Raw genomic sequence first — 461,373 nt, 5'->3', positions numbered from 1 at the left:
GCTCCATGTCAAACTGACTACGAATCTCTCTTTTGGTTATGCTTCCAACATCAAATAGCGAGGAGTCAGCTATTTTAACTGAATTAACTTTGTGACTATGCAATTTTCATCTATTGCAGAGACCAACAATGTAGCTCATGCAGTTGTACCGAATTTAATAATTTTTGTCACGGAGTCGATTTTGTCGTATATCTCTGTCCAAATTTTCACAGACTTATCTACTTTTCCTATAGTCATATAGAAGCCAGCTTCACCATTTCTATATTGTATTTAAACCACAGGGTCTTAATTGTTTTCTTCCGTATCGCTATTTCCCACTCAAACTGATATTCTTTTTGTATATTAGCTGGTCGGTTGATCGGATAATTGACCATCATCTAGATTTTCTCCAATGTGAGTTATCAGCTTAATCATCCTTTATTCATAAATACCTTTGAATTTCATCTAGTTTTTTTAGCTGTTCTTTATTGGGTAACCTTCCGCCTCGCTATATTTTTGTACCATTTCGATACTTCCTTAATTTACTTATTGTAATCTTCAAATTCCTCCGTTGAGAGAACTTCTTCTGCAGTTGCAAGTTACATTTCATCTGCATTTGCTAGTACGAAATGCTGATTGTAAAAAAATAATTATATAAATACCTTATGTGACAAAAAGACATTCTTTAGTCTTTTTAGCTGTTAAAAAATCTGGGTTAGCAGTGACATCTACGATTTTCCATTATTAATATATCGCATACTGCCCGTTCGTAGAAGTATGATCTGATACTAAGGTAGTATATCTTACTCATTTATCTCTCCATCATATGCTAGGAAATGGTCTCTACCTTCCTTAAAATCATTGTAAGTGTTCCGCATATAGTCTCTGGCTAAGGAAATGGCTTATTTATTTAATAATGTACTTAACTGTTCCGAGCTGAAGTGGGCAATACACATTGATATAGTTAGGTATGCAACCAGTTGTTGTATGGCTCATTCCTTATAAACAAAGGCTCGGGGCGCCCGTTTAGCAACGAGCGAATGGAACGAATCAACTAAAGATTTAGGAATCATGCCACTAAAAACAGGGGTATGCCGACGCCTGAGCGGCAAGCCCGTTTTTAGTCGACCTTCCCCTTAGCGACGAACTGATGAGGCCTTATCGTAGGGCGCATTTCTAAAGTCGCAACGTTGCTGGCGATGGAGCCGGACGTGGCTAGTCGGTTATTTCGTTATCCTCAAGCACATCATTTTATGCTTTCCTATCTTTTTAAAAAGCTTTTTAAAGCTTCTCGGTTCTTCTCTAAATCCAGTTCCAGCACTGCAGCATTATCGCCCCCGATTAACACACGAGTGTTTCTGTACCCGTCATTAACGGGAATACGGAGGGTTTCAATTTTGCTGTCTTCTTTGATAAAGCTGGTTGCTACGGATAAAACCAATCTTTCTTCCACGTTGGTATCAATATATGGTTGAATAGTGCCTACCATTTGTGGAAAATGTGTAATACCAGTGAAACTGATAATATTTTCCGCAAGAACTTTTATAACTTCTTGTTGTCTATTAACTCTTCCAAAGTCACCTTCTGCGTCATGCCGAAAACGAACATAACCAAGCAGTTCCTTGCCATGCAGAGTTTGTTTACCCTGTGACAGAGACACACCGATGTTTTTTGACATATCTTTTTCAACATCAACTTCGATTCCGTCAGGGAATGCTTTATCAATCATTTTTGTGAATCCTTTAAAGTCAATTTGTGCGTAATATTGAATATCTACATCAAAATTCTCCTTGATGGTTTTACGCATTAATTCAGGACCTCCCAGTGCTTCTGCTGCGTTTATTTTGTTCATGCCATATCCAGGGATATTGACATAGCTGTCCCGCATGATAGAAACGATTTTTGGTGTCTTAGTTTCCTGATCGTATTGCGCAATCATGATGCTGTCGGATCTGGGATGCTTTTCTCCCCTAGAGTCAACACCCAATAGTAGAACATTGATATTACCAAATTTGTCCTTTACCCCATTAAACTCAATATCTAATTTTTGGTTAGAGCCAACATCAGCCTCAGAAGCACTCAACGCAGATTCATACTGCCAATACGCATACCCAATTACGCTTACGAATAACACAAGCATTCCGGCTATTATTAGGAAAAATATATTCTTCTTTCTTAGTTTGCGTTTTTTTATTGTTACTCTCTTTTTGTCCATTTAATATTCCTCTTTCCCTCTTTACGCAGTGATTCTTTTTTATCTATGATAAACATTTAGTACCTAATTTTTCTTACACTCAATAAAGACTCTTTAGCTTTTAGACTCATTTTTCTTCAATCATTGATAGCAATACCTTTTCCATCACTTCCTTAGATAATAAATCCGCACTCATAATAATCTCATAGCCTTGTTCCGGAATCGTTACTCTCATCTCATGTATATTACTATCAACATAGCTGCCATAATCAAAATCATATCCATTAAGCTGATATGAATCGATTTTGTCAAAGTGCTTTGTCCAGTTTTTCTCAGTCTTACCTATTTTTCCTATAATCGTATAGAAGCCAAATTCTCCTTCACTTTCCCTATATTGTATTTCTACCACAGGATCTTCTCCTATATGCTCTTCCCCCGTTGTCGCTGTTTCCTCCTCCAACTCATATCCTTTGGGTATAAATGCTGGCCGGTTGATTGGATAATTGACCATTTTTTGTGCTTCCTCCAATGTATGGGTTGTCAGCTTTCTTATCCTTTCTTCATAACCCTCTATCTTCGATTGAATTCTATCCAACTTTTTCATCTCTTCTTTATTAGGAAACCTTCTGTTTTCCGCTACTATTTTTGTATCGATTTCAACGTCTTCTTTAGTTAGCTGACTGTAATCTTCAAATTCTTCTTTCGAAAGAACTTTTTTCGCCAGTTCCAAGTGACGTTCCATTCTTGGAACATACTCTTTTACATTGGGATGATTTTTTTGAAGCTGCTCACCTGATCCAAAAATCTTTCCTATCAAAGTTCCATCTGCATCTGCTATGTAAGAATTGCCAATTGTAAAAGTTGCTCCCAAAATCATTAATGAAGCTGCCACTCCGATTAACCATTTGGGATATCTTTTCCTTTTCTTTCTTTTGTGTTTCACTTGCCTGATTCCCAGCTTTGCCCTTGCATGTAACTCTTTGGGAATTTCAATCTTTTCAAGTTCGCGTTTTATATCATTGCTCATAGATATCCTCCTTATTTAACTGCTTACGCAGCTTTTCCAAAGAACGGTATAAAATCGTTTTCACTGTGCCAATAGGCATATCTAATATGCCTGAAATTCTGTTTATGGTATAATCAGCATAAAACTTTAGCAACAAGACACTCTTTTCATTTTCATTTAAACCTTCAATCAATTCTTTAAGTGTCATTTGAAGGGGCACATCGTGCTCATTAGCGCACATGATATCTATGTGATCCGGCCTTAAATGAACTATATTCTTCTTTTTTCTTAGCTGATTTATAGCAGTATTAATCGCAATTCTAATCAACCAAGATTTAAAATACTCCGGTTGCTTCAGTGTTTTTATTTGATCAAATGATTTGTATGCTGTCTCTTGAACAATGTCCAGTGCATCTTCCTGATTTCTAACATACATATATGCCATTCTATAAATATCTTCTTCGTATTTTTTAAAAAGAATGATATACGCTTTTTCATCACCTTTTTGTGCTTTCTTTACTAGCTGGTTGATAATTACCACCTCTACATATGTATCTACCTTTTCTTTTATTGGATACTACCAATTATTCTCTTATTTACACGACTATATATCACCTATATGTATCCAGCTGCATATCCTTTAAAAGATTAAGTGCGATTTTTTTTACTGTATATATCGACTTGTTTTACCCAATGCATTACCAGCCAATCCATCCACAATTGACCATCTATATATTAGACAATTTACCAAGTTGTTTGGCTTTAAAAAAATTAAAAAAATATAACAAAAAATAAATGAATATAAAACAGGGGTATATTGGATGTTAAAAATTGGAGTCAATCAAATTAATGCAGTTCATTCTTATTATAACCCTAATTAATCTCCTTTTTCATATGTTGCTTGTTTGCAAACAACAAGCTCATTCCCTTTCAACCAAAGTGTTAAAGTACTGTAAAATTTCTGCTAAACCTTCTTAAAAATGCTTTAGTGTATTATCTTTTGAAAAATTTGCATGAACCTTCATTATAAAATTGGCTTTATATAACACATTCATTGTGTCCTGTTTGAATTATTCATTTTTGTGTCACCCATGAATTATTTCAAAGTTAATAACAACATATTCTTTATATTCTAAGTACCACTTTAAAATTATTATTTTCAGAAAACAGATAGTATATCATAATGGGTTATACTTTCATCGCTTCTTATACACACTTAAAATAGAAATTAAAAAAGGATGTGTAAAATGATGTTTAATAATAAGAAACATGCAAATAGATTAATTAAAGAGAAATCACCATACCTTTTACAGCATGCATATAACCCTGTGAATTGGTACCCATGGTCTGAAGAAGCTTTCGCCAAAGCAAAAGAAGAAAATAAACCCATTTTCCTTTCTATTGGTTATAGTACTTGTCATTGGTGTCATGTTATGGCAAAAGAATCGTTTGAAGATGCTGAGGTTGCTACTATCCTAAACGAAACATTCGTTTCGATCAAAGTGGATCGGGAGGAACGACCAGACATTGATTCGATTTATATGAAAGTTTGCCAAATGATGACAGGACAAGGTGGATGGCCGCTATCGATTTTTATGAGCGCTGATCAAATCCCATTTTATGCAGGAACTTATTTTCCCAAACACCATAAATATGGGATGCCAGGCTTTGTAAATGTACTCCAAGAGCTTTATAAAACATACACGCAGGACCCAGAACATATAGCGGATGTTACAAGCAAAGTCGAAAATGCCCTCCGACTAACCGAAACAGAAAAAAGCGTAAACCGGATTAAACGATCGCATGTAAATGAGGCGTTTGATCAGCTGGAAAACAGATTTGACAAAGTATATGGAGGATTTGGACATGCTCCAAAGTTTCCTATGCCTCATAACGTACTGTTTTTATTAAACCATTCTTATTTTACAGGTAATAAAGGGGCGTTAAAGATGGCTAAGCAGACCTTGGATGCGATGGCTGCTGGTGGTATTTACGACCATATCGGCTTCGGTTTCTCCCGCTACAGCACAGATAAAAAATGGCTTGTTCCACATTTTGAAAAGATGCTCTATGACAATGCCCTCTTACTTATTGCTTATACTGAGGCGTACCAATTAACCAAACGCGACGCGTATAAAAACATTTGCAACGAAATGATTGCCTTTGTTTCCAGAGAATTGACTCACCCAAATGGAGGTTTTTATTCCGCTATTGATGCGGACTCAGAGGGTATTGAAGGAAAATATTATGTGTGGGAAGAGCATGAAATAGATCAGGTACTAGGAAAAGAAGACGGTAAACTCTTTAAAGCTGCTTATCAAATTACACCAGAAGGTAATTTTTCAGGTAAAAATATACCAAATTTGATCAACCAAGACTTGAAGCAAGTTGCTGCTTCAGCAGGCGTTTCACTGGAAAGCTTAACAGAAAAACTTGTATTGTCTCGAGAGAAATTGCTTGAAGCTCGTGAAAAAAGGACCTATCCTCATGTAGACGATAAAATTTTAACGGCGTGGAATGGGTTAATGATTGCTGCATTGGCAAAAGCAGGAAAAGTATTCCAAAATAGCAATTATACAGAGATGGCCCAAAAAGCGATCCAGTTTATTGAAGATCACTTATATCAAGATGGTCGCTTAATGGTTCGCTACCGAAAAGGCGAGTCAAAACACGTTGGTTATTTAGATGACTATGCTTTCCTACTATGGGGCTATATAGAATTATATGAGTCCACCTTTCACCTACCCTATCTGGAAAAAGCGAAGCAATTACTTGATCAAATGATTGAATTGTTCTGGGATAACGAACATGGTGGTTTTTATTTTTCTGGAAATGATAATGAAACACTCATTGCTAAAGATAAGGAGGTATATGACGACGCTCTTCCATCAGGAAATAGTGTCGCAGCAGTAATGCTTGTTCGTATGGGATATTTAACGGGTGAGACACGTTATCTGGATTATGTGGAAGAGATGTTTTATACCTTTCATGACGATATCAAAACACAGGCGTCAGGAAGTCCGTTTTTCCTGCTAAGCCTGCAACGAATGGAATTTCCCTCTAAACAAGTTGTTGTCATTGGACCTAATAGCGATCTGAAAAAACAAGCTTTCTTACAACAACTTCAACAGATATTTTTGCCAAATATAACGATATTGTCATTTTCCGAAGATGATTCGTTGGAAAAGCTTGCACCGTTTGCAAGTGCCTATCGATTGATTGATGGAGAAACAACTATTTATGTTTGCGAAAATTTTGCTTGTAAGCAGCCAACAACTAGCACAGCTGAGGCATTTCGCTATATACAAGAATGATTGCCGTTTTACGCATAAACTGCACCCCCATTGTTAGATACTTTTTTAACAATAGGGGTACTTTTTTATGTACATGTATGCAATAGTGCAGAAACGATATACTGTATTTCGTGCTATAATATAATAATACTTATTTCTTAAGAATCTCTAAATATTTAAACGATGGATGAAAAGGAGCTATCAATAATGAAAGTAAAAATGAACGTCCAAACTGCATATCACGGTGATTTATTGCGTGCCGGAAAAGTATATGAAGTCGATGAAGAAACAGCCAAACGGTGGATTGCCAGTAAATTAGCTGAAAAAGCCGAGGACCAATCGAACGCATAGATATCCTAAAATAGGACGAACAAAGGCATATAAAGTGAATCTTCAATCAGTGATGGTTTTCATTCATCCCCCACTGATTGTTAGCGACACAAAGGTATGACCTAAAGACTTCTTACGAAACAGGGCATTTAGGTGCTGTTATCTTCCACTTTAATTTTTTGCAGTAGATTATCCAACTCCTGAAGTGCCAGTATTACAGCAATCTTATCTACGGGATAAATAAACGCGTTCACAACCCAACGCTACTATAAATCTACATTCAGTCTAGAGGGGAAGCAATTCGACTACCCCTCTTAAAAGTCCACCAGCTAAAGCAGGTGGACTTAGACATAAATGACGGCGACTAAAGTCGTTTTTTAGGCTAAAGCCCTTCTCAAAGATCATAGGTTGAAGCAACCTCAAAGCTAAACCAAAACTCACTCTTCTAGCTTGAATATTTGGATAGGTTACACTTGACTAGACAAAAATGATAAGGCTAAAAGTGGATACCGTCTAAAGACGTTGGAGTTAGACCACGCATTTGTGAGTTAAAATTCAACACATTCCACTTTTTCCCATTTTACTTTCGCTATGTTTATTCTCCACGATTTTAGAATAGTGTTTTAATGGAGCAGGTTGCCCACTTATCTCATGCTATTTCCCATCGTATGAAGAAATACTTCCGCAATTGCTTGTTCCCTTGTTACCACTGGCTGCTTCCTCAACCGCTACAACACTGGTTAAAATCTTAAACATTTTATCGGCTAGTCGTTTGCTAGCATATGTTTGCAAATCAGCATCTAATTGTCGCCACTGCCTCAAATATGTCTTTAGTTGACTAATGCCATTTTCTATAACCGAAATCAAATACTCCTCAATTAAGGCATTTTCTTTTGTTCTCCCCAAAAGCTCCTTCATCTCATTAATAAACAGTTCATCTGACTGATATTTGTGAATCAGTCGAATTACTTCTAGTCCGAGAATGTTTGCTTTATTAAGTCTTGTTTCATTGTCTCACCTTTAATTTTACATATTTCCACTTGTTATTCTAATAAGTAACCATTTTTCTCTTCTCGACCGTCTTTACTCTCTAAGTATAAATTCGTTTGCATCAAAGGAAACATGATAAGCCTCTACTGCAATTAATAACTGATTTATATCAAAAATAAAGTTTATATTTGTATTAAACTCCTTAAGCATGTCATTTTCTAAATTTCCAATCCCATTTGGATGGTAACTAAACTCAAAAATTTGCCAATTATATTCTTCAAAGTTTATTTGTTCAAATCTTGTTATTCCCTCTCCACCATTAAAGTAAAGACTGGCAATATTTTTGAAGACTATCTGATGTTCAATAGATTGCTCTTGTTCTGTAATTTTAATTTTTAAACGTAATTCTTTTTTAAGTATGTTAAAATTAATACATAATATATCACATCCTTCGTCTATATAATCCACCCATTGTTCTATACTTCTAAACACTTTGCTTCACCCCGGCTATAATGGTTTCATATTATATGAATCTTTGTTCTAGCACTTGATAATTGTCTTTTACATATCATTTCGTTTATAACTTATTCAGTTTTTCCATTCCTAAAATTTCCCCATCCATATAAAGTGAATCTTCAATCAGTGGTGGTTTTCACCCCCTCCGATTGGTAGTACCGTAATCGTATGACCTATAGGCCGTTTACAAAATAGGGCATTTAGGTACTGTTATCTCCCGCTTAGACTTTTTGCAGTACAAGACAACTCCTGAAGTCGGAGTCTTACAGCACCTCATATACGGGATAAAATAGTCCCTTTTATATGTATTTCTAAGTCTATATTTTCGTTCGACTTACAAACCGTAATATGTATCCCACTGTTCTAAATGAATATCTCCTAACGTCTTCTGTAAGTTCTTTAGCCCGATCCATTAATGCTTCGTTGTCACTAATTGCATCCCTTGACCGTCATGTTCAACTGCGATAACAAAACCGTTCCCCTTATGAACCTCTGCCTCCATCGTAATATAACTATATAACTTGGTAATAAAACGCTCTTTTATTTGAATGACACTCTTACTATCAGCAATAAGCATCGTTTCATTTTCAGCTGCTAACCAATAATATTGATCTATTAAATATAATAGTTGCTCTCTAGTGCAGACTTCAAGAATGTAAATATTATCCTTTCTAGATCCTTTTACCATATGTTCAAAATCAATTTGTCGTTGCATAAGCTCCTCATCCACTTGCTCTTCTCGATACGTCGTAAAAATAAACTGCGGAGGAAAATAAGCATTTCTAGCGAGCCAATTCTTCATATAGGCTTTATTTTCTTCCACATAATTCTCAAACTCACTAACGGAAATAGAATACATGTTGACATCGTTATTCACAATTTCTAATTGTGCATGTTCGCTAGACAGTTCCATTACAGTTAAAACAGTTCGCATCTTTATTCCCCCCTTAATTCTTCAAGCATTTTATATTACACTTTTTCTCAAGTATTTTTTAACAAGAGCTGCCATCACACAATGTATAAAACTGATATGTAGGTAAAATGTTCTCGTATATGAGGCATCCTTATGCTACAATCATTATATCAAGCTAACTATAATAATATTTCAAATTCGTTCATACAACAAGAGGTGAAGCATGAACAATCGTTGGAATGAAATTATTTATAAACTATGGTCACCTATTTACGATAAGTTCTTTAATGCAGGGAATTTTTTAGCAGCCCGCAAGAGAATATTTCACGAAGAACCGTTTTCCCATCATCAACAAATACTATTTGTCGGGGTCGGAACTGGCGCAGATTTAGAGTTAGTCCAACATCAAGAATTAACAATTACCGCAATTGATTATTCAACCGAAATGCTTAACAAGGCGAAAGATAAATTCAAAGATTCTTCCATACAATTTTTAAAAATGGATGCTCAGCATATGCAACTTCAAGACAATCAATTTGATGTAGTTGTAGGAAGTCTTATTTTATCAGTTGTCCCTGATGCCGATAAATGTTTAAAAGAGATGGTTCGAGTGGTCAAACCAGAGGGTAAAATTATTATTTTCGATAAATTTGCACCTAAAGGCAAAGAGCTTTCTACATTAAAAAAAATCATCAGACCGTTCATTCAGTTATTGGGTACTGATATTGGTATCAACTTTGAAAAATTACAAGATACAAACAAAGAAACGCTACTTGTAAAAGAAGATACATCTATTATGTTGAATGGGATGTATCGGAAAATCGTGATGGAACCAAGGCGCAGGGCGCCCGTATAGCAACGTAGCGAATGGAACGAATCAACTAAAGATAATGGAATCATGCCACTAAAACTGGGGTATGCCGACGCCTGAGCGGCAAGCCCGTTTTTAGTCGGCCTTCCTCTTAGCGACGAACCGATGATGACTTATCGTAGGGCGCATTTCTAAAGTCGCCTAGTTGCTGGGCGATGGAGCTGGACGTGGCTATTCAGTTATTTCGTTATCTCCAAGCACCTAATTTTATACTTTCTTATTCTGCAAAAACCCTGAAAGTGTGAAGCAATCGTTTTAACTTAAAAGTCATCCATTACCCGCCATTCGCTAGTCGTATGGCGGGTAATGGTTTCGCTTGCTTTCTCATTTATAATCTCAAAGATGCCAGTTGTTCGCCCCAAGGAGCCAATTCAGTCTCTTTAAATCCAGCCTTTTGATAAACAATTTTCGCTGCAAGATTTTCAGGATGATAACCAATCATCACATATGGAATGTTTTCTTGCTTGTTCTGTCGCAACTCTTCAATAATAAGCTGCACAGCTTGTGCGCCCAACCCTTTTCCTTGATATGTCGCATCAATCATCAGTCGATAAATCCAATATTGATGGTCATCAGGATCTATTCCGAACATCGCAAATCCAATCATTTTGTGATCAAGATAAATACCTTTCGCAACAAAATCATCCAGAAATTGAACTTCTGCGATAGAATAAAGATTGGATGCTATAAATGGTTGCTGTTCTGCTTTCACATTTAAGTGAATAGCTTCTTCCCAATTATTTTTGTCAATAGGTTTCAATGTTAAATGATACAAGTCTATACCACCTCTGTTTAAAATTCAGGGGAACCACGCAGTTGATCGGCTAGTTAAACGCTATCCCCTCATCTGTCCGCTCATATAATTGTACATCCTTTCTCATGAACAACACCTCCTTAAAATTATATCTAACTTAACTCTGTGTGTGGCAAAATACAGCATTAGCAATTAACCATCCGCACTGTAAACATAAGAACATAGTGCTGCTATCGTTTATATTCCGTCTTACTTTCTACTCTAACGGCTCCTCAAACCAAGGTGTAATCCTTACCCCTCGTGGATTCGTAAACTATAGACATTACTTTATGTACATCATTATATAATGAATAGGAGAACCTCCCTATCTAAAGTTTTTAAATATAAATGAACACAGATTAAATAATGATTTAATCTAAATTGTCTGCCTGATACTCCGTAAATTCAGGGTGCTTTTTTTGAATTTTATTAATTAATGCAGGCGATTTACTTGAAACTAGAATATAGGAACTATCAAAAAATCCAATTTCAATAACATAATTAGTTATAGATGATTCGTAGTCTATCTCCCAGAATTCCATATTTCCCAATAATTTTGGGTAATTCTCTTTCCTAATCTCTACAGAACCTTTTTTTACAGCTATAACTAACCCGAAAACGATAAGAATATAGGAATTAGTTATATAATAAGCTAGTTCATCCCCAGAAATACAGAATCTTTCTTGATAAAAAATATGGTCTTCAACTTCTTCTCCATCTATTTGTACATAGGCTTCCATATCACTAAATATCCAATCATGAGATGTAATAAAATTCTCATCAAAAGCGGCTAAAAAATCGCTTAATGAAAAAGGGTGGGTAACCGCTGAATCTGTATGATTAAACAAAATCCTCATTTTATTCGCTTCCTTTTCAATTATATAAAGCCTGTACTATTTTTATGGTGATATATTTCTTCATTTTCCTTAGTCGTCTGAAGTTTGTCGGTGATCATAACTTTTACTTTCTTTTGAATTCTTCTCCCGTCGTCATCATATTTGTATTCTGCAAACGGAGTACTTTCTCCTTTTTTCGTGACAGCTACGAGTTGATCGGCTGCATTCCACTCATACGTATACGTACCATCTTCTATTCGGTTTCCATTTTTATCATAGTTGATGGTTTCTTTTCCATAGGCTGTTAGCTGATTCTGTATATTGTAAGTAGATGTAACAGCTTCCTTGTTGCCAATCTTTTGATAGATTCGATTGCCAAATCCATCATACTTATATTCGTTGACGGAGCCATCCTTCTTTGTTTCCCGGATTAATTGATCCATCTGGTCATACGCAAATGTCTCTTTCTTTCCGTTATGGGAAAGAATCTCGGTACGATTGCCGTTTGCATCATAGGTGTAAGTTTCATCGATAATGGTTGTCATTTCCCCGGTTGACTCTGCTTTTTTGGTTGACATGGAAACAACTTGTCCAGCTCGATCATATACATAGGTCGTTCCAACACCGTTGTCTCGCGAATAGGTTGTGACATTACCTAACTCATCATAATCCAGTCGGAGTGTACGATGGTTGTTTTTAACGACGTTTTTCAATATTGTTCCTTACTAATTTTTTTCATTTAAGAGAAAAGTTTGGATGACAATAGGATCCTATTGTCATCCAATGGTAGATTCCATCAATATTTCTAATTCTTCACCGTTCCAAATATTATACCGTTGACTTCTTCCCCTAATTATTACAAGTCACTCTTAGTTTTAATAAACTGTATTATTGCGACATCCTTTTTTGTTTCTTTGCTAACCCATTCGCCTTTTTAAAAGTAGCATTAGAATGTGAATACCAGTTCTTTTCATCAAAGCGAACGTAGTCTATTCCTAAACAAGGTGTCAAATCACCATCTTCTATTTCAGTATCCAAAATAACAAAATGCTCCAAGTGCTTCATTCTAGTAACAAATTGTAATGATGGAATTTTACCCATTTTACTTATTATTAAACTTCTCAAGTTTTTGTAACAAGAAACATATTTCATATCACTAATTTTATGACACCCTTGAATTTCAATGTCTGTCATACGATCACTTTTATTCTCACTAGATGACAATGAGCGGAGATATTTTAAATCGAAAAGAGATAATTCCTTTAAATTATTTACTTCTCGTAAGCCTTTTAAAGATTCTATATTTCCTTTTATAAGCTCTAGTTTCTCTAAATTTTTCATATTTTCAAGTTCCTTCAAATCTTTCCTTAGAGGACTATAGCTTAATAGACTTATTTTTTTAAGGTTTACTAAAGAACTGAGACCTATCACCTTTTTCGACCAATTTATAGATAATTCTTCTAAATCAAGGAAATTTAAATCTAGTGACTTTTTTAATGTAGCATCTATTATAAGTTTTTTTAAATTAGGCATTTCGTATAAGCTTGAAAAATCGTCAATCTTATCAGATGTGATATGGACACTTTCAACGGTTGGTATTCTATCTAAAAAACGAATTGAACGACCTGAATAAAAAACCTCATTAATAATGATATCTTTTAATTGGCATTTATTGACTTCTTGAATACATGCTTCAATGTCATTATAAATTCGATAAGGTTCCTTCATATTTTAATTCCGCTCTCCTACTATTAAGATAGTTTATGAGAAAATTTTCCCATGGTCTGTTCACTTTAAATCACATCTCCACTCGGGTTGTAATACTGTATTTCCGCTGTGCTTGTTTAATGCCAGCAATTGACCGTCCGCACTGTAAACATAAGAGCGCTTTACTTGATCTTTAGCATTTGTTTCATACAAGACATTCAGACTATCCCCGTCATAGATGTAGTTGGTGTTTAGATTAATGATATAAATTCTAAATGAATTATATAAATATCTGTAATAGATAGATACACCAAATATAACTCTAGAAAGAAACCTGCAAATCTTAATCAATTATAACTAAAAATTTGCAGGTGATTTTACTGCATTATAGTTTTTATTAGTATTTGACGTGCTAACTCATGTATTTCCAATTCTCTTTTTAAATCATTATATTTGTTTATTTTTTTTTCAGAAAAGAATAATAGGGGTAACTCTCAAAAAAATCCTTATTCAATAATCTTTTTTGGTATTTTGGTATTTTTTTACCTTCAATCGCGTAACTGACACTTCCTGCTATAATTAAACAAAAATCATTAAAGTCCTCGATTAGTGATGTATCACTAGGAAGATTACTTAGTTCTTTTACATACGTATCCTTAATTAAGTTTAAATCTTCATAAGGAAAGCCATTTTGGAGATCTAACTTTTTTAGACACTTTATTAAGTCTTGTTTCATAATATCACCATTAATTTTACTTATTTCCACTTGTTATTCCAATAAGTAACAATTTTTCCTCTTAGAGTATAGTAACCGCCTTTTCTTTTATACTTAGATAGTTTCTAAATTACTTACTTTTCAAAGAGGGCATGTTGTTTTAACTATCCTCCCATAAAAATATTGCATGATTTAACACACAAAGTCTACTCCTTGTAGATTTTCTTTCAACTCTGGTATGTCAACACTAAACTGGACAAAAATTATAGGGGCTGTTGTTTGAATTCCACTGGGGTTAAATAACCTAGCGTTCCGTGAATTCGAATGTTATTAAACCAATGAACATAATCATCAAGTTCAAGAGCGAGTTGTTCAAGAGAAGAGAAATGAGCTCCGTTAGCGAATTCTATTTTGAACACCTTAAACATCGCTTCAGCCACGGCGTTATCATAAGGACATCCTTTCATGCTCAGTGACCTCTTGATACCGAATGTTTCAAGTGCTTCTGAAATAAGCTTATTATCAAACTCTTTTCCGCGGTCTGTATGGAACAGTTGAATGTTGTTTAAGTTACCTTTAATGGTCAATAAAGCCTGATAGGACAAGCTCTGCTGTCTTGTGTGTACCTGCACTATACCCAATTATTTCACGATTAAATAAGTCGACAAATAAGCATATATAATGCCACTTTTTCCCTACACGGACGTATGTTAAATCGCTGACAATGACAGCTAATGGTTCGTCTTGATTAAATTGACGTTGTAATTCATTCTTTATAGGTGCTTCATTACACGTTGATCTATGTGGTTTGTATTGGGCCATTGTGTAGTTTTAAACAAGTCCCATTTCATGCATTAATTGACCAATACCTGTTTTGGTTCCGATAACTTAGCTAGCTCTTTCTTGATTTTGCGAGTTCCATAATTATTACGACTACCTTTAAAAATACGTGCAATTTCGTTAGAAAGCTTGTTATCTTCTGCTTTCCGTTTACCGCTTAAATCGACTTGATAGTAATAGGTGCTTTTCGGAATTTGGAGGACGTTACACATTGCTGATACCGAATATTTGTGAGCATTATTTCGAATCACATCTATTTTCGTCCCATGATCAGCGCTGCTTGCTTTTTAGTAAGACTTAGCATTTTATATGCTTAGTCGCATTTATACCTTTAGGTGCAAATGTCGTTCTCCATAAGTAAACGTTGGTTTTCTTTGCGAAGACGCATTAATTCATTTTCTTCTTCTGAACGATTATCTTTTGCAGCGAAAGAACCTGTTTCACGATGGTTTTTTATCCAACGATCTTACGCAGAAGGCGTGATATCATACTCTCTTGCAATATCTGCACAAGTTTTGCCATTTTCATAAAGCTTCACCAATTGCAGTTTAAATTCGGGTGAAAAAGTTGACTTTGACAAGCCATAGTAGTATGCTCCCTTCAGTTATTAGTCTAAGTTTACAAGCCCTTATTTTATCTGTCCAATTTAGTGTAGCCTATCCAATGTAGTTGGTATAACTTTAGACAAATGATACAACCAAAAAAGAGTATTGAATAAAATATATTGCATGATTTAACACACATTGTCTACTCCTTGTAGATTTTCTTTCAACTCTTTTCCTCTCCAAACTGGTGTCATTAAATTCTCCCTTTGAGCAGGTACAGAAAGAGTGTTGCAGAAAATATTCCACAACAATCTTTGAAATATACTTTTAAATAATTCACTATCAGCCTAAGTAGCTAGAATTTTATACCTCTTGTTAGGGAGGTACGGACTACTTTGCACGGTACTAAAGTTCTCTTTTAAATCATTATAGAACTGTTGAAGGGAATTTCTAGTAGTCTGGATAAAAAATTGTATATTTCATTTTGTTTAAACATCATGTTAAACTAATAACTATCATTTTTGCTTTGTATAATTTTAAGAGTGAAAAGTTGTTGTTTCTAATATGAATTTTCTTATTCTGTTACTTAATAACGAGTCTAATTTATAGATAATTTCATCGTATTCGGTCTTAAGCAGCAAAGACGAATACAATTGATCATTGATTTATTGTTTATCGTTATTCGAAATATAGACAATATAAAAGGGATCACCACTATCCTCTTCTTATTTTCTAGGAAACAATTCAAATTCAGTTGATTTATCCTTTATGATAGCAGCCATGGTATTACCCCTCTTATCTTTTGCTCTATTTCACCTATATATGATTTTTTTGCTTAAACCTAAACTGGCTGTCAGAAAATGGAGATAACTTTTTTATACCTTAATTAAAAACCTTATCAGACACTATCCAACCGCCTTTAACAATTGAAATTAATCCATTCAATTATAACAGTCAATAAATTTTTGAAGTTTCTTTTTAAAACTGATGATTTCATCGTTTTCAAATTGCATTTTTATACAAATTAATTCGTCATAATCGATTTCAGAATAAATAAAATTCATTGTGAAATGTTTATTTTTTTTATTGACAACAATCTCAAATCTTCCGTCTAAAGAAACTAATTCATCCACATTTGGATCATTATCACATAAAGCAAGCCATTCTAAGTAAAATCTAAGATTTAATTCAATTTCTTTGATTTTTAGATAAAAATTTTCTCCTTGTATGATTAACTCACTTATAAAATAAAAGCCCCCATCAAACTCATCCGATGTACGAGTTGTTAAATTTCTTAATTGCAATTGTAGCGACTTATCTTTTATCGGAAAAATCTCCAAATTTACTCCCACCTTTAAAAAACAGAAAGAAATTCTTTTATTTCCATTTTTATCGAATTTATTAAAAAATAATCAGCTTTTTGTTCAAATTCTACAACATGCTGGATACTTCCTATTTTGCCGTTCAAAATTATACTAAAATAACTACCTTTGTTTCGAATTATAATATTATAAATGTTACAGTTATCAATTAAACTACATTCAATTATGATCCCTTTTAATACCTTTTCAAGGTTTATAGAAAATTGTTGCAAATCATATTTTGTATATGATACATTATTCAACATGAAATCTTTATTTAGCGAATTATATATAAACTCACAGGTAAACGTAGTATTCTCGTCTTCTTCTTTAAAATCTATCAGATTAGCTGAGAATTCATATGGATGAGTTGAAACTGAAAATAATTTCAATATTAACACCCTCCTTATCTTTTATATTCTTTGTAATGGAAATGTCTTACTCGTTTTTTTCTTTTATTGTAAACAACCTTTAATCTATACTTTTTCCTATTTTTATACATAATTGAATGGTAGGCACTATACCCCTTAGCACCATCAAGCGTCTTTTTCCCGTATACAACAGTAGTTGCTAAATGATGCCTTGGTACATATCTTTTTTTATTAGAAGCATGTTTAGCCGCAGTAGAATCATATTTAAGCCTCTTGGCTATTCTTCTGGTTTTTTTGATTTTATATACATTTCTTATGCTTCTATAAGCTCTATTGACAATTTTTAATTTTCGGCCACCTATTGCCCCAAAAGCTGCTCCTCCAACAGTGGCACCAACTAACCTCCATCCTCTTTTTCTTTTTCTCTTAGCTGCTCTATAAGCAGAGACTCCTCCAATAACTCCTCCAACTGCAGCCCACGCCCATTCACCATCCGGATCTACCAGCATCACCGGATTATTATTCGCATACGTATACCCGTTTTGCGTCAAGACATCATCATCATCACCAGGATCAGGGTCTAGTGATAAGAAAACACCATGGGTTGGGTGGTAATATCTTGCCATTAAATAATAGAGACCTGTTTCTTCATCATAGTGATAGCCTGCATAGCGGAATGGATTCTCCAGTGCAATCCCGGTTCGTTTTGACTCCAATGGGTTACCCCAGCTGTCATATTCGTAGCTTGCGACAACTTGTCCTGATTGGTCGGTTAAAGCAATCACATCACCACGCGGGTTGTAATGGTAGGTATAGGTATCCGATACTGTATTTCCGTTATGCTTGTTCAGTGCCAGTAATTGACCTTCCGCACTGTAAACATAAGAGCGCTGTACTTGATCTTTGGCATTTGTTTCATACAAGACATTCAGGCTATCCCCGTCATAGATGTAGTTGGTGATGATACCTTTTACTTTCTTTTGGATTCTTCTCCCGTCGTCATCATATTTGTATTCTGCAAACGGAGTACTTTCTCCTTTTTTCGTGACAGCTACGAGTTGATCAGCTGCATTCCACTCATACGTATACGTACCATCTTCTATTCGGTTTCCATTTTTATCATAGTTGATGGTTTCTTTTCCATAGGCTGTTAGCTGATTCTGTATATTGTAAGTAGATGTAACAGCTTCCTTGTTGCCAATCTTTTGATAGATTCAATTGCCAAATCCATCATACTTATATTCGTTGACGGAGCCATCCTTCTTTGTTTCCCGGATTAATTGATCCATCTGGTCATACGCAAATGTCTCTTTCTTTCCGTTATGGGAAAGAACCTCGGTACGATTGCCGTTTGCATCATAGGTGTAAGTTTCATCGATAATGGTTGTCATTTCCCCGGTTGACTCTGCTTGGTTGATTGACATAGAAATAACTTGTCCAGCTCGATCATATACATAGGTCGTTCCAACACCGTTGTCTGGCGAATAGGTTGTGACATTACCTAACTCATCATAATCCAGTCGGAATGTACGCTGGTTGTTTTTAACGGCGGTGTTTTGTTCTAGTTTATTATACGAGTAACTGGTCGTTTGCTCTGTTCCGCCATGTGAAAATTTCGTTGATTCCAGCTTATCGGAATCATTTGGGTAGTTCCAAGTTACCGTTCCGATGGTGTCATTATTTTTCTTCATGACTTGGCTGGTCATGCGGTCTTTTGCATCAAATCCTTGTTCTTTTTTCAGCTGGTTGAGTTTATCAACAATGACTGTTTCGTTATCATTTTTATCTTTAACAAATTCAAATGCAAGGTCATTATTATAATAGATTTTATCGATGCGATCTGCCTGACCATACGTATTTTTAATGACTTGTCCGTTTGGTAAAGTTGTTTCTACTAAATTATCATTATCATCATACGCATAACTGGTCTTATGATGCAATGGATCGACGACCGATGTAACTTTATTATCTTCATCATATGCATAGGAAAATAGTTGTTTTTTCTCACCGGCAGCAATTGTTTTCTTTGTATTGTTTCCATTTTTATCATAATCATAGGAAACCGTGGATGCGTTTGGCAAGTCTACCTTTTTCAACTCATCATTGGCATCATACGTATAGGTTTTCTTATGACCTTTCGCATCGGTTTCTTGGATAAGATTTCCTACTTCATCGTATTTGCTCTGTGTTTTCCTATTTAAGACATCTGTTACTGTTTCTGCGTAGTTTTTCTTCTCATCATACAATGTTGAAGAAAGGATATTTCCTTCAATCAGACGAATCGAATCAAACCATACTGTCCCAGCATTATCTCCTTTAAACGTCGGGTACATTTCAACCGATTGGACCGCCTTTGTAGGCTGGATATAAACAGCTGCGCGGTACCTCATTCAGTACATCTCCTACTGAATGTTAGTACCACAAGGGTATGACCTAAAGGCCTCTGAACCAATCGGGCATTTAGATGTCGTTTTCTCCCACTTAGACCTTTTGTATCAACTAAAGGCTCTTAAAGTGGAGTCTTACGGCACCTTACATTCGGGATAAAAACTTGCTGAGCGCATAAGCTAGACAACAACGTGTAAGCGCGAGTTTGCTAGCAGCATAAGTGCTTAAAACTAAACAACGCTTCTTTTCATAAATCATGTAGAAACGGGTTTCCTGATGTATGAAATATGTAACAAAAAAGTCTCATTAACTATGACTACGCTATGTTTAAAATGCCAGATTAAAAAACTCGGCTTATCGCTAAGTCTTTAGCGAACGCTGTAGTTTTTCTTATACTATAAAGCCTACAATTTTATACTTTCCCATAGGAAAACAAAAAAACTTATCTCCATTTGGAAATAAGCCCATTTTGTTCTTCTTTATCTATTTGCAAAAAATTCTTCTGCTTTTTCTAAAAATACTTCTTGCTCTGCAGTTAGATCATATTCTTCCTCGATTGCATCAACAGGGCAAACTGCTTTACAAGCACCGCAATCAATACAAACGTCTGGATCGATATAAAATTGATCTGGACCTTCCTCTATACAATCAACAGGACAAACGCTAACACATTCGCCTGATTTCTCCCCTCGGCAAGGATCTAAAATAACAAAAGCCATCTATATTAACCTCCCTTATATCATTAAACCAAGCTTACTTCTTATTTAATGATACACGAGACCATCATTGCAAGTAAACAGCTTAAGGAAAAAACTTTAGATTCAGAGCTTTGAACTCTGAACCCGCCTCCATAGGTCATCCCATTATTGTTATATCCTAGTTATTTGATTGCTCTTCCAAATGGTGTAATGTATTAATGGCTAATTGGGCTAAAAAGGATGTGCCAATAGGAAGAGCACATTCATTGATTTGAAAACGCGCATCATGTAATGGGGCTTGTTTGGTTGCATCATCTAATTGCGTACCTAGCCAAATAAAAGCTCCAGGGAATTTTTCTAAAAATCTACTGAAATCTTCTCCTGCTAAAGAAGGGTTTACTTCTGGGGTGTCTGCGTTTATTTGCTTCGCTGTTTGCCTTGCTACAGCCGCCCATTTTGGGTTATTAATCGTAGCGGGGTAGCCATCTTGATAAATAATATCTGCTTTCACATCAAAAGCTTCGGCAATTTGATTGATAATCTTAAAAAAGCGTTCCTTCAACCGAGTACGTATGGATGGTGCATAGGTACGAATGGAACCCTCCGCTTTTACTTGATTTGGAATGATATTTGCTGCCTCACCGCCAGTTATTTTACTTATGGTTACAACCGAAGCCTCCAAAGGATCTAGGCTTCGGCTTACGATTGTTTGCAGACTCGTAATAATATGTGCTAGCGTCACCATTACATCCGTCGTTTGATGTGGCATACTCGCATGACCACCAATTCCAGTAAGCGTAATTTCAAACCTATCCGATGCCCCCATCATTTCTTTATCTCTCACACCAATTTGTCCAACTGGTAAATCAGGCCATACATGTTGACCGTAGATGACATCCGGAACATATTGAGAGAAAATTCCGTCATTTAACAGTCGTTGTGCTCCTCCCTCTGGAGCGTCTTCTTCCGCAGGCTGAAACACGAGTAACACAGTTCCATTAAATTCCTCCCGTAAATGTTTGAGAACATAGCCTGCTCCTAATAACATCGCCATATGTGCATCATGACCGCAAGCATGCATCTTGTTTTTATATGTTGATCGATACGGGTGATCGTTTAATTCTTGAATGGGCAGCGCATCCATATCAGCTCGCAACGCCACTGTTTTTCCTGGCGATTTTCCATGAATAATACCTAAAACTCCGTATTTTGCATACCCAATTTCAAAAGGAATTCCAAACTCATGTAATTTATCTTGAATAAAAGCGGACGTCCTTTCCTCTTCGTTACTTAATTCCGGATATTGATGTAAAAATCTACGCATGAATGGTACTAGTTTTTCAATTTTTTTTACTTCTTGAGCTACATGTGTATTTTTCATTATTCCCTCCATTTTATTAATATTTTAATAATATACGTATTTTAGCATAGGTTTACTTTTTTGAAAATTTTAAACAGAACGCGAAAGTAATTTGGAAAATTATTCTTTAACAGACAAAGTCATTATGAAATCCAAACTTATAAACAACACCGATATACGGGATAAAATAAGCTAATATTTTTAGAAATTTATTTCCACTTCTCTGCGATTTTATGACCAAGAAACACAAATGGCATACATAGAACCATTACTACTAATCCACTTAAAATCATGTTTATTGTTAGTAAACCTTCTATTATAGAAGTGATAAAAAAATATTATATTGTAAGGCAAAATCAATAATAAAGTCGTCCAAACCCCAGGCATATAGCACCTTAATAAGATTGCTTGAATCGGATGAGTAAAAATATTAAGAGCAAAGAGCATGTTTAACCCTAAAAATAAAAAATAGTACTGTGTCGTTACTGTTATTATAAGTAACAAGGATGCAACCAACGATATCATTAAAACAGCAACCGCAAACTGTGCAGCTGTGATATTACTAAAGTTGTCAATTACTTTTTGAACAAGCACAGGAATCCGACCTCTAAGTCGGGGATAAGTATTTTTAAATCACCTTTCGATTGTTATAATCTCCTCTAAGTTATGGAGCATAAAAATAATTAAAAAAGTCAATATCAATACATGAATGTCCACTTTTATCCCTCCAATGAGTCTATTGTTTTTCAACGTACTTTCGAAAGAAGTCTCCCTCTTCAAGCGTGTGAAGTGCGTAGCCTGACTGCTTTTTTTCCCTTTTTGTTCAACATAGTATAATCAGTTTGATAAAGTATAAGGGGTGATATAACAATGGAAGTGGACAGTAATAATCATTCAGTGTTCTCGATGTATTACCATCTCGTGTTAGTCGTGAAGTATCGAAGAAAATTCGGATTTTTCACTGTTACTTTCATTTGTTAAAAAATCAGTTACTATTTATTTTAGCATAGTTAGGATAATGACTATTTAAAAGTTATCGTTCCTAAAGAAGTGTCCATGATTTTCAGCAAGAATGAAAATATGACTGATTATTATTTAAGCCGAGCATCATTCATCTAAAACGTTTATAGAGTAACAATTATGGGAATGTCTTTAATACGATCCAACATAAAAACTCTATGTCAATGGAACTTTACTCATATGCAAAATTAAGTGGGATGAAGGCTGCGGATACAAATACCAAACGAAACTTTTTTTAGTATGTTTAGTTCAAGTATTCTTGCTTTATTTAGACTTCGTTCTTTAGAAAAAAGTATTTTTTGTAACCTGTGAGAATTTTTAGTGGGACTTGGCAATTTTCCTTCATTAGAAAAAATAACAATAGCTAATTTTTGTTACAACTACAAAATCTTTCGAAAAGGAGTTTTATTCATGCGAACATATAGTGTAACGCCAAACGTAGATGCCACAGGATGGTTTGTAAAGTTAGAGGATGTAGCACCGGAAGGATTATACGAAGCGAAAGATGATGCTATTAAAGCTGCTGAACAAATGGCAGATGAAAATCGACCTAGCAAAGTACAAATACTAGATAAATTCCATCAGGTGTTAGAAGAAAAACGGTATAAATAAGCAAATAGAATGCACATTTTTTAGAGTCAAAAAACCTTGTGATTATTTTTATCACAAGGTTTTTTCACTTTGTATTTATTTTTTTAATTTTAATTTTGCCAACTGTTCAGCTAAAGCATTATTTGCAAACCCGTCATCCTGTTTTTTTAAGTATTTGTTAACTTCTTTCCTTGAAACATTATTTTTCTGCTCTCGTTGTTTTCTTGCTTGAAATGTGGATAACTTCTCTCTGTGACCACATTTACAAGTAAAGATTTGTCCTTCGCCTTCTCCACGAAGTTCAAGGCGTTTATGACAGTTAGGACAACGAGCATTCGTCTGTTTGGCAATATTCTTTTTATGGCCACATGAACGGTCCTGACAAACGAGCATCCTGCCTTTTTTATTCGATATTTCAAGCATTAGTTTCCCACAATTAGGGCATTTGGTGCCTGTCATGTTATCGTGCTTGAATTTTTCCTGACTTGTTTTAATTTGCTGGACCACTTGCTTTGTGTACCCTTTGATTTCGGAAATAAATTGTTCTTTCTTTGATTTTCCTTCCGCAATTTGACTAAGCTTTTGCTCCCATTCAGCGGTCAAGGCAGGAGATCGTAAATCTTCAGGTACCAGATCGAGCAACTGTCTCCCCGTTGATGTTAAATAAATATGCTTCCCTTTCAGTTCCATATACATGCTATTAAATAACTTTTCAATAATATCTGCACGTGTAGCGACTGTGCCAATTCCACCGGTATTTTTTAACGTATGGGCTACCTTTTTATCGTACGTATTCATATGACGAATAGGATTTTCCATTGCTTGTAATAACGAGCCTTCTGTAAACCTTTCCGGCGGTTTTGTTTCACCTTGTGTTAAAGTATAGCGAACAGAATCAAGCTGATGCCCTTTTTCAAGCGCTGGTAATTGCTGTTCCTCTTCATCCAAATCGTCAGCGAAGTTGCGCTGATACAACTCCTTCCAGCCATTTTTCTTAACAATCTTTCCAGTTGCTGTAAATTTCTCTCCATTTGCTTCAGTAATGACTGTCGTTTGTTCGTATTCATACGGGTCAGATAAGACTGCTAAAAATCGTTTCACTACTAAATCATAGATTTTTCGTTCTTTATCATTTAAGTCTGCGAGAATGACTGCTTGTTCAGTAGGGATGATGGCATGGTGATCTGTCACCTTTGCATTATTAACAACCGATTTGGATAGCTTCAAGTCTTTTCGTAAAATTTTATTGGCATGACGAGCATAAGTATCTACTCCACATGCTTTTACTCGATCTTTTATCGTAGACACAATATCTGTTGAAATGACACGCGAATCCGTTCTCGGATAGGTTAGTACTTTGTGCTGTTCATATAATTTTTGCATAATGGACAGCGTCTGCTTACCGGAAAATTGAAAAATACGGTTTGCATCGCGCTGTAATTCGGTTAAATCATATAATTGCGGTGCAGATTTTTTCTTATAATTTTTCTCAACATGCACAACCTGCAATGATTTGCTTGAAACTTTCTGTACTATATTTTCGGCTGTTTGCCTAGAAAAAAGGCGCCTGTTGTTTTTATTATCTTGCCAAAAAAGAGAAAAGCCTTTGTTAGTTTTTGCTTCAATTCCGTAAAATGTCTTTGGCTGAAAAGCTTTTATTTCTTCTTCCCTTGTGGCTACCATCGCAAGGGTCGGTGTTTGGACTCGACCAGTGGATAGCTGTGCGTTAAATTTTGTCGTTAACGCTCTTGTCGCGTTCAGTCCTACATACCAATCAGCCTCAGATCTTGCAACGGCGGAAGCATATAAATTTTCAAATTGTTTACCTGGCTTTAACTGCTTAAATCCGTCTTTGATCGCTTTATCAGTTACGGATGAAATCCATAATCGTTTAACAGGTTTTCTTACATTTGCTTTTTCCAATATCCAACGTGCTACTAACTCCCCTTCTCTTCCTGCGTCTGTAGCGATGACAATTTCACCAACATCTTTTCGAAGAAGCTGTGTTTTTACCGTTTGAAATTGCTTACCTGTTTTTTTAATAACGGTTAACTTCAGCTGTTTCGGAAGCATAGGCAGATCGTTTAGTTTCCACGTTTTATATTTTGAATCATAAACTTCAGGATCTGCTAGGGTTACAAGATGCCCTAGAGCCCACGTAACAATATATTTAGAACCTTCCATAAAGCCGTTCCCTTTTTTATTGCAATGCAATACCCGGGCAATATCTCGCCCGACAGAAGGCTTTTCTGCTAAAACTACTATTTTACTCATATATAAAATCCTCTCTAACGTTACCTAGCTATCATCATAACACAAAAGGAACTTTCTGTAATCGTGCGAATATATGTTGAATGGAAGAAGAAAAAATTTAATATTACGTTATATATTTTTCGTGTGCATTTTGACTAAAAATCACAGTTTGTCTAGAAATGGAAAACAGCGATAGTGAATTTTTACCTTTGTCCATAAGTTGGATACGCACAACAAATAACCAGCTACATACAATATTTTAGAACAACGCAAAGGAATTGATGCTATGCTATTTTATACTGGTTTGATACTATTAGTTATTGCCGTAAGCTTAGACAGCTTTAGCGCAGGGATTGTTTATGGCATGCGTAACATTCGAGTTCCTTTCAATGCCTTACTCATTATTATGATATGTTCTGGGGTAATCGTATTCGTATCCATGACAATCGGCAGTATGTTTCTTTCAGTCCTTACTCCAGATATCGCCAGCACGCTTGGAGGAAGTATTTTAATCATATTGGGTGGTTTTGCTTTCACAAACTGTTTACGTTCTAATCCTAACCTAGCTAAACAAAATCAGGACCGGAAACAAAATATACTGGCCACTGTTTTATCGACACCTGACAAGGCTGATTTAGATCGTTCCGGCACGATTTCACCCGGTGAAGCCGTGTTGCTTGGCTTAGCCTTAGCGTTAGACGCTTTTGGTGCAGGTATTGGTGCATCTATGCTTGGCTATGAACCAATAGTAACTGCTATATTGATCGCTTGTATGAGCGGTATCTTCTTATTCTTCGGCTTATCAGCAGGGAGATTACTAATTAAAAGCAAGCATATGCAACAACTGACCTTCCTTCCACCGCTATTACTGATTACACTAGGCATTTCTAATTTAATACATTGAGTAAACTGTTAGCACATTAACAATATATGCAAAAAATGAAAGAACCTTTTCCGTTAAAAGGTTCTTTCATTTCTAGGGAAACGCCTTATGTAGTTATGTTATTTATTGCTTCCATGCTGGTGGCTTCATCTTTGGTTCGATTTCCGATTTGAACGCTACATTTTCTGGCTTTGGTGTGCGACTCACTCGCTTCGGTACGCAACTTTTTCACTTCGATGCACGACTTTGCTACACCGCGATCGACTTTTTCACTTCGATGCGCGACTCTCCCACTCCGGTGATCGGCTTTTTCACTTCGGCGCGCGACTTGCCCACTTTGGTGCGTAACTTTTTCACTTCGACTTGTCCGCTTTGGTGATTGATCACGTTTGGGTTATAATGCTTTTACAAGCCCACCATCTACAATTAAAGATTGACCTGTAATATACGTATTTGCTCCTGAGGCTAGGAATACTATAGCTTTGGCAAATTCTTCTGGTTTACCGTAACGCTTCATTGGAATATTTTGTTCTGCTTTTGCCATAACTTCTTCAGCTGACAATTCCAGTTTTTCTGCCTTTTTCTTGTTTAAATCAAGAATTCGATCTGTTTTTACAGAACCGGGACCAACCGTATTAATCAAAATATTATCTGCGCTTAATTCCTGTGCTAACGTTTTCGAAAGCCCTACAATACCAGGTCGCATCGTGTTTGATAGTACGAGGTTATCAAGTGCTTGTTTGATGGAAGAAGAAGCGATGTTGACAATTCTTCCGCTCCCTTGCTGTTTCATATGTGGAATAACTTCGCGTATAGTTCGCACAAAGCTGAGCAGGTTTAATTCAAAAGCATGATACCATTTGTCATCATCCATTTCGAGAAAACTTCCTGCTGGTGGTCCACCCGCATTATTAATGAGTACATCGATACCACCATGCCCCTCTACAATGGAACTGATCATTTGTTTAATGGTATTAGGATCTTTCATATTACAAACATAATAATCCACATTCGGATTATCAGTTGCTTCTTTAATATCTTTAACGGCATCCTCCAAGTTTTCTTTATTGCGACTACTAATAAAAACAACTGCCCCTTCTTTAGCAAACTCCGTGGCGATTGCTTTCCCTAACCCTTTACTTCCAGCAGTAACTAACACTGTTTTGTTTTTCAAATTCATATCCATTTATAATGCTCCTTTTCAATATCATTTAAAGTTCCTACACGCTTTTTCTTAGCACGTATTGTCAACCTCTGATGATCTCTTTTATAAGCTTTCACCCGTACCAATCCATTTTTTTCCTTCATCACGAAAGATTACGATTCATATCGGTCTAGCTAAATTGCTATTCCTTTCCCTTAATCTCACTATACAAAATATTTACCGATGTTACTTTCTTCATGAATCATAAAATAAATAATATTACTTTCAACTTTATTTCCCACTATGTGTTTTTATAATATTACATCAGCTCGTAGCAGTGGCCAAAAACATTTGCTTGACCGCTTTTATTGTTTGACATAAAAATCATACTATGATATAATTATTTAATTAGTAGACGAAGTAACAAATAAGTATTGGCATTCTACTATGTTTTTGACCATGCTTATTCACACTGGCGCGGCTTCGGGGTCGCAAGGACGTAAGAGCAGGTAGGGCTTACGTTGTTTAAGTTAGAGGACACCCAGTGGAAAGTTTACCGCGGTTATAGTTGAAATTCGAATAAATATGAAAATGTATTAATTAGGTAACAATTAATTTGAGTTGGGCACCATACTCTATGGAGTCTAAGCTTATTAGTATGTTTTGCTAATTGGATAGTGATTTATTAAACATCTCTACGGCTATCCAAAAGCACTTGAAGATAAGATGGATTTCTCACTCGATGTATGTCGAGTAATAATATGACTTATGTGTTACTTTGCAGTATAAGGGGTACTCTAAGATGGGTACCCCTTTTCCAATACATAGAAAGAAGGAATTTAAAAAGATGAATCAACTAACTGGAACTATTCAAAACATGACTGTTGAGCGAATCATTGACACTGGTTATGTATTAAGATATGGACAACACGAAATTTTACTACATCATCGAGAGGCAAATTGCGAGTTAAAACCTGATCAAGAAATAGATGTGTTTCTATATACTGATAAAAAAGGAAACGTAGTAGCAACTACACAGCTTCCGCAAATAGTAATGGATGTGTATGGTTGGAGCACCGTTAAGGATGTAATTCCAAACCTTGGCGTGTTTGTTGATATCGGTACATCCAAGGACGTGCTTGTTTCGAAAGACGACCTTCCACTGTACGAAAAAGTATGGCCACAAATCGGTGATCAACTATATGTTACTTTGGGAAGAGACAAAAAAGGCAGATTGCTTGCTATTCCTGCAACAGAGCAAGTTATTTCAAGAGAAATTGAATTCGCTCCGGAAGATTTGTGGAACACCTCTATTTCTGGCACGGTGTATTTCACAAGTAAAGAAGGTACTGCAATTATTACGCCAGATGATTATCGTGGTTTTATCCATTATACGGAACGAAAGCAAGAACCTCGTCTAGGAGAGTATGTGGAAGGAAGGGTCATTGAAGTAAAGGATGATGGTACGTTGAATATTTCCTTACGTCCTAGAAAACAAGACAGCATGCATGAAGACGCAACGCAAATTATGGAACATCTCCAAGCAAATGATGGGGTTATCCCTTTTAGTGATAAAAGCGATCCGGAAGAGATACGAGCCACTTTTCAAATTAGTAAAGCAGCTTTTAAGCGCGCCATCGGCAAGTTGATGAAAGAGGGAAAGATCGAACAACGAGACGGATATACGTATTTGTGTAAATGATTGAAAACAATATCATCCATTTGCACAAACGCTATTATTTGCTCAGTAATGCTTTCCTATAGTGCAAAAAAGAGCGGATTTCCCCGCTCTTTTTTGTTATGCTTTTGCATGTGCAAAAGTGTCTGTCAACGCTGTAATAATGAGGCCAATCGCTGCAGCAAATAATGATGCAATGCCCCATCCCCCTAAACCAGCGCCCATAATTTCTACTTTATCGATTGCGGCAGCTAACATAAGCAATACTAACCCTGCAAGCCCAATTACAATTCCAGGAAAGTAGCCTGTATAGCTCTCCTTTGATGTCGCCTTTAGTAGTATCAGACTAAGCACAACTACTGCTACTACTAATATTGCACCAATTGTAAGCACCGATTGAAACATTTCTCTCACCTCATACATAAATAGCTGCTGAATATAGTCTACAATTGAACAGATATAAAGTCAATAAGTCCGGCTATTTTTCGAAGGCGTTTTCATAAAGTGCTTTTAAAATATTCTTTTCACTGTTTTATTTCAATATGCAGGGTGAAACTTCAATCAGTGGAGGTCCTTAATCCCCCATTGATTATTCGGTAAACAGAATCACCATTTGACTTGCAGTTAATCTCATACTTAATTGATTTTGAAATAAAGTTATCCTCACCGATTCCAAGTCCTAAAATTTGATCCATTTCCTCTTCCTTCGAACTAAGAAATAAAATGGGAACTTCTGTTTTTACGTATAACTTGGCAAAATTCATACCCATCTAAATGAGGAATCATCACTTCCAACACAATTAAATGGGGCGTCGATTCGTCTACCATAGCGTGAATGGCCTGTTCGCCATCATGAGCTAGTTACTGAAAGCCCGTTATTTTTCAAATAAAGCCCCAGCACTTCCAGCATGTCTAAATTATCATCAACTAATAAAATTTTCTCACCTGCCACTTGCTCACCCCATCCCTTTAAATACAGGCTGTAAACAGAATATACTTGTTTAACTACAACATTGAACTATGAATCTGCAAAAATTAGGTGTGGCTTTATAACTATTATAATACAAAAACAACTTATTTTCTTTTTATTAAAAAAATTAACAATTTACTTTATGATAGCTTTAAAATTAACGACTAACTAGCCTGTAATTCTAAGCTCTTCCTGCAAATCACTCTCCTCTTATACGGCAGTTCTTAAATTGGTTGACAAATACTAAATTCGTTTCGATAATAGATGGGATGAGGTCTCTAAAAACCCATAAAGGAGAAATCTGCTTATCATGACATACAAAACACTGTTCTTGGATATTGACGGAACAATTTTAACACCGGATCATACGTATACCCCTTCTACAAAAGACACCATCCAGCAAGTACAGAAGCAAGGTATACTTGTTTTTATTTGCACTGGAAGACCATTACATGAAGTGACAGAGCTAGGGGAAGAATTAGGCGTAGATGGGTTCATAGGCTACAATGGTGCATATGCGCAATATGAAAACAACATTCTTGTAGATAAACCAATGGATCAAGATACATTCGAACAATTTCTAGCTCTAGCTAAACAAAGTAACCACGAATTAGTTTGTTATACGAAAAACAAAAACTATTTTACTTCACTATCAAGCCCTGTAACCCGAGAATTTGCTGAAGTGTTTCAGTTAAAAGATAATCATCTCTTAACAGAAAACGTTCATAATCAAATCCTTGGCTCATCCATTATCAATGTCCAACCTAACCAAGTACAAGCTTATGAAAGCTTAGATCCAGACTTTCATTTGTCGGAAGTAATCGTAAATGGGATTTCTAACTGCTATGACATCATTCGTCAACAAGTCAATAAAGGAGAAGCAATCAAAAAAGTGCTCCAATATTTGGCTATTCAACCTGAACAAGCGATTGCTTTCGGTGATGGAATGAATGATAAAGAAATGCTACAAGTGGTAGGAGAGGGCTTTGCAATGGGGAACAGCAATCCAGAGTTGTTTGCTTATGCCAAACATCGAACTACCTCTGTAGAAGACTCTGGTATTTATAACGGACTTAAACAGCTTCAACTCGTAAAATAAAAATGAAACACATTCCGTGGAAGGCGATATGAACCACAGAATGTGTTCTTTTATAGATACTGTTAAAGTGGTAATTGCCTGTAAGAATCGAAGTGCTTGATGTTTCCCCTTCTGATTTCAATAACGATACTAGCATCCTATCTGACTTTGCTCCAAATAACTCCACTTTGTGTACACAGTATTTTCAAAGCTAGGACTTGAACTCCGCTTTGTTTACACAACATTTTCAAAACTGGGTCTAATGGAAGAATATAAAGAGTCTTCTAGAGCAGGAAGCCTCCATAAATTAATGCGCCACCAATGACAAACGCTGGGTGTAATTTGAACTTTTCCATCAATAAATAGCTGACAACAGTTAACAATGCTGTTTGGAAAAACCCTATATTAGCATAGGATTCACTAAAAAAGCGCCAGGCCATAATCCCTAGCAGGACCCCGATTACTGGTCTGACGTACAGTGTCATCCGTTTTACTTTTGGAGAGTCTTTGTATTTATATAATATGCTTAGTAAAATAATAATCAAAAGTAATGAAGGTGCTACAGTTGCAAACACACCGACGAATGCTCCTAGTGGTCCACCGACCTCATACCCGACATACCCCGCCATTTTTGTAGCAATCGGTCCAGGCAAGGAATTACCAAGCGCTAAAACCTCACTAAATTGTTGCACATCCATCCACCCATAACGAGAGACGACTTCATTTTCTACAAGTGGAATAGAAGCAGGACCACCGCCATAGCCTAATATTCCCGGAATAAAAAAAGCGAGAAATATTTCCCAATAAATCATGAAGAATCACCATCTCTTTCAGAAAGGGGAGCTTCCTCTTTTTTACCATCTTTTTTTATAATTGCCAAAATCAACAATGCTCCAATGAGAATTCCTGGATGAAGATGCAATATTTCCAACAAAATGAAGACGGCAATTAACATGATTATCGTTGAAAGCCACCCCATACCTTTACCAGCTTTTTGAATGAATTGCCATGTCAAGACCGCAAGCATGACCCCAACAACTGGAATAACTGCTGCTGTCATTCCTTGTACCCAATCATACCCCTTAATGGATGAAAGCGAAGATAGCAACAAAATCATTAAAAAAATCGTAGGCAAGGTTGTTGCTAATACAGCATTAAGCATCCCCAGAACACCAGAAACACGGTAACCAATGTAACCAGCAAGCTTTGTAGCAATAGGCCCGGGCAATGTATTTCCAAGTGCTAACAAATCACCAAATTCTTCATCACTCATCCATTTATACTTATCAACTACTTCTTTATGAACGAGCGGAATCGAACTAGGACCACCGCCATAGCCTAATATACCAACTCGAAAAAAAGCTATAAAAATATTCCATTGTAACTTCATATCTCACGTACCTTTTTTTGAAATTGTGCCCCCAAACGAACGTAGCTGGCTAAGCAACGCTGTTGAAGAAAATAAGCATTTAGATATAGTTAAACTTCAACCAATCGGAGTTTTTTTGATCTCTTCACTGATGGTTAGTGTCGCAAAGGTATAACCGTTCTAATACCCAGTGAACAGAATCGGACATTTTACTTGCAGCTGGGGCTTCCACTTATCCTACTGGAGTTGCCCCGTAGTATGAAAGGACCGTAACACTTCCCGTTACTTGAGGGGTAAAAGTGACCTATACGTAAATCCGAAGTGCTCACTACTTGAGCAATCTCGCCCGATACAAGTCGTACGCGCTCATCATTCGCATAGCCTTGCTCGTTACACAGATATAGGCGCTTGCTACTCGCCAAATTGTGCTAGCTACAACGATGTAGACGCTTGAAGCTATCCTATTTTCCTATTACCATGCCGCAATCGAGCCATCTGTTCTCGACTCTGTTCCACCAACTAATACACCAGTGTCTGGGTTCCTCCAAATAATTTGCCCTCTTCCGAAGTTGTTTGGCTCTAGCTGAATCTGAACCTCGTGCCCTTTTTCAGCTAATTCCAACGCGATATGATGCGGAAAGCGACCTTCCACTTCTATTCGCTTACCCTTCATCCATTGCCAGCGCGGGGCATCCAATGCAGCTTGTGGATTCAATTGAAAGTCAAGCGTATTCATAATAACCTGGACATGTCCTTGAGGCTGCATAAATCCTCCCATCACCCCAAATGGACCAATTGGCTGATTTTTTTTAGTCATAAATCCCGGAATAATGGTATGATACGTCCGTTTACCTCCAGCAAGTGCATTTACATGAGAGCTATCCATTGTAAAATTATGCCCTCGGTTTTGCAATGCAATACCTGTTCCTGGTACCACCAAACCAGAACCAAATCCCATATAATTACTTTGTATAAATGATACCATATTCCCTTCTCGATCAGCCGTAGCTAAATAAACCGTGCCACTAAGTGCAGGTTCCCCAGCTTGTGGTTGCATTGCGTGATCTTCTATCAATTCTCTACGAATTGCACCGTATTCCTCGCTTAGCATCTCAGTCACAGAATATCTCATGAATGGAGGTTCAGTTATATGCTTTTGACCGTCTGCAAATGCAAGTTTCATAGCTTCAATTTGCTTATGATACGTCTCTACACAATCCTTTTCAACAAATTGAAATCCCTTTAAAATATTGAGTGCCTGAAGTGCAATAATCCCTTGACCATTTGGGGGTATTTCCCAAATATCGTAGTCCCGGTAATTAACATGTATTGGCTCCACCCATTCTGCATGATAATTAGCTAAATCATGCCCAGTTAAAAATCCACCACTTTGTTCAGAAAATTGCGCGATATGCTCTGCTAATTCTCCTTGATAAAAAGATTCGCCATAACTATCGGCAATTTTTTGTAACGTATTAGCGTGATTCGGTGAATGCCATAATTCACCAGCTACAGGTGCCCTCCCTTTAGGAGCAAACGTTGCAAACCATTCTCGAAATATGTTGTCGGTAAAATGCTGCTTATAAGCTTGATAAGCCCTTTTCCAGAACCTGCTTAATATCGGTGATACCGGAAAACCCTCTCTAGCATAGGTAATAGCAGGCTGTAACACTTCTTGAAATGGCAGCTCACCAAACCTTTTCGATAATTCAGCCCATGCTCCCGGAGCACCAGGCACCGTAACCGGAACCCAGCCATACTTTGGCATCTCCTCATATCCTAATGCTTTTACAGCTTCAATGGAGATCTTTTTAGGTGATTTCCCGCTAGCATTTAAACCATGCAGCTTCCCTTTTCTCCAAACTAATGCAAAAGCGTCACCTCCAATCCCATTCGATGTTGGTTCCACCACAGTCAGACAAGCTGCCGTTGCAATTGCAGCATCAATGGCATTTCCGCCTCTTTTTAATATCTCTAGACCTGCCTGTGAAGCCAATGGCTGTGAGGTTGCCACCATACCCTTCTGTGCATATGTAGCTTGTCGTGGGACAGCATATGGGTATGTTTGATTTTGAAAAAAATCCATAGTTAATGAAGCTCCTTTTCTACGATAGTTAGATACTTTCATACTTACTATTTTTTAAAAATAGACTCACCATTTTTAACGTTCATTTCCAGACTGATATGTAGGAATAATTTAAAACGAAATTCATTTTAGAAGCTAAATCTCTGTATTTTCTTTAAATTAAATAAATGATATTAAACAATTACACAGTTGTCAATACTAATCAAAAACAAAAATTAACTTTTAAAATTAAAAATTAACCAATATACAACCATATAAAATAAACTACTTTCATTTTGTTATTATATTTTATTATGAAGTAATGTTTATAAAACTCCCTCTCTAAAGACTAGATATAAAACAGGCTAAACATCTTTTACAAGATAATTTTCTTAGGTAACAGTTTTTGTTAAACTAGGTACAGATACAAAATAAAATAGTAGGGGTATCTTATATGAAATTGGATCATATTGACAAAAAATTATTAGCAGCTTTAACTGAAGATGGAAGGTTATCATACGTAGATCTTGCAGAAAAAGTTGGGTTATCCCGAGTAGCGGTAAAAGACAGGATTCAAAATTTAAAAGATCAAGGCGTTATTGAGAAGTTTTCCGTTGTGATTAACTCTGAAAAATTTGGCAAGCAAGTTTCGGCTTTTTTTGAAGTAGATGTAGAGCCTATGCAATTACAAGAGGTTGCGCAAAACTTAGCAGATAACCCTCAAGTAGCAAGCATTTATCAAATGACAGGTCCCAGTACATTGCATATGCATGTTCTCGTTGAAGACTTTCAAAAATTAGAAGTTTTTATCAATAAAGAATTATACTCAGTGAGTGGTATTACTCGTGTAGAGAGTTCGATTATTTTAAAACGTTTTAAAAGCAGGACTGGCTTCAAACTGTAGGTTCTTCAATGGGTTAATAGCTAGTATAACTAGAGAGCGTTACAACTTAAAAGACATTTTATTTTCCATCAAAATGCCCTGCCATTCGTTCAACGTCTTGGAGAGATTGTTCTAATACGCTCCTTCACCCTGTCTAAATTACTTTAGTCATCGTTTTAATTTCTTGTGAATTTTCTAACATAACCTTTAATTTAGATGGAAAGAGGCTATCTTATGTTTGATCTTCTTGTCATGATGCTAGAACGACTCGGCATTATCGTTATGATTGCATTTTTACTAACTCGACTACAATTTTTTCGCAATATGATTTCTCAACACTCCTTAAGCCAAAGCCAACAATATAAGGCGATGCTATTTTTTGGGTTGTTTGGAATAATTGGTACGTATACAGGACTTATTTTTAATACTGGCACTTCCGAAATCGAGCGTTGGCGCATTGGTATTGAACCAGATGAAGCCATTGCAAACTTTAGAGTAATTGGAGTAGTAGTAGCAGGACTTCTAGGTGGGTATAAGATTGGATTTGGAGCAGGAATTATTGCTGGTATCCACCGCTTCATGCTTGGGGGCTATACTGCACTTAGCTGTGGTATTGCTACGATCATAGCAGGTATCTTCTCAGGGTATTTTCACAAAAAACAACGCTATCATTCGTTACCTAAAGTATTTACAATTACAGCAACCGCAGAAATTATTCAGATGTTGCTTATCCTCTTGTTATCAAGACCATTTGAGAAGAACATCCCGCTAGTGGAAGTTATTGGTCTGCCTATGGTTATTGCAAATGGACTTGGTGGAGCACTATTTATGCTTATTATTCAAGTAGTCGTTAAAGAGGAAGAAAAGGTTGGAGCTAGCCAGGCACAATTAACTTTACGTGTTGCTGATAAGACTTTAGCTCACCTAAGAAAAGGACTTCATGAAAAAACAGCTCAGGCCGCCTGTGACATATTGTATCATGAGATGGATGCTATTGCTGTATCAATGACGAATGATAAGGAAATTCTAGCACATGTTGGTTTAGGTGATGACCACCATAAACAAGGAAATCAAATTCAAACACAAATAACGAGAGATACGATTCAATCAGGCAAACTAATCGTTGCCTCCGATCAACAAATTCATTGTAGTCAAGAAAATTGTCCTTTAAAGGCAGTTGTTGTGGCTCCTTTAAAGCAACGCGGAAAAACCATTGGTACGTTAAAATTTTACTATCGTTCCAAGGAGGATATTAATCGCTTAGTAAAGGAAATGGTAAGCGGACTTGCTAAATTGCTAAGCAACCAATTGGAAATTGCTCGAGCGGAAGAAGCTTTGCAATTAGCAAGAGAGTCAGAAATAAATGCACTACAAGCACAGATTAAACCACATTTTCTATTTAATACATTAAATACAATTACCTCGCTTGTGCGAATTGATCCAATGAAAGCAAGACAATTACTTGTATCTCTCTCCCATTTTTTAAGACAAAACTTAACCGTAACGACCGAGAAGGAAATTACGATTGAACAAGAATTAAAGCATGTCCAAGCTTATTTGGATATTGAGCAAACACGTTTCCACGATCGGTTGCACGTCGCCTATCACATTGATGAAAGTTGTTTACAGGAAACCGTTCCTCCATTAATCCTGCAACCTATTGTGGAAAATGCTATGAAACACGGGTTAAAAGACAAAAAGGAAGATGCTCATATTCATATACACATTTCAAAAGAAGGGCAGTCTATCCAAATAGCTGTAACAGATAACGGCAAGGGAATACAAGAAGAACAAATCCAGCTTATTGGCAAAAAAGTTGTTTCATCCAGCACTGGAACAGGGATGGCACTATACAATATTAATCGCCGACTTACTATGAAGTTCGGCGAACAAGCTCAGTTAGTTATTGCTAGCAAAATAAATGAAGGGACGAGTGTTCAATTCTCAATTCCAGCAAGAGAACACCAAACGGAGGAAGAGTCATGAAGCATGTAATAAAAGTATTAGTCGTTGATGATGAAAAATTAAACCGGGAAGAGCTGATCTACTTATTGGCTACTTATCCTAACGTAGAAATTGTTGGTCAAGCAAATTCTGGAGAGTCTTGTATTATGGAAGCGATGAAAAAGAAACCTGATCTTGTTTTTCTAGATGTAGAAATGCCTGGAATGAACGGGATGGAAACAGCGGCTTCACTCATGGAGTTGAGGCATCCACCTTTATTAGTATTTGCTACGGCATATCCTCAATTCGCTGTTCAAGCCTTTCGATATGAAGCGGTCGATTATTTATTAAAACCATATGACGAAAATCAGTTAGGGCAAACGATTTCTAGGATTGAAAAAATGTTAGTTGGTCCGGAAGAAAGAGAGCAGGAAGCTGCTAATAAATTAGGCATTGAAAATGAAGATGGCGTCTTTTATGCGGATCCAACTGAAATCCTCTACGTACAAAGCGTAGAGAAACAAGTAAAAATCGTTACCAAATCTAATACATTTTATACCAAAAAAACATTGAAGGATTTGGAAAAACGATTAAATGCCTTTCATTTTTTCCGCATTCATAAGAGTTATTTAGTTAATCTAAATTACGTGAGTCAACTTACTCCCTGGTTTAATGGTGCCTATAATTTACGTATAGCTGGAAGAGATGAGCCTTTACCAGTTAGTAGAAATTACGTAAAAGAATTACGCGAACAGTTGGAGCTTTAAATTTTTTTATAATTACAATACGCAATAGCCTTCTCTTGGGAGAAGGCTATTTAACTTCCTTTGAAAGAAAGGACAAAACTACAGTAGGAATTCAATATTCCTTACGATAATTTAATTTATAAATGATACCGAAAGCAGGATTGTTCATACTTATTTTTTACATTAAATGTAAATTTGCTGAAGTTCACGTGAATATCGCCGATGTTCACAATTATTCAGGTATGGCAATATATGCTTAGCTTATAACACTTAGCGCAAAATTCTCGATTTATATGGCGAGTTCTTTGGAGCTCCGATGAGCTACATACCAACTGTGACGGGCGACTTTCTTGATTACTTGACCACCTATCTGCTTCCGCCGGGCGACCATCCCGATTACCCGGGCAACTTTTATACTGTGGTGGGCTCCTTCTCCTACTCCGACGGACGATCTGCTTTCTTCGGCGGGCTAGTCCCCAACTGTGACGGGCGCTTCTCCTACTGCGGTGCACTTCTTCTCCTACTTCTACCGGCGCTTTTTCTGCTTCTAAGGGCAACTCTTTTATGCAAAAATTGAAAAATTTCATTTATTCTTTTATTATTTCCCCTACTCTCATGTTAAGTCTAAATATAAACATGTTAGCATAAAAAATAGACATGTTATCAAAAAAACCCCTTATACAAGCGTTTACATATTACATTTATTAATGTAAACGAATTCACCGTAAGAGGGAGGACTTGAAATGTTTACATTTCTAGGAGGAATTATACTATTAATTGTAGGTTATTTCACATATGGGAAGTTTATTGAAAAGGTTTTCGGAGTACGACCAGATCGACCGACACCAGCTATTACGAAACAGGATGGCGTCGATTACCTGCCACTCAAAAGGAATAAAAATGCCATGATTGAGTTGATTAGTATCGCAGGGGTGGGCCCGATTTTTGGTCCAATTATGGGAGCACTATATGGTCCTGTAGCTTTTCTCTGGATCGTCTTAGGATGTATATTTGCAGGTGCTGTTCACGACTACTTAACAGGGATGATCTCGATTCGTAATGGAGGAGCACATCTTCCGCAGCTCGCCGGTAAATTTTTGGGTAAATATATGAAACACATTGTGAATATATTTTCTGTACTTCTTTTATTATTAGTAGGAACCGTTTTTGTTAGCTCTTCAGCTGGTCTGATTTTTGATTTAGTAAATGAAACTATTGCACTCACTGCACTTATTGTTATCATTTTTGGCTACTATATTCTGTCTACTATGTTACCAATAGACAAACTGATAGGTAAGCTATTTCCTATATTTGGGGCGTTTTTACTTGTTGGAACATTAGCATTAGGAATTAGCCTTGTAATCAACCAAGCACCTATTCCAGAAGTATCATTAACGAATTTGCATCCGGAAAAAACGCCTATCTTTCCATTATTATTTTTAGTTATATCCTGTGGTGCTTTATCTGGCTTTCATGCAACACAATCGCCAATCATTGCTAGAACAACGAAAAATGAAAAAGAAGCAAGAAGTGTTTTTTATGGCATGATGATTGTAGAAGGTATAATTGCTATGGTATGGGCTGCAGCAGCAATGAGCTTATTTGGCGAGACGGTTACACTAAATGAATTAATTAATACGATCGGGACAGGAGGTATTGTAAGTGAAGTAGGTACAATGATGCTTGGTTCTATCTTAGGATCTGTCCTTGTATTATCCATCATTTTTCTTCCGCTTTCATCTGGGGACACAGCATTTCGCAGTGCACGCATGATTATAGCTGATTACTTTCATGTATCGCAAAAGAAAATTTCTAAACGATTGATCATCGCTTTACCATTATTCGCTATCTCAGTTATTCTAACTAATATGGATTTCACTTTGCTTTGGAGATATTTCTCATGGGCCAATCAATCTCTAGCAGTTATCGCATTATGGGTAGCATCGATGTACTTATTTATTGCTAAAAAGAATTATTGGGTGGCAATGTTACCAGGTATTTTTATGACCTATGTTACGACAGCATATATTCTTAATGCGCCAATTGGATTTAGAATACCAATGAACATTACTTATATACTAAGCGCAGCGATAACAATTGGTATTATTGCCTTGTTCTACAAATATGCACGACAAAATGTGAAAAATAACATGGAGATTGAAGAAACCATTTCAGTTTCCCCCTCTAAAGTGGCTTAACAGGGAATGGAATGAAATAAAGATACAAAAAACGAAAAAATAAATAGTGCGTCTGATGGCAGAACAAAAGTATTGATAACAATCGTTATTTGTATCATCTAACTTCAAACCATGCTATTCTATGAAATAATAAAACCATATAAAAAAATAATCTGAACTCGTATCGATTGCACAGGTGATACGAGTTCTTTTTAGCGATTTTTTCTAGTAAAGCTACACCAACTTAGCAAGCTGTGAAAGATCTACGTTACCTCCTGAAATGACGCATACGATATTTTTTTGGCGGGCACCGATTTTATCATAGATTGCAGCTGCTACTGTAACTGCACTGGAAGGCTCAATTAATTGTTTCGTTCTTTCTAACACAAATCTCATTGCATACTTTATTTGTTCCTCACTTACTAGAACAATATCGTCTACATAGTGTTGAACAATTGGAAACGTCAGGCTACCTGGTTGAGTTGCTCTTAAACCATCAGCAATAGTCCCTGTTGGGGGAATACTCGTGATGGCTCCGTTTTGCAATGACATATATGTATCATTAGCTATTTCAGGCTCAACTCCAATTATCTTGACGGATGGTTTTATTTCTTTTATCGCAGTTAAGATACCAGAAATTAATCCTCCACCGCCAATTGGCACAACAACGATATCAATTTCGTCCAACTGGTCCAGTAATTCCAGCCCGATTGTTCCTTGTCCCGCTATAATAAGTGGATCATCATAAGGCGGTATCACAACCCCGCCCTCTTCGGAAGCTAATTGTTCAGCGCGTGGTAACCGTTCAGAAGAGGTTAGTCCACACTTTTCGATACCGCCATGATATGCTTGGATTGCAGCAAGTTTACTTTGAATGACATCGTCTGGTACGACAATGGTTGCACGTATACCTAGCATGTTGGCAATGTAGGCAACAGCTTGCCCATGATTACCAGAAGAAGCTGCCGTTACAAAGGTAGCGCCCTTTTCCACAACCTGTTTCACTTTATTTGCTGCCCCGCGAATTTTAAAAGCTCCTGTCTTTTGAAGATGCTCCGCCTTCAAAAAAACGCGATTACCGCATATGTCGGATAATTGTGCAGATTGAAGAATTGGAGTCGTGTTTACCACTTGAACAATATTCTCTCTTGCCACCCTCACATCAGATAAAGAAATCATTGCATCTCCCCTATTCTAGTTAAAGTGAAACTTCGTCAGTGAGTATTCTTTCTCCCCCACTGACCGTTAGTTCCCTAAGGATATGACCTAAAAAGCCCTTTGAACGAATCCGTAATTTGGGCGCCATTATCCTCCACTTAGGCTTTTGTATCTACTCGGAATCTTTCGAAGTGGAGATTCTATGGCACTTTATATTGTCATGTAGGTGCTGTTATCCCTACTTATTCTTGTTACAGTACAGATATCCTACTCCTGAAAACGGTGTCTTACAGCAACTTGTTATACGGGATAAATGAAAGCCCCCTTACACTAGCGAAGGGGGCGGGCTTGCGTTTGGATCTATTTTTCAGGGAAGGAACTACGCACAGCTTCATAGACATCATTTATGCTTTTCCCCATACCTGACTCTACTGCGGCAACATATGATCCTTCTACAATGGGTACTTCGACTAATTTGACATCTTCACGATCAGCCATTTCGATAGCCATTTCTGCATTCATTTTTGCGCTACCAAGATCATAAAATAAAAGTACACCTTTTCCCTTATTCGCTTGCTCCAGCGCTGCATTAATTTTTTCTATGCTTGTGCCAATCTCGTTTTCATCCGTTCCTCCAGCAGCTACAATGGGGACATTCTTCATTACCTGCTGAATTAATTCTTTTGTTCCCTCTGCGATTTTATGGCTATGAGAAATTAACACAATACCAACGTAGCTCATCTTTCGCTGTCTCCTTTCCATACTTCTGCTAGTGCTTCAAAAATAAGATAAGTAGATGCAGCACCTGGATCTTGATGTCCGACTGTTTTGTCTTTAAAATAGGCGGCTCGTCCTTTGGTTGCAGTCATTTCTTTAATCTTTGTTAAAGCCGAATCAGCCGTAGAGAGTAACGTATCAGCTGTTACATTGGAATCTTCTAAAAACAATTGCGCAATGGGGGCCCACATATCTACCATTGTCTTTTCGCCCTCTTCTGCTTTTCCACGCTGCTTTAAACCATTTACCGCTTCCGTTAATGCTGTTCCAAATATATCTTGTTTTACAGACTCTTCACCTTTCAGCTTGGTGGATAATTTGAGGAAGGCAGTTCCAAATAAAGGTCCTGATGCTCCGCCAACTTTAGACATTAAAGTCATTGCTACATCTTTTAAAACATCGGATACGTTCGTATATGTGCTCTCATTTAATTTGGAAGCAACTTCTTGGAATCCTCTAGCCATATTAATTCCATGATCGCCATCCCCAATTGGTTGATCCAAAGTCGTTAAATAATCTTTGTTTGCTTGCATCTTCTCATTCGTTAGTTGCATCCATTGGATTGTTTTGTTCACATCTAATCGCATGTTTAAATTCCTCCTAAATTCGAAATGCAGGTGCTTCGGATGGAGCTCCAAGTAGTGATTTTAATTCATCATCAAGTTTTAACAATGTTACAGAGCAACCAGCCATCTCTAAAGATGTCATAAATTCTCCTACAAACGTTTGAAATACGTAAATTCCTCTATCCTTTAATATGCTTTGTACCTTTTGATTTACAATAAATAGCTCCATTTCAGGTGTAGCACCTAAACCGTTTACCATTACTGCTACTTCGCTTTCTTTTGGTATTTCCATGTCGTTCATAATTCGCTCCACTAACTCTGTAGCAATATCATCCGCAGAAGCAATTGGTTTACGTTCAATTCCTGGTTCCCCATGAATTCCGATGCCAATTTCCATTTCGTTTTCTTCTAGTTGAAAGCTTGGCTTTCCAGCAGCCGGCACCGTTCCAGAGGTTAAAGCCATTCCCATCGAGCGAATGTTAGCAACAACTTTTTCAGCTACCCGTTTCACTTCTTGCAGCGAGGCTCCATTTTCTGCCATCGCACCTGCGATTTTATGAACCAGGACAGTACCAGCAATTCCTCTTCTGCCAGTGGTAAACGAGCTATCTTCTACGGCAACATCATCGTTAACAATAACTTTTTCGACTTGAATGCCTTCTGCTTCAGCAAGTTCCGCAGCCATTTCAAAATTAAGCACATCACCAGTATAATTTTTAATTACGAGGAAGACACCCTCTCCTCCATCAGCTGCTTTTATTCCTTCTAATACTTGATCAGGTGTTGGAGAAGTAAAAACTTCACCAGCAACGGCACAATCTAACATACCTTTGCCAATGTATCCAGCATGGGCTGGCTCATGTCCGCTTCCTCCACCACTGACTAGACCTACTTTACCTTGAACAGGAGCATCTTGACGAGCAATTACAAGTGTATCCGGAACTACTTTTAATTTGGTTGGATACGCAGCAACTAATCCTTGCACCATATCTTGTACAACTTCATTTGGATCGTTAATGATTTTTTTCATTGCTTCATTCCTCCTCAACTCTATTGTAGTAGAATCTCACTTAACATAGAAGGTATACAACCCCCTTCATTTCCAACAATCATGTGTCATCATGCAGTCCATCCTTAATGAATAGGGAGCTTCCTCCCATGAATGGTTAATATCGCATGGACATGACTGGGGCTCTCAAGCAGAAGTGGATATTCGACTGCCATTAAATTCTCTACTTATCCTCCTAAATTTCACCTCATAGCATAGAAGTGAAAGAGATCTTACCGCCAGTTCATGTTGGATTAATAAGTTACAGCTAAAAAAATAAAAACTGCAAAAACTTTGAACCTGAACAAAAGAAGGCCATTCTTACCTTTAAGATAATCGTGACCTCCTTTTTTATACATTCATTCTTACTTAAATACCCTTGTTGCTTCTACCGCTTTTTGCCAGCCTGCGTATAAAGCTTCTCGCTCCTGTTGATCCATGGTTCCATTAAATGTCTTTTCTACCTCCCATTGACGGGCAATTTCTTCTTTATCTTTCCAATATCCTAACGCCAAACCTGCCAAATACGCGGAACCTAATGCGGTTGTTTCCTGAATAACCGGACGTTCCACTGGCACTTCCCCAAGAATATCACTTTGAAATTGCATTAAGAAATCGTTTTTAACTGCACCACCATCCACACGTAACGTTCTCAATTCTAATTGGGAATCATTAATCATCGCATTAATAACATCTTTCGTTTGATATGCTAAAGATTCCAATGTTGCGCGGATGAAATGGCTTTTCGTTGTGCCCCTAGTAAGCCCGAAGACTGCACCTCTTGCCTGACTATCCCAATAAGGTGTACCCAAGCCTACGAAAGCCGGAACCATATATACGCCTTCTGTGCTATCCACATTTCTTGCAAATACCTCACTTTCCGGCGAATCTTCAATAAGCCTCAAACCATCACGAAGCCATTGAATGGCAGAACCAGCAACAAAAATACTTCCTTCTAATGCATATTCTATTTTACCGTCTACTGCACAAGCTAGCGTCGTTAACAAACCATGCTCTGAAGCAACACCTTCTTCGCCGGTATGCATTAGCATAAAACAACCTGTACCATAAGTGTTTTTAATCATTCCTTTTTCAAAACAAGCCTGACCAAATAGTGCAGCTTGCTGATCGCCTGCAATTCCAGCAATTGGAACTTCTTCTCCAAAGAAATGGTACGATATCGTATGTGCATAAATCTCCGAAGATTGTTTAACTTCAGGCAACATACTTTTTGGAATAGTTAATATGTCTAGTAGTTCATCATCCCATTGCAAATCATAAATGTTAAACATGAGTGTGCGAGACGCATTGGTATAATCTGTTATATGCGTTGTCCCAGCAGAAAACTTGTAAACGAGCCAGCTATCAATCGTTCCAAATAATAAGTCTCCATTCTCAGCTTTTTCTCTTGCGCCTTCTACATTATCTAAAATCCATTTCACTTTTGTGCCAGAAAAATAAGGGTCAAGTAGCAAACCTGTCTTTTTCCTAAAAATTTCATTGTAGCCAGCTTCTCTTAATTCCTTACAAATATCTTCGGTTTGACGAGATTGCCAAACAATCGCACGATAAATTGGTTTCCCGGTATTTTTATCCCAAACAACTGCGGTTTCACGCTGGTTCGTTATACCAATCCCGGCAATTTGATTAGCAGCTAAGTCTGCTTTTCGCAGTACATCTGCAATACATGCTAGAACGGATGTCCATATCTCATTTGCATCATGCTCAACCCAGCCTGGATGAGGGAAGAATTGTTCAAACTCCCTTTGTGCTGTCTCAACAATTTCTCCTTGTTGATTAAAAATAATAGCCCGAGAACTTGTTGTACCTTGATCAATTGATAATATATATTTATTTTCCATTTTTATCCCCCTATGCACTATGATTATTTATTTTAGCAGAACGTTCTCCCTTCGTCTCCATCCTAACTGCCCCGATAATAAGTATTGCTATAATTATACTTAATGCCCAGAAAATAATGGTAAATTCACCGATAAACAACGCATCATAAAAGAATGCTCCATATATCCCTCCTATAATTGGCCCTATAATTGGAACCCAAGCATACCCCCAATCCGAAGATCCTTTGCCTGGAATGGGAAGTAACGCATGGGCAATACGAGGTCCTAGATCACGGGCAGGATTAATAGCATAACCTGTTGCGCCACCTAATGACATACCTATTGCTATAATCAATACCCCAACAATAATTGGATTTAAACCTTCTGTAAATTCATTTGCTCCAATAAACAAAAGTCCTAATACAAGAACAAATGTGCCAACAATTTCACTGAGCAGGTTCGCAAGCGGACTGCGAATTGCAGGTCCAGTAGCAAATACCCCCAGTTTCGTAGCTTGGTCTTTTGTCTTTCGCCAATGCGGTAAATAATTTACAAAAACGACAGCTGCACCAATAATAGCCCCAATTACTTGTGCTGTTACATACATTGGTACTTTAGACCACGGAAATTCGCCAATAGAGGCAAATCCTATCGTTACGGCTGGGTTAATATGTGCAGGAGAGTAATTACCAACTGCATAAACCCCAAATGCAACTGCCAATCCCCAAGCAATCGTAATAACCACCCAGCCAGACCCTTCAGCCTTAGATGATTTCAAAGTGACACCACCAACCACTCCGCTACCAAGAATAATCAAGATCATCGTACCAATTAATTCTGCTAAAAATTCGGATTCAGCCACCATATAACACCCCTTTGTTCTAGACTATGTTAATTATGGTCGAACCAAGTATTCTGTTAGAAGGAATGCAAACATTTATGGTAAGTGTTAAAATGAAGCAAATAAATTGTTATCATTTTCCCCCATAAAAAAAGACCTACACTTTTTATATATACTCTACCCTTAGAAATATACAATAAAAAGTGTGGGTCTCCTACTCTCCGCCACATAATTAACTTGTGTTTTTATCATACTTGAATCTGTAAGCGTTGTCAACAGTAAATTTTCCATCAATTTATATAAAACACATATCAAAAATTGCCCAACTGAATTTAAAATTCGTATGTGCGCGTGCTTACACCCCTATTTGCTCCCCAAATCATCTCCATTTATTACCCGGGCAATATTTACACATCTAAGGACGCAGTATCAATTGATCTCCTGTTTTTCTATCCAAGTATGTTTTATGATAATCCCCCTTCCCCCAATCATCCAATTGATCATGGTACCATTGACTTTTAAAATGACCAGATTGTCCTGGTGCAACGAGATGATACCCTTTACCTGCTTCTGCCATATCAATAACAAACCGCCAAGAAGCACCGTGATCAACAACACCAGTCTCCGTTTCATAACTAGCGGCCATTGGTGTTATACTGCTTCCATCTACAGGAAGCGGATCTTCTTTGTTGAAAAAATATTTTAGAACAGGATGAACACTTGAAAGTGGATGTTCAAAGTATACACGATGATAGTCTCCCCATTCCCATTCTGACATATCTTCGCCGTATTTTTCTTCCAACTCTGCAAGTGCTTCATGTAATGATGTAATTAAAACTTGTTGCAAACCACCATAATCCTCTAACCAGGCAGAATTTTCTCCGTTTATCCCTTTTCGCAATAATGCATCTGTCGATTGCCCTTTCACTTTAAATAAATCAAGCATTGAATCTGGTATATCTTGATAAATGGTCGCCTCCATTTTTTCATACCAATAGTGAAAAATTAATGGCTCGCTTGCTGAAACAGTATCTTCATATTCCCATTCTTTTAGGAGCTCGAGCGCATGCTCAGCTTGCTCTGATAATTCCTCCCCTTTTAATTGCTGTAAAAACGCAGGTACAAATTCTTTCGCTTGCATATTAAAGCTATCCATTTGCAACTGTTGCATATCTTCGACGGTTATCTCTTCACTGTTTTCCAGCACATCAGCAATGCGCTCATACCGGTATGGTTGCGCCCATACATTACTAATATGATATGGATAATCATCCGTTGTTATTTTATTGTTCGCCGTTGCGATATACCCTTTTTCTGGATTGATTATCTTGGGAAGTTCATCAAAGGGAATATACCGCTGCCAAACGCTCTCTTCTTCCCAACCGGGTAAAGGAAGTAAGGCATCTTTTTCATTGTCATAAACCGGAATATTCCCATTCGCTTTATAAGCAATCGTTCCATCTTTAGAGGCAAACACAAAGTTTTGCGCAGGGACCAAGAATTTCTCCAATCCCTTTTCAAACGATTTCCAATCGGTAGCTTTATTAATTTGTAATATGGCCTCCAGTTCCGTCGTAGGCTCTAATGCAGTCCATCTTAGTGACAAAACATTTTCCTTACCACTATCTTCAGCAAACTCTGAAATAACCGGCCCATGTCTTGTTTCTACTACTTCATAATCAATTGTTTCTCCATCTTTCACGGCAATCGGTTCTTTAATAACAGTTGCTTCTACCCACTTACCAGCAAATAAAAACTCCGCTTTAGAGTTTGGCTTTCTTTTTTCTAAGTATAATTGTTGTACATCTGGTCCTGTGTTCGTTACTCCCCAAGCAACTTGATCGTTATGACCTAATATAATTCCTGGAACCCCCGCAAAAATAACACCACTTACCTGTTGCTGGTCTGTTTTCAATTGCATTTGAATCCAAATCGCTGGCGTTGCTAAACCTAAATGTGGGTCATCTGCTAACATCGGGAATCCTGACGCCGTTTTATCACCAGATACAACCCAATTGTTACTTCCATTAAATGTATGTGGAATCATGACCTTAGAAAATGCGTCTTGTATAGAAACATGCTCTTCTTCCATAATAACTGGCTTGTCACGAGGATAGGATGGAAATAGTTCGTATGCTTTTTCTTCATCAAATTGCTGTAGCAAATAATAATTGAATGCTTGCTGCTCCCAATGACCACCTAGATCAAATGCCATGTACTTTCCAATTGTTAATGAGTCTAACGGTGTCCATTCTTCTGGTTCAAAGCCCATAAGTTTAAATTCAACCGGCAAACTGTTACTTTGCTTTGCTTGTTCGATGTACGCATTAACCCCTTTTGCAAAAGCTTCCAACACTAGTTTTGCTTCGTCACTGTATAAAGCATAAGATTCGTCAGCTGCTCTGCGCAATCCTAATGTTCGAAAGTATTTATCCTGATCAATTGCTGCTTCTCCAGCTACTTCACTTAACGTACCAGATGCCTGCCTTCGTGACATTTCCATTTGAAACAGTCGATATTGTGCTTGCACATATCCTTGAGCTGCATATAAATCATGCTCATTTGCCGCCTCTATTTGCGGCACCCCGTTAGCGTCAGTTATTACCTGTACCTCTTGTTTTAAAATTGGTAGCTCTATACTTCCCTCTGTTTTTTCAATAGAACGATTTAGGTAAGCGTTTACAACTATGATAATGATGATCAGAACCATCAATAAAATACCAATAGCAATGAAGGCTACTTTTGATTTAGAAAATTTTCTCTTCTTCTCTATCGGATTGTTATCGATCCTCTCTTCCATTTGCCCCCTCCTAATTCTTTGATAATTCGTTTCAATATTGTACATTTTAGCAAAAAAACGAAAATTAAGGAACCAAATTTATTCCCCTGCTATTTATAACGACTTTATCTGGCACATGAAAGCATCTATCAAAAAGCGCATATATGTTGGGAGCTCAGAAAATATCGTCTGTCTTCTAGGTCCCAAAAGTGAAATGAAGGACTTGATCTAAATAGGAAACTTCATATAATGAAATACGTATAGCATAGTGCTCTATTAATCAAATCTATTTTATAAAACAACGTTTATGTAAAGTCAATCTATTTCGACTGGAGGTGTTTTGCTTGGTCGTAGTGCTGGAGCTGCTTTTTGAATTATGGATTTCCTTTCAAGATGACAGACGCGTTGCTGAAGAAGATATTGAAAAAATATTCGCTACTTAAGGCAACAATCATGGTTTCGGAACTATTTAAATAACCCACAGATTCGTAATATAATCATTTATGATACAGAAGTGCGTCAACTAAGCAAAAATATAAAAAGTTACATCATCCACTTTATACAGAAAGATTCCGTAAAAAATTAGAAGCGATAATGAATAAAAAAAGTGAAATCGTTATTGCTTCATAGGTTATGGAGTACTCTTTTATCATATGGATAAAGAGTAGCTTCCTAGTAAAATGACATGCCGTGGAAAGCTATCTACCACGGCATGCTCTGGGGAATACCATTCCATTTTGGATTGTTATAAAGAAGGTGTTTAGCACATTGCTAGTGGTAAAACCATTTTTATTCCACTACTTGGACGTCATAAGTTCGTAGCCAGTAATCTATTTGACAAAGATGAGCAATCAGTTGTGGACCTTTCATTAACTGTCCATACCAAGGATCTTTAAATTCCTTACCCTCAGTCTCTAAAATAGCTTCTACCTTTTCCCTATTTAAAAATTCAAATATTCTTGCCTCTTTATCATCTAATATATCACGCATCCACTTTTTCACCGCAATCGTGTATGCAGGCTGAAAAGTTTTAGGAAATGGGCTTTTTTTACGATAGAGAATGGTTTCAGGTAAAATTCCTTCCATTGCTTTTCGTAAGATGCCTTTTTCTCTTCCTTCAAGCATCTTCATCTCCCACGGAATATTCCACACATACTCCACTAGCCGGTGATCTGCATATGGTACACGCACCTCTAAGCTAGCGCCCATACTCATTCGGTCTTTCCGGTCAAGTAGCTGTGCCATAAACCAGTGCATATTTAAATAAAATAATTCTCTTCTTCGGGCATTCTCTGCACTTTCCCCATCCAGACGAGGCGTTTCATTAATCGTCTCCTGGTAACGATCATAGACATATTCTTGAAGTTTTAATTTTTCCTGCCATGGAGAGTGAAGTAAGTCCATACGTGATGTTAATGACCTCATCCATGGAAAGCCTGTTCCTTCATCCGTTGGCGGGTTGTGAAACCACGGGTAACCTCCAAATATTTCATCCGCACATTCTCCTGAAAGGCTAACGGTCGTCTGTTTTTTTATTTGTTTGCAAAACCATAATAACGAAGAATCAATATCTGCCATTCCAGGTTGATCGCGCAACTCTACTGCTCTTTTTAGATGACTGGCTAGCTCTTCACCAGTGATAACCTCATTATGATGGTTGGTTGCAAAAGCTTCCGCCATTTCTTCAATATATGGCTGATCCATAGATGGTTGAAATTTACTTGCTTTAAAATGAGCAGCATTACCTTCATAATCAACTGAAAAAGTAGTAAGCGCTTCTTTTCCTTGCGCTTTAAAATAATTGGCAGCAATAGCTGTAATAGCGCTTGAGTCTAACCCTCCAGATAAAAAAGTAGACACAGGGACATCAGCTACAAGCTGTCGTTGTACTGCATCGATAAATAGCTCTCTTACCTTACTTACCGTCTCTGATACTGAATCCGTATGTGGGCGACTCTTTACATTCCAATAGCGCCATTTTTTTACTCCATGTTTTGAAAAAATAAGAGCATGCCCTGCACGAAGTTCTTGCATATTTTTGAATAAACCATGACCAGGTGTACGTGCTGGACCAAGTCCGAACACTTCAGCTAATCCAAACCGATCAACTTCTGCTTTAACAGCTTCATGGGCAAGAATTGCTTTTAATTCCGAACCAAAAATAAACTGACTAGCTTTTTCTTGAAAAAATAACGGCTTTACCCCTAAACGGTCTCTAGCTATAAAAAGCTGCTCCTTCAGTCCATCCCACACCGCAAAAGCAAATATGCCATTTAAATGGTCCACGCATTGTTCCTTCCACTCCAAATATGCTGTAAGTAGTACTTCTGTATCTGATGTTGTATCAAATGCATAGCCTTTACGATATAATTCATTGCGTAATTCCTCTGTATTATATAGCTCCCCATTATATACCAGCGTATACGTATCACCGTTCTTGACCTTTTGCATTGGTTGCTTTCCGCCTTCAATATCAATGACCGACAGACGCTTATGACCAAAAGCAACATGTTGATTCATCCATGTATCCGTTTCATCAGGTCCCCGATGTGACAACGTCTCCGTCATCTTCTCAAGCATTTGTCGATCTGCTCGCACATCTTTGTTCCAATTCACATGTCCAGTTATTCCGCACAAATCGTGTCACCCTCCCTAGAAGCATAGCAAACCTACAGAACAGTTTATGAGAAAAACAGAGGGGATATGACTAAATGTCTATAGTATTGTGTAAGAGAGCTCTATTTTCATTGATAACCATTTGTTTTACCAATTTTCTGGCTGTGATGCGCGAAAAAACTTGATGCATTACTAAGTTACTGCCTGCAATACTCGAACTACTGGGTGTGATGTGCGAGTTAGCGCTGGCTATGCTCGAGGTTCTTGCTAGGAGGCGCGAGTTAACACATGCAGTGCTCAAGTTTCTCGCTTGGATGCGTGAGGTTAACGCTGGCGTGCTCGAAGTTCTCGCTTGGATGCGTAAACTACTGAATAGGAACATTCAAACTCCTTGCGGGGACAGAACAAAGGCGTAAGCGCCCGTTTAGCAACGTAGTGAATGGAACGAATCAACTAAAGATTTAGGAATCATGCCACTAAAACCAGGGGTATGCCGACGCCTGAGCGGCAAGCCCGTTTTTAGTCGGTCTTCCTCTTTGCGACGAACCGATGAGGCCTTATCGTAGGGCGCATTTCTAAAGTCGCATCGTTGCTGGGCTCATGCGCTGGACGTGACTATTCGGTTATTTCATTATCCACAAGCAAGTTTCCTATACAACCAATAAAAAAACAGACAGCCTGCTAGATAAACTCATCACAGGCTGCCCATTTCCGAAATTATTCCGCTTTTACCGGTTCTTCTTGCGTTACAGCAATTTCATAATAATTTGCCCAGTTATTTGCGATCGTATAATTCAACACACGCTTATTTACTGGAACTATTTTCGCACGATAGTTAGTTGGAATTACAGGAACTTCTTCAACCATTAATTGTTGCCAATCCTTATATACTTTTTGACGGTACTCTAAATCCATTGCATCTTTAGAGACACCTTGCTTTAACAGCTTATCATTCTCTTCACTCGCATAGCGTGTGAAATTAAATAGCGCATCACGTCCATATAACCCTGCTGGGTTCACATCCGTTGCGACACCCCAGCCAGCTGCATAAACATCTATCTTCGGATCGTCATCACCGCTTTGTCCAATACGATCATAGAATGAATTAAACTCTTGTAGACGACCATCTAATAATTTAACATTTAACCCAACATTTTTCCAAGCTTGGATATAATAATTAGCGATTGGTTCAGCAGTTTCTCCACCTGACATAGACGCAAAATTAATAACTAACTCTTCGCCATCTGGATTTTCGCGCATACCGTCTCCATTGGTGTCCTTATAACCAGCTTCATCTAAAATTTTCTTCGCTTTTTCTGGATCATAAGCTATTCCAGGATTGTCTTTATCATGGAAATTTGGATGTGACGGTGGAATTAAAGTTGTCGCATTCCAACGTAAGCCATTGTAAAACTGCTTTCCTACAGCATCATTATCAATCGCGTGTCCCATTGCCTTACGCAAATTAACGTCTGCCATTTTCTTATTTGGATCTGGTTTTACTTCTTTTTTCTCTTTATCCCACGTACCTAATTTAAAGCCAATGTAAGAGTATGCCATGTCTATATTGCCTAAAAACTCTACGTTAGACATGTCGGCATTATCTGGATATTGGTCAGCTGGGAATTCATGTACAGTATCTACTTCTCCTGTTTTTAAAGCTTGTACAACGGTTTTAGGATTAACGACTTTAACCGTAACCTTATCTAGCTTTGGCTCCCCTTGCCAGTAATCTTCATTTTTCGTAAGGACAACCGCTTCTCCCGGTGTAATGCTATCTACTTTATATGGACCCATACCAATTGGGTTTTTCCGGACAGCATCAGACTCCGCCATTTTAGCTACAGGAATATCTTTAAAGATATGCTTCGGTAAGGCGTATGACCAAATACCTCCACTTAGTAAAGAAGGAGACGCCTCTTTATACGTTATTTTTAATGTTTTTTCATCTACCACTTCAATCCCTGAGATCGAATCTGCCTTACCATTATGATATTCTTCCATACCTTCAATAATCGTAAAATCATCACCATAACGAACCCCAGGATAATCAGGGTGGCCAATGACTTCATAGGCAAATGCCCAGTCCTCAGCAGTAACTGGCTTGCCATCATGCCAATTTACATTATCGCGAATCTTAAAGGTATACACTTTTCCACTGTCATCTACTTCAAATGTTGCAGCACCATCTTGATTAAAATTATGTGTTTCATCAGCATCTAATAAAGATTCATCAAACCATTTAATGAATTCAACATCATGAGCTCCTGAATAAAAATTAAAGTTTAACAAACCTTCAATTGCTGTATCTGTAACCACACCAAATTTCAAGTGGCCTCCGTTTATTGCTTTCCCTTCATTTTTCGTTTCTACATTAAAATCATCAATGGAATAAATCTGTTCGCCATCTTTTCCTGACTTCTTATCATCCGATTTATCTGACTTGCTTTCCTCATCTCCACCACATGCAGCTAGCATAAGTACTAAACCTAGCATGATTGCAGATAAAACGATACGCCAACGATTTTCTTTCATATTACTTGACCTCCCTATTTTTTTGTATACGTCATACGACGTTATCTATACTTAACATCTTTAGATGTAAGCAACTCATTTATTTATCCTCTTCGTTGTCTTGCATCTGTTGCACGTTTAAGTGCTTCTCCTACATTTCGGACAGCTAACATCAATAAGAACACCATAATAGCTGCAGGTACCCAAATCCACCATCTTAGTTCCAATGTTTGTGGATTTCTTGCGTATCCAAGCAGTGTACCTAGACTTGGGGTATCTTCGGGAAACCCAAACCCTAAAAAGGATAACCCAGATTCCAAGCCTATATTAGCAGCCAAATTCAATGTCATCGTTACGATAATTAATGAACTCAAATTAGGCAAAACTTGGAAAAACATAATCTTCCAATGCGGAGTCCCTAGCGTTTTCGAGGCTTGCGCATAATCCAGCTCTCGCTCCTGCAATGCCTTCGAACGAATTAAGCGGGCAATCCCCATCCAGAGAAAAGCTGTCATAATCAGTGAAAATGTCCATATGCTATACTCCGGTACAATCGCCACAAATACAATAACAATCATTAAGAATGGTAAAATCAAAAAGAAATCAACGATACGCATCATAATATTATCTACGGTACCACCAAAATAACCTGATGCTAATCCATAAGTAACCCCAATGATACCTGTCATAAGTGTCACTAAAAATCCAATGGACAATGAGTTACGTGTTCCGATAATTAATTGGCCAAATATATCTCTGCCTCCGTAATCTGTACCTAACCAAAACTCACTAGACGGTGGCTGATTAATCGCAAATAAGTCTACTTTTACAATTTCTGACTGATCTAAAAATAATGAAATTCCATAAACAAAACCGGTAATGGTAATGATAAAAATAAATGATATAAGCGCAACTTTATCTCGAACAATTTCTCGCCAAATGATTCTCGTCATAGAAGGAACTTTATCCTTATCTATCCCAACTGCTTCCACATTTGAATATTCCAATTGTATGTCACCTCCATGATAGTCAACTGTTTATTTAATTCGAATTCGCGGATCTACGAGACTTAAAATAATATCTGATAGTAAAGCCCCTAGAATCGATGCGATTCCGAATAACAAGACAACAGATGTTACCACACTGTAATCTCGCTGCAACACAGATTCCATAAATAACAATCCCATTCCCGGGTAGCTGAAAATAGTTTCAATAAATACGGTTCCGCCAATAAGACCAGTAATTTCAAAACCAAAATAGGCTGCAATCGGTAATAATGAATTTCGGAATATGTGACGACGATAAACGCGTGACTCGGAAGCCCCTTTAGCTCTTGCAGTAAGAACAAAGTCCTTCTGTTTCGTATCAATAATTTCACTTCGCAAATACTGCACCGTATTTACTGTAGTTATTAATGCCATCGATATGGCAGGCAATAGTAAATGATTCACTTTGCTCATTATATACGCAAATGATCCTGGTTCTAATCCCGGCTCTACGCTTCCGCCGGTTGGGAACCATCCTAGACCATAGCCAAAAGCCCATAACATAACTAAGGCAAAGATAAATAATGGAGTCGCAAAACCAATATACGTATAGCCATTGATCAATTGATCACGTAATGTATCATTGTAACGTCCACTCGTAATACCTAAAGGAATAGCAATCAGATATGTAATGATCAATGTTACTAACGATAACCAAAACGTATTTACGAGCCTTTGTCCAATTAATTCAGATACTGGCATCTTAAAGCGAAAGGATTGTCCCAAATCACCTTGTAAAGCTGAGGTTACCCAATCTGTATATTGCACATACCAAGGATCGTTTAAGCCAAGTTTCTCCCGTTGTTCTTCAATTGCTGCTGGATCAATATTCGGATCAATTAAACCAGATAGTGCGTCTCCTGGCATAAGCTGTGCCATAATAAATACTAAAATACTTAGTAAAACAATTTGTGGCATGGTAATTAACAGCCGTCTAACAATAAATTTCCACATGCTATCAACCTTTCTGCGGTAAAGCTACTAAATGTGAATCCGATATATGGCGTAATTGATACGCTAACCCTTCATGATCAAAATATTCATTATAATTACTATGATACTCTTTTTCTACTTCTTCTCGGTATACTTTCTTCTGTTGACGGTTAACCGGATCGATATCTGGTATTGCCGCTACAAGGCGCTTCGTATATATATGTTGCGGGTGGTTAAAAATATCTTCTTTCGTACCTTCTTCCACAAAGCGCCCTTTATACATAATTCCTATATCGTCACACATATGCTTTACAATACCTAAATCATGGCTTATAAATAAGTACGTTAAATTCAAATCCTTCTGAATATCTTGCATAAAATTAAGTACTTGCGCCTGAACAGACACATCAAGTGCGGAAACAGGTTCATCGGCGATAATTAATTTTGGCTTTAAGGCGATTGCCCTTGCAATCCCGATTCGCTGCCGCTGTCCACCAGAAAATTGATGTGGGTATTTTAAAATACTCTCTGGACTTAATCCCACTCGTTCAAGCAATTCTTGCACACGCTTTTTCTCTTCTGCTTTAGATAATTTTTCAAAATTTCGTAATGGCTCTGCGATAATATCCAACACGCGCTTTTTTCCATTTAAAGAGGAATATGGATCTTGGAAAATCATTTGAATATCTTTACGCAAACTTGTTTTTTTGGAATTAAAACCTGCTAAATCAATTCCGTCAAACTTCACACTTCCAGAAGTGATACTATTCAAACCGATAATCGCTTTACCTGTGGTTGTTTTTCCAGATCCAGACTCTCCCACAAGCCCATACGTTTTTCCTCTTTCTATGGAAAAAGAAACCCCGTCAACAGCTTTCACCGCATCAATTTTACGATTTAGAATTCCCCCTCGAATGGGGAAATGTACCTTTAATTTATCTACCTCAAGAAGTGCCATGGGTTGATTCCTCCTCTATTGTTTCTTCAGGGAAATAAAATTGTTGGTAACAGGTACAGCGTACGAAATGCCCCGGTTCTACCTCGTGCAACTCGGGATTTTCTTCATGTGCTTCATCGCTAATCCAAGGAATTCGTGCTTTAAAACGGCAGCCTTGTCGCGGAAGATTTTGTAACGAAGGAACGATTCCTTGAATCACATGAAGCTTATCATGCACACTGTCTTCAGCTGGAATGGAATTTAATAATGATCTCGTATAAGGATGCAGCGGATTTTTAAATAGTGTATACACATCTGCAATTTCTACAATTTGTCCTGCATACATAACCGCTACTCGATCTGCCGTCTCAGCCACGACGCCTAAATCGTGAGTAATTAATATAACGCCTGTATTCATCTGTTCTTTCAAATCATTCATTAAGCCAAGTATTTGTGCTTGAATGGTTACATCCAGTGCTGTAGTCGGCTCATCGGCAATGAGAAGTTCTGGTTTATTGGCGATAGCAATTGCAATCATCACCCGCTGTCTCATTCCACCGGATAACTGATGCGGATACTGTTCACAAGTATACTCTGGACGCGGTATACCAACTTGATTTAGCAGGTGAACAACCTGCTCTTTTCGCTTTTGTTTGGATAATTGTCGATTATGTAATAATAAAGCTTCACCAATCTGATCTTCTACTGTCATCAACGGATTTAACGCCGTCAACGGATCCTGGAAGATCATCGCCATATCATTCCCCCGCAGCTTGTTCAACTTTCCTGGAGGCAAATTTACAATGTCCTGACCTTTCACATAAATGTTTCCTTCCATTTTGGCCCGAGTATGTAGCCCCATGATTGAGAACGCTAATGCACTTTTACCAGAACCTGACTCACCAACAATTGCCAATGTCTCATTCTTATGAACAGTTAAAGAAACATCATCCACAGCGGCATAATAATCATCTTTTATTCGAAAAGATGTTTTTAAATTTTGGATTTTCAATAAGCTGGTACTCATGTTGACCTCCCTCAAATTTTGCACAATAAAAATAATTCATTAGTAAATTGAAGATTCTTTCAATTTACCTTTAAAAAAATGAAGATTTTTTTGTATTCATTTTTCTGACACTTTAACCTAAGAAGAGTACATTATGTTCCTTATTAAGCGACATATACTCGTGTAAAATTTTTGTAAAATAAAATAAAATAATAATACGTATTATAAGGTATACGTATTTTAAAATCAACTGTTTTTAAAAAGGGAAGATTTCGATAAACGAAAAAAGTTGTTTTTTTCTGATGATTAAGTTATATAAGGTGAATCTTCAATCCGTGGGGTTTTCATCCATCCCCACCGATTGTTAGTGGCGTAATGGTATGACCTAAAGGCCTCTGAACGAACGTGGCATCCAGGTGCTGTTATCTCCCACTTAAACTTGTTGCAATATATCCAACTCCTGAGGTGGGAGTCTAATAGCACCCTTAAATAATGGATAAATTATATTTTTTTCAATTACATCTATAAAGTATTCTATTCATTTTCTCTCTATATGACGGTTAAAAACATGTTTCTTTAAGAATATTTCATCTCAGAAACAAAACTGCAATCTAAATGTAAGATTATTTTAGAATATTTAGGTAATAAATAACTAATAGCATGTTAGAATTGGAATATATCTTCCAAATGTAAGGGGTGTAATCATGAAAGGAATTATTTTAGCTGGTGGAAGCGGTACAAGGTTATCACCGAGTACGGACAGTATTAACAAACATTTATTAGCCGTCTATGATAAGCCAATGATTTATTATCCACTCTCTGTGCTTATGCTCGCTGGTATTAAAGAAATTATGATTATTAGTACTCCTGAAGATCAACCGAGATTCACTACTTTATTAGGAGACGGATCAGCACTTGGTATTTCTCTTCACTACAAAGTACAAAGCAACCCAGACGGAATACCTGAAGCATTAACGATTGCCGAAGACTTTATCGGCAAGGAGCATATCGCTTTAATCCTTGGGGATAATATTTTTTTTGGACAAGGATTTACAATGCTTCTTCGCAACGCAATGAAGCATCATCGACATGCAACCATATTTGGCTGTCGAGTGAAAGACCCAAGGCGATTTGGAGTAGTGGAATTTAATCAACAACAAAAAGCTATCTCTATAGAAGAAAAGCCTTTACAGCCTAAATCAGATTTCGCTGTAACCGGTTTATATATCTATGATCATCGTGCTGTTCAATTAGCTAAAAATTTGCAGCCTTCCAAACGAGGTGAGCTCGAAATTACGGATTTAAATCGTCTCTACTTACAACAAGGAAGATTAGATGTCCAGCTACTAGGAAGAGGATTTGCATGGATGGATGCTGGAACACATGATGCTTTATTTGAGGCTGCTGAGTTCGTAAAAATAACTCAACAGCGGCAAGGATTCAAAATTGCCTGCTTAGAGGAGATCGCCTATTATTTAGGATATATCTCTAGAGATGTACTCATTAATAAAGGAAAAGAAATGCATAAAAATGATTATGGCGCTTATTTACTAGATATTGCACATCGCAAGCATACGAATCCTTATTGGGATGAGATGGTAACACATTCCATACTGGGGCTGGTGAAATAATGAAAAACAGGCGAACGGTTTTAGTAACTGGTGGAGCAGGCTTTATTGGCAGTAATTTTATCCCTTATTTCTTGAATAAACATCCAGACTATCAAGTTATTAATCTCGATAAATTAACGTATGCAGGGAGCAAAGAACATTTAATAGAAGTTAAGGATTTACCAAATTACCAGTTTGTTCATGGCGATATAACGGATCACCAACTCGTACAGTCGATTTTTGAAAGCAATGATATTGATGGGGTAATTCATTTTGCAGCAGAATCACATGTAGATCGTTCAATTGCTGATGCGACGCAGTTTGTTCATTCAAATGTATTAGGGACGATGGTTTTACTACAAGCTGCAAAACAAGATTGGGAACAAAAAAACGAGCTGCAAACAAGGAGGTTTCACCATATTTCTACAGATGAAGTTTACGGCTCACTAGGCTTTAAAGGGAAATTCAGCGAATCAACACCATACCAACCACGCAACCCGTATAGTGCTTCCAAAGCGGGAGCTGACATGCTTGTTAACAGTTTTGGTTACACATATGGGATGAACATTGTCATAAGCCATTCTTCTAATAACTTCGGTCCGAAACAGAACCAAGAAAAGCTGATTCCGACTATTATTTATCGTGCTTTACATGGCGAACCGATTCCTATTTATGGAGATGGCAGTCATATTCGCGACTGGTTATATGTGAAGGATCATTGCGAGGCGATTGATCGAGTTTATCACGATGGAAGTGCACTTGAATCCTATAACATTGGCGGCGGAAATGAGTATAACAATACAATGATTGCCCAAAAAATTTGTTCCATTTTAGACAATCAATTGCCTGAATTAACAAATAAATATGAACTAGCATCGTTTACAGACTTAATTACTTATGTAAATGATCGTCCTGGTCATGACCAGCGCTATGCTCTGAATGACGAAAAAATTAGAACTGAACTAGGATGGAAACCAACAGGAACGTTTGACAAGAAGCTGCAACAAACTGTAGAAAGCTATGTAAACAAATGGTTAAAAACGACTCTATCCTAATTTCTATCGTCATTCCGGTATATGGTTGTGCGAGAAATTTAGAGGAACTTTGTCAAAGGATTATTGAAACTATTCATACAATTGCAGCGAAATATGAAATTATTCTTGTCAATGATGCAAGTCCTGATCTTGCGTGGGAAACGATTGTTACATTGAATCTTACTAATCATTGCATTAAAGGTATTAATTTAGCTCGTAATTTTGGGCAACATCATGCAATAACAGCTGGCCTTGATTATGCAAACGGGGATTGGGTTGTGGTCATGGATTGCGATCTGCAAGATAAGCCAGAAGAAATTATCCGTCTATTTCAAAAAAGTCAAGAAGGGTATGCCGTTGTATTTGGCAAACGGGTAACCCGTCAAGATCATTGGTGGAAGAAAAAAACGTCGCAAATATTTTATCGTGTTTATGATTACTTTACCGGAACGACTTCCGACCATACCATCGCTAATTTCTGTATCATTTCCAAAAAAGTCGTTCATGGCTTTCGACAAATGCGAGAGCAACATCGTTTTTTCCCACTATTTTTACAATGGATGGGGTATCCAACAGCTTCCATTGCCATCGATCATGATGCTAGAAAACAAGGTAAATCTTCGTATAGCTTGAAGAAGTTAATTACGTTAGCAACAGATACGATCATCGCCCAATCGAATAAGCCTTTACGACTTTCCATTCAATTTGGTTTTCTAATTTCATCGGCTTCCTTTATCTACGGTCTATATTTGTTTATCCGTTATTTTTTCTTGGAACAACCTGTAGCAGGCTGGACTAGCGTGATGGTATCTATTTATTTTATTGGTGGGCTGATCTTTTTCAATTTCGGAATCCTAGGTCTGTACATTGGAAAAGTCTTTAATGAAATTAAAGGACGGCCACTATACCTCATCCGTGAAACAACAGATGATAGCCAAAAAGCGTAAACATGGCACATTGTATAAAAATGCTATGTATAAACCATACAAGTGGAGCTGATTTACGATGACAACTTATTTACAGCCTACTCCGTGGGATGAACGGAACTTTCAAATCAATACGTTCGAGCTAACCTCTTCCTCCGAAGTAGCATTACGGCAAACCGACAACATACGTGGACATTTTACATTAAAAATAGACCCGACTCAAAATACTGAATTATTGTATAAATATGGATTTTATTATACAGATACGTTAATGAAACCTTTCTGTAGAAAAGACCAATTAGTTCTTGCTAAGGATGAGGCCATTTCTCTTAGTGATGATTATGATATAGCGCAGATTACACATATTGCTGGCAACGCCTTTCATCATAGCCGTTTCCACCGTGATTTTAACGTTCCTGACTGGATGGTAAACAAACGATTTCAAAACTGGGTATTGGACTTGGCAAAGGTCAACAACATTATTACATTGTATTACGAGAAACAGCTTGCTGGCTTTTTTGCGTTTGATCAAAACAATGTTACGCTTTTAGCTATTGATACGCCTTATCAAGGAAGAGGGTTAGCAAAACCGTTTACCAGTCATTGTGTTAAACATCTGTTTTCTCTTGGTGATTATGAACATGTTACCACATCGGTGTCAGCATCAAATTTCCCTTCGTTGAATGTGTTTATCTCGATTGGATTTCGTATAGGCGGAGCAATAGATGTCTATCACAAATGCAATGTGGCACCCCTATCGGCAGGAGACTGGTAATGGGTTATATTTATATTTTAGGAACGATTGGTTTTACCGTTTATGGTCAGCTTATTTTAAAGTGGAAAATCAACCAATATGGAGCGCTTCCTGATGCTTTTTGGAAGAAAATGATGTTTTTACTGCAGCTACTGTTGAATCCTTGGATCTTATCCGGTCTGTTCGCTGCATGCCTGGCAGCTCTTTGCTGGATGGCGGCTATGACCAAGTTTGATATTAGTTATGCATATCCTTTTATGAGTTTATCTTTTATCCTAGTATTTATTCTTTCTGTTTTATTATTTAATGAGCCTATTTCGACGCAAAAAGTAATCGGCTTTTCACTTATCATAATTGGAATTATTATAATGAGGTGACCTTGAGATGATTCCGTTTAACAAACCTTGTGTAGTAGAATCAGAGATAGATGTATTAACCGAGGTGTTGCATGAGAATAAATTATCTGGAAATGGTATTTACGGTAAACGATGTTCCCATTGGTTGGAATACAACCTCGCATGCGAAAGAGTGTTATTGACTCCTTCTTGCACAGCTGCGTTGGAAATGACTGCTTTATTGATGAATATATCTGAAGGAGATGAAGTAATCATGCCTTCCTATACGTTTGTTTCCACCGCCAATGCCTATACACTACGAGGAGCAACGGTTCGTTTTGTCGACATAGATCCACTCACCATGAACATAGACCCTCAAGCTATTGAAGCAGCTATTTCCAAACAAACAAAGGCTGTTGTCGTTGTCCATTATGCTGGTGTAAGCTGCGATATGGATGCAATACAAGAACTAACCGCAGCATATAATTTGTGGCTTATAGAAGATGCAGCCCAGGCACTGATGAGTACATATAAAGGTAAAGCGCTTGGTACTATTGGCCATATGGGGACAATTAGCTTCCACGATACAAAAAATATTACCTGTGGCGAAGGAGGAGCATTACTTATTAACGACCCCTCCCTTATGGAACGCGCAGAAATCATCCAGGAGAAAGGGACGAATCGTTCACAATTTATCCGTGGTGAGGTAGATAAATATACGTGGCGAGACGTTGGCTCCTCCTATGTTTTAAGTGAACTAAATGCCGCTTATCTATTTGTCCAATTAAACCATGCAAGAGAAATAACTGCTAATCGGCTGACAAGCTGGGGCCTGTACGATAAAGAATTAAAGCAGTTACAGTCCATAAATGCTATAGAGTTACCAGTGATTCCAAAGAATGGGTCACATAATGCACATATGTTTTTTATCAAGACTACAAATGAGCATGACAGAAATAGATTAATGGCCTATTTAAAAGAGCGCGATATTATTACAGCCAGCCACTATGTACCACTACATAGTGCTTATGCAGGAGCTATTTATGGTAGTTTTATAGGTACGGATCAATATACGACGAGAGAGAGTAAGCGATTATTGCGTTTACCACTTTATTATCGGATAGGAGAAAGGGCGATACATCATGTCACTAGTCAAATACAGGAGTTTTTCCAACCATAAGCTGTTCATTGGAATTGCTTGTGCTGTGATTGTCGCCTATCTTCTCCCGTATTATCTATTAGGAGAAGATACTCATATTCGTGTTCATGATAATATGGATTCGAATATGGTATGGTATCAATTGCTCGCAGAAAGTGATTCCATCTTCACATTAACAGATACCACACTTCCAAATGTCATCAATGGTCTACCAAGAAGTGCACTACCATCTAGTTTGGATGCAATGGTCTGGCTATATACGATATTTGCACCGATGACAGCTTACGGTATTGGGCAAACCATTATGCGTTTTGCAGCATTTTTTGGGATGTATTTATTATTGAAAAACTTCACGTCGTTTGGCTTGAAACTACCTTTTATTTCTGTCGGGACTGCTCTAACCTTTGCTCTTTTACCTTACTGGCCATCTGGAATGTTATCCATAGCAGGTCTGCCTTTAGCGCTATTCTTATTTTTAATAATCCGTAAAGATGGATGGAATACGCGCTGGTTTTATTGGATTACCTTATGCATCATCCCTTTTTTCTCCAATTTCGTGCTAACGTTCGTGTTCTTTCTGTCCATCATGGGACTGCTCTGGCTTATCGATTGGATACGATTTAAACAGGTAAACTGGCCGCTGTTTATTGCTATTACACTTATGGCGGTGATCTACCTTGTAAAAAATTATTTATTAATTGTGTCGATGTTTTTTGATGCTGGATTCACTTCACATCGAGACGCATTAAACCTTGGACATAATTCGTTTCAACGGAGTATAGAACTGTCGTTGGATAATTTTCTCTATGGACATACCCATGACATGGCTTATCAGCATTTGGTGATTCTTCCAATTATAGCGGTTGCTTTCTTAGTAGCCGCTTACCGTCGTCTAAAACCATACTGTCTACTCGGATTGTTTTTTGTTAACCTCCTCCTATCCATTTGGTATGCATTTTGGTATTGGGAAGGCTGGCGATTCATTAAAGATAACATCATGATTGCCAACACATTTAATTTTGCGCGCATTCATTTTTTTGACCCTGCTATTTGGTATATTGCATTTGCCTTTGCCTTAGCCATCCTTTGGCAACATTTGCGGTTTGGCAAAATGCTTGTTATTGGAGCAGTCATTATGCAATGTTATATCCTGTTCCCGTTAAACGAAGAGGCAAAATACAGTGAAATCGGTACGCCTACATTTAAAGAGTTCTACGCAGAAGCATTATTCGATGATATCCAAAACTATATTGGAACAAATCCGAGCGTTTACCGTGTCGTTAGCGTCGGTTTGCATCCTACCATTGCCCAATACAATGGCTTCTACACCTTAGATACATACAATAACAGTTTTCCATTAGAGTATAAGCGTGTTTTTCGCAAAATCATTGCAGGTGAATTGCGAAAAAATCCTACCTTAGAAAACTATTTTGATACATGGGGCAGCAGATTATATATGTACGTCGCAGAACATGGAAAGAATTATTTGTATACGAAAAATCGTAATCAGCCCGTTCCATTAGAAATTAATACTCATGCGCTTCAATCATTAGGAGGAAAATATATATTGTCAGCCGTTCCCATCAGCAATGCCAGTGAGCTGAACCTAGTCTTAGAACGAACCTTTGATCATCCAGATGCAGCATGGAAGATTTGGCTTTATCGTGTGGGGTGAGCAAAATGTTATTTTTACTAGCTATCCTCATCCCCATTTTTATAATCCCATAATATCTTCCATTCCCCTTCTATGTTTACAAGATAAATATCTTGTACCAGGCTTGAATTTCCGTATTTACCTGCAAACTGTTGGGAAACTGTGATTCGATATGCTGTGGGAATAGGATCCTCATCCTTCCCTGGGCTCCAGTCCGTTATCTTCTCTACGTCCCCAAAGCTATAAGTGAAATCCAGCTCGCCAAAAAAAGTCATCATTGCCTCAGAACGACCTTGAATATATGTTTCTTTCGTAAATTTATTTTTTATGAATGGATGAAACATGTCCCAAGAGTTTGCAAAAGCGCCCTCCTGTTCATATGTAAAGAACTCCTCTGCCGCTTCCTCTGCCTGTTTCTCGGGGGATGATTTGATAAGAAGAAAAATAGCCAACACGATTATACTGATCAGACTAACGAGAACAATAATGCCTTTTCTCATGCTACCCCCTCCTCCCTATGTTATTATCGTATTCTCAGCTTTAGGTAATTATTATTTGCTTAAAGAAACAGTTTTCCGTTTTTCTTGATAGAAACTCTTTATTTATAAAAATGAAAAAAATAAATACCATCCGGCAATTGGATGGTATTATCAGCGACGGAAAGCCTTTTTTATTGACCAAACCCTAATTAATGGGCTACCGAATGGTTTGCTACATGTACTACTTCTACGGGTCAGACTTCAAAGAGAGCTGCTTACTCACTTAAATAAACCGAATCAACCACTGTTCGTTTAAATGGCGATCCAGAAATCGTTTCACCTTTTATATCTATGGTAATATTGTATGCTTGATTCTTTTTCAACGAAGAAAGTTCCTTTGATAAATTAAAGGATCCCCCCTTTATTGTGCCAGTCATTACGGGAATTTGTTCCCCTGATTCCACTATGGTATACACCGTTTCAATACTTTCATCTTTTACTTGAGCATCATTCGTTTTCCATGGCAATTCATTTGTTACGCCTCGGTTTAATGGTGCCTCCAATAAAATTTGATGTTTGGTTGCTTTATCAAATTGACCTTGCAATAAATATGCATTTTTCTGATCGCTTAGCATTTTTAACGACCATTCTCCAGATACAGGATGATTGACTTGAATACTATATCCAGTTGCTCCAGCAAAAAAGCCTCCATTTTGCCTAGCTACCTGCGTTACTGGATAACTTTTCCCATTCGGATCAACAAGTTGCACTTCACCTAACGGGCTTGCAGTATATAATTGAATGTTCACTTTATCGACAGTTTCTTCAATTGGAAAAGCATGCTTTTCATGTTTATTTTTTTCTAATCGACTACCATACACATACTGCTCTGCTGTAGCAGATTTTCCCTCTAATGCCGTGTTGAATGAATAGCGCTTGTTAGGCTGACTCTCTGTAAAAATATAGTCTTCTAAAACAGGAAAAAGGACATTGCTTCGAATGGAAGTATGGTTCCAATTGCCAATTGCAACTTCTTCCCCCTTTGGCAAACGAGTACTTACTGCTGTTACTACGCCGTCGTTATCACCATAATTAGATAAATACATCCCGCCAAACCAAGTCGAGGAAAACATCGATCCCCAGTCCGTACCACCAAAAGTGTAAAAATCATTCACGTATGCATACGGCTTCTCATCTGTCAACGAACGAAAATATTCCATATATCCAGTCTCTACAGCGGCGGTCCCTTCACCACGTAACCCGAGTAACTCTGCTAGCCACCCTGCCCAATTACTATTTGCCAAATCTGCCAATTCCGATCCGTGATGGGGGCTGGATAAAGTAAGGATCCGATCTACATATTGCCATGCTCCATAGTATGCTACAGCAGCTTGCGTATCGACTCCCCCTTTGCTGTAAGCTATGATCGTAATCGGCTTTCCTTGAAAATGAGCAGAAATTTCTTCTATTTTTTCTGCAAGTAATTTTCCATTATCCCACATATCCGCTGAAGCACCTCCAGCATCATACAGCTGGATAAACGCAGTTTCATAACCAGATTCATAGGCCGCTTCGTATAAACCATCCTCCTCCCAAAATATTTGTGCGACATTATTCAATCCAGGTACAAATAATAACACCGGAGCATTCGGCAATGGGTTAGACGGTGATTCACCTACAAACCATTCCCCTGGTGTTTCATTATTTCCATTATCTCCCTTACCCAATACTGATTGTTCTGTTCCCTCACCGACTTTTTTTGGATTAGGTAAATTTTGCGATTGTGCCATGACATAAGATGGAGTGGTCAATAGTAGCAAACCGATCAGCAACGAAATAAATAAACGTTTTGCCATTTTTTCTCCTCCATTTTAATTTTTTTAATTTATGGAAACATCATTAAACAATGATGGGATTGGAAAATAATTCTTTTTTTAATAATTGGAATAGGAGAAACAACAGTAATAGTTCGGAAAGCATTTTACGATAAAGGGAATCTTCAAGCAGTAGGTGTTTTCATTCATCCCCCACGGCTTGTTAGTGCCGTAATGGTATGACCTAAAGGCTTCTTACGAAATAGGGTGTAGGTGCTGTTATCTCCTACTTACACTTATTGCAGTACAGATTATCCAACTCCTCAAGTGGGAGTGTTACAGCAACTTATAGACGGGATAGCAGGTCTTAATTGCGGAACATTTATAAAATAACCACTCCATCATTCTCTAAAATGAACACGATGGTAAACCAATTTGAAGACTAGCAATGAGGACAAACACATGGATCCGTTTTATGCATTTTATATCTTCAATGTACACGATTACCTCTCATTTGAACATCCGTTATTCGTACCGTGAAAATTATCCTAGTACACAATATTTTCCCGATAGAAATAACTATTTTTTAAAACTTAATTATTTTATGGACACAGCAATGATGATCTAAAACCTCACTAAAGTTAAATCAGCTAAACAAAATGTTAGGTAAACTTGACATTCGCAAATGAAAATAATACACTCCTTATAGAAGCTTTTATGGAAAGAGCAAAAAAATGAGATGTAAGTAATGGAAGATGTCTAAGGAAGGAGCTGGCTTGATTGAAATTAGATAATCGTGTAAAGGAGTTGAGGGCACGGTTTAATTTAACACAGGAACAACTGGCGAGAAAAGTTGGCGTTACTCGACAGACCATTGCGGCTATTGAAAAAGGAGATTATGTTCCATCCTTATTTCTTGCCTTAAATATATGTAGAATTTTCTGCTTACCTATGGAAGAAACTTTTTGGCTACAGGAGGAGGAGAGAGACGATGAAAATGAAATCGATTTACTGGATTAGCATATTTGGATTATTGATAGCTGCTTGGGGGTTTATACCGCTTTATTCATTTGCAAGCCAAGTAGCAGACGTCGTTAAAAATGAGAGCACTCAAGCATTCGTAAATATTACACCAACTATTATCTTTTTATTGATTGCAACTGGATTCGGAATCTTACTATACCGGCACAATTCCAAAAAACATCAACATATATTTTTGAAATTATTTATGCCAGAAGAGTTTTCTGAACAGGATGAGCGAGAAAAAATGATTACAGCTAATGCTTGTCGTAAAGTTTACCTTTTCATGCCCTTTGTATTTGGCTTTATGCTCATTCTAATGTTTCTCTATCCATTCATAGATGACGTGATCCCATTCTATCCAATGTTGCTTCTGTTTATTTACCCGATCGCGCAAATAACGATTTATTACTTATCCATACGCAAGCAATCATAAGCAAAATATAATGTGTTTTGAAAATGAATTACTCTCCTTTGGAAAACAAGTATTCCAAGGGAGAGCAACATACAGCTTCTATAAAACGTTTAGGGGGCGATTAAAAAGTTTGTTATTGAATTAACTTCATGCGCTTTACCGGTTTTTCTTTGGATAAACAAATAACCAATTGTACCAAACAACAACCGCTTATGCTGTTCAGATAACTGATTCGAGACTTTGACAATATCATTATCCATATCACGAAATAACTTCCTATATCCGTTAGCATAACACATGGATAAACCGTTTAAACGAACTGTTGTCCTTAAATACACCTGCATCCTGTAAAATCCGCACAAACTTATTTCCAACTTCTTTGCGCACAATTTGCCGTGCTTCTTCAGGTGTTCCTACGCCTGGGTACTGTTTCTTCAATTTTTCCGCCCAGTCTCTATGATAGGCTGCAACTTGTTGGTGTTCACCTAATAAATAGCTTTCTATATCAGCTAATTCTTGTTTTAATCGCGCAGGCAATACTGCTAGTCCCATCACCTCAATTAAGCCGATATTTTCCTTTTTAATATGATGCACATCTGCATGTGGATGGAAAATACCTTGTGGATACTGTTCTGTTGTCCGGTTATTCCGTAATACAAGATCCAACTCATACACGCCGTTACGTTTTCTCGCAATCGGTGTAATAGTATTATGTGGTGTTTGCTCTGTAAATGCTATAATATTCGCTGCTTCATCAGAATAACTTTTCCAGACTGCTAAGACCTCGTCTGCTGCGTCCACTAAATCAGATGTATGTTTTCCTTTTAACCGAATTACAGACAATGGCCAATGTAGCACGGCACAATGCAGTTGCGGATACTGATTCCAAGAAAATGAAAATGCCTCTTTAGCATTGGTCATTGTAAACTCATACCGCCCAGCTTGATAATGGTCGTGACTTAAGATCGATCCGCCCACAATCGGCAAGTCTGCATTAGACCCAATAAAATAATGCGGGAATTTTTCTGTAAAAGCTAACAGTCGTGCAAACGTTCGCTTATCGATTTTCATATTTCTGTGTTGTTCCGATAATAAAATGCTGTGTTCATTATAGTAAACGTACGGCGAATATTGAAAAAACCACATTTCATCGGCTAGAGGAACCCTTATCATTCGATGGTTTGCACGTGCGGGGTGGTCAATTCTTCCTGTATAGCCTTCATTCTCCACACATAATAGACATTTCGGATAGGTAATATCCTTGGATTTTTCTCGTTCTAATTTAATTTGTTCGGGGTCTTTTTCTGGCTTGGATAAATTAATGGTTATATCCATGGTTCCATAAGGCGTATCTGTTTTATAGCTAATGTTTTTCGCAATGCGGTTCATTTGAATATAATTACTATTCCTTGAAAGGGCGTAAAAATAATCTGTAGCCTTTACTGGTGATTGGTTGAATTTTTTATAAAAGACCTCATTTACTGTCGAAGGGCGTGCGACGAGACAATTCATAATATTAGCTGCTAGGATTTCCTTTTCGCTTAAAATATCGCGAATAACATCGTGTTCAATCGCATAGTCAATCAATTTATCTAATAGATTTGGTATGGGTATATCTTTTACCGGTACAGATTCACTCGGAAATGATTCCAAATGTAATAAACGCATGATCTGGTTTCGCGCATATACTTTATCTGCATATTCGATCATCTCAGCTGAGGTAGCTTGCTCGATAAGTCCTGTTAAATAGGAATAGATCATTCAAAATCCCCTCCTTGTAGAGGTTGTTCAAAAAGTATACTAAAATGTTTCCTTAACTTCTCAGTCTTATTTTTCTTACCCTTTTGAACAAACACTATTTAGGTTTTCTGTGACGTACATTTTACCAGCATACATGCTCTTAATCCTGCTCCGATAACACCTTGCACATTATTCAACTTGCTGATTTCCATACTATCTAAAATATGGCTTTGTTCAGCAAGCAAATATGTTTGGAGCTTCGCCTTTATAAGCTCTAATAGCCAAGGATTATGGATAGCAACACTGCCACCAAATATTATTTTGTGTGGATCTAACAAACTATGGACCATATAAACGCCTTGTGTCAGCACAGATACCATTTCTTTTATTAAATGTTGTGCCTCGTCATCTCCTGCCAAATAATTAGCAAAAATATCCTTCGTTAATACTTGATCATTTGCATAAACGTTACGTGCTTGCAGCTGCATAGCTGGACCAGAAGCAGCGCTTTCCAACCTTTGCAGCGGTTCATTACTCATTTTAGAATAAACAGGAACTAATCCCAATTCTCCAGCAAAGCCAGCACCACGGATATATTCACCTCCTTGAATAATGGAGCAGGAAATACCTGTACTAATCGTAATATACACGAGTAGCTCCTGTTTCGTCATAGCGGCTTTTTTCCACTCTGCAAATGCTGCCATATATACATCATTATCGATTACAATCCGTTCTATACCGACTGCTTTTTGTAGTCGATCGGTAAAAGGAAAATTGTCCCAGGGTAAATTATTCTGATAAACAGCAACTCCTCGCTCACGGTCTACCTTTCCTGGTAGACCTGCACCAATGCCATATATTTCTTCAATCGGAATGCTGGAATGGTTCATAAGCTGCTCTACACACCGAACAACGCTAGCAAACATTGCTTCTTTATCAGCAGGATCACTGCTAACTATTTCCTGTTGGATTAAATCACCATATTCATTTACAATTCCAGCAGCGACTTTTGTTCCTCCAATATCAATCCCAATGGCGTATTTCATCATTATCCTCACCTTTTCAACACTCTTTTAGCAAGTCAAAAACTATCCTTAACCTAGCTTAAAGTTTACCGTTTAAACAAAATATCGAACCAAAGAGTGACTTCACTTTTTTCTATGCCTCAGTCTACTAAAATATAATGTCAAAAAAATCATTCTACGCTCAAAAGCAGGCAAAGTCATGTCATTCTGGAGATGAATGAAACATTGTTGCACCCTTCATGTCGTACCAAACTTTGCTTGTAATTAATGCCATCTCCTACCATTTTGAACTTGGTGAAGTAGTGGTTTAAAGTTCAGCGAGGAACGGTTGCTGCATAACTTTCTCATGTAGGCACTAGCGTGCAACTCTCTTTATCTGCTTTCTTTTTTTAGATTTACACAAATTTCCGGTTATAGTCCCAAAGTAAAAACAAGAGACCAGTTAGTCCAACAAGCTGCAAAAACAACTCCCACTTGCCAACCGTTTGCTGTCCGTAAAATATGAGAAATAGGCAAAAAAGAAAGAAAACAACCTTTGCACTTAATAAGATTTTATCCTTCATGAATAGTCCTCCCATACTATTTCACTTGCCTCTAACGTAACTTGACGTTTGTTTCCAGACCCATCATAAACATCAGTAATTTGCGTCTCTGTAGAGTTATTAATGATGGCATATTTTTTAATTTCTGGATAAGCATGTACTTCACAATGCACATTAGAAGCGAACCATTTTTTCATTTCTCCCTCTTTATGAGCAGCATAATACAAAGCTCGCAACAACAGTCTTGTATTCTCGTGACTATACGGTAAACCTGCAATATAAACGCCTCTACCCTTCCCAAAGGTTGAACTAGCTAGATGAACCCCACCATTCGAGTACTCGATAATTTCTGTTGCTTCGTTCAGAGCATAGATATGTTCCATACTTTCGCCAAAATCAAATGCTACTACATCTTCAGCAATAAAATGGTTCTCCGTTACTTCGGTAAAATATTTATTCGTCGATAAGCTAAAGCCCAATTCTTTATCAACTCCTAAAACATTAGCCAGTTGGAAATAGCGCCCTTCCTGATGATATGCAGTTGGTTCACCTATTCCAACGAATCCTCCACCTTGGTACACCCATTCTCGAAGGATAGAGGTTAATCTAACATCCTTCCATCTTTCTCCACCTGAAAATGCAGTACCTGCATCACCCGCATTAATAATAATATCCACATCATCTGGGACCCCGTTACCTATAACATCATCAAAGCTAATAAACGAGACATCCACAGCTGATCCACTAAGCGCTTCTAATACGCCCTGATAAGAATAAGCTTTTTTATACCATTTCCCATGAGCGACAATATGTGTTTGCCATGTTCGTAATTTACCCCACGCATTTAAGACAGCTACTTTTAATCCAATATATGGCTTGGTACCATGAATATTGTTATAAATCTCACGAAATTCATTAGTAACCTTTTCTACATAATCAACGAATTTAGGGAATTGATAAGCCAAGCTTAGATAGCCACCATAGCCGATTCGATCTAAAGGCTTGCGCATGAGTGCTCTGCGGGCTGTTAACCAATTTTCATTTGCCTCAATGACTGGGTCATTCCCCTCATAGAATGTGTCTGGGAAGAAATAGGGTAGAAATCTTCCTTCTGTATATTTCACACCAGGAATGTCGGCAATAATCCGCAGCGTTGTGCCATCTCCGACACTTCCAACGACTGCGTCCATTCCTATACTTGAAAAATAGTTGCCATAAGGCTCTGTTCCAATCCAATTATCTCCTAAAAACATCATTGCTTCTTTATTATGATCATGGACGATATCGACTAATTCCTTTACTTCCTTAGCAACAAACTGCTGGATAAAATCAATGTAATCCAAGTAAGCTTGGGAAGGAACACGGAAGGTCGTATTGTAATAGCCTTTGTCCACAATATCTTCCGGCCTTAGACGATAGCCCTTTTCCTTTGCGAAGGCTTCTAAGGCTGCAACGGAAACACTTGCACCATAGCCGAACCAATCAACGAATTTTTCTTTTCCTAAATCATTGAAAATAAGCGTAAAATGATAGAAAAACGTAGTGAAACGAACAACATCTGTGTCCGGGTTTTCCTTTAACCATTGCTGCAAATATTCTTTCACATACTTGTTAGAATGAGGTTGACGAACGTCAAACGGGATATCATGTGGCGTATCTCCCCAATCATTCGTGATGTGATTATACATCTGAGTCGGATCCCACTTCATATAAGCTAGGAAAGAAACGGTATATTCGTGCCACGGAAGAACTTGTTTAATGATTACGCTATTTTTTTCTTCATTTACTTGCCAATGATCAGGAGAAACGACCTCCCCAGTTGACCGGTCTATTACTTCCCACCACACCTTTGGATCATGCATATAATCAGGCTCGATTTGCTCCTCAAAATAGCCTTTCAGAAATGGAATTTCCAAAGTGGTTTCCGTTGCCGTGTAAAATTGCGACATTAAATATAACTGTTGCATTTCCTCTAGGTGCTGCTTGGCAAAATCATTATGGTTCCGTGCTACAAAATACGTGGTATAAATCTTTGCATCCAATTGTTTTATCTCATCATCCAGCTTCGTCCCATCACTATCCCGGATTGCATCTGCCCCCCAACGCTCCATCAATTCCTTTGTTTCTTGTAAAAAATTTTGCTGACTTGGTAATGTTACTCTTCCTGTTGATTTTTTCACTTTTGACACCTATCCTTTCACTCCGCCAACTGTCATTCCTTGTGTTAAACGTTTCTGCACCATAATATATAAAATTAATGTAGGAAGCATGACGATTACCATACCTGCATACATTGGTCCATAGTTAACTGCTGAACGCTCAGCAGCCATCAAATTCAACAAGCCTACTGGCAATGTTTGATTGCTTGCTGGCATTAACGTCAATGCTAATATATATTCATTCCAAAACAATAAAAAATTAAATAAGATGACGATCACGATACTAGGTGCTGCCATCGGAAGCATAACGGAAAACATCGTCCGATAATAGCCTGCACCATCGATGCTTGCTGCTTCTTCAAAATCAGCTGGAAGCGTTTTGAAATAGCTGGATAATAAATAAATCGTAAACGGTAAAGCGGTTGAAGCATAAATCAATGCCAACATAAACCTGTTATTTAGTAACAGATCATTTCCTAACATAGCTTTTAAACCCGTATCCCAGTCTAACAGCATTAAGAAAATCGGCACCGCAATATAACTAACATTAATGAACAATCCTGCTTTGACGATAGAATTAATCAAACGATTTCCTCTAAACTCGAATCTGGATAACGCATAGGATGCTGGTAAAGCTACTAGTAATAAAATGAGTAAAGCCATTGCTGTAACGAGTACCGAATTTAATAAGTACTCACCCATTTGCGCTTCTTGAAAAGCTTCGACAAAGTTGGCAAGATGAATTCCTTCTGGAAGTGACCAAGGACTGCCATAAAACTCTTTATTTTGCTTAATCGATGCTAAAAACACCCATGCGACTGGAACAATAATCGAGACTGCCAATGTTATTAATGCAACATAGATAAATACCCTCATTAGCCCATCCAGACTAATTTTTTTTGAGTTTTTCATTGTCCATTCGAACCTCCTTAATACTCTAATACATCTCGTTTCGTTATCCTGCTGACAATCGATGCTAACAAGAAGGAGAACAGAAATACAATAACCCCTATAGCCATTCCGTAACCAAACGTAGAGTTGCCATATGCCTGATCATACATGTACGAAAGAAATACTTCTGTTGAACCATCAGGTCCTCCGCCGGTCATGGCTTTCACTAGCAAAAAGCTTAAATTAATCGTACTAATAATAAAGAAGGTTAGCGTTGTTCGAATGTTGTTCCAAACTAAAGGTAAGGTAATACTGGTAAACTGTTTGATTTTACTCGCTCCTTCTAACGAAGCTGCTTCGTAAAAACTTGGCGGGATAGCCGCCATACTTGACATATACATCACCATATAATATCCGATCGCTTGCCAAACTAAAGCTGCAGCCAAGCTATAAATTACAATTTTTTGATCCCCTAACCACATTTGCTGGAGATTTTCCAGGCTAAATATATCTAAAACACTATTTAATAGACCGCCGGACGGATCATAGACTGCTGAAAAAATCCCTGCAATAACAACAATTGATAAAATATTAGGGATGTAAAAAATGATCCTGAAAAAATTTCCGCCCTTTACGTTTTCTTTGGTTAAAATGGCTGCAAAAAAAACGGCAAACGCAAAGGTCACAATAGCTACGACGACGATAAGAAAAATAGAGTTTTGAAAGGAACGAATAAACGTCATATCATTCCAAAGCAATTTAAAATTATCGAAGCCAACAAATTGCTGCGTGTTGGAAAATCCGCCCCAACTATAAAGCGACATACGAAAAACTTCAAATGTTGGCATAAACATGAAGACGATTAATAAAATTAGCGCCGGCGCAACGCAGACACCAATAAATACCTGACGTGATTTCGATTTGCTCATTTTCTCACCTCTCTCCAATACAAAACTATGAAAGTATGGTTAATCATATTTCGACATTAACATTACAACTATCACAAGCAGAACGCAGATTTTTTAGTGTGTTATTTTCCACTATAGAAAACAGTTCTTATCAGCATTTTTAACTATTTCTAAAGAGGTAGCTCTATTTCAGTAATACGCTATCTCCAAAATAGTATTAGCTTTGTTTATAACGTTGTGTACATTGAAATGAACCAATACGGGCAACCCCTCCCTATAATGCTGTCATTCTTAACACATTGATGCTGAGGAAGAAGGGCTGCCCATGATTACTCTAAATAACTGCTCGTTTTCTTTGTTACGAAGTGAGCGAGTATGCTTTATATCTGCTCACCGTTTTCATAAATTCACATACAATGGAATGCTGTTAATTCATAGCTGGTCTTAACTTGTCACTTACTTCTTCCATTTTCTTCTGCCAATCTTTATACGTCATATCACCACTTATAACACTGTCAATACTTCCGTATAATGTGTCACCCATATTTGCACCAGGAACTGGTTTCGTTGATGCAAAAGTTCCCATTGCTGGAAGTACGCCTTCAGCATCATAAATGCTGTAGAAAGTTTGTTTTTGACCGCTTAATTTTTCCGTGATGTCTTTAATTGGCTGTACAGCTCCAGCTTCTAAGAACGTATCCGCTGCTTCATCGGAATACATATACGCGATAAACTCTTTTGCTGCTCCTTTATTTTCTGCTTCTTTTGGAATCCAAATTTGTTCAAAGAAAGTAAATGCATAGCGGTTGCCACCATCTTCAAATGCCGGAATCGAAGCCATTCCCCATGCAAAGTTTTCTGCTCTTGGAGCTTCTTTCATCTCATCGACAACCCAGTTACCATTTGGCATAAACAAAGCTTTATTGTCTAACACAAGCTGCTGATTTTTGGTGAAATCATTTGGATTTGCATTTGCTACTGTATTTGGATGCACATATTCTGCCAATTTTTCAACCGTTTCTAATACTTGTGTCGCTTCTTTAGATTCCCAAATGCCATCTTCATATGTCATAGCCGAACTATAAAAATCAGTTCCACCAGCAGCATACAACATCGAACCGATTAATGTATCAAAATAGTTACTTGTTGGATACGTGAATAAGGCAATACCTTCTTCTTTAGCCTTATCTCCTAATTCCCACATTTCATCCCATGTTTTTGGAACTTCCCAGCCTTTTTCTTCAAATAGACCTGCATTGTAGAATAAACCTGTAGGGCTGTAGAACATAGGAGCTAAATAAGTTTCTCCATCTGCATAAGGATTTGTAGCAAGTGTGTCTGTAAAGCCTTCTAATAATTTTTCATTTACAGTAGTCTCTTCTCCAGGTACTTGCATATCTAATACGTCGGTGATGTTTTCTACTCCATCTTCTTTAATTAAAGTTTCTGTTAGAGCTTCTTCTCTGTTTGTAGCTAACAATAACACATCTGGATAGTCCCCAGCCTGCATATTTGGTCGTACCACTTCTTCCAGATTCTTTTCGATTTGTAATTCAACTGTTACATCTGGATTTACTTTTTCATAGGATTGGACAATGTTTTCCCACATTTCTTTACCATAAGCAGATTCTAACGCTGCTACATGTAAGGTTGTTTTTTCGCCGCTGTCTTCTTTAGCCTCTGACTTATCTCCTGCTTGATTTTTATTTGAACACGCCGTCAAAGTAAAAATAACGAAAATAATAGAAACAGTTAATAAAAACTTCATTCTTTTCATAATTGAAGCCCCCTGTTTTAAGTTAGTTTTCTTGCTTATCTTTATCGTACAGATATTAAAACGCTTTCACAATAAACATGTTGTCTACTTTTTTAGGTTTGTTGCTTTTTATAAGTGACTCCTATAAAATCACGGTAGCAGATGAATATATGTAAACAACAAGGATGAATCGCCTTATTACTAACGCTTGCTTTAACACGAGGCGGAAAATCGATTACACATACTGAAACATTTCTTTTATGACAATGAAGATTTTCCAAAATAAACCCCTTACAAAATTTTTAAAAATGGTGTTCAATAGTAATGGAAACACTTGTTTACTATTTCACGTAAAATACTTCTCTAGAAAGGAGGTAGAAAAGAGTGTCATATGAAGTCTATCAAATCAAAGATTCCAAGCATGAAAAGCCACCATTTAAACTTCTATATATTACGCATTCCAAATACGATAAAGGCTGGCATAGTACACAGCATACGCATCATTTTTCCGAGCTGTTCTATATTGTGAAAGGGAAAGGCTCATTTGTACTTGTTGATCAAGAGATTCCGATTAAAGAAAATGATTTAGTCATTATCAATCCAAACGTCGAGCATACGGAGAAATCCAACTTGCATGATTCACTTGAATATATTGCTTTAGGAATAGAAGGCCTATTCTTTAGCAGTGCGGATAAGAGAAACCATCTAGGATTGTATCGTTTTCAAGTGGATCGAAACAATATCCTGTTTTATTTAAACAGGCTATTAGAAGAGATACAGTTATCTAAAGAAAACTATGAAATTATTTGCCAAAACATTATAGAAATCATGATTATTAAACTTCAAAGAGACAAAAAGCTTACTATTAATCAAACAGCGTCGCCGAACATTAATAAAGCTTCCGCATTTATTATGTATTATATTAACCAGAATTATCGCGATAGCATAACATTGGATAAGCTGGCTGAGGTCGGGCATATAAATAAATATTATTTAGCACACACATTTAAAAAGGATATGGGAATATCCCCAATAGAATATTTAAACCGTGTGCGAATTAAAGAAGCAAAGCTTATGTTAGAAACGACAGATTATTCTATTGCTCATATTGCTGCCTTCACTGGCTTTTCATCGCAGTCTTTTTTTACGCAAGCGTTCAAACGGTTAACGTCGCAGACCCCATCGAAATATCGGAAAGAAATGAGAGCGAATTCATAATTGGATGATGGATACTTCCCAATTAACAAAAAACAAAAAAGAATAGATTAAAAGGGGGCACTCTTGCTGGTCTCAAACACCAACGTACATGCTGCTTTATAATGGTGGTTCAATAGTTTAAGCGGACTTTTCAAAGAAACAGCTAAAGCTATTGAACCTTACTCTTTTGAGTGATACCGGCAGCACGTCACTATTCCTACCGAAATTACCTAACCTATTCCAAATCTTATTCTTTAGGAGCTTGAGGTCTTAACATCTTATGTAATGGAGTAACTTTTTTTAAAAAGCGATATCTTATGATTTTTCTAATCCTTCAATTAATCAATTAGAACTCTACATTTTCACATTCAATCTTTCTCATTGTTGAGTAAGTACCAGAGGACGTTTATAACTTGTTAAACATAAGCACATTTAAACGTCCTCTATACTAAGTAGTCATTTAAATATATTGGGTAAATTTACCACAACTATATTATTATCATTCATTTTCACAGAGTACATTGACTATTATGCATATTATTTTATAATGTATTTGTAAAAAAGACATAAGCATAAAGTGAATTTCCAATCTATGGGGCGTTCCTCACGAATTGTTAGTACCCATCAGGGTGTAGCTAAGGTTCCTAAAAGAATCTCGAGCATTTAGTTGCTATTATCTCCCTCTTCGACTTATTCCAGTATAGATTATCCCACTCTTTAAGTGGGAGCTTAGCACCATATATAGGGATAAAATAGAAAAACCGCATAAAAGGTGGTTACCCCCGAAAGTTAGCGTGAAAATGTCTATCTTTCGGGGGGAAACCACTGAAGAAACTTTGATTTCAAGCGGTTCATTATTTTTATTGTTTAAATAGATATTTTTCGCCAGATCATACAGTTATTCTTTTGTCATGAATAACTACTTCATTTATCTCTATTCCCCTACAGTTTCAATTCGTAAATTATCCAGCATAAATGTACCTTCTCCAGTATCACCATTTAATGATGTACCGTCATTAAAAATCCCGATATACGTTTGGTGATTATCTGACCCTTTCACGGTAAAGGTTACTGTTTTTGTATCGGTTGCTGACGATAATTTTTCATTTACTTGAAGCCCCTCGACTTGACTGATGTCACGAACATCAATCGCCTCATTACCAGAGATAAATCGATAAGAATGTGCTGTTGTTTGATAATCAAACGTCACTTTATACGTTTTTCCAGCTTCAAAATGAAAGTTTTGTGGTATGGTACGATAGACGAGACCATTATTACCAGTATTCACTTTCAGCGACCCATTTCCAGCTAGCACATCATCGACAACCTTTTTGCCTGCCCAGCCCTTTTGCGTATATGGAGCATGGAGTTGGGATAGATGCACACGATTATCTTCTACCCCTTCTGTATTACCTACGACAAATGGGTAAATCCCTTGGACAACTGATTCGAAATCTTGCTCAAATATGGTTGCAGATGGGCGGTTATCCAAGCTTTTTTGGACAATGCGAATATCATCAAATTTCGTAATTCCTTCTCCAGCTTCTCGGCTTAAGATCAATTTCGCAGATGATTTTTTCGCTGTAAATGCTACTTGCATGCGCTGCATTTTACTATTGTATCCATCATTAGTCGCATGAGAATCAGCTTTCACATAGTTCTTCTGCAAGCTCCGATACGTATAATTAGACGCTGCTTGCTTACTGCCTTCAATTTGAATACCCGCTTTTACATCACTATTATTTTCTACATAAACTTCTGCAACGTAATCTTTACCAGGTTGCAAATCAATGATTTTTTTCGTTACTTGGGAATCTTTTTTTGGATCGGTAAATTGTAAATAATAATCACCACTACTAAGATTACGTCCACTACCCATTTGCTGTGTACGCTTCACATCAACAGCCTTTTTATCGCCATAAATCTGCGTATGTTTACTTTTTAATGATCCTGAATTAAAGGTTGTATCACTAACATGTGCAGCTTCACTCCACTCTTTAACTTGAACACCTTTTGTTTGCTTTGCCTCAAGAACATACGGCGTTGCTGGCTCAGCGTTTAATGTGATCGTATTATTTTTAACTTGGATCTTTTGCTTTTTCGCTCTGCCTTGATCGGTTAATTTATAAGCATATATCTTAGAAGCATGCTTATATTCATCTGGCAGCTTCCACGTCGTTTTACCTCCTTCCAAATTCCAATGATACAATTTCTTTGAATCTGGTGTCAGAGTTTCGAAATCTTGCTCTATCCAAGGCAATAGATATGTGTGACCATCCAAAACAACTTGACCGTTAAGCGTAATAATTCGTTCTCTGGAGTTGTCCTTTCTCGTTACTTTTACTATATCGCCGTTGCTAGGATCATTTAAAGTAATTTCTTTTTCTAAGTTCGTTTTTGTAGGATCGCCATTTGTCGTTTCCCAGTTCGTTACATAGTATTTTTGTAAAAATTTAGTCGGAACGTTTGTATCAAATGTCATTTTAATGAATTGGTCAAAGTTTTTATCGGATTGCCATCCTTCAAAGCCAGCTAGTTCAAAGCCACCAAGCAATGGATGATCTGCTGTTCCACCAGCTTCTGGCCAATTCAATACCCACGAATCCTTTTGATGGTTGCTAATAAACCGAAGCACTTCTGAATTAATCCCTTTATCAGTTGATCCACCGTAATTTTTATCAGTAGCCCAATGCTGCCAGGTTGAATAATTGGCAATAGATGTTCCAAATTCTGTCGTCATTCTCCAGCCTCGATCGGCAAATTGCTCAGCTACTCGATTTGATTCCCATTGATCCTGATACCATACATCCAAATAAATAAAATCTAAATTTGGTACATTTTCTTTAAGTTCATCTAAGCGCTTCGCTCGTGAACCGGTGTATAGATCTTTTAATTTATCAATCGTGTATGACTGATCTAACCAGCCCCACCCTTTTGCATCTGGTCCATTAATGAGTGCTTCACTGAACGATTTTGCTTCAGGATAAGCTTCTTGGGCATTAATATGCACTCCAAAATCAGCATTGTAATTCTTTCCTTCTTTGATAAGTGTGTTGATATCTTTTACACCACCCATCTTTTCTCCAACATCGCCGTAATCTGGATGGCCGCTATCATGTCCTTCGTTGGCATAGCCTTTTAATAAAACTGCTTGTCCTAGCCCATCCGTTGCTAATGCAACTTTTTTCACATTATCCAATGTTTTTAAAAAAGGCTGTTGAGCGTGAGAGCCGAAATTCATCGCAATTCTGGTTCCTACTGTATTATTAACCGTTTCAGCACCTTCTACCTCGGGAAGTAAATCTCGGTATTCAATCGCTGCATCCTCCCAGTTAACTTCATTATCTCCATTGATATTTTCTGCGATGACCACTTTAACTGTTGGCGTATTAGAAGAAGGTTGCTTCATAAAGTCGCGATGGTAATATAAAGTATTTGAACCAATTCCCACTACCTTGTTACCGTTCTCATTTTCATAGTGACGTGCGATAAGATTTCGATAACCATTCACTTCTGAGCTCGACCATACGCCTGCACTAAGTTCATTAGTGGACAAAAATGCAGTGTAGTATCGAGCCTTCGATCCAATACCTTTCATTGCAGAGTCTACTTTTACAGTAACATCTCCTGACTTTGTTACATCACTGCTTAAATTGGTTAGCTTTGCCTCTGCGTCTTTTTGTGTATCATTTACAGAAATAAAATTTAAATCGGCAAATTCTATTGTTTCAACATTGACATCTGTTTTGGAATCCACTTCCTGTACTTGATAAATAACTTGATTATCGTCTACTTTTAATGAGAGTTTCATCTTAACGTCAATATCCTCATATGCATCTTGTACATGAAGTGAATAAATGGCTTCATTATTACTTACCTTTTCAAACTGCACTTCTGGATAGTAAAGCATGCTATTTATCTTTAATCCATATACAGGTGTTTCTTGCCCATGCATGATTTTTCCGTCTACGTCATATTTGACCACTCGAGGATATACCTCATCTACAAATACATTCATATAGTCTGAGCGTAACGTTTCTAATACAGGTTCTTCACTCGGTGGCTTTGGCGGCATATATTCTTGAATTTTTACATTTGATATCGTTATATTTGCCTCACCACGACTTTTTTCAAAACCTAGTAAACCTGGAGAATCTACGCCTTCTGGTTGTACCCAGGAACCTATTTTTTCACCATTGATATATAAACTTGCTGTATCATCGATAAATTTAACACGAAGTTTATATGCTTTATTCGCTTTCAATGGTAAGCTGCTTGTCATAGAAGTCCATTTGTTAGCTGGACCGAACACTTCACCAAAATACTGATCATTGTCATCTCCAGTCCCAACATACGTATAAGCAGAAGCATCTTGAACCCGATAGATAAAGCCAAAACGTTTTAAGTCTGTATCGGCTGTAATATCTGCCTCAAAAATACCGTCCTTTATTGTAGGCATATTATCATAGACAATTTTGTTTTTTTGGTATGATGTTACACCGTACGTTACAGATCCATCACTGTTATACGTAAGCGTTCCATCTCCTTGCAAAACTTCAAAATCCCCTTCTTCTAGCTTTGTATCTGTAATCTCAACTGCTTCAGCTTCCCGATCAACATCAGATGATTTGTTAGTTTCTTCAGCCTTTTCATCTGTTCCTGTATCCAATTTTTGAGCCATAACGCTAGATGGATAAATACCTGTTAACCCTGCAAATCCCAACATCAACACAGTAAGAAAAATAACTAGTTCCTTTTGCAAACTTTTACCCAAAATAACCAACCTCCTTCAAGTGTCTATGCTGTGTACTAGTACTAAGTTAAGCCTATTCTTAATAAAACGCTTACACAATAGGAATGTTGTTTGATTTTTTATAAATATTGTTTTTATCTGAAAAAACTAAGATTAAAGAACTAGCATATAATCCCTTCCAGTCCAAAAGGATTATATGGATTGTTGCTAATATTTACTGCTAGTAGAGCAAATTTTTTCACATATCAAATGCGAATTTTTCGCAGAGAAAGTATAGCTATTTCATGAAATGAATCTTTAAATAGCCCGATTTTTTTCTTCATCTTATAGTTAGATTCGTTAAAGCAGCTTGACTCGCAGTTGGTGCCACCACAAGGTTTTATCTTTTAGTATGAAAAGGCGACTTCTACAGTTATTTTTATGCAGTTTCCTATCTTATAAAAAATCGTGTACTTGTCTAAAACAACCTGACATGTACACGACCGAATTTCAAAATTGATTTATATTAATTTTCATATCCATTTGGATGACCAACATGCCAGTTCCAGGCATCTTGAATAATTTTAGTGATTAACGTGCGCTCGGGATTCCAGCCTAATACGCTTTTAGCTTTTTCCGAGCTAGCAATCAATGTACTCGGATCACCAGCTCGCCTTTCACCGATTTGCGCAGGGATTACTTTACCTGTTACTTCTCTTGCAGTATCAATGATTTCTTTTACCGAAAATCCTTGACTGCTCCCTAAATTGAATACATTACTTTCTCCGCCGCGTTGCAAGTAATCCAAAGCAAGCAAATGGGCAGCAATTAAATCTTCTACGTGAATATAATCACGAATACATGTACCATCTTCCGTATCATAATCATCCCCAAAGATGGTTATATAATCACGCTGTCCTAAAGCTGTTTGCAACACAATTGGGATCAAATGCGTTTCCGGTTGATGATCTTCGCCAATTTCTCCAGTTTCACGGGCGCCCGCCACATTAAAATATCTTAACGATACATAGTTTATTCCATGCGCTTTTTCTGTCCATTTCATCAGCTTTTCCATCGTTAGTTTCGTTTCCCCATAAGTGCTTGTCGGATTGGTAGGCATGGTTTCAGTTATTGGAACTGCTTCTGGTTCCCCATATGTAGCAGCTGTAGATGAAAAGACAATCCGCTTCACGTCATATTCTGTCATGACTTGTAATAAAACTTGTGTACCGTACACATTATTATCAAAGTATTTCAAAGGTTTTTCCATCGATTCGCCGACAAGGGAATTGGCAGCAAAATGAATAACAGCCTCAATAGATTCTTTAGCGAAAACCGTTCGTAAAAAATCCTGGTTACGGATATCCCCTTGATAAAATGTGGCCTTTGGGTGAATCGCTCCTTGATGACCGGTTTCTAAATTATCTACAACAACCACTTCTTTACCTTTATCGATTAATTGATATACCGCATGAGAGCCGATATAGCCAGCGCCACCTAACACTAATATACTCATCCTCATTCTCTCCTTTTGTATGGAATATGTGTTCAAAAAGGAAGCTAAACCATTTAAAAAGTTATCATACTTTTTTCTTTATCATACGAATGTATCGCATAGCTTTTGATTATTAGCCTTTTTTTACCTTCATCCGTTTAATTTAATCGGATTTTGAACACCTTACTTGAAGTACACGTTTTCATTATAAGTCTTATTTATAGATATTTCACCTATATCCTACATCGCTTTAGCGTCTACAAACAAGTTATTTCCTTATTTATATTAGAATTATTTCCGTTTGCCTAATAACAAAGGTATACAGAGCGCTGTTTAACCGCTTATTTTTACAAAATAACTATCTTTTTACACATGTTCAAACCCCCATTTTAAAAAATTGCTTCTAATTCTCTGTTTGATGCATATATATCATTGGGTGCAGAAGTAAAAACAGTAAAACAAAATGAAGGAGGAATAACGCATTGCCAAACACCATTTGTAAAAGAAATATCACCATGAACATAGAAGACATTTGGAGATTTATCAGTGATCTTAATAACTGGGCACCATTGGTCCCCGGATATGAACAACATAAAATGATCGATCATAAAAAGTCCATCTGGGTTTGTAGAGGAAAAGTCGGAGCAATTCAAAAAACCGTTCATTTAACTGTCACGATTACAGAATGGACGGAGCCGAACAAGATTGCTTTCACATTATCTAGTAGCAATAAACAGCTTACAGGCAAAGGAACTGTTTGTGCAAACAAGCTGAGTAACAGCGAAACAATTATAATTTGCTCACTTACGATTACTGCAAAAGGCCTAGCCGGGAAAATAGTGAATGGTTCTTTGCGAGCGTTTTTACCAAAATTAACGAGCCATTTCATCGATAATATGATACACCAAATGCAAACAAAAAAGCCATCTTCTATTGCCTATTCCCTATAAAGTGAATCTTCCAGCAGTGGGGGGTTTTCATTCATCTCACGGCTTGTTGGTAGCCCAAGAGTATGACCTAAAAGACGCTTACGAAATAGGGTATTTAGGTGCTGTTATCTTCTAGGCTTGTTTCAGTACAGATTACCCATCTCCTGAAGTGGGAGTCTTACAGCACCTTATAAAACTACAGTAAGTGAAGAATCCAGTGTAAGTTTAAATTCGCAATGGTTCAGCCGTGACAGACTATCATACAAGTTCAGTTCGTCCATATTTTCTTACCTTTCTATGAACCAAAGTCGACAGTCTATATCCTTCATGTTAGAATGATATCCGTGTTACTTTGCTTTTTAAAGAGAGGGATTTATATAAATGACGACAATTACAAAAAAAATGAATCCAACCATACTCGCGTATTCACAAATTATTATTGGTGCTACACTGGTAGGTTTAGCTTATAATATCTTTTTACTACCAGCTAAATTAGCAGCAGGCGGTATATCTGGTGTTAGTACTATTCTTTTTGAATTGTATCAAATTAGCCCTGCTACGGTTCAATTTATAATTAATATTCCGATCTTTGTTATCGGCTGGATGGCGTTAGGAAAAGATTTTAGTTGGAAAACGTTAGTAGGTACATTTTGGGTTCCGTTCATTATCTGGTTAAGTGCAGATATCCCAATAACTTTAACAAATCCTTTACTTAGTGCGCTCTATGGCGGGATTATGCTGGGCACTGGCTTAGGCATTGTATATAAAGGGAATGGCTCGACTGGTGGTACAGCCGCTATTGCGCAAATTGTAAAGAAGTTCACGGGCTTATCCAGCGGTTACTCCCAATTAATCGTTGATGGCTTAGTAGTCATTTCTTCTATTATCGTATTCAACTTAGAATTAACACTGTTTGCCTTAATGTGTATTTATATTACAAGTAAAACGATCGATATCGTTCAGCTACAAACATCGGCTACAAAATTGATCATGGTTATTACGGATGACGAAGAACGAATTCAATCACTGATTCGTAAGGAACTGGATCGAGGTTTAACAAAAGTGCGATCGATTGGTGGTTACTCTGATAAAAAGAAGACAATGATTCTGTGCGTTGCTGAACAACAAGAAGCAGTTCATTTAAAAAAGATTCTGCAACACGAAGAAACCGATTCGTTTGTCATCTTCTTAAATGCCTCTGAAATATTGGGTCGGGGATTTTCTCTTGATAAGTATTATGGGCAGAAGCTTTAGCCCAAGATAAAGCTGAAGAGACCTGCGGAAAGCGAAGTATTTTGACATAGCGATGATAGAAATTTTTTTAATGGAAATAAGCCGAACAATGATAAATGTATTGTTCGGCTTTTGCTATATAGTATTTGCTTATGTCCCAACCTCGGCGTTTGTTTTTAACCGCTCATGTGACTTTCACTCTGTCATCCGGTTTATTATGAGTGAACAAGCTCGCGGTTGGATAATTTTTCAGCTAGCTGTTGTATTTTAGGCATGGTGCTAATATCCATATTTCCGCCACTCACAACGACCCCACAATGTCGGGATTTAATCTGCTTATTATGGGCGAATAAGGCAGCAATTGCCGCGGCTCCCGCTCCCTCCATTAATGTTTTATTTCGCTCAAGCATATAAACAATAGCTGAGGCAATGGCTTCGTCTGACACAGTTACCATATCATCCACATATTCTCGAATGATTGGTAACGTTCGTTCACCTGGTTTTTTGACTGCAATTCCCTCTGCAATGGTATAAACAGAGTGAAGATTTTCTGTTCTACCAGTATGATAACTTCTATAAATAGCGTCAGCCCCTTCAGCCTGAACACCAATAATTTTCATGTTGCGATTTACATGTTTTGCTGCAACAGCGATTCCGCTAATTAATCCACCGCCACCTACTGGAACCAATATAGTATCAATGCGATCCTCTTGTCGCAATAATTCCATCGCAATTGTACCTTGACCAGCCATGACATCATAATCGTCAAAGGGGTGAATGTATTCAGCCCCTGTCTGCAATTGATGCTGAAGAGAGGCTTCATACGCTTCTTGAAAAGTTTCTCCAGATAAAACGACTTGGGCGCCATAATTACGCGTTGCATTTACTTTTGCTAGTGGTGTTTTCTCAGCCATAAAAATGGTTGCTTTTGCCCCTAACTTAGCAGCCGCATAAGCTACTCCTTGAGCATGATTTCCAGCTGAAGCAGTGATAACACCTTTATCCAATTGTCGTTTCTTTAACTGCATTAATTTGAATGTGGCACCTCTAAATTTAAAAGCACCTGTTTTCTGCTGGTTCTCCATTTTAAAATAAACATTTTTTCCTAAATAGTTATTTGTCGTTTGTGATGTTAATAAAGGTGTTCGATGAACAAGCGGAGCAAGTCGCTGCAACGCATTATATACCTTTTCACCTGTTAAGCAATCCCCAATTTCCCCACACTCCTTATTAAGGCTGTCATTTTCCTCTTTTGTAAGTTTCATTTTAGCTCATACTTTTTTTCATACTGCGCAATTTTTTCTTCGTGTTGTAGAGTTAATGCAATATCATCCCAACCATTGATTAATTTTTCCTTATGATAAGAAGGAATTTCAAATGGATAGACCATATCTTGTTCGGTGATTTGCTGGTTTTCCAAGTCTACATCTAATGTAAATGCTTGCTGCTCGGCTTTTCTCATCCACTGATTCACCTGCTCTTCGGCAACTCGGATAACAATCATGCCGTTTTTTAAAGCATTATTATAAAAAATATCTGCAAAACTCGGCGCTATAATAACTCGAAAACCATAGTCTAACAAAGCCCATGGAGCGTGCTCCCTTGAAGATCCGCAACCAAAATTTTCGCCCGCTAGTAAAATCGATGCATGTTCGTAGCGTTTATCATTTAGATTAAAGCCTTCACGCAACTTTCCATCATCATCAAAGCGCCAATGATAGAAAAGATATTGCCCAAACCCCGTTCGTTCAATCCGCTTTAAAAATTGCTTGGGAATAATTTGATCGGTATCGACATTGGTTCGGTTTAAGGGATATACCAATCCCTTATGCCTTTGAATGGCTTCCATTGCTTCCCCTCCTTCTTCCGTAAATTTTCACTGCTCCAAATGCCTGATTTGCTCAAAGCTATCGGACATTACTCTCATAGTTTCATATGATTAAAGTATCTTTCAACCGCAGGGGCTTTTATCCCCCGTCGCTGGTTAGTACCGCGAGCGTACGACCTATAGATACTGAACAGCATCGGGCATTCGACTTGCAGGTAGATGCTCTATTTATCCTGCCAGGTTTACCTCTATAGCATGGAAGGGCAGTAGGTCTTCCTGCCGTTACATGCCGGATAAACGAAAACGCTGGGCAATTGATTAAGACAGCCTACTACCAATGAAGGTAGCAGCTTCCTACAGAAGTTTCCATTTTATGAAGTGATTTTCGCACTTGCATAATCACGCACATCTACAAAGTGCCCTTCAATGGCTGCTATGGCTGCCATCTCCGGACTGACAAGATGAGTCCTAGCTCCATTTCCCTGTCTGCCTTCAAAATTCCGATTGGAGGTGGAAGCGCAACGCCCGCCTGGAGGAACAACATCATCGTTCATAGCTAAGCACATGCTGCACCCGGATTCACGCCATTCAAATCCTGCTTCCTGAAAAATTTTGTCAATTCCCAGCTTCTCTGCCTGCAATTTTGTACTGAATGAACCTGGTACAACGATCGCACGAACTTCTGGATGCACTTTTTTTCCTTTTACAATGGAGGCCGCTTTTTGCAAATCGCTTAACCGAGAATTTGTACACGAGCCGATAAAGACATGGTCAATATGAATGGATGAAATAGGCTGATTCTCAGACAATCCCATATAATCAAGCGCCCGCTTTACATCTTCAGGGTATGCTGCTTCATCTATCTTCGGAGTTGAACCACTTACAGGAACACACATAGAGGGATTGGTTCCCCATGTTACTTGCGGCTCCACTTCATCTCCTCGGATGCTCACATAATGATCATACTCTGCTCCATCGTCTGTAGCTAACGAGAGCCATTGTTGGGTTATTTTCGTAAATTCCTCTCCTTGTGGCACATGTGCTCTTCCTCGCAAATACTCCACCGTCGTTTCGTCAGGGCTAATCAAACCTGCACGTGCTCCTGCCTCGATCGACATATTGCAGATCGTCATCCGCCCCTCCATGGAAAGATTTCGGATCGCTTCACCCGTGTATTCCATAACGTAACCCGTCCCGAAACGAACACCAAACTTAGCGATAATTGCTAAAATTAAATCTTTGGCAGTGACACCTGAACTCAAATCCCCCTCTACATGAACATTTAATGTTTTTGGCTTCTCCTGCCATATCGTTTGTGTTGCTAATACATGCTCTACTTCACTCGTGCCAATTCCAAATGCAAGTGCACCAAAAGCACCATGTGTTGACGTATGACTATCCCCGCAAACAATCGTTTTCCCTGGTTGCGTTAAGCCTAGCTCCGGACCAATTACATGGACAATCCCCTGATCAGGATGAAACATATCCGCTAAAGGAATATTATGTTCCATACAGTTACGCCGCAATGTTTCCATCTGTTTACGAGAAACTGCATCCTTAATAACATCCCTATTCTTCGTTGGCACATTATGATCCATCGTGGCATATGTCAAATCTGGACGCCGTACTTGTCGATTATTTATTCGCAGTCCTTCAAAAGCTTGCGGTGAAGTCACTTCATGGATTAAATGCAAATCAATATACAACAAATCTGGTTTCCCTGTTTCCTGATGAACGGTATGCTGCTCCCAAATTTTCTCGATAATCGTTTTTGCCTTTGTCAATTTCCCACCTCCTCTACGTTATGCATAGGAATTACAAATACATTTTGATGCTTCATTCGTTGCTAAGTTTCCAATTACCAAGTCTGTCATTTCCTCTGTACCGACCACAGTACCATTTTTAATCATTAAATCAGGTGTATGGTAGCCCTGTTCAAGTGTCGTTTGAATGGCATTTTCGATCTCGTCTGCTTCCTGTTCCATCCCAAAGGATTGACGTAGCATGGAACTGGCAGAAAGAATCATGCCGAGCGGATTTGCAATCCCTTTTCCAGCAATATCAGGTGCAGAGCCATGCACAGGTTCATATAGACCTACCCCGTCAGTTCGAACACTAGCGGAAGGGAGCATGCCTAATGATCCAGTCAGAACGGACGCTTCATCACTTAAAATATCACCAAACATATTTTCCGTGACGATGACATCAAATTGTTTTGGATTCGTAATTAACTTCATGGCTGCGGCGTCCACAAGCAGATGGTTAACAGTGACATCCGGATACGCTTTGCTCTTTTCTTCCACAATCTCTCTCCACATCCTGCTTGACTCTAAAACATTCGCTTTATCCACAGAGGTTACATGTTTCCTTCGTGTTTTAGCGGTTTGAAAGGCTTTATCAATAATTCGCTCTATCTCTTCTTGGGTATAATATAACGTATCAACGACAGCATTTTCTTCCGGGATTCTTTTTTTCGGCTCACCAAAATATAAACCACCTGTCAATTCACGAATAATGAGAATATCACTCCCATTAACAAGTTCTTCCTTTAATGGGGATGCATGAAGTAACGGACTAAACGCTTTAATCGGTCGTAAATTGGCAAATAAACCTAATTCTTTGCGAATACCCAACAACCCCTTTTCTGGACGTTGGTCTCCAGGAAGTAAGTCCCATTTTTCACCTCCAACTGCACCTAGTAAAACTGCATCTGCTTTTTTGCAAGCTTGAATCGTTGCTTGCGGCAATGGCGATTGATCTTGATCAATCGCAGCACCTCCTATAAGCTGCTCGGAAAAGGTAAATTGATGGTTAAAATTTTCCGCAATCGCTTGTAGGACACGTACAGCAGACTTCATAATTTCTTTGCCAATTCCGTCACCAGGAAGAACAACAATCTGCTTATTCATACATCCTTTCCCCTTTTCTAATGAGATTTCACAATTTCTTTCTTCCCTGCATTCACCCGTTGAATAATATATCGATTCACTGCATTTAAATATGCTTGCACGGAAGCTTCCATCACATCTTGTGCTGAACCTCTGCCATTAACGGTTTCTCCATTAACCTTTAGTTGAACACGTGATTCTGCTAATGCATCTTTTCCGCCGCCAACAGAGTTAATCTGATAATCAACTAATCTTGTTTCTTCCTCGGTCAGTGCTTCTAACGTTTTATACAATGCTTCTACACTTCCTTGACCCGTACATGCGGTTTTTACCTTTTTTCCCGAAGGTGTTCTTAACTCAATGGCAGCTGTCGGGATATTATTTGATCCATATTGCAGTTGAAACATTTCCAACGAATATTTATCCACTGCAGACGTATTTGTCTGGATTTCAGTTACAATCGTAAAAATATCATCATCGGTTACTTCTTTTTTATGGTCAGTTAATCGCTTAAACGACTCAAACGCTTTTTTAATATTTTCCTCTGATAGCTCCATACCTAGTTCCTTAAGCTTATCTTTAAAAGCATGACGACCGGAATGTTTTCCTAAGAACAACGTATTTGCATGGACACCTACTAGTTCAGGAGTAATGATTTCATACGTGGAAGCATGCTTTAACACGCCATCCTGGTGAATTCCTGATTCATGTGCAAACGCATTTCTTCCAACGATCGCCTTATTTGCTTGGATATACATTCCTGTCAATTTTGCCACCATATCACTGGTTCTTTTAATTTCTTGTAATTTCAAGTTCGTTTGATACGGATAAAAGTCGGAACGAATCTTTAGAGCAACAGCAATCTCTTCCAAGGAAGCATTACCGGCTCGTTCCCCAATACCATTTATTGTTCCTTCAATTTGTGTTGCCCCATTTTCAACAGCAGCAATTGAATTCGCAACTGCCATACCAAGATCATTATGACAATGACAAGAGAGTATAGCTTTATTGATATTTGAGACATTTGAGCGAATAAACTGAAACATATCTCCATATTCTTTGGGCGTTGTATAACCAACTGTATCTGGTAAATTAATAACTGTAGCCCCAGCATCAATCACTTTTTCAATGATTTGTGCTAGAAAGCTCCAATCAGAACGTGAAGCATCTTCTGCTGACCACTGTACTTGTGAAAATTTTTCCTTTGCATAAGCAACCATTTCTGTTGCTGTTGCAATCACTTCATCAGGAGTTTTTTTCAGTTTATACGTCATATGGATGGGTGATGTCGCTAAAAAAATATGAATACAAGGTTCATCTGCCCCTTTTAACGCTTCCCATGCAATGTCAATATCGGATTTCACTGTCCTTGCCAAAGCAGTGACGGAGGTGTTTTTAATCGTATCAGCAATTGACTTAACTGCTTGAAAATCGCCTTCAGAGGAAGCAGGAAATCCTGCCTCCATCCGATCAACGCCTAAGCGCTCTAACTGTTTCGCGATTTCTAATTTTTCCAATTTGTTCAAATTGACACCAGGTGACTGTTCGCCATCTCGAAGTGTGGTATCAAATATGTTAATTCGTGACATGAACATTCACATCCTTTTGTTTATTTTGCTTCGCTTGTAACGGTTCTGAAACAAAAGGCATTAATGCTCGTAACTCCTTTCCTACCTGTTCAATTGGGTGCTGATTCTCTTTTGCATTAATTGCATTAAACTGTGGACGATTCGCTTGGTTCTCTAAAATCCAACCTTTAGCAAAAGCACCTGTCTGAACATCATGCAAAATTTCTTTCATTCTAGCTTTCGTTTCTTCGTTCACTACGCGTGGACCTGATACGAAGTCGCCCCATTGAGCCGTATCCGAAATCGAATAACGCATGTTTTCCAAGCCACCTTCATAAAGAAGATCAACGATAAGTTTCATCTCGTGCAAGCATTCGAAATAGGCTACTTCTGGCTGATAACCTGCTTCCGTTAATGTTTCAAACCCCGCCTTAATTAAGCTAGTAACTCCTCCACATAGTACTGCCTGTTCGCCAAAAAGATCCGTTTCTGTTTCTTCTTGAAAAGACGTTTCTAACACCCCAGCTCGAGCCGCACCAATTCCTTGCGCATAAGCCAAAGCAATTTCTTTTGCTTTTCCAGAAACGTCTTGATAAATGCCATAAAGTGCTGGAACTCCTGCTCCTTCTTCATACGTACGGCGAACTAAATGCCCTGGTCCTTTCGGTGCTACGAGAAATACATCGACATTGGACGGCGGTACGATTTGACTAAAATGAATGTTAAACCCATGTGCAAACGCAAGTGCATTTCCAGCTTGCAAGTTTGGTTCAATGCTTTCTTTATATACAGCTGTTTGCAGTTCATCCGGTAACAGGATCATAACTACTTCTGCCTGTTTTACAGCCTCAGCTACGGAAAGGACAGTGAACCCATCCTCTTCCGCTTTTACTTGAGACTTCCCAGGTCTAAGTCCTACAACAACATCAAAGCCGCTTTCTCTTAAATTCAGCGCATGGGCATGACCTTGTGATCCATATCCGACAATCGCAATTCGCTTATCCTTCAAAACCTCTGTGTTTACATCCTGCTCATAAAGTACTTTTGACATGTTTGTTTCCTCCCTTTAGTTAAATCGTAAATGAATTCAGTTCTGTCACTTGCGCTGGCTGCTGTCCACGTAAAAATGCTGTCACACCTGTTCTTGTTAATTCTTTAATTCCATATGGTTTTAATAAAGAAATAAGTGCTTCTACTTTGTCAGGTCTTCCTGTTACCTGAATAGTTAAGCTATCTCTGCTCACATCGATAACGGAAGCACGAAACGGTGTAATGATTCCTTGTATTTCTGCTCGTAACTGCCCGCTTCCAACGACTTTAATTAATGCTAATTCTCTTGCTACAATTGCTTTTTCCGTAATGTCAGAAACCTTTAGTACATCGATCTGCTTATTTAATTGCTTTGTCAGCTGTTCTAGCTTCTGATGATCCTCAATTTCCACAACGAACGTCATTTTAGAAACTCCTTCTGTCTCTGAGGCACCTACAGAAATACTTTCAATATTGAATTGTCGCCTATACAGCATACCTGTAATTCGATTCAGCACACCACTTCGATTCTGCACCGTTGCTGTAATAATTCGCCTCATTTCCTCACCCCGATCATTTCGTGGATTCCCTTGCCAGGGGCAATCATTGGATAGACAGACGTTTCCTGTACGACACGACAATCAACTACAACAGGACCATCGTACGTTAACGCTTCTTGTAGTACTTGTGGTACATCTTTTTCTTTCTCCACACGCATACCACGGATACCATAGCTATCGGATAATTTGACAAAGTCTGGATTTTCCATAAATAGCGATTCCGAGTAACGTTTTTCATAAAAACTTTCCTGCCATTGCCTCACCATCCCTAAAGCCTGATTATTAACGATGATCACTTTCACCGGAAGCCTTTTTTCTTTTACTACGGACAACTCTTGAAATGTCATTTGAAACCCGCCATCCCCGACAATCGAAACAACTAATTCTTCTGGAGCTCCGAGTTGTGCTCCAATTGCTGCCGGAAAACCAAAGCCCATTGTTCCGAGCCCACCTGATGTAACCCAACGATTTGGCTTTTCAAATAGATAATACTGTGCTGCCCACATTTGATGTTGCCCAACGTCCGTAGTTACAATCGCTTCCCCGTTTGACAGCTGATGAACTTGTTCAATTAACCACTGTGGTGAAATAAATCCTTCCGATCTGTCGTACCAAAGTGGATACTCCCTTTGATATGTTGCTAAATGATCACGCCATGATACTTGATCGCCTGGTTCTGCTGAAGTTTGAAGCAATGCTTGTAAAGCCTCTTTCGCATCTGCTACAACTGGGATTTCCGTTGATACGTTTTTACCTATTTCCGCTGGATCGATATCAATATGGGCTACTTTAGCAACTGGAGCAAAATGATTTAAATTACCAGTCAAACGGTCGTCAAAACGAGCGCCAATATTAATTAACAAATCACATTCGTAGATTGCCATATTAGCTGCGTAAGTCCCATGCATACCAGCCATTCCAAGCGATAGTTCGTGTGATCCGGGAAAACTGCCAAGTCCTAATAATGTATTTGCTACAGGAAGTTTAAATTTTTCCGCAAACGCAATTAATGGTTCACTGGCTTTTGCAAAAACGACTCCTGCACCTGCTAATATTAATGGTCGCTTAGCTTTACTTAAAGCTTCGGTAAGCTTCGTAATCTGTAATGGATTCGGTTTTTTATTTGGTTGATAACCAGGAAGTACAAAGTGATCATCGTACACAGCATCAGAAAGCTGGGATGAAATATTCTTTGGTATATCAACGACTACAGGACCTGGTCTGCCAGTAGATGCAATATGAAATGCTTCCTTAACAACTTTTGGTAACTCTAATAAATCCGTTACTTGATAATTGTACTTCGTAATTGGTGTGGTGATTCCCATGACATCCGCTTCCTGAAAAGCATCCGTTCCGATAACGCTGTTAGCTACCTGGCCTGTAAAAATGACAAGAGGTAAAGAATCCATCATGGCATCCGTAATTCCAGTTACTAAATTGGTGGCTCCTGGACCAGATGTCGCAATCACAACTCCTGGCTTCCCGGTAACTCGAGCATACCCTTCTGCCGCATGAATGGAACCTTGTTCATGACGAGAGAGAACATGCTCAAATGGAGCATTACTGCGATAAATAGCATCATAGATTGGTAATACAGCACCACCCGGGTAACCAAAAATGGTATCGACTTCCGCTTTAACTAAAGCATCAATTAACACATCAGCACCTGTCACTAAATTTTTTGTGCTTTCCATTTCCTGCTTTGCCTCAACTTTCACTGCTACGTGCCTCCTTTGATCAGAAATGAGTATAAGAAAATCCGGCTCTATGTTTAGAGATTTTCGGATTATTCAAATATTAACATCACTACTTTTTGACAGAACGAGTAGATCCTGCTCTAGTTTGGCTTACTAATTGGGTGGGAAGACCAAAATAACAAAAAACGCCCTCCTCCCCCTATGTCTGCAACATTAATTACAGTGTTTGGGGAGAAAAGCGTCTGCTATTCACGGTACCACCCAGATTTTTAGCATCCTCACGAATACTAACTTAGCGAGTTCAATGGTTATTGTAATCCTTAACTACATAACCTAAACTCATTTGGATAACAGGTACATATGATGTTGCACCTGGCTGGCCTATTAAGTCACCCGTTCAGTCCAGCACTCAGAGATGATGTCAGAGTATATTGTATTTCCGGGCTTCCAGCAACCCCGGATCTCTGTGAATACAGCGCTTATACTCCTTTTTTCCCTTCATCGCGTTCCGTAATTATTCATAATTTCTTTGAGACATTGAATTTTAAAAATTGCCGTTTGTTTAAATTTTTTATTTTGATATTGCCGTTAATAATATACTGTTTTTATCATTGCGTCAACAGATTTTTTAAAGTTTTTTGATATTTGGCATTTGAATAACTTATTGTATACGCTTACAGCATTGTTAATCATCGCTTTTCTCTTTTTATTACAATTTCTTTACAAAGCGATATATCAGTTGGATAACTGTGTTAACAGGATTATAGGCATAAAAATAAAGCGCAATATATCTTTAACATATATTGCGCTTTTAACAAATTTCAGAAACATCTTATTTAACCAATATATTAATTCTAAACGGTGTTATTTATTTAAATAATCTGTAATAGCGCCCAATGAAGAACAAGACACATTATGTGCGTATTTACCTAATACCCCTTTTTTGTACAATGGTGGTGCCGTCCACTGCTTCTTTCTCTCCGTTATTTCTTGATCTGATACTGCAAAGGAAATTTCCTTTTTGTTAGAATCAATTGTCACCATATCTCCCTCTTGTAAGAAAGCAATTGGTCCTCCATCCTGTGCTTCAGGTGCAATATGACCAACGACCAATCCATGGGTTCCGCCAGAGAATCTACCATCTGTTAATAGAGCAACCTTTTCTCCTAATCCCTTTCCTACTAAAATAGCAGAAATAGACAGCATTTCTGGCATCCCCGGTCCACCCTTTGGTCCAACATAACGGATTACAAGTACATCGCCTTCGTTTATTTTATTATTCATTACCGCTTCCGTTGCTTCTTTTTCGGTATTAAAAACCCGTGCAGGTCCCACATGGCGACTTACCTTCACACCAGACACTTTTGCAACCGCACCGCTTGGAGCAAGGTTTCCTTTTAACACAATAAGTGGACCATCTTTACGTTTTGGAGTTTCAAACGGCATAATAATTTCTTGCCCCTCTTGTAATGAAGGTGCTTCCTGCATATTTTCCGCAACGGTTTTGCCCGTTACTGTTAAACAATCTCCATGCAAATAGCCATGTTCATAAAGCAGTTTCATTACAGCTTGTACACCGCCAACACGATGTAAATCTTGCATCACATACTTGCCACTTGGCTTTAAATCTGCCAAATGTGGCGTTTTAGCTTGAATACGGTTGAAGTCCTCAATGGTTAAATCAACTTCTACAGCATGAGCAATAGCTAGTAAATGCAAAATCGCATTTGTTGACCCACCTAATGCCATTACAACAGTAATCGCATTTTCAAACGCTTCTTTAGTCATAATATCTTTCGGATAAATTCCTTTTTCTAGTAAACGGTAAACTGCTTTTCCAGCTTTAACACAATCTTTGGATTTTTCTGGTGATTCTGCAGGGTTGGAAGAACTTCCTGGCAAACTCATACCGATGGCCTCTATAGCGGAAGCCATTGTATTTGCTGTATACATCCCGCCACATGAACCTGCTCCAGGACAAGCACTACACTCTATTTGACGTAACTCTTCATCGTTAATCGCACCATTATTATGCTTACCAACCCCTTCAAAAACCGAAACTAAATCAATGTCTTTACCATTTAGGGAACCTGGCGCAATTGTTCCGCCATATACAAAAACGGCAGGTACTTGGGCATTAGCAATCGCAATCATACAGCCAGGGATATTTTTATCACAACCGCCAATAGCTACTAAACCATCGAGGTTTTCCGCACCTACAACTGTTTCAATGGAATCACCAATCAAATCTCTACTCGGCAAAGAATAACGCATTCCTTGTGTTCCCATCGAGATGCCATCAGAAACAGTGATCGTATTAAAAATTAATGGAACTCCTCCCGCTTCTCGAGCCCCTTCTTTTGCCTGGCGAGCCAAATCATCGATATGTATATTACATGGGGTTACTTCACTCCATGTGCTGGCGACCCCTATCATCGGCTTCTTAAAATCATCATCTGACACACCGACAGCTCGCAGCATCGCCCGATTCGGCGCTCGCATGACACCATCACTAAATACATGACTTTTAATTCGCAAATCTTTATCCAATAAAACCCCACCTTTCTTTCGGATTATTATATGCCTAATTATCAAATACTTCAATGTATTTTTTTAATTATGTAAAGAAAAAGAGGATTTTCTCTTGGTCATCTGTTGATTTTCAGCATCGCCTCTGTACAGGTGTGTACTGAAGTACCACAGTTTTCTCGTCCTACTTTAAAAATTAAATTGTGCAATCAGAATGAAGTTTTTACCAGTAGAGGATATTATTTTGTAAGCAGAAAACAGCTCAATTGGGTATGAGGATGCTCGAAATGGTGGGCGCTTTACTCGAATCCGGTTGGCTAGTGCTCGAAAATGAGCCAACATGCGCGAATCCATTTTTGTTAATGCTAGAAAAGTATCGTGGACGATGGAAGAAGCGACTGGAACATAACTAAAACAGCTGATTAAAAAACGAACAATAAAGTGAACCTTCATTCCGTTATCCTACTGAATGTTAGTACCGTAATGGTATGACCTAAAGGCTCTAAATAAATCGGGCTTTTTGGTGCTGTCATCTCCCTCTTAGACTTTCTTGCAATACGAATTTTCAACTTTTAAAGTGAGAGTCTTACAGCAACTTATATGCGAGGTAAATGGATTATTCGGCTTTTGCTATTTAGTCTTTGCTTATGTCCCAGCCTTGTATATTAAGTACATGAGGTTCGCTATCTCTTGAGCTTTTTTGTATAGTAATTTATACTGAAAGCAACACTGTGGATTTGTAACCCAGCCTTGTAGAAAGTAATTATCCTCAGTCAAAACTATCAGGATTTGTGCCGCTTCGATCATTTTTATTTAAACTATTAATTTCTTTCATTTCTTCTTCCGTTAGTGAAAAATCAAATATAGCAGCATTTTCTTTAATTCTACTAGGTTTGGTAGATTTCGGAATCGTGATAACCTCGTTTTGAATATTCCAGCGCAAAATAATTTGCGCAGCTGTTTTTCTATATTTTTTGCCTAAACTTATCAAAAATGGATCATCCATTAATTGACCTCGCTTCAAAGGCGACCATGCTTCTAACTGAATTCCATGTTGTTTGCAAAACGCATGCAATGTCTCTTGCGTTAAATGTGGATGATATTCTACCTGATTAATCGCAGGAACAATCTCACTATTAGCCATTAGATTTCCTAGATGGTGTTGATGGAAATTACTAACACCGATTGCGCGTACTTTTCCGCTATCATAAAGTTCTTCCATTGCCTTCCACGTGTCTACGTACATCCCTTTCACTGGCCAGTGGATTAAATATAAATCGATATAATCTAATCCAAGCTTTTGCAAACTACATTCAAATGCTTTTTTTGTTGCCTCATATCCTTGTTGATCATTCCATACCTTTGTCGTAATAAACCATTCTTCACGAGGAAGATTCGCTTCCTTGAGAGCTTCTCCAACCCCTATTTCATTATCATAAAAAGAGGCTGTATCAATTAAACGGTAACCATTTTCCAATGCTGCGTGGACTGCTGTTTTAACTGTTCTTCCATCCTTCACTTTATACACACCTAGTCCAAATCCCGGCATTTTCACTCCATTATTTAACACAACTGTATCTTGTAAATGCGTAATCATTTCTCATACCTCCACTTCGACTACTTCTATTATTAGCATAAAGTGCAACTTCCATCAATGAAGGGATTCTCAATAACAAACCGGTCCTTAGCACTATTTAGCTGACTTGATTTCTCTCCTTAGCAAGAAAAGCCAAGTCTGACTATCAATTTCAAGTAGACAAAATAGTATTGTTCCCTTCTAAAGCCTATTATTACTTCGTTTGATACTATTTTTCATATAAAAGGTGTTGTTGCATAATCAACAGGGTATAGACAAAAATACGAAAGGGAGTGATACCATTTTGCTACCAGAAATTCAACAATCAAACATAACCATTCTTGCTATTTCTTTAATCCTCATTTTTAGTATTATAGCTGTAAAATTCTCTACTAAAGTGAACTCCCCTTCACTCGTCTTTTTTATTGCTATTGGTATGGTTTTAGGCAGTGATACTATTCATTTATTTCAATTTAGTGACCCTGCAGCAGCTCAGCTAATTGGGATGCTAGCTCTCGTTATTATTTTATTCGATGGTGGGATCAAGACCAACTGGCAATCTATCCGCCCCTATGCCTTCCCAGCGTTGTCACTTGCTACGGTAGGTGTTTTATTGACAAGCTTTATTATCGGTGTTACAGCTAAACTACTATTTTCTTTTAGCTGGCCAGAAGCATTTTTATTAGGCGCCTTAGTTGGCTCAACAGATGCCGCTGCCGTTTTCGCTATGCTTAAAGGGAAAAATATGTCTGATAATATTACTTATACGTTGGAGGGAGAGTCTGGAGCAAATGACCCGATGGCCGTTTTTCTAACAACCTCTCTGATCGCAATGATAACGAACGAAAGTCCTTCTGGCTTAACCTTTCTCGGTCAATTTGCTTGGCAAATGGGCGGGGCGGTTATACTTGGTTTTATTATTGGTAAATTAGGGAGCAAAGGACTGCATCGTATGTCGTTATCTTCGAGTGGTTTATATCCTCTATTGGCACTTTCTTTTGCACTGTTTGCTTACAGTTTTGGTTCTTTACTTCAGACAAGTGGCTTACTAACAGTATATATTGCAGCTATTGTTATTGGTAATCATCCTTTACATCAACGGCATACCATTCTCCGTTTTAACGAAGGAATAAGTTGGATAGCACAGATCGGGATGTTTGTGCTTTTAGGGATGTTTGTTATTCCATCTGACTTGTTTTCCATTTCGATTATTATTAAGGGCTTACTGCTTTCTTTTACATTGATGCTCGTTGCTCGCCCAATTGCGACCTACATCGCTTTAATAGGTGCAGCTTTTAATTGGAAAGAAAAATGCTTTTTATCATGGGCGGGCCTGCGAGGCGCTGTTCCCATTGTACTTGCGTTGTTTCCAATGCTTGCTCAATTAGAGCATAGCCAGCTTTATTTCAATATCATATTCTTTATCGTGTTAACATCAAGTGTCATACAAGGAACTTCTTTACCTTGGCTTGGTAAAAAACTTGGTTTAGCAAGGCCAGCAGGTACAAATCCACTACACATTGTAGATCTTTTATCTATAGGAAAAAAAGAGCTAGAGGTAGTAGAATATCAAATCGGAAAATCCAATCAGATAAAAGGAAAAACAATTGCTGATATTGACTTTCCGCCTAAAGCCAATATCATTTTAATTGTGCGCGAAGGACAAGCTCTCTCCCCGACAGCAAAAATGAAACTGCAGAAAAAAGACATCATCTACATTTTAATTCCTTATAAAGATATCTCCAAAATAGATGCGCTTCTGCGTGATGAGAGGGAGTAGCTTCACAAGAAGCAAAAACCAAAAATATACAACTTAGGTAAAAACTATCTTTAGTCAAGTTCTAGTGTTTGTGTGAACTTTAAAACAACAAGTCATGAATGCAAGAGCCTACTTAGGCTTAAACGTGGCAGGCTAAAATATCAATTAAGAATGTCGTTCACTATGCACTGTTTCTATATGAATAGATTCCGATTTTGTGTGATTATGTAAATCACAATAATACACGATTGTTTTCAGCTTTTGAGATATGTCACAAGTTCGCGTATGCCTCATAAAATTCTTCCAATACGTAAACTCATGGCTTCCCGTATGTATCATATTTACATCTGTACTGACTTTCTCCCATTTATGCAGAGTAGCTGCATGGGAACTACTTGTTTTTTCCAACCACTCAACCGCTAGAGTGCATAAAAAAATTGCGCAACAAACTTGCAAAAATCTCCTGTACACTATATAAATCACCAACTTATATTTAGGTTTTTTATATTTTGATACAGACGATTAAGATTTATACACGCTCCTTTTAGCCAGTGTTCTTTCTACTTCTATATGAAAAGGTGAATAATGTATAAAAACTTCATTCAGTAGGATTTTTCATCTCCTACTGAATGTTAGTACTGCAAGGATAGCTTACATTCAATATACATTGTATGTTTTACGTATGCGACACAATGAATTCTGCATCTCCAATTAATCGATACGTACTTATACTGTGTGGAAGAATAAAATTATCTCCTTTTTTCAAAGCATAAGTTTTCTCATCTATTTCAATTTCTGCTGTTCCTGAAATGATACTGCATTGCAGAAAATCAACATCTAATTGCTGCGTCACTTCTCCATTTATTTTCCAATGATATACAGTAAAATATTTTTCTTGAACAAGACGCTTCATTTGTAAATTTTCTTTTTGCGTTTGTTTCTGATCAATAACCGGAGTTTGATGTGGAATATTGGTAACCTGCTTTGCCTTATCTAAGTGTAATTCCCTTGTATTTCCATTGTTATCCACACGTTCATAATCATACACTCTATAGGTAATATCCGAGCTTTGCTGCGTTTCCAGTAAAACAATTCCCTTACCTATTGCGTGAATGGTGCCACTAGGTACGTAAACAAAGTCACCTGCTGTCACAGGTATCCGCCGTAACAGTTGGTCCCACTTACCCTCATCCATCATTTTTGTTAATTCTTCTTTTGTTTTTGCATGATGTCCTAAAATCAGTTCTGCTTCCGGCTCTGCTTGTAAAACGTACCAGCATTCTGTTTTCCCATAGGGTTGTTTTTCTACTTCTCTTGCATATGTATCATCTGGATGTACCTGCACAGACAGATTATCATTTGCATCTAATATTTTCACCAACAGCGGATACGCTTCATTATTATTAGAATCTTTGTTAAAAAGTTCACGATGATTGTTCCAAGCATCTGCTAATGTCTGACCAGACAGAGGTCCGTTCACAATTTCACTTGGTCCATTCGGATGAGCAGAAATTACCCACGCTTCCCCTGTTTGGTTAGATGGGATATCATACTGAAACAGAGGCTTTAATTTGTCTCCTCCCCATATTCGTTCTTGAAATACAGGTTTTAAAAAGATCGGCTCTTGATACACATTTCATTCCTCCAATTGTATAGACATAGTTGAAATGCGGTCCAAAACTTCAAACGATGCAGCTACGTTTTTTCGACAATTAAATCGCCCAGCTAGTACACAACCCACTTAAGCGGTTTTACTTCGCATTGGCTATGCCCGCTTCATGTAGAAACTATTTACCCCTAAGATAATTCGACAGTTTGAACCGCCTTTATTATACCAGAGAAAGGGATGGAACTAAAATCTCTTTCTCTTTCACGTTAAGCTTTTCAGATTCTACTAGGAAGAAATGGTTAGCAACCCGTATTTTTTTATTTATTAGTCATTTATAAACATGCATAATCAGTGAAATAGACACTGACCGCAAAAATTTATGTGCTTATTGAATTTCCGCTAATAAATGATACGCTTCTTCTTTTGTTGTTACATTTAGTAACTTCTGTCTGTAATTGTCATCCATTAATTTACGCGATAGCATTTGTAAAATTTTCAGATGATCGTCACCCGCTTTTTCTTTTGGAACAGCTAACATAAATATTAATTTAGCCGGAGTACCGTCTAAGCTCTCCCAATCAACGCCAGAACGTTGAATTCCAAAGGCAACAGCTGGTTTTCGGACTGCTTCTGATTTACCATGCGGAACAGCAATATTCATACCCATCCCCGTTGTACCTTCATTCTCGCGGGCGATGACAGCTTGCTTATACGCTTTCGCATCACTTAATATTCCAGATTGCTTCATGCTGGCTATGAGTTCATCCATTACTTCTTCTTTTGTCGAACCTTTAAGATCTGCATGAATTAAATCATTTGTTACAATATCCGTTAGCTTTGTAATTTCAGTTGATTTAGCTTGATCCTCTTCTGTTCTTTCTTGTTGATTTGTACCACCTTTTGCTTCACTTTCTCCGATAACATCTTTTTTAAGGAAATTAACTAACAATGCAGTAACAACCGTACCGATGATAGCAGCAACAAAAAACATGAGTACATTGTCGACAGCTCCTAAAACGGCAACAATAGGTCCACCATGAGCTACTCGATCGCCGACATTTCCCATCATAGCTATCACTGAACCTGTCATGGAGCCAACCATAATACTTGGAATAACCCGTAGTGGATCTTGAGCAGCAAACGGAATCGCTCCTTCGGTAATTCCAAATAAGCCCATTGTAAAACTTGCCTTCCCAGCTTGTTGTTGCGCTGCTTGGTATTTACGCTTATTGATAAATGTTGCCAGTCCCATACCTAATGGTGGTATACAAATTGCTACAGCAATTGGACCCATAATTTCATAGTTTCCTTCTGCGATCATAGCAGAGCCGAATAAAAATGCAACTTTATTAAAAGGTCCACCCATATCAATTGAAATCATAGCTCCAAGAATCAAAGCGAGCAATATGGAACTTGCTCCCTGCATTCCTTCCAACCAAACAGTTAACGATTCAAACACTTGAGCTACTGGTGCACCAACAACATATACAAATAGTAAGCCGACTGTTAAGGTTGCCAAAATTGGAATAAAAATTATTGGCATTACCGGTTGCATAGACTGAGGAACTTTAATTTTTTTAATAGCTAATGTAATATATCCTGCAAGAAAGCCTGCAATGATCCCGCCAATAAAGCCAGCACCAGCTTCACTTCCATAGAAACTACCATTTGCAGCTATAAAGCCACCAATAATTCCTGGCGCTAAACCTGGACGATCCGCAATACTAACCGCAATGAAACCAGCCAATATAGGAACCATAAAGCTAAAAGAAGCTGCTCCAATTTCTTCAACCTTTTTCCAGAATGAATCTTCAGGAATAACGATTCCCCCTGGCGTTTGTTCACCACCTAAGGTTAGTGCAAGTGCTATTAACAATCCACCGACTACAATAAATGGAATCATATAAGAAACCCCACTCATTAAATGGCGGTATATTGGATTTTCTTTTTTCTGCTTTTTCACGTCTTCTACTGACATTAAATCAGCTTGATATACAGGGACGTCTTCTGTAACAAATCGCTGGATTAATTCTTCCGGTCTTTTTATCCCATCCTGCACCCCTGTAGCAATTAATCGCTTTCCAATAAAGCGTTCCTTTGTTACTTCTTTATCACTTGCAATAATCACTCCATCTGCTTCTTCAATATCCTTATCCGTTAATGCATTTTCTACACCAATGGACCCTTGTGTTTCAACTTTGATTTCAACACCTAGTTTTCCCCCCGCTTTTTGCAAATTCTCAGCTGCCATATACGTATGAGCAATGCCTACTGGACAGGCTGTAACAGCAATTATTTTCATAAACATGCCCTCCTACTCATCTATTTATAAATTAATAATGCTTATAAGTGTAGTATATAGCACGTCTAGCAAATATATATTCTCTATTATTTCCGGAACTAGGGAAGTTTTGTTTTTATATTTTCGTTGCAGTTCATTCCTTTTATTTATTACACTATAGCCATGTGGTAACAATGTGTATACATTACAATTGTTTTTCAGTCAAAATTCGGATAAATTCCTGCTTGTCATTAGCACTTAATAAAGCATTCAATGTTATTGGATCTTTGGAAAGGGCGGACAATTTATGAATAATTGCTTTAATTGGATTCGCTTTTTCGTTTGCTAAAGCTAACATAAAAACAATGGATACTTTTTCTTTTCCCCATTCCAACGGTTCGTTTAAAACAGCAATCGCAATGGTAGATGTAAGAACAAGTGTAGGGTCACCATGTGGAATAGCTATTCCTCCTCCAATTGCTGTAGCCGATTTCCTCTCTCGTAAAAGTGCTTGATGAACATAGGACTGCTCTACCTTTTCCCGTTTAAATAATGCATTACCAAGCGTTTCTACTACTTGAAAACGATGCTGTGGATGGATATTAATAAATAGAAGATTCTCGTCAATAAACTCATATATTACATGAGGAGCAGCGGATAAAACAGAAGCTTCTACCGTTTTTTTCTTGAGAAATTTTTGCAGTTTTTCTTTATCGGTTGCTTCTAGCAGCGGGGATATAATAACGGTAGGAACACTTATTTGTTCCAAGGGCGTCGTCGATATAATTAAATTCACTTGCTTTTGCTTGATAACATTTTGAACATCAGCTTTACCAATAGCTCCTACAACTTCCAATTCCTGATACTGTTTTTCTACTTTCGCTTGAAGTAACCTGGACATACCTATTCCCATATCACAAACAATTAATACTCTCGGGATTACGTGTTTTTGTGCGTCTATTCTTTCTATGGAAGCCTGAAAATGAAGGACAATATAAGCAGCCTCTTCTTCAGGTATATCATATTGAATTTCCTCCTTTACCTTCTCCATCGCAAGTGTCACCATGCTAAACATATACGGATACATCTTTTTAATATCCTGTAACAAGGGATTTGTAATAGGCAAGCCGTATATGAAACGATTGATGACAGCCTCTAAATGAATCTCAAGCCCATTCATTAATTGTTCATCTTCAGAAAAAGATACACGTGTTAAGTGATGCATCGTTTCAATAATGATGGATGAAATTTGTTTCGTTGTTTCTTCTTTGGATGGCGTTTGCGCTGAATACTTCTTACTACCACGTAAATGCCACGTTAAATAAGTGATCTCATCGTTTGCAAAGGAAATTCCGAACTTTTCTTGCAATTGCTTTACACACCAAACAGCTGCTTGATATTCTTTCGTCTTCATAATGGACTGATTTTTCTCCTCAATACGTATAGGACACTTATGCTTCGTTCTTTGTACAATAATAAGGATATGAACAACTAAATTTTCTATTGCATTACTTGTAATTGGAATCTCCCAAAGGTCTAGCATTCTATCCAATGTTTGCCTCACTGTAGCAATTTCAAACGGAGCGAATATATGTGATAAAAATGTCGTTGGCTGATTTGTCACATCTTCTATATGCGCCAAAGCGATGCGCTTATTTAGTTCCTCTCCCTTTAAATAGTGCCCTAGCTTTTGCCTCGACTCTATTACTAGTCCAAAACTATCGAACCATTGTTGGATCGATTCGATATCATTTTTTATAACAGTATGATTGACATAATGCTCATTGCTTAGCTGTTGTAAAGTAACTGGTCTTTCATCAGTGAGTAACCGATAAGCTATTTCCATAACCCGTTCATGCTCTGATTTTCCTTTATGAAAAAGTGCATGGAATAAATTTGTTTGATCGGTTTTTTCTATTTCTAAATATACACCTGTTCCCGGCTTTCGAATTAAATTAGCAGATGCATAATCATGAAGATATGCATCAATAATTTGTAAATCATTACGGACAGTTTTCTCTGAATATTGGAGTTGGTTAGCGAGATCTTTAATTAATAATGCACGTTTGTCATTAGATAATAAGATCACTAACAACTTTCTTTGTCTGCTATTCATTGTTACACCCACTTGTATCGTCATTTAACTAGTCTGTTTAGAGTACGGGTTTAAAAAGACACATTTAGAAATAAAGGATAAAAAAAGTCGTAGACTGAGGTACTCATACAGCTTTTTTTACCCTTCTCTACCTACTACCGTACCATATCCGTAACAGTAATGTCTTTTGCGACCACCATATTGAATGGTAAGAGTCCATACCTTATTTTCCGAACAAAGGCGCAAGCGCCCGTTTAGCAACGTAGCGAATGGAACGAATCAACTAAAGATAAAGGAATCACGGTGAGGTAACGAACCGATGATGACTTATCGTAGGGCGATTTCGTGAAGTCGCCTAGTTGCTGGGCGCTGAAGCCGGACGTGGCTATTCAGTTATTCCCTTATCCCAAAGCAACAAATTTTATACTTTCTTATCTTATTAGAAAAACTTGGCTTGTCGCCAAGTCTTATGGCGGAAGCCTTTGTTTTTCTTATACTATAAACCAAAAAATCTTATACTCCCTTTCCTATAGTGGAACAAAGGCGGCAAGCGCCCGTTTAGCAACGTAGCGAATGGAACGAATCAACTAAAGATAAAGGAATCACGGTGAGGTAACGAACCGATGATGACTTATCGTAGGGCGATTTCGTGAAGTCGCATCGTTGCTGGGCGCTGAAGCCGGACGTGGCTATTCGGTTATTTCGTTATCCTCAAGCACCTCATTTTATACTTCTTATCTTTAGTTTAGTTTATGAAAGGGATAACTACACAGAGACTTTTTCCGTCTTGAGACGGAAACCGTTACTTTTCGATAGAAAACAAACTATTAAGATGCAAATGTTTTCTTTCTTCTTTATGAAGGAATATACTAGAATAAAGTGAAATTTCATTCAGCAGGAGTTTTCCTTTATCACATACGAATGTCTTTGTACCATAAGGGTATCAAAAGCTCTTGAACGAATTGGACATTCAGGTGCTGTGATCTCTCGCTTTGACTTTGTTTATACTCTTGAAGTAATACAGCATCTTACATGCGGGATAAATTTAATTTTAATCTTATAGAGAAAGGAGTTTCCATTTTGGCAAACAAAATTATTGTTAAAAACCCAGCTACTGGGGAAGTTCTTGAAGAAGTAAAAGCTTGGTCTGAGGAGGAGGTTAAGGAGGCTCTTTATCGAGGGTACGCTTTTTTTCCGACTTGGGCAAAAACAAACGCACACAAACGGTCGGAGTTACTGCAAAATTGGGCGTTACAAATTAGGGAAAAGAAAGATGAACTTGCTAAACTTATGACCAAAGAAAATGGAAAACCATTAAGAGAGTCTTATGGAGAAGTGGAATATGCAGCAAGCTATATTGATTGGTACGCGGAAGAGGCTAAACGAATCTATGGTAGGACGATTCCAGCAAATACAGAATCAAAACGAATCCTCATTCGTAAACAACCAGTTGGTTTAGTTGCTGCGATTACTCCTTGGAATTTTCCTGCAGCAATGATGACAAGAAAGGCTGCACCTGCGCTTGCAGCGGGATGTACTTTTATTGTCAAACCTGCTTCAGAAACCCCACTTACTGGCATTCGCATTATTGAATTAGCACATGAAGCAGGTATACCACAAGACGCTATTCAATATGTAGTCGGTTCCGGGAAACAAATTGGAGATGTATTCACAGAAAGCGAATATGTACGAAAAATCACCTTTACGGGATCTACTGCTGTTGGAAAAAATTTAATTAAAGGCAGCGCGGCTACAGTTAAACATGTGACTATGGAACTTGGAGGGCATGCTCCTTTAATTGTCGCTAAAGATGCGGATATTGAATTCGCAGCAAAACAAACCGTTGCTTCGAAATTCCGTAATGCTGGACAAACTTGCGTATGTGCCAATCGAATTATTGTTCACAAAGATATTGCTGAGCAATTTTCTGAAGCATTTGTAAAGCATGCAAAGCAATTAGCAGTAGGAAATGGTTTGGAAGAAAATACCGATATCGGTCCAATTATTAATGAGCAAGGCTACGATAAGATTATCGAACAGATTAACGATGCAAAGCAAAAAGGTGCCGAAGTATTATTAGGTGATACATTTGAAGCAAATCGTGAAAAAGGCTATTATTTTGTACACCCTACGATACTGAGCCATGTAACGGAAGATATGACGATTATGCACGAGGAAACGTTTGGACCAGTAGCTCCGATAACGACATTTACAGAACTTGAAGAAGCTGTTACCATCGCGAACAACACGCCATTTGGTCTTGCAGCATACTTTTTCACAAACGATTATCGGACTGGCGTTTATTTGTATGAGCAATTAGATTATGGAATTGTCGGTTGGAATGACGGAGGACCTTCCGCAGCTCATGCCCCATTTGGCGGGATGAAAGAGAGTGGACTCGGTCGTGAAGGTGGTCTTGAAGGCATTGAACCGTATTTAGAAACAAAATACGTATCGATTGGTAATCTAGATTAAACGTTTTTACCGTCAAGCATCTCTGTACCGTAAAAGTGATAATCAAGGGAAACTTCCTATTACTGGAATTTCCCTTGCTCAAGCATATATTTGGTTATTTCTTTTTCACTACTACAGTTCCCCCATGAAAACTAATAAATGACCGGCTGAAAATAGGCTTCATTTTCAATAAACATGTCCTGAAGCAGTGCATGTGCTGTTTCAGCTGATGGGACAAATGGATGAAGTGCCATGGCTTGGATTGCTACGCCAATATTTCTTGAGGTACCGGCTTCCACTGTTAATGATTCATAAGCTTTTATATATTGCAATAGCCCACGTATATGAGGTAAAACCTCGCTTATTTGTACGGGTGTAATCCTATGTCTTTCCACTACACTATTGACTTGAATACAGACATTATCAGGTAAACCCTCTACTGCTCCATTATTTCTAATATTGACCGCTAGTACTTGTTTCAAATCATAGTGGATCGTTTTCATAACTTGGATAACCGCTTCCGAACACCCAGCGCCTCGCCGTTTTTCTATTCCCTTTGGCAATTCAATCGTTTTTGCATGTTTATATATAGAAAATAATTGCTTTTCTTCTTCCTGTTCAAAATCAGAAGGAAGGGCTCCCTGTTTGTATGCTTCTAATTGTTGTTCTAAAATCTGGTCAGCTTGATAATAGTATGGCTGGTATTCCCCTCCTATTGCACCAAATGTTTGTAAAAAATATGGATCCATAGAAATATCCTTTTGATTACGCATATGCAATTTTTTATAAAGCATTGCATCTGTTAGCTTCGCTTTTCCCTGGACGTATAATTCCGTAACCCATAGCAATTGACTTGTCCCTATTAGCTGCATACTAATATCTTTTTTCGCTACCCCATATGTTTTGGAAAAACGGTTACGAAAAACAGTAGGTCCCTCATTTATACCGACTACTTTAACATTGGTATAATTATCAATCGCCTCCGTTACAATACTACAAGGATTCGTCAAATTAATTAACCAAGCGTCAGGCGCAAGTTCTTCAATGTCTTCACAAATATCAAGTAGGATTGGAATGGTTCGCAGAGCTTTCATAAAACCAACTGGACCTGAAGTTTCTTCAGCTATCATACCATGCTTTAAACATAATGCTTCATCCACGCGCCGCATCTTTAATCCGCCAACTCGGATTTGTGTAATAATATAATTAGCATCCTTAATCGCTTCTCGCCTGTCGAGCGTTTCAATAATTTCTATATCACAATCTGCCTGTTCAGCCATACGCTTTGCAAATGAAGCCGTAACCGATAGACGTTCTCTCCCTGCTAAAATATCTACAAGATAAATTTTTTTGACAGGTAACGCTTCATGTTGTTGAATAAATTCGTTAATCAATTGCGGTGTATACGATGATCCTCCTCCAATAATCGCTACTTTCAAGTTGTTCATGGATCCTGCCCCCTTTATCTTAAGCATTTATATAGTGTATGAAGGGAAACGGAGATTTAGTAGTTCCCTTTGTTTTCTGATCGTTAAATAAAACGTTAAAAGGCAGGAGTACTCGGTATTTTGTTTAAAAACAAATATGCCACAGTTTTACAAAACTTGCACTAGAACACATACGCTAACATCAACACACTACTGGACAAAGAACAAAGGCGCAAGCGCCCGTTAAGCAACGTAGCGAATGGAACGAATCAACTGAGATAAAGGAATCGCGGTGAGGTAACGAACCGATGATGACTTATCGTAGGGCGATTTCGTGAAGTCGCCTAGTTGCTGGGCGCTGAAGCCGGACGTGGCTATTCAGTTATTCCCTTATCCCAAAGCAACAAATTTTATACTTTCCTATCTTTGAACAAAGGCTCGGGGCGCCCGTTTAGCAACGTAGCGAATGGAACGAATCAACTAAAGATAAAGGAATCATGCCACTAAAAACAGGGGTATGCCGACGCCTGAGCGGCAAGCCCGTTTTTAGTCGGCCTTCCTCTTTGCGACGAACCGATGATGCCTTATCGTAGGGCGCATTTCTAAAGTCGCATCGTTGCTGGACGATGGAACGGGACGTGGCTATTCTGTTATTTGGCTATCTATAAGCACATCATTTTATACTTTTGTATGAAAAAATAACTCTATTTAACTTATCTAACTCATTTATTTTAAACAGTATTTTAAGAATCTAAACATTATAAAGCAAAAGTTTTCATCATAGATGGTGGCTCGCGCTCTAGGCGAGCCATGGTGGTTTCTTATCTTATGAAAAAACCAATTAGGGTTTGCTACCCTAATTGGCTTTTGAATTACAATTTAATAATATCGGCCTCTTTCGCTTCTACTTTACCACTTTTTTCAAGCGTTACTTGTTGGCCTTCTTTTAAGTTAGTAAATACAATTGGTGTAATTGTCGGCATTCCTTTACTTTGGATAAACGACAAATCAGCTTTTAGCAGAGGTTGTCCTGCTTCTACTCTTTCTCCTTCTTCTATAAGAGTTTCGAAGCCTTCTCCTTTTAAGTTTACCGTATCAATACCTACATGGATAAGAATATCCTTTCCTCTATCCGATTGCATACCAATAGCGTGCTTCGTTGGGAATACATTAACTACTTTACCATTTACAGGTGCAACGACGAGCCCGTCTTCTGGAGCAATTGCAAAGCCATCCCCCATCAATTTATCTGAGAATACCTGGTCAGGAACCTCCGTAATTGGAAGTAATTCCCCTTTCATCGGGGAGACAATTGTCTCTCTTTCCTCTTCATTTTGCAATGCTTCCGGATTCACTTCTTCAATCTGCTGTTGAACTTCAGCTTCCTGATCTGTTTCAACTGGGCGCGGTGTTTTTCCAGACATAATATCTTGCATTTGACCTTTAATCGTTTCTGAACGTGGTCCAAAGATAGCTTGAATATTATCTCCAACTTCTAAAACCCCTGAAGCGCCTAATTTCTTCAATCTTTCTTTGTCAACCTTCTTTATCGAATTAACAGAAACACGTAAACGAGTAATACATGCGTCCAGATGAGCAATATTTTCTTGCCCGCCCATCGCTTCTAGTACATCAAAGGCAAGCTCGCCAGTTTGACCAACGTTGCTTGTTTCTTCGTCCTTTACTTCTTCTCGACCTGGCGTCATCAAATTAAATTTCTGAATAAAGAAGCGAAAAACCACGTAGTAGATGACAGCAAACGCTAACCCAAGCAGAATCGTGATCCACCACGGCTCTTTATTTGGTAAAATGCCAAATAAAGCAAAGTCAATCGCACCTCCGGAGAATGTATAACCTACATTCACACTAAACAGTGTCATTAATACGAATGAAAGACCATCCAATAATGCGTGTAAAAAGAATAAAATAGGTGAAACAAACATAAATGAAAATTCAAGCGGCTCTGTAATACCTGTCAAAAATGAGGTTAATGCCGCAGAACCTAACAAACCAGCTACTAGCTTTTTCTTTTCAGGTCGAGCAGTGTGATACATCGCTAATGCTGCAGCTGGTAATCCAAACATCATAATAGGAAATTCACCAGCCATGAAATTACCTGCTGTTATTTCCACACCGTCTTTCAACTGGGCGAAAAAGATAGTCATATCACCGCGAACCAAATTACCTGCTTCGGTAGTATAGGAACCGAACTCATACCAAAATGGTGCATGGAAAATGTGGTGTAGCCCAAATGGAATGAGTAATCTTTTTATAAAACCAAAGAAAAATACAGCTAGATACGTTCCTTCTTCAATTAACCAGTAAGAAGCGCTGTTCATCGCATCTTGTACAGGTGGCCAAATAAATAATAGTGCAATACCTGCAATAAATGAGAAGGCTGCTGTTACAATCGGTACAAATCTTTTTCCAGCAAAGAATCCAAGAAAAGATGGCATCTCAATATCGTGATAACGATTATAACAAAATGCAGCGATTAAACCGACAATAATCCCGCCAAACACTCCTGTTTGTAAGGTAGGTATACCTAAAACCGAGGCAAATCCTGGATCAGACTCAATCATTTCCGGTGTTACATTTATCCACGATCCCATAACCTGGTTTAATACTAAGTAACCAACTAATGCAGCTAATCCGGCAGCTCCATCACTAGCTAATCCAATTGCCACACCAATAGCGAAAATCAGTGCTAAATTATCAAAAATAATACCTCCAGCATCCTCCATGACAGTCGCAACGAGCTGAATCCAATCCGCTTCTAAAAACGGTAAATATTGCAACATGGTTTCTTGTTGTGCAGCATTACCAAAACCTAATAGCAAACCCGCTGCTGGCAACAAGGCCACTGGAAGCATCAGTGCTTTACCGACTTTTTGTAAAACACCAAAAGCCTTTTTAAACATGCTAGTTCCTCCTTTTATATCAACAAACATTAAAAATAGTTTAAGAAAACAACACTGCATCTATTCACATAGGACATTTTTTCATCAAAACTATACGAAAACAAAAAAGGCATGAGTAGAGATCAGAAATAAGCAGTAGGATTTTTAGTATATCCTACTGTCCTAGTTCATAATCTTTCCACTCATGCCTGATCGAATCAGTAACACGGAAAATTAAATTATGATTCATATTTTTGATATAGTCGCTGTAAGTGCATTGTTAAATACACGGCTTCAGCCTCATAAACAGGTTGTTTCAACGTTTGTTGCATCATTTTAATCAATTTCCAAGCTAGATTATAACACGTAGGGTATTCCTTTTTCAAGAGAGAAGCAATTTTTGCTGGCTCTTCCACCGTTTCTCCCTTTAACACTCGTTCTATGGTATAGCGAATATGGCGAACAAGTCGGGTATACTCAATTCCTGTTCTATCTACTTTTATTTTTAATTGTTTTTCAATAATGTCCACAAATTGGGTGACGAGTTGCGAATACTTATTAATTTCCGAGAGGTTTTTATTGGTAATAGCACTATGGACATGTAATGCAATAAAACCGATTTCACCATCTGGTAATTGCACCTCTAAATGCTGATTCAAATAGTCAACGATTTCTGAAGCAATCTCATATTCAAATGGATACAATACCTTTGTTTCCGATAGAAAGGGGTTTTTAATTTCCAAGCCTTTGAGCATGCGATTGTACGCAAATACAATATGATCCGTTAAAGCAACATGAACCGATTCATTCAGCATAACATCTGATCTTTTCCGTATCATATCAATAACAGCTATAATAGAATGCAGCAATGTTTCATCCACTCTAGGAAGTAATTGCTTGTATTGTTCCTGTTCCTGCTCATCACGTAACACAAACAGCTTTTCTATTTCTGATTTATGGATGATATCTTTTTTCTTATAATGAAAGCCAATTCCACTTCCGATCAAGACAACTTCTTTTTCTTGATCGTCTAAAGCAATCAGTACGTTATTATTTAAAGTTTTCTTAACCGTAAACGTGTTCAAGATGTTTATCTCCTTAAAGCAATATTAACAATACATATGATAATAACAAGTTTTCGCTACAGGGAACATTATGCATATGCGCGAGAAATATTGCAAGCAGTTACCTCTATTTGAGTCTATCACGTATTTATGTACTGGAGCTCCGCTTACCATGTGATTTTATTTGATTCAAGTTAATTTAAGAAAGGTTTTCAGAATGATCACTTCTGAATACCACAGTGGATATACACTTGTCTTTCCGCAGCGGGCGCCAAAAAGGGATCTCCGGTTGTCCGTTTTCCCACAGGACGCAGTAGTGGATTGTCCACTTATCCTCCTAAGGTTTAACTTTGTAGAAAGAAGGGCACGTCTTACTGCCAGTAAAATAAGAGGCAAAATAGCACTAAAAGCCCAAATAATCATATCCATTTTCATTGGATAAATCATTCTTGAAACTATTATGTTCTGCCTGTTAAGCAAATAAACATCAGAGCAAAGGTCTACACTCTGTTTGGGAGCGCAGCTTAAAATTTCTCGTTTGCTAAGTGATAGATAAAGTGAAGCTTCCATCAGTGGAGGATCAAAAAACCCTCCACTGCTTGTTAGTACCGTAATGGTTTGACCTCAAGGCTTATTACGAAATAAGGCATTTAGGTGCGGTTTTCTCCCACTTAGACTTGTTCAGTACAGACTATCCAACTCCTGAAAAAGAAGTCTTACAGCACCTTATTTGTGGAATAAAAATAATTTGGTTTTTGGATGGAATTATCATATGGCTTATGAAAAATATGTGTCGTTGCTGGTGACAGCGGGGGGATTAACCATGCCCATTTACCAGTGACCGTTCTCCCTAGTTTTTGTTCCTGTTTTTCAAATACTGCAAATTGCTTTGTAGCCGTATGGTGATCCACGATCGAAACACCTGCTTGCTTAAACGACTCCAATACAGCAACATTAAGTTCTACCAATGCGCGGTCTTTCCAAAGTGTATTTAAATGCTTCGTATTCAACCCTAACTGTTCAGCTACCAAAGGCAATAGGTTATATCGGTTCTCATCGGCAAGGTTTCTTGCACCGATCTCCGTACCCATATACCAGCCATTAAATGGCGCAGCCACATAATTTAAGCCTCCGATTTCCAACCGCATATCAGAAATAATCGGTACACCATACCATTTTACATCGTGACCGGCGAAAATATCTTCGGTAGGATGGTTAATCGGAACCTCTATTACAATGTTATTGGGTATCTCCATCCATTCGGGCTTACCATGACCATCTTGAATCACTAATGGCAATAGATCAAAAGCTGTCCCTTTCCCTGTCCACCCTAGTTTTTGGCACTGCTTTGTAAATGTTACCGAGGCAGGATCTCCGACAATACCATTCTCTGTTTCATATCCAGCATAACGCATCAGCTGATGATTCCATATTTTAACAGGCTGATGATCATTATTAGCGGGTGCAAAAATGGTAATTAATGGTTTAATTTTCCCACCATTACCTGCATAACGAATGTGCTCAATTAGTTGGGCAAAGACTTCTTCGCTGTTAGTGACTGAACGAGCATCTATAACTTCCATCCGCTCCCAAAACAGCCGACCAATGCAACGATTAGAATTACGCCAAGCTACTTTTGCACCATATGCTAATTCTTCATACGTATGCTCATATGTACCTGTTTTTTCTATATCATGCCGTACCGTTTGTAATCTTGCTTCTAACTGATCCTCTAATCCAAGTTCACGGTGATACAATTGCAAAAACTGTCCTGCTTCTTTCCATAATTGTTCTTGATCGTAATTCATATATTTATCCTCCGATGCTTGAGCTTTTTCCATAGTTTATCAGACGATTTTTCTTCGTGTGTGACAAACTTCCAACATTTTTTCATGTATAAACATTTTATTTTATAAGCAAACTTGTCCACGGATGGATGAACGGAGTGAAGTTCGCTTTAGCTAACTTCAGGTAGTAAAATCGTTTAACTTACGTCTAATCTTGAAAAAATATTGACGTTTATCACTTCTTTCGTTTTTTCTATCTAGTTGTAGTAATATATAGATTGGTAGAATGAATGAGGGAGATTAGAATGGACGATTTACTGCATGATTTACTTAATGAACAGCTTATTTTAGTTTTTGTTATTTTGTTTCTTGGATCATGTTTGGGGCAATTAAAATTTAAAGGAATTGGCTTAGGATCAGCGGGTGTTTTAGTTATTGCGATGATTTTTGGTCACTATGGCTATCAAGTATCGACAGCGATTCAAAATTTAGGTCTTAGCTTATTTATTGTTGCTGTTGGACTACAAGCCGGACCACGGTTTTTCCGGATGATGCGTTCTAATGGAATCGTTTTTTGTCTTATTTCTTTATTTATTGTCATTAGTGCAGTCTTATCATCTGTAGTCGTTGCAAAAGCCTTTGACCTTTCAACGCCGTTAGCGATTGGATTAATGACTGGTGCTTTAACGAATACATCAGGATTAGCGGCAGCTCTTCAAGCAACCAATGACCCCATTGCATCGGTTGGATATGGGATAGCCTATCCGTTTGGTGTGCTTGCAATTATATTATTTGTGCAGCTATTGCCTCGTATAGGCAAAATAAACCTTAAACAGGATTTAGAAGATACAAACAATCCTATAAAGACGGATCATTCACCAGAAGTAATGACATTTAAAGTGACTAATCCAAAACTGCATAAAAAAACATTGCGAGAGCTTGACTTTAGTCGTAAATCCGTTGTGATTAGTCGAGTCATTCGCGGTGATCATACAATGATCGCCCTTCACGATACAACCATTTTATTAGGTGATTACCTAGTTACAGTTGGTGAAGATCATGAACTGAAAACCTTTGGAAAATATGTCGGTGAACCTGTTGATGCAACAATGGACAATCCTGATAATATACAATTACGGAAAATTACGGTTGAAGATGAGGACTTAGTTGGCAAAAGCATTAAAGAACTTAAACTTAGAAGGAAGTATGGAGCAACCGTAACAAGAATTCAGCGAGAAGGAATCGAGCTTAATCAAAATCCAAATACGCCTTTACTTCGTGGAGACGTTTTAACGATGGTAAGTAGCGAAGATCGACTAGATGAAATAGAAAAATGCTTTTCACGAAAAAAACTATCTGTAACTAATATTCATATCTTGTCCATTAGTATTACACTATTAGTAGGCATCTTGGTTGGAATGGTACCAATCCCTATTCCCGGACTTGGTACGATGCAACTTGGTTTAGCAGGCGGGCCCTTAATCGTAGCTTTAATTATTGGTCATTTTGGCAAACTTGGACCGATTCATGTACGATACTATGGACCGGCAATTCATGTTATAAGCGAATTAGGGCTTGTATTATTTTTAGCTGGTGCAGGGACGACAGCAGGACAAGGATTAGTAGAAGTCATTCGAGATCAGGGACTTGAATTAGTTATTAGTGGTACGATTATAACAATGGTAACGATTTTCAGCGGTTATATTGCAGCTAGAAAATTCTTTAAATTTGGGGTTGTGTATTCTCTAGGTACATTGTGTGGCGGTAGAACCTGCACCCCAGGATTAGGAGCTCTTAATCTTCTAATAGATTCAGAAGACCCGGCAATTGCCTATGCTGCTGCTTATCCGTTTTCCCTTATTTTTGGAACCATTGCAGCTCAATTTGTTTTGGTTTTCTATTAACATTTTTATTTACGAATTTGGTGGTTAACAACAGCCGATGTCAAACAGAAAGTGTACATCCAATCTACACCAATAATTTTATATGTAACATCGCTGATACTAAGTTCATTATTACACAAGTAATCACACACGATTTGCTATTTTAACACAAAGCTTCATTTCCCATGTGAAAAATGCAACATGTCTAAAGGGATAAAGTGAAACTTCATTCAAGGAGAGCTTTTCTCCTTGAATGTTATGTTGACAAATCAGGCATTTAGGCACCGTTTCTCTTATTCATCATTATATTGTAAGAGAAATACGGTTCCTTATATGCAGGATAAAGTAAATGATTAGGGATGTTCTACCCTGAGCTGTATTATTTTTTAAACACTTTTTTATTTATGGCATGTTTTTCTACTTCATCCACCAATACGTCATAACCAATTCCTGGGCGATCATTCACTGTTAGGATGCCATTTTCCGCAACTACTTCAGGTACAATGATATCCTTCTCCCAATATCTGGATGATGATGCCGTATCTCCGGGCAATGTAAAATTAGCAAGCGAAGCAATAGCGATATTATGTGCACGTCCAATTCCAGATTCCAGCATCCCTCCACACCATAATGGAATACCAGCCTGTTCACATAAATCATGAATCCGTTTTGACTCTGTCAGTCCTCCCACACGACCAATCTTCAAATTAATAATTTTACAGCTCCCTAAAGCAATCGCTTGACGAGCGTCTTCATAGGAATGAATACTTTCATCTAAACACACAGGTGTTTTAATTTCCTTTTGTAATTTTGCATGGTCGATAATGTCACCAGCTGCAAGCGGTTGTTCGATCATCATTAACTTAAACTCATCCAATGCTTTTAATGTTCCAATATCTGCAAGCGTATAAGCAGAGTTTGCATCTACCATTAATGGTATTTCAGGAAAATGTTTGCGTACTTCTCGAACAACGTCAACATCCTTACCTGGTTTAATTTTAATTTTAATTCGTTTGTAGCCTTCATCCACTTTTCCTTGAATATTCTCTAGCAACTTTTCATAACTATCCTCTATTCCTAGACTAATACCTACTTCAATATGTTTTTTTGTTCCCCCTAGCATTGTAGATAAAGATTTGCCCTGTTGCTTTGCATATAAATCCCATACCGCACCTTCAAGGGCTGACTTAGCCATATAATTTCGCTTATACGGTTTATACAGATATTGAAGGTCATCTGGATGACTTATTTCTTGTTTCAACGCCTCAGGAATTAGAAATTGTTCCAGCATGGACCAGCTTTGCTGTGTAAATTCCTCACTATAAAGCGGTCGTTCAGAAGCTACCCCTTCTCCCCAGCCAGAAAGTCCACTGGAATCCTTCACTTCAACTAGTAAAAAATCACGATCCTGCTCTGTTCCAAAGCTAGTTGTAAATGGGTGTTTCATTCTCATTTGCATGTGATACAATTTAATTTCGCTAATATTCATCATCTATCCGCTCCCTTATCCGCTATTAGCTTCAATAACTCTGCTTTAGCAATCTCATGTAACCATGATTGATAAACGCTTATCATGAAGACTTAGTTTCTATGTTACCATGTATCTTCTCTTCATGGTTTTTAGACCATTTACAGTAAACCTATTAAATTTCCTCTTTCTGCTTTGTATTAGACACAAATTCATTCCTTTTATAAAGCACTCCTTACACAGGCCCCCAACCAATCCATACCGCTACTGTTAAATAAATGACACCAATTAAAAACCAAATGATTACAAGTGGCATAATAAATTTTATCCACTTCACCCAGGAAACACCAGCTATCGCCAAAGTTGCCATTAGAATTCCGGAAATAGGAGTAATAACATTCGAAAATCCATCTCCTAGCTTATATGCTTGAACCGCTACCTGCCTTGGGATTTCCATCATATCAGCTAAAGGTGTCATAATTGGCATGACGATGACTGCTTGTCCACTCCCAGAGGAAACAATTATATTAAACAGAAAATTAGCTAAAAACATCATATTTGCTCCCAAAACACTTGTGAACGGATCCATAACTGTAGCCATTCCTTGAACAATCGTATCCAAAATTTGACCGTTCTCCAAAACAACAACAATGGAACGAGCCATACCAATTATTAATGCTCCATAAACTAACCCTCTGCAACCGTTAAAGAATTGTGTTACCAGCTCATTCGGGTGAATCCGAGCAATTACCGCTGTTCCAATGGCAATGACGATAAACATGGCAGCCATTTGGTTTAATGACCATTCATACTGGAAAACACCAAAAACATAGATTGCTATTCCAATGCCAAGCCATGCCAATACAAGTTTATGAACTATTGTTAGTTGTGTGGGAACACTTGCAACATCCTTTTCCCCTGATTTTGGAAATGGGTTGTCTCCTAACACACTTTTCAACGGATCTTTTTTAATCCGATTGGCATACCACCAAATATAGCCAATTGTAGAAGCAAGTACAGTTAAATAAATTAAAATTCGAAATCCAATACCAGAGAACAGAGGAACTTGAGCTATTTCCTGAGCCATTCCAGTCGTTAATGGATCAAGAAACGCAGTGTTAAATCCTGCATAAGCACCTAAGTAAATAATGGATATTCCAACAATGGCATCTAGTTTCATAGAACGAGCAAGGATAATTCCAATTGGTATAAATGCAATAACTGCATTTACAATAATACCTAAGGCTCCGAATATCGAAAATAACGTACAAACAAGAATAATCAGTAAATATTCCTTATTCTTGGTTTTATTAATCGTCTTCATAATCAAAGCGTCAATTGCCCCTGTATACTCGATTACTCCAAAGGCACCACCAATAATAAGTACTAAAAAGATAAGCCCAGCTGAATCAATCATTCCCTGCTGTATAGATGTAAATACATCAATAAATGATGTCGGTTGCTGCTCTGTTTGTTGATAGCTATCTGGTACTACTGTTGTAATATCATTAACTGTCTCCCTTTCAAAACTTCCTGATGGGATTACATATGTAGCAATTGCTGCTAGTACCAAAATAGTAAATAAAATAACATAAGCATCTGGCAAACCGAGCTTTTTCTTCCCCTTTTGTTTGAATCCTGGTGAATTTTCCATGTTACCCTCCTAATTTTCATAATTTTATCAACTTGCATTGTATTATAATAAAGGATATAATTTATTTCAACATTTAATAAAGCTAATACTTCAAAAAGGTTAACAAACGTAAAATTACTACTATTCTTTTATTTCAATACTATGAAAGGAGATAGTCGATATGACTGACATAGAGCAAAAAGTTAAACAAACTTTTCAGTACTTGCATACACATGCAGAAATTAGCTGGGAGGAAACTGAAACTACGAGATACATTGCAAATATCCTAAAAGAAAACGGCTGTGAAGTCTCGACGTTTCCAGATCATACTGGTGTTATTGGTCGATTTGGCAACTTTGAAAAAGGTCTGCCAGTTGTAGCGATTCGAGCAGATATGGACGCGCTTTGGCAGGAAGTGAACGGTACGTTTCAAGCAAACCATTCTTGTGGGCATGATGCACATATGGCAATGGTGTTAGGTGTGTTGTGGGAATTAAAAGAGAACTCTGCTTTACATGAAAGCATTGCGATTAAGTTTATTTTTCAACCTGCTGAAGAGAAAGGTACCGGTGCGTTAAAAATGGTGGAAAAGGGAGTTGTAGAGGATGCCGATTATTTATTCGGCGTTCACTTGCGTCCCAAGCAAGAAACAGCTATGCACCATGCAGCGCCAGTCATTGTCCATGGAGCTGCTAAAACGTATCAGGCCAAAATTAAAGGCGTAGACGCACACGGAGCTAGACCACATTTAACTACGAATGCGATTGAAGTAGGCGCACAGATCGTACAATTGCTAAACAAGATACATTTAGATCCAACCATTCCTCATTCTGTAAAAATGACTAATTTTCAAGCTGGTGGCAAAAGCACGAATATTATTCCTGGGAATGCTTCTTTTGCGATTGATATGCGAGCACAAACGAATGAAGCAATGAATGAACTCGACAAACAAGTAATAGCAATTTTTGAGTCTTTACAAAGCCTTTACCCTATTGAGATAGAAATTATAGAAAATCATGGAATTGCTGCAGCCAAAACAAATCAGGAAGCGATCTCCATAATGGAAACAGCAATTACCAATGTATTGGGTAAGGAAGCTATCGTGCCTCCATTAATTACTCCCGGTGGAGATGATTTTCATTTCTATACCATCAAGAAGCCCGAATTAAAAGCGACCATGTTAGGACTTGGCTGTGATTTAACTCCAGGATTACACCATCCACAGATGACATTTAATCGGGAGGCGCTTATGAATGGTGTTCATATTTTGTTAGAAGCAGTTCGAGAGGTATATCAAGTCTGATAAAGGAAACATTCAGTAGGAGTTTCTTCCCTCTCCTACTGAACGTTACACTACAAGAGTATGACCTAAAAGCCTTTGAGCGAATCGGTCATTTAGTTGCCATTTTCCCCGTTTAAACTCTTTTGTATAAATGCACCCCTTTAAAGTGGGGACCTACGACACCTTACATGCGAGATAAAAATAACTTTTCAATCCGTGAAGTTTTTTATTTCCCTCTTACTACTAATTGGCTTGTTGGGTTACACTTATTCTTATTGGTTTCACCTCGAGCATGGAACGACAAGTATTACCGCCGGCTACACGCGTGATAAACTGAGCCTATTTTACTTTAAATACATCCCAAATATAGGCACTTTTTTTCATGCTTTGATCATTTACTGCTCGTAATTTTTTTCTTGCCTCCCTCCCCCAGCTTTTTACTGCATCCTCGGAAACTCCTTCTTGTTCAGAAATCGATTTTATAGAGCGCTCTTGCAATAAAAATTGCTGAAACCATTTTAATTGATTTCTGCTTAACAACTGTTGCGCTTGTTCGATAATGGGCTCTATGTCCATTTCCTGCCCTGTTAGAGGTTGGACAAATTGCCTTTGGCTGCCAGTCTTATAATAGTTTCCGCTTGTCCCCATGTTTTTTTGTATTGCTATATAGGCATTTAACCGTTCCTGTTCCTTCCCCTTTTTACGAATTAAATCTATCAATCGATTTCGGATGGTATAATTAAAATAGGTTGCCATCGGTCCTTTATCTGGTTGATATGTTTCATAAGCATTCCACATAGCTACTAAACCTTCCTGATAAAACTCTTGATGTGGATCGCGAATATTTAATTTATGCAACTGGTAATAAATTCTCCGTTCATTCTGCTTTACAATTTCTTCAAATGTTATGTGAGAGTTATATTTTTTATCCTCCATAATTCATCCCTCCAATAAAATACCTTCACTTCTATTTTCGTAATTTAGCTTCATGAAGTGGCAAAAAATTGGAAATCTACTGACGATTATACAAAAGTTTTCCTTTATTTAAGATATCGTGTCTTCAACCTAAATTTTTGCAGTAAAACCAACATAAGGATATATCAAGCGGTTCCAATACTCACTTGTACATGGAAGCTTGAAAAATTATTGAACAATCAGAGGGAAAGGAAGATTTTATAGGTGATTGTAGTAAAATAGAGTGTAGGAATGAAAGAGGAGAGAAAAATGGAATCTTTACTACATGATCTACTCAATGAACAACTTATTTTAGTTTTTGCTATTTTACTTATTGGCTCCTTCCTTGGCCAAATTAAATTAAAGGGACTAAGCTTCGGATCTGCTGGAGTATTACTTGTTGCTATGGTTTTTGGGCATTTTGGGTACCAAGTATCACCAATCATTCAAAATTTAGGATTAAGCCTATTTATTGTAGCAATTGGCTTGCAAGCTGGGCCGCGATTTTTCCGAATGATCCGTTCCAACGGCATCATATTTTGTGGTATTTCTTTATTTATTGTCACTAGCGCAGTAGTAACCACTGTTATTGTTGCAAAATTTTTTGATCTTTCAGCACCATTAAGTGTTGGATTGATGACTGGTGCATTAACAAGTACACCGGGTTTAGCTGCTGCATTACAGGCAACCAACGATCCTATAACCTCCGTCGGTTATGGAATCGGCTACCCTTTCGGCGTACTGGCTATTATATTATTTGTTCAGCTTTTACCCCGTTTTAGTAAAGTAGACCTAATAAAAGATTTGGAGGAGACGAATAACCCAATAAAAAATGAACATTCTCCTGAAGTGATGTCTTTTAAAGTTACAAACCCGAACCTCCATAAAAGAACATTAAAAGAGCTTGCTGTCAGTAAAAAGGATGTTGTGATCAGCAGAATTATTCGTAATGGGCACACAATGATTGCTCTAAGTGATACTCCTGTATTAATGGGGGATAGTCTAGTTACTGTTGGCGAAGAAAAAGAACTGAAATCATTTGGTAATTTCGTTGGTCTACAAGTGAATACCCAGCTTGAAAACCCAGATAATATACAATTCAAGAAAGTAACCGTAGAAGACGATACAATCGTTGGAAAAAGCATTAAAGAGCTGAAGCTCCGAAAAAAATATGGAGCGACAGTGACCAGAATAGAACGAGAAGGACTGGAACTAAATCAACATCCAAATATGCGCTTACTTCGTGGTGATGTATTAACAATCGTTAGCACAGAAGATCGATTAAACCAGGTAGCAAAACTATTCTCACGAAAAAACATGACAGTTACCAATGTTCATATTTTCTCGATTAGTATAACACTATTATTAGGAATCATAGTTGGTATGCTTCCTATATATATTCCAGGACTAGGAACCATCAAACTTGGAATAGCAGGTGGGCCTCTCTTTGTCGCCTTGATTATTGGTCATTTTGGTAATATCGGTCCGATCCATGTACGCTATTACGCGCCTGCAAATCATGTCATTCGTGAATTAGGTCTAGTATTATTTCTAGCGGGTGCAGGCACAACAGCGGGACATGGTCTCGTAAGTGTAATTCAAACAGAAGGCATAAAACTTGCAGTAGGAGGAACAATCATCACTCTTGTTCCAATCTTTTTCGGTTATGTAGCAGCGAAAAAACTGTTTAAGCTTAGTATTGTGCATTCACTTGGATCACTTTGTGGAGGCAGGACGAGCACACCAGCTTTAGGTGCATTAAACCAAGTAGTTGACTCAGATGATGCCATTATTGCCTACGCTGCCGCCTACCCCTTTTCTCTTATTTTTGTCGCTATCTCAACACAATTAATGATGTTTTTTCTATAATTACATGCTCATTAATGAACAATAAATGTTTATTTCACTAGCTTTGTAATCCAATAGAAGCAGTTATTAAAAGTCGATTTATTACTAGATTTTTAAAAACATACATTCAACTTTGAACAAAATATAACGGCTATCTTTTCCCAAAAACGATAGCCGCATTTTTTTTGTAGACTATAATATGATTTAAACTTCAACTTATCCCACTTTCATTTATAATTCTTTACAATGCTTTAACCAATTATTTACAGTCCCTCCAGTATACTTGTACATATACGTACATAGGGAGGGTAATGAATGGCAAAAAGCAACGTCCGTGCAATACTTTCAGCATTAATTGCTATTATGGTTGTAATCACTAACTTCTTGCAATCAACAACTATTGCTTATGCAGCTGTTTCCACACCGAAAATGGAAGTGACGACAGGAGAACAGAATCAAGAAAAACAATTATCGCCAAAAGAGAAAAGCACTCTAGACAGATCCGAAGAAGCTAGTAAAGAACCGCTAACGATTCAACATGAGCCAACGAAAGCTATTGCCTATATGGAAAATCACCAATTAGTAGTGACCATACCTCATGCAGAAAAAGCAACCCTGTTTTATCAAACAACCAATGTTTCAGAGCCAGTAAAAGTGGAAATGAGGAAAGAGAATAATGGAGAGTTTATGGCAACCGTTCCAGCTGCAGCACTTTGGGCTGAAAATATAACGTACTGGTTTGAAGCAACAACAGATAGAGAGCAAGTAAAAACAGATACGTATACTGTACCTGTCCAAGTGCAAAGTAGTCATAACGTTGCAGCACTACCAAAGCTAATGGTCACAGAGGCTACATTTGGAAAGCAGCCATTTATTGAAATTTATAACCATACAACATTACCTATTAACTTGCAAAGCTATGCTCTTTTTCTAGGGGAAGAAAAAGTCTCCTTTGAGCACTCAAAAAACATTCCATCAGGAAAAAGTCATATTATTTGGTTTGCAAATGATGATCAGAAAATTGAAAATTTCAACCGTTATTATGGGACCAACCTAAGTGATGAACATGTAACGGCAGTAAGCGCAGTCCCATTTCCTACAACAGATCAAAAGATTACCTTACGAGATAAAAACAAAAATGATATAGTGACGGAAGGAAACATCACTGTCGCTGAAAAGACGACAGGACAGCTTTTTTATTACACAAATCAAAAAACATGGATCGATGGTGGTTTTACGACAAAAGCTACTCCAGGTGAGATTCTGGTAGGACAAGTTCCTTCTGAGCGCATAGAGGTTGAAGAAAACCAGATAGAAAGTAACCAAGAAAATGAATCAGCAGAAGATTCAACTGCAAACCAGCAAAATAAACAACAACCATTAAATGAGTCAAAACCAGAGGAAAAGAAACAAACGGAGTTGGCTAGCAAAGAAAGCATTCTTCAACATGAGCCGATAAAGCAAGCATCAAACACAAAAGATCTTACTATCGAAGCAACTGCTTCAGATGATGTAACACAGCTTTCACTCCAATTCCAAACCGGACAACAAATGAAAATAGAAGAATTGCCGTTTACAAAAGCTGCAGAATCAAACACCTTTTCAGCTACTGTGCCTAAAGAAATGCTTTGGTCACCAAACTTTTTCTATCAAATCGTTGGTAAAACGATGGATGGTACAGAGATAACCTATCCGGAAAAAGAATTCATACATGTGAACGTAGAACAAACGGAGGAAATGGATACACAAACCGTACCCCCCATATTAATTACCGAAGTCACTCCAGATACATCGAATATAAATAAGCAAGATGGCTTTGAATTTATTGAAATCTATAACAATACAAATCAAGCTATTCATATGAACGATTATCAATTAATCTACCGCTACCCAGATGGAAAACCTGATCAAATATGGGAGATTACCGAAGACAAAGAAATCAAGCCACAGGAGAGATTTATTGTTTGGATTAAAAACGAAGGTAATCAAGATAAAACATTGGCAAATTTCAATGCTCACTATGGTTTAAATTTGTCCGAAAGCCATGTAACAGAAATTCAAAGTGATGGGATGTCTAACAGCGGAGCACGTACATTAATCGTTGCAGATAATTTCAATAATGAAATAGTTTCAGCAACGTACAATGATACGAATCAAGATGACACACACCCTGATCAAGGAATTGTTTATCATTATCCAAAACAAGGTTCCAGTATGAAAAAAGCTGGTATCGGTGAAACAATTACGCCCTTAACAATTGTACCTGGTCAAGTTCCAAAACAACCTGTCAGAATTGATGAAACCGGAAAAAAACCTAGTGTCGATGAGCCTGAATTTACGCTTAATGACGAAGCTCTTACGGTTAAGGTTAACATAACATCAAAGCAACCATTGTTAGGAGCCACGCTTTCCATTTCACAAAGCGACAAAACGAAATATCAAACATGGCAATTAGAAGCTTCCAAAGAGGAACCAACAACATATTCAGTGAAGATACCTCGGGAAGAAATATGGAGTAAAAATATAACGTATTATTTTGCTGCTTCCAACAAGGCTGGAGAAACCAAAACAGAGATAAAGTCTTATCAGCTACCAACAGAAGCAATAGACTATCAGCAAGTGCCACCACTAATTATTACTGAATCAACCCCAGACACGACAAATAGTAATGGGGCCGATGCCTACGAATTTATAGAAGTATATAACAACACAACGGAAGCAATTAACTTTAAGGACTACTTAATTCGTTACCGATATCCAAACACGGGAGCAGGAAATGATTTGCTTTGGGGACCGAAAGAAGAGGAGCAAGTTATTATTCCATCTGGTGAAACTGTCGTATTTTGGATTATTAATCACGGAAATACCGAAAAATCAGCAGCTGATTTCAATAGTAACTACGGTACAAATTTAACAGAAGGTAGAAACCTGTTTAAAATGTATAATAATGGCATGGCAAATAGCAGTCATCGTACATTAGTTGTTGCTACTAAAACAGGTAAAGAGCTTTCATATTCAAGTTATAACGATGAGCTTGGTGTCGATGATACAACAGCAAATAAAGGGATTATCTACCGTTATCCTACAGATGGCGGTTTGCACACAACAAAAATAAGTGCAGGAAAATGGGATGCTACACCTGGTTCTATTTTAACCGAACAAGTACCTGGTAAGAAAGTGATGCTGCCAAAAGATACCGAAAAACCTGTGATCGAAACTACAACTGAAAAAGAGGCAATTACTTCTGAACAACCAGTTACACTATCAGCAACGATTACCGATAATGTGGATGTTAAATCCGTATCTATTCACTATCGTACAGATAATGGAGAATTTCGAAAAGTTAACTTGGAAACACAACCAAATAACCACTATGAGCACATCGTTTATGAGCCTGAGTTAATTGGTAAAAAGACATTAGAGTACTATTTCGTAGCTAGTGATGGAGAAAATAAATCAACTTCTGCTACGAGTACAATGGATATTAATAACCCTTCTATGCAAGACGGACTACGTCTGAACGTCCAAGATAAAGAACTTCTTTCTGGAGAAAAAGTGATTAAAGCAACAGCTGATGAAGCAAAAGATGAACCGAGCCTATTCATTGATCAACAGAAAGTAAAAAACACCTTTAAAGCTATAGAGGCAGATGCTTATTTTGCATTTGATGTAAAAGAAACAAATATTTACTTTAAAAATGGTGTCGCCATGGGAGATGAAATTCTCCACGTCTTTGATGATACGTATACAAAGTTCACCACTTTAACTATTCCTGTTTCTGCTGATAAATTAAAGCAAGGGGAAAACACAATCTCCATTCGAGCAGGTAACAAAGTTGGACCGTTTGATGAAACGTCCAAAGAAAACCGTGATGATTTTACCATTAAAAATATTCGTTTAGTTCTATCAGACGGGACAACAATTTATGACCCAGCTTACAGTGATCCAGATCAAGATTACTCCATTGGAGATAGTACGGGTAAAAAACCTGTTTACGATTTCACGTTCACATTGGATCAAGCGACATTTGCTTCCACTGCCTATGTGTTTAATACAACTACGGTCCAAGATGGAGAACATGAAATAAAAACAGTATTAGGTAATGACGAAGTAACAAAACATGTTGTTACAGATAACACCGCCCCAATCATAACTCCTTCTATCAAAGACAGAGAAACATACAAGGGGGATTTTACCATTGATGCAGAGGTGAATGACGCAACGAGTGGGGTTCAGTCTGTAACTGCACAATTGGATGGGGAATATATATCTTTACCTTATAACACCTCTTCCTCTCTTTTAGACCCTGGAAAACATGAAATCACCTATCAAGCTACTGATGAAGCAAGTAATATTGCAGAAAAGAAAATTACGTTTCATGTAGTGGAAGAGCACCCGCTATTACCAGATTGGCTAGGCTCTGATTTTGAAAACACAAGTGCAAATCTTTCTGTTACCGTAAAAGATCCAACCAATGATGTCATGGATGTTGATTTTTATCAATCCTACCAATATACGGCAGAAGATGCTAACATGGTAATTTCCCAAAATGCGACAGACACGGAGCCACCAAAAAGCTATCTTCCGGATGGCGAAGCAAGGTTAACAGATGCCCAACTTAAACAATTGCAGGCAGTAGATGGTAAAACAATAGATACTACATCGGATTATCAATTTCCTTATCACCGTTTTGATGTTACGGTTGATAAAAAGGTAGATCCGACTGATGAAGTAGAAATTGTTTGGAATGGTTCTTCCCTTGAAGGTCGAAAAGTAACGATGTATGCTTGGAATTATGCAACAAGTGAGTGGGATGCCCTCGTATCCACCATTGCTGGAAAAGAAGCATTTGAACTTATTGGTTCAGTACAAGGTACAGAATATATGCAAGATCAAAAAGTCAGTGTTATTGTCCAAGATCAAATTGCTAATCTTGGAGAAAACTTCAGCTTTGTTTGGATGGCAGATACCCAGTATTACTCAGAAAGCTATCCTTATATTTACGAAAAGCAAACAGAATGGATTGCTGAAAACAAAGAAGCTTTAAATATTGAGTATGTTTTCCATTCAGGTGACCTCGTAAATGTGTACGATGACCTAGAACAGTGGGATGTTGCTGACCGTTCGATGCAAACATTAGACAATGCTAATATTCCTTACGGCGTGGTTGCAGGAAATCACGATGTGAACAATAAAAGCCGTGACTATAGTTACTATGGGCAATTCTTTGGCGAAGATCGCTTTAAAAATAATGCCTATTATGGGGGATCATTTAAGGATAATCGCGGGCATTATGATTTAATGTCTGTGAATGGAATGGATTTTATTATGGTTCATCTTGGTTGGGGAATTGAAGAAGATGGAATAGAATGGTTAAACGATGTTTTACAAGCCCACCCAAATCGCAAAGCTATTCTTAATGTGCATGAATATCTTCTAGCGACTGGAAGCAGAAGCCCTACTGGCGATCAACTGTTTGAAGAAGTCGTTGTTCCAAATGAAAATGTGTTTGCCGTCTTATCCGGCCATTATCATAACGCTCAAACATTAATAGATGAAATGGATGACAATGGAGATGGAATTGCTGATCGTACTGTTTATCAAATGCTAGCAGACTATCAGGGTGGCCCTGAAGGTGGGCAAGGGTATTTACGTATATTGAACTTCAATATGAATACAAACCAAATTGGTGTGGAGACATATTCACCATACTTGGACGATTATAACTATTATGATCCAGAAGAATATCCTGAAAAAGATGAATTCTCATTTGACTTTAATATGTCGGCACAAACAAAGCAAGTAGCCACAGATTATGTGGAAGTAAATGTATATACGGATGAAAAAATTGGTTCCGTAAAAGATGTGCCTAGCGGTGAAAAAGCATCCGTTGTTTGGGAGGGATTAGATCCAAATAGTGAATACTTCTGGTATGCCGTAGCTTCCGACCAATACGGTGGAGAAACGCGCTCTGATATTTGGAGCTTCCTAACCGTTGACGGAGAGATTGTGGAACCTGAAAAGCCAGAAGAGCCTAAAAATCCGGAAAGGCCTTCGACCGAAGATAATGGAGGTGGAAAGGACCAAAATGACCAAGGGTCCACCGGTACTGTTCCGAGCGAGGATGACAAAGACGAAGAAAAACCAATTATTGAACAACCAACCGCAGATAATCAAGAAGATAATGATATGGATAAGGATGACACCGAAGTGCCAACGATTGAAAATACCTCCAATCATAACGATTCAGACTCATCCTTGCCAAATACAGCAACAAATATGTTTCATGCTTTATTTATTGGGTTGTTGCTATTGCTTTTGGGATCAATAGTTTGGCTCATTCACTTACATCGTAAAAAGCGCCAAGCTTTAAGTTAAATGGATATAACCGGCAGCCTTGATAGGCTTCCGGTTTTTCCAAGAACAAAGGCGCGGGGCGCCCGTTTAGCAACGTAGCGAATGGAACAAATCAACTAAAGATTTAGGAATCATGCCACCAAAGCAGGGGTATGCCGACGTCTGGGGCGACAAGTCCGTTTTAGTCGACCTTCCCTCTTAGGGATGAACCGATGATGCCTTATCGTAGGGCGCATTTCTAAAGTCGCATCGTTGCTGGGCTCATGCGCCGGACGTGGCTATTCGGTTATTTCGTTATCCACAAGCACCTAAGTTTATACTTTTTGATTCGTTAAGATAAGAAAGCAATTCCTTTGATATCGCTTGAAGAAACTTATAAATATATTGGTTTTTCGACATTTTGGCAATTAGCATATGAAAAAATTAAAATCCAGCAACACTATAATCTTTTTTTGTCATTTTTTCGCGCAAAATATCAACTAGTACTTAATTGTTCAACTTCTTCCTTTTTTCATTGCTGCAAGATCAGCAGCTTGTACTTCTATTGCCATTCTTACTTCTAGCAAATCCATCGTTGGACCTATTTAATTTCTTGTCAAGGAATGAGCATGATGAAATTATTTGGGGTAAAATTACCCCCCACTATTGTTTACTGATTGTTCCACATGTTTACAAATGATTGATAAAACGATAGAATGGATCAAGTGAGTCAATCCCCTCTGGTTAAGAAAATAATCGAATGTTATGTTACCGCTTCTCATTTAATTGGTAAGAAGCGGTTTACTATTTTATCCCTATCATGTTGCAAAGCTAAAAACAACCATGAATCTGCATCTATAGGATAAGAGAAACGCCGATATAATAAAACTTCAATCATTGTAGGTTTCTTCCACTGATTGTTAGTACCTCCAGGATATTCCCTAAAGGAACTGAACAAAATCGGACATTTGCAGTTGACTACCCCTCTGGCGTTAACCTTTGTGCATGGAAATAGAGGAAGTCTTATAGAGTTACATGTGGTAAAAGCACCTCTCGTATATATGAAACATATTTACTGCCTATTTTCTTCAACCAAAAATTATACTTTGTACACCATATTATTCAACAGGAGAGATGAACATTTGAGTAAAGAAGCAAAAATCTGGACGAAAGATTTTATTAGTATTTCACTGACACAGTTTTTGATCTTTGTCGCTTTTTACACACTATTAACGACCCTGCCTATCTTTGTTATCCAGGAATTGGGAGGGACAGAAGCTGAGGGTGGGCTCGTTGTAACATCGATGTTGCTTGCTGCCATTATCATGCGGCCATTTTCCGCCCTGTTATTACAAAAAACAGGAAAAAAACAAGGACTGATCTTAAGTGTTACGATGTTTGTGGTAATTACTTTTCTTTATGTGTTTGTTGACAGCTTTATCCTATTATTAATCGTACGTTTTGTGCATGGTTTAGCGTTTGGTATTGTAACTACAGCGACTGGCGCAATTGCCGCAGATATTATTCCTTCTTCACGTCGTGGTGCAGGGCTTGGCTACTTTGCTATGGCGATGAATCTCGCTGTTGTTGTTGGGCCATTTATTGGTTTGACCTTCATACAATACACCAGCTTCAAGCAACTATTTCTTGTATTAGGACTATTAATGGTTGTGACCATCGTTAATGCGACCATGATTCAAATTGATGAGCAAGTGCCTAAATCACAGGATATAGCAAAAATGAAGTGGACGGTTCATGATTTTCTTGAATTACGATCCCTACCTATTGCATTAATTTGTAGCCTTATTGCCTTAGCGTATTCCAGTGTGATGTCCTTTATATCCGTTTATAGTAACTCACTTGGACTTGCTTCGACGGCAGGTTATTTCTTTGTCGTTTTCGCTGTTGTAATGATTGCCTCTCGCCCCTATCTTGGCAAGACGTTTGACTTAAAAGGTCCAAAGTATGTTATCATACCGTGCTTATTTATTTTTGCACTTGGACTTTTTGCTTTAAGCGTCACAGATTCATCTTGGATGTTATTATTATCAGCAGCTTTGATTGGCTTAGGATTTGGCACATTATTACCAAGCTTTCAAACGATGGCCATTCAAGCAGCACCCAATAATAGAAGCTCGCATGCTACGAGTACATTTTTTATCTTATATGATAGCGGAATGGCAACTGGCTCGCTTATATGGGGAGCCATTATTTCTTATATTGGCTTTTCTAGCCTTTACCTACTAAATGCATTCATTATTTTAGGGGTTATCTTATTATTTCATTTTTATCATTCTAATTTTCGTTTTCAACTCGTAAGAAAAAAGCATGAAAAAACAGGCTAATACAGACACCTGTTTTTTCACCCATCCCTTTATTCAACTGTATAACAATATAAGGCATCATTTATTTTCTGAATAAGAATTTTTGTTTGTGTATAAAGACAAGCACAAATCATCTTCGGATAATTTGCTTCATATGTCTTCCTAAAAGAACATGCTATTATTTTGACAGCGTACATGTGATACAAATTTTGATCATCTATACTTCCTGCGGGTCAACCTACACTATCAAAGTACTCTTTCCTCCTCTTCTCGTTGTTGTATTCGATGACATGCTGCAAGATGTCCATCGTTAATTGTCTGAAAAACAGGCTTTTCTCGCTTGCAAAGTTCATAGACATAAGGACATCTAGATTGGAAAGGGCATCCTTCAGGAAGCTGTGAAGCATCTGGAATATCTCCTTCTATCTGCATTACTGCGGAGCTATTTCCTAATGTTGGTATCGCAGAAAACAGAGCTTCTGAATATGGATGCTGTTGCGTTTTTACTATCTCCGCTGTTTTTCCAAGTTCAACGATTTCTCCTAAGTACATAACAGCAATCCGATCGCAAAAATATTGCACCACATTCAAATCATGGGAAATAAATAAATACGTTAAATGATATTGTTGTTGTAAATCTTTCAGGAGATTTAAGATTTGAGCTTGCACAGAAACATCTAGCGCAGAAACACCCTCGTCGATAACGATAAATTGTGGTTCTAAAATGATTGCAGCTGCAATTGCTACCCGTTGTCGCTGTCCGCCACTAAGCTCATGAGGGTAGCGCGACAAGTAAGATTTATCTAAGCCAACATCGGATAATGTTTGAGCCATCTTTTTATAACGAGATGCCTTATCTCCCAACTTATGAAGCGCAAGCGGCTCATGCAATATCCATTGCACCGTTTTTTTCGGATTTAACGAAGAATAGGGATCTTGAAACACGATTTGCACTTCTTTGCGCCAAGCTTTTAATTGTTTGGCTGAAAATGAGGAAACATCCTTTCCTTTAAAGCGAACCCTCCCTCCTGTCTGTTTCAATAATTGAACGATCAGTTGACCGGTGGTCGTCTTACCGCTACCACTCTCTCCGACTAATCCGAATGTTTCCCCTTCATATAAAGTAAAGGATATGCCGTTAACCGCCTTGATCAATGTATCTTTACCCCACCACTGCCTACGTGTTTGCTTGTAATATTTTTTAACGTTTTCTACTTCTATAAGTGGTTTTGTCAATTCCTGTCACCTTCTTTAGCAAACAAATGGCAAGCAACCGTATGTCCGTCAAATTCATATGTGTCTGGGAATAATGTTTCACACTGCTTTATTTTATATGTGCAACGATCTGAAAATGGACAACCTGCCTGCCTTTCTTGCAAGCGCGGGACAGTCCCGGGGATGGTATATAATCGTTGTCCTCGTTTTGTTGCATCAGGGATGGACTGAATAAGACTTTGGGTATAAGGATGTTTCGGTTCACTGATAAGTTTCTCTACATCCCCTTGTTCTACGATTCGTCCTGCATACATGACGAGTACGCGATCACAAATCGCATGTATGACACCCCAATCATGGGAAATAAATAATAATGACGTGTTGTGATTTTGCTTGATCGTATGAAATAGATCTAATATTTGTGACTGGATGGTTACATCTAAAGCAGTTGTAGGTTCATCCGCAATAATAAGCTTTGGCTGACCAATTAGCGCCATAGCTATGGCGACGCGTTGGCGCATTCCACCGGAAAGTTGATGGGGATAAGCTTTCCATAATGCTTCAGCCCGTGGTAAACCTACCTCTTTCATCGTTTTAATCACTTGCTGCTTTCTTTCTATTTTCGAAAGCGATGTATGCTTTTTTAATACTTCTGCAATTTGTCTGCCAATCGTCAACACTGGATTAAGCGAAGTCATTGGTTCTTGAAAAATCATCGTTAGCTCATTTCCTCTTAACTCCTGCCATTCTCTAGAAGATAAATGGTTCAGCGAACAATCCTGAAACGAGATGTTTCCATGTTTAATGCTGGCAGCTTTCGGGAGTATCCCCATGATTGCTTGCGACGTTAAACTTTTTCCACAGCCGGACTCGCCTACAATTCCAACCACTTCATTCGGATATACATGGAATGAAATGTTTTCCAAAGCAGGAAACTCACCTGCAGGAAGCTGAAAGGCGACATCGATCTCTTGAACCGATAATAAAGGTGCCGTCACTATTTTCCCCTCCTATGCCTTTTTATCATGGACATCACGTAACCCATCGCTTAATAAATTGAATCCTAACACCAATATCGTAATCACAATTCCAACAATGATAACATACCATGGAGCGGAACTAATATAAGGCTGCGCTTCCTTTAGCATTCTTCCCCAGCTCGGATCAGGTGGTTGCACACCCAAACCTAAATAACTTAAACCAGATTCCGCCAAAATGGAACCTGAAAAACTTAAACTGACTGCAACTAATATAGGGGAGAAGGCATTTGGAAGAATATGTTTGACCATAATATGAACAGCACCTCCACCTTTTGCAATGCTAGCTTTAACAAAATCATAGGATTTATATTGAATAAAACTGCTACGAATAATTCGTGCAAAGGCTGGTATGCTCATAATCCCTAGTGCAATGACCGTATTCTTCATCCCGGGCTCAAATACTGCAATCAGCATAATCGCTAACAATATCCCTGGAAAAGCTAACATCGCATCCATAAAGCGCATCGTTAATTCATCTATCCAGCCACCAAAGTAACCTGCACAAGCACCTAATAGAAAACCAAAAAATAAACCAATGGTGACTGCAGCCGTTCCAATTAAAAATGCAGTTTTTGCTCCTTCCATTACACGACTAAAAATATCCCTGCCAAAATTGTCCGTTCCAAATAAGTGTGCCAGTGATGGAGAAGCAAGTCGATTCGTTGGATCAATTGCATTGGGGTCATATGGTGTATAAAGCAAGCTAATTAGCATCATGATAAAGAGCATTGTTACAAAGGTTACCCCAATATATAATGGGAGTCGTTGTTTTTTAATCACCTGATCACCCCTTCTGCCTTATTCTTGGATCGATCAGTTTATATAATAGATCGACGATAAAATTGATCACTAATACGATAACAGCAATATAGAGCACCATAGATTGCACCAGTGGAAAATCTCTGGACGTAATTGATTGAATAAGTAAGCTGCCTAACCCGGGAAGCGCAAATACATTTTCAATAATAATACTTCCTCCAAGTGTATCAGCAGTAATTAATCCAATGATCGTGATTACAGGAATAAATGCATTTCTTAGCACATGCCCATATAAAACTGCTCGTTCGGATAGACCTTTACATGTTGCTGTTCGTACGTAATCCATCTTCCTCTGATCTAAAATCGTATTTCTTAAATAACGAATAACGATAGCAATATTTGAAATCGCAATCGATAGTGATGGTAAAAAATGGGACCTGAGTGCACCAAAAAAATCATCCGACCAGGCAACGTATTCAAACGATGTAACCCAATTTAATGTTACGGAAAACAATAAGATCAGCATAAAACCAAACCAGAAAGAAGGAATAGAAATACCTAATTGCGTGATCATTGATAGAAACACGGATATTATTTTTCCGTCTGTCCGTGCAATTAGAATTCCTAATGGGATACCAATAACAACCGTGAGTACCATCGCTAAGATCGCAATAGAAGTTGTAACAGGAATACGATCAGCAAGCACTTCACTCACAGGTAATTGATAACGTAACGATTCCCCTAAGTCTCCTTGAAATACACCAGCTATCCAATCGATATACCTTTCTACTGCTGGTTTGTCCAGTCCTAATTCTTGCTCCAAATGACGAATTTGTTGCTCATCAGCATCCAGCCCAAGGATGATTTGGGCTGGATTACCTGGCAACAGCTGAAAGACAAAGAAAATGATCAGGGAAACCATAAATAGCGTTATGCCAAACATGGAAAATTTGTATAGATAATACCTCACAGTAGATATCCCCTTTACGTGACCGGTTATTCTGTGTAATGTAAGTCTTCTAAATTGAATTTTTGAATTGGGTACATCTTCCACCCTTGCAATCCCTTCTTCATGGCAACCGTTCGGTAAGGATCCATAATAAATACAGAAGCAGCCTCCTCTGCTAACATCGTTTGCGCCTGTTTATAAATGTCTGCCATTTCTGCTTCATCCGTAGCCGACAACGCATCATGAATGAGTTTGTCATATGCTTCATTTTCATATTGAACAAAGTTATTATTATAATCACTTACATATCTACGCAGGATTTCATATGGATCTAGTTTTCCAGTAAAGCCAATAATTGTGCTTTCGTATTGCGCGTCATTATAAACTTTTTCCAACCATGTACTGAACTCCATTAATTTAATTTCTACTTGAATCCCTACTTGAGCCAATTGTTCTGTAATGACCTGTGCTGTATCAACGTGAAATTGGTAATCAGATGGAACAGTTAATTCTAAATTGAATCCATCTGGATATCCCGCTTCTGCTAATAATTTCTTAGCCTCATCGATATTCGTTTGATACGTATCTTCCAAACCTTCCTGATAGTAAACTTGCATCGAAGGGCTAAAATTAGATCCTAGCTTCACTCCGTCTCCTTCAGCTACCATATCAATGATCATATCTTTATCAATGGCTAAATTAATCGCTTTACGTACATTGATATTATTTAACGGTTCTACTTGGTTGTTTAATGCCATTAATTGCACCATGTTTTGTGGAGCCGATACAGTCTCAATCGTATCACCAAGCTGTTCCTTACCCTGTGAAGAAATCCCCGGAATAACATCTATTTCACCAGATTGCATCGCTAGAATAGCAGATTCGGGATCAGGCATGATCTTAAACAGTACTTCATCCATGTTTGGTATTTTTTTATCATTATAATAGTCTTCGTTTTTCACTAAGCGTAACTCTTGTCCCACTTTATATTCAGCAAATTTAAATGGTCCTGTACCAATAGGTTTTTCGCTATGGTTATCATAATCCGCAGGCAAAATTGGACGAATATTTGCTGCTAAAAAAGCAGAATTTTTTTCTTTTAATGTAATGACGACTTCAAAATCGGAAGGGGCTTCAATTTTTTCAATTACTTCATATTGTGATGAAATTGGCTCTTCTCCACTTAGACCAGCTAGCTTTTCGTAAGAATATTTCACATCTTCAGCAGTTAATTCAGAGCCGTCATGAAACGTTACATTTTCCTTTAATTTAAATGTATATACGAGACCATCCTCGGAAATATCGTAGGATTCTGCAATTGCAGGCACTAATTCACCAGCTTCATCCGTATCTAATAGACCATCATACACATTATCCATCATCGACATCGTATCGGTTGCCGCTGATTGATAAGGATCTAAATTATCCACCTCTGTACTCATTGCAATTCGAACGGTGCCACCCATTTTTTCTTCATTTTTATTCGCCTTAGCTGCCTGTTCACCAGCTTCATTCGAACCTTTATCTGAACATGCTACGAGTAATACAGAAACAAAGAACAATAACAGAAAAGCTTTGCCTCCAAATTTTTTCACAGTAAAACCCTCCCATTTATATAGTGATGGTAAGTCCTTCTTTCGCAAGATAAACGGATTGATCTGTTTTTGATTTCACTTCTTCTTTTAATTGGTTAATATTCCCATAGTGAGGAAAATGAGTAAGGATTATATTCTTCACAGCTGCTTTACTAGCAATATCAGCTACTTCATAGCTAGCTAAATGCCCTTTCGTTAACCCTTGTTGTTCAGCATAAAAGCTGCACTCAATTAGTAATGTATCCGCTTTATCAGCAAAATCAATTAACCTTTTTGAGTAGCCTGTATCAGCAGAATATACAAGTACATTGCCATGTGGATCACTTATTTTCATCGCACAACAAGGAATTTCATGTATAGTTTCCGCAAAAGTTACACTTAGCGATCCGATGTTGACAGACTCAGCTAGATGAATCGGATGAACTTGCATTACATGTGGAAACTCAAATGATAAATCACTAATGTTATCTGTGTACACATACACATCCAACGGTTCTTTTCTTTTCCCAAGCTGATGTAAAATGAGCATCGCATATTCCAAACTGTAAATATCCGCCATATGATCCGTATGCGTATGACTAATAAATACTGCATCTAATTCCTCTAACTTAATCACATTTTGTAATTTAGAGAGTGCACCACTGCCGCAATCTAGTAATATTTTCGTCTGATTGTCTTCTACAAGGTAGCACGATGTTGCTTCGTTTACATTTGGATAAGCGCCCCAATAACCAATCGTATGTAATTTCATCATTCCATCCTCCTATTAAGATTCGCTTTTCTCTAAAAAAGCTGGATAATATGCTTCAATTTGCTTAATATTTTCTTTAATGCGATCACCTCCTAGATAAGATATTTCATTTACAATTGCCTGGCACACGGAAAGCGCAGCTGTATAAGAGTCTAGAAATCCTTTTGATTTTGTTCTTACAAATAAAGTGATATCTGCATATTTACAAGCCGGGCATAATGATGAATCAGTTAAAATAATGATCTGTACTTCTTTATCTTTTGCCAATTTAATAATTTGTAGTGTTTTACGGTCATAACGCGGAAATACACTTGCGATGAGAACATCAGCTTTTTTAAAATGGGCGCTGTATTCAGCAGCCTCTCCTTGTGGGATTAAAGTTGAGTTACCTAACATATATGAAAAAACAAATCGCATATAAGTCGTAATAGATAGGCCTAGCCTCCAACCAGCAATCCATATATGCCTTGCTTGTAAAAGTTTTTCAGCCGCAGCCTGAATATCACTTTCCTTCACTGTTTTACTAGTATAAGCAATATTATCTGCTTCCTGCAGAAAATGCTTTTCTAACCAAGAGTCTGGTTTTTCAGCTGTTGTAGTGAGCAAATTATTAAGTGCTCGTTGGTTATTCCGTACGGTTGCATGAATGGCTTGTTTTAATTCTATAAAACTGGAATAGCCTAAAGTTTGAGCGAAACGATGGACAGTTGCTTCACTTACATCAGACAAGGTAGCAATCTTCTGGGCTGATAAAACAACTACTTCCTCCATGTTTTTTAACATATAACGAGCAACTTTCCGTTGTGCCTCACTTAATTGGTCATATTTTTCATGAATAAGCTTCTTCATTCATTGTCGCTCCTTAAAAATATTGGAATAAATAGAAACGGAAATTCAAGTTCTAAATCATCTTCGTTTTCAATCGTTTACTTCATAAACACAGCATAAAGTGAATCTTCAATCAGCGGGGGTTTTCATCCATCCCCCATAGCTTGCTAGTACCATAAGTATATGACCTAAAAGCCTCTTACGATAATAGAGCATTTAGGTGCTGTTATCTCCCCTTTAGACTGGTTGCAGTACAGATTTATCCAACTCCTTAGGTGGGAATCTTACAGCACCTTATATACGGGATAAAAACCGTGATACATTTACTTCCTTCATTCGTATATATCTATCCCTACTTCAGTCCTGCTTCTTGTTTGTAGAGTTTCCTACAAACAAGAAAGAAATGAGTGATTCCCTTCACATGTATATTTACGAACGTTATTAAAACTTACTTGAACACCCTCCATTTAAAAAACTTTTGATTTTTTGCATCCACCTAACCAACCTATCGCGAAATCCCTGGAAACTTTTTCGAATAGTATAACACATAAAATTTGTATTGTGTGCAATAAGATGGAAAGGAATCATTGCTTCGTTTCGTGGAGTTTTTCCTTCATCACCTTTATAAGAAGTAAGGCAATGATTATCTCTTTCATAGACCTTGAAAAAAGAAGAACGCTTTTCTGTGTGCAAGTTGTTACTGACGTGGCTTCTCTTATCCTTGAAAAAGAGTTTAAACCAATCTTTAGTCTTTTTATTTAAAATGAAGACTGGTAGAATTTAGTTAGGAAAGGAGTGCGTACAGTGGGAAAATGGATGAAAGAGAGCAGTTTGATTATTATTGGATCCTTTATTTTTGCGTTTGGAATTAATTACTTCGCGATCCCCAACAACCTGTCAGAGGGCGGTGTCATTGGTATATCGATTGTCACTTACTATTTATTTGGCTGGTCTACCGGCATCGTCAACTTCGCTATTAACGCTGTTTTGCTAGCTATCGGTTACCGATATTTTAGTAAACGTGTCATGATTTATACGATTATATCTATCGTCTTTTCTTCCCTTTTTTTACATATAACAGAAAACATTGGCAAAGCCGGAAACGGAGATACGCTATTAGCTGCCTTATTTGCTGGTTTAACTGTCGGAATTGGGTTAGGACTAATTTTTAAAACTGGCGGAACCTCTGGTGGAACTGCCATTATTGTTCGTTTACTTAATCAATTTATTGGCTGGAGTTTCGGAAAAGGAATGCTACTTACAGATATTGCTGTAATTGGGATTTCTGCATTTGTCATTGGGCAGGAAAAAGCAATGTATACCCTAATCTCTGTTTATGTCGGTGCCAAAGCTATTGATATTATTGTAGAAGGGGCAAATGAACGTACTGCTGTCCTTATTATTTCTAGTCACCCGGATGAGGTTTTAGAAAAAGTAACCAACAATATGTCGCGTGGTATTACTGTTTTAGAAGGAAAAGGCGGTTATACTAAAGCCAATAAAGAAATACTTTACATTGTGATAAACAAACAAGAAATTGTCCATTTAAAACGGATCATTGAAAAAGTGGATAAAGATGCTTACATAACAGTTCATAGCGTACAGGAAATAAATCGGAGAGGATATAAAGGGCGTTAGCTGTTTGAGAGTTTGCGTATGGGTACGCGCATGATTATTTGAACGTCCTTCTCGGGAGTTCGAGCATGTCACACGATTATTTGAGCGTCCTTTTCGGGAGGTCACGCATGCCATGGATCTTCTATAAAGTGACTCTTCAATTCAGTGGGGGGTTCATCCCTCACGTAGCCAAAGGGTACCTAAAGGCCGCTTACGAAATAAGGCATTTAGGTGCTGTTACCTGCCACTTATACTTGTTGCCTGAAGTAGAAGGCACAGCACCTTATTTATGGAAAAAAGTTGCTGTAAATTGCTTAAAACGCTCACTACTTTAGATTGTAGTGAGCGTTTACTCTATAATTTTACTCGTTTGCTATATTTTTCTACCAATTGTTGATTATGCTCATCTGAACCTTCTATATTACCACTTAAGAATATAGGTGGCACAAAGCCTTGCTCTGCCATATTTTCAATCGATTTCGCAAACACAGCATTTAATATTGCTGCACCAATGACAGTTGAGCTTGGTGAGAAAGGTACTTTTACTTTTTCATGGGATAATAGCGCATCCCCCACTGGTGCATGGTTATCAATCACTATATCGACTGCGTCAAATAAGTGCTTGCCACTAGTGTGACGAGATGGCTGACTAGATGAATATGCAATGGAAGTAATTCCGACAACGTAAGCCCCTTGCTGTTTTGCAAAATTTGCTACATCGACCGGTACTGGATTTCGTCCTGAAGTTGAAATGACAAACACAACATCGCCAGCTTCAATTCCCTGTTCTGTAATAAAATTTTTAGCATAATCATTTTTTCTTTCTAACGTAGAAGAACGAACTGCACCCTCGTGAAGCATTAATGGTTCGTGAAGGATAGGATGAATCGGAACAAGTCCACCAGCACGATAATAAACTTCTTCCGTTAAAATATGTGAATGTCCACAGCCAAATAAATGAATTACTCCGTCTGCTTGAATTGCTTCAGCCACTTTTTTGGCTGCTTTTTCCATTACGTCCGTTTCCTTTTTTTCTACAATTGTTAATAGTTCTTGAATTTTTTCAAAATATGCTTGAATCAAAACGGTCTTCCTCCTATTTCATACCAGCAAAGTTGTCCAGCACAGCAAATTATTTTTCCTTAGATAAATTAGAAGATTTCGTTTTTACCGTACTACTTTGCTTCCTTATTCGTTAACATATGCACCATATTACTAATCGCAATATCAATAATATATTGCCCTTTTTCCATCGTTGCCAATGTCGCATCGCCTAGCACTGCGGACTCTGTAAACACTTCCCATGGTGTCGGGGTAACATCGGCATCTTCTGGGATCTGAGGAATGTCTTTAATCGCTTTACTCATATCTACGAATTCCGGTGCTAAATAAAGCATATAAGATGTTTCAATTTCACAAGCATGAAAGTAAGTGGCATGTGCAGAATCTGTCTCTCGGACTTCCTTTGCTGCCTGATTCATACCTGGATAAAAGAAGTAAAAAACCTTCATATTAGGGCAAGATGTAAATAACACCCGTGCGGCGTCTTTTAATGCTGGCTGGTTTCCCAAATGCCCGTTCACCATAGCAAATGTCCGAAAGCCTTGCCTGTATAAGCTTTCACCAATATCTACTATAATAGAAATAAGCGATTCATTCGAAACATTAATACTTCCAGGAAAATGACGTAAGCTCCATACTTGACCATATGGCAAGGTAGGTAAAACAAAAGCCTCTACTTTGTCTGCCACTCTTTGGGCTACGCGCTCTGCAAGTAAATTATCAGTACCCAAAGGCAAATGAGGACCATGCGCTTCTACTGCTCCTACTGGTAAAATCGCAATACTTGAGGATGTAATCTTTTCTTTTACTTCATATGAATTTTCATATTGAAATTCCATCATACACACCTTCTATCACATTGTTAAAAACTCTCACCATCAAAACTAACCTGTTACAGTTTAAATGTAAAACACTTGGCGGGATTGTTTACAAAGAAATCCTTTACTAATTCTTCTCCAGCAAAGCCTGCTTGATCTGCTTCATTGATAAAGCGTGGCACCCATTTCCCTAATATATTTTCCAAGCCTAAACCGTAATCATAATGCTTATAATATGTTTTTCTAGCAGTATCACCACTGACTAGAATTTGCTTTCCGTAACCTTTCTTAACTAATTCTAAAATGCAATGAATACGTGTACTTTCGGGTGCATATTTTATTTTAGATATTCCATCAAATGACAATAGTGCTCCAGTTTTGGCTACTTGTTCGTGGTAAAAAGGGTCGGGATTTCGATCCATATGCCCAAAGCTAACGTATTCTAATGACACATTCTCAGACTTTAAAATTTCAATCTGTTCTAGTGCCATTGTCCCGGCTTCCGTATGGGAATGGACGGGGGCTTTTGTTTCGTGATGAGCTCTAGCTACAGCACGAATTGTTTTTTCTTCTAAGGGTGTAATTCGATTATATCCGGTTCCAAATTTCACCTGACCTCCTGGAATATTCGTTCCTTCCAGTCCTTCTTCTACTTCACGAATAACGAAATCCGCTAATTCATTAATACTTTTCGCCTCGATCCATTCATAAAAAGTGGCATAATCACCGATGACTGGCTTTAAATGGTTAGGAATGTTTGCTGCCCATAAAAAGCTTTTATTAAATCCAGCTGTTCCAACAATGGTAATACCTGTTTCTTCGGCAATTTCTTTTACCGCTTTTACATCTCTGCCATAATCAATGGCTGTAGCATCGACAATCGCTTCGCCACCAAGTCGTTTAAAATCTAACACATCTTGCTTAGACTTCTCTTTATCATCAAGCAAAAGATCATCTACTTCCTGTTCCACCCAATATGGGGGGCGACAAACAATATGTTCATGGGAATATGTGAAGCCTAGTGTTTTTGGATCAATATCGCCATGAAATGTACGGATAAAGCTCATTATCAATCAGCTCCTCTAGTTAAAAATGGACTTTAATTAAATTACATGCATGGTTAAACTTTAATCAGCAGGAGTTCCTCTTCCATTCTCTACTAAATCCCCTAAAGAATTTAGCTACCGTTAGTTCGCTCTTAGGCTTCTTTGTAACACCTACAACTCTTAAAAGTTGGAGTCTTACGGTAATCTACATTCGGGATAAAGCTTTAAGAAGTTTAAAAGCTAAAATGGTGAATTTTAAAATTACAGGAATTCCAAGAATTAAGGTGCGGGGCGCCCGTTTAGCAACATAGCGAATGGAACGAATCAACTAAAGATAAAGGAATCCTGCCACTAAAACTGGGGTATGCCAACGTCTGGAGACAAGCCCGTTTTTAGTCGGCCTATTTCTTAGCGACGAACCGATGAGACCTTATCGTAGGGCGCATTTCTAAAGTCGCATCGTTGCTGGGCTTGCGCCGGACATAGCTATTCGGTTATTTTGTTATCCCCAGGCACCTCATTTATGCTTTCTTATCTTATAAAAACACCTTTCAAAAGGAAGGAGGAACAGAAGCCTGTTCCTCTATATTTATAAATCATAATCCCTCTTAATTAAAAGAATAGCTGGGATAAGAAACGAATAATTGGACCTAATAAGAACATATCCGAATCCGCTGCCCACATAGCTGTATCAGGAATCGTATCCGAAAGAAGCATTTTTACCATGATAAATTGTCCCCAAGCTACAACGGTTGAAGTAATGAATCCTGCCATTAGTGCACCACGAACTCCCCCGGTAGCATTTCCAAATACACCTGCTGTTGCTGCATGGAAGAATAATACGATCATGGTTGGAACGAATACATAACCAACTGTATTACCTAATACGACGAGCCAGATTAAAGCACCTACAAAAGCTCCTAAAAACCCTAGAATAACGGCATTCGGTGCATAAGGGAAAACAATCGGACTATCTAAAGCAGGCTTTGCTCCAGGTACAATTTTTGTAGCAATCCCTTTAAATGCTGGGACCATCTCTCCAATAAACATCCGAACCCCTAATAAAACAACGGCAATACCAGCTGCAAATGTGAAAGACTGAATAATAGCATAGATAATAAAGTTCTTATCTCCTGCTGCAGCAATTAATTCTTGTGCTCCTGGGGTATCTTTAAATGATATAATAATGGCACCAACTAAAAATAATAATCCCATCGTAAGTGCAGTAATAACGTTCGAATCCCTTAAAAATTCTAATCCTTTTGGTAATTTAATCTTTTCTGAATCATTATCTTTGTTTCCAAGTACTTTACCAGCTAACGCACCCAATAAAGCAACTGAAGCAGAAGTATGCCCTAGTGCGATATTATCGTTGCCAGTAATTTTCCTCATAAATGGTTGCGTTAAAGCAGGTTGAATTGTCCAATACAATCCCATAAATATACTTAAGAATATAACAAGTTTTGAAAAGGAAATATCACCAGCCGCTTGAACAACTACACCTGCAAATATCGTGGTTGTCCAAAACATCATATGACCTGTTAAATAAATATACTTTAATTTGGTAAATCGCGCTAAGATAACGTTAATGACAAATCCTAACGTCATGGCCAACGTTACTGCACTGCCATATTTTGCATTAAAGCCTTCTTGACCCATAAATTCACCTAGTGGCTCTGCAGATAAATTAAAGACTTCTTTCCAAAGCGGTTCGAACACGGTTAATGCGTTTACAATTACACCAGAACCCGCACTAATAATTAAAAATCCGATAATAGCTTTAAAAGTTCCGCTAACCGTTTGGCTGGCTGATTTTTTTTGGAGCACTAACCCTAAAAGAACAATAAAACCCAATAAAATAGCAGCTTCTCCAAACACGTTTGTGGCAATCCAAATAATAATATCCATTGCTCATTCCTCCTATTATTTTGTATTGAAACCTCTTGCTTTAAGAGGCTTCAATGTTGGCTTTTACAGCTTCGTTAATTTCATCCATATCAAAATAGTTGTTCACAATAACAATTTTTGCTTTATGCCCTTGTAAGCTTTCTGCTAGTTCATTACTTGTAATGATATAATCGGCATTCATGCTGGAAGCAGTCGATACGTCTGTATGTTCCACATCCGCACGTATCCCCATGTCCCCAAGCGCCTGCTCAACGTTCATTTTCAAAATTAAGCTTGTACCTTGTCCTAAACCACATACTGTTAATATTTTCATTTTGTTATCTCTCCATTCCAATTGTTTTTTGAATTTCATCTATTGTCGTTGCTTGTAATAACTGTTCAATATTCTGCGGGTCATTTAGTAAAGACGTTAATTTTCGCAGCAATGATAAATGCTCAGCGCTGGAAGCAGCACCTAAACCAAATACTAGACGTACTGGATCATTAATAGCATGCCCAAACGATATCGGTTCCTTTAGCTGCACTAACGAAACAGCCGCTTCATTCACCCCATCTTCCGGTCTTGCATGCGGAATCGCGATTTGAGGAGCTAAAACAAAATAAGGACCGTTTTTTTTATATGCCTGTTTCATTGCTTCAATATAGGATGGTTGAATCAACTGATCTTTTAGGAGTAATTGACCAGCAGCATCTATCGCTTCCTCTGCATCATTTACTTCTACATTCAGCTGTATTATAGTTTCTTCTAAAAATTTCATAATATGCAAACACCTGTCTTTCTATCTGTTATGCTAATATGCTTTGCGAATACTTTGTAATTAATTCATAAATAATAGAAATGTCATCTGCCTCCATCACAAGATGCTTATTATTCTTTTCCGAAAACAATTTCGTTAATTGTGCTAACGCCTTTAAATGCTGTTCATTGTCTTCAGAGGCTAGTACAACAATAATGGAAACATCTTTCCCTAATAAATCAACGGGTTGTTGCAAGCAAAGCATGCTAAGCCCTGTTTGATAAACATCCTCAGATGGGCCGGCATGTGGCAAAGCAAATTGATCAGAAATAACGATGTAAGGACCATTTTCGTAAATTGCTTCCAGCATTTTATCTATATACCCCCGCTTGATATATCCTTCATCCAGCAATGGTTGTGCAGCGAGTCTAATCGCTTGTTGCCATGTAGAGATACTTTCTTGTAATTGAACACGATGCATGGGCAATAACTGTTGCAGATTCTCTTTCTTAGATCTGCTAATTGCTTGTTGCGGAGTATATAGAAACCTTCTTATTTCTTTACGTAAAGCTTCCTCATCTTTAATAGAAGCATACCGCTGAACAATGTCTAGCAACGAGTCGACAGAGTATTCTTTTCGAGTACCTACACCAAACATGCTATTTACATTTTTCAACAACTGCTCCTTCTCATCATTATTTAATACAGGACTAACAACAAAGACAGGTACTCCTCGATCAGGCAGCGGAATCGTAGAAACGATGAAATCAACAACTAAATCCATTTGCTGATATTCTCTTAACGAAGAAACCCCATGAATTTTCACATTGGAAAAAAGCGTTAATAATTGGCTTTCTAGAAGTTTAGATGTTCCTAAACCATTTGTGCAAACAATTAATAATTTCTTTGGTTTTTCTTCAAGGATAACTCCTTCTCTCCGAAGCCATCCGCCAAAATGAGTAGCGATAAATGCAATCTCATTATCATCTACTGTTTGCTCAATAAGTGCCTCAAAATGCTTCATCACTTGTTTTGTAATATGAAACACTTCCGGATACGTTTGTTTGACAGAGTCACGTAACGTATTCTCCAGTTTTATTCCATATTTAATCCGATAATAAGCAGGCTTTAAGTGCAACAGTAAGTTTTCCATAATTTGTTCCGGTTCGTCAAATTCTACGGCAGCATACAATTGAAAATCAGTAACCATTTTTTCCACAACATCAATCAATGATTGCATCACACTGTTTTCTTTATATGGCGTTAAATCATAATTCACTTTGGCACTAAGCAAATATTTAGCAAAGTAGTAGCTTTCTTCTTTTTTATCAACTGCGTTTGTAATGTTTGCAAACAAATGCTGGCATAATCTTTTTACTCCTAAATATATTTCCGTTGTTTCTATTATTTCCTTCTCGATGGGGTCCACTTGTACAGTAGCTCCTTGCTCCATTCGTTTAATAAAGCAATGAAACCAAAGTACTAAACTGTTTAACACATCATCAATAATTTCAATATTAAATTGCTTCTCATATTCAGCCAGAAGATGATGGATGTGATGAAGTGCTTTCACATCGAATATCGAATACGTTTGTGGCAGATCTGCTCCATTTACATGCGGCTGATCTAACAAGCTGTACCAATTATCCGTTGGCGTGACAATAGAAAGATACTGGGTAATTGTTTTTCTAACATCCATTTCTTTTCCTAGTATATGGTACCCTTTCTTTCTATCGGCATACATTTCTAATTGATCAAACTCTATTTCTTTTTTTATCGTTTTTATATCTTCCAGTACAGTATTTCTGCTTACTTGAAAAAAATTTTGTAAATCTTCAAGAAAGTAAGGCTTTGAACTACATGCGATATGCAAGAAAGTCCACGCTCTGCGTTCTTCTTTTGTATATTCATAATAATGATCTTGGACAAGTACATAAGTCTTTTTCAATGTTTGTTTTGTACTTTCATCCAAGTAGAAACCTTCTGTCCTAACTTGTTTCACACTATCTAAGCCTTGCTCCTTAAGCCAGTCATTAATCCTGCCTATGTCATTGTAAATCGATCTTCTCGAAACACGAAATGCTTTCGAAAGCTGCGTACTGGAAAGATAACCGTCTTGCTCGACTAACATTTTTAATATTGCCATACTACGTTGATTCATGATTTTCCACCTGCCATCTAAGGAAGTAGTAGTATGTCTTAATTTAATTATAAGCAAACATCTTTATTCACATAAGACCAAATTCATCACAGAAGTTTGTGCAACAATTGGACGGACAAGGCATTAATCTCGAAAAGCAAAAAAATCTGCACAAACTGTTCCAAAAGACTCATGAAGGCAATAAAGTGAACCCTTCATCACCGGTTTTTTCAATTCTCACGGATGATTAGATAAAGTGAGACTTCTATAGTAGGGTTTTTCATTCATCCCCTACTGATCGTTAGTACCGTAATGGTATGACCTCAAGGCCGCTTACGAAATAAGCATTTAGGTGCTGTTATCTCCAACTTATTCTTATCGCAGTACAGATTATCCAAATTCTTACAGCACCTTATATGCGGGATAAATAAAACCGACATTCGACTTGTAGTCGGCCCCGCCTAGCTTACCTCGCAGCATGGAAGGGTAGCTCCTATTGCCAGTTAATGCGAGATAAAATAGTGAACATCGACGATTTCTCTGTGAACTTCGTGCAACCTCGCTGGAAACTCTGACATTTAGTCGTGAACTCAATTCAGTCTTGCTGAAAACTCAGGAATATGACCAAGTTTAACCTTTTTCAGATAAAAGAAGCGAAATATGATAAAATGGCTCCCGATATAGGTAACATGACTATTTTCTGATGGGAAAATTTTGTTTGCATCAGTCCAAAGCAATACATAACTTATCTGAATTGGTTATGCGTTAACCAAAAGGCTCTGCAACATTTAATCAATTAGCTGCTGAATAGTTAAACACAAAAAGCAAGCTTATAATCTTTGGTGATAATAAGCTTGCCGTTTTAAACTGATGTTAAGGTCTAAACTTCAGTTACACTAGTTATATCAATATTAATTTAAAAATTTCACACAAACTACTTCTGGAACTTCTACGACAGAGTCCAATTGTGTTAACTTTCCAGTCTGCTGATCACGTGCAAATAAAACTAAATTACCACTGTGCTGATTAGAAGCAACAATAAATGACTCACTAGGATCTAACACAAAATCACGCGGCCATTCCCCACCTGTAGACGTAAACTCTACAAAGGTTAGCTTATCGGTTTTAGGATCAACCTCAAATAGCGCAATGCTATTATGTCCTCGATTTCCAGTGTAAACAAACTTTCCATCTGAAGATATATGAATTGCACTAGCATCGTTCGTATCTGTAAAATCTGCTGGTTTCGCTAGAATGGTCTGCTTTTCAGTGAAGCTTCCTGTTTCCGCATGATAGTCTATAACAATGACTTCAGAGCTTAATTCCGTAAGTAAATATGCTGTTTTTCCATTTGGATGAAATACAATATGACGTGGACCACTTCCTAGTTTTAACGTTAGCGTTTGATGACGCTCAAGTTGATTGCCTGCGATTCGGTAGGTTACCAGTTCATCCGTCCCTAAATCACAAACGACCACATAGTTACGCTCCGGCGTAAATCCGGCGAAATGGACATGTGACTTTTCTTGACGCTCATGTGGACCACTACCGGAATGTTGGATAAACGATTCAGCTACTAATGTTTCCTCAGCTGTAAAAGAGTATAGCCCCACCTCTCCTTTATGATAATTTCCAGTTACTAACTTACCTTTATAAAAAGACAAATGACAAGGAGACTTCCCTTCCGTTAGTTGTTCATCTAACTTCGTTAACTTTCCTGTTTTAGGATCAATTTTATACGCTTGTACTCCACCGGATTCCCCATCTTGTGCAATGGAGAACAAATAACGCTTATCATCACTTATGGTTACATAAGTAGGACTCCCTACTTCTGCAGCAACTTCCACTGCAGTTAATTTTTGTGATTGTGGATCTAATTCAAAACGGTAGACCCCCTTGCTTGTTTTCCGAGTGTATGTTCCTGCATAGCCAACATAATTAATTGTCATGGTGATACCTTCCTTTTTAAAAGATATATATACCTAAAGTCTAAGCGTAAATCTATAAAAAGTAAAACACGAAACCAGGAAAACTATATGTCATGTCTGAGCTCGTTTTTCTTCGTCTTAACTTGTTAGTGAAACAGGCTAAGTTCTACGTAGGACAATTATAGCAAACTATATCAAATACGAGGGAGTTAAGTAAGTTGCCGGCTCCATTTTATGAACGATTCCTATTATTCTTTTATAAAATAAATCTTAAATAAGTTAGGTTTTCCAATTACGCCCATTGACTGACACAAAGGTATGAACAAATCGGGTATTTGACTACAGTTAAATCTTCCACTAACTTCTTAGGTTTTATCTTTTACTATTAAAGTGCAAGCTTTACTTCTAATTAGGTGTAAGATAGATTTACAACCAATCTGGATCCCCAATTTGCCAATTGATTCATTACTCCTTTATTTGATATACTTTTTAATAAAGGAGGTAAATTGAATGAAAATAAAATCAATTATATTCATGATGTTAATTTTACTATTTGCGCTAGTTGCATGTAGTAATGATGATACAGAAAGTAAAAATGTAGAAGAAAATGGTAACAACACTGATATTAAACAATTAGTAGCTGATTATAGCACGGATAAAAAAGAAGCTGATTCTGCTTCTATTACAGGCAAAGAACTGATTGTAAGTACATCTGGAGAAAAAGAAAAAACATACGAGCTACCGAAAGATGAATTTTTCGTATCTATCGCTCCGTTTGTTGATCAAACACACCCTTGTACATTCCATAGTCTAACAGGCTGCCAAGGAGAAATGGTAGAAAAAGAATTCGACGTATATATTGAAGATGAGGACGGGAATGTAATTGTAGATAAAAAGGTAAAATCGCTGGCAAATGGATTCATTGATTTGTGGGTTCCGAGAGACAAAAAATATGATATAACTATTGAGCATGATGGTAAGAAAGTCCAATCTGAATTTTCAACATTCGCAGAAGACCCAACTTGTCTCACCAATATGCAGTTAACGTAATATATAGATTGGTGGGGGAAGTTAATTGCTTTCAAAAACTGTGATCCTATGTTCAGTTATAATATTGGAACGATTGGAACTGTTTAGCAATAAGTTATTGAACTATAAGAAAGAGGCGGGGACATAAGCAAATACTATATAGCAAAAGCCGAACAATTAATTTATCATTGTTTGGCTTATTTGCATTAAAAAATTTCTATCACCGCTATGTCAAAATACTTCGCTTCTACGGGCGCGGCCTTAGCTTCCTCGGAAAGCAAAAACCGCTTTCCTGCGGGATCTTCAGCTCGCACTGTTCTCACAGGAGACTACATATTTTGACTACGCTAAAACTTGCGTATACACAATTATCGATTTCTTGTTTTTTTAATCAGCTGCTTTAGTTATGTCCCATCGTCTTTATCTACCTTTTTCTAAATGAGTACCTACTGGAAATAGGAGTACTAAACCATCAAGCAATTAATGATGATATAAAGTGAATCTTCCATCAGTAGGGGTTTTCATTCATCCCCCACGGCTTGTTAGTACCGTAATGGTATGACAAAAAGGCCGCTTAGGAAATAGGGCATTTAGGTGCGGTTATCTCCCACTTAGTCTTGTTGCAGTACACAGATTATCCAATTCCTAAAGTGAGAGTCTTACAGCACTTTATATACGGGATTAAATAGAAAGCAAAGTCTATTAAAAACATCACTGTACTAGTATACGAAAGTAATTGCTTATTCTTAAATAACAGCTTGTAAACATTCTTTGCAATTTTACCTACAAGCGTTTTTGCAAGGTCTAAGCAAATAACGCTACTTTTCAACCTTACTATCCAAACTGAATATTGAAGCCCTTGCATAGATAGTAAAAATCTGCTATAGTACAGACAACCGAATATATTCCTGTTTCAATATTCTGTTGAAACAAGGATAGAGGCGCGATGTTCAAGAGTACACTATTAGAGGATAATGAGGTCCTTAGAAAATAGTGAAAAGGGGACCTCGCCGAAGTTGTGGAAAACTCATTGCTTCTACAGCTGGTTCTGCTATTGAAAAAGTACAGAACTGTCATATAGGTGACTATATGGAGGGCTATCTGACGCATGAAGCTAATAAATGTTTCAAGCAGCAGCGATTTGCCGTCGTTGCTGCTTTTTTGCGGAGAAATCTAGTGGCCTTCCCACCTACACTATCATGTAAACAAAGGGTGTGAAGTAATGAATTTTGGCCAAGTTGTTACTGCTATGGTGACTCCATTTGACATTGAAGAAAATATTGACTTTCGTGCTGTGGAAAAACTCGTAAACTATTTAATTGAAAATGGTTCAGATAGCTTAGTCGTTGCCGGTACGACCGGAGAGTCTCCAACACTCTCCAATGAAGAAAAAATTACCTTATTTAAACATGTCGTTGAAATTTCTAATGGAAGAGCAAAAGTAATTGCTGGAACAGGTTCCAATAGTACAACAGCTTCTATGGAATTGACTAAACAAGCGGAGACAGCCGGTGTTGACGCAATTATGCTTGTTACACCATACTACAACAAGCCGTCTCAAGAAGGTATTTTTCAACATTTCTCAACTATTGCCAGTGCAACCAGTTTACCGATTATGCTTTATAACGTACCTGGTAGAACAGCAACAAATATAGAGGCAGATACTATTATTCGTCTGTCACAATTACCGAATATCGTCTCAGTCAAGGAAGCTAGTGGTGATTTGGATCAAATGACAACCATCATCCACAACACTCCCGACAATTTTAGCTTATATTCTGGAGACGACAGTTTAACACTGCCTGCTCTTGCCATCGGAGCAGATGGGGTCGTTTCGGTAGCTTCGCATATTGTAGGTAATCAAATGCGGGACATGATACAACATTTTAGAAGCGGAGACGTCACTACTAGTGCAAAACTACATCAAAAATTACTCCCGATTATGAAAGCCATGTTTGCTCAGCCAAGTCCCGCTCCAGTTAAAAGCGCCTTAAATCTACTAGATGTGGCTGTTGGCGGTGTGCGAATGCCGATGCAGCCGTTAACGGAAAACGAAGTGGAAATGCTAAAGCAGAAGCTTCATGCTAGTGGTATTTTGAAGGCTGGAAACGGAACATAGTTAGCATACGAAATTTTCTTGAAGGCAGCTATACTATAGGTAGATGACTAGATATGGAGTCCATATTACATGGATAAAGAAATGGGGTAACTCTTCTAAAAGTGCCTCATTTCTTTTTTTCATACACTACATATTAAAATTCAGCTTCAAGATAAAGTGCATTTTGAGCAGTAGAGATTTTATTATTTCCCACTCATTGTTTGATGAACAAAATTAAACTTTGACTTGCAGTTTTACTCTCAAGCTTTCCTCCTGTGTTCATTTCGTAAGATGGAAATCGAGGTCACAATTAAAATACATAGAGCCTCTATTTAGTAAATGAATGCAGTATATTCCCTGCATCAAGCTGGTACTGCCCCCCTTCTAATTCAGAAAAATTTCTCTTTTCGCTACCCATATACTGACTTTGTGAACATTTTGTTACATTATTGTAAAATCAGACAAAAAAGTGTCGGAATTTGTAAATTTAAAGTACAATAGTTGCGGAGTCAGTTTTGTAAAAAAATTTTTTTTGGGGGAGAACAACATTATGAAAGCAGCAGTATGGTATGGACAAAAAGACATTCGCGTAGAAGAAAGAGAACTAAAACCTTTAAAAGACACAGAAGTTAAAGTAAAGGTTGCATGGGCTGGTCTATGTGGCAGTGACTTACATGAATACGCAGAAGGTCCAGTTTTTATTCCAACAGAAAAAGAGGATGAGTTAGCTGGCGGTATTGCTCCACTAATAATGGGACATGAATTTGCTGGTGTTGTTGAAGAAGTTGGTGCAAAGGTAACAAACGTTAAACCTGGTGATCGCGTTGCTATCAATCCAACGATTACACATGGCAATAAATCAGAAGATCTTGATCCATACGACGGATTTTCTTTTGTAGGTTTGCATAGAGATGGTGGTTTTACTTCTTTTGCAAATGTACCAGAAAACAACGTCTACTTATTACCAGAGCCATTAACTTTACAAGACGGCGCTTTAGTTGAACCTACTGCAGTTGCAGTACAGGCTGTAAAAGAAGCTGAATTAGAATTTGGTGACACCGTTGCGGTATTTGGAGCTGGTCCAATTGGTTTATTAACTATCTTAGCAGCAAGAGCAGCTGGAGCAAGTAAAATTATCGCACTTGACTTATCTGAAACACGTTTGAAAAAAGCGAAAGAAGTTGGAGCAACACATGTTATTAACTCAGGAGAAACAGATCCAGTAAAAGCTGTTTTTGATATTGTTCCTGAAGGGGTTAATGCTTCATTCGAGGTTGCTGGTGTAGCGCCTACTTTCAAACAATCCATCGAAGTTACCAAACCTCGTGGTATGATGGTAATTGTGTCTATTTTTGCTAGACCAATTGAATGGAATCCTATGCAACTAACTGAGAAAGGTGTAAAAGTTACTTCTTCTATTGCATATACACCAACATCGTTCCAGCAAACCATCGACTTAATGGCTGGCGGCCAATTAAAGCCACAATCCATTATTACTGGACAAATTCAGCTGGATGACATTGTAGATAAAGGTTTTGAATTATTATCTTCTGACAAATCACAAGCTAAAATCTTAATTGAGCTAAGTGGCGAAAAATAAGCAATAATCGTATATAGATTCTTAAACCATAACAGCACTTAGTGGTTAACCTAACTGCTATTGTTTAGAGTACACATATTAACAACGTAAAATTTAAAGGTATTCCTTTTATTAGATAATTGAACGAACGCTTGTAATAAAATGAACAAGGTCTTGCCAGAAAATACTAATTGGCAACACCTTGTTTTTTGTACTGCCGTTTCATTTTATAAGAGGCTTCCTATTGATAGCAATAGAAGCTATCACCACCATACAAATCCTAAACTAATTTACCTCTAACTTTTTGCTGGCAACGGTACCAATCCTATTAGCTGAAGAGAATGCAGAATACATATTTCTATTTTTCATACCAGTTTGGAACGGTCTTTGTGAAAAAGTCATGATCTTCCAAAACGTTCATAGAATACGAACGCATCCGCTTAAAGATTCCCATTTTCTTTCCCCATACAAGTGCAGACACGAGGTGCATAGCACTGTACAAAGTGTACAATTCCCAAAAGCTTTCGTAAAGCTTCGTATTCCGATGATACCCATCAACCATACCTTTCGTAAATGGAATACTGATCCGGCTTGAAAAGGAGCCAAGTTTTTGTAAATCATGAGTCGGACCTCCCCAATCCATCCTTTGGAAATCTATTATTTCAGAAAATCGTCGATTATGGATTAATAAATTTGCTGGATGAAAATCATCATGCTGAAATAGCATTGATTTTCCAAAAAACAACCCTGTGTTAAATTGTGAACAAAGGCGCAAGCGCCCGTTCAGCAACGTAGCGAATGGAACGAATCAACTAAAGATTTAGGAATCATGTCACTAAAAACTGGGGTATGCCGACGCCTGAGCGGCAAGCCCGTTTTTAGTCGGCCTTCCCCTTAGCGACGAACCGATGAGGCCTTATCGTAGGGCGCATTTCTATAGTCGCATCGTTGCTGGGCGCTGAAGCCGGACGTGGCTATTCAGTTATTCCCTTATCCAAAGCAACAAATTTTATACTTTCTTATTCTTTGAAAAAGAGCAAAACTTCAATCATCTGGGAATATATTATTCCGTATTTAAGATACTGTAAGACTCCCATTTCAGAAGTTGGATCAATTTTACTATACCAAATCTAAGCGAAGATAAACGTACCTAAATGCCCTCTTTCGTAAACCGCCTTGAAGTCTTACTATTACGTACTAGCCCTGGGAAATAAATGCCCCCATGACGGGAGCTTCACTTTATCGCCGAATGGTTTGTTGAACAGCAATGAATATGTACTGGTTGTTTACCTCCCACCTACATTCTGATTCTCATCCCAAAGGTGAAGAAGAGTAGAACCCACACCAGTTACATACGGATACACAAAAGAATATTTTAGTTATTATTTCATTCTTTCTTCAAAAATTGCCACTTAAACACCTAAAGTCGAACATTATTAAAAAAACACTGAATATCATTCGATATTGACGAACATTAAACATAGTGATAAGATGGATTCGTGTTTTTTCGACATAATTATTATTAATTATTGCTACGGGAGGTTTCCAAATGCAATTTAAACGACAATATGCAACTATCAAACAAATTGCTGAAGATATTTATTATCACCCTGAACTGGGATATAAAGAAAGGCGTACAAGAAGTCAAGTGATGGCTTATTTAAAACAAATAAATCCGAACATTAAATTTGACGATTTTAGCATCACCGGTTTTACCACGAGCTTAGGAAATAAACAAGCTCAAGATTTACATGTCGCTTTTATTGCTGAACTAGATGCTGTTTATGCACCTACGCATATGTATGCTGATGAACTTACAGGGGCTGCGCATAACTGCGGTCACTATACCCAGATAGGTATTGCACTAGCGCTGTACCAATATCTTTTTACAACGGAAGCCTACAAAGAATTAGCTTATAAACTGACGTTCGTATTTGTGCCTGCGGAAGAATACTTAGATTTAAATTATCGTGCTGAATTATTAAAAAAAGGTCAAATCAGTCATTATGGTGGAAAACCCGAGGCTATGAGCTTAGGCGTATTTGACGATATTGATGTTGGTATTTGCGTACATGCAATTGGTGGAGAATTTTCTAAACGGACGATAGAAATAAACTGTGATTTAGCTGGCTTTCTATATAAGAAGTATGCCTTTGAAGGCAAAGCAACACATGCAGGTTTTGATCCATTTTCTTCTAAAAATGCTTATAATATGTCAACGCTTTTTAATACTGCGATTGGATTAAGCCGCCAACAATTAAAAGAATCAGAACATGTGCGAATCAATCCAATCGTTATGGAATCTGATATGTCTACAAATGTCGTTCCAAACCATATCATTGTAGGAACAGATTTACGAACCAAGTCTGTTGCTTATTTAAAAGAAACAGCTAGCAAATTAGATGATGCGGCGAAGGGAAGTGCCTTAGCTTTACAGGGAAATGTAACGATAGATACACAGATGGGTTATTTACCATTTATACAAGATAGGTATTTATCCACATTTGTCGAAGCTGCGTTTCATGAGAACAATGAAATTGACGAGCTGTTGAATGACAATTTCATTAGCGCTGCAGGTGATATAGGAGATCTTTCCTTTATGATGCCATGCATTCAAATTGGCTATAGCGGCTTTACTGGAACTATTCATGGAGATGACTTTATTGATGTTGATCCAACATTTATCTACGAGGTGTTTCCAAGGTTTTTAGTCCAAGTACTTCAACAAATGAACGGAAATATCGATAAAGCAAAGTTATATAAACGTAGCTATACAGCTTATCGTGAATTAATTGATTCCATTGTACAAAATAAAATGAATCTATCATAGGAATGAGGCAGCGCATGAACAAAAATTTGCTTTACTTACTCGTTTTTGCATTATTCATTATTACTATTTCAGAATTTATCGGCTTTCAAGCTATACCAATAGGCTCATTTACTATCGGATTACTTCCTTTAGTTTTTGCCATTTTATTAACCATGTTTTTAGGTCTTAAAGTATTCCGTAAAGGGATTTGGAAAAAAGTATACAGCGATAATAATATTCATTTTGCTGGGAAATATCTCATTTTCATTATGCTGCCGTTAATGGCTAGATACGGTGCCGATGTCGCTCCACAAATTAGAGAAATCCTGCAAATTGGCTGGGTATTTATCATTCAAGAGCTGGGGAATTTAGGAACTGTATTCCTTGGATTGCCAATCGCACTTTTATTAGGCTTACGACGTGAAGCAATTGGTGCTACATTAGGAATCGGCCGTGAAGGAGAGCTTGCGTACATTTCTGAAAAATATACACTTGAATCCAAAGAAGGAAGAGGCGTTCTATCCATTTATATAATTGGGACATTATTTGGAGCTATCTTTTTCAGTGTGTTTGCACCGATCTTACTTGATTTAGGGATACGAGTAGAAGCACTAGCCATGGCATCAGGTGTTGGTTCAGGTAGTATGATGAGTGCTGCTTCTGCAACATTAGTAGCTCGAATTCCGGAGCTGGAAAGCACGATCCTAGCATATGCCTCTGCAAGCCAACTACTAACCAGTTTTCTTGGTACATTCACAATGGTGTTTTTGGCTGCTCCGATTCAAGCATTTATGTATAAGAAACTGGTTCGAGGTGACAACAAATGAGTATACAACTAAACAAATATGTAAAATACGGTTTGATCCTTCTGTTAAGTGTGGCATTAATTTTGTTTACAATGGAAATAAAATTAATGAAAAACCCTGGCTCTACACCTATTACATCCATGACATTTGTTGGACTTGGAGTATTATGGCTCTTCTCCATGATCGGAATTGTAATTTCAGATTTAATGCAAAAATCCCCGGTGAAAATCATTCGCGATTTTCCTATCTTGGGCTGGGTATCGATTACTTCTCTTATTTTATGTTTAATATGCGATTTTTTTGTGCAAGCCATCCAAGCAGTTGACTTTCTATCGATTACAACACCTATATTAACCTTTGCAGGTATTTCTGTAGCTAACCGTCTCGTTGATTTACGAAACACGTCATGGAAAGTTGCGATTGTAGCTATCTTTGTCTTTACAGGCACATATGCAGGCAGTGCTTTACTGGCACAAATTGGATTGTTTTTATCAGGAAATTAATTCATAACGAGGGGATTTTTCACAATGTCATTTTCAAAGGGAGGTGCTTGTAGAAGCAGCTTCCTTTGAATGAAAAAGAATTAAGCTACGGCTAATTTAAGCACCATTGGCTTGATCTAGTAGACATAAAAACCCCGTATCACTTTAGCGAGTATAATACGGGGCTAGTAACATTTTATTTACAACCATTATAAAGCTAGGTGCTTCAACATTCCTTTAACATCTGATCTAGCATCAACACTATTCCCACTTCAATAGTTTAGTAGCTTACTTTCCCTCATTCCCTTTTGTTGCTAACTGTTTTTTAACTTCCTCCCGCAACGCTGTTTTTAAAAATTTCCCCACAGATGTTTTTGGCAGCTCATCCATAAATAAAATAGTATCCGGTAACCACCATTTGGCAAATTGCGGTTGCAAAAATTTACATATATCTTCCTGCTTCACTATCGCTTTATATTCTTCCTTAAGCACCACACAGGCAACAGGACGTTCTTGCCATTTAACATGAGGAACAGACACAACGGCAGCCTCGTATACTGCTTCATGAGCCATTAATGCATTTTCCAAATCGACAGATGAAATCCACTCACCGCCACTTTTGATTAAATCTTTTGTTCGATCCACAATCTTTACAAAACCTTCCTCGTCAATAGTTACAACATCTCCTGTGTATAACCATCCATCTCTAAATGATCCTTCACTTCGTTCATCTTTATAGTAGGAATCTGCAATCCAAGGACCTCGTATTAACAGCTCTCCCATTTCCTCCCCATCGTTTTTAATGTTTCCATTTTCATTTACTGCTTTAATTTCAACACCAGGAACTGCCATTCCTTGCTTTGATTTCACCTCTAATCGCTCTGCTTCAGGAAGTTGTTTTTGGTAACTCTTTAACCGGGAAAACAAAGCTAACGGTGTTGTTTCAGTCATTCCGTAGGCGTGAAAAAACGGAATGCCATATTTACTTTCGAACGCCTGGATCATTCCCTTTGGCGCTGCAGCGCCGCCACATAGTATTCCTCGCAAACTATCGAGCTGATATTTTTTTTGCTCTAATTCTTTTAATAAACCCAGCCAAATAGTCGGTACACCTGCTGAGATGGTCACATTTTCTGTTTCCATTAATGCCGCTAAAATAGCCGGTGTTGGAAATGGACCAGGCAGCACTTGTTTCGCTCCAGTCCAAGTCGCAGCGTGCGGCATCCCCCAAGCATTGGCATGAAACATAGGCACAACTGGCATCGAAACATCAGATTCAGACACAGCAGAAGTGTCAGCTAAACTTAAAGCCATGGCATGCAGAACAAGTCCTCGATGAGAATAGATAACTCCCTTAGGCTTACCTGTTGTCCCTGATGTATAGCATAACCCAGCTGCGTCTTCTTCGCCCATATCCTTAACGAACGGAAACGTGGTATCAGCCCCTTCCATAAGCTGTTCATAATTTAACAGAGTCTGTAGCTTGGACGAAGGGACATCTATTTCATCTGACATAACAATAATTGTTTGTACAGTACGAAGCTGATCCGCTATATTTTCAATGGCGGGTAGCAGTTCTTCATCGACGAGAATTATTTTATCTTCGGCATGATTGATAATGTATGCAAGATGCTCCGCTGATAAGCGAATATTAATCGTGTGCAGAATCGCACCGATAGACGGAATAGCAAAATAAGCTTCCAAATGCCGATGGTGATTCCAAGCAAAGGTTCCAACACGATCTCCTTTCTGTATCCCTAATCTTTCTAATGCATGAGCTAAAGCTCGCACTCTTTCACCAATCTCTTGATATGTTAAACGATGAATACGATTTGCTGACCGCGACACGATTTCCTTTTTGGGGAAGTAACTTTCCGACCGTTCTATTAAAGACGTTATTAATAATGGGCTATTCATCATACCGATTCACTCCTTCTTGAAATAATCCTTTAATCATTAGGACAATGCTTCTCTGAGCCGATATTTCAAAATTTTCCCAGATGCATTTCTAGGAATAGCATTTTCAACAATAATTTCTGTTGGTACTTTATAGCTTGCAAGACGCTCGCAACAAAATAATTTTAGCGCTTCCACATCTAGATTTCTCCCTTTTTTTCCCACAACAATTGCAACTACTTTTTCACACCAGATTTCATCTGGCAGTCCAATCACTGCTGCTTCTAAAATATCGGGATGCTGATAAAGAGCTTGTTCTACCTCCGTAGAATAAATATTTTCACCACCAGATATGATCATATCTTTTTTCCGATCGACTAACGTAATATAACCATCCTCATCAACGATAGCTAAATCACCGGTATAGAGCCAGCCATCGCGGAGCGTTTGTCTTGTTTCTTCGGGATTTTTATAGTATTCCTTCATTACCATTTCACTTTTAATAATAAATTCACCTGTTTCAAAAGGAGCAACATCTTCCCCACGTTCATTTACAACTCTCACTTCCGTGCAAAGCATTGCCTTTCCACCTGCACCCATTTTTGTTTTATGTTCATCTGGCAGTAACAAGACTCCGCCTGGCCCCGCTTCGGTTAAACCACACATATTGAAAAATTGCTCATGCCGAAATAATTTCATCACTTGTTGTAATAAAGCTGTTGGCATAGGAGCAGCGCCGTATCCGCATCGTTTAACAGATGATAGATCATATTTTTCGTAATTTGGAACCTGAAGCAAAAAGTTATACATCGTTGGAACAGCAAAGAAAAGGGTTATTTTATGTTGCTCCATTGCTTGTAAGACATGGACGGGGTGAAAATCTTGTTGAATGACTTGCGTAGAGCCTAATAGAGTACCTGTTATCATAAATAAATTTAACTGTGCAGAGTGAAATAACGGTGCCACATGCAGTAAGTTGTCTTCCGGGCCCATTTTCATCATAATTGCGGAGGTAAATGCAACATAAAGAATGCGATGATGGTCAAATAATGCACCTTTTGGGTTACCTGTTGTGCCAGATGTGTATAATATTTCTGCAACGTCTGATTCTAAAACTTCAACAAAGGGTTCTGATACATTGTCATTGCTAATTGCATTCATTGTTAACTGGTTCTTCTCTATCTTATTACCAGCGCAAACCTGTAGTTTAATATTTTTATTATTTTCTGTTACTTGGCTGACCAATGAGGTGTATGGTTCATCAAAAAACAGCACTGACGCATCTGAGCCCTCTAAAATATATCGAACTTCTGCGGTTGCTAAACGAAAATTAATCGGAACAGTAATAGCGCCTACTTTCATAATTGCGTAAAAAACGATCACGAATTGATCCGAATTTTTCATCAAAATAGCAATTTTTTCACCTTTCTTTATTTGACTAGCTACTAAACCATTGGCGAGTTGGTTTACTTTTTGATTCAACTGCTTATACGTGTAGGACTTCTCTCCAAAAATAACCGCCTTTTTTTCCGGAATTTGCCGAGCATTTCTCGCTAACGTCATTCCTAAATTCAACTCTATCACTCCCGTTAAGATCATTTTTCTCCCAATTTAACCAATCCTCACCTTAATCTACCTTAAAAAGCTTTGTACTTACACATGAAGCTTTTCATAGTAGGTTTGAAGTAATAAATTAGTTGGGCTATCTGAGCTAGATATCAACTCTAGTCCTTATCTAAAACTAGAGCTAGGCGAGTTTATTTATAAGCAGTAATCCTCATATGCAATGAACTAAATAATTGTACATGAGAAAATGTTATTTTATGGATCAATCAAAAATCTATAAACAGTCCAGTTAAATTTTGCTAAAACTAATTTAGCTTATCCAACTCCTGAAGTGGGTGTCTTACAGCCCCTTATATACGGGACAAATAAACAAGCTGAGATCCTTTTCCTTAGGGGAACAAATGGAGCATTGGACTTGCAGTAAACCATTAGTCTCCCTTCGATAGTTCATCATCTACTGTCGAATTAGAAGTCAATTTCGAAACAAATGCTTCTGTATGTTCACCATGCTTGGGAGCCAAAGAGTGAATCCTTCCAGGAGTTTTAGAAAGCTTAATTGGTATGCCAATTTGGTTTACTATACCTAAAGTTGGATGGGGAAGAGAGAGAATCATATTCCGAGCTTTTACTTGCGGGTCATCCACTACTTCTGAGAAGTTTCGAACTGGAGTGACACAAGCTTCTACGCATTCAAATAATTCCAACCATTCTGTTAATGTTTTTTGCTGAATAACAGTCTGAATGACATATTTCATCCGATGTTGTTCTTGTAAGGTGGCATGTTGTTGTGAAATAAGCTCTTTTCTACCAATTGTCTCACAAAATGCTTGCCAAAATTTATGCTCCAACGCACCAACCGCTAACCAACGACTATCTTGAGTTTCATATACGTTATAGCAAGCAAACGCCCCGTTCAATTGGTGGGCACCTCGCTCTTGTAATTGGTTTGTAGCTAAATAATTCGGTAAGGTTGCTTGCAGCCAAGCAATAACACCGTCCATCATGGAAATATCGATTAATTGTCCTTTCCCAGAAGACTCTCTTTCCCATAAGGAAAGCAAGATGCCTAAAGCTGCGGGATACGCTCCACCGCCTATATCCGCAATTTGAGTGGCTGGTATAATTGGTTTCCCACCCTGTTCGCCCATAAGATGCAATAATCCAGCATAGCTAAGGTAATTAATATCATGTCCTGCCTCTTGCGCATATGGTCCAGTTTGACCATACCCTGTAATCGAACAATAAATAATGCGGGGATTGATAGTTTTTAAAATTTCATAGTCCACGCCGAGTTTTTTCATAACGCCAGGTCGAAAGGATTCCAGTACAACATCAGCACTCTCCACCATTTGTAAAAAGCTTGCCTTGTCCTTTTCTAATTTCAAGTTCAAACAAACGCTCTTTTTATTCCGATTTAACGCATGAAATATAGCACTATCTTCATCTAGTAAAGGCGTATACCTTCGCGCATAATCTCCCATTTCCTTATCTTCAATTTTAATGACGTCTGCTCCAAAATCCGCAAGCAGCATAGAACAATAAGGACCCGGTAACAAACGGGTCAAATCAAGCACCCGGATTGATGTAAGGGGCAAACTACCACCTCCGTTTTAAAATTTAGTCAATTAAAAAAATATATATGCTAAAAGCATGGTTTCACAGTTTTTTTACGGCAACCGTTCAATAATTGTGGCATTTGCCATTCCATGTCCTTCACACATCGTTTGCAATCCATAACGTCCGCCCGTTCGCTCTAGTTCGTACAGCATCGTAGTCATTAACCGCGCGCCACTAGCTCCAAGCGGATGCCCAAGAGCAATTGCTCCACCATTTGGATTTAGTCGGTCAGGGTCTGCTCCTGTTTCTTGCAGCCAAGCTAAGGGGACAGAAGCAAACGCTTCATTCACTTCAAAAACATCGATATCGGAAATGGATAATCGAGCGGTACGTAATACTTTCTCAGTAGCTGGTATTGGACCTGTCAACATCAGTGTCGGGTCAGAGCCAACCACTGTACGGGCTATTACTCGGAACCTCGGCTTCAAACCCAATTCATCTGCCTTGGCACGTGACATTAATAAAATCGCTGCTGCGCCGTCACTTATTTGACTGGAATTTCCTGCAGTAATTTTCCCTCCTTCTTGAAACGCAGCCTTTAACTCTTTCAATTTATCCAAACTCGTTTGTTCTCTAGGACCTTCATCCTGACTGAACAGCATCTGCGAACCATCTGAATGGCTCACTTCTAATGCCATGGTTTCCACTGTAAAATAGCCTGATTGCATCGCTGCAATTGCTTTTTCATGACTTGCAAGCGAAAACTCATCCAACTGCTGACGACTGAATCCCCACTTATCTGCAATTCGCTCTGCTGATATACCTTGATTAATCATCTCATATTTAGCTGCTAAATTTTCATTAACCGTAACCCCTTTCATATTTGAGCCCATCGGTACACGAGTCATATGCTCAACGCCACCAGCTATCACCACATCCATATCTCCGCTAATAATTGCTTGCGAGGCGAAATGTACCGCCTGCTGACTCGATCCACATTGACGATCGATCGTTGTCCCAGGAACCTCTACAGGAAAATCAGCAATTAATGCAGCTTGCCTAGCAATATCAAAGGCTTGTTCCCCCACTTGGGAAACACATCCATAGATCACATCTTCTACAAGTGCAGGAGAGATACCTGTTCGTTTAATTAATTCTTGCAAAGGTAATGCAGCTAAATCTTCTGCACGCATAGCTGACAACATTCCATTTTTTCTTCCTACCGGTGTTCTTACCGCTTCTATAATTACCGCTTCACGCAATATGGATCACCCTTTCATGATAAATATATGTCAGTATCATATATGCTTATTCGATTAGTAAATCAACTAAAACTTATTAACGAGCATCTTCCTCCGTGAATCAAAAATGTAGATGGTTGTCTCGCCCACCTAAACATTTGCCAACCCCCTTTAAAATAAACCTACACAACTCACTTATGGAGAATAAATACACCAAAAATGGGGGCCTTTTCAAAATGTGAAATAAACTTTTCTGGCTATTTCCTAAAAGCTCCTTTCCACTAAACCAATATTTTTCGCAATAATCATTTTCATAATTTCATTTGAACCCGCATAAATGGAGGATACTGCAACATCCCGATAACGTCGCGCAATTTCAAATTCTTCCATATAACCATATCCTCCGTGTAGCTGCATACATATTGCAGCTACTTTTTTTACTAAATCGGTCGTCCACCACTTTGCCATCGACACTTCCGTTACAATCTGTTCCCCTGCCATATGTTTTTCAATTAAACGGTCAACAAACACATTACCAATTTGCCATTCCGTATACAGCTCTGCGATTTGGAATTGTGTATTTTGGAATTCACTAATCCTTCTTCCAAACGCTTTTCGCTGCTTCACATAATCGCTTGTTAAATCGATCATTTCCTTTGCAGCAGTAATACTCTGCATACTAACGATTAGTCGTTCTTGTTGCAGCTTTTCCATTAAATAATAAAATCCCTTTCCTTCCTCCCCAAGTAGATTTTCAGCCGGTAGGCGTGCATCCTCAAAAATTAATTCACATGTGTCATTAGCATGCTGACCAATCTTCTTTAGTTTTTTCCCTTTTCGAAAACCAGGGGTTCCAGTTTCTGCGACAATTAAACTAATCCCCTTATGAGCAGGTTTCGCATATGGGTCAGTTTTACAAACGACAATTACTACATCTGCCGTATAGCCATTCGTTATAAAGGTTTTCTCTCCATTTACAATATAAGAGTCTCCGTCCCTTATTGCAGTAGTTTTGATTCCAGCTAAGTCTGACCCAGCTTCAGGCTCAGTCATGGCAATGGCAGAAATAATCTCACCTTTAACTGCTCCTGGCAGCCACCTCCTTTTTTGTGACTCTGTTCCATACGTTTCGATATAGGGCATTACAATATCATTATGTAGCCCTAGTCCAACCATCGCAGTACCGATTCGTTCAAATTCTTCATTTAACACAACCGCATAGCCAAAGTCCGTTTCGAGACCACCGTAGTCTTCTTTAGCCCATGAGCAGAGATAGCCTTGTTCTCCCGCCTTTTGCCAAAATGAGCGTGGAATTTGCTGATTTTCTTCCCAGTCTGCAAAATAAGGTGCTGCTTCTTTTTCTAAAAATTTTCTTAACGACTGTCGAAATATAGCATGTTCTTCCTGTAAAAAAGTTCTTTTCATCCAATAACCTCCTCCTATTTGCAGCTTTAAAAAGTAATTATCATTTCGGTTGCATTCGAATCGCACCATCTAACCTTATGGTTTCTCCATTTAGCATTGGGTTCTCAATAATACTTTGAGCCAGCTGAGCATACTCTTTCGGGTAACCTAGCCTTGATGGAAACGGTGTCATTTCGCCTAATGCTTCCCTCGCCTCTTCCGGTAATGAAGCAAATAGTGGAGTTGCGAACAATCCGGGGGCAATCGTCATAACACGAATTCCCAATGACGATAGGTCTCTAGCGATAGGAAGTGTCATTCCAACTATTCCTCCTTTAGAAGCACTGTATGCCGCTTGACCGATTTGCCCCTCAAATGCAGCTACTGAAGCTGTGTTAATAATCACGCCTCGTTCGTTATTTTCATTCGGTATATTTTCAGCCATTTTATGCGCAGTAAGGCGAAGGGCATTAAATGTCCCAATGAGATTTACATTAACCACGTTTTTAAACGTTGTTAAATCATGCACACCTCTTTTACCAACTGTCTTTTCCGCAACCCCAATTCCTGCACAATTAACCAGTATATTAACTTGTTCAAATTGATCCATTGTGCTTTCTAAAGCAGTCTGTACACTCGCTTCATTGGTTACATCAACGTGATAAAATGCTACTTGGCTGCCAAGCTCTTCAGCTAATGCAGTGCCATTTTTTCTTGCCACATCAAAAATAGCTACCATCCCTCCTTCTGCCACAATCTGTCTTACTGTAGCTTCACCAAGACCAGATGCACCACCAGTAACAACCGCTGCCCCATTTGCTATTTCCATTTATTCTCCTCCTGTTTTTATTAAAATTCGCTGCAAATATACAGCGATATCCTCTGCTAGTTCATTCCTGCTTTTTTGACCATCTTCTGCATACCATTGCGTTACCCAGTTCATGGCACCTAAAATAATATTTCGCACAACCTTCACATCTGCTGCATGAAAGACATTTGCCTCTATACCTTCTGTAATCATTTGATCAAAAAATTCCCCATACGTATCTCTTAGCTTAAAAATAACTGCTAATTGTTCTGAAGAAAATTTTTGTTCAGGTTTTAGCATCAGTTCGAACCCTGATCGCTCTTCCAATATGTATTCAATATGAGCAATAATCGACTTTTTCAATTTTTCCTCCACAGGAATCTGCTGTTGTTTAATCTCCTGTATTTGCTGTAGGCTTCGGTTTAATAACATGATTTGACTCTGGTAAAGCAACTCCTGCTTATCCTTAAAATAGTAATATACCGTACCCTTTGTCATTAATAGATTTGTAGCAATTTCCTCCATTGTAGTTCCGTGGTACCCTTTTTCAGATAGAACATGAATAGCCATACGAATTATTTCTTCTTTTTTTTCCGCTATTTTCCTTTCTTTTAAAGACATAACGACTCACTTCCTTCTTCGCCTTATTCATTATTCTAATTATTCTTATTTTAACTGTCAAGTTAATTTTCTAAATTTTTAAATGTTTTTAATAAAGTGCATCTTTAATCAGCGGAGGGGGTTCATTCATCCCCCACAGCTTGTTAGTATCATAATCGTTGACCTAAAGACCGCTTACAAAATAGAGCAGTTCGTGATGCTGTTATCTGCCACTTAGACTTGTTGCAGTACAGATTATCCTACTCCTGAAGTGGGAGGTTTACAGCAACTTATATATGGAATAAAAGTGAAATAGTTATTGTGTAAACAATCTACGAAGAAATCGCCCCTTTTACTTATTTTTAGTCTTTAGCAAATGAGGCGGCAAATGCTAACTCTGCTCAAGAACAAAAAAGTGAGTTTAACTCAAGTCGCTAAAAAATGAATGCATGGCACAATTTTACCTACACGTATCAGTAGCTACGGATATATAAATTCAAAATTCTTTTTGAAATTTTTTAGTTCCACGCACCATTCTATTGTCGATAGTGGTATAATCATACTGATTTCAGTATTAGGATTCACAACGATGAGGTGGTAACAGATGAATATAAACCTAGCTGACAAAATGAAACATTTTCAAACATCTATTTTTAATGAACTTTCTAGTTATAAAAGGGAGAAAATGAGTGAAGGTGTGGATATGATTGATCTTAGTGTGGGAAGCCCTGATCTTCCCCCAGCTCAATTTGTAATAGACGAATTGACAAAACAGGTGCAAGATCCTAAACAATATGGTTATACATTGACCGGTACAGATGAGTTACACCAAGCGATCGCCACATTTTATGACAGCCAATACAACGTACCTGTTGAAGCAAAGCAAGAAGCACTTATGGTAATGGGATCTCAAGACGGTCTTGTCCATTTGCCCATGGTGTTAACTAATCCCGGGGATACCATACTTTTACCTGACCCAGGCTATACAGCATATCATACAGGAATTGCATTAGCTGAAGCAGAGCCTTATTTCATGCCTCTAAAAGAAGAAAATCATTTTCTTCCAGATCTCGATGCTATTCCAAGAGAAATACTGCAGAAATCTAAAATGATGATCCTTAATTTCCCGGGAAACCCTGTACCTGCTGTAGCCACGAAAGAATTTTTCGAAAAAGTAGTTACAGTTGCTAAAAAATATAACATTGCGGTTCTTCATGATTTTGCATATTCCGAGCTTTATTATGACGAGAAGCCAATTAGCTTCCTTTCTATCGAAGGAGCGAAAGAAGTTGGGGTAGAGTTTAATTCCTTCTCTAAGAGCTTTAATTTAGCAGGATGCAGAATAGGGTATATTGTAGGAAATGAAGCTATCGTTGATGGACTAAAGCAGTTAAAATCTAATCTGGATTTTGGAGTTTTTTTGCCCATTCAAAAAACAGCAATTCGTGCATTAGAAAATGCTACTGAATTCACACAGACATTAAGATCCATCTATAAAGCACGTAGAGATCTGTTAGTTTCAGGCCTTCATAAAGCTGGGTGGGAAGTTGCTTCCCCAAAAGCCTCCATGTTTATTTGGGCAAAAGTGCCGGAATCATATACCTCTACTGAATTCACCTATCAATTAATGGATGAAGCAGGAATTGTCGTAGTTCCTGGGAATGCCTTTGGTCCTGCAGGAGAAGGTTACGTTCGGATCGGTTTAGTCCAGCCAGAAGAAGTGCTGGAAAAAGCTGTACAAAGGTTACAAAACAGCAATTTATTTGCAGTAAAAACAAATAGTAGCTTTGTTTAATCATTGTGTTTATGACGACGAATCTGAAGAATGAATCTTTCTCTATATTGCTGTTCAATACGTCACTTTTTGTACATCGTTTCAGATGAGCTACTCTGATCTACTCAAAAAAAGAGTGTACCAATAAATTAGGTATAACTATTGAATGTAAGAATAAAGCTTTAATCAATACACTTATAAAGAGAAACAGTGGGGCTTTCATGCATTGCTGATTGTTTGTACCGTAATGGTATGACCTAAAAGCTCGCTAACGAAATAGGGCATTTAGGTGCAGCTATCTCCCACTCAAACTTGTTTGCGGTTCAGATGATCCAACTCTTAAAGTGGGGACTTACAGCAGCTATATGCGGGATAAAGAAAAGCGAAAACGTTATTTGGTACTTCTAATCTCCGCTCATAACCAATGAATGCCATATTATACAAATTATACTTTACGAACATGTTAAAGATACTATATGCTTAATGTAGTGTACGTTTAAATTTCATGAGATAGAGCCTTTACAGTTAACAAAGGATTAATAGCGAATATTATTCATGGGTTGAGGTGGGCGAATGTGCTAAGAGCATTATCAATCATTTTAATAGTGTCTGGGATAGCTATTCTTGGTTATGGCGGATTTCAATTATATAACTCAAAAGCATTGGAAAATGAACGGATGGATGAAGCGGAATCGTTTGTTTCTAATAAAGTAATATCGGAAGTAGAAGATGTCGAAAAATTTAATTATGATGAAATCAAAAAAGGGGATACAATCGGGGTCTTATCCATTCCAAAACTAGACAGAGAGATCCCTATTATTGAAGGTGCGGATGAAGAAGAGCTTGCTCAAGGCGTAGGACATTATACTGGTACAGGTTTCCCTGGAGAAAACAAACAAATCTTATTATCTGGTCATCGCGATACTGTTTTTAGAGAATTCGATAAATTACAAGACGGCGATGAGTTACATGTTAAAATGGAACACGGAACATTCATCTATACCATGCAAGATCATAAAATTGTTGCTGCAGATGATACAACTGTCATTGATCCAGATCGTAAAGACGAAGTGTTAACCGTATCAACTTGTTATCCGTTTTCCTATATTGGCGATGCTCCGGATCGTTATGTTATATATGCTTACCCTACGAAATAGTTCTTTATATCTAATTCAACTGCAATGTTTTTTAGAGTATTGCTGAATGGAGAGTATTTTAAAAACCATAATAAGATGTTTCTCGTGACATATACTCGAATCAGAAAACAACTGGCTCTGTTTTTCTTATTGGTGTCACTTTCTAGGAAATGCTTATGCCTAGTAAGCTTACCCGAAACAAGGGAAGGAAAGTTGTATAGGAAACGATAAAATGAGGTGCTTGTGGATAACGAAATAACCGACTAGTCACGTCCGGCGCATGAGCCCAGAAACTTGGCGACAAGCCAAGTTCTCTAACCGCTTTTGCAGCATTCTAGAAACGCGAAAACATACGATGATTAGTGGGTAGCATCATCCGTCGATGATACTACCCACTATCTTCCTTTCATCCCTTTTCCTATATAAGGTTAAATGGTTGCCAAAGCTTCCAAACGAAGTGATGTATTTGATTTATATTGACTTTTCTTCTGGCTTTCTTACAAAACACATAATTGCTGCTGCGAGATATAATAGCGATTGAAATAAAATACCTGATAACAAGAGCCAACCACTTAGAACTGCAGCGGCAATAAAAAATCCACCAGCAGTTTTAGGATTTCGTTTAATATTTAATACCCCGATTAACCCCAAAGTAAAACTGATAATACAGCCAATAATTGGTATCCAAATAAAAACAGAAAAAATTGATACAAAATCATCGAAAAAACCAAATTCAGCAGGATCAATTGTACCTTCAAACAAACCAACGCTGCTGTTTAGAATTAAAATTACTACGATTCCTAAAATGGCTAAAGCTCCATCCATGATGAATCCTACGATGCCTAATATTTTTTCGATTGTTCGATCCATTTTCAAATACCTCCCTATACCATTGATAAGTTTATACATACATTACGGAAGCGAACGCAAATCGTTTCACTTTTCTTTTAACATTCCTTGATAAAAACAAGACGCATTCTGTTTATTTTCCACCATTCTTTTGAATCATTTTCAAGCTCACGAAGTTATAGAAAATGACCTTTAAGTGCGTGTTCAAAAAGGTGAAAAAAAGAACACGAAGTTCGAGGCGGCGAAGTTTCGAGTAGCAGGCTTGTCCGTGTTACTGAATTCTACGCCCGTTACAGGACGTGGGCGGTTTTAGTAGAAGATCCCCTATGCATTTAAATACATTAGCACTAGTGAACCCTCAAGGAAACACATTCTCACGTAGAAAACGGGGTACTCTTTTCCTAGCAACAGAGAAACGAGCCATCGGCGGTGTGTCAAACAACCTCTTTAAAAGCCTCTTTTTTTGGGAAAGCAAACTTTAACAGTTGTTCCTTCTCCAACCTCACTATTAAAATCAATTGTTGCATGATGTGCATCAACCAATGCCTTAACAATGGACAATCCAATGCCTATTCCACCTGTCTTTGTTGCTCGGGATTTATCTCCTCGATAAAATCGTTCAAATAAAAATGGAATATCCTCATTCTTAATACCTATTCCCTCATCTTTTACAATGAAACAGATGGATTCCTCTTTGTCTTTCGTAAAAATCGCTACTGTTTTACCTTTTGAAGTATACTGCAATGCATTGTTGATAAGATTTGTCAAAATTTGTATAACACGATCCTGATCTGCCATAAAATGCGTCTTTTTTAACGGTAGATTAACCTGTAACGTAACTCCTTTTTTTTGAAAAGATGGGCGAAATTGATCTTCTAGCAAGCTAACGATTTTGCCTGCTTCCAAAGTAGAAAAATTTAATTTTTTTTGCGGATTTTCTACAGCAATTAATGTTTCCAATTCATTTACAAGTCGGACTAGGCGCATTAATTCACGATGACTTTTTTGCAATCGTTCAGGAGTAGGCTCCCATATCCCATCTTGATATGCTTCCAATTGACTTCGTAACGTTGCTAATGGCGTTCTGAGCTCATGAGCAAAATCAGCTGTAAATTGCTTCCTTAACTTTTCTTCTTTTGTCAAAGAATTGGCCAGTTCATTGAACGACTCGCCGAGCTGCTTCATTTCCATACTTAAATCCTCTACAGGTACATTTACCCGCTTATGCTTTTTTAATTCCTGTACCGCTGTTGATAAACGCATAAAACCAGCACTTAATCTTCTCGAGAATAAGAAACTAAATAAAATGGATAACAATAAAATGACGATAACTGCAATCAAAATATTTTGCTGAATCGACTTCAAAAAAGTAAAATCCTCACCAACAAGTTCTACAGGATAAACCACTTCCATTGTGCCTATTTTTTCTCCATCTACATTTATCGTATGAGAACTGGATTCGTAGTCTGCTGTTTCCGTTCGCTGGTGCATACCCATACCATGCATCATTCGTTGCATCCTAGTAGTATCAGCTACTACGTTGCCTGATCGATCATATAACGTATAATACAGATTTTCCGTCATGGCTTGGTCATGCAGCATGCTATTTGCCTGTTCACTTATTAAACGACCTGTTTGTTTATACGTTCGTATGATTTCTTCCTCAATGAATGATGTTTTTTCCTTCCTACTTACTTCCAAGTAATTAGAGAACTGATTCTCTACTCCAAAAAATATGGAAAAACTAGTCAAAAAGACACCACATAAGGAAACAATTAATAAATAAATAAAAATTTTAGTACGTAGTGTCCATTTCATCCGGCTTGCCTCCAAACTTGTACCCCATCCCAAAGACCGTTAAAATATAATTCGGATTTCTTGAATCATACTCCACTTTTTTTCGCAAGTTTTTAATATGTGTGTCAATACTTCGCTCATACCCCTCAAAAAAGAGAGCCTCATCTTCTTGAATCTTTACGAGCAAATCCCCTCTGCTGTATACTCTTCCAGGGTAGCTCGCCATCGTTATTAATAACTTATATTCATTCGGCGTCAGTGCAACAATCTCACCATCAAATATGACTTCTTTCTTTATATGATCAATCATTAATTGCTGGTTATTAAAACTGAGCTGATCCTTTCTTTTCGTTGCAGAGACTCGACGAAGCAAACCTTTGGCACGTACGACTACTTCTCTCGGGCTAAACGGTTTTGTAACATAATCATCTGCTCCGATTACAATTCCATTTATAATATCATCTTCTGCTGACTTCGCAGTAAGCATAATAATAGGCACATCACTGTCTTTTCTTGTTAACCTGCAGACTTCTTCTCCAGAAATATCCGGTAACATCAGATCAAGAATAATGATATCCGGCTTTCCTTCTTTAATTTGTTTTAATGCCTCCAGACCATTTTCTGCAAACAGGATGTCCCACCCCTCTTTTTCAAAATAGGCTTGTAATACTTCACGAATTATTTCTTCATCATCTACTATTAATAGCTTTGTCATCACGTTTTCCCCCTCTTACTTCTTGAATCCTACTGATTGGAGATGCAAGCACTAAGTGAAAGTTCCCCTATTAAATTGTGTATACGTATTTTCAATTGTTTTCGTACATTAGGATTTGAGGAAAGCGGCTTACCACAAACAACCGATCCTATTTCAATCTATATCACGATGAATAAAGTCCGTTACCTTTATCGTTTGCTATTTCTAATCATATCATGCGCTTACCTTTGAAACACATATCTTCACAACTTCTTCATAAGTTCTCCATAAAAATCACAAATACATTCGATATGATAGAGATAATCAAAGAAAGGAGCTGGACATAATGAAAAAATTAGTTATTGGTGCGATAACAGGGGCAGTTATATTAGGTGGCGCGGCAACATACACATTTGCCGATAGCAATGATGATAATAGAGGATTTTATAATGATATGAGACCATTTATGGAAGAAATGCATCCAAACTTCTCTGATGAGGACTATGAAGCAATGTATGATTTTTGCCACGGCAACGGAAACTTTGAAAAAGGTCCCCACAGAGGAAATGATTTTGACCGAAATAATGAATAGTTAAGAGGTGAATAGTCATGATGAATGGCTACGGCCTTCATTTCGCAGGATTTGGATTCCTAGGATGGATCATTAATCTACTTGTTATAGGTATTGTTGTATATTATGCAACAAAATTGGCTTTAAAAAACCACGATAAGAACAACAGCTAATTCAGGATTGGCAGCTATGTTTGCCAATCCTTTTTTATAAGATAGATAGTATAAAATGGGGTACTTGGGGATAACGAAATAACCGAATAGCCACGTCCGGCTTCCATCGCCCAGCAACGATGCGACTTTAAAAATGCGCCCTACGATAAGTCACCATCGGGTCGTCACTAAGAGGAAGGCCGACTAAAAACGGGCTTGCCGCTCAGACGTCGGTAACCCCTGTTTTAATGGCATGATTCCTAAATCTTTAGTTGATTCGTTCCATTCGCTACGTTGCTAAACGGGCGCCCCGGCCTTTGTTCGTCAGCATATTTGTCCAAGACATGCTGATTTATCCATAAGGATCATGATTTTTTATGGAAGAACCATTTGCTTTCAGGTCGATCCCGAGGTGTTAAATTCATAATAAAATAGCCGATAATTAGAATTAAAATAACTAGCGAATAAAACAACGTATCCATTGCATTATCGTGTTCAACAATGATCAAACGAATCATTGCCGTTATACCAATATACAAAAAATAGCGCAATGGGAAATGATAATTTTCTTTAAAGTATTTTACAATCATAGCAACAAATTCAAAATACAAGAAAAATAATAGTATATTTGCCAAAAACAATTGGTAATCATTTGTATTTCCTTCTAACAATATCGCTCCAAATAAAATTAGTTCTTTGACGAGTAATACCGCCAGAATAATAGCGAGGATGATTAGTGATACATTTAAAACGACCTGTAATAGATAAGGAAACATGTAAAGTGATTTTGTGTAGACAGTTTTTAATTTTTTCATGCTGAAATAGCCTCCAAGTTTAGAATGGATTTTGCAAATTTTCATACTTCTATCGTCACATGGCAGCTTCATTTGCAGTGTTAAACTTCCAATAAATGTTAATACATACTCATCCTTTTATTTTTACTATTTCCTTAAAACATTTCTATAGGGGATTTTCCTCCAAAAACAACATAAATGTAAATCCAATTTATATTGACACCTTCATTGACATCAATAAAAGATTAGTTATAATCCCTTGGAACGATTTTATGACCCGACCCTAATTTTAGGAAACCATTGTTCTCGCATATGAAAGATTGCTAGCGAAAACAAAAGCGGAAACATATAGTTGGATGGATTTAACCAAAACAAAAGTTCGTTCCCTGCCTAGTAATCACCCATTCTATCTTCATTCTCGTGGGTTTTATATGAAATAGAACGGATTGAGCAGGAAAGACGAAGTAAGCGTATTGATTAAAATTGGTCTTCCTTGTAAAAAGTTGATTGTAAAATCGTAGCTCTATAATATACCTTTTTATGCAGAAACAACTTTGAACTACTTTACCATTTCTTTGGCTAGTTGATTTTATAGCTTTTTACGTTAGAGACAAAAAACAGGCTAAATAAAGCAAATGGCTGGAACAAAAGCATTTTATCAAAGTAAAATCTGAACTATCTAGAATTGGTGGATGGTACGAACACCTCCCCTTCAGGAATACTTTACTTTCCGCGAGCGGCTGGCGAGTTCCATCACGCTAACGCAATGGAGGGGCTCACCGATTCTTTTCCTTTCGCTTTCGTCTAGCCTATTTCCAGCATTCACCTTTTGAATGAATAGTTTAGTTATGCTCCCTCTCCTAACGTACCTGAAGTTTCTGTTCTTTCCTGCATTGCGTGGGGCTAATCTGGAGTTAATATTTCTTAATTGAATGCACCATTCTATACTGGCCCCTCGTCTTCTTGTGATTCTTTGTCCTCTTTTGGTTTCTCTGGCTTTTCTGGTGGATCGGGAGTTGTTGGAAGTGCAGGCGACGTATTATCGTCATCTCCTTGTTCTTCTGAATCATTACCCGCTCCACTATTTGGAGTATTGCCGGAACCAGAGGCACTGCCCTCCCCAAATCCATAATTTGTATTTGATCCATTTTGCGAACCATTAGATCCACCGCTCCCGCCATTTTGGTTAACTGGTGGCGTATAGATAGGTGGATTCCATGTTTGATCCCCGCTAGGTGCGAGATTTTCTGACTCAACTGTATCCGATTCTACCGTATCTGCCGCTGATGATTCTTGATCACTTGTTTTGCCCCAAAGTTCACCAAAGAAGTAATCACCGCTAGGTCCATAAAACTGCGCGGTAATGGTCGCTTCATCCATTGGTTTTTCTATCCAATCATTTACCATATTTGCTATCTTGTTTATTGGAATACTAAATTGTACAGCAATATCCTGCACATGGTCAATGGAGTTAACAGCAACAATATTTCCCGTCTTTGCAGAAATTAAAGGTCCCCCGCTAAATTGCAATAAAAGCGGCTCTGACAATTGATATGTATGTTCGTATGTATAATTACCGTAAGAAAAATGCCAGTCGGACTCCTCAATAGTTGCTGTAGTCGTGTTGTTTTCTAATACTTGCTTACTGCCAATTGCAATCACCTCATCACCTTTAGCTAAAGATTTGCTCATCTCCATAGGGTAGGTATTTTTTCTAGCAAGCTCTGGAACATGAATTGCAGCTATATTAGCTTTTTTGGAATATCCAATAACAGAGCCAGTAAATTCTTTGTCATCTGCTAAAATTTGCACTTCCAATTGCCCTTCTACCAGATGTGCATTGGTTAGCAATATACCACGAGCATCGTATAGGAAAGCGGATCCTTCTTTTGTAGAAGCGGAGACAGCATATATGTTTTTTTCAACAGCTTGTATTATTTCTTCGATCGTTTTCTTACTATCTATTGATCCAATTTGTTTCTTGGTTAACACCGGTTTAGAACGAAACGCAGCATTGGCGGATTCCTTTATTTGCTTGCCATGGCTACTTCCAGCATTACTTTCTATCAATAAATAAGTTCCCCCAATAATTACAACCAGAAATGGAATAATTACAGCTAACTTAATAGCAATTCCTCGCTTAAGCGTCCTGCCACAATTGAGACAATAACTCGTCCTTTTTTCTTTTTTTCTTCCACATGTTGGACAACGCATTACTTGCTTCCTCCTTTCCAAAAATAATTTAGGTTTATTATACCATCATTTGGTAAATTACAAATAAAAAGCAGACATATCCAGCTTTTTAGTAATAATTTATTTTAATTAGTTGCGCGAAGGAAACTTTTTGAGTTATAATCATAATATATTTAGGAAGGAAACAAGTAAACATTTATCCAAACTTTACATAACTTAAATATGTAGTATTCTAAAGTTTCCCAACTTTAACTATTTGAGCTTAACCCAAAGGAGATGCAAAGAATGACAGCAAGTAAACCCATTTACCATTTTCAAGTAGGTGATCGAATAGAGATTACATCTGTTGAACTGCAAGATGTAATGCGCCGTAGATTACTTGATTTAGGGTTTGTACCAGGAGCAGTGATTCAAGTTGTCCAAAAAAGCCCATTAGGGGACCCACTAGCTTTTAAAGTGTTTAATACAACAATTGCATTACGAAAAGAAGAAAGCTCCTTGATTTATGGAAAAAAAGTTTATAAAGAGGTGGTATAAATGGCACATACCATTGCTTTAGCAGGAAATCCAAATACAGGAAAAAGTACCCTATTTAATTTACTTACTGGTTTAAAACAGCACACAGGAAATTGGCCAGGAAAAACGGTATTACGTGCTGAAGGTGAACTAAAAACTGAAAAACATGTATACACCGTCATTGATTTACCTGGTACGTACTCTCTTTACTCCAATTCTGCAGATGAAGAAGTTGCCAGGGATTACATTATTTTTGAAAAGCCTGATATTACTTTAGTTGTAGTAGATGCAACTTCTCTAGAGCGTAATTTAAATATCGCTTTACAAGTATTAGAAATGACAGATCAAGCGATTTTATGCGTTAATTTAATTGATGAGGCTAGAAAAAAAGGGATTCATATTGACAAAAATGCTTTATCAAAACAGTTAGGGATTCCTGTTATATTAATTTCGGCAAGAGAAAAGATTGGAATTATCCAACTCCTAAAAACGATTGACCAAATGACAGAAGGTAAAATCGAAACACAGGCATTTAAGATAAAATACAATCAAACAGTAGAAAAAAAGATTAAACAGCTCGAACCACAAATCAAGCAAATTATTGGTAATGCTTTACCTGCAAGATGGGTAGCCTTACGTATATTAGACGGAGATATAAAATTGCTAGATTCGCTAAAATCATATATTCAAAATCCTGATTTCGGAGCGGAAAAGCATCAACCTGCACAAGGAGGATGCTGTCATGGCGCATGAAGCAAACCAACATATGCAACAGCTTGATACTTTATTTAAAAAATATAGTGCTCAAGAAAATGATTTAAGAGATCATATTGTTTCAAGCATCTATCAATCTACTCAAAGCATTACGAAGAATTCGGTACAACGTTCAAGTAAAAAAACAACTTGGCTTGATGAAAATCTGGATAATATTTTGACATCACGGCTTTATGGTTTTCCAATTATGCTTATGTTACTAGGAGTTGTCATTTATTTAACCATCGTTGGTGCAAACTATCCAGGCATTGCAATAACCAAATTATTTGCGATTGTGGAGGATTGGATTACGACTGTTTTCCAATGGGCGAACGCACCTCATTGGTTGTATGGTGTTTTGGTAGAAGGATTTTACCGAGGGACATCTTGGGTTGTCAGTGTCATGCTCCCGCCTATGGCAATTTTCTTTCCAATGTTTGCCTTACTAGAAAACTTTGGTTATTTACCACGAGTTGCGTTTAATTTAGATCGTGTATTTAAAAAATCAGGTGCTCATGGAAAGCAATCCTTAACGATGGCGATGGGTTTCGGCTGTAATGCGGCGGCGGTCATGTCATCACGTATTATCGAATCTCCACGTGAGCGCATGATTGCAATTTTAACAAATAACTTTGTCCCATGTAATGGACGCTGGCCACTATTAATCCTTCTTGCTGGCTTGTTTATGGCAGCAGGGTTTTCAAGTGGGATGAGTACATTTATTTCTGCATCTGTAGTTGTAGGAATTGTATTATTTGGTATTGTAATGACCATTTTTGTTTCTTGGGCATTGTCGAAGACCTTATTACGAGGGGTTCCTTCCCATTATACTTTAGAGCTTCCACCGTATCGGAAACCAAAAGTCTGGAATACCATAGTTCGAGCAACCTTGGATAAATCGTGGTTTGTATTAAAAAGAGCAGTCATTATTGCTGCGCCGGCATCCGTGATTACATGGATTTTAGCTAATATTTTTGTTGGTGACCAAAGTGTGCTTCAGCATTTTGTCGGATTTTTAGATCCTTTCGCGCAAGCTATTGGATTAGATGGATTTATTTTAATGGCATTTATTTTAGGTTTCCCAGCAAATGAAATCGTACTGCCGATTCTTTTAATGGGATATCTCGCAACAGGTTCCATGATTGAAGTGGATAACTTAAGTGACTTAAAACAAATATTCCTTGATCATGGCTGGACATGGTTGACAGCACTCAATATGATGCTATTCTCTTTATTGCATTATCCTTGCGGCACAACGATGTTAAACATTTGGAAAGAAACCAAAAGTGCAAAATGGACCTTTGCTGCATTTGCTATACCTACCACCATAGCCATTGTTGTCACGTTTATTATTGCCCAAGTAGCAAGAGGCTTAGGCTGGGTGTAATAAAGAGCTGCCTAGAAAGTCTATCGATTTTCAGGCAGTTTTTGGTTTATAAGATAAGAAGCGGTGAGCTAAACAAGTCGAAGTGGGAGGTGACAGCACCTAAATCCCTGATTACTTCAACAGCGGGGATGGAAGAAAAATCCCGCTGATTGAAGGTTCGCTTTATCATTAGTTGATTCGTTCCATTCGCTACGTTGCTAAACGGGCTCCCCGCTCCTTTGTTCATGTTTTGCTTAGGCTATATCTTCGTTTTTTGCGTAACTGTCGTCTGCTCCTCATTTGCCAAGGCATCATTAGACGTTTCAGTTTTTTTTCTTACCCACGTTCTACCATCTTTCATTTCACATTCTATTGGGAGCTGGTAAAACTGTGACAATGTTTTTGAGCACATGATTTCCCCTGTTTTTCCCTGCTCAAATACAGTGCCTTGTCGGAGCAGTAGTGTATATGAAAAAATCGGCAATATTTCTTCAATATGGTGTGTAACAAACAACATAGTTGGGGCTTCTTTCTGTTCTGCTAATTGTTGAATAAAAAGTAATAACTCCTCACGAGCAAGAAAGTCTAATCCATTGGTTGGCTCATCTAAAATAAGCAATTGCGGTCTAGCCATTAATCCTCGAGCAATCAGAAGCTTCTGCTTTTCACCTTGGGACATCGTTTGATATGACCGCCCTTGTAAATAGCGAATCCCTAATTGCTCCATTAATGCGTCCACTCGAGCCATATCCTTTGCTTCTATTTTTTCGTATATACCGATAGAAGCATGTTTTCCACTAAGAATAACCGCTTCGGCTATATCAGTTAGCCTTATCTTCTGTTGCAATGCTGAACTGACCCAGCCAATGTTCTTCCGCAGCAAGCGCAAATCTGTCGTTCCAAAAGTCTGTCCTAAAACCGATATCTCCCCAGTTGTTGGCCAAATATAGCCATTGATCATTTGCAGTAATGTCGTTTTACCAGAGCCATTTAATCCTAAAATTGCCCAATGCTCTCCCTTTAAGACGTGCCAATTAATCTGCTCCAAAATGATTTGTCCTTGTCTTTTCCATGACACATTGCTCATCTCAATCACCATACTCACCCAAACTCCTCCCGCTCAAAACCTGCTTATTCAAATCATTCTTTTTGCAAAATTTTCATTTTTCGTTACATAAAAATAAGTTGATGACAATTATGCTGTTATTATTAAACAATACTACACTATTTTCATATTTTTCTCATTTAGTATATTCCATTAGGAGGTGAAACTTATGGGAGAATTCCGTTTAGGCGATGCATTATTCCAGCTTATCATGTTAGGATCTACTGTTCTGGCTGTTGTGTTCATTATTTATCTATTTCGCACATTTTTTAAACAGAAGAAGCAAATCGATAACCTAGAGAGAAGAAATATAGATGAATTAAGTGAAGAAATAAAGTGAATCTTCAATCAGTTAGGGTTTTCATTCACGCTTTACTGATGATTAGTACCGTAATGGTACGACCTAAGGGCGCTTACGAAATCGGGCATTAGGTGCTGTTATCTCCCACTTAAACTTATTGCAGTACAGATTGAAATGTTACAGCACCTTATATACGAGATAAAGAGTAAGAAAAATTAACCATGCATACACCAACTAGACATTTTCCGAGAATAACATCCTGAAATTATTTATTCCAGGATGTTATCGTTAAGCTCCAATGTAACGCTGGTATAGTTTCTTCGCTTGATGTACATCTTTTACTCCATGGATTAGCGTGCGTCCATCCTTGAACACAACAAAACGGGTATTTTCAATTGTAAAAATTAACAACTCTCCATTATCTTTCATCGACTCCGATAACGGCTTTAACTGTTTTACCAAGGAAGCTAGTGACAAATTACCTGTCTGAGCAGGTCGTACTTGTACCGTATCTCTTCCGCATAATACAGCTGTCTGTATCCCTTGTTGCTTCATTAAATAAGGATAAGTTGCCTTTGGTGAACACGATGGACAGTGAGAATCAATCAATGAGCTAATGTTAACAGAAACATGTTTTCGTTGCCAAACATCAAAGTTGAGCATTTCCTGAGACAATTCGTATCCAGTCAAATACTTTAAGCACTCTGCTGTTTGATAAGCAGCCGTAATCTGGACTGCCGGCGCAATAACTCCTACGGTATCACATGTTCTTCCCTCCTCTTGGGGAAGCTGATCAATCAGACATTGTAAACAAGGTGTCTTCCCGGGCACAATGGGTAGGACTATCCCGTAACTTGTTAAACAACCTCCATATACCCAAGGGACGCCTGCTTTTGCACAGGCGTCATTGATAATAAATCGTGTATTAAAATTATCCGTCCCATCCACCACAAAATCAGCCTGTTCCACAAGGCGTTCTGCAGTTTCGGGTCCAAATTCCTCCACAATTCCTTCAACTGTAATTGCAGAGTTAATTGCTTGAAGCCGTTTGGCAGCAGCTTTTGCTTTCGTCCGAGAAAGTTCAGCATCCTCCTCTGTAAAAAGCTGTTGCCTACTTAAATTGCTCCACTCGACATAGTCACGATCAATAATGGTAATTTTTCCAATCCCCGCTCGGGCTAACATTTCACTATTTGCACTACCTAATGCTCCTGCACCGACAATGACGACATGCTTTTCAGCTAATTTTTCCTGACCATCTTTTCCAATAGGTGCAAAAAGTGCTTGGCGTGAATAACGCTCACGTATCATTCTATCATCGCCGTTTCTGGACTGCTTTTTGTTGCATATGTTTTTTTCGGTATCCTTCCCGCTTCGTATCCTAATCGACCGGCTTCAACGGCTAGCTTCATCGCTTTAGCCATTTTCACTGGATCATCTGCCCCCGATACAGCAGTATTTAACAAAATTCCGTCTGCACCGAGTTCCATGGCGTACGCAGCATCACTCGGTGAGCCGATACCAGCGTCTACAATGACTGGAACACTGGATTGTTCCATAATAAACTGCAGATTTAACGCATTCACTACTCCTTGCCCTGATCCAATTGGCGAAGCACCAGGCATCACCGCATGTACACCAGCTTCCTCTAGTCGTTTCGCCAACACGACGTCATCAGATGTGTAAGTTAATACAGTAAATCCTTCCTCAAGCAATTGTACAGACGCCTTCATCGTTTCAAATGGATCAGGCAGCAATGTTTTATCACAGCCAATAATCTCTACCTTGATCATGTCACATAATTCAGAGGCTTTCGCTAAACGAGCTATTCGAACTGCTTCTTCTGCTGTTTTAGCCCCGGCTGTATTCGGAAGCAACGTATATTTTTTTAAATCGAGTTCCTCTAATAAGTTAGGTTCATTCGCATCAAAAATATTCATTCTTCGGACTGCAAATGTTAAAATTTCTGCTTGCGATACCCTCACTGCTTCTCTTTGCACTTGGAAGCTAGGATACTTTCCCGTACCTAGCAATAATCTTGATTGAAATGTTTGCTTACCAATTTGTAACATCGTATTAACCTCCCCCTACAAAATGAACAATTTCAATAGCGTCTCCATCCGCTAACATTGTTTGTTTGTAATCTGTTTTTTTAACAATCTCTTTATTTCGTTCAACAGCTGCTATCTTCTCTTGTATGTCATAGGCTTCTAACAAATCAGCAATTGTCATTGCCTTATTATCGAATTGCAATATTTCTCCATTTACTTGAATATCCATTAAAAATCCTCCCTTCCATCCATTGATGTGCATCAACATCCAGAGTACGCTGAAAACACCATATTTCCTGAAGATACTGTGACATCGTCCAGTAACAATAACGGATGGAATTCTACTACGAACGCTACTTAGGAATGAGGCGCTTAGCCTCTTAAAAACGTTTAAAAGTAAAATTCCCCCTATTTACTTCCTACCCCTCTCAGCCGCTCTGGTGAGACCATCGCTTGCATAACAGATTCCGTTTCCTGATTCATCATTAGATCGCTAATTAATTGGGCAGTAGCAGGGGCTAACAATATACCATTTCGATAATGACCCGTAGCGTAATAAAGACCGGAAAGATAAGGGTGTTCGCCAATAACGGGAATCCCGTCCTCCGTTCCAGGCCGCACTCCTGACCAGAAGGATTCCACCATTGCCTCACGGAACTTTGGAATAACTGAAAATAATCGGTTTAGCAATGTCTCCAATCCCCCTGCCGAAACATGCGAAGAGTGATTATAACGATCAGAAGTAGCGCCAACAATATAACGGCCATCCTGTTTTGGTACAAGATAAAAATCCTGACAGAATAGAGTTTCATGGATTTGGATATTGTTTGATGTAACCGATAAGCATTCCCCCTTAACAGGCACAATTGGATTAGATAGTCCCATCTCTGTAAACCAACGTCCACTTTCAGCACCTGTTGCGACTACAACTCGATCAGCCGTTATCATTCCCTGATCTGTCGTTAAAGTAAAAGAATCAGTTGGTTTAGATATTGTCCAGACATGACAATCTTCTTGAACCTCCCCTCCACTTGCTACAGCAGCTTGTTTAAAAGCTTCACATACTCGGGTTGGCTCTACATGTCCATCTTTTTCCATATACAGAGCAGCAATGGCTTTTTCGCCTAACATCGGGAACTTTTCTTTTAATGTTCGAGGTTCCAACCACTCTAAATTAGGCAAGGCTTGCTGTTTTGCAGCAAGTACTTGTTTTTCGTTTTCGTTAAAAGCAATTTCCAACATCCCTTTGGGAGCTAATTGAATATCAATGGCAGTAAGCTCATATAATTCCCGGCTTAATTCCTTATACATATTTCTACTTGTTTGACAAAAATGATAAAATCCATTGGAAGTGCTATTTTCCGTGTGTACTCCGAGCATTCCCGCTGCAGCTCGTGTTGCTTTTCTGCCGCTCTTCTGCTTTTCGATGACCATTGCAGATAAACCACTTTTATTTAAGGAATAGGAAATAGCGTGACCAATAATTCCGCCACCAACAATGACAACTTCATGATGTTGCTTCAATTCGCCTTACCTCCTCTCGTAATTTCATTGCCGCAGTTTGAGGACTAGAAGCACTAAAGATTGCTGACATAACAGCGATTCCGGAAATATTTGCGCCTGATAAGTCACATATTTTGTTGTTTTTAATTCCTCCAATTGCAATTACTGGTATCGTAAGGGCATGAGCTAATTGTTTTACTTGCTCAACCCCTCTAGGGTTTATTCTCGGTTTACTATCTGTTGCAAAAACGTGCCCAAACATAACATAATCGGCTCCACATCGTTCGGCATGCCTTGCAGCCTGCAAAGAATGAACGGACACACCCACTTGTAATGAGGGAGATAATTTTTTCATGTCAGCTATTAACGAGGCCTTATTTTCTGGTAAATGTAACTGATTTACTTCTGTCAAAGCTGGGGCAGAAACATGATTATGAATACAAAGCACTTCTCTCGAAACACCAGCCTGTATCAACTTTTGAACAAAAGCTAGATACCCCTGTAATGACTTCTGCTTCTCTCTTAAAATAATTCGATCTACAAACGGAGCAATCACTTGTATGGTATCTACTAATTTCGCTTCCTCCATCTTCCCGTTCGTTACAGCATATAATTGCATAGCTCACCTCATAGTCTACTAACGTAATTACGAAAAACAAAAATGCCACTTTCTCCAGCGAAGGAAAAAGTGACATGTATATGCACGAATCCAGTTAGACCAATCTTGTACCACATACAAAATAGTCCACCTGCCACTTTCCTCCGCTGGTTTGTTAGCCAGTTCAGGTTCAAAGAGTCCCAACGTTGTACGTTGATCTCAGCCATTTAAAATGGCACCCCTAGTGATTTCATATATTCATTTTTTATTTGATTCCCTTCTAAGGTACATCAATTGTATGCATATGTCCAGAAAAAACGGTTAAGTTTGAAAACTGCGACCACTTTATCATGATTCACGCTTCAAACTACATCTGGTTTCAAACTCCATTATCCAGCACCACACTTACTACATTTGTGCAAGCCACTTGGTAAAGCAGTATACTCGTTCGTTATTAAATAGATTAACATTCCCATTATACAAGTATGGGTATAAAACTATTCATCTATCATCTTCTTTGTTATACTAATCTCAAATTCAAAAATTTAGGGGGATGGACATGAGTAAAGATTTAATCGAACAATTTGCGTTCAATCGCAACATGCTATTTACAGAACTGGATAAGCTCGATGAATCGCTTATCGACAAGCAGCTGGAAGGGTTGAATAATACAGTGCGCTGGCATATCGGACATATATTAACTGTGGCTGAACAGTTTTTATTTGGATTTCCAAACCAATCCAAGCATTTACCTGAAACGTATATTTCTTTATTTGGAAATGGAACAAAACCTGCTGATTGGCCAGAAGAAGTACCTAGTCTGAAAGAATTAAGGGCAAATCTGCAGGAACAATTCGACCGTGCTATGAAACTACAGCCTGAATATTTTGCAACGAAATTAGAAAAGCCTTTCCTAGGTCAAGATACAATTGGCGGGCTCACAAAAGTTGCCGTATTCCATGAAGCACATCATACAGGACAGCTACATACGATCAGCTTATTGACAGTAAAACAAGCATAAGATACATCAGTGGACGGTTCTCCACTGATTTTTGAATTATTTATTCCGTATAAGGTGCTGTAAGACTCCCACTTCAAGAGTTGAATAATCTGTACTGCAACAAGTCTAAGCGGGAGATAACAGCACCTAAATACCCCATTTCGTAAGAGCTTTAAGGTCATACCCTGGTGGTACTAACAAGTAGCGGGGGATGAATGAAGCCCCCGCTGATTGAAGATTCCATTTATTTTTTACATTTTTTCAATAGTACCAGTACACCATGAACAGAGATTGCTTGAACCCTCTGTTTAATCAACCTTTATCTATCAAATATTCCTACACTAACTTATAATTATATTTTTCAAGCACCCAAGTAGGGAGTTCCATCCTCGCTGTCATTAGCGGATCAACAATTTGACATATTTTCAAATCTGCTCCTAGAGATAAAAACATTGCTGCTTCATGCTCCTCCATCTTCACCTCATTTACAAGGAAGGTATGCATGTTTTTAGTTGCTCGTTTGGAAGCTTCATCTAGTGTTTCTGAAGATGCGATCGTCATCACATATTCATCATCAGCTAAAAATGGAAGTGGGTAAGGCTGACCTTTAATAACAGTAACTTTAACTGTAATTTCGGCAGGGATTTCCAGTCCGCAAATAACAACTTCACCATCTCCCATCACCGCATGAGCATCCCCCATGGCCAGAAGAGCACCATTGACATTGACAGGTAAATAAAGCGTTGCGCCTTTCCTAATACGCTTACAGTCCATGTTTCCACCATGGTCTTTCGGCGTTCCAGTCGGCACATCTTCATCTAACGGAGCTGTACCAATAACACCAATCATTGGATTAATCGGTAATTGCAGCGTCTCATTAAAAACAGCCATGCCCTCTTTTATCGATATAATTTTAGTCTTTTCTTGTGCGAAACAGCCGGCTAATGCACCCATCTCAGGTGTTATCGACATCACTCCCTGATGAGCAATTTTAATATCCAGAATATCAACCTTGATTGTATCTCCTGGGCTAGCCCCTTTTACAAATACAGGACCTGTTGCTGGATTAATTTTATCCCAGCCAACTGTATGAAATAAATCCTTGTCGCTCTTTATTTCGTTACTAAAACAATCATACGTTTCAAATAGCACCGTTTCCCCTGAAGCAATGGTTTCTACAGGCTTATTTGTTGGTGACATGGATAAAATAAAAGTTTCCTTAACAATCTTTTTCATTTCCATATACCTCCTTCATTATTTTACGCCCTATTCGTGCTTGCCCTACACATTTTTTCAAAAACTCAAATATTTCAAGCGATACATGATGCCTATTATACTATCATTTCATTATTTAACAATCTCAATGTAAACACCAGTCTCCTATATACAATGAATAGCTGGTTATCAAGATCATTGCTATAATAGATAGTGGTTTTCATAATCCATTCACCAGTATTCAACTATGAAAATTACTTTAATTTAGGAGGTATTCTATGAATCAAGTGAAATTAATGATTTTTGATATGGACGGTTTGCTGTTCGACACAGAACGAATTGCTTTCCAAGCCTTAAAAAAAGCGATGAAAAATGCCGACTATGAGTTAACGTTGGATATATACCGAAAAATAATTGGTGCTGGAAAGCAGGAAGACGAAGCAATATTAAAAGATGTATACGGTGAAGAATTTTCCTTTAGCCTTGTTTTAGATGACTATCTCCATGAATCTGAGAAAATCTTAAAAACGGATGGCTTAAGAATAATGGAAGGAGTCACGGAATTACTAGATATATTAGACGAGCGAAAAATTAAAAAGTGTGTTGCTTCTTCTAGTTCACTGGAAACGATTCAGCGCTACTTAACAATGACAAATTTAAAAGATCGATTTGATTTTTATATGAGCGGTGATGAAGTAGAACGAGGAAAACCGCATCCTGATATTTTCTTGGAAGCATGTCAACGTGCTGATGAAAGCCCGGAAGTAGCCATTGTCTTAGAAGACTCCCCAAACGGCTTACGAGCAGCATATAGAGCAGGTATCAAGTGTATTGTCGTTCCCGATTTAGTCGTCCCTGATGAGGAAATGGAAAACAGAGCATATCGAATTGTTACTAGTTTAGTAGATGTTTGCCATTTGTTTACAGCATCACAATCAAAATAACCCTTTTGCTAGCAGCATCTTTTGGCTAATTTATTATTTCTAGAACTTTGGTCAATTATCAAAGGTATGAAAAAGAACTTCTTTTCAAAAACAATTACAAGTTGTCATTTTTCCTTCACATAATCATATTGCGACCGAATTGTTTACTTGATACAATTTTGTTAGACTATGTTTTAAAATGTGAATAGTTGTTGAAATCGCTTTAGGCAGGAAGCGAAAATGATCTATGCAGTTATCTTGTTATACAGGAAACCTTCAATCAGTGGGCGGATCTTTTTACCACAATATTAATGATTAATACGACAATAATATGTCCTAAAGGTCTTTGAACAACATCGGGGCAATTAACTTGCAGTTGCATCTTCACTTAGCTCCTTGGGTTTCACCTCCTAGGATAAAAGTGGAGGTCGAACTGCCAGTTACATTCGGGACAAAACCTCATTCTTTTTTGCATAAAGAGTCTTAGTTTAAAAGTTGAGGTTTTCATAAAGGGAATCTTCAATCAGTGGGGGGCTTCATTCATCCTGATTGTTAGATGAACGAATCGGGCATTTAGGTGCTGTTATCTCCCACTTAGACTTGTTTTGTTGCAGTACAGATTATCCTACTCCTGAAGTGGGAGTCTTACAGCGCCTTATATACGGGATAAATACCGACGGGAAGGAAGTTGATGATGAAAAAGTATATAGGGGTTGCTTTCCTCGCATTAGCTGTTTTTCTTACTGCTTGTGGTGGCGCAGAAGAGAAAATCGATCCAAATATGTCAGAAGAGGTAAACGATTTTACGTTCACGACACAAGATAATGAAAAACTATCCTTAGAAGATTTAAAGGGCGAATATTGGATTGCTGATTTTATCTTTACCAATTGTACATCGGTATGTTTGCCAATGACATCCAACTTGGCAAAATTACAGCAAAAGACGGCAGATGAAGACATAAATATTCAATTTGTCTCTTTTAGTGTCGACCCAGAATACGATACTCCTGAAGTATTAAAAGAATATGCCAAAGAATATCAAGCAAACTTGGATAACTGGACGTTTGTAACAGGCTATGATTTTGAAACTATTAAAGAATTTTCCATCAAATCATTTAAAAGCATGATCGCTCCTCCACCTGAAGGAAATGACCAAGTAACACATGGAACCAGTTTCTTCTTAATCAATCCGGAAGGGGAAGTTATTAAAAAATACAACGGTGTACTAGCAGATAGTATTGATACCATTTTTGATGACTTAAAAGAATTAGGTTTATAGCAAGAAAAGCTTAGTAGATCATAAAATATTGGGCTTTTTTAGCGTGTTGCTCACTTTCAATTAGTAGCTGATAAATGAGATACAAGGTTTGTACAGCGCCCCTACACTATGTCAAACAAGCTTTGAATAAAGTGAATCTTCAATCAGTGGGGATTTTTATTCATCCCCCACTGATTGTTAGTACCACAAGGGGTGCGACCACCTAGCCACACATTGCTGTTATGATGGGAAAAGCAGAATAAGGTAAAGTGGAAGACTCAAGCTTTGTAGTTTTCTTTATACACCACAAAGCTTGAGTTTAACAATTGTAGTTTTCTAATATATATAATATTTTATAGTTAAGTTACTTCTCACATATCCCTGCTAACCGAAACTCCTGGTGCCCCGCTGAAGAAAATAATTATCTACCATACTAATAATCCCCATTTTATCATCATATAAACGATCGATGAAGTGGGAATTTTTTAATGATAACATGGTAAAAAGGAATTCTATCTCCTCATCTGATCATTAGTCCAAAATCTCTCCTCACTTATCTTCTTGGAGTATCTTTTCACGTATCCGTTGATATGTTTCTTCTGTTCCAATTCCAGATAACAATGGTACTCCGTCAATCACCTTGTCTTTCTTTTCGTCAGGGACAATAGTCGTTGAAACAACCATATCATACGTATCCAACCGACCTATTTCATTTGCTACGCTTGATTGAAAAAGCGTCACTTTATTTGCTAAATTTTCTTTTTCCAGCCAATCCTTTAACCTTTCTATCACTATCGTGGAAGTTGCTACACCTGTTCCACATATAACTAGTATTTTCTTTGCCATTATGACCATCTCCCCTTAACATTATCATTTTCCTACCAAATTTTAATTAGATCTTACTTTATTCACATATATCATCAAAATAACTATTATTGCTCCCAAAAATACAAAACTGAACCAATGGAGTACGTTCGGTAACCAAACAAAAGGAAAGGTCGTCCAAACAGCTCCATCAACGAGTGCTGAAATATTCGAATAACTTTCCATATCAAAACCTGCATGAATCGCCGTACTTGTTACTAAAGGGGCTACCCAAGTTGCAATATAAAGACCAATCCCAATATAAATGGAACCACCGATAATCGTGCGGACTATATTCCCTCTGAACACCGGAACCATTAAAGCAATCAGAAACGGAATAGTGGCTAAATCTGTAAAAGGCAATACTTTATTTCCTGGTAATATAGCAGCTAATAGTAAAGTAATAGGTACCAACAACAACGATGCTGACAACACAATTGGGTGCCCTACCGCTAACGCACTATCCATACCAATATATAAATCTTTTCCTGGAAAGTGTTTTTTAACGAACGCTCCAGCTGCTTCTGAAATCGGTGTAAGCCCCTCCATTATTAAAGCTACCATTCGTGGCAACAACAACATAACCGCACTCATTTGTATAGCTAATTGCAATACATTTTTCACATCATATCCAGCCAGAATACCTATGAGGAGACCAAGAAGTGCACCCATAACTGTAGAGTCACCCAAAACACCTAAACGTTTTTGGATGGAGGCCTCGTTTGCTTCCAGCTTATTAAACTTTGGAATCCTGTCAAACAAATAATTTAGAGGCTTCGCAACGATATAAGAAGGCGCAGATGCACCGTGCGGAAAGGTAATATTATTATATCCATAAAACGATTGAACATCTTTCTGTATCCAATCACCGAGTAAAAACAATAACATATGATGCAGAATGATTGTCCCTATTCCCATAGCAAAACTGTCTGTCAGCGCAAAAACCAATGAACCAGTAAAAGCAGTATGCCAAAAATTCCAAATATCAATATTAAGAGTACGAGTAAGTCCAATCGTTAATAGAAGCATATTTAAAGTTATACCTATCGGAATGGTTAAACTGCCTAAAGCTGTTCCATAAGATATTGCAGCTGCAGCTGGCCACCCAACATCAATGACATGAAGCGTTAATCCAAACTGATCGACCATCGATTCAATTGCCGGTCCTAGACTATCACCTAATAAACCAATAACAAGATTAATAGCAATAAATCCAATTCCGATAGTTAAACCTGCCCGAAACGCTTTATTCACCTTTGTTCGTAATAGCAATGCAAAAACAAAGATAATAATCGGAAGCATCACACTTGCTCCCAAGTCAACAAACCATTGTAAGACTTGCATAATTTCTTCTCCCCCTCCCCATTTTTTGAAAAAATTACCCTTTAAAACTAATCAAGTCCTTTTTTGTTACAAATAAAGTGAATTTTCGTTTATCATCCACGAATTAAAGCAAAACAAAAGCGCAAGCGCCCGTTTAGCAACGTAGCGAATGGAACGAATCAACTAAAGATAAAGTGAACCTTCTATCAGCGGGGTTTTCTTCCATCCCGATGATGGTTAGTACCACCAGGGTATGACCTAAAGGCCCTTGAACGAAGCGGGGATTTAGGTGCTGTTACCTCCCACTTCGACTTGTTTAGTTCACCGCTTCCATTCTTGAAGTGGGAGTCTACTACGCCTTTTTACAGGATAAAGGAATCATGCCACTAAAACAGGGGGATGCCGACGTCGGGCGACAAGCCCGTTTTTAGTCGACCTTCCTCTTTGCGACGAACCGATGATGACTTATCGTAGGGCGATTCGTGAAGTCGCCTAGTTGCTGGGCGATGGAGCCGGACGTGGCTATTCAGTTATTTCGTTATCTCCAAGCACCTAAGTTTATACTTTCTTATTCTTTTAGAAAAACTTGGCTTGTCGCCAAGTCTAATGGCGAAAGCCTTTTGTTTTTCTTATACTATAAACCAAAAAAATTTTATATTTTCCTATAGTGGAACAAAGGCTAAAACCTTAAGTTCCCTTGAAAAAGAAGACCGCTTTTCTACGTGCGATGAATTGCTTCCGAAGTTTTCCTTGTCCTTAAAGAAACTCATTTTTGCGTGTTAGTCTCCTAAGAACGATATATTACAGACCCAATGAATCAAGAATTTAGCAGCCGTTATCCCCCCAATTAGTTTGTAAGCCCCTTGCGCTTTTGCAAAGGACGGAGAGCACCTTACATCCAGAATAAAAAATGCCACTCTCCCCGCTAAGGAAAAGTGACATGTATGTACAAGTTAACTATTGGATTCGTATAGTACACCCTTGTAATCCGTATAAATCAACTGTCACTTCCCTCCGCTGGTTTTGTACGCCAGATCAGGTTCAAAGAGTCCCAACGTTCTACGTTGATCTCAGCCATTAAGTAATGGCACCCCTAGTGAAATATTCTCTTGTATTTTGGTATTATCTTTCTGCTTTAATATAGAGGATGAGGATAGTTGTGTCAAGCTCGTTGCACAACTATAGCAATCAAGGAACATAAATCATAACTCCTGCTGAGAATCCTAAAGTAAATGATAAAAATTTCGTATGCGTCGTTTTTGTACAAAAAACTAGTAAACCTCCTGTACCAGTTGCTGATCCCGCAAATAAAGTAAGTAAAAATGCAATCCATACGTCCTGTTCCACGGTTTCTTGCTCCTTTTATTTTAAATGATTTTTTTCACCTTCATTCGCTTATTGTGTATAAAATCACATGAACATCCGTTCACTAATATAAAATGGTGTCCTATCATTTACTAGCGAAAATTAGGCATACATCAAAAATGTACTTCTTAACGGAGAAAAGAATCATTACTACAATTCTATATAATAAATAAAATATTTATTCCTGCTCATAAAAGTTACGCTGAACTATTGCTTCAGCCAGTGACGTTTCACTAAAAGAAAAGGTAATACTTGATCTCCATATTAAAATTCTTTCGTAACTTTATGTATTTCGGCATGCTATACTGTTAGTAAAACAAAAGGATGGGAAAACCGGAATGTTTACCAACAATGAAATCTCTTGGATACGAACTGAAGTAAAAAACAGCGAACAAACGAAAGCAATAAGCGAAAGGCTGCTAACTTTTATCATAAACAAACAGCTATTCAAGCTTTTCCTGCCACAAACGTTAGGCGGGGCGATGCTGCCCTTATCCGATGCCATTCGTACATTTCAGCATTGCTCGTATATAGATGGGACATTTGGCTGGTTAGTGACGATAGGTTCTGGTGGAGGCATGTTTGCCCCGAACTTTACAGAACAAGCCGCAACAGCTTTTTATACTCCTGAAGATGCGGTCATTGCTGGCAGTGGATTTCCTGCTGGAATAGCAAAAGAAGTAGAAGGTGGATATATTGTAAATGGAGAGTGGCACTATTGTAGTGGTTCTCAATATGCAACTATATTTACTGCCACCGCTAAATTAAATGCAGAAGATAATACTAAGCTCCTATCATTTATTTTCAGCCCAGAGCAAGTAGAAGTAATAGAGGACTGGGACGCTATGGGATTGAAGGGGACAAGCAGTCATACGATTCGTATTACGGAACAATTTGTACCAACATATCGTACGTTTTCCATTTTCAAGAAGCAATACCAACTGAAAGATTCTATTTACGACTTTCCGTTCATTCCTTTTTCACAGGCATCGTTTACTGCTATCGTACTAGGAATTGGAGAACATTATCTGGAAGAAACAAAAGCCATATTTCAAGAAAAAAGCTCTGTTTGGCAAACAGATCGACTCACGTTTACTACCAATGTTTTAAAAACAGCAACGGAAAAAATGAATCAAGCAAAAGCAATGTTTTATCACCAGCTTGATAGCTTGTGGAAACAACATACTGATAAGAATACGATAACAAAAAAGCAACAGAAAGCGTTTTCTACGTGCTGTAAAAATACAGTGTCTACCATATTAGAGGGAACAGACAAATTGTTTAGGCTAATTGGTATGCAAGCTGTAAAAGAAACCTCAATTATAAACCGTATTTGGCGCGATTTACATACAGCTAGCCAGCACGCATTTCTTATGCCACAAAACGAGGGCTGACCTGGAGTCTTTCTAAAAAAGCAGTAAAGAGCCTTAATCTGCTTACAGATGGGGCTTGTTTTGAACAAAGGCCAAGCGCTCATTTAGCAACGTAGCGATTGGAACGAATCAACTGAGATAAAGGAATCACGGTGAGGCGACGAACCAATGATGACTTATCGTAGGGCGATTTCGTGAAGTCGCCTAGTTGCTGGGCTCATGAGCCGGACATGGCTATTCGGTTATTTCGTTATCCATAAGCACCTCATTTTATACTTTCCTATAGTGGAACAAAGGCGCAAGTGCCCGTTTAGCAACGTAGCGATTGGAACGAATCAACTGAGATAAAGAATCATGCCACTAAAACTGGGGTATGCCGACGTCTGGGAGGCAAGCCCGTTTTTAGTCGACCTTCCTCTTAGCGACGAACCGATGAGGCCTTATCGTAGGGCGCATTTCTAAAGGCGCATCGTTGCTGGGATCATGAGCCGGACGTGACTAGTCGGTTATTTCGTTATCCTCAAGCACCTATTTTTATCGTTTCCTATACACTAAAAATAGCTCAAAATGAATAGTAAAAGAGAAATTTATTTAACTTAACATGGGAGAAAAAGCTTTTATGCATCTCTTTTACTATGTCTCAAGTCATCTGAAAGCAACCCTTATTTAGATTAGCTCACTTCCTATAATTATTTCCATTTGAAAACCCGCTGGATTAGCCCAGCAGGTTTTTATTTTCCATCTTCAACATTCATCTCGTAAAATGGATATGCTCTTCTATTCCTAAATTTATCTTTGTTTTACTCGGTGTTGTTTTAGTAATCATATTCCCATTGCGAATAGAATGAGTGACGACAGCTTGCTTACGAATCGCTTCATATTCATTTTCCGCATCCAAAACAATTAAATTAGCTGGCTTTCCAACCTCAATCCCATATTCCTGTTCAAGGTTCAGCGTTTTGGCACTGTTTGTTGTAATCAGATCAATAGAATTAACAATTTGCTCATAGCCTAATAATTGCGAGGCGTGGATTCCCATATGAAGTACCTGGAGCATATTTCCTGTGCCAAGAGGATACCATGGATCAAAAATATCATCATGACCAAAACACACATTCATTCCCGCTTCCAATAATTCCTTCACACGAGTTAGACCCCGGCGTTTTGGATAGGTATCAAAACGACCTTGTAAATGGATATTAACAAGTGGATTGGAAACAAAATTGATCTCCGATATTTCTAATAAACGGAACAATTTATAAGTATAGGCATCATTGTAAGATCCCATTGCTGTAGTATGACTAGCAGTCACTCTTGATCCTAGTCCTCGCTCATACGCTTCTTTTGCCACTACTTCGATAAATCGCGACTGTTCATCATCGATTTCATCACAGTGAATGTCAACCAATCGATCATATTTTTCCGCAAGATCAAAAACAGTTCGTAAGGAATCCACACCATATTCTCTCGTAAATTCAAAATGCGGGATCCCTCCTACGACATCTGCTCCTAGCTTTAGCGCTTCCTCCAGCAATTCCTTCCCATTTGGATACGATAAAACTCCTTCTTGTGGGAAAGCAACCAATTGCAAATCCACATATTTCGCCATCTCTTCTTTCACTTCCAGCAATGCACGCAGCGCTGTTAGCTTTGGATCGGTTACATCTACATGTGTACGAACATGCTGGATGCCTTGAGCAGTTTGCCATTTCAAAGCCTTCACAGCTCTCTTCTTCACATCTTCATACGTTAACGATTGTTTTCGTTCTGACCAACGTTGAATCCCTTCAAATAATGTGCCACTTTCATTCCATTGTGGTTCTCCAGCTGTTAACGTTGTATCAAGATGAATATGTGGCTCAATAAATGGAGGTAATACGAAAGAACCTGCAACATCAAGAACATCATCTGCCTGCATTTCCTCGTTAGCTGGTGAAATGGAAGTAATTATTTTGTCAGTAATAAAAATATCCCATAATCCTGTTTTGTTACGTAATGTAGCATTTTTTATAATCAATTAGTGACCCACCTTTTCTGTGTTAGGAAGCATAACTTCTTTTTCCTTTGCACTCATAATAAGCTTGGTACCTGCAACATGGATGACTGCTGAACTAATTAACGCATTAATTGGTGGTATGCCTGGTAATAAAGTCGCTGCGGCAATTCCTGCGCCCCAAGCAAATAAAGCAATCCAATTAACAGCTTTAAATGTCATTTCATGGAACGCACGATAATTGCCACGATGGATGATGAAAAAATCAGCTAACAAGATAGCGCCGATTGGGGGTAACGCAGAACCAAGCATAGTTAAAAATCCTACGAAATTCTCATACAGCCACATTGCCCCCAGCGTCCCAATAATTCCATTAAAAATGACGATCTTATGTTTTGGTATTTTGGTAATATTTGAAAGTCCAAGTCCTGAAGCATACAAAGCATTATCATTTGTTGTCCAAATGTTTAAGCCTAAGACGATAATCGCTGGGAGAATTAAATTCTGCATGAACATTACTTCAGAAATATCAGCTTGACCAGTTGCAACCGAGCCCACCGCACCAAACAAGAACATGAGTGAGTTTCCGATGAAAAAGGCGACTACTGTAGCAATTACTGCCGACCGTTTTCTCCGGGCAAACCTTGTGAAATCAGGAGTTAATGTCCCTGCACTGATGAAAGAACCAATACAAATGGTAAGGGCAACTGCTAAAGTCATCGTTTCCGCCGGTTCATATTGCAATAAGCCTTGCCATCCTCCTAAACTTTCTGTTGCTTTTATAACAGAAGCCCCTCCAAGAAGGGCGATTAATGGTACAGCAATAAAGCTAATCATAGCCAATGCTTTCATTCCGAAGAAAGCTGTAAATGTCATTAATATGCCAGCAACAGCGATGAGGACATAAATGTCAATGCCTGTAACTTTTTGTACTGGTACTGCAAACATTGCTGTTCCAACTCCGAACCAGCCAATTTGTGTAAAAGCTAATAAAAATGAGGCAAGATAAGACCCTTTCTTCCCAAATGCGTAACGAGCAAGCAGATGCGTAGACAATCCTGTTTTTGCAGCCATATATGCTAATAAACCGGTATATGCGCCTAAAATAAGATTACCTGCAAGGACAATCGCGATAAATTGTATAAACGATAGCCCTTGTCCTAGTTCTCCACCAGACCACATGCTAGCCGAGAAAAAGGTTAGCCCGAGCATAACTACGAGTGTTTTCCAAAAGCCGTTGCGATAAGATGAAGGTACTGCTGTCAGTGAGAATTCTTTATCGATGTTTTTCATTCTGTTTTCCTCCTGATTGTTGGTACCAAAACAGAAAGGAAGTAAAAAGCTTCCTGCCAAATGTGACAAGAAGCCTTTCTCGTTAAATAGATTCATTGCTAGCTATACACCCGCATAGGTTGTATTCGCTTATACAATAATTCCATCAACTTATCCGTTTCCTTGTCAGCCTCACAGGACTGAATTAAAGGTACCATATTTAACTTTTCTTTATTATGACAAAAACAGAATGTCTCGTCAAGACCTTCTATCTACGGTGATTTTTTCCATTTAGTAGATGGGGGTAGGACAAAAGTATTTTTATCAAACGTAAATCCGCACTATCTAAAAACTATAACTGGTGCAAAGATCCGCTTAGGATATATACTTCGCGCACCTTAGGGTGGCTGGTGAGCCTCATTATACTACCACTCGGGGCCTTTCCTTCCGAGCAGAGTCTACATATATTTCCAAAGCTAATTAGTGCATCATTCGTTCTTAGACTAAATATCTACCTATGCCCCGCCTAATCAATATAAAATAAAAATCTTAGTTCTATTTTCTTCGCTTATAAATGTATAACCCTACACCGGCAAGAACGAATATGAAGCCAGCTAAGAGCCAATTGTAGAAGGAAGTTGCTGTATTAGGAAGCTCTTCTCCTTGCTTTTTCGTTACTTTATTTCCTTCACCCATTTGTTTTTTATCTTGATTTAATTCTTGCTCTTTGTTTTCATCTTGGTTCCCTCGTTCTTTATTTTTATCTTGATTCAATCCTCGTTCTTTGTTTTTATCTTTATCCACTTCCGTCGTTTGTTCTTTATCTGTCTCCTTTTCTTGCCCAGGTTCATTGTGACCAGGTGTATGTGTATTATCAGTCTCCTCTGTGTCCCCATTTTTATGGTTCATCTTTACAATAACAGTTGTTAACGGTGCTAACTTAATCTGGTTAGCTGCTATTTTAACACCAGTCGGATGCTTAATTTCCTCTGTTCCAGCTGTATTCGCATCCACAATTACTTTTCCTTTAGTCAAATACGTATTCTTTAGCGTAAGTTTACGTTCTTTACTATCTGCGTTTACAAATACTTGATACACCTCCGAACCATCAGAAGACGATGCCTGATATCCGATCACTAAATCTTCCTCTTGAATTTCTGGGGCTTCGATGCGTTTTACGTTCGTTTTTATCTTTTCCATAGTCCCTAACGAAAACGCATCGGTTGAGCGTCGGAGTTTGATTAAGCCTGCTGTGTATTCACGTGTAGCATGTTGAATCGGGTATTGTTCTTTATCCGTTGCCATCTTCCAATCAATCTTATTAATAGCATCCGTAGAATCATACGAATCATGAATGAAATATGGATAAAGAAATGGTTTTCCCTCTTTATCTGTCATATAGGTTGATTTATACGGAGCTTCTAACGTCTCGGTTCTAAACTGTTTTGTTCTCCCAAACTCTTGACCAGCATGGATAAAGGCTTTCCCTTGTGCGGTTAAAACCATCGCATTACCAATTCTTATCCGTTTATGGATTTCTTCTTCATGATATTCAGAGTCTTTCATAATCGATTGAGCAATAACATCGTGCAACGTCAAATTATCATGTGCAGCAATATAGGAAACGACATCACCGGGATCATCAGCGACAAAATTATGCGGATTTGCAGTGACATTATCAAAAATTTGTTGAATGTTTCTAGCCCCACCGGTAAGAAATCTTGGTTGACCTTCACTGCCAAAACCCGATTTCAATTCATTTCTAAATTCATCGGAGAAAACAGCAACACTATCCGTATGCTGCATCCAATCCTGATCCGCTGGCACCACTTTTTCTCCTTCATCACCAACGTACGTTCGCCATCCCTCTCCAATCATGATTATATTTGGATTTAACTGCTTTGCTCTATCATAAGCCACTTGAATACTTTCTGCATCGTGATCTCCCATCATATCAAAGCGGAAACCGTCAATTTTGAATTCTTCTACCCAGTATGAGACGGAATCGACGAGTACTTTCCGTGACATAGCATGAGTCGTACCAAGACGTCCTCCACCAAAGCTTTCACGAGGAGTACCATCCTTGTCCATAAAATGATAGTAATTTGGCAGCAAATCCTCAAAAATCTCAACTTTAGCAGTATGGTTATACACGACATCCAAAACTACACCCATATCTCGTTTATGAATTTCATGGATTAACCGCTTAAATTCCGCAATTCGCAGTTCAGGATCATCCGGATTTTCAGAATACATCCCAGATAGTGAAAAATAACTATGTGGATCATACCCCCAATTATAATTATTCCCAGTCGATGACCAATCTAGTAATCTCTTATCATTATCCCACTCATTAGCAAAATAATAACTCATGACAGGAAGCAGCTGAATATGTGTGACACCTAATTCTTTAATATAATCCAGTTTATCAATAAAGGAAGAAAATGTACCAAATCGGGCGTTTAGTTCACCTTCGATCGCAGGATCTGATGTAAAATCTCTCACATGGACTTCGTAAATAATAGCATCTTCACGCTTTGTAAAACCATCAATATTAGCAAAATTTAATGCTGGACCAATCTCAGATGGATCGACAATTGCTGCCTTTCCTATTGAATATTTCCCACCATTTCCTGGATTTGCCCATGCTGCCATTGATTTTGCGTATGGATCAAGAGTTAGCTTTGTCTTTCCATTATGTGTCATCTTATAATGATAATAATAGCCTTTAAGATTGTCCAAGCCCGTATTTTCTTTATTGAGCTTTACTTCCCACACGCCCCGCTCACCTAGTTGCATTGGTATTTCATCGCGAATTACTTTATATTGGTTGCCTTTGTCATATAGTACAACGGTTACATTTGCTGCTTTTGGTGCCCATACCTTTAACGTTGCTGTCCCGTTGGTATGTAATGTTGCACCTAAGTCTCCATCATAAGCATACAGCTCATCTATTAACTTCCAACTGTCTGTTAGTTTTAGCGTTTTATCACCATAAGTTACAGTAAGTGATGTATTAATAGCGGCAAATTCTCCATTAACCTCTAATACTTTTTGATCGACTTTCTTGCCATTGATTATGTTTATTTTGTTCCCATTTTCGTCCTGCACTACGATGTCACTTAGTAATTTCTTTAAGCCTAAATCTTTTATACTGGAGAAACGCAATTGAATCGTATCCTTGGATACAATTTCCCCAAAAAGAAGGGCTGTTTCTATTTTCCCGTTTGGGTCAGTATACACCTGTTCATCACCATCTTTAACAAAAATTTCTTTATGCTCTAACATCGAAAAATGATAATTTCCTGTTTGCTCTCCGCTACGCTTATTTACAAATAAAAAACCAATTTTCTCTGCATCTTTTGCTAGTTGAATATCGTAGTAAGTACCATGCTCATCAATGCCAGCAGCGCTTACTGCTCCATCCGGCCACCCTTCAGACGGGGCAGCAACATCATCCCATACCCAAATGTTCCATCCATCATAATTCTGGTCTTCGCGTTCATAGTGGATACGAATCGTCTGTGTAACCTGTTCATCGGATTTAGCCTGCTCATTTGTCGGTTGAATGGTTATCTCTTTCTGCGAAATATAACCATCATACGTTGCCTGAACAGTAATTGTTTCATCGGGGTGGACATTCTCATCCACAATTAAAGCGTTATCAATTATCTTCACACCACTTCTTTTTTCTTTTAATGTCCATTTTGCCCCCTTTAAAGAGTTGGTTTTTGCGTTTTCATTGAAAAACTCCCCTTCTAATATGGACTTGCTATTTGCTTCCACTGCTTCCGGAAGTCGTTCAAGTATAATCCCAGGCACGTGAAGAATAGATTTTTCACCATCTTTTGCTGGATTTAACGGGGCTGCAAAAGAGGTGGACGCATTAGTTATATCTGTCAAAAATGAATACTCATATGTACCAGGATTTAATGCAACCTTAGTTGTATGTATTCCATCCTTGTTTTCCATCTCAATTGCTTTTTCAACATTCCATTCATGGAAGCTACCTAACAAGTATAGCTGTTCCTTCTCGTGAATTGCTTTAAACGTTACATTTCCATCTTTGTCGATGACTGGACCTAATAGTAGTTGCCTATCTCCTTCCTTAGCCATTACTGTATGCAATGGGGAAAAATAGCTAGTGCTTTTCGTTTTTTTGCCAAAGTAATTCCTCCCCTTATGGTAAAACGTTTGCACAAATAACGAACAAAGGCGCAAGCACCCGTTTAGCAACGTAGTGAATGGAACGAATCAACTAAAGATTTAGGAATCATACCACTAAAACAGGGGTATGAGCGGCAAGCCCGTTTTTAGTCGACCTTCCTCTTAGAGACGAATCGATGAGGCCTTATCGTAGGGCGCATTTCTAAAGTCGCATCGTTGCTGGGCTCATGCGCTGCACGTGGCTAGTCGGTTATTTCGTTATCTCCAAGCACCTCATTTTATACTTTTGTATGAAAAAACAACTCTATTTAACTTATCTAACTCATTTATTTTAGACAGTATTTTAAGAATCTAAACATTATAAAGCAAAAGTTTTTTCACGATAGATGGTGGCTCGCGCTCTAGGTGAGCCATGGTGGTTTCATATCTTACAAAAAAATAAGTGTGCTACCCTTACTTTATTAGTAAAATTATGTGCAAACGGTTTCTTAGCTTGTAGATTAACACAAAAATATCCATAAATCAATTTTATTTTAGTAAATGCATGAAGTATTCACTGGAACTAGTCTCACCGTTTAACCTTTGTTTCTCTTCTTCCGTTTTTACGAAAGATATTAATATATTAAAGTTATCGGATTAACATTTTGTAGATTATACATAAGAGCCCCTCCTAACTAGTTTAAAATAGTAATTAGGAGGGGACTTTTCTTGTGTTGCAAAGTCATGAATTATTATACCAAAAATCTTTTATGTCTTATTGTCAAGTGATATACACAGTCGTTTCAGAATTTTTTATGATGAGTTGACTTTTCCACTTTGCAGGTGACTGCTACGCTATTTAGTAAAATAGTAAAAGCAGATGTTTTCTGTTTGCTTACGAATAACATCTCTAGCTTTGAATCCTTCAGCAAATAGCTTTTGAAAGACTTCTCTTGTTTGGAGTCGCCATGTCATCGCAAGCGAAACATCCGCTTGCTTTATGGATTGAAAATTGGTTGGGATACCGACCAACCAGTAATCGTTTACTAAGCTAGATTGATCATAGAATAATTGCGCTACAACTGGATTTCCGTCTCGGTCAGCATGCAATAATATGTTTGCTTCATCAAGTTCAATAGGCATATCCAATCTTTGCTCAGCGAATCTCCATTCGACTTGAATCCGATCTGTAGGCAGTCCATGATTTAGCTTCCCGCCTAACTTACCGTAATGATTTTCCTTATATTGAACGCCTACCGCCCCAATTTTGTGCAGGTTTAAATACGCATTTAAGCTTTCAAGTGGGTCAAACGTCCATGTTATCATGGCATAGCCAAGATTTTGAGCAATTTCTGCTTGTTTATATTTCATCTTTAACCCTAATCCTGCTTTACGATATTCGGGGAGAATGCCTAACATATGGGAACACAAGTATGGATGTTCACCATCAAATCCAGCAAAGCTATAAAGAAAGCCAACCATTTGGGCTTTATCATATGCTCCTATTAGAATTCCACCATGATTTAAAGCAGTATACGTTTGATGAATTGGGGTTGGAGGAACATGCCAAACTGCTTCCTCTACACGTTGCATCTCATATAATTCTTCTATGGTCGTCAATTGTCTCATTTTAATTTGCTTTGACATGCAGATATCCTCCCTAGATAAAACGTTTCCTATTTGTTGTCCTTGTACTCAATATATTTGAGGGTTTTACAGCTACATTGAAAAAGATATGTAGCTGTAAATAAAAAATGAGTATTCAAAATGTAAGGTGCCTTCAGACCCCCGCTTCGGGAGAGCCTCGACTAGATAATAAGAAGCTTAGGTGAGGGGATAAAAGAATCCCCAACAGATTTGTATTTTACTTAGCAAGCTTGTTTCTTCACCAAATCAAAGTCAATGCTCTAACTTTATCCGTTCTGAAAAAAATCATCTGCTTTCAAGGCGTCAAATTGTTTCACTCTTGCTTGAAAAGCTTCAGCATTTTGAAGAGATAAGTTGGAAACAATGCTATTCATTAAGGATACAACAACTGGCGCTGCATCTAGCGTGGACTTTACATTTAGTTGCACACATAATGAAAGGTCTGAAAAATCTGTAACCGGTGAAAATGGAGAATCGGTAAAAGCTATCACAAATACTCCTTGTTGTTTAGCCAATTTCGCGATTCGTAATGTTTCCTTTGCATACCGGTGAAATGAAAAAACAACAAGGACACTTTTATCTGTTAACTCATTAACTCGCAGTAACACATCATCCATTTGGTTTTGAAAAAGCCTTGTATTACCAATGACAAGATCTAAGGCAAACGCAAACCAGCTTGCCAGTGCATGAGATGAACGAACCCCCGATACTAGAATCCGGTCGGCTGACGCCAGTGCAGTTACAGCCTTTTCTAGATCAGCCTCGTCTATCCTTTCCGAAATCCGTATAATATTTTCTACATCATGATACATCACTCCTTTGATAGGAGGAGCATTTTCATGATCTAATTTTTTCGTTTCCACATAATCCATAAGACTACTTCGTTGAAGGAGTAGTTGCTGTACATCTTGTTGAAAATCGCTAAAGCCAGCATACCCAAGTTTATGCGTAAAACGAATAACCGTTGTTTCACTCACGCCTGCTTTCTGTCCTATTTGTGCAGCTGAATGCACTGCAAAGTATTTTGGGTCTTTATGAAAAAAAGCTGCTGTCTTTTTTAAGCCTGTTGTAAATTCCGATTGCTCTTCTTTTATTTTTTCCAAAATTTGATCCATTTCTACCCTCCAATTCAACGTTTCATATAGATAAACCATCTCTTAAGTTCATATTAAACACGATAATCCAAAGATATTTATAGTAATGGATAAAGGTAAAGCTACGTCATCCCTCTCTAAAATGCCGATTAGCAGTCCATTCCAATAGTCGAGAACATGTCCAACGTTCGTAAACTATAAAAGGTTTAAAGCTAGCATGCATAGCGTTTTAAGAGACCTAGTTCGTTTTTTTAATCAGCTGCTTTCGTTATGTCCCAGCCTCTTTCCTTTCCATACCCCTCTTTACAACCGCTTCACGCTTTGAAAACGATGTCTATTTTTTATTTCAAAACAGAAAGCACTTTATCCACTGCCTGAGCAGATATTGCATTTGCAAATGAATTCCCCTGACGAACTGCTTTACCAAAATGATACTGTTCTGCTTTTGTTGTCTGGATTATTTCGGCAATATTATCTGGGGTCAGACCAGAACCAGGCATAATGACAGGTCCCTGCAGACGTTGAGAACTCGTAACAAGCTTTGCAAGCTGTTCTTTTCCTGCTTCACAATTAGCTTTGCCGCCAGATGTTAGAATGCGTTTCACATTACGTTGATAGTTTACTAAAGTTTGGTATCCTTCATCCAATGACATGGCTTCATCAAAAGCACGATGAAACGTAATATCCAAATTTGGAAAAAGTTCGATTAGTTTTGCCAACATCTGTTCATTAATCGTGCGGTCCTCATTTAATGCCCCAAATACGATCCGATTACATTGCAAACTTCGCAGCGCTTTAATATCTTCACAAATAACTGCAAACTCCTCTTCTTTATAAAAGAAATGGTTACTATGAGGACGGATCATAACTTGAACAGGAATATTGACACTTTCAATAACTGACTTCATCGTCCCAAAACTTGGTGTTAATCCACCTTCCTGTATAGCAGTAACAAGTTCTAATCGATCAGCTCCTAACTTCTCAGCCTGTATCGCGTCCTGTTTATTTTGTACAATCAATTCTAACTCCATATTGTTTTTCAAACTCCTTTTCAACGTTATTCCAAGTGTATTTATAACGAATCATACGAGTGAAATAAACAATCCCATTCCACCATCTAGTTTACAATTCTTGCTTTACAGTTAAGGCAATTGCCCCCTTTACTCCTTGCTCATCTTCCAACTCAGGAGCGACAATCAACTCATCTACATGCTCTACTTCCGTGTAGTCATTTAATAGCTTCATAAATTGCTTACGAATCATAGTGTAAAGCTTGACCTGCTTCATGTCCCCACCGCCAAGTATCATTTTTTCTGGTGAAAGGATAACGTAATAATTCATTAATGCCTGAGCCCAAATAATATGCTTCTATTTCCCATATGTAATTATGTTCTGCCAGAAGATCTGCCTTCATGCCGTATCGTTTTTCCATTGCTGTACCTGAAGCAAGACCTTCTAAACAAGGACCATGGTATGCTCGTCGCCAACCGCACAAGCAAATTTTGTACCACCTGCTTCGATCGCTCCAATTAACATAAACAGACCTCCTCTAAAGCAGGAGCGTTACATCTCCATTACCATACAAATTATTTTAGCACATGTAAGCAATATATGAATCATTTTACCGTAATTATCGGTATACATTTCCATTCTCTAGCATATACCGTTTGCTAATTCCTTTCATTCACGACATTACTTGTCAGCTTTTCTGACAAAGATATCCGATATTTCTCTTTGACACAACAACTCGCCCCGCGACGTCAATATCATCAAACTGTACAACTTGCCTTCATTGTCTCCAGCGATCCCTTGAGGGTTTCATGCCCGTCAGAATATACAGCGTACAAATTCAATCCAACATTATTTTCTTTTAAAAGATAAAAGCCACTAAAATCAATCGGTTGATCTTAGTGGCTTCGAGTGAAAAGCATCTAACAAGTTCTCTTGAATTAGTTTATAAGCTTTATCATACTATTTTTTATTAAGAAGCTTTTCGCAAGCGAAGGTATAGCACTACTCCAATTAGTAACACTAGTATTCCCAGCGCCAACCAGTTATAAATAGAGGTTGCAGTATTTGGGAGTTTGCTTGTTTCTGTACGTTCAGCTTCACTTTGCTTAGCTGGATTCATTTGTTTGCCATCCGATCCTGTGCTGTTGTCCTCCATATTAATAGCAGTACCTTCAGGACGCTTTGGTTCATCTTCTGGCTTTTCAGGTTCTGTTGCTTGCTTTTGCGAGTCTTTCCCCGGTTTCTCTACAGATCCCTTCGAATCTTTTTCTTGCTCATCTCCCGGTTTATGCTCTATTTCTCCTGGTTTTTCCTCTGTTTCCGGCTGCTCAGGCTTTTCCTCTGGACCGGTTGGTTTTTCTTGTTCACCAGGTTCTTCTGGTTTCTCCACAAGCTGCTTGGCGAACGTATGGGAATCAACTAATTCGTTATCCGTTGTATATGCTTCCACTTTAATTTCATTTTTATTTACTGCTAAAGAAGTGTAGACTTGTTTTTCTTCTGCATAAAGCACATCAACATACTCTTGTTTCTCCCCAGGATAAAATTTTGGTCCTGCTGATCCACCAATTATATACGGCGTACCTTTACCATCCTTCTGCGGTTTTCCACCCTTCATTGGGTAAGTCCGCATGTAAGCATGATCATGGCCTGTTAAAACTAAATCCACACCCACTCCTTCTAAAACCGGTGCAAAAGTTTCAATAGTTGCATCCGTACCTCTTTTCGGATTACTTTTATATGGCGGACGGTGGAAGACAGCAATATTCCATAGCTTATCAGAGTTTTTAACTTCTTCTTTAATCCATGCTTGTTGCTCTTCCATATCCTTTACACCAAACTCAGAATTCAGCATAATAAATCGTACATTCCCATAATCAAAGGAATAAACAAAATTTTCCTTACCCTTTGGACCATTCTTAGGATAGGGGAATAAAGTTTTATACGTATTTTCTCCATTTCCATATACGTCATGGTTACCCATTACCGCCATAAAAGGAACTTTATTAACCAGTCCTTCAGATGCAGTTAAAAATTCGTCCCATTGTGCTAGTCTATTTCCTTCTTCTACAATGTCTCCGCCATGAACGGAAAATTTAGTATCCGGAAATTTTTCTAAAGCAGTTTCATACAATTTTGTCCATAATGCAAAGCCAGCTTGGTCATATGCTTGTGTATCTGTAAATAGTAAGAATCGAAATGGATCATCATTCGATGCACTCTCTGTTGTAAATGTACTTACTTCACTCCACACTTCCTCCGTACCGTCCCCCACTCTGTATTGATACGTCGTACTAGGGGTTAATTTAGTTGCTTCTACATTATGCTGTAAAAACTCGCCCGTTTCATCCGAAACTAATTTTGTATCTGCTTTAAAACGTAGTACATGTTCACTATCAAAGCCCGCTTTATCTCCTTTAGCAACTACTTCCAAAACAGGATTTACAGCAGTGGTATTTGTCCGCCACGTTACATGCTGTGTCGTTTTCGGGTCTTTTGTCCAAGTTAATGTGACCTTTTCAGGTACTTGATCTCCAAGTTGAGGTAAAACTTTAAATGAAAGTACCTGACTGACTAATTTTCCTTTACTTGCTTGTAACTTTAATGAAATTTGGGACAATGTAAGTAAATTTGTTTTCGTTTCTCCATTCGCTCCGGTCAGATTTAAGAGCGAGCTCCAATCCACTTCCTCTACATCATCCTTTGGCACATGAAAATAACGCTGTTGACCATCTGGCATATAAATCCGATAAAAATCAAAGCCTTCATTTGGTGTCTTAGCAACAGGAATATATGTACCTGCTTCAACTATCTGGAAAGGCTCCCCAGCTATCCCGCTTCCACCTTTATAAATATGTGTCCGTTTTTTCACTTGAATAAGTTTCTGATCTCCTAAAATATCGATCTTAGCTCCTCCAACCGGGTTTCCTTCTTGATCTACCACCTTCATGGTACTTGGTGTATGAAGTGATTTCCCTTCAATACTTAGCACTAATGGCTGAGAGATCTTATTTTTATAAGCATTTGCATAAAACGGTATGGTACCGATCGCGTCATCTACAAATGTTTGTGTTCCTTCGGCTAGTGCAATTTCGAATCCTCCAGCTGCATCGATACCTACATTAAATCTTAATGTTGCAAGCACCTCATCATCTGACAGAATTACATCTTCTAGGTTACCCCATTCTAAAATGATTTCCCCCGTCTCTTCATTGACACTGTTCTCTACAACAGCTTGCTGTAATTTTTCAGGAATGATAGCCTTTGCCTTTACACCTGTTTCATTGTGAAGCTTTAATAAATTACTGTCATATGTTAAAATCAACTTCGTCCCGCTTAATGCTTTAGCATGTTGCATCGTTACATCAACTTCAAAGCTCGAACCAGCATAAATTTTATCTGGTCCTTTCCATGTAAACGTTGGCCCACCACTAGAAACATGAAACTCCCAGCTTTGAAACTTATGATTTCCTGCTTGATCAAAAACTTCAATTCTAGCCCGATTTAAGCCTTCAGCCAGTGCCTTTTGAGGTGTATAGGAAACTAAACCTGATTTAGCATCATAAGAAGCAGATACCTGTTCGCCATTAATCGTTAAAGATATCTTTTTTGGATCAATTCCCAAACCGTCTCCATCACTTACAATAGCACTTATTTCAGGTTTGTTAGAATCAGCGATTTCCCCGTTTGCCGGTTTAACATTTGTAATGGTTGGATTGATGACATCTTCATCTGTATCCTCATATACAGCACGAATATTATCAATATACATAATCCCAGCTGATTTGGCTTGATCATTTGTTGCCATATAACGGATCGCTTGGCTACCTATTGTAAAAGGTGCTTGCCAATTATCAGGAATGGGTGCCTCTACATATTTCCACCCTTCCCATGTGACACCGTTAGGATAACCACCTGTATAATCGATATTAAAATTTTGCCCATTTGCATCTGTAAGTTGCTGTCTAAGCCAATGTTTATGACCATCTCCATAAACCCACATCCCTATTTTCTTAGGTTTTCCCGGGATCTCTATTTTATCTCCTAAAGATGCATAAATACCTGATGTACCTTGCGTGTTTAAAAAATCATACTCCAATCGTAATGCTTGATTATCAAACCTTACGACTTCATTTGAAATTCCAATATCAACCTTATTATGCCTTGCTCCGCTAACCGTCCAGCTTCCTAGCCCCTGTTCGAAATCTTCCAACACAATATAGGGCTTATTCACCGTCTCAGCGGCCCCCTTTTCCTCCATTTTACTGGACTCTGCAACCTGTCTTTTTACTTCCTCCCTCTTTTGTTTGCTATCCATGTTTACTGCTGGTGCTGGTAGGTCATCTTTATTTTTTTCTTTTTGTAAAGTCGCTTCTTGTTCAGGTTGCTCTTCTTCTTTAGAGTCAGTCGCTTGATTTTCCGAATGTTGCTCTACTGATAAGTCATTTTCCTCTGTCGTTTCTACATCATTTGGTTGCTGATTTGCCGGTTCTTCCATGTTTGCAGATGGAGCCTGATTTTCTGGCTTATCTCCCTCAGCATAAACCGGCCTTACATTACTCCCCATCTGCGTAAATAAAATGAAGATAATGAGAACAAAAATAAATAGTTTCTTTTTCACTTCAAGCACACTCCCCGTTGCAATAATAAGCTTCATATTTTTTCGAAAATCGACATATTTAACATATCACTGCAATAGTAATTAACGGTTAACATATTGTTAAATTAATGTAAATGTTGCATAAAAGATTTATTTTATTATTGTCAACATTTATACGTGCAACCATGACACTTCTATCGATTGGGGATTGCTTCATCGCTTAACAAAGTGATGAAACCAAAGGCTAGGTGTACGAAAAGCACTTTTAACTGACTATTGAAGTAGGCTCTTTTAATATCTTTGATTTGTCAAATTAAGCGAGACAACATGATGTTTTGTCACATAATAATCCATTGCTTGCTGAAGCCATTCCTCTTGTGTAAAAGGTGAAGTAGTCATGTTTTTCACAGCTTCCACATCCATGTTATCTAAATCTACCTTCCTGATCGCTGCTATTTGTTCCTCCCCTACATATAGCGTCTGATTTAAATCACTATCAAATTTGGGAATCATTCATTAACTTCTTCATTTCTCTTAAGCTATACCCTGAAAATTTGAAGACCACAATCTTCTGTAGCTTTCGTATATCATCCTCCGTCTACAAACGATGTCCAGAACTCGAACGTTTACTTGCTTTCTGATAGAAGGATTTGTTTTTCTCAACTCTCCAATGGAATAATTATCCACTTAATTGCCTCCCACTACCTTTTATAACTGTTATATTTTTATCCTACATCCTCACCTAACTGGAGATGCAAGAGATTTATTAAAATTTTATTTAACGAAGACATTGAATGAATATTTACTCATCAATGCGTACTGGGCGTTCCACTCTCCACTCTGTATTTGGTAGTATCTCTTTTGAGTATGACCCTACTTTCACGGAACAAACGGGGCTTAGTTCTTTTACTTCCTACTTTGGGATTGTCGTGTGGAGCTATTCAACTTCTTACCATATTCATAACTATTCTCCTACGTCCTTTTACAGGTACTATAGCATATCCATAATACTCCTCATTATGTTCGTATCCATTTGCTATTTTTGTACAGGAAAGAAACTAAAAGACATATCTTTAACTCCCCCGTGAAAAGTCACAAGATTTGTGTTAAATACCAAAAATTAAAACCATGTACCCGTTTTCACAGAAATACTGACAAGCTTATTTAAATTGTGTTATACCTAGATTAAATCACATGCAAGAATGGAGGATTGACATGATAGAAAAGTTACAGAGGTTTGGCGGAGCAATGATGGTTCCAGTGATGTTAATGCCTTTCGCGGGGATTATGATAGGTTTATCTACCATTTTCATTAATCCTGATGTCATTGGTTCAATCGCTAATGAGAACACGATATGGTATAAATTTTGGTCCATGATGTATCAAGGCGGATATGCGATTTTTAATCAATTACCATTATTATTTGCTGTTTCTCTCCTTTAGGACTAGCGAAAACCGCTGCAGGAAGAGCTGCAGTAGAGTCCTTTGTCATCTATATTATATTTAATTATTTTATAGAAACCATCTTATCTTTCTGGGGAAGTTCATTTGGGGTTGATTTTTCTAGTGAAGTTGGAGGGACAAGCGGTCTAACTATGATTGCAGGTATTAAAACACTTGATATGAGTGTAATAGGTGCTATTCTTATAGCTGCTATTGTAGCGTGGATTCATAATAAGTGTTATGAATCCAAATTACCTGAAGTGCTTAGTGTATTTCAAGGTTCAGCACTTGTGGTTATTATTGGCTTTATATGTATGATACCATTAGCATTCTTTGTTTCATGGTTTTGGCGGATGGTTCACCAAGGAATTGTGGATTTACAAGGTCTCTTAACAAAATCTGGGAATTTTGGTGTTTGGTTATTTATTTTATGCAAAGAGTTACTATCCTTACAGGACTTCATCATTTTCTCTGGACTTTATGTTGTAAGCTCCCCAATATCGCTTCATAACGATATCGTCCACAATTCATTTAGTAACTTTTTTGTAGCAATTGAATATATATTTCTCACCTACTTGGAAATGTACAATCCAGATTATTTTTCTCAGTAAAATTACAAAAAAAAATAGCTCCCAAAACCGTTAATGCATGTTAATCTATTGATACTTGTTGATGAACAAAGGTGCAGGTCGCCCGTTTAGCAACGTAGCAACTGGAACGAATCAACGAAAGATAAAGTGAACCTTCCATCAGCGGGTTTTTTTCATCCCGCTGATGGTTAGTACCACAAGGGTATGACCTAAAGGCCTTTGAACGAATCGGGGATTTAAGTGCTGTTACCTTCCACTTCAACTTGTTCCGCTCGCATCTTCTATTCTTAAAGTGGGAGTTTACAGCACCTTATATCCGGGATAAAGGAACCATGCCACTAAAACTGGAGTATGCCGACGCCTCGGCGGCAAGCCTGTTTTTATTCGACCTTCCCCTTAGCGACGAACCGATGGTGACTTATCGGAGGGCGATTCGTGAAGTTGCCTAGTTGCTGGGAAGCTTGCGTCGACGTGGCTATTCCATTATTCCATCCCAAAGCTACAAATTTTATACTTTGTATGAAAACCACCTTCAAGTGCTTTTCATCATAAATGGTGACTCGAAATTCGAGCCATGGTGGATTCTTTTTTTATAAAAAGCGGCTTAGTATATCAAACAAGCTAGCAGCCAAAAAGCCTTCTTCATATATTACGGTAAATAATTATACTATCTAATCTATACAAGATCCTTTATCGCTAAAGCAATTGCTCCTTTTACTCCTTGCTCATCTTCCAGCTTAGGAGCAACGATCAACTCATCTACATGCTCTACTTCCAAATAACCATTTAATAATTCCATAAACTGTTTCTGAACCATGGTATATAGCTTAGCCTGCTTCATAACTCCACCACCAACTATCATTTTCTCTGGTGACAGGATGACATAATAATTCATTAGTGCTTGAGCTAAATAATACGCTTCGATCTCCCATAAATGATCTATATTTTCAAGCAAATGTGCTTTCACGCCATACCGCTTTTCCATTGCTGTTCCAGAAGCAAGCCCTTCTAAACATGACCCATGACTGGGACAGCTCCCTATAAAGGAATCGTTAGGATGGGGTTTTATTAAAATATGTCCCATTTCTGGATGGTTCTTTCCTTGAAATACTTCTCCGTCTATGACAAACCCGGCACCGATGCCAGTACCTACTGTCATATATAAACAGCTATCCACCTGTTCCCCAGCTCCAAAGTGATACTCACCAAGACAAGCTGCATTCACATCGGTGCCCAAGTAAACGGGAATTTCATAATCGGTTTTAAGTCTTTCAAGTAGTGGATAGTAGCGCCATTTTATTTTAGGTGTATTTAAAATCGTACCATATGTCGTGCTTTTTCTATCTAAGTTAACCGGACCAAAAGTTCCTACACCAAGTGCTTCTATTTTAAAGGAAGAAAAAAACTTTTTCGCCATAACAAGTGTATCCTCAGGTGAAGTAGTTGGAAAGCTCGTCTTTTCAATAATTCTTCCATTCTCATCTCCAACAGCACAAACGAATTTCGTCCCCCCAGCTTCGATCGCTCCAATTAACATAACATTTACATCTCCCTTTTTATATGTTCTTTTTAATATTCAGTCACCCTTCTCACATTCCATTTCTTCACATTCACTTTAATTTTTCCATTAGCTTGTAATCGAATCTTGTTAGTTTCTTGTTCCTCAAATATTCGCGAAGTAAATACTTCTTCTCCTTGATTCAGAAAAATTTCCATCGATGATGTATCCTTTAAAATAAGGATATCGTGAAGAAAATCAACGGTACAATGCCTACTTTCCACCGAATGTGGCTTTGTGAAACTCCTTCTTTTAAACGTAAACAGATTAATCGCTTGATTATATATTAAATGCGATTCACCAATTTGCATTTCTAAATAGTTAGCTCCAATACTTTCTACAGATAAATACATAGCAAACGCTGTTTCATTTATATTTGGTAATGGAAATGGTAATTCATCATCTAAATGAATTTCTCCAAAATCAACTTCATTTTCAAGCAGTTGTTTGAACTCTTCTACTGGGTACTGTAACAATTTCCCATTTTTCCATTCCAATTGGCGTGGAACAGTCAGAGCGTGAACCCACTTATATTTCGCAGTAGGATGCTTGGTGGGGCCTTCTTCTGCATTTCCCATCCACCCAAATAGCAACCTTCTTCCCTTCGGATCTTGCATAGTCTGAGGGGCATAAAAGTCAAAACCCCTATCCAATTCTATAAACTTTTCATGATGAAAAGACATAGACTGGTTATCAAATTCTCCAGCAAAATACCCAGATTGAAAAATATTTTGGTAGGAAATGCCTTGAGCAGGAATTCCTTGTGGACAAACGAGTAAAATATCTTTATCTCTTAACCGAAACATATCTGGACACTCCCACATATAACCAAAATTCTCTAATCCCTTGTAACCACTTCCGATTAAATTCCCTTTAAATGTCCAAGTTGTTAGATCTTTAGACTGGTATACTACTGTTTCTCCTTTTTTGGCTTCTGTTTGGGCTCCAAGCACCATCCACCAACTATCCCCTCTATAAAATACTTTTGGATCACGAAAATGAGCGGTATACCCGTCTGGAACATATATGATCGGTCCTTTTTTTTCAAAATGAATTCCATCTTCTGATATCGCCAAACATTGATAAGATTGTCGATTATCTTCATCATCTTTTACATTTCCGGTGTAAAATACATATAATTGCTCTTGATAAACGACAGCACTTCCTGAATAACAGCCGTTTTTGTCATACCATTTGTCAGGTAATAAGGCAACAGGCGCTTCTCGCCAGTGAATTAAGTCTTCAGAAATATAATGTCCCCAGCACTTCATACCATGTTCGACAGCGAAAGGATTCCATTGATAAAAAATATGGTATACCCCTTTAAAAAAGACAAAACCATTCGGATCATTCAACAACCCAACGGGAGGCATTATATGGTAATGCAAGCGATGAGGGTCACTTGCTACTAACCCTTGATCTTTCTCTACACATTTGTATACCATATCTTTTGTTATCCTATTTTTCATATCTTTAACTCCTAAACTTAAATAATCATTCTATCCCAGCTTCATTTATCTCTATCCCTTTTGGAATACTCGCTTAAACAAATCAGCAATTCTAGAAAACAAAGGCGCAGAGCGCCCGGTTAGCAACGTAGCGACTGGATCGAATCAACTAAAGTTTTAAGAATCATGCTCCTGCAACAGGAGTATGCCGACTTCGGGCGGCAAGCCCGTTTTTAGTCGGCCTTCCTCTTAACCACGAACCGATGATGACTTATCGTAGGGCGATTAGTGAAGTCGCTACGTTGCTGGGCTCATGCGCCGGACGTGGCTTATTTAGTTTATTTCGTTATCCCAAAGCGACAAAATTTATACTTTCTTATCATCCAAGAAAAGACATTCGTCCTTCCCTTTTTAGGCTGAAGCGAGTTTAATAGCACCTAATATACGAGATACACGATGTGTCACATGAAACATTAGCCTAGCTTTATATAAGCTTGTGTGTGCATTAATCCTATCGTAGTCTTTTTATCCATTTTCTTTTAATTGCTTATCCGAAAACCCGAATAGCCATGTAAGCACAAAAGCTACCCCAATTGCTACAAGGTTAACAAAAAGGTAGGAAATGACTTGTCCGTTTAAATATAGCAACGTACCTGGAATTACCGTAACAGCCATCCCTGTCCCTTTTAAACCTAATAACGCAGCAACAAATCCGCCAGCACCTCCACCAATTAATCCCATAATAAATGGTTTTACATAGCGTAAATTAATTCCAAATATAGCTGGTTCTGTAATTCCTAAAAAAGCTGATAATGTGGAAGGGTAAGCTAATGCTTTTAATTTTTTAGATTTTGTTTTTAATCCAACTGCAAGCGCTGCCCCACCTTGAGCCGCAACAGAAGAAGTGACAATAGCGTTAAACGGATTACTACTAGTACTTTCAAGTAACTTAATTTCTAATAGGTTAAAAATATGATGGACACCAGTTATTACGATAATTTGATTAAAGAAACCAATGAAGAGCCCTGCTAACCCAAATGGAAAGCTCAAAATATATAGTGTTCCATCTAAAATATAGCCTTCGATGAGATGAAAAATAGGGCCAATCATAAATAAAGATGCAACAATCATAATTAACAAAGTTAAAAAAGGCGTAAGAATTAAATCAAGAGCCTCAGGTACTCGCTTGCGAATCATACGTTCTAATTTAGCACCAATAATTCCAGCAATAAAGGCAGGAAGTACTGACCCTTGGTAACCTACAACCGGGATAAATCCAAAAAACATTAACGGATCTTCACCTGTTGCAACTCCCCACGCATTTGGCAAAGATGGACTAACTAACATTAGACCGAGAACTATACCAATAATTGGTGTGCCACCGAATACACGAAATGTAGACCATGCAACTAATGCTGGTAAAAATATAAATGCTGTATCTGTTAAAATTTCAGTAAATAAAAGGAAGTTTTCCGATATATCAGCTGGTGATAAGCCGAAAATTGCCAATATCTCCTCCTGCATGACTAATCCACGTACACCCATAAACAAACCAGTAGCTACAAGCACTGGAATAATCGGAACGAAGACATCTCCGAACGTACGAATAGCACGTTGAAATTTACTACCTTTTTTTGCTGCCTCTTTGGCTTGTTCTTGTTTAGAGGTACTGTTTATATCAAACTTCTCTACTTCCTCATAAATCTGATTAACGGTACCAGTTCCAAAAATCACTTGAAATTGTCCTGCATGAAAGAAAGCTCCTTTTACTTTTTCAATCTTTTCCACACGTTCTTGATTAATCTTTTTTTCGTCTATAATGATTAATCGCAATCTCGTAGCACAATGGGCTACAGAAGAAATGTTATCTTTTCCCCCAACAGCTTCTAACAATTCTTGGGCAATCTGTTTATTAACCGACATTTTTCTAATCCTCCTCTATGGGATCGATTCCATATTAGCGATAAAAAAACGAGACGTTATATTTTATTATACACAGCATTATTAAAAAACATAATACTAACTTCCATAAATCATGTGGTTGTTATTATAAGGAAACAAAGCTTGCCATTTTTTCATAGAAGTTAGATTTTTAAAATTGGCTAAAATCTACAGCAATAGTTCTGTTAGACTGTAAAAATAATACGTCTTGTATTTTCCTTAGCAACTCTGTGGAATCGATACCACATTAAGTTAAAATATATGTGAAATCGATTTCACATATATCATACACTATCTCGTATAATAAGTCTATAGTCTAACACTAATTTTTTTTGAAATTCCTGACCTTGAATATGAGCTAACAATTGTTTTGCTGCTTCTTCACCTGCTGTTTCATTTTTATAATCGACTGTCGTTAAAGGCGGATCCACATACTGTGACAGCTCGGAAGCACCAATTCCTACGAGTGCCATATCTTGAGGGATTTCAAACCCTTGCTCCTTCAAATAACTCATTGCACCGATAGCTAGCCTGTCCGTAACCGCAAAGACAGCTGTTGGTTGCTGGATTGAACGATTGAGAATGTTCTTCATTGCCTCGTGACCAGAATAAATATCAAATACACATTTTTCTACCCATGCTTCTTCAACCGCTAAATGATGAGCTTCCATTTCGTCAAAGAATCCTTTTTTACGCATATAACCAACAGCACGATCTGTTTCGTCCACGCCAATAAAGCCAATGCGTCTATGCCCTTTTTGAATTAAAAATGCTGTTATTTCCCTAGCTACATGGTAGTCATCATATGTCACGCACATAACCTTTTCTGTTTCCTGACCTATCATAACAAGGGGAAGTGGGATGCTTTTAATTTTTTCCATGATTTCCGGTTCTGTATTAGTAGCAATTAAAACAATTCCATCTACTTGCCTAACGAGTAAATCCAAGTATTCCAATTCTTTTTCCTTATCGTGATCCGTATTCGCAAGTAAAATTTGATATCCATGTTTAGACAGCTCCCTGCCCAGTCCTGTTACAACTCTGCTCGGAGTTTCTGTCTGTATCGTCGGTAGAATAACTCCAATTACTTTTGTTTGCTTTGTTCGCAATGATTTGGCATATCCGCTAGGAACGTATCCTGTTTGTTCAATTACTTCCTCTACTCGTTTTCTCGCTTCCTCACTTACGTAACCAGAATTATTTAATACTCGAGAAACAGTCGATCTTGAGACGTTTGCCATTGCAGCAATATCTTTAATCGTTACCAAACTTCTATTCCCCCTTCACCCTATTTCGCAATCTTGTACAAGGTAGTTTTTCTTAATACTATAAACAATAGCTTTCTACTTTTGTATAAAAAACGCTATTTACCCATTATATGACTTATTTATTTTTGACAGTATTTCAAGAATCTGAGCACTATAAAGTAACATTTTTCACCATAAATAGTGATTTGCGCTCTTGGTAAGCCAAGGCGGTTTATTATAAAAAACGTATAAACTGGTTATAGTGTTCATAAGTTTAGACACTTTTTCTACAATCAACTTCGCTTTAACCACGTTGAAATTGATTGTTTATATAATTGATCTTACACGAAAAAAGATAATTGGTAAAACAAATATGGATTCATATAACTTGCTTTTGATTACTTATACGTCAACTGCATCTCCCCTCACCTAGAAATTTCCTCATCCCTATGGATAATGAGAGAGGTGCTTCGTAATTCTTAGATGAACCACTCTAGCCCCCTTTTCTAGCTTGAATATCGGGACACTTGCTCAGCCATAAAAGATAAAACTAAAAGTGGATGGATTCTGGAATTAGCCCACACATTTGTAATTTGAAAAAGTATATAACCAAAAGATGGTGTACGATTTTGGAAGAGAAAAGCACTGTTACTGACTATTGAAGTGGAAGCTTTTGATATCTTATTTCGAGTTAACATTTATGCCGTAACAAAGTTTCGTACTAACATATGTATCCATTGAAATTGTTTTTCCTTGGTCATCATTCTTTTGTATTCCTACTTGAACTTATTTCCCATGCATAAAAAGTGTCATTTCCATTGCAAATTTGCAAACAGAAATGACCCACATACCCCTATCTTATATAAGCCTTTAGCTTAATCTCCACATTTCCTTGTATAGCCCTTGAGATCATACAGCTTTTCTCCGCTTTTTCAACAAGCTTTTTAAGTTGACTTTTTTGTTCTTCTGTTGCTTCCTCCTTTAAAGTAACCTGTGGCCGATGAATAATTTTTTTGTACGTAAATACACCGCCTGTAACATCGACAATTCCTTCTGAGTCTAAGCACATATTTTCTAAAGGAAGCTTGGCACGCTCAATCATAGCGGCAAGTGTAATAATGTAACAGGTTGCTGCTGCACCTAACAACATCTCATCTGGATTCGTTCCAATACCAGGACCATCCATTTCTGGTGGTATGGATATTTTAGTTTTTAAATTTCCTGCTTCTATATAACCACTACTATTTCTTCCACCAGGCCAAGACGCCTTTAAATGAAAATGATGCTCTGCCATTTCTATCACCTCAGATAGAAGAATAACAGAAATAACCAAAAATGAAGAGTAAAAAGATTCAAAGAAGCTATCGTCTACTGTCGAAATGATGCTTTGTCATATAATAGCCTATTGCTTGCTGAAGCCATTCCTCTTCATCTCGTGTAAAAGGTGAAGTGGTCATATTTTTCACAGCTTCCACATCCATGTTATCCAAATCTATTTCACTTATCGCTGCTATTTTTCCCTCCCCCACATAAGCTAAATTCGTTTCCATATTCTTCGCGACCATTGCTTGCACTTCTGAGTCATCAACTGGGCGATTTTTTAATCGTTTTACTTTCTTTGATAGCTCAATAAATTCCTTATCAAAGGCAAGCATTTCTGCTTCTGGCTTATCAAATAAATGCTCAATTGCTTCTTTAGGAGCAAACTGTTCCAACCAAAGTTGTTGTTCTTTTTCAGTTTGGATACTATGAATCAAGCTCATTAACACTTCACTGTCCACCTCTCCAACTTCCTCTAACAATTTCACTGTCCGGTTAATTGCTTTTAATGCGGTGGATATTTGGGCTTTTTTCTCTTCTAACGCCTTTTTCTGATAATATAGCGTCCGATTTAAATTAAAATCAAATGTAGACTCATTCATTAACTCCTTAATTTCTCTTAAGCTATACCCTAAAAACTTGAACACGACAATCTTCTGAAGCTTTCGTATATCATCCTCTGTGTACAAACGATGTCCAGAATTTGAGCATTTATCTGCTTTAAGCAAACCAATCTCATCATAATAATGTAAAGTTCGAATAGAAGTATTTGTCTTTTTTGCTAACTCTCCAATGGAATAATTCTCCACTTAACCGCCTCCTACTATTTTAATATAGCTGTTATATCTTTCATCTTACCTCCTCACGTAACTGGAGATGCAAGAGAAACTAAGAATTATTCTGGATAGACAATAAAATGAACCTTAACCAGTGGAGACCCTGAAGTGGGAATCTTACCGCACCATATATACGGGATAAACTAACATAACTGTTCGCTGCATAATAAAATCATCCGAAAATCTGTGCAGCTATTCCAAATAATGTTTTATTACGTGATGGTAATTCCTTTGCATTTTTAATCATTATAGGAGGTTGACTTACTTTTACGAAACCGCATTTTTCTAAATGCGACATAAAAGTCTCATTCCCTGATGGAATATCGATTCTTAATTTACCCTGATGATTGTTAGCCAATTTATCAATTAATAATGATGCTATATGATGATTAGGGGCTATAATAGGTCCTAGAATTAAATTAATAGGACCTAAAATAGACAGACCAAACCCTATGATCGTTCCATCAGAATCTTTAACGACAATAGAATCTTTTGCTTGCTTAATACGATGGATAAGAAAAGTCTTTCTTTCCTCGCCAAATGCGTCCTTGTCTAACCTTACAACTTGAGGTAAATCCACTTTACGCATAGAATTGATTTCTATGTCTAATTGATTATTTGGTTTTATCGAAAGATAGTTATTACAAAGATATTTGTGGACATAGTCTATCGGATAAAATCCCATCCTTTTATACATTAGCTTTCCTTCATCTGTAGCAATTAACATAATCGCGTTATCAGCTGAAACAGAATCTATACATTTTTGTGTTACTTTTCTGCCAAGTCCTTTTCCTCTGTATTCTGGATGGACAATGACCATACCAATAGATGCTAAAGATTGCCCATACGGAATAATTGCCGCACTCGATACAATTTCCCCCTCCTTATTCTTGTGTCCGTAAACTCCGCCAGATGAAATCACTGTTTGAATTTCATATTTATCATAATCCCATTCAACTGCAGCTGAAAGTGTAATTAAACCAGGTATATCCTCTTCTTCAAGTGTTACTAAATTAGTTGCCATTCTTTCGGACACATTCATCTGTTATCCTCCCCATGTTCAATATTGCGCTTTATTTTCTTCACTATCCTGTTTTCACTAACCTGCTCTTGTCTATTTTATGATCATTGATTATTTTTGAAAATAGCACATCAAACATCTTTTTTACTGTTGCTTGAAGAACAATAATTCCTTCCATCTTTAATCTGCGCTTCGATTAAATCCGTTGACTTACAATAATCGCTTTAGTTAGTATTGGAGCCGTCAAGACTAATATACCCACCATAAATTTTTCAATTTTAGCTTCTATATATGTTTTGTTAATCGTACTTAAAGAATCATTTTCAACAGGGTTATCTGCCTTTTCTTATAGCTTACTAATGTTTTGAAAACATTCAAGTAATTATTATCCATATTTTTAATATTTTCTTAGATTATTCTTTTATCGACACCAACTATTATCTAACTTTACTAATCATAGAAACAATAACCACAAAATAAAGAGCCGTGGACATAAATCCAATCCACGCTTCTGTCAACAATGGACTTTTTAAACTCCAGCATGAGTACAATGATCTATAAGGAACTACTTCCCAATGGAAAAAGATTGGCAACCGCACCAATATAGATATAGCTAATAGGGTTAATTTGCCCATTGCTGGGAATCCAGCCTAGTAAGTGGAGAAGGAAAAAGAAATCCTATTGATAGTAAGAGTACCAATAGGAATAGCTTTAGTTTTTTAACGTTTAAAAAATGCTGCTCTAAAACATTTCCTTTCACTTCTAGGCCACCTTTCTATTGATATCCAAATAGATGAGGTTGCTTATTACATCATATCCTTAGGTCAGTTGCTACACCTTCTGGATCTTTCTAGTTTTAATAAAAGGAAAAGCAAAGGAAAGAAAGGATAGGATAAATAGACCGATAGCAATTGGACTTTCTACCAAAATCATAAAATCTCCATTTGAAATTGTTAACGCTTGTCTTAACGATTGTTCCATCATTCCACCTAAAATAAAAGCTAAGATAAATGGGGGAGCAGGAAAAGCAAACAAGCGAAATAAGTAACCGACAAGACCAAAAGCAAGCAATAAATATAAATCAAAAATATTAAAACTGATGGAATACACACCAATCATACAAAACATAATAATTAATGAAATTAATAACGGACGGGGGATTTTTAATATTTTCGCTATGTATGGAATTAATGGTAAATTTAAAACAAGTAGAAAGACATTCCCAACATACATACTTGCTACTACTCCCCAGAACACTTCAGGATGATCTTGAAACAGTAACGGACCAGGATTTATACCTAAAACAAGTAACGCTCCAAGCATGATAGCCGTTGTTCCTGATCCTGGAATCCCTAAACTAAGCAATGGAACAAATGCCCCACTTGTTGCTGCATTATTTGACGTTTCAGGTGCAGTAAGCCCTTTAACCGAGCCTTTCCCAAACTCCTCTGGTTTTTTTGAAAACCGTTTTTCTGTCATATAGCTAATAAATGAGGCTATCGTTGCACCAGCCCCCGGAAGCACCCCAAGAATAAAACCTAGCGGAGAATGCCGTAATAAAGGTCCTGTCATTTCTTTGAAATCCCGTTTTGTCAGCTTTAAACTTCCAATATTTTGTGTTTTGTCAACACCAATATTATTTCGGTTTTTTATTAAAAATGCCACTTCTGCTAAAGCAAATAACCCTAGAGCAACTACAAGAAAATCAACACCTTCTAATAAATTTGAATTACCAAATGTAAACCGTGGTGTTCCTGTTTGTGCATCTATCCCAATAGTAACAGCCATAAAACCTAATACCCCAGAAATCAATGCCTTAATAGCAGAACCGTCCGATAAACTAGATATAGCTACTAGTCCCATGAACATTAAAGCAAAATATTCAACAGGTCCAAACGAAACAGCAACCTGTGCCAATGTCGGAGCAAATAACATTAACAATATAATACTAACCGTTCCACCTGTAAAAGATGCTATCGCAGCAATAGCAAGCGCCTTCCCAGCTTTCCCCTGTTGAGCCATCGGGTATCCATCAAAGGACGTAGCAACTGTACCTGAAACTCCAGGAGCATTTAATAATATAGAAGAAGTTGAACCACCAAAAACCGCTCCATAATAAACGCCAGCCATTAATACCATAGCAATGGTTGGATCCATTCCGTAAACCATTGGGATCATAATTGCAATGGCTGTAATCGGACCTAGACCTGGCAACATACCAATTAATGTACCTATCGTAACCCCGATAAAGACAAAAAATATTCCCTCCAAGCTAAAAGCAACTTGAAAACCTTGCCATAATCCTTCTAATGTATTCATTCTGTGCCCCCTCCCTCACTAAAAAGGTAAAATTCCACTAGGTAAATTAATTTGTAGTAAATAGTTAAAAATATAAAAGAGCGTAACGGGAAATAGAAGAGAGACAATCGCATTTACTTTAAAGTTTTTATATCCAAGCATCCAAGAACAGCTAAAAATAAATAACATCGACACGATAACAAATCCGATTATCTCAAGTAGAGAAATATAAAGAATAATTAAAGCCGTTACGAATAACAGAATCCGTAAGTCTTGTCTTGATATATTGCTTTTCTTTTCTTCCTGTTCTTTTGGATTTGAGTTAAAAAATAGAATAATGGATAGAGCAATTAATAGAAATCCTAACACTTTTGGCACAAAATCAGAGTCTACAGGCACAAAGGGATACGGTGGTAATTGATAGCTTAAAATTAAATAGCCAATTGCTAATAAAATGAAGATGATACTTATTTTTCTTTCTGCCGATTTCAACACCCTATTCACCACACTTTCTTTTTTTATGAGCCAATGCAGAATCCTAACATTGGCTCTGTTAAACTATTGCGCCAAACCTAGCTCTTCCATTAACCCTGTTAATTCTTCTGTTTGCTCTTTTAAGAACTTTTTATACTCTTCATGCCCCATAAACATCTCTGTCCATCCATACTGACTGCGTATTTTCGCAAATGCCTCCGAATCACTTAGCTCTTTAAACTTTTCCTCATAGTATTGAATAGCACTTTCATCCATATTCGGTGGTCCAAAAAATCCTCGCCAATTAACGAACGTTGCATCAATTCCTTGTTCCAGTGCAGTTGGAAAGGTAGACAAAACATCCCCTTCTAATCGTTCAGGAGCAGTGATGCCTAGCACTTTAATTTTTCCAGCTTTCACCTGTTCTACTGTTTCTGCTACTCCAGTAGAGTAAACATCGACACTACCATTTAAGAGATCCGTTAATGGAGCACCTTCCTGATTAGATACATATTTAATTTTCGTTACATCAACTCCGGCTTCCTTTGCAATTTTCACAAATTGCATATGATCCATGCTTCCTGGCGCCGAGGCACCTACAACGGAGATACTTTCCGGATCTTTCTTCATATCTTCAAATAGTTCATTCAAATTGTTCCACTTCGCATCCGCCCTAACAGCAAATGCAGCATAGTCAGCAATTAAGTTAGCTAGCGGGGTGAAATCTTCATGGGTTAATTCTGTTTGACCATTCAGCGGTACAAAGATAAGTGGTGGCGAGGAAACAAATATATGATGGTTGTTCCCTTCAAGGTTATGAATATAAGTCCAAGCAATGGAACCCCCTCCACCTTCTTTATTCATAACGCCGATATCTTCGTCAATAATCCCCTCTTCACTAAATACTTTAGCTACAGTTCTAGCAGTAGTGTCCCACCCTCCTCCTGCTCCTGCAGGGGCAACCATTTCAATTGCTTTCTCTGGTTCCCAATTTTCTTCTTCACTCTTTGATTTCGACTCCTGCTTACAAGCTGATAGAATACTTATAACAAAAATTAAAAGTAATAGAGCAAAAACCTTTTTCATCAAACTCCTCCTCGTATAGTATATTTTTGCGTTCCTTTTTCTGGTGTATAGGAAACAATAAAATTAGGTGCTTGTAGATAACGAAATAACCGAATCGTCACGTCCGGCTCCATATCCCAGCAACGATGCGACTTTAGAAATGCGCCCTACGATAAATCATCATCAGTTCGTCCCTAAGAGGAAGGCCGACTAAAAACGAGCTTGTCGCCCAGACGTCGGCATACCCCTGTTTTAGTGGCATGATTCCTTTATCCCGTAAAAAGGCGTTGTAGACTCTACTTCAAGAATGGAAGCGGGGATAAACAAGTCGAAGTGGGAGGTAACAGCACCTAAATCGATTCGTTCCATTCGCTACATTGCTAAACGGGCGCCCCCGAGCCTTTGTTCCCTAATGAAAACGGCATCTGCAAAGTACAGTAGTTACTTTCCACTGTAGAGCGCACTTTCCGTAAGTCTGCTTGAGCTTCCACACTCACAAAAAACGCTCTTTGCAAGGGTTAAATAGATCTTTATTTGTTCATCACTATAAGGTTTGGTCATTATCTTATAACAATATCCGGCTAGAGAAAACGTTTACAAATTAACGAACTTAAAAAATAATAACAAAATTTTGTTCATTTTGTTCACCGGTGAGAATTACTAGATTTGGTTGAGTTAAGAAATGATATATTTTCTTTCTGGTCTCCCTACTATTCCGTATTCGAGCTCTGCTTCTACTTCTCCCATAGAAATTAAGTATTCTAAATACCTTCTCGCCGTCGTTCTAGATGCCCCCATTCTCAGACTCATCTCCTCTGCAGTTATCCCTTGTCTTTCTTGTTTTATTATCGCTTTTACCTTTTCTAGCGTTAATGGGTCTACGCCTTTTGGTAAATCGGACCGCATTTTATTTGCGGAAGTTACTTTTTCTCCTCTAAATAATTGATCAACTTCCTCTTGACTAACAGAAGCATGAGATTGTAGCAAATTTCTTTTTTGCTTATATTTTTCAATAGTATGGAGAAACCGTTCCATTTTTAATGGCTTAATAATATAATCAAACACCCCATAGTCTAGTGAATTCCTAACCATATCAATATCTGTTGCCGCTGTGATCATAATAATATCTATATTAGAGGATATTTTTCTTATGTTTGGTAATAAATCAACACCAAGTATATCAGGCATATAAATATCTAAAAGCAATAAATGAACCTCTTGGTTTTTAATAAATTCGATTGTTTCTTTTCCATTTAGCGCTTTTCCCACTACTTCTACATCATCTAGTTGTGATAAAAACTGTTCATGAATATCAGCAACCCGAAAATCATCTTCAGCGATAATTATTTTGATCATTTACAATCCCCCTTTTTTGGTAGAAACACCGTAAGAATAGCTCCCTTTGTCCTGTCATTCTGTATTTCAATGCAACCCCCAAACCGATTAACCGTATCCTGAACTATTGCCAATCCATAGCCTCTTCTCTCGCCTAATTTCGTAGAAAAACCTTTGGTAAAGATTTTTTCTTCAACCATTATGCCACTTCCATTATCAGCAACTTCAAAAATAACATCGTTTCCTACATCAGTAGCGAAAAAAACAACTTTTTTTTCTTCATTTTCACTAACTGCCTCAAAGGCGTTATCCATAATATTACCTAAAATAGCTATTAAACTAGATAGATCCATATGTTTAGGTAAAGGCGAAAGCGAGCTGTTTTGATCAATGATAAATTGAATTTTTTTCTCAGAAGCCTTTGCAATTTTCCCAAGTAAAATGGCTTGTACATGGCTATCCTCTATTCGATCGAATAAAAGATGGTTTTGCTTCATGCATAATTTTAATTCAGCTTGAATCATGTCTACCGCCTCTGCAAATTTGCCAAGTTGCATAAGACCTGACAGTACATAAAGCTTATTAGCATATTCATGCGTTTGCGCTCTTAAATCTTCCGAATACTGCCTAACCTCTGAGATAGTTTCAACCATCTTTTTTACGTCTGTTTTATCTCGAAAACTTGCTACCACTCCAATCACCTTGCCGCTTTCTTTAACCACTTCTCTATTCATAATAACTAAACGGTTATGAAGATATATTTCTTCATTTTCACAAGGGTTTAAAAAATTCTTCAGTAAAGTATTTGGAAACACCTTTTCTATTGACTCATAAAGATAACTTTTATTACAGCCTAACATCTGAATAGCAGGTTGATTTATCATCGTAATGAGACCATTTTCATCAATTGCTATGATCCCTTCTTTTATAGAATGTAAAATAGCACTTCTTTGCCGATAAAGATTAGCAATTTCAAAAGGCTCCAGCCCTAAAGTATCTTTGCGAATATTATTGGTTAACATAATACCGCCAATAATTCCTATCAATAGAACAACTATAGAAACAGCACTAATAGATCGAATTTTTCGATAAATTTTCGCGTAAATATCTTCATATAAATAACCTACCGAAACAATGCCGATAATATTTCCATCAGCTCCAAATATCGGTGCATTACCTGTTAAAGCAGTCCCAAAAGAGCTGTCTGTCTTTGCATTATAATATTGTCCAAAAATAAGTGCTCGATAATTGCTTTCTCTCTGCTTCTTCCCGATCGATAATAAATCAGGATGTGCATATATAACACTATCCGCATTTTTAATAACAATATAATTCGCCTCCACTTGCATTTTTATACTATCTGCAATGGACTGCAATAATTGTATTTGATCTTTATTTTCAAATGCTGCTTTTACCGATGGCATAAAAGAGACCGTCTTAGCTACTTGCAATGCTAGATTTCCGATATCTTCTTCCGTCTGCTTTTTTTCAAACATAATATAGATACCTGACAGTAGAATAATAACAGCTAAAATTAATGAAATAAGTAACGTTAAAATTTTTGTCTTTAGTGAAACAGTTTTTAATTTACGTAACACCTATGCTCCTCCTAACGACTTTTTACATATTTTACTTTTAGATTCCTGCTTCACCCCTATATGAATGGGAGACGACTAAAAACGAAGTAAAAAGATATATGACGTAAAATATCGCGTATCATGCTTGCATTCCAATTTTTCTCCTTTCTTACTGAGTCGAAATGAAATTAAAACCCCATTCTAGTTATCCAAGGTACATGAACTGGAATGAGGATTAGCCTATTGCTAATTTTCAACTGCATATTACTAAATATTTTACCTAACTACAAAAATTTAGTCGACACCCTTTGCTTCCTTTGAGTTGTAAGATCACAAATCATTACATGTTACTATTGCGAAGGATAATATGACACCCGCTATGAATAAAGCTTTAAATGGCACCTCTCATGGCTAGCCACGAGGTTATTAGGAAGAGAACATATTTAGGAAAAGTGTATATGGCAACAGAACTTCTTATTAGTCAAGAGAATAATTTCCCAAAAGTGGAGCGTCTATACATACATTGCAATTATTATCAACAAATATATTCTCAAGTGATGTTTTACGGGAAAATGAAATTCCATGTTTTTTTACCATCAAGCATTGCAAAATCTTGAACCATTGCTAGTTCACCATAACGCCTGCTTAAATCTTGCAACAAATAATACAATAAGTTACGTAACTCCCATTCATCGCCAGTTAATTGATATCCATCTGTTCGAGAATAAACAATTTGTAAGCGCAGCGGCTCTATTTTTTGTTGCGCTTTTTTCATATCGCTTAAAATAGTTACATTGCTGACCTTAAGTGCCTGAGTAAAATGCACTAATGACAAATCATGCTGTGATAGCAAGATAAGTAAAACTAATAATACTCTCTCATCTTCAGAAGGAATATAATTGTCAACTACACGTAATTGATCTTGATCGTATAATTCTCCTAAAACTGGATGGATAAGGAATTTACCATTTTTTAATCGTTGCAGAACAGGGTAATTATTCTCCTTTAGCCAATTATTTATTTTCTCTACACTATATTTAATTTGTCGCCTTGACAATCCAGTTTTAGTTTCTATATCTTTACTTGACAAATTAGGATGACTAATCAGTTCTTCTAGAATTTCTTTACTCCTTTTATCAAGATACATGTTTGCCTCCTCCTTGCTTTTATTTTACCACCTATAAACCCGTTATTAGTTACGCTTTCATATAAGAATCTAGCTCATAATTTGTCCCACTTTTAAATCTGATATTCATAATTCTGATTATTGGTTTTTATACAATAAAAGCATGATTAAATAGAGACGGATCATCACAGCCACATGAATTACAATTTAAAAAGGAGACAGTTTACAATACATGTAACAGACTGTCTCCTTTATTCATAACTAATTTGTTATTTTACGCTTGATAGCATTTATTTATTTTTTTCATAACACCAGTTAAATATCTTACGCTCTTTTTAGTATTCTTTCTTGCAGAATAAGAAAGTATAAACTTAGGTGCTTGGAGATAACGAAATAACTGAATAGCCACGTCCGGCTCCATATCCCAGCAACGATGCGACTTTAGAAATGCGCCCTACGATAAGTCATCATCGGTTCGTCGCAAAGAGGAAGGCCGACTAAAACCGGGCTTGCCGCTCAGGCGTCGGCATACCCCTGTTTTTAGTGGCATGATTCCTTTATCGTTAGTTGATTTGTTCCATTCGCTACGTTGCTAAACGGGCGCTTGCGCCTTTGTTCTGCTTTAACAAATTAACTACTCCCACTCTAATTTTGGATCTTTTGTAACACAGTCGATATGCACATCTGCATGAATCGTACCACCAAATGTATGATTAGAACCAAACGCAACATGTACGGTATGATATGCCTTTTCGTCTTCTAAAATATTTCCAGTCAATCTCGCTTTATAATTCGTACCAATCCCGAGTTCTGCAAGCATTCTTCCTTGTCCCTCACCGAGTAATGCAAGTAATTTCTTTCCTTTTTCTCCTGTGGCATGTATAAGTTTTCCTTGTTCAATCGTGATTGTGATTGCTTCATTTAATAAGCCTATTCCAGCTATTGAACCATTGATTTCAATTGAACCCTCTGCCATTCCTTCCATTGGAGCAATATAGGCTTCACCAGATGGAAGGTTTCCAGATGCACTTGTTTCTCTAAATACCCCAGTACTAGCTATCCCTCGCCTTCCTTTAATCGGAATTACTAACTTATTTGCCTCTCCCGTCAAAATCGTTACAGATTTGGCAGCTGTCAATTTTTCCGCCATCGCTATGGTTTCTTCTTCTACCCGGCTGTAATCGGCACTCATCGCACCTTGCAAGAACATATCCTCTGTAATACCAGGCATTGTAATAACACTAACTCCTTTAGCATTCGCTTCTTTTCTTGCCACCGTATGCGTTAAAGAATGCTTTGTAAGGCAAAATACAAGCCTGTATCGCAGCATAAGCTCAGCAGCTTCTTTTGGTGGCTCTTCTCCTGATTTTGAACGATCCTCCATCATATAGAAAGTAGATGTCCACCCACCTTTTTTTAATGCTTCATTAAATTTTTTGGCTAATTTTTCTGTCGTTCGATCTGTTAGAACGAGTATTTTTTCAGTTTTTTCAATCTGGATATTATTCTTCATTAGTCGATTTACGGTTTGCTGAAATGCTTCCATGTTTATTTCCTCCTTCTCTCTCTAGAAAAGTATACACTAATTAAAACAAAAATTAATGCGAATACGGTTCCTGCTACTAGATTTTCATTTAATAATAAAACACCTAATAAAATGGTGGTAATCGGCATTAAATAAGTGATTAATAAAGCAAAGATAGGACCAGCTTTTTGCACAAGATAAAAATACAGCAGATTGCCAATTCCTGAATTAAATACCCCTAACATCATCAATGCACCAACATTTTTAATGTCCATGAAAGCTTGGTAACTGGATGGCTCGATGAATATCATAAACAAGCCTGAATAGATACTTCCTGTAAGCAACGAAACAAACGAAATGGTATACACCGTTACATTCCTTAAATACTTAGATGTGAAAATTGCCGATAACGCATATAGACTAACTGCTATCAATAAAAGAACCGCACTGCTGAAGGTAAAGTTAATCTTGTTAGAGGTACCTAAAAAGAAGGCTACAAGTATCCCAGTAAAGCCGATAAGCACACTAAATATTTCTTTTTTACGAAGCGGTATTTTTAAAATAAAGAAGCTGAAAATCACGCCCCAAATTGGACCAGTCGCATTAAGAACCGCACTTATTGTAGTGTCAAGCCCTTTTTGACTAAAACTCATAAATACCCAAGGGATACCTGTACTTAATAAAGTAATCCCTATTAACGGGAGGACATTTTGAAAATCCTGTTTTTTTCTCTTCCATAAAAAGAAAGGGAGTAACGTCAGACCTCCCAACAGACAACGATAAAATACGATAGAAACAGGATGAAAGTCTGGCAATACCATTTTTGTAAAATAGAAAGTAGAACCCCAAAGTAAGCTTAAAACAAATAAAGCAATGACAGGCATTTTTTATCCCCATTTCCTTGTTCTCCGGACGTAGAAAATAGACTCGGCATTCCCGAATCTATTTTTCTACGTATTCTAGAGCGATACGGGCAGTTAAAGTGCGCGGCAGGATAACCGGCAAACCGCTTCCAACTATCGCCATTTTTTTATGATGTTCATTATACCCCATACAATCGAGCACAATAAGATCTGCCCCATGCTGTTGCAAGCGTTCAGCAGCTCCTTTCACATCACTTTTTTCATAGGGAGAGGCAACTTCAGTTATTAGCGTTAAGTTACAAGTTGCCCATTTTCCAATTAAAGTCTCCTTCTGTTCTTCTAATGGAATAATTAACCCTAATACCCCAGTTGGTGAAATAGCTTGTACTGTATGAGTTAGAATCTGATCTGGATAAATAATCGGCTTGGTAGCTTTTAAAGTCGGGAAATCACCTGTACAAAGCATCATAACTACTTCTACTCTCATTTCTAATTCCGTGAGTTCTCTTTGTAAAAGCGGAAGGAGCCTTTGTTTTCCTATCTTTACAGCTTCCCCATTCCTTAATCTTGATATATAAGTTTGCTCCGTTAAATCTGGCGATATTAACTGCATATCTTCCATTTTCAGCCTATCTAATGCTCCACGCTCGATTAGCTTGATTTCCTCACCGAGTATCTTTTCGAAAGATGGCATTACGTCCGTTCTTGGGGACTGACCAATGGTTAACACACCAATTATACCTTTACTCATTTTTATTCCCTGCCTAATGTTTGTAAATGCTCCATGGAGCCATATTTAGCTTCTAAACGGGCAAATTCCTCCACATCATAAAACTCAAATTTTCTCTGTGTATACTCTTTAGCAACTTCAATGCTAAAGCGAACTGCTTGCGCAATGTCGACTTCATGACTAGCACCTGTTCCACATCCAGGGACCGCTGTTTTTGTCGTAATTGCTAAACCAACGACAGGTGCACTTGTTGCTACGGATGGTTGTAAAATACTATTGATATGATAGATATCATTCCCGTATGGAGTAATATCTTGTGTTGTTACAGCAAATGTTACTGGCAAATCACCTGTTGTCATTTCCATAATACGAATTAAATCATTGCTAAACTTTAAAATATATCCAGATTTTACAGTCGGGGATAAAGCAATTCCTCGGTGATTAAACACCTTGTTGCCTTTCGTTGTATCAATGGAAATAATAGCATCCATTTCAGGAACTACTTCATATTGATTCATCGTTAAAATATCAACTGGAGACCCCATAAATTCAACTGGTTCATGTGGTTGAGTTGGTGCATTTGGGCAAATATGAGTAGTTACGTATACGTCACCCGGCAACCGATCACCTTGTTCCACCATAGCTGCTAATTTTAATGCTGTTGCTACAGCAGCGACTGCACCGTCACCATCAGATACTAGGCCAATCCGGCTTGGTCTTGCACCTAATCCTCCTAGTCTGCCAACAATACCTAATGTCGGAGCGGAACCTCCACTACTCTTTCCTTCCGTACCTTTTATAATAATTTTAACAAAATCAGTAGAACCACATTCACCAGTTACTGTCGTATACTCTGCTTCTACATGCTCTTTATCCGCAAATAAATCTATTACCAGCTTACCGCTTACATATGAACTATCTAATAAATCCAAAGCTTCTAGTGTGTATTTTAAAGACATTTTCTAAACAGCTCCTTAAACAATCTTCTTTTGAATATAGGGTTCAATAACTTTTAGCAATTTTTCATTAAACATAGTTGTACTAAGCTTCAAATTTTTCTTTGGTATGGTAATAACAGTAATCTCCATCCCGTCTTGAATTTCTGCACTTACCAACGGCATACCTGTATTTGTATCAAATGTCATAATTAGATCTGGAAAAGTACTTCTTCGATAGCCTAATATTTCTACTGTCATGTATTCATTCCAGAACGTTAACTCAAGGTCATGATCTACATGTACCGTCCCAATATCAAAACCACCTGTTTTATTTAAGGAAAAGTATGTTACGATACCTGAATGAATTATTCTTCCTTTTAGATGGCTCGTTACTTGCTTAATTCGTTTTAATCCTTTAGGCGCCGATAAAAACAGTTCTCCAAGTTCCATCGCCTGACTAATTCCACCGATGGCAGCATGTTCCTTAACATATTTTATCTGAACTGGATTTCTGCATACCGCAACCATACCACCTGCTTGAACGGATACAGAGCGGACAGCACTTGCTGCCGCATCAAGACTGGCAATAACTGTTCCCTTTACCTCTTTTGCTCCTTTCCCGCCTGCAAAGGTCTGGATCGAAACATAGTCTGATACTTCTGACAGATTCATTGAGCCCATTGAACCCGTTGGATGAGCTCTACCATTACTAGGTGCATCTAAAATTGGCAAGCCCGTTGCTGCCGCTTGCAGCCAGCCATTAATTGTGGTACTTGCCCCATTCTCATTCGTCATTAACGCTTTAATCGGTTTGTTACATTCCATTTGCATTCGTTCTACGGTTTCAATTAACTGCTTAGAATTAATATACATCTCTTTGGCGGAAGGGGCGCCAACTAATGAAACACACGCTACATAGTCGTCATCTTTCAATTCATCAACAGTAATCAATTCTGGCCGACTGTTTTCCAAGAAGGCTAACTCCGCTTTCTCCAGACCATCATGAATCCAGCCTCCTCCTCCACCACCTAAAATACAACCACCATACACAGCATTTTTTGCATCATTTCGTGTTAGTAATTTTCTTGTCAATTAGATACAACCTCCCTTATTTCACTTTCCATATGGATGAAAAGAAGCTATAAATAGCGTCTCCAGCGATAAATCCGGCAGCTGTTGTATACATCGTATTTTCAGCCTCTGGACCTTTAACCTTCAGCACAATCGTACGAATTAATATTCCTGCCATTACAGCCCACCCCGCAATTGGATTAATAATTAAAAGACCAGTTGCTAAGAGAATCCCCATTTGTCGTTTTGGCCCGCCGATTAACTGAATGATTGCACCAGGAATGGCCCAAAGTAATAAAAGCATCCCTACATTTCCAGTTAGACCGGACTCTATTGTAATGGCATATGTTTTATCTACAGGCGGCACTAAATCCTTGGCAAAAAAGTTATTTGCAAACAGACTGACCATAACCATTGCTACTCCAAATCCTATTAATGCACTCTTTAATTGTTGTCTTCTTCCAAATAACTCTTGTTCAATAGAAGCGCCTTTACGAATAATTACCCCCGTTTTAAAGTCATAACCTAGATCAGCAAATGCTGGCCCTGTTGCTGCTGTATAACCTGTTAATAGAGCAAGAGCGACAGGTGGAAAACCTAGCAGCATGCCAATAATTAAAGAAATTAACGTTACTGCAAAGGCTGGAAACCATCCGGAGTGCATCGCAGCAATTCCTACAATAATCTCACTTGCTAAGGCGGCAAAAGCTGCGAATAAGACAAATAGGATTACTTGCCAAATCGGCATATCACCGATAATTCCTGCCATAATTGCTACTACAACAGCCCCGATAACATAAAGGATATACCCGAGTCCAAATCCCATTTGAATATCTTTTTCGTTTCTTGTATTCTCATGGTTTTCATCTTGGAGGATTTTTTTAATATTTTGTTTTTTAGATCTTAATAACACTAAAATGAATTGTAATAAGGCTATCATTCCAGCACCAATCATCATTCCATGTGGTATATAATACGTACTTAAATCCACTCCAAATAATTGGACGGAATATCCTCGAAGCAATAATCCTAAACCAAACATGGTTAAAGCCCAGATATTTCCGATAAACGCTACACCAAAGGCAGACATAGAAATACCGAAATGTGAGCCGATCATACCACCTATAATTCCTAGTCCTAAAAATTTAGCTTTCGCTCCACCTTCATCTCCAGCTTTTAGTGCCTCTGCAGTAGCTACTCCTGGTGGCCATACTTCATCAGCACTGAAAAGTTTTGTATCGAACACTTTATAAAGGATGAATGTATCAATTAATAATGCTACACCTGCTCCAACTAACATCGGTACGATTAACTCAGGCATGCCCATTACATAAGGAATCCCAACTGGAATAAGAAGGCTGTTAGCCGCCCCAAACGTGGCAGCAGAAATCGTTGTTTGCACTAAATTCTGATTTTCTAATGAGCGATACTTATAAAATAATTGCATTGGTATTCTGGCGATTAACATAGCAATTAAAGCACCTATAATTGAGGTATTGGGAGTTATCCCAAGAGATGTGATCAATTGCATACCAATAATTGCACCAAATAGAGCTACAATAATGGAAAAGATAATAAATGTAAGATCAAATGTTTTATTCTTCATTCCGGTTGTTCCTTTCTAAATAATTGATATGCAATTCCTTGTGCTTCTACTAAGTCAATTACTGGAACTTCTAGATGCTTTTGCAAATACGCTTTAAGGCGAATCGTAGAAAAACCGGTACAAGCAAATAAAATGACATCCGCACCAGCTTCTATAGCCTTATGGATAACCCGAAGCAATTCAGGCTTGGCATACTGTTGAAATAGGTCTGTCGTTTTTCGCAAACGTGGCGAAAATGCATAATTATAAAATGTTTCACCTAACTGTTTTTTCATTGCCGGCGGAGGTTGCTCTGTTATTCCAACTACCGCCACTTTACTTCCCACCATACTCGCTGCATGTGCTCCACATATACCTGCGCCGAATACTGGAATATCTACAGCCTGTCTTACCTCTTTTAGCCCGGGATCTGCGGCACAACTAATTGTAATTGCCCCAATTTCCTCATCTTCAGCCATTTCTTGTGCTAAAGCGACAATTTTAGGTATAGCGGCCTTTTCCGATTCATCGTCATAAATGCCATTTGGTTGGGAAGCAATACAGCTCGACTTAGACTCAATCCCGTATAATTCGGTCAAACGACTCCCATGCTCCTGTAAGACTTGATTGTCTTTTGTAGTTAGTACTCTTATAATTCCTAGCATACATTCACCCCTTTGTATGATTATAAATTTTTAAACAATTCGTAGGAATGGAATAAGTGGGAAAAAATCAAACCCAAAGTTTTCCCATATTTTCTTAGTGTAAAAGCAATCAAAAGGAATGAATGAGATATTAAAACATGGTGAGTGAAATGTATTTATGTTCTCAAAAAAATGCGTTGTTCCTATATCAGAGATAGGAACAACGCATTTTTTTCCTCTTTTATTAATATTATTACCAATGTTTTTAATAATCATATGCAAATGAGAGAGTTTTACAATCCGCTAAAAACCATCCTGTTAGGCTATTTTTCTGTTAACAAATGATACATAAACGGTTTACGATCACGTAAATAAGAAATTTCGGTGCGGTATTTGCGAATATCTTCAAGATCAATCTCTACTACCTCGACTGCTTCTTTATCTTTAGGCAACTCTTTTATAATCTGCCCACGTGGATTACATACCTTACTTTTACCAAATAAATGCAGTCCATGTTGGTCACCAACGCTATTTACACCAACTGTAAATAATACATTTTCCAAAGCACGCTGAGGCAGATTTAAATCCCACATATCCTCATCTTCTATTCTCCATGCAGAAGGCACAAAGATAATATTTGCTCCTTGTAAACAAAGACTTCTAGATACCTCTGGAAAGCCCGCGTCATAACAAATAGCAATGCCGATTTTTCCAAAGTCTGTATCAAATACAGGAAACTCCGATCCTTCTTTAAAGTAAAATCGCTCTAATGCCCATAAATGGGCTTTTGCAAAACTTCCAACTATATTTCCTTCTCTGTCAAAAACAAAAGCAGAATTATAAGCCACTCCTGCCAGCTCTCTTTGTTCCACAATCGGAGCAATGACATATACGTTATTTTCTTTTGCTGCTTGTCTCAATATTTCTACACTTTGTTGAAAATATTTTAAACCTAGTTCATTTGTTTTTTCCTTGAGATAAGCCAAATGATAGCCGGTAGAAAAGAGTTCTGGAAGACAGACGATATCACTTCCTTGCGATGCTGCCTGTTTAATAAATTTTACGACTTTTTGTAAATTAAACTCTACATCACCAAGCTTTGCCTCCATTTGAATAATGCCAATGGACACTTTTTTGGTCAACGAACTCAACTCCATTCTGTTTTTCAGTTAGATAACACTTTATTGTCAAATGCTTTTTCTAATACGAGATACAATAAGCCAGCTACAATAATTGAATTAATTGGTGCAATTCCAAATCCCCATTTTGAAGATAGGTAGGCAGCAACTACCCCGCCAATCCAGGCAAAGATTGCCAGCCAATGGATTCCTTTTCGGATAACAAGCTTCTTTTTCTGAATAATATAATACTCTACCCAAATCACACCGGCGATTGCTGACACAGTCATACTCAGAAAGCTTAAAAATCCTTGAAAAGCATTAATAATATTAAATGCCGCTAAAATGATACCCACACTTCCTGCAATTAACGTTAAATAAATTCGTTTTACATTTGGGAAAATATTTTTTAAGGCTAGTCCACCTGAATAAGCATTAGCTAAATTCGTAGACCAGGCAGCAAGGATTAATACGACAAAAGCTACCCAGTTAAATCCTAATGATTTTAATACTTCCGTAATATCTGTAGTCAATGCATTAACAGACATTATTCCGGCTGCAACTTGTTGAAAAAATGTCACTAATGCTACAGCGATAAATCCCACAATAACGACATCTTTCATTCCGCGTGTATAGCGAAGATAATCAGGAGAAATAACTGCACCTACAATAATTAAGCCTACAACAATATCAATGCCCTTAATCATTGTCATTGGGTTTTCTGGAGTATAATCAAGTACTGGACTCATCCCCCCACCTTGATCAATCGCTTTAATAAGTGCCCAAACAATTAACACAATCAGTGGTGGAATCGCAATATAATTAAACAATGCCATTGTGTTAAACCCATATGCTGCAACTACCACCATTAAAATTCCTATAATGATTACGGTTAACGTTAAGTTGATATTAGGAAATATTTGCTTTATTGATAGTCCAGCAACTCCAGCTTGAATACCAAACCATCCAAAACTGGTAATTCCAAGGATTAATGAAATAATCCAAGTTCCACCAATTTCTCCAAACGCCCCTTTAGCTATGACGTACGTATTTACCCCTTCACGGCTGCCGATATTTCCTTGAATAATGAGAATTGCCATAAGAATAAGATTCCCTACAATAGAGACCCAAATCAAATCCTTTAATGTTAAACCGGTTATTAATGTACTTCCTACCATTAAAGCAGAAATAGCAATGTTTGTCCCAAGTACGTTAAATAATGGTGCTTTCCAACCAATTCGTTCGCTTAGTGGAACAGGCTGTAGTATTAAATCTTCTCTTTCTTCCATATAATATTCCACCTTTATGTTTACGTTTTTATCTTAACATTTATCAAAAGCGTCTACGATAATTTTCAAAAAAGTCATCCACAAAGTAGAAACGGAAATACTACCTAAACAATCAAAATCTTTCTTTAAAATCATCTAAATAAAATTTATTAGTGCATGTCCAAAAGAATTCAACGAAACGTAGTTCAAGCTGAATAGATAGTTAAGAACTACCTCGTTATAATGAAACTTCACTCAGCAGGGCTTTTCCTTTCCCTTACTGAAGTTAGTACCGCAAAGGGTATGACCTAAAGGCTTCCTGAATGAATTGGGCATTTAAGTGACGTTTAGTCGAGTCAACACTTAAATTTCTTCGTATTCTCGATACCTCTTGAAGCGGAAGGTCTTACGGTCTTAGATAAGCCAGCCAATAACAAAATGTACATGTTGAATCATCTCGATTATTTCAATAGCTCACCTGCTGCCTTTACACTTATACGTGTTGCATTACCAGGTAAATAAGCTAGTGGAACATCTTCAATTTCAACAATTTTACAAGTATCAGGATTTGCACCAGCAGCGATTGCTTCCTCAATCGCTAAGTGTTTCGCTTCTTCAATTGCTTCAAAACGTCCGAATTGATCTAATGAATAAATGCGTTCTACTTGTCCACTAACCTGACTTATCGCTGACCCAATAGCATTAGCAACACCAAAATTTTCAGGTTTATAAACGTTGGAAGCTCCCTTTAATTGCCCAGGAAATAAAACACTTCCACCACCAACGAGAATAACAGCTTCAGGTTCTCCACTTGTTTTCATTTGATCAATAGCATTCTCTACCATCGCTATCATTTGTTGATAAATTTTTTCCAGCAATGGCACATTTAAATGTGCCACATTATTGTAATCTCCAATATTTGCTTTTCCTAAGAAAACAGCAATATCCGTAGCTGTTAACGTGTCACCACCAAACACCATTGCTTTCTCCTTCAGACGATATCCAACACTATCTGGACCAATTGTAAATGTGTTATCTTCCTTAATACGTATGATGGTGCCGCCTCCTAAACCAATTGAAACAAGATCAGGCATACGGAAATTAGTACGAACTTTACCAATTTCAACAGCTAACGCTGATTCACGCGGAAAAGTGTCTACCAATACACCTACATCTGTAGTAGTGCCCCCGACATCGACAACGATGCCATTCTCAACATCTGACAAATAAGATGCACCACGTAGACTATTTGTTGGCCCACAAGCAATTGTGTAGATAGGGTATTTCATAGCATATTCCACTGACATCAGAGTGCCATCGTTTTGTCCAAAATAAACTTGACAGTCGATTCCTTCCTCATATAGAGCAGCGATAAATCCGTTAGCCATCGCTTTTGCAACATTAACTACAGAAGCATTTAAAATGGTTGCATTTTCGCGTTCAATAAGACCGACACTACCGATTTCAAACGACAAAGAAATAGGAATATCATCACCTAATACTTCTTTTACAATTGCCTGTGCAGCTTCTTCATGATCCTGAGTTACAGGCGAAAAAATCGAAGTAATCGCTACAGAATCTACCTTTCCTTTCATCTTTCTAGCAGCATCATAAATTGCTTGCTTATCTAATGGAACAATTTCTCTCCCGTCATATTCATGTCCGCCGCGAACAAGATATACTTCGTTACCTAAGCGTGACTGTAAATCTTCCGGAAATCCGATAAGCGGTTTAACAGCCATACTAGCAGGAGCGCCAATACGGATAATCCCAACTCTATTTAAATGTTTGCGCTCAACGATGGCATTGGTACAATGTGTAGTACCAAGCATAGCATGCGTAATTTGTTGTGTTGGGATATCAGCTTGTTGCACAACTTCTTTTAAAGCTAATAAAATCGCCTCACTGATATTGTCTTGTGTAATTATTTTTGTCGCTGAAATTACCTCCATAGCTTCATTTAAAATAACCGCATCTGTGTTTGTCCCACCTACATCAATTCCAATCCGATAGGAGCTCATTTTATATCACCTCCTCGCTGGTTATTATTTCAATTGGTATATATTCTAAATCATAGCCGAAATATCTCGGACCAACCGTTTCGATTCCCTTTTCTGTTCTCCATTTTTCGTTGCATGCAATGCCGATTACTGTACATCTCACTCCATACCTTAGGCCTTCTGTCGTAATTGGCTGTCCAGTTTCATTATCAAGCAGACAAATTAAATCAGGAGTAATGCACACAGGCTTGTCGTTTTCTGTAGCAAGTAAAAATTCATTTTGAAAGTGTAGGGATAGTGTTTTTCCCTTATCTTCATTCATTCCTTCTATTGTTGCAATTCCTCTAGCAAAACCTGTCGATGTTTTCCGATCTATGTCTATTACCTTTCCTTCAAATAATGAATAGCCACTTGTAAAAGATAATACTTCCTGAATCGGATTTTGCTTTGATTTTCTAATAATTTTTCCTATCCCTTCAGCAAACGTTAAACTTTTAGCTACACCACTATTCTTCACTTGCTTTCCAGACATGGAGTATTGAGCAACTGTAGAAGAACCACCCATTTGAACCGTTATGTTACGAGCAATTCGTTCTGACCAATGATTATCGATTGTCTGAAGAATGGAAGTATTCCCTCGTTCGTCAGCGATGACCAAAGGACTATTTGAAATACCGTCTAGATAGAATGTAACCATTTGTAGCTCTGGAAAAGCTCTTCCCATACCATCAACATTAATAATTGGTAGACCAAGGCGAGCAGCAATTGCTACCGGAAGCAATGAATTTACTCCACCAATTTCAATCGGCATCGTTGCAAAAATCTCTCTTCCTAAATGCTCTTCCATAAGTTGAAACGCATTTTTTGCTTCATTTTCTCCAGGTGCTTTTTCAAATAATACAGTTGGAGCTCCCATCATGCCAATCGGTACAACAAGAGCATCGTCTGGTACTTCATCAACCTCAAGCATTTTTACAGGACCATGCTCTTTAATAGCTTGTAATGCCATTAATTCTCCAATGTAAGGATCACCCCCACCTCCCGTACCAAGTACCGCAGCTCCAACCGCAATATTCTTTATTGCATTTTCATCCAAATAACGCATTACAAAGTCTCCTTAATTAACTATTTGTTTTGATTATTTCGAATATTAATATTAAAATTTCTGAGCAACTTTTATCTATGATGAATAATAACATATTCACAGACTTTTCTTTTTAAAAAATCATCATATCTGTCCATCCCTTTTTATAATTATAAATTTTTTAACAATTCTCAGGAATGGAATAAGAGGGAAAAAAATTCAGGTTACGTTTTCCCACTTTTGCCATGGTACTATTTATGAGAAAAAAGTTTCCGTGTTGTTCTACGAAACAAGGCAAGATCTATAAAAAGTTTTCAGAATATTTGTTTTTGCTATATAACAGCATTTTCATCAAAACAATAACGGTTCAGCGGGGATTTACCCTACATTTCCTACTGATAAAAAGCAGACAAAAGCTAGAAGCGCTCAGGCTAGACGTACAAACTGGAAATCTTCTGAAGCGATAAAGCCGAAACTTCATGCTGTGGAACGCTTTTTCCAAAGAATGCAGCACCACAAGGGTATGACCTAAAGGCCTCTGAACCAATCGGACATTTAGGAGTCGTTATCTCATCAGACGGAAAATCATAAACACTTTTTGAATGGAGAAAAATACGTCCTTACATTTGGATAAGGGAAACTTGCCTTTAAAACAAGGGTATGCCGACGCCAAGCGACAAGTCCACTTTTCGTCGGTCTTCCTTTAGATTCCGAGCTGATGTTAACCATAATTATAGGAAGAAGAATGAAGTTTGCTAGGTCTGAAACACTTCAGTTAAACGGATACAAGGATACCTGCCGTAGAAAGCATACATATAGGTCTCTAGAATAAAAATTGATCATATCAGATCTTTAATCATTAGACAAAATTTTAAAATAAAGCGATTGTCGGCATCATTTAAATCCATATTTAATAACTGCTCGATTTTTTGTATTCGATAATTTAGTGTACGGCGATGAATAAATAATTTTTCTGAAGCCTTTGACACATTACCATTTTCATTCAAATACATTTGTAGTGTTTCCATCAAATCGTTGTCTTCTTGAAGCAATGGAAATAAAACATTTTGTGTATATCTGCGAGCAAACAGATCAGAAGTCAGTTGGAGAAGAATTTCGTAAATGCCTAGTTTATCATGTGTATAAACCGTATGTTCCGGCTTTATTTTTAAACCGATCTCCATTGTTTTAGTTACTGTATGCACGTGCTCCTCAAAGCTGGTTGGAGTTTTAATCGATGGGCTAATGGCAACGCGGGTAAAATTCCAGCTGTCTTCTCCATTAAATCGTTCAATCATTTCATTCCATTGAGCTACAATTTGACCATATGTTTTTTCTTTACAATACAAGAACAAATAAAACTTATTATACTTCTCAAAAATAAAGTTTTCGCAAGTTGTTAGCTGATTGACGAGCCCATAGAGTTCTTTTCTAATTAAGCTAGAGTAATCAATAACTTGGTGCTTTGGATAATTCGTTAGTTTCAACCAATTCCCATAAAAATTAACAATTATTGCCGTCTTCGTTGCATTGATATCATCCAGATGCAATAAAAATTGTTCGATTGCCTCTGAATCATCCTGTCGATTTTTTTGTAAATATAGTTGGTCACTGATAAAGAGCTGACTTAATTTATTCGCCACATTGTTTAAATGATTTGGGGAAACACCTTGAAACAATTCTTTGTCCGTATAGGAAATATGCAAAATAGCAAACAAACTATTTTTCCATATGAGAGGTAGAAGAATCTTTCTGCGCAACCCCGTTTTATAGAATACTGCATATTTATTCGTTAAGACGTCATTCTCCCATTTAGTAACTTCTTTGATATAATCAGAATAGTAGGGCTTCGAAAACAGCGAAGTGGATCTCCGCCAGCCATCTGCATGAAATAAAGCAGCCGCATATAACAAACGACCGTCTAAATCTTCAATATATACAGGGGAATTAACAATTTCAGCTATTCGATTCAATGCTTCTGGTAAAGAGGAAAAACTGGATTGTTCAATTTCATACAATGGATGCTGCAATTCTACTGTTTTTTGCTGTTTTTCCAAATAAAGTTTTTCATATAGGGGTGTTAAAACACTAATATAAGTAACATCCTTTGGAATGGTTACAATTGGAAAATTATGCTGATCTGCTAAATGAATGATTTCAATTGGGATAGAAGTAATAAAGCGTCCTAGTTTGATGACGATTCCAGCAGCTTTTTGGTGAATTAAAGCTTGGACAATCTCAACTTGCCTGTTTGGCAAATCTTTAATCGAATAAAAGGTTGTAACAACTAAAACCCCAGGCGTTACCCAACTCATTACCTCAGGTACTTCCATCACCTCAATAGCTGTGATATCACGAGATATACCTTTTTCTCCAGCGATAACTTTTCCTCTTGCTAACCCACCAATCAACAATGCATCCTGTATTTTCATAAGAATTCTCCCATTCTAAACAAATTCTTAGTTGAAATATTAGTCGTCATAGTTTGTATACTTATTATAATAGTGTAATTTGCCAGTAAATGAAACCTATTAGACAAAATTTGAAATTTTTAGCAGTGGAAAAGCATGCCTTTTCAGAGTGTTTGTTCATATGGAATAGGAGATGTTAAAGTCTAATCACCTTGTAGGGTCTTCCTCCTCAAGCTTCAAGCAAATCTATTTTAGAGAAAATTGTATATTTTTATTTTTGGTGTATGTAAAACTGGGTTAAAAATGACCTTTGGAGAAACTTTTCTAATTAATGATCCCTTCTTTCTTTAATTGCTGGATGCGTTTTTCCTTTCCCCCAGTCGTACATCATTTCATTAATAGGCAATAAAGTATAGTCCAATTTTGTCATAGAATATTCTACTTTAGGCGGAGACTCCGGATATACTTTACGACTGACGATAAAACCTTCTATTAGCTCTTTTAACTGGTTGGAGAGTGTCTTATGAGAAATATTTTCAAATAAACGTTGCAAACTGTTAAAACGGTGCGGACCTTTGACACCTCAATGCCATAAAATGACTACTTTCCATTACCACTTATAATAGATAAAGTTAGTTCTTTTTCACAATAATATTCCCCATTTTGCAACTTCAACTGTATTTCTTCACGCAACGGATGATGCATATAAAACTCCTTTCTCTATTCAGCAAGTTTTTGAGTTATAAGATAAAGGGAAACGGAAAGAATTTCAAGTAGTTTATCCGAATATTTAGTAGAATTTAAATGGGAAGCAACATCCAAGTAATATTAGGTTACCTATAAAACAAAAAGAAACCGGAATAGCACCCCTAATTATTGAAAACCAAAAAGCTCTTAAAAACTTTTGGAGACACTTATTTCCGGTTGAATAAAAAATGATACACCTAGTAAATTTATTATAGAGGATGTTCAAAAAGTCAGACGACATGATACATCGAATTTCATCGTATGTTAGAATGGCTAAAATTTTGCGTTGAAGTTTAGATGAGGTAATCACTTTGGAATTAGATAACTACTTTATTAAAAAACCATCTCTTTTATGGTATGATAAACATTGTACATATATTTAATAGTAAAAAATTAGAAAGGAGTTTTTCATTTTGGAATTAACGAATGAAGAAAGAATGCTGGTGAATTCTGAACTAAATCGAAAGGGAAAAAACATGCTTTTAGCATATGTATTGCTTATCTTTTTAGGTTCGTTAGGTATTCACCGATTTTATCTCAACAGAAAGGGATCTGCTATTGCACAGTTGTTATTAAGTGTTATCGGATGGATAACTGTTTTTATAATTATTGGATTTATACCTCTTGCAATAGTCTATATTTGGTTATTTGTTGACTTATTTTTAATACCTGGGATGGTTAATCGTGAAAATGAAATCATTGAAAAAGAAATTATTCAAAGTTTACGTTAATTAACAAAAGTAAAAATTCGACTTGTTTGTAGCAAAAATCTAGAACCATTCCTTTTTATACGGAATTATACCTCTTTTATACAATAAGCTAACAAAGAAAACATTGTCCGCTTGATTAATTCGTAAACAAAAACAGTCCGTACACTTTTATTATTTCTTAGGTTACTTACAGTGTACGGACTGTTTGTTATGATGTAATTTAATACCTTTTATAAAATGGTTATTTTTGTGTTTGATAACTTTGGTTTGTAACTTTATGGTTATCCACAATCAAATAGGACTCTTTAATCGGCTCGTTACTTATAAAGCTTGTTAGGATTTCTTGTACACCTTCTTGAATTCTTTCCTGCGCTTCAACCGTCATCCCAGAGTAATGAACCGTAAGCCCTGTTTGTTTGAGAGAGCGCCAAGGGTGATCATAAGGTGCTGGTTGTGGGTACCAAACATCGCCACCATAGCGAATCTTGCCACTTTTAACTGCTTCAGCAATTGCTTCTTTTTCAACAATTCCACCTCGAGCGCAATTAACAAGTACTGTACCATCCTTCATTTTATTTATGACGTTTTTATCAAATTTATTTTTCGTATCCTTTGTTAATGGCGACTGAATTATAACGACATCAGAGGTTTGTACCAATGTATCGAAGTCTACATATTGAATTCCCATTTGATCTTCCAGTTCTTTTTTTCGATATGGATCATGGTATTGTAATTTTACTTCAAACGGCTTCAAACGTGCAGCTGTTAATTGACCAATACGACCAAATCCGAAAATACCTACCGTCTTGCCAATCATATCATGTGCTTCTGCACCTACTTTAGGTAAATCCCATTCACCTGCCGCAGCTTGTCTGTGTCCTTCCTCATAATTTCTTAGCAATAATAATGTTTCCATTACATTTTGTTCAGCGACACTAATATTATTACTGCCAGGTATTTCGGCTACAGTGATTCCTTTATCTATCGCTGCATCAAGATCTACATGATCAGACCCAATTCCAGCTGTAATTGCTAATTTTAAATTTTTCGCTTTATCTGCCCTTTCTTTGGTAATATAAGCTGGTAAGAAAGGAGAGGAAATAACTACATCAGCCCCCTCAATATGATCATCTACTTCCTTATCACTTGTAATGATTGTTAATTCATAATCTGTGTTCTTTAAGAATTCTTTCAGCCCTAATGATTCTTCCTTAGATAATAGTTGTGTGGCACTTGTTGTTTCTGGAAAAAGTGCTAGGATCTTCATGTTTAGTCCCCCTTTGTTAATTATTGTTTGTAAGATCCTTAACGACCTATAGAACGATTCCCTCATCTTTGACAATATTAAACATAGTTGAATATTTCTATTGTTAAAGAGCTGCAAATTAGGTGGCACGGCTTATACTTCCGGGTACACATATTAATAAAAAATTGCGTCGTTTTTAATAGACCAAAGGCGCGTGCGACCGTTTAGCAACGTAGTGGTGAATGGAACGAATCAATGAGATAAAGGAATCATGCCACTAAAACGGGGGGATGCCGACGTCTGGGCGGCAAGACGGTTTTTAGTCGGCCTTCCTCTTAACAACGAATCGATGAAGCCTTATCATAGGGCGCATTTCTAAAGTCGCATCGTTGCTGGGTGCTTGCGCCGGACGTGACGATTCGGTTATTTCGTTATCCCCAAACATCTGATTTTATACTTTTTTATCTTTTTAAAATACCCATCCATATAAGTAAATAGAGTCTTATGTAATGTTTATTCTTAAGTAGGAAGCACTGAGCAGTTGGATTATTTTTCAAAGATAATGGTAAGAGACTAACTTTTTATTTCGTTTTCTTCCTCATTCATTTTTTTCCAAACCTCCAATCATCAACCTTCTACCTAATCGAACAAACCGAGATGACATTACTTCCATGAAGGACTTTTTTATATTTCCTTCCCTCTTAAAATGTTATTCTACAGACTAACTCGAGGATAGAGTTACTAAACTATTGTGATTACTTGCTTCATGCTACGTACCAACATATACTGGATTTACAGCTACTATTTTGCAATAGGACATAAGATAAGTTATTATTCGTCTAATGTCTTTTATTACCAACTGTTGATTAATGCCGCAGATGAATTAACGAAATGCCTAAGCATTAAATTGCACTGGCGTACTTCTTACGTTCATATCCTTCGCGGTCGGAATATGCAATGCAGCAAGTGCTTATTATTCCTGTACTTCTATAAGAAAGACGCATGCGCCCGTTTAGCAACGTAGCGAATGGAACGCATCAACTAAAGATAACCTTCAATCAGCGAGGGTTTCTTCCAGCCCCGCTGATTGTTAGTTGAACGAATCGGGGGATTTAGGTGCTGTTACCTCCCACTTCGACTTGTTTAGCTCACCGCTTCCATTCTTGAAGTGGGAGTCTACAACGCCTTTTTACGGGATAAAGGATTCATGCACTAAAACAGGGGGATGCCGACGTCTGGGCGGCAAGCCGGTTTTTAGTTGGCCTTCCTCTTAGCGACGAACCGATGAGGACTTATGGTAGGGCGCATTTCTAAAGTCGCATCGTTGCTGGTCGATAGATCCGGACGTGACGATTCGGTTATTTCGTTATCCATAAGCACCTCATTTTATACTTACTTATCTTATAAAAATATCGAACAAAGGATGATACACATGACATTTGAACAAATATTACCTGAATTAAAAGCTGGGAAAAAGGTCATTCGAAATGGGTGGAGTGGCGCTGAATTATATGTGAAACTTGTTAGTGAGGGTCAACATGATGGCGAAAAACTCAATCCATACTTTTTAATTAATGTATCTGGTGAAGGTTACACGATGTTTACACCTACTGTATGCGATATTCTTGCTGATGACTGGAAAATTATAGGATGACAAAGCACTTCGAGGGAGATTATTAAATGAAATGGGAAGAATTTGTAGGGCAAACTGTTTTTATTACTGGTGGTGCTTCAGGTATTGGAAAAGCACAAGCCATTGCTTTTCTAAAAAACGGTGCCAATGTGTTTGTGTTAGATAAAGTTGAAGGGAAACTGAAGGAAACACTTGAGCAATATGAGAATCACTTTGCCTATTCTGTTGGAAGTATTACTAATAAGGATTCCGTCCAGCAAGCTGTAAAACATGCCTTAAATAAATTTAAACGAATTGATATTTTACTAAATACAGCAGGAATACTGGACGGCTATGCAAAAACATTAGAAACAGAGGAACCTTTATGGGATAAGGTCATGAACACAAATGTAAAAGGAACCTATTTCGTAACTAACACCGTGCTTCCTCAAATGCTTCAACAAAAAAGAGGCGCTATTATCAATATGGCATCCATTGCCGGTTTTGTTGCCGGAGGTGGCGGTGCGGCATATACTGCTTCCAAACATGCCATTATTGGTTATACAAAGCAACTTGATTATGATTATTGCCGAAATGGAATACGCGCTAATGCTATTGCGCCGGGTGCGATCAAAACGCCAATGAACAAAGCTGATTTTCTCGGAGATGGTCAAATGGCAAAATGGGTAGCTGAGGAGACACCAGCTGGTAGATGGGCAGATCCGTCGGAAGTGGCTGATCTAACACTGTTTTTAGCTAGTAAAGCTGCTGACTATATTCATGGCGTTGTTATTCCTATTGATGGAGGATGGATGAATAAATAAATTCTATGATTGCGCAAGTCGTTTTCTTTTAGATATAATAGTTTAGCGAGCTTACTAAAGCTGCACTGTGAAACTTCCTTCTTTGGTCGCAGTTATTACTAAAGTAGCTATAGCTATTTTACAAAGGAGAATATAAATGAATAAATCAGCTTCACAGATATCTTCAGCTTCGATGATCTCCGAGTTAACTAAAATTGCCATTATTAGCGCCCTCTATGTGATCGTCACCATTTCGCTCGCTCCGATTAGTTTCGGTGCTATTCAGTTTCGTTTATCTGAAATGTTTAATTTTCTAGCGCTGTATCATAAGCGTTATGTCATTGCAGTAACTTCCGGAGTTATTATTGCCAATTTCATGTCACCCACCTGGTTCTTAGATGTTCCTATAGGTAGCATTTCTACTTTTCTTGCGCTAATTTTTTGTAGGTATGTAACAAAACGTATCAAAAATGACATTTTTAAAATATGTATAACTGCTATTATTTTCGCTGTTTCCATGTTTACAGTTGCAGCACAACTAACTATTCTATTTGATCTTCCCTTCTTTTATTCATGGTTAACTGTTGGTATTGGTGAATTATTATCGATGACAGTTGGGGGGATAGTGATATATTGGTTGGCGAAAAGAATCGATTTTACAAAATAATGTTGGGCTTCATATTATATTGTGCCCTCTAAGCAAGCCTTTATAATTGGCTTGCTTTTATTATGATACATAATTTTTGTTGACATCATTTCATGAAGGTGCTATTCTATGACTAAATAAACATTTTTAGTCATACAGTATACAAGGAGGTACCATATGGCTACTGCATTTACTAATAGCGAAAAGGAATTAATCAGGAATAAACTGCAAGAAGCAGCAAAAGAATGCCTTGGGAAATACGGGGTTAAGAAAACCACCGTCGATCAACTTGTCCAAATGGCAGGTATATCAAAGGGAGCCTTCTATAACTTTTACGAAAAAAAGGAAATATTATTTTTTCATGTCTTAGAAGATTATCAACAATCGTTAGTGGCTGAACTAACAAAGAAGCTTGAGAAGGAATCTAATATAGGAATAGCACAATTTTCCGACATGATTTTTGGACTATATCAACATGTAAGGCAATCGTTTCTTATGAACATCATTCAGCAGCAAGAATTAGAATACTTGATGAGAAAATTACCGAAAGAACTGCTGATGAACCATCATTCTTTAGATGATATGTTTATGGAGAACGTTTTCTCTTATATAAAAGTGAAAGAAGATGTAACTATAAGTGTTATCGCAGCTTCATTAAGAGCTATTTTCATGAGCATGATGTACATCGATGAAATTGGTGAGAAGGAATTTGATGAAGTCTTAAAATTTTTAATTAAAGGGCTTGCGCTGCAGATAATCGAGGAGGAATGAAATGAGCGATGTGATTTATACAACCAATTTGACAAAAGCATATGGGCAAGTCCTTGCAGTGAACAATCTTAATTTGTCTATTGCAAAAGGAGAAATATATGGTTTTTTAGGTCTAAATGGTGCAGGTAAAACGACAACAATACGGATGTTACTAGGCATGATCACTCCTACTTCAGGGGTATGCTATCTTAACGGAAAAAGGGTTAACCCTGGTAATATCAACATTTGGCGTGATGTCGGTTATATCGTAGAAACACCCTATTCCTATCCTGAACTAACCGTAAAGGAAAATCTTGAAATTGTTCGTAAGCTAAGAGGAATTACTGATAGAAATTGTGTGAGTTGGATTATTAAGAAATTGAACTTGGAAGCCTATACTGCAAAGAAGGCGAAGCATTTGTCTATGGGGAACATCCAAAGGCTTGGTATTGCTAAAGCGATGATTCACAAGCCAAAAATTCTAATCTTGGATGAACCGACAAATGGATTGGATCCAGCAGGCATCGTTGAAGTCCGCTACCTGCTTACGAACTTAGCAAAGAATGAAGGTGTCACCATCCTTGTCTCCAGTCATAAACTTGATGAAATTTCTAAAATGGCTACCAATATTGCCATTATACATAAAGGGAAATTAATTAAGAAAATTAATGGAGATCAATTAGAAAACCAATTGCACAAATCCTTACTGGTAGACGGGAAAGATCGAACTGCTATCCAACAGATTCTTTCTCAAGCTGGATACAAGGTTTCTATTAAGAAGGAAACACCTTCCTCTTTACAGATTAATCAAAAAGATGCGGTAAATAACCCGGGAAATATCGCAACTTTACTTGTCCACGCGAACCATCCGCCAACATTATTAAAAGTCGAAAAAGAAGATTTGGAAATGTATTTTTTAAGAACCATTAAAGAAACTGGAGGGGATCAAAATGAATAAGTTTGCCACAAGCAGTTCTGTAGAGTACGAAAAGTTTTTCCATTCAAAAATCCCTTTAATAACGCTAGTTGTATGTATGCTGGTACCTTTTATCGGTGGATTCTTTATGTTTGTTTTAAAAAATCCTGACTTCGCAGAACGATTAGGCTTCATATCAAAAAAAGCCCAACTTATTGGCACAGCAGATTGGCCCTCCTACCTTAGCTTACTGGCCCAAGCCATATCTATAGGTGGTTTAATCGTTTTTGGATTTATTATGAGTTGGATTTTTGGCAGAGAATATTCGGATCGAACTATTAAAGATTTACTAGCGCTGCCTATATCTCGACATATGGTCGTATTGGCTAAATTTGTGGTCGCTGTTTGCTGGTGCCTTATTCTTTCCATATTTGTATTAGCACTTGGATTATTAGTCGGAATTATGGTGAATATACCCGGCTGGTCACAGGAGATTATTGTTCAAGGTATAACGATTTATGGCGTTTGTGCCACATTGACTATTCTAGTCTCTACCCCAGTTGCTTTCGTTGCAAGTATTGGACAGGGTTATTTATCACCGCTTGGGTTTATGATCTTTACACTCGTATTAGCACAAATAGTAACAGTAGCAGGATACGGCCGGTTTTTCCCATGGGCGATTCCAACGCTTGCAAGTGGAGCGGCCGGAAATGGAAGTTTTATTGTTCTTGCAGGAATTAGTCTCACTATTTTACTTTTAACGAGTGCAATTGGATTAATTAGTACTATGCTTTGGTGGCGGTATGCCGATCAACACTAGGTAGGAGAGATATTTATCTACGATCATGGTCAGGTCTTATAAAGAGCATCTTTCATCAGTGAGGGGGCATTCATCCCTCACGGCTTGTTAGTAGCTAAAGAGTATAACCTAAGGCTGCTTACGAAACAAGGCAATTTAGGTGCTGTTATCTCCCACTTAGACTTGTTGCTGTACAGATATCCAACTTCTGGAGTGGGGGTCTTTCAGCGCCTTATATACGGTATAAAAAGCAAGCTATCATGTAATTACTAACAAATTAAATTCCAATTTAGCTTGGAGTTTATTAAGTTATTCAAATCGATATCTACTGAACATAAACATTTAGGTGCCAGCCTCTTCACTTGCAAAATCTGTAAAAAATGACTTAAGGCACCTTTATTACTAATACAGTTAATGTAAAACTACATTGCCAAACGTATTTACACTCACCATGATTACTCGAATATTACCTTCCCTACTCTTTTTCTTCCTTCACTCTTTCCGCCTGTATTAATAGTCTTTCTCGATCCGTTGGATACGGATGACACGTAAATAAAGTTGCCAAATCGCGATTTTCTTGAATTTCCAATGGTTCTGTTTCATCAGGGGCGATTACCTCTTGGTTATACACTTGATAGGTTAAAGTTCCCGTTATCGTATGAATATAAAAAACATCTCCATCCCTTAATTCATCCACATTTCGAAACATCGCTTTTGTTCCCATTCCTCTATGTCCTGCTAGTACGGTGTGATTGCTCTTCCCACCTACTGGCAAGGAAGAGCCCTCAATTTGTCCAATCCCTTTCTCTAGCGTTTCCTCCGTAGCTCCTAAAAAAATGGGAATCATTTCTCCTAGTTTAGGAATTTCGATCGCTGCAAACACTTCATCGTCGTCAATTCCGAGACAATTTTTAAATTTATTCCATTTTTTTTCATTGTTTACAAACGGATCACGCAATCCAGAGCTATCATAGAAGATTTCTTTGTTACATGCAGAAGCCTTTTTCATTAGAGCATCAATCTCTTCGTCCGATTTCTCCTCTAAATCTGTCTGGAATTGACCTACTTGTTGTTTTTGTAAAAAGCTGTTGACGAGTTTAGCAGCATGTGGGTATACAAGAATAATGAGTCCGACCACAAATAATAATATAATTACCTTTTTCCCTTTCATGAGCTTTCCACCTCATTCTTTCGTTTTCTCCGTCTCCACAACCAGAATAAAATGAGGATGAGTAATATGCCTGCCCCTACAAGATACCAATAATTAAAAGTACCTATTTCTTCAGTTGCAGATGCCATTGATTCATCATACGGAACCCGCTTCCCTTTCACAAGCATACGGTGGGTATTCAACATATATGGCTCACATGTTAACAACGTCATATATTCTTCATTATCATCAGTTTGAAGCCACTGTGTTTCATGCGGCAAAACGACCTCTACATCATAAACTTCATAAGCATATTTTTCATCAAGAACATTAACAAAAAATTGGTCACCCTTGCCAAGTTCATCTAGATTACGGAACAACTCCGCACTTGGCAACCCTCTATGTGCAGTTAACACACTATGCGTTCCTGGCTTGCCAGTGGGCAAGGATGAATTCTCTAAATGACCAACACCACGTGATAGCACATCTTCTCCTGTACCATGATAAATCGGTAAATTGGAACCTATTTTTGGAATCTCAATACTGCCAATTGCCGGGGCAATATTTAGGGCATCATAATAACTTTTGTTTCCAGCTGTCTTATTTCCTTTCGATCCTTCTTCAGAAAAAGGATCGACAAAATCGACTTCGGAATTTTCCAATTCTTTATTATGCTCGTCTGCTTTCTTTTTTTCTTGTTCAACCTCCTTTTTATCCATTCGTTCAACTGTTTCAGCATACTCTTTGACTACAGATTGATGTACTTGGGTCGATAAAATATTACTTATCATAGGATAGGAAAAGACACCCAATCCGATCAAAAATATGATAATAATTATTGCACGCCTCATTATTTTCCCTTCCTATCGTAAATAAATTTTATATTTATGCAGTGGGGCATAAGAATTTAATCAAACAGATTAGTTTGCTAAGTTCACATATTTATAGTAAGTTCAAGAAATCCGGAGAGTAACATTAGAGGATAGTAAGCTCTTTTTTTTAAATGATACGAGTTCGTATAATGTTATATTATTTAGGAATTTCGCTAAATCCTCCAAAAATGTAGATAATACACATGGAAAATAGGAGAAAGAACGTAGCTCCCTCCTATTCCCCTCACGCAAGCTATTTATGCGATAGCTTGTTGTTTTTTGCGACGGAAATATAGCACAAGTGCTATTCCCATCAAGGTTAAACCAACTAATGTAAATATGATGGTTCCAAGTCCACCAGTAGATGGTAGCTCCCAAAGTGATTTTGAGTTTTCTACCTGATAACTCAGATCTTTGTTGTTTTCTACCTTTACTTCTACAGGCTTGGATAGTAAACGATATGGTTTTTCCTCACCATTATCTGTGTAAGTTGGTGCTTTTGTTTCATGTAACTGATAAGTTCCTGGTGTTAGACCAGTAATAGAGAATGTACCATCTTCTCTAGTTGTTAAGTTTTCTAATTTGCCATTGAATGCTTTGCCGTTTACTGCAACGACTGTCCCAGCGTTGGACGTATCGATGACATTACCATCCATATCTGTTAATTTAAACTCTGCACCTTTTAGTTTTACATTGTTATCAGAAGCATCCACTTTAATTATCTCTAATCCACCTTCTGTAGGTACCACTACAGGTGGTTCTTCTGGAGTTGTCGGGTCTTCTGGCTTAGGTTCAGGATTATTCGGATCGTTTGGATTATTTCCTGGATTATCTGGATCTTCTGGTTCATATGGTTCGTACGGATCTGGGTTGTTTGGATCAATTGGTTTCGTGTAAGAACCTTTATTGTTGTTAAAATGTAGATCAGCAGTGTTTTCAATACCAGTTTCTCCAGCTTCTAATTCAGCATCTGGCTTAATTTTTGCAGTAAATGTAATGGTCACATCTTTACCTGGCTTGAGCCTGCTTAAGTCTTTGACTTCCCAGATTAGTTTCTGCCCCTCTTGCGTAAAGGTAATGTTGGATTTATCTGTTCCAGATACATCCCATCCATCGGCAATACTACCATTAGTAATAAATTCTAGGCGGTTATCTAATGTATCGGTAACACCTAGTGCTTTATATTTATGAATGTCTTTTGGTGTATTGATCGTAATATTATATTTATATTCTTTATTACGATCCATATCTACCTGCTTTTTTCCCTCTACATCTTTATTCACTACCGGCTTTTTGTAGTTCGTTACTTCCCCTTTGTCATTAGCAATTCCAGCTACTGGTGTCCATTCCACTACTACATCTTGTAGCTTCTCTCCAGACTTTTTAACTTCAAATTGAATTTTGGTTGTATTTAATGCATATCCTTTTGGTGCAGTTGTTTCTTGGAAATAATACTTTCCTTGCTCTAGCCCTTCAATAGCTAGCTTTCCTTCAGCATTTGTAGTTAACTCACTAATAATATTTCCATTTTTGTCCTTCACTCGGCTGCCATCTTCATGGTAGAGAGTAAATCCTACACCTTCTAGCGGTCTACCATCTGCATCCTTCTTGATTAACGCTACTTCACCAGAACGAACTGTTTCGTTCTTTGGATACACGTGAACATCATAGTTTAATGTAGTCCGATCTTTACCAGTCATTGGAACATCCACATAAAATGGATCGGGATTTAAAATAACATCTGCTGGTCCGTCCGTTTCTGTCACTTCATAACGACCTAGCTCCAACCCATCTCCTTTTGTAAAAACTACTATTCCATTAGAAGCCGTCTCCTTTTCTATCTTTTTTCCATCAGCTACTTCTGTCCATTTATCATTTTCTGGATTATATTGATGCGTTTGCTTTAACGTAAATGTAACACCATCTACTGGCGTTCCATCTGCATTTTGCCCAGGTAAACCCGTTCCTTCTTCACCAGGTGCTGTTCCTGGTTCTTGTTCGAATTTATGAATAGTTAATGACGGATTGTTCTCATCCCCTTTAACCTCTTTGGCAAATGCTGCCTGCGGAAGTAACAAGGATAGAATTAAAGTAAAAATTAATGCAAGATGCAATGTCTTTTTCTTTGTTACGTTCATCTATTCTTCCCCTCTCTTCAATCATATATTAATACTAGTAACTTTATCTTTTTAATAAGGATTGCTGCTTAGATTTATCACCACCTTAAAGCAATGTATGGATAAGGTTTATTCTTTTGGTGGTTGAGCCGCCTTCTTTTTTCGCAATAAAAGGAGGATAGCTGCTAGCATGAATGCCGCTCCAAACCCATAAAATAAAAGAGTACCTATCCCACCAGTATCAGGTAAGAGCCAACTATTTTTGCTATTTTCTACTTCTAGCTCTTCATGGAGATTTTCTCCAGTTATTTCTACACCTAGCGGCTTATTTAACAAACGGTAACCTTCTGGAGCCTTTGTTTCTACAAGTTCGTACTTCCCCCACGGTAAATTTTCAAATGTAGCTAGTCCATCTTCGTTCGTTGTCTGAGATTCGATCTCTTGTCCTTTATTGCCTTTTAATTCAAATGTAGCCCCCTGCAATGCTTTACCGTGTTCATCCACTTTCTGAATGGTTATTGTACCAAGCTTTTGCTTGTATATATAACGGACAATTTGCGCTTCTTTTTGGAACTTTCCAGTTGCAGGAGCACCTTCCTCATCTACTTTGACAAAGGTATATCCTGGAATATTCTTTTGCTTCGTTGTATACGTATCGCCGATTTCACCGCTGAAAACCTCACTATTCGCTATCTGATTACCTTTTTCATCAACATATTCTGCTGTCACGTCACCAGCAATCAGATCTGTCGCTTTAACATAGCCGAACCAAACTGTTTCTATTGGCTTATCTGGTTGTAGATCGATACGCTCTGAATGATTACCTACGCGTAATGTATAATCAGCTATATCATTCGCTATTACTTGATAGGCTTCATTAAATTTTAATTCTTCTTCCCCATCTTCTTTATGAACTTCTTCATAAAATTGCTCTGCTTCTGATGGGTCAGAAACGATATTGCCGTCCTTATCAACTGGCTGCCCATCAACATTTACACGATAGCCTTGTTTGATAATTTTTCCTTTATCAATTCCTGCTTTTGGAATAGGGAATGGCTTCGTTTGTGGGTTTCCATTTGGTTCCGTATAGTTTAGCGGTGTATCTCCATTAGTTGGATACACCTCATTCCCTTTCGGATTTTCATCCCAATCAATAGTCACTTTATACTTTAACGTGTAAGTTTCATTCTCTTTAATATCACCAATATCCCACGTAAACGTTTCGTTGGCGTCATCCCAGTTTACCTCTCCGTGGCTTGCAGCAAAATTTTGCCCACGATAACTGCCGTCTTTTACTAAGTTAAACATTTTCCCTATAGGGTCCGTTACAACAGCGCCATTTGCAGCATAACTTGACAAGCCTTTTGCAACTTCTGCAAAGATTTGTCTTAAATCATCTTCACCGCCTTCATAATATCCTTTATTTTGGCTATTATGAAGCACATATCTTGCATCTCTGTTTCGGCCGACTTCCAGACCGATAGAATAAATATCCAAACCGGAATTTATAATATGGGCTGCTTCAGAGATAGTTGCGATTCCATTGGTTTCTACTCTATACCAACCTAACCTATAGCGATCTAGCCAACCTAATCCGTATGAATTTCCTCTTCCTATTCGGGAATTATAATCAAAATCAGACAAAATAAAATTATATTTATTATTAGGCCAAGCGTAGGCTTCTGCATTTCTAGCCATAAAACTAAAAGTCGGCTCTCCATCACTTAGTAGAACAATAGTTTTCCGATCTGCATTACTATGAGTATCCAATAGTTTCTGCGCCTGATGAAGCCCTGCTTGAATATTCGTTCCTCCGTCATTTCCCCCAGTAACTCTAATTGCATTAATTGCATTTTTTATTCTTGTTTTACTGTTATAACCTATAAAACCCGTATATGGATCGGATTTACTGGCAAAGGGAACTAATGCGATTCTAGTTGTTGCATTTTCTACTAATAATTGATCAACAAACTGATTAGCAGCAAGCTTTGCTTTCTTAAGTCTACTTGGAACCATGCTATTGGATCGATCAAATACGAGAACAATATCTGAGCTACGCTTTAAATCTTTCCCTTCTACAGTCAATTCAACTTCCCACTCTGCATATTCATCCGTCTCCGTAGCTTCTTTATTTAACTTCAAAGAACCAGGTTCTGGCCAAGTGGATTGAATTGGAGGTTTGTTACTAACCTTCTGTCGCGAGAAAGTCTGAGAGGAAATTTCATGTTGTTTATCTTCTTGCGTTGTATTTTTCTTTGGAGATTTATCCTCTTTTCCTTCATCCTCTTTCATTTTGTCTTTAGCAGAGCTATTCTCAACTGTTTTCTTACTTTGTTCCTGTGTGGTTACTTCATTTTTCTCTGGCGAGTGTTTTTGTTTATCGGTGTCCAAGTCGACATGGAAAGTAAGCCTCTTTTCAATTACATCTTGATTGTTAATTATTCCTGTAAGAATTAAACTGTTTTCCTCATGTTGTAAATCTGATAACACAAACTTTGTTTGCCACTCTTGTAAGTCAGTAGTTCGAGTGAACAATAATTCATGCTGTTTGGAATCGTATGCTACTGTAATACCTTTTTGTTGTAGAGCTTCCGATTGTTTTTTATTGTACGAAGTATTAACAGGAAGCTTGATTTTAATATTTTCTAGTTCAGCACTTCCAAATACGTGAACAACTGCTTCTGTTAAAGTAGTTTCATCAGTCGTTTGAATGTTCAACTTCAACTGGCTTTCTAGTTCCGCTTTAGCGAAAGCTGTCATTGGATGCTGCATTTGAGTTAGTAGTAATAAGAATACAAGAAACATCGACACTATCTTCCAAGATTTTTTCAACTTCCACACCCCCCCTTTTCAAAACATGTTATTATCTTAGTTGTTGAACCTTAACAACAAATAAACATTTCGAAAAAGGGTGTGCGGAGAAAATAGAAATCTCTGTTTTACTTGTACTATACTTCGCTTCTTGTTTCTTCTTTTTAAAATCCATACGCATGTCACCAATCATCCGAAGAGCATCTACGGCATAGAAAATAAAACTACCAATTCGGCAATTCCCAAATTTTGAAAAAAACTGCTGACTTTGAAACAAAGAATAGATATTGACCTGAAAATTTGTGTAATTATGAAATAAAATAAAAGATTACACTTCTAGAACAAAAAAGATTGCATTTTAACCTAGACGGAAAGAACATCTGAGTTAGTGATGGCAATTTTATAAAGTTTGCTATTTGCATCAAGGACTCCAAGCAAAAATGGTAATTTACCAATGTAATTTTGTATTAGAATAGCTTCAGATGTTATCCATATAGGCATTAATGATATTAATTATTATTCAATGAGGAAAGTTCTCTATTCCCTCATTGAATAATAAAATGAACTACTTGCTTTATTAATGCGCTAGCAATAACTATTAATTATATGAAGATGCTAACTTCCCGTTTTTCCACGCTTCATACCATGCCACAATTTCACTGTTTGGTTGTACTCCCAGTTCATCTTGTAAGTAAGTTTTCAAGGATTCATATTGTTGGTGAACAAGTGCTGGGTTATCTTCAAATGCATAAATTTTCATTAAAGCAAAATGAGATTTTTCCATTTCTGGATAATATTTACAAATATGACTATACCACAGTTTTGCTCCTGCTATGTCATGGTTATCTTGATAAAATCTTGCTATCTCCATAGCCTTCGTTAACCAAATCTGTTCCCAATAATAACGTTCCGATTCTGCCCACCAAAAATCGTATCCTTGTAAATAGCCTCCCTTATATAAGGACATTACTTGAATATAAGCATTAATCGACGTTTGGCTAAGTGGAGGTAATGTTTTTATCTTTTCCTTCCATTCATTAAAATCAAGGATAATATTCTCTGTTTCCAAGACATAACCATCAGAAACATTTTCTAATCTCAAATGTTTCTGATATTTCCTTAATGTTTTTCGTACGTAATAAATCGTCGTGTATAACAAAGCACTTGCCCGTTCCAACTCTACATCTGGCCAAAGCAAGTCAATTAAAAATGATTTCCTCACCATTTTTCCTTTTTGATGCAGTAAATATAAAAATAACTCTGCTGCTTTTTTAGTCCGCCAAGATACAAATTCAGGTTGTCCTCTTACCGTTTCAACTGAAAACTGGCCAAGTACATTTACATAAAGTGGTGAAGTTTCTTTGATAGTTGATTGCTGATTATATTGATTTTCTATCCGTTCTACCGTCTTTTTCAAACGATCAAATGGAATCGGTTTAAGTAAATAATCTACTGCATTAAGCTCAAATGCTTTTACAGCATACTTGTCATAAGCCGTTACAAATACTATTGTCAAATTGGGCTTATTTTCCAAAACCTTCTCTGCCAAACGCATTCCATTAATTTCTGGTAGCTGGATATCTAAAAATAGCACATCCACATCTTCTTTAAGGATACTTTCATGAGCATGTACCGGATTAGTAAATTTTCCAATAACTTCTACTCTACCAACCTTATTAATTTGTTGTTCCAAATAATCTAACGCTAACTTTTCGTCATCAACAAGAATTGCCTTCATAATAACTCCTCCAACTATTCAAATTTAATTCACTGTTTCCATATTTTATCAACAATTTCTAAACACAAACTAAAATGAAAGCGCAATCATAAGTCTAAAGACCTAGTATATTTGTATATTTTGTTAAGAAATCATAATAATATATAGTTCTAAAAGACTAAATAAATATAGAAAAACAAGTCTTTTGTCATATGTAAATCTTGTATAGATAGACTTTTATAATTCGGTTACTTCTCATATGGGAAACTTATAAAAAAACATTCTAAAGTTTGTCAAAAATGAAGTTGGAAACGTGGATGAGATGTAAGTTGTTAGAATAGAGATAGTTAAATCTGAGCAAGAGCAATAAGTAGAGTAGGTATTTTGGTGGAAAATTATCATGAATCTAATATACAGATGCATAATACCTTTATATGTCCTTAGAAAGAACAAAGGCGCTGGGCGCCCGTTTAGCAACGTAGCGAATGGAACGAATCAACTAAAGATACAGGAATCATGCCACTAAAACTGGGGTATGCCGACGCCTGAGCGGCAAGCCCGTTTTTAGTCGGCCTTCCCCTTAGCGACGAACCGATGAGGCCTTATCGTAGGGAGCATTTCTAAAGTCGCATCGTTGCTGGGCTCATGCGCCGGACGTGGCTATTCGGTTATTTCGTTATCTCCAAGCACCTAATTTTATACTTTTGTATGAAAAAAACGCGATTTACCATTATATAACTTATTTATTTTAGGTAGTATTTCAAGAATCTAAACATTATAAAGCAAAATTTTTCATCATAGATGGTGGCTTGCGCTCTTGGCGATCCATGGTGCTTTCTTATACAACAAAAAAACACCCAAACTTCGCATGTCACGAAGTCTAGATGCTTCTTTAATTTAACGAATTTACTTATTATAAGCAACGCGATTAATATTCATTAACTGACGAACACTCACGTTATCTGTAATACTGCTTCCCCCGATAGCGCCACATCCTAGTGTTAAAGAAGGAGCAAGGTTGGTGGAAAAACCAATTCCACCAAAAGTACCTGGTGTGTTAATTAGAATACGGGATGCTTTTATACGTAAGCCGAAATCCTGTACTAGATCATCATTCGTTGTATGCAACATTGCTGTATGCCCAGCGCCTTCATTTTCTAAAATTGTATTACAAATAACAACACCTTCGTCCCAATCGTCAACTGTGTACATTGCTAGGATTGGCGTTAATTTTTCACGTGAATACGGGTTGTCAGGACCAATTGTAGTTTCCTCAGAAACGAGTACGGTAGTATCAGCAGGAATAATAATTCCACATAGTTTAGCAATTTCAGTTACAGGTTTTCCAACGATTTGCGGATTCATCGTCCCATTTTCACGCATAATAAAGTGGGAAACCTTCTCTGATTCTTCTTGATTCATAAAGTAAGCATGGCGCTTTTTCAATTCTTGAACAACTTCATCTTTGATGCTTTTTTCAACAATAATGGATTGCTCTGAAGCACAGATCGTACCGTGATCGAATGTTTTACTAGTAATAATTCGATCAACTGCTTCTTTCACATTGGCTGATGTTTCAATAAACGCAGGACCATTACCCGGACCTACGCCAATTGCAGGGTTGCCTGAGGAATAAGCAGCTTTTACCATAGGACCGCCACCAGTAGCTAATATTAATGCCGTATCATCATGTTGCATTAACGCTTGTGTCCTCTCCAAACTCGGTGACTCTATTACTTGAACTAAACCTTTGGGAGCACCAGCATTCACTGCTGCTTCCTCCACTAAACGAGCAGCCTCAACAATACAATTGACAGCTTTTGGATGTGGTGACAACACAATTGCATTTCTTGTCTTTAAAGCAATTAATGTTTTAAAAATAACGGTCGATGTTGGGTTCGTTACTGGAACAAGTGCTGCGATGACTCCCATTGGTACACCAACCTCAATCACTTTATTCACTTCGTCACGATGGATAATACCTACAGTTGGTTCATCTTTTATACTTTCGTATACTTGCTGACTAGCAAATAAGTTCTTCGTCGTTTTATCTTTCACATTACCAAAGCCTGTTTCTGTATGTGCTTTAAATGCTAAGTCCTCTGCAGCTTCTGTTAATTGCGCGGATACAGCTTTAACAATTTCATCTACTTGTTCCTGGGTGAAGCTAATATATATTTTTTGGGCATGCTTCGCTTTTTGAATCAGCGTCTCTACCTCATATTTTTGCACTGTTTCTTGCGCTAGATTAATAGCCATGTTTGCCATCCCCTTTTCATTTATTTCCTACACCCCTATAATAAAGCGTTTACAAAAATATCGTTAGGACTATTTGTGTTTGTTTTTGGATAATTTTGATATTTGTTCATTTATTCACAATAGCCTTGGAACAATCAGGATAATATTACCATTATGATCATGTTATACTTATAGTGAGATATATGTTTTTAAGAACTGAAGCGCATCGCTAAAACTTTTTGAAGGGAATATAGGCGTCAATATAAAGATAAAATAAACTTATTAATCTTTTACTGAGAGTTAGGATCTGAAACATAGCGTACTGACAATTCCTTTTTAGTTACTTGAGAAATCAGAGTGCATACCCTAATTTATAGCATTCTAGTAAAGCAATCCTCCCTGTCGGCTTCCTGTTTTTTGAAAACCGTCAGTGAGAATACTGTTAAAAGAGGTGATATTATGTGTCGCGTATTATTAGCTAGCCCTGAACAAGCCGACCGTATTTTATTAAAACAAATCTTTTCCGAGCATTTTTTTAATGTAACATTTCTCGACGATGCTTTGTCTGCCGAAGAAGCGTACACACGCTCATTGGAACAACAACCTGATATGTTGATTTTAGATGTTAGTGAGTCAAGCGACGAAATTTTCCAATATAAAACAAATATCGTAAAACGTCATCCTAACATTAAAGTTATCTTGCTTGATAATGAAGAAAACTTTAAACATATTCAAACCGCAATTCGCTGCGGGGCTGTCGACTACCTAGTAAAACCTTTAAAAGCTGAGGAATGCAAGTCCGCCATCCACCGGGCAATATTAGCATTAAATCAAGTTTCTTTATTGCATTATGAACGTAAATCGGTTACAGATACGATAAAAGAAAGTGCTGCTCAAATGATGCAATATGTGCATGAACATTACCATGAAGAAATTAATTTAGACTCGTTGGCACGATTTATGCATCTGAATAAAAGTTATGTTAGCCGCTTTTTTAAAGAAACTGTTGGCATGTCTTTTGTGAGCTACTTACGCCATTACCGAATAGAACAGGCCAAAAAGCTGTTGCGAACAACGGACTTAACCGTCACAGAGATAGCCGAGCAAGTCGGCTATCTCGATCTCACCTATTTTAGTCGGATTTTTAAAAAAGAAACGAATTACACACCTAATGCATTTAAACAAGTATACCAAGGAGAGCATGTTCCAGCTGATATCGCCTTTGCTGAGGGAAAAACCAAATAAGATCTAACCCATTTGTTAGGTATAGATGGGTTTTATGATTTGAAGAGCTGTGTTCGATCGAGCGCAGCTCTTGCTAGCTTCGGAGACCGGCATGCTCGATTTAGCTGGGCATGTGCTTTTAACGATAATAACATGCTCGGGTTATTGGAAAGATATATTCGAGTCCGCGACATATCCGCTCAATTGCGGGGAAAGACATACTCGCTCACTTTGCAGGTGAACTCTCTCTGGGCAGGGGCATACGTGCTCATTGAATCAGTTAGCAAGTAGTCAATTTCAGAAAAAAAACAACAGTATACTAACTAATCGTTAACCATTTTCAACGATTTGTTTTACTGCTCTTTTTTCACACTTAAAAATCGCCTGATTTGATAATTATTGTATAAAATAAACAAAGGCGCAAGTGCCCGTTTAGCAACATAGCGAATGGAACGAATCAACGAAAGATAAAGTGAACCTTCAATCAACGGGGTTTTCTTCATCCCCGCTGATTGTTAGTACCACCAGGGTATGACCTAAAGGCCCTTGAACGAATCGGGGATTTAGGTGCTGTTACCTCCCGCTTCGACTTGTTCAGCTCACATCTTCTATTCTTGAAGTGGGAGTCTACAACGCCTTTTTACGGGATAAAGGAATCATGCCACTAAAAACAGGGGTACGCCGACGCCTGAGCGGCAAGCCCGTTTTTAGTCGGCCTTCCTCTTTGCGACGAACCGATGATGCCTTATCGGAGGGCGCATTTCTAAAGTCGCATCGTTGCTGGGCGCTTGCGCCGAACGTGGCTAGTCGGTTATTTCGTTTCCCCTTTTTACTCTATTACAGGGAGCCTTACATACGATACATATTCTCCGCCATGATAGATACGTTGGGTAGCTTGTACCACTTCCACATCATCTGCGGGATCATTCCCTGTATTTGCATTTGGAAAAATAAAATTTTCTGCACTGGAGGTAATCGTCAGCCGTATTCTGTGTCCTACTTTAAATGTATGGGCTATCTTAGATGTTTGAATCGTAAATTTATAAATACCCCAAGGCTTGAGCAACGCTTCATTATTATAACCGTTACGAAAACGCGCACACATAACTCCATCTACAAGTTTAATAGAATTTCCATTCTCATCAACATCCGTTAATCGAACGATCCAATCTGTATCTTTTGCTGAGCTTGAAGCATAAAATTCTGCATACATATCTCCTGCAATAGTCAAGGGCGTCTCTAAAAATGGTGTTTCATATATTAAAACATCATCCCGTTCTTCAACCCAACGATAATTACCTGGAACACCAATTTCATTTTCTGACAGATCAATTAAGTGTGGAGCTGGATTATTGGGATCATACAGGTATTGTTCATAAGTTATTTTTGTTGACGGGTCTAATATTAAATTGCCATTATGTGCAGATGCGTGTGTATTTCCATCCCTATTTAAATAAAAATTCGACCATTTCACTTGCTCAGGTGGCCACTGTTCACACTTGCGCCATTCATTTTCACCCGTTACATAGTATTCTACCGATGGACTTGTATCAATCCCGTTATCGATTCCTTTTAACTTATTATCAAACCATAGCTGATGGTATACATCTAAATCATAGCGAAGCGCATTGTTTCCTAACGCAACACCTTGAATATCACGAAGGGTATTAGCGTTATGCATCCAAGGACCAAGCAATACTTTTTTATCCTTGTTATCATAATCGGATACAACATCCAAGGCTTCTGTCGTTCCCATTCCATTATCATCATACCACCCAGAAATAATCATAGCAGGAACCTGTATTCGTTCTTTGTACTGATGCCAGTTTCCTTTATCCCAGAAGTTATCATAGACAGGATGTGACAACCATTCATTCCAAAAATGAACATCCCTTCCGAGTGCTTGTTTCGGAATATCACGTAGTGGGCGAATTTTTAAAACCTCATCCCAATCATCACGCAGCATATTTTCGGGCTTCATTTGTTTTTCAACCATCGCAAATGCCCATGCTAGCATTCCTGAAACAAACGCCCCTCCCTTACGTGGAACGTCAATAAATGGACTTCCAGCAGTAACTATGCTCACTAAAGCTTTTAAATGGGGATTGCCACTTGCAGCAGCAGCCCATTGCACAAAGCCGCCATATGATGCTCCAATCATCCCAATATTTCCATCACACCAAGGCTGTGAGGCAATCCAGTTAAGGGAATCATCACCATCTTCCATTTCGTAAGCCATGGGAATCCACTTGCCTTCTGATTCTTCCCGTCCACGAGTATCCTGAATAACAACCCCATATCCACGTTGAATAAATTGAACATACGCATTTTTATAAGAGTTTTTCCCATACGGCGTTCGAACAAATATAACCGGTCTTGGTTTAGACGCTCCCTTTGGAATCCACACATCCGTAGCGAGTCTTACATTATCACGCATTGGAACCATAAATGTTCCATGCAATTCAACACCATACTTAGCCTCCGAAATCAAATCGTTCTTCCAATATTCTACAGGTGTATGATTCTCATAACCTGCTTTCACGAATACATTGCACACCTCCCTTGAAACACTTATAAACGCAACAGGCTCTCCACCATTGACAACAACATCAAGTGGAAATTTCTTCTTCCGCTGAACCCAGAGTTGTGAATGCTCATTTTCTTTGCTGTAAATATCTCCCCATGAAGTCGTTACTCGATCGGAGTCCCTTCGAAATATATCTTTGTATTCTGAAAAATTTCGCCATATACTTAATGGATTAATATGATAATATTCCTCCCACTCTGTTGCTTTTTCCTTAGGAAACTGCCTTGTATCTAGCCATTTATTTTCAATAATATCTCTTTCCCTGTACAATATTTTATCAGCTTCGAATTCAATCGTAGCATCATGAATTCCACTTCGATACAGTAAATAACGCTCCATTTTTAATCCCCCTATACACCAATAATGAACTTAATTAGATAAGCAACACCTATCCCTAGATAATTACCAAACACCATTCCAAGAACTCCTAATACAACAGCTAAACTGACTAGCGCCTTCCACTTGGCAGAAGCTGCAATTAGTGCTGAGGTAGTACCGTCAGCAATGGCTGCAACAATCGCAATAATGACATATTGGTACTCAATTTTAAATAAACGACAAAGGAAAACATGTAATATAAGCGTCAAAATAATAACCACAAAGCAAAACAGAGCAATTACTAACGTTGAACCAACAAATTCTTTAATATTCACCATATAACCGATCGTTGCTAAAAAGAATAAAGCAACAAATAATCCTAAATCCATATTTCCTTTTACTTTTTTGACTGGACTAAGCTGTGCAGACAAGATAGCTATTGTAGTAATAAGTAAAATACGAGCTGCGCTTTGAAATGATTCTGGTGCAAATCCCGCTAAATAAGTACTGGTAGCAGCGATTATAAATGCAAGTGCAAAACTTACAGCAATATCTTGAATACTCCAAGTCTTACTTTCTAAAAATGCGTCTTTGGCATCCTTTTCATTCCCATCTAGTTCCTTTTCACTAATGGAGTATGGCCAGTGCTTTTTAAACCATTTCGATTTGGCTGCAAGAGTCGGAAAAGCAAACATCATAATTAATGTGGGTATTCCTACAACATAGTCAGCAGCATTAGCAGCAGCAAAAGTGGTTGGTGATGCATTCAATCCATAACCAATAGCTGTTAGGTTAGAACTCCCGCCAGTATATGTTCCTACAAACATCCCAGCAATCTTCCAACCCTCATCTATCATTGGTGCAAAGATAATGCCAGAAATAACAGTAACAATACCAACACTTAAAACTGCAAGCATTAGAGAGAAGATAGGTTTCTTAGATAACTGAAGCATCAGCTTTAAATCAACACTTAAGAGCATCATGGAAATAGATAGCGGAATCGCATACTCTGCAACTACTCCATAAACCTCTGCCTGAAATGGTACTATTTTAAAATTAGCTAAAACAATGCTAATTAAAATTACAATTAAAGCTGGACCAAGTAGTTTAAATCCCTTAAACCGTTGTAAGTAAAAACTAAGAGCAACTGTAATAGCCATGATAGCAAGAAGACTACCCGAACTAGAAAAAAATGTATCCATGTTTATTCCTCCGACATCTGTATTAAATTTTATGTGATAAATGAGAGGTATGTTTCTTTTACGCATGTAAAAGACTGTTAAAAAGAACGGTCAAAAAACTTTAATGATCATGTATGTTATTAATATATAGTACAGAAAACAGCACTAAATTAAAATGTGCTATTTCGCGAACTTTTCAAACGAGATATAATAATCAGATATTAATGGTTATTCCTAGTCCTGGCTCTTCCGACAGCGTAATTACACCTTTCTGTAGGGATAGACCACCACTTATCCCCGTCTCTTTTATATATAGAAAGCTATCCATATCCGCTTCCATAATATTCCTTTTGGCTGCTACAAGACTGGCGCCAGCTGTAATCCCTATTTTACTTTCCAGCATACAGCCAACCATACAAGGGACTCCAGCTGCTTCAGCAATATTATTAATGGCAACTGCTTTATAAAGCCCAGCTGATTTCATTAATTTTATATTAATCATGTCCGCAGCATTTTGTTTAATAATCTTCACTGCGTCTATTGGTGAATGGACACTTTCATCTGCCATGATTGGAATAGATGTTTTATTTCTTACATATTTCATTCCGTCTATATCCCAGTAGGCTAACGGTTGTTCTATCGCATCGACACGATATTGATCTACTTCTCGAATAACACGGATTGCTTGCACAGATGTCCAACCTTGATTCGCATCCATTCGTAAGCGAACTCTATTACCAACAGCTTGACGTATGAGTTTAACTGCTTCTATATCATGTTCTGGATCATTTCCAGCTTTAATTTTTAAAATCGAAAAACCTATTTCCGCCTTTTCCTTTGCCTCTTGCGCCATTACTTCTGGCTGATCAATTCCGATCGTCATATCTGTTATAAATGTATTGCTATATCCACCTAATATTTTATATAACGGGGTATTCAGCCACTTACCATGCAGATCATATAACGCTATATCAATTGCTGCTTTTGCAGCAGAATTTCCAATTATTGTCTTGTCCATCAAATGATGAATTCTTTCAATAGCTAGTGGGTCTTCTCCTATTAATCTATTCCCTAACATACGTGCTACATACAGTGATGTTTCTAATGTTTCACCAGTTACAAACTCAAAGGGAGCTCCTTCACCGATTCCTGAAATGCCTTCATCTGTCTCCACTTTTAAAATCAGTGACTCCACATGTTCAATGGTTCCTAATGCAACGGTAATAGGTTTTATTAATTCTAACTTTAGCTTGTCTACTTTAACGTTTGTTATCTTCATGGTTGTTTTTCTCCTTAATATTATGAATTTTTAGAATAGGGTTCTTTGATTGAACGTATTATAACCCTTGTATTTCATGTATGTCAATATCAGTTAAAAAAAACACTATCTAATTGCTTTTTCTATCATTACTCAATAAATAGGCACAACTTGGTTCTTCAAAAATTTCTTTTCCTCAACTCAAGTTAAACTAGAATAATTGTGATGGTCTTTAGACGTTCTAAAAAGAAACGATCTTTTACTTCTTAGTATATGACACTGCTACAAACCTCTATTTTGCAACAACCTATCTGGAAGCTGCGCTTGCGGCTCTCCATGTAGACACCTTTTATAATTTATAAATCTGGCAGTAAAAACCTTTAGTCACAAGAAAGCCTGAATGATTATTTACAATATTATCCAAATATTTTATAAAAATAAAAAGAGCATTCTAAATAGAAAACGCTCTTTTAAAATAATAGTAGTTGACACAAATAAAGTGAAGCTTCCGAGAGTAGGGATTTTCTACATCCCACTGATTGTTGTACCACAAAGGCTTGACCTAAAGACATGTTAATAGAAACAAACATTGGTTGTTTTGGGAGAAAAAATATCTGTAGGATTAAATAGAATGATTTTAGTGAGAACTAGTATTTTAAGTAGTTTGCAACATTATGTTAAATATTGAACTTGTAAACACGTATAACTAGTCACTTTTCACATAATAAATTAATTTTATCTATAAAGTATATGGGAAATATTATCAATTGGGTTTCCTGTGCGCGAGCAACATGTTTATTCTTGGCGATGTCAACTCCAATAATTAATGAATTGTCTGTCAGTTGTAATATCTTTTCATTTTGTTTATAATTCATGATAGTCCTCCTTGGTTAATTTAAGGGTCCATTTTTGCGATTAGCTTTGGACACCTCGTATCATACCAAGGGGGCGTTTTTAGTTCAATCCTCATTTTGCTTTATTACAGGAATGCTTTCCTATAGTGCAAAAAAGCCCGCCTATCTTAGGTAATAGGCGGACTTCTGGAATTATTCTGTTAAACAATTCTATAAGTAACTCTACTACTTAAAACTACTTTTCGAATTAATCTTAATGAAAACTTCCCTATTAATTTTGAATATATTTATCAAATACTTCTCCAAAATCCTTTTGTGTGTTTTCATCATATGTCGCTGTATACCATTCAAATGCAAATTTTGTAGCTTCCGCAAATTCTTTAGAGATGACCCCTTCTTGGAATCGATTATCATTAAATAAAGATTGCGAGACTTGTAAACTATCCTTGGCAAATTTTTTCTTTCGGTCATTCGTATCTTGGATGTGAGAAATCGTTACTAATGATTTATATAAGTCTGCAATCGCTTCCCCTTCTTTTTTACTGATATCCACAGAAACCGTCTGCTTACCAATTGAAAACTTAATTTCTAAATCTAAATCAACAGTGCCAGCTGTCTCTACGGATACATTACTAATTGGGTATTTGTAATAATCATATCGATAAATATTACGCTTGCTGCTCGTCGCTTTTTCTCCATCAAGATGAATCAAAGCACGATTGGTGAAGCAGTATTCATCCGATTTCGACTTGATAAGAAAGTGAATTTTTTCCCCTTCCTCATGCAGCACATAATCATCAGATTCCGTCTTATCAAAATCCTCTGGAGAAATAATCTTGCCAATGTCACTTAATCCTAAAGCATCACTTGCAATCTTTTTAAACATCGTTGTTTGCCTCCTTAAAAATTAATCCAAACTCTACCTTTTTTATCATATCGTATATATTAGCAAACAGAAACCTTTTTGGAAATTTCGTGGATTAAGTGCGCGTTTCAAACAGGAAAAAGAAATTGTGAGTCTTACCTTTCATTTATCGAAATCATTTCAAAATCCATTCCAAAATGTTAAAATAGAGAAAATAAACTAAATTTTCAAAGAGGTGAGACGTTGAACATTCCATACAACCATCGTGAACCATCCATTCATGATAGCGTTTTCGTAGCTCCGGGTGCATATTTAATTGGAGATATAACCATTGGCAAAGAATCTACTATTTGGTTCAATGCAGTGTTACGAGGGGATGAAGATTCGATAACAATAGGAGAAAAATGTAGTATTCAAGACAATTCTACTATTCATTTATTTGCAGGCTGTCCTGTCATTGTCGATGATGAGGTTACGGTTGGACATAATGTTATTCTGCATGGGTGTAAAGTGGGAAAAAGATCCATTATTGGAATGGGATCAACCATATTAGATCATGTAGAAATTGGTGAAGAATGCATTATTGGAGCAAACACGCTTATACCACCAGGGAAAAACATCCCGCCTCGTTCCCTTGTTGTCGGCTCCCCGGGTAAAGTCGTTCGTGAAGTATCCACAAAAGACCTTGAACTTATTCAATTATCAATCGATACATATGTACAAAAAGGAAAAGACTTCAAGCAAATATTTGAAACATAACATGTTACTGTTGGGAGGTCTCCCTCCCAGTTCCGTTCTATAATAATTTGACTTAACCCCTATACCAAAGTTAATAAACAGTAAATTACGAGCTTTAGATTTTGGACTTTTACTATTGAAGGCTCTCTATAATACGTATCTATTCCTTCAAAGATAATAAGCATTTTTCTTATACGATAAACCAAAAAAATCTTATACTTTCCTATTTCCTATAGTGGAACAAAGGCGCGGGGCGCCCGTTTAGCAACGTAGCGAATGGAACGAATCAACGAAAGATAAAGTGAACCTTCCATCAGCGGGGTTTTCTTCATCCCCGCTGATTGTAGTACCACCAGGGTATGACCTAAAGGCCCTTGAACGAATCGGGGATTTAGGTGCTGTTACCTCCCGCTTCGACTTGTTCAGCTCACATCTTCCATTCTTGAAGTGGGAGTCTACAACGCCTTTTTACGGGATAAAGGAATCATGCCACTAAAAACAGGGGTATGCCGACGCCTGAGCGGCAAGCCCGTGTTTAGTCGGCCTTCCTCTTAGGGACGAACCGATGATGCCTTATCGTAGGGCGCATTTCTAAGTCGCCTAGATGCTGGGCGATGGAGCTGGACGTGACGATTCGGTTATTTCATTATCCATAAGCACCTAAGTTTATACTTTCTTATTCTTTTAAAATAACCTTTCTCGGTCTCTTTGTCTTTCTTTATTATAACCTCTTGCAGATGAAATTTTATAGCACCTACTTTTTATAATTGAGCAGTATTATCCTTTTTTCTTTCCAATTAATATTTTAAAGTGAGGTATAACCGAGTATTTATAATGAAAGTAAAAACACTCGGTTCCATTCACTATACTTTATCCAGACTGAGCTTTAAAATTTGTTTAGCCTCTGCTACCATGGTTTCTATTAATTCGTTTACAGTGGGGCAATCATTAATTAACCCGGCTATTTGCCCACCATTCATAAAACCATTTTCAGGGTCGCCTAATAACGCCCCTGCTTTGTGATGCTCTTCGGTTGTCTTTTCCAAAAATAATTGTGGGCACTCATTTTCTTTTTCAATTTCCACCAACTTATTAGCATACGAAGTTTTCATTAACCTACGAATGCGATTGTACCTTCTACCGACAATAACTGTTGATTCATCAGTTGCTTCGATAATTGCCTGTTTATATATGTCATGAAAAGGCGCTTCTTTCGTAGCAATAAAACGGGTCCCCATTTGTACACCCATTGCACCTAGTGACAAAGCAGCGGCAAGACCCTTTCCATCAGCAATACCACCTGCTGCCACAACCGGTACATTTACCTTTTCAACAACTTGAGGAATGAGAGTCATTGTAGTACTTTCATTTAGCGCATTAATACCAGCCGCTTCATACCCTTCGCAGACAATAATATCCGCTCCTGCAGATTCAGCTTTTTTCGCTTGTCGTACAGTTGAAGAAACACAGATAACGATAATATTATGCTGTTTAAGCAAAGAAATAAATGGAGAAGGATTACCTGCTGATAACGAAACTACCGGAACTTTTAAATCGATTAGTTCTTGCACCAATTGTTCAGGATTCGGATGAACAGATATAGGAACATTCACACAATATGGCATAGAAGTTCTTGTTATCGTTTCGTTAATTTTAGCCGAAACTTCATGCAGTGACATATTCCCTGCACCTATTGTTCCTAATCCACCAGCATTGGAAATAGCCGCTGCAAGACCCGGGTCACTTATGTTTCCCATTCCTCCTTGTATAATAGGATAATCTATATTCAGCCGTTCTGTCAGTACATTGCCCAACTAATCACTCCCTGCCCTAGAATTACTAATTATTTCGATACCGTCTGCTTTTCGTGATTACTATAACCAGCCAGGTAAATTTCCTCAAAAAAAGTATTCGCCTTTGCGGCAAGAATTTTATAATAATCATTAAATAATTTTGCTGCATATTCTCCTAACCATTTTTTAGGTAACAATTCTTTCGGAATACCTGGGTCGACAAACAGTGATTTACGGTAATAGTGAACTAGTAAAGTTCGCTCTACAAAACATTCTTTATCACTCATTTGACCCTGTTCTATTTTCTTACAGTTTTCAATCATTTTATTTTCATAGGCATGAATAAATTTTTGATACAGGTTATTAATATGGTCAATATCCCAACAACTACGTATAATTTGTTGGTTAGCTTGAAATCCTTCATTTTCAGCTTCAAAAAAATAAACAAATTCTTTAATCTCGTATTTATCAATAATGTCGTAAATCTGCTCTTTTAAATTATTAGGTGTAATCCAAACCCCATTGGATAGTAAACCAAACCCACTCCAAATCAACTCTTTTCGCAACTCGTCTCTAATTTGCCTTTTTTCCTCAGGAATATTGTATAAAAGCATACGCCATGTCCCGTCCCACTTCTCTGGCTCAATTCTATAGATACGGCCAGCTGCTTCTTCCATTCTTTTCTTTCCTCGCTCGGTTAATGAATAATAGCTTTTGTTGGTCTCTTTACGACTAACAACCCACCCTTGCTTACTCATTCGAGAAATAGCTGATCGTACAGATTGCTCATTATGATGAAACGGTTCCAATAGTTTAATCAGACTCCCCATCCATATTTCATTACCATAGTAACGAATATAGTCGCCAAACAATGTAAAAATCATCGAACGTGTATTCAGTTTTTTTTGCATTTTGATCATCCTTTTTATCTGTTAAATCCTCTATTTTTTTTGTTGTGTAACGATTCATAATGGAATAAACACGTTCTGTGAAACGAAAAAACTAAAAACACCTGGTTAGCGGCATACAAACTGGAGAACTTCTGACGAGATAAACGAACCATGCCCCTGTAACAGGGTATGCTGACGCCTGAGCGGCAAGCCCGCTGTTTATTCAGTTCTTCCTTTACATTTGAGCCAATGTTGACCTATCATAATAAGATCCGTTTCTAGCACATAAACGAGATGACGTTATTTTATAAAACATATTCATCATGTAAAAACGGATATCGCTTTTTGATGCAGCAATAGATATTATTCACCAATGAATTGGGGAGGTCTTTTTTCATTAAATGCTGCAAGTGCTTCTATTCGATCTTTTGTTGGAATCGTCAGTCGGTATGCATTCTCTTCTAGTTTCATCCCTGTTTTTAGATCCGTGTTCATCCCATTTTGAATCGCAAATTTTGCTTGCTGAACTGCAATTGGAGCATTGTTCATAATCGATTCCGCAAATAATTCACAGCTTTCTAAAAGTTCCTTCGGCTCTACTACCTTGTTAACGAGACCATATTCAAAAGCTTCCTCCGCAGATATTCGTTTCGCAGTTAAAATCAACTCCATTGCCCTCGCCTGTCCTATTAACCTTGGGAGTCGCTGCGTACCACCAGCACCAGGAATGATTCCCATACTTGTTTCCGTTAGTCCCATTGTCGCATAAGAAACGGATATACGAAAGTCACAAGCAAGCGCAAGTTCAAAACCTCCACCAAATGCATATCCATTTATTAATGCAATCGTCGGTTGAGGTAAGTTTGCAACCTGTTCAAACACAGAACTAATCTTTTTTACATTCCGGATTACTTCTTTCTTTTCTAAATGTCTGCGCTCTTTTAAATCCGCTCCTGCACTAAAGGCTTTATCGCCGCTTCCTGTAATGACCACAATTCGTATATTCTGATCGATCAACAAATCTTCTATCACTTCCTCTAACTCTAGCAATGTACAATAATTAAAACAGTTCAATATTTCGGGTCTATTCATTGTAATATAGGCAATTCGTTCCTTCTTTTCCAATAAAACATGACTCATTCCTACACTCCTTCCATTTACATCTTTTCAACAATAGTTGCAATCCCTTGGCCTACACCGATACACATCGTGGCAAGACCATATTTAGCATCCCTGCGGCACATTTCATGCACTAATGTCGTGAGGATTCTCGATCCGCTTGCTCCTAGTGGATGACCAAATGCGATCGCCCCTCCATTTACATTTACGATATCCGGATTCAACTCAAGTTGTGTTATACATGCAAGTGACTGTGATGCAAATGCTTCATTTAATTCGACTAATTCAAGCTCTGCTACTTCTAAATTGGCTCGTTGCAATGCTTTTTTAGTTGCTTCAATAGGTCCAAGTCCCATGATGGCAGGTTCAAGTCCGGCAGTTCCACTCGCTATGTAACGTACCATAGGCTTGATACCTAATTGTTCCGCTTTTTCTTTACTCATTAATAACAATGCCGATGCTCCATCATTTATACCTGATGCATTACCCGCTGTAACCGTTCCTCCTGCAAATATTGGCTGTAAGCTGGCTAATTTTTCACGGGTTGTTGTTGGACGTGGATGCTCATCTTTATCGACCGTAATTTCCTCCCCTTTGAGCGTATACGTAACCGGAATGAGTTCATCGCTAAACCTTCCCGCTTCTAATGCCTTTTTCGCCTTCATTTGACTATCATAGGCAAAATCATCTTGTTCCTCTCTCGTTATACTAAATCGTTTTGCTACATTTTCTGCAGTTTGCGGCATGGAATCAGTACCATACATCGCTTCCAGCTTTGGATTAATGAAACGCCAGCCAATGGTAGTGTCAATTAATGTCTTATTCCCTCGTGAAAATTCCAATTCAGGTTTGGACAGAACAAATGGAGCTCTTGTCATGCTCTCTGTTCCTCCAGCTATATAAATGTCCCCATCCCCAACCATAATCGATCGTGCTGCCATGTTAACTGCATCCAAACCTGAGCCACAAAGGCGATTCATTGTTGTGCCGGTTACATGAACAGGAAGTCCAGCAAGTAGTGCAGCCATGCGAGCGACATTTCTATTTTCTTCTCCTGCACCATTAGCATTTCCAATAATGACTTCTTCAATTGCTTCTACCGGCAGTTTTGGCTGTCTATCTATGATCCCTTTTACTACCACTGCCGCTAAATCATCCGGACGTACAAATTTTAAAGAACCATTATATCGGCCGATTGGGGTTCTTACTGCATCAACAATGACAACTTCTTTCATTCATCTCCCTCTCCTTCATAGTTGTAAACGCCCTTTCCTGTTTTACGTCCTAATCTCCCAGCTTTTACATATTGTTCTAGAAGTGGTGCGGGACGATATTTATCGCCTAATGTTTGATGTAAATGGCGGAGATTATGAAGTCTTGTATCTAAGCCGACTAAATCTCCTAACTCAAACGGTCCCATCGGATAATTTAATCCTAGTTTAATAGCTTTATCGATTTCTTCCGGAGTTCCCAGTCCTTCCTGTAGCATATAAAATGCTTCATTCCCAACTAAACAGCTAATACGGCTTGTTACAAATCCCGGAAATTCATGGATAGTCACTGTTTCTTTTCCCATTTTCCGGGCAACTCTTTCAGCGAATTCAGCTGTCTCATCACTTGTTTCCAAGCCACGGATAATTTCAATCAGTGGCATTTTATGAACGGGATTAAAAAAATGCATGGCAATTACTAAATCTGGTTTGGTTGTATATGAAGCTATTTCCGTTGGGCTCATCGTCGATGTATTTGTGGCAAACACACAGTCCCTTGGTGCAGCACGATCAATTTTTTCAAATATTTTCCTCTTTATTTCTTTCACTTCAGGTACAGCCTCAATAACAATCGTGGCATCTTTCACTGCTGTTTCCAACTCTGTTTCATAACAAATATTAGCCTTTCCCTCATTTGCCTTAGCTTCCGTTACCTTCCCATGAGAGATTCCTTTCTCATAAAGCTTGTTAATTTCTGCTTTTGCTTGCTCCAGTATTTCCTGTTTCATATCAACAAGCTTCACAAAATAACCACCTAATGAAGCGACATAAGCAATTCCCCGCCCCATTACTCCCGCTCCAACGACGACTAAACAATCACTCATCTGAAAAATCCCCTTTCTCTATTCTTTCTCACTCATGAACATTTTTTGCTCGTACCGAATATCAGCTGACCAAATGTTTTTCTGTAAAAGGAACTTTAAAAAGTGGGTAGAAATGAACAGTCATTTCATCGTTCAACTGTAACATATTTTCATTAAATTAAGACACATGTTGTGGGCGGTTAAGAGTGCTACTCCTTGAAAAGATGCGGTATCACTTTCGACTTTTTTATTGTGCTATTGTAAGATTGATTTTAACTCGTCCGGATGTTTTAATTTCAATTATCACAGTGGATGGATATAAGATGAAAAGTAAGCCACCCCCAATCCCCCTTTTATTGAATAGTACTCATAAGGGTAAAAAGCGAACTTTTTCCATAAGTGGATATTCGTTCGCTTTTATCTGACCAATATCTCTCTAAGAGTGCAATGGTCTTCGTATTTGAGGTTAGCCGTTCTTCTTATAAGTTAAATGGATTAAGCGGCTTTCTTCCTGCATAGGAAAGGACACTTTTTGTTTCAGTATACAGATCAAGAGTTTCAATACCTAGTTCACGGCCAAAACCGGACTCTTTATATCCGCCAAAAGGAGTTCCCGGAAAAGCAGAGAATGGACAGTTTACCATGACAACGCCTGCTTGGAGTCCATCCGACACGCGCTTAATTAGTCCCTGTTCTTTTGCCCAAATAGCAGCAGCAAGACCATATCTCGTATCATTAGCTAGCTGGATAACTTCTTTTTCATCAGTAAATTTCATGACTACTACGACGGGACCAAATACTTCCTCTTGGGCAATTTTCATATCGTTTGTTACCCCTGTAATAATCGTTGGTGCATACCAATAACCATCTTCAAATCCTTCCACTTTTAAAGGGTGTCCACCAGCTAGAACGGTTGCTCCTTCTTTTTTTGCTTCTTCTACATAGCTATGAATTTTTTCCAGCTGTGTTTGACTAATAATCGCTCCAACATGAGACTTCTCGGACAATGGGTCTTCGATAATTAATTGACTGGTCTTGGCAAGAAAGCTTTCCATAAATTCATCGTAAATACTGTCATGGATAAATAACCGCGATCTCGCTTCACAGGATTGACCAGTATTATAGAAGATACCAAAGATCGATCCGTTAACAGCAGCATCCATATCTGCATCCGGGAACACGATGTTAGGAGACTTTCCGCCTAATTCCAACGTTACCCGTTTTAAGGTTTCTGAAGCTTTTGCCATAATATCTTTACCCGTACTCGTCTCTCCAGTAAAGGCAACCTTATCAATTGCCTCATGCTCTGTTAAGTAAGCACCAATCGTTGTACCCGGTCCAGTCACCACATTGACGACTCCATCCGGTACACCCGCTTCTGTACAAATTTCTGCTAACAAAATAGCCGTAATTGGTGTTAAACTAGCTGGTTTTAGCACGACCGAACAGCCTGCAGCAATCGCAGGTGCTACTTTCCATGCCGCCATCATCATCGGGTAATTCCAAGGTATAATCTGTGCTGCTACACCAGTAGGCTCCTTCTGTGTATAATTAAAAAACTGTCCCGGCACATTATTTACATCACCGCGATGCCCTACAATTGCGCCTGCATAGAATTCAAAATCCTCAATTGCCTGCATGACCTGACCTTGAGCTGCGGATAGTGTTTTACCGCTATTGATAACTTCCATCTCCACTAATTCACGAAATCGTCCTCGCATGATAGAGGCAATTTTATTTAATATACGAGCGCGCTTACCGACTGGATAACGCTTCCATTTCCCATGATCAAAAGCAGTTCGAGCGGCTTCCACAGCAATGTCTACATCCTCTCGATCAGCTTTTGGCACTTCGGCAATTGGCTTACCTGTTGCAGGATTGTAAACAGTCATCATCTCACCTGATTTGGCATCAGCTGGCTTTCCGTTAATAACCATTTGGTACATATCACGTTTTACCTCTTTTATAAATATTGGTTTTTCATGTGTTTTTACCATATTCATCTCTCCTTTTGTTTAATATCCTTTATATTCAGGGGAACGTTTTGCAAGAAATGCCTGAACCCCTTCTACATAGTCTTCTGTTCCCCCGGCAATCTCCTGTCCGTAAGCTTCATAATCCAGCATGTTACTCAAGTTCGTTTCAAAGCTTTTTTGCATGTAGCGTTTAATTAAGCCGATAGCTTTTGTTGGCATATTAGCTAACCGTTCAGCAAAAGCAGCTGTTTCTTTTTCCAATTCATTAGGCTTGACAACTTTTGTCACAATACCAAGCCTTTTCGCTTCATCAGCCTTTAGCTTCTCTCCTAAAATGGCTAACTCCAATGCCTTGGCTAGACCGACAATCCGTGGCAGATAATATAAATTTCCGGAATCAGGAATCAAACCGATATGGATAAATGCCTCCATAAAGGAAGCCTTTTCTGATGCGATTCGAAAGTCACATGCAAGTGCCAGACTAAACCCAGCGCCTGCTGCAGCACCGTTTACCGAGGCTACAACCGGCTTTTCTACTTGTGCAAGCTTCTCCATCATTGGCTTATAGCGAGATTTAATAATTTCTCCCAAGTTCATATCTGCTTGTAAACTGCTTATATCTTCACCGGAGCAGAATGCTTTTCCTGCACCGGTAATAACAAGTACACGAACTTGATTATTATTTTCTACTTTTTTCAACACATCGATGATTTCCTGATTCATCGTATTCGTAAACGCATTCAATTTTTCAGGTCGGTTCAATGTCAGCCAGCCAACCTTATCCTTTATTTCATAACGAATCGTTTCATACATTTGTCGCATCCCCCTATTTCCCTTTGAAATGAGGTGATCGTTTTTCCATAAAAGCCTGCATACCTTCTTTTTGATCCTCTGAAGCAAAAAGTAAATAGAAATTTTTCCGTTCATATTGCATTGCTTCATATATGGGCAAGTCTTCTGCCTTTTCAACCGTGTCTTTGATTAACCGTAGGGATAAAGCAGGCTGCTTTACCAAGTTTTTAGCAAAAGCGATTGTCTCCTGCAAAAGAAGTTCATCTGGAACAACCTGATTAACGATACCCCAATGCTTTGCTTCTTCTGCTTTAAGTTGATTTCCAGTCCAAAGAAATTCCAGTGCCTTTCTTTTTCCCATCAGCTTGGTTAATTTTACAGTTCCGCCAGCGCTTGGCATGACGCCAAGCTGAACTTCCGGAAATCTAAACTTACTGCTTGCTGCAGCAAATACTATATCGGCACATAATGCGAGCTCAAATCCACCACCAAGGACAAATCCCTGAACAGCTGCTATAACAGGCTTTTTAATTAATGATATTTTGTCCCAGTCAGCAAATTGATTTTTCATCTCCATGGAAATCGCATTTTCTTCCGCCATTTCCTTAATGTCTGCTCCAGCAGCAAATGACCTGCCAGCGCCAGATAGGACAATAACTTTTACTTGTTCTAACTGATCAAAATTCCGTAAAGCAGCTAAAATCTCTACTACCATGGATCGATTGATGGCGTTTAAAACTTCCGGGCGTTGCAACTCTAATTTTCCAATCCCATTGTCAGTCCAAGCCTTAATAAATTGATAGTTATTCAACTTCTTCACCGATCATCATGGTAACCAAGTCGCCTGCAAATGACATCAGGTCTTTTCCAGAGGCTTTTGCTTCTTTGGTTTTCATCGCAGCTTTTAATGATTCATGATCGTCGTAAAACATTTCGCATAACAGATAATACTTACTTTCTCCTGTAGGCGAACCAACAATTTTCGTAACCTCCATCTTACGTAACCCAGGTATCTTCTTTGTAATCGGCGTATGAACATTCTGATAGTGCTCATCAAAAGCAGCTTTGTCCTCCGGCTGTTTATAAAGTGCAATTAACTTAACCATTATTTTTCCACCCTTTCGAATAAATTGAATTTTCATCAGTAAAGTTTTCTTTTATCTCTCACTGATGATTAGATGAACCAATCGGGCATTTACTTGCAGTTAGATCCTCCCACCTAACCTCCTAGGTTTTTCTTCGTAGCATGGAAGTGGAGGTCTTACTGCAAGTTACATGCGGGATAAAGTGAATCTTCATTCAGTAGGAATTTTCTTCATCTCCTACTGAATGTTAGTTGAACGAATCGGGCATTTAGTTGCCATCTTCTAACGCTTAAACCCTTTTGTACCAGCTCAGGTGCTTAAAGCGGGAGGATTACGGCACCTTATATGCGGGATAAATTAGCGATTGGCTTCATTGCTTCAAATGGATTTTTACATTGATTACAATAAAGAATGCTTCGGCATGCTGTTGGTCCGAAAATATTCTCCATTGTTGTGTACATGGAATTACAATAAGGGCATGCAATTCTCCAAGATTCACCTGCAGTATACTGTGCTGGCGGTGGAGAAATCCCATTCCGTTTTAACTTTTCTTTTCCCTCCTCGCTGATTCGATCCGTTGTCCACGGAGGATGAAAGCTAAATATAACTTCAATCATAAGGTCATTATTCCATTCGTTTAATAATTTTTTTGCCTTTTCTTTCACATCGGCTTTAATCATGTCTAATGCCGGACAACCGCTAAATGTTGGCAATAGCGTCACTTGAACAAAATCATCATCTTGAATCGTTATATCCTCGAGCATCCCCAGTTCAACAATATTAATAAATGGCATTTCTGGATCTGTCACTTGCTGCAGTACGCGACGTACTTCATCCTTTAGATGTGAATTTTTCATCTTAATCATCCCTCATCTCACCTTTGTTACCAGGAAACTGCTTCTTTGTCACCTCCGTATACTTCATTTAACACTTTCAATGCCTCCGTAAGATCATCCGTATGCTCTCCATTACGTCCATTTCCACTTTCCATTCCTGGTGGTTCTTCTATCTTGAACTTCAACTTTTGAAATACGTTTTCCATTTTATCGAGCCATGCCTTTCGTAAATCAGCTTCACTGCAAATCAATTTCCGCTTATTCATTTCCGCACTGTACATGCCTATTGAAATCACTCCCGCAAACTCTTTCCAACATCGTAGAACCGCTTGTTCCATCCGTTCACGTGCTTCCTTGGTACTCGACATTAACTGCATAAACCAAGTTTCCCAATGCATGAAATGATAATAGTGTTCGGACAAAATTTTCACAGCAGTTTGCTTTAGTGGTTCATAGCTTGATTGCGTAAGTGCTTCTAAACGAACTTGTTTGAAAACACTAAAGAGAAAATTCCGAGCGACGGTAAAAGCCCAATCATAATCAGGATTCTCCAGATAGTGACCGGAACCATTTTTTAATTCAAGCAAAATGGCATTGCGAAAGTTTTGTGGTTTTCTGGAGTGCGAGAGATCATCCATATTTCCTGCCCCGATTTCTTCAAGTAAGCTGTAATACATTACCGCATGCCCCATCATATCTTGATTAATGGAAGAAAAGGCAACATCTTCTTCAATATGCGGTGCCAATCCAAGCCATTCCGATCCGCGATAGGCGAGAATGAAGTTGTCATCAGCAAACTGATAAAGCAACTCACATAAAATAAACTCATCTCGTTGCAATTTCCTTACCCCTCCTCCGTGTTTACACTTTGTTTTAATTCTTTCCATTTCTTAGGGAGATTTATATACCCTCGAGTTTCCCGGTAAGCCTTGTTATCTAGTAGCTGAAATGCTTCACGTTCTTCTTGTGTCATCTTTCTGATTTCTTTCCGATTTACAACCCATAATTCTTTCAGAGACTCACGACGAAAAAAATTTTCTTTCGCCATAACATAAGCCATTTCCTTATTAGGTGCCGTTAAACTAAAGCGATGCTCTAATGGCAGCCCATCCCTTTTTCGACTAAACACTTCAAATTCCTCATAAAATTCGCTTCCACTCATTGTTGCTTCCCTCCATCATGCTCTCGATCTATCACTTCAACGCACAATTTTTTGGCTATGATGCACGACTTTCATACTTTGGTGCACAACTTTTTAGTTGCGATGCGCGACTTTCACACTTTGGCGCACCTCTTTTAGCTGCGATGCGCGATTTTCTCGCTTTGGAGCACAGCTTTTTGGCTATGTTGCGCAACTTTTCGCTTTAACACTCAATTTTTTGAATGCGATACGCGGCTTTCCTGCTTTGGCGCACCTCTTTTAGCTTTTATCCAACAAGTTCGCTTCGATTTTCTTTATATGTTTTTAATGCATCACGCACCCATTGGCTGTTTTGATAAGAATTCTTTCGTAATGCGATTCTTGCGTCCGACTCCGGTCCATTTCCTGACACAATCCTTTTAAAATTCTGCCAATCAGGTTCCGTATAATGCCACTCTTGGGTACTTTCATCAAAGTACAGATTTTCATCAGGGATGGTTAACCCAAGTAGATCCATTTTTGGTACGTACTTTGTCAAGAACTCCTGTCTTAATTGCTCATTTGTTTTCGTTCTAAGTTTATATTTTAAGTTAATATCAACATTTGAGTGACCAGTTTCTTTTTTAGACTTTGGTCCGAAAAAGGTGAGTAACGATTCCCACCAGCGATCAAGCGCTCCTTGCAACATGTCCTTTTGTTTTTGCGTTCCGCTTGCCAATGCCAATGTTAAGCTTTCGCCATGCTTTGCATGAAACGATTCTTCCTGACAAATTCGTTTTAGCGCTCTCCCGTATGGACCGTAGGATGTATGTAACATCATCGTCTGTGATAAAATGGCAGCCCCATCAACAAGCCAAGCAATAATAGCGGCATCCCCCCAAGACGGCGCAGGCATATGGAAGACGTTATGAAACTTAAGCTTTTTTGTAAATAAATCTTGCATCATATTTTCTCTTGTTTTGTTAAATGGTTTGATTAAATCTTCTGCTACTCGCAAAAGTAATTGACCATGCCCCATTTCGTCCTGAACCTTAGCCATAATTGCTAATTTTCGATGCAAAGTAGGTGCTTTTGGTACCCATTCTTTTTCAGGCAGTGCACCCATAATTTCACTCATACCATGCATGGAAATTAACCGGATTAATGCCTTCCTATATTCGTCCGGCATCCAATCTCCCGCTTCAATTTTTTCATTATTTTCAATTCGCTCCATGAAGTGCTCATATTTTTCATCTGCTGTTAACTGATGGAATGGAATTGTTCTCATACCCTGCAACTCCTCCGTTTTTATTATTCATACTTTCATTTTGGTATCTCTAACAATGCGGATGGCTTTTCCTCCTGACCTTGGAATTGATCCTGGATGTTCAATGTTAATATCTACACTAATTAAACACTTACTTTTTAACTGCTGAAACACCTTATTAGCAAGCGCTTTTATTGTTTCATGCTCTAAATTTCTGTTTAAATTATTGTAGATACTTTCGTTGATTTCTACTTTCAATATGACTTTATCTAGTGCTCCTTGATTAACGACATAGAGTTGATAATGTGGTACTAGCTCCTCTAATTCTAATAGCGCACTTTCCACTTCAGAAGGGTAAACATTCACCCCACGAATGATGAGCATATCATCAATTCTTCCTTTAACCCGCGACATCCTTGTTGTTGTTCTCCCGCATATACAAGTTTCCGAAGTAATGGAGGCTATATCCCCAGTACGATAGCGGATGATTGGAAATGCTTCTTTTGTCAAACTGGTGAAAACGAGCTCTCCCTCCTCCCCTTCTGCTACAGGTTCTAATGTATCTGGATCAATTACCTCAATAAAAAAATGATCATCTGCGACATGCAATCCACATTGTGCTTCCAGACATTCAAAGGAAATTCCGGGTCCCATCACTTCACTCAATCCATAAATATCCATGGCCTTGATTCCTAATCTTTTTTCCAATTCTTTACGCATTTCTTCTGACCAAGGTTCTGCACCAAAGATACCGTATTTTAAACTAGTATCACGCGCATCTTTGCCTAATTGCTCCATTTTGTCAGCGATATTCAAGATATAAGAAGGTGTACCAACAATAACGGTCGGTTTAAAATCCTCTATTAATAATATTTGCCTCTCTGTATTCCCTCCTGAAACGGGAACTGTCGCCATTCCTAGTTTTTCTGAGCCATAATGTAAACCGAGTCCTCCGGTAAACAGCCCATAACCGAACGTATTCTGCAGAACACTGTCTGGTTCTCCTCCACATGCAGCAATTGCTCTTGCAACGATTTCCGCCCATACTTCCAAATCATTTCTTGTATAGCCTACAACAGTTGGTTTTCCACTAGTACCACTGGACGCATGAATTCTCTCTACTTGACTTATAGGCAGTGCGAATAAATCAAACGGATAGTTATCCCTAAGATCTTTTTTCTGTGTAAATGGTAGCTTACGAATATCTTCTAAAGATTGAATATCATTAGGTTTTACATTTAGTTCCGTAAATTTTTTTTGATAAAAAGGAGTTTTGTTATATACGGTTCGAACGGTTTGTTGAAGTCTTGATAATTGAATTTTTTCCATTCCTTGTTTCGAAAGCGTTTCCATTATTTTATTAAAAAACATGGTTTCACCTACCTATCATTGTATTAAAGCAAACACTTTATAAAAAACTAGACAGGGAAAAAATCTCTATTCATTTCAATGTACTCCTTCTCTTCGTCAGGAACATCTTCTTCTGCATATATAGCTTGAACCGGACAAGCTGTTTCACACGCGGCACAATCAATACAGATATCGGGGTCTATGTAATACATGTTTTTTCCCGAATGAATAGCATCTACCGGACATACTTCTACGCATTCAGCTGATTTTTCATGTAAGCAAGGGGAGGTGATTACAAATGCCACTCTTTGATTTCTCCTTTCTTAACTGTGTACTTTCTCCCATTTTTCAAAAAGTGTAGTACTATGCTGCGGTTGTTGCCTAGCGTTTGGATCTATATAGGTTTTTGCACTACTAATGGCGGTAGCAGCATCGCCAAATCCTGAAGCTATTAACTTCACTTTTCCAAAAAAGGTCACAACATCGCCAGCAGCATAAATACCTCGGATATTTGTATTCATTGCCGAGTCTACTTTAATGGAGTTTTTCGCAAATTCTAAACCCCATTTCTTTATCGGACCTAAAGAAGAGATAAAACCATAAGACACAATTAATTCATCTAATGATAATTTAATTTTCTCCGTTCCTTTTACCTTTTGAAGAATGATTTCCTCTATCTGCTCTTCTCCATAAATTTCCTGTAATTGAAAAGGTGTGAAAATTTCAACCCTCGATGCATAAAGGTTCGCGACACTATGTTCATGTGCTCGAAATTGCTCCCTACGATGTATGACCGTAACACTTTTCGCGATTGGTTCAATCATCATTGCCCAATCTACCGCTGAATCTCCACCTCCTAAAATACAGACATCTTTACCCTTATAACGTTTGATGTCTTGAACAAAGTAGTGTAAGTTTTTTCCTTCATACGCAAGTGCGTTAGCTAGTTTTATACGGCGTGGTTCAAACGCCCCAATACCTGCCGTAATAAGAATGGTTTTTGAATAATGCACCTCCTTATCTGTAGTGAGCTGAAAGTGTTCACTATTTATTTTCACTACTTTTTCAACAGTTTGATTAAGTACCACAGTTGGGGAAAATTGCATTGCTTGCTCTGTAAGCTGATCAATTAAATCCTGAGCTTTCACTTTTGGATAGGCAGCAACATCATAAATATATTTCTCTGGATATAGTGCAGACAACTGTCCTCCTAAATGCGGCAAACTTTCAATAATTTTCACCTTCATCTGCCGCATTCCACCATAAAAAGCAGCAAATAAGCCTACTGGTCCACCTCCAATAATCGTAATATCGTAAATGGATTTATCATTCAAACTAACACCTCCATTCATATACTATTTTATGAAACGACTAATTATATAACGTTTTATAAACGACATATTAAATTATGTTATACAAATATTATCACCACGGCCACAAATTTGTCAATACTTAAATTTATAAATATTGCGAAAACAATAACCATAAACTTAAACTACTATTAAAAACAAAGAAAAATCCCCTCATCTCAGTGGGGATTGTCTAAACCATAAATTATTTATTTTTTTCGGATTCCATCAGTCAAAACAAAACGTAATAAGTGTGAAAAATAGATACGTATATTATTTACAAACATTACTGGAAAATATTTATTTTATTTTCAATTAACCTTAGGTTGTCCATAATCCTTAAAGCGTTCCACCATCATCGTCATTTCTTCATCTGATAAGATGACTGGATTCCCGATTGCTTTTGCTTGCCAGTACAAGCGGGCACAAAATTCCAACTGCTCTGTAATTGCATAAGCTTCTGCAAGAGAACTGCCCACTACATTGATTCCATGGTTGGCTAATAATACTGCTTTTCTATCTTTCATTGCTTCCAGCGCATTCTCAGCTAATTCGTTTGTGCCGTATGTTGCGTAATTAGCACAACGGATATTTTTTCCTCCACCATGAGCAACAAGATAATCAATAGCCGGTAAATCAACATTCAAGCAAGAAATCGTTGTGGAATACAAAGCATGCGTATGAATCATAGCAACTGCATCATATCTATTTTTATAGACAATGGAATGCATTTGATGTTCACTGGATGGTCTTAGCTCCCCCTCAACCACATTACCATATAAATCCATAATGATGACATCTTCCTCAGTTAAATTATGATATTCAATCCCGCTTGGTGTAATTCCCATAAGCCCTGACTCTTTATCAAAAATACTAATATTTCCTCCGGTTCCAACGGTTAGCCTAGAATCGATTAATTTCTTTCCATATTCAACAATTTGTTTTCTCTCTTCTTTTAAATATTTCATCAGTAAACCCTCCGTTGTAATTATTATTCGTGAATGTTCAAAAAGTAGTAGTTAATGACCTAAACAAATTTCCTCATACATTAGAATGTATAAAATATAGTACTGAAGTTAAGAGCGCAGTAGAAAATTCAATCCCTCAAGTAAAGCACCGCAATTTCTCTTCCTCTAATGATGTTGAAATTGAAAGGCGAAGTGCTGAGATACCTGAGCTAACATTGGTTCAGATAACAGGGACATATCGTACGAAAGAAAAAGTTTTTCTAGTACGTTAATTCTTAGCTGATCTCATATCCATTGTCCTCTTTTTGAATATCATTATTGATTAATTATTATTTATTTTCCGACTTACTAAATTGCTCTTTCTCGTATTCTTTCTGAATTAATTCCTTATACGATCTTGCCTTATGAGGATACCATTTTCTGTATTTACTTTGAGCTATGATTGCCAAAATTAGAGCTAACATAGTAGAAATCATCCATTTCGTGAACACGGAAATGAGCAGACATAATGCCGAAAGAAAAATACATAAATGAAGAAAAAGCTTTTCCTTATTCATCTACGTTATAATTCAGCTCTTTATTTTCAATCTTACAAATGCCTAACTTATCAAACAGTAACGCTTTTTCGGCAATGTATGCATTGTATTCCAGACGCCCCAGATTATCATAAGCTTTTATTAAATTTGTATCTGTTATTAACACCCCATGCTTATTCAATAAAATGGCGTTAATTACAGATTCTAAGGCTTTATTCTCCAAATAATGTTTCACTTTTTCAGCTAATTCTCTCGAAGTTGCAGGAGCAAAATCCAGACATGGAATATTCCCAAATTTTTGCGTAGCTTCTGTTAAATTGGGCATATCTATCCCCATCGTTGCAAAAAACATTGATTGAAGTGCATGTGCATGGAGTACACAGCCAATCTCTCGATTATGTTTATAGCATGCCATATGCATATTAATTTCTCTTGTAATTCTGCCATCACCTTCAACTATATTTTCATCCATATCAACCACTAAAACTTGGTACGGAGATATATCACAATGGTATTTTTGCGACATATGGGTTGGTGTCATAATAATATGTTGATCATTTATCCTGACACTAACATTTCCCCCAGCTGTGTTCGTCTCATATCGAGAGAACATTTTTTTCACAATCTCAGCCAACTGTTCTCTTTCCTCTTGATATAACAATGTTATCGCCACCTTATAGTTGAGTGATTTTTACTTGTTGCTTTAACTCCATTGCCGTCTTCACATCAAACGTTGAACTATCCTTGTTCATCACTTTACTTGCAGCACAACCACTAGCCAGCTTTACTATTTCTTCTATCGAAAGCTGATTCGCCAGCCCAGCTAAAAAGGCACCAACAAAGCAATCCCCAGCACCAGTATCGTTTACTTCTTTTACCTTTGGTGGAATGACACGATAGATCTTTCTATCATACCCACAGTAGCTGCCTTTTTCGCCTAACGAAGTAACTACATAATCAATGTCTTGGTTTAGTCTTTTTACTGTATCGAATAAACTTTCATGAAAAGCTTTTAGCTGATTTAATTCAAATTCATTTGGTTTAATAAAATCTACCTTCATTTTGACAGCTAATTTAATTGCCTCACCAGATAAGTCACAAGCAATAAAGTGAATCTTCAATCCGTAGGGTTTTCTTTCATCCCACACTGATTGTTAGATGAACGAATCGGGCATTTAGGTGATGTTATCTCCCATTTAGATTTGTTCCGTACACTCCAACCCTTAAAGTGGGAGTCTTACAGCACCTTACATGCGGGATAAAACAACCAATTTCTTTTAAAATACGTAATAATTGTCTTAAATTATCGATTGTGAAATTAGTTGGTAATGAACCGGCGATTAATACCATATCTTCCGCTTTCACTCTAGCTTTTATCCTTTCAAAAAGTCGCTTTATATCAGCTTCTTCTACATGAAATCCTTTTTCTGTCAACATGATAGAGCCGGCTGAGACTTGCTCCGGTTCTATATGATATAGCATTCCCTGGTGGTTCTACCATCTATAATCGTGAAGTCATGTTCCATGTTTTTTTCACTTAAAATCTGTTTAAACTTATCTATATTCTGACTCCCTGCATATCCTAGAGCTAGGTTTTTTACTCCTAATTTCGACATAACGTAAGAAGCATGGGTTCCTTTTCCGCCAATATCATAAGAAACTTCCGTAATTCGATTGCTTTTTCTTCTTTCCAATTTTTCATTCAAGTATAATAATCGATCAATAGCTGGATTTAATGTTAATGTATAAAGTGAAACTTCATTCAAGATTCTTCATCTCCTGTTGAATGTTAGTACCACAAGGGTATGACCTGAAGGTCTTTGAACGATTCGAGAATTTAGGTGGGGTTATCTCCCACTTAAGCTTCTTCCTATTCTTTGGCTACCAAGACTTACGGCATCTTATATTCAGGATAAAGCATTTCATCACCGACTATTTTTCTACCTTTAGTTCTTCCGTCCGTTTTAACATTTCTTTCCGGTACAGGATAAATCCTAACGCCCATACAACAGCCAATCCAATTCCTACCATGCTGAAACTCCCAAGCTCCGTTAAAATATATCTAAATGCAGGGTATTCAACCGTACTCCAGGTGATTTGCTGACCTGCTTCTAATTCAACCGCTTTTGTTGAATGTGCTAGGTTTGTCATAATATCGGCAAAATACGTTGCGGCATATAGGAATACTGGCGTGGTAATCGTACAGATCACCAGCATTCGTAACAAATTACCACCGGTTACAATTAATGCCGGTACAGCAAGCCCAATATTTAGAATTCCCGCAAATGGAAGTACTGCATTTCCTGGTAATATAAAGGCAAAGAATAACGTAATCGGAACCAGAATCGTCATAACAACCCATGCTTCACTTGATCCAGCTAATATCGGCCAATCAAGTCCAATAAATATTTCCCGATCTTTAAAGCGTTTTTTCATATAATCATTAATGGCTTCTGATAACGGGGATAGCGCTTGCATAAATAATTTAGCTACCATTGGGAATAACGTTAATGCGGCAGCTGCTTGCATCGACAAAATTAGTGAATCAGCTACTGAATAGCCTGCTGCTAAGCCCAAAAGAAACCCGATAATAAAACCCATTACATGATTTTCAGCAAAAATACCAATTTTATCTTTTAATGCACTTGCATCCATTTCTCTATTAAATACTTTAAATTTTCTTAAGAGCCAATCAATCGGCATTAATAATGTACCAATTAAGAAAAAGTTATGGGAACTTGTAACACCTGGAATATTTGTTAACGTCTCGATCTGTTTTTGATTCAAATCAGCAAATACCAATTCAAGTACAACTACAATTGCTGAACCAATGAGAGCGATATACATGCTTCCGGTTACACCATAAATAAGTACAGCTGTGAAAATTTTTCCCCATACATTCCATAAGTCGACATTCAATGTCTTTGTTTTATTTAATAGAAGCATCACTCCATTAATGACGAGCTGAATAGGAAACAGTAGAAAAGCATATGGCCAAGCCCAGGATAATGAAGCAGCAGTTGTCCAACCACCATCAACAGCTGTTAATTCAATGCCTGTTCGCTCTGCTAAAGCTTGAGCCGCTGGTGTTAAAGCATCAAGCATAAAGCCAATCACAAGGTTCATTCCTAAAAAGGCGACTCCTAAAGTAATTGCTGCACTTAAAGCATTTTTAAATTTCATTTTTACAAATATTCCAATTAACAACATAACTGCAGGAACAAATACAGAAGCACCTAAATCTAAAATATATGAAAATATTGTTTTTAGCAGGTCCATGATTTTCCCCCCCTAATAATAGATAAATAGTTATCATAGCTTGACTGGGCAATTTAGATTACTTTTCGTAATATAGATTACCCAGTGGCAAAGAAGTACAATTTACTTTAGTGCATCGAGTAGTTTTTGTGTTTCTTCTTCCATTCCCATACCGGTCAAGAAAGCTATTCCATTTAGAGTAGGAATATCATATTCTTTTGTATTTTTTGTGATTGAAATATAAACATCACTCGTTTTTATATATTGATCTAATGACTTAATATCAACTGCTTCTACACTTGCACGAACACCATTTTCTTCAAGTATTGATTTCACTTTCGATGCTACTGTTTGACTTGTAGCTACACCTGAACCACAGGCTACAATTACTTTTTTCATTCATCTTCACTCCTAAATTGTTTTTGTAGTATTGCCAGCAATTCTTCTTCGGATGTAATAGAATGAAACGTGTTCACAAATTGCTCATCCTTGAACTTATCTATAATTAATGAAAGTAGCCCAACTTGTTTTGACGGCTCTTTTATTCCAAGCATAAATATGATATTTATATCAAGCCATGTATCTGTCGTCGCCATTTGTAAAAATCGCAATGGCTGATTTAGTTTAACAACGTATATAAATGGCTTTTTAATATGTTTTGTATCTGTATGCGGAATTGCCAATTGTACCTTTTCCGTAGACAGGCCTGTTGGAAACTCTTTTTCTCTTTCCATAATCGCTTGTTTAAAGGAAGTCTCTGCGTAACCGTTATCTATTAAATCATTACTAAGTACTTCAAACATTTCATGTGTTGAATTAAATTCAGCATGTAGTTTAATTAATTCCTTCTGAAACAAATTTGCAAAATTCATCTTCTGCTCCTCCTAGCCTGTTAAGAATGCTCTGGATGGTGAATATATTTTCTTCCTTCATCATTTGATACATGACGTTTTTATCCATAAACAGATTATTTAGTTTAATTAAAGTTGGTACATGATCATTTTCAACAGAAGGAGCTAAGGCTACAACAATCTTTACTTCTTCCCCATTAGGTGTAAAAGCTGGTTTCTTTAAAACGACGATTTGAAAATCCATTTTCTTTACCCCAAACTTAGCAGCCACATGAGGCAAATAAACATTTTCAGCAATCAACATTCGATCATAATTGCTATAAAAAACGTTCTTTGTTTTATTTATATAATGTTGTGTAATACTGTTTCTTCTAAAAAGAGGAAACATTGAAATATCAACGAGTTCTTCCCAATCGATGCTTTCTTTTAGGATACTTATATGATCAATGGAAAATTTAAATTGGTCTGATCCATTATCTGTTTGTACTTCTGAAGCATGTTGCTTTGCTAACATACAACATACTTTCCTTGAAACAACATCGATGTATTGACTTGGAATATATGGCTGAATGACCTTCATAAGTGATCGTACTAACGGATCGCTGTTGTTTCTCATCTCACCTTGAACTCGATTTCTTAAATCTATCCGAGTTTGGCTATCCAATATTGGCGGAACAATAAACGTTGCTCTTTTATCGTTGATTGGAACTGTTGTGAAGATAAAATCAACTTCTTCCCCATCTTGCTCAAACTGTCTTACTGAATATGCACCAATAAAGTCTATTTCTGGAAACATAGCTTGCAATGTAACTAATAATAATTTAGAAATAGATGTTCCACTTTGGCATAGCACTACTGCTTTGAATATAGTTTCCGTTTCCTCTGCTTCATAAATCCAACTTAAAACGATCATACACAGATAAACAATTTCTTCTTTAGACAGCTCTCTGTGAATAATATCCTGAAAGGGCTTAACCGATTTTTTGACCACACAGTAAATTTCATGATATTGATCCAAAAATTCTCGTGTCAATGGATTATTGATTTGAAAACCGAGTAAACTTCGGTAGATGGCAGGTCTCATATGAAGCAGCACTTTATTCTTTAATTCATTTCTTCGATGCATATGCATCGCAAATTTGCTTCAATATTATCAATAAATTTATCCGTAGCTTCTGATACTTCATCACCATCTGTAATAGCAAGTGCTGACTCTACCATATTAGAAGCTAGAACTTGTAAGGATAAATAGAGCAAATCACTTTGCGTTAAAAAATCATAATCCCAAAACATTTGCCGAATTTCAGGAAACTCGACCGTATTTTTAATATCATATTTTTCTATTTTAAAAGACCACTTCGTATCTAGCTTCTTCGCTCGCTTTATAACAAAATGGATAATATACGGTAGTTCATCTAATTGTTCATCGGTTAATGTTATACCGATCCTGCTTTCTACTCTTTCCAGTCTTTTTCGTAATCGGAATATTTTTGAACTGTCTACCAGGTTTTTCTCTTCTAACAATATTCTTCCTGCTAAAGAACAAAGTACATCTTTTACTGCTGTTACCAGCAAATTCCGTATGGCAAACTCTGAACCTTTCATAACATATCCATGTTTTCGAGAATAGTCTACATCAATCTCTTTTTGCTCTAAATCCTGCTTAATTAATTTCATATCATTTAGTATCGTGTTTTTACTAACTAAACATATATCTGCTAATTCTAATAAGGATAAATATTTTTTCTCTACAGCCAATACAATAATGATTAAATTGTATCGAGTCTCAAATTCATGATGACTAAATAATTTTCCTTTTTCTCGAAAAATTTTCTTATAGCAAAGCATCTTAGCCGCTTCCGTCATGTAAACTGCTTGATCACTCGAAATAATAACATCCTTACTAAAGGAATTGTTAATCTTGTTAATCGTTTCTCTGACCTCAAGCTTGGTTAATTGAAACTCAATCATTAACTCTTGAATTTGGACATTATCTTTTAGTATCAGATGTTTTATGATTCTTGTTTTATCGCCTCCCATCACTTCACCTCCTTACCTTCATTAAGATCGTAACATAGGAAATACGACTATTTTCAACAATCTATCACAAAATAAATAAAGCGCTTTAATTGGATTGTGATGAACTTTATATGAAACAAATAATTACAAGTGGTTTTTTCATAAAGAATACACTACTGCTACATGATTTTTTAAAATGTATGAGTATTTCTTCGCTATATGACAAAACGCCTGTCTAGGCTGTAAACATACAATAACCGCATACCTTAAATGGATATGTGGCTATCTTAGTTTAGCTCTTCAAATCTCTAGAACTAGAATTATGTCTTTTATTTGTTCGCTCAATTATGTTCAACTCAGGTGATCAGGATTAACAAGAAAGCTTGTATTATACGTTGGTAAAACTCTGACCATAAATAACTTTTCAACAGTTACTTCTGTCTATCTATATTGCTTTTATAACTCTTTATAAAGAAGGGGATATAAATAAAATAGATTTTATGAGGACAAAAAACATAAACGTTAGTGTAACTGCGTTTGAATTGGAGAGATTTTAGAAAAACTTGGCTTGCCGCCAAGTCTTATGGCGGAAGCCTTTGTTTTTCTTATACTATAAACCAAAAAAATCTTATACTTTCCTATAGTGGAACAAAGGCTCGGGGCGCCCGTTTAGCAACGTAGCGAATGGAACGAATCAACTAAAGATATAGGAATCATGCCACTAAAACTGGGGTATGCCGACGTCTGGGCGGCAAGCCCGCTTTTAGTCGGCCTTCCTCTTAGAGACGAACCGATGATGACTTATCGTAGGGCGCATTTCTATAGTCGCCTAGTTGCTGGGCTCATGTGCCAGACGTGGCTAGTCGGTTATTTCGTTATCCACAAGCACCTCATTTTATCGTTTCCTATACAACGAGGAACAAACTCTCGCTCGCTGTGTTCCCTTTACTAAATAAAGGGCATCTAAACCAGTCCCTACCAGCTCGCTAGCACCTTAACACTTACTGGACTTGTATTATACTTTCATCAACTAGCAATCAAAACCTTGGTGCAAAACGTTACAAATAAAAAAGCGTCAACATAGCTAATCAAAGCCTATTTGACGTTCATTCTGCTAATCTCCCATTTCAGCATATTCTTTTCTACCGCTATTCGACTCATTCCCACTTTTTCAAGTACTTTAATAGATGGTAAGTTCGTAACGAAACATTCTGCAATGACTTTGTCTACATACGAAGATGCGAATGCCCACTTTACCAGTGCTTCAACAGCTTCCGTTGCATACCCTTGATTACGAGCGGAATCTATGATCCCATAACCAATTTCTACCTTGCGCTCCAAATTAGGCTTACCTTTAAATCCAGCATCTCCTACCATTTGATTATTCGCTTTATCCGATATGAACCATGGCCCCCATCCTAATTGGAGCGGGTCTTTTTTCAACTCCATCAGATGCTGCTGCACATGAGCAAGCTCGTGCCCTAATTTAGATTCTTCATCTGAACAAGGAATTAATGACAACCTTTTGGTTTGAATTTTTAAATTTCCCTCCATGTAACGAGTCCCTCTTCTTCGTAAATTTTTAAATCCTTTAAAAGAGCAGTTGTACCACATTATCCATTAGATAATCTGACTTTTCCTTAGATAATTGCTCTCTATTATGACTTCCACATGTGAATTCACAGGAAAAAATCCCAGTAGCTTGAGCCATTTGTAAGTCAAATTAGCATCTCTTACCATAATGGTGCCAGTCTTTTTTATAAGATAAGAAACCACCATGGCTCGCCAAGAGCGCAAGCCACCATCTATGATGAAAAATTTTGCTTTATAATGTTAGATTCTTGAAATACTACCTAAAATAAATAAGTTATATAATGGTAAATAGCGTTTTTTTCATACAAAAGCATAAAATGAGTGGGGCACATTGCATTCGGTATTCAAGGAAAGTTCCGAATTATTGATTTGGTTGATACTTATTACTACCCGGAAGCTGTTTGATTTTATTCCATGCTTCAACAGCATCTTCACGACCTTTGCCCTGGTTAGTCGGATCTGCAAAAAAATCACGAATAAATTGATTATATTCAAATTGTGGGGCAATGTTCTTCTTGTACGCAGGATCTTTCTTCCGTTCTTCTTCCTCATACCACTCTTGGACAACATCACGATATGTTTTACCAACATTTTGTTTCAAATAGTTTTGAATATGAGTGGAAAAATGAAAGCCCGGGATTACTGTCTTAAAAAACGCTCGTACATGCTGACCGCAGCGATGGTTTTCCGTGATTACTGTAGCTAAGCTTAATTCTTCTTTCGTTTCAGCTTTGCTATTTTTGTTAGATGTTCTAATTGGTTTTTTAATCTCCCCTGTACGAAGAAACTCTTCAACTCGGTCAGAGATTTCCAATTTTGAACCAGAAGCACTGATCCCATTTTCCCTGCAAAACGCTTGTAGTTCTTCTTTCAGCCAATAGAAATCTTTAAAAATTTGCACACTTAACTCCTTAGTTAGACTAGGTCTCATTTCTAGAATACCTCCATTCGATTACAATCATCTTAGAACAGACGTTCTTTTGCGTCAAGTTTTTTATTACTTTATAGAAGGAATGAGTAGAAACTTTCGACACAATAACCTGCCTTTATAGCTACATTTCCGAAAATAGGATTGACTTTATATGAGACTATGATATCCTTCAAGTGTAGTTGTAATAATTTCTACTAGGGGGGCCTTCATTGGCTGAGACAACGACCCTTAGAACCTGATCTGGTTAATACCAGCGGAGGGAAGTGGAAAACTACTTAACAATGCAATCTATTTCTGTGTTTACATGTAGCCAAGGTCCATGTTTATAGATAGATTGCTTTATTAAGTATATCCCTTTCTTCCTCGATCCAGTTCAAAAAACATGACTGAGGAGGAATTTTTTATGCAATTTACAGACACATTAAGAGAGGAAACTGCTAATAGCTGGGAGCAAAGTGTGAATCATCCATTTGTAAAAGGGATTGCAAAAGGGGATTTACCACTAGATATTTTCAAGTATTATATTCTTCAAGACATTTATTATTTGAAGCACTACGGAAAAGTACATGCTTTAGCTGCAACCTTAGCAGAGGATTTCCGAGTTACGGCGATGCTTGCAGAAAAAGCAAAAGGAACTGCACAAGCGGAGTTGACAGTGCATCAAGAACATGCAGAAATACTTCACATAACAGATAACGACTGGGAGAATTTCAAACCAGCACCGACTGCATATGCTTATACATCACACCTTTATCGTGCGGCAGCTTCTGGTAGTCTAGGGCAAGCCATCGCAGCAATGTTACCTTGTTACTGGCTTTATGCAGATATCGGAAAAACGTATGAAAATGAGAAACCAACTGAAAAAATTTATCAAAACTGGATTGCCACATATGCCAGTGACTGGTTTCAAGAATCGACCAATGAGCAAATTAATCTGCTGAATCAAATTGCTGATGAATCCAGTAAAAAGGAAAAGGAAAAAATGAAAGAACAATTCATTATCGCGAAAGAATATGAGCTTGCCTTCTGGGAAATGGCCTATACAAACGAGGAATGGTTCTCAGACAGACAATGGCATAGTCAATCCATGGCATAAGTGAAACGTCATTCAGCAGGGGTGGCGTGCTGCATGTTAGTACTATAAGCTTATAACCTAAAAAGCACTTACACGAGTCAGGTGCCATTATCTCTCCCAATTGAACTTATTTCTCCCGTCTTTTCCTCTAAAAGCGGGAGTCTTACAACATCTTAGATGCGTTATAATTCAACGTATGGGAGAGCGGTTATGCTTGACTGTTTTTTAAAAAAATGAATCAAAGCTTTGCTGAAAGGAAATATACAACTAATTAGTTAGTTTTAGGATAGAGCTTCCTATTGAGCATACGAACTTACCTTTCTGAATTGACTCGAATAATTAACTCCACTATAGTAAAAGAAAAGGGCGATCAAGACTGATAGCCCTTTTCGAGTTATTCTGGCATTATATCGATCTCGATCATTGCAAGAAAAATTACTTTAAAGAACGGTTTAGGCAAAGGAGGAATAAAATGAAAGTCCCTTCACTCCTCTTAAGAAAATTCCTTACTTCCTATGTGTTATCTATATTAACTGCTATCTTTTTTTCTATTCTTTACCTATTCCCAATCACCAAAGAGGATTCTAATTATTATTTAGCAGAGAATTTTTTAGGCTGGACCCTTGTTTACGGCGTTTATATTATACCTGTTCTATTGCTTTACGGTGGTCCCATTTCAATAGGATTGGAGTATATTTACCAGAGAGGCTTCTTCAAAAAAAGTTGGTTTTACAACTTCTTTCACGGCTTATTTGGAGCAATATTTGGATTGTTCTTCTTAAATACCCCCTTAGTTTTAATTGGGGTATTAATAGGTTCATCTTATGCTACCGTCGATCGTCTGCTCTCTCAAAGGATAATGAATAAAAAAACAATATGGATTAGCCTAGTATCCCCCATTGTCATATTAGTATTAATATGGGGAGGTTTTCAGTATGTTTCAGATCCACTCCCTCCATTTACTGCACAAGATGCTATCATATTGGCAACAGAAGGTGAAGAAACACTACAACCATTTCCTAAAAAAGAAGGCATCTCTAAAAGGGAAATTGATGGTTATTATATTACATATGAAACAAAAACAGAAAAGATGGATGATGAAACATATATCACTAGTTTTTCAGCAAAGTGGAGTAAAAATGGAAAGAGTGATTCGTCTCATATCGCTTATAAAGTAGAACGTAACTCTACAACATTATATCAATCAGATTGGAATTTTGATCATCCATATAATAACTAACTTGATTGTGTCACTATTTACATGTCAGTGCTTAAATGTGCTGGCTTCTTATTAGCCCTCGCGCTTTCTACAACATATGTGTTGCATATTCGAAGTCTACATCCAACATGAAAGAATTAAAACCATTGTATCCTAATAAAGTCAATCTTCAGTCAGAGGAGGGGTCTTTCATCCCCCTCTGATTGTTAGTACCGTAATGGTATGACGTAAACGCTCTGAACGTATCGAGCATTTAGATGCTGATATCCCCCACTTAGACTTGTTCCGTACACACAACCCTTGAAGTGGGAGTCTTACAGCGCCTTACATACGGGATAAACAGTCTCAATCTCATGGATCAGGAAAGGGAGCGGCTTACTCCTAAGAGTTATTTCTTATTTTGTCTGTATAAATCCATAGATTTGTACCCTTGGGATAGAACGTCTAGCATCTGTCGATGACGTTTATCGCGCGTCTTTTGTTGTTTGGCAGAAAATATAAAACGTGCCCAATCTTTTTGATATCCAGGTGTTAAACTTTTGAAAAATTTTAATTCATTAGGATGATCTGTTAGCAATAATTCCACATCTCCAACATGCTTCTCATAATCGGCTACGCACTGACTTGTAGCAGTAGTTTTTGTTGCTTTCTTTTTTTCACGTTTTAACCCAACAACAGTGAATACTTCATCCATACTTACCATACGTGCAAATTTAATATCACTATTACGTATGTAACCATCGTCATCTACTTCCATTGCAGGAAATATTTCATCTCTATGGACAAACGTTTCATAACGGGTATTACCTTTTTTAGGGTATGCGAAAAAAATATAGCCCTTTTCCTGTAAGAGCTGGTTATCATCAAGGAATCTTTGAATATACAAAACCATTTCATTAAGCGTTTCTACAAAAATAAAGACAGCGTCATGATTTTTGGAAAGCGTGGTCTGTTGCTCAGTAAAAATGTCATAATCTGTTGGTTGGTTAATGATATACATATTTGTATATTTTTGCAAGTTTAATTTATCTATGATGGACACTTGGTTACACTCCTTTTTATACCTTGTTTCTTATAGGTGTGATTTAATAAACAACTTATTTTAACTTTATGTTATTATTTACAGAAAGACAAACCTTTATTTTTCATATTAAATTAAAACGTTGGTGCGAACCTGAAGTGCACATAAAAACCCTAGGGGATTCGCACCAAAATTTCTTTGTATTTTTCAAGAATTTGACATAAAATAGAAGTTATAATCGTATTTTTATATAATAGACGGAATAAGGCATATAAAAAATAATTTTTCTGTAAATATTTAGGTGTAAATCACTGTCGCACCTTGTATAGGTGCGTGGATTGAAATGTTTTCTTTAATATATTTTTTAACCCACAACCGGAGTCGCACCTTGTTGAGCACGCATTCATGTTTATTTTTAGTTAGGAAATGTCTGTACTATGTTAAATGCTTGCTACCTGATGCAAATCTCTGCCAAAATATCATATCTTCTTCATCCAACTTATATTTCTTGAGCAATTTTCATAAATAATTGGATTAAAGGTGATCGATCTTCATTATTCCAAGCAATACTAGAATTCAGTGTTTCAGTACAATGATTTATTGGAACAAAAGCAACATCTTCTCGTCTAAAATAATTCAACATTTCTGGTAAAATAGCTACCCCCATATTCGCTGCAACCAATGGAATTACTGTTTGTAACTCATACGTTTTTTTACGTATTCGGGGACTAAAACCAGCGTTTTGTAAAATGGAAATAACTTTATCGTAATATACAGACCCTATCTCACGCGGCGTCATAATAAATAATTCTTCCCTTAAATCAAATAAATCAATCCCCTCACTGCTATTCGCCAGATGGTGATTAACAGGTAATACCACATTAAATGGATAATGTCGAACCACCCTCGATTCAATATTTTTATGCTTAATAGGACCAGGTAAAATACCAATTTGTATACCTTTTTTTTCTAATGCTGCTATTTGTTCTTTCGTTGACATTTGTTCTAGATGAATCTCTACATTTGGAAACCTTTCTTCATAGATCTTTAACAACTTTGTTAATGTTACATAATCTGGTCCAAATCCTATCTTTATAACCCCTAGCTTTCCTTTGTCAACAAGTCTTGTTTCTTTAATGGCATTACTCAAATGCCCATTAATTTTTACAACCTCTTTATAAAAATATTGTCCAGCCTCTGTTAATGTTACTTTTCTACTTGTTCGTTGAAATAATTTGACTCCCAAATGGTCTTCTAGCTTTATTATTTGCTGACTTAAAGGTGGTTGCGTCATCCCTAACTTTGCAGCAGCTTTCCCAAAATTTAACTCTTCTGCAACAGCTATAAAATACATTAGTTGTCTTATTTCCATTTTTACCTCCACTAATATGTTTTTCGACTTAATTGTTAATAAAAATCGAATTGGATATATACATAAATTTAACTTAGAATTAGATATTAAAGATAACAATTACTTCTGAATATTACAATCATTTCATTGAAGGAAGGTGGTATTATTGGAACTAGAATTTAATCCCCATTTACTCTGGTATGTAATTGGATATGGAATATTTATGATTATTTTGGGGGTAATTTATTCTAAAAAAGTATCCAATAGTGATGACTTCATTCTTGCTGGAAAGTCATTAGGACCTATTGTCTTAATGGGAACTTTACTTGCTACTTGGGTCGGAAGTGGCACAGTTACTGGTGGACCGAATTCAATTGCATACTCACATGGCATATGGCCAGGCATAGGTTATGTAACCCCTTCTTTGATAGGAATCATGCTATTAATGGCTATATCAGCAAAAATTAGAAACTATGGGAAATATACTATTTCTCAAGTCTTGAATATGAAATACGGTCCAGTTGCTAGTTTCATTTCAACTATCGTCATTATACTGGCGTATGTAGGGATTGTCTCTTATCAATTTAAGGGTGTTGGATTTATTTTGCATGTTTCTACTGGTATATCTGTGGAAACTGGAACGATCCTCGGTGCTGCCATTATTATATTTCTTGCAACCATAGGAGGACTAATGTCAGTTGCCCCTACAGACGCATTTAGTGCGTTTTTGATACTTATCGGATTAATTATTGCCGTCCCACTGGTTATATCAGTCAGCGGTGGATGGAGTAATATAGCAGCAGAAATGCCTAGTGAGCGTTTTAATTTACTTGGGAACCTTACACCATTACAACTATTAGGATTTTACGTCCCAGCACTTTTTCTATTACTAGGGGATCAAAATATGTACCAAAGGATTTCAGCTTCAAATAGTAACAGAACAACCAAAATTGGAACCATTGGTTGGATTATTGGAATGCTGATTGCAACGCCTATTGTTGCACTTATCGCATTTAGTGCTAAAACTATTTTCCCTGACATTGACCCAGGTATGGCCTTAATTGCTACTACTCTAGTTATTCCATCATTTATTGGCGGACTATTAATTGCAGCTGTAACAGCATTTATAGTAACAACGGGAAATTCTTATCTTCTTTCTGCTGCAACAAATATTACCTTTGACATTTATGGGGCGTATATTAACAAACATGCAAGCGATAAACAAAAACTAATGTTTATGAAAATGTTAATACCGATTTTAGGAGTAATTGCTTTTTTACTTACTTCTTTTTTTCCTTCTGTGTTAGCAATACAAATGTATTCCTATACAGTTTACGGAGCAGGAATAACCCCAGCATTGTTAGCGATATTTCTATGGCCAAAAGTAACCAAACAAGCTGGAATTAGTTCAATGGTTCTTGGTGTCATATCAACGCTTATCTGGGAATTTTCTGGAAACCCATTGGGAATAAACAGTTCTTTAATTTCCATTCCAATTGCAATTCTTACTTTACTAATAGTGACCGTTTTTACAAAGCAAAAGACAATCACTTATTGAAACTGATGATAAAGATTTCTTTCGATATTAGAACGTAATAGACTTTTTCTTTTAGAATGAAAGAAATGGGAAAAATCCTGCTGAATGAAGTTTTTACTTTATTTTAACTAATAGAGGTAGAACAAAAGTAAGGATAAACTCTTAAGTTCCCTTGACACTCCTCAATCGACAACTTATCAACCTGAACGAATTGGACATTTAAGTGCCGTTATCTCTCACTCAGACTTTAATTCTTAAACAGGAGTTAAGGCACATTTCACGCTGGATAAATAAACATAAAGAAAGGAAGATGACTATGTACGACCAAAGATTAAATAGTTTTAGAGAGGATTTTTCTAATTTAGAAGTTGATGCGGCTATTATCTTTAATTTTGAAAATCAATTTTATTTTACTGGTTTGAAAGCGATCACTTATTCAAGACCGATTATATTAGGAATTGGTGAAGAGAAAACACATTTCATTATACCTTCCTTAGAAGAACAGCATGCCAAGGCAAAAACGAATGTAGATAACTATTACATATATCATGAAACAAAAATGTATTCCAAAAACAACGAAAACTATTTAGACTACTTTTCACAACTTTTGCAGCAATTTCCAGCTCATGCAAGAATAGGGATAGAATTCTCCACATTACCAGTAATTCTTAGGGACATGATAGTAAATAAAGGATTTTCATTAGTAAACATTGATCAATATATTACTAAAATGAGATTTGTTAAGGACAACCAAGAGTTAAATAGCATACGTGAAGCAGGTAAGCTAGTGAGTTTAGCTTTAAAAGAATCATTAAACCATGCACGTCAAGGAATTACAGAAATTGAACTAGACCAATTTGGAAATACGGTACTGTTTAAAGAAGTAGCAAAAAAGCATCCACATTCTACTTTAGACTATTTTGTAATGTCTCCATCTGGTATAGCAAGGACCAATATGCCTCATGTTTTTTCTAACACAAGGCTATTAAAAAAACCCGACATTATTATTCATAGTAGACAAGTAGCTATTAATGGATACAGAGCCGAGTGCGAGCGAACATTTTTTATCGGCGAGCCGACTACTGAGCAAAAAGCTGTATTTTCTATTGCTATAAAAGCCCAAAATGAAGTATTAAACCAAATAAAAGTTGGTATGAAGGCGTCTGAAGTTAATGAAGTTGCTCGTGTTATCATTTCCGAAGCAGGCTTGGAAGAATACATGAACCATCGAACAGGGCATGGCATAGGCATTGGCCTTCACGAAGAACCTTCCCTTCGTTTTGATAATGAACTCTCCTTGAAGGAAGGTATGGTTTTTTGCGTAGAACCAGGCATTTATGTACCTGAGGTTGGGGGATTCCGCCATTCAGATACTGTCATTCTAACAAATAATGGCGCAGAACTTATTACAGAGTACCCTAGAAATATAGAACATCTAATATTTTAGCTTTTAGGCATTTATTAATAACGAAAAGTTACTTTAAACTTACACTTTTGTATGAAAAAACAACTCTATTTTATCTAACTCATTTATTTTAGACAGTATTTTAAGAATCTAAACATTAAAGCAAAAGTTTTTTCATGATAGATGGTGGCTCGCGCTCTAGGCGAGCCATGGTGGTTTCTTATAGTACAAAAGAAAAAAACCTTTGAGCTATCGCTCAACCGAAATTCATCTCCCCCTTACCGTTGGGCTATGCGCTTCACACGCTTAAAGAGGGGGAGACTTCTTTCGGAGGACCGTTAAAACAACCCTTTGCCGGGGCTTTTTTGTTCCCAATCATAAAAGTTCCCTGGTCAAACTTGGTGTTCCTAATAGTATGAGTAATAACTTCATAATGGATGTTCTGCTTTCATTATTGATCGTATTATTGCATCATCTACCCAAGCAATAATAGATGCTCCTTTCCCATTCCTAATCCGTCATGTGAAAAAGTATTGTCTTCTTGATTTAATACGAATTCATCCTGGTTCGTACACATCAACTGGTCCATTTCCTTTGTTCGATTCTTTTCAGTTAACCATGCATATATAAACCTAGGCATTCTTCCAAAAGATATTCTTCTATTATCCTCTGTACCATATGGTTTTATTTCTCCAGAATCATCCATATAGTATTAATCCATAATACGACTAAATTCATCTGCCACTAATTTGTTCCGAGTCTGTTTGCTCATCCCCAAAAATTAATGCAATACGAGCAATAATTCAACACCCGGGCTAAGATCAGCTTTTTTTCAACATATCTCTACCCCGCTCGATTCTTAAAGCGATTTGTTTTATCCCACTGAATGGTTTCTTTTTTTATAAACCTTTTCCATAAATAAATAACTGCACTTCGCCCCAGTAGAAGCACAAATAATTGCGCATACGTAAAATACATAATAATCGCGACGATTACTTTTATCGGTGATACATCTTGATCGACTACCATCACCCCGATTAATTGTGAAGTATAGACAATATAACTCATAAACCAGAGCATCAGTATTGGAGTAGTATACTTTGGTTCAAACCAGCCTAATAAACCTCCAATAAAACATATGTGTGAAAATAGCAATAGTAACGCAAAAAACAGATAAACGGTTATATGCTGCATCGATTGATGAAATGCTTTTTTTCGCCAAAACTTAAGAGAAGTAAACACTTTCTCAAGCAAATAAATGTTTCCAATCATCCATCTAGTACGTTGTTTTATAAATGTTTTTAGCGTTTCTGGTTCCTGTTCCCATGTCTTTGACTCCGCTTCAACCGGCAATAAGTAACCTGCTGCAGTTAATCGAATAGTCAATTCAGCATCCTCTGCCAATGCATACATATCATACCCACCAATTTGTTCAATAATGTGGCGTTTTAGCAACATATTCGTACCAGCTAAAGAACCAATTTTAAACAGCTGCCATCTACCACATTGCATTAACAGTTGGAACACTTGAAACTCTAAAGCAATCATTTGTGTTAATAAATTTTTGTATGCATTTTTCGTTTTCACATAGCCAACAGCCCCCGCCGCATGTGGCGTTGATTCGGCTTTCTCTACTAACAAACGCACAGCATCAGGCTCTGGTTCGTTATCGGCATCATATACTAAAAAATATGTTGATCGGATCAAGGAAAGCCCATAATTGAGCACTCTCGATTTTCCTTTAGGCTCACCTGGTGGTACTGGGATGTAGTGAATTTTGCTAAATATTTTCTGAAAGTCTTTTCCAATGTGAGCGGTATTATCTGTTGAATTGTCGTCTAATAGATATATATTCAAATCGCCAGGATATTCCAATTGACTCATTGCATGTAACGTATTTTGAATAACGATTTCCTCATTATGTGCAGGTATTAGTATAGAAACGGATGGATACGATTGAAGCCTAGATCCTTGTTTTTGTTTCTTTACCCGAAAGTAAACACCCGCTAGCATTAACATGGAATAAAATAGTAACAATCCCCAAAAGAATGCCATGATTACAATTAATATTATATTCACAAGCTGATCTCCCTCTCACGTAACAAAGAATCTAATGTCTCTTTAAGATTTTCCGTTTCATACATTTCTATATGATAAGGAAGGGAAAGAAAGTTAATATTCTCTTTCATTGTTTTGATGATACGATTAATTACGATTTTACGACCCATTTCATCTGTTCCTTGAAGAAAAATGAAGACACTTTCTTCGGTTGGTGATGTAACGAGATCAAACTTCGATCTAACTGTTTGAAGGCAGGCTTTAATAAACTCTTGGCGCAAAGAAGCTTGTACCGCTAAAGGTATATCTTTTTTCATTGTAAAAAGTAACAATTGACCTTTTTCCCCACGACGGCGCATACCCGTTTCAATAAGAAGTCCACGCTCTTTAAATTCTTGTAGTGATAAAGCTTTTGTTTGTGCATCGTATTTTTCCAGAAGCTGCAAGCGTACTTGCAGTTCTTGCAGCTTCTGCTTAAGCGAATTTAAATCATGGATCATAAGCCAGCTTAACAATAAAGAAATTGTCAATAGTACATGTGCTAAAATATATTGATATTGTCCCTGATCATGTATTTGCTGATTAAAAGCATATATGGTTAAAGCAAAACCATAAACAAGAATAGTCGTTAATAAAATAAAGAAATTAAAACTGGTTCTAAAGCCAGTCATTATGAACAATACTACTAGAATAATGCTGATTTGAACAAAAAATAAGATAGGGGGGAATATTAATTGAACACCGACAGAAAGAGCCCAACAAGCCATAAGTATATATAATCGTTCATTATTCAAATTGTGATCACTCCTAATGTCAAAATAGAGCTGTACTATATTTGGATTCCAAGCAGTATAATGTTTGTGCATTTACCTTTCACATAAGCAACGATTGCAATGGTAATATTCAAAAACAAAACCTCAAATAAAAAAACAATGACCAGAAACCTAAGTTTAAGGCAATATATATTAAGTAGGATTTCCGGTACCTATTATCTACTGTAGATAAGTTTACAGAGCCTTATAATATCATACTACAAAATAGATTTTACAGGCATTTATACCTAAAAATATTTGGTAAATTTTACCTATATCTCTTACAACACACTGCTACTTACCTCTCTTTTACCTAGGTAAGCTTCTTCACACTTTTATTCTATTATTTATTCTGATAAGGAGAATTACCATTCATGGTTCAATATAAATAAAATAGATATAATTGAAGGTTTTATGTAGCATTGGTAGTAGTTCCTGGATGAAGCAAGGATATGTTTGTGAGGTATGGTAAAACATTCTGTTAAACGAAAGAAAGCCCACATCTTATAAAGTGAACTGCGCCCTGTCAAGTAGACAGTGAAAAAATAAAAAATTATGCCACAGCCTGGTGCCGGTATTCTAATGGTGCTAGGCTGTTTAATCTCTTTTGGTATCGTTCCTCATTATAGAATGTAATGTACTTATCAATATCTTTTTCTAGCGCCTCAAAGTTCTTGTAATTCTTTAAGTCATAGCTTTCACATTTAAAATGACCAAAGAAGCTTTCAATTGGTGCGTTATCAATACAATTGCCTACACGTGACATACTGCGTTTCATCCCAGCTTCTGTCGTAAGATAACGATATTCCTTTGATGTGTATTGTGAACCACGATCGCTGTGAATTAAAGGGGTTGCGTCAGGATTTGCCTCTATCGCTTCTTTTAGCGTGTTTATAACCAAAGGATTGTCATTATAGCGCCCAACCTGATAGGCGACAATCGAACCGTCATAAAGGTCCTTAATGGCACTTAAATAAGCCTTGTTACCAAAGCCATACGTCACATGCGTGATATCCGTTACCCACTTCTCATTCGGCTTCCCCGCAGTAAATTCACGATTCAAAATGTTTTCTTCAATATTGATATAGCTTGTCTTCGTGGAATAGCCATTGGAGCGACGAATATGCGATTTTAAGCCCATTTGAATCATGAAGCGTCGAATTCTTTTCTCGTCATATTGCTTCTTATATTTGCGATTGATCGCCATGGTTATTCGACGATAGCGAAGTTACCGTTATACTTTCCGAATTCCTCTTTCACTTTTTTCATGAGCCATTCATTTTCCCTTTGTCGTTCTGTAGGTTTATGTTTCAACCATTTATAGTACCCAGATCGGGATACATCTAAAATGTCACAGAGTAATAGAATGGGTATTGTTGTCTCCTTGTGGTAGTCATGAATCGCTTGAAATTTAGCTAGATGTTTACCTAGTCGCGCTGTCCCATCCCCCTTTCGATTTCCTTCAACTTTTTTAATAAGCCATTCTCCGCCTCTAAATACTGATTACGGTGTTCCAGTTCTTTAATACGAAGTTGTAATTTCTCTTCTTCGGTAAGGCTAGCCTTTGATTCTAGCGTTTTTCCACGACGATCCTGAAGACCCTGTTTCCCATCTTTTTCATATTTACGTATCCAGCTATATACTTGTTGATAAGAAACGTTATACTTTTTAGCCGCCTCATGATAATTGCGTTCGTTAGCAAACGTATATTGGACAATTTCAATGCGTTCTTGAAGTGTGGTTTTACGCCCTTTTGTCATGGTTTCTCTTCCTTTACTAGTAGATTTTATCTCTTTCCCACTAGTATACTGGTTTATCCATTGACGTAAAACCGAATTAGATGAAATATTAAACTTCTCACAAGTCATTCTCAGACTGCCTTCTCCATTTAGATAAAATTCAACAGCTTCCCTTTTCAGTTCGCTGGAATACTTCTTCCATGTCCTCGCTTCCTTTAAACCATCCACCCCATCTGCTTCGTATTTACGCACCCATAAGTTAATCGTAGTACGGTCAACAGAGTATTCTTTAGCAATCGTACTGACAGACGCCATCCCTCAATCACACGTAATACCGCCTCGATTCTTTCATCTAACGTATGTTTACTTCTTCTTTTAGACATAGAAAATGCCCCCAATATAGTAGTAGAAAGTTTTTATTATTTCTCTGTCTACCATATTGGGAGCATATCAAAGTATGTGAGCGTATTTTGATCTTATCTTTATATTTTTCCCTTACTCTGAGGTCAAATAAAGTTTGAACTCGCTCTTGTTATCCACATTCTTTTAAAATACATATTCCATACTCCTCAAGCTCTCTATGGATCACACGGCTATCCGCTATTCCCTGACAATAGCTATACTCGAGAAAAACTGCATACATACTATTCCATGCTGCTTCTAACTCGATAAGTAAGCGCTTTTGTTCCGGTGTGTTTAATTCAGCTTGCAACTGCTTAAAAATCTTTTCGACATGGTCTTCTTCTGATTTTAAGCTTGAGTTTTTTAAAGCTTTATTATAAGCAACCTGATGTATTCGCTCGACAAAAATAATGTTATTAAATGCTTTACGTAAAATATCGGTTTTGTGCTTATCCGTTTCAGCTTCGTTCGTAAACGCATATTCTTCTTGTTCATCATAGAGAATTTCTTCTGCTGGATTCATATGAAACTTTTCATAGAACCCATTCCATTCATTTACTATCGGCCACTCAAAAGAAACTGAACATGTCGACAAACAACTTACTTCCATTTTACTTCCCTCCATAATGATTATCGTTCCAATTTCAGCCTGCTCCAACTAATTACCATTTAGATATGTTCATTCTCATTTTTAGTTCTACCTCTACCAGTTATTCCATAATGGTTTGGGCACTAAAACTTTCTATTTCACCTCACTATTTTCAAATTTTCTTAAAATTTATTATACATAAATACTAACATATGTTCGGTTTTTTTGCACGTTTGAACTTGTGAAATAACATTTGTTTAAAAATTGTGGTAAAAGCAAATCGGATATAAATAATAAAGAGCTAAAAGAACCGCACGTACATTTATTGAGTACAATACAAATGAGGTGATGGTGGTATGCAGAGAGCAAATAGAGCACGTAAATTAAATTATTTTTCTGAGAAATCGCACTATATTTACAAAAGGCAAAGAAATGTCTATTAAAACAGCACCGCGCTTGGCTAGGGAAAATTCTTTTCAAGGACGTTTCGCTCGTAGCCTTTGTTCTACTTTGCTAAGTAAATAGGGGATGGAGAACCTCTACTCATTGAAGTTTCACTTAAATACAGCTTAAATTGTAATTTGTAAAAAATGAACAGAATAGTTTTCAAATAAATTACAGTACATTGGATTAAAACTCTCACTTTGAGCTTTTACAAAATAAAAGCATTCCAATGAAAGACGAAACGGACCACACCCCAAATAAGAATATGGACCGAACCTATTTAGTAACCCTATATCTTTACTATTTATTTATTAAAAAGCTCTTCTTCTAAACTAGGTTAATGCGCGACAACAAATCTGCTAAAAAAATACGTATACCTCGTTCTGTTGCTATGAATACTTTAATGTTGTATATCAATAACTAACCGAGACGAATACTCTGGTATTTCATAATTAACCCTTACCTTTTTTAAATGAAAGTCTGCAACCAAGGTTTCATCCTCTTCTTTCAAATACTCAATAAATGATAGTACAGGGCTATTATTGACTTCAATTGTGCCGCCTTCTTGTTTTAGCTCCCCAGAAATATTGCCATATGAGATTTGTACTTTTAATACGTTTGTTTCTTCAACTATTTTGTAGTCATCAATCCCTATGTTCAGATCAAATACAACTCTTGTATAATTGGAATGAACACCATATCTTATATTGTTTACATATCTTGAGGAAACCACGACTTTTCTATTTGCTTTGTAATCACGATAAGTTGCGATTAATTGCGCTTTTCCCTCTTTTACAGCATGGAATGTACCATTTTCCACATAACCAATATCGTTAGTAACAGTCCAATCAATTAAATTAGGATCAATTTCTAATTTTTTCCCATGTTTATCATATCCTTTAACCGTTAATGTAGTATTTTGACCTGGAGAAGCTGTCAAATCTAATGGTAAAATTCCCAACACTCCTTTTGGTCTGTATGGTTTAGATCCAACTGGAAATGGCGGGTACATTAAATACTTATTTCGAACGTCTTTCATCCACTCATTCAATTCGTCTTGCCAAGAAGCAATAATTTTATTAACCTCCATGTTCTTCATGATCATCTCAGGGACGTCTGTATCCCCGATTAAATTGGTGTAACTTTCCGTCATCTCAAACTTATCAGGGTTCTGGTCTCTCATCGCATCCACCAAATTTAATCCTAAAGCAACAAGATCAACTTTTTCGGGATAAATCAGATGGACTTGTACACCAGCCACCAGCTCACCTTCATATTTTCCAAACATGGGTGTAAAATATGCCGATCTAAATTTCACGCCGGCAATACCACGGTTTCTCATTTCTTTTGCTAAAGCTTCACTATCAATCCATGGAGCACCTACTAATTCAAACGGTCTAGTGGTGCCAAGTCCTATAGACAATGACGTGTCATCTAATAATTCTGTTCCCGTATATAAATAAGCTGTCTTTTCAGTCGGTATATTCGGAGATGTCATCACCCACGGAAGTCCAGTATCGGAAAAATACACATTTCTTTTCCACCCCTTTAATTTAGCTATTTTTAGATCTACTCCCATACTATATTCATGGTTCCACATTACAGCCAATTCACCAACTGTCATGCCATGTCTGACAGGAAGCAAAAATCTGCCCATAAAACTAACAGCATCTTTCGAACGTACCGGCCCCTCGACCCTTGTACCACCAATAGGATTTGGTCTGTCTAGCACGATCAGTTGTTTATCATGTTCTGCTGCTGCCTCCATTGCAAAACCAAGCGTGTAAATATAAGTATAAACATTGGAACCTATATCCTGAATATCAAATAATAAAACATCTACATCCTCGAGCATCTCTTTCGTAGGTTTCCAGGTAGATCCATATAAGCTATATACAGGTAAACCCGTTTTTTTATCGATATACGACTCCACATATTCTCCTGCTTCACGATCCCCGCGTATGCCGTGTTCCGGACCATATAATGCTGTTAAATTTACTTCAGGATGGTTATACAATAGATCAATGCTGCTCTCCAAATCACTTGAAACCCCAGTATGATTCGTAATCAATCCAACTCGTTTATCTTGAATCCACTCTAAATGACCATCTAAAAGAACCTCCATACCTAGCATCACCTTTTTTATTCCCCCTTGTCTTCCATATTTTTTCATTAGATATAGTATCTAATGAAGACCTTCCCTAAGCGACAAACCGATGAGGCCTTATCGTAGGACGCATTTCTAAAGTCGCATCGTTGCAGGGCGCTTGCGCCGGACGTGGCTTCGATTATTTCGTTAACCCCAAGCACCTCATTTTATGCTTTCTTATCTTTCAAAAAATACCATCATTGTTCTTATATAAACATCCTTACACTATTTTTTCTAGCTTCAACTACCATCAATCATCCGGGTCATTAAATAGTCTACTTTTTTGCTTATCTCACTCTGTTTACAATATATTTCTATCATTTCTCCTACTAGGCTTTTTTCTGATATAACTGACATTAGATGATCCTGTGCATGAATGAGTAATACAGATAAATTTTCTAACCCCCCTTGAGTGTCTTCTTGAATAAGTTTAGTCTGTAATTTGTGCGCCTCTAATAATTCATCAGAAACATGTTTCATTGTAGATTCAATTTGACTAAATTCTGCCTCCCGGGCATGATTTAACGCCTCATATAAATGTTTTTTTGCATTACTTGCACGTAAAATGATATTCATGGATACATTTTCAATGTCCATCTGCTATTCCTCCATAATGAATTAATTCTATAGCCTGTTTTCCTATATATTCTTTAATCTTTTTATTAGCTATTACATCTATTTCTTCATTCTTCTACTGTTATAGTTACCAGTTTTATATAAGCAAGAATCAATAAAGTGAATCTTCAATCAGTGGGTGTTTTTATTCGTCCCTGCTGATTATTAGTACCGTAATGGTATGACCTAAAGTCCTTTACGAGATAGGGCATTTAGGTGCTGTTATCTCCCACTTAGGTTTGTCGTAGTACAGATTTATCCAACTCCTGAAGTGGGAGTCTTACAGCACCTTATATGCGGGATAAACTCTGGGTGGCACATGATTTCTACAGATAGAATATTGTGGTAGCCCTCAATGGACATATTTTCCTTCCCATAAAATGCCGCATAAAAATAGTTAGGACTAACTATTCTGTGCTTAAACTTTGTTTCCTTAAACATCCTAACTGGTAAGTTGTGTTTTTCTGCAGCTTCTATAACAACATCCAATCACTGCGGAATATACAGATGCGTATGGTGTTGACTATCCAGATGTATTACATCACCAAACCATTTATATAGAAATCAAGTTGCGCCTCTAGCTCATTTTTCAAAACCTCCCTTTTAGTAGATTTAATTAATGTGTCCCCCTTTCAAAAAATATCCAGAACGATGCGTTAAACTGCTTTGAGATGAAAAAAACAGGTCGGCCTGCATCAAATACTAGACACAAGCCTATTCCCAAATTAAGGTATTTTTTTCTAAACCTTTCTTGGCAAATGGCAGATTAACCATTGCAGTCGTACTTGATACTACACCATATGGATGAGCATAAATTAAATTCATATGTTACCCAGTTGTAAGACCAAAATCATCTGCATTGATTATCACTTTTCTTGTATTATCATCTATAAAAGTACCTTTTAATCTTCTTTCGTAGGGGCTACTGACTCATTTGCCTGTTCTTCTTCCAAGAGCTTTTTATCGTACAAACGGAAAAATGGATAATAAATAAACATGGCTACGATTATATTAATCGTCATTAATACACCACCGCGCCAATCACCTGTGGTTAATATTCCCGAAAATGGTGGCGGAGTAGTCCAAGGAACAATTACATATGGTTCTCCTACCAAGCCAATTGACATAGAAAAATAAGTGATCAGCCCTACTGCTAATGGTGCAAGTATAAAGGGGATAAATAATAATGGGTTCATCACAATTGGTGCTCCGAATACAATTGGTTCACTTATATTAAAGAAACTGGCCCAAATAGACCCTCGACCCAGACCTTTCAAATGTCTCGAACGTGCTCTCCAAACAAATAATATGGTTAATGCAAGCGCCATGCCAGAACCACCAACTGTCACCCAAATTGCCATAAATGGCTGACCGATAATATATGGTAGTTCTTCACCAGCTTGCTGTGCGGCTACGTTTTGTTCCGTCAAACTATACCAGATTGGAGCCATTACGCTTGCTACAACTGAAATCCCGTGAATTCCAAAAGACCACAATAAATGAATGAGAATAATGGCAATAATTGCCCCCCACAAGCTTGCTCCCATAGCCTCTAAAGGTTGCCTTAAAATAGCGGCGACAACTCCATGTAACGATAGATCAAAAGCATTTCGCAACAATAAATCTACTCCCCAGACAATGAAAATAATGACTGCTCCAGGAATAAGCGCTGTAAATGCACGCCATACAGATGGAGGAACTCCTTCAGGCATACGGATAATAATATTTCTATTTTCAAAAAAACGAAATACTTCGACTGTAAAAATCGCCAATACGATCGCAATAAATAAACCTTCACTTCCCATTAAATTCAAAGGAATATTTCCATCTTCTGTAAGTGGTGTAGCTACAAAAAAGGTAGCTACACTAAGCACACCAGCCGATAGCTCATCCATACCATAGCTCTTCGCAAGACTATATGCGATTGAAAAAACTGCAACCAAACCCAACAATCCAAAGGTGGCATTTACAGGAATACTCAACGTAGATGTATAAGGTTTCATAAATTCAGCCCAAGATTCTACAGGCGGAGATGAAATAATCAGAAAGATACTTCCAATAATTAATAGTGGCATTGTTGCGATAATCCCATCTCGAACCGCCTTCAAATGACGTTGTTCAGCCATTTTTCCAGCAACTGGCATAAAGTAACGTTCCATAAGCGCATTAAAACGATTCACAATATACCCTCCTCATAGTCATTTTTTTAAATGGAGTGCTTGCTCCAGCACTTCTTCACCATCCGTTGATCCATATGCTCGCATATCAATAATAGCGATTGGAACATTTTCTTCTTCCGCTTTTTTAAACAGTTCCTTCTTCTTATAGCGAATTTGCGGACCTAAAAGTATGACATCAGAACTTTTTAGCTGCTTATCGATATCATCTACCGAATGGGCTTCAATTTTCACATCAATCCCTCTGCGATCAGCTGCTTTCTTCATTCTTTCCACTAAAAGACTTGTACTCATTCCCAATGCGCAAAGCAGTGTTATCTTCATGTATGTTTTCCCCCTTAAAGATCGAATTGTGGTAGAAACCTCTTGTTCACGATAAACATTTCTTCTAAGATAGCTTTTGCCCGTTCAGCAGATGGAATAAGTGGATGTAATGTTAATGCTTGATGAGCAATACCTTTGTCTCCTTTCACAGCCGCCTCTACAGTAAGTTCTTCGTATGCTTTAACATTTTGTAAAAGCCCTCTAACCTGTGGTGATACCTCCCCAACTTGTAGAGGGGTAACCTGATGCCGTTCCACAACACAATTTACTTCTATACAAGTGTCATTAGGCAAGCAGGCAATCGTTCCATTATTACGAATATTCAATGTATGCATGTCTTTTGTATTCAATTGGATAGACTTAATTAAATTGACAGCCGCCTCTGAGTAGTATGCTCCTCCCCTTTGTTCTAAAGCTTTTGGTTTCTCGTTTAAATCTGGATTTTGATAAATTTCAAATAGCTCTTGCTCCATTTTTTGCACTTGATCAGCACGGGTTTCATTTCGCTCCAACTGCTCCAATTGTTCTTGTAAAATTCGATCAGACTGATAGTAATATTTATGATAGCCACAAGGAATAGCACCCAAAGATTTCAAAAACTCCAAATCCCATCCGAATGCAGGAATATTCTTTGCCTCATAACTATCCGACCAACCAGTGAAAACGTCATTAATTCTTGATTCACCCTTAATAAATAGGTCTGTTATCCAAATCAAATGATTAATACCTACGAAATTGATACTTACATCGTTCATAGAGACGTTATAGGTGGCAGCAAATTTTTTATAATAATTAATTGGATTATTACATAAGCCAATAACTTTTACATTGCAATGTTTTAGGACTGCTTCTGTAACCACACCTGCAGGATTCGTAAAATTCAGCAACCAGGTATTTGGAGCAAGTTGTTCAATATCGTTGCAAATATCAAGGATAACTGGTATTGTACGTAATGCTTTCATAAACCCTCCCGCTCCAGTTGTTTCCTGACCGATTACTCCATGCTTAATAGAGATATATTCATCATAACGACGCATTTTAAGTTGCCCTACTCTAATTTGGGTAATAATGTAATCTGCGCCTTTTATTGCTTCTCGCTTATCTAAAGTGGCAACAATTCTAATCGAACATTCAGCTTTTTGAATCATACGTTTGGCTAATCCTTCTATAATGGACAACTTCTGCTGTCCTGCTTCTACATCTACTAACCAAACTTCTGCTACGCGTAAGAGTTCCTGATTGAAAATAATTCCTTCAAGTAGTTCTGGTGTATAGGAAGAACCCCCTCCAATCACCGTTATTTTTATTCCATTCATACCATCATCCTTTCTCACATTAGTTTCAAATCTTCTTTCAACTTTTATCCTATTTTGAAAACGCATACATTTCGAGATTAGTTTTTACCGTTAGCAACGGTAAAAACTAAAACTCATGCTTCGTAATATTTTCTTTCATTAACTAGTTAGTTGAGATCGATAGATTCTATACTTCTAACGCTCCCAACTAGTTTAAGCGAAACTTCAGTTAGTAGAACTTTTTTCTAGCGCCTTCCTACTAACCGAAACGATTGAATGCTAGTCAGACAGTTAAGCAGCTGTTGTTTCTTACCTTAATTTATTTGTTCCGCTTTCCAGTTCTAGGTGAAAGAATTAAGAAACATACTATACTAAAACTTATCAAACGCAAAAGGAGCAAAAGAATAGCTATCGAATCTTTTGCTCCCATTTATCGGATCTCATTTCTCTAACTTCTCTTTGATTTCCGAATATGTCTTACATTCTAGTATTTGAAAGACTTTTTGTTTATTATCAATAAATTGAACAAGAGATTGAAACATAGGCTGTAAGTCTTCCTTCTTATCTTTATTAACGTTTAGTAATATTACCAGCTGAACTAGCTTGTCCCCCCAATTTATCGGCTTTTGTAACGTGAGTATGGATAGAAAGGTAGCGTTTGTTCCTGGTTGCAGCGGATGAGGTACTGCAACTAAATTACCAAAGCTTGTAGGTGCATAATGCTCTCTTTCTAATACAGATTGTGTGTAACTTGTATCCGCTTTCCCTTTTTCTATTAAATGACTTGTTAAAAAACAAATAGCTGATTCTGGTGTCTGAAAGTCACATTGTAAAAATGTATACTCTGGAAAAATATATTCGTTTATGTCTGTATTCTTATACTCTAGCATTTGTTCAATTTTTGAAACATCTATCGTACCAAGAATAGCGCTTATATGTATAACTGGTACTGGCAACTTATTTTTAATCGGAATCGTACTCATTATAAAATCCAAATTTTCCAGCTTATGTTGTGTTAAGTTGTAATATTCGGTTGTTCCAATAATATGAAGCTTCTTACCAAATATATTCGTTAGCTTATGTAAAAGTAACTGTGAGCTCCCTAAGCCTGTAGCGCAAACGATTAAGCATCGTTTCCTTTCGCGGTCAGAGCGCTTTGCTTTCTCTAAAGCTGCTTCGATATGAAGAGCAATATACCCCACTTCACATTCGTTGAATTGAATAGCAAATCGCTCATTTATTATATTTGCTCCAAACAGTGCTGCTTCAAATGAAAGAGGATAGTTCATTTTAATTTCCTCTAACATTGGATTACGAATATTCATCTGGTAGTGACATCGGCTAATAGCAGGTTTTAAGTGCAGGCATAGGTTTCTCAAAAACTCTTTGTCTTCCGTTAAATTTAAATCATACTCTTTATCAACTAGCTGTATAACCTCATTTGCAAGCTGGTAAATTTCCTTATCCACAACAGTCTGAAGGTCTAATGTATTATCTAAAGTAGAAGTCAACTTCGTCCCTTTTAAGTGAATAGTTAGATAAGCTATTTCTGTTTTTGGGAAAACGACTTCTAAACTGTGTTCAATTTCCGTTATTATGGTTTTTGCCACGTCATATTCTTTTTCACCTCTTAGTATGTGAAAATCTTTTTTCACAAATTCTACTGTTTTATTTTCTAGTATCCGCCTATAAGCGATAGCAAGATGAATGATTAAATTTTCTAAACTAACGTCAGAAATCGTGATGTTATTTTTCCTTATGTTTTTAAGAATAGAATTTCTAATTAAATTCAGCTCTTGCGGCATCAAAATATTCACCCATTGTTTCCTTGTGAGCAATGGCTGTTGATTAAAAATGTATTCCGAAATACAAAAGCGAATGAATGTTTCTTCTCCATACACTTTCATTCCATAATTGGGTTTGTGTTCAATCGATAAACCATAATGCTGCAATATTTCGCGAACAATTTTCAAATCACTTTGTAAAGTAGATCTACTGATAAATAATTCTGCAAGTAAATCTTCCATTTTTATATATTCGGTACATAGTAATAACTTTTCTATTATGTAGTTAACTCTTTCCCCTGATTCAACCGGAATCATGGAATAAGCTTTATTTGCATAATCTTGGAATAATTGATTAAAATTTTCTCTGTTTTTCACCTTTAAAACGTATCCCCTACCACGAACGGGCTCAATATAAATACTGTAATCCTGTAACAGTGAATTCAATTCCTTTATGTCCGTTCTTACCGTCTTTGGACTCACATTGATCTCAGTAGCAAGTTGAGCACTTGTGAAGAATTCATCTTCTGCACTATCAAGTAACTTTATTATGGCATACTGTCGAGAATTCATAAGCCCACCTCAATCATATATGATATAAAACTTTCATGTTCATTATAACATGTGCAGATATGAAGGAGTTTGTATATATATTCACAATGAATTTTTAACGTGTATACAAAAAAATGAGTGCATATAGAAGTTATTAAGAATAATTCGCCCAAAATTAATCCTTATGAATGGCTTTGTTATTTGTTCACCTGTAGCTTGAAAAAAGCTGGGGCTTTTTTCAAATTATGAAACACATCCAATCCATTTTAAGCAACCCTCTTATAACGAGGATTGCTTTCTTAGCCGTTCCAATTCTTGATCAATAACAGAGACATCGATTCTTTCAAATAACGGTGCTGTAATTTCCACAGCAGATGTGGGAATATCAATCGGTTTCCACTGCATTTCTGTTATTCCAAAGGCTTGTTGTAATTTCTCGCTTGAAAATGGAAGGAATGGATGCAATAACTGAGCCAAATTCACAATCATATATACACAGCTTCTTAACGTATCTTGACATTCGTTAAAGGACGCTTTTACTTGAATCCACGGCTGCTGTTGATCAAAATATTTATTGGCGCTTCTTATAGATCCAAAAATTAATTCTAACGCTTCTTTAAAATGTGTTTGTTCAATCAGAGAGGCTGCTTGGTGGTATACGTTTTCTATATTTTGCTTGATTGCTTGATTAACATGCCCTGGTGGTACTTCTCCATCAAAGAATTTTTCGATAAACTTTAGGCTTCGATTTACAAAATTCCCGTAAGCACCAAGCAACTCACTATTATGACTATAAACAAACTCACGCCAGGAAAAATCAGCATCTCTGTGTTCGGGGGCATTGATCGTTAAGAAATACCGTATCGAGTCTGGAGCATATTTCTTCAGCATATCAGGAACCCAAACGGCCCAGTTTTTACTTGTGGATAGTTTCTTTTTTTCAACCGTTACATACTCATTTGAAACTATATGAGTTGGAAGCGCTAGTTGGTTAACCCCTAATAAAATCCCTGGCCAAATGATTGCATGAAACGGGATATTGTCTTTTCCATGAACATAATATGATTTAGTATTCCCCTCCCAAAAGGGACTAGCATCCTTCTGATTGTCGTCGGCCCACTTTTTGCTCGCCGTATAGTATCCAGCAACAGCTTCAAACCAAACATATATCTTTTTCCTCTCATAACCTTCAACTGGTACAGTTACACCTACTGGTAAATCTCTTGAAATCGCTCGATCAGGCAAGCCTTCTTTTAAATATCTTTCCGCTATTTTAATTGCGTTGTCGCGCCAGCATCCTTTTTCTTTTGCCTTTTCAACGTAATTTTCAAGTTGTTCCTGAAAAGAGCTTAATTTGAAGTAAAAATGCTCCGTACTTTTTGTCGTAGGTGAACTACCACATAGTTTACATTTTTTATCAACCAAATCTAATGGCTCAAGAACTTTTGAACAATGGTCACATTGGTCCCCTCGTGCTCCTTTTCCACAATTTGGGCAAATTCCTTCCACAAACCGATCAGGCAAGAACTGGGCACAACTATTGCAATAAGCCTGTTCAACCTCTTTCTGATAAAGTTTATCATTATCTAATAAAGTGAAAAATATTTCCTGAACCGCTTTATGATGATGCGCTGCATCTGTGCGAGTATAATAATCGTATGTGAAGCCTAGTTGCTCAAAACATTCTTTAAACTCTTTGTGATATTTGTCGGCTATTTCTTTAGAGGTAACGCCTTCTTGTTTTGCTCGAATTGTAATTGGCGTACCATTACAATCACTCCCCGAAACATAAAGCACATTGTCACCTTTTGCCCTGTAATAACGAGCTAAAATATCACCTGATAATAGACTCGATATGTGACCCAAATGCAATGACCCATTTGCATAAGGCCAAGCTCCACCAATTAGTACATTCATCCTTTTTCCTCCTTCAAAAATAAGACTGACATAAGGGTATGCATGGAAAATTTATGCTTTTCAGTTCTACGCTATATTTGTCCCGTTTAATAAAGTGAATCTTCAATCAATGATTTTTCATTCATCGCCTACTGATTGTTAGTACCGTAATGGTATGACCTAAAGTCCTCTCGAAATAGGGGTGCTGTTATCTCCCACTTAGACTTGTTGCAGTACAGATTATCCAACTCCTTAAGAGGCTCTTACAGCACCTTATATGCGAGATAAATATTTAACAGGGTTATTGTTCTCTAGGTTGCATGATTTAAAACAAGTCGTATGTTCTTGGGTATCCATAGATATTATGGTGATGTTTGTTAAATCCCTCAGTGCACTTGAAAAGCCACTTTCCCTTCTGTTTTACTTTGTTGCCTCAGTATTTCGTCTTTTATTGTAATACTTTTTGAAGCACATTCTTGGTTAATAAACCGTCTTACTACAAGCATTTTTTGTCCATATTTGTTCGTCCACTCTGCTTTTCTAGAATTTTACGGATTTTCAACTCTTGAAGTCGATGTCATATAGCCCATGTAAGATTTGGAAAAATTAAAAAACCCCATCCTAAGACAATATAAATTGTCAAAGGACGAGGTTATCCCCGTGTTACCACCTTTATTCACTAATCATTCACATGATTAGTCTCCATTGGTACGGAACAATAAAGTGATCCCCAATCAGTAGCCGTGCCTTTACACCCCACGGCTTGTTAGTACCGTAATGGCATGACCTAAAGGTCTCTAAATAAATCGGAAATTTAGGCGCTGTTATCTCTCACTTACCTTTTTTGCACAATCAACTATTGAAGTGAGAGTCTTACGGACCTTCTATTCGGGATAAAACGGCATGTTCTTATACCATGACATTTGTAACGAGTGCCAAATCTCGTCATACCCTTACTCTAAAAGTTCAGATACGCAGCTCAGAGACCATATTCAATCAATCATTCCTTGCTTCTTTTCAGCTACCAAAGCTTTCTGTAAAAGAATAGCATTGACCTACTCTCCCCATCATCGCTTTTCTGCAAAATGAATGACTTTATTATTACATAGGGGTAGATGTAAGTCAATAAGTCAGCTATAGTCTTAGTGGAGATCAAATTTAAAATAGAAATTTCCTCTTTATAACCATTTAATTTACGGGTATTTGAGGTTTACAAGGATCGTTTGAGAATTAGAATTTAATTTAAAATGGCAGATTACTTCAGATTTCCCCATTGATATACAATGAAAATGGGTGCGTGTAATATTATTGCTAGTTTGCACATTCTAGCCAAGATTTCATCACGTATCCTCCATAATAAATACAGAGATCTCTATTCTTCAATTTAGTTTTGTGTTTCTTAATTCAAAATTTAAACTAACCTACCGTTTATCCTGACCAGTTTTCGCTTTGATGGATTAAAAAAAGGACCACCTACCTCTTTGAAAAAGTAATTCATTTAAAGATCATCTCCTTTACAAGCCCCCAATTCTATCTACCTTTAAAATTTTTCAAGAATCCAGAGAGTCGTCGTAATTCGCATACCTTAATGTTTGATTTACCAATTAAAAGCTATTGTTTATACGGTACAGACAAACTTGTTTCCCTATAATAGTGCAATAAACTATCGTAATTGTAATTTAATTACGCAAGGGAATGAAAAATTACAACAGCTGCTAGGTCCTATGCTCCTACGTCTTGAACTTATTCCTACTGATTCCTTCATCGCCACGACTTTACCTATGGTATAACCTCATTCTAGCGTAAAAAAAGAGGCATACAAGTTTCAAAGTGTATGCCATACAGAACATCAATTATCTGTTAAAGAAAAGAGTGAGAGGGGGTACTTATTTTATCTCTATAAATAAATATATGTTTACCATATTCACAAGACAGGGGGGGGCTTGTGAATATAGGTAATCAACAATGTGTATCTAAACCTTTCATGAATCCTAAATATGATTGAAGTATACCTCTTGACTGCAAACTATTTATGCAGGAACAATCGGCTTACGAATTATCTTTACATCATAATACGATATTTCATTGGTAATAATATAATCGGGTTTCCCATCACGATGATTATGCGCTTCCTTAAATGCATCACTTTTGAGCCATTTTTTGAAGGAAGCTTCTGTATCCCAACGCGTCATAATAGTTACTTCATCATAATCATCTAGCTTATCTGTTACTAATACTTCCAAGCCTAAAAAACCTTCCATTGTCTCAATTTTACCAACTTTATTGAAACGATTGACTAACTGATAACCTTTATCTTTTCTTATTTTTGTTCTATTTGTAACGATATACATGGTGTTTCCTCCTTAATTTAGGTATTATCAATGGATAACCATCTTCATAGATAATCCGTGCAAGTATCTCGTAAACATTTGCTAAAAAGTCCTCTGTTAGCATTTCTTGTGGTTTCCCTTTATCTACAATCTTCCCGTTTTTAAGTGCAATCATATAATCACTATACGTAGCAGCTTGTTGCAGATCATGTAAAACCATAATAATTGTCATCTTATAGCTTTCGTTAATAAATTGCAGCAACTCCATAACTTCAAATTGATGGGCAATATCCAAATAAGTAGTTGGCTCATCTAATAATAAAATGTCTGTTTGTTGTGCTAAAGCCATTGCAATACGAACCTTCTGTTGTTCCCCTCCTGATAAACTAGAAAACATACGATTTTCATAGATGGCTGTATTCGTTATGTTCATTGATTCATAAATGATTTCCTCGTCTTCTTTCGATAATCGATTAATAAAAAAACGTTTATATGGAGATCTGCCAAATGAGATTAATTCTTTAACTGTTAAATTAGGCAGATGGTCTTTGGCTTGTGGTAGCATGGTGATTTTCTTTGCGAATTCTCTAGTTTTATAGGACTGACTATTTTTTTCGTATATATATACAGATCCATTGTCTGCCGCTAGCAGTTTGCTAATAACTTTTAATAGTGTTGACTTACCGGACCCATTGGGGCCCACAATCGTACTGATTTTCCGGTTTGGAATGGATAAAGAAATATTAGCTAATTGAAAGTCGCTTACATTTAATGTAATATCATTCATACGGATAGCATTCATGACAATATTCTCCGTTTCTTAAGTAAAAATAAAAAGAATGGTGCTCCTAAACATGCTAGTAATATTCCAACCGGCAATTCAATTGGATCAAACCAAGATCTTGCAATCGTATCAGCAAGTACAACAAGAATCCCACCAAAAACAATACTAAATGGTAGTAAAAAAGCGTAATCATCGCCAATTAATAACCGGATAATATGTGGGACTACTAACCCAACAAAACCAACTAAACCTGCAACACTAACCGCTGCTCCTGCCAATAATGAAGCTAATAAAATGAGCGAAAAACGTTGAATCTCCACACGTTGCCCCAAAAGTTTAGCTGAATGATCACCCAATAATAAAAGATTAGCAGGTCTGATTGCCAAAAATGAGGCTAACAGACTGATAATGGCATAAGGTGCCATAAATTCCAAATGATACCATCCCTTCCCTGTTAATCCACCAGAAAGCCAAGGCAATACAGATTGAACACGGTCACTGTAAACAACCATAATTCCATTCATGATTGCTCCTAACAAGGCATTAATAGCCACTCCCGCTAAAATAATTTTGACAGGTGATGCTCCTTGATCCCATGCTAGTAAATAAATAACTAGTGATGTGAACAAAGCACCTATAAATGCCATCAATGGTAATAAATAGCCAAACTCCGGTAAAAGTACCATTGTAATAATTGCTGCCAGTCCAGCTCCTGATGAGACACCAATAATTCCAGGATCAGCTAATGGATTTTTCATAACACCTTGTAATAAAGCGCCTGATGCTGCCAAACATCCACCTACTAACAACCCTAGCAGTACTCTAGGTAAGCGTATGTCCACAATTATTTTTTTCTGAAATGTATTTCCATCTGAAAATAATGCATTCCATGTTTCAGACAAAGTGATTGGAACAGGTCCATATGTTATACCATAAAAGATTATAAGTAATAAAAGTATCGGAGAAAGAATAGATACATATTTTCTGCGTAGACTTCTTCTTTTTACTGACATCGTTTATTCCTTCTTCACATCTTTAATTAATTCATGAAGATAATCTAATGCATCGATCACTTTTGTCCCGGGATTTGTTCCAAACAGATCAGAAGGTAGAATTAGTACGCGATTATTTTTAACTGCCTCCAGTTCATCCCAACCAGCTGTTTGTGACATATCTTTAACTAAACTATTTTTCACTTTTTCAGGATCACCATGAGTCATTATTAAAATCACTTGTGGATTCGCTTCAATAATTCTTTCAGCGTTTAATTGGGCATATTGAGGATACATTTCCAAGCTTGGGTAATCGCTAGCAATATTTAATCCCCCTGATAATTCTAAAATATTCCCGCCTAGTGAATTTGGTAGTGCTACCATATTGGTTCCAGGCGCACCATAAACTAATAGTACTCTTGGTTTCTTTTCTACCTTTGATTGCTGTATCGCTGTTAATTTATCATCAATCATATTTATAAGTTGCTGTGCCTCATTTTCTTTATGGAGTAACTGACCAAAAAGTGCAATTTGCTCTTGAATGTCTTTAACAGAGTTAGCATGACTTAATACCATGTCTGCTCCTATATTTTCTATTGCCTGTACATCCTTCATATTCATTGGATGATTACCCAATACGACGTCAGGTTCGAGCGAGGTAATCTTTTCTACATCCATACTGTGAGTAGAACCCACTTCAAGAGCTTTTTTTGCTTCTTCGACAGACATTTCTCCCGATGGGCGACCGACCACTTCGTTTCCTAATGCATAGATAATATCTACGTCTCCATGACTGAGTGCTACAATTTTTTCAGGAGTTGTTTCGAAATCAATGGTTCGATCAGCAAAATCAGTAATAGAAAAGGCATTTTCCTTTGGCTCTTTTTCATTCTTTGCTGTTACCCCATCCTGATTACTACAGCCTACGAGAATAAGTAGTAAGATGAATAAACTAATGAATTTATCTTGCCGCATACATGACACTCCTAGTGTTTAAATGATATGAATTCTCAATTAACGCTTATTATAGTGATAATGATTCTCATTGTCAATAAAAAATAAGAAATTTTAAAAATAAAATAAATAAATAAAATTATAGTTGACATTCTGTTAAAATTTGCTATGGTATTAGGTGATAAGTAATTGAAAATGATTCTCATTATTAATAAGGGGGTGGAAAAGAAAATTACTGATTTGAAACATATATTTTAGAATTAGGAAGTTATTGGAACTTCTTTTTATTTTACATCTAATTGATAATGAGAATCAATATCTATAAAAGATTGGGGGTTTGTAATTGGAGAAACATCGCCATAAAATCTCAGTTATTACTTTACTATTCCTTTATGTTCTCACCTATGTTTGGTTTCCAGTTAAAAGTAGCGATGCAAAAGCTGCGTTACCAAATGTAGAAGAGGGAGTACATTCACTGGATTACGTAATATTACATGCAGAAACAGATTCCGTATCCATTGCGAATGATTATTTTGAAAAACCTGCAACATACATTGTACATAATGGTGAGCACTATATACGGTTTACGTTAAATCATAGTGAATGGACGAAAGAACTACAGGCACCTATAGGAGATTCATTTGTCGATGTGAAAGTAATTCGGGAAGATAAAAAAGAAAATACAAGAGTTGTTCAGTTTAAGGTGGATCGAGATTTAACGGAACCCATTGAGTTTAAAATGCATGTATTGATTGAATCAATGGAACCAGTTTATGACCACCGGTATACAGTACGTTTTAATTTTGATTTAAATAGCTTGGAAAAATTAGATCAACAAGCAATAGATACGTTGGAAATAAAAGATACAGACTTCGAAACAACAAAAGAACAGAAGATCACTAAAGAATCCGAAGAAAGTGACACGAAAATCAGCAATTTCATCCTTATCCTCATGGTTTTCTTAATGATTCTTGCGTTTGTGATTATATATATAGTTCGAAATACAAATAAGAAAAAGGAGAATTCAAGTTGAAAAAAATAACTATTCCATTTTTTATCATACTCATAACATTTTTCTCATTTCATGCTAATCAAGTAAATGCAGCATCAACGTATGCTGAAGGGGAATATAATCTACCGTTTACCGTTTTAAAAGGGGATACGGATGAAAGATCCATGACGAATGATTATCTCGTTTCCCCTGCCAAACTCATTGTTAAAAACGGTAAAAATTTAGTGCAGATTACTTTAAAGAATAGTTCTTGGTGGCAATCATTCCATGTCCAATCCAAACCAGTAACTGTAGTAAGTGAAGGTAACGATACAAGAGTTGTACAATTTGAAGTTCCAGACTTGGATCAGATTGTTAACGCAAACATACATGTTATTGTACCTGATATTGATTATGACAATAAATATAAAGTCCGTTTCCAATTTGACACATCCGGTTTAGCAGCTAATCAGAACCAAGCAACAAGTACAAACGAAGATAAGGCCGATAACGTGTCGGCAAAGAATGAAAAGTTGGATAATAACCAGAATATTGGAACAAAGCAGAAAGCCGAAAAAAACCCAAAAACGTCTGACGAAACACCAATCGTTTTATTTGTAGTTGCCTTACTCGCTTCCGGGTTCATTCTGATAAGAAAATTCGCAGTTAAATAAAATGGGGAACAGAAAGAGGAGAAGGAAATGAAAAAATTAGTCTCTATACTTTTAATGGCATTCTTAATGCTTATGACTGTTACATCGACCTTGTCACCAGTTGCAGCGGCCGAGACAAATGAAAAAGTATTCGCAGATGGCGAGTATGAATTACCGTTTGTTGTCTGGAAGGAAAATGAAGATAACACTTCTGTTGCCGATGATTATTTACAAAAACCAGCTAAGTTGATTGTTCAAAATGGGAAATATACGGTTCAGACTACATTAAAAAACAGTTCTTGGTGGCAATATTTTAAAGTCGAAAATAACGGAAAATTTATGGATGTGTCAGTGATTAGTGAAAATAAAGAAGAAGATACTCGCGTTGTCGAATTCGATGTTCCTAACCTTGAAGAAATGGTAAATGCTAAAGTCCACATCATCGTTACGGGGATCCCCGGCTTTAAATATGATAACAAGTATAATATTCGCTTTAAATTTGATCCGTCCAATATTCCGTTGATAGAAAAACCAGCTGATCCCGAAAAACCAACACCAGAGGAGCCTAGCAAGGACACAAATACGCCAGCTATTATAGAAGTAGATGACGGCAATTATACGATCGAAGTTGCTGCATTACATGCTAAAGAGGACAAGCCATCCGGCATGTCAAGATATATTGATAAGACGGCGTCCTTATCTGTAAAAGATGGAAAAACTCTCCTTACCCTTACCTTAAATGACCATCGAACAATTACGGGCTTCCAAGTAGATGGAAAGGAACCGATAGAAGAAAATATAAATGAAGCCAAAAATTGGAGAAAAGTTACGTATGAGTTGAATCATCTAGCAACTATTATGAATGCAAACGTCCAATACAAGGTGGAATCACACCAAGGCGATCAACCGCTTAGACTATCGTTTAATCAAAATAGTTTAAAAGAAGTAGAAGTGAAACAACCCGATAAAGAGCAGACAGATCCAAATCAAAATCTAAACGAAAAGCCAGAAGTACCAAATAATCAGTCGGAAAATTCAAATAAACAACCAAAAAAACAGACTAAACAACCAACCGAATCGAATAAAAAGATCGATCCAAAAAATTTGAAAGATGGAGAGTATTCGATTGCTTATAGCGTATTAAAAAATAATACGAATCAAGTATCGGTTATGAATGATTATGTCGTCAGCCCAGGCCATTTAAAAGTAAAAAATGGAGAAAAAAAGATTGCTGTTACCTTAAAAAACAGCTCATGGATTACAGATTTTAAAGTATATCACGAAGGAAAGCTAGTTGATCCAAAAGTACTAAGTCATGATTCTAAGGTAGACACTCGTGTCGTGGAATTTGCAGTAGACGATTTGTTTACCAAATTAGATGCTTGGGTGAAGGTTGATATTCCTAATTTAAATTATCACCATGAATATGATGTTCAATTTCAATTTGATCCTAACTCCATCCAATTGCTTAAAGAGGGAGAATCATACCCTCAGCAAGAAAATGTAGATGCAACTAAACTGCCTTCCAAAAAACAAGAGAATAAAGAAGAACAAGGGAATAAAGAAGAACAAGGGCTAAGCTTTGATCGTAATGAAGACCATGGTGATAAACAAAATCTAGCCACAACTAAAGAAACGGGAAAACAAACCAACAATCCGACTACAAGTGATACAGCTAAACTTGTTTTATTTACTAGTTTATTATTAGGTTCTTTAATCCCTATAGTAATTAAATTACGAAAAAAAATACGTTCGATTTAATAGCTGTTATTGGAGTCTTGTTGCACATCTAACAAGACTCCAGCTTTACCACATTTACGATAAGGGGACCATGCTGCTCATGAAAAAGCAATTGATATTTCTTTTAATTACAGTAATCATCGGATTAGCTGGTTGCTCAGGAGAAGGGAATGGAAAAACTACTGTAAAAGAAGCTAGTGACCCTGAAAATAATCGTATCGTTGCAACTACAGTTGCCGTTACAGAAATAATGGATGCACTGAAACTAGACTTAATTGGAATCCCAACAAGCTATAAAGATTTACCAAAACGATATGACGGTGTAACAGAAGTAGGCAATCCGATGAGTCCTGATATGGAACAAATTATGTCGTTAAAACCAAAAGAAGTAATGTCTGTAACAACACTGAAATACGATTTGGAGTCTGTATTTGATGATGCGGGCATTGATACCCGATATGTCAATTTACAAAGTATAGAAAATATGTATAAAGAGATAATCGATCTTGGTAAAGCATATGATCGCAAAGCAGAGGCAGAAAAAATCGTACAAACTTTTGAAGAGAAAGTAGCTGAAATTAATAAAAAGATTCAAGGGAAGAAACCACCTCGTGTCCTTATTTTAATGGGAGTACCAGGTAGTTATTTAGTAGCAACTGACCGCTCATATATCGGAGATTTGGTAGAAATATCCGGTGGAGTCAATGTGTTCTCAGGAGAAAAAGTCGAATACCTAGCTTCCAATACGGAATATTTACAACAGGCAAACCCGGATATTATTTTACGAGCAGCACACGGTATGCCTGACGAAGTAGTTAAGATGTTTGATAAAGAATTTAAGGAAAATGATATTTGGAAGCATTTTGACGCCGTAAAAAATGGTCGTGTCTATGACTTAGAAGAACTTCTTTTCGGTACAACAGCTAATCTGGCTGCTCCCCAAGCATTAGATGCATTGTTTGGCATGTTATATCCGGAGGAAAATGAAAGTAACGAGATAGAAAAGGGTGTCCATGGTGAATAAGCGAATCATTAGCTTTATGACAAGTATTTTATTATTAAGTCTCATCATCGTGTTCTCTGCAACTACAGGAAGTATTCACGTATCCTTGGTAGAGCTTATTCGAGGGTTGATATCTGGATCAAATGACAATGTCGAGGTCATTAAAGATCTGCGTCTACCAAGAATAATTATCGCTATATTTGCCGGAGCAGCACTATCTGTTTCTGGTGTACTGATACAAGCAGTTATGAGAAATCCTTTAGCTGAACCCGGGATTATTGGCGTATCATCTGGTGCAGGTTTTATGAGCATGTTGATGGTAAGTATTTTCCCAACATTATTCTTTTATACCCCGTTATTTGCCTTTTTAGGTGGCGCAATAGCCTTTTTTCTCGTTTATTCATTTTCTTGGAAGTCGGGATTGGATCCATTGCGCATGATATTAATTGGCGTTGCTATCAATGCCGTTTTTACAAGTTTAAGCCAAACCTTTAACTATCGTGGAAGCTATACCTCTTCCATGGTGCAAGAAGTAACAACCTCCACATTATCAATGAAGAAATGGGCAGATGTTGAGATCATCGTTATTTATGGTACGATTGGGTTAATCTTGGCGTTTTTGGTATTTGCTTGGTGTAATTACTTGGCATTAGAAGATAAAACCGTTAAAAGCTTAGGGTTAAATGTAAATGTTGCTCGTTTTGTTATTTCATCAATTGCTGTTTTGTTAGCTGGTATTGCAACTGCAACAGCTGGCTTGTTCTTATTTGTCGGCTTACTTGTACCTCATATTGGGCGCATTTTAGTAGGGACGGACCATAAAGTTCTTATCCCCTTTTCAGCAATTCTAGGGGCTTTGTTCATTTTATTATCTGATACGTTAGGAAGAATCATCATTGCACCAAATGAAATTCCTGCCTCCATTATTATGGCATTAATCGGCGGGCCATTTCTCATATTTTTACTAAGGAAGAGTGATCGAGTTTATGGAACTTAAAGATATTACGTTTTCGTACGACCATAAAAACAATCAGCTAATCAATATAAGCGGAGAAATTGATCTTGGTAAAATAACTACGATTATTGGTCCGAATGGCAGCGGAAAGTCAACACTACTTGGCGTATTGTCCAAACACTATACACCTTACAAAGGAAGCGTGCGATTAGACGGTAAACGATTAGTTGATTTTAAGCCAAAAGAATTCGCTAAAAAAGTAGCGGTTGTTCATCAAAAAAACAGCGCTCCAGCTGATATGACAGTAGAAAAACTAATTAGTTATGGCAGGTTACCTTATCGGTCAATTTTTTCTCAAGATAAAAAAGCAGATGCTAAAGCAATTGAATGGGCTCTTAACAAGACTAACTTATTAACAAAAAGAAACCATCAGCTCCATACCTTATCTGGTGGAGAGCAACAACGAGTTTGGTTTGCCTTAACCTTAGCCCAACATACACCTTTTCTATTTTTAGATGAACCGACAACTTATTTGGATATCTATTATCAATATGAGTTATTAGAACTGATTAAAGAATTGAATACAGAATTAGGCATAACTATTGTAATGGTACTCCATGACATCAATCAGGCTATTCGATATAGTGACATTATCATTGCTATGAAGGATGGTCAAATAGTAAGAAAAGGTACTCCAAAACAAGTGATTACAAATGAGCTTATGAAAAAAGTCTATGGGGTAAACGTTCTTGTAAAAGAAGATGAAGATACAGGGCTTTATACAATTCCAATTGGGATTTAAGGTTCAACTTGGGGTGATAAAATGAGTGGTAAGAAAATCCGAAAATGGCTTTCTAATGTGGTGATGACTATTTGTATTGGGGTATTTATATATTCCGCGTATGAATTAGGATCCCTAGGATTGGATTACTATCATAATCGGCAAGTACTCGCTGATGTGCAGGATATATATGCGACACATACAAATCGTTCAGAGACATCAGCTGAGAAAGGTGAGATACGAAAGCAATTTAAAGAATTACACAAAATTAATTCCGATATTGTCGGTTGGCTTACGATAGATAAAACAAAAATCAATTACCCTATTTTGCAAGCTGACAATAATGAGCATTATTTATATCGAAATTATAAAGAGGAAAACTCAAGAGCTGGTAGTATTTTTATGGATTATCGTAATAATGTAGCTTCATATAATCGTAATATTATTTTATATGGACATAACATGAAGGATGGAACCATGTTTCATAATTTAAGAAAGTATACAGACAAAGAATTTTTTACAAATCACCGTAACGTATTTTTTGATACGATGTATGACAGCTATGATGCAGAAGTATTTTCTGTCTATCATACTACAACCGACTTTGATTATATTCAAACTGATTTTGCTACCCAGAATGAGTACAAACAATTAGTTGAGGAAATTCAAGATAAATCAATCTTCAAATCAGATGTAAAAGTGAATGAGAATGATATGATAATTACACTGTCCACTTGTGATTATACACTGGATCCTGATGAAGGGCGTTTCGTTGTTCATGCAAAAATTTCTAAACAAGAGTAAGTTTTTTTGAAAAACTTGGCTTGTCGCCAAGTCTTATGGCGAAAGCCTTTGTTTTTCTTATACTATAAACCAAAAAATATTATACTTTCCTAAGTGGAACAAAGGCGCAAGCGCCCGTTTAGCAACGTAGCGAATGGAACGAATCAACTAAAGATAAAGGAATCACAGTGAGGCGACGAACCGATGATGACTTATCGTAGGGCGATTTCGTGAAGTTGCATAGTTGCTGGGCTCATGCGCCGGACGTGGCTATTCGGTTATTTCGTTATAATTTTATACTTTCCTATAGTAGAGTAATAGCGATTCGTTAGCGACGTACAAACGGCAGAACTACTGACGAGATAAAGGAAATACGGCGACAAGAGGAGCCGATGTTGACTTATTGTAGGAAGAAGTTCGAAGTTTGATAGGCGTTGAGCACATAAGCTAGACAAAGCCTTTTCAAAAAATGATCCACCATGAAAAAATAAATTATAATTTCTGAAGTTATAAAAAAGCAGGCTCATACATTATTTGAATGAACCTGTGCGCCTTTTGCCATTTTAAAATGGCATAAAAATACTAAAAACTGCTGTCGTACCATTTTGATATATTTATATGGTTATTGTCGGTTAGTCCTCCTGTTTTTTCGATTATTTCGGGATGAAATAACACTTTAACGGAATCGATTTGATTATTTACTATTTTTCGAAATACATCTGGTCCCTCTGCTAATGAAAAGGTATGTGATATCATTGCATCCGATCTTATTAGACCCTTACTCATATAATGGATGGTTGTACCCCATTCTTTACCTGGAAACGGGGAAGATACCGCATTCCATGAACCATAAATAGTCAATTCATTGCGAACAATTTTTTCAAAATAAAAACGTTCTATATGGATATTTGCATACGGTATCCCCATAAATACTACTTCTCCGCCTTTACATGGTAATGCGAGAACCTGTTCAGAAGTAATAGGTGATCCTGCAGACTCTACGGCTAAATCTACTCCTCTCCCATTCGTATGTTCCATTATTTGTTTATATGCAGGTTTTTCTCTAGAATTAATAGTCACATCAGCACCAAGCTTTTTGGCAATAGCTAATTTCTTCTGGTCTATATCAATCGCATATATTTTTTTTGCCCCAAAAATCTTCGCCCATTGTACAGCTAATAATCCAATACTGCCAACCCCCATGATAGCTATTTCAGCCCCAGCCTGAATGCTAGTTTGGTAAAATCCGTGTGCAACAACAGCAGATGGCTCTACCATTGCTGCTGTATCATAGTCTACATTATCTGGCAATTTCAAAACATGACTTTCTGGTAGTTTCGTATATTCAGCATAGGCTCCCGGATGAAATGAACCAATAACAACTAACTTTTCACAACGTGCAGGTTCTCCCCTAAGACAATTATCACATTTCTTACACACAAACGCAGGACAACCTGCAACTCGATCTCCTACTTTTACTTGTTTGACATCTTCACCAACTTCTACAACTTCTCCCGCAAACTCATGACCAAATGTCATTCCTTTTATATAGGGACCTAATTTGATGAATCTAGATAGATCAGATCCACAAATCCCTACTGATTTCACCTTAATAATAACATCCTCTCTATTCTTAATAGTTGGCTTAGGAGTGTTTTCTTCAAAACGAATATCTTTTTCTCCATATAAATTCAAAGCTCTCACGATGAACGTCCCCTTCTTTGGCTATTCGCTGTTATTTAGTTTTTTGAGTCACTTTGTATATTTCTGCTTCTATTAAAGAATAGGTTATATGCTGCAAGACCGATCAAAATCGTGTTAAAAAATAGTTGATTTTTAAAATAAAATTGGCTAATTACTCTAAAAGGCCCTAACATAACATCTAAAAAAATATCTATCATGATTGCCCTCCCCTATCGATAGCAACTAAAATTTAACCTATAAACAATATTGATTTGTGTAATAAAGTGAAACTTCATTCAAGGAGTGCTTTTCTCCTTGAATGTTAGTTAAACGAATCGGGGATTTAGGAGCCGTTTTTCTCATCATGTTTGCAACATCATTAGCACATGTTGGAAAGGAGAAAAATACGGATCCTTACATCCGGGATAAAATGAAACTTCATTTCTTGGAACGCTAGTTAGTGGAACCAATCGGACATTTAGGTGTCGTTTTCTCCAATTCAGACTTCGCCGTATTCCTTTAACTCCTAAAGGGGGAGAATTACGGAATCTTCCATGCGGGAGCCACCCATTAATAAGCGTCATGATTAATCATTACGATTGCACTGCTAGAGCCAATACGATTTGCACCAGCTTTCACCATTTGAACAGCTTCTTGATATGTTTTCACTCCTCCAGCAGCTTTGACACCTATTTTGTCTTTTGCAATTAAGCGAAGTAACTGCACATCTTCAATGGTTGCACCACCACCATTAAATCCCGTAGACGTTTTCACAAAGTCTGCCCCGGCTTCCATGATTAATTCCGTTGCTATGATTTTTTCTTTCTCTGTTAGCAACCCTGTTTCAATAATTACTTTCGTCGTCAATCCGTTAGCAACTTTAACCACTTCTTCAATATCGTTTTTCACAACATCAAATTCGCCCGATTTGAGGGCTCCAATATTAATGAGCATATCCATTTCTTCAGCACCATTTTTAATCCCTTGTTTTGCTTCTTCTACTTTGACATGAGTTACTGCTCCTCCTAATGAAAACCCGATTGGGATTCCAACCTTAATATGGTGTGGGGATAAAAGACGATGCGCATATGAAACATAGTAAGGATTAACAAAAACAGTTTTAAAACCATATTCAATAGCTTCCTCGCAAAATATTTTAATACATTTTCTCGTTGCGACTGGGTTTAATAATGTGTAATCAATTAGAGAAATCAAATCCTGCTTATTCATTTAAACACATCCTTTTGACTCTATTATTCTGCCGGAACTAACAATACTTTAATAGCTTCTCCACCCTTTATTACCTGGTATGCTTCATCCCATTGTGTAATATCAAATTCATGAGTTACTAGAGCTTTCGCATTTACTTTTCCTTCATTCATCAATGCTAACGCCGGCTCCCAATCAGCTGAATGTTGACTTCTGCTCCCCACTACATGTATCTCATGTTGAATGACTTTTTCTAAGTCAAACGGTACGGCTGGTTGAGAGAATATTCCTACTTGCACATAATTACCTTTTTTTCGTAATACATCTAAACCTTGTTTGGCAGCAGGCACTGTTCCTGAACATTCAAACACCACATCTGCTCCATATCCACTTGTTATTTTATTAACAACTTTTTGAACATCGCTTTTTTGTGAATCTATTGCGATATCAACCCCAAGTTCTTTTGCTTTATCCAGACGAATTTTATCATTTGTTAGTCCAGTAATAATTACCTTGGCCCCAAAGCTCTTTGCTACTTGTGCTGTCAGTAAACCAATTGGACCAGGCCCGATGACAACAACAACATCCCCCTCATTGATTTTTGTTTTTGAGACAGCATGATAAGTACATGCTAGTGGTTCAGTCATTGCAGCTGATTTATAGTCTACGTTCTCTGGAAGAACGTGGACACTTTCTTTTCTAGCAATTAAATATTTAGCAAATCCACCATCTTGATGAGTTCCTAAGCCTTTTCGGTGATCACAAAGATTATAATCCCCTGACCCACAATATTTACATTCACCACAGATATAAAAAGTAGTTTCAGAAGTTACTCGGTCACCCACTTTAAATTCAGTTACATTGTCACCAACTTCTACAACTTCACCGGAAAATTCATGACCTAAAGTAACTGGTACTTGAACTTTATAATGTCCTTCATACGTATGGATATCAGATCCACAAATACCAGCATATTTAATTTTAATTTTTACTTGATCTTTTCCGGGAATTGGCTCCTTCTTATCCTGAATTTCGAGATTGCCGAATCCTAATTCTGTTTTAACTAGGGATTTCATTGGTTTATCCTCCTCTGTCCGCTTTAAATATCTTCTGTTACCCCTGTTTTCTAGATTTCTCAAACACCTTATGAAGGTTTTTAACAATCCATGTAATCTATCCATACCATTACGCCTAACGGTATCGGGATTCCTTACTTTTAGATGTATTTTTCAGGCCTAACTTTAATGAAATAACTCGAAAAATCTCCAAATCAACCAATTTAATAGATTGCCTCCTTGGTCAATACTAGAAACCTTTGCAGATCCTTCTGGGAGCTTAATTTCTGCACTCATCGCCATATCGGTAAATACCGGTGCGATATCTGTAGCCATATAAAGGGATAGCGCAATCATAACTGTTCCTACAATAATAGAGTGAATAATATTACCTCTAGCAGCACCGACAATAAAAGCAACGATAAATGGAATAGTTGCCAAGTCACCGAATGGAAGTACATGGTTGCCAGGCAACATTACAGCAATTAATACAGTAACAGGTGTTAAAATAAGAGCTGTAGCAATTACAGATGGATGCCCCAATAATACAGCTGCATCCAAGCCAATCGTAATATCACTTTCTCCAAATCGATTATTTAACCACGTACGAGCTGATTCTGAAACAGGCATTAGACCCTCCATTAAAATTTTTACCATTCGTGGCATCAAAATCATAACTGCAGCCATAGACATACCGACTTCAATAACTTCCCCAACACGATAACCAGCAAGTAAACCGATTATTATACCAAGAAATAAACCGACAACCATGGAATCTCCAAAAACCCCAAAACGCTTTTGAATAGAATCTGGATCTGCATGTAAATTCTTTAATCCAGGAATTTTTTGGATCCATTTTACTAAAAAGATAAATGGCGCATATGAAATAGTACTACCAGTAGCAACCGATACTCCCGGCATCTCATAAAAGTCTCTCACCATTGGTGTTGTCCAGTCAGCAATCTTTAAACAAACAATTTGAAATATGACAGCCGCAATTAGACCTTGGATAATGCTTCCAGATATTGTATACACTACGGCGGCCGCAAATGTATAATGCCAAAAATTCCAAACATCCACATTCATTACTTTCGTTGTTTTCGTTAATAACATGATGACATTGACAATCAGTCCTAGGGGAATAATAAATGCTGCTACAACTGATGCCCATGCTATGGAAGAAGTAGCTGGCCAACCTACATCAATTACATTCAATTCTACGTTTAATCGATTCACCATTCCTTGTGCAGCCGGACCCAAGATTAAGCGTCAACAAATCAATAACTAAAAATATTCCTACAAATGCTACACCAATTGTTACAGCCGAACGAAATGCTTTACCCACCTTCTGACCGAAAAATACTCCTAATATAAAAATGGCTACAGGTAAAATTACTGTTGCACCTAACCCTAGAAAGCTTTGAATAAAGTCAACAAATGATTGCAATTATTTAACCTCCCTAACTCAGGTAAGATATAAAGTGAAACTTCATCAGTAGGAGTTTTCTTCCATCTCCTACTGCATGTTGGTACCGTAATGGTATGACCTAAAGGCCCTTGAACGAATCGGGCATTTAAGTGCCGTTTTCTATCACTTAGACCCTTTTGTGTATCAACTCAGGTCTTGAAGTGGGAGTATTACGGCACCTTATATAAAGGATTTCTCGGCTCTATCGAAGACCGAGGAATCCATTCGTAGTATTATTTTTTAAGTTCGTCTACTATTTGTTTTTTCGTCTCTTCTGTACCAATACCAGTTAAAAATGAGCGTGCATTAATTACTGGAAACGGATACTCTTTTTTCGTCATTGCAGTTGTTACCAACAGATCTGCTGTATCTAAGTACGATTCAACTTCTGCAATTTTAATTTGAATCAGGTTGACATCTATATTATTTTTTCTAGCTATTTCCTCAATTGCACCATTTACCACTGTAGAAGTTGCAATCCCCGCTCCACATGCTACTAGCACCGTCTTTTTTGCCATACAATCACCTCTTTTAAGTAATACCTAGCTTCTTTTTTAACAGATTTTTTATATCGGTTTTATTTTTTTGACTTACGATATATGTTAGAGTTTTTTCATCTTGAAAGATTTGCATTAATTTTTGTAATAAAGATAGTTGAGAATTAGGCTCATTCATTGCTAACATAAAAATTAATTGAACTGGCGTTGTGTTATTCCCATCCCCCATAATAAAGAAATCAACTGGGCGCTTTAAAATAGCAAGACTTATTGTTTCCGTTTTGACATGTTTATCATCTGTATGTGGTATAGCTACTGACACGCCATTTGTGGGGAGACCCGTTGGATATTCTGCTTCTCTTTGAATAATTGCAGGAATAAAACTTTTTTTAACCAGGTTTAGATCGACTAGATTTTGGGCAACTATTTCTAATGCTTGTTCTTTCGTCTTGGCTTCAATATCCGTCAAAATAACGGATTCATCTAAAAAGCAATCACTCATTCCTTCACCTCATTTCATAAAGGACAAGATTAATTCTTAGAATCGAATCATTTCGTCAACAGATTCGGCGTTAGTATTCGGTTTCTTTTTTATTAGAACCTAACCTACTACATTCAATAGTGCAATGTGTTATGGTGCGGATTGATAATACTAAAGAATTTTATATTCCATTCGTATACTACTCATCCCCCCTCTTTGCCAGCATCTTTATATGATACATGGAGAGAGATACATTAGGACGCATTTACGATCTAAGAATTCATTCCTCCAGATATAAACAAATGAACATAACTCGGTTCTATCTTTTTAATATTAAAATAAACTCAGCGCTACCATTTGAATGAATTGCATCAACTAAATGGATTTACTCATTTGTGATCAAATCAATCAAGTGATTATGGTAGCTATCTATAGTTTGTTGCACAAATTAGGACGGAAACTATAAAAAATGTCCTAGTTTAAGCATTTCACTTCATCACGACACATCGGTTAAATGCGGAAGGCATATCTCTTAAATCAACATAAACTAAATATTTGCGAACGATTAAGATATGTACTCCCAACTAAAAGCTTACTCATCAAAAGCGTTTTAATTTGACTCCTGGAGCTAGTAACTTTACATAATATCATCCCCTATTAGTCTCTTAAGTTCATATCAAAAAATGAACCTAATTTACATATTACATACTATAATTATTGCATTGTGACAGACCTACAAAATATTTACTCCCATTATTATTTTTTATTATATACAAGTTTTTATTGTTTGTAAACAAAGTATATAATTATTTATTGTTTTGATTGTTATTATACTTTATGATTTTTTAAGAATGGTGGAAGGAAGGGCGGGGTGAGGTTTTAGTAAATGATTCATTGATGTAAGAGTTTTAGCTACTATAGTCGAAAGAATATTGCTAATGGGTTTAATCCTCATGATGTGAAATAATTGGCTGTTGAAAAAGGAACAAGCGCCCGTTTAGCAGCGAAAGCGAATGGAACGAATCAACTAAAGATAAAGGAATCATGCCACTAAAAGCAGGGGTATGCCGGCGCCTGAGCGGCAAGACCGTTTTTAGTCGGCCTTCCTCTTTGTGACGAACCGATGATGACTTATCGGAGGGCGCATTTCTAAAGACGCATCGTTGCCGGGCTCATGCGCCGGACGTCGCTATTCGGTTATTTCGTTATCCCCCAGGCACCTCATTTTATACTTTTGTATGAAAAAACAACTCTATTTAACTTATCTAACTCATTTATTTTAGACAGTATTTTAAGAATCTAAACATTATAAAGCAAAAGTTTTTTCGATAGATGGTGGCTCGCGCTCTAGGCGAGCCACGGTGGTTTCTTATCTTACAAAAAATTTCGATTCTTTATTGCGTGGGCAATATAAGGTCGAGCCTGCTATTAAAAAATTACGGGCTCTATAAAAACCTTAGCATTCATCGGAACTTTCGAGTATGCGTTTAAGTTGTGTCTTTATTCCAGATGGTCATACATTTCTTTTTTACTTTATCTGCTTCCGATTTAGTTCGACACAGTAATAAACAGTTGTCATCGCCACTAATGACACCTACTACTGGTGTCCAATTCAAAGATTCCATCAAATAGCCGATTGCTTTTGCATTCCCAGGTTCTGTCTTGATAATGACAAAGACTCCCGTTGCTTCAATGGATTGAATAGCATCAGAGTAAAACTGTTGTAGCTGTTTGATCGGGAAGTCGGAATTTTCCTCCTTTATATGATTGGATAACCTGTACCTTTCTACTCCATCTGGCGAATATTCTTTTCTTATTTGCATCTCTTGGATATCTCGAGAAATAGTTGTTTGGGTAACGTTATACCCGCAATCCTTTAATAATTTCCATAAATCTTTTTGGGTGCGGACTTCATTTATCCGTAGGAGTTCACGAATTTTTTCTTGGCGGTCCTGTTTACTCATAAAGAATTCCTCCCGGTCCAAATAAAAGAGGAATCCATTTTTGAAAACATGAACCCTCCTTATTAAATGCAAGACTCCTTATATTTAATGGTTTTTAATCACTGTTCCTGCATTTTCGTTAACAGCCTCCACAGCTTTATCCAAGGAAGTAATAATACATTTGCTACCAGGTTTTGATTCTACAAATGCAATTGCAGCCTCTACTTTTGGCAGCATACTTCCAGCAGAAAATTGACCTTCTTCTGCGTAATTTCTTAGTTCTTCTGTAGTCACCTGTTCCAGTGCTTTTTGATTAGCCGCTTGATAATTAACATATACATGTTCTACCTCAGTTAAAATAACAAGCTTGTCTGCTTGAATAAGCTCTGCCAGTTTTTCAGAGGCAAAATCTTTGTCAATCACAGCTTCTACGCCCAAAATTTTGTTATCCTTTCGGTAGACTGGAATTCCGCCACCTCCAGTACTGACTACAACCATTCCATTATCTACTAATGATTTAATAACTTCGTGTTCCAGAATTTTTACTGGCTTCGGTGATGGGACAACTCTTCTCCAACCTCTTCCAGCATCTTCCTTGAATGTAACGTCGTTTTTCTCCATCTGTTCTTTTGCTTCCTTTTCTGAATAGAAAGGACCGATTGGTTTTGATGGATTACTAAACGCTTTATCATCTGGATTAACTTCTACCCTAGTTATAACTGATGCAACTTGCTTATCTAAGCCTTCTTCATGCAGTTGATCATTGATCGCGTTTTCCAACCAATAGCCAATCATTCCTTGACTCATAGCTCCACATGTATCTAAAGGCATAGCAGGGGTTTGTTCACTATGCGATTGAATTTGCTGTAATAAAATATTACCAACTTGGGGACCATTTCCGTGCGTAATAGCGACTTGATACCCTTGTTTAATAATTTCAATCAATTGTTTTGCCGTATGGTTTAATGCCTCCTGTTGTGCTTCAGCTGTTGCACTACCAGACTGGATCGCATTCCCCCCTAGAGCAATTACAATTCGTTCATTTCCCATATTTTTCACGTCCTCTTTTTATCATTTCCTGTTAAATTGTTATCCTTCCAGTAATTAACCCGCCTATCGCAGTTACTGCTAAGACAACAAACAACACCATTAGCGCTTTTTCTATTGTGGTATCCTTTTTTTGAATATCGTTTTCTTTTAATGCCCATTTATAAAGGATGATCCCCGGCGCATATAACAACATGGTTAAGAGCAAATAATCAATACCGGCTGCATATACAAGCCATATTGCATAAATGCTCGCAATAAAACCAATTACTTTTTCCTTCGTACGCTTCTCTCCTGATTGGTACGCTTCTCCTGTCATTGTCAGTTTCACTTGATATAGCGCAGAGAGCAGATACGGAATTAAAATAGCTGAGGATGCTAAAGAAAACATAAAGTTATATGCGGCCTCTGAAAATAATAACGTAATTAGAAATAACTGAATGAGCCCATTCGTTAACCATAAGGAGTTCACTGGAGCATGATTCTTATTTTCTTTCGCTAACCACTTCGGAAACACCTTGTCTTTGGCAGTGACATAAGGTAGCTCTGCAGCAAACATCGTCCAGCCAAGCCATGCTCCTAAAACCGAGATGATCAGACCAAAGTTAATAACGATCGCTCCCCATTTCCCGACAATTGCTTCCAATACATAAGCCATCGCAGGATTCGGCAGATCAGCCAATTCTTCTCTTGACATTATTCCTAGAGATAATAGAGAGATTAAAATGTAAATTAGAAGTACACTAACTAAGCCTATAATTGTAGCTTTCCCGACATCGGAACGATTTTTAGCTCTTCCCGACATAACCACTGCACCTTCAATACCAATGAATACCCATAAAGTGACTAGCATCATACTTCTAACTTGTTCACCAACAGATGCCCAAGTAAAACCTTCTCCTCCCCAAAAATCAAATGTAAAGGTATCCCATTTGAACGCAATGATCGCTACAATAATAAACAGGAAAATCGGAATGACTTTTGCAATCGTTGCCACTGTGTTAATAAGTGCAGCAGAATTGACTCCACGCAACACAAGATAATGAACCAACCATAAGACGACAGATGCCCCAATAATACTAGCGACATTTTGTCCCCCTTCAAAAATGGGGATGAAGTAGCCAATCGATGAAAATACTAATGTAGCATAGGCAACATTTCCTAAAAACGCGGATAACCAATAGCCCCACGCACTATTAAATCCTAAAAATGTTCCAAATCCAGCCTTGGCATAGCTATATATACCGCTGTCCAACTCAGGTTTTCTTCTCGTTAAATTTTGAAAGACAAAGGCAAGCGCAATAATCCCAATTCCTGTAATTATCCAACCGATAATGGCAGCTCCGGCATTGGATCCAAGTGCAATATCGCCTGCTAAGTTAAACGCTCCTCCGCCAACCATGGAACCAACAACAAGGGCGATCAGTGCGACTAACCCCAGCTTTTTTTCTTCTTCACCCAATTTTCATACACCTCCTTTTTGATAAAGCAGGGAAAACCCTTCCATATTTAGCTGTTTACACTTCCATTGGTTGCTGCCATCACCGCTTTAATAGTATGCAACCGGTTTTCTGCCTCATCAAAGACAAATGAGTTGTCACTTTGAAAAACTTCATCCGTAACTTCCATTTCTTTAAGACCAAATTTTTCATAAATATCTCGTCCTACTTCTGTCTCTAAATCATGAAAGCTTGGTAAGCAATGGAGAAACATGACATCTTTATTACCTGTTTTTTCAAGCATTTCTTTATTTACTTGGTATGGATAAAGTAAATCAATTCGTTCTTTAAATTTATCCTCTTCTCCCATAGAAACCCACACATCTGTATAGATCACTTCTGCTCCAGAAACGGCTTCATCAATATCAGCAGTAATCGTAATTTTTGCTCCAGAATCTTTAGCCACTTCCTCCGCGTAATTGACTACATCTTGATCAGGGAATAATACTTCTGGAGAACAAATACGAATATCCATCCCTACTTTTGCCCCACCGATTAGTAAGCTGTTGCCCATATTATTTCGGCCATCACCAACGTAAACGAACTTAACCCCTTTTAAATGTCCAATATGTTCTTTAACAGTTAAAAAGTCAGCAAGAATTTGGGTCGGATGAAATTCATTTGTTAACCCGTTCCAAACTGGCACACCTGAATGTTCAGCTAAGCCATTTACTGTTTCCTGGTCAAATCCACGGAATTCAATACCATCAAACATTCTTCCCAATACAATCGCCGTATCACGTACTGACTCTTTCTTACCGAATTGAATGTCATTTTTTCCGAGATACTCTGGATGCGCTCCTAAATCAATACAAGCAACAGTGAAAGCACATCGCGTTCTAGTTGACGGTTTTTCAAATAATAGGGCAATATTTTGCCCTTTCATATAATGATGCGGAATGCCTGCCTTTTTCTTTTCTTTTAAGTCGACTGCTAAATCAAGCAAGTAATTTATTTCCTCTTCGGTAAAATCTTTTAACGTCAAAAAATGTCTGCCTGTTAATTTATCCGTTAGTTTTGTTCCCATTTCCATCCTCCTAAAATTTTATTTTCATTGTAAATAATGGTAATTATATACGCATTGAATATTCATTTGCTCATAGTTTTATATTTAAAAAGAACTTATCTAGGTGGCTTCCTTGTTGCAGTTGCTACACCAGTTGTGATTTTTGAATAGTTCAGTGTATGCAGTTACAATGCGACTATAAAAGCAACTTGACGCATTATTTTTAGCCTTTGGAATATCCTTATATATCTTTTCTTGACAATGGCATACTCATACAGCGAGGACCGCCACGACCTCTGGATAATTCGGAGCTAATGACTTCAATTACTTCAATACCATGTTCACGAAGTAATTTATTGGACACATAGTTGCGGTCATATGTGACAACAACACCAGGAGCGATTGCTAATGTGTTAGACCCATCATTCCATTGTTCTCTTGGTGCAGCAATAACATCTCCACCTCCACATGGGATTAAAGCTACATCCTTTAGCCCTAATAATTCTTTTAGTGTTTCCAACAAATTCGTTTTATGCGTAATTTTTACGGTATCTTCTTCTTTTCCTTTTTCCAGAATATAGATGTCCATTTGTCCGTCTTTATTCTGTATTTCTGGATGGATGGTGAACTTATCGAAATCAACCATCGTAAATACAGTATCTAAATGCATAAACGCTCTTGATTTTGGAATTTCCACAGCAACAACACGTTTTATTTCTGCCTGTCGTTTAAAAATACTAATCGCGAGTTGCTCTATTGCCTTTGCTGCTGTCCTTGCACTTATTCCTACTGCAATTGTATCTTTACTTAAAACCAGCTCATCGCCACCTTCTATCGGACACGGATAATCTCGATCTAACCAAACCGGTATATCAGACTCCGCATATCTTGGATGATGTCGGATGATATAACTCATAAATAGAGATTCTCGCTTCCTGGCAACTTCCCTCATTGGATTAATGGTTAATCCAGTCCCTATTGTTGCTGCTGGATCACGAGTGAAATAAAGGTTAGGCATTGGATCTAAATAAAATGGATAATGATTATCTAACATTTCATAAAGATGCTTCTTTTTCTCCAACGGTATTTCTGATTTTCGTACACCTGCCATCACTTTCTTTACCATCTCTTCTGTATCAAAGGACAGCAAAAAGTCGGCTATCTTTTGAGAACTTGCACCTTGGATATTGGATTCCTTTAATATATCCATCACAAATTGCTTTTTTAACTTTTCTGTATGAAGCGCTTCGGTCATTAAATTCGATAAATATAACACTTCAATTCCTCTATTTCGTAGCGTCGAAGCAAAATAATCATGCTCTCTTTGAATCATTGGTAAATGTGGAATATCATCGAATAACAAATGCCCTAAATAATCAGGGGTTAAATTTTCTACTTCTTTACCTGGACGGTGCAACAGCACGGATTGTAGCTCGCCAATTTCGGACTTAACATGTAATGGTTGCTTCATTTAAATACCTCCTCATATCATAAAAAAACTAATTTTCATCATTAAAATCTAAACTTGTCAACAATTAAATCCCATGCACTCCTGTACGACTTAAATACATGGTTTGTCTTGGTGTTAGTATAAACAGATCACAAACAGTTATTCATTGTTTATAAAGGGATTTGTTAAATCATACACGATTATTTTCTTGCTTTTATTCATAACAAATGGCAATTAAAGAGAAAATATCCTTCGAAAAAATGGTGTGTTTTTTTACCATCTACCTTAATTCAATAACATTCTTTTTCTTTTACTTATAGAGTCTATTTTGTTATCTAAATTTAGACATTAGAAAAACTTGGCTTGTCGCCAAGTCTTATGGCGGAAGCCTTTGTTTTTCTTATACTATAAACCAAAAAAATCTTATACTTTCCTATAGTGCAAAAAAGCCGTCTTAGTTGTGAGCTTTTCACAACTAAGACGGCTTTTAATCTTTACGTGTTACATCTGTTCTGGAGCATGCACGCCGATGAGACGCAGTGCATTGCCGATCGTTATTTTAACAGCTTCCAATAGCGCCAAACGAGCTTTCGTTAAAGCTAATTGTGTCTCATCCAACACTTTCTCTGCATTATAGAAGCTGTGTAATGCGGAAGCTAAGTCAAAGGCAAACTGTGTTATTTTATGCGGTATTCGTTTCTCTGCAGCATCTAACACCAGTTGTGGAAGCTCTCCTATTATCTTTAATAATTCAACCTCAGTACTGTGTTGTAACAAGGACGCATCATAATCTTCATAGGAATATCCTTCTGCTTGTGCTTTATTTAACAATGTACAAATTCTTGCATGTGCATACTGTACATAATAAACAGGGTTTTCGTTCGATTGCGAACGGGCAAGATTGATGTCAAAATCCAAATGCGAGTCACAGGAACGTGTATTCATCATATAACGCATCGCATCAACACCAACTTCTTCCATTAACTGACGAAGCGTTAGCGCTTTGCCTGTCCGCTTACTCATCTTCACTCTTTCTCCATCTTCAAATAGGTTCACCATCTGGATAATGGCTGTCTCTAATATATCTTTCGGATACCCTAACGCTTGAATCGCTGCTTCCATCCTTGGAACATACCCGTGATGATCAGCTCCCCAAACATTAATCAGCTTATCGAAGCCCCGCTCTAATTTATCGTTATGATACGCGATGTCAGAGGCTAAATACGTATAACTTCCATCTGATTTAATGACAACCCGGTCTTTATCATCCCCATATTTTGTCGTTCGAAACCATATTGCGCCATCTTTTTCATATATATCACCAGTCTGACGCATTTTATCCAATGCTTGGTCAACTTTACCTTCTTTATATAATGACAGTTCCGAAAACCAATGATCAAATTCAACCCGAAATCGTTTTAGATCATCTTCAATCTTTTTTAATTCATACTCTAGTCCATATTGGCGGAAATAGGCTAAACGTTCGTCCTTTGATTTATGAATCCACGTATCCCCTTCTTCTGCAGCCAATTTTTCTCCAATATGAATAATATCCTGCCCATGATATCCATCTTCAGGCACCTCTGCTTCTAGTCCTAATGCTTGCATATAACGCGCCTCTACAGAGAGGGCTAAATTATGAATTTGATTACCAGCATCATTAATATAATACTCACGTTCTACTTCATAACCAGCTGCTTTTAATACGTTACAGAGCGCATCCCCATAACTTGCACCGCGCGCATGTCCTAAATGAAGATCTCCAGTGGGATTGGCAGAAACGAACTCTACTTGAATTCGCATACCTTTTTTTGGATGCTTACCATAATCTTCACGCGCTTGTAAAACATGAGGAAGCAATGGAGTTAAATAATTATTGTCCATAAAGATATTAATAAACCCCGGTCCAGCAGTTTCCAGTTTACGTATATGTGTACCTTGCACATCCAAATGTTCTATAATATTTTGAGCAATTTCCCTTGGAGGTTGTTTTGCTACTTTTGTCAGCTGCATAGCAATATTTGTAGCATAATCTCCGTGCTGATCATTATTCGGTTTTTCTAACATAATTGGCGGGATATCGGATTCTTGATCCACTAATTTAGCTCGTAAAATAGATTTACGTACCGCTTTTTTTACCGCAGCTTCTGTCTCTTGTATAATGTTCATTGATGTCGTCCTCCTTGTGAATTTTAACCCCTCTGTAAACAATATTAATTCATAATGAAACAATAACAAGAAGCAAAAAATGGAATAGCTTCTCTATGAAATATGATACACCATGTCTCCCGTTTGCTGTTATCGTTTATAAGCACTATATAATCATTTTCACCAATTTCAGAAAAATTATATATGCACTTTTAATCACACCAATATGGATTAATGTTCCTTTGCGGTAAAGCTTATAGGGCAACGTGTTGCGCTATACATAAACAATCTACATACATGTTTTTTTGAATTTTACATCAGAGTTAGACCAACCAGAATAACGATACATGATATGTCATGATGTTATATTTATCCAGCTACGATAAGATTGACATTTCTTAAGTAAGAGCGTTATATAGGAATGAGATAATTATTTCTTTATTTTCTTACTTATGAAATAACCACTTATATAGAAGGAGATTCTAATGTTAACAGAGCAACTTGCCTCAGAGATTGTGAAGAGAACTATGTCGATACTAGATTTGAATGTCAATGTAATGGATAGAACAGGGACCATTCTTGCTTCGGGAGATCCCAATCGTATTGGGCAACTCCACCACGGTGCAAGTAAAGCAATTGAACATAAAATGACCGTAGAGATTCACTCCTATGAAGAAAATTGGCGAGGAAAAGCAAAACCAGGAATTAATTTACCAATTCGATTTCATGATGATATTGTTGGAGTTATTGGTATCACTGGTGAACCTGAAAAGATTAGGGGATTTTCTAAATTAGTTCAAATGGGAGCTGAACTAACGTTGGAACAGGCATTTTTGACAAGAGAAATAGATCGAAATGCTAGGATGCGTGATGATGTTATATCCCATTTACTACTAGGATCTGATAAAGAACAAGCGTACATATTAGACAGGGCGCGGTCGCTAAAGATTAATGCAGATGAAACATTTGCCGTTATCCTTCTTTCTGTACCGTACCATACATCCAATTTGCAATCTGTAAAACAAATCGAAAATTGGGCGAATACGTTGGTTACAGCAGAAGATGAAATAGTTCGTTTGTATACAAATCAATTTGTTATCTTAAAAAAGCAGCAAAAGCCTTATTTAGATACGGATGATAAAATAAAGAATTTGCTAGAAAACAAATTATCCTTTGCTCCCATTTCAAATATAACCGTAGCATTAGGTCCCTTTTCAAGTGGATTCCTTGGATGGAGACAATCCTTTCAAACAGCACAAATCGTTAAAGATACTGCAAAAACATTATATCCAGAAGGTGGTGTTTGGAATCAAGACACATTAGGAATATCTATTCTATGTTATCGTTTTTTACATGCAGCAAAAGAAGAAGCAGATGAAATTAGCGCTACGTATAAAAAGTTATTCACTTCTAATGATGGAAAAACGTTAGACGAAACATTTACTATATATGTGAAAGCAAATGGAGAAATGACCAAAACCGCAGATAAGTTATTTATTCATCGGAATACATTAGCATATAGGCTGGATAAAATTTATGAAATCACTGGAAAAAACCCAAAGAACCTACAAGATCTGATCGAGTTAAAAATTGGAGAAATCCTCTTCAAACTATCAAAATAGTGCATTTGCATAAAACACGGAATTGGAAGCACTTTCTTTATATTCATTTGCACAATGACCTAGCATGTATCGTGCACGTACAATAAGTGTATAACAGCATCATGTTAAGGAGGAAAACACATGGATATTGAAGTAAGTGCATTAGGAGCAATTATCGGTTTATTCCTAGCTATTTTCTTAATTTTAAAGAAAGTACCGCCTGCCTATGGTCTAATTGCCGGTGCAATTGTAGGAGGTCTCATTGGAGGGGCGAGCTTAGTAGATACAGTAAGTTTAATGATAGGCGGGGCTCAAAATATTATGCCTGCCGTATTAAGAATTTTAGCTGCTGGTGTATTAGCGGGCGTGCTAATCGAATCAGGAGCAGCATCTAAATTAGCACAAACCATTGTTTATAAATTCGGCCATACCAAAGCATTACTTGCTCTAGCTATTGCTACCATGCTTTTAACAGCAGTAGGTGTGTTTGTAGATGTAGCGGTTATTACTGTAGCGCCGATCGCCTTAGTGATAGCTTCAGAAGCAAGGCTTTCCAGATTTGCAATTTTAATAGCAATGATTGGTGGAGGCAAAGCGGGTAATATCATGTCCCCTAATCCTAATACAATTGCTGTTTCTGAAGCATTTGATGTATCCTTAACCTCCGTCATGGCAGCAGGGGTTATCCCAGCATTTTTTGGACTTACAGTAACCTATCTCATAGCAAAAAGAGTCTCTAAAAAAGGGACCGCTATTCAAGCAAGTGAAATTGAACAATCCAACCTTGGAGCCTTGCCTTCCATATATACAGCTGCCCTAGCTCCAATTGTTGCCATTCTATTGCTTGTATTACGTCCGTTATTCAATATTAACGTAGATCCGATGATCGCATTACCAGTAGGTGGGTTAGTTGGAATTATCGCGATGGGAAAATGGCGTAGCACAAATGCGTATATAAAAAGCGGATTAGCAAAAATGGCACCGGTTGCAATTTTGCTAATTGGGACGGGTGCAGTAGCTGGGATCATTACTAACTCAAAATTAGATACTGTTCTAGTTGGCATATTGGAAAGCCTAGGCTTACCCGCATTTGCTTTAGCTCCGATCTCAGGAATGTTTATGTCAGCAGCTACAGCTTCAACAACAGCAGGCTCTGCTGTCGCAAGCAGTGTCTTTGGAAGCACGATTCTAGAGTCTGGGGTCGCTGGTTTAGCTGGTGCAGCCATGATTCATGCTGGTGCTACCGTACTAGACCATATGCCGCATGGTAGTTTCTTTCATGCAACTGCAGGTAGTGTTGGGATGCAAATTCAAGAGCGTTTGAAACTAATTCCATATGAATCATTAGTTGGTATAACATTGGCGGTAGTTTCCACATTGATTTATGGTATCTTTCAGTGGTTTTTATAAAGTGAACTTTCAATCTTGGAGTCTTCTTTCATTCCTCCTTGATTGTTAGTACCGCAAGAGTATGACCTAAGACCTCTAGGCGAAACAGGAATTGAGATGCCGTTTTCTCTCCCACTTAAATTTTTGGAAGCACTTTCTGGCTCTCTCAAGGGTTTGTCTACGGCATCACTATTCAAATAAACAGCGACTAGTTGATTTTTTTAAAGGAGGAAAGGAGAAGAATGATGGTTAAACCAAAAATTGTCATAGCACCGGATTCATTTAAAGAAAGCATGACAGCAAAACAGGCTGCTAATGCTATTGAACGTGGAATTCGCTCTGCTTACGGTGAAGCTTTCGAGATAGATATTATTCCAATGGCAGATGGCGGCGAGGGCACCACCCAATCGTTAGCAGATGGATTAAAAGGCACACTGTATGAAAAAAAAGTCACTGGACCATTGGGTGAAAAAGTAACTGCAACTTATGCCATTTCTGGTGACGGATCAACTGCTATCATAGAAATGGCAGAAGCGTCTGGTCTTCACCTCGTTCCAAAAGAGAAGCGAAATCCATTCTTAACAACTACATTTGGTACAGGAGAGTTAATCAAAGCGGCTTTAGACAAAAATGTGTCTAAAATTATCCTTGGGATTGGTGGCAGTGCAACAAATGATGGTGGTGCAGGAATGATTGAGGCACTTGGCGGTGTCCTATATAGCTCTGAAAATAATCTTCTGAATCGGGGCGGTGGGGCATTAATCCAGTTAACTGAAATAGAACTATCCCATTTAGATCCACGTTTAAAATCTGTAGAAATAGAGGTTGCCTGTGATGTCGATAACCCGCTCCTGGGACCTAATGGAGCTAGTGCTGTTTACGGACCACAAAAAGGTGCAACAGAGGAAATGATTGTTCCATTAGATGACGCATTACGAAATTTTCATGAGGTCATTTCAAAAGCTACAAACAAGGACGTAAAGGATATTCCTGGTTCTGGAGCGGCAGGTGGGCTTGGCGCAGGGTTATTAGCAGTGCTTGATGCCAAATTAACGCCGGGAATTGATATTGTACTAAAAGAAACAGATTTTTCTAATCGGGTCAAAAATGCTGATCTAGTAATAACTGGAGAAGGTAGAATTGATAGCCAAACAATCTACGGCAAAACACCCATTGGCGTAGCAAAAGCTGCAAAGCAGAACGGTGTATCAAAGGTAATTGCCCTTTGCGGTACACTAGGAAAAGGGTACGAAGCTGTATATGAACACGGCATCGATGCAACATTTAGCATCGCCCCTGGGCCATGCCAACTGGAAGAAGCAATCATAAATGGGGAAAAATATCTTGAAGGGGTAGCGCGGAATGTAGCCAGCGTTTACCATTAGTTGGCTTTCGCCGAATAGAGTAGTTTAAATGTGAAATCTTATCGATTATGTGGATAAAAGCAGCTAAAGCACTTTTATCCTTTAATTCTTGTAGCTCTTGTAATATTTTATCTTGTTAATCTGGTTTTGCTTCTGACAATAGTGAATCTTCCGCAGCCAAAGACGCAAGAATAAACAGATATTTGAATATACCATGACTCAATGAGGTGGTTCACACTAAATGATTTAACCTACGATCTAATCTTTTAATTGTATATAAAAATTCAAAAAATACTACCTTTACAGCCCTTTTACCTTTTTTGCTCAAGCACAGTTAAATCTTTGATCAGAAAATTGCGTCTTATATACCTATATATACTTTTTTATGCAACGCTAGTGAAAAGAATTTGAATCTGTATTTGGCACGTATTATTAGTGAACTTTTGTTCATACATTGCCTTTATTTCGCTCTTTTATTTTCATTGCAAAGTAATAAACAATTCCGGCAATAATTAATGATTGTACTGCTGGTAAGCTAAAGAATATGTTACATATTTGCTAGTATAACCTGTTAGCGATCCCATTACTAAAGCAATTGTCGCCATCCAGTTCCATCCATTGTTGTCTGGCATGTTTGCTAACGGACGAAAAAGAAATTAACCATCATAATTCCAGAAGAAAAGAATAAATTGAACATAAAATAGTTTAAGATGATAAATTTTTAGTTTTAGTGAATTTTAAGGGGGGATTTTAATAAAGACAAGGGATATAGTATTGGTAGTTTGTATAGGAGTTTTAGGTTTTTTAATAGCTTTAATCTTGTTTGATAGTTTTGAGCAGGTAGCAACTTATTTATTAATTTTTATACTTGTTATATTTATTTCAATACCTAAAAAGAGGAAATCTCGTAATTGAGACTTCCTCTTTTTATTTAGTCTGTAAATTTAATTCTTTTATAATAGAAGGTTTTAGGATCGTATAATTTTTTCTTTCTTACAGAGTCTTTATAGAATGTTACTAGAATGTTACTACTCTTTTTGAATACAATACTTGATGGAATAAGTGCATTATCTATTATTGTTGGCTTTGCGTATCTTGTATAATCACGAGACTGATTGCTGCTAGTACCCCCGTGGTTGGTTCTGGATTCCAAGTTGATATAGTTTCCCAGCCAGTATTTCTTAATGCGTAAAATATACCTGTGTTAATGGTCGGAGCAACTTTAGCTGGCAGCTTCGGCCTTGGAAAAATCTTTTATATTCTTATGATCGCTCTATTTGGTATCCAATGGATAGGGAATGCATTACAGGGTTACATTGGGGAAAAAACAGGTCGTTCCTCTTCAGTCATCGCACGATCTAGCTTTGGCGTTCTGCAAGCACGTTTTATTGTTGGATTGACTAATTTTTGTTGTTTCGTTTGGTTGGTGGGCATTACAAACATCTGTGGCTGGAAATGCAATATCCATTTTCACACTACCCTTTGATATGAAGTCACTTTCAACAGTTTCCTTGCTCAATCAAGAATATTCCGGAAAAATATTACTTGTAAAATAGTAGAAAAGAGGATGCTTTTCTATTATTTATCTAAATTATTTTTCCTTTACTAATAACCAGACAATTTCACACGTTTCTTCACTATTGTTTACTGCCCAATGCTTTTCCCCAGCTGGAATAAATGTCGCATCCTTCGCTTTAACTTCAAACGGTGCGCCCCCACTTTCACCTTGTAGTTCACCTTTTAAAATAATGGAATACTCATTTTCTAGATGACTAGACAATCCTTCACTTGGTACACGCTCTCCTGGTGGAATGCGGACTGTTCCAAATGTCACATTCATCGTCTCCGAATTATCTTCAAATAATGTTTTCAAACCTTGTTGGTGAAATCCTCGCTGTTTTATTTTCATTATGCTACTCCTTTACAAATTAATTTCTTGCAGCTAGTTCTTTATAATCGAATGTTATCGGATCTACCTCAACACCAAAGAATACTTTAGCTTCTTCTACCGTATAATACTCATTTTTCACATCTCTAGCTACTTGCTTAGCTGGGCGATTCAATGGATTTCCATACCCACCGCCAGTAGCTGTCATTAATTTAAGAACGTCATTTTTCTTTAGCTCATACCGTGAATAAACCCCATAAGGACCATCTATTTCTCCGGTTTCTTTATGAATATAAAATTTATTTACGGATCCTTCCATTCCTCCATCTATTCCCCAGAGGCGGTGCTTATTTCGACCATAGGTAATCGTAGCTTCTTGTCCATCTGTTAAAGCTCGATAAGAACGAATAACTCCTTTTCCTCCGATATATTCACCAGCACCTGTTCCGTCCATACGTAGGCTATATTCATCCAGCATTACACCATACCGTGTTTCGGCAACTTCAACAGGTACATTATAGGTTTCCCCATCTAGTATACAGAATTGACCGCTGGCTCCATCTTGGCCATCAGCACCGCCCCATCCGCCTACAGACGGTTCTACAATTAAAAACGGTTCATTCGTTTCTTGATGTCTACCTGATAGCGTAACAGAGCAAACAGATAATAAGTGTGCTGCTGCCAATCTATGTGGAATGTGTGGAGCCAACGCCTTCCAGATTAAATCCGTACACGCTAGCATCGTTTCAAAATAATTAGACGTAGGCGCAGGACGTTGAGCTGACATAATTGATCCTTCGTCAACTACTATTTTTAATGGACGAAATACACCATCATTTACATCTTGATCTGGATTTGTAACTGCCAAAAATATCGTTCTTACAGCTGATGCAAGTCCTGTAAAGGAACAATTAACTGGTCCAGGAACCTGTGGGCTACTCCCTCGAAAGTCACATATAAAATCCTTCTCTGTTATCGTAACTTCTACTTTTATTGGAAAAGGACCATTTCCAATGCCATCCGTTTCAACAAATCCTTCTGCCGAAAAAGTTCCCTTTGGCAATTTTGCAAGTTCTTGCCTTGAGATAATTTCCCCGTGATTTAAGTGGCTGTCGATAGCAGAAAGGATAACGTCCTTCCCATACTTTTCACATGTTTCCTGTACACGTCTTTCCCCTGTTTTGAGTGCTGCAACTTGTGCCCACATGTCACCTAATGACAAATCAGGAAAACGAACATTGGCACGGATAATCTCTACTAATCCTTCATTCAACACGCCACCGTCAAATAACTTAACAGATGGAAATTGCAATCCTTCTTGAAAGATATCACGAGAATCATTCGTAAACGATCCAGGATCTTTTCCTCCAACCTCCGTCCAGTGGGCTTTGTTCGCTGAGAAGGCAATGATTTCTCCTTCATAAAAAATTGGCATGACTAAACCGACATCTGATAGATGGGAGCCGCCGCCCCCATAGGGGTCATTTACAATAATGATATCTCCGGGCTTTAATTTATTTTCATCTCCATATTTCTCTAGTGACTGCTTTACCATAAAAGAAAGCATTCCAATAAATCCAGTCACGCCATTCCCTTGTGTGAGTAATTGCCCTTTCGAATCAGTGAGTCCACTAGCATAATCCAGCACTTCATAGATGATAGGACTCATAGATGTTTTAGCTAATGCGATGAACATTTCATCACCTATGGCTAACAATGAGTCTTTTACTATTTCTAATGTAAATGGATCAACTTTTGTTTCCTGAATTGCCATTATCTCTCCCTCGTTTCGATAATTAAATTTCCGTAATCATCCACCTTAAGTGTTTGGCCTTCATAAATAACGGTAACGGCTGCTTTTTCCTCTACAATGACAGGTCCATGAATAATTTGATTTATTGGTAGCAGTTCGCGTTGGTATACAACCGTTTGAATCCAGCCCTTCGGATTTTCAAAATAAACATCTCTTGTTTCTAACTTTGCATCTTCTAACGTTGTATTCCGTTTTATCTTTTGAATATTTGGTTTAACAACTTTACCAAAAGCCGTAACATGTATATTGACAAATTCCATTTCTGTTCCATCTAATCTAAACGTATAATGATGTTCATGTAACTGATGAAAGCTCTCGATAATTTCTTGTAATTGCTCCTTGGTCCAATCTCCATTAGGAACAGGAACTTTTACAGTATGTTCTTGCCCTAAGTAGCGCATATCTACAAAGCGATTAAAAATAACATCCGCTTTAGAAATCCCTTCATTTTTAAATTGTTCATATGCTTCTTTTTCTATTTCATGCCACTGTGTCATTATTGCGGATAAATCAAGGTTTTCTAATCGTTTAATATACGTTTTTATATAATCATGACGTAAATCACTCATTAACATTCCCCACGCAGAGAACACAGGCGATGCAATCGGGATGACAACTTTTTTCACTCCTAATTCCTTGGCAAGCGCAGGCGCATGCATAGAACCACCGCCACCAAAAGCAACTAAAGTAAACTCTTCTGGATGATGACCTTTTCGTACGGATATTAATTTTAGTGCATTTAGCATATTGGAATTAGCTATTCGAATAATTCCCAATGCTGCCTCTTCCGCAGACATATGAAGCGGATTTCCTATCTTTTCCTGTATCACTTTTCTTACCATCGATACGTCTACATCATAATCAAAATTCTTTGCCGATAATCTACCAGTTAATACGTTAGCATCCGTCGTGGTCGGATGTGTTCCACCTTGCCCATAAGATACTGGACCAGGTACAGCTCCTGCAGATTTAGGTCCGACTTTTAAAGCATCAGCTTCGTCTAACCAAGCAATGGATCCTCCACCATTACCTATTTCCACAATATCTACTACTGGTGTCTTAATTGGATAGCCTGCATTACGATCATTCCTTTCAATATAGTATTCTGTGGAAACCTTCACTTCTCCCCCTTCAACTAGGGAACATTTTGCCGTTGTCCCACCAATATCAAATCCTATTATGTTTTCTTCTCCAATTAATTTTCCAAGTACTGCAGCGCCATAAATTCCTGCTACGGGACCAGATTCAACCATATTAATGGGAACCTTTTTCGCTTCTTCAAATGTCGTGGTTCCACCATTCGATTGCATAATAAAATTTTGGCTGTTTGTATGATGCTCCGTTAGCTCATTATATAGTTTATTAATATACGAGGTTGCTGTTGGCTGAACATATGCATTTAATGCTGTTGTATTCGTCCGCTCATATTCCCGCCATTCCTGAATTACTTCATGCGAAGCTGATACCGCTACATCAGGCCATAAGTCTTTAATCAATTGAACGGTTAATTTCTCGTGCTGTGGATTCGCGTAAGAGTGTAAATACACGACAGCAATCGCTTCTACTTTTTCTCGTTTAAAGAAGCCAACCATTTCTCTTATCTGTTCCGTATAAAGTGGAGTTACAATTTCACCCTTATAGTTAACCCGCTCATCCACCTCTTTTCTGAGATAACGTTCAATAAATGGTTCTGGCTTTTTATATCGAATATTAAATAAATCAGGACGATTTCCTCGAGCAATTTCTAATATATCCCGAAATCCTTTTGTCGTGATAAGCCCCGTTTTTGCACCTTTTCTTTCTGTAAGTGCATTAATAATTACGGTTGTACCATGGATAAATGTGGCGATTGCTTCTTTATCAATACCACTTTTTTCAAGTACATCTATTACCCCTTTTTCAAAATTTGGAGGCGTCGTATGACTTTTAGCTACCTTCATTTGCCCATTCTGATCGACGTAAACTAAATCCGTAAAGGTACCTCCAATATCAGTTGCAACTCTCATCCTTCTTCCACCCTTCTATATAGTATTTATATTCAGAATATTACAGGCGTTAAAACACTTAACAACGTTGATGATTCTTCAGTAGGGTTTTTCCATTCGTGTACTTTTTCTGAAGGAAAGTGAATCGTATCCCCTTCACTCAAAATATATTCCATTCCTTCCACTCTAAAAACAACCATTCCTTTTAAAACAAAATAAAATTCTTCTCCAGGATGACTATACTTTTCAATGAATGGTTGTTTAGGAGGTAATGTTACCAGCATCGGTTCCAATTTTCTTTCTGGAAATTTCCCCGCTAGGCGGACATGCTTTACACCTGAGCCTTCGATTGTAAACGGTTTTTGTTCATCCTTATGTAATGCATAATTATGATTTTCAATCTCCTCAAAAAATGAAGCCATGTTTATTTGAAAAGCATCGGATATTTTCTTTAATGAAGTAATAGCTAGGGATGAAGAACCTCGTTCAATTTGAGACAAAAAGCTCACGGAAAGTCCTGTTACTTCACTTAAATCTTTTAATGTCATTTCTTTCTCTAATCGTAAATTCTTTATTTTTTTATGCAAATTCTCCATACGTCATCTCCTTTCTTTACAATGAGAACGGAAATTTTACACCTCCACTTTATTTTTTATAATATTAACACAATTTTTATGAAATTAAAAGAAAAATCTCTTAATTTATAAAATTGTACCAATAAAATGATTCGTAAAATAAATTCTATTTGTCTTGAAGCATCTTTACATTGTAAAGATCTCCTTATTCTAGTTTGTTCAAGTACAAAAAGGACAAATTAGAAAGGATGTACTTCCCATTTTCTTGTTTTAAAGCTTTATTTCCCCAAAAAACAGACGATAATATATGTAACTAGTTTATAAAAAGGGTGATATTATGATTATGCGTTCTATTGGTACGGAGCGTTTTTCAAGTATTAATCCTCATACCACGTATAAAAAAGCATCAACAGAAACATCGAAAGCGGATAAAATCGGTTCCGAAAAGAAAAATACAAGCTCTTTGCCAGATAGGGTTGTAAATAAGATTAAGGAAATGGCACAGGATGGTGCAGCGAAAAGTGTGTACATGGGAAAGGATTATATATCCTTTATCAATTCTTATAAAAAACAACATGTATCTCCTGATCGTTCAAAACTGATAAGACTGCTGACACCTACGTTATTAACTGCAAAATATACTAATGGTTTACCATTCTTTTTTAGGCTTATTGGATTACCTTTTACAGGGAAAATGTGTGTTGGTGCAACTGGGTCATCGATGTTTATTTATGATGAAAACGGTGACGAAGTATTATCTTATAGCACTGAATCTGGGTGGAAAGAGGGGCAGACAAGGGCAGAAGCTCAGTTCTACGGTGAAACAACGGCAATTTATTATAAAGCCTACAAAGCCGCAAGAGAAGAAATGAAAGCGAATTCGACACAAAATTACGATATGGGCGCTAGCTCTACCTTTAATGCAAGAGCGTAAACAACAGTAGTAAGTAGTTTACTTTCCTCTCTTTGAATATTTCCAACATGTTGCAATGCGTGATTAGTAGAAATATCAATCTAGCTGTATTAATAGAAAAAGGGTAAAAATATCCCAGGATAAACTCCTGGGATTATTCTTGCCCTTTTATTCTAACAAGACAGTAGCAGTTTTACAGGTTTAATACGATTAGATTTAAATGTTTATACCTAATAATCTAGTTGACGATAATAACGACGAATTTCTAGGGGATGGCAATTTAACTTTTCGACATGTGCATCTATTCTTTGCGTTATTGCATGCATAATAAAGTACGATAATCGACAACGATATTTATCGCTAATTCCTGGTAATTCATATTCTTTTGAATCTATAATTGTATAATTGCCACAAATTCGAGGCAATAAATTACCCACCCTCTGCGCTAATTCGCGCTGCTCGTCTTCTCCAACAAATAAAGTTACTGGAGTGGTTTCATCTATAACCTCTAATGTTCCATGTAAAAATTCAGCTGCATGAATGGATTTTGAACGTAACCAGCTTTGCTCTTCCCAATAACACATTGCATATGAATATACTGCACCCCATTGGTTTCCAGCACCAATAAAGTAATGGATAGCATCATGTCGATGCTTTTCAGCAAATGCAAGACCAAAATTATCAGCTGATTTTTCTACCTCTACTAAAGCAGCAGCTAAATATTCTTTTAGCTCTTTATAATAAGCTTCATAATCATCAAATTCGCCATTACGATACATGAAACGGTCAGCAACCATAAAGAATTTTAGTTGTTCATTTTCTGGATATGATATAACATAATCACCCATTTCTGCTAAGGGAGTATTTGGTTCATCTACAAACGCAATAATCGTTGCACCCAGTTCTTTAATTTGTTTCGTTGCCTTAACCACCTCTTGAGTCGTCCCAGTTACTGAAGATAGTATAACGATAGATTTATCTGTTAATCTTTTGTTCCCAGTTGTATAATACTCTGCAGCATGTTGAACAAAAACGGGTAGACTACTTTTTCCGTTGATATAGGTCACCGCCTGCATACTGGAAGCATATGTACCTCCAATGCCTAAATAATAAATATTGTCAAAACCTTTATCATAAACTTTATCTATCATGTTTTCGATATCGCTTTTTAAAGCTATAGCACCATTCACACTTTCAATTTGTTTTTCTTCATCGAATTTTAACATTTTTTTACCCTCTTTCTTTAAATTTTACTTTGTAGTACTTGATCAAAATCATCAAATATTCGTTTTTCTAAATCAATCCCTTGTAATGAAGCAACTTGATAAGCTAAATATTGAAATGGTATAACTAATAGTAAAGGGCTTACCTTCTCATCTATTTTCACGTCTAACCCTAATACATCTTTTTCATGTGAAGCTTTAGTCGTAATAACATAACATGTTTTGACGTGGTTTATCATATACGTTCGTAAAGCCTCTGAACGAGACAAGACTTCACCATCTGTTTCAATAAAAAACAAACTATGCATTTTATTTGCTTCTAAATAAGGGCCATGCATATAGGCCTCTAACTCAAAACCTTGAGATGGCTTCCTAATCGTTTCTGTAAATTTTGTTTCAGCTTCTTTTGCTGTTCCCCAGTTTGGTCCATAACCAATAGCGATAAAACGTTGATCATTTATTAAAGCATCCTTTTTATTATCAAAAAATTCCTCTGTTTTATCGATAACCTTATCAATATTACCGATAACTTCACGAAAGTCCGTTAAATAATTTTCCATGTTCAGTTCATTGATTCGCTTCGACTGAAAAGCTATAGTTAAAGATAACAACATTAAGTTTAATACTGTTGCTGAATACCCTTTCGTTACAAACCCAACTTTTTCAATGCCCATATTAAGATTAAAGGTGGTATTAACAACTTTTGTAATCGGACTTTCGCTATTACTAGTTAACGCGATGGTTTTTATTTTTTGAGATTTCGCTATCTTTTCTATAGCGTAAATCGTTGACGTACTTTTTCCACTTTGCGAAACAGCGATAACTAAATCAAATTTTGGATCCACCATACCGTAATGCAAAAAGTTGAATGGTTCTTGTATATCTATATATATTCCGGCAGTAGATTCCATATAAAATTTTGCTGCTAGGCTTGCATTATAGGAGGAACCTGTCGCTAAAATAAGGCAATGTGTAATATCTTTTAGCTCTTCAAAATTATAGTTAAACTCTTTCAAAATCTTTTCTAACGTTACTTGCTCCTCATAAATATAATCCAACATGCATACCATTCTATGCCCTCCTTAGAAAATGCCAATCCAAGCCCCTAATATTCCAACAACAGCCATTCCTCCTAGAATTGTTAGAGGTTTCACATCTTTCTTCAATAAATAGAAAACCATACCAAAAGCGGCTAATGGCAATAATTTAGGAAAAATATCATCAAGAATGCTTTGAATTTTAACTGCCTCTTCCCCACTACCTATTGAAAGTGGAATAGTAATATCAATCATGGAAGCAGTCATTGCACCAACAACTATTAATCCAATAATGGCTGCTCCTAAGGTTAAGCTATGCATCAACCCACTACTTTGAATTTTCTTTAAAAATCCAGTACCAAGCTTATATCCCCAGCCGGTAAATAAATAACGGAGTGTAATATGTGGAACGTTAAAAATCAATAAAAATAAAATTGGTCCTAGAATATTTCCTTGTAGCGCAAGTGAAGTTCCCACGCCTGTAGCAATTAAACGTAAAGTTCCCCAAAAGAAAGAATCTCCGATACCCGCTAACGGTCCCATTAAAGAAGTTTTTATGCTATCAATCGCTTTTTTATCAAAATTTTTATCGATACGATTTTCTTCTTCCATAGCTGCATTAATACCTAAAATCAATGTTACAAGATGTGGTGTTGTGTTAAAGAATTCCAAATGGCGTTTTAATCCTGAAGCCATTTCTTCTTTACTCTGGTAAAGTTTCTTTAAAATCGGAATCATTGCGTAAACATACGCCATATTCATTTGACGCTCATAGTTCCAGGAAAACTCCATCTGGAAGGAACGCCAAAAAACTTTATTTAAATCCTTTTTAGTTATCAATGGTTTCTCTTTTGAATCAGAAGTCTTCGTCATCATCAATAACCTCCCCACTTGTTGTCTGAACAGCTTGTACACTATTTGTTCTATAATTCATGATATTTACGACGATAACTGCTAAAATAGCTCCAAACACAGCAATTCCAGTAATAGGGATATCTAAATAAGCTACTATAATAAACCCTAAAAAGAAGTAAGGGGCGACGGTTTTATTAATTAGTAATCGAGCCAACATTGCAAACCCTAATGCAGGAATAATACCTGTCGCAACAGTTAATCCATGTTGTACAAAGTCTGGTATCATATTTAAGAGTGACTGAACAGCGTTATTTCCTACAGAATAAGAAATGGCTACTACTAACGCCAACATGAATGAAAGTCCAAATCCTGCTATCAGGTGCATTCGTTCAACCCCTTTATAATCTCCTATCGCAGCATAAGTGTCTGCTTTATGGTTCATCATCGGGATTAATAATCCTAAATAGACATTTTTTAAAATTAAAGTTAATGTAGCAATGGGTACTCCCAGTAATAATGCTGTTTCCGTTCCTGCACCGGCTGTAATAGCAAATGCTGTTCCAAGAATTCCTCCAGTTACAACATCAGGCGGAATAGATGCTCCTACTGAGAACGAACCAATAAAAGCTAATTCCAAAGTCGCTCCCATTATAATCCCTGTTTTAATATCCCCGAGTACAATTCCAACCAGTAAACCTGTAACAATTGGACGTGATAACAATGAAGTTCCCAAAGCATATTCAGATTGAGCGATAAATGCTACGATCCCAAGAAGGATTGCTTGTAAAATCATTCAAATTCATCCTTTCTTTAAAAAGCGTCTAAAGCTTCCATTTTCTTATCTGTTGGTATTTGTCTGATTTCTACCTCTACTCCTCCGTCTATCAATTCTTTAACTAAGGATTCTTCCTCTGCTGTAATATTGATTGCCTTTGAAATGTTTCTTGTACCCTTACGTACTTTCATACCTCCTAAATTAATGTGCTTAATCTCTGGATAGGCTTTTGCCAATTTATAGGCATCCTCAACAGATTCAACTATAATAAATAATTTGTATTTATCAGTTACTCCACTCTTCAAAGCTTCAATAGAATTGTCAATATTTTTTATAACCAATTTCACCCCCTGTGGCTTTGCTAGTTTAATAGTAGTTTTTCTAATTTCATTTTGGGGTACATCATCATTTGCAATCAAAATACAATCAACTCCTAGATTTTGAGTCCAGGAAAATGCTACTTGACCATGTAAAAGGCGGTGATCCACTCGCAATAATTTAATCATCCTTATTTCCTCCCTTTCAAAAATCCTCTTCTTCCTTTTCGACCTGGATTGTTTCGTTACAAAATTGAAGCATTTCTTTTGAATTACTTAAAGAACTTTTGATCAATTGCGGAATGGATTCCGCTGTTGCAAAGTGAGTTACGATTTCAATTAACCAAGGTAAATTCATTCCTGATGCCAAGTAGAAATTAGGAGTATGAATATATTTCAAAAATTCATTATTTACACTGCCTCCAAATATATCTGTGATCACGATTAATTCATTACTTTGATTTTCTTTCATTAATTTCTCTACTTCCGTGGCTAAGTCATAATTTGCTGTTAAATAAGCATTCAGAGTTACAATATTATTTTTTTTACCGCAAATTAATTCTAGGGAACTTAAGATTCCGGAAGCAAATTCCCCGTGACTTGCCAAAACTAAGATTCTTTCCATCTTTTTCACCTCACTTTCACTTATTATTAAAGCAAACAGCGTGCCAACTTTAGTGGCACGCTGTTTGCTAATATTAGAATTCTTCTTTAATCATTGTAAGATCAAGCTTTTGAAAAAGAATATCGTGAATGTACTTTAATTCTGAATTTGGTATTTTGACACTATAATCTTCTTCTATGACACTGAAAGCCTCTTTTATTCTAGCTAGCTGTTCTTTTCGACACTTTTCATCGGTGTCATCTCCACTATATGTTTCAATTGGGACGTTACGAATTAACCTTTCAATTAAACAACTAACATGTACATATAGAGCAAGCTTTCTTTCATTTTTAATTTTTTGTTCAGTTAATTCCTCTAAAATTCGCATAAATAATTCAATTTCAGCCATCACTTTATCAGTATCAAGGATAGTTACAGAATCAATTACTTTATCAAGTGAAAAATTGCGGATTAACCTATTGTTAAATTGTTCTGCTTTCTCATCATCTAAATCCTTCATTAACCACTCTCGAAGATGCTGAGCACCTTTTCCGGAAATCAATTCCTCAAGAGATAAATAAGGTATATCTTGGATCATTGGATTAGCTGTTCCAACAATTCCAACGACCTCATAGAGTGAAAAAACAGTCTCTTTTTCTTTTTGCTCATGCAGTGTTTGGTAATCAAAAGGAAGCACCTTTAACGGGCTATTTATTGGCAAACTCTTTTCAAGAAGTTTACTAATTTTTGTTGCTGTACCGATTCCAGTAAAGCATGTAGTTAATAACGCTTTATTTTTATTTTTATGTGGATAAATTATTTTCCAATCTGGCTTATTGTTTTCAAAAGAATGAATTGCTAGCTCAGATAGGTTAATACTTTTCTGGATATTTTCCCCTATAGCTATTGCTAAAGGCGTAGTTAGATTATTCATAATCATAACTGGAACTGACAATTGTTGTGGAAAATACTCGTATATTTCTTTTAAAGATCCCATATCCACCAAAATAACAAGCCCATTGCTTACATCATTTTTTTCAGTATAATCCACTATTTCCTCAGCTATTTTTTGTGGCGTTGTATCTATTGGCATATCAAAAGATTCAAAAATATTTTTACCTAATAAGCGGTTAGCGACATTAGCGATACTACTTGCAGTTGCATAACCGTGAGCAACAATAATCGCCTTCGCAAAATTGGATTCTCGTGATAAACCTAACTGGCTAAAGTAAAGTGTGAGTAAGATTAAATCCATGTCAAATACTTCAATGTCCAGCCTAGGTTTAATGATAGATAACATCCTTTCCGTATATTGAAACAGCATAGGGTATGTTTGAATTACTGCTTGTTTAAATTCTTTTATTAAAGATTGTACTTCAACATCTTCAGGTTGCCAACGTACAGAACTTCTTTGAAATAAATAGTAACTAATCGCATAAATGCTATTACCATTGAATATAATTTGATAGGATGACTCCATTTGTTTTAATGTATCACGTACATATTGAGTCATAAATAATAATAATTCGTGTTTTTTCTCTCTATCTGTTTCAAACAGCAAAAAATCAAATAGGTTTTCTACTTCTTTTTTTATATCTTCATCAATAGCTGTAATATTTAATTCAGATTTTTTAAAGTTGGCTAGTAATCGTTCATATGTACGAATAATCCTTAACTCTTCAGGCTTTTTTTTCATTGATAAATTTTCTATAGTTGTTGTTTCATCAATGTTTATATTTTCTTCTGTGCTTACACTTGCTTTAAATACAGCTTTTGTTAATAAATCAGGAGGTAAGTGATAAATTGTAATATGAATATGCTTGGCATCCTTTTGTTCAGAAAATGCTTTTGCAACAGTTACTTTAACTACATTTTTCAATTTACCGATATTTCCTTGATAAGGGGTAGTTTTTAATAAGTGTATTACTTGACTACTCACTAACAGTACTTTTCTTATTTTTGCTCTTTCTTTTATAAAAAAATTATATATCATCTCTAACCGTTCATTTTGAGTTCGTTGTTCCAATGAGGGTAATTGAATTTGAACAGGAATACGACGTATAAAGGTAGATAAAAAGACGCTATTCAAATCCTCTGTCGTTGCAAAAAATATCCTTGTACTAACCTTACGTGGCATATTTGTTTCTCCCATTCGATAAATTACACCTTGGTCAAGATAGGTAAATAATTTTTCTTGACCCTCTGCATTTAAACGATGCACTTCATCTAAAAATAAAATCCCCCCATTTGCCTCTTCAAAAACTCCTTTGTGATCTTCATCTGCTCCCGTAAAAGCTCCTTTCGCATGTCCAAATAAATGACTAGTTAAAAGTTCAGGATTATTAGCATATTGTGCACAATTTAAAGTAATGAGTTGTCCATCCTCCTTAATCAAATCGTTTGCCAAACAATATTGGTAGATAATCTTCACCATATAACTTTTGCCTGTTCCACTCTCTCCTGTTAATAAAACTGGTAAACCGTTTTCCGGGTAATATAGTGCTGCCTTTAATTGTTCTATACTTCTTGCTAAACTTGCATCATTTCCAATTAAAAGTGAAAACATATCATTCCTTTTTTGAAATAAAGGCTGTTCTTCCTTTAATTCATCTAAACTTCGGTATATATTTTTGGATAGTGTATAGAATTGTGTTTCAAAAGCGTTCTTATGAAAAAAATAGACTGGGCGCGTATTTATTTTAATTATAATTCCTTGCTCATTTAATTGATTTAAATAGTGACTAACAGTATTTCTTTTAATTTCAAACTGTAGACCTATATTTTTTGCAGTAAAAACTTCACTTATATTATCTAAGTCTAAAAAAGCTGTCTGATTTTCTATGTATTTTGTTATCTCATCTTTCATCATACTCCTCACCTCTTTTTCATCATTAGATAAACGCTTACAAAAGTCAATGTATAAAAAATAACTTTTACTAAACAAAAACTAATTATGGGAAATAACTCTATTTTATGGAAAATCATCTATCGTGAGAGCAAAAAGTTTATTCTTTACTCCATATAATGATTCAACAAAGTGACTTTATACTCACCTAATATAGAATCCTAGATTATAAAAAGGGGTTTTACTATTTTGACTTTTTATAATAATGAGGAAAATTATATTAACTAACGGCTTAAATCTTATTTCAATTAATAATAAAAATCTGGTGATATTGAGAATGGAGATTATATATTAATTATAGCGAGAGGACCAATTAAAGAAGCTTACCCGATGCAAATTGAAAAGATTGAAAAGATTAAATTTCTCTAGCCTTAGCTAAGTTACAACCACATAAAAGCGCTATTTAGGAATGTAATAACATACAAAAGTAAAACTATAGTTGTTAAAAGTAAGCAACTAGCTAATTCATACTTTCAATTTTAACTTCATGATATGTCAACACGTAACTAGACATTTTTAAGATGTTCTTCTTTAAACTGGATAGAGATTATATAGTCTTCACAACAATAATTAAACCAATGGTACATAACCAGCTTATTCCATATGGTGCGATTGTTCAATAAGAACAGCCGCTTCTTACGCTAACACAGTAGTTTAATTTAATCTTAATAATTATTTTAGCATTGGTAAGTAATACTTTCATTGTATTTATATCGTGTTTTGCGATATAATCAATTAAACGATATATTATTGGAGGTATTTTATATGATTGATGAAATAAATAGATACTTTACTAATATTTATTTTGAACTTCATCCGATACATCAAGAAGCCATTTCTCACCAAAGTGTCCGTATATTACAAGTGGTAGATAAAAAGCAGTTTGTAATGATCCGAGATATTGCAGAGCATTTATCAATATCACATAACACTGCGTCGGAACACGTGAAAAGGCTAGTAAGTAATGGATGGCTATATAAAAAAAGATATGAAAAAGATCAACGTAAGGTTTATTTGCATCTAACGGAACTCGGTGTAACGGTACTAAAGAAAAATACAGAACTAGATGAAAAAAAATTACAAGCAGCACTTGACAAGTTATCAGATAAAGAAAGGATACAAGTTGTTAAGGCCTTTCAATTACTAAACGAGGTGACAAAGTAAATGTATTTGTTTATAAAAATTGTAAGTTCTGCAGTCATTATTGGTATAGTAACCGAATTAGCAAGAAGATTTCCGGTATATGGTGGAGTGATAGCAGCTTTACCTTTAATCAGCATTCTAAGTATAATTTGGCTAACTGTACAAGGAGAATCCGCAAAAACGATTAATGAGTTTACAGTTGGAGTTATAGCAGGTCTTCCAGCAACAATTGTAATGCTCCTAATAATTTATTTTGCGTTTAAGCATTCTTTTCATTTATCAGTAGCGTTTTTATTTGGAATTATTGGTTGGGGATTCTTTTTAATCATTCAAAAATATATAACTGGATTATTTTTCTCCTAGAAAAGATAAAATAGATATTTAACGGAACATGTACTTCAATATGGATTCGATACTACAATTAGTGATCATGTTGTTCTTTTTAGTAACTGACCATTAAATCATAGTGGCAATAAAAAGATGAAATGTGTAAAATCATAGTAGGATACCAAAGTAAACCTTTACAAAACGGTTTATTCATGGGAAAGTGGTAAAATATACAACCAGAGGCGACACCATTCATTAGTTCATATGTAAAGCTATCATCTGATTTTATACCGAAGAATTAACCGTATTATTAGTAAACATTTTTCCTATCATGCAGTAGCAGTAAAAGAACTGCAAAATGTATATTCGTAAAAAAGATACAAAAATTCAGTCCCACATAAAAGGTTATATTATTACAATATATTAAATGGGGTTTGTAAGATGAATATTGAAAAAATTAAATATTTTATTGATTTAGTTGAATGTAGGAGTTTTACCGAAACAGCAAAGAAGAATTATGTATCTCAGACTACCATTAGCCAACAAATTGCTTCACTTGAAAAAGAGTTTGACATGCAATTGATTGACAGAAAACAAATTCCTATTGAACCAACACAAGCTGGCTCGATTTTTTATGAAGAGGCAATTGTGCTCTGGAAGCAATATAATCATATGCAAGCTCAGATGAAGAATTATCAGCAGTGTCATACTCAACTATTGTCTATAGAATATTCGGCCTTGACGGATATTCAAGTTTTATTACGTTTTATTACTTCGTTTAAAGAGCTGAATCCAACGATTAACCTAAAATTAAATAAAGTATTGTTAAAAGATATTTCAGAATTTCTAAGAAAAGGGATATATGATGCTGCAATTGCTGTTGATTCAGAATTTAAAGAAAAAGAGGATATTTTAACACATACATTGTATAGAGGAAGGTATTGTGCAGTTGTGGGTAATCAACACTCCCTTTTTCATAATAGGACTATTTCAAAAGAAGAACTATATAAATATCCACTTATCATGCTGAATTCAACTGCGATTGGAACCTCTTATTATTTAATGATTCAAAATGCGATAAAGGATGGTTATGAGCCGAATATATTGCAAATGGTGGATGATGTCGAAACAGAGTTATTTTATATAGTAACAGAGAATTTGATTGGATTTTTACCAGACAATTATAGCCTTGCATACCCAAAAGATGAGATTCGATTAATCCCATTAAAAGATTCACATCATACATTTAACATAGAAATAGGCTATTTTAAACATAATCCAAATCCATCATTACAACGATTTCTTCGTCAAATACAAGATTCGTTTCCCCAATAGGTTATAGGTTTTTTGTATTTGAATTTGTTCAGTGTTTCACTTAATGTTTAGTTATAGATACTTTCAAAAGGAGTGCTAGAAATTATGGGGAAATTATTATTGACTGGTATTGATGGAAATTTAGGTAAGCAAGCAGCTGACTATTTATTAGAATTGGTTGATAAAGATAAAGTTATTTTTTGTAGTTATGATCCTACAGCTTTAAAAGAGTATGAAAAACAAGGTATTGAAACACATGTGACCAACTTTAATAAAATGGATGGTCTAACAGATGCTTTTACTGGTGCGGATAAACTTGCTTTAATATCTATGCCTTTTGTTGGATTGAAACGTCAACGTGCACATAAAAACGTTATAGACGCTGCTAAGGAAGCTGGCGTAAAACAAATCATCTATACATCATTAGTAAATGCAGCGGATGAATCAAATCCGAGTGTTGAAAAAATTGATCATATTTATACGGAAGAATATATTAAACGTATCGGTTTAGATTATATTTTTCTTCGTAATTCTCAATATGCCGAAGCAATGATTACAAATTACTTCACTTATGTTAAGGGTGATGGAGTACTGAAAAATAGCCAAGGTGATGGAAAAATGGCATATATTTCACGTAAAGATTGTGCAAAAGCTGTTGCATTTTCGATAGCATCTAACGAGTATCAAGAAGCTATTTTAAATATTAATGGACCGGAACTAATGACCATTTCTGAGTTTATAGCTATTGGAAATAGAGTTACAGGCAACCATGTAACCTATGAAGAAATTACGGATGAAGAAAATTATGCTATCTTTGATGCAATGGGAGTTCCTAGAACAACTGATGGTGAATTTAAAGAAGGCTCCGAGGCGCCATTTTCATCAGATGGCATGGTCACTTTTGCTCAAGCTATTCGTTTGGGGAAAATGGATGTATTTACGGATGACTTTAAGAAACTTACAGGTCAAGACCCTCTTACAGTAAAATATATGTTTGAACATGCTAATCAATTTCAAATAGGTAATCGTCATTCAAAAGATAATTGAACAACTGTTGATATTTAAAACAAAAACAAGCAGCTAGAAACTGATTTACCCCAGATCTAAGTTACGTAAGCCTACCACTTTAGGAAGTTATAGAGTATATAAGGAGTCTAGCCGGGGTATAGCGGCATCTAACTACCTGATTCGTTTGGGGTAACAGGACAAGAAAAAGCTACGACAGCAATACTTCGCACGCAGAAAGGCACTCTTTTTTTCCAAAATAAGGGAGACCTCTTAATCATCCTTGAAAAAGAGGTCTTCTTTTTCAAGGACGCCCGAGTTTTTAGTCTTTGCTCTATTTCTATCTGAGGGGATGAAGAAAAGCCCTACTGATACAATTTTTTCTCTATTCTAATAAATAAATTGCTTGTTAAATTGATCTAGAATCATCATCTGCTGTTTTAATCAAATCCTGGTAGCTATCAGCCGTTTCTGGAAATCTTTAGCTAAGTGATCCGCTATTACACTGGCTGATCTCTTCCGATAGCTTCTTTAATAGTAGCTATTTCCATATATTCTTTTAAAATGGCAAGCAAGCGGTTTTTCTTGAATGGTTAAAATTCGTTCAGCTATTTCTGGATAGGTTACACTTAGTTGAACAGATTCATTAAGGTCATATAAATCTTGATTCAATAATAAGTCGGAGGAGAGTTAATTATGACCAAAAGAGAAAGAAAGACATTCTCAAAAGAATTTAAAGAACAAATTGTCCAGCTGCACCTTTCAGGTAAACCTAGAAGTGATTCACAGCCCATAGCAGTATATGAACATCCTTATACGTTACCCTTTGTTTATCGCCACGAGCTTGTACGATCTCGTTCGTTTGTTGCCAATGCCCTGTCATAAGTCCTCCTCCTACTTTGTAAAATGGTCATCTCGTCTCATTATCGTATTATTTTCACAAACCAAGTATTAATACATAATGCCTTGATGGTACTACCTTATGAACTCTCGATTCTCAAACAAGTTACTTTCTTTTTGTCTCACTTAAATATCAGTTAATTTAATAAATAAAAGGTAAAAACCTTGAAAGGCGTAAAACCATTCAAGGTATGTTTTATTATCGTTCTTTAATCAGCTAGTAAATCATTCAATTCTATTGACATTAAAGCTGATTCGCTGCCTTCAAAAAATATTAGTTTGTTGTTCTCAAATTCATAGATTTCTATGTCGGGATAAAACTCAAAATCATTTCATCTGACACTACGTTTGAATTTACTTGTAGTGGAAAGGTTTCAAATACTCGTACTACAGCGTTCTTTCGCAGACGAGAAACAAAGAAATAACCCTCATCTGTCATACGATCGAAACGTTCATAATCTAAGTAACCACGATCAAAAACGTACATGCATGCTTTGTCATCAACCAAAACTTAATCGCATTTGTGATGACCGCTTGATCCGGATAAGAAAGGCCTTTTTCCATAAATACGAGTCGTAAATGAAGTTTGACACCTGACTTTGTTTTGCGAAATTTAGCCCATTTATGGTTCGTTAAATTAAGTGGTAATGTACTAGAATCAATGATTTTTAATGGTGTTGTTATTCTTCTACGATTTTGGAAATCTGTTTTCTTATGGATATCAGAGACTAAATCCAGAAAAATCGTTTGAAAAAAAGCAGTCGGAACGTGATTCAATCTTCTTCCTAATTGTGAGAAACTGATGGAATCTAACTCTGTAGCCTGTTGTAGTTCATCCGAGAAAACAGCATCGCTAAGCGCTCGTAAGCTTTCCGTTTCATGAAGTTGAGCATACAGAAGCAATGACATAAATGAATCCATATGTAGCTTTTTAGTATAGTGATTTAGTTGATACTTTTTCACCTGTTCATTAAATAATGTTTGATTTATAGGTGATAACCATTGTTTAAATGATGTTTTTCGTGTAGACTTATCCATGGTGTTTGTCCTTTATATTGGATCTGGATAGGTTACTACCGCCAAACATTATAAAGGATTTTTTTATGGAAACAAAGTGTTTAAGAAAATTCTGTATTTTATATCGCATATGAATATTTTAATGCGACACTAGTGGTAATATATAATAAAAAAACAAATAAAATCAATCATTTTCATTATACAAGAAGTGCAATAGAACCATTAAAGAAAATAAAGAAATAAAAGGAGAATTGCATAGATGGGTGAAAGAAAAAAACTCTTGAATCTAGTAAAAAGTTATTTAGAAAAGAAAATTAATACAGAAACATTTGCAAATCATTTCACTATTTTTTTTAGTCAAGAAATAAATTACGATGTTTTAAATGAAAAAGAATATTTACTGTTTTGTGAATTAGAAGACATTGCTAGTCGCTTTTCCCCTTTCGAAGAAGATTTTTTAGAGTATCCGTATTATTCTAGAGAAGAAGACGTATTTAAAAAGGCGAAAGAGGTGTATGATAACATTAATTAAAGAGAACGAGATACGTTCTTCATATACTGATAAAAGATAATATATTTTAGTTATTTTAAGGTAGTATGTCAGCATGTGTATAATGAAAATATTAATTAATTTTTAACAAAGTGAGTGTCCTTGGTAAATATGAAGAGGGGGTTATTCTTTACGTGCCCCTTTTGTGCCCCTCAAGGCTCATTTGATTTGAGGTGACGAGTGTTTCAATAAGAATATTATCAAACCAATGTATTGATATAAGTTGATTTTTAAGAATTATCAGTTTCAAGTTGGAGGGAAGTATCGGATAACTGCTTTAACCATTGTCACATCAGTGTTTGTGACATGTGGTGTTTTTGTATACGCCAATTTTTCACCTAAATAAAATAAGAATATTCGGTTAGCAAATTTCTGTGATTTTGAGTCTAAAACTGAAGAAAGGTGAAATGTCCATTTGGTGAAAATATACAACAACGGATACAGCTGTTTTTCCATCCACTTCCCGAGAAGAACTTTTTATAGCTTGGATAATGGTGGCTCAATTTCCTGTAAGCCAACCCTGTCTACTTCAAATGCTTCTTCATTCAGTTTGGCACCGCTAATTCCTTCATCTCTAAAAAAATGGATCATCCAGCAACAACCGTTTACAGTCCAATCACCATTTTCAATTAAAATTTTTTACTTTAAATATCACAAGCATATTTTAATCAGCCCTTATATTTTACATTTCCAGCCTTATTATTGTATGCATCATCGGCATTTTCAAATCTTTTCACCTTGGAATTATATAGATCCCATAACTCGTCCATATTGTTTTGCAGCTTTTTTCTGGTTGATTCAATACTTGTTTGGATTCTTTCCATATGTCGCCGGTTGATCTCACTTGCTTCTTTTTCCGCATCCGTTGGGTCATCAAACAAACCGAAAAAAGAAGCAGGTTGCTGGTAGCTTTTGTTTAATGCTTTGAAAACATTTGTTGTAATTCCACTATCGATTTGCTTCAGATTTACGATCCACACGCATCATGGCATGTCTTGATAATGGTAAAATATACCTAGTAGTGTCTGTTACGTAATTTTCAAATAGCGATAATAAGTCATCAATTTGTATTTCGTAATCAGCGATTTTTTCTTTAGAAGTGTGAATATTTTGGTCCCATGCTTCAACACTTTTTCCGTCATTTGTTCGAATAAAGGTATTCACCTTATCCAGTGAATGGTCCATTTTTTCTAAAGCACGCTTATATGTCCGAAGTTCGCCAATAATATCATCCAAAACCCCATAATTAATTTGTAAGTCACGCTTCACGAGCCATCACCGCCAATAGCAGCCCCAAGTTCTTCGTCCACTTCTTTCATTCCTTTGAGTAAAGCTACTCCGGCTTGATAGATTTCTTCCATTTGTTTGCTCAAATCCTGATTCACATCATTATTCATGTTATCCAGTAAACCATCCATCTTAGAAATAAAATCCGATTGAAATGATTTAAGCCGATCCCTCGTGTTAGAGCGAAAATCTGTTGTATAGCCCTCAAAATCATCAATTGCTGCTCGTAAATCATCAATGATTTTTTGCAGTTCTATAAAATCCACTTTAATTTTTTGTCCAGATACCACAAAACCCCTCCCATTATCAAAAAACTAGCGAAAATGAATGGATTCTATTTCGGCAATTAATTGATTAAGTTCATTTACCATCTCATCCACAATCGTCCCCATATGCTCCTGTACAGACGCATTTTCTAAATCCATATCAGTAAAATTTTGCTTGATTTCCTTACGTGCATCTTTCAAATTGTTAATAATCCCAGAATCCCAGCCCCCGTACAACAAGCCACGGCAAAAATCACGATCATATAACGCCATCATACATCCCCCACTTTTAGTTCCATATCCATCTCCTGCTGTAATTTAGACATATCATGCTCGGAAAATTCAATCGAGTTCAGATCTTTTTCAACAATAAATTCCTGTTTCATTAAGAATACAAACGCTTCCTCCATCTCATCCTGATACCCACGATGAATCACTCTTTTTATGAGTGGTGCGGTAAAATTAATTTTCGCACCCGCTTTGATCTCACCAACTGGATATAGAATACCAACATAAGGAAAATAACTTTGATAATTTTTTGGACTGACAAAGCGCCCCGTAATCACCACTTTAGATGGAGAAGTATTGTTTTTATCTGGTTTAAAATAGGTTGGATCAAGCTCCACAATCGTTCCAAGTGGCAGGACTTCCCTCATAATTTCGATCGTATTCGCTAAAAGCTCGAATAACCTATCGTGCTGCAATGAAAACTGCTTATTTACATACGTAATAGTGCAATAACCTTCTTTTTGGTTAACTGAAACAATCCCATGATTCCACTCTATGTCAGCGTTAGTTTGCTTTCTCTTGAGGGTTGAAAATATGTCATATAGCATCTTCTCTTCACGCAAGCACAACTGAAAAAATTCTCGTACGTTCTGACCGACTTGCAAGTCCAAATCAGTGCTGTATGATTGGATCAATTGATCTACTTTCTTTAAAGCGAGACTTACTAATTGTTTTTGCATACGTTCCGTCATAAAGATCCGCATCTCCCTTTCCTATTCTGGAATAAACTACTTGTTACCCTAACAATGAAACGTAATTCAGTGGGTATTGCTTCCTAAGAACCCGCACTCTAGTAAAATAGATGCTTGTTTTCTCCTTTGAATTGTTATACTTTCATAGCTGTTGAGCTATGGAAGTCCCCATTTTTCTATTTGCATTCTTCATGTTATTTTTCCCTCTTATAAGTGAATCTTCACTTCGTAAGTACTTTCTCTACTTTTTCCCCTTCCGAATGTAAATAAATATGATTCGGACTTTTGAATTACAGTTGGATTCCTTCGTTTATCTCCTTAATTCCCCCATAAAATGAAGATATTAATTCCAGTTAGCTCTGTAACACGCACAGTTTAGCCATTTTATTCTATATATTCATCTTAATGCTAAAATTATCCATCCACAACGTGGCTATTTTCCTAATTTCACATGCATATTTATAACTAAATAAATATGCATGAGGTACTTTTAACTTAGAAATTATTTCCTTTATTTCTGCTTCCTAGGCATAAAGTGAATCTTTAATCAGTAGAGGTTTTCATTTATCCCCAACTGATTGTTAGTAGCCCAAAGTTATGACCTAAAAGCCTTATACGAAACAGTGCGTTTAGGTGCTGTTACCTTCTACTTAGACTTGTTGCTGTACAGATTATCCAACTCCTGAAGTAGGAGTCTTATAGCACCTTATATACGGGATAAAATACAAAAATTAACAGAAATCGGCTTGACAACACCTTTTACCTTTGGTTAACTTAACATTGTATGAAAAAAAGGGACTTTTGGACTAATTCTATAGTTCTAAAAATATTTAACTTCACCATAGGGGAGAGTACATATGAAGCAACATATACTTATGAAATCAGCTTTTTTATTATTTTTATTTACTTTAGTACTTGTACTATCAGGATGTACCCAGTCGCCAGAAAAGACATTAGAAGAATTAAAACAGGCAGTAGAGGATCGTGATTACATTACTTTTTATGAATTAGTGGATAAGGATGATGATGTTTACTGGACAGAGAAACAGGCACAAAGTATGATTGAAGACTTTCATGATAATCGCGAAGATTATGCAGTGCAATTAGAATTACTCCAACAACAAGCAATGGCATTGAAAGAAGATAATCCCCTCATTAATGAAGAGGGAATGCTTTATTTTAATAAAGATGAGCAATTAAAGGTAAGAACATATGCAGTAACCGCTGAAGAAGGGCTTTTAGACGGCGTAGAAAAGCTATCCGTCAAAATAGACGACGAGAAAGAATTAAACATAGATGCAAATAAAAATGATACGCTAAAATTAGGTCTTTTCGGTCCTGGGGAATACAGCTTTGAAGCAGCAGCCGAATATCCTTATGCAGATGTAAAAAATAAAGGCGAGTTTTATGTATCAGGAGTAAGTGATTTTAATCAAGCTGTTGAATTAGGCTTGGAAGGAAAATATATCGGTATTGCCTCTCATATACCAGACACGAAGCTATTCATAAATGGAAAAGACGCTAACGTGAATATTTCAGAATTAGATGGTGGAGAGATGAATGACGAAAGCCTTTTCGGTTCTACTTTACTAGATCATAACTTTGGCCCAATATCAGAAGGAATTTCTTTACAAGGAGTAGCAAAAATGCCTTGGGGAAAAATTAAGAGCGAAGAAGTTAAAATAACATCAGATACTAAAAGCTATGATTTATCTCCCAAAATATTACAAGATAAAAAAGCACAAAAGAAAGTAACAGAACTAATAAATAATTACCAAAAAGATAAAATGACAGCATTGGTTAACTTAGATGATAAACATTTAAAGAATTTATCTAATTCCTTTAAAAAGTCACTTTCTAAAGAAATCATACAAGCAAAAGAGCAAGAAAGAACTTACGCTGGACAAGTTTTGGGTACAAGGATTGATTATTCAAAGGCTCTCTATGAAGAAGGGGAAGGCGGAAGACATTATGTAACTATTCCTATTGAATTACATAGAACGTATGTAGAAAGATACTTTTTTAACAAAGATGAGGAACCAACGGAAGAATATGAGCATCAAGAGATTAAACTAGAGTACATCAGTGATAAAGAGGAATGGATTATTGATCAAGAGGATAGCTATTATGGAGCTGACGAAGATGACTATATGAAGAGTGAAGAAGTAGTAGAAACTGAGTTTTAGAATTAACTTTTCTTACTATGTATGTAAAAAGACAACATCCAATTAAACAAGGCAGTTCAATTGTTGTCAGTAAAGAATCACAGACCGCACTGTCCAATGGTCAATCTGACTTAGCCCTACATAAAGGCATGTTACTAGTATCCGCCTTATAGGCAAATTTTTTACAAACTCGTCTTCATTCTAACTACTATTTTGTCTTCTATCATACTTGCTTCAAGAAGAAAACGAGATGGTGGGAGTTAGTTTTATAGCTACCACCATCTTTATGTTAGCAGTACTAAATGACAAATAAAGAGTTCATATATTACTTATGTCTCCGGTTTCTATTTTACACTTTGTAAACATTAATTATTTATTCATAACCACGTGCATATTGCACTATCTCTACAAATTGCTTTGCTAAATCAGTCAGTTCTCGCCATTTATTTTTCTTTTGTAATTTCAACGCCTGTAATCCCCCCTTTTACCAATGAATCGAATAACATATAATGTCTTCGTTGGGTTTATCTTTCGTACGACCGCAATGATGCCTGATTTTATTATTGATTAAATACCATTATACCTATCTGCTTGATGGTGTATATTACCGAATTACATCATGCTTGCCATACATGAATTGTTCAATAGTCTGCTTATCAGGTAAGCCCTCGACATCGCCATACGTAGAAACTACCATTGCACCAATTACAGCTCCAAGACGTACAGCCTCCTCTAATGGCTGTTTATCTAATAAAGCTGCTAACACACCAGCCGCAAAGCCGTCACCTGCACCAACTGGATCAACGACACGCTCCACCTTGTAACTTGGAATAAACCCTCCTTCGCCTCCATCAGTAGCATAATGCACCCCATTAGCATCATCTTTCAATACAACAGAACCTACATTTTTATGGCGAAAATAGGCTAGTATTTCATTAATATCATCTGTATTCAATAGTGTCACTGCCTCATTTAAGCCTGATAACAAGATATCACTCTGTTCTGCCAAGTAGAGTAGACGTTCTTTGGCAATTACTGGATTGTCCCATAGCTTTTTTCGGATATTAGGATCAAAGCTGGTCATGATACCATTTTGTTTTGCAAAGCTGAAAAGCTGTTTGCTAACTTCCCAGCAACTTTCACTTAATAGTGGTGTAATACCAGTAATATGAATAATTTTCGCTTGTTTGATATATTCCCAATCTATATTTTCCATCGTTAGCAGACTAGCGGCTGACCCTTTACGATAATAATAAACGCTTGTATGTCCCTCACGAACTCGCTCTTTAACATACACTCCTGTTTGTGCCTTGTTAGTCCTGACCACACGTGATGTATCTACATTCTCACCTCGGATAAATGCTTGCACATAATCCCCTAATGCATCTTCACCAAGCTGACTGATCCAACCGACTTTTTTATTTAGACGTGCTAAGCCAATTGCTACATTAGATTCTGCTCCACCAATTCGTTTACGGAATGTATCAACATAACGAATGGGGCCATCAAATACTGGATCAAATAGAACCATTGTTTCCCCTATAGTTATAACATCCAAACCATTCACCTCTTCTCGATTAAACCAATTTGTCGTAAAACGTTTCTTATCTGCTCTCGTTTCTTTTCACTAACCATTCTAGCAGGTGGCTGCACATAGGTCGGAATGTCCAAACTGCACATTTTGGTTGCCTCTTTTATCACACTGATAAATGGAATTTCTAATTGATATAGTGTGGGTATTTGAGCTAACTTCTGATGTAGCTCCATTGCTGTTTTATAATTTCCCGTTCGAAAAGCTTGATAGAGATCAACTGAAAGCTGTGGTGCAAAGTTTACACTTGCAGAAATAGCGCCATCCCCTCCAAGAGCTAACGTATTAAACAAATGATCATCAAACCCTGCTAACACGGAAAAATCAGGGTATTCTGCTTTTACTGTTGTAATCATGTCCCGGATATGTGCCGTGCTATCAATAGTTTCCTTGATACCGACAATATGCTCGTGCTTTTTTACAAGACGAAGAACCACATGAGGCGGTATACTTTGTCCCGTCAAAGCTGGAAAATTATAAAGTAGAATTGGCCCTTCTACAGCATTTGCTATCTCATGGTAATGGAGATAAAGATTCTCTTCTGATAATTCCCAGTAGTAAGGATTAATAACAACCACTCCATCTGCATTTTGATTAAATGCATGGCGACTGAGTTCAATTACTTCTCGTGTATTTGTACTTCCAGTTCCAATTAAAATTGGAAGACGCTTGTCCACATATTGGATTACAAATTCAGCTATTTCTTTTCGCTCAGTAGACGATAGTTGTGTAAATTCTCCACCACTCCCAAGGAAAAATAAACCATCTACATTACTATCAATTAAAAAGTCAATAACCTTCTCCATACTCCCCGGATCAAACTTACCTTGCTGATCAAACATGATCGATACAGGAGGTATAACCCCTTTAAATTTCACTGCCATACTAATTCACCATCCATTCTAAAGGTACTGTGATAAATTCTGGGAATACTGCTTTTTATACGCGTCATGAAGATTAAAGTAGCTCTTGAATAAATCATATGTTTTCTCTACTCTTTAATCATTTATAAAATACAATGTCAAATACCCAATTAAATATATGATCTTAACTCTCATAAAAATCAACTAAATATTAACAATAATTTAACTATACGTTTTATTTTAAATTTTATTCACAAGATACTTTGGAGAACTTCCTTTTAATACATCAACAACGTTTTCTGCTGTTTTTCTTTGAAGTTCAATTTGTGATTCTTCTGAATACCAAGCTACATGCGGGGTTAATATAACGTTCTCCATTTTTAATAATGGGTGATTATGCCTAATTGGCTCTTGCGAAACAACATCAAGCGCTGCACCACCAATCTGGTTCTTTCTCAACGCATGTATTAATGCCTCTTCATCTACTACTTCCCCTCGAGAAGTGTTAATCATAAATGCTTCTTTTTTGGCATGATTGAATTGCTCCTTACCTATCAATCCCTTTGTTTCATTCGTAAGTGGAGTATGAACAGAAATAAAATCAGATATTTTCATTAGTTCATTTAAACTAACTACCTCTGCTTTATACTTATCAGCTAGCGACTTTGAAATAAATGGATCGTAAATAACAAGTTTTAAACCAAAAGATATAGCTTTTTTAGCTAAGTTTTGGGGGATACTCCCAAAACCTACAAGCCCTAGAATACGACCTTTTAAGCGATAGATCGGCATACCAACTTTATAATCCCATACATCATTTTTTACTGCTTTATTTAATTGAACGATTTTTCTAGCACATGCTAAAAGCAAGCTGAAAGTATGATCAGCCACCTCTTCCATACAATAATCTGTAACATTGGTCACATATATACCGTGTTTAGTAGCTGCCTCCAAATCTATTGTATTTACTCCGACACCATATCGAGCAATGACTTTCAAATTTGGCAAACTCTCCATTACTTTTCTGGTAATTGGAGCATATTGATTAATAATTGCATGGACACCTTTACCGGCTGAAATCACTTCATCTTCCGTCTTACATTGTGCAGTTATTATTTCTGCTCCAGCACTATGCAATACTTCTTTCTCAATTGTTATACTTTTAAATTCATAATCGCTAATTAATACTTTAAATCTTTTCATGAACATCTCTCCCATAATTAATTAATTAATATCAAAGACAATTGAGGTATAAATGTTATAATTAGCAAAGTAATAACCATTGCAATAAAAAACGGTACAATTGCTCTAGATAATACAGAAATAGACAAACCAGAAATACCTGAGCTAACAAATAAATTAACTCCTAGTGGTGGAGTAATAAAACCAATTGCTAGGCTAGTTACCATGATAATTCCGAAATGAATAGGATCAAAATTTAAATTAATTGCAATTGGTAATAAAATTGGGGTCAAAATAATAATCGCAGCTAAAGTATCCATGAAACATCCCACAATTAACAATAGAGTGATTATTAAAAACACAAGAATGATACGCTCATCTGTAATAGATAACATTATATCTGCAACTTGGGTGGGAATCTCTTCAATAGTTAATAAACGCCCAAATGCAGTTGCCGCTCCAACAATAATTAAAATAGTTGCTGTAGTTAAAGCGCCATCAGCGAATAACCTTGGCAAATCTTGTAGCTTAATTTCTCGGTATAAAAATATCCCTGCCATGAAGCTATAAACAACCGCTACCACTGCAGCTTCGGTTGGGGTGAAAATTCCACCATAAATACCACCTAGTATTATAATGGGAATAAGAAGTGCCCATTTTGCATCGTATAAAGATTCTCCAATTTTCTTTATCGACATTTTCTCATCTGTACCTGTATAGCCCATCTTTTTAGCATATATATAAGACCAAACCATTAAGCCAAATGCTACTAACACACCTGGTATAACCCCGCTAATAAACAAATCCCCAATAGAAGCTGAGCCAATAACTCCATAGATAACCATTGGAATACTTGGTGGAATAATGACTCCAAGCGCTCCGGCGGAAGCTATGACAGCTGTTGCAAATCGTTTGTCATATCCATGATCAACCATAGCTGGAATCATCATTCCTCCTACAGCTGCTACAGTTGCAGGTCCCGATCCAGAAATGGCTGCAAAAAATAAACTAGTAATAATTCCGGCAATTGCCAAGCCCCCTGTTTTGTTACCTACTATTGAGGTTGCAACATTTACCAAACGATGGGAAATCCCTCCCTTTCCCATAATCTCTCCTGCTAAAATAAAAAAAGGTACAGCCATTAAAGGAAATGAATCTACAGATGTAACAAATTCCTTTGCCAAAAAAGACACTGGTAATATATCTATTAAGGCAATGGTTACAAGAGTAGAAAGCCCAATGGATATGCCTATAGGCACACTTAATAATAAAAACAAAGCAAAGCTTGTGAATAGTATGGTCGCTGTCAAGCCCATCCCTCCCTTTTTTCTCTAGGTTATTTTATTTTTTAACTTTTCAGCTGTAAATAATATATCCTGCATTAATCTGATAATACATAATCCTAATCCTACTGGCGCAGCTAGATAAACAACTCCCATAGGTATTTGTAGAGCTGGTGAATCTTGTCCCCAAGATAGTAATCTAATTGTAATATCAGCGCCGTAGTATATTATAATTGTAGCAAATATAATAAATAAACAATTCGTTAAAATTGTTAAAATAAGTCGTCCTCTTTCTTTTAGCATAACTAGTAGTACATCCACTGATATGTGTCGCTTTCTTTTCACACCATAACTAATTCCAATATATACTGACCAGATAAAGCAATAACGTGCAAGTTCTTCAGACCAAGATAATGAACTTCCTAGAACATACCTCATTACTACTTGCAAAAATATAACTAAAACCATTGTTGCGGACAGAATTACTAATAGATATTCTTCTATGTGCTTGTCCAAACATCTTATTACTTTCAATACAAACACCTCTCTATTTTCTAATTATGATTTTGTTACTAAGGTGACTGAGCATTTTCAATGGCATTATAAACATCACTAACCATATCTGTACCAATCTCTTTGGTGTACTGTTCTAATAAAGGTTCAATAGTTTTTTTCATCTCCTTTCGAGAAGATTCTGTAATTTCCGTGTATTCCATTCCGTTATCTTTTAACTTTTGCAAATAATTTTCCGTATCTTTTCTATTTAATTTTCGCTGATATTTTCCAGCTTCTCTGGCTGCTTCAGAAACAACTTTTTGTTCTTTTTCATTTAAAGACTCGTAGAAAGGTTTGCTCATTAAAAATATAAAAGGAGTATATACGTGATGTGTATTTGAAATATATTTTTGCACTTCATAAAATCCTTCAAGATAAATAGTGGAAATTGGATTTTCCTGACCATCTACGGTCCCTTGTTGCATTGCAGTAAAGAGTTCGCCAAACGCCATCGGAGTTGGATTCGCACCTAACTTTCTAAATGCCGATAAATGAAGTTCGCTTTCCATAGTTCTTACTTTTAACCCTTTTAGATCTTGCATTGAACTTACAGGACGTGTTGAATTAGTTAAATCTCTAAAACCATTCTCCCAATAAGCCAAGCCTATTAAATTTTGTTGTGGTAATAGATCTAGTAATCTTTTACCCATTTCTCCGTCCAAAACTTCATCTGCAACTTCTTCATTTGGAAATAAAAATGGATAATCGAATATTAAAAACTCTGAAATAAAGTTAGCTAATGGCGCTGTTGAAGGAATGGTTACTTGTAAAACTCCTAATTGTAAAGATTCTATCATGGAACGATCGTCACCAAGTTGTCCACTGTGAAATATTTTTACATTAAGTGCTCCTTTAGATTTTTTCTCAACAATTTCTTTAAATCTTTCTAAACCTTTATATTGAGAGTGCTGATTATTGTACCCAATACCAGCTAGTATTGTTTTCTCAGTCTCTTCTACTGCACTTCCACTCGCCTGTTTACAAGATGTTAACGTTATCAAAACTAAAAATAAAATGACTAATACACTTTTCTTTCTCATAACTCCCATCACTCCCTTTTAAAAAAGCGTTTGCATAATAGTTCATAGATATTTTGGCGTTCAAATTCTCATCGTCACTAAATTATCTTGATCATTTTAATAAGATTTTTCTAAAATAGACTTATCTATGGATTTTTCTTTAGCCACACCCTTCCACAACTTTTTATTGTTATAGGTATTATACTACAATTTTTAATTGATTAAATCAAGTCAAACAATTTTAGCTTGTATAATTTTTTTAAATCATTTTTTTAGGAGGTGAAAATATGTGTAGCTTTAGCGAACGATTAATAGACTTAAGAGTAGAAGCTGGGTACAGTCAAAAAGAAATAGCCGCGATGTTAAATATGACGGCAAGTGCTTATGGTTACTATGAGCAAGGAAAAAACGAACCTTCCATTAGCACCTTGAAAAAAATAGCAACAATATATAACGTTTCCACAGATTATCTGGTTGGTACTATTGATACTCCAACACATCAAATTAACTTTTTTATAACAGAGCATTTTTCTCTAACTGAATCTGAATTGACTGTTGTTAAACAAATGAAAGAAAAGCAGCTTTTAGCTGAAATGGAAGATAATCCAACCGTAAATGTAGACAAACTTGTTCGTTTTTGGACATTTTTAACAAAGGAAATGAACAGTGGATAAGCAAGAAATAATGGACTTGTAAATTACGTGCAACATTGTTTAATTCTCCAATTTATAAACACCTTCAGCTAAATACTACTTCATGAAGCCATACCATTTTGTCACCACAATGTATGAAATTATGGCATAGTTCTCCATCAACAGAAGTTTTGAATATTATCTTTTACAACAATCCCACGTTGTAATATACGATTCTCACCAATTTTTAATTGTTAAAAGAAAAATACCCAATTTCTAATTGTATAATTCTGTTAAAACACCATAAAAAGGGGGTAGGACATGTACAGCTTTAGTGAACGTTTAACAGATGTACGAGTTGAAAACGGGTTCGGGCAAAAAGATATTGCCGAAAAATTAAACATAACTACAAGTGCGTATGGCTACTACGAACAAGGAAAAAACGAACCATCTATTGAAACTATCAGAACACTAGCAAAGCTGTTCGACGTCTCCACAGATTATTTACTAGGTCTGATTGATCAACCCAAACACCCCATAAATTTTACTATAAAAGATGATTTCACATTAACGGAGTCAGAATTGCAAACCGTCAAACAAATGAAAGAGCAACAACTACTAAGTGAATTAAGTGAGAATCCTGTTGAAAATGTGGAAAAACTGACGAAGCTTTGGAAATTTATTAATGAGTTGTAGGGATCGGTGCGAGGTTACAGAGTTTAAAACTAACTATTTGGTTAAAATTATTTGATTGTTTTGGTGCGAACCTGAAGTGCACATAAAAACACAGGGGGATTCGCACCATTATTTCATTGTTTTTTGTTAATATTTGGAATAAAATATATGGTATTAACATTGGTTTATAATATTTTTCTTTTTAATGGGTCATTTTTTAATGTTTTTTGTAAACTTTTAGGAAAAAATCGCTGTCGCACCTTATATAGGTGCGTGGATTGAAATTAGAACCATGAATTACTAGGATTATCCTGCTTTGCCGTCGCACCTTATATAGGTTCGTGGATTGAAATTTATTTGGATCTTTTGCCGTTGTCCACAACAACCCGTCGCACCTTATATAGGTGCGTGGATTGAAATCCTAATGTGGTGTAGGCTAACCCTCCTTACCACGTCGCACCTTATATAGGTGCGTGGATTGAAATTCGTGTTCCAATATAAAGGATTTCTGTTGTCGTCGTCGCACCTTATATAGGTGCGTGGATTGAAATTACGGGAGTAGATGAGTTTACCTATGCCCCATTAGGTCGCACCTTATATAGGTGCGTGGATTGAAATGCGTCAACATTAATTTCACTCATATCGTTAACAATAATGGCTATTTTTAACCCTTTCTGATTTTCAAGAAGATGATTGAGCAGAGATGTTTTACCTGCTCCCAAAAAACCACTTAAAACGGTTACTGGTATTTTTTTACTCATTGATCTTCCCTCCTCTATCATGATCCATATATGCCCGACTAGGTGTAGCGCCTTCTTGAAATAAATACTTTCCACTATACCCTTCTGTAGCTTGATCAACTTGCACTATTACCAGTTGGCAAACTCGCATACCAACCTTCAATTGAACAGGGACTCGATTTGCATTAAATAATTCCAAAGTGATCTGCCCAGAGAAGCCCGGATCGATCCATCCAGTATTTTGAATAAAGACACCAAATCTGCCGATAGAACTTCTCCCTTCAACAAAGGCTGTTAAATCGTTTGGTAAACGAATTTGCTCTAATGTTGTTCCTAACATAAACGTGTTAGGCGGAATCGTGACGACTTTCTCATCTGTCACTTGCATTTCATGATAGCTCGCCGGAGGTCCCCCGTCTTCCGGAGTTTCAAGCATATCTTGGCATGGAATACCAAGCTCAAGTGCAAGCCCGCAACAAAGATCCGGAGGTTATGAACGCCTTTGGTTTTCTGCGGACAGCGCATTCCTTGACATGATGGACTCCAATGGAGATTTGTTTAACACGACAACCTCTTCGAAAATTGACCGTGCTGTCACTTCAAGCCGGGTGGTATACGATTTCAGCTCACTACTGAAGCGAAGTCGTGGAGTTATGATGACACAGTTTGTCAAATGCTATCAGATTTGCTGTTGGTAACCTCTCTCAAGGGGATGTGGTCATTTTACATGGTGCAGAACAATTGGCTCCTGGGATTAAGCAGTATGTTCGAGATCGATTTGACCAGTTATACGACAATGGAGTGCGCGTTGTCCATATTTACAATAGCGTGGATCGGATGATTGCAGATCGCGCGTTCAATCAGTTTGAGAGTGCGGATTACACACTCCTTGGTGGAATGACAAAGGCGACGATTGCTGAGTACGAAGATGCACTCAAGCAAGAAGTGCCGATTGCCTTGAAGACCCTGCTTGAGCATAAGGAGCGATATCGGTACTATCTGCGTCGCGGGTTTGACAATGTGGTCTTTGCGAGCGATATTCAGATGGGATTTACTAAATAAAAATTATAATATTACATATTACGTAATATGTAATGATTCACCTACTGTAAAATAGATATTAACGTAGCGAGGATATGTATAATGAAGAAGGATATTTCCTTCCCCACTTATTATATGGTGAAAAAATTAAAGGGCAGTTACAATCCTCTCCTCTGGAATTGAAAAATAGTGGCGTTCATGACTTTCATATCCGTATTCAAACAGAGCTTATGCATCAATTAGCCATGGAGATGGAAGAGAGCGAGGAATTAATCACATCCACTAGAATTGCGCTAACCAGATTGCTTGACGACCATCTAGCTACAATGAAAGAGTTAAGAAATACATACAGAAATAGGGTCGGTTCAGGAAAATATGATAAATTAAACACTGCTCATGTCGATGAAATTTTTCGTGAACTAGTTGATGTTGAAAGTGATGGTACACCATTATTAATTGATATAAATGAATTTGAACATCTTCTGGAAAAACTCCGAAAAAGCCAACATGATACGGGGGAAATAGCTTATAACATGGAAAAAATGAGTAAAGATTTTAAACAAATGGATCAAATACTTGCTCAATGGCTGCAAATACGTCAATAAGGGGTGGTGTGGTAATGAGTAGTATGAGTGATTGGTGGAAAGATTATCTGGAAACCAATGCGCAAAAAGAAGCGTTAAAGAAAAAAATCAAACTGGATTTAGAAGAGAATGTAGATATTACAAAATTGCACTTCGAACATAGTTACGCAGTTGGGTTACTTTCCCAAAAACATCAGAATATTTTAACCAAAGTCAATCAACATTTTGATGGAAAAGCAAGTCATGCATTGATGAACCGCTTTATAGAGAACATCATTCAGCTTCAAGAAATGGATCGTGTTTACAAGGCGAACTATGAACATGTTAAACTGAAACATGGGTTTTGGTGAAGGTCGCCAAGGTATAGTTTTTCTCTCTACATCTCCAAATTATATCAACTGTTAAAAATCGAAACGAAGATATCGGTCAGGACTATGATATAAAGTGAACTACCACGAACTAAGGGTATCGTGGGCTTCTAAAAAGAAGCCACACAGTCTTTATGTTCGTCCCCTAGGGGTGAGCTCACCAGGCTAAGCTAGGAGAAACCCTAACTACGATAGATGGGTCATTACACCTACGGTTGACGCACCAGATCGTTGCTCTGTCGCTTGCGTTTAAGTAGATTCATCTCCTACCGAGCGTTAGTGTCGCCAGGGTATGACCTAAAGGACCTTAAACGAATCGGGCATTTAGGTGCCGTTTTCTCCTACTTAAACATTTTGTATCTATACAAGGCTCTTGAAGTGGGAGTCTTACGGCACCTTACATGAGGGATAAAATTTATTTTTTTTTCATTTTGCATGAAACTATTATGTTAAAATTATAAATCTGAGGGTTTAATTGCACTTTCACAGGAAAAAGGGAGGGTACGTATTTGATTGCAAAATTCAATATAACCGATAAGGATTTAATTGCTCAGCAAAAAAATGCTATAAAGACCACTAAATTCCATAGAAAATCTAGAATTATGCAGTTAGTTATATCATTTTTAGGGATCGTACTCATGTTAATCATTATCAATGCTACAATACCAAGTATAATTTTCTGTCTGTTTTTATATTTCATTCTTACCCCTTTTATATGGCGGTCATATGAGTATTTATACATACGTCGCTATAAAAGGGACATTCTTAGACACAACAAAAATAAAATAGGTCCCTTTACATTAAACTTATCTGAAGAAAAACTAGTTAAAGAATCGCAACATTTAACTGAAAAAATTCAATGGAATGAATTAAATCGGTTTAAAGAAGATCAGGAACGTTATTTCTTATATTTCACCGACTTAAATGCGATTACAATCAAGAAAGAACCTGACAATATGAATGAACAAGAAATTAAGGAATATCAAGCATTTATAAAAAGAAAAGTGAAAAAAAAGAAATAATATAGCTCCACCAATGGCGGAGCTATTGTTTATTTAAGATTGACCATCATCTATATCGTCTTGTTCTCCAATCAATAATGCAATGATAATACTAGCAGCCAAGGCAGTCATTGCAGGAATGCCGTAAGTAACAGCTAAGCTAATTACAAATATTATACCTAAAGTTAACCCTGCTGCTTTCGCTACATCTGTACTAAAACTTTCACTTGCATCAGTTAGGTCAATATCGACTGTAAAGATCACTGTAACAGCAAGTTGAACATTCCCTCCACCGTCTACTGGGATTTCTTCTTTAAAAGCAGTTACTCTGAGTTCTGCGCTAGTTCCCGTTCCCTTTAAAGTCATTTGGATGGCACCAGCACCAATAGAAGTTGCCATATTGTCTATAAAATCTTCATAAAACCCAAGTCGATTTTGAGTAAATTGCGCAATGTTTTCTCCAAGCAGACTCTCAAGGCTTCCGCTTACCCCATCAGGCGTGATTTGAAGTGTAGTTGTTGTTCCTCCTTCTGTAGGAGGATTTAACTGCTCACTGAATTCCACATCAACAGTAACAATATTGCCAATACTAAATGCTCTATGAGTTGAACTAAAATTAATATTCGTTGCAAATAGTTCAGGGTTGAACTCTTGCAATCCCGGTATATTTTTCCCTATCTCTATAAATGCATCGTGTTTTGCTCGATATTCTTTACTAACTTCCGAAGTATCAGGAGGATTTACGGCTGCTACGCCTGGATCTCTGCCAGAATAATCATTTTTGTCAATACCGAGCATTCCAGGGCCCCCAAGACCAATTGTGGTTTCATAAAATTGATTAAAAGACCAATTTTGAGGCATTGGAAAGCCTAAGTTGCCACTATAACCTGTAGACATGTTTCCTACAAAACTGTAATCTGCTGACACTTTGCCGCCTTGAGCTTGTATGCAGGTATTACGAGAGCCATAAACGCCTAACTTGTATTCTGGTAAATCCTTTTCCTTGGCGATGTCAAGTACAGAACGCACTTCTTCTAAATAAGGAATAATATTATTCTCTACTTGAAAACCATAAGCATCGTAGTCTACAGCAAAATAAATCGTTGTACCAGATGGGAAACCAAGCTCATTCGCCGCTCTAATAGCTTTCCATGCATCCTCCCTACCTCTGCCTTGTACAAAGTATTCATGCTCGTAGCCCCCATCTTGGTATATAGGGAATACACGTATACCATTTATTGCGAGAATGCTTAGTTCCTCATGAGTCATTGCTTTCGAACGAAGACCCGCATCGGTTGCCACATTACCTGTTAAATAGCGACCAATAATCTGATAGTTATAATCCCGAAGCGTTTTGACGGTTTTATAATCAATAACTGTAGATGCATCACAAGCAATTGCTGGACGACCTGTATAACCATTGCTCGTTAGTAATTGCTTAATAGTCGGCATATCAGCAATTCCAGTTTCAGGTAGAGTCATAAAATCTTGAAATGTTATTACGGCTAATTCGACGTCATGATCAAAGTCGCCATCATAAGGGTGCGTATCGTATATAGGCATGTTGCACGCAAGCGCCCATTGTAAAATTCTTGTAAAGTTGGCTGGAGCATCCCCCTTTTTTAATGTAGGGCAATTGTCGATAGTCGCAGGTCCAAAATTTCCATTTGCTATATGACCAATTCCTTCTTCATGCTGTAAAGCATATATTAAAGCTTTATTTGTCTTTCTTTCATACACGCCATTTGTTGGGATATAATCAAAATACTGACTATATTCTCTATTAAGCGATTGTTGTATTTCTCTATTATGTGACCTCCCTGAACTATTATTTAATACAAACCCATCTGTATTCAATATGGCTTTCATAAGTTTCGAATCAACAAACCCAGTTGGTTCAATCCCAACATCACTTTCAAAATCTTTAACTTCCTTCTCCGTGTCTTCAAAGAAATTACCTGAGAAACCACCTGGATTATAACCTTTACACCAGAATCCGCCTTGTAGGATTTTAATTAGGTTATTTGGTTTTTCATCTTTTCCCTGTCTCGCTAAACCAGGGAATCTTCTAGCAGTCTCCGGACCAAATGATGGTACTGGTTTTGTTATTCCGAGTTCTATTTGTAAGCCAATGATAAGAGCTTTTACTGTTGTATTGCCTGTCTTCCCATTTTCTGGAATGGTTGTATACCCGTTTTTCCCCTTATACGTTTTGTTTAGCCACTTTTGCACTTCTAATACCATTTTATCCATGCTGAACTCCTCCTTTTTATGAGCTTCTTTTTTTATTCTAAATGGTTAATAATAGCTAAGAATTGAAAATCCGAGATCTTTTATGGATCAACTACAACTTCATTATCTTCAATTAGAATTATATAGTCGTTATTTTTCTTTTTAAAAACAGCCATTGCTTTCGCCTCCTATTAAAATGAGCGTTTAATTTAAAATTTCTAAAAACATCCCGCACGCATATTAATTATGATAAAAGTAACGAAGATAAGAATTTATTCCATCTAAAATAAACTCCATAACGTGATAACATAAAAATCCCTCCTTTTTTTAATTCAAAATTTTAATCCTATTTATTAAAGAGAAAGATAGCACTCGAAAATCAAATAAACAGTAAAAATAATACTAATGTGGCAACGACACTAACGGTAATCACTGCAATACCAAACAATTTAGTAATTTACCCCTTAACTATCTAAAATATTTTTTTATTTGTTTAGAATTATAACCTCCACAATATACTCTTTTTCTGTATCTCTAATAGTTACAAATGGTATTCCTTGTATTTCATACGCCTTTAGTTCTCCCTTATTTTTTCAATATCTATATCTTTAAATTAAAATTGATAATTATTTTCGCCTAACCATGCCACTATTCCTGACAAAAGAACACCGCTTCACACCGTATACTGTTACTTCTCCTTTCATTAATCTCTCTTTATATAAGAGTCATGAGTAACGTAAAAATCAAAATTTATTCAATTGGTGTAATTTTTTTGTAAAAACCTATATCGTCGGTTCGAATCCGACTAACACCTTTAAAAAAACTCTTTCTCTAAATATAGAGGGAGAGTTTTTTTGTGGAAAAAATGCTATAATGGGAACATGTGTTCTTTTTATGAAAATAAAACTATTCATTCACCTAAAAAAGAATCTAATTCTAATATGGAACAAGATACTCAGCACTCTACTGTTTTGCGTAAAAAAATAGCTTATTTGGGATAATTTTTACCTATATTTGACTCACAATTGCTCCAGCTAAAGCAGTGGTTTGGAAGTCTGCCACAGAAAAAAACTTTGTTCCTGCTTTGTTTTTGCATGTATGCAAGCAAAATTCGCAGGAATTAGCCACGCGAATTTACAGAAAAAACATATTAAAAAAAGAGCGCCGCAGCACTCCTTTTGGTTTATTTTAATATACAGTGGCTTTTCTTGCCCTCTTCATTTGTTCCAATTTTCTTGATCTTTTTTATACGCATCTATACGATTATTTTGTTCAAATTTTTTGAGGTAGATAGCATGATTCTGTTGTTTTTCCTTAAAGACATTGGTGGTTTGTATTTTCTTTTCTAACATTTTTCCAATCGACACATATATCATCTCCCCTCTATAACTATCAAAAATATTTCGCCAGACAATCAAAATATCCCATACCGAGTGTAGTATGAGATATGGTTATAAGGGTGTTATTTTCTATACACCTGTCCTCTATTATCAACTTTCAATACATTGACCACAAGTTTCTGGTCAATAATATCGAAAATAATTCTAAAGTTAGCAACTCTTTTTCTATAAGCCTTGTCACCTTTTAACTTCTTAACATCTTTTGCTCTATAGGGGTTTTCAGACAATTCCAGCATAGCATTTCTAAGTCTTTTCTTGGTGACTTTATCTTGCTTATCAATAAATTTTTTAGCTTGTTTGGAGAAAATAATATCGTACATTACTAATCCAGCTCCCCAAACACTTCATCAAATGAATAAGACTCTCCATTTTCAATTTCTTTTCGTGCGATTTCCAATTCTTTTTTGTCTTCATCGCTCACGGTTTCTTCGCCGATCATTTTTTCAAACAAATCTGCAGCTTTTGGTAATTTATCTTCTGGAAGGTCATCAATTAATTTGTGTAACATTTCGCGATTATGATCAAAGATGTGACTCATTTCTATCACCTCATTTATTTATATTTTATCATATATTCTTTTGTTATTCCAAAGTAGGTTTTGAAAACTAAACTAAAGGCGAGGGATTTTTTTAAGCCACAGAAAAAACTTTGTTCCTGCTTTGTTCCTTTTTGGGGTCAAAATGTTCCTTTTTCGCCCGAAATGTTCCTTTTTTTAATCGTTTTTGCATATATGCAAGTAATTTTTCTTTAAAAACCGCTTTTTTCACCACACGAACATATGTGTCTTTTTGCATACACGCAAGTGATTTACACCTATTTGTTCCTTATTTGGCTCAAATGTCCCTCCAATGTCCCTGGTTTTTCACAGCAGAAAGGAACAGATGAATGCCAGTGTACCAATGGGGCACGCAATTATGTTCCTTTGTTCCTTCTTTTCTCTAAGAAAATACTATAAAAAGTAGTATATGTACATGTGTGTGTTATATATATAAGTTTCTCGAAAAAACCAGGAACAAAGGGACATTTTTTGAATTTGTGTTATTTTGGCGTGTGAAGTCGTGCAATCTACTGAATTATTACTCAATTTTAACGAAACTTAGTCAAGGATTCTCCCTCCTCAACCGACAGGTAGGTGGGGGAGGAATTGCCAATTAAATGGTGAACGGCTCATACTTGATGATTCTTGCTTTTATCTGTTTAGCTTTCCTTGGTTTGCATGGCATCAGAGCCTCACCATGCTTGTTGATCACGAATACGAGCATAGCGTATTCCCTCTTACATATAAGAGTTTGTTTCCCTTCGCCAATGTTAGAATGTGTTGGCAACATCTCAAAGCGAGATGGCTTACGGTTGACTGCTTCTTCCCATAGAAACTGTTTACAGAGCCGCCATAGAGCGTGGGACTAGGGAATCATCCCACGGTATGCAACATTCTAACGTAGTCAGTTAAGCCTTAGGCTAGACAACTAGGGCTTTTAACAAGCCCCCACTTCAAGTCTTATAGACTTAGTGGTGGGTAGTTGACTTGTTGATCTTTTGCTCTATTTTTTCAAGGTGTGACTGGTATTTGATGTCCGGTTCGTAGACCGAAACCTCGACCAGTCCCTCTGATAAAATTAGTTCCTGGTACATTTGGCCGTTTTCCAGGTATACATAAGCGAGTAGCCGGTCGTACGGATCACGCTCCGATACGTCTTGTTCTAAATAAACCGTTTCTCCTTCCAGTAAATCTTTCGTAAAGTCAGCAGCTTCGTCACCGTAGGGTTCAGCTTCACAAGCCGACGGACTAGATTTATGGCAGATCTCTGGCGCATTGACCAATATCGGTCGTATGCGCTCTGTTTTTCCGTTTTCCAGTTTCACATCGAAGGTATCTCCATCAACAACATAAGTTACCACACCTTTTTGATAATCACCCCCGCTTAATTCTTCTGGTGGTGTTTCTGCTGTTAGACTATCTGTAATTTGATTACATGCGCTTAGTAAAAATAACTTTTGTCAGACTGGTTTCTTTTTGTTCCGTAAATATTCTATTGCCCTAAAAATGTATGTATTTTAGCTAGGCAATCTTCAACGATTTCTTCTGGAGCTTGTCCTTTTATTTTTAACTTTCTGGTATTCCAATCTACGCTTTTTACTTTGTCAGTGAGTATAACTCCTGACACAGCTAAACTGTCAGGAAGCGCAACTTCATAACCCCAGCCCCTGACGGTTTTTGTAATTGGGCACAGAACAGTAAATCCTGTGATTTGATTGAATTGTTTAGGGGATAGGACAATCGCAGGTCTTATACCAGCCTGTTCACGTCCTGATTGCGCATCGAAATCCACATATACAAGATCGCCGCGTTCTGGTGCTACCATTAGATTAATTCCTCCCCCTTTATTCCGAAATCAATTTCTTGATGACGATGCTCTGGTTTGCATTGATTTAATAATTCATCTAAGGAATATTCTTTTTTATTCTTAATCGGTGTCAAAATGATTTGTCCTTTTTGATCCAGAGTAATTGTCATTTCTGTTCCTTGATTAATATTTGCTGAATCAGCCATGTCTTTTGGAATTCTAACCCCTAAACTATTACCCCATTTTGATACAGTAGCGGTTGCAGTCATTTTCGGCACCTGCCTTTTGTTTAATTTCGTATTTCTATTATTCATTATAACACGCCCCTAACCAATTGTATATCCATGGTATATACAAAAATTTAAGAAAGATTACTCTTGATTTCTGTACAGAATCTTATGTTATACAATGTACATAAATGCTTGCTGCACACAAGATGTACAAGGGGCGCACCGCATTCTTACAAACATACTTATGGTGTGTACATTACGTGAAAAAGGAACCGATACGGACGGAAATCCGCATCGGTTTTTAATAGTTGATGTGATTAGGCAATCAGTAAACCAGTCATCTCAATAAACTTTGAAACTACTGGTTTGTTTGTTAACGACGCACAATCATTCTCAATTTAAATTTGCGGAAGAAATATCGCCTTTTATTGCATCATGAATTTGTTTCAATCAAAATTACATATATGGTTTTTCAATCTATTAGAGATACTTAGTTGTTCAATAATGGCGTCAGTTAATAATTTTTCTTCTTCTGGTGTTAATTCATTTTCAACTAAGCATTTCGTAAAACTAGCTTGTAACTCCCTTGATTTACAATAACATTGAAAAAACGTAGAGTTGTTCATTTTTCATCCCTCACTTATTTAGTTCTCTTATTGTACTTAGAAGCTCTGATATAACTTTTTCTAAGTTCTCTATTTTCTTTTCAAATCGTACAAATAAATAAACGGTTATCATAATAGGGAACCCAAAGTTACCTAAAATATTAACTAAAGAAGCGATTTCATTTTCCATTACCTATATACCTCCTAAATGAGTAAAGATCATCCTTTTTCACAATCAATAAATTCAAAAAAGGAAGGAGCTTCTAGTGCTTTAAACTTCACCATTTTTTCAAGTATCTTGATTGCAATTTCCTGTTCCAAATCGCTTCTTTCTTGATAGGTCGTATTTCGCAAGTTCTTTTTAATTGTTGGTTCAAATATTGAGAGTATTTGTATTAAGTCCCCATTTTCAACTGCCTCTAATAAATTACTGCTATTCAATATATCACCTCACTAACACGTTTTTTATCTTTTTTAATGCAGCTCTATGGTTATAGGAAACGGTCTGTTCCGACTTACCTAGCACCTCAGCAACTTCTTTATTTTTTAGTCCGTAGCTATAAATCAGTTCTAAAATTCTTAGTTGGGTTGGTTTTAGGTGTTGAAGGCTTTGAAATAAAGATTCGTCTTCTATTTGTTCTAGTAGGCTTTGATGTTTTTCAAACGTATTCACTGTAAGATCCCTTGTTGAGGAGATATAGATATCAAAGATTTGCTGAAAATCTTGTTCAATATTAGAACTTGATTCTTTTTTAAGTGGATAAACAGTTTTATTTTTGTAGTTATTTCGTCTTTTATCATAATCAATGGAGTAAAAGTAGATTAATTTCGATAAATACCCTATAATTTTTATTCCTTTATAATAATTTTGGAATGCATTGTCTAATTTTTTTTTATTTTCCTCGTCACTAGGATCTTCTAATACTTTTTTAAGAAGAATGTAATTGTTCTCATCTTTTAAGAAATTCCGAATAACGGGCTGGTTCATTTTAGATTTGCATTTTTTAACAAGTTCTAATTCTTTCACAAAATCACCTCCTATTATATAAAGAGATAGGAGTTTTATTTTTATAAAAAGAACATATGTTCCTATTATAACATTTCTCCCCTTAAAAGAAACCCTTACTCTGTATTTAAAGAAAGTGACTTTTAAAAAAAGCCGTAATTAGGACGCTCACCGATTTTATTAATTTTTTTTACTGTTTTTTTTGATTTTCGATGGATATCTTTCTCTTTAATAAATAGAATTACAATTTTAAATTGAAAAAGGAGAGATTTTTTGCCAACACGTTATGAAGTTTATTCAAGGCGTCGACACGGCGCTACAAGAAAGAGGAATGTTCATACTGCTTATACGTATGCTGCCCTTTCACATAACAACATCGCTATGCCTGTCTATAAGTCTATAATTGAGGACTATGTTGGAAACTTGTATGGATGTAGATATTCGATTACAGCGTAGAGTTTCAGCTAAGGTCTTTGAAACAGTAGGAGCTCGACTTAATAAAAAGGTATGTGACTATAGGGTAGTCCAGGTCGCGTAGATGTAACCTTTAAAATGTTCGTAAGACAGGTAAACCTATGCGTATCGTATGGAGGCTAGATGGAATAAATTCTCATTCTTGTTACTTTTACCATGATTAGTAAGCATGTAGGGTCATTTTAAAAAGTTTAAATTAAACACTCATTTTAATAGGAGGTGAAATCAATGGTTGTTTTAAAAAAAGGCGATTATGTAATTTTAATTGAGGATAATGAAGTAGCAGTTGATCCATAAAAAATCACGGATGGTCAATTCTTAGCTATTATTAACCATTTAGATGGGGAAAATGAGCTTCTTGAAGCAGAATTATTTTACCATACAGAAGAAAAAGAAGTAGATGCGTTTTTAGATTCTCTTAAAGAGGTTAACTATTAAAAATATCAATTGGTTGAAGATCTATTTATTACAAAGGAGTAAGCAAAAAGCAGAAAGATGGACGATTTGTTATTGGTAACCATCTTCCCTACTTTTACTTTACCTTTTTTATAAGAGTTAAATACTCAAAAACAAGGAGGAGTTCAGCATGGATAAAATGGTATTAGAAGTGCAAAAGTGGCTAAACAAAACGTACAAAGGGAAAAATGGGTATAAAACTATTCCGGAAAATGGAAAAACAGGTAACACAACAGTAGGGGCTCTTATTATTGGTTTACAAATAGAGCTTGGTATACCAAATCCGGTACCAACATTTGGCCCGGCTACGTCTAGAAAATTTCCTGGTTTAGCGAAACAGGGGAAAAATGAAAAACCAAATAATCTAATTAAAATCCTACAAGGTGGATTCTGGTGTAAAGGTTATAATCCAGGTGGTTTCTCAGGTAATTTCTTTGAAGGCACGGAGAAGAAGGTTAAGGAATTTGAAAGTGATGTTGGAATTGAACCGACTGGATTTGTTGATTCGAAACTTATGAAAGCCATACTTAATACAGATGGGTTCAGATACAATGATAAATACCCAGAGTATATTAGAGGGGTAGCATTTAAATAGGGAGTATAGCCAATATTTTGATTATATTCCGACAAACGCTCATTATGAAAGAAAGACAAATACCGCGCTTATTTATGCGTTACAGCATGAGATTGGAATAGGTCATATTGCTAACGGAAATTATGGTCCTTCTACAATTGCTAATACACCGACCTTAAAATTGGAGAATAAGAACACAAAGCAAAACCAAGTTCTACAAATGGCTTTAGCAGTAAATCAATATCTTGAAACAAACTACTTTACAGGCGTATATGACACGGCGGTCTATACCGCAGTTAAAAGATTTCAAGAATTTATGACCTTACCTGCTACTGGGACAGCTGACATGCCAACAATTAAACAACTTTTAACTAGTAATGGCTATACAGGAAGAAGCGCCCCTGCATGTGATGCATCAACAATTGTAGATCGTGAAAAAGCACAAACTCTTGTAGATCATGGTTATAAAATTATAGGGCGTTATTTAACGGGGACGGTTGGAGGAACTCGTTCGAAAGCAATGACGGACTCCGAGTTAAAAATCTTAGAGGAATTTGGAATAAAAGTATTCCCAATTTACCAAGATGGAGGTTACTACCCAGAGTATTTCAACTATGAACAAGGGTTTAGTGACGGGTTTAAAGCTATGGCTGCAGCTGAAAGACTAGGTTTTGGTTATAATACGACTATTTATTTTGCCGTAGATTTTGATGCGTATGGATTCCAAATTACTAATTTAATACTGCCGTATTTAATCGGTGTAAGACAGGCTCTTGATACCACAGGAGGAGAAGCTGGCATAAATAAATTTAAGTTAGGTGTATATGGACCAAGAAGTGTTTGTATTCAAGCAGATCAAGATTCTCGTATAAAAGCAGACAATAGTTTTGTTGCAAATATGTCTACAGGTTTTAGTGGAAATCTAGGTTATACAATGCCTCGCAACTGGGCGTTTAGTCAATTTTATGAGTATACTATTGGTAGTGGTAGCGGTGCTATTGGTATTGATAAAAATGATTACTCAGGTAGAGATAAAGGTGTAAGTAAGGTTGACCCTCCAGGTGAAGACCCAATGAGACGACTTCTTTATAATGAAATGATGGATTTAGGTCGACTTTTACCTGGCTTTTTCACTGATCCAAGTATATTCGGTGCGGAATTTGTATTTAATAAAACTTACCCTGTATTACAAAGCCTTTTCTATAATGTATTGGTGGAAACATCTTTAAGCCACTCTTTGGGTGGAGAAAATGCGACTTATGTTTCTGTATCTAATGGAGAAATCAGTTATGACTTAAAGGATATCATCGGAGATGAGTTTATTGGGAAATTAAGTGCATCTAGAAGAAAATCATATGAAAATCAACTAAGTGGCTTAGCTGCTACCATTGGAAATGGTTATATAGAATTTACTGCATATATGGATGGTATGAAGCAAGTTTCTAAAATAACTGCTTATAAAGAAGAAATACGTATAGATCCGCAAAACAAAATAGGTTTGGCTGTATCTGTTATTTTTGAAGTTATTCCGACAAGTACAGCTAGCCCTGAGTTTGAGCGATTAAAAGAGGTGGCACAAGAAGCTGCAGCGATTTCATTTGTGACATTAGGTGCAGTAACTGCATTACGAATTATAGCAACAGCTGCAAGATTTGGAGGACCGCTAGGGTATGCGGCTAGTGTAATAGCTGCATTAATATTAGGAGAAATAGAGGATATGGAAGCTGAACCTTCAGCGTAAAAAAAAGAGAGAGGGGGTTAATTTCCCCCTCTTTTTTCTAGATTTTCACTTAAGAACTGGTCTACTTCCTCTGTTTTGTCTTCAGTCTTGATAACGTAAACAAAGTTAATATTATCGACATAAACAAAGAAATGATTTCCTTCTTGGCTATAATAGTCTATTTCTTCCCAATTATTTGATGAGTTTTTTTCTTTTTTTGGATCATGGGGAAATAAAGTAGCATGGATCCCGTCTTCAGAGATGGTTGTATGGTGCTCACCTAATAGACCTATATTTTCTTTTGTTAAACGTCTATTTGTACTTTTTATAAGATCCTTTTTTTGCTGCTGCAAAGAAAGGATAGGCGTTATGATGAAGCCAATAAAAACTAAAATTAAATAAAAATCCAAGCCTCTGCCCATCACGAGAGTAGGAAAATAACTTAAAATAAGGGTAAGAACTAAAGCGCCTATGACCGTCCACTTTTTAGCTCGCTTAGCCCTCGTGCTGTTTTCGTAATAATTTTCAGCTAACTTCTGAATATCTCCGTGGTTTAAGGTATAACTTAATTCAATTTTTCTCATAAACCCTCCGCTTTTAAGATTCTTTATGCTAATTATTTTAAGTCAATTAGGTTACAAAGTCTATATGATTTATATGCTAATTTTTTAAAAAAAGTTCGAGTTAACCCTAAAATAAATGAATAACATATTAAGATTTAAAACGAACAGAAGCTTCTGTCTGTGTTGCATAGTCACAGTAAGTATGAGATTTTAAAGCATTTCGGGAATGAAATCGCCCTATATTTTCCGAATTATGTAGGAATAATCGGGAGCGGTTTCTATGTTGATGAAGAATTACTATACGTGCGTCATTTTGACCAACAGATTAATCTGTTGGTCTTTCGTTGTCGTTTTTCGACAGTAGATATAATTTTTGAGATATGCAGAGAAAAACTATATCACCGCAACCTCTCACCAAAACCCCTGTTTCAGTTTAACATGTTCATAGTTCGCATTGTAAACACGATCCATTTCTTTAAGTTGAATTATATTTTCTATAAAGCCATTCTCTTGTAAATCCTGTTTGATTTGTTTCTTTAACGCTTCTTTTTGCGAATTGGTTTCCAGATAATCTTTCCAGCTACTCATTACCACATCATCCCTTATTGACGTATTTGCAGCCATTGGGCAAGTATTTGATCGATTTGTTTAAAATCTTTACTCATTTTTTTCATGTTATATGCTATTTCCCCTGTATCATGTTGGCTTTTTCGTAGTTTTTCCAGAAGATGTTCAAATTCATTTATATCAATTAATAGTGGTGTACCATCACTTTCAACATCCACTAGTTCACGAAAAATGTCATCGACATGAGCAGGGTTTAATATCTTTAAATTCTCCATTTAACGCCCGTTCTTGATCTTCTTTGGATAACAGATCAAACACGTCAGCTGAAGCAAACGTAATAGCGTTTGAGTCATGTTTGACAGCGAAATATTGGGCAAGTCCTCCACCTAGAGAATGTCCTGTAAATACGATGTTGTTTGCTCCATGTTTCTTTACATATTTTCCAACAATAGGTACAGCTTCTGTAAATTGATTTTTGTTCGTATACGTGAGGGTTTTATCTTGGAGTTAAGTTTCGCTTTACCCGTTGTTAAAGCAGCGTCTTGAGATGGAGTTCCTAAATAAGGTGTTTTTCCATATTCTCTTTTGGTATAATCGGAATCACCAAGAATAATTCCAGGAAGATTTTCTTCATAATCTTTAAGAGAATCTGGTTCTGTCCCCTGGAAATGATAACGATTTCATTTGTGTCGGGATTTTGGAGCACATAACCATCTAATCCAGTATCAGGGCTTTTAATGGTTTCAACTTTTTCCCAAACTTGTTTTTTAGTTGTTGATTGAATGGAAATTCTTTTTTGAATTTTCCTGTAAGACAGATTGGAAATTTTAGAAGCAGCTTTGTCTGTTATACTATGAGAATTCACCATCATTTTATCCTCCATCTTTTGATATTAGTTAATCAGTTAGGATGTGATACGAATGAAAAAACTTTTCATTTCGGCAATTTTTATTATCACAATTATACTATTAGGAGGTTGCATTGTGAACTCAAATCATGAAGATTTTGACGATGAAACAATTCGTAAAGCTGAAGAATCAGTTGAAAGTTTTTTAAAAAATAACTATAAAGATATCCGTACAGTAGATTTTAAAAAAGGTGATTATAGTGCTCCTATGGGAGGAATGGTAATTAGCGGAATCGTTAATAATAATAAAGAAGCGACTTTCTCTATCGACATTGATTATCAAAGTAACTTTAGAGTTGGCGCGATATCCGAAGGGAATGAATTTCCTGAAATAAAAGAGGAATGCAAAGAAAAAACATGTGATTATTAAAAAAGTTAAATTAACAAAAGTAAAAGTAGATATACTTTTTGCATACGATTTCTATACGTCAATAATCTGCATGATATAGATATAACATAATTGAGGGGAGTATATCACTTTTTTGTCTCAGTTTTTTTATTTGCCAAAATAAAGTTGTATAATTGGGATAACCAAAAATTATTCTGTCATACAGCTTTAATTTGAACGTGATTAAGCGCTGTGCTATAATGAGCATACAGTCAGTAATACGTTTAAAGTGTTTGTGTACGGTAGTCGCATTGACCTTTGGTGTAGGTTCGTCGCGTCATCCCTTTTCGTGAGAATATAGCCCCGTTCCTATTGGAGCGGGGCATTCTTGTGTGGTGGGTTACCTCTTTATTCTTCCTTGATTTTAACGAAACTTAGTCAAGGATTCTCCCTCCTCAACCGACAGGTAGGAGGGGGAGGAATTGCTGCCAATTAAATGGTGAACGGCTCATACTTGATGATTCTTGCTTTTATCTGTTTAGCTTTCCTTGGTTTGCATGGCATCAGAGCCTCACCATGCTTGTTGATCACGAATACGAGCATAGCGTATTCCCTCTTACATATAAGAGTTTGTTTCCCTTCGCCAATGTTAGAATGTGTTGGCAACATCTCAAAGCGAGATGGCTTACGGTTGACTGCTTCTTCCCATAGAAACTGTTTACAGAGCCGCCATAGAGCGTGGGACTAGGGAATCATCCCACGGTATGCAACATTCTAACGTAGTCAGTTAAGCCTTAGGCTAGACAACTAGGGCTTTTAACAAGCCCCCACTTCAAGTCTTATAGACTTAGTGGTGGGTAGTTGACTTGTTGATCTTTTGCTTTTTGCTCTATTTTTTCAAGGTGTGACCGAAACCTCGGCCAGTCCCTCTGATAAAATTAGTTCCTGGTACATTTGGCCGTTTTCCAGGTATACATAAGCGAGTAGCCGGTCGTACGGATCACGCTCCGATACGTCTTGTTCTAAATAAACCGTTTCTCCTTCCAGTAAATCTTTCGTAAAGTCAGCAGCTTCGTCACCGTAGGGTTCAGCTTCACAATCCGACGGACTAGATTTATGGCAGATCTCTGGCGCATTGACCAATATCGGTCGTATGCGCTCTGTTTTTCCGTTTTCCAGTTTCACGTCGAAGGTATCTCCATCAACAACATAAGTTACCACACCTTTTTGATAATCACCCCCGCTTAATTCTTCTGGTGGTGTTTCTGCTGTTAGACTATCTGTAATTTGATTACATGCGCTTAGTAAAAATAACTTTTGTCAGACTGGTTTCTTTTTGTTCCGTAAATATTCTATTGCCCTAAAAATGTATGTATTTTAGCTAGGCAATCTTCAACGATTTCTTCTGGAGCTTGTCCTTTTATTTTTAACTTTCTGGTATTCCAATCTACGCTTTTTACTTTGTCAGTGAGTATAACTCCTGACACAGCTAAACCGTCAGGAAGCGCAACTTCATAACCCCAGCCCCTGACGGTTTTTGTAATTGGGCACAGAACAGTAAATCCTGTGATTTGATTGAATTGTTTAGGGGATAGGACAATCGCAGGTCTTATACCAGCCTGTTCACGTCCTGATTGCGCATCGAAATCCACATATACAAGATCGCCGCGTTCTGGTGCTACCATTAGATTAATTCCTCCCCCTTTATTCCGAAATCAATTTCTTGATGACGATGCTCTGGTTTGCATTGATTTAATAATTCATCTAAGGAATATTCTTTTTTATTCTTAATCGGTGTCAAAATGATTTGTCCTTTTTGATCCAGAGTAATTGTCATTTCTGTTCCTTGATTAATATTTGCTGAATCAGCCATGTCTTTTGGAATTCTAACCCCTAAACTATTACCCCATTTTGATACAGTAGCGGTTGCAGTCATTTTCGGCACCTGCCTTCTATTTAATTTCTTATTTCTATTATTCATTATAACACGCCCCTAACCAATTGTATATCCATAGTATATACAAAAGTTTGAGAAAAATTACCTTTGATTTTACTTTTCTATCTTGATTGATGATCACTGATGGGACAATGCCAATATAGTTTTTTTAGCGATTAACCTTTATAATTAGGGTTATAATTGAAAATGGGAGCGATTTGTTTTGGTGAAAAAAGTGTTTAAATAGCTTTGAAATAAGCCTATCCTTATAGAGAGTTTTTATTTATATTTTACGTCACATTCTATAAATACAGTGCTGAAATTCATGATAGACTTATTGCATTAAAGATCCTAATGATAGAAGTTTTTTAAATACAAAATTTTTATATTCAACTAAATGTTTAAAAACCTTGCAATAAAGCCTAATAAACTCCACGAACGACAATATAATCAACACTGATGATAAACTAAAAAAACATTCCCTATAGTAAAGCTTTTATTAATGTTTTTATTAAAAATGGCAGATGAAAGTCAGAATAGTATTGATTGGTTAAAGGAAATTGGAAAAATCGTTTCGTTAACAATGAGTATTTAATACGAATCTAGGATGTGGCTATTATGACTATTATAAAAATATTGATTATTGAAGATGACTTATCCTTATCTAACGGGGTAGCTATCGCTTTAAAAAACAGTGAATTTACCATTATACAGGCACGAGATTTGAATTCTGCTCGGATGGAAATCCAAAAGACGACCTTTGATTTAATTATTTTAGATATTAACTTGCCAGATGGAAGCGGACTGGATTTTCTGAAGGAATTGCGCAAATTCTCTGCAATTCCTGTGATTATGTTGACTGCCAAAGATATGGAAACAGATGTGGTTACTGGCTTTGAATTTGGGGCAGACGATTATATAACTAAGCCCTTTAGCTTGATGATCCTACGCGCAAGGGTTCGGGCTCAGTTAAGAAAAGTATCCGCCATCTCCATAGAACCCATACAAATTGACGGTTTTTCCTTTTCTTTCACAAAAATGGAATTTTCAAAATATGGTGTACCTATTGAACTTAGCAAGACCGAGCAAAAATTGCTCCGTTGTTTACTTGAAAATAAAGGTCATACTATGGAACGATCGCAACTGATCGATATCATTTGGACGGACGGCGCTGATTATGTGGACGAGAATGCTCTCTCGGTTACGGTCAAACGTCTGCGTGATAAGCTGGAAGATATACCATCGTCTCCCAAGTATATTAAAACGGTTTATGGTATTGGCTACACCTGGGCGGTGACATGATGTCTCAATGGCTTATTATGTTTGGAATTGCAGTAGTTACTGGCATTGCCTTTGCCATCCCTGTTATTCTTCTGTACCGGAGAAGAATGCGCCAACTTTTGAGTTCAATGGATGATATGTTGAACAGTGCAATCGATGACGATTTCAGCGAAGGTTGTTTTGATGAGTCTGCTTTGTCGGCTGTAGAGACAAAACTGGCTCGTTTTTTGGCATTTTGTGCAGTCTCCTCCAAGAATCTGACTAATGAAAAAGAAAACATCGAAAGCCTGATTTCAGATATTTCTCACCAGACGAAGACGGCTGTCGCCAATATTCTTTTGTATACGCAACTTCTTGAGGAAGAACGTCTGCCGCAAGACTGTGTGGAGTATGTAAATACCCTTTCAGCACAGGCTAAAAAGTTGGATTTTCTCATTCAGGCGCTGGTAAAAACCTCTCGTTTGGAGAGTGGTATTATTACCGTTCAACCACAAAGAGACAGTGTGCAGAAATTACTCGAAAGGGCCATCACACAGGTTTCCCCAAGAGCAAAAGAGAAAGAGATTACCATTCAATTAGAATCAACTGATGGGATAGCTTATTACGATCCTAAATGGACAATTGAAGCAGTGTACAACGTTCTTGATAACGCGGTGAAATATTCCCCAATGCAAGGCAGCATTAAAATCAAAACTATACCCTATGAGTTGTTTTTTCGTATCGATATCACCGACCAAGGTATAGGTATCACAGAGGATGAACAAAGTAAAATATTTACCCGTTTTTATCGTTCTTCCGCGACAAACGTTCAAGAGGGCATGGGCCTCGGTCTGTTCCTGGCAAGAGAGATTCTCTCAACTGGAGGCGGGTATATTAAGGTTGCCTCAAAGCTGGGACAAGGCTCTACCTTTTCTATCTTTCTTGCAGCTGGAGAAAAGTGATTCTTTCAAAACTGTTAGATTTGAGAAAGAATGTGGAAAGGGTTTTTTGGTATGGTGTTTATATCATAAAAGAATGCATACAGACTATTGTTGTGGAGGAACCGATGATGACCATATTAAAAACAATGAATTTAAAAAAGATTTATACAAACGGAGCAACGTCCGTCCATGCGCTGAACAACGTAAATTTATCGGTAGAGCGAGGGGAATTTGTCGCGGTGGTTGGCACCTCGGGTAGTGGAAAGTCTACCTTGCTCCATATGCTCGGCGGTCTAGATCGCCCGACCAGCGGAACCGTAACAGTAGATGGAAAGGATATTTTTTCTTTGAAAGAGGAAGCACTGACGATTTTTCGACGCCGCAAGGTTGGTTTTGTCTTTCAAAGTTTCAATCTTGTTCCCATACTGAATGTTTATGAGAATATTGTCCTCCCCATTCAATTAGATGGTAATAAACCGGATAAAAGCTATGTGAATCAAATTATCCAGACACTGGGACTTGATGACAAATTGCAAAGATTGCCGAGCCAACTTTCCGGAGGACAACAACAACGGGTTGCCATCGCAAGGGCATTGGCCACAAAACCAATCATTGTCCTCGCCGATGAGCCGACCGGAAATCTGGATAGCAAGACCAGTCAAGACGTAATTGGACTTTTAAAAGTGACCGGGGAAAAATTTAGCCAGACCATTGTCTTGATCACTCACAATGAAGAACATGCTCAGCTTGCAGATCGAATTATCCGCATTGAAGATGGAAAAATCTTAGGCGGTGATCGGGTATGATTCGAGTAAAAAACAAGAAGATAATCCGCAAATTGGCAAGAAGGAATTTTCGATCATCCAAAGTACGCAACGTGTTCGCTGTGATGGCGATTGCCCTAACTACACTTCTATTCACTAGTTTATTTACGCTGGGATCTGGCATGATAAAAAGTACGCAACGTGCCGATATGGTTATGTCAGGCGGTGATGGCCACGCGAGAATAGAAAATATGACCGAATCAGAGTATCGCACCATAGAACGCCATCCTTTAATACAAGAAATGTCTTATATTCGAAAACTTGCCGATAGTGTGGACAATGCTGCCCTGACCAAGAGACAGACAGATTTTTGGTATTACGATGATCTCCAATTGAAATATTTATTTATTGAACTCACAAGTGGGCATAAACCGCAAGAGGAAAAAGAGATTATTACTGATACGAAGACGCTGGAACTGCTGGGCATTCCGCAAAAGCTTGGTACTCCGCTTACATTGGAGCTCACCATTAATAATGACAAGGTTATACGTGAATTTGTACTGGCTGGTTGGTGGGAAAGCCACCCCGGTGTTCCAGTTGGAACTATCATTTCTTCTCGCGCCTATATGGATGCGCATTTGGGGGAACTGGAAAGCACTTATCGCCAAGACCAATCAAAAACTGGAAGCATCACAGGAAATTTAAAGTTTGCAAACAGTAAAAATATTAATGAAAAATTGGAAACTGTGTTGATCGATAGTGGTTTTTCCATGAATATAAATTCGCAAAATTACTTGAACGCAGGTACCAATCCAATTTATTTGTCTAAAAGTACATCAGCAGGCTTTGGAACAATTCTTCTATTGTCTAGTATCCTAGTGCTGTTTATGCTCACAGGCTATCTGATTATCTTTAACATCTTTCAAATCTCCGTTATGCGTGATATTCGCTTTTACGGACTATTGAAAACAGTAGGTACTACAGGACGACAGCTTCGTGCAATCATTAGACGACAAGCTTGGGGGCTCTCGTTGGTTGGCATTCCGCTAGGGCTTTTTGGTGGCTTTTTCGTGGGCAGGTCAATGGTACCTACGCTGATTGAGCAGTCTCAGCTTGCAGGAAGCAAGGCGGTTGTATCTGCAAACCCGCTCATATTTGTAGCAGCCATCATGTTTACGCTGGCTACCGTGTTCATCAGCATTCGGAAACCGTTGAAAATGGCAGCAAAGATATCCCCGGTAGAGGCAGTTAGTTATACGAATACTAATTCCGTCAGTCGTAAGAAAAAAACAAAAAAATCCAGTAACAGCGGTACCCCACGAAGAATGGCATTGAATAACCTCGGAAGAAACAAGAAGCATACAGTTTTGGTGATTCTAAGCCTTTCTCTGAGCATTGTGTTGACCAATACAATTTTTAATTTCTCGCAAAGCGTGGACGTGGACAAAGCTCTCCAAAATGCTAGCGATTCTGATTTTCGCATCGGTCATATCGATCTGTTCAATTACAAGTATAAAGGCAAAGAAGAAAGTGCACTTAGTGAGAGCTTAATTGCCGCTGTAGAGAAACAAGAAGGGTTTGAAACGGGAGGGCGCCAGTACGGTAGTCCAGCCACATATAAAAGCGAAACGACTAGGCAGACAGTCAACCAACGATTGGATGGTTCCTTTTCCACGAATTTAATTGGTCTTGACGAATTTTCCTTTTCTCGTCTAGAATTGCTGGATGGTGAATTGGATAGAGAAAAGCTTGCGAACGGGAAGTATATTCTGGAGGGTGTATGGTCAGACACTCGTGGTAATTTGGATGAGAGTAGTATGAATCACAGTGTAGGCGATCAAGTCAAGCTAAACTACGGAGGCAACACGATAGAAGTAACAGTAATCGGTCATATCATCGCAAACGAGACAAACACTTATGATTGGGTAGGATCCGGATTCTTTCTTCCAGGGGAAATGTACAAAAAACTTACTGGCAATACCCATGCTATGAGCTATGTCTTCGATGTTGCAGAGGATGAGGAAGGTGACATGGAACGCTTTTTGAAGTGGTACACGAATAGCATCGAGCCATCGATGAATTATAAATCCAAATTAACCGTTACGGCAGGACTTACTGATATACAGGATACGATCATGCTGATTGGCGGTACGCTTGCACTCATCATTGGAATCATCGGAGTGCTAAATTTTATTAATATTATTTTAACCAGTGTTCTGATCCGTCGCAGAGAATTTGCTGTACTGCGAAGTATTGGTATGACCAAACAGCAGCTATTGAAAATGCTTTGCTTTGAGGGAGGTTATTATGCGGCTTGGACAGTAGCAGTTTCTATCCTGTTAAGCATTGGCAGTTCATTATTGATTGTACGTCCACTAAGTGCGCAAATTTGGTTCCTAACCTTCCATTTTAATTTCTGGCCATTGGTCATTATTTTGCCGCTCATTTTTGTGATAGGGATTTTAATTCCATATATCATATATCACGCAACAAAACAGCAGAGTATCGTGGAGCAACTGCGAATTGAAGGGTATTGAAAAATGAATACCCTTCAATATTCCTTGTAGTGTGATCGGATTATTCACCGTTTTTTTAGAAAGTAGGTATTCAACATAAGAAGCACTAGCCTTTATTTAAGCACACCGCATGGGTGAAGTAATTAGGACCGCTTATAATAATAATCAGAAAAGGTAGAGGCAATATGAGAAAATTTTCAACCATTGTAAAAATTTTTGTAATTGTAATTTTATTATTTCATTTGGATTAGGAGATGAACTACCCGCCACTTAGCTTACGCTTGAAGTGTGGGATTCCTAAGAACACCTTCGTAACCGAAAGTTATGGATTAGGCTATCCCTGCGGTCCCCGCAGTTAGAAGTCGTATGGCTTCGTTTTTCAAATTTTTACTTGCGTTAATATCTCTATCATGATGGGCATAGCATTCTGGACAATCCCATTTGCGCAATTCGAGATGTTTAACGTCTTTATTCCGATAACCACAGCACGAACACAGTTGTGAACTTGGGAATGTTTTTGTTTCCGCAACAACTTGCTTGCCGTACCAGTTCGCTTTGTATTCAAGCATCGTTCGAAACTGCGCCCAACTGGCTTCACTAATGGCTTTTGCTAATTTATGGTTTTTCAGCATGTTTGACTCCTGCAAGTCTTCGATACTGATAATATCGTGGTTTTTAATAATTTCGGTAGAAAATTATGCAGGTAGTCCGCTCGCTTGTTTCTAATCTTTTCATGAAGACGAGCAACGTTGCGCTTTTGTTTTTATAATTTTTTGCTTCGCTCAATTTTCGTTTTTGTTTTATCGCTTGTGCTTTTCGTTTGGACAACACGCGTTGTGCTTTTGCGAGTTTCGCTTCTAATTTGCGAAAGTATTTGGGGTTTTCGTATATCGTTTCATCTGATAAGATAGCGAAATCTTTTAACCCTACGTCTAACAACGGAACCCGTTTTTTCAAGCGGCTGTACATCCGTTTCAACTAAAACAGAGACAAAATATTTACCACTTGGATTGCGTCGAATGTCTACTGATAAAAAAGAAGTAGACATGTCATCAACTATCAAGAAATGTTTTCCCAGACGTAGATCAAAGGAGGCTGGTTGTATGCTTAAGTCCTTATAAGGAGTAATAGACATCCGTTCATTCTTTATTAATTGTTTAATCGTTTGCCCTGATAAAATCACCCGTTCTCACTCCTAATCATGAAATTCACCAATTAAATGGATCTCTAAATTATGATAGTGTTGCGTACTTTTTATCCTGCAAAAAAGTAGATTCCTACCGCAAGAATAGCTCTTCTTGAAAACGAAATAAGGCAAATGGCGAGCACAGCAGTTAAGCAGGGGGCTACACGACAAAAAGACTACGTTTTAACAATTCTCACCATATGCCTTCCATCCATAGACTAGGAAGTCTTCCAGCTAAGCTCTTTGCTAATCGTAAATAACGTTACTAGCCCATAGCGTTGAAGCTAAGTAAACATCTGGCTAATAGACATATCCTCTAAAAAACCGCTCTGTCCCCAAACCATCCTTTCTAATAAAAAATGGGCGTTGCATCCACAGGTAAAGAAAGTAGATATAATTATCGGCATAGCTAATCGACTGAAAATCGATAATACGCTTATTGTTTAAGCAAAAAATGCAACAAGACGCTATGGTTGATCTGATCCCTTTACATTATTTAGCAACACTCGTTTTGCACCAGTCAAATGACGGAACAAACCTGATTTCTCAACAGATTCACAACCTACTAGCAATATTTTCTATGCGGGCACCAGGAGAGGACTGTATGCGTTCTAACATTGACACCTCTCCCCACACATCGAAAGATCTTTAAGATAAAAGTTTTCTTGCTGATACTGCTCTAAAATCGATAAATCCAAGTTTAACCGATAGCCGATCGTTTCTGCTATTATTGCAAACCGCTGGCGAAATTTATAAATAAAACAAAAAATGTGGTCTTTGTGCCGAAGTTCCGGCCCTGCTAGAAATAGACCAGAAGTTGCCACAGATTCATCTATTTCATTGACAAGTACTTCATCATATTGACCACGTGTCACTAAATTTTCTATCTTAGTTGTGCTACCAATGAAGCCAGTGGCTAATATTGGTTTTTCCGTTGTAAAATAAACTTTTCCGCTACTTGTATAGACGTCATATCCTGAAGATACGGCTTCTATTCGTGTGACGGCTGTATTGCCAACAACTGTTAACAAATCGGATCCTAATAAATGACAAACACGACTATATGTGTAAGTGGAAAGGGCTATGCTTGGATCACTATTGTCTAGCTCCCAAGTATTCGTTTTAGCTATAATAGTAGTTTTTTTGCCGAAACGTCCTAAGTGAAATGCCGCATCCATACCACTTTCATAGCCTCCGATGATAATGAAATCATCGCCTTCTAGTTCCCGCCAAGATGGAATCAGACTATTGTGTACACCAAGTTCTGCACCAGGGAAAGGTCGTAAATTAGGATATTGGTATTGTCCTGCTGCCCAAACGACATAGCGACTTTGGTAGATCCCTTGTGTCGTATCTATCGTAAAGATACCATCCTTTTTATGAATTTGTTTTACTTGCACGCCCTTTTTAATAGGAAGAGCAAAATGATCTGCCACTACATCTAGGTATTCAGCATACGCTTCGCCAGTAGGATGCTCCATATTTAACGTATAAGCTGGTGAAGTTTTAGGGACAATTGCATTTAAATCTGTTTGACCAAATCCCTGCGCTGGAAAAGAAGGTGTAATAAATCTCATTTCTTCCGGCCATCGTAAAAAAGAAGCTCCTACCTCTTCTTTCTCTAGAATCAAATAAGATGTACAATTCATTTGTTGTAACAAAGTTGCGACACCAATTCCAGAGGGTCCAGCTCCTACAATAACGACATCATATATCTTATTCACAGTTATCACCCTTTAAATCATAATCATTCCGATTTGAATTATAAAAAATTAAGCAAGACAATATTGAAAGCCTTTTGCTAGTTCTTGATAATCTAAATGCTTCCCAATAAATACTATCTCACTTTGACGCGGTTCATTATCTGCCCATTCAGTCCCCTCTGTACCTGCAAACAGCATATGTACACCTTGAAAAACGACTCGTTTCTCTAGGTGATTTATATGGAGTACTCCTTTATAACGATATAAATTTTCTCCTTTAAAGTGGACTAAATAGGCGAACCATCTATTCACTTTTTCTAAATCGAGAGGACGACCTTCTCGAAAAACAAAAGAAGTGACTTGATCATTATGATGATGGTGATGCGTTTCTACTAATAGTTTTGGATCTATTTTTAATAAATTACCTAAATCAAAGGATTTTTTTCCTATTAAATCTTGAATGTTTACATTTGCATATGTAGTATAAACACGCTTCGCATGTGGATTCATGTTGACCAGCTGTTGTTCCAGCTTAATTTTTTCATTCGCAGTAATCAAATCCATTTTATTTATCAACAGAATATCAGCAAAAGCGATTTGCTTCCCAGGTTCTTCTTCCTTTAAATGTAGCCATATATGCTGGGCATCCACCATCGTAATCACACTGTCAATTTCAAATGACTTGCCTGTTTTTTCATCCATCAAAAAGGTTTGAATGACCGGAGCTGGATTAGCCATACCTGTTGTCTCAATGATAACACGGTCGATTTTCTCTTCCTGTGCGATCAAATTACTTAATATGTTGATTAAATCGCCTCGTACATTACAGCAAATACAACCACTGTTAATTTCGATAATTTCTTCCCTCGTTGATACCACTAAGTGACTATCGATTGATGTGTCACCAAATTCATTAATGATGACAGCAATTTTTTGTTTTGGCATATCTTTTAACAAGTTATTGAGCAATGTTGTTTTTCCTGCACCTAAAAAACCAGTTAAAATTGTTACCGGAATGGTTTGTTTCTGTGACAATGTCCTTTCCCTCCTCTTCTTTGTACGAAGAATTAATTATTATTTTGTATAAAAAATAATACAGGGACAACACTTTAAGATGCCCCTGTTAACTTATTTTAGTCCTCCAAAACGCTAGTCTCTACCAGCTAGCTTTTTTCACACCTGGTATTTGCCCTTTATGAGCATATTCTCTAAAGGCAATACGTGACATATTGAACTTTCGCATGTAGCCACGTGGTCTGCCTGTAACTTCACAGCGATTTTTCAAGCGAGTTGGAGAAGAATCTCGTGGTAATTTACGAATTGCTTCATAATCACCTTTTGCTTTTAACTCTTTTCTCAAGGTAGCATATTGTTCAACCATCTTCTGGCGTTTTTTCTCTTTTGCAATTTTAGACTTTTTTGCCATTTTATCTACTCCTGTCAATAATTATACTCTATCTCCAAGCCATCCTTAAATCGTAATGATTACGTGTTAGAAGTTATTATAAAACATCTTTGCTAAATTGTAAATAGTAATGATTACGATTTATGATTTTAATTCCTTACTTTATCTACTTTGAACTTAATCATTTATTTTTTCGATAAATATAGCAGTTTTTGCTTAAATTTGTCGTTTATACTATGCTGTAGTAATTTAATTTTACTTTCAATTTACAGATCACCCTGTGAATGAAATTGAAACACCAATTATGCATTTTGCTACTAATTGTCGAAATAATTTAATCTACAAAGAGGAAAACATTATTCTTTTATTTATTTGACATAATTTAGAATTCTCCACTTGTACGGTTGATTTTCGTTAATAAATGACAAACCATCTGCACTATCATATAATAATTGTATAAAAGCTGGAGTATTAAACTTGGTGCGAACCTGAAGTGCACATAAAAACCCTAGGGGATTCGCACCTTAACTTAGTTGCTTTATGTAAATATATGGAATAAAATAAAGGGGAAATAAGATTTTTTTCCTAAAAGCAATATATTTTTGACTACTTTTGTAAACTTTTAGGTAAAAATCGCTGTCGCACCTTATATAGGTGCGTGGATTGAAATCTCATCCTGTGGTGCGTTTGCCTTTAACTCATTAGTCGCACCTTATATAGGTGCGTGGATTGAAATGTGTATTATTTTATTTTTATCGTCTATCTCAACAGTCGCACCTTATATAGGTGCGTGAATAGAAACGCACTTATTGTTTAGCAGACCCTTGCAAATCGAGTAGAGGGAAAAGCTAGATAACTTTTCTCCCCTCTCACACCACCAGTATATACGGTTCCGTATACGGTGGTTTCATTTGGGATCAGTTTAAGCACTCTTGGGTCTTTGATCTTCTGACTCAATGTGCGCATTAATCTGTCGTGATGTACTTTATCGAAGAACTTCTCTAAATCCATATCGATAACCCAACGATAGCCATCTTTTATATAGCTTCTCGCTTTCCTGACCGCGTCATGTCCTCGTCTATTCGGGCGGAAACTATAACTGTGTTCAGAGAATGTTGGGTCATAGATGGTTGTTAGAACTTGTGCGATTGCTTGTTGGAGGAATCGGTCTAACACGGTAGGAATTCCTAGCTTCCTCATTCCGCCGTTTGGTTTCGGGATTTCGACACGACGAACGAGTTGAGGATAGTAGGTACCTCCTTCGAGTTGTCCTCGAATGGAAGCCCAGTGTTCCATGATATGCGCTCGTAGGTTTTGTACATGTATCTCATCCACACCATGGCTTCCTTTATTTCGCTCGACACGTTTCAGTGCGAGTATAAAGTTTTCCCGTGATAGAATGCTTCCCAACATGATATCTAACTCCTGCGTGAATGGCTCCTTCTTCTTGTGTGGCAATTACTTTCAGCCCTTCTAGCATCCCCCACGGATTCAACGTTTCCTTCACTAAGAAGGTTTACATGGTTCTGCTTCATCAAGTATTGCGTACGCAAAGCGACCATTCTTCTTAAATGATTTAGTCCTTCCCAGATATCCTAGAAATATCTAGTACTACGGCTTCGGCTGACTTCTGATAGTTCAGCGAACACTTACATGTTCGGTTACGGCGTATGCGTCGCATTTCTATCAGACCTCCCAGCGTAAGCGCATATTCTTCCTCTCCTTGTCCTTCCTTCATTTACTTGATGTATCCTTTGGCAGTACGGGCTTTAACTTGATTAGCAGTCTCACTCAAATACATCTAGCCTCGTATGAAGTTCGTGTTCCTAAAAGCGGAGATTTGCCGCCGACTTCCTTCAGATTCGGGATCACCCCAGACACCCTTGTCTTGAGCTAACCACTACTACTGCCTTCGTGGCTCGGGACTTCAACCCTAGAGAATATGCACATGCCTGGCACACCAAAAAGAAAACACACCGTTTGATATGATATGCTCCCAATATGGTAGACAGAGAAATAATAAAAACTTTCTACTACTATATTGGGGGCATTTTCTATGTCTAAAAGAAGAAGTAAACATACGTTAGATGAAAGAATCGAGGCGGTATTACGTGTGATTGAGGGATGGCGTCTGTCAGTACGATTGCTAAAGAATACTCTGTTGACCGTACTACGATTAACTTATGGGTGCGTAAATACGAAGCAGATGGGGTGGATGGTTTAAAGGAAGCGAGGACATGGAAGAAGTATTCCAGCGAACTGAAAAGGGAAGCTGTTGAATTTTATCTAAATGGAGAAGGCAGTCTGATAATGACTTGTGAGAAGTTTAATATTTCATCTAATTCGGTTTTACGTCAATGGATAAACCAGTATACTAGTGGGAAAGAGATAAAATCTACTAGTAAAGGAAGAGAAACCATGACAAAAGGGCGTAAAACCACACTTCAAGAACGCATTGAAATTGTCCAATATACGTTTGCTAACGAACGCAATTATCATGAGGCGGCTAAAAAGTATAACGTTTCTTATCAACAAGTATATAGCTCAATACGTAAATATGAAAAAGATGGGAAACAGGGTCTTCAGTATCGTCGTGGAAAACGCTAGAATCAAAGGCTAGCCTTACCGAAGAAGAGAAATTACAACTTCGTATTAAAGAACTGGAACACCGTAATCAGTATTTAGAGGCGGAGAATGGCTTCTTATATAAAGTTGAAGGAAATCGAAAGGGGGATGGGACAGCGCGACTAGGTAAACATCTAGCTAAATTTCAAGCGATTCATGACTATCACCAGGAGACAACAATACCCATTCTATTACTCTGTGACATTTTAGATGTATCCCGATCTGGGTACTATAAATGGTTGAAACATTAACCTTCAGAACGACAAAGGGAAAATGAATGGCTCATGAAAAAGTGAAAGAGGAATTCAGAAAGTATAACGGTAACTCCGCTATCGTCGAATAACCATGGCGATCAATCGCCAATATAAGAAGCAATATGACGAGAAAAGAATTCGACGCTTCATGATTCAAATGGGCTTAAAATCGCATATTCGTCGCTCCAATGGCTATTCCACGAAGACAAGCTATATCAATATTGAAGAAAACATTTTGAATCATGAATTTACTGCGGGGAAGCCGAATGAGAAGTGGGTAACGGATATCACGCATGTGACGTATGGCTTTGGTAACAAGGCTTATTTAAGTGCCATTAAGGACCTTTATGACGGTTCGATTGTCGCCTATCAGGTTGGGCGCTATAATGACAATCCTTTGTTTATGAACACGCTAAAAGAAGCGATAGAGGCAAATCCTGACGCAACCCCTTTAATTCACAGCGATCGTGGTTCACCATACACATCAAAGGAATATCGTTATCTTACGACGGAAGCTGGGATGAAACGCAGTATGTCCCGTGTAGGCAATTGTATTGATAACGCACCAATTGAAAGCTTCTTTGGTCATTTTAAATGTGAAAGCTATGACTTAAAGAATTACAAGAACTTTGAGGCGCTAGAAAAAGATATTGATAAGTACATTACATTCTATAATGAGGAACGATACCAAAAGAGATTAAACAGCCTAGCACCATTAGAATACCGGCACCAGGCTGTGGCATAATTTTTTATTTTTTCACTGTCTACTTGACAGGGCGAGTTCAATAAGGTATGGGTTTTTTGCACGATTTCTGTTAATAGTCTATTTTTATTTAAAGTAATTGAATATCACACTGCCTATTATTATTACTAATACAAGTACAATCATAAAACCAGGACTGCCAATAAATGCTCTATCAAATTGATCTTTCTGGTTATCGTTTCTATTTCTTCCCATAAAACCACTTCCTTTTAAATTAGTATTTTTGATCATACATACTCATAATACTGTTCGTGACATCTTTTATCGTTTTTACAGTGATTAATTTAATCGTAATACATTTAATCTAATTTGTTAATTATTTATAATATATTACAATTCATTCATTTTTCTGATATTATTTAGTTAGTAGAATATTAGGAGGTTATTGAGAAATGAAAAAATTTTTTTGAGTTTGTTTATTTTGACCTGTCTGTTCTTTGTCTTTGGTTTTAGTCACCCGTCTAATGCTGAAAAGGCCATTGTCAACAACAAAGAAAAAAGCATTGAAGAATCTTACAGGGATGCTACAAATGGCATATCTGACATTGATACTAGTAAGTTTGGTGTATCATCAGAAATATCTGCAATTAGCAGAAATTTAACGTCTGAAGCTCCTATAGCTATTGAGGAATATAGTACAGCACAAATACTATCTGAAACTGTAGATGATAAAGGAAATAAAGACCAGTTAATAGCTGTAACTGTTTTTAATGATATAGAGTTAAAAGAAGAGGGTGCAAAAATTAGAACATTGGGTGATAAAGGAAATGAAGAACTAACTCCCTTTGTAAGGGCATATAACAGGATTTATTACCAGAATTCAACGGATCGAGGAGTCGCTTATGCCAAACTAACGCGGGTCACTGGTGGCTGGGAAGTATTCAATCCCTTAACAACCTTATCAAATAGAGTGGTTCGTTACGGATCTTCTGGTTGGCCGAATGGCTCTCAAGCAACGGTTAAGTATCCAATTGGGAATACTTATTCTTATAAAACCCCTTCATCTTGGAAAAGAACTGCATTGACAGGTTCATATGCTATCGGTACTAACTCAACAGTAACAGTTAAGAGGGGTTCTTCGACCTGGACTGTAAAAGTTAAAACTAATTTATAAAAATGATTGTCTAATTAATTGGTTGGTGTGGGACAGTATTCAACCGAATGCATACGATTCAATTTCGCTTTTATCTAATTGTTCTCATGGTGAAGTTGTAATTGAATGAATGATGCTTAGTGGTACGCTTGGTTATTTTAAAAAAATCCACATCGTGTGTTACGGTGTGGATTTTTGGGTCTCGGTTTGTTGATCTTGTCGGATTTATAGCAAGAGCTACTACCTCGTTTTTTTTATTTAATAACTTCGAATTCAATGCGTGGCTCATAATTGAATAAACTCACTTGGTTACCTAAGTTATCTTCAAGGTATACCGCAAATACCTCGTACTCCCCTAGGGGTGCGTTTGACGGTAACTCTCTGTTGAAATCGAAGGTCTCTCCATTGAATGTTGCAAAGTCATTATACTGTACGCCGGTTTGCTTGTGTTCCACATACAAAAAAACGGATTTGACCCCACTCTTATCCTCTGCATCAATGTTGATATGAACTTGTTCGCCTTGTTTGTACTGGTCTTTATCAATTGCTATGCTCTTTAATGTCGGAGCGTCAGCGTCCAATGATCCACCAACAACTTCAAACGTCGCGTTGACGTCAAACACATCTTGTTCATTACCTGAATGGTCTCGGATCGTAAGGTATTGAATACCGTAAGTACCATTCAACGCGTTGTCAGGAAGTTGGAAGCGAAATTCATGATAACCGTTTACCTCTTCTGAGAAACCTTGAAAGGTGTATTCCTCGGAGGACAAGTGCTGGATAGAAGGAAAGACCCAATCGATTCCACTCTCATCATCTGTCGCTTCGATTTTTAGCACCACTTCTTCACCTGGTTGATACTGTTCTTTGTCGAATACAGCGTTCTGGAAAACCGCTTTCTCTGTATCCGTTGATTCTCCGATCAGATCAAAGCTTGCGCCTGGATTGAAAATATTTGTCTTCACTCCTGCAGAGTCGGTTATAATAATCGCTTGTATGGCGTATTTCCCTGATGGTGCTTCTTCCGGAAGATGGATTTTGACCTCTGTTCCAGATTCTGAATAGATAACGTTGTTACTAGAAAATAGTCGTTTGGTCTGTTCATGTTCGATTTGAACCCACACCCGCTCGATTTCATTCGTACCTGCTTCGCTGTTTACTGTGAGCTCAACCGGCTCGCCAGCTTGGAATGCCTCTTTTGCAAATTCTGCTCTGAGAAACTTCGGTTTCACATACTCCTCAGCATTGACCCCGCTCGTTAAAAAGACAGCTACTAGACTGATGAGAGCCACTCCACCTAATATTTTGTTTAATAACCGCATTATAATTCCCTCCAAATAAATAATCTTGATCACATTAATAATATCATCAAACAAGAGCTGAGCGTGAATTCTGATTCAGCCTCTTTGACAATCTTTTTCCGGTTTCGCACTGTGCAACCTAATATCAAATTATAGAAAGAAAGCTTATAACGTAAAAATATGCTGTGGTACGATTTGTCATTCTCTATGATTCCAATAAAGCGAATGGTTTCGGCATGAGGAAGTTTACCAGTCTACGTTTGCAAGTTCTAACTGTCTTTTGGCTTTCCTGAATATATAATCGAGGTTTTGATCTTGCTTAATCGTCCGTCATGTTCCAAATGTTTATTTGAAATCCACACGTTCTGTTTCGTGTCGTTGATTAAAAATCGCTTCGCTTTTGTGTGTTTGTAATTGCGTTTAATCGGCCGAAGCGGTATGCCTTGGTAGAATTGCAGTTTGAAATTCATAGATTCCTTTCCACTATTATAGCACCAGGTGCTAGATTTTCTTTTCGTCCAACAATCCGATATCATACATCTGCTTGTCTTTTTGATGGTCAACTAACTTTCCAGCCACTGTATTTGCATAAGGGGGGATTTTTCCTTTATAATAGCCGGTCTTCAGTTCATCCTCACTGAAAGGAGGTCCTGATTTCAATACGGGCGTTGTTCCCCATTTCACTTTTTTCTTGAGCAAAGAATTATATCTACGCTTACCGGGCAAATATATCGTATGTCCTTCCCGATTTTTGTAGTACCAATCCAATAGTTGAGGCCCGATTTCACTAGCATGACATTTCTGACAGTGATACGGTCCGCGTTGAACCATACCAATACCGTTATCCACCCAATCAGTGTCCATTTCGTCACCGCAGTAAGGACATGTTTCTGTTGGTGTATCATATGCACTCATTTGTCATTCCTCCTTGTTTATTTCGATATGGTGTCAAATATGGTGTAGCACATATTGCATGTCTTAATACATACTGTGTGGAAACTAAACCGATAACTGATTTCAGTCACTGGTTCATTTCGCTTGCAATTGCGATTTTTTGGAGAATATTCCCTTTTTTATCTGTTTTTATAGCGTCCAGTTGACCACCGAATGCGCACCCTCCATCAATATCGACTTTGTCGCCTTTCTCACTCGTCCAAATGTCGTAATTGTCTTTTTCATCATGAATTAAACCAGTTGGGGTGTGGCCGAAAAATACGGTTTTGGGTGCTTTTTCTGTGGAGTGTATAAACTGATTACGTATCCAGTTCATCGATTTTTTATCTCTTCGTCAGTCATCGATTTTTAGATTAATACCTGCATGGACGAAAATACAATGATCGGTTTCGTAGTAGAATGGAAGTTCATGTAAAAGTCTCAATTCCCTCATATAATTATAGAGGATTTGTTGCCCGCGCTGTTTGCGACTCGAAAACGGATTGGGAACTTCCCGAATCCTATTTGGCATACCTTGAAAAGAGTCACCAAAATAAAATCATCTATCAAACGAAAACAACAGAAGAAACATCCAAGCTGGAATTTCTCATTCAACAAGCACATGGTTTATATGTGTTGATTAAAGATCATGCTGAAGTGGAAAACTTCCGTAGTTTTGAACATCTTGCACGTCTTCTAAAGGAACAATCGATCACAACAAAAGACGGCAGTGTTATGCCTGTGGAAGGTGCAAAACTAACCTCCCAAATTCTACAAAATCCATCTGATCCAGATGCGACTTTTCGACATAAAGCTGGTGAATCCCATATTGGACATAGCTTAAACTTTGTAGAGGTTTACGACAATGAAACAGATATGGGATTAATTATGCATGCCGATGTAAAGGAAAACACCTACAGCGACGCTCAATACGGAGAAGATTTTGTCAAGAATCATCCACTTGCCAAGGAAATGGATACGCTAGCTGTGGATGGAGCTTACTATCGTCAAGAAACCGTGAAGCATGCAGATGAATTAGGGCTTGAAATCAACTTTTCGCAAATGACTGGTCGTGCTGTTGCAGAAGATTCTATTGGTGTAGATCAATTTAAAATAGACCCGGAAACCCGGAAAATTACACGATGCCCCCAAGGTCATCAACCTATTTTTTCCTTGTACGATGAGATAAAAGAGACACATACTGCAAAATTTTATAAAGAACATTGTCAGAACTGTCCACTATTCGAACGATGCCAAGTGAAAGAGCAAAAACGTGCCTATCATATTTCGTTTAGTGAAAACAAAATCCGCACAGACCAGACACGTTCCAAAATGGGTACAGATCGCCACCGGAAACTGTCTAATTATCGCGCAGGTGTGGAAGGTGTACCATCCGTCTTAAAACGGGCATATCGATTAGAGCATTTGCCTGTCAGGGGACAAGTGCGCTCAAATTTTTGCCTCCATCATCGCCCAAAACTTCAAAAGATGCAGGAAATACATCAAAAGGAGTGGTCTTCCCACTTTTATGCTTCGTATATTTCGAAAAAAATTTGCGATCAAAAGAATTTTGATCACAAAGACAGCACTCTAACTTTCTTCGGCAATAAAAAACTCGTTTTTGGGATCTAACCATTATAAAACATCTTTACTAAATTTAAATATAGCAGTATTTTTACTTAAATTTTCCGTTTATACTGCTGGAGTAATTTAATTTTACTTTTAGTTTACAGATTACCCTGTGAATGAAATGAAATACCAATTATGCATTTTGCTACTAATTGTCGAAATAATTTAATCTACAAAGAGGAAAACATCATTCTTTGATTTTATTTGCACATATTTTAAGATTCTTCCACTTGTACGATTGATTTTCGTTAATAAATGACAAACCATCTGCACTATCATATAATAATTGTATAAAAGCTAGAGTATTAAACTTGGTGCGAACCTGAAGTGCACATAAAAACCCTAGGGGATTCGCACCATTATTTATATTATTTTTGGCAAATATTGGAAAAACGAAGAGAAAACGTTCATTTTTTTAACTTTCCCTCTCTAAAACTGGAAGTTTTTTGTTATATTTGTAAAATTTTATGTTAAAATCGCAGTCGCACCTTATACTAGGTGCGTGGATTGAAATGTTTTAAATAATCAGCCAACCTGCTCACTCCCTTGTCGCACCTTATACTAGGTGCGTGGATTGAAATACTTAAAAAGTTTGCTATGTTCCAACTGTCATAACGTCGCACCTTATACTAGGTGCGTGGATTGAAATAAAGAAGAACAGGAAAAAGAAACAGGAAACTATAGTCGCACCTTATACTAGGTGCGTGGATTGAAATGCGTAGGCTGTATGAAAATATGGTGTTCGTCCATCGTCGCACCTTATATAGGTGCGTGGATTGAAATTCTTACTTAAAACCCTCCCTGTACTATTGTTTCTGTCGCACCTTATATAGGTGCGTGGATTGAAATTAGTTCATCTTCAAATTCAATTAAATTTGACATGTCGCACCTTATATAGGTGCGTGGATTGAAATGTTTGGTGCACCTTCTGGTATTTTATCTAACTTGCGTCGCACCTTATATAGGTGCGTGGATTGAAATATCTGAAAATCTCCCAAACATATTACTTACGGATAGTCGCACCTTATATAGGTGCGTGGATTGAAATGTCGCACTTATCGTTTAGTAAATCCTTGCAAATAAAATACAGCACCTCATTTTAAAAAGAGGCGCTGTTAAACTGAAACAGGTATTCAGTTAAATTTCGTAAAATCACCCGCTAGAAAATATCTGGGGAAACGTCAAAATCTAAAACACAATATAGCCTAATATATTTGTACTTATCCTTACTATTATTCACTAGCTAACTCCCCCATACTCCTTACCTGAAATCCGGTTTAAATTCTCCAGTAACTGTTTGATGCCCATTGTTGCGCTCGTACTGTTCTACCCTTTCTAGTTCAAAGCGATCCATGATAGGAATGTCATTAACTGAAAATAGGTAGGAATCCTCTGCTGGTACATGCTCATACCATGCCCAATTTGGCACAACAAAATAGTCGCCTGCTTTCCAATCGAATCGCACACCATTTATAATGGTATAACCCGATCCTTTGTAAGCATGATAAATAGTAGAATGGGTATGACGCAGTGATTTTGTATTAAACTCTTTTGGTAGAAATTGCATTCTTGTTCCCATTGTTGGATTTGCTGATTTACCTGTAGTTGGATTCATATAATCTACTGCAAATCCATAATTTGGATCAGGGTCAAATTCCATCAAACCTTTAATTGCATCAACAGTACGACTCCATTTATAGTTTGCTAATGGGGCGACATCATATTTATCATCTCCTACAGGCCTTACCATCCCACCTCTGTATCGTTTTTCAGAGAAATTATCTGGGACATTAGGTTGCTGTAAGCCATCTTCATATGGTTCAAAAAAAGTACCACCAATATTGTAAACAGTCGGTATATCCAAAGCGTCCATCCAAATCATTGGCTTGTTTCCTAAATGACCGTGACCATGCCAAAGATTTTTTGGTGTAATGAGGAAATCTCCTTCTTCCATAAAAATCCTTTCCCCTTGAACAATCGTGTAAGCACCTTCACCTTCTGTAATAAACCGAAGAGCACTTTGCGTGTGGCGATGTGATGGAGCTTCTTCTCCCGGCAAAAGAAGCTGGACCGCAGCATATAATGTTTGCGTTGTTGAAACCTGCCCCCAAGGCTTACGATAGGTTAACCCAGGGTTTTGGAAGTAGATGGCTCGTCGTTCACCTCCACGTTCTGGAGTAAAGATTTGCGCTGCTTCTGTCAATTTCTTCTCAATTAGTTCACTAGACCATAAATAAGCTTGTGCGTGAGGTTCTGGATTTTTATTCATCACTTCAGGAATTGCTTCCCATAATGGTCCAAGGTTATATTGCTGAATATCCTTCGTGAAATCCTTTACATCTTTATCGTGAAGATAACTTGCCTTTTCAGCCATTTTCATCACTCCTAATTTTTATTTGATTGTTTCTTCACTTAGCTTCGTTAGATTACGTTGGATCTGGTTATAGTGCCCCTCTACATGCTCCACTAAAAAATGCTCAATTAAAAATGAAATCGGTTTGTTTCCGAATTTTCCGAAGTTTCTATGTGGATTTTCTTCTGTTAACCTATCTTCACTTACCTTCGATAGCCGATTAGTTACTTCTTCTTTTAATCCGTTTACTTTAGCTATAGCATCATCAATCGTTAATTTATCTGGTGCTTCAACTGCAGCTAACCGCCCTGAATGGCCTAATCCTCTTCCCCATTCAGTACCTGGTTTTTCAAGGACTCTGTCCATTTCGTCTAACCAGAAGAGAGTAGACTCTCCAACATGAGATAAGATTTGCAAAATAGACCATTCATCCCTGGATGGCTTCCATCGAATCATATCTTCTGATAAATAGCTTACAATTGATAATATGTTATCGAGAGATTGATGAATGGATTCCACATAACCTTCTACTTTTGTGCTCGCCATGTTATACGTCCCCTCCTTGTTGTAGAGCAACTTTATTTTTAAGGACCCCAATACGATCTACTTCAATCGTGACAACGTCCCCGTCTTTTAAAAATACCTGTGGATCACGTGCCACACCTACACCCCCTGGAGTTCCAGTAAGTACAATGTCCCCTGGCTCTAGTGTCATCAAGTTAGATAAGAACGTTACAAGCTTTTGCACGGTAAATACGAGGTTTTTAGTATTGGAACGTTGGCGTTCTTCACCATTTACTGTCAGTACCATCTCTAAGCCTGATGGGTCTGTAAGTTCATCAGACGTAACTAACCACGGACCCATTGGAGCGCTTCCATCTACCGCTTTTCCTTGCAGCCACTGAAGCGTTCGACGTTGGATATCTCTATATGTTACATCGTTGACAATGGTGTAACCGGCCACATAGTCTAATGCATCTTCTTCAAGTACATTTCGCGCCTGTTTTCCGACTACAAAAGCAAACTCAGCCTCATAATCTAGTTGTTCTGATAGAGGATAATAGGGAATATCATCTTCTGGACCAATAATAGTGTTGGCGAATTTAGAGAAAACGACTGGATGTGATGGGAGTTCTCTCCCCATTTCTAAAATATGTTCTCGATAATTATGACCTACACAAATCATTTTTCCAGGTTTGTTTAACGGTGCTTCCACCTTTATTTCTTCTTTTTTGTAAACAAGTTTATGCTGATATGCTGGAATTTCTAAAGCAAAATTAGTCGCTTTTTTGGCTATTTCCAAGCTTTCTTTTCCACCTTGCAAAAATGCTTCCATTGCAGGGGGAACAAACGCCTCCGCAATTTCTCTATAGCGATATTTCCCTTCACTTTGTAACTGTGCTTGATATGCATAATTTAGATCAATTATCGTATCTTCATCAATAAATGCTCCAATCCTCACGTAACCATTCGCTTTATACGTAATAAGTTTCATCATATTCACCTCTTCAAAAATATGGTTCGTTCCATGCCGATAACATAATCCCCTCTAAGATACGTATCTGTACCTTATAGCTAATGATAATTGCGTAAATATAATCTATAGCTCGCCATGTTTCCATGGAAATATAGAGTACTTCCTTGTTGAGTAGTACTCGAACTACTCCATTCGTCATAATAAATAAATCATATTTCCTTCTATTCCAACTGGTACATGCCCTCGTTCAATAATTTGGAAAATAGGCTGGAACAAATCTCCCTTACTAGCGAGTTCAGCGATACAAATCAACAATGCGAAATACATTGCATTTCCAGTCAAAAAACGAATAGTCTTCTCCTCACTATATTGTTTAAATGCACCATCAAATGCAGGATGAAAGACCGCCTCAGGAAGAATATCTACTAATCTTTCCAAGTAGGAGTCATCATTATTTGCACTAATCTGTTGCTTCAAGTGATCTGGGATCTCTTTTAATTCGTTCCAGATGTCACTACCTTGAAACGAGAAGCGTTCAATGACCTCTATGAGTTCTTCTTTATGGAGCCACTTCATTTCATATTGCTTAATATTGAATTGCTTAAGAAATTGCTCCATTAATGTTTCTATTTCTTTCTCAACCCTACCTCCTTCTTTAAACCAACCCAATGTTGTTAGCTTTTCAAATGCTTGGTTAACAGTCATCTTACTAGTATCCTCTTGGAAGACAACGCTCAACTTGCTCACCCCTTGCAATAAATTAATATTTCGTGGTTAGTTCTGGCGGTCCAAATTTAGGACCATATGGCCCTTCATCCAACCAACGACCTAACCGAGGAACAAGTGAAACAAGTGATGCTGCTAAATCACGCTTCATGTTCATTTCTTTAGAATCACCTTGAATATGGTGAAGTGCTGTTGTAGAAGCATCTCGATTCCATTTAGCAGCAATTCTTCTTTCTTTCGCTGCATCTTCAATAGCTTTACGCCTGCTTCCTTCACTATTGCAAGACAAAGCTCTTTCAATTCCCCTAACTGCTATAAGTGCATCCGGAATACCAGAGTTAAGACCACGCGCCCCAAATGGAGCAAATAAATGAGCTGCTTCCCCAGCCAAAAGGATTCTTCTTTTTTCATCCGTAAAGGAATCAGCTACAACCTGATGGAATTGATAAGAAGATACCCATGTTATCCGGTCTGCATACTTTTCATCCATTACTTTTGGAAGCCATTGCTTTACACCTTCTAAACTAGCCCATTCCTCGACATCATCAGCAGCCAACAATTGCAGATCGACACGCCAGCCATTCTTAAATGGAACATGCATCACGTTACGACCGCCCATTGCTGGATGATGATAATGAAACACTCGTTCAATCGGTAATGGCTCTTCCTCGTCTTCCTCTAAATCAATGACTAAAAAAGTATCCTTTGTACGTGGACCTTCTAATTTCAGGCCTGCTTGATTACGTACAACGGAACGAGCCCCATCACAGCCAATAGCATATTTCGCCTCATATTTTTCTCCTTGATCAGTCATAAGCTTCACACCAGCTTTTGTTATATCTACAAGCTCAATTAGCTGACCGTAAATAAATTCCACACCCGCTTCTACACATTTACGGTAGATATTGCTCTCTATTTCATGTTGATGCAACGAAGTAAAGTGAGGTAGCTTCGCTCTACTTTGATTATCCGTGACGCCATAATTTCGGACATATACTTCTTTCCCTTTGTAAAAGGTACGTTTGATTGGCCAAATGACGCCATTTCTAGCCAAATCAAAACCAAGACCTGGTGCTGTTTGTTCTAATAACTCTAATGATGCATGATGAAGAAAAATAGCACGACTTCCTGGACGTGGTTCTCCTTTTTCAGAAGCTTCAATTACTGCACATGAAATTCCCTTCCTTCTCAATGCAAGCCCCGCTGTCAGACCAACTGGGCCAGCGCCAACAACTATAACATCATATTTTTTTGCTTCCATAGCTATCCCCCTGACTAAATGGTATAAAGTGAATCTTCAATCAGTGGGGTTCTTTCATCACCCACTGATTATTAGAAAAACAAATCGGGCATTTAGGTACTGTTATTCCCACTTAGTCTTGTTGTTTCATTTCCTGAAATAGGGGTCTTACAGCACCATATATGCAAGATAATTAATTTGATATATCTCATTATAAACAGCTATAATAAGACATATCTAGATCATTGTTCCGCTATAGAGTACAACTTTTACTTTTTTCCAATTTGGGGTGAAACTCATGCCTAAAAACCAAAAAAGAACTTCATCATTGGAAAACGCTTTAGCATTGTTATCACTATTTACCATGAATGAACCAGAGCTAAGTGTTACATCTGTTTCTAAGAAGCTATTTATATCAAAAAGTACTGCACACAGATTACTTTCTTCATTAGTACAAGAGGGCTTTGTTTACAAAGATGCGAGAACGAGATTATACAGTCTAGGTGCCTCAGTCCTTTCGTTAGTAAACATTGTTAATTCACAGATTCATATTTCAACGGAAGTAATTCCCTTATTAAATCTTCTTGTTGAAAAAACAAAGGAAAGTGCTCATCTATCCATTTTAGATCATCAACAAACTGTTTATATTCAAACAATCAAGGGAGTCTACCCTTGTAAAGATCAGATCAACCTTGGGACACAAAGACCCTCTTACTATACTGCAGCTGGGCAAGCGATTATTGCCTATCACCCTGAGCTTTACGATGACTTAATGATAGATTTATATACTTGTACGTCTAATCCGGTAAAGTTGCCATCTTCTTTTAAACAAAGAATGGCTTCGATTGCATCGAAGGGATATGCGATTAGTAATGGAGAATGGGTAAAAGGAGTAACGGAGTTAGCTGTCCCTGTTTACAAGAAACATACGGATGTTATCGCCTCCATAAGCATTACTGCAAATAGCGATAGAATCACCTCACCAACCATCCAAAAACGATATATCCGACTACTTCAGCATGCGGCAGGTGAGCTTCAAAAAATGATCCAGCTGAGGAGAATTGAAAAAGATGCGAAAAGATAAGGAAATTTTATCTTCGGTTACTAACGCGATGCGTATTTTACGGTTATATCATACTAAACAACGAGAATTAAGTTTTACGGAAATAAAAAAGAAGCTTCAGTTCACGCAAGGAAATGCCAGTCGTCTTATTGCTATATTGGTAAAAGAAGGGTTTCTCACTAAAAATCCGAGGACCAACCATTATCGCCTTGGGTTGTCGATTTTAAGCTTGGGTGGGGCAATTTTTAGTCATCATGAAATGTACAGAGAGGCTCTCCCTATTATTAAAGATATTTCTAAAAGCTTAAAAGAGACCGTTCATCTATGCCTCATGGAAAATGAAAAAGTAGTCTATCTTTTCCGGAGTGAACGTAAGCCACACCCTGATCGATTAGTAACACAAATTGGAAGAACCAGTCCTATTCATTGCACAAGTGAAGGCCTCTGTATTTTGGCCTTTCAAAGTAAGGATGTTATCCAAGAATTCTTATCAAAGCCGCTATATGCCTATACCCCCTACACCATCACTGATGCAAAAACACTTACTAATTGTTTAATTGAAATTAGAAAAAAAGATTATTGTTATTTGGAATCTACCTATTATGAAGGATATACAAGTATTGCGGTTCCAATTCGTAGTCACACAGAGGAAGTTGTTGCATCCCTTTCTGTGATTGGCCATTCTAGTCGATTCACGACAGATAAGCTAAATACAATTATTACACAAATGAAGGACGCCGGAGATGAAATTTCGAACCAATTGGGGTATATCTAGAACAAAGGCGCAAGCGCCCGTTTAGCAACGTAGCGAATGGAACGAATCAACTAAAGATAAAGGAATCATGCCACTAAAACCAGGGGTATGCCGACGTCGGGCGGCAAGCCCGTTTTTAGTCGGCCTTCCCTAGCGACAAACCGATGAGGCCTTATCGTAGGGCGCATTTCTAAAGTCGCCTAGTTGCTGGGCTCATGCGCCGGACCTGGCTATTCAGTTATTTCGTTATCTCAAGCGCCTAATTTTATGCTTTCTTATCCTATTAGAAAAAAGGACCTGCATTCTGTTCTGATGCGGTCCTTTCTAAAACAAGCGTAAAAATCCACATTATCTAAGAAAAAATGATGCTCATACAAACGTTACCAGCTTGTATTTTTTTAACGATTTATTACATCACTTCTCTATCATTGTTAATTTCGGTAGCTCTCTTTTTAAAGCGAAAGCCTACATGCTGTATGACAAAATAAAGCACTGCCCCCATAATTAATCCATAAGCAGCTCCATATAACGCAAGTACGATAGCCATCACCACTGCAACTCCAATTTCTTCCTCCGACTTTACCTGTTGAACACCAACGTTAATACATAGGTAGCCGGTTAAAATAAGGGTAATGGATAAAGCAATCGGCAAAAATGGTTGGAACAATGTAACCAATGGTAAAATAAAAATAGATAATGTTAATGAAATCAACAAAGAATTCGTTCCAGAGAAAATGGATTGCATGGCTTTCTTTCCAAACGTATATCTTTCTGCTACAGAAGCCGTACCAGCTGTAAATATCGGACCGGCAAGACCCGGATGCGGAACAAATAATGCATTTAAAATCCCACGAATGAACGTTAGATGATGGACTTGATTTAAATCATAGGCAATCTTTTCATCCTTTCTCGATTCGCTTGCACGTTTGATTAGATTATCCCCAACGACAATATCTCCATAAGCAATAATGTAAGCTAGTATGGCTGTCGGGATTGCTGCAATCAATAAGTTCAAATCAGGGAACCCAACAACAAACGGAGTAACACTCCATAATTCGGATAGATTAGGAACGGTAATCCCCCATTCTATTTTGGGCGTAGGATATTCTCCAACTACCCAACCTATTACCATCGCTACGATGATGGCAGGAACGATCCCATAATTGGCAATCTTTTTAATGATTTTGCTTTGTTCATACAATCTTTTAAAATGAAGGGAAAACATAATATATAAGCATAACATTCCTCCAATGATTAAACTTATTGGGGTTGTCACTACACGTCCACCAGATTCAATTTCTCCCATAATTGCTCCAATTCCAGCGCCAATTAAGATACCTGCTTTTAAAGAGTTAGGTAAGGAAATAATGAATTTCTTTCCTAATCCTGTCAAACCTAATAACAGGAAAATAACTGCCGTAACCAACTGTACAGAGATCAACGCCCGTACAGCTTCTGATCCAGGTGCAAAATTTCCAAGAAATACCGTTAATACGGGTATTAAGGGCGTAATAAATCCAGAAACAAACGGAACACCAAATGCAGAAGGTATTAACATTAAAAAGTGATTTAGAATTGCTATAGCTAATGCTGCTTCATATGACATTCCCAAGACACTTGTCATGATTTCTATCATACTTAACCCAATTGTAAAGATAACTAATCCTTGAATTAATTCCGGTATTTCCAAGCGGTAGTGAATGAACGGCAGCCTTAATTGATACTTACCTAACGACCAATATGGCTGTACGTCGCCATCCTTTCGTTTATAAACAGACATGTTAACCCCCTCTTATTTTTCCTGTTGTTAGATGATTGTTTCTGTAGTACATCTAAATTCAAGCGCGCTTACCCCTTCATATGAATGCGTTATCATTATTAGACTGTGTTGAATTATAGCAAAGACTACACCTTCAATCATGGTACACAACATCCCTCTTTTCACCTTTTTAACCTTTTATCGCTCAAGAAATTGTTGACTCTACATCAAATTCTAATTTCTTTCTTATGTCATTAGGAATAGGCTCTGCTTTTAACTTTTCCTCTTTTTTCCTTGTCCAGGCTTTTATCTCATACCCCTTGGCGATAAATTCTTCTTCACGTTTAAACACATGTTCCACGCGAAATGTTTTACTATTGATTTCAGTTACCTCCGAATGTACATCTACTATATCTTCAAAAAATAATGGAGACTGGAATTTACAAAATGCTTCTAATAAAGGAAGTAAGATTTTTTCTTCTTTATATAACCTAGAAGTTGGAAGAACTGCCTTCGCAACTAATTCAGCAGAAGCTTGATCCATCCACTTATAAAAATTTGGATAATATACAATTCCTGCTGCATCCGTATCACCAAAATAGACTTTAAAGCGATGGATATGTTTCACTTTGACCATCCTCTCTCATGATGATTATGAATAACCGTTTTGAATCACTGCATCTGCAATTTGCCGCTTCTCTTCAATAATATCCAGTCTATCTTCATGGATTTGCCACATCAATTTCGTTAAATGTTGCTTCAGATGGCCAGAGCTAATACATATAGACAAGGCCTTTGTTAAAAACTGCACGGCTGCCTCCACTGTAAATACTTTCACAAGACGTTCCTTTTGCTGGATATCTTTACAAGATTGATTGCGTACCATTTTCTCAAGTCTTAGCAAATTACTTTCTATTGCATACGTTAATATGGCAAAGTCTGAAATGCACATCAATAACTCTTGCTCTTCAGCTAAATTTGAATAGTTTTCTTTTACATCATGTATAAAAGCAGAGGTATACGTTCTTAACCTTTTTAATAATCCCCATTGTTTCTCCAACGGTTTAGACCATCCACCATTTACGGTGCGATCAATAAAGTAACTGTCCACATTTTCGAGAAGTGTATTCGCAATAACCATTCGGTTAATTTCATTCGTTCCTTCGAAAATTCGATTGATCCTGGAATCACGATAAAGTGTTTCTATTTCATATTCGGAAATAAAGCCATACCCACCATGTAACTGTAGAGATTCATCCACAGTATAGTCCAATGCCTCAGAGGAAAAAACCTTATTTACCGAGCATTCTGCAGCATAATTTTTCAACAGTCTAACAAAAGGCGTGTTATTTTTCCTAGCGTAATCTGTCCCCTTTTCCAATTCTCCTGCCGTTCGATAAACCATGCTTTCCATCGTAAAAATATGGGTAGCCATGGTTGCTAATTTTTCCTTCGTTAAATTAAATGCAGCAAGTGCACGTTTAAATTGCTTCCGTTCTGTTGTATGTTGAATTGCTAATTCTAACGCTCTTTTCGCTGTACCAAGGCAGGTTGCTGATATCTTATGGCGTCCAATATTCAGTATATTAAAGGCAATAATATGTCCTCTGCCAATTTCACCGAGTACGTTTTCAACTGGTACTTTCACATTGTCCAGCACGATGGACGTAGTAGAAGATCCCTTCAATCCCATTTTTTGTTCTTCAGGACCGATCATTAAGCCATCTGTATTCTTCTCAATAATAAAAGCAGTAAATTTGTCGCCATCAATTTTGGCATAAAGAATAAAAAAGTCCGCAAAAGAAGCATTCGTAATAAATTGTTTCTCTCCATGAATCACATAGTATGCACCATCTGCAGACAGAGTTGCTGTCGTTTTAATCCCTATTGCATCCGTTCCCGCGTTTGGTTCCGTGAGTGCATACGCCCCAATTTTATCCCCTGAGACGACACCGGGTAAATACCTCTTCCTTTGATCATCTGTTCCATAATAAACAATGGGGAGAGACGCAATACCAACTTGTCCAGAATAGGTAATAGCGAAGGAACGTGACTTAGCCATTTGTTCCGTGATAATAATGGAACTAACCTTATCCAATTCCATCCCACCGTAAATTTCTGGTATATCAACTCCTAGTAAACCTAACTCACCTGATTTTTTAATCATGCTTGTTACCTGATTAAAATCCTGCTTTTCCATTTCTGGCAAAACAGGTAGCAAATCTTGTTCAACAAAACTTGCCGTTGTATCCGCCATCATTTTATGCTCTTCAGAAAAATCCTCTTTCGTAAAAATGTCTTGAAGCTCGAACGTCTCTGTAAAAAAAGCGTGACTTTGATATTTTTTTACCTTCTGCATGATATTCACTCCAATCCATAATAAAAAATGGCTGCTACCAGCAGCAAGCGCTCTCATTGATTGAACCCGTTACTACCCAAAAACGATAAAGTGAACCTTCAATCAGTGGGGGTTTTCTTTCATCCCTCACTGATTGTTAGATACATGAATCCGAGCATTTAGGTGCTATTATCTCCCACTTAGACTTGTTGCAGTACAGATTATCCAACTCCTGAAGTGCGAGCCCTACAGCCCTTATATACGGGATAAAAACGGAGAATAAAACAGTCCTCCCCAGTTTCTATATCTATAGTGCTTCCCATACTGCTGCGATTCCTTGACCTCCACCTATACACGCTGAGGAAACACCAAATCTCAGATGGCGGCGTCTTAATTCATAAATAAGAGAAAGAGAAATCCTAGTGCCACTCGCTGCCAATGGATGCCCAATAGCGATTGCCCCACCATTTACATTTCCTTTTTCTAAATTAAAGCCTAATTCTTTTTGGCAAGCCACATATTGTGCAGAGAATGCCTCGTTAATTTCAATTAAATTTAAATCATCAACTGTAAGCTTTGCCTTTTCAACTGCACCTCTTATCGCGGGTACAGGCCCAATCCCCATATGTTCCGGCTGTACACCTACAACATCCCATGCAACGAGTCTGGCAATTGGTCTAAGTCCATTTCTTTCTGCGTACTCACTCGTGGCGATCACAACTGCTGCTGCTCCATCCACCATACCACTTGCATTTCCTGGCGTTACTACCCCATTTTCTACAAACCGAGGTTTTAATTTCGCTAATTGTTCCATACTTGTCTCACGAATATGATCATCTTCATCAACGACCATTTCCCCTTTTCTACCTTTTACAGTAACTGAAACTATTTCTTCTTTGAAATACCCATTATCTCTAGCACAAATAGCACGTTGGTGACTGGATAACGCATGTTGATCCACTTCTTCACGTGATATTTCATATTTCTCAGCAAGATTTTCAGCTGTTTGTGCCATCGTACAGCCTACATTTGTATCTTCAAGCCCTTCCCATAACCAGTCCTCTACCTTCACAGCGCCAAGCGGGCTGCCTGAACGCATTCCCCTGACGACATGTGGAACTTGACTCATATTTTCCGTACCACCTGCTAAAACAACATCTGCCTCTCCAGCAAGAATATGACGTGCTCCAGCAAGAATGACCTCAATCCCCGTGCCGCATACGCGATTAATGGTAACTGCTGGTACATGGATAGGCGTTCCTACTTTCAAACCAATATGCCTTGCAAGTAGATGAGCATCCTTTGAAGATTGTTGTACATTACCAAATACAACCTGGTCAATCTGATCGGAAGAAATATTTGCTTTCTTAATTGCCTCTTTAGCTGCAATCACACCCAATTCAATTGCAGTAATATCTTTAAACTTCCCATTAAAATTCACAAATGGCGTACGTGCACCTTCTAGTAATACGATATCCCTCTGTTTCATATTGCACCTCACTTATCTACCAATGAATTCTGGTTTTCTTTTTTCCGTGAAGGCAGATAGTCCTTCTTTTGCGTCTTCTGAAGCAAAGGCTGTCGCAAAAGCGGTTGTTTCAATAGTAAGACCTGATTCAATATCGACGTTACTTCCACTATTAATAGCTGTTTTTGCCATTTGCAGAGCAACAACTGGTTTTTCGGCAAGCTTTTGCGCCCATGCAATCGCCTCGTCCATTAATTGATCATGTGCTACTACTTTATTAACTAGCTGGAGTTCCTGAGCCTTTCTTGCATCAATCATCTCACCAAAATAAATGAGCTCTTTTGCAATCCCTTGCCCTACCATTTTTTGCAGGCGCTGTGTTCCACCTGCTCCTGGGATAATCCCAAGACCAACTTCGGGGAATGCAAATTTAGCTTTGTCCGAACTAATTCGCAAATCGCATGCAAGTGCTAATTCAAACCCTCCCCCTAACGCAAGACCGTTAATAGCTGCAATGATAGGTTTGTTAGCGCTCTCTATTTTCGTAAACGCCTCTCGTGACTTTTTATTCATCTGGTAAAGGCTCACTAAGTTTTTCGTTGCCATTTCTTTCACATCTGCTCCCGCAACAAACGCTTTTTCTCCACTGCCAGTCATAACGATCACTTTTACTTCTTCGTTATTTTCTAATTCATTAATTAGCTGAGTAAGTTCACGAAATACATCAGAGTTTAATGGGTTAACCGGTGGACGGCTTATCGTTATAATGGCTACATTCTTATGAATATCACAAATTAAATTCTTTAGATTCATTACTTCCATCCCTCTCTATTACATTTAAATGGTTGCTAAATTAGCCCAGAAATGCACTAGGGAATTAAACCTCTAGAACATATCATTTACTTTATGGTAACAGTTCTTTATTATAATCATAAAAACCACCGCCAGCTTTCTTACCAATCTTTCCAGCACGTACCATCTGTTTGATGTGCATTGGTGGGGCATATCGATTATCGTCAAATTCATTTGCCATATACTGCATCACAAAATATCCTATATCCACCCCTGCATAATCCTGTAAAGCAAATGGACCCATTGGGTAATTCAATCCAAGTGTTACCGCTTTATCAATATCTTCCGCTGATGCAACACCTTCCTCTAATAATCTAATAGCTTCTATGAACTGAGGAATCATAACACGGTTCACGATAAACCCTGGAGTATCTTTATTGACAACAACCGGTTCTTTATGAAGGTTTTTAGAAAATTCCTTTAACGCTTCTACGGTTTCATCACTTGTATTAAAACCACGTACAACTTCGACTAGCTTCATTAATTGAGCGGGGTTAAAAAAGTGCATGCCAGCTACACTCTCTGGTCGTTTTGTAGCACTTGCAATCTCTGTTATTGACATAGAAGATGTATTTGTAGCAATAATTGTCCTCTCAGAAACGACCCGATCAAGCTCAGCAAAAACCGTTTTCTTTGCTTCCATATTTTCAATAATCGCTTCAATCACAATATCGGCAGCATGTAAATCTTCTATTTCCGTTGTAGTCGTTATTCGATTCATTACTTCTTCCTTCTCTTCCGCAGTTATCTTTCCTTTTTCCACACTTTTACTCATAAATTTATTCATTCTAGATAACCCATTTTCTATAAATCTTTCTTCCACATCTCTTAAAATCACATGATAGCCAGCTGAAGCAGCTAAGTTCGCAATTCCGCTTCCCATTGAGCCTGCTCCAACTACACCTACAGTCTGAATTGTCATTGCCATATCTCCTTACTGAAATATCTTTATTTTCGTTCAAATCAATTATAAAAGGCATTTTTAAAATTTCATATGTTTATAAAGTAGGAATAAATCTATTTTTTTAATATAAAATGTAGTAAACAAGGGCATAAGTAGTCAATTACTACTTATATTCTTTTTCTGCAAATCGAATATTTTATAGATCATCATTAGATTAAAGCGATTTTCAGAATCATCAATATCCAGCTCAAGTATTTCTTTGATTTTAGTTAATCGATATAATAAAGTGCTGCGATGAATATATAACTCATCCGCTGTTTTCTTGATACTTCCATTTTGTTCTAGATACACCCTTAATGTTTGAAACAGATTAATATGATTTCCTTTAGAATAATGGAGTAGTTTCTCTAAATAGCTATGCATAAAATAATGCGCTTCAGACGTATCCTTAATGAGATAAAGTAGAGTATACGACCCTAACGCTTCAAAAAACGCATATTTTTCAGAAAATTGTTGTTGAATAACAACATTAAGTGTTTGCAGGGCTTGTTTATAACACTTGTAATAATCTTCTAAATGATGGGTCATCCCCCCTATTCCCAGCATCCCATAGCAAGTGATGTCTCCTTCGCTTAGCCACTTTTGCACGTTCTTCATCAAGTTATGCCAATACTTTTTCTCATTTGGCAGTTCCTTTTCCTCCGGGACGATTAAAACATATACTTCTCCTTTTTTTGCAAACATGATATCTGCATCATAATTGGAGAACTTGGTTTTCAACTCGTCAAATACCGCAGATTTCTTCGCTTGCTGGTTCAGAATATCATTAGAGTCAAGCTCTTTTTCATCCAGCTTAATGGACAATACCGAAACACGGTGTGTCCCCAAAATATTCCATTGAAAGAGGTTTGCATATCGCATAACCATATTTTCATCTTCTATTTCTTTCGTGAGTAGTATATCAACAAAATTATCTTTAACCTGTGCTTTGGTATCGAGGACAAGCTTTTGTTTAATAAACTGAACGGAATAAATATTGCGAACTAACTCAACTGCTAACTGTTGGAATGTATCAAAGTTATTTCTATTGCTTTCAATAACGAAGTACCCTATTAAGTCCCGTCCTCCGTTAACAGGCCATATTAAAAATTCTCGTTCTTTCCCATCAACACGCAAGCAAAAATTAAAATAATCCGAACTTTTTTTATTTAGGTTTTGAATGCCGCTTTTTATCTGCTCCATATTTTTATTAACTTCCTCTATTGGAAAAAGGTGATAGGAAATCGGCCGAAGAAAACGGTCTAGTAATAAGACCGGTTTATGGAACATTTCACTTACAGTGGTGGTAATCCCTGCAAAATCATCTTCATTGATTGTCTTTTTAATCAGGATTTGCTGATAGTCTAATAAAGAATGCAGGCGCTTCATTTGCTCTCTTTCTTTTTTATATAAGTACGCATTACGTAATATGGTCGAGACATGTTCCGCCATAACTGATAGCATTTCCATATCTTCATTTGTGAAAATGCCGTTTGCCTTTTTCTCCACATGCAGTACCCCAAACGTTTTCACATCCATCATTAATGGAACCGTAAGCTCTTTTCCACCAGGATTCTCCAAATAAGGAAAATACTCTTTTAGTATATAGTTTTTTTGTACCGATATTTTTTCCGGTTTCGAAATCCTACCAAAGGATGGCGGTTGGAATTTAAAATAACTCTGGTTTTCGTCATATAAATATATACCAGCAAACGTGGCATTTGTTCCTTTTCCAGCTTGCCCCACAATTTTTTCGACGATCTTTTCTATGGATTCATTTAGGGAGAGGTTCTTACTAATGAACTCAATCCCAATCATTCTCTTTTGTTCCTGTTCTTTCTGTTTGACGAGTGAAAGGGCTATCGCGACATCCTTACCAAATTCATCAAATGATTTTTCCATGTCAAGTAGAGGGATAGTTTGGAGATAACCAATGGTACAAAATCCATAGTTCTTTTGTTCTTCCTGTATCGGTACCGTAAACCATGTGTTGATAGTTTTACTACTTACAAGTTGAATAAATGTACAAGATTTATCCAGGTGGGTGTCATCATATTTCATGCTTTGCTGAAATAAATTTGGTGTGCATTTGTTAACGTTCATTGGAAATTTATGTTTTAATGAAACAAATCCTCCACTCCAGACCTTAGGGTATAGAAGATCTCCTTCTTGAATGATTACACCAACAAAGTCGCATCCAAATCGCGACTGGAAAGAATCAGCAAGATACTGTAACACTTCTTCCTCGGTATCAAACCTTAATAACTGCCTTGCAGTGATCCGTAAATGGTTTTCTATTTCCCTTATAATCGAAACTTGTTTACTCACTGTCGTATCCCCCTTTTTCTCTCACTTTTAAAAAATAAAAATGAATTGATAATTATCATCCAGTGTAATAAAGAATGTTCATTTTCACAAGATTAGACTGGCTGTTTAACAAGGGTTATGACTTATAAAAGACTGATAAAGTGGAACTTTATTTAGTAGTGTTTTCCCACTTAAAAATAGTAGAGCTATGATCTCAAACGTCCTTGATAAAGAAATACTTTTCCTGCGTGCGATGTATAGCTGGCGCTCTTGTCTTTGAAAAAGAAAAGCACTTTTTCTGGGATTCTTTTAAAAAACAACTTTCCTCGTCTTGTTGCAACGTCTCCTGCAATCCATATCCTGTCGCCCGAACGAATTGTGAGTATTTAGATGCCGTCCCCCTAACACTTCTTTGTATCACCTTGAATTCTTGAATAGGGTTCGCAGTAATTTATATTCGTGGATAATAGTAACGTAAAAAGCATCATCTTAAAGAGATGACACTTCCTATAACTAGCCGGAAATTAGCGGAGACGATGAGCCATTTTTTCTTTTAACTTATTTTGCAGCTGGACTTTGCTAATTTTTCCAGAGGCTGTCATTGGCAATTCCTCAACTATAGTAACAATATCGGGGACTTTAAAATCTGCTACTTTATCTTTAATATACGATTTTAATTTAGCTTCTGTTAGTACAGCACCCTTCTTCAAAGTAACTGCCGCACATGCGACTTCTCCGAGCACCGTATCTGGCAAACCAATAATTGCCACTTCCTGCACTTCATCAAGCTTGTAAAAATGTTCTTCTATTTCACGTGGATAGATATTAAACCCGCCCCGAATGATTAAATCATTTTTCCTACCCACGATTTGTAGATTCCCCTTATCGTCCATCGTTCCTAAATCTCCAGTTCGATACCATCCATCTTCACTTAGGACTTCCCTTGTTTTTTCAGACATTTCATAATACCCTTTCATAATTCCAGGACCCCTTGCCACAATCTCACCTACTTCACCAGTCCCTGCTTCCTCTCCATTTTCCGGATTAATGATCTTAACTTCAACACCAGGCATTGCTCTACCAACTGTTTCTGCTCTTGTTAAATCATCATCCTCAAACGTACAAAAAGTTAAGCATGGAGATGCTTCTGTCATTCCATATGAGCTTAAAACTTCACAATGCATTTTTTCTCGTATTTTGCGGATTATTTCACTCGGTACAGGAGCAGCAGCAACAATACCAGTACGAAGTGATGTTAAATCATATTTTTCTAAGTTTGGATGGTTTAATTCCAGTATAAACATAGTTGGCACAGCATGATGAACCGTTATTTTTTCCTGTTCCACCATCTTCAAGGCATTTTCTGCCTTAAATTCTTGTGTTAACACTAATTTTGCTCCAACAGCGATAGCTGCTAGTACACCGGGAACCATCCCAAAAATGTGGAACATAGGTACCTGAATTAAAAACACATCCGCTGATGTACATTTTAAAACTTCAGCAGAAACCGATCCCGTAAAAGCTACATTACGGTGAGTTAGCATTGCCCCCTTCGGATTACCTGTTGTACCAGATGTGTACATGATGATGGCCACGTCATCAGGTGATACTTCTACTTTCTCAAATTCTGAATATTCACTATGTTTAACCACTTCCTCATAAGCTATAGATAGCCTCGTATTTGCTCGAACTGTAATAAGGTGTTTCAAGTAATTATGTTGCTGATAAACTTTATTAAATGAATCCCACAATTTGTTTCCATCTACCTCATCTGTAAAAAATGCTACCTTTACCTTCGCATGATTTAAAATATACTCTATTTCAGATTCATGATACCTTGTATTAAATGGCACGATCACTGCACCTATTTTGGCTATTGCAAATAGAATAACCACAAATTCATACCAGTTAGGTAAACAAACTGCAATATGGTCTCCTCTTTTTACTCCCATTTTATTTAGTTCTGCCGCAATCAAATTACTCTCTTCTTCTAACTCGCGATAAGAAAGCCTCCTTGTGCCATCATATACAGCTTCTTTTTCTGGAAATTGATTTAGAGCAGAGTGTAGTAATTGTATGGTTGTTGTATTCTCTTGTTTTACAGATCCCATCATTTCCACCCTTCCTAAATTGATAACGTTTTCATATATTGAGTTATTTATAATTTTAAGATAGAGAAAGAATAAATGTAACCATTATTTTGTAGGAAATGAGGGAGTGTTATTAGCACCTTTTATAGGAGAAGATAGACATTTACTTTAAAGCACAGAGGTATCAAATGCAATGGTTAAATTGGTACCACACAAAGCTGTTATTAGAATGTAAATTTCAAATCATAGAAACTATTGATACGATACTAATGAAAGGGGCATCCCGTTAAGCCGGTTAGGTCGCTGTTGTAACTATTTAGATGAATTGTATAATAATACTAAATGGACAGTGTCACCTTTGGTTCCGTATTTCCTTTTTAAATCTTCATGCTTTAATGGGGATAGATTGGAATAATTAATCTACTGTTCCCAGTTTTGTTCAACGTATTGCCTTTTAATTACAAAATTCGTGGGGTTCTTTCATTCATCCCTAACTGATTGCTACTACCGTAATGGTATGACCTAAGAAATAGGACCATTTAGATGCTGTTATTTCCCACTTAAACTTGATGCCGTATGGACTCTCCAATTCCTGAAGTTGGAGTCTTACAGCACCTTCTATGCGAAAAAAACAGGAAATAAGAAATAGTATATTTTTACTCTTGTATTTAAAAAATATCAGGAATTTACTTGATTTTAAGGTATTATATGGTAATATAATGCTTAGGTTTTACTAAATCTATCGTAAAAAATTAGATTTCAGAAAATATGAAATCAAGTTAAATTTAAACTTGGCATTAACTTTAGAAATTTTCACATGCTAAACTCTAGTTTATAAGGGGAAAATTTAATTATGACCTAATAAAATTAATAGCAATTATAATTTGTATGACTTTATTCTTCACATCTATCAAATTACCCTCCTTCGCAAAACATGAAAAATTACTAATATTTCATTTGATGTTCAAACTGTAGAGTCAGGAGGATGCGATTTGAAATGCACCAGCGGGCGATCATTCATGTGATGTTCGAATCGAATAGCTTGTTCCATAGAGACAGCTGTTTGGTTTGCCATCTTTAATGCTAGGTGCCATCTGGTTTTTCGTTCTACAAATGTAGCGAAACATCCTCGCTTTTACCGCGACTAGAGACAACACTATCAAGCTCCCAATGGCCAAAAGTTTCTCGTTGGCTAATCTCTTTGGGGCGTTTGGCAAAACTGAATGGATTATTCGTAAATATACAAAAAGAACCTTAAGGTGCTAATTTAAAGGAGGTGATGATCATAGAAACAGTAAAACATAAATTAGTAACAGATTGGACACTTATAGCACATCCTGATTATCAGCTATACTCAAATGAAAATAATAACTATGTCGTGGTTGACCCAGATCACTCTATAGTTCTAAATTTTGCTGTCGATAACACGGAAGTGGATATCAAACATGTTACTTGGGAAGTAGCCTTCAAAGTAAAAACCGATACAAGAACTATTACAATCACTTCTGAACCTGAGGTATTTGAAGAAGATTAATAAAAACGGAAAGGCGCCTTATTAGTGTTCTTCTCATTCTTAGTCTTCTTCTTGCTGATAACGTTATGAAGCTTTTTACGGGCAGGAGTTCTGACGACTACATGTTTTTAGAAAGAGCAAGTATCGAATATTCATGTTCAAAAAGGGTGGCGATTGCTACCCCTTTTTATAATATAAAAAAGTATAAAATGAGGTGCTTGGGGATACGAAATAACCGACTAGCAACGTCCAGCTCCATCGCCCAGCAATGATGCGACTTTAGATGCGCCCTCCGATAAGGCCTCATCGGTTCGTCCCTAAGAGGAAGACCGACTAAAAACGGGCTTGTCGCCCAGACGTCGGTAATTTTACATAATTCCTTTCAATCTAACTAGATTTTTGGCACACCACTATGTATTAGAAAAAGAGTATTTTATTCTCTAGATCCAAACCATCTAAAAATCCCTCTAACAAGACCTCTTGCACAAAATCTATAAAGAGATAAACCAAGCAACCTAACTGTCAACCATGATATTATCAATCAGTCTTGCCGCTGAGAATTGAACAGCCACCGCAAGAATAACTTTCCTACTTACTTCAGCGATTTCTTCCAGTTCGGGAAAGCTTAGTAACTCCACATAATCAATTTTTACGGTTTCACCCAATTGTTTATTTAAATAGCTACTAACAGTTTTAATAATAACGGTGGAACTAGTCTCTCCTTCCTCGATTAGCTTTTTCCCTAACAACAAGCTTTGATATAAGGCAGGAGCCTGCTTTTTTTCGTCTATTGTCAGATAAACATTTCTGGAACTAATTGCTAGTCCAGAGGGGACTCGCACCGTGTTCACTGGAACAATTTCTATAGGAAAATCTAACTCGTCTACCAGTGCTGCTACAACTGCAAACTGCTGGGCGTCCTTTAAACCGAAATAAGCGCGGTTTGGCATAATCAGATGGAAAAATTTCGTCAGCACGGTTACCACACCGTCAAAATGCCCTGGTCGCTTTGCCCCGCACAACTTATCTGTCCTTTCTGTTACCATCAACTTTATGGACTGCTGTTTACGATACATTTCATTAACGCTTGGCATAAATAATATATCCACACCAGCTTCCTTAGCCAATTTTTTATCCCGCTCTTCATCTCGAGGGTAAGCAGTATAATCCTCACCTCGTCCAAACTGAAGCGGATTAACAAAAATACTCATGACTACGTGATCATTAGCTTGCTTCGCCTCATGCACGAGTGAAAGATGTCCCTTATGTAAAAACCCCATCGTCGGAACAAAACCAACTGATTTACCACTTGTCTTTACTTGTTTTGCCCATTGGCATATTTCTTGCTTCATCGTAATGATTTTCACTTTGTTTCCCTCCAGTTCATTCTCTCGGATCCAACTCAAGTGTATGCTTGTCAAGTTCGGGAAAGGTGCCTGCTCTCACCTCTTGAACATAGGTCAATTAATCCAAGCATCACTTTACGGTTTACATTAGCAAATTTTGGCACACAATCAACTCCAAATGTATCTAAGTCATGGAAAATAATTACTTGCCCATCTATTTTTGGATCTGAGCCAATCTCAATGACTGGAATACTTAGCTGCGCTGAAACCTTTTCTTCAAGCTGATAAGGTATACATTCCACCACAAGCACAAAACTCCTGCTGCTTCACATCTCTTAGCATCTTTCCTTAGCATTGTTGCTTGTTCAACTGAATTTGCTTGTACTTTGTAGCCGCCGAGCGCCGCAACTGCCTGTAGTGTTAATCCAAGATGCCCCATAACCAGAACCCCGCACCCTATTAAGGCTTGAATAGTATCTGTTACTTCTCTTCCACCTTCCAACGTAACTGCATAAGCTCTGCCTACTTACATGATTTCACCTACTGCACGGAAGCGCTTATGATAAGACATAAAGGTAAGCCGGTCACAACAAATGTATCTTTTGATCCCCATCATGGCTCGTATTTTCTAAGCCACCATCTATCATAAAAATAATAAACCTAAGGAGAGCTTTTATAAGAGGTTGTTACAACTCCTTTTAGCAGCTGTTTACGAAACCGTAAACGGAAATATGAAAGGCTATTTCTCCACATTTATTTAGTGAAGAAACAGCCATAAAAATCCCAAGAAAATTCAACCATGGCTTAACTCTACTTTCTCACATCGATACACGCCTTGATTATATATCAGGCAGTTACACAATCCGTTTGTTTTGTCATACTTTACAGACAGCGCATAGAAGTTTCCAAGACGGTCTATCCTCGATAAAAAGTCAAAACAAATCTAGGAAGAGAATTCAAGAAAACCACACGCTTTTGGACTAATCTCTTGGCTTATCAACTTTCATAATTAATGAGTGCATTTTTACACTTCAGTTATTTTTATAACTTTTCTACGTTTACTACGCAGATGTAACATAGCCCAAGCAAAAAGCCCAATAATGGATAAAGCAAGCGACGGAAAAAAATAAGGAGGATGATATACCATTTTAATATGATTTTCCCCGTTATACAGCTTGAAGCCAATAAATGCATAATTTGCTTTTTCAATAGCCTGTTCCTTGCCATTAATCCAAAGTTTCCAGCCTTTTTCATAAGGAATCGGTAAAGTCATCCATTTTTCCCTTGTCTGATTATTGTAATCGATGGTGAGTTTGTTCTTTTCCCACGTAAACGATGGAGAATGATCAGCAGCTTGTACAGCTTGATGCAGTTCCTTATAATCTTCTTCATAAAGAGATAAATCTTTTAGTTCATATTCCCCTTTTGGTAAACGAATGGAGATAATGTCATTAGCCGGAACACGAATGACTAGATCATTTATATTGGTTTTATAGATGGAATCAGCAGATTTTCTAGTTGTCCGATATTTATTTACTTTCAAAGCAAACTTATCACCATTTACGTTTTTTATAGAAAAACCTACATAAAAGTCTTTTGTATTTTTTTGAACAGATCCCGGAGTAATATCAATGCCCCCTTTGTCGTTGACGACCGATAATTGGTTTTTTCTGTATTTAGCACCTACTGCTTTGATAGTTGCTTGTTTAATAACATTTTTCTCCTTTGCCAAATTTAACTTTTGTCCAGCTGTTTCTGCAAACACAACTCCTGAAAGCATGGCATGTTCACGATCTAATACAGAAGTGGATTGTAACTGCTCTTCGCTATAGATATTTTTACCTGTTCGGATAAATGGAAGGGAAAAATCGCTTTTATAAATAACATATTTATTGGATTCTGCAAACTTTTTAAAGCCATAAGGTGCATTCGCTTCTTGACTTTTCTTTCTCATCCAATATGTTGTTTGCAATAACGCATGCAAATTCGCACGATTGCCAAGGGTACCATAGCGACTTACAGTTTCCCGACCTGTATCTATTTTTAAGTCTCTCCAGTAAAACCATAGCAATGTTTTGTTAATGATACTTGAATAGAGACTTGTGCCATTAAAATTTTGTACAATCGGTGTGTTATTTCTAATCGGTGCCATCCAATCGATTCGGGACAACGGATCGGGCTCCTGCCTTTTCACTTGTTCAATCAAATTCCGTTGTTCAGCGCTATTATATTGATCACTCATTAAATAATGATGAGTTACTTTTTCCAGCCCACCATTTTCTGTTATCCCATATTTAGCTGCTGTATTTACTGACACTATACTCCATAGAATGACAAATAATTGAATAGTAACGAGCAAAACCTTCTTTTGAAAGTAAACATACAGCACCATTAAGATAATAAACATAATAAATAAAACAAACACTGTAATCATTACTGCAGAAAACTCAGTTGCTGCTCGTTTAGGAATCTTTATATTGAAATCAAAATAATCTATACTCAGCAAATAGATACATAAAGAAATGAACGAAGCCAAGCAAATAAAACGCACAGCTATTTTATTTAATCGCTGCAAGCCAATGGCAACACAACCACCTATAGTAAAAGATAGTAGATATTCAAAACGATACTGCGGGGCAGAAAAGCCATTGAAAGCACTAGCAGCCAAAGGGCTTAAGTGAAATATAAGCAATACGAAACTAAACACAGCAAAAAAACGAAACAAACGATTACGATACAGAGGGAAGGTAAATATTAGTAACACAAAAACGACTGGTAACACAATATAGGGACTAGCAAACAATATGTTATCAATTAAATCGAACAGCGGAATCTCCCGATCATAAGGAGGTCGATAATTGTTGAAAAACCCATAAACAGCGGGTATAAACGCCACTGCGCTAATGCAAAAACTGACCAATCCACTTGTCACCAAAAGTTTAAACTGTTTTATTCTAGGTAATTCATTATCAGTAAGTGGAATTACCCAACGGCCAAGTACATACAGAATTAAAAAAATAAGTTGGATATAGGCAAAATAAAAATTGCTAATTAGCGTGGCAGACATAGCAAAAATTAGCCAACCTTGCTTGCCTTCTCGGATTAATTTCTCCAATCCTAAAACAACTAATGGTAACCAAATAAATGCATCAGCGAAAAATTCCCAATAAACAACATGTCGCATGTACATGACAGAACAACCGTATACGACCGCCCCCGTAAAAGCTGGAAAGGCTTGGATTTTCATATATCGAAACGCGTGGGACGTAATAAATAAGATCACACTTAAGCGAATGATACTGATAAATAAGTTAGATTGAGCCCAAAATTCAACATTAGAGGGATCGATCCATTGAAAGCTATCCAAAATAAAAATAACAACACTAGACAATAAAAAGACAAGCGAAGTTGAAAAATAATAGGCTAATTGACTATAAAAACCCCCACCCAAGCCAAAATCCCAAGCATAGAAAAAATTACCGCTTTTATAATTTTCATAAATAAATTTCTTAAACGTAGCAATTTGGGAAAGACCATCATTTGGCCCAATCATCCAATGCTTATCAAGCCATTGCTGATAGAAAAAAAAGTGTGTAGCTACTGATACAAGTAGGCTACCTATAATAAAAAGCCATAATCCTCGTTTCTTCATCTATTGCACTCTCTTCTTTTCAATATTTTCCCAGTTATCACAAAGGTCATTGGAACTGTAATAAAGACGGCAAGGAGAGGTGTGATTTTACTGTCCACATGAAATAGTTCTGTAAAAACAAACACAAATAGGGACGTAACACTAAAATTAAATAACTGAGTGATTGGAAATTTCAAAAACTTCCCCCATGTAGGCTTCACTTTAAATGTAAAATAAGTATTTAAGAAAAAAGAACCAACTAAACTTACCATAAACCCTGTTATATGTGCCGCCAAATAGTAAACATCAAAAACAAGATGTAATAATAGATAAACAGCATAGTAGTTAATAGTGTTGACTACGCCGATGATGATAAATTTTAGAAATTCTCGACCTGTTTCGTTCATAGTTTTCTCCGTTTCTAATATTCGTTTCTTGAATTAAGTATTGAGGACGTTTCTTTGTTTCATAATATATACGCCCTATATATTCACCAATCACACCAAGACTTAACAACTGAATCCCGCCTAATATTAAAACAGCAGTAATAATCGTAAAATAGCCAGGAACTTTAATACCATTTAGCAAAATTTGCACAAATATTATAATACTGTATATAATCGACAGCAATAAGATAAGTGCACCTGTATAAAAACAAATCCTTAGAGGGCGATTATTGAATGAGACAACGCCATCTAATCCATAATTTAACAATTTTAATAAAGACCATTTCGTTTTTCCATTCTTTCGAGGAACATTCTCATAATCAACTATTTTCTGTGCCATGCCAATCCATGAGAACAAACCTTTTGAAAAGCGTGCACCTTCATCTAAAGATAACACTGCATGAACAGCACGTCGGCTTAGCAAACGAAAATCACCCACTCCATCCTCTAACTTGACGTCTACCACCTTGTTGATGATCCGATAGTAAGCGGAGGATAGAAATTTACGAATTGGCTTTTCACCACTACGATTACGCCGCGCAATCACTTGATCGTACCCATCTTCCCAACCTTTAACAAGATCAGGAATCAAAGATGGCGGATGTTGTAGATCGGCATCCATGATTATCACAGCTTCTCCTTGTACATGTTGCAAACCAGCCAACATTGCGGATTCTTTACCGAAATTTCTAGAAAAAGAAATGTACCTCACATTTGTGCTTTTGGAAACTAATTGTTTAATTTGCTGTAAGGTATTATCCGTGCTGGCATCATCAATAAAAATCATTTCAAAATGATAAGCCAGTCTATCAAACTCCCGCTTTACACTTTCATAAATTAACTGTATATTGTCTTCTTCATTATAAGTAGGAATAATAATTGAAATTAATTCCATGTCTTTGACACCTCTTTCGTGCTGTTAGCTGCTCATTATATTAATACATACCCATTTGCTAGGTAAAGCCTGGATATATTTAGGTAATCCCGCAACAATGCTATAGTTAATCTTAAATTTGTATTTTCGTTTTATTGGTGCCATGTTTTAGAGTATTCTCTAAGAAATCCGATTAATTGCCAGTAATGGTGCACCTTTTATAGTTAATAAGACTTCTACGTCCAGCTAACTCGATAATTTACTAGTCGCTAAAGAACAATTAACAGTTGAATTGGCTAGAAAATTGTATTTTATAAGAGACATCTCTCTATTTATTAATTGTAATTAATTGTCAATTTAAGTATATTCGTAGATTGTAAAATAAGCAAGACACTTAAAAAAATGCCACGCTATACTCCGTCTATAGCCTCCCATCTATCTAACATATCCTACACCATCTTACCAAAAACAGAGTTAGGATTCATAGAGGAATATCATGAATTCGGTCTTTCCGACTGAAATTTTCCTGAAAATAAGCGTGACCAAAAGCTATTTCACCGGATAACTGAAAGAAGAACTTACTATGAAAGACGTTTATCTAATATCAAGCGAATAATGCTAAATGTGGCAATAAACAATCAGTGGAGGTTTGCTTTTATCCCCCACCGGCTGGTAGTAACGGAATGGTACGACTTAAAGGCCTCTTACGAAACAGGGCATTTAGGTGCTGTTCTCTCCCATTTAGACTTGTACAGATTATCCAAATCCTCAAGTAGAGAGTCTTACAGCACCTTATATACTGGATAAAAAATACAATTAACACATAGGACTACAACAATGAAGGGTCCGTAATGACTTAGACGCCTGATTTCATAATCGGGTGAAATGAAAAATCTATCTCTTGCAGCATGCGCAGAGAGTTATCAAAAGTTTGAATCAGGCTAATGGAATCAAAAAGATTTGCGTATGCAAGGCAATCGCAAACCAAATGGACATCTGAAAAGAAGAGAAAAATAAAGCTATTGGAGGTCGAATCACGGTCGTCCAAATTAAAGAAAAAATCCGGACATCTGGAAGGAGATATCATTGTGGGACGTAATCGTTGAACATTTAACAAAATGGATATTTGCAATTAAACCAATTGGGAGATAGGCTAATATGGAAACATCCCTCAATCCACCTAACTTTTAAGAAAAACTACTCCTTTCGCTAAGGCCTTCTCGACTAGCCGAGTTTTTCTAATCTGCTTAATTAGGCTTTGTAATAAAAATTATTTGGGCAAAAAATACCAGCTATTATTTTTGTTTACACAAATCCATAGTTATCAACTTCTTTATCAAAGGGACCGATTTCATTTTTCCTCTTTCTTATTTTAGTTTCACATCTCACCCCCGATCTATCATAAGCGAAGTACTCGACTTCCTCTTACTATAATTTTTCCTGATTATTCTTTTTCCATTTATACGCTAAATTCATTCATATCTCAACGGAATACATTCGTTCACTAGCTTCTGTTTTTATCACTTCATGTTTCGAGCCTTTAGAGCGCACGAGAGCCATACGAGATTTTTTATCCTTATTCATCGTTGCCATTACCAATCAAAGGTATTTAAAAAACAGCATTTGACAATCTGACAAATCCTGTAACTGCAACCTTGTTTTTTCAGTTGTTTAGAGTGGTGACACTCCTTTTAAAAGGAGTGTGTA

General features: G+C 37.2%; 381 protein-coding genes, 15 pseudogenes, 2 CRISPR repeat arrays and 4 riboswitches. Of the genes and pseudogenes, 103 read left to right on the top strand and 293 right to left on the bottom strand.

Annotated elements, in window-relative coordinates; translation table 11 throughout:
* Positions 1-233: 233 nt before the first annotated feature.
* The 4 genes from BKP57_RS22295 to BKP57_RS17435 form a co-directional block, all read right to left on the bottom strand.
* Positions 234-377 (bottom strand): hypothetical protein, encoded by a 144-nt coding sequence (locus tag BKP57_RS22295; RefSeq protein ID WP_156875369.1) that lies wholly within the window; start codon positions 375-377, stop codon positions 234-236.
* Positions 378-1,240: 863 nt separating this feature from the next.
* Positions 1,241-2,194, bottom strand: a complete 954-nt coding sequence (locus BKP57_RS17445) for an LCP family protein (protein WP_050352247.1) — start codon at positions 2,192-2,194, stop codon at positions 1,241-1,243.
* A 106-nt stretch (positions 2,195-2,300) separates the two neighbouring features.
* A complete protein-coding gene (locus BKP57_RS17440) occupies positions 2,301-3,200 on the bottom strand; it encodes a hypothetical protein (RefSeq protein WP_050352246.1) in 900 nt (299 codons plus the stop codon).
* Entirely contained in the window at positions 3,190-3,720 is a 531-nt protein-coding gene (locus BKP57_RS17435) for a sigma-70 family RNA polymerase sigma factor (RefSeq protein ID WP_050352245.1), read from the bottom strand. Before BKP57_RS17435 ends, BKP57_RS17440 begins: the two co-directional genes overlap by 11 nt.
* Before the next feature lie 706 nt (positions 3,721-4,426).
* On the opposite strand from BKP57_RS17435, the gene BKP57_RS17430 reads away from it, so the two are divergent.
* Together BKP57_RS17430 and BKP57_RS22555 are read left to right on the top strand one after the other, a co-directional pair.
* Complete coding sequence (locus tag BKP57_RS17430) at positions 4,427-6,493, top strand: thioredoxin domain-containing protein (protein WP_072742078.1); 2,067 nt, start codon at positions 4,427-4,429, stop codon at positions 6,491-6,493.
* Positions 6,494-6,679: 186 nt separating this feature from the next.
* Positions 6,680-6,823: a hypothetical protein gene (locus BKP57_RS22555; protein ID WP_169770789.1), complete on the top strand. Its 144-nt coding sequence runs from the start codon at positions 6,680-6,682 to the stop codon at positions 6,821-6,823.
* A gap of 633 nt (positions 6,824-7,456) precedes the next feature.
* Here the strand turns inward: BKP57_RS22555 and BKP57_RS17425 are convergent.
* The 3 genes from BKP57_RS17425 to BKP57_RS17415 all read right to left on the bottom strand — a co-directional run bounded on the left by BKP57_RS17425 (position 7,457) and on the right by BKP57_RS17415 (position 9,242).
* Positions 7,457-7,708: a hypothetical protein gene (locus tag BKP57_RS17425; protein WP_050352199.1), complete on the bottom strand. Its 252-nt coding sequence runs from the start codon at positions 7,706-7,708 to the stop codon at positions 7,457-7,459.
* A gap of 177 nt (positions 7,709-7,885) precedes the next feature.
* Positions 7,886-8,284 (bottom strand): YxiG family protein, encoded by a 399-nt coding sequence (locus tag BKP57_RS17420; RefSeq protein WP_050352198.1) that lies wholly within the window; start codon positions 8,282-8,284, stop codon positions 7,886-7,888.
* Positions 8,285-8,720: 436 nt separating this feature from the next.
* Entirely contained in the window at positions 8,721-9,242 is a 522-nt protein-coding gene (locus BKP57_RS17415) for a hypothetical protein (RefSeq protein ID WP_072742077.1), read from the bottom strand.
* A 202-nt stretch (positions 9,243-9,444) separates the two neighbouring features.
* On the opposite strand from BKP57_RS17415, the gene BKP57_RS17410 reads away from it, so the two are divergent.
* Positions 9,445-10,077, top strand: a complete 633-nt coding sequence (locus BKP57_RS17410) for a class I SAM-dependent methyltransferase (RefSeq protein ID WP_050352196.1) — start codon at positions 9,445-9,447, stop codon at positions 10,075-10,077.
* Positions 10,078-10,420: 343 nt separating this feature from the next.
* On the opposite strand, the gene BKP57_RS17405 is transcribed toward BKP57_RS17410, so the two are convergent.
* The 13 genes and pseudogenes from BKP57_RS17405 to BKP57_RS22980 form a co-directional block, all read right to left on the bottom strand.
* On the bottom strand, positions 10,421-10,867 hold the full coding sequence (locus tag BKP57_RS17405; protein WP_050352195.1) for a GNAT family N-acetyltransferase: 447 nt from the start codon (positions 10,865-10,867) through the stop codon (positions 10,421-10,423).
* 389 nt (positions 10,868-11,256) lie between these two features.
* Positions 11,257-11,742: a hypothetical protein gene (locus BKP57_RS17400; RefSeq protein WP_050352194.1), complete on the bottom strand. Its 486-nt coding sequence runs from the start codon at positions 11,740-11,742 to the stop codon at positions 11,257-11,259.
* Positions 11,743-11,762: 20 nt separating this feature from the next.
* On the bottom strand, positions 11,763-12,434 hold the full coding sequence (locus tag BKP57_RS17395; RefSeq protein WP_072742076.1) for an RHS repeat domain-containing protein: 672 nt from the start codon (positions 12,432-12,434) through the stop codon (positions 11,763-11,765).
* Between the two features lie 175 nt (positions 12,435-12,609).
* Complete coding sequence (locus tag BKP57_RS17390; RefSeq protein ID WP_050352192.1) at positions 12,610-13,449, bottom strand: leucine-rich repeat domain-containing protein; 840 nt, start codon at positions 13,447-13,449, stop codon at positions 12,610-12,612.
* A gap of 436 nt (positions 13,450-13,885) precedes the next feature.
* A complete protein-coding gene (locus tag BKP57_RS17385) occupies positions 13,886-14,164 on the bottom strand; it encodes a YxiJ family protein (RefSeq protein WP_198035006.1) in 279 nt (92 codons plus the stop codon).
* A gap of 242 nt (positions 14,165-14,406) precedes the next feature.
* Positions 14,407-15,563, bottom strand: a pseudogene (locus BKP57_RS17380) (IS3 family transposase).
* Positions 15,564-16,469: 906 nt separating this feature from the next.
* Complete coding sequence (locus BKP57_RS17370; protein ID WP_072742074.1) at positions 16,470-16,868, bottom strand: hypothetical protein; 399 nt, start codon at positions 16,866-16,868, stop codon at positions 16,470-16,472.
* 14 nt (positions 16,869-16,882) lie between these two features.
* Entirely contained in the window at positions 16,883-17,281 is a 399-nt protein-coding gene (locus BKP57_RS17365; protein WP_050352190.1) for a hypothetical protein, read from the bottom strand.
* Between the two features lie 14 nt (positions 17,282-17,295).
* Positions 17,296-18,183: an RHS repeat domain-containing protein gene (locus BKP57_RS22290; protein WP_198035005.1), complete on the bottom strand. Its 888-nt coding sequence runs from the start codon at positions 18,181-18,183 to the stop codon at positions 17,296-17,298.
* 291 nt (positions 18,184-18,474) lie between these two features.
* Positions 18,475-19,650 carry an RHS repeat domain-containing protein gene (locus tag BKP57_RS22285; RefSeq protein WP_156875367.1) on the bottom strand — a complete coding sequence of 392 codons (1,176 nt, stop codon included), beginning with the start codon at positions 19,648-19,650 and terminating at the stop codon, positions 18,475-18,477.
* A 477-nt stretch (positions 19,651-20,127) separates the two neighbouring features.
* A complete protein-coding gene (locus tag BKP57_RS17345) occupies positions 20,128-20,367 on the bottom strand; it encodes a ferredoxin family protein (protein ID WP_050352183.1) in 240 nt (79 codons plus the stop codon).
* Between the two features lie 157 nt (positions 20,368-20,524).
* Complete coding sequence (locus BKP57_RS17340; protein ID WP_156875366.1) at positions 20,525-21,727, bottom strand: M20 metallopeptidase family protein; 1,203 nt, start codon at positions 21,725-21,727, stop codon at positions 20,525-20,527.
* A gap of 210 nt (positions 21,728-21,937) precedes the next feature.
* Positions 21,938-22,231 carry an HXXEE domain-containing protein gene (locus BKP57_RS22980; protein WP_232231438.1) on the bottom strand — a complete coding sequence of 98 codons (294 nt, stop codon included), beginning with the start codon at positions 22,229-22,231 and terminating at the stop codon, positions 21,938-21,940.
* Positions 22,232-22,576: 345 nt separating this feature from the next.
* Here BKP57_RS22980 and BKP57_RS17330 point away from each other — a divergent pair.
* A pseudogene (locus tag BKP57_RS17330) lies at positions 22,577-22,651 on the top strand (IS200/IS605 family transposase); the annotation flags it as partial.
* A 486-nt stretch (positions 22,652-23,137) separates the two neighbouring features.
* Positions 23,138-23,338, top strand: coding sequence for a DUF2188 domain-containing protein (locus BKP57_RS17325; protein ID WP_072742072.1), 201 nt, complete (start codon positions 23,138-23,140; stop codon positions 23,336-23,338).
* A gap of 75 nt (positions 23,339-23,413) precedes the next feature.
* On the opposite strand, the gene BKP57_RS17320 is transcribed toward BKP57_RS17325, so the two are convergent.
* On the bottom strand, positions 23,414-25,591 hold the full coding sequence (locus tag BKP57_RS17320; protein ID WP_072742071.1) for a DNA topoisomerase III: 2,178 nt from the start codon (positions 25,589-25,591) through the stop codon (positions 23,414-23,416).
* Between the two features lie 283 nt (positions 25,592-25,874).
* On the opposite strand from BKP57_RS17320, the gene ytaF reads away from it, so the two are divergent.
* On the top strand, positions 25,875-26,474 hold the full coding sequence (ytaF, locus tag BKP57_RS17315) for a sporulation membrane protein YtaF (protein ID WP_309245809.1): 600 nt from the start codon (positions 25,875-25,877) through the stop codon (positions 26,472-26,474).
* 228 nt (positions 26,475-26,702) lie between these two features.
* On the opposite strand, the gene BKP57_RS22280 is transcribed toward ytaF, so the two are convergent.
* Positions 26,703-26,840 carry a hypothetical protein gene (locus BKP57_RS22280; protein ID WP_156875365.1) on the bottom strand — a complete coding sequence of 46 codons (138 nt, stop codon included), beginning with the start codon at positions 26,838-26,840 and terminating at the stop codon, positions 26,703-26,705.
* A gap of 7 nt (positions 26,841-26,847) precedes the next feature.
* The gene (locus BKP57_RS17310; protein WP_050352177.1) at positions 26,848-27,639 is read right to left on the bottom strand and encodes an SDR family oxidoreductase; all 792 of its coding nucleotides are present in this window, start codon (positions 27,637-27,639) and stop codon (positions 26,848-26,850) included.
* Between the two features lie 805 nt (positions 27,640-28,444).
* Here BKP57_RS17310 and BKP57_RS17305 point away from each other — a divergent pair.
* The gene (locus tag BKP57_RS17305; RefSeq protein WP_050353491.1) at positions 28,445-29,299 is read left to right on the top strand and encodes a CvfB family protein; all 855 of its coding nucleotides are present in this window, start codon (positions 28,445-28,447) and stop codon (positions 29,297-29,299) included.
* Between the two features lie 96 nt (positions 29,300-29,395).
* Here BKP57_RS17305 and BKP57_RS17300 read toward each other — a convergent pair whose 3' ends face one another.
* Complete coding sequence (locus BKP57_RS17300) at positions 29,396-29,680, bottom strand: hypothetical protein (RefSeq protein ID WP_050352176.1); 285 nt, start codon at positions 29,678-29,680, stop codon at positions 29,396-29,398.
* A gap of 152 nt (positions 29,681-29,832) precedes the next feature.
* Entirely contained in the window at positions 29,833-30,039 is a 207-nt protein-coding gene (locus BKP57_RS22550) for a response regulator (protein ID WP_157858475.1), read from the bottom strand.
* Between the two features lie 516 nt (positions 30,040-30,555).
* Here BKP57_RS22550 and BKP57_RS17290 point away from each other — a divergent pair.
* Positions 30,556-31,344, top strand: a complete 789-nt coding sequence (locus BKP57_RS17290; protein ID WP_072742070.1) for an HAD family hydrolase — start codon at positions 30,556-30,558, stop codon at positions 31,342-31,344.
* Positions 31,345-31,607: 263 nt separating this feature from the next.
* Here the strand turns inward: BKP57_RS17290 and BKP57_RS17285 are convergent, their stop codons facing one another.
* The 3 genes from BKP57_RS17285 to BKP57_RS17275 form a co-directional block, all read right to left on the bottom strand.
* A complete protein-coding gene (locus tag BKP57_RS17285; RefSeq protein ID WP_050352173.1) occupies positions 31,608-32,135 on the bottom strand; it encodes a chromate transporter in 528 nt (175 codons plus the stop codon).
* Entirely contained in the window at positions 32,132-32,713 is a 582-nt protein-coding gene (locus tag BKP57_RS17280) for a chromate transporter (protein WP_050352172.1), read from the bottom strand. The genes BKP57_RS17285 and BKP57_RS17280 overlap by 4 nt, the downstream gene beginning before the upstream one ends.
* A 451-nt stretch (positions 32,714-33,164) precedes the next feature.
* On the bottom strand, positions 33,165-34,778 hold the full coding sequence (locus tag BKP57_RS17275; protein ID WP_072742069.1) for a gamma-glutamyltransferase family protein: 1,614 nt from the start codon (positions 34,776-34,778) through the stop codon (positions 33,165-33,167).
* Between the two features lie 433 nt (positions 34,779-35,211).
* On the opposite strand from BKP57_RS17275, the gene BKP57_RS17270 reads away from it, so the two are divergent.
* From BKP57_RS17270 to BKP57_RS17255, 4 genes are all read left to right on the top strand, one after another.
* Complete coding sequence (locus BKP57_RS17270; protein ID WP_050352170.1) at positions 35,212-35,661, top strand: Lrp/AsnC family transcriptional regulator; 450 nt, start codon at positions 35,212-35,214, stop codon at positions 35,659-35,661.
* Positions 35,662-35,874: 213 nt separating this feature from the next.
* Complete coding sequence (locus tag BKP57_RS17265) at positions 35,875-37,626, top strand: sensor histidine kinase (protein ID WP_050352169.1); 1,752 nt, start codon at positions 35,875-35,877, stop codon at positions 37,624-37,626.
* On the top strand, positions 37,623-38,351 hold the full coding sequence (locus tag BKP57_RS17260) for a LytR/AlgR family response regulator transcription factor (RefSeq protein ID WP_050352168.1): 729 nt from the start codon (positions 37,623-37,625) through the stop codon (positions 38,349-38,351). Before BKP57_RS17265 ends, BKP57_RS17260 begins: the two co-directional genes overlap by 4 nt.
* Before the next feature lie 722 nt (positions 38,352-39,073).
* Positions 39,074-40,528 (top strand): carbon starvation CstA family protein, encoded by a 1,455-nt coding sequence (locus BKP57_RS17255; protein WP_050352167.1) that lies wholly within the window; start codon positions 39,074-39,076, stop codon positions 40,526-40,528.
* A gap of 213 nt (positions 40,529-40,741) precedes the next feature.
* On the opposite strand, the gene BKP57_RS17250 is transcribed toward BKP57_RS17255, so the two are convergent.
* The 13 genes from BKP57_RS17250 to BKP57_RS17190 all read right to left on the bottom strand — a co-directional run bounded on the left by BKP57_RS17250 (position 40,742) and on the right by BKP57_RS17190 (position 58,590).
* Positions 40,742-41,686, bottom strand: a complete 945-nt coding sequence (locus BKP57_RS17250) for a threonine ammonia-lyase (RefSeq protein WP_072742068.1) — start codon at positions 41,684-41,686, stop codon at positions 40,742-40,744.
* A 339-nt stretch (positions 41,687-42,025) separates the two neighbouring features.
* Positions 42,026-42,406 (bottom strand): dihydroxyacetone kinase phosphoryl donor subunit DhaM, encoded by a 381-nt coding sequence (gene dhaM / locus BKP57_RS17245; RefSeq protein ID WP_050352165.1) that lies wholly within the window; start codon positions 42,404-42,406, stop codon positions 42,026-42,028.
* Positions 42,403-43,029 carry a dihydroxyacetone kinase subunit DhaL gene (dhaL, locus tag BKP57_RS17240; RefSeq protein ID WP_050352164.1) on the bottom strand — a complete coding sequence of 209 codons (627 nt, stop codon included), beginning with the start codon at positions 43,027-43,029 and terminating at the stop codon, positions 42,403-42,405. The genes dhaM and dhaL overlap by 4 nt, the downstream gene beginning before the upstream one ends.
* A 13-nt stretch (positions 43,030-43,042) precedes the next feature.
* The gene (dhaK, locus tag BKP57_RS17235; RefSeq protein WP_072742067.1) at positions 43,043-44,038 is read right to left on the bottom strand and encodes a dihydroxyacetone kinase subunit DhaK; all 996 of its coding nucleotides are present in this window, start codon (positions 44,036-44,038) and stop codon (positions 43,043-43,045) included.
* A 383-nt stretch (positions 44,039-44,421) separates the two neighbouring features.
* Complete coding sequence (gene glpK, locus BKP57_RS17230; RefSeq protein ID WP_050352162.1) at positions 44,422-45,918, bottom strand: glycerol kinase GlpK; 1,497 nt, start codon at positions 45,916-45,918, stop codon at positions 44,422-44,424.
* Between the two features lie 10 nt (positions 45,919-45,928).
* Positions 45,929-46,762, bottom strand: a complete 834-nt coding sequence (locus BKP57_RS17225; protein WP_072742066.1) for an MIP/aquaporin family protein — start codon at positions 46,760-46,762, stop codon at positions 45,929-45,931.
* A 391-nt stretch (positions 46,763-47,153) separates the two neighbouring features.
* Positions 47,154-49,538: a penicillin acylase family protein gene (locus BKP57_RS17220; protein ID WP_072742065.1), complete on the bottom strand. Its 2,385-nt coding sequence runs from the start codon at positions 49,536-49,538 to the stop codon at positions 47,154-47,156.
* A 768-nt stretch (positions 49,539-50,306) separates the two neighbouring features.
* Positions 50,307-52,154 (bottom strand): asparagine synthase (glutamine-hydrolyzing), encoded by a 1,848-nt coding sequence (asnB, locus tag BKP57_RS17215; protein ID WP_072742064.1) that lies wholly within the window; start codon positions 52,152-52,154, stop codon positions 50,307-50,309.
* 696 nt (positions 52,155-52,850) lie between these two features.
* On the bottom strand, positions 52,851-54,668 hold the full coding sequence (gene opp4A, locus BKP57_RS17210) for an oligopeptide ABC transporter substrate-binding protein (RefSeq protein ID WP_050352157.1): 1,818 nt from the start codon (positions 54,666-54,668) through the stop codon (positions 52,851-52,853).
* An 83-nt stretch (positions 54,669-54,751) separates the two neighbouring features.
* A complete protein-coding gene (locus BKP57_RS17205; protein ID WP_082241008.1) occupies positions 54,752-55,600 on the bottom strand; it encodes an ABC transporter permease in 849 nt (282 codons plus the stop codon).
* Between the two features lie 84 nt (positions 55,601-55,684).
* Positions 55,685-56,647 (bottom strand): oligopeptide ABC transporter permease, encoded by a 963-nt coding sequence (opp4B, locus tag BKP57_RS17200; RefSeq protein ID WP_050352155.1) that lies wholly within the window; start codon positions 56,645-56,647, stop codon positions 55,685-55,687.
* A gap of 4 nt (positions 56,648-56,651) precedes the next feature.
* Positions 56,652-57,584: an ABC transporter ATP-binding protein gene (locus tag BKP57_RS17195; protein WP_050352154.1), complete on the bottom strand. Its 933-nt coding sequence runs from the start codon at positions 57,582-57,584 to the stop codon at positions 56,652-56,654.
* A complete protein-coding gene (locus BKP57_RS17190; RefSeq protein ID WP_050352153.1) occupies positions 57,571-58,590 on the bottom strand; it encodes an ABC transporter ATP-binding protein in 1,020 nt (339 codons plus the stop codon). The genes BKP57_RS17195 and BKP57_RS17190 overlap by 14 nt, the downstream gene beginning before the upstream one ends.
* Positions 58,591-59,273: 683 nt before the next feature.
* Between BKP57_RS17190 and rfbA the strand changes: the two genes are divergently transcribed.
* The 7 genes from rfbA to BKP57_RS17155 are packed head-to-tail and all read left to right on the top strand — an operon-like array spanning position 59,274 to position 66,062.
* Positions 59,274-60,200, top strand: coding sequence for a glucose-1-phosphate thymidylyltransferase RfbA (gene rfbA, locus BKP57_RS17185; RefSeq protein WP_050352152.1), 927 nt, complete (start codon positions 59,274-59,276; stop codon positions 60,198-60,200).
* Positions 60,200-61,234 (top strand): dTDP-glucose 4,6-dehydratase, encoded by a 1,035-nt coding sequence (gene rfbB / locus BKP57_RS17180; RefSeq protein ID WP_050352151.1) that lies wholly within the window; start codon positions 60,200-60,202, stop codon positions 61,232-61,234. Before rfbA ends, rfbB begins: the two co-directional genes overlap by 1 nt.
* On the top strand, positions 61,210-62,160 hold the full coding sequence (locus BKP57_RS17175) for a glycosyltransferase family 2 protein (protein ID WP_050352150.1): 951 nt from the start codon (positions 61,210-61,212) through the stop codon (positions 62,158-62,160). The genes rfbB and BKP57_RS17175 overlap by 25 nt, the downstream gene beginning before the upstream one ends.
* 58 nt (positions 62,161-62,218) lie before the next feature.
* Positions 62,219-62,914, top strand: a complete 696-nt coding sequence (locus BKP57_RS17170; RefSeq protein WP_072742063.1) for a GNAT family N-acetyltransferase — start codon at positions 62,219-62,221, stop codon at positions 62,912-62,914.
* The gene (locus tag BKP57_RS17165) at positions 62,914-63,270 is read left to right on the top strand and encodes an EamA family transporter (RefSeq protein ID WP_050352148.1); all 357 of its coding nucleotides are present in this window, start codon (positions 62,914-62,916) and stop codon (positions 63,268-63,270) included. The genes BKP57_RS17170 and BKP57_RS17165 overlap by 1 nt, the downstream gene beginning before the upstream one ends.
* A 7-nt stretch (positions 63,271-63,277) precedes the next feature.
* Positions 63,278-64,408 (top strand): dTDP-4-amino-4,6-dideoxygalactose transaminase, encoded by a 1,131-nt coding sequence (gene rffA, locus BKP57_RS17160; protein ID WP_050352147.1) that lies wholly within the window; start codon positions 63,278-63,280, stop codon positions 64,406-64,408.
* Positions 64,371-66,062, top strand: a complete 1,692-nt coding sequence (locus tag BKP57_RS17155; RefSeq protein WP_072742062.1) for a DUF6044 family protein — start codon at positions 64,371-64,373, stop codon at positions 66,060-66,062. Before rffA ends, BKP57_RS17155 begins: the two co-directional genes overlap by 38 nt.
* Positions 66,063-66,079: 17 nt before the next feature.
* Here BKP57_RS17155 and BKP57_RS17150 read toward each other — a convergent pair whose 3' ends face one another.
* The gene (locus tag BKP57_RS17150) at positions 66,080-66,541 is read right to left on the bottom strand and encodes a hypothetical protein (RefSeq protein WP_050352145.1); all 462 of its coding nucleotides are present in this window, start codon (positions 66,539-66,541) and stop codon (positions 66,080-66,082) included.
* Between the two features lie 254 nt (positions 66,542-66,795).
* Positions 66,796-68,376: an esterase/lipase family protein gene (locus BKP57_RS17145; protein ID WP_072742061.1), complete on the bottom strand. Its 1,581-nt coding sequence runs from the start codon at positions 68,374-68,376 to the stop codon at positions 66,796-66,798.
* Between the two features lie 738 nt (positions 68,377-69,114).
* Between BKP57_RS17145 and BKP57_RS17140 the strand changes: the two genes are divergently transcribed.
* Complete coding sequence (locus tag BKP57_RS17140; protein ID WP_050352143.1) at positions 69,115-69,354, top strand: helix-turn-helix transcriptional regulator; 240 nt, start codon at positions 69,115-69,117, stop codon at positions 69,352-69,354.
* Entirely contained in the window at positions 69,326-69,790 is a 465-nt protein-coding gene (locus BKP57_RS17135) for a hypothetical protein (RefSeq protein ID WP_072742060.1), read from the top strand. The genes BKP57_RS17140 and BKP57_RS17135 overlap by 29 nt, the downstream gene beginning before the upstream one ends.
* A gap of 264 nt (positions 69,791-70,054) precedes the next feature.
* Here BKP57_RS17135 and galT read toward each other — a convergent pair whose 3' ends face one another.
* The 7 genes from galT to BKP57_RS17105 form a co-directional block, all read right to left on the bottom strand.
* Positions 70,055-71,530: a UDP-glucose--hexose-1-phosphate uridylyltransferase gene (gene galT / locus BKP57_RS17130; protein WP_072742059.1), complete on the bottom strand. Its 1,476-nt coding sequence runs from the start codon at positions 71,528-71,530 to the stop codon at positions 70,055-70,057.
* Between the two features lie 98 nt (positions 71,531-71,628).
* Positions 71,629-72,555, bottom strand: coding sequence for an ROK family protein (locus tag BKP57_RS17125; protein ID WP_050352140.1), 927 nt, complete (start codon positions 72,553-72,555; stop codon positions 71,629-71,631).
* Between the two features lie 374 nt (positions 72,556-72,929).
* Positions 72,930-73,097, bottom strand: a complete 168-nt coding sequence (locus BKP57_RS22545; RefSeq protein ID WP_169770799.1) for a DUF6903 family protein — start codon at positions 73,095-73,097, stop codon at positions 72,930-72,932.
* Entirely contained in the window at positions 73,094-75,256 is a 2,163-nt protein-coding gene (gene gnpA, locus BKP57_RS17120) for a 1,3-beta-galactosyl-N-acetylhexosamine phosphorylase (protein WP_072742466.1), read from the bottom strand. Before gnpA ends, BKP57_RS22545 begins: the two co-directional genes overlap by 4 nt.
* A 9-nt stretch (positions 75,257-75,265) precedes the next feature.
* On the bottom strand, positions 75,266-76,147 hold the full coding sequence (locus tag BKP57_RS17115) for a carbohydrate ABC transporter permease (RefSeq protein WP_072742058.1): 882 nt from the start codon (positions 76,145-76,147) through the stop codon (positions 75,266-75,268).
* A 17-nt stretch (positions 76,148-76,164) separates the two neighbouring features.
* Entirely contained in the window at positions 76,165-77,055 is an 891-nt protein-coding gene (locus tag BKP57_RS17110; RefSeq protein ID WP_050352138.1) for a carbohydrate ABC transporter permease, read from the bottom strand.
* A gap of 406 nt (positions 77,056-77,461) precedes the next feature.
* Entirely contained in the window at positions 77,462-78,811 is a 1,350-nt protein-coding gene (locus BKP57_RS17105; RefSeq protein WP_072742057.1) for a carbohydrate ABC transporter substrate-binding protein, read from the bottom strand.
* Between the two features lie 363 nt (positions 78,812-79,174).
* Between BKP57_RS17105 and BKP57_RS17100 the strand changes: the two genes are divergently transcribed.
* Entirely contained in the window at positions 79,175-80,008 is an 834-nt protein-coding gene (locus BKP57_RS17100) for an AraC family transcriptional regulator (protein WP_050352136.1), read from the top strand.
* Between the two features lie 913 nt (positions 80,009-80,921).
* Here BKP57_RS17100 and BKP57_RS17095 read toward each other — a convergent pair.
* The gene (locus BKP57_RS17095) at positions 80,922-84,761 is read right to left on the bottom strand and encodes an endo-alpha-N-acetylgalactosaminidase family protein (protein WP_072742056.1); all 3,840 of its coding nucleotides are present in this window, start codon (positions 84,759-84,761) and stop codon (positions 80,922-80,924) included.
* Between the two features lie 484 nt (positions 84,762-85,245).
* Positions 85,246-86,235, bottom strand: a complete 990-nt coding sequence (gene galE, locus BKP57_RS17090; RefSeq protein WP_050352134.1) for a UDP-glucose 4-epimerase GalE — start codon at positions 86,233-86,235, stop codon at positions 85,246-85,248.
* A 461-nt stretch (positions 86,236-86,696) separates the two neighbouring features.
* On the opposite strand from galE, the gene BKP57_RS17085 reads away from it, so the two are divergent.
* Complete coding sequence (locus BKP57_RS17085; RefSeq protein WP_050352133.1) at positions 86,697-87,164, top strand: SRPBCC family protein; 468 nt, start codon at positions 86,697-86,699, stop codon at positions 87,162-87,164.
* Positions 87,165-87,524: 360 nt separating this feature from the next.
* Positions 87,525-88,397, top strand: coding sequence for a YitT family protein (locus BKP57_RS17080; protein ID WP_232231211.1), 873 nt, complete (start codon positions 87,525-87,527; stop codon positions 88,395-88,397).
* Between the two features lie 194 nt (positions 88,398-88,591).
* Here the strand turns inward: BKP57_RS17080 and ilvA are convergent, their stop codons facing one another.
* The 10 genes from ilvA to BKP57_RS17025 all read right to left on the bottom strand — a co-directional run bounded on the left by ilvA (position 88,592) and on the right by BKP57_RS17025 (position 102,072).
* Complete coding sequence (gene ilvA, locus BKP57_RS17075) at positions 88,592-89,641, bottom strand: threonine ammonia-lyase (RefSeq protein WP_072742055.1); 1,050 nt, start codon at positions 89,639-89,641, stop codon at positions 88,592-88,594.
* Positions 89,638-90,225 carry a 3-isopropylmalate dehydratase small subunit gene (gene leuD / locus BKP57_RS17070; RefSeq protein WP_050352132.1) on the bottom strand — a complete coding sequence of 196 codons (588 nt, stop codon included), beginning with the start codon at positions 90,223-90,225 and terminating at the stop codon, positions 89,638-89,640. Before leuD ends, ilvA begins: the two co-directional genes overlap by 4 nt.
* Before the next feature lie 350 nt (positions 90,226-90,575).
* The gene (gene leuC / locus BKP57_RS17065) at positions 90,576-91,988 is read right to left on the bottom strand and encodes a 3-isopropylmalate dehydratase large subunit (protein WP_072742054.1); all 1,413 of its coding nucleotides are present in this window, start codon (positions 91,986-91,988) and stop codon (positions 90,576-90,578) included.
* 18 nt (positions 91,989-92,006) lie between these two features.
* Positions 92,007-93,113, bottom strand: coding sequence for a 3-isopropylmalate dehydrogenase (gene leuB, locus BKP57_RS17060; RefSeq protein ID WP_072742053.1), 1,107 nt, complete (start codon positions 93,111-93,113; stop codon positions 92,007-92,009).
* 17 nt (positions 93,114-93,130) lie between these two features.
* Positions 93,131-94,681 (bottom strand): 2-isopropylmalate synthase, encoded by a 1,551-nt coding sequence (locus BKP57_RS17055; RefSeq protein WP_050352129.1) that lies wholly within the window; start codon positions 94,679-94,681, stop codon positions 93,131-93,133.
* Complete coding sequence (gene ilvC / locus BKP57_RS17050) at positions 94,668-95,711, bottom strand: ketol-acid reductoisomerase (RefSeq protein ID WP_050352128.1); 1,044 nt, start codon at positions 95,709-95,711, stop codon at positions 94,668-94,670. Before ilvC ends, BKP57_RS17055 begins: the two co-directional genes overlap by 14 nt.
* 19 nt (positions 95,712-95,730) lie before the next feature.
* On the bottom strand, positions 95,731-96,249 hold the full coding sequence (gene ilvN / locus BKP57_RS17045) for an acetolactate synthase small subunit (protein ID WP_050352127.1): 519 nt from the start codon (positions 96,247-96,249) through the stop codon (positions 95,731-95,733).
* Entirely contained in the window at positions 96,246-97,967 is a 1,722-nt protein-coding gene (gene ilvB, locus BKP57_RS17040) for an acetolactate synthase large subunit (protein WP_072742052.1), read from the bottom strand. Before ilvB ends, ilvN begins: the two co-directional genes overlap by 4 nt.
* Before the next feature lie 843 nt (positions 97,968-98,810).
* Positions 98,811-100,496 carry a dihydroxy-acid dehydratase gene (gene ilvD / locus BKP57_RS17035; protein WP_050352125.1) on the bottom strand — a complete coding sequence of 562 codons (1,686 nt, stop codon included), beginning with the start codon at positions 100,494-100,496 and terminating at the stop codon, positions 98,811-98,813.
* A 748-nt stretch (positions 100,497-101,244) separates the two neighbouring features.
* Positions 101,245-102,072, bottom strand: a complete 828-nt coding sequence (locus tag BKP57_RS17025) for an aldo/keto reductase (RefSeq protein ID WP_050352123.1) — start codon at positions 102,070-102,072, stop codon at positions 101,245-101,247.
* A gap of 232 nt (positions 102,073-102,304) precedes the next feature.
* Between BKP57_RS17025 and BKP57_RS17020 the strand changes: the two genes are divergently transcribed.
* Complete coding sequence (locus BKP57_RS17020; protein ID WP_232231209.1) at positions 102,305-103,831, top strand: potassium/proton antiporter; 1,527 nt, start codon at positions 102,305-102,307, stop codon at positions 103,829-103,831.
* 655 nt (positions 103,832-104,486) lie between these two features.
* Here the strand turns inward: BKP57_RS17020 and manA are convergent.
* From manA to BKP57_RS17000, 3 genes are all read right to left on the bottom strand, one after another.
* Positions 104,487-105,443 carry a mannose-6-phosphate isomerase, class I gene (gene manA / locus BKP57_RS17010; protein ID WP_050352122.1) on the bottom strand — a complete coding sequence of 319 codons (957 nt, stop codon included), beginning with the start codon at positions 105,441-105,443 and terminating at the stop codon, positions 104,487-104,489.
* A 361-nt stretch (positions 105,444-105,804) separates the two neighbouring features.
* Positions 105,805-107,721, bottom strand: coding sequence for a PTS fructose transporter subunit IIABC (locus BKP57_RS17005; RefSeq protein WP_072742049.1), 1,917 nt, complete (start codon positions 107,719-107,721; stop codon positions 105,805-105,807).
* Positions 107,722-107,905: 184 nt separating this feature from the next.
* Positions 107,906-109,816 (bottom strand): BglG family transcription antiterminator, encoded by a 1,911-nt coding sequence (locus tag BKP57_RS17000; protein WP_072742048.1) that lies wholly within the window; start codon positions 109,814-109,816, stop codon positions 107,906-107,908.
* 1,059 nt (positions 109,817-110,875) lie between these two features.
* Here BKP57_RS17000 and BKP57_RS16995 point away from each other — a divergent pair.
* A complete protein-coding gene (locus BKP57_RS16995) occupies positions 110,876-112,270 on the top strand; it encodes an NAD-dependent succinate-semialdehyde dehydrogenase (RefSeq protein ID WP_072742047.1) in 1,395 nt (464 codons plus the stop codon).
* A 131-nt stretch (positions 112,271-112,401) separates the two neighbouring features.
* Here the strand turns inward: BKP57_RS16995 and BKP57_RS16990 are convergent, their stop codons facing one another.
* The 4 genes from BKP57_RS16990 to BKP57_RS16970 form a co-directional block, all read right to left on the bottom strand.
* On the bottom strand, positions 112,402-113,697 hold the full coding sequence (locus tag BKP57_RS16990; RefSeq protein ID WP_050352118.1) for a family 4 glycosyl hydrolase: 1,296 nt from the start codon (positions 113,695-113,697) through the stop codon (positions 112,402-112,404).
* 851 nt (positions 113,698-114,548) lie between these two features.
* The gene (gene ptsG / locus BKP57_RS16985; protein WP_072742046.1) at positions 114,549-116,597 is read right to left on the bottom strand and encodes a glucose-specific PTS transporter subunit IIBC; all 2,049 of its coding nucleotides are present in this window, start codon (positions 116,595-116,597) and stop codon (positions 114,549-114,551) included.
* A 218-nt stretch (positions 116,598-116,815) separates the two neighbouring features.
* A complete protein-coding gene (glcT, locus tag BKP57_RS16980; protein WP_050352116.1) occupies positions 116,816-117,661 on the bottom strand; it encodes a glucose PTS transporter transcription antiterminator GlcT in 846 nt (281 codons plus the stop codon).
* A gap of 695 nt (positions 117,662-118,356) precedes the next feature.
* Positions 118,357-119,448, bottom strand: a complete 1,092-nt coding sequence (locus tag BKP57_RS16970) for a nitric oxide synthase oxygenase (protein WP_050352114.1) — start codon at positions 119,446-119,448, stop codon at positions 118,357-118,359.
* A 284-nt stretch (positions 119,449-119,732) separates the two neighbouring features.
* Between BKP57_RS16970 and BKP57_RS16965 the strand changes: the two genes are divergently transcribed.
* Positions 119,733-121,331 carry an aspartate:alanine exchanger family transporter gene (locus BKP57_RS16965; RefSeq protein WP_050352113.1) on the top strand — a complete coding sequence of 533 codons (1,599 nt, stop codon included), beginning with the start codon at positions 119,733-119,735 and terminating at the stop codon, positions 121,329-121,331.
* A gap of 358 nt (positions 121,332-121,689) precedes the next feature.
* Here BKP57_RS16965 and menC read toward each other — a convergent pair whose 3' ends face one another.
* Together menC and BKP57_RS16955 are read right to left on the bottom strand one after the other, a co-directional pair.
* Positions 121,690-122,799, bottom strand: coding sequence for an o-succinylbenzoate synthase (gene menC / locus BKP57_RS16960; protein ID WP_050353486.1), 1,110 nt, complete (start codon positions 122,797-122,799; stop codon positions 121,690-121,692).
* A gap of 214 nt (positions 122,800-123,013) precedes the next feature.
* Complete coding sequence (locus BKP57_RS16955; protein WP_050352112.1) at positions 123,014-124,432, bottom strand: YfcC family protein; 1,419 nt, start codon at positions 124,430-124,432, stop codon at positions 123,014-123,016.
* A gap of 160 nt (positions 124,433-124,592) precedes the next feature.
* Here BKP57_RS16955 and BKP57_RS16950 point away from each other — a divergent pair, with 160 nt between their 5' ends.
* Positions 124,593-125,714 (top strand): M20 peptidase aminoacylase family protein, encoded by a 1,122-nt coding sequence (locus BKP57_RS16950; protein WP_050352111.1) that lies wholly within the window; start codon positions 124,593-124,595, stop codon positions 125,712-125,714.
* Positions 125,715-126,032: 318 nt separating this feature from the next.
* On the opposite strand, the gene BKP57_RS16945 is transcribed toward BKP57_RS16950, so the two are convergent.
* Complete coding sequence (locus BKP57_RS16945; RefSeq protein ID WP_050352110.1) at positions 126,033-126,629, bottom strand: sigma-70 family RNA polymerase sigma factor; 597 nt, start codon at positions 126,627-126,629, stop codon at positions 126,033-126,035.
* A gap of 288 nt (positions 126,630-126,917) precedes the next feature.
* On the opposite strand from BKP57_RS16945, the gene BKP57_RS16940 reads away from it, so the two are divergent.
* From BKP57_RS16940 to BKP57_RS16930, 3 genes are all read left to right on the top strand, one after another.
* Positions 126,918-128,516, top strand: coding sequence for an aspartate:alanine exchanger family transporter (locus BKP57_RS16940; RefSeq protein ID WP_072742045.1), 1,599 nt, complete (start codon positions 126,918-126,920; stop codon positions 128,514-128,516).
* Positions 128,517-128,810: 294 nt separating this feature from the next.
* Positions 128,811-134,873: a lamin tail domain-containing metallophosphoesterase family protein gene (locus BKP57_RS16935; protein WP_072742044.1), complete on the top strand. Its 6,063-nt coding sequence runs from the start codon at positions 128,811-128,813 to the stop codon at positions 134,871-134,873.
* Between the two features lie 1,100 nt (positions 134,874-135,973).
* Positions 135,974-137,176 carry an MFS transporter gene (locus BKP57_RS16930; RefSeq protein ID WP_050352107.1) on the top strand — a complete coding sequence of 401 codons (1,203 nt, stop codon included), beginning with the start codon at positions 135,974-135,976 and terminating at the stop codon, positions 137,174-137,176.
* 225 nt (positions 137,177-137,401) lie between these two features.
* Here the strand turns inward: BKP57_RS16930 and BKP57_RS16925 are convergent, their stop codons facing one another.
* The 7 genes from BKP57_RS16925 to BKP57_RS16895 are packed head-to-tail and all read right to left on the bottom strand — an operon-like array spanning position 137,402 to position 144,313.
* The gene (locus BKP57_RS16925) at positions 137,402-138,391 is read right to left on the bottom strand and encodes an ABC transporter ATP-binding protein (protein ID WP_050352106.1); all 990 of its coding nucleotides are present in this window, start codon (positions 138,389-138,391) and stop codon (positions 137,402-137,404) included.
* The gene (locus BKP57_RS16920; protein ID WP_050352105.1) at positions 138,388-139,368 is read right to left on the bottom strand and encodes an ABC transporter ATP-binding protein; all 981 of its coding nucleotides are present in this window, start codon (positions 139,366-139,368) and stop codon (positions 138,388-138,390) included. The genes BKP57_RS16925 and BKP57_RS16920 overlap by 4 nt, the downstream gene beginning before the upstream one ends.
* A gap of 12 nt (positions 139,369-139,380) precedes the next feature.
* Positions 139,381-140,139, bottom strand: coding sequence for an ABC transporter permease (locus BKP57_RS16915; RefSeq protein ID WP_128743543.1), 759 nt, complete (start codon positions 140,137-140,139; stop codon positions 139,381-139,383).
* A 55-nt stretch (positions 140,140-140,194) separates the two neighbouring features.
* Positions 140,195-141,139, bottom strand: coding sequence for an ABC transporter permease (locus BKP57_RS16910; RefSeq protein ID WP_232231207.1), 945 nt, complete (start codon positions 141,137-141,139; stop codon positions 140,195-140,197).
* Positions 141,140-141,165: 26 nt separating this feature from the next.
* Entirely contained in the window at positions 141,166-142,713 is a 1,548-nt protein-coding gene (locus tag BKP57_RS16905) for an ABC transporter substrate-binding protein (RefSeq protein WP_050352104.1), read from the bottom strand.
* A gap of 16 nt (positions 142,714-142,729) precedes the next feature.
* On the bottom strand, positions 142,730-143,467 hold the full coding sequence (locus BKP57_RS16900; protein ID WP_128743436.1) for an MBL fold metallo-hydrolase: 738 nt from the start codon (positions 143,465-143,467) through the stop codon (positions 142,730-142,732).
* 12 nt (positions 143,468-143,479) lie between these two features.
* Positions 143,480-144,313: a MurR/RpiR family transcriptional regulator gene (locus BKP57_RS16895; protein ID WP_050352102.1), complete on the bottom strand. Its 834-nt coding sequence runs from the start codon at positions 144,311-144,313 to the stop codon at positions 143,480-143,482.
* A gap of 795 nt (positions 144,314-145,108) precedes the next feature.
* Here BKP57_RS16895 and BKP57_RS16890 point away from each other — a divergent pair.
* On the top strand, positions 145,109-145,930 hold the full coding sequence (locus BKP57_RS16890) for a YitT family protein (RefSeq protein WP_050353483.1): 822 nt from the start codon (positions 145,109-145,111) through the stop codon (positions 145,928-145,930).
* A gap of 333 nt (positions 145,931-146,263) precedes the next feature.
* Here the strand turns inward: BKP57_RS16890 and BKP57_RS16880 are convergent, their stop codons facing one another.
* The 8 genes from BKP57_RS16880 to BKP57_RS16845 form a co-directional block, all read right to left on the bottom strand.
* A complete protein-coding gene (locus tag BKP57_RS16880; RefSeq protein WP_050352100.1) occupies positions 146,264-146,992 on the bottom strand; it encodes an SIS domain-containing protein in 729 nt (242 codons plus the stop codon).
* A gap of 92 nt (positions 146,993-147,084) precedes the next feature.
* Positions 147,085-147,810 (bottom strand): creatininase family protein, encoded by a 726-nt coding sequence (locus tag BKP57_RS16875; protein ID WP_050352099.1) that lies wholly within the window; start codon positions 147,808-147,810, stop codon positions 147,085-147,087.
* Between the two features lie 53 nt (positions 147,811-147,863).
* On the bottom strand, positions 147,864-148,856 hold the full coding sequence (locus tag BKP57_RS16870) for a phosphotriesterase family protein (protein ID WP_050352098.1): 993 nt from the start codon (positions 148,854-148,856) through the stop codon (positions 147,864-147,866).
* A 591-nt stretch (positions 148,857-149,447) separates the two neighbouring features.
* The gene (locus BKP57_RS16865; protein ID WP_050352097.1) at positions 149,448-150,743 is read right to left on the bottom strand and encodes a PTS ascorbate transporter subunit IIC; all 1,296 of its coding nucleotides are present in this window, start codon (positions 150,741-150,743) and stop codon (positions 149,448-149,450) included.
* 40 nt (positions 150,744-150,783) lie between these two features.
* The gene (locus BKP57_RS16860) at positions 150,784-151,056 is read right to left on the bottom strand and encodes a PTS sugar transporter subunit IIB (RefSeq protein WP_050352096.1); all 273 of its coding nucleotides are present in this window, start codon (positions 151,054-151,056) and stop codon (positions 150,784-150,786) included.
* A gap of 4 nt (positions 151,057-151,060) precedes the next feature.
* On the bottom strand, positions 151,061-151,501 hold the full coding sequence (locus BKP57_RS16855) for a PTS sugar transporter subunit IIA (protein WP_050352095.1): 441 nt from the start codon (positions 151,499-151,501) through the stop codon (positions 151,061-151,063).
* Between the two features lie 28 nt (positions 151,502-151,529).
* On the bottom strand, positions 151,530-153,641 hold the full coding sequence (locus BKP57_RS16850) for a BglG family transcription antiterminator (protein WP_050352094.1): 2,112 nt from the start codon (positions 153,639-153,641) through the stop codon (positions 151,530-151,532).
* A gap of 890 nt (positions 153,642-154,531) precedes the next feature.
* The gene (locus BKP57_RS16845) at positions 154,532-155,569 is read right to left on the bottom strand and encodes a lactonase family protein (RefSeq protein WP_072742042.1); all 1,038 of its coding nucleotides are present in this window, start codon (positions 155,567-155,569) and stop codon (positions 154,532-154,534) included.
* A gap of 489 nt (positions 155,570-156,058) precedes the next feature.
* Between BKP57_RS16845 and BKP57_RS16840 the strand changes: the two genes are divergently transcribed.
* The 3 genes from BKP57_RS16840 (at position 156,059) to BKP57_RS16825 (ending at position 160,275) form a co-directional block, all read left to right on the top strand.
* Positions 156,059-156,598 (top strand): CueP family metal-binding protein, encoded by a 540-nt coding sequence (locus BKP57_RS16840; protein ID WP_050352092.1) that lies wholly within the window; start codon positions 156,059-156,061, stop codon positions 156,596-156,598.
* 907 nt (positions 156,599-157,505) lie between these two features.
* A riboswitch (Lysine riboswitch) is annotated at positions 157,506-157,685 on the top strand.
* Positions 157,686-157,799: 114 nt separating this feature from the next.
* Positions 157,800-158,696, top strand: coding sequence for a 4-hydroxy-tetrahydrodipicolinate synthase (gene dapA / locus BKP57_RS16830; protein WP_050352090.1), 897 nt, complete (start codon positions 157,800-157,802; stop codon positions 158,694-158,696).
* A gap of 529 nt (positions 158,697-159,225) precedes the next feature.
* A complete protein-coding gene (locus BKP57_RS16825; protein ID WP_050352089.1) occupies positions 159,226-160,275 on the top strand; it encodes a 2,3-butanediol dehydrogenase in 1,050 nt (349 codons plus the stop codon).
* A 337-nt stretch (positions 160,276-160,612) separates the two neighbouring features.
* Here BKP57_RS16825 and BKP57_RS16820 read toward each other — a convergent pair whose 3' ends face one another.
* Complete coding sequence (locus tag BKP57_RS16820) at positions 160,613-160,981, bottom strand: phosphotransferase (RefSeq protein ID WP_050352088.1); 369 nt, start codon at positions 160,979-160,981, stop codon at positions 160,613-160,615.
* A gap of 822 nt (positions 160,982-161,803) precedes the next feature.
* Between BKP57_RS16820 and BKP57_RS16815 the strand changes: the two genes are divergently transcribed.
* Genes BKP57_RS16815 through BKP57_RS16805 form a run of 3 tightly spaced genes read left to right on the top strand, consistent with a single transcriptional unit; the run spans position 161,804 to position 164,372 of the window.
* Positions 161,804-163,084, top strand: coding sequence for a M20/M25/M40 family metallo-hydrolase (locus BKP57_RS16815; RefSeq protein WP_050352087.1), 1,281 nt, complete (start codon positions 161,804-161,806; stop codon positions 163,082-163,084).
* 14 nt (positions 163,085-163,098) lie between these two features.
* Positions 163,099-163,890, top strand: coding sequence for a DUF3100 domain-containing protein (locus BKP57_RS16810; protein ID WP_050352086.1), 792 nt, complete (start codon positions 163,099-163,101; stop codon positions 163,888-163,890).
* Positions 163,887-164,372 (top strand): hypothetical protein, encoded by a 486-nt coding sequence (locus BKP57_RS16805; RefSeq protein ID WP_050352085.1) that lies wholly within the window; start codon positions 163,887-163,889, stop codon positions 164,370-164,372. The genes BKP57_RS16810 and BKP57_RS16805 overlap by 4 nt, the downstream gene beginning before the upstream one ends.
* A 267-nt stretch (positions 164,373-164,639) precedes the next feature.
* Here the strand turns inward: BKP57_RS16805 and BKP57_RS16800 are convergent, their stop codons facing one another.
* The 7 genes from BKP57_RS16800 to BKP57_RS16770 form a co-directional block, all read right to left on the bottom strand.
* Positions 164,640-166,271 carry a long-chain fatty acid--CoA ligase gene (locus tag BKP57_RS16800; RefSeq protein WP_072742041.1) on the bottom strand — a complete coding sequence of 544 codons (1,632 nt, stop codon included), beginning with the start codon at positions 166,269-166,271 and terminating at the stop codon, positions 164,640-164,642.
* Between the two features lie 36 nt (positions 166,272-166,307).
* Positions 166,308-167,831: a class I adenylate-forming enzyme family protein gene (locus BKP57_RS16795; protein WP_311998316.1), complete on the bottom strand. Its 1,524-nt coding sequence runs from the start codon at positions 167,829-167,831 to the stop codon at positions 166,308-166,310.
* A 410-nt stretch (positions 167,832-168,241) separates the two neighbouring features.
* Positions 168,242-169,408, bottom strand: a complete 1,167-nt coding sequence (locus BKP57_RS16790; protein WP_050352083.1) for a CaiB/BaiF CoA transferase family protein — start codon at positions 169,406-169,408, stop codon at positions 168,242-168,244.
* 72 nt (positions 169,409-169,480) lie between these two features.
* Positions 169,481-170,632 carry a thiolase family protein gene (locus tag BKP57_RS16785; protein WP_050352082.1) on the bottom strand — a complete coding sequence of 384 codons (1,152 nt, stop codon included), beginning with the start codon at positions 170,630-170,632 and terminating at the stop codon, positions 169,481-169,483.
* A gap of 243 nt (positions 170,633-170,875) precedes the next feature.
* The gene (locus tag BKP57_RS16780; RefSeq protein WP_050352081.1) at positions 170,876-172,036 is read right to left on the bottom strand and encodes an acyl-CoA dehydrogenase family protein; all 1,161 of its coding nucleotides are present in this window, start codon (positions 172,034-172,036) and stop codon (positions 170,876-170,878) included.
* Between the two features lie 40 nt (positions 172,037-172,076).
* Positions 172,077-172,844, bottom strand: a complete 768-nt coding sequence (locus BKP57_RS16775) for a 3-hydroxyacyl-CoA dehydrogenase (RefSeq protein WP_072742040.1) — start codon at positions 172,842-172,844, stop codon at positions 172,077-172,079.
* Positions 172,845-173,444, bottom strand: a complete 600-nt coding sequence (locus BKP57_RS16770) for a TetR/AcrR family transcriptional regulator (RefSeq protein ID WP_050352079.1) — start codon at positions 173,442-173,444, stop codon at positions 172,845-172,847.
* A 583-nt stretch (positions 173,445-174,027) separates the two neighbouring features.
* On the opposite strand from BKP57_RS16770, the gene BKP57_RS16765 reads away from it, so the two are divergent.
* Positions 174,028-175,218 carry an LL-diaminopimelate aminotransferase gene (locus BKP57_RS16765; protein WP_072742039.1) on the top strand — a complete coding sequence of 397 codons (1,191 nt, stop codon included), beginning with the start codon at positions 174,028-174,030 and terminating at the stop codon, positions 175,216-175,218.
* Between the two features lie 554 nt (positions 175,219-175,772).
* Positions 175,773-176,354 (top strand): class D sortase, encoded by a 582-nt coding sequence (locus BKP57_RS16760; protein WP_072742038.1) that lies wholly within the window; start codon positions 175,773-175,775, stop codon positions 176,352-176,354.
* 450 nt (positions 176,355-176,804) lie between these two features.
* On the opposite strand, the gene BKP57_RS16755 is transcribed toward BKP57_RS16760, so the two are convergent.
* The 3 genes from BKP57_RS16755 to BKP57_RS16745 all read right to left on the bottom strand — a co-directional run bounded on the left by BKP57_RS16755 (position 176,805) and on the right by BKP57_RS16745 (position 179,694).
* Complete coding sequence (locus tag BKP57_RS16755) at positions 176,805-177,203, bottom strand: DUF4064 domain-containing protein (RefSeq protein WP_050352076.1); 399 nt, start codon at positions 177,201-177,203, stop codon at positions 176,805-176,807.
* 426 nt (positions 177,204-177,629) lie between these two features.
* Positions 177,630-179,000, bottom strand: coding sequence for a sensor histidine kinase (locus BKP57_RS16750; RefSeq protein WP_072742037.1), 1,371 nt, complete (start codon positions 178,998-179,000; stop codon positions 177,630-177,632).
* On the bottom strand, positions 178,978-179,694 hold the full coding sequence (locus BKP57_RS16745) for a response regulator transcription factor (protein ID WP_072742036.1): 717 nt from the start codon (positions 179,692-179,694) through the stop codon (positions 178,978-178,980). The genes BKP57_RS16750 and BKP57_RS16745 overlap by 23 nt, the downstream gene beginning before the upstream one ends.
* A gap of 325 nt (positions 179,695-180,019) precedes the next feature.
* On the opposite strand from BKP57_RS16745, the gene BKP57_RS16740 reads away from it, so the two are divergent.
* Complete coding sequence (locus BKP57_RS16740) at positions 180,020-180,265, top strand: hypothetical protein (RefSeq protein ID WP_072742035.1); 246 nt, start codon at positions 180,020-180,022, stop codon at positions 180,263-180,265.
* Positions 180,266-180,761: 496 nt separating this feature from the next.
* Here BKP57_RS16740 and psiE read toward each other — a convergent pair whose 3' ends face one another.
* Together psiE and BKP57_RS16730 are read right to left on the bottom strand one after the other, a co-directional pair.
* The gene (psiE, locus tag BKP57_RS16735) at positions 180,762-181,211 is read right to left on the bottom strand and encodes a phosphate-starvation-inducible protein PsiE (protein WP_072742034.1); all 450 of its coding nucleotides are present in this window, start codon (positions 181,209-181,211) and stop codon (positions 180,762-180,764) included.
* A 921-nt stretch (positions 181,212-182,132) separates the two neighbouring features.
* Positions 182,133-183,404, bottom strand: a complete 1,272-nt coding sequence (locus BKP57_RS16730) for a S1C family serine protease (protein ID WP_072742033.1) — start codon at positions 183,402-183,404, stop codon at positions 182,133-182,135.
* 264 nt (positions 183,405-183,668) lie between these two features.
* Here BKP57_RS16730 and BKP57_RS16725 point away from each other — a divergent pair, with 264 nt between their 5' ends.
* From BKP57_RS16725 to BKP57_RS16715, 3 genes are read left to right on the top strand one after another with little or no spacing between them, the layout of a single operon-like run.
* Entirely contained in the window at positions 183,669-183,920 is a 252-nt protein-coding gene (locus BKP57_RS16725) for a FeoA family protein (protein WP_072742032.1), read from the top strand.
* Positions 183,921-184,652 (top strand): FeoB small GTPase domain-containing protein, encoded by a 732-nt coding sequence (locus BKP57_RS16720; protein WP_072742031.1) that lies wholly within the window; start codon positions 183,921-183,923, stop codon positions 184,650-184,652. It abuts the gene before it with no gap.
* Between the two features lie 13 nt (positions 184,653-184,665).
* A complete protein-coding gene (locus tag BKP57_RS16715) occupies positions 184,666-186,039 on the top strand; it encodes a nucleoside recognition domain-containing protein (RefSeq protein WP_232231437.1) in 1,374 nt (457 codons plus the stop codon).
* 238 nt (positions 186,040-186,277) lie between these two features.
* On the opposite strand, the gene BKP57_RS16710 is transcribed toward BKP57_RS16715, so the two are convergent.
* Complete coding sequence (locus BKP57_RS16710; protein WP_072742029.1) at positions 186,278-187,123, bottom strand: ABC transporter ATP-binding protein; 846 nt, start codon at positions 187,121-187,123, stop codon at positions 186,278-186,280.
* Between the two features lie 169 nt (positions 187,124-187,292).
* Here BKP57_RS16710 and BKP57_RS22275 point away from each other — a divergent pair, with 169 nt between their 5' ends.
* A complete protein-coding gene (locus tag BKP57_RS22275; RefSeq protein ID WP_128743432.1) occupies positions 187,293-187,463 on the top strand; it encodes a DUF4083 domain-containing protein in 171 nt (56 codons plus the stop codon).
* Between the two features lie 249 nt (positions 187,464-187,712).
* Here the strand turns inward: BKP57_RS22275 and BKP57_RS16705 are convergent, their stop codons facing one another.
* From BKP57_RS16705 to BKP57_RS16685, 5 genes are all read right to left on the bottom strand, one after another.
* The gene (locus BKP57_RS16705; RefSeq protein ID WP_072742028.1) at positions 187,713-188,735 is read right to left on the bottom strand and encodes a ThiF family adenylyltransferase; all 1,023 of its coding nucleotides are present in this window, start codon (positions 188,733-188,735) and stop codon (positions 187,713-187,715) included.
* The gene (locus BKP57_RS16700; RefSeq protein WP_050352067.1) at positions 188,732-189,496 is read right to left on the bottom strand and encodes a thiazole synthase; all 765 of its coding nucleotides are present in this window, start codon (positions 189,494-189,496) and stop codon (positions 188,732-188,734) included. The genes BKP57_RS16705 and BKP57_RS16700 overlap by 4 nt, the downstream gene beginning before the upstream one ends.
* A 4-nt stretch (positions 189,497-189,500) precedes the next feature.
* The gene (gene thiS / locus BKP57_RS16695; protein WP_050352066.1) at positions 189,501-189,704 is read right to left on the bottom strand and encodes a sulfur carrier protein ThiS; all 204 of its coding nucleotides are present in this window, start codon (positions 189,702-189,704) and stop codon (positions 189,501-189,503) included.
* 179 nt (positions 189,705-189,883) lie between these two features.
* Positions 189,884-190,999: a glycine oxidase ThiO gene (gene thiO / locus BKP57_RS16690; protein WP_050352065.1), complete on the bottom strand. Its 1,116-nt coding sequence runs from the start codon at positions 190,997-190,999 to the stop codon at positions 189,884-189,886.
* Positions 190,983-191,597, bottom strand: coding sequence for a thiamine phosphate synthase (locus tag BKP57_RS16685; protein ID WP_050352064.1), 615 nt, complete (start codon positions 191,595-191,597; stop codon positions 190,983-190,985). Before BKP57_RS16685 ends, thiO begins: the two co-directional genes overlap by 17 nt.
* Positions 191,598-191,718: 121 nt before the next feature.
* Positions 191,719-191,829: riboswitch (TPP riboswitch) on the bottom strand.
* A gap of 306 nt (positions 191,830-192,135) precedes the next feature.
* Between BKP57_RS16685 and BKP57_RS16680 the strand changes: the two genes are divergently transcribed.
* The gene (locus BKP57_RS16680; RefSeq protein ID WP_050352062.1) at positions 192,136-192,597 is read left to right on the top strand and encodes a DinB family protein; all 462 of its coding nucleotides are present in this window, start codon (positions 192,136-192,138) and stop codon (positions 192,595-192,597) included.
* A gap of 315 nt (positions 192,598-192,912) precedes the next feature.
* Here BKP57_RS16680 and BKP57_RS16675 read toward each other — a convergent pair whose 3' ends face one another.
* A complete protein-coding gene (locus tag BKP57_RS16675; protein ID WP_072742027.1) occupies positions 192,913-193,812 on the bottom strand; it encodes an acetamidase/formamidase family protein in 900 nt (299 codons plus the stop codon).
* A 257-nt stretch (positions 193,813-194,069) separates the two neighbouring features.
* Between BKP57_RS16675 and BKP57_RS16670 the strand changes: the two genes are divergently transcribed.
* Together BKP57_RS16670 and BKP57_RS16665 are read left to right on the top strand one after the other, a co-directional pair.
* Complete coding sequence (locus BKP57_RS16670; protein WP_050352060.1) at positions 194,070-194,735, top strand: HAD family hydrolase; 666 nt, start codon at positions 194,070-194,072, stop codon at positions 194,733-194,735.
* Between the two features lie 670 nt (positions 194,736-195,405).
* Positions 195,406-195,993 (top strand): SCO family protein, encoded by a 588-nt coding sequence (locus BKP57_RS16665; RefSeq protein WP_335724832.1) that lies wholly within the window; start codon positions 195,406-195,408, stop codon positions 195,991-195,993.
* 528 nt (positions 195,994-196,521) lie between these two features.
* On the opposite strand, the gene BKP57_RS16660 is transcribed toward BKP57_RS16665, so the two are convergent.
* The 3 genes and pseudogenes from BKP57_RS16660 to BKP57_RS16650 form a co-directional block, all read right to left on the bottom strand.
* Positions 196,522-196,818, bottom strand: coding sequence for a PTS sugar transporter subunit IIB (locus BKP57_RS16660; RefSeq protein WP_050352058.1), 297 nt, complete (start codon positions 196,816-196,818; stop codon positions 196,522-196,524).
* A 42-nt stretch (positions 196,819-196,860) separates the two neighbouring features.
* Positions 196,861-198,180 carry a PTS galactitol transporter subunit IIC gene (locus BKP57_RS16655; RefSeq protein ID WP_198035004.1) on the bottom strand — a complete coding sequence of 440 codons (1,320 nt, stop codon included), beginning with the start codon at positions 198,178-198,180 and terminating at the stop codon, positions 196,861-196,863.
* Positions 198,181-199,151: 971 nt separating this feature from the next.
* A riboswitch (TPP riboswitch) is annotated at positions 199,152-199,264 on the bottom strand.
* 89 nt (positions 199,265-199,353) lie between these two features.
* Positions 199,354-199,506 (bottom strand): annotated as a pseudogene (locus BKP57_RS16650) (zinc transporter ZupT); the annotation flags it as partial.
* Between the two features lie 356 nt (positions 199,507-199,862).
* Between BKP57_RS16650 and BKP57_RS16645 the strand changes: the two are divergent.
* Positions 199,863-200,918, top strand: coding sequence for an acyl-CoA dehydrogenase family protein (locus tag BKP57_RS16645; protein WP_072742025.1), 1,056 nt, complete (start codon positions 199,863-199,865; stop codon positions 200,916-200,918).
* Positions 200,919-201,648: 730 nt separating this feature from the next.
* Here BKP57_RS16645 and codA read toward each other — a convergent pair.
* From codA to BKP57_RS16600, 10 genes are all read right to left on the bottom strand, one after another.
* Entirely contained in the window at positions 201,649-202,914 is a 1,266-nt protein-coding gene (gene codA, locus BKP57_RS16640) for a cytosine deaminase (protein WP_072742024.1), read from the bottom strand.
* Positions 202,915-204,183, bottom strand: coding sequence for a cytosine permease (gene codB / locus BKP57_RS16635; RefSeq protein ID WP_050352054.1), 1,269 nt, complete (start codon positions 204,181-204,183; stop codon positions 202,915-202,917).
* A 534-nt stretch (positions 204,184-204,717) separates the two neighbouring features.
* Positions 204,718-208,290 carry a pullulanase gene (locus BKP57_RS16630; RefSeq protein ID WP_232231205.1) on the bottom strand — a complete coding sequence of 1,191 codons (3,573 nt, stop codon included), beginning with the start codon at positions 208,288-208,290 and terminating at the stop codon, positions 204,718-204,720.
* 873 nt (positions 208,291-209,163) lie between these two features.
* Positions 209,164-209,955 carry a GNAT family N-acetyltransferase gene (locus tag BKP57_RS16625; protein ID WP_072742022.1) on the bottom strand — a complete coding sequence of 264 codons (792 nt, stop codon included), beginning with the start codon at positions 209,953-209,955 and terminating at the stop codon, positions 209,164-209,166.
* A gap of 266 nt (positions 209,956-210,221) precedes the next feature.
* Positions 210,222-211,070, bottom strand: coding sequence for a MurR/RpiR family transcriptional regulator (locus BKP57_RS16620; RefSeq protein ID WP_072742021.1), 849 nt, complete (start codon positions 211,068-211,070; stop codon positions 210,222-210,224).
* Positions 211,071-211,390: 320 nt separating this feature from the next.
* Complete coding sequence (locus tag BKP57_RS16615) at positions 211,391-212,092, bottom strand: copper homeostasis protein CutC (protein WP_232231203.1); 702 nt, start codon at positions 212,090-212,092, stop codon at positions 211,391-211,393.
* 79 nt (positions 212,093-212,171) lie between these two features.
* Positions 212,172-212,357 carry an ROK family protein gene (locus tag BKP57_RS22975; RefSeq protein ID WP_232231436.1) on the bottom strand — a complete coding sequence of 62 codons (186 nt, stop codon included), beginning with the start codon at positions 212,355-212,357 and terminating at the stop codon, positions 212,172-212,174.
* The gene (locus BKP57_RS22970; protein WP_232231448.1) at positions 212,302-212,544 is read right to left on the bottom strand and encodes a hypothetical protein; all 243 of its coding nucleotides are present in this window, start codon (positions 212,542-212,544) and stop codon (positions 212,302-212,304) included. Before BKP57_RS22970 ends, BKP57_RS22975 begins: the two co-directional genes overlap by 56 nt.
* 486 nt (positions 212,545-213,030) lie before the next feature.
* Positions 213,031-216,717, bottom strand: coding sequence for a metallophosphoesterase (locus tag BKP57_RS16605; protein WP_083547312.1), 3,687 nt, complete (start codon positions 216,715-216,717; stop codon positions 213,031-213,033).
* 234 nt (positions 216,718-216,951) lie between these two features.
* Complete coding sequence (locus BKP57_RS16600; RefSeq protein WP_050352047.1) at positions 216,952-217,173, bottom strand: hypothetical protein; 222 nt, start codon at positions 217,171-217,173, stop codon at positions 216,952-216,954.
* A gap of 702 nt (positions 217,174-217,875) precedes the next feature.
* Here BKP57_RS16600 and BKP57_RS16595 point away from each other — a divergent pair.
* Positions 217,876-218,103, top strand: coding sequence for a PTS transporter subunit EIIC (locus BKP57_RS16595; protein WP_050352046.1), 228 nt, complete (start codon positions 217,876-217,878; stop codon positions 218,101-218,103).
* Complete coding sequence (locus BKP57_RS16590) at positions 218,070-218,714, top strand: PTS transporter subunit EIIC (protein WP_083547310.1); 645 nt, start codon at positions 218,070-218,072, stop codon at positions 218,712-218,714. The genes BKP57_RS16595 and BKP57_RS16590 overlap by 34 nt, the downstream gene beginning before the upstream one ends.
* Positions 218,715-219,369: 655 nt before the next feature.
* On the opposite strand, the gene BKP57_RS16585 is transcribed toward BKP57_RS16590, so the two are convergent.
* From BKP57_RS16585 to BKP57_RS16460, 26 genes and pseudogenes are all read right to left on the bottom strand, one after another.
* On the bottom strand, positions 219,370-220,230 hold the full coding sequence (locus BKP57_RS16585) for an ROK family protein (RefSeq protein WP_072742018.1): 861 nt from the start codon (positions 220,228-220,230) through the stop codon (positions 219,370-219,372).
* A 32-nt stretch (positions 220,231-220,262) separates the two neighbouring features.
* Complete coding sequence (locus BKP57_RS16580; RefSeq protein WP_050352043.1) at positions 220,263-221,720, bottom strand: glycoside hydrolase family 32 protein; 1,458 nt, start codon at positions 221,718-221,720, stop codon at positions 220,263-220,265.
* Between the two features lie 504 nt (positions 221,721-222,224).
* The gene (locus tag BKP57_RS16575) at positions 222,225-223,622 is read right to left on the bottom strand and encodes a sucrose-specific PTS transporter subunit IIBC (RefSeq protein WP_072742017.1); all 1,398 of its coding nucleotides are present in this window, start codon (positions 223,620-223,622) and stop codon (positions 222,225-222,227) included.
* Positions 223,623-223,924: 302 nt separating this feature from the next.
* Complete coding sequence (locus BKP57_RS16570; protein WP_050352041.1) at positions 223,925-224,908, bottom strand: LacI family DNA-binding transcriptional regulator; 984 nt, start codon at positions 224,906-224,908, stop codon at positions 223,925-223,927.
* 832 nt (positions 224,909-225,740) lie between these two features.
* Complete coding sequence (locus BKP57_RS16565) at positions 225,741-226,181, bottom strand: OsmC family protein (protein WP_050352040.1); 441 nt, start codon at positions 226,179-226,181, stop codon at positions 225,741-225,743.
* 67 nt (positions 226,182-226,248) lie between these two features.
* Positions 226,249-227,016, bottom strand: a complete 768-nt coding sequence (locus BKP57_RS16560) for a MerR family transcriptional regulator (RefSeq protein WP_050352039.1) — start codon at positions 227,014-227,016, stop codon at positions 226,249-226,251.
* Between the two features lie 199 nt (positions 227,017-227,215).
* Positions 227,216-228,085 carry a GNAT family N-acetyltransferase gene (locus tag BKP57_RS16555; protein WP_083547308.1) on the bottom strand — a complete coding sequence of 290 codons (870 nt, stop codon included), beginning with the start codon at positions 228,083-228,085 and terminating at the stop codon, positions 227,216-227,218.
* An 810-nt stretch (positions 228,086-228,895) separates the two neighbouring features.
* Positions 228,896-230,383 carry a tripartite tricarboxylate transporter permease gene (locus BKP57_RS16550; protein ID WP_072742016.1) on the bottom strand — a complete coding sequence of 496 codons (1,488 nt, stop codon included), beginning with the start codon at positions 230,381-230,383 and terminating at the stop codon, positions 228,896-228,898.
* A gap of 18 nt (positions 230,384-230,401) precedes the next feature.
* Positions 230,402-230,857 carry a tripartite tricarboxylate transporter TctB family protein gene (locus BKP57_RS16545; protein ID WP_050352037.1) on the bottom strand — a complete coding sequence of 152 codons (456 nt, stop codon included), beginning with the start codon at positions 230,855-230,857 and terminating at the stop codon, positions 230,402-230,404.
* Positions 230,858-230,920: 63 nt separating this feature from the next.
* Complete coding sequence (locus BKP57_RS16540) at positions 230,921-231,922, bottom strand: tripartite tricarboxylate transporter substrate binding protein (protein WP_072742015.1); 1,002 nt, start codon at positions 231,920-231,922, stop codon at positions 230,921-230,923.
* Positions 231,923-232,576: 654 nt separating this feature from the next.
* Positions 232,577-233,257 (bottom strand): response regulator, encoded by a 681-nt coding sequence (locus tag BKP57_RS16535; protein WP_050352035.1) that lies wholly within the window; start codon positions 233,255-233,257, stop codon positions 232,577-232,579.
* Entirely contained in the window at positions 233,254-234,834 is a 1,581-nt protein-coding gene (locus BKP57_RS16530) for a sensor histidine kinase (protein ID WP_072742014.1), read from the bottom strand. Before BKP57_RS16530 ends, BKP57_RS16535 begins: the two co-directional genes overlap by 4 nt.
* 541 nt (positions 234,835-235,375) lie before the next feature.
* Positions 235,376-235,960, bottom strand: a complete 585-nt coding sequence (locus BKP57_RS16525; RefSeq protein WP_072742013.1) for a helix-turn-helix domain-containing protein — start codon at positions 235,958-235,960, stop codon at positions 235,376-235,378.
* Positions 235,961-236,573: 613 nt separating this feature from the next.
* Positions 236,574-237,485, bottom strand: a complete 912-nt coding sequence (locus tag BKP57_RS16520; RefSeq protein WP_072742012.1) for an aminopeptidase — start codon at positions 237,483-237,485, stop codon at positions 236,574-236,576.
* A 2-nt stretch (positions 237,486-237,487) separates the two neighbouring features.
* Positions 237,488-238,348 (bottom strand): DMT family transporter, encoded by an 861-nt coding sequence (locus BKP57_RS16515; protein ID WP_072742011.1) that lies wholly within the window; start codon positions 238,346-238,348, stop codon positions 237,488-237,490.
* A 58-nt stretch (positions 238,349-238,406) separates the two neighbouring features.
* Positions 238,407-239,078, bottom strand: a complete 672-nt coding sequence (locus tag BKP57_RS16510; protein WP_072742010.1) for an AroM family protein — start codon at positions 239,076-239,078, stop codon at positions 238,407-238,409.
* Between the two features lie 2 nt (positions 239,079-239,080).
* Positions 239,081-240,016, bottom strand: a complete 936-nt coding sequence (locus BKP57_RS16505; protein ID WP_050352029.1) for a DUF1177 domain-containing protein — start codon at positions 240,014-240,016, stop codon at positions 239,081-239,083.
* A gap of 15 nt (positions 240,017-240,031) precedes the next feature.
* On the bottom strand, positions 240,032-241,087 hold the full coding sequence (locus BKP57_RS16500) for an S-methyl thiohydantoin desulfurase family protein (RefSeq protein ID WP_050352028.1): 1,056 nt from the start codon (positions 241,085-241,087) through the stop codon (positions 240,032-240,034).
* Between the two features lie 16 nt (positions 241,088-241,103).
* Complete coding sequence (locus BKP57_RS16495; RefSeq protein WP_072742009.1) at positions 241,104-242,672, bottom strand: OPT/YSL family transporter; 1,569 nt, start codon at positions 242,670-242,672, stop codon at positions 241,104-241,106.
* Complete coding sequence (locus tag BKP57_RS16490) at positions 242,669-243,316, bottom strand: aspartate/glutamate racemase family protein (protein WP_072742008.1); 648 nt, start codon at positions 243,314-243,316, stop codon at positions 242,669-242,671. The genes BKP57_RS16495 and BKP57_RS16490 overlap by 4 nt, the downstream gene beginning before the upstream one ends.
* 302 nt (positions 243,317-243,618) lie before the next feature.
* Entirely contained in the window at positions 243,619-244,437 is an 819-nt protein-coding gene (locus BKP57_RS16485) for a nitrilase-related carbon-nitrogen hydrolase (protein ID WP_083547307.1), read from the bottom strand.
* A 23-nt stretch (positions 244,438-244,460) separates the two neighbouring features.
* Positions 244,461-245,702, bottom strand: coding sequence for a cytosine permease (locus tag BKP57_RS16480; protein WP_072742006.1), 1,242 nt, complete (start codon positions 245,700-245,702; stop codon positions 244,461-244,463).
* A 440-nt stretch (positions 245,703-246,142) separates the two neighbouring features.
* A complete protein-coding gene (locus BKP57_RS16475; protein ID WP_050352023.1) occupies positions 246,143-247,702 on the bottom strand; it encodes a hydantoinase/oxoprolinase N-terminal domain-containing protein in 1,560 nt (519 codons plus the stop codon).
* 1 nt (position 247,703) lies between these two features.
* Complete coding sequence (locus tag BKP57_RS16470; protein WP_050352022.1) at positions 247,704-248,786, bottom strand: S-methyl thiohydantoin desulfurase family protein; 1,083 nt, start codon at positions 248,784-248,786, stop codon at positions 247,704-247,706.
* Positions 248,787-249,604: 818 nt separating this feature from the next.
* Positions 249,605-251,197 carry a PucR family transcriptional regulator gene (locus BKP57_RS16465; RefSeq protein ID WP_072742005.1) on the bottom strand — a complete coding sequence of 531 codons (1,593 nt, stop codon included), beginning with the start codon at positions 251,195-251,197 and terminating at the stop codon, positions 249,605-249,607.
* Between the two features lie 307 nt (positions 251,198-251,504).
* Positions 251,505-251,881, bottom strand: a pseudogene (locus BKP57_RS16460) (winged helix-turn-helix transcriptional regulator).
* 455 nt (positions 251,882-252,336) lie between these two features.
* On the opposite strand from BKP57_RS16460, the gene BKP57_RS16455 reads away from it, so the two are divergent.
* Positions 252,337-252,654 (top strand): TM2 domain-containing protein, encoded by a 318-nt coding sequence (locus BKP57_RS16455; protein ID WP_232231201.1) that lies wholly within the window; start codon positions 252,337-252,339, stop codon positions 252,652-252,654.
* 220 nt (positions 252,655-252,874) lie between these two features.
* On the opposite strand, the gene BKP57_RS16450 is transcribed toward BKP57_RS16455, so the two are convergent.
* Positions 252,875-253,900, bottom strand: a complete 1,026-nt coding sequence (locus BKP57_RS16450; RefSeq protein ID WP_072742004.1) for an NAD-dependent formate dehydrogenase — start codon at positions 253,898-253,900, stop codon at positions 252,875-252,877.
* A gap of 1,411 nt (positions 253,901-255,311) precedes the next feature.
* On the opposite strand from BKP57_RS16450, the gene BKP57_RS16445 reads away from it, so the two are divergent.
* The 6 genes from BKP57_RS16445 to BKP57_RS16420 all read left to right on the top strand — a co-directional run bounded on the left by BKP57_RS16445 (position 255,312) and on the right by BKP57_RS16420 (position 259,426).
* Positions 255,312-255,533: a DUF2829 domain-containing protein gene (locus BKP57_RS16445; protein WP_072742003.1), complete on the top strand. Its 222-nt coding sequence runs from the start codon at positions 255,312-255,314 to the stop codon at positions 255,531-255,533.
* 26 nt (positions 255,534-255,559) lie between these two features.
* Positions 255,560-256,315 carry a 3-oxoacyl-ACP reductase gene (locus BKP57_RS16440; protein WP_050352018.1) on the top strand — a complete coding sequence of 252 codons (756 nt, stop codon included), beginning with the start codon at positions 255,560-255,562 and terminating at the stop codon, positions 256,313-256,315.
* Between the two features lie 136 nt (positions 256,316-256,451).
* Positions 256,452-256,961 (top strand): QueT transporter family protein, encoded by a 510-nt coding sequence (locus BKP57_RS16435; RefSeq protein WP_072742002.1) that lies wholly within the window; start codon positions 256,452-256,454, stop codon positions 256,959-256,961.
* 156 nt (positions 256,962-257,117) lie between these two features.
* Positions 257,118-257,711: a TetR/AcrR family transcriptional regulator gene (locus BKP57_RS16430; RefSeq protein ID WP_050352016.1), complete on the top strand. Its 594-nt coding sequence runs from the start codon at positions 257,118-257,120 to the stop codon at positions 257,709-257,711.
* A gap of 1 nt (position 257,712) precedes the next feature.
* Complete coding sequence (locus BKP57_RS16425) at positions 257,713-258,648, top strand: ABC transporter ATP-binding protein (RefSeq protein WP_072742001.1); 936 nt, start codon at positions 257,713-257,715, stop codon at positions 258,646-258,648.
* Entirely contained in the window at positions 258,641-259,426 is a 786-nt protein-coding gene (locus BKP57_RS16420; protein WP_050352014.1) for an ABC transporter permease, read from the top strand. The genes BKP57_RS16425 and BKP57_RS16420 overlap by 8 nt, the downstream gene beginning before the upstream one ends.
* Before the next feature lie 454 nt (positions 259,427-259,880).
* Here the strand turns inward: BKP57_RS16420 and BKP57_RS16415 are convergent, their stop codons facing one another.
* From BKP57_RS16415 to BKP57_RS16390, 6 genes are all read right to left on the bottom strand, one after another.
* Entirely contained in the window at positions 259,881-260,576 is a 696-nt protein-coding gene (locus BKP57_RS16415; protein ID WP_050352013.1) for a class C sortase, read from the bottom strand.
* Entirely contained in the window at positions 260,573-261,406 is an 834-nt protein-coding gene (locus tag BKP57_RS16410) for a class C sortase (RefSeq protein ID WP_050352012.1), read from the bottom strand. The genes BKP57_RS16415 and BKP57_RS16410 overlap by 4 nt, the downstream gene beginning before the upstream one ends.
* A 278-nt stretch (positions 261,407-261,684) precedes the next feature.
* Positions 261,685-263,565, bottom strand: coding sequence for a SpaA isopeptide-forming pilin-related protein (locus BKP57_RS16405; RefSeq protein WP_050352011.1), 1,881 nt, complete (start codon positions 263,563-263,565; stop codon positions 261,685-261,687).
* A 108-nt stretch (positions 263,566-263,673) separates the two neighbouring features.
* Positions 263,674-266,376 carry an adhesive domain-containing protein gene (locus tag BKP57_RS16400; RefSeq protein WP_072742000.1) on the bottom strand — a complete coding sequence of 901 codons (2,703 nt, stop codon included), beginning with the start codon at positions 266,374-266,376 and terminating at the stop codon, positions 263,674-263,676.
* Positions 266,377-266,953: 577 nt separating this feature from the next.
* Complete coding sequence (locus BKP57_RS16395) at positions 266,954-268,093, bottom strand: response regulator (RefSeq protein ID WP_072741999.1); 1,140 nt, start codon at positions 268,091-268,093, stop codon at positions 266,954-266,956.
* An 885-nt stretch (positions 268,094-268,978) separates the two neighbouring features.
* Positions 268,979-270,331 carry an acetaldehyde dehydrogenase (acetylating) gene (locus BKP57_RS16390; protein WP_072741998.1) on the bottom strand — a complete coding sequence of 451 codons (1,353 nt, stop codon included), beginning with the start codon at positions 270,329-270,331 and terminating at the stop codon, positions 268,979-268,981.
* A 438-nt stretch (positions 270,332-270,769) separates the two neighbouring features.
* On the opposite strand from BKP57_RS16390, the gene BKP57_RS16385 reads away from it, so the two are divergent.
* Positions 270,770-271,555 (top strand): helix-turn-helix domain-containing protein, encoded by a 786-nt coding sequence (locus BKP57_RS16385; protein WP_050352007.1) that lies wholly within the window; start codon positions 270,770-270,772, stop codon positions 271,553-271,555.
* A gap of 332 nt (positions 271,556-271,887) precedes the next feature.
* Here the strand turns inward: BKP57_RS16385 and BKP57_RS23170 are convergent, their stop codons facing one another.
* From BKP57_RS23170 to BKP57_RS16360, 6 genes are all read right to left on the bottom strand, one after another.
* Complete coding sequence (locus BKP57_RS23170) at positions 271,888-272,022, bottom strand: hypothetical protein (RefSeq protein ID WP_257786689.1); 135 nt, start codon at positions 272,020-272,022, stop codon at positions 271,888-271,890.
* Positions 272,023-272,363: 341 nt separating this feature from the next.
* Positions 272,364-274,460 (bottom strand): CocE/NonD family hydrolase, encoded by a 2,097-nt coding sequence (locus BKP57_RS16380; protein WP_072741997.1) that lies wholly within the window; start codon positions 274,458-274,460, stop codon positions 272,364-272,366.
* 11 nt (positions 274,461-274,471) lie between these two features.
* Positions 274,472-275,641 (bottom strand): DUF819 family protein, encoded by a 1,170-nt coding sequence (locus tag BKP57_RS16375; RefSeq protein WP_072741996.1) that lies wholly within the window; start codon positions 275,639-275,641, stop codon positions 274,472-274,474.
* 193 nt (positions 275,642-275,834) lie between these two features.
* On the bottom strand, positions 275,835-276,899 hold the full coding sequence (locus BKP57_RS16370; protein WP_072741995.1) for a mandelate racemase/muconate lactonizing enzyme family protein: 1,065 nt from the start codon (positions 276,897-276,899) through the stop codon (positions 275,835-275,837).
* 689 nt (positions 276,900-277,588) lie between these two features.
* Positions 277,589-277,753, bottom strand: coding sequence for a hypothetical protein (locus BKP57_RS22265; RefSeq protein ID WP_156875363.1), 165 nt, complete (start codon positions 277,751-277,753; stop codon positions 277,589-277,591).
* A 250-nt stretch (positions 277,754-278,003) separates the two neighbouring features.
* Positions 278,004-278,618, bottom strand: coding sequence for a PH domain-containing protein (locus BKP57_RS16360; protein ID WP_050352006.1), 615 nt, complete (start codon positions 278,616-278,618; stop codon positions 278,004-278,006).
* Between the two features lie 222 nt (positions 278,619-278,840).
* On the opposite strand from BKP57_RS16360, the gene BKP57_RS16355 reads away from it, so the two are divergent.
* Positions 278,841-279,356, top strand: a complete 516-nt coding sequence (locus BKP57_RS16355; RefSeq protein ID WP_050352005.1) for a gamma carbonic anhydrase family protein — start codon at positions 278,841-278,843, stop codon at positions 279,354-279,356.
* Between the two features lie 842 nt (positions 279,357-280,198).
* Here BKP57_RS16355 and BKP57_RS16350 read toward each other — a convergent pair.
* The 28 genes from BKP57_RS16350 to BKP57_RS16215 all read right to left on the bottom strand — a co-directional run bounded on the left by BKP57_RS16350 (position 280,199) and on the right by BKP57_RS16215 (position 305,142).
* Complete coding sequence (locus BKP57_RS16350) at positions 280,199-281,149, bottom strand: NAD(P)H-dependent flavin oxidoreductase (protein ID WP_072741994.1); 951 nt, start codon at positions 281,147-281,149, stop codon at positions 280,199-280,201.
* 29 nt (positions 281,150-281,178) lie between these two features.
* Positions 281,179-282,039, bottom strand: coding sequence for a phenylacetic acid degradation operon negative regulatory protein PaaX (paaX, locus tag BKP57_RS16345; protein ID WP_072741993.1), 861 nt, complete (start codon positions 282,037-282,039; stop codon positions 281,179-281,181).
* Between the two features lie 342 nt (positions 282,040-282,381).
* On the bottom strand, positions 282,382-283,158 hold the full coding sequence (locus BKP57_RS16340) for an enoyl-CoA hydratase-related protein (protein WP_072741992.1): 777 nt from the start codon (positions 283,156-283,158) through the stop codon (positions 282,382-282,384).
* 17 nt (positions 283,159-283,175) lie between these two features.
* Positions 283,176-284,372, bottom strand: a complete 1,197-nt coding sequence (locus BKP57_RS16335) for a thiolase family protein (RefSeq protein WP_072741991.1) — start codon at positions 284,370-284,372, stop codon at positions 283,176-283,178.
* The gene (locus BKP57_RS16330) at positions 284,369-285,232 is read right to left on the bottom strand and encodes a 3-hydroxyacyl-CoA dehydrogenase (protein ID WP_072741990.1); all 864 of its coding nucleotides are present in this window, start codon (positions 285,230-285,232) and stop codon (positions 284,369-284,371) included. Before BKP57_RS16330 ends, BKP57_RS16335 begins: the two co-directional genes overlap by 4 nt.
* Before the next feature lie 458 nt (positions 285,233-285,690).
* A complete protein-coding gene (locus tag BKP57_RS16325; RefSeq protein ID WP_050352000.1) occupies positions 285,691-287,208 on the bottom strand; it encodes an aldehyde dehydrogenase family protein in 1,518 nt (505 codons plus the stop codon).
* 18 nt (positions 287,209-287,226) lie between these two features.
* Entirely contained in the window at positions 287,227-288,000 is a 774-nt protein-coding gene (locus BKP57_RS16320; protein WP_072741989.1) for an enoyl-CoA hydratase-related protein, read from the bottom strand.
* A gap of 13 nt (positions 288,001-288,013) precedes the next feature.
* On the bottom strand, positions 288,014-288,790 hold the full coding sequence (locus BKP57_RS16315; protein ID WP_072741988.1) for an enoyl-CoA hydratase/isomerase family protein: 777 nt from the start codon (positions 288,788-288,790) through the stop codon (positions 288,014-288,016).
* Positions 288,783-289,085, bottom strand: coding sequence for an EthD family reductase (locus BKP57_RS16310; RefSeq protein WP_050351997.1), 303 nt, complete (start codon positions 289,083-289,085; stop codon positions 288,783-288,785). The genes BKP57_RS16315 and BKP57_RS16310 overlap by 8 nt, the downstream gene beginning before the upstream one ends.
* Before the next feature lie 320 nt (positions 289,086-289,405).
* Positions 289,406-289,921: a 1,2-phenylacetyl-CoA epoxidase subunit PaaD gene (gene paaD / locus BKP57_RS16305; RefSeq protein WP_050353477.1), complete on the bottom strand. Its 516-nt coding sequence runs from the start codon at positions 289,919-289,921 to the stop codon at positions 289,406-289,408.
* Between the two features lie 26 nt (positions 289,922-289,947).
* Positions 289,948-290,739, bottom strand: a complete 792-nt coding sequence (gene paaC, locus BKP57_RS16300; protein ID WP_050351995.1) for a 1,2-phenylacetyl-CoA epoxidase subunit PaaC — start codon at positions 290,737-290,739, stop codon at positions 289,948-289,950.
* 5 nt (positions 290,740-290,744) lie between these two features.
* Complete coding sequence (gene paaB, locus BKP57_RS16295) at positions 290,745-291,062, bottom strand: 1,2-phenylacetyl-CoA epoxidase subunit PaaB (protein WP_050351994.1); 318 nt, start codon at positions 291,060-291,062, stop codon at positions 290,745-290,747.
* Positions 291,063-291,327: 265 nt separating this feature from the next.
* Complete coding sequence (gene paaA, locus BKP57_RS16290) at positions 291,328-292,308, bottom strand: 1,2-phenylacetyl-CoA epoxidase subunit PaaA (protein ID WP_050351993.1); 981 nt, start codon at positions 292,306-292,308, stop codon at positions 291,328-291,330.
* Between the two features lie 27 nt (positions 292,309-292,335).
* A complete protein-coding gene (locus BKP57_RS16285; RefSeq protein ID WP_072741986.1) occupies positions 292,336-293,658 on the bottom strand; it encodes a phenylacetate--CoA ligase family protein in 1,323 nt (440 codons plus the stop codon).
* Between the two features lie 47 nt (positions 293,659-293,705).
* On the bottom strand, positions 293,706-293,942 hold the full coding sequence (locus tag BKP57_RS16280; RefSeq protein WP_050351991.1) for a ferredoxin family protein: 237 nt from the start codon (positions 293,940-293,942) through the stop codon (positions 293,706-293,708).
* An 18-nt stretch (positions 293,943-293,960) separates the two neighbouring features.
* Positions 293,961-294,971 (bottom strand): NAD(P)/FAD-dependent oxidoreductase, encoded by a 1,011-nt coding sequence (locus BKP57_RS16275; protein WP_373314119.1) that lies wholly within the window; start codon positions 294,969-294,971, stop codon positions 293,961-293,963.
* A gap of 326 nt (positions 294,972-295,297) precedes the next feature.
* Complete coding sequence (locus BKP57_RS16270; RefSeq protein WP_050351989.1) at positions 295,298-295,954, bottom strand: L-fuculose-phosphate aldolase; 657 nt, start codon at positions 295,952-295,954, stop codon at positions 295,298-295,300.
* 549 nt (positions 295,955-296,503) lie between these two features.
* Positions 296,504-297,151, bottom strand: coding sequence for a class II aldolase/adducin family protein (locus tag BKP57_RS16260; protein ID WP_072741985.1), 648 nt, complete (start codon positions 297,149-297,151; stop codon positions 296,504-296,506).
* 13 nt (positions 297,152-297,164) lie between these two features.
* Entirely contained in the window at positions 297,165-297,611 is a 447-nt protein-coding gene (locus tag BKP57_RS16255; RefSeq protein WP_072741984.1) for a PfkB family carbohydrate kinase, read from the bottom strand.
* Between the two features lie 64 nt (positions 297,612-297,675).
* Positions 297,676-297,927: a hypothetical protein gene (locus BKP57_RS16250; RefSeq protein WP_156875362.1), complete on the bottom strand. Its 252-nt coding sequence runs from the start codon at positions 297,925-297,927 to the stop codon at positions 297,676-297,678.
* A 29-nt stretch (positions 297,928-297,956) separates the two neighbouring features.
* Positions 297,957-298,256, bottom strand: coding sequence for a 1-phosphofructokinase family hexose kinase (locus tag BKP57_RS16245; protein WP_072741982.1), 300 nt, complete (start codon positions 298,254-298,256; stop codon positions 297,957-297,959).
* A 166-nt stretch (positions 298,257-298,422) separates the two neighbouring features.
* Positions 298,423-299,769: a PTS galactitol transporter subunit IIC gene (locus BKP57_RS16240; protein WP_050351985.1), complete on the bottom strand. Its 1,347-nt coding sequence runs from the start codon at positions 299,767-299,769 to the stop codon at positions 298,423-298,425.
* A gap of 102 nt (positions 299,770-299,871) precedes the next feature.
* Entirely contained in the window at positions 299,872-300,147 is a 276-nt protein-coding gene (locus BKP57_RS16235; RefSeq protein WP_050351984.1) for a PTS sugar transporter subunit IIB, read from the bottom strand.
* Entirely contained in the window at positions 300,144-300,620 is a 477-nt protein-coding gene (locus tag BKP57_RS16230; protein ID WP_050351983.1) for a PTS sugar transporter subunit IIA, read from the bottom strand. The genes BKP57_RS16235 and BKP57_RS16230 overlap by 4 nt, the downstream gene beginning before the upstream one ends.
* Positions 300,583-301,725 (bottom strand): BglG family transcription antiterminator, encoded by a 1,143-nt coding sequence (locus tag BKP57_RS16225; protein ID WP_198035003.1) that lies wholly within the window; start codon positions 301,723-301,725, stop codon positions 300,583-300,585. Before BKP57_RS16225 ends, BKP57_RS16230 begins: the two co-directional genes overlap by 38 nt.
* Positions 301,704-302,639 carry a helix-turn-helix domain-containing protein gene (locus tag BKP57_RS21770; protein ID WP_083547305.1) on the bottom strand — a complete coding sequence of 312 codons (936 nt, stop codon included), beginning with the start codon at positions 302,637-302,639 and terminating at the stop codon, positions 301,704-301,706. The genes BKP57_RS16225 and BKP57_RS21770 overlap by 22 nt, the downstream gene beginning before the upstream one ends.
* Before the next feature lie 1,074 nt (positions 302,640-303,713).
* The gene (locus BKP57_RS16220; protein ID WP_072741980.1) at positions 303,714-304,172 is read right to left on the bottom strand and encodes a GNAT family N-acetyltransferase; all 459 of its coding nucleotides are present in this window, start codon (positions 304,170-304,172) and stop codon (positions 303,714-303,716) included.
* A gap of 400 nt (positions 304,173-304,572) precedes the next feature.
* Complete coding sequence (locus BKP57_RS16215) at positions 304,573-305,142, bottom strand: DUF6434 domain-containing protein (RefSeq protein ID WP_072741979.1); 570 nt, start codon at positions 305,140-305,142, stop codon at positions 304,573-304,575.
* 186 nt (positions 305,143-305,328) lie between these two features.
* Positions 305,329-305,421, top strand: a riboswitch (TPP riboswitch).
* 124 nt (positions 305,422-305,545) lie between these two features.
* Here BKP57_RS16215 and tenA point away from each other — a divergent pair.
* Both tenA and BKP57_RS16205 read left to right on the top strand, forming a co-directional pair.
* Positions 305,546-306,238, top strand: a complete 693-nt coding sequence (gene tenA, locus BKP57_RS16210) for a thiaminase II (protein WP_050351978.1) — start codon at positions 305,546-305,548, stop codon at positions 306,236-306,238.
* Positions 306,239-306,689: 451 nt separating this feature from the next.
* Positions 306,690-307,457: a hypothetical protein gene (locus BKP57_RS16205; protein WP_072741978.1), complete on the top strand. Its 768-nt coding sequence runs from the start codon at positions 306,690-306,692 to the stop codon at positions 307,455-307,457.
* A gap of 367 nt (positions 307,458-307,824) precedes the next feature.
* Here BKP57_RS16205 and BKP57_RS16200 read toward each other — a convergent pair whose 3' ends face one another.
* Complete coding sequence (locus BKP57_RS16200) at positions 307,825-308,478, bottom strand: YdeI/OmpD-associated family protein (protein ID WP_050351976.1); 654 nt, start codon at positions 308,476-308,478, stop codon at positions 307,825-307,827.
* Positions 308,479-308,956: 478 nt separating this feature from the next.
* Positions 308,957-309,829, bottom strand: coding sequence for a LysR family transcriptional regulator (locus tag BKP57_RS16195; protein ID WP_050351975.1), 873 nt, complete (start codon positions 309,827-309,829; stop codon positions 308,957-308,959).
* Positions 309,830-309,974: 145 nt separating this feature from the next.
* Here BKP57_RS16195 and BKP57_RS16190 point away from each other — a divergent pair, with 145 nt between their 5' ends.
* Both BKP57_RS16190 and BKP57_RS16185 read left to right on the top strand, forming a co-directional pair.
* Positions 309,975-311,366, top strand: coding sequence for a sodium:solute symporter family protein (locus BKP57_RS16190; protein WP_072741977.1), 1,392 nt, complete (start codon positions 309,975-309,977; stop codon positions 311,364-311,366).
* A gap of 295 nt (positions 311,367-311,661) precedes the next feature.
* Positions 311,662-312,792, top strand: coding sequence for a M24 family metallopeptidase (locus tag BKP57_RS16185; RefSeq protein WP_050351973.1), 1,131 nt, complete (start codon positions 311,662-311,664; stop codon positions 312,790-312,792).
* 433 nt (positions 312,793-313,225) lie between these two features.
* On the opposite strand, the gene BKP57_RS16180 is transcribed toward BKP57_RS16185, so the two are convergent.
* The 16 genes and pseudogenes from BKP57_RS16180 to BKP57_RS16100 form a co-directional block, all read right to left on the bottom strand.
* Entirely contained in the window at positions 313,226-313,456 is a 231-nt protein-coding gene (locus BKP57_RS16180) for a hypothetical protein (protein ID WP_050351972.1), read from the bottom strand.
* A 137-nt stretch (positions 313,457-313,593) separates the two neighbouring features.
* Positions 313,594-314,829, bottom strand: a complete 1,236-nt coding sequence (locus BKP57_RS16175; protein WP_156875360.1) for a glycosyltransferase family 2 protein — start codon at positions 314,827-314,829, stop codon at positions 313,594-313,596.
* A complete protein-coding gene (locus BKP57_RS16170) occupies positions 314,826-315,602 on the bottom strand; it encodes a hypothetical protein (RefSeq protein ID WP_072741976.1) in 777 nt (258 codons plus the stop codon). Before BKP57_RS16170 ends, BKP57_RS16175 begins: the two co-directional genes overlap by 4 nt.
* A gap of 571 nt (positions 315,603-316,173) precedes the next feature.
* A pseudogene (locus BKP57_RS21765) lies at positions 316,174-317,742 on the bottom strand (IS3 family transposase).
* A gap of 149 nt (positions 317,743-317,891) precedes the next feature.
* Positions 317,892-318,371 carry a hypothetical protein gene (locus tag BKP57_RS16155; RefSeq protein WP_072741975.1) on the bottom strand — a complete coding sequence of 160 codons (480 nt, stop codon included), beginning with the start codon at positions 318,369-318,371 and terminating at the stop codon, positions 317,892-317,894.
* Positions 318,372-319,194: 823 nt separating this feature from the next.
* Entirely contained in the window at positions 319,195-320,967 is a 1,773-nt protein-coding gene (locus BKP57_RS16150) for an exo-beta-N-acetylmuramidase NamZ family protein (RefSeq protein WP_083547303.1), read from the bottom strand.
* 216 nt (positions 320,968-321,183) lie between these two features.
* Positions 321,184-321,540, bottom strand: coding sequence for a PTS lactose/cellobiose transporter subunit IIA (locus BKP57_RS16145; protein ID WP_072741973.1), 357 nt, complete (start codon positions 321,538-321,540; stop codon positions 321,184-321,186).
* A 920-nt stretch (positions 321,541-322,460) separates the two neighbouring features.
* Positions 322,461-323,738 (bottom strand): PTS cellobiose transporter subunit IIC, encoded by a 1,278-nt coding sequence (celB, locus tag BKP57_RS16140; protein WP_232231200.1) that lies wholly within the window; start codon positions 323,736-323,738, stop codon positions 322,461-322,463.
* 18 nt (positions 323,739-323,756) lie between these two features.
* Positions 323,757-324,059 carry a PTS sugar transporter subunit IIB gene (locus BKP57_RS16135; protein ID WP_050351964.1) on the bottom strand — a complete coding sequence of 101 codons (303 nt, stop codon included), beginning with the start codon at positions 324,057-324,059 and terminating at the stop codon, positions 323,757-323,759.
* A gap of 14 nt (positions 324,060-324,073) precedes the next feature.
* Complete coding sequence (locus BKP57_RS16130; RefSeq protein WP_072741972.1) at positions 324,074-325,375, bottom strand: 6-phospho-beta-glucosidase; 1,302 nt, start codon at positions 325,373-325,375, stop codon at positions 324,074-324,076.
* A 419-nt stretch (positions 325,376-325,794) separates the two neighbouring features.
* Positions 325,795-327,711, bottom strand: a complete 1,917-nt coding sequence (locus BKP57_RS16125; protein WP_050351962.1) for a BglG family transcription antiterminator — start codon at positions 327,709-327,711, stop codon at positions 325,795-325,797.
* 258 nt (positions 327,712-327,969) lie between these two features.
* On the bottom strand, positions 327,970-329,607 hold the full coding sequence (gene metG, locus BKP57_RS16120; protein WP_050351961.1) for a methionine--tRNA ligase: 1,638 nt from the start codon (positions 329,605-329,607) through the stop codon (positions 327,970-327,972).
* Between the two features lie 2,009 nt (positions 329,608-331,616).
* Positions 331,617-331,937 (bottom strand): heme oxygenase, encoded by a 321-nt coding sequence (gene isdG / locus BKP57_RS16115; RefSeq protein ID WP_072741971.1) that lies wholly within the window; start codon positions 331,935-331,937, stop codon positions 331,617-331,619.
* A complete protein-coding gene (locus BKP57_RS16110) occupies positions 331,918-332,718 on the bottom strand; it encodes an ABC transporter ATP-binding protein (RefSeq protein WP_072741970.1) in 801 nt (266 codons plus the stop codon). Before BKP57_RS16110 ends, isdG begins: the two co-directional genes overlap by 20 nt.
* The gene (locus BKP57_RS16105) at positions 332,715-333,713 is read right to left on the bottom strand and encodes a FecCD family ABC transporter permease (protein ID WP_072741969.1); all 999 of its coding nucleotides are present in this window, start codon (positions 333,711-333,713) and stop codon (positions 332,715-332,717) included. Before BKP57_RS16105 ends, BKP57_RS16110 begins: the two co-directional genes overlap by 4 nt.
* A gap of 3 nt (positions 333,714-333,716) precedes the next feature.
* Positions 333,717-334,667: an ABC transporter substrate-binding protein gene (locus BKP57_RS16100; protein ID WP_072741968.1), complete on the bottom strand. Its 951-nt coding sequence runs from the start codon at positions 334,665-334,667 to the stop codon at positions 333,717-333,719.
* A 322-nt stretch (positions 334,668-334,989) separates the two neighbouring features.
* On the opposite strand from BKP57_RS16100, the gene BKP57_RS16095 reads away from it, so the two are divergent.
* The 7 genes from BKP57_RS16095 to srtB all read left to right on the top strand — a co-directional run bounded on the left by BKP57_RS16095 (position 334,990) and on the right by srtB (position 341,573).
* Positions 334,990-335,679, top strand: coding sequence for an NEAT domain-containing protein (locus BKP57_RS16095; protein ID WP_072741967.1), 690 nt, complete (start codon positions 334,990-334,992; stop codon positions 335,677-335,679).
* Complete coding sequence (gene isdC, locus BKP57_RS16090; RefSeq protein WP_083547302.1) at positions 335,676-336,311, top strand: heme uptake protein IsdC; 636 nt, start codon at positions 335,676-335,678, stop codon at positions 336,309-336,311. The genes BKP57_RS16095 and isdC overlap by 4 nt, the downstream gene beginning before the upstream one ends.
* Positions 336,312-336,338: 27 nt before the next feature.
* Positions 336,339-338,051 carry an NEAT domain-containing protein gene (locus tag BKP57_RS16085; protein ID WP_072741966.1) on the top strand — a complete coding sequence of 571 codons (1,713 nt, stop codon included), beginning with the start codon at positions 336,339-336,341 and terminating at the stop codon, positions 338,049-338,051.
* Positions 338,052-338,130: 79 nt separating this feature from the next.
* Positions 338,131-339,054, top strand: a complete 924-nt coding sequence (gene isdE, locus BKP57_RS16080; RefSeq protein ID WP_072741965.1) for a heme ABC transporter substrate-binding protein IsdE — start codon at positions 338,131-338,133, stop codon at positions 339,052-339,054.
* The gene (locus BKP57_RS16075) at positions 339,047-340,030 is read left to right on the top strand and encodes a FecCD family ABC transporter permease (protein WP_072742459.1); all 984 of its coding nucleotides are present in this window, start codon (positions 339,047-339,049) and stop codon (positions 340,028-340,030) included. Before isdE ends, BKP57_RS16075 begins: the two co-directional genes overlap by 8 nt.
* Positions 340,020-340,790, top strand: a complete 771-nt coding sequence (locus BKP57_RS16070; RefSeq protein WP_072741964.1) for an ABC transporter ATP-binding protein — start codon at positions 340,020-340,022, stop codon at positions 340,788-340,790. The genes BKP57_RS16075 and BKP57_RS16070 overlap by 11 nt, the downstream gene beginning before the upstream one ends.
* Positions 340,791-340,811: 21 nt before the next feature.
* The gene (gene srtB, locus BKP57_RS16065) at positions 340,812-341,573 is read left to right on the top strand and encodes a class B sortase (RefSeq protein ID WP_072741963.1); all 762 of its coding nucleotides are present in this window, start codon (positions 340,812-340,814) and stop codon (positions 341,571-341,573) included.
* A gap of 561 nt (positions 341,574-342,134) precedes the next feature.
* Here srtB and BKP57_RS16060 read toward each other — a convergent pair.
* Together BKP57_RS16060 and BKP57_RS22540 are read right to left on the bottom strand one after the other, a co-directional pair.
* A complete protein-coding gene (locus BKP57_RS16060; protein WP_083547301.1) occupies positions 342,135-343,256 on the bottom strand; it encodes a galactitol-1-phosphate 5-dehydrogenase in 1,122 nt (373 codons plus the stop codon).
* Between the two features lie 35 nt (positions 343,257-343,291).
* Positions 343,292-343,453, bottom strand: coding sequence for a hypothetical protein (locus BKP57_RS22540; RefSeq protein WP_198035002.1), 162 nt, complete (start codon positions 343,451-343,453; stop codon positions 343,292-343,294).
* A gap of 101 nt (positions 343,454-343,554) precedes the next feature.
* Between BKP57_RS22540 and BKP57_RS22260 the strand changes: the two genes are divergently transcribed.
* Positions 343,555-343,692 carry a hypothetical protein gene (locus BKP57_RS22260; protein ID WP_156875359.1) on the top strand — a complete coding sequence of 46 codons (138 nt, stop codon included), beginning with the start codon at positions 343,555-343,557 and terminating at the stop codon, positions 343,690-343,692.
* 113 nt (positions 343,693-343,805) lie between these two features.
* Here the strand turns inward: BKP57_RS22260 and deoC are convergent, their stop codons facing one another.
* The 11 genes and pseudogenes from deoC to argS all read right to left on the bottom strand — a co-directional run bounded on the left by deoC (position 343,806) and on the right by argS (position 357,059).
* Positions 343,806-344,465 carry a deoxyribose-phosphate aldolase gene (gene deoC, locus BKP57_RS16055; protein WP_072741962.1) on the bottom strand — a complete coding sequence of 220 codons (660 nt, stop codon included), beginning with the start codon at positions 344,463-344,465 and terminating at the stop codon, positions 343,806-343,808.
* 23 nt (positions 344,466-344,488) lie between these two features.
* Complete coding sequence (locus tag BKP57_RS16050; RefSeq protein ID WP_050351958.1) at positions 344,489-345,520, bottom strand: zinc-binding dehydrogenase; 1,032 nt, start codon at positions 345,518-345,520, stop codon at positions 344,489-344,491.
* A gap of 165 nt (positions 345,521-345,685) precedes the next feature.
* Positions 345,686-346,946, bottom strand: a pseudogene (locus BKP57_RS16045) (galactitol-specific PTS transporter subunit IIC).
* Between the two features lie 254 nt (positions 346,947-347,200).
* The gene (locus BKP57_RS16040; protein ID WP_050351956.1) at positions 347,201-347,485 is read right to left on the bottom strand and encodes a PTS sugar transporter subunit IIB; all 285 of its coding nucleotides are present in this window, start codon (positions 347,483-347,485) and stop codon (positions 347,201-347,203) included.
* A 13-nt stretch (positions 347,486-347,498) separates the two neighbouring features.
* The gene (locus BKP57_RS16035; protein ID WP_050351955.1) at positions 347,499-347,966 is read right to left on the bottom strand and encodes a PTS sugar transporter subunit IIA; all 468 of its coding nucleotides are present in this window, start codon (positions 347,964-347,966) and stop codon (positions 347,499-347,501) included.
* Positions 347,967-349,432: 1,466 nt separating this feature from the next.
* Positions 349,433-349,909 (bottom strand): arginine repressor, encoded by a 477-nt coding sequence (locus BKP57_RS16030; RefSeq protein ID WP_050351954.1) that lies wholly within the window; start codon positions 349,907-349,909, stop codon positions 349,433-349,435.
* An 84-nt stretch (positions 349,910-349,993) separates the two neighbouring features.
* Entirely contained in the window at positions 349,994-350,938 is a 945-nt protein-coding gene (gene arcC, locus BKP57_RS16025) for a carbamate kinase (protein ID WP_050351953.1), read from the bottom strand.
* A 31-nt stretch (positions 350,939-350,969) separates the two neighbouring features.
* Complete coding sequence (gene arcD, locus BKP57_RS16020; RefSeq protein WP_373314126.1) at positions 350,970-352,337, bottom strand: arginine-ornithine antiporter; 1,368 nt, start codon at positions 352,335-352,337, stop codon at positions 350,970-350,972.
* A 107-nt stretch (positions 352,338-352,444) separates the two neighbouring features.
* Complete coding sequence (gene argF / locus BKP57_RS16015) at positions 352,445-353,461, bottom strand: ornithine carbamoyltransferase (protein WP_050351951.1); 1,017 nt, start codon at positions 353,459-353,461, stop codon at positions 352,445-352,447.
* A 220-nt stretch (positions 353,462-353,681) separates the two neighbouring features.
* Entirely contained in the window at positions 353,682-354,911 is a 1,230-nt protein-coding gene (gene arcA / locus BKP57_RS16010) for an arginine deiminase (RefSeq protein WP_050351950.1), read from the bottom strand.
* Positions 354,912-355,391: 480 nt separating this feature from the next.
* Positions 355,392-357,059 carry an arginine--tRNA ligase gene (argS, locus tag BKP57_RS16005; RefSeq protein WP_072741961.1) on the bottom strand — a complete coding sequence of 556 codons (1,668 nt, stop codon included), beginning with the start codon at positions 357,057-357,059 and terminating at the stop codon, positions 355,392-355,394.
* Between the two features lie 464 nt (positions 357,060-357,523).
* On the opposite strand from argS, the gene BKP57_RS16000 reads away from it, so the two are divergent.
* The 4 genes and pseudogenes from BKP57_RS16000 to BKP57_RS22960 all read left to right on the top strand — a co-directional run.
* A complete protein-coding gene (locus tag BKP57_RS16000; protein ID WP_050351948.1) occupies positions 357,524-358,660 on the top strand; it encodes a CdaR family transcriptional regulator in 1,137 nt (378 codons plus the stop codon).
* A 120-nt stretch (positions 358,661-358,780) separates the two neighbouring features.
* Positions 358,781-360,049, top strand: coding sequence for a GntP family permease (locus BKP57_RS15995; RefSeq protein ID WP_072741959.1), 1,269 nt, complete (start codon positions 358,781-358,783; stop codon positions 360,047-360,049).
* A gap of 224 nt (positions 360,050-360,273) precedes the next feature.
* Positions 360,274-361,413 (top strand): glycerate kinase, encoded by a 1,140-nt coding sequence (locus tag BKP57_RS15990; protein ID WP_198035058.1) that lies wholly within the window; start codon positions 360,274-360,276, stop codon positions 361,411-361,413.
* A 1,174-nt stretch (positions 361,414-362,587) separates the two neighbouring features.
* A pseudogene (locus tag BKP57_RS22960) lies at positions 362,588-362,858 on the top strand (cytosine permease); the annotation flags it as partial.
* A gap of 125 nt (positions 362,859-362,983) precedes the next feature.
* Here BKP57_RS22960 and BKP57_RS15980 read toward each other — a convergent pair.
* Genes BKP57_RS15980 through BKP57_RS15965 form a run of 4 tightly spaced genes read right to left on the bottom strand, consistent with a single transcriptional unit; the run spans position 362,984 to position 367,674 of the window.
* Positions 362,984-363,301 carry a cupin domain-containing protein gene (locus tag BKP57_RS15980; protein WP_072741957.1) on the bottom strand — a complete coding sequence of 106 codons (318 nt, stop codon included), beginning with the start codon at positions 363,299-363,301 and terminating at the stop codon, positions 362,984-362,986.
* Positions 363,302-363,320: 19 nt separating this feature from the next.
* Complete coding sequence (locus BKP57_RS15975; protein WP_050351944.1) at positions 363,321-365,054, bottom strand: hydantoinase B/oxoprolinase family protein; 1,734 nt, start codon at positions 365,052-365,054, stop codon at positions 363,321-363,323.
* Positions 365,054-367,099: a hydantoinase/oxoprolinase family protein gene (locus BKP57_RS15970; protein WP_072741956.1), complete on the bottom strand. Its 2,046-nt coding sequence runs from the start codon at positions 367,097-367,099 to the stop codon at positions 365,054-365,056. The genes BKP57_RS15975 and BKP57_RS15970 overlap by 1 nt, the downstream gene beginning before the upstream one ends.
* 32 nt (positions 367,100-367,131) lie before the next feature.
* Complete coding sequence (locus BKP57_RS15965) at positions 367,132-367,674, bottom strand: helix-turn-helix domain-containing protein (protein ID WP_050351942.1); 543 nt, start codon at positions 367,672-367,674, stop codon at positions 367,132-367,134.
* A 316-nt stretch (positions 367,675-367,990) separates the two neighbouring features.
* Between BKP57_RS15965 and BKP57_RS15960 the strand changes: the two genes are divergently transcribed.
* Positions 367,991-368,587, top strand: coding sequence for a hypothetical protein (locus tag BKP57_RS15960; protein WP_072741955.1), 597 nt, complete (start codon positions 367,991-367,993; stop codon positions 368,585-368,587).
* Positions 368,588-368,796: 209 nt separating this feature from the next.
* On the opposite strand, the gene BKP57_RS15955 is transcribed toward BKP57_RS15960, so the two are convergent.
* From BKP57_RS15955 to BKP57_RS15925, 7 genes are all read right to left on the bottom strand, one after another.
* Positions 368,797-369,792 (bottom strand): SIS domain-containing protein, encoded by a 996-nt coding sequence (locus BKP57_RS15955; RefSeq protein ID WP_050351940.1) that lies wholly within the window; start codon positions 369,790-369,792, stop codon positions 368,797-368,799.
* Between the two features lie 17 nt (positions 369,793-369,809).
* Positions 369,810-370,859, bottom strand: a complete 1,050-nt coding sequence (locus BKP57_RS15950) for an SIS domain-containing protein (RefSeq protein ID WP_072741954.1) — start codon at positions 370,857-370,859, stop codon at positions 369,810-369,812.
* 12 nt (positions 370,860-370,871) lie between these two features.
* The gene (locus tag BKP57_RS15945) at positions 370,872-371,702 is read right to left on the bottom strand and encodes a PTS system mannose/fructose/sorbose family transporter subunit IID (protein WP_175609448.1); all 831 of its coding nucleotides are present in this window, start codon (positions 371,700-371,702) and stop codon (positions 370,872-370,874) included.
* Entirely contained in the window at positions 371,683-372,474 is a 792-nt protein-coding gene (locus tag BKP57_RS15940) for a PTS mannose/fructose/sorbose/N-acetylgalactosamine transporter subunit IIC (protein WP_072741953.1), read from the bottom strand. Before BKP57_RS15940 ends, BKP57_RS15945 begins: the two co-directional genes overlap by 20 nt.
* A gap of 17 nt (positions 372,475-372,491) precedes the next feature.
* Entirely contained in the window at positions 372,492-372,962 is a 471-nt protein-coding gene (locus tag BKP57_RS15935) for a PTS sugar transporter subunit IIB (RefSeq protein ID WP_050351937.1), read from the bottom strand.
* A 16-nt stretch (positions 372,963-372,978) separates the two neighbouring features.
* Complete coding sequence (locus BKP57_RS15930; protein WP_050351936.1) at positions 372,979-373,398, bottom strand: PTS sugar transporter subunit IIA; 420 nt, start codon at positions 373,396-373,398, stop codon at positions 372,979-372,981.
* A 73-nt stretch (positions 373,399-373,471) separates the two neighbouring features.
* Positions 373,472-376,246 carry a sigma-54-dependent transcriptional regulator gene (locus BKP57_RS15925; RefSeq protein WP_175609449.1) on the bottom strand — a complete coding sequence of 925 codons (2,775 nt, stop codon included), beginning with the start codon at positions 376,244-376,246 and terminating at the stop codon, positions 373,472-373,474.
* A gap of 801 nt (positions 376,247-377,047) precedes the next feature.
* Between BKP57_RS15925 and BKP57_RS15920 the strand changes: the two genes are divergently transcribed.
* The 4 genes from BKP57_RS15920 (at position 377,048) to BKP57_RS15905 (ending at position 380,113) form a co-directional block, all read left to right on the top strand.
* On the top strand, positions 377,048-377,446 hold the full coding sequence (locus BKP57_RS15920; RefSeq protein ID WP_050351935.1) for a MarR family winged helix-turn-helix transcriptional regulator: 399 nt from the start codon (positions 377,048-377,050) through the stop codon (positions 377,444-377,446).
* Positions 377,447-377,788, top strand: coding sequence for a DUF3147 family protein (locus tag BKP57_RS15915; RefSeq protein ID WP_050351934.1), 342 nt, complete (start codon positions 377,447-377,449; stop codon positions 377,786-377,788).
* A gap of 405 nt (positions 377,789-378,193) precedes the next feature.
* Entirely contained in the window at positions 378,194-379,087 is an 894-nt protein-coding gene (locus BKP57_RS15910; RefSeq protein WP_072741952.1) for a LysR family transcriptional regulator, read from the top strand.
* A gap of 84 nt (positions 379,088-379,171) precedes the next feature.
* Positions 379,172-380,113 carry an NAD(P)H-binding protein gene (locus BKP57_RS15905; RefSeq protein ID WP_072741951.1) on the top strand — a complete coding sequence of 314 codons (942 nt, stop codon included), beginning with the start codon at positions 379,172-379,174 and terminating at the stop codon, positions 380,111-380,113.
* Between the two features lie 489 nt (positions 380,114-380,602).
* Here the strand turns inward: BKP57_RS15905 and BKP57_RS22255 are convergent, their stop codons facing one another.
* From BKP57_RS22255 to BKP57_RS15900, 3 genes and pseudogenes are all read right to left on the bottom strand, one after another.
* Positions 380,603-380,743, bottom strand: coding sequence for a hypothetical protein (locus BKP57_RS22255; protein ID WP_156875358.1), 141 nt, complete (start codon positions 380,741-380,743; stop codon positions 380,603-380,605).
* A 437-nt stretch (positions 380,744-381,180) separates the two neighbouring features.
* A pseudogene (locus tag BKP57_RS22250) lies at positions 381,181-381,303 on the bottom strand (hypothetical protein); the annotation flags it as partial.
* Positions 381,282-382,009, bottom strand: a pseudogene (locus BKP57_RS15900) (IS4 family transposase); the annotation flags it as partial. The pseudogenes BKP57_RS22250 and BKP57_RS15900, both read right to left, overlap by 22 nt.
* A 238-nt stretch (positions 382,010-382,247) precedes the next feature.
* Here BKP57_RS15900 and BKP57_RS15895 point away from each other — a divergent pair.
* Positions 382,248-382,520, top strand: coding sequence for a hypothetical protein (locus BKP57_RS15895; protein WP_050351931.1), 273 nt, complete (start codon positions 382,248-382,250; stop codon positions 382,518-382,520).
* A gap of 686 nt (positions 382,521-383,206) precedes the next feature.
* On the opposite strand, the gene BKP57_RS15890 is transcribed toward BKP57_RS15895, so the two are convergent.
* The 5 genes from BKP57_RS15890 to BKP57_RS15870 are packed head-to-tail and all read right to left on the bottom strand — an operon-like array spanning position 383,207 to position 385,059.
* A complete protein-coding gene (locus BKP57_RS15890; protein WP_050351930.1) occupies positions 383,207-383,518 on the bottom strand; it encodes a hypothetical protein in 312 nt (103 codons plus the stop codon).
* Positions 383,487-383,807, bottom strand: a complete 321-nt coding sequence (locus BKP57_RS15885) for a hypothetical protein (protein ID WP_050351929.1) — start codon at positions 383,805-383,807, stop codon at positions 383,487-383,489. The genes BKP57_RS15890 and BKP57_RS15885 overlap by 32 nt, the downstream gene beginning before the upstream one ends.
* The gene (locus BKP57_RS15880; protein WP_050351928.1) at positions 383,804-384,115 is read right to left on the bottom strand and encodes a hypothetical protein; all 312 of its coding nucleotides are present in this window, start codon (positions 384,113-384,115) and stop codon (positions 383,804-383,806) included. Before BKP57_RS15880 ends, BKP57_RS15885 begins: the two co-directional genes overlap by 4 nt.
* A 24-nt stretch (positions 384,116-384,139) precedes the next feature.
* Positions 384,140-384,367, bottom strand: a complete 228-nt coding sequence (locus BKP57_RS15875; protein ID WP_232231198.1) for a hypothetical protein — start codon at positions 384,365-384,367, stop codon at positions 384,140-384,142.
* Complete coding sequence (locus tag BKP57_RS15870) at positions 384,364-385,059, bottom strand: DUF4176 domain-containing protein (RefSeq protein WP_198035001.1); 696 nt, start codon at positions 385,057-385,059, stop codon at positions 384,364-384,366. Before BKP57_RS15870 ends, BKP57_RS15875 begins: the two co-directional genes overlap by 4 nt.
* 869 nt (positions 385,060-385,928) lie before the next feature.
* Between BKP57_RS15870 and BKP57_RS15865 the strand changes: the two genes are divergently transcribed.
* Positions 385,929-387,257 carry a TcaA 3rd/4th domain-containing protein gene (locus tag BKP57_RS15865; protein ID WP_050351925.1) on the top strand — a complete coding sequence of 443 codons (1,329 nt, stop codon included), beginning with the start codon at positions 385,929-385,931 and terminating at the stop codon, positions 387,255-387,257.
* 583 nt (positions 387,258-387,840) lie between these two features.
* Here BKP57_RS15865 and BKP57_RS15860 read toward each other — a convergent pair.
* The 6 genes from BKP57_RS15860 to BKP57_RS15835 all read right to left on the bottom strand — a co-directional run bounded on the left by BKP57_RS15860 (position 387,841) and on the right by BKP57_RS15835 (position 393,750).
* Positions 387,841-388,803, bottom strand: coding sequence for a sugar kinase (locus BKP57_RS15860; protein ID WP_232231196.1), 963 nt, complete (start codon positions 388,801-388,803; stop codon positions 387,841-387,843).
* Positions 388,800-389,711 (bottom strand): dihydrodipicolinate synthase family protein, encoded by a 912-nt coding sequence (locus tag BKP57_RS15855; protein ID WP_072741948.1) that lies wholly within the window; start codon positions 389,709-389,711, stop codon positions 388,800-388,802. Before BKP57_RS15855 ends, BKP57_RS15860 begins: the two co-directional genes overlap by 4 nt.
* 219 nt (positions 389,712-389,930) lie before the next feature.
* Positions 389,931-390,893, bottom strand: a complete 963-nt coding sequence (locus tag BKP57_RS15850; protein ID WP_050351923.1) for a C-terminal binding protein — start codon at positions 390,891-390,893, stop codon at positions 389,931-389,933.
* Between the two features lie 17 nt (positions 390,894-390,910).
* A complete protein-coding gene (locus BKP57_RS15845; RefSeq protein WP_050351922.1) occupies positions 390,911-392,182 on the bottom strand; it encodes a TRAP transporter large permease in 1,272 nt (423 codons plus the stop codon).
* A gap of 21 nt (positions 392,183-392,203) precedes the next feature.
* The gene (locus BKP57_RS15840; protein ID WP_232231195.1) at positions 392,204-392,671 is read right to left on the bottom strand and encodes a TRAP transporter small permease; all 468 of its coding nucleotides are present in this window, start codon (positions 392,669-392,671) and stop codon (positions 392,204-392,206) included.
* Positions 392,672-392,727: 56 nt separating this feature from the next.
* Positions 392,728-393,750, bottom strand: a complete 1,023-nt coding sequence (locus BKP57_RS15835) for a TRAP transporter substrate-binding protein (RefSeq protein WP_072741947.1) — start codon at positions 393,748-393,750, stop codon at positions 392,728-392,730.
* 266 nt (positions 393,751-394,016) lie between these two features.
* On the opposite strand from BKP57_RS15835, the gene BKP57_RS15830 reads away from it, so the two are divergent.
* Positions 394,017-394,403 (top strand): helix-turn-helix domain-containing protein, encoded by a 387-nt coding sequence (locus BKP57_RS15830; protein ID WP_072741946.1) that lies wholly within the window; start codon positions 394,017-394,019, stop codon positions 394,401-394,403.
* A 279-nt stretch (positions 394,404-394,682) separates the two neighbouring features.
* Positions 394,683-395,057, top strand: a complete 375-nt coding sequence (locus BKP57_RS15825) for a helix-turn-helix domain-containing protein (RefSeq protein WP_072741945.1) — start codon at positions 394,683-394,685, stop codon at positions 395,055-395,057.
* A gap of 232 nt (positions 395,058-395,289) precedes the next feature.
* Positions 395,290-395,654: direct repeats of the CRISPR family, unit length 32 nt; unit sequence GTCGCACCTTATATAGGTGCGTGGATTGAAAT.
* 59 nt (positions 395,655-395,713) lie between these two features.
* Here BKP57_RS15825 and BKP57_RS23465 read toward each other — a convergent pair.
* A pseudogene (locus BKP57_RS23465) lies at positions 395,714-395,797 on the bottom strand (GTP-binding protein); the annotation flags it as partial.
* Positions 395,790-396,212: a dCTP deaminase gene (dcd, locus tag BKP57_RS15815; RefSeq protein ID WP_050351916.1), complete on the bottom strand. Its 423-nt coding sequence runs from the start codon at positions 396,210-396,212 to the stop codon at positions 395,790-395,792. The pseudogene BKP57_RS23465 and the gene dcd, both read right to left, overlap by 8 nt.
* Before the next feature lie 230 nt (positions 396,213-396,442).
* Between dcd and BKP57_RS15810 the strand changes: the two genes are divergently transcribed.
* From BKP57_RS15810 to BKP57_RS15795, 4 genes are all read left to right on the top strand, one after another.
* The gene (locus BKP57_RS15810; RefSeq protein ID WP_072741944.1) at positions 396,443-396,838 is read left to right on the top strand and encodes a hypothetical protein; all 396 of its coding nucleotides are present in this window, start codon (positions 396,443-396,445) and stop codon (positions 396,836-396,838) included.
* 74 nt (positions 396,839-396,912) lie between these two features.
* On the top strand, positions 396,913-397,422 hold the full coding sequence (locus BKP57_RS15805) for a hypothetical protein (protein ID WP_072741943.1): 510 nt from the start codon (positions 396,913-396,915) through the stop codon (positions 397,420-397,422).
* A 14-nt stretch (positions 397,423-397,436) separates the two neighbouring features.
* Positions 397,437-397,751 (top strand): hypothetical protein, encoded by a 315-nt coding sequence (locus BKP57_RS15800; protein ID WP_072741942.1) that lies wholly within the window; start codon positions 397,437-397,439, stop codon positions 397,749-397,751.
* 527 nt (positions 397,752-398,278) lie between these two features.
* Positions 398,279-398,791: a YcxB family protein gene (locus BKP57_RS15795; protein ID WP_072741941.1), complete on the top strand. Its 513-nt coding sequence runs from the start codon at positions 398,279-398,281 to the stop codon at positions 398,789-398,791.
* A gap of 33 nt (positions 398,792-398,824) precedes the next feature.
* Here BKP57_RS15795 and BKP57_RS15790 read toward each other — a convergent pair whose 3' ends face one another.
* The 12 genes from BKP57_RS15790 to BKP57_RS15745 form a co-directional block, all read right to left on the bottom strand.
* Entirely contained in the window at positions 398,825-401,023 is a 2,199-nt protein-coding gene (locus BKP57_RS15790; protein WP_072741940.1) for a glycoside hydrolase domain-containing protein, read from the bottom strand.
* A 1,196-nt stretch (positions 401,024-402,219) separates the two neighbouring features.
* The gene (locus BKP57_RS22535) at positions 402,220-402,369 is read right to left on the bottom strand and encodes a hypothetical protein (RefSeq protein WP_157858472.1); all 150 of its coding nucleotides are present in this window, start codon (positions 402,367-402,369) and stop codon (positions 402,220-402,222) included.
* A gap of 95 nt (positions 402,370-402,464) precedes the next feature.
* The gene (locus tag BKP57_RS15785) at positions 402,465-402,722 is read right to left on the bottom strand and encodes a type II toxin-antitoxin system RelE family toxin (protein WP_050351909.1); all 258 of its coding nucleotides are present in this window, start codon (positions 402,720-402,722) and stop codon (positions 402,465-402,467) included.
* Between the two features lie 2 nt (positions 402,723-402,724).
* Entirely contained in the window at positions 402,725-402,940 is a 216-nt protein-coding gene (locus BKP57_RS15780) for a hypothetical protein (RefSeq protein WP_050351908.1), read from the bottom strand.
* Between the two features lie 91 nt (positions 402,941-403,031).
* Positions 403,032-403,196 carry a hypothetical protein gene (locus BKP57_RS22245; RefSeq protein ID WP_156875357.1) on the bottom strand — a complete coding sequence of 55 codons (165 nt, stop codon included), beginning with the start codon at positions 403,194-403,196 and terminating at the stop codon, positions 403,032-403,034.
* 712 nt (positions 403,197-403,908) lie between these two features.
* A complete protein-coding gene (locus BKP57_RS15775; protein ID WP_050351907.1) occupies positions 403,909-404,301 on the bottom strand; it encodes a thermonuclease family protein in 393 nt (130 codons plus the stop codon).
* 131 nt (positions 404,302-404,432) lie between these two features.
* Complete coding sequence (locus BKP57_RS15770) at positions 404,433-404,765, bottom strand: type II toxin-antitoxin system PemK/MazF family toxin (RefSeq protein ID WP_050351906.1); 333 nt, start codon at positions 404,763-404,765, stop codon at positions 404,433-404,435.
* A complete protein-coding gene (locus tag BKP57_RS15765) occupies positions 404,765-405,061 on the bottom strand; it encodes an AbrB/MazE/SpoVT family DNA-binding domain-containing protein (RefSeq protein ID WP_072741939.1) in 297 nt (98 codons plus the stop codon). Before BKP57_RS15765 ends, BKP57_RS15770 begins: the two co-directional genes overlap by 1 nt.
* Before the next feature lie 362 nt (positions 405,062-405,423).
* Positions 405,424-405,603 carry a hypothetical protein gene (locus BKP57_RS15760; protein WP_050351905.1) on the bottom strand — a complete coding sequence of 60 codons (180 nt, stop codon included), beginning with the start codon at positions 405,601-405,603 and terminating at the stop codon, positions 405,424-405,426.
* Between the two features lie 10 nt (positions 405,604-405,613).
* On the bottom strand, positions 405,614-405,772 hold the full coding sequence (locus BKP57_RS15755) for a YvrJ family protein (protein ID WP_072741938.1): 159 nt from the start codon (positions 405,770-405,772) through the stop codon (positions 405,614-405,616).
* 29 nt (positions 405,773-405,801) lie between these two features.
* Positions 405,802-406,023 carry a helix-turn-helix domain-containing protein gene (locus BKP57_RS15750; RefSeq protein WP_128743419.1) on the bottom strand — a complete coding sequence of 74 codons (222 nt, stop codon included), beginning with the start codon at positions 406,021-406,023 and terminating at the stop codon, positions 405,802-405,804.
* Between the two features lie 4 nt (positions 406,024-406,027).
* Positions 406,028-406,609 (bottom strand): sigma-70 family RNA polymerase sigma factor, encoded by a 582-nt coding sequence (locus tag BKP57_RS15745; RefSeq protein WP_083547293.1) that lies wholly within the window; start codon positions 406,607-406,609, stop codon positions 406,028-406,030.
* Positions 406,610-407,648: 1,039 nt separating this feature from the next.
* Between BKP57_RS15745 and BKP57_RS15740 the strand changes: the two genes are divergently transcribed.
* Together BKP57_RS15740 and BKP57_RS15735 are read left to right on the top strand one after the other, a co-directional pair.
* The gene (locus BKP57_RS15740) at positions 407,649-408,113 is read left to right on the top strand and encodes a peptidoglycan-binding domain-containing protein (RefSeq protein WP_050351902.1); all 465 of its coding nucleotides are present in this window, start codon (positions 407,649-407,651) and stop codon (positions 408,111-408,113) included.
* Between the two features lie 199 nt (positions 408,114-408,312).
* Positions 408,313-409,833, top strand: coding sequence for a glycoside hydrolase domain-containing protein (locus BKP57_RS15735; RefSeq protein ID WP_072741937.1), 1,521 nt, complete (start codon positions 408,313-408,315; stop codon positions 409,831-409,833).
* 17 nt (positions 409,834-409,850) lie between these two features.
* On the opposite strand, the gene BKP57_RS15730 is transcribed toward BKP57_RS15735, so the two are convergent.
* The 5 genes from BKP57_RS15730 to BKP57_RS15715 form a co-directional block, all read right to left on the bottom strand.
* Positions 409,851-410,396, bottom strand: a complete 546-nt coding sequence (locus tag BKP57_RS15730) for a hypothetical protein (protein WP_050351187.1) — start codon at positions 410,394-410,396, stop codon at positions 409,851-409,853.
* 390 nt (positions 410,397-410,786) lie between these two features.
* Positions 410,787-410,963, bottom strand: coding sequence for a hypothetical protein (locus BKP57_RS22240; RefSeq protein WP_156875356.1), 177 nt, complete (start codon positions 410,961-410,963; stop codon positions 410,787-410,789).
* Positions 410,964-410,977: 14 nt separating this feature from the next.
* Positions 410,978-411,217, bottom strand: coding sequence for a hypothetical protein (locus tag BKP57_RS15725; protein WP_050351188.1), 240 nt, complete (start codon positions 411,215-411,217; stop codon positions 410,978-410,980).
* A complete protein-coding gene (locus tag BKP57_RS23460; protein WP_082240897.1) occupies positions 411,177-411,392 on the bottom strand; it encodes a Tle-like phospholipase domain-containing protein in 216 nt (71 codons plus the stop codon). The genes BKP57_RS15725 and BKP57_RS23460 overlap by 41 nt, the downstream gene beginning before the upstream one ends.
* A 106-nt stretch (positions 411,393-411,498) precedes the next feature.
* Entirely contained in the window at positions 411,499-411,813 is a 315-nt protein-coding gene (locus tag BKP57_RS15715; RefSeq protein WP_156875355.1) for a hypothetical protein, read from the bottom strand.
* Between the two features lie 112 nt (positions 411,814-411,925).
* Here BKP57_RS15715 and BKP57_RS15710 point away from each other — a divergent pair, with 112 nt between their 5' ends.
* A complete protein-coding gene (locus BKP57_RS15710; RefSeq protein WP_050351190.1) occupies positions 411,926-412,219 on the top strand; it encodes a DUF1433 domain-containing protein in 294 nt (97 codons plus the stop codon).
* A gap of 855 nt (positions 412,220-413,074) precedes the next feature.
* Here the strand turns inward: BKP57_RS15710 and BKP57_RS15705 are convergent.
* The 3 genes from BKP57_RS15705 to BKP57_RS15695 all read right to left on the bottom strand — a co-directional run bounded on the left by BKP57_RS15705 (position 413,075) and on the right by BKP57_RS15695 (position 414,158).
* Positions 413,075-413,398, bottom strand: coding sequence for a thermonuclease family protein (locus BKP57_RS15705; protein ID WP_072741934.1), 324 nt, complete (start codon positions 413,396-413,398; stop codon positions 413,075-413,077).
* Positions 413,399-413,529: 131 nt separating this feature from the next.
* Entirely contained in the window at positions 413,530-413,862 is a 333-nt protein-coding gene (locus tag BKP57_RS15700; protein WP_072741933.1) for a type II toxin-antitoxin system PemK/MazF family toxin, read from the bottom strand.
* Positions 413,862-414,158, bottom strand: coding sequence for an AbrB/MazE/SpoVT family DNA-binding domain-containing protein (locus tag BKP57_RS15695; RefSeq protein ID WP_072741932.1), 297 nt, complete (start codon positions 414,156-414,158; stop codon positions 413,862-413,864). Before BKP57_RS15695 ends, BKP57_RS15700 begins: the two co-directional genes overlap by 1 nt.
* Before the next feature lie 573 nt (positions 414,159-414,731).
* Here BKP57_RS15695 and BKP57_RS15690 point away from each other — a divergent pair.
* From BKP57_RS15690 to BKP57_RS15675, 4 genes are all read left to right on the top strand, one after another.
* Positions 414,732-415,415, top strand: coding sequence for a response regulator transcription factor (locus BKP57_RS15690; protein ID WP_083547291.1), 684 nt, complete (start codon positions 414,732-414,734; stop codon positions 415,413-415,415).
* Positions 415,415-416,335, top strand: a complete 921-nt coding sequence (locus BKP57_RS15685; protein WP_156875354.1) for a sensor histidine kinase — start codon at positions 415,415-415,417, stop codon at positions 416,333-416,335. Before BKP57_RS15690 ends, BKP57_RS15685 begins: the two co-directional genes overlap by 1 nt.
* A gap of 107 nt (positions 416,336-416,442) precedes the next feature.
* Positions 416,443-417,120 carry an ABC transporter ATP-binding protein gene (locus BKP57_RS15680; RefSeq protein ID WP_050351192.1) on the top strand — a complete coding sequence of 226 codons (678 nt, stop codon included), beginning with the start codon at positions 416,443-416,445 and terminating at the stop codon, positions 417,118-417,120.
* Entirely contained in the window at positions 417,117-419,615 is a 2,499-nt protein-coding gene (locus tag BKP57_RS15675) for an ABC transporter permease (protein ID WP_072741930.1), read from the top strand. Before BKP57_RS15680 ends, BKP57_RS15675 begins: the two co-directional genes overlap by 4 nt.
* A 308-nt stretch (positions 419,616-419,923) precedes the next feature.
* Here the strand turns inward: BKP57_RS15675 and BKP57_RS15670 are convergent.
* The 5 genes and pseudogenes from BKP57_RS15670 to BKP57_RS15650 all read right to left on the bottom strand — a co-directional run.
* Positions 419,924-420,777, bottom strand: a pseudogene (locus BKP57_RS15670) (2'-deoxycytidine 5'-triphosphate deaminase domain-containing protein).
* 614 nt (positions 420,778-421,391) lie between these two features.
* On the bottom strand, positions 421,392-422,504 hold the full coding sequence (locus BKP57_RS15665) for an NAD(P)/FAD-dependent oxidoreductase (RefSeq protein ID WP_198035000.1): 1,113 nt from the start codon (positions 422,502-422,504) through the stop codon (positions 421,392-421,394).
* Between the two features lie 48 nt (positions 422,505-422,552).
* Positions 422,553-423,518, bottom strand: coding sequence for a CobW family GTP-binding protein (locus BKP57_RS15660; protein WP_072741928.1), 966 nt, complete (start codon positions 423,516-423,518; stop codon positions 422,553-422,555).
* 121 nt (positions 423,519-423,639) lie between these two features.
* Entirely contained in the window at positions 423,640-423,909 is a 270-nt protein-coding gene (gene rpsN / locus BKP57_RS15655; RefSeq protein WP_050351196.1) for a 30S ribosomal protein S14, read from the bottom strand.
* 894 nt (positions 423,910-424,803) lie between these two features.
* Positions 424,804-425,301: pseudogene (locus tag BKP57_RS15650) on the bottom strand (reverse transcriptase domain-containing protein); the annotation flags it as partial.
* A 643-nt stretch (positions 425,302-425,944) separates the two neighbouring features.
* On the opposite strand from BKP57_RS15650, the pseudogene BKP57_RS21745 reads away from it, so the two are divergent.
* Together BKP57_RS21745 and BKP57_RS15630 are read left to right on the top strand one after the other, a co-directional pair.
* A pseudogene (locus tag BKP57_RS21745) lies at positions 425,945-427,512 on the top strand (IS3 family transposase).
* Between the two features lie 403 nt (positions 427,513-427,915).
* Complete coding sequence (locus BKP57_RS15630) at positions 427,916-428,644, top strand: hypothetical protein (protein ID WP_072741925.1); 729 nt, start codon at positions 427,916-427,918, stop codon at positions 428,642-428,644.
* Between the two features lie 233 nt (positions 428,645-428,877).
* Here the strand turns inward: BKP57_RS15630 and BKP57_RS15625 are convergent, their stop codons facing one another.
* The 3 genes from BKP57_RS15625 to BKP57_RS15610 all read right to left on the bottom strand — a co-directional run bounded on the left by BKP57_RS15625 (position 428,878) and on the right by BKP57_RS15610 (position 431,194).
* Positions 428,878-429,945 (bottom strand): alpha-2-macroglobulin family protein, encoded by a 1,068-nt coding sequence (locus tag BKP57_RS15625; RefSeq protein WP_050351199.1) that lies wholly within the window; start codon positions 429,943-429,945, stop codon positions 428,878-428,880.
* A gap of 480 nt (positions 429,946-430,425) precedes the next feature.
* Positions 430,426-430,839, bottom strand: a complete 414-nt coding sequence (locus BKP57_RS15615) for a hypothetical protein (RefSeq protein ID WP_072741924.1) — start codon at positions 430,837-430,839, stop codon at positions 430,426-430,428.
* A gap of 106 nt (positions 430,840-430,945) precedes the next feature.
* Complete coding sequence (locus BKP57_RS15610; protein ID WP_050351201.1) at positions 430,946-431,194, bottom strand: hypothetical protein; 249 nt, start codon at positions 431,192-431,194, stop codon at positions 430,946-430,948.
* An 83-nt stretch (positions 431,195-431,277) separates the two neighbouring features.
* On the opposite strand from BKP57_RS15610, the gene BKP57_RS15605 reads away from it, so the two are divergent.
* On the top strand, positions 431,278-432,489 hold the full coding sequence (locus BKP57_RS15605) for a transposase (RefSeq protein ID WP_072741923.1): 1,212 nt from the start codon (positions 431,278-431,280) through the stop codon (positions 432,487-432,489).
* A gap of 748 nt (positions 432,490-433,237) precedes the next feature.
* Positions 433,238-433,534: a CRISPR direct-repeat array (repeat unit 32 nt; unit sequence GTCGCACCTTATATAGGTGCGTGGATTGAAAT).
* A gap of 213 nt (positions 433,535-433,747) precedes the next feature.
* Here the strand turns inward: BKP57_RS15605 and BKP57_RS15600 are convergent.
* Genes BKP57_RS15600 through BKP57_RS15580 form a run of 6 tightly spaced genes read right to left on the bottom strand, consistent with a single transcriptional unit; the run spans position 433,748 to position 438,303 of the window.
* Complete coding sequence (locus tag BKP57_RS15600; protein ID WP_072741922.1) at positions 433,748-434,860, bottom strand: cupin domain-containing protein; 1,113 nt, start codon at positions 434,858-434,860, stop codon at positions 433,748-433,750.
* An 18-nt stretch (positions 434,861-434,878) separates the two neighbouring features.
* Complete coding sequence (locus BKP57_RS15595; protein ID WP_050351205.1) at positions 434,879-435,385, bottom strand: DinB family protein; 507 nt, start codon at positions 435,383-435,385, stop codon at positions 434,879-434,881.
* 1 nt (position 435,386) lies between these two features.
* The gene (locus tag BKP57_RS15590; RefSeq protein ID WP_072741921.1) at positions 435,387-436,334 is read right to left on the bottom strand and encodes a fumarylacetoacetate hydrolase family protein; all 948 of its coding nucleotides are present in this window, start codon (positions 436,332-436,334) and stop codon (positions 435,387-435,389) included.
* Between the two features lie 13 nt (positions 436,335-436,347).
* On the bottom strand, positions 436,348-436,515 hold the full coding sequence (locus tag BKP57_RS22230) for a hypothetical protein (protein WP_156875353.1): 168 nt from the start codon (positions 436,513-436,515) through the stop codon (positions 436,348-436,350).
* Positions 436,512-437,054 (bottom strand): hypothetical protein, encoded by a 543-nt coding sequence (locus BKP57_RS15585; RefSeq protein ID WP_050351207.1) that lies wholly within the window; start codon positions 437,052-437,054, stop codon positions 436,512-436,514. The genes BKP57_RS22230 and BKP57_RS15585 overlap by 4 nt, the downstream gene beginning before the upstream one ends.
* Positions 437,055-437,076: 22 nt before the next feature.
* Entirely contained in the window at positions 437,077-438,303 is a 1,227-nt protein-coding gene (locus BKP57_RS15580; protein ID WP_050351208.1) for an FAD-dependent oxidoreductase, read from the bottom strand.
* A gap of 277 nt (positions 438,304-438,580) precedes the next feature.
* Here BKP57_RS15580 and BKP57_RS15575 point away from each other — a divergent pair, with 277 nt between their 5' ends.
* Together BKP57_RS15575 and BKP57_RS15570 are read left to right on the top strand one after the other, a co-directional pair.
* A complete protein-coding gene (locus tag BKP57_RS15575) occupies positions 438,581-439,366 on the top strand; it encodes an IclR family transcriptional regulator (RefSeq protein ID WP_050351209.1) in 786 nt (261 codons plus the stop codon).
* Positions 439,353-440,120, top strand: coding sequence for an IclR family transcriptional regulator (locus BKP57_RS15570; RefSeq protein WP_072741919.1), 768 nt, complete (start codon positions 439,353-439,355; stop codon positions 440,118-440,120). Before BKP57_RS15575 ends, BKP57_RS15570 begins: the two co-directional genes overlap by 14 nt.
* Positions 440,121-440,508: 388 nt before the next feature.
* Here BKP57_RS15570 and BKP57_RS15565 read toward each other — a convergent pair whose 3' ends face one another.
* The 9 genes and pseudogenes from BKP57_RS15565 to BKP57_RS22950 form a co-directional block, all read right to left on the bottom strand.
* Positions 440,509-441,879, bottom strand: coding sequence for a solute carrier family 23 protein (locus BKP57_RS15565; protein ID WP_072741918.1), 1,371 nt, complete (start codon positions 441,877-441,879; stop codon positions 440,509-440,511).
* 184 nt (positions 441,880-442,063) lie between these two features.
* Positions 442,064-442,486, bottom strand: a complete 423-nt coding sequence (locus BKP57_RS15560) for an acyl-CoA thioesterase (RefSeq protein WP_232231193.1) — start codon at positions 442,484-442,486, stop codon at positions 442,064-442,066.
* 24 nt (positions 442,487-442,510) lie between these two features.
* Positions 442,511-444,217: an acyl-CoA dehydrogenase family protein gene (locus tag BKP57_RS15555; RefSeq protein WP_072742456.1), complete on the bottom strand. Its 1,707-nt coding sequence runs from the start codon at positions 444,215-444,217 to the stop codon at positions 442,511-442,513.
* A 286-nt stretch (positions 444,218-444,503) separates the two neighbouring features.
* Positions 444,504-445,685, bottom strand: coding sequence for an acetyl-CoA C-acetyltransferase (locus BKP57_RS15550; protein ID WP_072741916.1), 1,182 nt, complete (start codon positions 445,683-445,685; stop codon positions 444,504-444,506).
* Positions 445,686-445,697: 12 nt separating this feature from the next.
* Entirely contained in the window at positions 445,698-446,477 is a 780-nt protein-coding gene (locus BKP57_RS15545) for an enoyl-CoA hydratase/isomerase family protein (protein WP_050351215.1), read from the bottom strand.
* A 91-nt stretch (positions 446,478-446,568) separates the two neighbouring features.
* Complete coding sequence (locus BKP57_RS15540; protein WP_050351216.1) at positions 446,569-447,438, bottom strand: 3-hydroxyacyl-CoA dehydrogenase family protein; 870 nt, start codon at positions 447,436-447,438, stop codon at positions 446,569-446,571.
* A gap of 138 nt (positions 447,439-447,576) precedes the next feature.
* A complete protein-coding gene (locus BKP57_RS15535; RefSeq protein ID WP_050351217.1) occupies positions 447,577-449,787 on the bottom strand; it encodes a helix-turn-helix domain-containing protein in 2,211 nt (736 codons plus the stop codon).
* 503 nt (positions 449,788-450,290) lie between these two features.
* On the bottom strand, positions 450,291-451,880 hold the full coding sequence (locus BKP57_RS15530) for a class I adenylate-forming enzyme family protein (RefSeq protein WP_072741915.1): 1,590 nt from the start codon (positions 451,878-451,880) through the stop codon (positions 450,291-450,293).
* Between the two features lie 1,009 nt (positions 451,881-452,889).
* Positions 452,890-453,077: pseudogene (locus BKP57_RS22950) on the bottom strand (IS30 family transposase); the annotation flags it as partial.
* A 58-nt stretch (positions 453,078-453,135) separates the two neighbouring features.
* On the opposite strand from BKP57_RS22950, the gene BKP57_RS15520 reads away from it, so the two are divergent.
* Positions 453,136-453,390, top strand: a complete 255-nt coding sequence (locus tag BKP57_RS15520; RefSeq protein WP_072741914.1) for a hypothetical protein — start codon at positions 453,136-453,138, stop codon at positions 453,388-453,390.
* A gap of 494 nt (positions 453,391-453,884) precedes the next feature.
* Here the strand turns inward: BKP57_RS15520 and panC are convergent, their stop codons facing one another.
* The 5 genes and pseudogenes from panC to BKP57_RS15490 form a co-directional block, all read right to left on the bottom strand.
* Complete coding sequence (gene panC, locus BKP57_RS15515) at positions 453,885-454,736, bottom strand: pantoate--beta-alanine ligase (protein WP_072741913.1); 852 nt, start codon at positions 454,734-454,736, stop codon at positions 453,885-453,887.
* Between the two features lie 50 nt (positions 454,737-454,786).
* A pseudogene (locus BKP57_RS22945) lies at positions 454,787-455,217 on the bottom strand (3-methyl-2-oxobutanoate hydroxymethyltransferase).
* 522 nt (positions 455,218-455,739) lie between these two features.
* Positions 455,740-458,367 (bottom strand): YfhO family protein, encoded by a 2,628-nt coding sequence (locus tag BKP57_RS15500; protein WP_072741910.1) that lies wholly within the window; start codon positions 458,365-458,367, stop codon positions 455,740-455,742.
* Positions 458,364-458,753 (bottom strand): GtrA family protein, encoded by a 390-nt coding sequence (locus tag BKP57_RS15495; protein ID WP_050351221.1) that lies wholly within the window; start codon positions 458,751-458,753, stop codon positions 458,364-458,366. The genes BKP57_RS15500 and BKP57_RS15495 overlap by 4 nt, the downstream gene beginning before the upstream one ends.
* On the bottom strand, positions 458,692-459,687 hold the full coding sequence (locus BKP57_RS15490; RefSeq protein WP_072741909.1) for a glycosyltransferase family 2 protein: 996 nt from the start codon (positions 459,685-459,687) through the stop codon (positions 458,692-458,694). Before BKP57_RS15490 ends, BKP57_RS15495 begins: the two co-directional genes overlap by 62 nt.
* 923 nt (positions 459,688-460,610) lie before the next feature.
* Here BKP57_RS15490 and BKP57_RS22225 point away from each other — a divergent pair.
* A complete protein-coding gene (locus tag BKP57_RS22225) occupies positions 460,611-460,772 on the top strand; it encodes a hypothetical protein (protein ID WP_156875352.1) in 162 nt (53 codons plus the stop codon).
* Positions 460,773-461,373: the final 601 nt, after the last annotated feature.

The organism is Virgibacillus sp. 6R, assembly GCF_001895305.1.
GTDB lineage: Bacteria > Bacillota > Bacilli > Bacillales > Amphibacillaceae > Virgibacillus > Virgibacillus pantothenticus.
The sequence above is the reverse complement of the archived record's forward strand: the minus strand, read 5'-3'. Positions and strand labels throughout refer to the sequence as shown.

Coding starts and splice junctions, on each gene's coding strand:
- BKP57_RS22295 (WP_156875369.1), bottom strand. CDS start 377: ATGATGGTCAATTATCCGATCAACCGACCAGCTAATATACAAAAAGAA.
- BKP57_RS17445 (WP_050352247.1), bottom strand. CDS start 2,194: ATGGACAAAAAGAGAGTAACAATAAAAAAACGCAAACTAAGAAAGAAG.
- BKP57_RS17440 (WP_050352246.1), bottom strand. CDS start 3,200: ATGAGCAATGATATAAAACGCGAACTTGAAAAGATTGAAATTCCCAAA.
- BKP57_RS17430 (WP_072742078.1), top strand. CDS start 4,427: ATGATGTTTAATAATAAGAAACATGCAAATAGATTAATTAAAGAGAAA.
- BKP57_RS22555 (WP_169770789.1), top strand. CDS start 6,680: ATGAAAGTAAAAATGAACGTCCAAACTGCATATCACGGTGATTTATTG.
- BKP57_RS17415 (WP_072742077.1), bottom strand. CDS start 9,242: ATGCGAACTGTTTTAACTGTAATGGAACTGTCTAGCGAACATGCACAA.
- BKP57_RS17410 (WP_050352196.1), top strand. CDS start 9,445: ATGAACAATCGTTGGAATGAAATTATTTATAAACTATGGTCACCTATT.
- BKP57_RS17400 (WP_050352194.1), bottom strand. CDS start 11,742: ATGAGGATTTTGTTTAATCATACAGATTCAGCGGTTACCCACCCTTTT.
- BKP57_RS17390 (WP_050352192.1), bottom strand. CDS start 13,449: ATGAAGGAACCTTATCGAATTTATAATGACATTGAAGCATGTATTCAA.
- BKP57_RS17385 (WP_198035006.1), bottom strand. CDS start 14,164: ATGAAACAAGACTTAATAAAGTGTCTAAAAAAGTTAGATCTCCAAAAT.
- BKP57_RS22285 (WP_156875367.1), bottom strand. CDS start 19,650: ATGAGGTACCGCGCAGCTGTTTATATCCAGCCTACAAAGGCGGTCCAA.
- BKP57_RS17345 (WP_050352183.1), bottom strand. CDS start 20,367: ATGGCTTTTGTTATTTTAGATCCTTGCCGAGGGGAGAAATCAGGCGAA.
- BKP57_RS17340 (WP_156875366.1), bottom strand. CDS start 21,727: ATGAAAAATACACATGTAGCTCAAGAAGTAAAAAAAATTGAAAAACTA.
- BKP57_RS22980 (WP_232231438.1), bottom strand. CDS start 22,231: ATGATATCGTTGGTTGCATCCTTGTTACTTATAATAACAGTAACGACA.
- BKP57_RS17325 (WP_072742072.1), top strand. CDS start 23,138: ATGCGAACATATAGTGTAACGCCAAACGTAGATGCCACAGGATGGTTT.
- BKP57_RS17320 (WP_072742071.1), bottom strand. CDS start 25,591: ATGAGTAAAATAGTAGTTTTAGCAGAAAAGCCTTCTGTCGGGCGAGAT.
- BKP57_RS17310 (WP_050352177.1), bottom strand. CDS start 27,639: ATGGATATGAATTTGAAAAACAAAACAGTGTTAGTTACTGCTGGAAGT.
- BKP57_RS17305 (WP_050353491.1), top strand. CDS start 28,445: ATGAATCAACTAACTGGAACTATTCAAAACATGACTGTTGAGCGAATC.
- BKP57_RS17300 (WP_050352176.1), bottom strand. CDS start 29,680: ATGTTTCAATCGGTGCTTACAATTGGTGCAATATTAGTAGTAGCAGTA.
- BKP57_RS22550 (WP_157858475.1), bottom strand. CDS start 30,039: ATGAATTTTGCCAAGTTATACGTAAAAACAGAAGTTCCCATTTTATTT.
- BKP57_RS17290 (WP_072742070.1), top strand. CDS start 30,556: ATGACATACAAAACACTGTTCTTGGATATTGACGGAACAATTTTAACA.
- BKP57_RS17285 (WP_050352173.1), bottom strand. CDS start 32,135: ATGATTTATTGGGAAATATTTCTCGCTTTTTTTATTCCGGGAATATTA.
- BKP57_RS17280 (WP_050352172.1), bottom strand. CDS start 32,713: ATGAAGTTACAATGGAATATTTTTATAGCTTTTTTTCGAGTTGGTATA.
- BKP57_RS17275 (WP_072742069.1), bottom strand. CDS start 34,778: ATGGATTTTTTTCAAAATCAAACATACCCATATGCTGTCCCACGACAA.
- BKP57_RS17270 (WP_050352170.1), top strand. CDS start 35,212: ATGAAATTGGATCATATTGACAAAAAATTATTAGCAGCTTTAACTGAA.
- BKP57_RS17265 (WP_050352169.1), top strand. CDS start 35,875: ATGTTTGATCTTCTTGTCATGATGCTAGAACGACTCGGCATTATCGTT.
- BKP57_RS17260 (WP_050352168.1), top strand. CDS start 37,623: ATGAAGCATGTAATAAAAGTATTAGTCGTTGATGATGAAAAATTAAAC.
- BKP57_RS17255 (WP_050352167.1), top strand. CDS start 39,074: ATGTTTACATTTCTAGGAGGAATTATACTATTAATTGTAGGTTATTTC.
- BKP57_RS17250 (WP_072742068.1), bottom strand. CDS start 41,686: ATGATTTCTTTATCTGATGTGAGGGTGGCAAGAGAGAATATTGTTCAA.
- dhaM (WP_050352165.1), bottom strand. CDS start 42,406: ATGAGCTACGTTGGTATTGTGTTAATTTCTCATAGCCATAAAATCGCA.
- dhaL (WP_050352164.1), bottom strand. CDS start 43,029: ATGCGATTAGATGTGAACAAAACAATCCAATGGATGCAACTAACGAAT.
- dhaK (WP_072742067.1), bottom strand. CDS start 44,038: ATGAAAAAAATCATTAACGATCCAAATGAAGTTGTACAAGATATGGTG.
- glpK (WP_050352162.1), bottom strand. CDS start 45,918: ATGGAAAATAAATATATATTATCAATTGATCAAGGTACAACAAGTTCT.
- BKP57_RS17225 (WP_072742066.1), bottom strand. CDS start 46,762: ATGGTGGCTGAATCCGAATTTTTAGCAGAATTAATTGGTACGATGATC.
- BKP57_RS17220 (WP_072742065.1), bottom strand. CDS start 49,538: ATGGAAGAGAGGATCGATAACAATCCGATAGAGAAGAAGAGAAAATTT.
- opp4A (WP_050352157.1), bottom strand. CDS start 54,668: ATGAAAGAAAATCGTTGGCGTATCGTTTTATCTGCAATCATGCTAGGT.
- BKP57_RS17205 (WP_082241008.1), bottom strand. CDS start 55,600: ATGACGAGAATCATTTGGCGAGAAATTGTTCGAGATAAAGTTGCGCTT.
- opp4B (WP_050352155.1), bottom strand. CDS start 56,647: ATGTGGAAATTTATTGTTAGACGGCTGTTAATTACCATGCCACAAATT.
- BKP57_RS17195 (WP_050352154.1), bottom strand. CDS start 57,584: ATGGCACTTCTTGAGGTAGATAAATTAAAGGTACATTTCCCCATTCGA.
- BKP57_RS17190 (WP_050352153.1), bottom strand. CDS start 58,590: ATGAGTACCAGCTTATTGAAAATCCAAAATTTAAAAACATCTTTTCGA.
- rfbA (WP_050352152.1), top strand. CDS start 59,274: ATGAAAGGAATTATTTTAGCTGGTGGAAGCGGTACAAGGTTATCACCG.
- rfbB (WP_050352151.1), top strand. CDS start 60,200: ATGAAAAACAGGCGAACGGTTTTAGTAACTGGTGGAGCAGGCTTTATT.
- BKP57_RS17175 (WP_050352150.1), top strand. CDS start 61,210: ATGGTTAAAAACGACTCTATCCTAATTTCTATCGTCATTCCGGTATAT.
- BKP57_RS17170 (WP_072742063.1), top strand. CDS start 62,219: ATGACAACTTATTTACAGCCTACTCCGTGGGATGAACGGAACTTTCAA.
- BKP57_RS17165 (WP_050352148.1), top strand. CDS start 62,914: ATGGGTTATATTTATATTTTAGGAACGATTGGTTTTACCGTTTATGGT.
- rffA (WP_050352147.1), top strand. CDS start 63,278: ATGATTCCGTTTAACAAACCTTGTGTAGTAGAATCAGAGATAGATGTA.
- BKP57_RS17155 (WP_072742062.1), top strand. CDS start 64,371: ATGTCACTAGTCAAATACAGGAGTTTTTCCAACCATAAGCTGTTCATT.
- BKP57_RS17150 (WP_050352145.1), bottom strand. CDS start 66,541: ATGAGAAAAGGCATTATTGTTCTCGTTAGTCTGATCAGTATAATCGTG.
- BKP57_RS17145 (WP_072742061.1), bottom strand. CDS start 68,376: ATGGCAAAACGTTTATTTATTTCGTTGCTGATCGGTTTGCTACTATTG.
- BKP57_RS17135 (WP_072742060.1), top strand. CDS start 69,326: ATGAAAATGAAATCGATTTACTGGATTAGCATATTTGGATTATTGATA.
- galT (WP_072742059.1), bottom strand. CDS start 71,530: ATGATCTATTCCTATTTAACAGGACTTATCGAGCAAGCTACCTCAGCT.
- BKP57_RS17125 (WP_050352140.1), bottom strand. CDS start 72,555: ATGAAATACGCCATTGGGATTGATATTGGAGGAACAAAAGTCGCTGCT.
- BKP57_RS22545 (WP_169770799.1), bottom strand. CDS start 73,097: ATGAAGGATAAAATCTTATTAAGTGCAAAGGTTGTTTTCTTTCTTTTT.
- BKP57_RS17115 (WP_072742058.1), bottom strand. CDS start 76,147: ATGAAAAACTCAAAAAAAATTAGTCTGGATGGGCTAATGAGGGTATTT.
- BKP57_RS17110 (WP_050352138.1), bottom strand. CDS start 77,055: ATGAGCAAATCGAAATCACGTCAGGTATTTATTGGTGTCTGCGTTGCG.
- BKP57_RS17105 (WP_072742057.1), bottom strand. CDS start 78,811: ATGAAAAGAATGAAGTTTTTATTAACTGTTTCTATTATTTTCGTTATT.
- galE (WP_050352134.1), bottom strand. CDS start 86,235: ATGAGTATATTAGTGTTAGGTGGCGCTGGCTATATCGGCTCTCATGCG.
- BKP57_RS17080 (WP_232231211.1), top strand. CDS start 87,525: ATGACGACAATTACAAAAAAAATGAATCCAACCATACTCGCGTATTCA.
- ilvA (WP_072742055.1), bottom strand. CDS start 89,641: ATGAAACTTACAAAAGAGGAAAATGACAGCCTTAATAAGGAGTGTGGG.
- leuD (WP_050352132.1), bottom strand. CDS start 90,225: ATGGAAGCCATTCAAAGGCATAAGGGATTGGTATATCCCTTAAACCGA.
- leuB (WP_072742053.1), bottom strand. CDS start 93,113: ATGAATAAGCAGATTGTTGTTCTTCCTGGTGACGGAATTGGCAAAGAA.
- BKP57_RS17055 (WP_050352129.1), bottom strand. CDS start 94,681: ATGTCACGAATTAACATATTTGATACCACACTTCGAGATGGCGAACAG.
- ilvC (WP_050352128.1), bottom strand. CDS start 95,711: ATGTCAAAAGTACTTTATGAGCAGGATGTAAACACAGAGGTTTTGAAG.
- ilvN (WP_050352127.1), bottom strand. CDS start 96,249: ATGAGGCGAATTATTACAGCAACGGTGCAGAATCGAAGTGGTGTGCTG.
- BKP57_RS17025 (WP_050352123.1), bottom strand. CDS start 102,072: ATGATTACGCATTTACAAGATACAGTTGTGTTAAATAATGGAGTGAAA.
- BKP57_RS17005 (WP_072742049.1), bottom strand. CDS start 107,721: ATGAAAATAATTGCTGTTACAGCCTGTCCAGTAGGCATTGCTCATACG.
- BKP57_RS17000 (WP_072742048.1), bottom strand. CDS start 109,816: ATGAATAGCAGACAAAGAAAGTTGTTAGTGATCTTATTATCTAATGAC.
- BKP57_RS16990 (WP_050352118.1), bottom strand. CDS start 113,697: ATGAACAACTTGAAAGTAGCGATTATTGGAGGAGGATCATCGTATACA.
- ptsG (WP_072742046.1), bottom strand. CDS start 116,597: ATGTTTAAAAAGGCTTTTGGTGTTTTACAAAAAGTCGGTAAAGCACTG.
- BKP57_RS16970 (WP_050352114.1), bottom strand. CDS start 119,448: ATGAATTACGATCAAGAACAATTATGGAAAGAAGCAGGACAGTTTTTG.
- BKP57_RS16965 (WP_050352113.1), top strand. CDS start 119,733: ATGGACGATTTACTGCATGATTTACTTAATGAACAGCTTATTTTAGTT.
- menC (WP_050353486.1), bottom strand. CDS start 122,799: ATGAATATTAGCGAAATTAAATTGTATCACATGCAAATGAGAATGAAA.
- BKP57_RS16955 (WP_050352112.1), bottom strand. CDS start 124,432: ATGGAAAATTCACCAGGATTCAAACAAAAGGGGAAGAAAAAGCTCGGT.
- BKP57_RS16950 (WP_050352111.1), top strand. CDS start 124,593: ATGACTGACATAGAGCAAAAAGTTAAACAAACTTTTCAGTACTTGCAT.
- BKP57_RS16945 (WP_050352110.1), bottom strand. CDS start 126,629: ATGGAGGATAAAAAATATAACTCTCACATAACATTTGAAGAAATTGTA.
- BKP57_RS16940 (WP_072742045.1), top strand. CDS start 126,918: ATGGAATCTTTACTACATGATCTACTCAATGAACAACTTATTTTAGTT.
- BKP57_RS16935 (WP_072742044.1), top strand. CDS start 128,811: ATGGCAAAAAGCAACGTCCGTGCAATACTTTCAGCATTAATTGCTATT.
- BKP57_RS16915 (WP_128743543.1), bottom strand. CDS start 140,139: ATGCTCTTTATCATGATGCTAATTAGCTTGCTTTATACACCATATGAC.
- BKP57_RS16900 (WP_128743436.1), bottom strand. CDS start 143,467: ATGATGAAATTACATACGATTGGTTATTGGGGCGCTTATCCAAATGTA.
- BKP57_RS16895 (WP_050352102.1), bottom strand. CDS start 144,313: ATGAAGAAGCTTATTCATGAAAAATATGACCAATTAAGTGAGGCACAA.
- BKP57_RS16890 (WP_050353483.1), top strand. CDS start 145,109: ATGAAAGAGAGCAGTTTGATTATTATTGGATCCTTTATTTTTGCGTTT.
- BKP57_RS16875 (WP_050352099.1), bottom strand. CDS start 147,810: ATGGAATTTCAATATGAAAATTCATATGAAGTAAAAGAAAAGATTACA.
- BKP57_RS16870 (WP_050352098.1), bottom strand. CDS start 148,856: ATGAGCTTTATCCGTACATTTCATGGCGATATTGATCCAAAAACACTA.
- BKP57_RS16865 (WP_050352097.1), bottom strand. CDS start 150,743: ATGGATATTATTATTTGGATTGCCACAAACGTGTTTGGAGAAGCTGCT.
- BKP57_RS16860 (WP_050352096.1), bottom strand. CDS start 151,056: ATGAAAATATTAACAGTATGTGGTTTAGGACAAGGTACAAGCTTAATT.
- BKP57_RS16855 (WP_050352095.1), bottom strand. CDS start 151,501: ATGAAATTTTTAGAAGAAACTATAATACAGCTGAATGTAGAAGTAAAT.
- BKP57_RS16850 (WP_050352094.1), bottom strand. CDS start 153,641: ATGAATCAACGTAGTATGGCAATATTAAAAATGTTAGTCGAGCAAGAC.
- BKP57_RS16845 (WP_072742042.1), bottom strand. CDS start 155,569: ATGACAATTAATTATGTTGGCTATGCAGGAACATACACTCGGAAAACA.
- BKP57_RS16840 (WP_050352092.1), top strand. CDS start 156,059: ATGAAAATAAAATCAATTATATTCATGATGTTAATTTTACTATTTGCG.
- dapA (WP_050352090.1), top strand. CDS start 157,800: ATGAATTTTGGCCAAGTTGTTACTGCTATGGTGACTCCATTTGACATT.
- BKP57_RS16825 (WP_050352089.1), top strand. CDS start 159,226: ATGAAAGCAGCAGTATGGTATGGACAAAAAGACATTCGCGTAGAAGAA.
- BKP57_RS16820 (WP_050352088.1), bottom strand. CDS start 160,981: ATGCTATTTCAGCATGATGATTTTCATCCAGCAAATTTATTAATCCAT.
- BKP57_RS16815 (WP_050352087.1), top strand. CDS start 161,804: ATGCAATTTAAACGACAATATGCAACTATCAAACAAATTGCTGAAGAT.
- BKP57_RS16810 (WP_050352086.1), top strand. CDS start 163,099: ATGAACAAAAATTTGCTTTACTTACTCGTTTTTGCATTATTCATTATT.
- BKP57_RS16805 (WP_050352085.1), top strand. CDS start 163,887: ATGAGTATACAACTAAACAAATATGTAAAATACGGTTTGATCCTTCTG.
- BKP57_RS16800 (WP_072742041.1), bottom strand. CDS start 166,271: ATGATGAATAGCCCATTATTAATAACGTCTTTAATAGAACGGTCGGAA.
- BKP57_RS16780 (WP_050352081.1), bottom strand. CDS start 172,036: ATGAAAAGAACTTTTTTACAGGAAGAACATGCTATATTTCGACAGTCG.
- BKP57_RS16775 (WP_072742040.1), bottom strand. CDS start 172,844: ATGGAAATAGCAAATGGGGCAGCGGTTGTTACTGGTGGTGCATCTGGT.
- BKP57_RS16770 (WP_050352079.1), bottom strand. CDS start 173,444: ATGTCTTTAAAAGAAAGGAAAATAGCGGAAAAAAAAGAAGAAATAATT.
- BKP57_RS16765 (WP_072742039.1), top strand. CDS start 174,028: ATGAATATAAACCTAGCTGACAAAATGAAACATTTTCAAACATCTATT.
- BKP57_RS16755 (WP_050352076.1), bottom strand. CDS start 177,203: ATGGATCGAACAATCGAAAAAATATTAGGCATCGTAGGATTCATCATG.
- BKP57_RS16750 (WP_072742037.1), bottom strand. CDS start 179,000: ATGAAATGGACACTACGTACTAAAATTTTTATTTATTTATTAATTGTT.
- BKP57_RS16745 (WP_072742036.1), bottom strand. CDS start 179,694: ATGACAAAGCTATTAATAGTAGATGATGAAGAAATAATTCGTGAAGTA.
- BKP57_RS16740 (WP_072742035.1), top strand. CDS start 180,020: ATGAAAAAATTAGTTATTGGTGCGATAACAGGGGCAGTTATATTAGGT.
- psiE (WP_072742034.1), bottom strand. CDS start 181,211: ATGAAAAAATTAAAAACTGTCTACACAAAATCACTTTACATGTTTCCT.
- BKP57_RS16730 (WP_072742033.1), bottom strand. CDS start 183,404: ATGCGTTGTCCAACATGTGGAAGAAAAAAAGAAAAAAGGACGAGTTAT.
- BKP57_RS16725 (WP_072742032.1), top strand. CDS start 183,669: ATGACAGCAAGTAAACCCATTTACCATTTTCAAGTAGGTGATCGAATA.
- BKP57_RS16720 (WP_072742031.1), top strand. CDS start 183,921: ATGGCACATACCATTGCTTTAGCAGGAAATCCAAATACAGGAAAAAGT.
- BKP57_RS16715 (WP_232231437.1), top strand. CDS start 184,666: ATGCAACAGCTTGATACTTTATTTAAAAAATATAGTGCTCAAGAAAAT.
- BKP57_RS22275 (WP_128743432.1), top strand. CDS start 187,293: ATGGGAGAATTCCGTTTAGGCGATGCATTATTCCAGCTTATCATGTTA.
- BKP57_RS16705 (WP_072742028.1), bottom strand. CDS start 188,735: ATGATACGTGAGCGTTATTCACGCCAAGCACTTTTTGCACCTATTGGA.
- BKP57_RS16700 (WP_050352067.1), bottom strand. CDS start 189,496: ATGTTACAAATTGGTAAGCAAACATTTCAATCAAGATTATTGCTAGGT.
- thiS (WP_050352066.1), bottom strand. CDS start 189,704: ATGGATATTCAAGTAAATGGAGAAATATTGCAATTCGATAATAAGGCA.
- BKP57_RS16685 (WP_050352064.1), bottom strand. CDS start 191,597: ATGCAATTATATGCTGTAACGAACGGGAAGATGGAGGAAGCGAAATTA.
- BKP57_RS16680 (WP_050352062.1), top strand. CDS start 192,136: ATGAGTAAAGATTTAATCGAACAATTTGCGTTCAATCGCAACATGCTA.
- BKP57_RS16675 (WP_072742027.1), bottom strand. CDS start 193,812: ATGAAAAAGATTGTTAAGGAAACTTTTATTTTATCCATGTCACCAACA.
- BKP57_RS16670 (WP_050352060.1), top strand. CDS start 194,070: ATGAATCAAGTGAAATTAATGATTTTTGATATGGACGGTTTGCTGTTC.
- BKP57_RS16665 (WP_335724832.1), top strand. CDS start 195,406: ATGATGAAAAAGTATATAGGGGTTGCTTTCCTCGCATTAGCTGTTTTT.
- BKP57_RS16660 (WP_050352058.1), bottom strand. CDS start 196,818: ATGGCAAAGAAAATACTAGTTATATGTGGAACAGGTGTAGCAACTTCC.
- BKP57_RS16655 (WP_198035004.1), bottom strand. CDS start 198,180: ATGCAAGTCTTACAATGGTTTGTTGACTTGGGAGCAAGTGTGATGCTT.
- BKP57_RS16645 (WP_072742025.1), top strand. CDS start 199,863: ATGTTTACCAACAATGAAATCTCTTGGATACGAACTGAAGTAAAAAAC.
- codB (WP_050352054.1), bottom strand. CDS start 204,183: ATGAAAAACATCGATAAAGAATTCTCACTGACAGCAGTACCTTCATCT.
- BKP57_RS16625 (WP_072742022.1), bottom strand. CDS start 209,955: ATGTCAAAGCAAATTAAAATGAGACAATTGACGACCATAGAAGAATTA.
- BKP57_RS16620 (WP_072742021.1), bottom strand. CDS start 211,070: ATGGATCAAATTTTGGAAAAAATAAAAGAAGAGCAATCGGAATTTACA.
- BKP57_RS22975 (WP_232231436.1), bottom strand. CDS start 212,357: ATGATACTTGGCGGTGGGGACATGAAGCAGGTCAAGCTTTACACTATG.
- BKP57_RS16605 (WP_083547312.1), bottom strand. CDS start 216,717: ATGAAGCTTATTATTGCAACGGGGAGTGTGCTTGAAGTGAAAAAGAAA.
- BKP57_RS16600 (WP_050352047.1), bottom strand. CDS start 217,173: ATGATTCCCAAATTTGATAGTGATTTAAATCAGACGCTATATGTAGGG.
- BKP57_RS16595 (WP_050352046.1), top strand. CDS start 217,876: ATGATAGAAAAGTTACAGAGGTTTGGCGGAGCAATGATGGTTCCAGTG.
- BKP57_RS16585 (WP_072742018.1), bottom strand. CDS start 220,230: ATGTTAATTGGAGCGATCGAAGCTGGGGGGACGAAATTCGTTTGTGCT.
- BKP57_RS16580 (WP_050352043.1), bottom strand. CDS start 221,720: ATGAAAAATAGGATAACAAAAGATATGGTATACAAATGTGTAGAGAAA.
- BKP57_RS16575 (WP_072742017.1), bottom strand. CDS start 223,622: ATGTCGGTTAATAAACAGATTGCCCAAGAATTGTTAGAAGCTGTTGGG.
- BKP57_RS16565 (WP_050352040.1), bottom strand. CDS start 226,181: ATGGCAGAGCATCATTTTCATTTAAAGGCGTCTTGGCCTGGTGGAAGA.
- BKP57_RS16555 (WP_083547308.1), bottom strand. CDS start 228,085: ATGAATGTGTCCGAAAGAATGGCAACTAATTTAGTAACACTTGAAGAA.
- BKP57_RS16550 (WP_072742016.1), bottom strand. CDS start 230,383: ATGAATACATTAGAAGGATTATGGCAAGGTTTTCAAGTTGCTTTTAGC.
- BKP57_RS16540 (WP_072742015.1), bottom strand. CDS start 231,922: ATGAAAAAGGTTTTTGCTCTATTACTTTTAATTTTTGTTATAAGTATT.
- BKP57_RS16535 (WP_050352035.1), bottom strand. CDS start 233,257: ATGATCAAAATAATTATCGCTGAAGATGATTTTCGGGTTGCTGATATT.
- BKP57_RS16525 (WP_072742013.1), bottom strand. CDS start 235,960: ATGTATCTTGATAAAAGGAGTAAAGAAATTCTAGAAGAACTGATTAGT.
- BKP57_RS16520 (WP_072742012.1), bottom strand. CDS start 237,485: ATGGAAGCATTTCAGCAAACCGTAAATCGACTAATGAAGAATAATATC.
- BKP57_RS16515 (WP_072742011.1), bottom strand. CDS start 238,348: ATGCCTGTCATTGCTTTATTTGTTTTAAGCTTACTTTGGGGTTCTACT.
- BKP57_RS16510 (WP_072742010.1), bottom strand. CDS start 239,078: ATGAGTAAAGGTATAATTGGTGTGTTAACCATTGGTCAGTCCCCAAGA.
- BKP57_RS16505 (WP_050352029.1), bottom strand. CDS start 240,016: ATGTCTTTAAAATACACACTAGAAGCTTTGGATTTATTAGATAGTTCA.
- BKP57_RS16495 (WP_072742009.1), bottom strand. CDS start 242,672: ATGAAGAATAAAACATTTGATCTTACATTTATTATCTTTTCCATTATT.
- BKP57_RS16490 (WP_072742008.1), bottom strand. CDS start 243,316: ATGCTAGGAATTATAAGAGTACTAACTACAAAAGACAATCAAGTCTTA.
- BKP57_RS16480 (WP_072742006.1), bottom strand. CDS start 245,702: ATGGAAGAAAGAGAAGATTTAATACTACAGCCTGTTCCACTAAGCGAA.
- BKP57_RS16475 (WP_050352023.1), bottom strand. CDS start 247,702: ATGAGCTCCTATCGGATTGGAATTGATGTAGGTGGGACAAACACAGAT.
- BKP57_RS16470 (WP_050352022.1), bottom strand. CDS start 248,786: ATGCGTTATTTGGATGAAAATGCAATAAAGAATATTGCGGTTGGAGCT.
- BKP57_RS16465 (WP_072742005.1), bottom strand. CDS start 251,197: ATGAAAATACAGGATGCATTGTTGATTGGTGGGTTAGCAAGAGGAAAA.
- BKP57_RS16450 (WP_072742004.1), bottom strand. CDS start 253,900: ATGAAGATCCTAGCACTTTTTCCAGAAACAACAAGTGCCACACAACTA.
- BKP57_RS16445 (WP_072742003.1), top strand. CDS start 255,312: ATGACATTTGAACAAATATTACCTGAATTAAAAGCTGGGAAAAAGGTC.
- BKP57_RS16440 (WP_050352018.1), top strand. CDS start 255,560: ATGAAATGGGAAGAATTTGTAGGGCAAACTGTTTTTATTACTGGTGGT.
- BKP57_RS16435 (WP_072742002.1), top strand. CDS start 256,452: ATGAATAAATCAGCTTCACAGATATCTTCAGCTTCGATGATCTCCGAG.
- BKP57_RS16430 (WP_050352016.1), top strand. CDS start 257,118: ATGGCTACTGCATTTACTAATAGCGAAAAGGAATTAATCAGGAATAAA.
- BKP57_RS16425 (WP_072742001.1), top strand. CDS start 257,713: ATGAGCGATGTGATTTATACAACCAATTTGACAAAAGCATATGGGCAA.
- BKP57_RS16420 (WP_050352014.1), top strand. CDS start 258,641: ATGAATAAGTTTGCCACAAGCAGTTCTGTAGAGTACGAAAAGTTTTTC.
- BKP57_RS16415 (WP_050352013.1), bottom strand. CDS start 260,576: ATGAAAGGGAAAAAGGTAATTATATTATTATTTGTGGTCGGACTCATT.
- BKP57_RS16410 (WP_050352012.1), bottom strand. CDS start 261,406: ATGAGGCGTGCAATAATTATTATCATATTTTTGATCGGATTGGGTGTC.
- BKP57_RS16405 (WP_050352011.1), bottom strand. CDS start 263,565: ATGAACGTAACAAAGAAAAAGACATTGCATCTTGCATTAATTTTTACT.
- BKP57_RS16395 (WP_072741999.1), bottom strand. CDS start 268,093: ATGAAGGCAATTCTTGTTGATGACGAAAAGTTAGCGTTAGATTATTTG.
- BKP57_RS16390 (WP_072741998.1), bottom strand. CDS start 270,331: ATGGCTATTAATCTAGCGCAAGAAACAGTGCAAAAATATGAGGTAGAG.
- BKP57_RS16385 (WP_050352007.1), top strand. CDS start 270,770: ATGTGTCGCGTATTATTAGCTAGCCCTGAACAAGCCGACCGTATTTTA.
- BKP57_RS16380 (WP_072741997.1), bottom strand. CDS start 274,460: ATGGAGCGTTATTTACTGTATCGAAGTGGAATTCATGATGCTACGATT.
- BKP57_RS16375 (WP_072741996.1), bottom strand. CDS start 275,641: ATGGATACATTTTTTTCTAGTTCGGGTAGTCTTCTTGCTATCATGGCT.
- BKP57_RS16370 (WP_072741995.1), bottom strand. CDS start 276,899: ATGAAGATAACAAACGTTAAAGTAGACAAGCTAAAGTTAGAATTAATA.
- BKP57_RS22265 (WP_156875363.1), bottom strand. CDS start 277,753: ATGAATTATAAACAAAATGAAAAGATATTACAACTGACAGACAATTCA.
- BKP57_RS16360 (WP_050352006.1), bottom strand. CDS start 278,618: ATGTTTAAAAAGATTGCAAGTGATGCTTTAGGATTAAGTGACATTGGC.
- paaX (WP_072741993.1), bottom strand. CDS start 282,039: ATGCAAAAAAAACTGAATACACGTTCGATGATTTTTACATTGTTTGGC.
- BKP57_RS16340 (WP_072741992.1), bottom strand. CDS start 283,158: ATGAGTCATGTTTTATTGGAAAAGAAGGAACGAATTGCCTATATTACA.
- BKP57_RS16335 (WP_072741991.1), bottom strand. CDS start 284,372: ATGAAAGAAGTTGTCATTGTTGATGCAGTAAGAACCCCAATCGGCCGA.
- BKP57_RS16330 (WP_072741990.1), bottom strand. CDS start 285,232: ATGAGTGATTGTTTAGTCGTCGTTGGAGCGGGAGTAATGGGGCGGGGA.
- BKP57_RS16325 (WP_050352000.1), bottom strand. CDS start 287,208: ATGGTAAAAACACATGAAAAACCAATATTTATAAAAGAGGTAAAACGT.
- BKP57_RS16320 (WP_072741989.1), bottom strand. CDS start 288,000: ATGTATGAAACGATTCGTTATGAAATAAAGGATAAGGTTGGCTGGCTG.
- BKP57_RS16310 (WP_050351997.1), bottom strand. CDS start 289,085: ATGGTTAAGTTAATTGCACTTTATAAACAGCCGGAGGACAAAGCTGCT.
- paaD (WP_050353477.1), bottom strand. CDS start 289,921: ATGAAAAATTCACATCTAAAGGATGAAGTACGTCGCGTACTGCAGCAA.
- paaB (WP_050351994.1), bottom strand. CDS start 291,062: ATGAGTGGAAGCGAATTTTATGAGGAATTTGAAGTGTTTAGTCGAAAA.
- paaA (WP_050351993.1), bottom strand. CDS start 292,308: ATGAGAACAATTCCATTCCATCAGTTAACAGCAGATGAAAAATATGAG.
- BKP57_RS16285 (WP_072741986.1), bottom strand. CDS start 293,658: ATGTTTTTTAATAAAATAATGGAAACGCTTTCGAAACAAGGAATGGAA.
- BKP57_RS16270 (WP_050351989.1), bottom strand. CDS start 295,954: ATGAAATATTTAAAAGAAGAGAGAAAACAAATTGTTGAATATGGAAAG.
- BKP57_RS16250 (WP_156875362.1), bottom strand. CDS start 297,927: ATGTTGACAGAAAAAGGATTTCATGTAGAAGAAGCTGATATAAAGCGA.
- BKP57_RS16240 (WP_050351985.1), bottom strand. CDS start 299,769: ATGGACCTGCTAAAAACAATATTTTCATATATTTTAGATTTAGGTGCT.
- BKP57_RS16235 (WP_050351984.1), bottom strand. CDS start 300,147: ATGAAAAAAGTAATTGTAGCCTGTGGTTCAGGTGTAGCTACAAGTCAA.
- BKP57_RS16230 (WP_050351983.1), bottom strand. CDS start 300,620: ATGAATTTTGCAAATTTGTTTCAGAAGGAATTAATTAAACTACATGCT.
- BKP57_RS16225 (WP_198035003.1), bottom strand. CDS start 301,725: ATGCATCGAAGAAATGAATTAAAGAATAAAGTGCTGCTTCATATGAGA.
- BKP57_RS21770 (WP_083547305.1), bottom strand. CDS start 302,639: ATGGGAGGCGATAAAACAAGAATCATAAAACATCTGATACTAAAAGAT.
- BKP57_RS16220 (WP_072741980.1), bottom strand. CDS start 304,172: ATGGAGGGAAATTTAAAAATTCAAACCAAAAGGTTGTCATTAATTCCT.
- BKP57_RS16215 (WP_072741979.1), bottom strand. CDS start 305,142: ATGAGACCTAGTCTAACTAAGGAGTTAAGTGTGCAAATTTTTAAAGAT.
- tenA (WP_050351978.1), top strand. CDS start 305,546: ATGCAATTTACAGACACATTAAGAGAGGAAACTGCTAATAGCTGGGAG.
- BKP57_RS16205 (WP_072741978.1), top strand. CDS start 306,690: ATGAAAGTCCCTTCACTCCTCTTAAGAAAATTCCTTACTTCCTATGTG.
- BKP57_RS16195 (WP_050351975.1), bottom strand. CDS start 309,829: ATGGAAATAAGACAACTAATGTATTTTATAGCTGTTGCAGAAGAGTTA.
- BKP57_RS16185 (WP_050351973.1), top strand. CDS start 311,662: ATGTACGACCAAAGATTAAATAGTTTTAGAGAGGATTTTTCTAATTTA.
- BKP57_RS16180 (WP_050351972.1), bottom strand. CDS start 313,456: ATGGATGATTCTGGAGAAATAAAACCATATGGTACAGAGGATAATAGA.
- BKP57_RS16155 (WP_072741975.1), bottom strand. CDS start 318,371: ATGGAAGTAAGTTGTTTGTCGACATGTTCAGTTTCTTTTGAGTGGCCG.
- BKP57_RS16150 (WP_083547303.1), bottom strand. CDS start 320,967: ATGAAAAAATATGGAAGACAAGGGGGAATAAAAAAGGTGATGCTAGGT.
- BKP57_RS16145 (WP_072741973.1), bottom strand. CDS start 321,540: ATGGACATTGAAAATGTATCCATGAATATCATTTTACGTGCAAGTAAT.
- BKP57_RS16135 (WP_050351964.1), bottom strand. CDS start 324,059: ATGAAGATAACACTGCTTTGCGCATTGGGAATGAGTACAAGTCTTTTA.
- BKP57_RS16130 (WP_072741972.1), bottom strand. CDS start 325,375: ATGAATGGAATAAAAATAACGGTGATTGGAGGGGGTTCTTCCTATACA.
- BKP57_RS16125 (WP_050351962.1), bottom strand. CDS start 327,711: ATGAATTCTCGACAGTATGCCATAATAAAGTTACTTGATAGTGCAGAA.
- metG (WP_050351961.1), bottom strand. CDS start 329,607: ATGAATGTACTAATTGGTGGAGCTTGGCCTTATGCAAATGGGTCATTG.
- isdG (WP_072741971.1), bottom strand. CDS start 331,937: ATGTATATCGTTACAAATAGAACAAAAATAAGAAAAGATAAAGGTTAT.
- BKP57_RS16110 (WP_072741970.1), bottom strand. CDS start 332,718: ATGAATGCTATCCGTATGAATGATATTACATTAAATGTAAGCGACTTT.
- BKP57_RS16105 (WP_072741969.1), bottom strand. CDS start 333,713: ATGTCAGTAAAAAGAAGAAGTCTACGCAGAAAATATGTATCTATTCTT.
- BKP57_RS16100 (WP_072741968.1), bottom strand. CDS start 334,667: ATGCGGCAAGATAAATTCATTAGTTTATTCATCTTACTACTTATTCTC.
- BKP57_RS16085 (WP_072741966.1), top strand. CDS start 336,339: ATGAAAAAATTAGTCTCTATACTTTTAATGGCATTCTTAATGCTTATG.
- isdE (WP_072741965.1), top strand. CDS start 338,131: ATGAAAAAGCAATTGATATTTCTTTTAATTACAGTAATCATCGGATTA.
- BKP57_RS16070 (WP_072741964.1), top strand. CDS start 340,020: ATGGAACTTAAAGATATTACGTTTTCGTACGACCATAAAAACAATCAG.
- srtB (WP_072741963.1), top strand. CDS start 340,812: ATGAGTGGTAAGAAAATCCGAAAATGGCTTTCTAATGTGGTGATGACT.
- BKP57_RS22540 (WP_198035002.1), bottom strand. CDS start 343,453: ATGATAGATATTTTTTTAGATGTTATGTTAGGGCCTTTTAGAGTAATT.
- BKP57_RS22260 (WP_156875359.1), top strand. CDS start 343,555: ATGTTAGTTAAACGAATCGGGGATTTAGGAGCCGTTTTTCTCATCATG.
- deoC (WP_072741962.1), bottom strand. CDS start 344,465: ATGAATAAGCAGGATTTGATTTCTCTAATTGATTACACATTATTAAAC.
- BKP57_RS16050 (WP_050351958.1), bottom strand. CDS start 345,520: ATGAAATCCCTAGTTAAAACAGAATTAGGATTCGGCAATCTCGAAATT.
- BKP57_RS16040 (WP_050351956.1), bottom strand. CDS start 347,485: ATGGCAAAAAAGACGGTGCTAGTAGCATGTGGAGCGGGGATTGCAACT.
- BKP57_RS16035 (WP_050351955.1), bottom strand. CDS start 347,966: ATGAGTGATTGCTTTTTAGATGAATCCGTTATTTTGACGGATATTGAA.
- BKP57_RS16030 (WP_050351954.1), bottom strand. CDS start 349,909: ATGAGTAAACAGGACCGCCAAGAAAAAATTCGTGAACTCCTACGGATA.
- arcC (WP_050351953.1), bottom strand. CDS start 350,938: ATGGGAAATGAACGAATTGTAATTGCTCTAGGGGGGAATGCGATCCAG.
- arcD (WP_373314126.1), bottom strand. CDS start 352,337: ATGGTTGGCGGAGGAGCGTTTAACTTAGCAGGCGATATTGCACTTGGA.
- argF (WP_050351951.1), bottom strand. CDS start 353,461: ATGGGAACAAAACTAACGGATAAATTAACAGGCAGACATTTTTTGACG.
- arcA (WP_050351950.1), bottom strand. CDS start 354,911: ATGAAGCAACCATTACATGTTAAGTCCGAAATTGGCGAGCTACAATCC.
- argS (WP_072741961.1), bottom strand. CDS start 357,059: ATGAACATTATACAAGAGACAGAAGCTGCGGTAAAAAAAGCGGTACGT.
- BKP57_RS16000 (WP_050351948.1), top strand. CDS start 357,524: ATGTTAACAGAGCAACTTGCCTCAGAGATTGTGAAGAGAACTATGTCG.
- BKP57_RS15995 (WP_072741959.1), top strand. CDS start 358,781: ATGGATATTGAAGTAAGTGCATTAGGAGCAATTATCGGTTTATTCCTA.
- BKP57_RS15990 (WP_198035058.1), top strand. CDS start 360,274: ATGGTTAAACCAAAAATTGTCATAGCACCGGATTCATTTAAAGAAAGC.
- BKP57_RS15980 (WP_072741957.1), bottom strand. CDS start 363,301: ATGAAAATAAAACAGCGAGGATTTCACCAACAAGGTTTGAAAACATTA.
- BKP57_RS15975 (WP_050351944.1), bottom strand. CDS start 365,054: ATGGCAATTCAGGAAACAAAAGTTGATCCATTTACATTAGAAATAGTA.
- BKP57_RS15970 (WP_072741956.1), bottom strand. CDS start 367,099: ATGAGAGTTGCAACTGATATTGGAGGTACCTTTACGGATTTAGTTTAC.
- BKP57_RS15965 (WP_050351942.1), bottom strand. CDS start 367,674: ATGGAGAATTTGCATAAAAAAATAAAGAATTTACGATTAGAGAAAGAA.
- BKP57_RS15960 (WP_072741955.1), top strand. CDS start 367,991: ATGATTATGCGTTCTATTGGTACGGAGCGTTTTTCAAGTATTAATCCT.
- BKP57_RS15955 (WP_050351940.1), bottom strand. CDS start 369,792: ATGTTAAAATTCGATGAAGAAAAACAAATTGAAAGTGTGAATGGTGCT.
- BKP57_RS15950 (WP_072741954.1), bottom strand. CDS start 370,859: ATGGTATGCATGTTGGATTATATTTATGAGGAGCAAGTAACGTTAGAA.
- BKP57_RS15945 (WP_175609448.1), bottom strand. CDS start 371,702: ATGATGACGAAGACTTCTGATTCAAAAGAGAAACCATTGATAACTAAA.
- BKP57_RS15940 (WP_072741953.1), bottom strand. CDS start 372,474: ATGATTTTACAAGCAATCCTTCTTGGGATCGTAGCATTTATCGCTCAA.
- BKP57_RS15935 (WP_050351937.1), bottom strand. CDS start 372,962: ATGATTAAATTATTGCGAGTGGATCACCGCCTTTTACATGGTCAAGTA.
- BKP57_RS15930 (WP_050351936.1), bottom strand. CDS start 373,398: ATGGAAAGAATCTTAGTTTTGGCAAGTCACGGGGAATTTGCTTCCGGA.
- BKP57_RS15925 (WP_175609449.1), bottom strand. CDS start 376,246: ATGATGAAAGATGAGATAACAAAATACATAGAAAATCAGACAGCTTTT.
- BKP57_RS15920 (WP_050351935.1), top strand. CDS start 377,048: ATGATTGATGAAATAAATAGATACTTTACTAATATTTATTTTGAACTT.
- BKP57_RS15915 (WP_050351934.1), top strand. CDS start 377,447: ATGTATTTGTTTATAAAAATTGTAAGTTCTGCAGTCATTATTGGTATA.
- BKP57_RS15910 (WP_072741952.1), top strand. CDS start 378,194: ATGAATATTGAAAAAATTAAATATTTTATTGATTTAGTTGAATGTAGG.
- BKP57_RS15905 (WP_072741951.1), top strand. CDS start 379,172: ATGGGGAAATTATTATTGACTGGTATTGATGGAAATTTAGGTAAGCAA.
- BKP57_RS15895 (WP_050351931.1), top strand. CDS start 382,248: ATGGGTGAAAGAAAAAAACTCTTGAATCTAGTAAAAAGTTATTTAGAA.
- BKP57_RS15875 (WP_232231198.1), bottom strand. CDS start 384,367: ATGATGGCGTTATATGATCGTGATTTTTGCCGTGGCTTGTTGTACGGG.
- BKP57_RS15870 (WP_198035001.1), bottom strand. CDS start 385,059: ATGCAAAAACAATTAGTAAGTCTCGCTTTAAAGAAAGTAGATCAATTG.
- BKP57_RS15865 (WP_050351925.1), top strand. CDS start 385,929: ATGAAGCAACATATACTTATGAAATCAGCTTTTTTATTATTTTTATTT.
- BKP57_RS15855 (WP_072741948.1), bottom strand. CDS start 389,711: ATGGCAGTGAAATTTAAAGGGGTTATACCTCCTGTATCGATCATGTTT.
- BKP57_RS15850 (WP_050351923.1), bottom strand. CDS start 390,893: ATGAAAAGATTTAAAGTATTAATTAGCGATTATGAATTTAAAAGTATA.
- BKP57_RS15835 (WP_072741947.1), bottom strand. CDS start 393,750: ATGAGAAAGAAAAGTGTATTAGTCATTTTATTTTTAGTTTTGATAACG.
- BKP57_RS15830 (WP_072741946.1), top strand. CDS start 394,017: ATGTGTAGCTTTAGCGAACGATTAATAGACTTAAGAGTAGAAGCTGGG.
- BKP57_RS15825 (WP_072741945.1), top strand. CDS start 394,683: ATGTACAGCTTTAGTGAACGTTTAACAGATGTACGAGTTGAAAACGGG.
- dcd (WP_050351916.1), bottom strand. CDS start 396,212: ATGCTTGAAACTCCGGAAGACGGGGGACCTCCGGCGAGCTATCATGAA.
- BKP57_RS15805 (WP_072741943.1), top strand. CDS start 396,913: ATGTATAATGAAGAAGGATATTTCCTTCCCCACTTATTATATGGTGAA.
- BKP57_RS15800 (WP_072741942.1), top strand. CDS start 397,437: ATGAGTAGTATGAGTGATTGGTGGAAAGATTATCTGGAAACCAATGCG.
- BKP57_RS15790 (WP_072741940.1), bottom strand. CDS start 401,023: ATGGATAAAATGGTATTAGAAGTGCAAAAGTGGCTAAACAAAACGTAT.
- BKP57_RS15785 (WP_050351909.1), bottom strand. CDS start 402,722: ATGTACGATATTATTTTCTCCAAACAAGCTAAAAAATTTATTGATAAG.
- BKP57_RS15780 (WP_050351908.1), bottom strand. CDS start 402,940: ATGAGTCACATCTTTGATCATAATCGCGAAATGTTACACAAATTAATT.
- BKP57_RS22245 (WP_156875357.1), bottom strand. CDS start 403,196: ATGCAAAAAGACACATATGTTCGTGTGGTGAAAAAAGCGGTTTTTAAA.
- BKP57_RS15770 (WP_050351906.1), bottom strand. CDS start 404,765: ATGGTAGCACCAGAACGCGGCGATCTTGTATATGTGGATTTCGATGCG.
- BKP57_RS15765 (WP_072741939.1), bottom strand. CDS start 405,061: ATGAATAATAGAAATACGAAATTAAACAAAAGGCAGGTGCCGAAAATG.
- BKP57_RS15760 (WP_050351905.1), bottom strand. CDS start 405,603: ATGAACAACTCTACGTTTTTTCAATGTTATTGTAAATCAAGGGAGTTA.
- BKP57_RS15755 (WP_072741938.1), bottom strand. CDS start 405,772: ATGGAAAATGAAATCGCTTCTTTAGTTAATATTTTAGGTAACTTTGGG.
- BKP57_RS15740 (WP_050351902.1), top strand. CDS start 407,649: ATGGATAAAATGGTATTAGAAGTGCAAAAGTGGCTAAACAAAACGTAC.
- BKP57_RS15735 (WP_072741937.1), top strand. CDS start 408,313: ATGGCTTTAGCAGTAAATCAATATCTTGAAACAAACTACTTTACAGGC.
- BKP57_RS15730 (WP_050351187.1), bottom strand. CDS start 410,396: ATGAGAAAAATTGAATTAAGTTATACCTTAAACCACGGAGATATTCAG.
- BKP57_RS22240 (WP_156875356.1), bottom strand. CDS start 410,963: ATGAGTAGCTGGAAAGATTATCTGGAAACCAATTCGCAAAAAGAAGCG.
- BKP57_RS15725 (WP_050351188.1), bottom strand. CDS start 411,217: ATGGAGAATTTAAAGATATTAAACCCTGCTCATGTCGATGACATTTTT.
- BKP57_RS15715 (WP_156875355.1), bottom strand. CDS start 411,813: ATGATGGTGAATTCTCATAGTATAACAGACAAAGCTGCTTCTAAAATT.
- BKP57_RS15700 (WP_072741933.1), bottom strand. CDS start 413,862: ATGGTAGCACCAGAACGCGGCGATCTTGTATATGTGGATTTCGATGCG.
- BKP57_RS15695 (WP_072741932.1), bottom strand. CDS start 414,158: ATGAATAATAGAAATAAGAAATTAAATAGAAGGCAGGTGCCGAAAATG.
- BKP57_RS15690 (WP_083547291.1), top strand. CDS start 414,732: ATGACTATTATAAAAATATTGATTATTGAAGATGACTTATCCTTATCT.
- BKP57_RS15685 (WP_156875354.1), top strand. CDS start 415,415: ATGTCTCAATGGCTTATTATGTTTGGAATTGCAGTAGTTACTGGCATT.
- BKP57_RS15680 (WP_050351192.1), top strand. CDS start 416,443: ATGACCATATTAAAAACAATGAATTTAAAAAAGATTTATACAAACGGA.
- BKP57_RS15675 (WP_072741930.1), top strand. CDS start 417,117: ATGATTCGAGTAAAAAACAAGAAGATAATCCGCAAATTGGCAAGAAGG.
- rpsN (WP_050351196.1), bottom strand. CDS start 423,909: ATGGCAAAAAAGTCTAAAATTGCAAAAGAGAAAAAACGCCAGAAGATG.
- BKP57_RS15625 (WP_050351199.1), bottom strand. CDS start 429,945: ATGCGGTTATTAAACAAAATATTAGGTGGAGTGGCTCTCATCAGTCTA.
- BKP57_RS15615 (WP_072741924.1), bottom strand. CDS start 430,839: ATGAGTGCATATGATACACCAACAGAAACATGTCCTTACTGCGGTGAC.
- BKP57_RS15610 (WP_050351201.1), bottom strand. CDS start 431,194: ATGAACTGGATACGTAATCAGTTTATACACTCCACAGAAAAAGCACCC.
- BKP57_RS15605 (WP_072741923.1), top strand. CDS start 431,278: ATGGAAGTTCATGTAAAAGTCTCAATTCCCTCATATAATTATAGAGGA.
- BKP57_RS15600 (WP_072741922.1), bottom strand. CDS start 434,860: ATGGCTGAAAAGGCAAGTTATCTTCACGATAAAGATGTAAAGGATTTC.
- BKP57_RS15595 (WP_050351205.1), bottom strand. CDS start 435,385: ATGGCGAGCACAAAAGTAGAAGGTTATGTGGAATCCATTCATCAATCT.
- BKP57_RS15590 (WP_072741921.1), bottom strand. CDS start 436,334: ATGAAACTTATTACGTATAAAGCGAATGGTTACGTGAGGATTGGAGCA.
- BKP57_RS22230 (WP_156875353.1), bottom strand. CDS start 436,515: ATGACGAATGGAGTAGTTCGAGTACTACTCAACAAGGAAGTACTCTAT.
- BKP57_RS15580 (WP_050351208.1), bottom strand. CDS start 438,303: ATGGAAGCAAAAAAATATGATGTTATAGTTGTTGGCGCTGGCCCAGTT.
- BKP57_RS15575 (WP_050351209.1), top strand. CDS start 438,581: ATGCCTAAAAACCAAAAAAGAACTTCATCATTGGAAAACGCTTTAGCA.
- BKP57_RS15570 (WP_072741919.1), top strand. CDS start 439,353: ATGCGAAAAGATAAGGAAATTTTATCTTCGGTTACTAACGCGATGCGT.
- BKP57_RS15565 (WP_072741918.1), bottom strand. CDS start 441,879: ATGTCTGTTTATAAACGAAAGGATGGCGACGTACAGCCATATTGGTCG.
- BKP57_RS15555 (WP_072742456.1), bottom strand. CDS start 444,217: ATGCAGAAGGTAAAAAAATATCAAAGTCACGCTTTTTTTACAGAGACG.
- BKP57_RS15550 (WP_072741916.1), bottom strand. CDS start 445,685: ATGAAACAGAGGGATATCGTATTACTAGAAGGTGCACGTACGCCATTT.
- BKP57_RS15545 (WP_050351215.1), bottom strand. CDS start 446,477: ATGAATCTAAAGAATTTAATTTGTGATATTCATAAGAATGTAGCCATT.
- BKP57_RS15540 (WP_050351216.1), bottom strand. CDS start 447,438: ATGACAATTCAGACTGTAGGTGTAGTTGGAGCAGGCTCAATGGGAAGC.
- BKP57_RS15530 (WP_072741915.1), bottom strand. CDS start 451,880: ATGATGGGATCTGTAAAACAAGAGAATACAACAACCATACAATTACTA.
- BKP57_RS15520 (WP_072741914.1), top strand. CDS start 453,136: ATGATCATAGAAACAGTAAAACATAAATTAGTAACAGATTGGACACTT.
- BKP57_RS15500 (WP_072741910.1), bottom strand. CDS start 458,367: ATGAAGAAACGAGGATTATGGCTTTTTATTATAGGTAGCCTACTTGTA.
- BKP57_RS15495 (WP_050351221.1), bottom strand. CDS start 458,753: ATGAACGAAACAGGTCGAGAATTTCTAAAATTTATCATCATCGGCGTA.
- BKP57_RS15490 (WP_072741909.1), bottom strand. CDS start 459,687: ATGGAATTAATTTCAATTATTATTCCTACTTATAATGAAGAAGACAAT.
- BKP57_RS22225 (WP_156875352.1), top strand. CDS start 460,611: ATGGAATCAAAAAGATTTGCGTATGCAAGGCAATCGCAAACCAAATGG.